Origin of the sequence: Microbacterium sp. Nx66, assembly GCF_904066215.1 — a bacterium.
Taxonomy (GTDB): domain Bacteria; phylum Actinomycetota; class Actinomycetes; order Actinomycetales; family Microbacteriaceae; genus Microbacterium; species Microbacterium meiriae.
In genome coordinates this window covers 112,298-570,905 of the sequence record NZ_LR880474.1, presented here as the reverse complement: position 1 = coordinate 570,905, position 458,608 = coordinate 112,298, and the positions used below count along the sequence as shown (strand labels likewise).

Sequence of the window (458,608 nt, the reverse complement as noted above, 5' to 3'; positions counted from 1 at the left end):
TCGTCCCCCACGGCTCGCGTCCCGTCTCCGCGGACGAGCGCAGCAGATCGAGCATCGCCTGCGTGCGCTGGCGCATCATGTCCGGAAGCTCCGCGCGCAGCTCCTCGTCGGCACCGTATCCATCGACGAAGGCCGCCAGGTCGTCGGCGGAGCGCTGCGGGTCGCGGGCCGGATCCGGAAGCGCGAACGTCTGCGCGGAGAAGGCGAGGTCCCAGGACCGAGTGCTCGGGGCGGCGCCGTCCCAGTCGATGAAGACCCAGCGGTCGCCGAGCATCAGGTTCCACGGCGCCAGGTCGTTGTGGCAGATGAGCTCCTGCGCCGGCGCTGACAGGGGAGGTTCCCAGACCGCATCGGTGGCGGGGACATGGCGCGCCGACACGTCATGGATCCGCCGGACCATCCCGCCCACGCGGCCGAGCTCGGCGGCGGAGAGCGGTGCGGAGTCCATCGCGAGCGTGCCAGGGACGAACTCGATGATCTGCCGCCCCTGCGCGTCTCTACCGCGCGGCTCGGGCGCATCCACTCCGCGGTCCCGCATCGCCTGCACATAGGCGATCACGTGCGGAGTCGCGGCCGTCCACGCCTTCCGGACGGTGTCCCCGACCCGCACGACGGGTCCGCTCGCGTTGCCGCCCTCGAGGACTTCCTCCCGCATCCTCCGAGGCTATCGGAGGCACCTCCGGGAGAGATCACTCCCGATGATGACGAGGGATACCTCCCCCGACGGACGCCGTTCGCCGCGCCCGTGAGCAGAGTGGAATCATGACACGACGCACCCTCCTCCCCGCTGCCGCCCTGCTCCTCGGTGGCACCCTGCTGCTCGGCGGATGCGCCGCCGTGGAGGGTCTCGTGCACAAGCAGTCGACCAGGACGTTCGATGACGTCGACGCCTTCCGCGCGGACGCGCCGGTCGATGCGGACTGGGTTCCGGAAGACGCGACCACGCTCACGCTCCGGACGTCGACGATCGAGGACGCCGACGACGCCGTCCTCCTGTTGGCGAGCACGGCCAAACTGCCGGAGGACTGCGTGGAGACGGAGCGCACCTCTGCCCCGACCTGGACTCTGGACGATGCCCCCTCCGCGTACGAGGCGAAGACCGTCTTCGTCTGCGGCGACTGGAGCGTCATCCCGTCCGACGACGGCTGGTTCGGATGGACGCCGAACTCCGACGAGGAGAAGACCGCCGCCCGAAGCTGACGCTCAGAGGCCGTCGAGGGCCTCGCGCGCCGCCTGCACGGCCTCGGCAGCGGTGTCCTTCTTCTCCACGGCCACGGTGCGCCTCTTCTCCGCGGCGGGACGGTCGCGGGCGACGCGGTCGGCCTCCTGACGCAGCTGCTCCAGCTGCGCTTCCAGCTCGGCGATCCCGTCGGCCAGCTCCTCGGCGCGGTCGTGCAGCGCCTGCACCGCCTCGTCCTCCTTCGCGAGGGCGCGCTCCGCCGCCGCGAGGTCCTTCTCCGCAGCAGCCGCCCGACGTTCCGCGTCCCGGCGCTTCCGGCGCTCCTGCAGTTCGTCCGGAGGACGCGGGGGTTGCGGCTGCAGCGCGGGGAGCGTCCCGGCCACCGCGTCGCGGATGTCGTCCGCCGTGCCCGAGGGTTCCAACGTCCGCACGAGACGTCCGGACGCCACGGCGGCGGCCGCGTCCGGGTCGAAGAACGCCGCGGAGATCGTCTGCTCGACCGCATCCCGCGTCGCCGCCGTCACCCGTTCTCCGCGGGAGCCCGCGAGGTCCGCGGCGGTCTCGGCGAGCCGCCTGGTCAGGGCGCGCCGTTCCCGGCCGAGCTTCGCCAGCGCCGCAGCGTCCAGATCCGCCTGCGCCTCGCGCAGCTCCGCGGCCAGCGCCAGGGCCTCCCCCAGTTGCGCAGCGCGCTCCTGCGCGAAGACGTTGACCACCCAGGCGGCCACCGCCGGCTTGCGGAGCGCCTTCACCTCCGCGGCGAGCGCGCGATCGTCGAGGTCTTTCGCCCGCGCATTCCGGGCGGCCGTGAACTCCTCGGGCGGCCCCGCGTACAGCGCCGCCGCGATGTCATCGAGGGTCGGAGCGGCCATGCGCCCACGATACGCGTCGGCGGGGGCCAGTCACGCGACGGGGCTATTCGATCGCGAGGTAGTCCGCCGCATCCGAGGCCATGAGGATCTTGGTGCCGAATCCTCCGGCGCCATTGCCGGGATAGAGATAGAGCTGTCCTGCGGCCGTGCGCGCGACGAGGTCCGCACGGCCGTCCCCGTTGTAGTCCGCGCCGCCGGTGACCTCGGTGATCTCCTGCCACCCAGTCCCGGCCTGACGCCAGGTACGCAGGCCCGACGCGCCGGTGTAGAGCCTCAGCACGCCATCACCGGCGACCCCGATGAGGTCACCCCGTCCGTCGCCGTCGAAGTCTCCGGCGACGAGGTAGTGGAAACCCTCCCAGCCGTTGCCCACGGTGACGTTCGGAGTGCGGAAGCCGCCCGCCCCGTTGCCGGGGAAGATCACGAGGGTCCCGGTCGGGGACACCCCGATGACGTCCTGCCGTCCGTCCCCGGTGAAATCCGCACCGGAGGTGACGTGACGCATTCCGTACCACCCGGCTCCCGGGGTGGTCGCCGCCCGGAAGCCGCCGGCGCCGTTCCCGGCGTAGTACTCCAGGGCGCCGTCGGAGCGGGCCACGAGGATATCCGCATGGCCGTCTCCGTTGAAGTCCGAGTGGGTGATGTGCCGTCGGGAGTTCGCCCACCCGCCTCCGAACAGCGTGGTCGGGCCGGCGAGGCCGCTGCGGCCGTCCCCCGCTCGCAGTCGGAGGTCCCCGTTGCCCGCGACGACGAGAAGATCGGACTTTCCGTTGCCGGTGAAGTCGGCGGTGTCGATCCCCGCCGCGTCGCTGGCTCCGAGACCGGGGAAGAACAGCGGGATCGTCCCACCCCGCGTGACGTTCGACAGGCAGGTGAATCCCTGGTTGATCTGGGAGTAGACCTTGCCGTTCAGCCACACCTCGAAGTGCAGGTGGTAGGCGGCGGAGTTGCCGGTGTTCCCGACGACGCCGATCTGCTGCCCGCGCAGGACCTTCGTCCCCGGTGCGTACCAGCCGGATGCCGCCATGTGGGCGTACCGGGTGACGTAGCCGCCCGGGTGCTGCACATCGACGTAGTTGCCGTATCCGCCGTTCGACGTGCGGCTCTTGATCACACCGTCGTACGCCGCCAGGATCGGTGTCCCGCCGTTCCGGGAGATGTCGATGCCGTCGTGGGCGCGATAGTTGCCGAGGCAGCCGTCTCCGACCTTCGATTGGATGTTGCCCGAGGCCGGATAGACCATGTAGCCGTCGGAAGCGGCGACCGCGGAGCCGGTCGTGGTGAGGGCCGGCACCAGCGATCCCAGCACGATCGCGAGCACGGCGACGATCCCGATGCGACCAAGACGCAAGCGGGACGTGCGCTTCATCTCGAAGTTCTCTCTTGCTCGGCGGCCCCAGGGGACGTGGTGTCCTCCGCGGTCACCGTACCAAGGGCGGGCGTCCCGCGACGCGAACGCCACCCCCTTCACTCCCGTTCCGCTGCTCTCGCGCCCCGGACGGGGTGAGACCCCGGAGGGGTGTACCGTCAGCATCATGGGAAGACTCCGGTACGACGGGCACTCGGATCCGATCCTCATCGACGATGAGACGCTCGCGCATCTGAAGATCGTCATCGCCACGAAGCTGCGCCGACAGGAGAGCTTCATGATGACGTGGCGGCCTCTCGAGGGCGGCATCGACCGGCGGGCCAGCGTGTGGATCCACCCCGCCATCCCCCTGCAGTTCGGCTTCGACGACGCGGAGCCGCCAGCGGTGGACCCGCACCGCATCCAGCAGATCGTGCAGGCTCTCAACGCCTCCGGCGATCTTCACCTGGACCACCTCACCGACCCGCGCTGAAGCGCTCCGACGTCCGGTACGGAAGGGGCGCTGCCCGTGGACACCGCAGTGATCCCGGCTCTCTTCGTGATCATCCTCGGCCTCATCGTCGGAGCGGCGTTCCTGCGGGGGTGGGTACGGCGCAGCGCGTCCTCCGCGGGACAGCGTGCGGGCGATCGGTACACCGCTGCCCGCACGGAGGAGATCCTCGCCGATCTCGGCGCCACGCTGGTCGTCCGTGACTCCCCCACAGCCGCGGCCGAGATCGTGCGCACGGTCATCGCGGACCGCGGCACAAGCTTCTCTCTGCTCCCCGACGACGCACTGGGTATCCGCTTCGTGGAACCGGACGACACGGTCGCACGACTGGTTCCGGGTCCCGAGGGAACGCTGTTGCGCGTCGAGACCTTCCGCGAGTACCTCGGCTTCCCGCAGACCGCGCCGCTGTGGCGGGAGCTGCGGGCCCTGGTAGCCGCGGAGGCCGCTACCCGTCAGATCGAGGTGGCCGACGGACCCGTCTCCGTGTTCGAGCGGGGCCCTGTGCTCGACGACCGCAACGCGCGCTGGTTCCGCCAGGCCTGATCAGCGTTCACCGGCCCCCGCAGATGGGGGTCACGATTCTCAGGCGACGCAATTAGGCTAGACGCGCGCCGCGCCCCGCGGGGACTCGGATGACGACCCGGTCGTGGCGCATGCCGGAGGCCTCCTCCTCCGTGCTTGCGATCCCGTCCACGGAAACGAAGTCCGCTTCGTGTCGCGGACACGCCAGAAAGGCTTGAACCCATGAGCGAATCCTCGGGCACTCCCCGCGACGACGAGCGGTCGCCGGACTTCTTCGATCAGCTGATCGAGACGAATCCCCGCGACACGTCGTCCTCAACCTCGGCCGCATTCACCATCGGATTCCGCGGCTACGACAAGGGCGAGGTCGACGCCGCGCTCGCATCGATGCGAGCCCAGCTCCAGCAGGCGGCCGATGAGGTGGCCGAGGCGAAGGCCCGCGAGGCCGAGTCGGTCGACGCGGTCAAGGCCGAGGAGCGAGAGGCACGGGAGGCCCTCGAGGCCGAGCTCGCCGCGGCGAACGCCAAGGCCTCGGACGCGGAGCAGCAGGTGGCGACGCTCACCTCCGAGCTCGTCGACATGCCGCAGGCCGACGGTGAGGAAGCGCCGTCTCGCCAGCAGTTCGAGGCGATCCTGCGGGTGGCCGAGGAGCAGGCGAACGTCCTCATCCAGAACGCCGCCGTGCAGGCCGACCGCCTGATGACCTCTGCCCGCGAAGAAGTCGCCGCGCAGCGCGCCGAGGCCGAGGCGGATGCCGAGCGCATCATCTCCCAGGCTCAGCGCGACGCCGACCAGGTGCGACTGAAGATGGAGACCGAGTACACGGCCCATGAGGCGCGCATCGAGCGCGAGGCCGCACACGCCGCGGAGAAGGTCAGCCAGGCGTCGCAGGAGGCCACGGCGATCCGCACCGAGGCCGAGAAGGGGGCCGCCGCGCTGCGTTCCCTCGTCACGCGCGAGACCACCCAGCTGCGGGCGGACGCCGAGCGCGAGGTACGCGAGATGAACGCCCGCGTGCTGGAGTTCGAGGAGACCCTCACCCGCCGGCAGGACGACGCGCAGCAGGAGTTCCTGGTCCTCCACAACCAGGCCGTCGCCCACGCCGAGCGCATCACGACCGACGCCAACGAGCAGGTGACGGCCTCGCTGGAGCACGCCCAGCGCATCTCCGCGAAGGCCGACGGCTACGAGAAGCTCATGCGCTCGCAGGCGCAGGCGATCGAGGCCGACGCACAGGTCCGTGCGCGGGACATCCTCGAGCGTGCCCGCGTGAAGTCGCAGAAGATCGTCGATGCGGTGACCGGCCACACCTCCACCGTCCTCCGCGACGCCGAGGACCGAGCCCGTCAGCTGCGGTGGCAGCAGCAGCAGCTCACCAGCTTCATGGCCGAGGTGCGCGAGCTCATCCGGCCCGACGGCATCTTCAGCGACGACAGCCTCCCCACGGAGATCGCGGTGACCGAGGCCACGATCGACGAGGACGACGAGAACGAGGACGACGTCGAGGCGTCCGTCGAGAGCTTCCGCGGAGACGAGGTCCTCGACGACGAGCTCGACGACGACCGTCCGCTGGAGAAGATCACGATCGACGTCGTCGAGACGGACGACTCGAAGCGCTGATCCGCGCGGATACGACGAAGGGGCGAGCAGCTGTCTGCTCGCCCCTTCGTCGTCTCCGTGTGCGTCAGGCGCGACGGAGCTGTGCCGCCGCGGGGCAGTCGAACGGGTCGCGCGCCGCCAGGCCCACCCGGTTCAGGTAGGCGATGACGATCGCGTACGAGCGCCCGAGACTCGTCTCCGTGTACGGGATGCCGTTGGCGGCGCAGTAGTCGCGCACGATGCCGCGAGCCTTCGACAGGTGCAGCCGCGACATGTTCGGGAAGAGGTGGTGCTCCACCTGGTGATTGAGGCCGCCCATGAGCCCGGTGACCCACCATCCGCCGCGGATGTTGCGCGACGTGCGCACCTGCTTCGAGAAGAAGTCGAGCTTGGCGTCCGGCGCGATGACCGGCATGCCCTTGTGGTTGGGGGCGAAGGATGCGCCCATGTAGACGCCGAAGACCGCGAGCTGCACACCCAGGAACGCGAAGGCCATGCCGACGGGCAGCAGGAGGAACAGCGGCACGAGGAGGACGGCGAACCGCAGCACGATGAGTCCGAGCTCGATCCAGCGACCCTTCACGTTCTTGCGCGTCATCAGGTGCTTCAGACCCAGGAAGTGCAGGTTGAGCCCCTCCAGCGTCAGAAGGGGGAAGAAGAGCCAGCCCTGCTTCCGCGTGATGAGCCGGACGATGCCACGCGACTGTGCCGCATCCTCCTCCAGGAAGGAGATGGTGTCGACCTGGATGTCAGGGTCCTTGCCGACCTGGTTCGGGTTGCCGTGGTGGCGGGTGTGCTTGGAATCCCACCAGTGGTAGCTCATGCCGATGATGCCGGCGAGCACGCGGGCCAGGCGGAAGTTCGCCGGTCCTGTGGAGAGGATCTGGCGGTGCGCGGCCTCATGGGCGAGGAACGCGACCTGCGTGAAGACGATGCCCAGGGCGGCGGCGATGAGCAGCTGGAACCAGCTGTCACCGAGGAGCAGGAATCCGGCGACGCAACCGGCGAAGGCGACGACCAGCGCGGCGCCGACGAGCGAGTAGAACACGGGCGTCCGCTGCAGGAGCCCGGTCTCCTTCACGACCTGCTGCACGTCCCGGTAGGCCCGGGCGAGCGGCGGGAAGTCCGCGTTGCCGGCATAGGTCTGACGCACGGGCCCCAGAGTGGCGGTGACGGACGGGGAGGGTGAAAGGGAGATGATGCTCTCCTGCCGATCGGGAGCCCTTGAGCTGAGGTAGCCAAGGGCGGATGCCGATCGCTGTGGCCACACTAACCGCGCCCGCATACGCGAGCCGGCATACGAGTCAGGCTCGCGCCCGCCGCATGCGCCGACGGCGGGGGCGCGGGCGAGTCGGCGACGCCGCGGCGCGCTTCGGCTCGTTCGCCTCGGCGAGCGCACGGAAGGCGTCGTCGAGGGAGGGGAAGGATCCGAGATCGGTGCCACGCTCGTCGCGCAGTCGGTGCGCGGATCCGTCGAACTCGACGAATCCGGCGAATTCGCCGTTCCGGGTGGCGACGTGCACGTCGACGTCGGCCTGCTTCCAGGTGAGAGGGGTGGACGGAGGGATGGTGGTGGTGCTCATGCTCATGCTCATTGCTGTGGGGCGGGCGCGCTGTCGCGCTCCGCACGTGAAGAGACCGAGGGCGGATTCCGCGCGCGTCGATGTGCGTGGTCCGTGGATGGCCCTGATCAGTGGCGACGAGGCGGCCGAGAGGGGGCGAAACGCACACGTTGCACGATCAGTCTAGCAGATCCACGGAACCACGCTCCGACGACCTCAACTTCCCGGCGGGCGTCCGCTCCCGCTCCCGCCCGGTGCGGAACCGGCGCTCGGGGCGGTCGTGGTGTCGACGCCGATCACGAGCGTCGCCGTGTAGCCGCCGGCGACGCTCCCCGTCGTCGTCGCGAGTTGCGATGCCCCGCCGTCGTCGCTGAAGACGTTGTCGGAGGTCAGCGTGATCCGTGCCAGGTTGTCCGCCGATCCGGCGTATGCCGTCTCCGCGTAGACCGCTCCGCAGGCGTCTTCGGGCAGCGCGAGCTGGGATGTCGCGATCGCGTTCGATGCTTCGGTGATCGACGCCGCGTCCGGGTAGACCTCGAAGTGGATGTGGGGCCACCGCCCCGAATAGCACCCGGGGAACACGGACGTGAAGGAGACCCTGCCGTCCTCGTCAGCGACCTGCACCCCTCGGAGATAGGAGACGTCCTCGAGCCCCGACGAGTAGAGCGAGTACTCCCCCTGGGCGTTGCAGTGCCAGGCGTACACGGCGACGCCCGCGAACGGCCCCCCTCCGTTCGCGAGGTCGAGGATCTGCAACTCGAACGAGAGCGGGACCCCGTCCGCGGTGGCACCGCCGTCGATGGACGAGCGGATGTCCTGGCGGATGATCCCCGCCTCGTCGAGGACGTCGGGACCGTTCGAGCCGTCGCCCGGGTAGGGACCGGCGGTCTCATCCGGGATCTCCGTGATCGCGGAGTCCGATGCGGTGGCGCCGGCGCTGGGCGTGGGCGTGGCGGTCGTCGACGACGAGCCGGTGGCTGCCGGGGCGCAGGCGGCGAGGACGACGGCGCCGAGGCCGAGGCCGCCGCCGATCAGGAGCCCGCGGCGGCTCATCAGCGTCCGGAGATCGAAGGCGACGCCCTGGTCGACCACCTCTTCGTCCGCGCGATCCAGCGGTCGTCCTTCGTACATGGGCCCCTGCGGCGTCGACGTCGGTTCGGGGATTCGGCTCATGATGTGCTCCTCTCGAGCGTGGGCGGCGTTGCCCCCGATGCTCGACGAGTGAACAATCAGGGAGCTATGCGCGACCGATGAGGAGCCTAGAAGCGGGAGCAGAGCGGAGGATGCGGGGACATCGCTCCGCTCTGCAGCGCTGGCGCTCGAAGAACTCGGCGGACAACGCAGGGCCGGGGCGATGGGGGAATCGCTCGCGCGGCCACGAAGACGGCCGGCATGCAGGGGACATGCGCGGCCGTGGCGCATCCAGTGCAACACGCGGCTTGGCACCTGTCAAGTTTTTCCTGGACGTCTGTCCAGATCCGCGAGAATGCCATAGCATTGCCCGCACCGATCCCGAAGGGGACGAGACCGGGGGCACAGCATGACGACGGCGACCAAGAGGGCGGAACGCGCAGGGGTGGACAAGTTCGCGATCCGCCGGCGAGCGCTGGCCGAAGCGGCGCTGGAGGCGATCGCCGAGCGCGGGTTCGCCAGGACGGGACTCCGCGAGATCGCCCAGCATTCGGAGCTCTCGCACGGAGCCCTGCACTACTACTTCACCGACAAGAACGACCTCATCGCGGAGGCCGTGCGGATCTCCAAGGGCGGGCTCGGTGACCGCTACCTCGCCGTCATGGAGGAGGCGGAGACCGCGGAGGACCTGGCGGCCGGCGCCGCGGAGGAACTCGCCAGGAGCGTGCACGACGACGCCCGCCTGCACCGGCTCTGGTACGACCTCCGCAATCAATCGCTGTTCGAGTCCGGCTTCGGCGACACGATCGCGGAGGTCGAGGCCGACCTGCAGGAGGCCATCTGGCGTGTGGTCGAGCGCTACTCCGAGCTGCGCGGTCGGCCCTGCCGCTTCACGCCGCTCTTCGCGTATGCGCTGACGGACGGCATGATGCAGCACGCCCTCATCCGTCACCTCCGCGGTGACACCGAGGCGATCGCGCGCCTGCGCGTCGAATGCCTGGACCTGTTCGCCGCCAGCGTCTGACCGCGGCGCTCAGGCGTCCGTCGCCGCGGCGCCGCGGGGAATCGGCGGCCGCATCACCAGCACCGCCACGATCCCCACCATGACCGCTGCCGTCAGCGCCACCGGCACGGGCACGAACGGGTCGAGCAGGACGAGCAGCGCCCCCACGGGGATGACCGTGTTGACGACGTGGTCGGCATTGTCGCGGATGGCGACCCACCAGATCCCGATGAGGAACACCGCGATCGGGATGGACACCGTGAAGGTGGCCGCCACGGGAGCGAGATGGCTCTCCCCCGTCATCACGTCCAGCTCCACCTCGATGCCGGCGGAGAAGGCCGCGGCCGCCGCGAAGACGAAGTAGTGCGTGTAGCCGTAGCGCAGCGAACGGCCGAGAGTGGTGATGGCCCGGTGGTGGGGCGGCCAGAAGTAGATCCACCACAACGCCGCCGTCACGACGAAGGCGAGGGCCGAGATGGCCAGGAGCGGACCCAGGGCCTCCACCTCGTCCAGCGCGTCGATGATCGCGTTGGCGGAGGCGAGGAGGCTCTCGCCGAGCACGATGAGAGTGAACAGACCGTAGCGCTCCGTGATGTGGTGCGGATGCCAGGGTGTCTGGTGCCGGCGCTCGGCGAACACCGGGACCGCGATCTCGATGAGCGCGAAGACGACGAAGGCCGCGAGTTGCACGGGGCCGGACGGGATCAGCAGGAACAGAAGCCACAGCACCTGCACGACGGCGATGCCGAGGGCGTACCGCAGAGCGACGCGCCGGAGCGGGCCCTCGTTCCGCGAGGCGCGCAGCCACTGCGCCACCACCGCGATCCGCATGACGACGTAGCCCACCACGGGGAGCGTGAAGTCGCCCTCCTCGAAGGCCCCGGGGATCCCGGCGGCGAGGATGAGGACGCCCGCCATCTGGACGAACGTGGCGATCCGGTACGGCCAGTCGTCCGTGTCGAACGAGGTCGCGAACCAGGTGAAGTTCATCCACGCCCACCAGATCGCGAAGAAGAGCATCGCGTAGGAGGTGATCCCGTGGAGGAAGTCGCCGTGGCTCAGCGCGTGATGCAGCTGCGCCGAGGCGATGCTCACCGCCACCACGAAGACGAGGTCGAAGAAGAGCTCCAGCGGACTCGCGGCCCGATGCGGCTGTCCGGGGTCGCGCGGCCGCATGGGCTGCAGACGGAAGCGAGGACTCGATGTCGGGTGCGCGGTCACCGCGACAGACTAGCTCCGGGTGCACCCTCGCATGCGGTATTCCGGAACGGGTTTTCACTCACCCCCGGGAAGCGCTTCCGTCAGGCGGCCGAATCCGCTACAGTGATGACCGTCTGCAGTGCCTGCTGCACGCCTCGTCGGTTTGGGACGACGAGGACACCTTCTCGATGTGGGATCGCGAAGCTTCAGCAGGACCCGAGGGGTCGGGACGCAGACGTGTCCGTGAACGTGGGGTTCATGGTCTGGGGAAAACTGGGGAAACGATGGCGCACTGGGGTTATCTGCGTACATTCACGGCTCAAGGGGCCTCGGCATGACTTCCGTCGAGGATGCTCTGAGCATCGCTCGTACGGGTTTCACGCCGATCACGGCTCCGCGGGCGACCGCGTCGGTGACGCATGCGGCGAGCACGCCGCGTGTCTCGGCGACGCTCGAACGACGCCTGCAGTGGGAGCGTCGCTATCGGATGCGACTGCGGATCACGGATGCGGCTGTCATCCTGATCGCCGTCGCACTGACGGCGACGGTCCAGCTGCTCACCGGCGTCACGGTGATCGAGGCCGTGCGCAACGCCGCATTGCTGGGTCTCGCCTGGTACCTGATGCTGTCGGCGCTCAACAGCCGAGCCGCCGCCATCTTCGGGTCTGGGGCCACGGAGTACCGTCGCGTCGCGCACGCGGCGGGTCTCGCCTTCGGCATCACCGCCATTGCGGGCGTGCTCCTGGAGTGGGAAGGGCTGCAGCCGCTGTTCTTCATCGCGCTCCCGGTCGGCATGCTCGGTCTCCTCTTCGCCCGCTGGGCCTGGCGTCGCTGGCTGCAGCGGCAGCGCCTGTCCGGACGGTTCGCGTCGAGGACACTGGTGGTCGGCGCCACCGAGGACGTCGAGTATGTGATCGACTCCCTACAGAAGGGCGGGGAGAACGGCTACCACGTCGTGGGGACGACGTTGCTGGATCGCAATGCCGGCGCGCTCAGGATCGGGGAGAGCATCTACCCGGTCGTGGGCGATCTGGACACCGTCGCCCCCGCGGCGGCACAGCTCGGGGCGGACACCATCATCGTGGCGAGCCGCCCCGAGGGGTCCCCCGACTTCGTCAAGCAGCTCAGCTGGCAGCTCGAAGGCACGGCCGCCGAGCTCGTCCTCTCGAGCCGCCTGACGGACGTCGCGGGTCCTCGCATCTCGCTCCGCCAGGTCGACGGCCTGCCGCTGATCCAGGTGAAGATCCCGACCTACGAGGGCGGCGTCCACCTGCTGAAGCGCGCCCTCGACGTACTGGTGGCCGCCATCGCGCTGATTCCGATCGCGCTGCTCACACCTGTGCTCAGCGCTCTCATCAAGCTCGACTCTCCGGGGCCCGTGTTCTTCTTCCAGGAGCGTGTCGGCCGGGACGGCCGTACGTTCAAGATGGTCAAGTTCCGTTCCATGCGCACCGACGCCGAGAAGCAGCTCGCGGCGCTGAAGGACCACAACGAGGGCGCCGGCCTCCTCTTCAAGATGAAGGACGACCCCCGCGTGACCCGCGTCGGGAAGGTGCTGCGCAAGCTGTCGCTGGATGAGCTCCCGCAGTTCTGGAACGTGCTGGTCGGCGACATGAGCGTCGTCGGTCCGCGGCCGCCGCTGCCCAGCGAGGTCACCGCTTACGACGGCACTGTGTTCCGCCGCCTGTACATCAAGCCCGGGATCACGGGTCTGTGGCAGGTCTCCGGACGCAGCGACCTGTCGTGGGACGAGAGCGTGCGGCTCGACCTGCGCTACGTGGAGAACTGGTCCGTCATGAACGATCTGCAGATCATGTGGCGCACCGCGAAGGTCATGGCGCAGCCGAGCGGGGCATACTGAGCGGATGAGCACTACGACACCCCTCACGATCGCGATGGTGGGGACCCGCGGCGTGCCTGCGGCCTACGGCGGATTCGAGACGGCCATCGAAGAGGTGGGGCGACGGCTCGCCGACCGTGGCCACGACGTCGTCGTGTACACCCGCGGCTCCGAGCACCGCGAGAAGGAGTACCTCGGCATGCGCGTGGTGCACCTCCCCGCGGTCCCGGTGAAGCAGATCGAGACCCTCAGCCACACCGGGCTGTCGGCCCTGCATCTGCTCTTCCACCGCCGCCCCGACGCGACCTTCGTCTTCAACGCCGCGAACTCGCCGTTCCTCCCGCTGCTCCGGCTGCGCCGGGCGCCCGTCGCCCTGCACATGGACGGTCTGGAGTGGCGCCGGTCGAAGTGGGGTCCCCGCGGCAAGGCGTACTATCGCTGGGCCGAGCAGTTCGGCGTCCGCACCGCGGACGCGCTCATCGCCGACGCCCCCGGCATCTCCGACTACTACCACCACCAGTTCGACGTGCCCACGGAGCTCATCCGATACGGCGCGCCGATCCTCGATCAGCCGTCGACGCACCGCCTGGCCGAGATGGACCTCACTCCGAACGGCTACCACCTCGTCGTCGCTCGGTTCGAGCCGGAGAACCACGTGCTCGAGATCGTCCGCGGATACCGCGCCAGCGCCGCGCGACTGCCGCTCGTGGTCGTCGGCTCCGCGCCGTACGCCGCCGGGTACATCCAGGAGATCCGGAACGCCGCCGAGGGCGACGAGCGGATCCGCCTCGTGGGCGGCGTCTACGACCAGGAGCTCCTCGACGGGCTCTACGCCCACGCCGCCACCTACCTGCACGGCCACTCCGTCGGAGGCACCAACCCGTCGCTCCTGCGCGCCATGGGGGCGGGCACCGCGGTGATCGGCTACGAGGTGCCCTTCAACCGGGAGGTCCTCGGCGGCAACGGCTGGTTCTTCGCCGACGCGGATGACGTCGCGACCCACGTCGCGGCCGCCGAAGCCGACCCCACGACCCGCGACGCACATGCAGCCGCGGTGCAGGAGATCGCCCGCACGCGCTTCCGCTGGGACGACGTGGCGGACGAGTACGAAGACCTCGCCCGCCGTCTGTCCGAAGGCTCCAGCGTCCACGCGTCCGCGCGGCGCGCGCGCCGACGGAGCGCCGACTGGGCACCCGCCCCCGCGGACGCGACACGATGACCACCGGCGTGAAGAGGAAGACCGTCCTTCTCGTGCATCCCGGTGCCGAGATGTTCGGGTCGGACCGCATGCTCCTCGAGAGCGCGACCGGTCTCGCGGAGGCGGGCGCCCGTGTGGTGGTCGCCCTTCCGAGCTCGGGTCTGCTCGTCCCGCCGCTGCGCGCCGCCGGAGCAGAGGTCGTCATCCTGCCGATGCTCGTCCTGCGCAAGGTGCTGCTCACCCCGCGCGGTCTGCCCCGCCTGTTCCGCGACATGTTCCGGGGCCTCGGCGCCGCATGGCGTCTGATCGGACGCGTGCGCCCCGACGCCGTCTACGTGTCGACCATCATCATTCCGCAATGGCCCCTCGTGGCCCGACTCCGCGGCACTCGCGCGGTCAGTCACGTGCACGAGGCGGAGGCCTCCGGGAGCACGCTGGTGAACCGCCTGCTCTACATGCCGCACCTCGCCTCGGTCCGCACCCTCGTGAACAGCCGCTTCAGCCTCGACACCATCCGGCGCGCGCTGCCCGCTCTCGCCGACCGCACCCGGATCGTCGCCAACGGCGTCGCGTCGCCCCCGCACCCCGCGCCGCCGCGGCCCCGGATCGACGGCGCCCTCCGCGTGCTGTACGTCGGGCGGCTCTCGCCTCGGAAGGGTCCCGACCTCGTCATCGACGCCGCGGCGGCAGTGCAGGCGGAGGGGCGGCCCGTCGAGGTCACGCTCCTCGGGGCGGTCTTCGAGGGATACGAATGGTACGAGCGCGAACTGCGCGCCCGTGCCGCAGAGACCGGGGTCTCCGTCACCTTCGCGGGATTCCACGCCGACATCTGGCCGTTCCTCGCGGAAGCCGACGTGCTGGTCGTGCCCTCCCGGGTGGACGAGCCGTTCGGGAACACTGCAGTCGAGGGCGTGCTGGGGCTCCGCCCCGTCATCGCGAGCGACAGCAGCGGTCTGCGCGAGGCCGCGGGCGGCTACGCCACCGCGCAGCTGGTCGCACCCGACGATGCTCCGGCGATCGCCGCCGCACTCGACGACGTGTGCGCACGGTGGGACGACCTCGTGGGCAGTGTGGCCGAGAGCCGCGACGAAGCCCTGCGTCGGCACGCACCTGCGGTCTACCGCGCCGGCGTCACCGCCGGCGTCCTCGACTGACGACCCGCCGGTATCCGCACGGCGCCGGGCGCACGCGACCTGGGCTCACGCCGAGACGGCAGCCTCGGCCGTGAGCCGCGCCCGATGACGCACGATGTAGATCGAGAACGGGATCAGCTGACAGACCAGAAGCGCGAAGGCGACACCGAGGAGCGGACCGGCGATACCGAGGATCGGTGTGAGGACGAACGCCAGGGTGACCCCGACCGCGGCCATGCTGAGGGTGGGGATCACCTGGAATCGGATCCCGGGCTTGTCCATGATGAACATCCCGAGCGGGTAGACAGCCGCCGTGAGCATGATCATGAGGCCGAACGCGAAGATCGTGGTCGGCCGGACCTCCAGCTCTCCCTGCGTGATGAACCCGAACAGCCACGGCCCGACGAGCCACACCACCACCGTCGCGAGGGCGACCGCCACGGCGAACAGTCCGGAGAGCAGGAACGGTCCGCGGCGGAGATCGCCCTGGTGTCGCATGCGGGCGAAATGCGGCCAGAGCGCGAGCCCACCGGCCATCACCAGACCGTTGAGCGCGAAGAAGACCTGCCCGGCCACACCGTACTCGGCGACGTCGGTCGGACCGCCGAGCTGGGCGATCACGTACCGCTGCGACCCCACCGCGATCGGATACGTCACCATCTGAGCCAGCATCGGCCATCCCACGTCCATCACCCGTACGCCAGGGAACCGTCGCGGGCGCAGAACCATGCGCGCAGCCTCGGGGATCAACGGAGACGTGGTCCGAGCGGTGATGAGGACGCCGAGGATCGAGACGATCAGCGAGGCCGCGAACGACGCGATCGCCGCGTAGGAATGCAGATTCTCGCCACCGAACGTCAGCAGCAGCCACACCCCGGCCAGCGTGAGCGGCGAGATGAGGCCCTGCAGCAGGATCACGATGTGGTTCTTGCGCTGCCCGAGCATGATCCGCGCCCAGATGCCCAGCGGGATACCGAGACAGAAGATCGTCACGCAGAAGAAGGCGGCCAGCGACGCCCCCGGCTCTCCTCCGGCATCGCCGAACACGATCTCCCAGGCACCGGTGGCCAGGAGCACGGTGTTGATCGCCATGGCGGAGGCCGCGAACATCAGCAGCACCCGGCCGACCGACGTGAGCTGATAGCGGAGCTTCTCGTCCGTCCTCACGTCGTCGCTCGTGGCCACGGCGTTCACGAGCACGGCGCCGCTACCGAGATCGGTGAAGGTCAGCAGCGACGGGATCGTCGTGAGCAGCGTGTAGAGGGCGAAGCTGCCGACGCCCGCGTCTCCGATGATCATCCGCGTCGTGAGAACGCCGCAGACCAGCGCGATGACCATCGTCAGCGCGCGGGCGCCGACAGCGAGAAGAGAACCCATACCTAGATCGTCACCGCGGCAGGGCTCCCAGCGTCGCGCTGTTGCCGGGGAGTCGCGATACCGAGGCGATATCCGCCGGCACGGGGACCGCCACTGCGGCCTGCCGCTGCGCCTGCGCGGGGGCCAGCACGTACGTGGCGGACACCACGGAGGCTCCCTGCACGAACTGCGAGCGGCGGTCCTGACCCGTCGCCGCGGTGAACGCCGCGAGGGTGTCTGCCACCGCCGGATCCCGCGAGACGGATCCCTTCGACCATGCCGAGAACCATCGGGGCGTGCCGGGGGCGGTGCGGTGGTAGAGGTTGCCGTTCACGCTCGACATCATCTGCGCACCGGTGAAGGTGGTCGAGTAGTCCTGTACGCAGACCAGGCAGTTGCCCGCGCTCTCCGCCATGACGTTGTTGGACATCACGGTGTTGCGCACGATCCACGGCGCCAGCGGTGCGAAGCGCGTGCGCGGATCGTGGCCCGCCGCGTTCGGGTCGGAGGCTCGGCGACCGTCCTGACCGATGCTGACGTTCCGGTTGGCGTTGCCGACGAAGGTGTTGTTCCAGATCTTCACGTTGCCGGAGTTCAGGACGAACAGCCCGAAGTCGCCGTTGCGGGCGATGATGTTGTCGGCGACGACCGCCCGCTCCGAGAGCTCGACCATGACACCGTGACCGGTGTTGCCGATCACGTCGTTACCCGTGAAGACGATGTCGATGACCGATTCGTCGAACCACGGACCACGACCGGCGTTACCCGTGAACGCGCTGTCGGTGACGGTCACTCCGCGCGTCCGGGTGACCTTGAACGCGCCGGACACCGGGGAGTGGTTGAAGCGCTCGGCGTTGTTCCCGACGGAGAGCATCTGCTTCACCTTCAAGCCGTCGGCCTGGGAGGCGCCGCCACCGAGGAGACCGTTGCCGATCAACGAGACGCGCGTCAACGTCGTCCTCGGCGCCCAGGAGTAGAAGCCGGTCGTCGAGTTGTCGCGGATCGTCACGTCGGCGAGCGTGATGTCGCTCGCTGCGGCGATGACGGTCCCCATCTGGGGCACACTGGTGGCGTACCGGCGGATGCCGATGCCGCGCACCTCGGATCCGGCGGACCGGATCGAGAGCGCCTGGGTGAGCACGCTCGCCTCCACGGGCTTGCCCGTCGGGTCGGTGCCGATCACGAGCCGCTTCGCCCGATCGTCGACGAAGAAGGTCCCGGCGACGACCTGCGCGGCAGAGGCGACCTCCCGCAGCTGCACGCCCGCGACCCACACCTGGTCCGGATGCGCGGCCATCGGGTGCGCGGGATCGACGAAGCGCCACTCCGGCTGGGTGTTGTCGGGCGCTCCCTTCGTGTATGTGGGGCTCGAGTCGAGCGCGGTCCCCCAGCCGTCGACCGTCCAGGTCTTGCCTGCGGGCTTCCAGCCGGTGACGGTCTTCGCGCCGTCCATCCAGACCGCCTCGTTCGGAGCGGGCTGGATCGTGACGCGCTTCTGCGGCGGCACGACGATCTCCTCGTGGTAGGTGCCACCGCGGAGCACGATGGTGCCGCCGTTCGGTACCAGCCGCAGCGCGGCCGCGATCGTGCGCACCGGCGAGTTCTTCGTACCGGCAGCGCCGTCCGATCCGCCCGGCGCCGCGTAGATCGCGGTGGCGGGTGCCGGGTACGACAGCGACCCCGGGGCGGCGGCGCCCGGCTTCCCGCGGACACCGGCCGGGGTGGCAGGTGGAGCGGGTGTCACCGGGGTGGTCGGCGTCACCGGGGGAACCGGAACCGGGTTCGGCGCAGGAGCCGGGTTCGGCGCGGGGGCGGGCGTCGGCGTCGGCGTCGGAGTGGGAGTCGCCACCGGCGCGGGCGCGGCTGCGAGCACGTCGTCGATCGCGAGCGGGACGGCGGCCTTCGCTCCGGAGGACGTGTACAGCGCGAAGCCGTAACCACCCGCGGCCGTGATCCGCGTGGCCGAGGAATCGGCGTGCGTCACCTGCCACGCGGACGGCTCGTCCCCATCTGCCGCCCAGGCCTTGGCCGCGAGCGTCACCGGACTGGTCCCGGTCACGTCGAGGGCGACGCGCAGCGACATGCCCGTCGTCACCGGGAAGGGGAGTCGTCGCTCGCTCAGGTTCTGCACAGTGGTGAGGTCGGTCATCCGGACCACGGACACGTAGGCGGAGCCGTCGGGGTGCACGCGGAGACGCACACCGTAGGAGTCCTTGCCGACGATGCGGACGGCCTGGGCCAGGTAGAGCGGACCGCCGACGGGGAGGGCGGGGACCGTCACCGTGTAGCGGCTCGACACATCCGCCGCGGTCACCCCGGCCACGGTCGCCCGCGCCGTGATCCCGGGCTTCCGGCTGGCGAGCATCGCCTGCCCGTTCCCGACGCTCGACGCACCCTCGACGACACGCCAGGCCCCGACGGGAGAGGCGCCCCAGCCGGAGGCGACGGTGCGGTTCATCGGGTCGGAGAGGAGGGGACCCGCAGACGCTGCCGCCGGTCGGGCCGAAGGCGAGGCGGCGGCGACCGCCGCGGAGGCCGGTGCGGCGATCAGCACTCCGGAGAGCGCGACGGTGACGCCCAGGGCACCCGCGAGCAGGCGATGGCGACGCCGTGGCGCCGCTGGCGATGAGAGACGAACAGGGAACGGAAAGGACACGATGTCACCGTTTCTGGGGTGGAATACACGATCACCCACGCTTCGCCGCAGTTTCAACCCCGGCGACAAAGTGCGAGCCCCCCTCGCAACCCATGAAGAATAACCGCCCGTCTGGACGATGGCAAACGATTCGAGCCCTTCCGCCGATATGCTGCACGCCTCCCCCGGGAGGACGGCGGGTCGCTCACTCGCTGTAGTACTCGCTGCGATGCCGGTCCGGACGCGCACGGTTGAGGACCGTGCCGAGGATGCGGGCGCCGCCCGATTCCAGCGATTTGATGCTCTTCGCCAGTGCCGCCCGCCGCGTCTTGGTGGCGTCGACGACGAGGATGACACCGTCCGTCTGGGTGGCCAGGAGGTTGGCGTCCGCGACGCTCAGCGTCGGGGGCGAGTCGATCACGACGTAGTCGTAGTCCGCCGCGGCGAAGTCGAGAAGCTGTGCCATGCGCGCCGACGTGAGCAGCTCGGCGGGGTTCGGCGGGATCGTCCCGGCGGGGAGGATGTCCAGCGTGGTGTCCGCGACGCGGTGCTTGGCCACCTCGAACTCCACCTCGTCGAGCAGGACGCTCGTGAGTCCGACCGAACCGTCGATGCCGGCGTGCTCGTGGGCACGCGGGCGGCGCATGTCGGCGTCGATGAGCAGGACGGAATTACGGAGCGCGGCGAGGGTCATCGCGAGGTTCACCGACACGGTCGACTTGCCCTCGGCGGGCATACCGGAGGTCACCAGCAGCACCTTCACCCGGGACGACACGTTCGCGTACGCGAGCGCCGACCGGATGCGGCGGAACTCCTCCGAGGTGTGGCCGAGCGGCTCCTGGGCGACGGCGATTCCCCGTGCCTCCAGCAGCGGCGACTTGGAGACGACGCCGAGCACGGGATCCCCGCCGGCCTGCGTCAGCGCCTCCTCGTTGCGGACACGGGTGTCCAGCACACCGATGAGCACGGCGGCCGCAAGGCCGAGCACGCCTCCGAGGAAACCGCCGAGGGCCGCGTCCCTGGGCTTGCTCGGAGTGAACTGGAACTCGGGGACGACGGCGTCGTCGATGACCTCGGCGGTGATGGTGGACTCGCCCTGCGGATCCTTCGGAGCGACGTCCTTGACGACCGTGATGAGCTGCTCGGCGACGGCGTTCGCGAGCTCGGCCGCAGCTTCCGGGTCGTCCGTGATGCCGGTGATCCGCAGGGTGACGGTGCTCTGCGGGATGGTCACCTCGATGTCCCTCGCGAGCGCGCGGGGCGTCGTGTCGAGCTCGAGCTCCTCGATAACCGGATCGAGCACGCGCGAGCTCGTCGCCAGCTGGGCGAACGACAGCATCTGGCTCTGGGTGTACACCGAGCCCTGGTTGAGGTCCGAGGCGCTCGTGCCCTGGTTCAGCGCGAAGTACAGCGAGGTCGTCGCCTGGAACAACGGCGTCTGCAGCGACGCGTATCCGTACGACCCCGCGGCGCCCACGACGCCGCACAGCACGATCAACCACCAGAACTTGCGCAGCGAGCCCGCGATGACACGCAGGCTGACCCGGCTCTCGGCCATGACTCCCCATTCCCCCTGAGGTCTCGATTCTAGAGGAGCCATCTGCACGGCCCGTTCACGTCTGCCGCACCTGTGGAGCGGGTCCGGTCGTCGCCGGCGGTGATGCCGTCCCGAGATCCCGCAGGAAGGCCTCTTCCGCGGTGGTGGATCGCGTTCCGGCGTCGCGCGCCCAGGTCACCGCGAGCCCGACGCAGAACCACAGGAACATGCTGTACTGCGTGATGAGGGCGACGACGACCAGGCTCGGGAGCTGTCCGACGACGGCGAGGGCGGCGGGACTCCGCGTCGAGCGCCGCACGGCCATCAGCGCCGCGCAGACGACGGCCGCCATGATGAGCAGGGTCGGCACGTACCCGTACCGGAGGAGCGTGAGCACGAGGGCGTTGTCCACCGACCGGGCGAAGTATCCGAGGTAGTAGTCGCCGGAGACGAGGGAATGCCAGTCGCCGGGGTTCCCGAACAGCTGCACCTGTTCCAGGAGGACCAGCAGGTCCGTGCGGTAGTCGGCGCTGCCTCCGGCCTCGTCCCCCGCGGCACCGAAGACGGAATCGATGACGGGGATGACGATCGCGGTGCCGATCACCCCGGCGACGGCCACCGTCACCCGGAAGCGCGTCGAGACCCCGACGATGAGGAAGGTGGACAGGACGAGTGTCAACACCAGTGTGAGCAGGCCCGCCCGACTGAACGTGAAGACCGTGGCGGTGGCGATGAGCACGATGCCGGTGATCTTCGGGAACAGTCGCCATCGCGTCGCCACGACGAACGCGGAGGACATCGCCAGCGCGGCGCCGAGCGCGATCGAGTGCCCCCACGCCCCCTCCGCACGCAGCACCCCGCCGCGCTCCTGCAGCGGGCTCCATGTGTCGTACACCACGCCGGATCCGGGAATGAGGACGAAGGGGTTGAAGGAGGTGAGGAACTCGACGACCGCGAGAGCGGCGGCCACGATGGCCACGACCGCGATCGTCGAGGTGATCCACTCGGTCGTCACGCGAGCGAGCACCACGCGCCCCCAGATGTAGGGGATCACCCACTCGAGAAGCGATGCCACGAGGGAGGCGAGGTCGACCGTGCCGAACCCGTACAACCCGACGACGACGAGGACGAACGCGGCGACCCAGGCATCGGCCGCCCGCAACGGCACCACCGACCAGTTCACGATGATCAGCAGGACGGTGAGCAGGGTGATCGCCGCCCAGTAGAAGCTGATGTTCACCCCTACCCAGAGAGGCACGAAGAACAGCACGACCGCCCACACGACGAAGGCGGTACGCGGGAGCAGCCGGAGTGCGAACACGACGATGGCCACTGCCGCGATTCCACCGAAGGCGAGGAGCGCGATCGGGACAGCAGTGGCCATGCGTCAGGATCTTACTGCGGTGCGGTGACGCGGAACGAATCGAACGACACGCCGAGCGGCGCGGTCGCGCTGCCGGAGCGGTTGCCGCTCAGTCCCACCGCACCCGCACCCAGGGGTGCCGCGTCGGTCGTGGTGATCTGCCAGGCTGCCGGCTTCGTCGTCTCCGTCGGCCAGAACTTGGCGGAGAGGGTCGCCGACGTCGTCCCCGTCACGGACACCTCGAGGTTGTACGAGGTGTTCGCGGCCCACACCAGTCCGGGCACGGCCTGCGTGCGCAGGACGGTCCCTTCGCGGTGCACGACGAGCCAGACCGTGCCGTCAGGACGCAGCCAGGCGCGGACGAAGTACTTCCCGGCCGCCGACTGCCGCGCGATCACGCCGACGTAGGCGCCACCCGCGGCCGGGGCCTGATCGACCCGGAACTGCGTCTCGAGCACCGCATCGGCGACGGACGTGGTGTTGAGCGTCGCATGCCGGGTGTCGCCGGCGATGAGGTTCAGCTTCGCCTGGCCGTCAGCGACGGTCGCCGCCGCCTGCGAGCCGCCGGCGATCGTCCACGCCCCGCCGACCGTGGCGGTGCCCCAGCCGGGCCCCGCGGTGCGGTCGAAGCCGTCGTCCGCCACCGGAGCCGGCTGCGGCTCGGGTTCGGGTTCGGGCTGCGGGTCGACGGGAGGCGCCGTCACGGTCACCGGCTTGCTGGTGGTGTGCGTGGCGCCCTTGTCGTCCTTCACCGTGAGGGTGACGGTGTAGGTCCCCGCCGCGGTGTAGGTGCGGCTGGTGGTCGCACCGGTGCCGGTCGTCCCGTCGCCGAAGTCCCACGCGTACGAGGCGATCGTGCCGTCGGAGTCGGTCGAGGCGCTGCCGTCCACGGCGACCGTGAGGTTCGTCGCGGTCGCGGTGAACGCGGCGGTGGGAGCGACGTTCGCGGGCTCCGGTTCGGGCTGCGGCTCGGGCTCCGGCGCCGGCGTGCCGAGGTTCTTCAGCGTGAAGTCGTCGAAGCTGGCGAGGTTGGTGCCGGTGCCACTGCCCGACCGGTAGGAGAACACCGTCGGGGCACCGGCGACCTGCAGAGCCGGCGTCGCGTCCGTCGTGGTGAGCTGCCAGTTGGCGGGCTCCGCCGACCCCGCCGCCCACAGCTTGGCGCGGATGGTCGTGGTGGACGACCCGGTCGTCTCCATCAGGAGCGAGAACGAGCTGCCCGCGCTCCAGGAGAGACCGGAGACGGCGGTGCTGGCGATCGCCGTGCCGTTGCGGTGGATCACGAGCCAGGTGGTGCCGTCAGGACGGTGCCAGGCGAGAGCCCGGTAGCCCGAGGACCCGGAACGCCGTGCGCCCAGACCTTCGTACGCCGCCCCGGAGGAGGGCCCGGAGGCGAGCGTGTAGGTGATCCGCGCGGACGTGTCGAGAAGGGACGTGCCCTGCAGCAGCATCTCCCTGGTGTCACCGGGTGCCAGGTTGACCTTGCCCACGCCGTCGCCGACGGAGAGCGCCGCGGCGGAGCCGCTCATCGGCGCCCAGGTGCCGCCCTTGTCGGCGGCGCCCCAGCCGCTGGACACGACACGACCGAACGCGTCGGACGCGGCGAAGACCTGCGCGGTCACGGTCACGGTCTTCGTGACGGCCTTGGACGCGCCGAGGCTGTCGGTCACGGTGAGGGTGATGTCATGCGCGCCGGCCGCGGCGTACGTGTGGCCTGCCGTGGCCCCGGAACCGGCGGGAGACCCGTCGCCCCAGTTCCACGAGTAGGACAGCGTCGCGCCGTCGGACGCACTCGATCCGGCTGCCGAGACGTTGACGCTCAGCCCCGACGCGGTCGCGGTGAAGGCGGCGACCGGGTCGGCATGCGTCGCCTCGACCTGTCGTGTGGTCGACGCGCTCCCGCCGCGGTCGTCGGTCACCGTCAGGGTCACCGTGCGGGTGCCCGGCGTGGCGTAGACGTGCGTCGCGACCTGACCGGTCGAAGTGGTGCCGTCCCCCCAGTTCCATGCGTAGGAGGCGAGGGAGCCGTCGGAGTCCGTCGAGGCGGACGCATCGGCCGAGACCGACAGCCCGTTCGCCGTCGTCTCGAAGGCCGCCGTCGGCAGGACGTTCGGTGCCTTCACCACGACCTGCTTCTCCGCCGTGGTGGCGAGTCCGTTGCTGTCCGTGACGGTCAGCGCCACCGTGTAGGTGCCGGACGCCTCGTACGTGTGGCTCGTCGTCTTGCCGGTGGCCGTCGCCGAGTCATCGCCGAAGTCCCACCGATAGCCGGCGATCGTCGCCGAGCCCGCGGGCGCCGAAGCCTCCGCGTCGAACGCGACGGCGAGGTCGGTCGGCGTGGCGGTGAAGGCAGCGGTCGGGGCCTGGAAGCCCTTGCCGATTCCGTAGTGCGTCTTCACCTGGGTCGCCGTGAGGGCGAACGGGTAGACCGCGACCTCATCCAGCGCCCCCTTGAAGTACTTGGAGCTCGGCTCGGACGGCCATCCGGCGAGGTTGTCTCCGCCGATACGCCAATATCCCGTGTAGTTCTCCGCCGTGGTGGCCCCCGCGAGCGACGACACGAGCTTGCCGTCGACGTAGAGCTTCATCCCCTCCGCGCTCTGCGACGCGACGGCGTGGTGCCACTCGTTGTCGTTGAGCGCGGCGTCGTTCTGGACGGTCTGCGTGCTGCCGTTGTACGTGCCGAAGACGAGACGCCCGTTGTTCGTCATATAGAGATGACGGTCGTAGCTGGTCGACTCACCCGACGCCGCGGCGCCGTAGCCCATCAGCTTGCCGCCGCTGGTGGTGTTGGTCTTGAACCAGAGCTCGGTCGAGAACTCGGACGGCGCGGCGATCTTGCTCCCGGAGGCCACGCGTCCCGCGCTCGTCCCGGTGAAGGTCGAGGCGCCCGTCGCTGTGTTCTCCACCCCGGAGGTCGAGGCGGTGACGCCCGTGCCGAACACGGGGGTGTTGGACCCGGCCCAGTCCTGCGCGGCGGTGCCGAGCGGGTAGTAGAGCTGCGGGCCGTCCGCCGTGACGGCGTTGACGTAGTTCGACACGGCACCGGCCGCGATGGTCACGCTCATCGCCTGGCTGGAGACGGAGTTGCCCGCGCTGTCCTTCGCGACGACGGTGTACTCCTGCGTCGATCCGGGAGCTGCGGTCTTGTCCTCGAGGTTCACCGAGGGGCGGTCCCACCAGGTGCCGCGGGCGGTGGCGGTGGCCACCGGGGCGGCGGTGCCGGTCCGACGCAGTTCGTAGGTCAGCGTGAGGTCGTCACGGTCCCAGTTCGCGGGGATCGAGATCCGCGCGCGTCCAGGGATGAACGACTGCGCCGTGCCGGTCCAGTTCGCCCCCGACAGCCGAGGGCCGTCCTTCGCGCCGCCGGGCGGGTTGGTGGAGAACCGCACGAGTCCCTCGAAGCGGCCGTTGTTCACGGAGCGGAACTCGCCGCCGATCGAGATCATGTTCCCCGCACCGGTGATCGAGAGTCCGGCCTGACCCATGCCCGTGGTCACGCCCACGGCCCAGTCCGGCGTCCAGGCGTAGGCCGAGGGCGCCGGTGTCCCGGCCCAGTTCTTGTACGTGCCTCCGGCGGCGGGCTGGTTGCCCAGCAGACCGCGGGCGTCGGCGGTGTACGCCTCCGAGTAACGGTGCGTGCGCGGGTTCTGCTCGGGGTGCATGCCCATGGTGCTGCAGGCGTGGGTGTGGCTGGTGGTGTAGACCGTCTTGCCGGTCGAGTAGACGCCGTAGTGGTCGCCCAGGCAGTCCGCGATCCAGCGGACCTGACCGCTTCCGGCCTCGGCCGCGAAGGTGCCCTCGAGGTTGCCGGTGGCCGCATCCGCGTAGACCCAGCCGGTGCCGTACACGGCGTTGGCGTCGGCCGCGAGGCCGAAGATCCCCGCCTTGCCCGAGTTCGCGCCCGTGTTCGAGCCGTTCTTCACCGTCTGCGGCAGCGCCCATCCGCTGTCCACCGCGCCGGTCGTCTTGTCGAGCGCGACGGTGCCGCGCATCGTCAGGTCGCCGTTGACCTGGGAGAAGCGGCCGGCCGCGATGACGTTCTGACCCGCCGGGTCCATCACCATGGCGTCGACCTGGAGGTCGGTCTGCGGCGCCCAGCTGAGCAGCGCGCCGTTCGTCGCCGAGAAGGCCGCGAGGTTCTTCCGCGGGGTCGCGTTGCCCTGCGTGAAGAGACCGCCGACGTAGACGCTCGAGCCCGAGGTGGCGAGGGCGTACACGCCGCTGCCGCCGATCGAGGGCGAGAACCCGGGCACCAGCTGCCCGGTCACGGCGTCCAGCGCGGCGAAGTTCCAGCGCGTCTGGCCGTTGACCGAGTTGAAGGAGCCGCCGATGTAGATGCGGCTGCCGTCCGGCGAGGCGGCGACGGCCTTGATCACGCCGTTCACCTGCGGTGCGAACGAGAGCAGCTGACCGGTGTTGATGTCGTATGCGAGGACGTTGGACCGGGCGGTGAGGCTGGTCCCCGGTACGGCGAGCGGCGCCCTGGCGTTGTCGAACTTGCCCACCGCGTAGACGGTCGACCCGATCGTGGTCTGCGACCACACGTAGCCGTTGTCGATCTGCACGGTCGGAATCGGATCCGACGTCACGACGTCGTCGTTCCGCTGCAGCAGCGGCGGCGGCGTCGACGGCGAATCCGCCGCCGCGGCCCCGGTCGCCCCCAGCGTGGTCATGCCCGTGATCAGCAGCGCCGCCGTCACGACCGACGCGAGTGCGCTCAGCGCCCGCCTCGAAGTGGATGTCTTACCCATGTTGCTCCCCAGCCCCAGATTTCTTCTTCGAAAATGTCACGTACGAGACGCGGTGAAAGTCGTCGCGCCCACGGCTCAGGAGAGCTCGCCCGCGAAGGTCGCCACCGGCTCGCCGGCGGCGTAGTTCACGCTGATCTTCACGGCGCGACCCTTCGTGGGGTCGAGCATGAAGACGTAGGTTCCCGTGGCCTCGTCGCCGGCGGCCAGCTCTCCATGGAGAGGTTCGTTCGGACCCGCGGTGGTGGCCACCCCGACGTCGCCGTCGTCCGTGACGAGGCTGACGACGGCGGAGTCGATGCTCTGCGCCCGCTTCGAGTCGTTGGCGACCTTCACGGTCACCACGACGGCGGAGCCGGCATACTCGCCCGGCGTCTCGGGGGTGACCTCGGTGGTCGAGATGTCGTCGACGGTCACGACCATGTCGGTGGACAGCGCGATCTCCGCGTCCAGCGCACCGCTCTCCTCGGTCAGCGCGGGGGCCTCGGTGGGCCCCTGGGCGTCGGGATCGGCCGGCGGCGTCCAGTCGGTCGTGCTGGTGCCCTCGGGCTCCGGCGACGCCGCGGTGTCCGGTGCCGCCGTGCATCCGGCGAACACGAGCGCGAGCGCCACGACGGGCGCGATGAAAAGCGCACGGCGTGCGCGTGATGAGCCGTCCCCAGAACGGCATGCTGAAACAGTGAACACTGCAGCTCCCCAGAACCCAGATCCCCAGCCGGAGCCCCCTCGGCTCCGGTTTCCCCCCAGCCATGCAGAACACGGCGTCGGCTAATGGTAGTGCGGACCGTGGAAAACCACAACCCTCCGGTCAGGAGGAGTGTCGGCGCTGTCTCCCGAGCTGCCCGCCGATCGCGTCGACGGCCTGCTCGACCTCGGAGAGGGTGCCGGCATGACCCCGACTCCCGTGCCGATCCGCGATGGAGGCAGGGTCCTCGACGGAGCGACGACCGAGGAGACGCCGGAGCCCGCCGCCGCGACCCGGCGAGCCGCTGAGTGGCACCGCACGCGTCCGTGCCCGGTCGAGGTGAGCGACGTAGTCGGCGATGACATCGGAGCCGCCGGGCGCGAAGCCGACGCCGAGGTGCGCGGCCTCACGCAGCGTGAACATCCGGTCGCGGTGCTCCGGCGCCGCCCGCACCAGCTCCCCTCGGAGATCGCGCGAGGCGGTCAGCACGAGGTCGGCTGCGGCCAGCATCTCCGGGGTGACCTCGCGGGCTCGATGCGCCTGCGCCCGTGCCCGCCAGTCCTCGTCGGCATGCCGCGACGCGACGTCGGCACAGATCGGGTCTCCGTCGTTGGCGCGCACGCCGGCGCTGCGCACCGAGAGCGAGGAGCCCTCCCCGAGCCGGCGCCGCAGCTCCAGCTCGGCCAGCGGCGACCGGCAGACGTTGGCCGCGCACACGATGAGGATCGAGCCGCCGGTCATGCCGGGTCACCGAGCCTTCCGATCTCGCGGAACCACTTCACCGCGGCGAGCGCGAGGAACAGGACCGCGGCGGCGCAGAGCGCGCTGTACGCGACGAGGAACCCCGGCGTCCAGCCCCAGAGGACGAAGACGAGGCAGACCAGCCCGAAGTCGGTCGGCAGCAGCACGAGCGAGCGTCGCAGGGTGCCTCCGCCGCGTTCATGGGTGGACGCGACGGCGTGCTTGCCCTTGAGGAGGTCGTTCAGGAGCATGCCCGAGAACGTGGTCGAGGCGACGATGCTGAACACGATCGGGATCAGCAGCAGCGCCGGCGACTCCGGAAGGACCCGGTACAGGCCGATCAGCACCGTGAGGTGCAGCGACGCGATCTTGAGCGTGTCGATGAAGTGGTCCAGCCACTCGCCCTGCGGGCTCCCGCCGCCGCGGAGCCGCGCGACCTGACCGTCCGCGGAGTCCCACGCATAGCCGAGGACGAGGAGGAGCGCGATGAGCAGCCCGAGCGGCACCGTGACCGGGGCGAAGGCGATGAGGCCGATGGCGGCGAACGAATGGACGGCGCTGATGATCGACACCTGGTTCGGCGTGAGGCCGAGCCGGAACGCCAGCGCGGCGAGCACGCGTCCGAGCCTGCGGTTCACGTAGACCGAGTAGGCGGGGGCGCCGCGGGCATGGCCCTTCTGCGCCCTGGCGAGCTGACGGTAGGCGTCTACGACCATGACGTTCCCTTCGATTCCGTGCCGGACAGGCGCGCGATCCGTCTGGCCTCGCGCACCCCGCGGACGTAGGCGCGCAGCGGAGCGGCGGAATGCAGCAGCTGTCGGCGGCCGCCGCGGAGGATCACCTCGCGGGCGGTACGGGGTATCGACCGGCGCCAGCGGTGCACGGCCTCGTCGTCGAGGTGCCGGACCGCGTACAGCATCCGGTTGCGGATGTTGTAGAAGTAGTAGCCCTCCGACTTCGCCCTCGCGAGCTGGGGTTCGGCGCGCTGCGTGCCGCCCTCGTCGTGCACGGCCGTCGCCTCCTCGACGAGCACGAGCGTCCCGCCGGCCGAGACCACACGGCGCGAGAAGTCGACGTCCTCCCAGTAGAGGAAGTACTCGTCGTCGAAGCCGCCCGAGAGCGCCCACACCTCGCGGGTGATCCACAGGCAGGCACCGCTCAGCCACGGCTCGTAGGGGCGCGCGTCGTCCGCCCGGCGTTTGCGACGCGCCCGCATCGTGCCGTCGTCGAGCAGGAGGTCGATGCCGGCGAACCAGGTGCGTCCCTCGGAGTCGGTGATCACCGGCGAGGCGAGGGTCGTGCGCGAGGCCGAGGTGACCGAGGCCAGGCGCCCCAGAGACACACGGTCGATGTGCGCGTCCGGGTTGATCACGAGGACGTCGGTCGCGCCGTCGGCGAGCGCCCGCGTGACCCCGATGTTGACGCCGCCGCCGAATCCGCTGTTCGTCTCGGGGGTGATGAGGGTCCATCCGTGCGCCTTTGCGACCGCGACGGCGGCCTCGCGCTCCGCGGCACCGGCCCAGTTGTCGACGACGACCACCAGGGCCTCCTCGTCGACGGCACGAGCCTCGCGCTCCACGAGCACCAGGTTGCGCTCGAGCAGCCGCGCCGAGGCGTAGTTCACGACGACGACGGCCAGCCGTCCGTGCACGATTGACACGCGATCCTCCCCCCGGATCCGCCCACACGGTCCGCTCGGGTCGCCGGTCGAATTCCCCAGAGTCGCGACCGGCGTCGACTCCCAGGACACCGACTATACGCCAGAGGCGGCTCGGCGCACCCGTCGTTCACGGTACGATGAGCCGGCGCGGGGAGACAGGCGCACGACTGCCATGGGGATGAGGCGGATGACGAGGGGACCGGGGACGGGCGACGCGATCGCCGTGACGATCGGCGTACCCACCTACCGACGGCCGGAGCTGCTGGCGGCGCTGCTGCGCGCACTCCCTGACCGGATCGCGGAGTGTGCGGACCTCGGCGTGGACGTGGAGGTGCTGGTCGTCGACAACGACGCCGCGGGCTCCGCGCGCGAGGTGGCCGCGAACGCCGCCCTGCCCGTCCGGTACGTCGTCGAGCCGACGCCGGGCATCGTGGCCGCGCGGAACCGGCTGCTGGACGAGTGCGCCGACCGCGACCTGCTCGCCTTCATCGACGACGACGAGGTCCCCCGTGCCGGCTGGCTCTCGGCGCTGATCACCACCTGGCGCGCGTTCGACGCGGATGCCGTCATGGGCCGCGTCATCTCCGTGTTCGACGACGACGTCGATCCCTGGCTGCTCGCATCCGGCACGTTCCGTCGTCCGCCCCGCCCGACCGGGACCGTGCTCTCGGTCGCCGCGGCGGGGAACCTGCTGCTCGACCTCCGAGCGGTGCGCCGCTTCGGCGTGCGCTTCGACCCGTCCCTCGGGCTCGGCGGCGGCGAGGACACGCTCTTCACCCGCGAACTCGTCGGCCGAGGCGGCCGCATCGTCTGGTGCAACGAGTCCGAGACCGAGGACCTCGTCGTCGCCGCGCGCCTCAGCCGCGCGTGGGCGGCGCAGCGGGCGTTCAGCTCGGCCAATGCCGGTACCCGCATCGACCTGCAGCTCACCCGAGGGAGGCTGCGCCGCGGTCTGCTCCGGGTGCGCTCCCTGATCGGTGGGATCGCCCGGATCGTCGTCGGTGCAGCACGTCGAGCCTTCGGCGCCGCGACCTCGAACATCGCCCATCACGCCCGCGGCACCCGCCTGATCCACCGCGGCCGCGGCACCATCGCCGCCGCTCTCGGCCGCCGCTACGACGAATACCGTCGCCCCTCGGAGGACAACACGATGACCGAATCCGCGTCGAGCATCCGCGTGATGCAGTCCCTCGGCGCCCCGCGCCCCACGACGAATCCGTACAACAAGATGCTCGACGAGGCCCTGGGGACGACGGAGGGCCTGGAGCATCTCCGGTTCTCGTGGAAGACCGCCCTCTTCGGCCGCTACGACGCCTTCCACTGGCACTGGCCCGAGGCCAAGCTCCACGGATCGACCTGGTGGAAGTCCACCGGCAAGTTCCTCCTCACGGCGGCCCTCGTCGCCAGGCACCGCCTGTCTCGACGTATCGCCGTGGTGCGGACGGTCCACAACATCGAGCTTCCCGATGACAACGCGCCACGCTTGTGGCTGCTGCGGTCCATCGATCGGCACACCGACTATCGGATCGTCATCAACGAGACGACGCCGCTCCCTCCGGGCACGCCGCACAGCCTCATCCTGCACGGTCACTACCGCGACTGGTACGCCGCGTTCCCCTCCGCCGAGCGTGTGCCCGGTCGGCTGGGATCGTTCGGCGGGGTGCGTCGTTACAAAGGGCTCGAAGGGTTCATCGACGCCTATGCGGAGGCGGTGACGATCGAGCCGACGTTGAGCCTGAAGATCGGCGGTCGCCCCTCCACCCCCGAGCTCGGCGACGACCTCCGTGAACGGACGTCCGGTCTCCCCGCCGTCGAACTGCACCTCGACTTCCTGAGCGATGCCGAGCTCGTCCAGCTCGCCACCTCCTCCGAGCTGATCGTTCTGGCCTACCGCTTCATGCACAACTCGGGCAGCGTCCTCGCCGCCCTGTCGATGGCACGGCCCGTACTGGTGCCGCGGAACGAGGCGAATGAGGCGCTGGCGCGCGAAGTGGGCGCCGAGTGGGTGCTCCTGTACGACGGCGACCTCGACGCCGCAGCGGTGGTCGAGGCCTGGCGGGCGGCATCGACGCTGACCGGGGCACCCGACCTCTCCCGCCGCGAATGGGCGGACGCCGGCCGTGCCCACCGGGACGCCTTCCGCGAGGGCGTCGCACACAAGCGTCGGCGCCGCCACCGCGTCTGACCCACCCTCCCACCCGCCCGCTCAATGACGAGAGGCTCCATCCATGTCCGCATCACTGAAGGGCGCGTTCTTCCGCGCCAAGGCCGCGACCGTACGGGCGAGAGCGGGAGCCTTCCACCGTGAACTCCTCTCGAACGAGCGCTTGGCCCCGGCCGAGTTCGCCGGTATGCAGAACAGGCTCGCTCGGGACATCGCGGCGTTCGCCATGGACTCCTCCGCGTTCTACGGCGCCCGCTACCGGGAGCTCGGCGTCCGCCCGGATTCCCTGACCGATCCGGAAGCCTGGGCGTCGTTGCCGATCCTCGACCGGGCGACCGTCAAGCAGCACGCGGCGGAGATGCGCACGCCCGAGGCGACGGAAGCCAGTGCGCGACCTGCTCTGACGGGCGGCAGCACGGGAGAGCCCCTCGCCACCCTCCACGACGCCAGGGTGCCGGCTCTGGCCCTGAGCTGGAGGATGTACTCCTGGTGGGGGATCGAGCCGTACGACGACCTCGCCCGGGTCGGTCGCTGGAACTTCGGGCGGCTGGCGACCATCAAGAACGACCTCGCCTGGTGGCCCACCACTCAGGTCTACCTCGACGCCGGTCTGATCTCGGAGCAGACGATGGAAGCGTTCCATCGACGACTCACCGCGACGCGACCGCGCCTGATCGAGGGGTACGTCGGAGCGATGCTGGAGTTCGCCGATTTCCTGGAGCGCCGGAAGCTGAGCGTCCCCATCCCGAAGGCGATCGCGACGACGGCGGCGCCGCTCACGGCCTCCGCCCGCGCACGGCTCGAGTCGGTCTTCGGCGCTCCCGTCCACGACGAGTATCGCGGTTCCGAATTCGGATGGATCGCCGGGGAATGCGCTCATCGCGACGGTCTCCACGTCTTCGCCGACGTCCGCCGGGTGGAGGTGGTGGACGAGGACGGGGCCCCCGCAGCCCCCGGCCAGCTGGGTGACCTCGTCATCACGGATCTGCGCAACAGGGTCTTCCCGCTGATCCGGTATCGCACCGGCGACAAGGGCATCCTGCGATCGGAACCCTGCCGCTGCGGCAGTGCCCTCCCGCTCATGGAGCAGCCTCAGGGGCGGACGACGGACATGATCCGTCTCCCCAGCGGTACCGTGCTCGCGCACCGCCTCATGGGGATGTTCGCCGCACACCCGGAAGCCGTGCGTCTCTTCCAGATCCACCAGCTCGCCGATCACTCGATCACCATCCGCGTCGTGGAGGGTGACGGCGCGGAGGCGCGGAGTCAGATCGAGAGCGCGGTCGCCGCACTGCAGGAGCGGATCGCGAACGAGGTGCCGGTGCGCACCGACTTCGTCGACTCCCTGCCCTACACGGGCGGCAAGACGAAGTACATCATCAGCGACGTGCCCCCTTCGGTCTGAGCGTCGACGTCAGCCGTCCGCTCGGAGACCGCGGACGAGGGCGTCGACCATCGTCGCGGTCGTGAAGCGGCGCTCGACCTCGATCCGGCCCTGCCGACCCAGCTCGGCGGCGCGGTCGGGATCGTCCAGCATTCCGAGCAATGCTTCCGCCAGCACCTCCGGCTCCTCCGGCGGGACGAGGACACCGGTGCGGGCGCTGACGTAATCGCGCATGCCAGGGGTGTCCGAGACCACCACGGGGCGGGCCGTGGCCAGAGCCTCCAGCGCCACGGTCATCCCTGACGCGTGGAGGTTGGGGCGGGTCGCGGTCACCACGACGCTCGCGGTCGCGTACAGATCGCGGAGCTCCGTGTGCGGCAGCCGACGCACGAGCCGGACGCCCTCCGGAGGCGGCAGCGCGGAGGGCGACTGCACGACGACGTCGACTCCCGGGCGCGCAGCGAGGACCAGGGCGAGCGCGGCGTACAGCGTCGCGGGATCCCGGTCGCGATCGTTGCCGGCGCTGACGATCCGGGGTCGGGCGGCGGGTGGCCGCGCGCCGAAGAACTCGTGGTCGATCCCGAACGGCACGACGAAGATGCGGGGCGCGTCGGCCCCGAGGAGCCGTTGCAGGGGCACGACCTGTGCCTCGCTCAGCACCCAGAGCGCCGTGGCCGCCCGCAGCATCGCCACCAGTCGACCGGGTGCAGCGCCGGCCGCCGCCATGTCGGTGAGCCAGATGACGCCAGCGGCGTACCGCGTCCGCGGCCGCAGGATCTGCAGACGATAGGCGGTGTTCTCGTCCCACGCGATGGCGAACCCGGCACGGGGCCGCGGGCCGACGCCGGCGCGTGCGCGGAGCCGTGCGATCCGGCCGGGGTCGGGGAGCTCATCGACCTCCACGACGGCGTGGTCGCGAAGAGCGTCCAGCCCGTAGGGCCAGACGCTCGGAACCTCTCCCCTGGCGTGTGCGCGCGCCCAGGCGGATGCCGACTGCTCGGCACGGTGCGCCCAGGTGACGGACAGCGCCGGGCTGTCCTCGGATCCCACGAGGCCCACTATGGACCTCGGCCCGGGCGGTGTAAAGGGGGAGTTCTCCGCTAGAGTCGAGCGTACGACTGTGGGGGTCGTCGGACGGCAGGGGATGGCCGTCCTCTCAGTGACGCCGCCACGAGCATCGATGTTTCACGAGGGGGACATATATGAAGGGCATCATTCTGGCGGGCGGCTCGGGCACGCGGCTGCACCCCATCACGCTGGGGGTCTCGAAGCAGCTGATCCCGGTCTACGACAAGCCGATGGTGTACTACCCGCTGTCGACCCTGATGCTCGCCGGGATCCGGGAGATCCTCATCATCACGACGCCGCACGACGCCGCGCACTTCGAGCGGCTGCTGGGAGACGGCTCCCAGTTCGGCGTCTCCCTGTCCTTCGCGCAGCAGGAGTCGCCGGACGGCCTCGCCCAGGCGTTCACCATCGGCGCGGACTTCATCGGCGACGACAGCGTCGCGCTGGTCCTCGGCGACAATCTGCTCTACGGGCCGGGCCTCGGCACGCAGCTCAAGCGCTTCGCGGACATCGACGGTGGCGCGGTCTTCGCGTACTGGGTGGCGGAGCCGGAAGCCTACGGAGTCGTGGCGTTCGACGCCGACGGCCAGGCCGTCTCCCTGGAGGAGAAGCCCGCCGCCCCGCAGAGCAATTACGCGGTGCCCGGCCTGTACTTCTACGACAACGACGTCATCGAGATCGCTCGCAACCTGGCGCCCAGCGCTCGCGGGGAGTACGAGATCACGGACGTGAACCGGGCCTACCTCGAACGGGGCAAGCTGCAGGTCGAGGTCCTCCCCCGCGGGACAGCGTGGCTGGACACCGGGACCTTCGACCAGATGACCGACGCCGCCGACTACGTGCGTACGATGGAGCGCCGCACGGGGATGAAGATCGGCGTGCCGGAGGAGGTCGCCTGGCGTCAGGGCTTCCTCGACGACGAGGCGCTTCGGACGCGCGCGGAAGCCCTCGTGAAGTCGGGCTACGGAACCTACCTGCTCGGACTGCTCGAAAGGGGCGCTCGATGACCCGCCTGCTCGTGACCGGCGGCGCCGGCTTCATCGGATCGAACTTCGTGCACCACGTGGTCGCGCACACGGACGCGCACGTGACCGTGCTGGACAAGCTCACCTACGCCGGCAACCGCGCCTCGCTCGCTGGTCTCCCCGCCGACCGGGTCGAACTCGTCGAGGGGGACATCGCCGACGCCGCGCTCGTCGACAGCCTGTTCGCCCGGACCGACGCGGTCGTCCACTATGCCGCCGAGTCCCACAACGACAACTCGCTGCACGACCCACGGCCGTTCCTCGACACCAACATCATCGGCACGTACACGCTGCTGGAGGCCGCCCGTCGGCATGATCGCCGGTTCCACCACATCTCCACCGACGAGGTGTACGGAGACCTCGAGCTCGACGACCCGGCACGGTTCACGGAGCAGACGCCGTACAACCCCTCGTCGCCGTACTCGTCCACGAAGGCCGGCAGCGACCTGCTCGTGCGCGCCTGGGTGCGCTCGTTCGGCGTGCAGGCGACGATCTCCAACTGCTCGAACAACTACGGCCCGTACCAGCACGTGGAGAAGTTCATTCCGCGCCAGATCACGAACGTGCTGCGCGGGATCCGACCCAAGCTGTACGGCGCCGGACAGAACGTGCGCGACTGGATCCATGCCGACGACCACTCCTCGGCCGTCCTCACGATCCTGGAGAAGGGCGAGATCGGCCAGACGTACCTGATCGGCGCCGACGGCGAGAAGGACAACAAGTCCGTCGTCGAGCTGATCCTCACGCAGATGGGCCAGCCCGCCGACGCCTACGACCACGTCACGGACCGCGCCGGTCACGATCTGCGCTACGCCATCGACTCCACGAAGCTGCGCACCGAGCTCGGCTGGGCGCCGCGGTTCTCCGACTTCGAGTCGGGCCTCGCCTCCACCATCGAGTGGTACCGCGCGAACGAGGACTGGTGGGCGCCGGCCAAGGACGCCACGGAGTCGTTCTACGCCGCCCGGGGGCAGTGATGACCGCGTTCGGCAAGGCGCTCACGATCACCGAGACGCCGATCCCCGGCCTGCTCCTCGTCGACCTCCCGGTGCACGGCGATGCCCGCGGCTGGTTCAAGGAGAACTGGCAGCGCGAGAAGATGGTCGCCGCCGGCCTTCCGGACTTCGGTCCCGTGCAGAACAACATCTCGTTCAACGACGCGATCGGCACCACCCGCGGCATCCATGCCGAACCGTGGGACAAGTGGGTCTCCGTCGCCACCGGCCGGATCTTCGGCGCCTGGGTCGATCTGCGGGCGGGCGAGACCTTCGGGCGCGTCTTCACGGCGGAGATCGACCCGTCGCGCGCCATCCTCGTGCCTCGCGGCGTCGGCAATTCGTACCAGACGCTCGAAGCGGACACCGCCTACACCTACCTTGTGAACGACCACTGGTCGCCGGACGCGGCGTACTCCTTCCTCAATCTCGCCGACGAGACGGCGGCCATCGCGTGGCCGATCCCGCTCGACCAGGTCGAGATCTCCCCGAAGGACCGGGCGCATCCTCGACTGGCCGACGTGACCCCGATCGGCCCGCGGAAGACCCTCGTCGTCGGGGCGTCCGGTCAGCTCGGCCTGGCGTTGCGGGCGGCTCTCGGGGACGCGGAGCACGTCGAGTACACGACCAGGGAGACGCTCGACCTCCGCGACCCCGAGCTGGCCGTCGCACGGCGCTGGCGCGACTACGGGACGATCATCAACGCGGCCGCCTACACGGCCGTCGACCACGCCGAGACCGCGGAGGGGCGGGCCGAGGCCTGGGCGGCGAACGTCACGGGCGTGTCCGCGCTCGCCCGCATCGCGACCGAGAACGGCCTCACGCTCGTGCACGTGTCCAGCGACTACGTGTTCGACGGCACGAAGGACGGCCCCTACACGGAGACGGACGAGGTCCGTCCGCTCGGTGTCTACGGGCAGACGAAAGCGGCGGGGGACGCGATCATCGCGACCGTGCCCCGTCACTACATCCTGCGCACCTCCTGGGTGATCGGCGACGGCCGCAACTTCGTGCGGACGATGGCCTCGCTGGCGGAGCGGGGCGTCGCGCCGCGGGTCGTCGGCGACCAGATCGGGCGGCTCACCTTCACGGCGGACCTCGCCGCGGCCATCCGGCACCTGCTCGACGTCTCGGCGCCGTTCGGGCTCTACAACGTGACCGGGGGCGGCGAACCGCGCTCCTGGGCCGACATCGCCCGCGCGGTCTACCGGCTGACCGGGCACGACCCGGCCGCGGTCACCCCGGTGACGACGGAGGAGTACTTCGCCGACCAGGCCGGACCGATCGCGCCGCGTCCGCGCAACAGCGTCCTGGACCTCGCCCGGATCACGGCCACCGGCTGGACGCCGAGGGATGCGGATGCGGCCCTCGCGGACTACCTATCCGCCGACGACGCCTAGAGCTCGCCCGGCTTCATCGCCTCCGCGTCGATGGCGCGGATGATGCGCAGGGTCGCGGTGTCCGGCTCCGGCTCACCCGCCGCCTCCCGCTCCTCCCGTCGCCGACGGGGCGCGTACACGACGAGCGAGTGGAAGAGGAAGCGGGCGAAGAACGCCACGACGAGCGAGAGCGCCGTGGCGAGCACGCTGGAGATGTGCCACGTCTCGACCATGAGCGCCATCACCGGGATGCGCAGGGCCGCCTCGACGTTGTTGAACGTGAACGAGGCCGCGAAGCGTGCCGCGGCGCTGCGGGCGTCGGTGCGCATGTCCGCGAAGACGAACCGCTCCTGCAGCAGGAAGTTGCCCACGATCGTGACCTCGGCGCCGATGATCGCCGCCCACACGTAGGGCACGCCCGCGGCGGTCAGCGCCCACATGATCGCGAGGTTCGCGATGGCGCCGAGGACGCCGATCGCGGCGAACAGGGACATCTTTCCGAAGCGCAGCCGTGCCAGGTGGGCGATGAACGTGGCCCCCTGCCGGAGGCTCGCCTTCGAGGTACCGTGGCGGCGTTCGCCGAACTCCATCGGGACCTCCGCGATCCGCAGATCGGTGCGGGCGAGGATCTCCAGGAGGATCTTGAAGCCCTGCGGCCGCAGGGCAGCGAGATCGAGTCGCCGCCGGTCGACGAGGAAGAACCCGGTCATCGGATCGGTGCTCCGGGCGAGCCGCCGCGGGAACATCGCGCGGGTCAGCCAGGTGGCGGCGCGGGAGACGCCGAAGCGCACGGCCGTCCCGAGGCCGCTGGTGTCTCCGCCGCCGATGTAGCGGGAGGCGGCGACGACGTCCGCGTCGCCGTCCGCGTACCGGTCCAGCAGGGTCGGCAGGAGCTCCGGCGGATGCTGGAGGTCGCCGTCCATCACGATGCAGACGTCGCCGTTCGCGGCCCCCAGGCCGACGACGACCGCCCCGCCGAGGCCCCCGACGTTGTCCGCGCGATGGAGCACCCGGACCGCGATCGGGGCGTCGGCCGCGAGGCGCTCCACCTCGGCCGCTGTGTCATCGGTGCTGTCGTCGATGAAGAGGATCTCGGCGTCCCGTCCCGCCAATGCCGCCGCCGTCCGCTCCACGAGTTCGGCGACGTTGTCGCGCTCGTTGTACGTCGGCACGATGACCGTGACCCCTGCCCCCAACGTGGTCCCCTTCGTTCCGCAGCCCCATCGGCTCCGGCATCCATCGTTCCATGGGTTCCTATGGGCCGCAGGACATGTTCCTGCTAGAGTGTCGTCTGCGGCTGTGGGAGTCGCGACGAACGGGTGGGGATCCGTTCGACTGGGGAATGATCGATCTGGGGAGATCATGGGGACGCGTATCGGCTATGCCGTCGGAGCTTTCGACCTGTTTCACGTCGGGCACCTCAATCTGCTGCGGCACGCCAAACAGCACTGCGACATCCTGATCGCCGGTGTGGTGAGCGACGAGATGCTGCGTCAGGTCAAGGGGATCGAGCCGGTCATCCCGACCGCCGAGCGTGCCGAGATCGTGCGGCACATCTCCTTCGTCGACGACGTCTACGTCGAGACGACGCCGTCGAAGATGGACTCCTGGCGCGACGTGCGCTTCACGCACTTCTTCAAGGGCGACGACTGGCGCGGCACCGAGAAGGGCCTGCGGCTGGAGAGCGAGTTCGCGGAGGTGGGCGTCGAGGTCGTCTACTTCCCGTACACCGCGCACACGTCGAGCTCGGCGCTCCGCCGCGCGCTCGACGCGATCACCGCGAACGCCACGGCGTCGGTGGTCGGCGCGACCCGCTGAAGCCGGCGTCGGTCAGTTCGCGACGCCGAGGAGGCTGCGCGCCATCCGCGCCACGTGCGGCGGGGTGTGCGGGCCGAGCCACACCGTCCAGTGCTCCGGGGGCTCACTGCACGTCCACTCCAGGCACCACGCGTAGACGGCGTTCGCGAGACGCTCGCCGCGGGCATGGGCGCGCGGCCCCTCGGCGCGCAGGAGCCAGCGGACCGAGACCCCCTGGGGGACGTCGATGTGCCGGAACTGGATACGGGCCGCCGCCTCGATGAGGATGACGCCGTGCGCATCCCACGGGAGCCGGGACGCGACGCGGGCGATGGCTCCGACATCGGCGGCGTCCCCGGCGATGAGGACGGCTCCCTCCATCGCTTCCCAGTCCGGATCCTCGAGGTGCTCGCACGCGATGCTCATGCCTCCACTATAGGTAAGGCTACCCTTACCATCAAGAGCCGTTAGTCCTCCGCGACGGCGCTCGTCAACACCTTTACCCGGACGGCGCCACGCGTCATCCTGAGTCCGTGAGCAGTGAGAGGATTCGACGCACGCCCGCCGGACGCCGCCTGGTCGGCGCCCTGGTCGGCCTGATCGTGGCCGCAGCCCTGAGCGGGTGCGGAGCGACGGTCCCCGCAGACCCGGACGGCACCCTGGACCGAGTCACGGGCGGAGAGCTGCGGGTCGGCACCTCGCCCGACCCCGGCCTGGTCGAGACAGACGGCGGCCGGCCCCACGGGCCGGTCGTCGCCCTCGTCGACGGCTTCGCCGCGAGCCTGGACGCCCACGTCACCTGGACGGTCGCGACCGAGGAGAGCCTGGTGGGCATGCTGGAGACCGGCGACCTCGATCTCGTCGCCGGCGGCCTGACCCCGGACACCCCGTGGATCGACAAGGCGGGCGTGACCCGCGGCTATCCCGGGATCGAGGGCGCGGGCGGTCGGGAGCTCGTGATGCTCGTCCCCCTGGGCGAGAACGCATTCCTCTCGGCCCTCGAGACGTACCTCGACGGTGAGGTCGACCGATGACCGAGACGAAGCGGTTCGGGCGTACCGAGCTCCCCGACGAACAGCAGCAGGCGACCCGGAAAGCCGTGCGCTGGGAGATCCTCACGATCGTCTACACCTCGATCACGATCACCGTGATCGCGCTCGTCGTGGGCGAGTCCCAGGCGATGCGCACCGCGTGGATCGAGGACATGCTGTCCCTGATCCCGCAGTTCGCGTTCCTTCTCGCCCTGGTGTTCGTGCGGCGCCGCCCCACCCGGAAGCACCCCTACGGCCTGCACCGCGTGATGGGCGTCGGGCACCTCGTCGCCGGTGTCGCGCTCCTCGCGGTCGGCCTCAACCTCGCCGTCGAGGCCGTCGCCGGACTCCTCCGGGGGGAGCACCCGACCATCGGCACGGTGCAGCTGTTCGGGCAGACGATCTGGCTCGGTTGGCTCATGGTCGCCGTCATGGCCGTCGTGATCGTCGGACCGGTGTTCTTCTACGGTCCGGCCAAGGCCAAGCTCGCCCCCGTCCTGCACAACAAGCTGCTCTACGCCGACGCCGACATGGCGAAGGCGGACTGGCAGACGACGGTCGCCTCGATCGTCGGCGTGCTCGGTGTGGGCGCGGGAATCTGGTGGCTCGACGGCGCCGCGGCGCTCTTCATCTCGCTCGGCATCATCTGGGACGGCTTCCGCAACACGAAGACGGCCATCGTCGATCTCATGGATCAGCGGGCCCGCACCTTCGACAGCGCGGAGCCGCATCCGCTGGCCCGCGATGTCGTCTCCTACCTGCGCAGCCGCCCCTGGGTGGATCAGGCTGCCGTGCGCATGCGGGATCAGGGCCAGGTGTTCCACATCGAGGCGTTCGTGGTGCCGCATCACCGGGCCGTCCGCACGGCCGACCTGACCGCCGCGTCCGAGGGCATCGCCGACTTGGACTGGAAGGTGCAGGACGTCGTGATCATCCCGGTCGAGGAGCTGCCGGCCGAAGCGGACCCCGGGCGATGAGCGCCGCCGACGAGGCGCTGTTCCCCGGCTTCACGACCACTCGGATCCCGACCTCCGAGGCGGACATCCTCGTCCGTCACGGTGGCTCGGGACCGCCCGTGGTGCTCCTGCACGGTCACCCCCGCACCTCGGCGACGTGGCATCGGGTGGCTCCCCTGCTCGTCGAGCGCGGCTTCACCGTGATCTGCCCCGACCTGCGCGGCTATGGACGCTCCCGCGGCCCGGCGCCCACCTCCGATCACTCGGCCCATTCCAAGCGTGCCGTCGCCCGAGACATCCGCGCCGTCGCAGAGAGACTCGGTCACGAGCGCTTCCGCCTTGTCGGGCACGACCGAGGCAGCTACGTCGCGCTCCGGCTCGCCCTCGATCACCCGGAGACCGTAGAACAGGTCGCGCTGCTGGACTGCCTGCCGATCTCGGAGCACCTTCGCCGCTGCGACGCGACCTTCGCCGTGCATTGGTGGCACTGGTTCTTCTTCGCCCAGCCGGACATCCCGGAGCGCGTCATCGGCGCGGACCCGGAGGCCTGGTACGCCCCCAAGGCCGACCCGGCGACGATGGGCGCGGCGAACCATGCCGAGTTCCTGCACGCGGTGCGGCAGCCGTCGGTCATCCGGGCGATGCTCGAGGACTACCGCGCCGGTCTCACGATCGACCGCGCACACGAGGAGGCGGATCGCGCCGCCGGGCGCCGACTCGCGATGCCCGCGCTCGTGCTCTGGTCGGAACGCGACGATCTCGAAGAGCTCTACGGCGACCCTCTCCGCATCTGGCGGGACTGGGCCGACGATGTCCGCGGCCACGGCATCGACAGCGGGCACCACATGGCGGAGGAGGCGCCAGAACCTCTCGCCGCCGCACTGGCGGGCTTCTTCGGAGCCGCCCCTCCCCCACGGACGTAGGCTGGAGGCATGACCAACCCCGCCTCCGACACCATCACGATGTTCGGCGCCGACTGGTGCCGCGACTGCATCCGCACGAAGAAGCAGCTCGACGAGCTCGGCGTCGCGTACACCTACGTCGACCTGGTCGCCGACCCCGACGCCGCCGACATCGCGAAGGACATCTCCGGCCGCACGAACATCCCCGTCGTCGTCTACCCCGACGCCTCGCACCACGTCGAGCCGTCGAACGCCGACGTGGAGTCGAAGCTGCGCGAGCTCTCGCTCATCTGATCGTCTCGCCACTCGGCGGATCTCCGCGCGGACGCCTAAGCTGAAAGCCCGTTCGAAGGAGACGCCGATGACTTCTGCGCCCACGACAGCGCCTGCCGTTCCCGCTCTCGGGGAAGGCGAGGCGGAGCGGCTCGACGCCGCCGTCGCCGACCTGCAGACCGGGACGTCGGTGTGGACCGCGCTCACCGTGGCGCAGCGCGCGACGCTGCTCCGGCAGGTCCGCACGAGCGTCGCCGCGACGGCCGACGACTGGGCGACGACCGCCGCCGCCTCCAAGGGCCTGGACGCGCGGCATCCGCTCCGCGGCGAGGAGTGGCTGAGCGGTCCGTACAGCGTCCTCGGGGCGCTCGACGCCTCGATCGCCACGCTGACCCGGATCGCGAACGGGGCCAATCCACTGGACGGCATCCGGGTCGACCGGGCGCCCGGTGGCCGGGCACGCGTGCATGCCTTCCCTCTCACCGGCATCGACCGGTTCCTGCTGTCCGGATTCACCGGCGAGGTCTGGCTCGAGCCGGGGACCACGCCGAACGCCGCCAGGGCGGGTGCGGGTCTGGCCCAGCGCACGCCGACGGTGTCCGGCGGCGTTGGCCTCGTGCTCGGCGCCGGGAACGTGACCTCCATCCCCGTGCTGGACGTGCTGTACGAACTGCTCGCCTACAACCGCACCGCCCTGCTGAAGGTGAACCCCACGCAGGACGCCCTGGTCCCCGTCTACAAGCGCGCGCTCGCCCCGCTCATCGAGCCCGGACTGCTGCGGATCGTGCGCGGGGGCCCGGCGGCCGGCGCGTATCTCACCCAGCACCCGGGCCTCGCGCACGTGCACATCACCGGCTCGGCGGCAACGTTCGACACCATCGTCTGGGGGCCGTCCTCCGGTGAGGGCGCGGCGGCGACGAAGCGCCGCCGCCGCGAGAACCGCCCGCTGCTGAAGAAGCCCATCACCGCCGAGCTCGGCGGGGTCTCCCCCATCATCGTCGTGCCCGGGAAGTGGACGGCCGCCGACCTCGCGTATCAGGCCGAGCACATCGCGACCATGCGGCTGCAGAACAGCGGCCACAACTGCATCGCGGGGCAGGTCGTCATCCTCTCCGCCGACTGGGACCAGGCCGATGACTTCCGCGCCGCGCTGCGCCACGCCTACGCCACCGCTCCGGAGCGCCCCATCTGGTACCCCGGCGCCCCCTCCCGCATGCAGGCCGCCACGGACGACTACCCGGACGCGCTCGTGCTCGGGGACCGGCTCCTCGTCGAGATCGACGGCGATGAGGACCCCGCCGCCCTGGAGAGCACGGAGTACTTCGCCCCGGTCCTCGGCGTGGTGAGCCTGCCGGGCACCGGCCAGGAGTTCCTCGACGCCGCGGTCGCCCACGCGAACGAGAAGCTGCAGGGCACGCTCGGCGCGAACCTGCTCATCGACCCGGCCACCGAGAAGGCACTCGGCAGCGGGTTCGAGCGGGCGCTCACCGCCCTGCACTACGGCTCGATCGCGATCAACGGGTGGACCGCCTTCGGGTTCATCACCCCGACCCTCACCTGGGGCGCTTTCCCCGGCGGCACGATCGACGACGTCGGCAGCGGCATCGGCGTCGTCCACAATGCCCTGCTGCTGGATCGGGTCGAGCGCTCCGTGCTGCGCGGCCCCTTCCGACCGTTCCCGCGCTCGCTGCCCGTGGCCAACGGCGGCGGACGCCTGACCATCCTCCCGAAGCCGCCGTGGTTCGTCTCCTCCCGCACCGGCGCGGCCGTGAGCGAGGGTCTCACCCGCCATCGCGCGGACGGCGGCGCCGTCGGCCTCGTGAAGACCCTGATGCGCGCACTCCGCGCCTGAGGGGACGCGTCAGGCCTCGGGCCGGAACCGATCGGTTGCGGCGCGGAGAGCCGCGCGGATGCCGGGTTCGGCGGCGGAATGGCCCGCATCGTCGACCACCTGGAAGTCGGCTTCCGGCCAAGCCCGGTGCAGGTCCCACGCCGTCATCATCGGCGTGACCACGTCGTGGCGGCCCTGCACGATCACGGTCGGGATGTGCCGGATGGCGTCGATCCCGGCGAGCAGCTGTCCCTCGGCCCACCAGCCGCGGTGCACGAAGAAGTGGTTCTCGATGCGTGCGAAGGCGACGGCCCGGCGGGGATCGGCCATCGCCGCGATCTGCTCCGGGTCGGGGCGCAGGGTGACGGTCGCCGCCTCCCAGGCCGCCCACGCGAGGGCCGCCGGTTCGTGGACCGCCGGGTCCGGATCGAACAGCCGCCGGTGATACGCCTCGATCATCCGCGAGCGCTCCAGGACCGGGATCGGCGCGATGAAGTCCTCCCACAGGTCGGGGAACAGCGCCGCCGCCCCGCCCTCGTAGAACCATTCGAGCTCGGCGCGACGCAGGGTGAAGATGCCGCGCAGGATCAGCTCGGAGACGACATCCGGGTGGGCCTGAGCGTAGGCCAGCGCGAGGGCGCTCCCCCAGGACCCGCCGAACACCTGCCAGCTCTCGATGCCGAGGTTCTTGCGCAGGAGCTCGAGGTCGGCGATGAGGTGCGCGGTGGTGATGTGCCGGAGATCGGCATCGGGCTCCGCGGCGGACGGCGTGCTCCGACCGCATCCGCGCTGATCGAGGAGGACGATCCGGTAGGCCTCGGGGTCAAAGAACTGCCGCTGCCACGGCGACGTCCCGCTGCCCGGACCTCCGTGGAGGAACACGACGGGCTTGCCCTCGGGGTTGCCGCTGATCTCCCAGGCCACGCGGTGCCCGTCGCCGACGAGCAGCACTCCGGTCTCGTACGGCTCGATGGGCGGATAGAGCCCGTCGGTCTTCGTCATGTTCGGTCCCCCAACCGGTCGTGCGGTCCTGCCGTGTCCACGTTATCTGATACCGGCGGGACCACCGGGCCTACGGGTCGAGCTGATCGGCGGGGAGGGTGAACACCTGCCCGCACGCATCGAGCCCGTTCTGGTATCCCTCCGCGAACCAGCGCTGACGCTGCTCGCTGGAGCCGTGGGTCCAGGTCTCCGGGTTCACCTGCCCGGACTGCTCCTGGATGTGATCGTCGCCGACGGTCGACGCCGCGTTCAGGGCGTCGCGGATCTGCTCCTCCGTCGGCTTCTCGAGGTACGGATCGCCGTCGGCGTCGGTCTGCTCGGTCGCGCGGCCGAGCCAGCCGCCGGCGTAGCAGTCGGCCTGCAGCTCCATGCGCACGCCGTTGCTGCCGGGACCCGTCCCGTTGTTCGGGTACTGCTCCATCGTCCCGATGATGTTCTGGATGTGGTGGCCCCACTCGTGCCCGACGATGTAGAGCTGCGCGAGGTTCCCGGCCGACGCCCCGAACTGCTGCTGCATGAGCTGGAAGAACGTGGGGTCGATATAGACGGTCTCCTCCGGCGGGCAGTAGAACGGGCCGACCGCGTTGGAGGCGGTGCCGCACTGCGTGGAGGTCGCTCCGTCGACGACGATGAGCTGCGGAGCCTGGTACCCCTCCACGTTGTCCGCCCAGAAGGCGTCGAGCGCCAGCTGCGCCCCCGCCATGCGGCAGTCGACGTTCGCGTTCGCGTCGGCACCGGTGTCGCAGTTCTCGATGGCCGAACCGCCGGCGGGCTCGCTGCCGCCCCCGGGCGCGCCACCGACGAGCCCGCTGAGATCGATGCCCAGCAGGGGGCCGGCGATGAGGGCGAGGAGGGCGAGCACGCCGACGCCGGAACCGCCCGCAATCGCCGCCGTACGTCCGCGGCGGCGCGTGGTGTTGCGGGAGAGGTCGGCGTCGGGATTGAACGTCATGCGTCGAGGGTACTCCGCACGCCGACGCCCCGACGGACGTAGGCTCGTGACATGGCCACCACGATCACCATCACCGGCGCGGGCGGACAGATCGGCTACGCGCTCCTCTTCCGCATCGCCGCCGGCGACATGCTCGGTCCGGACGAGAAGGTGCGGCTGCGGCTGCTGGAGATCCCGCAGGGGCTCGGCGCGGCGGAGGGCGCGGCGCTGGAGCTCCAGGACGGCGCTTTCGACCTGCTCGAGCACGTGGAGGTGACCGACGACGCCGCGGTCGGCTTCGACGGCTGCGACCTCGCCCTGCTCGTGGGCGCCCGCCCCCGCGGCCCCGGCATGGAGCGCGGCGACCTGCTGGCCGCGAACGGCGGCATCTTCGGGCCGCAGGGCGCCGCCATCGCCGCGAACGCCGACCCCGGCGTCCGCGTGACCGTGGTGGGCAACCCCGCCAACACGAACGCGCTGATCGCCTCCGCGGCGGCCGATGGCGTGCCCGCCGACCGCTTCACCGCCCTCACGCGGCTGGACGAGAACCGCGCACGGGCCCAGCTCGCCCAGACGCTCGGCGCCCCCGTGCACACAGTGCGGCGGGTGCCCATCTGGGGCAACCACTCGGCCACGCAGTTCCCCGACGTGTCGCACGCGACCGTCGGCGGGAAGCCCGTGCAGGACGCCTTGGAGCGGATCGTCGGCGACGTCCCGGCGTGGCTGGACCGGACGTTCATCCCCCGGGTCGCCAAGCGCGGCGCGGAGATCATCGAGGTCCGCGGGTCGTCCTCCGTCGCCTCCGCCGCGAGCGCGACGATCGACCATGTGCGCGACTGGGTCCGCGGGACCGAGGACTGGACCTCCGCCGCCGTCGTCTCGCGCGGAGAGTACGGCGTTCCGGAGGGACTCGTCTCCTCGTTCCCCGTGCAGTCCGTCGACGGCGAGTGGCGCATCGTGGAGGGCCTGGAGATCGACGACTGGGCCCGCACGCGCATCGACGCCTCGGTCGCGGAGCTCGTGGAGGAGCGGGAGGCGGTCCGTGCCCTCGGACTGCTCTGATCCGGTCGCCGCGGGACGCCCCGGCAGGGCAGAATAGAGGGCGGAGGTGCGGGATGAGCGACACGATGGACCCGGCGGGCACGACGCCGTCTCTCGACGATGCGCTGACGAGCCCGCTCCACCTCCCGCACGACGCAGCAAAGTGCCCGAAGTGCTTCACGGAGCTGCAGCAGAACCGCAACTTCTGGACCGCGCGTCCCGCGGGCTCCCGCCTGGTCGGCCTCGTCGTCGCTCGTGAGGGCATGCCGTCGGTCGTCGAGCAGCGCGCCGACCTCACCCGTTTCGGCGTGCCCATCGAGGGCTTCCGTCACCCGGCGCCGGACATCCTGGAGAGCTGGAACGACCGCCTCGCGCGGCTCATCTCGACGCTCCGGACCGGAGACGTGGTCGTGGTGGCGAACATCCGGGCCCTGGGGCTCGACGCCGAGGAGGGCGCCCGCACGGTCGCCGAGCTCCGGCGACACGGGATCATCGTGAAGGTCCTCGGCCACGAGGCGCGTCATCTCGCCGACGCCGCCGGCGCCCGCTGAGAGGCGCCGCTAGAACTCGCCGGACCGCAGACGGGCAAGCGTGCCCGCGCCGATCTCGGCACGGACGTCGGGACGGTTCGCGTAGAAGGTGACGAGTTCGGCCAGGAGCACCGGGTCGCTGGCGAGATCGGCCGCCGCCCACGAAGACGGCTGAGCGGTCGACGTCCGCAGTACTACGCGGTTGCCTTCCACGCCGGCGCTGACGACCTCCTCCCATTCCACGGCCACGTTGTTGCGCGGGATCCGGAGCTGCAGCCCGTCGGGGCGCAGCGTCAGGCGATGGGCGGAGGGAGCCCGGAACCACGACCGGATGCCGGCGATCGTCATGATCAGCGCGACCACCGGGAGGAGGAGCAGGGTGAGGAGCGGCAGTCGGTCCGCGGGCACCGTGAAGATGCTCCATGCCCACGCCGCGAGGAGCAGGGCCCCCACCGGCGCGAGGGCGCGCAGCGGCCAGACGATCCCCGCGGCCACGCCGAACGCGATCGCCGGACCGTCGACGACCGGCCGGACGACTCGGACCCGTGAGACGCGGGCGTGGGCCACCATCAGCCAGACGCCGACGGCGACGGCGACGAGCACACCGATCCCCAGGGCCTTCATCGCCGGAGCCGGATCGGCGAACAGGATCAGGCTGAACAGCAGGACCACGATGGCGAACACGACGCCGAACACCGTGAGCGTCGTGGTCGCGCGCTGCTGCCCCTCCCACCCCGGATGACCGGGTACCCAGATCGTCTCCGGAGAGGTCGACTGCTGCTGACCTGTCACCCGAACAGTCCCTTCCACGCCTTGCCGATGTTGTGCCCGGCGTCGCCCACGAAGTCGGTCGTGTTCTCCCAGGCGTCCTCCGCGAAGTCCGTCGTGGCGTCCCACGCATCCGCCATGCCGGCGTCGATCGACTCCCGGACGTCCTGCGGGACCCAGTTCTCGTAAGCCCACACCGCACCGGCGCCGACCGCCACCGCGGCCCCGCCGACAACCACCGCCGTGCCCCAGACCGGGAGCGTGACGACACCGGCCGCCGCGAGCGCGGCGACACCGGCAGCCGCAGCCGCGCCTCCCGCCGCACCGCCGATGATCTCCACCGCGGTGGACGAGGGGTCGTCGCCCGACGACATCGCCGAGCCCAGATTCCAGGCGTCGACGCCCCAGCCGATGAACGGCACCGCCCGACTCGCGCGAGAGAGTCCGCGGGCCAGATCCTCGGCCTCGTCCGCAGCCCACCGCATGCCGGTGGGGTTGGCGGCCTCGGCAGCGGCCTTGACGGCGGGATTGCCGGAGCGCAGCTCGCGAACGAAGTCCGATGCTCCGAGACGCAGATCCTCCGCGTGGGAGGTGAGCTCGGCCGCCGTCTCCGCCCACGCCAGGCCCTGGCCCTCGAGGTAGATCTTCGGGACCTCGCCGCTCGCCTCCCGCAGGCCGGACAGGATCCTGTCCGCCGTGGACTGGCTCGGCATGGTCCCGAGGAAGCCGTCGAGGTTCTCGCTGATCCAGACCTCGAGCTCGCCCCACCAGGAGCCGACGTCGGCCGCGATCTCGTTGTACAGCTCGATGCGGTCGAGGTGCTCCTGCCACTCGTCCCAGTAGGGGTCGTCCCTCGACGTGGGGCACACCGGGATCAGGGACACCGGCCGGCCGATGATCATGCCGTTCACCGGAAGCCCCGCCGCCCGCGCATTGTCGCGGTGCGTCGCGAAGTCCTCCTTCATGCGCCGCAGCTGCCCGGCGTACGACCGGAGCTTCTCGGCGGCGTCACGGGCGAGGTCCTTGATCTCCTTCGCGGCGTCGGTCGTGCGCGAGAGGATCGTGACGTAGTCGTCCGCCGACTCGCCGAACCAGTGCCCGCGCACGCCGGTCGGGATGAAGGTCGTGACGTTGGAGGAGACGTCCGCGGCGTCCTTCAGGTCGGGGTCGAGCCAGTCCGCGGCCGCCTGCACCTGGTCGGCGTCGCCGTATGTGGTCGTGTCGATCGTCATCAGAGGTCCTCGACGATGGCCGCGACCGGGTCGAGCTGGTCGATCACGTCCTGTTCGTTCGTCTCCGCGTCGTCGGCGATGGCGCGGACGATCTCTCCCAGGGTGCCGTTGATCCGGTACAGGGCGTCGACGCCCTCCCCCACCCGCTGCATGATGGCGGCGACCGTGTCGGAGGCGAGTCCGCCGTCGACGGCCGTCGGAATGCCGGAGAGCTTCGTCTCGATGAGCTCGACCGCCTCCTCGTGCATGTCCGCATGGACGGCCATCACCTCCGGGTCCATCGCGATGCGGCTCATGCGATGGCTCCGTTCCGGCGGTAGGACGCGGGCACGTCGAGGTCGAAGATGACGACGTCGTAGGGCTGCGCCTCCTTGATCTGACCGAGGTCCTCGGTGCGCACCAGGACCCAGGGCTGCCGCTCGCCGGCGAGCTCCAGCAGCCGGTCCAGGGCGGTGTAGGCGAGCAGCGCACGCCGCCCGTCCTTCAGCTCCCGGATCTCGACGAGCTGCTCCTCCGGCGTCGACGTCACGCTCAGGGGCAGGTACAGCACGGGTGGGACCATCGGCGCTGCGGCCGGCGTCGGTTCGAAGGTCATCTCGGTCTCTCCTCGGTTGTCACTCGTAGCTCGGCGGCACCCACAGCAGCTGCGCGGAGACGAGGCCCCGATCGCGGCTGACGATCTGCGCACGGCCGGGGATCGCGGGAACCGCCTTCACCTTGCCGATGAGCTGGCCCTCCTCGGGGCTGCCGGAGAGCAGGATGCCGGTCGCACCCAGGTCGGTCATGCGCTGGATGATGGGATCGTACGCGGCGCGGCTCGCCCCGCCGGTGCGGCGGGTGAGGATCACGTGAAGGCCGAGATCGGCCGCCTGCGCGAGCAGCGGTGCGAGCACCGCGACCGGGTTGCCCTGCGAGGTCGCCACGAGGTCGTAGTCGTCGATGAGGACGAACCCTTCCGCGCCCTTCCACCACGATCGGCTGCGGAGCTGGTCGGGCGTGACGTCGGGTCCCGGGATGCGGCTGCGGAAGAACTGGGCGAGCTCGTTCATCCCGCCCTCCGTCATCTCGTGCGACGTGAGGTAGGCGCCGAGGTACTCCTGCGGGATCTCGCCCAGGAGGGCACGACGGTAGTCGACGACGAAGATCTTCGCCTCGGTCGGCCCGTACAGGCGCGTGATCTCGTGCACGACGCCGCGGAGCATCGACGACTTGCCGGAGTCCGCGTCGCCGTACAGGTACAGCAGCGGCTCGGCGACCGGATCGATCGAGAACGGGGCGAGGTTCGCCTCATCGATGCCCAGCAGGAGTTCGCGGGGCTCCGTGCCGTCCGGCGACTGCGCGGCCGCCACGGCGCGCAGATCGGCATGGCTGATGCGCGAGGGCAGCAGCCGCAGCTTGGGCCCTGCCGGTCCGTGCCACGCCGCCGCGACCCGTGCCACGAGGTCGTCGATCCCGTCGGCGAGGCTCGACGCGTCGTCCACCCCGTCGACGCGGGGCAGCGCCGTGAGCATCTGCAGGCCGCGGTCGTTGAGGCCGCGGCCGGGGATGGCCGTGACGTTCTCCGCCGCCTTGCGGTTGACCTCGGAGTCGGTCGGGTCGCCCAGGCGCAGCTCGATGCGGGTGCCGATGAGGTCCTTGATGTTCGCCCGGATCTCCATCCAACGCGCCGCCGTGATCACGACGTGGACGCCGTAGGTGAGACCCCGCGCGGCGATCGCCTGGATCTGCGGCTCCAGCATCTCGAACTCGGCGCGCAGCGTGCCCCAGCCGTCGACGATGAGGAAGATGTCGCCATAGCCGTCGTCGGTGAGACCCTGCGCACGGCGCTGGCGGTACGCGTCGATCGAGTCGATGCCGTTCTGCCGGAAGTACACCTCGCGGGCGTTCAGCAGGCTGGTGACCTCGGCGACCGTACGGCGGACCACGTCCGGCTCGGAGCGGGTCGCGACGCCGCTGATGTGCGTGAAGTCCTGCAGGCCGGTGAAGCTGCCGCCGCCGAAGTCGATGACGAAGAACTGCACCTCCTGGGGCGTGTGGGTGAGCGCCAGCGCGGCGACCGTCGTCCGCGCGAGCGTGCTCTTGCCGCTCAGCGGCGCGCCGACGATCGCCATGTGGCCGGCCGCGCCGCCGAGGGAGACCGCGAGGTTCTCGCGGCGCTGCTCCAGCGGCACGTCGACGATGCCGAGCGGGACCGTGAGCGCCCCCGCACCCCGCCAGCGCGGGGAGACGAGCCCGAGCGACGGGTCCTCGACGAGGTCGCCGAAGAGCTGGTCGAGGGTGGCCGGCGTCACCAGCGGCGGCAGCCACACCTGGTGGGCCGCGGGGCCGCGTCCCTTCATGGACTCGACCGCGATCTCGAAGGTGTTGCGCTTCTCCTCCGGTTCGGCGTCGACCATGACCTCCGGCTCGTCCACGGGTGCCTCCGCCCGCCACACCGGCGCGGCGGTGAACAGCTCGACCGCCGTCGAGCCGGTGCTCTGGCCGGAGCCGCCGGACGACGCCCTCCGGCGACGACGCGGCGGCGGGCCCGATACGTACGCGGCACGGAACTGCGTCATCGTCTCGGTGTCGGACTTCAGGATGCCGGCGCCCGGCTGGGTGGGCAGGTGATAGGCGTCCGGCACGCCGAGGACCGTGCGGGACTCGGCCGCCGAGAACGTCCGAAGACCGATGCGGTACGAGAGGTGCGTGTCGAGGCCGCGCAGCTTTCCCTCTTCGAGTCGCTGGGAGGACAGCAGCAGGTGGACCTGCAGCGAGCGGCCGAGGCGGCCGATGTTGACGAACGTGTCGACGAACTCCGGCTTCGCCGACAGGAGCTCGGAGAACTCGTCGGCGACGATGAGCAGGGCAGGCAGCGGCGCCAGATCGGTGCGTCCGCCGCGACGCGCCTTCTCGTAGTCGGCCACGTTGGCGAACGGGCCGGTGGCCCGCAGCAGCTCCTGTCGGCGGACCATCTCGCCCTGGAGCGCGTCCTGCATGCGGTCGACGAGGGAGATCTCCTCACCGAGGTTCGTGATGATCGCCGAGACGTGCGGCATGTCGGCCATGCCGGCGAACGTCGCCCCACCCTTGAAGTCGACGAGCACGAAGTTGAGCTGCTCCGGCGAATGGGTCATCGCGAGGGCCAGCACCAGCGTGCGGAGTACCTCCGACTTCCCGGAGCCGGTGGCGCCGATGATGAGGCCGTGCGGGCCCATACCCTGCTGCGCCGATTCCTTGATGTCGAGGATGAGCGGGCTGCCGTCCTCGGTCTGGCCGATCGGCACGCGGAGCCGATCGCGCTCCAGGCGCGGTGCCCACGCGGCGTCGAGGTCGAGGTCGCGCACGTCGGGCAGGCCGAGGAGCTCGACGAGCTCGGCCTGGCCGGTCGCGCTCTTCTTGCTGGCGATCGCGGTGCCGCCCGAGTACAGGGCGATGAGCCGACGGGCGGTCGCCTCCGCCTCGACGATGGTGATCGCATCGGCCTCGAACGGCCGTGCGGGCACCTGCAGGCTGACGAGCTCGGCGCGTGTGCTGGCACCGCCGGTCTCGAAAGCGATGCGCAGGGCGTTGGGGTCGTCGAGGTCGCCCCAGCGGGCGGGGAGGTCGATCACGGTCACGCCCTGCACGCCGTCGCCGGTGACGAGGGCGTCGTTGAACGATGTCGTGGCGCCGTCCGTGACGATGACGATGTGCGGCGTCTTCGGTCCGGAGCCGTCGCGGGCGAAGCGCGAGCGCTCACGCACCTCGGGCGGCAGCATGTCCTCGAGCTCGGACAGCTGCGAGCCGATCATGCGGGCGGCGCCGAGGCCGTCCCGCACGGTGCGCGAATGCGTGTGCGGCAGCCACTTCGCCCACTCCCACTGCGGGAGCACGCCGGTATCCGCGGCGATGACGATCTGCAGCACGTCGGGGTCGTGCATGGTGGCCGCATGCAGCAGCATGGCTCTCGCCAGCGCGCGGGTCTCGTCCTCGTCGCCGGTGATCTCGATGCGGGCGTAGTCGCGGAGGGTGACGCCGAGCGGGAGGTTCTTCTGGACCTCGTGCGTCAGCATGAAGCGGTGCGCGGCCGAGGCGGCGACGGGGTCGAGCTGCGCCAGTGGCGGGAGCTCCGGGGCTTCGAGCGTGACGCACAGCGGCTGATCGGTGACGCCCACGCGGACCGACAGGAAGTCGGGGTCGTTGACGCCGCGCTCCCAGACGCGGGTGCGCTCCTCCGCGAGGTACGGCAGGGTCGACGGGGCGGGCAGGTGCCAGTTCGCGGAGCGGCGCTGCTGTCGGGCGGCGACGCGGACGGTCTGCCGCAACTCGGTCAGGTACGCCAGATACTCGCGGCGGGCACCGAGCGTGGCCGCCTGCCGCTGGGAGCGCTGCCGCCAGCCGTTGACGGCGACGAAGCCGAGCGAGGACAGCAGGAACATGCCGCCGGTGAGCAGACCCGTGACGGACTGGTTCGACATGGTGACCATGACGATCGCGCCGACGCTGCCGAGCATGGGCAGCAGCGACCCGAGGATCCCGATGCCGCCGTCGTTCGGCTGCAGCTCCGGCGGGGCCTGGACCGGGAGCCTCCCGGAGGGGACACGGGGCGGGGCGAGACGGGGTCCTGTCATGCTCTCTCTCCGGCGCTGCTGTCGGTGCCCAGCAGAAGGCTGATGGTGAAGCTGCGGTTGCCCATGCGGACACGGTCGGCGTCGTCGAGGAGCACGCGCTCGCCCGCGACCAGCTCGGTCGTCTGGCCGTCGTCGCTGCGGACGTCGGAGCCGTTCGTGGAACCGAAGTCGGTGACCCAGGTGCGGCCGCGGGAGTGCTCGATGCGCAGATGGGTCTTCGAGACCGACGCGTCGGGGTCGGTGACGACGATGAGGCGGTCGTCGTGGGCGCTGGCGACGGGGCCGCGCCCGAGGTTCGCGGCGACGGGGAGGGCGAGCTGCACGCGCTGACCCGTGTCGAAGATGAGCAGCAGCGCCCCGGTCTCGGGGGCAGGGGCCGGGGCCTCGGCACCCGCCTGCGACCCGGGCGCCGGGGCGACGGTGAAGAGCGGCCGATCCGATCCGGGTGCCGCCGGTTCCGGGGTCTCGGTGCGGCGGGAGGCCGCGCGGGCGTCGGTGGGCTGGGAGTCCTCGTCCACGACAGACGGCGACGCCACCAGCGGCACGACCTGCGGCGGAGCGAGCGGAGCGGCCTCCACCGCGGCAGGAGTCGGCGGAGCCTCGACGGCCGCCTTGGCGGGCACGGCGACCACGACGGTGCCGGCCACGCGGTCGGCCCAGGACTGCCGTCTGCCGCCGCGATCCCAGGCGCTGGAGGCGACGACGACCCAGCTGCCGACGGCCACGAGGAAGCCGGCGCCGGTGATGATGCCGCGGACGAACTGGCGCCCGATCCCCGGGGACCACGGCCGGTCGGCGCGGGCACTGCGCAGGCGCAGCACGGCGTTGCCGAGGGTGAGGCCGGTTCGCGCTTCCAGCACCCAGAGGAACAGGGCGAGCTCGAAGACGGTGAGGCCCGCGAGCAGCACGCTCTGGGTCAGCACGAGGACGACGGCGGACCCGAGGAACACGGCGGCCGCGTCGAGGGTGAAGGCGGCGATCCGCTGGATGGTGCCCGCTGGGGCTCCACGGAAGGCGGGGCCGAGTCCCTCGGCCGGCCGAGGGACGGTGCGTCGCGACGAGGCGATCGGCGTGGGCGGCGCGGGCGTCTGGCGGAGCGGCGTGCCGTCGACGCCCGGCGGCGCCGCGATCAGGGCGGGCGGCAGCGCGGGGATCTCCCCTGGACGGTCTGCGCCGGGCGCCATCGGCGGGATCGGACCCCCGCTCGGCCAGGACTGTGATGGGCCGTTCCCGCTCATCCGGCCATCATTCCACGAACCAGGGAGAGCGCATTCGCGTAGAGCAGGGCCGACGGTAGGGCGAGCGCGACGGCGAGCCACTCGAACGCGTCTCCGACCCGCGACCACACCAGCGACTTCGCGCCCTTGGACACCGGGATGACGACGGCCACCGCCGCCAACCCGACGAGGAACAGCAGGGCCGCTCCGAGCAGGTGGAAGCCGCTCCCGAGGGCCGCCGCGACCTGGATGCCGGCGACGAGGCAGACCACGGCGGCCGCGGCACGGGGGAACCACCGGAGGAGGCGCGAGGTGGTGTGCCGCGGCGTGAGCAGCAGGGCGAGCGCGAGGCAGCAGAGGAGAGCGATCCCGCCGGATACCACGAACGCGTCATCGGGCCAGGGCCGCAGGAACGCGACCGGAGCCATCGCCGCGGCCACGATGCTCAGCACGGCGGTGCCCGCGATGAGGCGCGCGGAGGAATCGTCGACCACGGCGGTGATGCGCTCCGGACGCAGCAGCCCGACCGACTCGGGGATGGCTCCGCGCACGGTCCACCGGCTGGTCATGAAGTGCTTGTAGTCGATGAAGTAGCCTTCGGGCAGGTTGACGAGGCTGCTCGGGAGGGCACGCAGGCCCAGCGGAACGAGGCCGAGCGAGACGGCGGCGGCCTCCGCCTCCCCCCACCGCAGGAGCAGTGCCAGGCCCCAGACGGCGGCGAGGCCCACGAGCAGCACCGTCGCCGTCCCGGCCGCGGCGCGCATCGGGCGAGCCCTAGCCGTGACGGCGATGATCGCGGTGGTGACACCCGCCGCGAGGAACCCGGTGGCGGTCGACAGGTGCGACGCGTCCTCCAGCCCGGCCGGGATGAGGAGAACGCCGGCCGCGAACGACAGCAGCACCGGCGCGAGCACCCCGAGGATGCCGCGCACTCCCGCCGCGGAGTCTCGTCGCGCCCACGCGACAGCGCCACCGATCGCACCGGCCGCGACGAGGAGGGCGACGAGAAGCCGGATCAGCGGATCGACGGCGCCCTGGGCGAAGACCGCGACGAGCAGCATCCCGCTCACGGCCAGCAGCCACCACCGTGCGCCGTGGTCGGCGCGCGTCTGGCCCGTCGCCTTCTCCGCCGGGCGCGCCTGCGGAGCCAGAGCCGTGCGGTCGATCAACGCATAGAGGCCACCGTCGACGAGGTCTTCGCACTCGGTGTCGCCGGGGATCTCGTATCCCCCGGGGCCGATCGTGACGAACCGGTCCGCGTCGGGGATCCCGCTCAGGGTGAGGGCGTCCTCCAGCGTCTCGTCGAGCGGCAGGGAGAGGTCGATGCGACGATCTTCGCTCTGGAGGACGATCCGACGCCGCTCTACGATCTCGACTGACACACCTGCACCCTATCCACTGCGCGAGGCTCTCGCCGCGCGGCGCCGCCGCAGGCACTTCGGGGGATCACGATGCCCCCGCTCCGACGGCGTCGATGATCTCGCGTGCGCCGTCGGTCGTGAGCGTGACGTGCCCATACACAGACGTGTCGACGACTCCCGGGACCAGCCGCTCCATCATCGATTCGAGGTCGATGGCCGCACCGTCGACGTCACGGACCGCAAGCTCGATGTCATCGGTCGGCAGATCGTTCTCATCGATGATGATCTGAAGAACCGACGCGAGGTCCGACTCGGTGAACTCCGCATCATCGAGATAGACGCCGACCGACAGCTCGAAGGAGAGGCCGCTCGTCGCCTTCTCTGCAAACGCCTCGGTGACTCCGACATCGGAGGCCAACAGCGCCGCGGGGATCTCCTCGACCTCGTCGTCCGCCAGATCGCCAGCTACGAGCGAGCAACCGGTAAGGGAAGAGACCGCCCCTGCGAGAAGCGCGGCGGCAGCAAGAGCGCGATGACGCCTCAATGCTCCACCCCCGAATACACCTGGTGGTCGATGACCTGCCCCCCGAGTCCGGCGAGATCCCAGGGGTCTTCGCCATCGTTCTCAGACCGATAGTGTCGTTCCCACGCGGCGACGGATTCCGCGTACGCATCATTGTCGTGCGCATCGAAGAGGTGCTTTCCTGGCGGGTCGGGGAGCGTGATCTGATGCATGTTAGGCGGCAGAACCGTGATCGGCGTGTGCGGGACGTCGATGGGGGCCAGCCCGGGTAGTCCGGGCACCGCCACCGCGCTTCCATCGGTCATCGGCACGACGTCCGATGCGTGTTGGAACGCATAGACGGGGACGTGCGGCGGCACCGCGAAGTTGTCGACGGGTGAACCGTTCGTCACCACCGCGAGCGGCTTGTAAGGGAAGGTCGGGTCGGCAGCGAGGTTGGCCGCCATGATGCCTCCCTGGCTGAAACCGGTCAGGACGACATCAGCGCCGGCGGGAATCCCCGCTTCCTTCATCGCCTGCAGGACCGCGCGCTCATACTGTCCACGGAAGACCGGGTTGTCCATCATGAGAGCCAGGTTGCTGTCGCGGTCGTTCATCGCACCGTGCGGCCCGTCGAACTCCCACGGCTGCGTCGAGGGCAGCGACACCACCCAGTGGGTCGAACCGTCCGCCGCCCGCACCTGCTTGATGTCGATGACCGTCGCGTCCTGACCGCCCATGGCGTCCGTCGTCGTGTTCACCGCGACGAGATCCGAGAGGGAGCGCAGGTTGGTGACTTCGTGCGCCTCGATCCACGCGAGGAGCGCCCTCCCGCTCAGGTCATCCGGGTCGATCTCCCGCACATTCACGTCCGTGTCGAGGAAGTCGTCCAGCACATTGCCGCCGAGGACTCCGAGCGGGCCGCCGAACAGCCCCCCGAGCACGGGCATCATGTCGGCGATCACTCCGCGGAGCCGCTGCAGCGCGTCGCCGACCAGCGGGACGAGCTTGTACAGCAGCTCCGCGAGTGAGACGACGGCGCTGATGAGGTTCTTCACGAGCGCGCCGCCGACCGTGACGAACTCCGCGGCGGAGTTCGCGAACCGCTCGAGCTCCTTGAGCTTCGACAGCGGGTTCACCGACCATCCGAAGAGGTCCTCGGCGAATCGGCTGAGACGGCCGAGGAAGTCGCAGATCAGCACGCGGGTGGACTCGATGATGTGCGAGACCGCACGCACGGCGCTCGCAGTCGCGCCCGTCCACTGCACGCCGTCCTCGCTCACGGAGAGCACATCGGAGAAGCGCTCGCGCAACGCCCTGACCGTGCGGCCGTCCAGGTCGACCAGCCGACGATCAGCGTCGCTGAGCATCGCGTGCGTCCTGCCGAGCGCGCGCTCCGCGTCCTCCCAGCGCGCCGCGAAGGCGCCGACGGTGCCCGGGTCGCCGAGCAGATCGTCGAACCACTCGCGGAGGGGCTGGATGTACTGGATCAGCAGACCGGCGATGCCGGGGATGCTCGCACAATCGGCCTGCGCCGACGTGTAGCCCGCAGCGCCCGCTGCCCAGGACCCGGATCGCACCTGGCCGCTGATCGCGGCGACCGCGGTCACAGGGCCTGTCCTTCGATCGCGCGGAACGTCGTCACGGCGGTCTCCTCCACCTCGCGGAACTGTCCGACAGTGGCTGCGAGAGCCGCAGACGTCAGTGCCGAGAGCGCGCTCGCCGTCGCGAGCGTCGACCGGGATGCCTCTGCGAGTGCCGACACCGCCGGGCCGAGCAGGGGGGTGCACAGGGCACCGAACGCCTCTCCGCCCACGCCGCCGGCCGCGTTCGCCGCGGCGCCGCGCAGGATGTCCGCGGCATCCGAGAGCGCCCGCACATGAGCCTGCAGCAGATCCGCGTCGACGACGATCTGCTGGTTCGCCGCTCCCGTGGTCATTTCCATCCTCCCGACATCGTCATGTTCAGTTACCCCCCGAGTGCGCGCTGGCCGGCCAGGTCCGTCTCGGAGTACGACGTCGCGAGATCGTCCAGGGTGGTCGCGATGGCCTCGACGAGGGCGCTGCGCTCCCGCATCGACAGGTCGAAGCGCCCGTGCGCGGAGTCGAACGCGGACTGGGCCTCCCCCGACCACGAATCCCGCAGCACGCCGGCGATCCCGACGAGCTGCTCCAGGGCCGCGTCGATGTTCGCGGACGCATCGCCGATGGAGCGCGCAGCCGCGGCCAGGCGGGACGGGTTGACCTCGATCGTCGCCATCAGCGGTACCCGAGGGTGTCGTCGCCCGGGGCCGGAAACGCGACCTGGACGTCCCGCCGGACAGCGTCGACCAGCCCGGAATCCGCACCGAGCGTCTGCGCCAGGGACTCGACCACGGCGTCGGCCGCCGCGCGCTGAGCCGCAGCGATCGTGTCGGTGATCGTCGCGCCGAGCGCGATCGCATCGTCGACGGCGCTCGACAGCCGTACCTCGGCGATCGCCCCGGTCGGCTGCGCCACCACCGTGACCCGACCGTCCGACGACGTGACCGTCGCCGTGGTCTGCGTCGCCTCGGCAGACACCCGCGCCGCTTCTTCCGCGAGCACACGCGAACGCGCGATCTGCGCATCGATCTTCGCGTTCAACGCCTCCATAGACGCGAGAACGTCATTTCCCTCCGGCATCTTCTTCCCCCTCCGTTCGGTCACAACGAGTCGAGTGACCGATTGCGCTCACTGCTCATGCTTTCCCCCTTGCGCGGCGGTCTGTCGTCGTGAGTTTCGCGCCACGACGATTGCGAGGATGATCCCGCCCACAACCAGAACAGTGACGACGATCCCGCCGCCGATCACCCACGGCATCGCCGACACATCCGATGGTTGCTCGGCCCCGCCGGGCGCGGAAGAGGGTCGTGGACTCGCTGTCGCATTTTCCCGATCCTGTGCCGCCTTGACCTCGTTCACCATCGCAAGTGACGGGGAGGCGTTCGGATCATCGGCATCGAAGATCGGATTCTCATCCGGGTACTTCGTTGGATCCACCGCCAGCATCCCGGCAAGAGACGCCGCGCCGTATCCCGTGCCGGAGTTCCATTTCGGCTCGTGCTCGCCCTTCGTGCCCGTGTTGTGGATGAGACTCTGAATCAGCTGCCCCGCTGTAGCCCCCGGATACTTCTGCTTCACGACCGCCAGCATCCCCGCCACGATCGGCGTCGCGTACGACGTCCCCGATCCGAGCGACTGCGCCTCCCACGAGTCCGACGCGCCCTGCAGCAACAGACCGATTCCCGGGGCGGCGGCGATGACGTCGTCACTCACGTTCGGCTTCCCGTACTGCCCGTTCTGGATCTTGCCGTCCTCACCGAACGCCTGCACGGCCACGACACCGTTCAGACTGGCCGGCGGGGAGGCGATCCCATCCTCGTTCGGCATACTGGCGACCACCACCACGTCGTTGGCGTAAGCCTCCGCGATGCCCTTCGATGCGTCCATGCCACCGGAGGAGATGGAGATGATGTCCGCCCCGTCAGCCACTGCGTCCGAGACGGCATGGTCCAGCCCTGTCCGGTTGTCCGCCGCCAACTTGCTGCCACCCTCCTGCAGACACTCAGCATCCTCGCCCTCGTCGTCGAGGACACCGTCGACCACCGGCGCAGTGTAGAACAGCATCTCCACCCCGGGCGCGACGCCCTTCACCGGGGCGCCGCCAGTGGGTGCCTCCCCCGTTCCCACGATCATCGATGCGACGTTCGTCGCATGATGGGAGGCCACATAATCTGTCGCGACCGACGGATACGGCGTCCCAGACGCATCCAGACAGTACGACGGCTCCCGGACCGTCACGTCCGCCCCGCGGAGACCGACCGCATCCGGATTGATCTGACTGTCGATCACGGCCACCTTGACACCGGAACCATCGAAGCCCGCATCGTGGGCTTCCTGAATCCGGCCACGATCGAACCACCACAAGCCCGACTCCGCCGTCTTTGCCACCGCCGTCGACGGCACCAGGGCCGCCATCGCAAAGCCGGCCACGCCGACGACCGCGGCTAGACCGCGAGACACTCGCCGCATCGATCCTGTGGCGGACGGCGAGGTCTGTGTCGAATGACGACGGCTACCTCGACCCCCCATTGGTCCCCCTTCTTTGCGGCACCCCGAACTCCCCGGACTCATCCGACGCGGTCGCCGCGCCCGGCCTCTTCGGACCAGAGCGGCGTCATTCAGTTGGCAGGCTCGTCGCGGGATCCGGCGCGAGCACCCTTGGCGCGGGGGCCGGCTTCCTCTTCGTCCTCCAGCTTCGGCGCGATAGGACCACCGAGGCCCGAACGCTTCGCCTTCTCCTCCTCGTCGGCGCCACCGGCGCCGCCCATCATGCCCATGCCCGGACGGCCACCGGCTCCTGCCGCGCCGGAGGACCCGGTGCCCGAGGCACCCGCCCCGCCGACGCCGCCGGCACCGGCCATACCGCCGGGGCCTCCTGCTCCACCGACGCCGCCGAGACCACCGACGGCGGAGTTACCGAGCAGACCGCCACCGGCCTTGAGCCCAGCGCCTGCGCCCGGCCCCAAGCCGGCACCGCCGAGTCCGCCCATGCTGCCGAAGCCGGCGATCTTCGAGCTCGCCGCGATCGCCGCCGCACCGGCGCCACCGCCCACGATGCCGCCGAGTCCCCCGCCACCGCCGGGGAAGACCCCGCCCGGAAGGGCACCGCCGGGAAGCGAGCCGGAACCGGAGCCGCCGGGACCACCGGAACCGCCGGGAAGACCGCCACCGGGCCCGCCCGGAAGCAGGCCGCCGCCGGGAGAGTCGATCGAGGGATCATCGCCGCCCGCACCGGGAGGGGTCGGCTCCCAGCCGCCGGGAGGGGTGGGCTCCCAGCCGCCGCCGGGAGGTGTCGGCTCCCAGCCCCCAGGGTTCACCCCGCCGATCTGTCCACCGCCAGGGGAGGCAGGCGGACTCACGCTTCCCGGATGGCCTCCGCCACCCGGGCTGGAGCCGCCGGGGGAGCTTCCGCCTCCGGGATAGGAGATGTGCGGAGCGGTGACATCCGTGCCCGGGTCCACCGGCTTCTGCGGCGGTGCGGGAACCGCGACCCGCGGGTCGAACTCCGACAGTGTCGCGGACGCGGCCGTGAGCGACTTCGCGGACGGCGCGAGGGCCGACTCGATCTGCTGCACGATGCGCTTCGCCTCTTCCTCACGCTTGTTGCCGAGGAAGCCGCCGATCACATCGAGCGCCTTGTCCGCGGCGAGCGGGCCGAGAACGGGGTGCACGACGACGGAACCGACCTTGGCGGCGTTCGCCCAGAACGGGTCGATCCTGGTCGACGGAAGCTCCGTCGATGCGGCGTTGCGACGGTAGGTGTTCGCGTTCTCGATCGTCGTGGTGAGCTGTCCGACGTAAGTTTCGAGGATGCGGAAGTTCTCCTGCAGCTTCCCCAGCGACTCTCGTGCGGCTTCGAAAGAGCTGCCCTTCCACGCCGACGAATCCAGCACGGTGCCCAGTGCACCGACGAGGGAGTTGAGCGCCGTCTGCAGGGAAGCGGCTTTCGGGATGCGCCAGTCCTCGAGTCCGCGAATGCGATTGAGCTCGGTTTCGTACGGTCCAGTCATCGGTCTCCCCCTTGTTGCGTCTTCTGTCGTCGTGATGAGCTCGTCAGCACCACGGCGAGTACCACTCCGCCGATGACGAGGATGGCGAGCACGGCCCCACCGCCGATCAGCAGCGGTACGAGATCCGTCCCCGCGGTACCCGCATCATCGCCCGCCTCACTCGTCGGCTGCGGAGAAGCGCTCGCGGCGAGCAGTGCGGCTTCCTCGTCCACGTTGGCCTGCTGGGGAACAGCGTTCTCATCGTCGGCGTCCCAGAGCGGGTTCACATCCGGGTACTTCGTCGGATCGACAGCCAGCATGCCGGAGAGCGATATCGCCCCGTACCCGCCGCTGTTGTTCCACTTCGGTTCGTGCTCGCCCTTCGTCCCGGTGTTGTGGATCATGCTCTGGATGAGCTGATTGGACGTCGCCTCCGGGTACTTCTGCTTCACGACCGCCAGGAAGCCGGCCGCGATCGGCGTCGCCAACGAGGTCCCCGAACGCAGTTGCTGCGCGTCCCACGAGTCCGCGGTGCCCTGCGCGATGATCTCCAGCCCCGGAGACGCCACCTTCACGTCCTCACTCAGATTCGGCGAGGGCTCGGCGAGCACCGGATCGTACGTCGAGTACTGGATCTTGCCATCGGGGCCGAACGCCTGCACGGCGACGACACCGTTGTAGCTCGAAGGCCAGTCACCGACCCCGCCCACATTCGGCAGCGAACCCAACACCACGACTCCGGCCGCATGAGCCTTCGCCACCGAATCCGCGGCGTCGACCAGCCCGCCCAGCGAAACCGAGATGATATCCGCACCGTCGTCCACCGCCGCCGAGATCGCCTTTGCCAGGCCGGAGGGGCGGCGCATTCCCTCATCGCTCAGATCGTCATTGATCAGCTCGCCGTTCTCCTGCAGGCAGGTGGACTCGACGTCGTTCCCCTCCGGCGCGCTGGTGGTGATCATCGAGTTGTAATAGAGCACCGTCGCGCCCGGCGCCACACCCTTGATGGGGGTGCCGCCGACCGCCTCTCCCGTGCCCAGGATCATCGAGGCGACGTTCGTGCCGTGATTCGCCGCGACATAGTCCGAGGAGATCGCGTCATACCGCTTTCCCGACTCGTCGAAACAGAACGACTCCTCCCGCACCTGGAGGTCAGCGCCCCGCAGACCGGGAGCATCCGGATTCACCTGGGTGTCGATCACGGCGATCGTCACTCCGGAACCGTCGAGGCCGGCGTCCTGTGCGGCCTGCACCTTGCCCCGGTTGAAATACCACAGCCCGCCCTCGGACGCATCCGATGCTGTCGCCGGCACGGCGACCGCGACGCTCATCGCGACCACGCCGATCGCGGCAGCGACCAGGTGTCGTCCGCGTTTCATCAGTAGTCCATCTCCTCGGGCTCATCCGTCGAGGTCTCCGAGGTCTGCGCCCCTGCGGGCGTCGGCTGGGGCGTCGTCGGAGCCTGCTCCACGGCGGAATCCAACAAGGAGAGGATGAGCTTCGCTTCGTCGGCGATCGCTGCATCCTGTTCCGCGATGGCCATGACCGCGAGACGCATGGCTTCGTTGGCGTCGTTCAGCGCGACGATCGAGTTCTGTGTCGCTTTGCCCATGCCGTCGGCGACACGCTTGACGGCGTAGCGGAAATCCGCGGTCGCTTCCGACACGCCACCTTCCGAGACGGCGACCTCGGATGCAGCAGGAAGCTGCTGCATGTCCCGCTGAATGCGCTTGATCTCAGCGAGTATCTGATCAAGGTCGATTCCGATGGTCATCGACGCCCCCTCTTCTTTCCTCCGGCGATCCCGTCACGCCTGCTGTACCGTCCGGTGGCTCACCGAAAAGCACAGCAGACGGCGCGGGCCCGACGCATCTCTGCGCCAGACCCGCGCCCCGGGTTCACGCGCCGAAGCGCCCCGCAGCCGACTTGTCGGTCTGCACGTACTGACCCGAGATCTCCTCGGTCTTCCCGGCGATCTGCGTGAGCAGCTGCTGCATCTCGCTCAGCGAGCGGTTCCACTTGGCCTGCGCCTGGTCGTAGGCCTGCTGCGCGGCACCATCCCACGCCGCACGCAGCTTGCCGACCTCGGACTCGAGGCGGTCCAGCTCGGAACGAATACCCTGCGACCCGCTGCGGATCTGCGCCGCGAGAGCGTTGACCTGCTCCGGGCGAACGGACATCGACTGCATCATGTTCTCCTTGAAATCTCTGCGGTCTGCGCTCAGGCGCCCATCATCGAGCCGAGGCCCGAGATGGTCTGCTGGTGAGCTTCTTCGGTCGCGGCCTGGTCGCGCTCGGTGCCGGCGAGGGCATCCTCGAGCGTCACGAGGACCTCGTTGAGCTGACGAGCCTGCTCGTCCCACCGCGACATCAGCGTGGTGAACGATGCGGCAGCCGCACCCGTCCAGAACCCGCGCAGCTGCTCGATCTCACCGCGGACCTTCTTGGTCTGCTGATCGATCCCGGACTTCGTCTCCCGCACGGCCTGGGCTCCGCGACGCAGAGCCCCCTCTTCTGCGGAGATGACATCAGCCATTACTCACTCCCTCCGGTCCCCATGAGGACACACGCGGGGGAGCGCCTTCCCGATACGGGACGACTTCGGAACAACCCCCGACCAATCTGTTTCCGCACATAGGCTAAGGCAGGTCGGTGCCCATTTCCAACGGCCTGGACAGATCCGTATGGAAATTTCTATGTTCGATCGATGAATGAGTGCCCTCACCACTCAGAACCCGTGCTGACGGACGAAGTCCGCGAATCCTTCGCCGGCTGAATCGCCACCGACGAAGGTGGGGACCTCGAGCAGGAACGTGTCGGTGAATCCGTCGCCACCCGGAACCACGACGTCGATCGGGTAGCTGCCACCGAACGCCAGCACGCGCGGTGCCCCTCCCGTGGCGGACGCATTCTGCACTGCCGCGACGATCGCCGCGGTCACGTCCACGCCGTTGATGCGGTACTCCGTGCCGTCGGGCAGCCGTTCCGCACCCGACATGTCCACCCCGACCGTCTCGGACGACAGATGGACGAGGCGATGCTCCGGGACCGTGCCCTCCTTCGGGATGCGGACGAGGTGCATGGTCTCGTCCCTGGTGTCGTCTCCGACCTGGTACCGCACCTGTACCTGCGCGCCGTCCGCGACCGTCTCCGCCCGGGTGACCTCGACGAGTTCAGGCCTCGAATCGACAGACGAGTACACCTCGTCGGCGAGCAGCAGCGCCTCGTCGGCGTCGATGTCGACGTCGAGGTCGGTCATCAACGCCGCCGATCGCGCATCTCCGTCCTCGAGGAGTTCGAAGAAGTTCTCGACCGTGGCTTCTGCCTGCAGGTCGTCGATGCTTGTCGCGATCGGCTGCACCGGCGACGCCGGAGCACACGCGCTCATGGAGGCGGCCAGGCAGAGGGCCCCCGTCCACGCGAGCAGTTTCCGCGCACGGCGGATGCGGGTTTCGTGCATGATCACCTCAGTAGATGACGGCAGCCGGCCAGGTGCCGTTCGGGAAGCCGTAGAGATTGGCCATCCCCTGCTTGAGCGAGTCGGCGGTGCTCTTCGATGCGGTGAAGTTCCGGGCCAGCTGCGCCGTCATGTCCACCGCGAGTTGCGCAAGGTTCGTGCAGACATTCACGATCTTCGGCACGATGTCGAGCCACTTCAGCGGGTCTGCCGAGATGAACTCGGACGCCGCGTCGACCTGGTCGAGCATGTAGGTGATCATCCGCTCACCGAAGTCGATCCACGCGTTGAGGATCTTCTCCGCGTACTCGTTGAGAAAGTCCATCATCGAGTCCGTGTACCCCGCCAGGGTGTCCATCGCGGCCTTCTGCCGTTCCGCGAGGTCACCGTAGCCATCGCCGGGGTCGCCCTTCCACGTGCTGTCCGCGCGCAGGTAGGAACCTTCGATCGTCGTCTTGGAGCCGGTGATCTTCTGTTTGACCGTGATCCATTTGTCGTGCTTCGCGTACATCGCGAACGGATTGCCGGGACTCAGATAGTCGGCGATCGTGGCGACGAACTCGTTGTACTTCTCGATGGCGTCGTTGAGACGTTCCCTGACCTCGTTCATGGTGTTCTTGAACCAGTCGAGGAACTTATCCCAGAGGCTGATGTCGCCCTTCTTGGCGTCGTACGCCTCGTTGCATTCCGTGAGCTTCTGGCCGGTCTCGGCGATGCCGTCGGTGACGTTGCGCACCAGGTCGTCGAACGAACCCTGGTCGGTGGGTGTGATGAACTCCATGTTGTTCCTCTCCGAGGCTCCGGCTCAGCCCTGATCCAGCAACCACTGCGAGTAGCCGTCGGCCGCCTCGTAGTTCCGCTTCGTCTGGACAAGCTTGTCCGACACGGCCTGGAGCGCGATCTTGGCATCGTCGACGAGCGTCGAGATCGTGTCCTGCGCCGTGTTGTAGTTCTCTTCGGCACCGACCATGTGTCCGATTCCGTCCATCTCGAATCGGGCCAGTGCGCACTCCTCGACGATCCCGGCCACTTCGCCGTACGTCGTGGACAGGTCGCTCCACACCTTCGAGTCCGCCTCGAGATCTTCGAGCGCCGCCTCATAGTCTTCGTAACTCATGGTCCTCCGTCGTCGCTATGCGGGTGCAGGGGTGGTCAGTGCGAGGGGTGGGTGCGGGCGCGGACGGATGACACGACCGCCTCGAGCTCCGGCAGGTCACCGAGCACGCGGTCACGCTGATCACGCAGCCAATGGTCCGCTTCCTGGAACAGTCCGACGATCTCGGACGCGAGAGTCTGTTCGGGCGTGAACTGGACGTTGTAGGGGTCGACGTCCAGGGCGCGAGGAGTCCCGCCGACCAGCTCGAGCGTCACGTTTCCCGACGGGCTGCGCAGCTGAATCGACTCGCGCGTCGCTGCTTCGACGGATCGCCGATAGTCATCGAGTTCCGAGAACGCGGCGAGAAGGTTGCCGAGCCGAGCGCTGAGGGCGGCGCGGCCCTGCGTTCTCGGCGTCTCCACGGTGGGGGCGGTCTCGCCCGCTGAGGCGCGGTTCCCCAGCTCCTCTTCCAGTTCCACCTTCGTCTGATTCCTGGACGCCTCGCTCGCACGGAACAGCCGCAGGATCAGCGGACCGACATCCTCCGCGCGCACCGATCGCCACCACTGCGGCGACAGGCGCAGCAGGTCGAACGCACCGTCGGCCCCGACCGACACCTGTACGAGCCCATCATCGTCGGACACTGTCCAGATCTCGGGGTCCGCCGCGCGCAGGGCTCCCAGACGCTCATGCGTCGAATCGTGATTCGTCATGCCTCACTCCACAAGCTCTTGGTGGACCGCTGTGCGTTCGCGAAGACGTCGTTCGAGTCCCCGGTCCGTCGCTGCACGCGGTCGAGCTCGTCCTGCATCTCCTGCATCAGTACATTCCAGCGCCCCTGGGCGTGCGCATATGCGCGATGGGCCTCGCCGCTCCACTCACCTGCGAGCCGGTCCAGGCTCGCCTGCAGGTCGCCGAGCAGTCGCGCGATCTCGTCGCGCGCCCCACGGAGCTCACCGACCAGCGCCTCGATCTGCGAGCCGCCGATCTTCATCTCTTCCGACATCTCCCCCGCCTTCCTCCGGTCGCGCGACGCCGCCATCGCTCGTCCACGCGTTCGCAACAGATAGTATCTGGCCTGTCAACTAGAGTGAGTCCGGGCCGGACCCCCGCAACGCCTGCGGCGGGAGAGCATCGCACACGTGGGGGGACACCACCGATATGAGCCAGAGCGGCACCGTGGCAGGAACCGTGCTGCGGATCTCCGTGGTCAGCGACGACCGCAGGCTCGACGTGGGGGTGCCATCGCAGGTCCCCCTGGTCGAGATCATCCCCGGCTTCGCTCGGAGTCTGGGCGTGCTGGATCCGACCCTCACGCACGGCGGATACGCGCTGCAGCGGGCGGACGGCACGCCCCTCGACCCCGCTCGCGGCGCCGCGGCCCAGGGCGTGCACGACGGCGAGCTGCTGACCCTGGTGCGCGGCGGGCTCATGCGCGAGCCGCGCATCTACGACGACGTCGTGGAAGCCGTGATCGACGCGACGGCGGAGCAGCACAACTCCTGGACGCCCGCGGACAGCTCCCGCACCGCCCTCTTCGTCAGCCTCACCTTCCTCGCCCTCTGCGCCGTGCTCCTCGTCGCGACGCCGCCGACGTCTCTGCTCCCGGCGATCATCGCGGGATCGGGCGCGGTCGTGCTCAGCGTCGCGGCCGCGGTGCTGATGCGGCTGCGGCAGCCCGAGGCCGGTCATGCGCTCGGCCTCACCGCCGCGGCGTACGGCGGGCTCGCGGGCTACCTCGCGGTCCCCGCGCAGAGCATCTGGGGCTGGCCGCTCGCCGCTCTCGGGCTCGGACTCGTCGTCGTCGGAGGCCTCAGCCTGGCCGTCACCCAGGACAAGCCCGAGATCCACCTCGTGCCCATCGCCCTCGGCGCCTCGGTCGGGATCACGGCCACGGCGGCCGCGGTCTTCGGCGATCCGCTCGCCTCGTACGCCCTGATGCTCGCGACCACGGCGCTGCTCGCGAACGGCATCCCGTGGCTGGCCCTGAGCTCCACCCGCATCCGGGTGATCTCGCCGCAGAGTGATGCCGACATGTTCTCCGCACCGCAGCCCATCGATGCCGAGGAGGTGAAGCGTCGCGCCGCGGCCGGTACCCGCACGCTGATCGCGCTCCGTGCCGCGCTCGGCCTCGCCGCCCTGATCGCGACCCCGCTCGTCGCCGCCAGCGGTGTCACGGGCGCCGTGCTGTGCGTGCTCGCCTTCGTCGGCATGATGTTCCAGTCGCGGCAGATGCACGCCCGTCTCGGGGTGCTCGTGCTGATGGCGATCGGGGCCATCGGCCTCGCCGCGACCGGTGTGACCGTCGCTCTCGCCCTCCCCGACGTGCGCACCTGGATGCTGCTCATCCTCGTGGTCGCGACCGTGGTCCTCATCGGCCTCACGCTGCTCACACCCAAGGCCCGCCTCCGCCTCACGCGGCTCGGCGACACGGTCGAGGTCGTCGCGCTCGCCCTCCTGCTCCCGCTCGGGGTCATCACGGCGGGGCTCGTCTGACCGATGGCGACCAAGAAGGACCTGATCGAGGCCCAGGGCTTCAGCCGACGACGACTCCTCTCCGCTTTCACCGGCGGCGCCCCCGGCGGCAAGGAGCTCGAACCCGCCAAGCCGCTGCGCGCCGTGATCGCGGGCATCGCCCTCACCGTCGGCGTGATCCTCGTCGGCGTGTTCTGGGGCATCATGCAGCCGGGCCTCCCGGGCGACTGGCAGAACAACCGCCTCATCGTCGCCACCGACACGGGCGCCCGCTACGTCTCGGTCGAGGGGACGCTGTACCCCGTCATCAACACCGCCAGCGCCCGCCTGCTCATCCCCGCCGGCGAGTTCAAGGTCGTGCGCACGGATCAGGCCGCCCTCGACGGCATCCCGGTCGGCGGCTCGATCGGCATCCTCGGCGCGCCCGACGACCTGCCCACCCCGAGTGCCCTGATCAACACGGCATGGACGGCGTGCGTCGACGACGCCGCCGGCACCGCGGTCTCGCTGTCGGGGGCGCCGATCGCGGCACCGTCGACGGGCACGGGCGCTGTGGTGCAGCGTGGCGACGAGCTCTTCGTGATCGCCGGCGGCCTGCGATACGCCGTCCCCGCCGACGACGCCAACGCGGTGTTGCGCGCGGTCGGCCTCGGCACCAGCGACGTCATCGAGGTCGACGGGCGCTGGCTCAACCTCTTCGAGAGCGGCGCCGATCTGGAGCCGATCCGACTGAACGCCGTCGGCGCCCAGGTGCCGGGGACCGACCTGACGGCGGGCACGATCGTGCACGTGCAGGGCAGCCCCGCGGACGAGCGCTACGTCGCGCTCGCGACCGGAGAGCTCGCGCGCCTCAGCCCGCTCGCGTACCAGCTCTACCTGCTCGGCAGTGCGCAGGAGGCCGGCACGGACGAGGAAGAGGTGTCGCCGGCGGAAGTGGCCGACGTTCCCACCGTGCCGAACGCCGGTGGCGACGACTGGCCCACGCTTCCGCTGACGCCGCTCGCATCCGACGAGACGCCGTGCGCGGTCCTGGGTGACGACGCCCGCACCGTCCTCGGGTCCACCAGCACCGAGCTGCCGGAAGGTCGCGACCGCGTCGGCGTCACCGTCGGCGGCGGCGCCCTCGTGCAGACGAGCGGCCCGTCGGACGAAGCGGTGGGCATGGCCGTGCTCGTCGACGAGTCCGGCACCGCCTACGCCGTCCCGGGCGCCGTCCTGGACGAGTCGGCCGAAGACGCGGCGAGCGGACCACTCGCACAGCTCGGCTACACCCCGGGCGACGTCGGACGGGTGCCGAGCGCGTGGATCGACTTCTTCGCCGCCGGGCCGGCGCTGACCACCGAGGCCGCGAGAGAGTCGCCCGGCTCCGGGGACGAGTGATGCGCCGCCGTGCCGCTCTCGCCACCCTCGTGGTGGGTGTTGCCGTGCTGGGGACGCCGGCCGCCGCGGTGGCCGCGCCGGCTGCCCCCACGACGATCGTGTCGATGGCGACCGGTGCCTGCGAGCCCGGCACCGTGGTGTTCGCTGCGGAGGCGCCGTCGGCACTCACGGCCCTCGGGGCGGAGGATGCGAACCGTCTCGCCACCGGGAAGGGCGTGGTCGTCGCGGTCGTCGACTCCGGGATCGACGCCGGCAATCCGCACCTCGCCGGCGTCGTCGTCGGCGGCGTGAACCTCGTCGGCGACGGCGAACGCGCTGACGGCCTGAGCGATCTGACCGGGCACGGCACGGCCATCGCCGGGCAGATCGCGGCGCAGCCCGTCTCCGGCTCCGGTGTCGTGGGCTTCGCCCCCGACGCGCGCCTGCTGTCCGTGCGCGCGTTCCGCAGCGATTCGCCGCAGGACGTCGACAAGGGGTGGGGCCCGAGCGCCCAGCGCCTCGCCGACGGCATCAACTGGGCGGCCGACAACGGCGCGGACATCATCAACGTCTCGTCGTCACAGGAGACGGACTCGCCTGCGCTGCGCGGGGCGGTAGAGCACGCGGCTGCCGTCGGAGCGCTCGTCGTCGCCAGCGGCGGCAACAGGGCCTCCGACCCCGAGGCGGAAGACGGAGCCCGGTATCCCGCCGCCTACGAACAGGCCCTCGGCGTCAGCGCGGCCGACGCCAACGGCCTCGCGACCGACAGCTCGATCCACGGGCCGCAGGTCGGCGTCACGGCCCCCGGCGCGAATGTCCTCACCGCGGCGACGGGCGGCGGCGACTGCCTGTTCGCCTCCGACGCCCCGGCATCGAGCTTCGCGACCGGCTACGTGAGCGCGGCGGCCGCGCTGGTCGCCCAGGCACACCCGGACGATCCTCCGGCGGGGTGGGCGTATCGACTGACGGCCACGGCACTCCGCGCCGATGCCGACAACCGCGACGACGTGAACGGCTGGGGCTTCATCCGGCCGTCGGCCGCCATCCAGCTCCTCCCCGACCCCACCACGCGCGGGCCCGTCAGCCCCTTCTTCGACACCGCGGAGAGCGCGGTGCGACCCCCGGTCGTGAGCGTCGACCCCGACCACGGCGTGCCGCCCTTCATCCTCACCCGCGAGGTGGCGCTGATCGCCGCGATCGCCGGAGCGACCCTGCTCGGGGTCCTCGGCATCCTCATCGTGCTCCGGCGACGCCGGGAGTCCCCGCCCGACGCGGCGGCCGACGTCGAACGACAGGGCGGCCTCCTCGACCGCCCCGAGCCCGAGGTCTGAGAGTCAGAGGCCGACTCACCGGCCGGCGGCTGCCGCCCGTCGCGCCCTGACGACCGCCCCCACGAGCACCGCACCGGTGATCATGACACCTCCCGCCAACGGGAGCAGGAGCAGCCCGACGGCCGCGCTCTGCTGGTTCTGAACGACCTGACCGTAGACGAAGGCCCCCATGCTGCCCAGCACACCGACGAAGAGCGCCGCCGCGACGAGCCAGAGCAGTGGGGTCATCGCGGTGAGCGTCGTCGACGGCTCCCGGACGAACCGGAAGGCTAAGCCGGCGAAGAGGAACGACACCGCTGCGACGACCAGAGCCACCGGACCCGCGAAGAGGAATCCCGGGTCGGTCCCCGCCGCGACGAGCGAGGGAATCGCGACGATCGTCGTCAGAGCACCGAACACAAGGGCGAACACGCCGGCGACACGTGGCCTGCGCGACGTGCTGCTCGTCGTCGCCGACCGCTTCACACCCTGATCCATCCGTCCGTCCCCTCCACCGACGTCCCACCCTAGCGAGGACCGCACGGCGCCTGCTTCCTCAGCCGAAGACGACGAAGCCCAGCACCACGAGACCGGCCACCGACACGACGCTCGCGCCGACGGTCGCAGCGAGGGTGAAGACGCTCCACCGCTGCGCCTGCTTGGCGACGGAGGGCAGCCCGGGCTCCACCACCCGCGTGGGTGCGGCCGCCCCGACGACGACGGGCGGGGCGACGGGGGTGCGGGGTGCCGGTCGGGGCTTGTAGATCGCGGGGGCCGGTGCGCCGTCCGGGGCGGCGAAGGAATCGACCGTGAACCGCGGCCCCGCGGTCTTCGGTGCGATGCCGTCGCCTGCTGCGGCGGCACCCTTCTTCCGCCGCAGGCGTCGAGCCGGGCGCGCGACCGCCACGGTGGCGTCCTCGGGGGCGTCGGCCGCCGGAGGTGCGGACCGATCGACGACCACGGTCGCGTCGTCGATGGCCTCGCCCGCGGCGTCCTCGGGCCGGGCATCGTCCGGCTCATCGGCGACGGTGCCTTCGGGCGCGTCCACTGCGGCATCGTCGGTCCGGTCGGGAGCCGGAGCCGTCTTCGCGCGATCCACCACGATGGTCGCCTCGTCGACGGCGGACGAGGTGTCATCGGCCGCCGGGGGCACCGGGTCGACGGCCGCTTCGGCCCGCCGGCGATCCCGCCGCGTCAGGATGACGGTCTCCTCGACCTCATCGTCGCTCATCGCGCTCGCACCGGGACCGTCGTGCCGTCGAGCATCGAGTCGGTGAGCGCGGACACCGCGGCCCGTCCGCCCGCCGCGTCGTCGGGACGGGGCCGCGCGCCGCCGGAGATGACGTCGATCACGAGGACCGAGACGTTGTCGCGTCCGCCGCCCTGCAGCGCGCGGCGCACCAGAGCCGCCGCCGCTGTCTCCGGACGGCCGTTCATGGTCAGCGTCGCACGGATGGCTTCGTCGCTGACCTCGCCGGTGAGCCCGTCGGAGCACAGCAGGAGCCGCTCACCGTCGACGACGGGGAGGAGCCAGCTGTCCGCGGTGCTGTCCGGAGCGCCGACCGCCCGCGTGATGACGTTGCGGCGCGAGAACGAGGCGAGGTCCTCGGGGCGGAGCTCTCCGGCATCGACGAGCTCCTGCCCGAGGGAGTGGTCGATCGTGAGCTGCGCCAGCTCGGTGCCGTGGTGCCGGTAGACCCGGGAGTCCCCGACGTTGAAGACGAGCCAGTGCGGCGCGCGCTCGTGCTCCACGAGGGCCACACCCGTCACGGTGCTGCCTGCGCCGCGCTTGTGCGCGGCGGCGATCGCCTCGACCACGGCCGTGGCACGGCTCAGAGCGTCGCTGATGTCGCCGACGTCGACCGCTCGCCCCCGCAACGGCTCGAAGGCGGCGACGACGGCCGCACTGGCGCGGTCACCGGCGTCGTGACCGCCCATGCCGTCGGCGACCAGGAAGACCGGGCGTGCGTCGAGCACCGCATCCTCGTTGGCCGTCCGCGTGAGCCCGGTGTCGGTCAGCGCGGCGACCCGGAGGACGACGGATTCCACGGTCACGAATCGCGCTCCGCGACGACGTGCATGCCCACTTCGCCCAGGATGAACCGGCCGGTGCCGACCACGCTCTCCCCGGCGTCCAGGAGGGTCTCCGAGCCGTCGTCCGCGACCACCACGACGCCGTTGGTGGCGTGCAGGTCGGTCAGTCGCCACTCGTCCTCCTGCACCACCAGGCGGGCGTGGGTCTTCGACAGCGTGCGCGTGGTGTCCGGGATGGCCAGCCGCTGCTCGCCCGGCTCGCCTGTGGGGTTCCGGCCGATCACGACGCTCGCACCGGACAGCGAGAACCGGCGACCGTCGTCCAGCACGAGGACCCGCCGCACGCCGCGCTTGCGGGCGACCACCACCGTGGCATCGAGGTCGTCGTCGGTCGGGCGCGGTGTCACCACGGTCTTGTCGACGTCGGGGACCAGACCGCCCGGGACCGCGAGCGCCTCTGTCGCGGGGGCAGGCGCCGGCGCGCTCTGCTCCGCCGCGGGTGCCGCAGCCGTCATCGACGGAACAGGGCGGATCGTGGGCATCTGCGGGGCCTCGGGCTGACCGCCGTCGCGGAACGAGGGCGGCACGGGTCGGACGACACGGTTCGCCTCCGGAGCCGGCGCGGGGGCAGCGGGCTCCTCGCTCGGCGGCGAGTCCACGGAGGGAGCAGGGGCCGGCGCGGGCTGCGGGGCGGCCGGCGGTACGTCGCCCATCGCGGCCATGATGCCGGTCGTCGGCTGCGCGGGAGCGGAGGGCGTCGGCTGTGCGGCCGGGGAGGGTGGTGTCGGAGCCACCGCGGGCGGAAGCACGGGCGCCGCCGGCGGAACCGGGGCAGCAGGCGGAATCGAGGCAGTCGGCGGAACGGGCGCAGCCGGCGGAACGGGAGCAGCCGCGGGCGACGGCGCGGGCGGCGCCGGTGGTGCGAACGACGGAGACGGCGTCGAGGACGACGGAGCCGGCGGCGCGGCAGGCGGAGCGAACACCGGCGGCGCGAACGACCTCGGTGCCGCGGGCTCGCCCTGCGGCGCACCCGCGGTCGGCGGGGCACCCGGGGGTGGGGTCGGAGCGACCGCGGGCGGCGCGGCGTAGTCCGGGAAGATCAGCGACGGCGCCTCCGGCGATCCGTTCCCCGCCGGAGCGAGGGAGGGGATCGTGTACCCCGAAGCGTCGCGCGCGGGAGCCGCGGAAGGCGGAGCACTACGGCGCGGACCCGGCTGGAGCGCCGCGAGTCGGTCCCCCTCCGGATAGGGCGCCGGGCCCCACGCGAGGATGGTCGCCCACACGGGCGGCAGGAGGATGGCGAGGACCGTCATCCCCGCGCCCCGCCCGAACCGCCGGTTGATGCGATGCGTGGCGACGACCTTGAGATAGATCCCGTAGAGCTGCACGAGCGGGATGAAGTAGAAGACCACCGACCAGGCCGGCACTCCGCCGCGGGCGAGGATCTCGGCCTCGTTGAGGACGGGCACCCACCCCTTCCACCCTTCCCCGTCGATGCGGGGGAACAGCCGCGACAGGGCGAGGGCGTACCAGACGTAGACGGCCAGGCCGACGAGCAGGCCGAGTCCGACGATGATGGCGAGCATCGTGGCCGGACCGGAGTCCGCGGGCGCGGTCATGAGTCCCCCTTCTTCCGGTCATCCAGTGAACCGGTCCCTCCGAGCGTACCGAGCGTGGGTCGCGCGCCGAAGCCGGGGAGGCGCAGAGAGCGCGCCCTCGCGACGAAAGACGTCGGCCGCACACGTGTGCGCAGGCGCTGGCACCGCGTCCCCGCCTTCGCCAGTTCCGTCCGCTCCGCATCCACGATCGTCCACGCGGCCGTCGCGTCGTCGGGAGTCGGCGGGTGCTCGGCGAAGACGGCGCGGTCCACGAGAGCGGCCAGCCGCTGCGCGGCCGCACGACCGCTCGACTGTGCGCGCTGCGTCCGGGTGCCGTGCGCGACCATGGGGACGTCGTGGTCGGCGTACACGTCGGCGAGCTCCTCCCAGGCGCCGGCGAGCCGGACTTCGGGGTCCGGGGCCGTGCGGCGCGCGTGTGCACGTCGGCTCTTCGCGACGAGGAGCACGAGCAACGGCAGGGCCAGCAGGAGCAGGGCGAGCAGCCCCAGTCCGACGCCCTTGAGGATCGGCAGCAGGAAGGCGAGGACCTCCGAGCCCGGCTCCTCCAGCGGGGGCGCGTCGTTGTTCGCGTCGCTCTGCGCCTGCGGCGGGTCCAGTGCCTCGGACCGCGGCTGCTCCGGAACGGTCGGGTGCTCCGGCAGCTGCTCTCCCTCGGTGATGGCGCTCGGCAGCATCGCGTACTGCGGCGTCGCATCGACCGGGATCCACTCGTCGCCCGACGCACGCACCTCGACCCAGGCGCTCATGTTCGCGCCGGTGCAGACCTCGGTGCAGGCCGGGATCCCCGGGACCTCCTCCGCCGTCGCGAGTCGTGCGCCCAGCACCACACGGGATTCGAGACCCCAGTGCTGCGCGAGGAGCGCCGCGGCCACGGAGAACTGCTCGTCGTCACCGACCGCCGACACGAGCAGCTCGGGGTCGGCGTCGGGACCGGCCCGCCGCTCCTGCTCCGTCAGCTCGGTGAACAGCTCCTCGATGCGCGCGGCCGAGTGTCCGGCGTAGCTGGGCGCGAACGCGTATCCCTCAGACGCCTGGAGCGCCGCGATCCACCCCGCAGCGGAGGCGTCCTCGAGCAGCGCGTGGCTCAGGTAGCCCCGCGACCGGAGGCGATCGATCAGCTCGAGGTAGCCGGCGCCGGTGCGCGGCTGCTCCTGCATCTCCGCCCACTCGACGAGCGCGGGGTATCGATCGGCGTCGAGGGTCGACCGGCCGCCCTGGAGGGCCGTGATGTCGCCGGGCTTCTCCGGCGCATCGATCAGCACGGAGTAGCGGTCACCGGGCACGAGGCCCTCCCCGCCACCGGGCGCATCGGCGACGGTGATCGCGGTGTCGCCGTCGGCGTTCACATGGAAGCCGTCGGCGAGCGCATCGGCACGCTCCCCGGAGAATCCGGGCGCCTCCGCGAGTCCGGCGGGTGCCGGCACCCAGATCCCGCGGTAGGCGTCGCCGATCGTCACCTCCAGCGTCACCCGGCCGGAGCCCGGGAGGGCGGAGCGCGGCAGACGACTGAAGCGGTCGTCGGCGTCGATGTGGAAGTCCTCGCCGTCGTACGCGTCGAGGGTCACCAGGCGGAGGCGGTCCACGGCGCCGGGGTCGCCCTCCAGCTGCGCCACGGGCGTGTCCAGCGTGTCGCCGGAGAACCAGGACCGGTAGGAGCTGAGCGGACTCGGCTGTTCCTGCACCACGACCATGGGTTCGATCTCGTCGCGGAGCACGGAGCGGTCGGACCAGCCGGCCGCGGCGGGGGCGATCGCGAAGCCCGCGGCCAGGGCGACCACGGCCAGCCCCGCCGAGAGGAGGTGGCGGCGCACGGTGAGCCAGGCGGGGGTCGCGCGACGGGAGATGTTCGCCGCCGCCACGCTGCGCAGCGCGGCGGCGCGCTGCAGGCGCGTGCGCCCGACGAGCCAGACCAGCGACACCACGAAGACCGCCACCCCGACCAGCCATTCGCGCGGCGCGGGGAGCTCGATTCCCGCCACCGTCACGGGAGAGGACGTCCCGCTCACACCGAAGGCGATGCCGAAGACGCTCATCGCCACCACCACCGGGACGGCCGCCGCCGCCCGCTTGCCCCCGCCCCAGACGAGCAGCGTGGCGACGAATGAGCCGAACAGCATCACCACGAGGAAGGGGATGAGGACTGCCTGGTACTCCCCCAGCGGCGGATTCAGCGTGAGCATCTGCTTCCAGCCCAGCACGACCCCGAGCACCGCATCCCGCACACCGCCGAGGAACGCGGGCACGGAGGTCAGGGCGGAGGGGATCGCGAGGGGCACCGCGACGAGCAGGTACACGCCGGCCGCGGCGACCGCGGCGAGCAGCGTTCCCCAGCGGAGGACGCGCGCGACGACGGCGACGGCGATGCCGAGGAGGCCGCCGATGATCCCGACGGCGAGGGCTCGGGACGACTCGTAGACGGGCCAGGCGGCCGCCGTGGCGAGGAGCACACCGGCCAGCACGTATCCCAGAGACCAGAGCAGGAGCGCCGACGGCACGAACCCCCGTCCGGATCGCGCGCGTCCGCGCTTCGGCCCGCCGGCGCTCACCGCAGCGCTCCGCGGGCGAGCATCTGGGGGAGGTCGCCCAGCGCACCGAGGGTCATCACCGCGAGCTCCCTGGCCGTCCGCATCGTCGGCTGCGCGCCGAGCTCACTGCGCACCGCGACGGCCTCCACGGCTGCCGGGAGCTTCACCGCCGCGTGACGCAGACGCTCGATCGGCAGGACGGACCCGGTGAGCAGGAACCCGATCGAGAGGTCGGGGTACGACTGCGCCGTGAGAGCGGTGACGGCCTCGAGCCTCATCACCCGCGCCGTCTGATCGATCGTGGAGGTCGCGTCGAGGAGAGCCTTGGGGGTGACCGTGGGCAGCGTACGGATCGACAGCACCTCGGCGCGGCCGTGCTCCGGGATCTCGTTGCTCACCGAGAACAGCACGTCCCTGCCGTCCCGCACACCCTGCAGCGCCAGCGAGGCGGCCGCGCTGACGGTGTTCTCGAACTCGTCGTCGTCGGCGTACGACTCCGGGTCGAGATCCAGGATGACGGCGATGCGCGCGTGCCGGGACTCCTCGTACTGCCGCACCATGAGGGTGCCCGTCTTCGCCGTGGACTTCCAGTGGATGTGGCGCGGCGAGTCGCCGACGACGTACTCGCGCACCGCGTGGAAGGAGAGGTCGGCGTCCACCAGAGTGGTGCTCGGCGTGCCCTCGAGGTCGCGGATCAGTCCCGCACTGGTGCTGGGGAGCCGCACGGTCACCGGGTGCACGTGGATGCGCTGGACGTCCGGCCACCGGAGCTCGCGGCGGAGGATGCCGATCGGGTCGCCGCGGGTGATGGTCATGGGGCCCACGTCGATGACGCCGCGGCGGTGCGCGGCGATGGTCAGCTCTTCCCGATGATGCGCCTCCGGCCGCAGCAGCGGGACGTGCGCCTCGACGAGGCCCTCGCCCACCGGCACGTCCACGACACCGGGGAGCGAGAGGCGCTCGCCGTTGTTGCGGACGTCCAGGGTCGCGCCGATCTCGGCGCCCGCGACGACGCGGTCGCGATCGAGCACGAGATCGATCCGGTAGTCATGGGCACCGAGGATGAACGGGACGCAGGCCACCAGCAGCACGAGCGCGATCGTGGCCACCGCCCAGGCCTCCACCCAGCCGAACAGCAGCCCGGCGAGCACACCGAGCACCACCGCGACGGCCACGAGCATGCCCGCCGTGGTCACCGTCTCGCGGACCCAGCCGACGGTGGCCCTGGTCGCGCGGCCCACGGAGCGGGCGACGCGACGCGCGCCGAAGACCGCGCCGCGCACGGGACCGCGGCGCGTGCGGTCGTAACGCGTGACGGTGGACGTCCGCGTCGACGTGCTCGTGCCCGCGGTCGTCCGCGTCAGGCGGGATTCGGTGCTGAAGGTCACGCAGTGCCGTTCTCGCGCGGGGGTTCGACGTCGAGGAGGATCTGCCCGACGACGGCCACGGCCGTCACCCCGTCGAACTCGGCCTCCGGCTCGAGGACCAGGCGGTGCGCGAGGGCGACGACGGCGAGTTCGCGCACGTCGTCGGGGGTGACGAACGTGCGTCCGTTCTTGGCCGCCCACGTCATCACCAGGCGGGACAGCGCGAGGGCGCCGCGCACACTGGCACCGAGACGGACCTCGGACGCCCGGCGCGTGGCATCGACGATGCGCATGATGTAATCCGACACCAGCGGGTTCACGTACACGCCGCGCGACATCTCCGCCATCGTGAGGATCGTGTCGGTGTCCACGATGCCGTCGAGCACCGTCTTCGGGCGACCGGCGCCCTGCAGGATGCGCATGGTCGCCGCCTCGTCCGGGTATCCGATGGAGGTCTTGATCATGAAGCGGTCGAGCTGCGCCTCGGGGAGCCGGTAGGTGCCGCCCTGCTCGATGGGGTTCTGCGTCGCCATCACGAGGAACGGGGAGCCGACCGCACGGGTGACGCCGTCGACCGTGACCGTGCCCTCCTCCATGACCTCCAGCAGCGCGGACTGGGTCTTCGGACTCGCCCGGTTGATCTCGTCGGCGAGCACGATGTTCGCGAAGACGGGCCCCGCGTGGAACTCGAACGTGCCCTCCTTCTGGTCGTACACCGTGATGCCGGTCACATCACCCGGGAGGAGGTCGGGCGTGAACTGGATGCGGCTGCTGGTGCCGTTGACCGTCTGGGCGACGGCGCGGGCGAGCGCCGTCTTACCCGTCCCCGGATAGTCCTCCAGGAGGACGTGGCCGCCGCTGACGGCGGTCGCGAGCACGAGCTCGACCACGTGGCGCTTGCCGAGGATCGCCTGCTCGACGTTGCCGGTCAGGATCGAGAACGTCTCGGCGAACCAGGAGGCCTGTTCGGGGGCGAGGGTGACGGGGGCGGCTGCGGTGGCTGGCATAGGGAAAGAGTATTCGTGTCGGTGTGCTCGGCGATCAGGGGCACAGGCCCGTGACGCGATGCGTGATGGGGGTCAGGGTTTCGTAGGCGCCGGTCCACGTGAGCTTCACGTCGAAGGTGCCGGGGGTGTCGACCAGGGGCGTCACCTCGAGGATGTACGAGCCGCGTGCCGCGCCGGACACCGTCACGACATCACCCTCGACGACGGGCATGCAGGGCTGGAACACGGCGTTGACGACGGTCGGTGCGGTCGTCGCGGTGATGTTCACCTCTCCGGAGCAGGAGCCGGTCTGCGTGGCATGGCAGGCGCGTGCGCGGACCTGACCCGGGGACGAATCCGGGGTGAGCGCGAAGTCGCCGACCCACTGCCCGTAGAGGTAGTACTGCGGCACGAAGCCGTTCTCCACGTCGATGCGCGGCGCCGAGGCCAGGCCGTAGTCGTAGCGGTTCCCGTCGCGCCGCGGGTCCTTCGCGACCGTGTAGGTGGTGTCGCCACCGGGGCCGTCGACGAACGTGAACGTGAAGACGCTCGTGGGGGACGACTCCGCCACACCGTAGCCGTTCGACGCGCACGCCTTGACGTAGTACAGCTGGTACGGCCGCAACCCCTGCAGAGAGGGGGACTCGGAGCGCACCTCTCCGCCGGAGACCGACAGCGAGCCGTCCCCGTTCGCGGTGCAGCTGACGTTGCCCGACCGCCACGCCACGTAGGTGACCTGGACGCCCTTGGCGCTGCCGTTGGCCTGCGCGGCGATGCCGGAGACGTTCACCGCCGTGTTGGAGACCGCGGTCGCCTGTGTCGCCGCCGGGTCGAAGTACACGGAGCCGGCGACCGTCACGGACGTGCGGAAGCCACCACCCTCGTTCCCGCCGCCGGTCGGCGGCTGGAACTGGCTGATCGGGACGATCGTGAGGGTCTGCGCTCCCGGCGACAGCGCGATGTCGGCGGTGGTGGTCGCCCCCGTGCGGTTGATGACCTCGCCCGTCTCCTCGATCCGGAACGAGACGGCGTCGTCGGCGGCGTCGATCGAGACCCTGACCGCCCCGCGCCCGCGGTCCGAGACACCCGGTCGATACTCCGGCGTGGCCGTCGCGTTCGCGACGACCGGAGCCGCGTAGGCCCAGCTCGTGTGCGGCGAGGTGGACGCCGAGGTGCCGACGGCGTTGACCGCGGCCGCCGTGAAGGTGTGCGGGGCGCCGTTGGTCAGACCGCTGACCGTGCAGCGGTACACGGCACCGGCCGGACTGCAGGAGGCGTTGGCTGCGGCCCCGTCCTGAAGGATGGTCACGCCGGACACCCCGGGGTGGGCGCGCCGCGCCTCCCCGAGCGGCACCTCCAGCACGACGGTCGAGCGGGTGAAGCCCACGGTGGTCACGCTCGCCGGCGCCTGCGGGAAGCCCTGCAGGTCGAGCGTGAGGGTTCCCGTGCCGGTCCGCCCCTGGGCGTCGGCCACGACGAACGGGATCACGCACTGTCCTCCCGGAGCCTGGCCGCCGCGGGGCCAGCTCGCCGTGATCGTCTTGGTGCCGGTCGTCGAGATGGAGGCGACGTCGCAGCGCGCGCCTGCCCCGAGCGACATGAGCCGCAAGCCGGAGCCCGGCTTGCCGTCGAAGGGGTCGTACTCGCCGGCCACGTCGACGACGTCGATCGAGCAGTTGGCGCTGGTGACGACGCACTGCTTCGTGAAGGTGGCCCCCCGTGGAGCGTCGGGCGGGGCCGCGCCGACGACCAGGCGCACGGAGGCCGACGGCTGACCATACTGCGGCACCGTCACGCTGACGTTCTCGGTGTTGCCGGGTCGTGCATCGGCGCGCGCCTCGATCGTCAGCTTCGCCCCGCTCTGCGTGACGACGAACGCCGACCCCGAGTACACGATCCGGTACTCGAGGGAGCCCGCGTTGCCCTCGCGTCCGCCTTCCCAGGCGGCCATGTTGGCGTAGAGGTCGACGCTCTCGGTGGCCCCTGGGGCGATCGTGTGCGAGATCGAGGAGAGCAGCAGCTGGGGCTCCGAGGGACGGATGCTGACCGGCACGTCGACGAAGGACCAGCGCTTCTGACCTTCCAGGCGCACCGGGATCAGGCAGGTGTCCGACCATGGCGCCTCACGACCGGCGCGGTACTCCGCCTTGCGCGGACCGTCGGCCGCGCACGACGCTGCGGCCCGCTGAGCGGTGAAGGCGCCGGAGCCGATCTCCACGGCATCCGACGACGGCAGATCGAGGTAGTCCTGCACCGCGAACGACACGGACGCGTCCTCGTCGACGACGACCGGTGTCGCGCCGGGGACGAGCTGGACCTGCATATCGTCGAACGCCGGGATCCGCAGGAAGCCGTAGGCGGCCACGTCCCGTCCGCCCGCGGCGGTGCCGGTGAGCTGGAAGGGGACCAGCGCGCCCTCCTTCGGCGCCTCCCCGATGATCCGGTTGCCCCGCACCGTGTATCCGGACTGTTCACCCCACAGGCTCAGGCGCAGGGACGAGACGTCGCCGGACGGCCACCGCACCCGGTCCGTCACGACATCGACACCGCCGTCCGCGAGATCGTCACGGTCGCGCGCCGTGAGCACGGTGTCCGCGATGACCGGCTGATCGGCGACCGTGCCCTCGGTGACGGTCAACACGATGAGGCCCTGCGCCGTGCTCCCGGTCCGCGTCGATCTCACGGTGTAGAAGTACGAGTTCGTCCCCGCCGTCTCCCCGGCGCGCAGCACGACGCGGCCGTCCTTCAGGGAGGTGTCCGAATCGATCAGCGCGTTCAGCCGCTCGTACAGCGGATTGCCCTTGACGGGGGGCGCGTTCGGCACGAGCGCGGTGATCTCGAGCTCGCTCTGCGCAGGGTCGAGGTCGTTCGAGCGCGGGTCCAGCACGACCGGTGTGCGGGATCCTGCCTCGACGCGGACGTAATCGCTGAACGTCACCGGAGCGGCGTCGTCGACATCCGCGTCGAGGACGCCGATGCGGACAGCGCCGCTGCCCTCCTCGCCCTGCGGATCCCGCACGGTATAGCGGAACGACACCTGTCCGCCGTCCACTCCGCCGGCCGGCGCCCGGTACACGATCGCCTCGCCGTTCGCCGAGATGGTCGCCGTGCCGCCGCCCTTCTTCGGCTGATCGACGCCGGAGAGGACCACGCGGTCCCCGTCGCCGTCCATCCCGGTCGTGGGCACGGGGACGGTGACCGTCTGGCCGCTGAGGACGCGACCGGTGAGGATGATCGGTGTGGGAGCGCGGTTGGTTCCGGGCGGGACGACCGTGACCGTCACGACGCCGTCGTCGGACAGCGACGGGTTCCGTTCGAGCGAGACCGAATACGTCAGCCGGTAGGTGCCGGGCGTCTTCGGTGCCAGGTACCGCAGAGCGTTGCGGTCGGCGAACACGAGCTCGTCCGGCTCGCCGGATCCCGTCACCTCCGGGAGCACGAGGAGCGGCTCCCCGCGTGGCGCGACGTCGTTCGCGGCGACCTCGATGCGCGTGAGCGAACCGGCGCGCACCGTCACCGCGTCCGGGAAGACGATCGGGCGGGTGACGGTGGACGGCGGGGTGAGGAACACGCTCACCGTGCCCTGCACCGCCCCGCCCGCGCCATCCGCGACCGTGACGGTGGCCGTGCCGATCAGACCGGGCTCTCCGTCCTCGGTCGTGCCGTTCACCCGCAGGCTCTCGTTGCCGACCACGCGGACGTTGAGCTGCGGTGTGGAGCTCACGGCGTCGGACAGCAGCAGCACGCGTCCGCTGGTGTTCTGCACGGCGCGGAGCACATCGACGGTCGTGTCCTCACCCTCGCGCACGAACGCGGTCAGGGGTGCCATGGCGAGCGCCGCGGAGCCGTCGACCGCCGTGATGCGGATGACGGCGGACTGCTCGGCTTGGGTCGTGACGTCCTGCACGGTGTAGGTCACCACGTACTGGCCCGGCTTCGCCGCGGTCAGCTCCACGGTGCCCGCGGCCGCGTTCGGGGTGACCTCGAAGCCCTGCGCGGTCGCGGCGGTCTGGACGGCGTCCAGGAGGCGATACGACCCGGAGCCTCCGGACAGGTGATCGGAGATCCGGATGGACTGCCGCTCGCCGACGCGCGCGGTCACCGCGACAGCCGATGCCTGGAGCGCGGGACTGCCGCTGACCTGGACCTCGAGGGTCTTCTCCGCGGTCGCGCCGTGCACGTCCTGCACCACGACCGTGATCGGGATCACGGCGTCCGCGGCGTTCGGATCGGTGTGCCGGATCGCGACCCGGCCGTCGTCCGTCGGCGCCACCATCACCGGCGCCGAGGAGTCCGTCTCGTAGGCGTCGCTCAGGATGAACGCATCGCCCTCGGGGTCCACCCAGCCGGAGAGCGCCGAGACGATCGTGCTGCCGCCGGCCAGGATCTGCGGCGCGGGCCAGTCCTGCGTGCAGGCCTCGACGCCGCACCAGACCGGGGCCGAGTTGACGCCGGGATCGACGACCGTCAGCGTCACGGTCGCCGGCGGCGAGACGGCCGCGCCGTCCGTCACGGCGTAGGTGAAGCTCGCCTGGCCGGAGCCCGCCTTCACATCGACGACCAGGGACTGCCCGTTCGCCACGAGCGCGAGGTCCCCGAACGCAGGGTCGCTGAGTCCTGCCGAGACCGACTCGGGGTCGATCGTCAGGACGTCCTTCTTGTTCGGATCGTGATCGTTCAGCAGGACGGGCAGGATGACCTGCTCCCCCGCGCGCACGCCGAACGCGTCGTCGACCGCGACCGGCGGCAGCTGCTCCGCCACGTCCTCGACGACGATGGTGCCCTCCTGCTGCTCCGTGTCGTCCTCGATCTTCCACTGCTCGAGCGGGATCAGCACGCCGTCCGGAGCGGTCCAGATGAGCCCCGTCCCGGTCTCGACGAGCACCGCGCGGTCGCCGTTCCCCTGGAAGACCGGCTCGATGGCGGCCGCGTCGAGCGTCTCGTCAGGGACCTGCAGCGGGGTGGTCTCCCCCGCGCTCCAGAGCGTCCCGCCGCCGCTGTCGAGCCAGGCCGCGTAGGTCTCCCCGCGGACGGAGACCGGTGCGGCGGGGACGCCGGACGCCTCCGCCACGCGATCGGACTCGCCGGACGAGAGGTCAACGGACACGAGGCCGTCGGAATCGGCGACGAGCACCGCATCGCCTTCGGCGGCCCCGTGCTGCAGGTGTGCGTCCTCGGCGACGTCCAGGGCGACGACCTCATCGCGTCCGGAGAGCCACAGCTCCCCCGACCCCGGCTGCAGCATCGCCCAGCGCTCGCCGACGACCGCGATCGCCAGACCCTCGCCCGCCTCCGGCGCGTCGGCCACCGGCGACTCGTCTCCGAGGAAGCGGTGCTCGTCGATGTCGAACCGGCGGACAGCCCCCTCGTCCGCGGAGTAGAGGACGAGCAGGCCGTCCGGCGAGAGGCCGATCGCGTCGGCGGTGTAGGTCGGCGGGTCCTCCCCCTCCTCGACCTCGACCTCCGCGAACGGGTCGACGAGGGCTGTCCCCGCCCCGGCGGCCAGGGTCGACACGGACACCTGCCCGGTGTCGGTCCGGTAGGCCACGTAGACCCCGGCGGAGAGCACGTCGCGCGTCCCGGCGGGCGTCGGCTGCGAGGCGAGCGGCGTGCCCTCCTCCGAGCTGTCGGCGAGCAGATCGGAGGGGCTGGCCGCATCGACGTCCCACCGCTGCCGGTTCCCCTGGGCGAAGAGCACCGTACTGGAGCCGCTCTGCCACACCGCCTCGGGGTCGTCGACGTCGCGGACCGTGTCGATCTCGGCGAGCTCGGTGTTGACGCGGGCGTACTGTCCGCTGTCGCGCATGACCCAGACGGCCGGCTCGAGGCGCGGCACCTCCTGGGACTGATACCCCTGCGCCGTCACCGCGAGTGCCACGACGACCACGAGCGCGAGGATCCCCGAGATCAGCGCGATCAGCCTGCCCCGGGGTGGGGTCGTGGCATCGGCGCCGGTGCGGTTGCCTGCCGCCATCAGAGGATCCCCGTGAGGAACAGGGCCGCGGTGCCGATCCCCGCGATGGCGGCCGCGCCGATCACCGCGCCGACGATGCCGACGACCAGGGGCGACCGGGTCCGGCCGCGCGTGCTCGCCGGGACGTCGTCCCGCTCGCGGGGTGCCACCTGCGGACGGGCCGCACGCGCGGCCCTCCGGGAGTCGGGCGCGACCGTGGTGATGACGGGACCGCGGACGGTCGCGTCCGAGAAGTTCACCGGAGCAGCCGCCGCCCACTCCGCCGACGCCGCCTCGAAGGCCGTCGGCGAGATGCCGAGCTCGTACTGCGCCCAGCGCAGCTTCTCCGCGAACTCCGCCATGCTCGCCGGCCGCTTCGCCGGGTCGCGATGCATGGCGCTCGCGAAGAGGTCGTCGATGATCGGCGGGATGCCGGGGACGGGCACGGCCGTGTACCGCGCCTTGATGATGCGGTCCGTGAGCTGATCGCGCGAGTTCGAGCCGCGGTCGGCGCGTTCGAACGGACTGCGGCCGGCGAGCAGCGTGTAGAGCGTCGCTCCGAGGCTCCAGACCTCGCTGGGGATCGATCCGGACACGCGCTCCTGGAGGACCTCGGGGGAGCTCCAGGGCACCGACATCGCGATGGTCTCGCCCTCGCCCTCCTCGATGACGGCGGCCGCGATGCCGAAGTCGGCCAGCACTGGCGCGCCGAGGGAGTTGATGAGCACGTTCGACGGCTTGATGTCGCGATGCAGCAGCCCGGCCCTGTGCACGGTCTCCAGCGCGCCGGCCATGCGGACGCCGATGTCGAGCACCTCGGCGAGTGGGAGCGGGGCCTTCTTGTACCGCGCGCTCATCGTGTCGGGGCAGTACTCCATCGCGAAGTACGGCCGCCCGTCCGCCGAGATGGACGCCTGGTAGATCGTGACGATCGACGGGTGGGCGCTCAGTCGCGCCGAGATGTCGGCTTCCACGTTGAAGGTCTGCAGCACCTCGGGGTTCACGGCATCCGCGAGCAGGACCTTGACGGCGACGACGCGGCGCGGCATGTCCTGTTCGTAGAGGAACACGTCGGCGAACCCGCCGGACCCGAGTGGACGCACGTAGCTGTACCCCGCCAGCGTCGGCGGTGTCGCGGCCATGCGCGTTGCCACTCCTGCTCCTCACGGTCTGATGGGAGACCGCGCGCCTGCAGCCACCCGGCGTCGTGCGCCGGGAGATCCCCCGATGTGCCGAGTATATCGGGCGAGGGACCGTGGCCCTGCTCTCTTTCCCGACGGGACGTCAGGCCTTCCAGCACCCCTCGATGTGGTCGTCCACCATGCCCGCCGACTGCATGAGCGCGTACATCGTCGTCGGGCCGACGAAGCGGAACCCGCGCCGGCGCAGCTCCGTGCTCAGTGCGGTCGACTCCGGTGTGACCGCGGGGACCTCGGAGAACGACCGGGGCCGCGTTCGGGTCGCCGGCGGGGCGAACGACCACATCAGCGCATCGAGCTCGCCGTCGGCCATCGACTGCACGATCCGGGCGTTGCCGATCGTCGCGAGGATCTTGGCACGATTGCGGATGATGCCGGTGTCGGCCATCAGCCGTTCCACGTCGGCGTCGTCGAACGCCGCCACCGCCTCCGGCACGAAGCCCGCGAACACCTCCCGGAACCGCGGACGCTTGCGGAGGATCGTGATCCACGACAGTCCCGCCTGGAAACCCTCCAGCGCCATCTTCTCGAACAGCGCCCGGTCCCCGTGCAGCGGCGTTCCCCACTCCTCGTCGTGGTACCGGCGGTATTCTGCGTCGTCGCCGACCCACGCGCAGCGCGCACGGGAGTCCGGCCCCAGGAGGAGGGAGGTCATCCCCTCACCGTATCCGCCCCCACCGACGCCCTCCCGGCCCCGCGTCCCCTCGTGCGAGTTCAATTCCGCCCCTCCCCTCGCCTCCCCAGGCCCGTTCCCCATCCCGCCACGACGCCCTCCTCCAACGCGGGATCGAAAAGGCCCTCCCGGAACAACCCCGCGGCACCTTTCCCATCCCGCACCGAGCGCGGAGGCAGTTCTCCGCAGGGGGCGCGCGGGACCCTCACGAGAGCAGCGCGGGATCAGAACTGTACCTGCGCGGTCCTCATCCGGAGACTTTTCCGTCCCGCCCCAGGGACTCGACGGTCGCGGGACGGAAATCGCTCCTCAGGCAGGGGCCGGAGCCCCGCTTTTGATCCCGTACTGCAGCGGACGGAGACCGTCAGCGGACGGACCCGGGACCGGGCGGGGTCAGTCGGCGAAGGTGGTGGCGTCGATGACGAAGCGGTAGCGGACGTCGGACGCGAGGACCCGCTCGTACGCCTCATTGATCGCCGACGCGGGAATGACCTCGATCTGCGCGGTGATGCCGTGCTCCGCGCAGAAGTCGAGCATCTCCTGGGTCTCCCTGATGCCGCCGATGTTCGAGCCGGCGATGGAGCGTCGTCCGGCGATCAGCGACCCCGCGTTCAGGGCGAGGGCCTCCGCCGGAGCACCCACGCACACGATGGTGCCGTCCACGTCGAGCAGCCCGAGGTAGGAGCGGAGGTCGATGACGGCGCTCACGGTGTTGAGGATCACGTCGAAGGAGCCGCGCAGGTCACGGAAGGTCTCCCGGTCGCTCGTCGCGAAGTAGCGGTCGGCGCCGAGGCGGAGGCCGTCGTCCTGCTTCGAGAGCGTCTGCGACAGCACGGTCACCTCCGCGCCGAGGGCGTGTGCGATCTGAACCCCCATGTGACCGAGGCCGCCGAGTCCGACCACCGCGACGCGCGTGCCGGGGCCGACCTTCCAATGCCGCAGCGGCGAGTACGTGGTGATGCCCGCGCACAGCAGCGGAGCCGCCGCGTCCAGGGGCAGGGCGTCCGGGATGCGCAGCACGAAGTCCTCGGTGACGACGACCTGCTGCGAGTAGCCGCCCTGGGTGATCGTCCCGTCGCGGTCGACCGCCCCGTAGGTGCCGACGGCGCCCTGCGTGCAGAACTGCTCGTCGCCGCGGAGGCAGTACACGCACTCCCGGCACGAGTTCACGAGGCAGCCGACGCCGACGCGGTCGCCGAGCGCGTGCTTCGTGACCTCGGCGCCCACTGCGGCGACCGTTCCGGTGATCTCGTGTCCCGGGGCGAGCGGGTACTGCTGCGGACCCCAGTCGCCGCGCACGGTGTGGATGTCGGAGTGGCAGATGCCGGCGAAGGCGATGTCGATGAGGATGTCGTGCGGGCCGAGCTCTCGACGCTCGATGACGGTCTTCTCGAGCGGGGCGGCTTCGGCGGGGGCGGCGTAGGCGGTGACGGTCGACATGATGCTCCTCGGGTCGGTACTCGCCGAGACTATCCGCCTCCGTCGATGAATCCGCTGTCCGGAGGGCCCGGGCCGTGTGGGGACGGCCCGGGCCGATCACTCAGCGCTTCTGCCGCTTGAGCGTCTTCTCCAGGACGGGCGCCTGACCGGTGGCCTCGAGGTCGGCGTAGTACGCACGGGCCTCGTCCTGCCGCTGCTTCTCCGCACCGCTCGCGATGGGAGCCCGCACGTGCTCGGGCTCGTATCCGAACGCGTCGACGAGGTCGAGCGCGTACGGACGCAGTCGCGCGCACAGCCGATCGATGTAGCTCGACACCGCCGCGGCCCGCTGGGTGGACAGCCGTCCGTGGATGAGGTGCCAGGCGAGGTGCTTCTCGATGAGCTGCAGTCCGAAGAGGTCGCGCAGCCAGGTCATGACCTTCTTCGTCTCGGCGTCGTCCATCGCGTGGACGGCGTCGGTGAAGGCCTCCCACTGCAGGAGCTCGGCGTGCGCCCTGGCCGCCTCGATGAGCTCGGCCTGGTTCTCGTTGAACAGCCGCGCCCCGAGCACCTTGTCCTTGCCGGCGGCGCGCAGCCGGGTCGCGATGTCGGCGACCATCTGCTGCACGCGGCCCGCGAGGAGGTCGTGCTGCTGCTCCTCGCGCAGGCCGCGCTCCACCGACCGGGCGACCTGACCGAAGTCGGTCACCGCCTGGCCGAGCTGACGGAGACCGGCGCCGTGGAACACCTTGCCGGCGGTCATCCCCACGGCGTAGCGCGCGAGCGCCGCGGCGTCCTTGCCCTGGAACTGCTTCGCATAGTCGGTCAGCAGCCGCTTGCCCACGAGCTGGAGCAGGACGTTGTTGTCGCCCTCGAACGTGACGTAGATGTCGAGGTCGGCACGGAGCCCGACGAGCCGGTTCTCGAACATGAAGCCGGCGCCGCCGCACGCCTCGCGGGCCTCCTGCAGGGTGTCGAGCGCGTGCCAGGTCGACAGCGGCTTGAGCGCCGCCGCGAGCGTCTCCAGGTCCTCCCGGTCGTCCGGGGTGTCGGTGCGACCGGAGAACACGCCGTCGAACTTCTGCAGGAACTCGTCGTGCGCGAAGATCTGCGCGTACGTGGTGGCCAGGCGCGGAAGCAGACGGCGCTGGTGCTTGCCGTAGTCCATAAGCACGACCTCCTGCCCGTCCGCACCGTCGAACTGGCGACGCTGCGTGGCGTAGGTGATCGCGATGTGCAGACCGAGCGCGGAGGCCCAGGAGGCGGCGCCGTCGAGCGAGACGCGTCCCTGCACGAGGGTGCCGAGCATCGTGAAGAAGCGGCGGCCGGGGCTGTCGATCGCGCTGGAGTAGGTGCCGTCCGCGGCGACGTCGCCGTAGCGGTTGAGCAGGTTCGTGCGCGGGATGCGCACCTGGTCGAAGGAGAGACGGCCGTTGTCGATGCCATTGAGTCCGCCCTTGAGGCCGTCGTCCTCGCGGCCGATGCCGGGGAGGTCGACGCCGTCCTCGCCGCGCAGCGGCACGTAGAAGCAGTGCACGCCGTGGTTGACGCCGTTCGTGATGAGCTGGGCGAAGACCGTCGCGGCGATGCCGTGCAGGGCGGCGTTGCCGAGGTACTCCTTCGTCGCGCCGCGGAACGGCGTGTGGATGACGAACTCCTCCGTCTCCGGGTCGTACGTCGCGGTCGTGCCGACGGCGGCGACGTCGGAGCCGTGCCCGATCTCGGTCATCGCGAACGCACCGGGGATCGACAGGTCCATGACGCCGGGGAGCCAGGTGTCGTGGTGCTCCTTCGTGCCGAGCTGCAGGATCGCGGAGCCGAAGAGGCCCCACTGCACGCCCGACTTGATCTGCAGGCTCGGGTCGGCGGCCACGAGCTCCTCGAATCCGGCGATGTTGCCGCCGTTGTTCTCCTCGCCGCCGAAGCGCTTCGGGAACGCGCGGTGCACGGCCTTGTTGTCGACGAGGAGGTGGAGCTGGCTGAGCACCCGCTCGCGGTGGTCGTCCTTGCCGAGCTCGTCCTTCCGCCAGAATGCGGAATCCTTGATCATCTCGCGGGCCTGGCGGCGCACGTCGCCCCAGGTGCCCATCAGGGCGTCGTTCAGGCGGGCGACATCGATCCGCGGGGCGGTCGCGCTCTCGCGCGGGTCAGGTGTCGTCGAAGGGCGGACGGCGGCGTCGACCATGAGCGTTCCTCTCGGAGAGACGAAGGTGGATGCCTCTCATGGTAGGTGTGCGACAAAACGACACGAAGTCCCCTGTCCGCATCCTCCAACCCCCCGCCGCCCCGTCCGCGCCCGTCGTTGTCGGCTCGCGACAGGTTCGGCCCGTCGACCCACCCCCTTCCATGCGCCCCGGCCCCGTGCGGGCGTCCGCGAAGGGGTGGCTCGACCGGAAGGGGGTGGGTCGACGTCAGGAGCCGGCGATGACGGCGAGCACGCCGTCGCCGTAGGCCTCGCGCTTCTTCGCACCGATGCCGGTGATGCCGTCGAGGTCGGCGTGCGACGTGGGCCGATGCTCCGCGAGAGCACGCAGCGTGGCATCACCGAAGACGATGTACGCCGGGACGCCCTGTTCCCTCGCGGTCTCGGCCCGCCAGGCCCGCAGCGCCTCGAACAGCTCCCGGTCTCCGGCGTCGAGGGCGTCGGCGGCACTCGCCTTCCGGGCGCGGGACGGCGAGGACGGGCGTCCGATCGTGTCTTTCCGGAGCGGCACCGCGGTCTCGCCGCGCAGCACCCCGGCCGCCGCCTCCCCCGGCGCGAGCGTGCCGTAGTCGCCCTGCGCGACGAGGATGCCCCGGGCGAGGAGCTGGCGCACCACGCTCCGCCAGTCCTGGTCGGAGAGGTCGGCGCCGATGCCGTAGGTCGCGAGGGCGTCGTGCCGCTGCTGGCGGATGCGCTCGGTCGAGGCACCGCGGAGGATGTCGATGAGGTGGCCCGCGCCGAAGGCCTGATTCCGCTCGCGCTTGAGGCGCACGATCGTGGACAGCAGCTTCTGCGCGGGGACGAGCCCGTCGAAGGTCGCCGTGTCGTCGAGGCACGTGTCGCAGTTGCCGCAGGGCTGCGAGTCCTGACCGAAGTACCCGAGGAGGTTCTGTCGGCGGCACTCCACCGTCTCGCACAGGGCCAGCATCGCGTCGAGGTGCTGCCCCATGCGCATCTTGAACGTGCGGTCTCCGGGACTCTGATCGATCAGACGGCGCTGCTGAACGACGTCGCCGAGCCCGTACGCCATCCACGCCACGGACGGCTCGCCGTCGCGGCCGGCGCGGCCGGTCTCCTGGTAGTACCCCTCGACCGATTTCGGCAGATCGATGTGGGCGACGAAGCGCACGTCGGGCTTGTCGATGCCCATGCCGAACGCGATCGTCGCCACCATCACCACGCCGTCTTCGCGGAGGAAGCGCGACTGGTTCGCCGCCCGCACCTCGGCGGGCAGGCCCGCGTGGTACGGCAACGCGTCGAGACCCTGCGCGGCGAGATAGGTCGCCGTCTGCTCGACGGACTTCCGGCTGAGGGCGTAGACGATGCCCGCCGCGCCCTCCGGCTGCGACCGGATGAACTGCACGAGCTGCTTGCGCGGGTCGACCTTCGGGACGATCCGGTACTGGATGTTGGGGCGGTCGAAGCTCGCGACGAAGTGCTTCGCCGCGTCGAGGTGCAGACGCTCGGTGAGCTCCTTGTGCGTGGCCCGCGTCGCGGTCGCGGTCAGGGCCATGCGCGGGACGCCGGGGAACCGCTCGCCCAGGTCGCCGAGCGCGAGGTAGTCGGGCCGGAAGTCGTGACCCCACTGCGACACGCAGTGGGCCTCGTCGATGGCGATGACACTGAGCGTGCCGCGCTGCAGGAGGGAGGTGGTCTGCGCGCCCGACAGTCGCTCCGGGGCGACGTAGAGGAGGTCGAGCTCTCCGGCGACGTAGGCGCGCTCGACCTCGCGGCGCTCCTCGATCGACTGGGTGGAGTTGAGGTACGCGGCCTTCACGCCGTTGGCGCGCAGCGCATCGACCTGGTCGTGCATGAGCGCGATGAGCGGGCTGATGACCAGTCCGGTGCCCTCGCGGACGAGTGCCGGCACCTGGTACGTGATGCTCTTGCCGCCGCCGGTAGGCATCAGGACGACGGCGTCGCCGCCGCCGATGACCTGCTCGACGATGGCCGCCTGGTCGCCGCGGAAGTCGTCGTAGCCGAACACGGTGTGCAGTGCCTCGCGGGCCGTCGCATACCGGCTGGGCGTGGCACGGCGGACAGCCGGCGCGGTGGTCACCGCGGTCGTCGGGCCCGGACCCCAGTCGAGGGGCGGCTCGAAGCCCGCGCCCTGCGGCTCCCAGTCCATCGGCTCCGGCGGCTCGGTCGGCTCCCACCCGTCGTCCCAGGGCTGGTCGGATGCCGCGTCCGGCTCGGGGATCCATCCGTCGTACGGATCACGGGGAGTCTGCGGCATCCCTCCAGCGTAATCACCCCGACGGACAGCGGCACGGCGACGTCCACAGGCCCGCACCCCCGATCCCGGGCGTAGGTTGGTTCCAGACGCCGGAAGGAGCATCCGATGACCGACATCACCGTGACCCGCAACGACGAGGCCTCCCGCTACGAGATCCGTTCCGATGACGTGCTGGCCGGGTTCGCCGAGTTCGACATCCGCCCCGGCGCGATCCGGTTCCTGCACACCGAGATCGACCCCGCTTTCCAGGGCCAGGGCCTGGCCGGGAAGCTCGCCGCGGCGGCACTGGCCGACGTGGCGTCGACGGGCGACGCGATCGTGCCGCTCTGCCCGTACATCGCGAAGTACCTCCAGACGCACGAGGTGCCCGGCGCCGAGATCCGCTGGCCGCAGCGCCCGGGCTCGACGGCGGACGCCCCGGTGCAGGAGGAGTCGACCGGCGCGGACGAGGACCCCACGGGCAGGGCGGAATGATCGGGCAGCGCCGGATCGTCCTCGAGCCGCGGGCGGTCCCGCTCGGCGGCGTGCGCGGCATGGAGGTGCTGCGGGTGCTGCCGCATCGCAACCTCCCCACCATCGGCGCGTGGTGCTTCCTCGACCGGTTCGGCCCGGCCGAGACCCGGATGCGTGTCGAGCCGCACCCGCACATCGGTCTGCAGACGGTGACCTGGCCGCTCGTCGGCGAGATCCGGCACCGCGATTCGCTGGGCAGCGACGCCGACCTCCGACGCGGACAGCTCAACCTCATGACCGCCGGCAACGGCATCTCGCATTCGGAGTACTCCGTCGGCGACGGCCCCGTCCCGCTCGACGCGCTGCAGTTCTGGGTCGTTCTCCCGGAGTCCGCGCGCCACGGCGACGGCGGCTTCGAGCGGCACACCGATCTGCCGACGACGACGCTGCCGTCCGCGACCGGATCGGACGCCACGGCCACGGTCGTGCTCGGCGAGTTCGCGGGCGTGCACTCGCCGGCGACCGTGCACACACCGATCGTCGGGGCGGAGATCGTCGTGCCGGCCGGAACCACCGTGCGCCTGCCGCTGCGGCCGGAGTGGGAGCACGCGCTGCTCCTCGTCGAGGGCGACGCCGCCGTCCCGGAGCACGCGATGACCCGCAACGACATGCTCTATCTCGGTGATTCCCGCGACGGCGTCGAGGTGACCAGCAGTGAGGGCGGCTTGCTGTTCCTCCTCGGGGGTGAGCCGTTCGAGGACGAGATCGTCATGTGGTGGAACTTCGCCGGGCGCTCCCACGACGAGATCGTCGCCGCCCGCGAGGCCTGGGAGGCCGCGTCCCCCCGGTTCGGCGTCGTCGAGGGGCATGACCAGCGCATCCCCGCGCCGCCGCTCCCTCCGGTGCGCCTGATGCCGCGCAGCCGCACCCTCTGACCCCCTCCCGCTGAGGCACTCCCGCTGATTCAGGCACTCCCGCCAACACAGGCACTCTTGACTCTCCCTGCCTGCTCTCACGCCAGTGCCTGCCCCCGCGCGGGAGCCTCCTGACCCGACCACACCGACCCTCCCCGCTCTTCAGGCACTCGCGCGGGCTCAGGCTCGATTGGCTTTCACCTGCCTGAACCCGCGTGATCGCCTGTTCCGGGACGCAGAAGGAGGGTCAGGCGCGGTCGGGGGTGTGCACGCGCGCGAGGAAGCGGTCCGTGCGGGGTGAGGGTCCGCGAGGGTCGAGCAGCGACACGGCGACCGTGACCCCGGTCGCCAGCGGGATCGTCCAGGCGGCGGGCTGCGCGAGGTAGGGCGCCGCGACGCCGACCCCGTCCACGGCGGCGTGCACGAGCAGGGCGAGCCCGGTCGCGAGACCGCCGCACACCATGCCCGCGACCGCCCCACGCGCGGTGAGGCCCCGCCACCACACGCCCAGCAGCACCACGGGTGAGAGCGTCGACGCCGCCACGACGAACACCACCCCCACGCTCGACACGAGCCCCGCGGGGACCGTGAGCAGCGCGACCCCCAGCGGCACGAGCGCGCACACCACCGCGGACAGCCGGAAGGAGCGCACGGAGCCGGAGAAGACGTCCTGGCTGATGACCCCCGCGAGCGAGACCACGAGTCCGGCCGAGGTCGCCAGGAACGCGGCGAAGGCCCCGGCGACGATGAGCGCCGTCAGCAGCTCGCCGGCCGGCCCGGGGAACACCCGCGACGGGAGCTGCAGCACCACGGTGTCGGCGATCCCGGGCCGCGCGAGGTCGGGGGCCGCGATCCGCGCCAGGAGCCCCATCGCGCTCGACACGGCGTAGAACGCGCTCACCATGGCGATGACGATCACGGTCGTCCGCCGCGCGGAGGCCCCCGTCGGGCTCGTGTAGAACCGCACCAGGACGTGCGGCAGACCCATCGTGCCGAGGAGCAGGGCGAGCAGCAGCGACGCGGTCTCGTAGGCGTCGAAGCCCGACGGCCCGGCCTCCGCGGGGAAGACGAGCGCGGGATCGAAATCGTGCGGGCCGCCGCTCAGCGCGAACGCGATGCACACCACCGGCACGAGGAGCGCCGTGAGCTTGAGCCAGTACTGGAATGCCTGCACGAAGGTGATCGCGCGCATCCCGCCCGCGGCGACCGCCGCCGCCACGAGCACCGCGATCGTCACGGCTCCGACCCACTCCGGCAACCCGGCGACCACGACGAGCGTGATGCCCGCGCCGTGCAGCTGCGGCACGATGTAGAGCCAGCCGATGATGAGCACCGCGAGGCTGGTGACCCGGCGCGCGGTCGTCGAGTCGAGCCGGGCCTCGACGAAGTCCGGGATCGTGTACGCCCCGCTGCGGCGCAGGGGCGCGGCGACGAAGACGAGCACGAGCAGATACCCCGCGGCGTATCCGATGGGGAACCAGAACCCGCGGGCGCCGTCCAGCAGCACCAGCCCGGAGAGGCCGAGGAAGGTGCCAGCGGAGAGGTACTCGCCGCTGATGGCCGAGGCGTTCCAGACCGGGCGCACCGTGCGCGACGCCACGAAGAAGTCGCTCGTCGTGCGAGACACCCGCAGCCCGTAGACGCCGATGAGGAGGGTGGCGATGACGACCAGGGCGACGCCGACGAGGTCGAGCACGGCGTTCATTCGCGGTCCCGCAGAGCGCGGTACCGCCGCTCGTTGCGGACCGCCGTGCGCACGTACAGCACCGCGAAGACGAGGATCACGGGGTAGAACGCGAAGGCCTGGAGAAGCCATGACAGCGGCAGCCCGCCGAGGACGACGGCGTCGATTTCGGGGATGAGCGCGATCCCGAGCGCCAGAGCGACGACGACAACCACGAAGCCGGCGACGGTGCCCAGGGCGAGCCGGAGCTGGCTGCGCATCAGGGCGCGCGCGTAGACGGCATCGGCCTCCGCGACCGGGGCTCCGGGCAGCGCGATCCCCCGCGTGGCGGCGGAGGAGCGGCGCGGCGGGGTGTCCGCGGTGACCCGCACCCGCTTCGGCGCCTCGGTCATGCCGTCCCCTCGCCCCGCACGAGCGCCTCCCGCACCGCGGGGACGAGCCTCCTGCTCACCGGCAACACGGCCGCGCCGACGACGACCGTGGGCTCCCCGCCCGACAGCCGCGCCTCGGTCACCGCGGCGATCCGGACGAGCGTGGAACGGTGGATGCGGAGGAACCCCACGGGCGCCCATCGGGTCTCGAGCTCGGAGAGGGGGACGCGCACGAGGTGGCCGGGGCCGTCGTCCTCGGTGTGCAGGCGCGCGTAGTCGCCCTGCGCCTGCACCCAGCGCACGTCGCTGCGCCGCACGAACCGCACCGCCGCGCCCACCGTCACCGGCAGCACCTCGTCCTCGCCGCGCGGCGTGGCTTCCTGCGCGACCACCCTGTCCACGGCACTCCGCAGCCGTTCCCGCCGGACGGGCTTGAGGAGGTAGTCCGCGGCGCGCAGCTCGAATGCCTCGACCGCGCGGGCCTCGTCGGCGGTGACGAACACGACCGCCGGCGGCTCCGCGAGACCGAGGAGCGCGCGGGCGAGCTCCGTGCCGAGAAGGCCCGGCATGTGGATGTCGAGGAAGGCGATCCGCACCGCACGCGCGGAGAGCTGACGCAGCGCGTCGGCGCCGTTGCCCGCGGTGAGGATCTCGCCGATGCGCGGGTCGGCGCGCAGCAGATGCACGAGCTCGTCGAGGGCCGGCTGCTCGTCGTCGGCGACGAGGACGTCGATCATGCCGCTCCTCAGTCGTCATCCGGGTCGTGGAGGGGCTGCGATTTCGGGACTCGCATGCGCACCAGGGTACCCGCGCCGGCGTTGGTCTCCACGACCAGCCCTCCCCCGCTTCCATAGACCTGACGGAGCCGGGTGTCGACGTTCCGCAGACCCACGTGACTGCCCTCCTCCCGCGCGGTCAGCAGCGCGCGCAGGCCGTCAGGGTCCATGCCCACGCCGTCGTCCTCGACGAGGATCTCGGTGTGCGTGCCGTCATCTCGGGAGGTGATGCGGATCTCGCCGCCGCCCTCCCCCGGCTCCAGGCCATGCCGCACGGCGTTCTCGACGAGCGGCTGCACCGAGAGGAACGGGATGACCGTCGCGAGCGTCTCCGGTGCGATCTGCAGCGTCACCCGCAGGCGGTCGCCGAATCGCGCGCGCTCCAGTTCGAGGTACGAGTGGATGCTGCCCAGCTCCTCCGCGAGCGTGGTGAACTCCCCCTGGCGACGGAAGGAGTATCGGGTGAAATCGGCGAACTCGAGCACGAGGTCGCGGGCCCGGTCCGGGTCGGTCGTGATGAACGACGCGATCGCGGTGAGGGCGTTGTAGATGAAGTGCGGGGAGATCTGCGCGCGCAGAGCCCGGAGCTCCGCCTCGGCGAGCTGGGTGCGCGAGGCCTCGAGTCCGCCGAGCGCGACCTGCGCCGCGCACCAGTCGGCGACCTCCTCCGCCGCCCGCACGAGCGCAGCGCGCACCGGGGACGCGAAGGCGACGACCACCCCGACCGGCACCCCGTCGACGAGGATGGGCGCGCCGACCGCCTCCAGGTCGTCCGTCCGCGACGGGGCGGGGAACACCTGCCGTCGCCCGGACGCGCGCACCTGGGCGGCGATGCGCACGGCGGCGGATTCGAGCCCGTCCGCGGCGCCGTCGAGCGTGACCGTGTCGTCGTCGCCGACGATGGCGACCGCAGCGCTGCCCAGCAGGGCCCGCAGGTGCCGGGCGGCCTTGACCGCATCCGGCCCGGTCAGTCCGCCGCGGAGATGCGGGGCGGCGAGGCTCGCCTGATGCAGCGCACGCAGCGCCCCCTGCTCCGCCTCGCTGCCGAGGTCGGCGGACCCGCGGGCGAACCGGCGGGCGAGCAGCAGCAGCGCCGTGAGGGCGATGCCGCCGAGCGCGCCGAGGACCGCGGCGAGGACGACGTCGTTCATGCGCTCAGCCTAGGGACGTGCGGGCGGGCTCAGCGACCCGCGCTTCGACAGGCTCAGCGACCCACCTTGGGTCCCTGAGCCTGTCGAAGGTCCCTGAGCCTGTCGAAGGGTCAGCAGCAGCGGGCACCGGGATTGCGGTCCTGGTCGTCCATGCGCTGACGCCAGAACTGCCGCTCCGTCAGCGGCTCCTCGCCCGGATGATGCCGACGGTGATGGGCGACGTACGTGGCGTACGCGGTGTCGCCCATCAGCGTCGTCATGTACCAGCGGATGCCGCGGCCGACCCGGCCGAGGGCGCTCCACAGCGCCCGCAGCGGGGAGGTCGCGGCATCCGTCCGATCCATCGCGTGAGTCATCTCAGTGCCGTGCCGCCGCGCGCTCTTCGGCGAGGATCGGCTCCCACTGCTTCTCCAGCTCGCGCTCCTCCGCGTCGGGGAGGAACCCGGCCGGGGCGAAGCGGCGCGACGGCACGGGCGGGTCCTCGGTGTTCTCGCCGCCGCCGTTGCGGATCGCCTTCGCAGTCGCGATGACGGCCATGACGATGACGATGATCGCGAGCACCACGAAGATGATCGACAGCGTGCCCTGCACCGCGGTGTTGCGGATGACGGCCTGCAGCACCTCCGGTGCGCCGAGCGTGGTGTCACCGGAGTTCAGCGCCTCCAGGTAGCGGAAGTGGTTCGCCCAGTACCCGATCGCCGGCACCGGCGAGAAGATCTTGTAGAGCGAGGCCGTGATGGTGACGACCGCGGTGAAAGCGAGCGGCAGCGCGATGATCCACAGCCACCGGAAGTAGCTGCGTCCGCGCTTGGCGACGATGGCCAGCACCACGGCGAGCGCGATCGCCGCGAGCAGCTGGTTCGCGATGCCGAACAGCGGGAAGAAGGTGTTGATGCCGCCGAGCGGGTCGGTGACGCCGAGGATGAGGATCGCTCCCCAGCCGGCGACCATGATCGCGGTGCAGATCCACACCCCGGGACGCCAGGAGACGTCGCGGAACTTCGGGAACCAGGCGCCGATCGAGTCCTGCAGCATGAAGCGCGCGACTCGGGTTCCGGCGTCCACCGCTGTGAGGATGAACAGCGCCTCGAACATGATCGCGAAGTGGTACCAGAACGCCATGAGCGCCTGCCCGCCGAGGGCCTGCTGCATGATGTGGGCGAGGCCGAGCGCGAGCGTCGGAGCGCCACCGGTGCGCGAGACGATCGATTCCTCGCCGACCGCCGCAGCCGTGCCCGTGAGCATGTCGGGAGTGAGGTTCACCCCGGTCAACCCGAGCGAGTTCACGAAGGCGACCGCTCCCTCCACGGTGCCCCCGGTCGCGGCGGCGGGGGCATTCATCGCGAAGTAGATGCCCTGGTCGATCGAGATCGCGGCGACGAGGGCCATGATCGCGACGAACGACTCCATGAGCATGCCGCCGTAGCCGATGAACCGGGTCTGCCGCTCCTTCTCCACGAGCTTCGGTGTGGTGCCCGACGCGATCAGCGCGTGGAATCCGGACAACGCGCCGCACGCGATCGTCACGAACAGGAAGGGGAAGAGCGGACCCGCGAACACCGGTCCCATGCCGTTCTCGCCGAAGATGCTGACCGCGGGGACCGAGATCTCCGGCCGCACGAGGATGATCGCGCCGGCGAGCATGACGATGACGCCGATCTTCATGAACGTGGAGAGGTAATCGCGGGGCGCGAGCAGCAGCCAGACCGGCAGCACCGCGGCGATGAACCCGTAGATGATGATGCCCCACGCGATCGTGGTGCGGTCGAGGTGGAAGATCGCCTGGCCCCACTCGGTGCCGGCGACCCAGCCGCCGCCGATGATCGCGGCCATCAGCAGCACGAAGCCGATGATCGAGACCTCGGTCACCTTGCCGGGACGCAGGTAGCGCAGGTACACGCCCATGAAGAGGGCGATCGGGATGGTCATCGCGACGGAGAAGACGCCCCACGGGCTCTCGCCGAGCGCATTGACGACGACGAGCGCGAGGATCGCCACGATGATGAGCATGATGAGCAGCGAGGCGATGATCGCCGCGGTGCCGCCGATCTTGCCGAGCTCCTGCCGCGCCATCTGGCCGATGGTCCGGCCGCCGCGACGCATCGAGAAGAAGAGCACCGTGTAGTCCTGCACGGCTCCCGCGAGCACGACGCCCACGATGATCCAGATGGTGCCGGGGAGGTAGCCCATCTGCGCCGCGAGCACGGGGCCGACGAGCGGGCCGGCGCCGGCGATGGCGGCGAAGTGGTGGCCGTAGAGCACCCGGCGGTCGGTGGGGACGTAGTCCTTGCCGTCCTGCTTCACCTCGGCGGGCGTGGCCCGGCGGTCGTCGGGGCGGGTGATGTACCGCTCGATGACCTTCGAGTAGAAGCGGTAGCCGATCAGGTAGGTGCAGACGGCGGCGAACACGAACCAGATCGCGTTCACGGTCTCGCCGCGCACGATGGCGAGCATCACCCAGGCGACGCCGCCGAGGAGGGCGATGGCCGTCCACAGCAGGATCTTCGGCAGGGTCCAGCGGCGGCTCTTGGCCTCGTGCTCCGCGGAGAGGGCGACGGGTGGGAGGTTCGGGTCGGTCTCGATGACGGGGTCGTCGTCGACGAGCCCGGCGCCGTCGCGGCGGCGCGACGAAGGTGCGGTCATGGGGTTCTCCTCTGGGGGCGCATCATTGCGTCTCCCCACGGTAGGGAGTGCGTCCCGCCGTCGCACCCGGATCCGGGCACGCTGCGACGAGCGGCGGCGGCCATGCGACGAACGGATGCCCGGCAGTCCCCGCCCCGACCGGATGCACGACCCGGAGACGACGGCACGGCCGCCCGACGGATTCCGTCGTGCGGCCGTGCCTGAGTCGTGCAGACGATCCCGGATCACCCGGGGGCGTCGGTCTCCGGGGGCGGGGTCGGCTCCGGGGTCGGCTCCGGCGCGGGAGTCGGATCCGGGGTCGGCGACGGCTCCGGAGTCGGCGACGGCTTCGGCGCGGGGGTCGGCGTCGGCGCGACCTCCGCGGGCGTCGTGACCGTCACCACGGTGCGCACGGCCGAGTCCCCGTACTGGACGAGTCCGAGGTAGCGGGTCCCGGCGGTCAGACCGGTCCAGCTCAGCTCGTAGCTCGTCTCCTGCCCGCGGACCGCGGCGATCGGGTTCGGCGTCGCGGTGAACGAGCCCTCCCCGTCCGGGAGCACGGTGGCGTAGGTCATGTCCCACGTCATCGGCCCGGTGGTGGAGTACACGTTCGCCACGACCAGGTAGGTGCCCGCAGTCGGCGTGGGGATCGTGACCTGCTCGTCGGCCGAGCCCGTGGCCGACTGCCAGCGCTCGTAGTAGCGCAGGTCGTCGGGGCTCACCACCCGGTAGACGGTGAGGTCCAGGTCACTGCCCTCGTCGTCGGACGAGTCGAGATCGAACCGGGAGAGCGTGGCGCCCTCCGGCACGTCGACGATCCAGGACACGTCCTTGTTCGCGTCCCCCGAGTTCTCGTTCCCCGAGTGCCCCTCGACGGGGTTGTCCGGGTCGCTGAGCAGCTGGAACGGGGTGAGACCCGAGACGCCCAGCGCCAGGTCGCCGTCGAGACCGGGGATGATGTCCACCGTCGTGCTGCCGTCGACACCGCTGCCGGTGACCTCGGCCGGGGCATCCGCCGTGACCGGGAACACCGCGATCGGCGAGCGCACCGTGTTCTTCTTGCTCGTCCAGGTGAGGGAGCCGGTGGCCCACTGCTCGACCGGAGCGGTGGTGCTGTCGAACGTGACCGTGAACGTCTTCGTCTGTCCCGGCTTGTCGAAGGCGAGCTGAGAGGGAGTGACGGTGACCTTCACGCCCGGGACCGAGGCCTTCGCGGTGAACACGCCCTTCTCGGTCGAGGTGACCGAGCGGGTGACGGTCTGCGCGCTGGCCAGGGAGCCGATGGAGATCGATGCCTGGTTCAGGTCGCTGCCGTCGATGGGGTCGATGCCGGGGAAGTCCGACAGCCCCTTCCCGTCGAGGAAGGCCGCCCAGTCCTTGAAGCCGTTGAGGTACAGCAGGCCCGGGTTCAGGTAGCGCTTCGCGTCGATCTGCCCCGCACCCTGTTCGAAGGGGTCCGTGTTCTTCGAGCCGTCGGGCAGCACCGTGTCGTACGCGGTGGTCATCATGGCCGAACGGATCTCCGCCGGAGTCGCTCTCGGGTGCTCCCCGAGGTACAGTGCCCCGAGGCCCGCGATGTGCGGGGAGGCCATCGAGGTCCCGGAGAGGATGCCGAAGGTCGGCTCCTCGCCCGGCGCGTTGTGCGTGGCGGCGAGGATCGCGACGCCGGGAGCGGCGATGTCCGGCTTGAGGACGTCGGTGCCGTCGGCCAGGACCGGCCCACGGCTCGAGAAGCCGGCGATCTGCGGGGTCGGGGTGGTCACCCCGGTGGTGTTCTCACCGACGAGGGTGATCGGCCGATCGACACCGCCCTGCACGTAGGCGAGCACGGCTGCGCGGTGCACGGCGTTCAGGTGCACCGTCGGCACCGCGTGGAAGTCGTTGTCTAGCGAGTCCGCGCCGCCGGGCACGTTCACCAGCACCATGCCGATGCCTCCGGCGTCCTTCACGACCTGGGACTTCTCCGCGCGCGCGTTGCCGCCGCGGTCGCAGACCACGATGTGCCCCGCGACCTTCGTCGGGTCGAGGGTGCCCGGCAGGCACAGCTGCGCATCCACCGCACCGGGCGCCGCGGCATCCACGGCGGCGATGGAGGGCCCGGAGACGCTCTCCCCGAACGGCACGCTCACCGATGCCCCGGCCTCCTCGAAGCCGTCGAACTGCACCGTGCCTTCCCACGTGGGGATGGTGGAGGCGGCGACCGTCGTGTACCACGGCGAGGCGTGGTCGGCGGTGACCGGATCGGGACCGTCGTTGCCGGCGCTGGTCGCGACGAAGACGCCGGCGGCCGCGGCGTTGAGGAACGCGAGGTCCTCCGGCGCCATCACGGTGCTCGCGGCGCCGCCGCCGATCGAGTAGTTGATCACGTCGACACCGTCGGCGACGGCCTGATCGATCGCGGCGACGAGGTCGCTCAGCGCGCAGATGTCATCGGTGGTCACGGTCGTGTCCGGACCGACGTAGCAGGCCTTGTACGCGGCGACCTTCGCTGCGGGCGCGACGCCCGAGATGGTCCCGAAGTCGACGCCCTCGACCGCGGCCTCCACTCCGAAGTCGCCCGCGGCGGTGCTCGCGGTGTGCGAGCCGTGGCCGTCGCCGTCGCGTGGGGAGAGGTAGTCGTACTGGAAGTCGAACCCGGCGGCCTGCGCTCCCGCGAAGAAGTACTGCCCGCCGATGAGCTTCGTGGAGTAGTCGCGCTCATCCCAGTCCTGGCCGTCGACCATCGCGCCGCGGAACTGTCCGCCGTCGGACTTGTCGAAGTACACGTAGGTGCCGTCGGTATAGGGATCCGTGCCCTTGTGGCGGCTGTTCTGCTTCTTCTGCTGCTTGAGCTTCTTGCCCTCGAACGAGGGGTGCTCGGGAGCGATGCCGGTGTCGATCACGCCGACCACGACACCCTCGCCCGCCTTCTTCACGCCTCCGGTCTGCTGCCACACCCCGCCACGGCCCTTGCGGTCGTCGCCGAGGCCGAGGTAGTCCGTGGAGGTCTGCGCATCGGGGTGACGGATCTCGTCGGGATACACCCCCAGGACGTCCTTCGAGGCACGGAGCTGGTCCACCTGCTCACCCGAGAGGTCGGCGCTGAACCCGTTGAGCACGACCTGGTAGGTCGTGTCCGGCGTGACGCCGACGTCGTTGATGAGGCTCTTCTGCTCGGACTCGAGGTGCTTGACGTACCGCCGCGCGTCCTGCGACTGCGTCTCGAGCTGCTCGCCTTCGTCGGGCTTCGTCGCCTTGAGTCCCTTGACGTCGCCTTCGTAGCTGGCGAGGGGATCGGCCTTCATGATCACGATGTAGTGCCCGGGGGTCCCCGCGACCGGAACGGGGTGCGTCACCTCCCCGGTCGCTGCGTAGCCTGCGGTTGCCGTCGATGCGATGAACAGCGTCGCCAGGGTGGTGGCTGCTGCGATCCGAAGGGGTGTTCGACCCATATCTCGCTCCTGATGATCCGATGATCCCGATGCCGCCTCGTTGCCGCACCGCGGCTCACGATAGACCCGCTCCTCGGCGCCGGATCGAGAACTGAACGATGGTCGAATCCCGATCGCGCCGATCGGTCAGGGTGGACGACGGCCGGCTCTCCGAATGTCGCCAGTAGGCTGGAGACGTGGCCCGTACCTCCGTCCTGTCGACCAGAGTGCTGCTGATCTGCGCAGCGATCGGTGTGGCAACGGGCATCCTCGGCGGCATCGCCGGATGGGTCACTCCCCTCCTCCTGGCCAGCCCGCTGCTGTTCCTCTACGGCCTCGTGCTGGGCTCGCACGTGCTGCCGGGCATCATCGCGCAGGAGGTGCTGCGGCTGCCGCTCGTGGCACTCATCACGCACGTGTTCGCCGCGCTCATCGCGAGCGCCTTCAACCCGGCGTGGTCGTTGCGGTTCATCGGCACGGCGCTGCTGTTCGGCCTCATCCAGGAAGGTGTCGCCGCCCTCACCCGCTATCGCTCCTGGGGTGCCTGGCGGTTCTTCGTCTCGGCGGTCGTGATCGGCGTCGTCGTGGCGGTGGCGGTGTTCTTCGCGGCGAACCTCGCGGTCCTGCCGCTCTGGGCCCAGCTGCTGTACCTGACGATCTCCGTGCTCGGCCCGGTGGCCTGGACGGCGATCGGCCTCGCCATCGGTTCGGCGCTGCGCACCGCCGGCGTCGCACGCCGCTGATCGCGGAGGTGCCCTGCTGGCAACACAGGTAAGGCTCAGCTAAGTTAGAGGCACACCCTCCGTCGAACCCGGGACCTGCCGTGCGCCCATCCGCGCCTCTCCTCCGCGTGCGCGAGCTCACCCTCACCCACGCGGATGCCGCGCATCCGTCGCCCCGTGACGTGACCTTCGACATCGACCCCGGTGAGGTCGTGCTGCTGCTCGGCCCGTCCGGCTCCGGGAAGTCGACGCTCACGCTCGCCCTCAACGGCCTCATCCCGCACGCGCTCCCCGCGACCATGTCCGGCTCCGTCGAGGCCGGCAGTGTCGACACGACCACCGCGCACACCGCGACGCTCAGCACGCACGTCGCCATGGTCTTCCAGGACCCTGACGCCCAGATCGTCACGGGGACGGTGTACGACGAGGTGGCTTTCGGCCCCGAGAACCTCCTGCTCCCGCTCGGCACCGTGCGGGCCCGCGTCGAGGATGCGCTGCGGCGGGTGGGCCTGTGGGAGCGCCGGGACGACAACCCGGACCACCTGTCCGGCGGCGGCCGACAGCGTCTCGCCATCGCCTGCGCCCTCGCGATGGGCTCCCCTCTCATCGTGCTGGACGAGCCGACCGCGAACCTCGACCCGCAGGGGATCGACGACGTGTATGCGGCGCTGACCGAGGTCGTGGCCGCCGGGGACCGGGCGATCCTCCTCGTCGAGCACAACCTCGATGCGGCGATGCGCTTCGTCACGCGCACCGTCGTGCTCGACCGCGAGGGCCGGGTGGTCTTCGACGGTCCGGCCGCCGAGACCATCCGGGCGCATGCCGACGAGCTCGTGGCGATGGGGGTCTGGCTGCCCGCCGCGACGCTCGCTGCGCTCCGCCTCCGCGACCGGGGGATCGTCCTCGACCCGCTGCCGCTGACGCCCGAGGCACTGGCCGCGGCCCTGCCTGCCGGTCCGGCCCGCGCGTCCTCGATCCTCGCCGACGCTCCTCCCGCCGTCGACCGGGAGCCGATCATCCGGGCGCGCGGCCTCACCGTCTCGCGGCGCCGCACCGAGATCCTGCACGGGGTCGACCTCGACATCGCCGCGGGGAGTCTCACCGCGATCGTCGGGGCGAACGGCGCGGGCAAGACCACGCTGATCCAGGCCCTCGCGGGGGTCGTGCCCCCGCCGAAGGGCCGGGTCTCCGTCGACGGCATCGACCCGGGCACCGCCTCCCCCCGGGATCTCGCGGCCCGGATCGGCTTCGTGTTCCAGAACCCGGAGCACCAGTTCATCGCCGCCACCGTGTTCGACGAGCTCGCCCACGGGCTCCGGCTGCGCCATGTGGCGGACGACGAGGTCAGCGCTCGCGTGACGGAGATGCTCGAGCGGTTCGGGCTCACGCACAAGGCCGACGTGCACCCGTTCCTCCTCTCCGGCGGCGAGAAGCGACGACTCTCGGTGGGCACGGCCCTCATCACCCGTCCTCCCGTCCTCGCCCTCGACGAGCCCACCTTCGGGCAGGACCGCGCCAGGGCCGCCGAGCTCCTGGACCTGCTGGAGAGTCTCCGGGCGGACGGCACGACCGTCGTCATCGTCACCCACGATCTGCAGCTCGTCGCGGAGCACGCCACCGACACGGTCGTCCTCGCCGAGGGGCGGGTCCGCGCCGCGGGCCCCACGGCGGCGCTGTTCTCCGATCCCGCGATCCTCCCTTCCGCCGGGTTGCGCGTCCCCGCCCTGCAGCGGGTGCTCGCCGAGGCCGGGTGGGAGGTGACACCGTGACGATGTCCACGCTCGATCCGTATGCGCCGCTCGTGGCCACCTCGCGGCGGCAGTTCCTCTACGGCCTCAATCCGCTGGCGAAGGTCGCCGGCTTCGCCCCCGCGATGCTGCTCCTCGTCTTCGTGCGCGACCTGGCCACCCCGGCCGCCTTCCTCGTGCTCGCGTACGTCCTCATCCTCGTCGGGGCGCGGGTGACGGGCCGCCTCCTCGCGCTGCTCCTGCTCGGTCTGCCCGCGGGCATGCTCGCGATCGGCGTCGGCTTCTCGCTGTGGGTCGACGCGGCCCTGGTCGCCGACACAGCCCCCGTCGTGACGATCGGCGACTGGACCCTCTACGGAGGCGCCCTCCTCATCGGCTTCGCCACGGCGCTCCGGCTCGGATCGATCGTCGCGCTCGCGCTGGTCGGCGGCCTCACCACCAGCGGCTCCGATCTCGTGCGTGCGAGCGTGCAGCAGCTGCGCGTGCCGTACCGCATCGGGTACACGGCCCTGGCCGCCTTCCGCTTCGTGCCCCGGTTCGGGCACGAGCTCGCCGTCATCCGCGCCGCGCACCGGGTGCGCGGTTACCACGGCGGCCGCGGCCCCTTCGCGCGGATCGCCCGCGGCTGGGGGTACATCGTCCCGCTGCTCGCGGGCGCCATCCGGCATGCGGAGCGCGTCGCCCTCGCGATGGACTCCCGAGCGTTCGGCGCGCATCCGACGCGGACCGAGCGGCACCTCGTGGCGTTCCGCACGAGGGACACCGTCTTCACCGTGGTCACGCTCGCCGTGTCGGCCGCGATCTTCGTCGTCTTCTTCCCCTGGCAGCTCCCCTGAAAGGTGCCCCATGGCATTCAGCAAGATGGTCAAGCCGGAGACGGCCGAGCTCCTGCACCTCACGGTTCTCCGCACCGAACGGCTCGCGCCGCACTGGGTGCGGGTGACCCTGGGCGGCGGCGAGATCGACCGCTTCCGCCCGATGGGCTACGACCAGTGGTTCCGGCTGTTCCTGCCGATCGGCGGCGAGGCGGGGCTGGAGCGGGTGCCCGCGAAGGCGAATCGGATGTTCGGGTACCTGAAGTTCCTCCGCATCCCCGACGGCGAGCGCCCCGTGATGCGCAACTACACCGTGCGCGCCTACCGCCCGGCCACGGCCGAGATCGGCGCCGAGCTCGACGTCGACTTCGTCCTGCACGGCTCGGCGGCCGACGGCACCGCCGGTCCGGCGTCCCGATGGGGGGAGACGTGCGCCCCCGGCGAGCACGTCCTCATCATCGACGAGGGCCTGACGTTCAACCCCGAGCGGGGCACCGATCGGGTGGTGCTCGTCGGCGACGAGACCGCCCTCCCCGCGATCGCGTCGATCAGCGCCTCCCTGCCGACCGACGCCTCGGGCACGGCGATCATCGAGGTCCCGTCCGCGGAAGACGCCCTGGAGTTCCCGCACCCGTCGGGGCTCGAGGTGGTGTGGGTCGTGCGGCCTCAGGAGATCCCACCCGGGGCCCTCGCTCTGGACACCCTCGCTCGTACCACTCTGCCCGCCGCGCCGTTCCATGCCTACGCGGCGGGAGAGCAGGCGCTGGCGTCCGGCGTCCGCAAGCAACTCGTCGGCGAGCGCGGCGTCGACAGGAACGCCGTCAGCTTCTGCGGCTACTGGAAGATCGGTGCCGCCTCCCCCGCCTCGAAGGCCGCCCGCGAGGCCGCCGCGGAGCCCCGCACGTAATCCCGGGGCACAGCTTCGGAGCTAAGACACGACACGCCGGGGCGGACGATGCCGCCCCGGCGTGTCGATGGGGATCTCCGAAGCTGTGCCCGGGGACGTCAGCGCTTGCCGGCGATCTGACGCCCGACGATCTCGCGCATGATCTCGTTCGTGCCGCCGTAGATGCGGTGCACACGGGCGTCGAGGAAGGCCCGGGCGATGGGGTACTCGGTGATGTAGCCGTAGCCGCCGTGGAGCTGGACGCCGGCGTCGAGCACCTCCCACTCACGCTCGGTCGCCCAGAACTTGACCTTCGCGGCTTCTTCCGCCGAGAGCCTGCCGTCCTTGTAGGCCAGCAGCGCGCGGTCGATGAAGGCCCACAGCGCGTCGACCGTGGCGGACATGTCGGCGATGGTGAAGCGGCTGTTCTGGAAGTCGATGATGCGCTCCCCGAAGGCCTCGCGGTCCTTGGTGTACGCGACGGTCCAGTCGAACGCGGCCTGCGCGGCGGCGGCTCCGGCCACGCCGATCGAGAGGCGCTCGAGCGGCAGGTTCATCATGAGCTGGATGAAGCCCTTGCCCTCGACGCCGCCGATGAGGTTCTCCTCCGGCACGAACACGTCGCTGAACGACAGCTCGGCGGTGTCATGGCCGTGGAAGCCCATCTTGGACAGCTTCTTGCCGTTGTCGAATCCCTCCATGCCCTTCTCGATGAGCACGAGGCTGAACGCGTCGGGACGGTTGCCCTCGCCGGTCTTCACGAACGTGACGACGAGGTCGGCGGTCGCGCCCGATGAGATGAACGTCTTCGCGCCGTTGACGATGTAGCCGCCGTCCGTCTTCTTCGCCGTGGTCTTGATGCCGCGGAGGTCGGAGCCGGCGCCGGGCTCGGTCATGGCGAGCGCGCCGACGACCTCACCGGTGGCCATGCGGGGCAGCCACTTCTCCTTCTGCTCCTGCGTGCCCATGTGCACGAGGTACGGCACGGCCAGGTCGTCCTGGATGCCGAAGGCCCCGGCGAGCGATCCCGCTCCGGCCGCGATGACCTCTTCGTTCACGATCGCGCGGAAGCGGTAGTCCTGCAGCATTCCGGCGCCGCCGAACTCCTCCGGCACGGAGAGCCCGATGATGCCGGCCTCACCCGCGGCGCGCATCGTGGCGCGGTCCACCTCGCCGGCGGCGTCCCACTTCTCGATCGCCTCGTGCGTGACGTGGCGCTTGACGAAATCCTTGACGAGGTCGCGGAATGCCTCGTGATCCTCTTCGTAGATGTCGCGTTCCATGCCGTCCTCCCGAACGTGTCGTGCGTCGTTGCTCCGGCGAGTCTACGGCGGGAACACGGGGCAGGGCAGGCGATTGTGAGAATGCATCCCATCGTGGGTGGGACTGGGTATCGCCTTTGTGGAATGCCTCAGTGCGAGCGGATCACACCCCTGCCCCGCCGACTCAGTGGTCGTAATCGGGCGCCGCCGGGAGCCCGAAGAACTCCTCCAGCGTGTGATAGCCGCCTTCGTGATACGCCGCCGCGAGCTCCGTGCCGACGTAGCGCAGGTGCCAGGGCTCCGGGGCGTACCCGGTGACGGGCGTGCCGACCTGTTCGTAGCGCACGATGAACCCGTACTCCCAGGCATGCGCCGCCACCCACTCGCTCTGACGCGTCGCGCCGAAGCCGTCCAGACCGCCGCAGCCGTCATCACAGGCCACGACGTCGAGGGCGAGACCGGTCTGATGCTCGCTGTGACCCGGTCGCGCCGAGCCCGCATCCGCGTCCGCCTGCCCCTGGTCCCGCACGTGCGCACCGTATGTCGCGACCTGGAGGCCGTAGGAACGGTAGCCGTTGTTCGCTCCGATGCGTCCGACCCCGGCCGCCGCGGCGGCGTCCGCCATGCGCCCGGCGGCGTCGGAGACCTCCGCGCGCACCCGGCCCGACGGGGTCGTCATCTGCAGCGGCACCTGGCTCAGTCCTTCGGGTTCGTAGGCGGCGGGTTCGAGCGGACGCCCCTTGTTGACCACGACCCAGATCCGGGCGGGATCGCTGAGCGAGACACAGGGTGCATTACCGGCGATCACCGCCTCACGGAAGCGCGCTCCACCGCCGAACCCCGCGACGGTGGCGGCGTCGTCCCCGGCCGCGATCGCAGCCTGCACCACGGGGTCGGCGCAGGGGTCCGCCGCAGGGGTCGCCGTGTTCTGCACGGTCGGTACCTGCATCACCGCGACGGGGCGCGGGAGCGGTGGGGATGCCACGGGGGTCGCGGCCGCCCCGGTGAGCGAGAGCACCACGCCGATCGCGGTCACCGCCAGCCCGACCGGCAGGGCGGGTCCGAAGATCGGGGAGCGCGGCGCCGCATGCTGAGCGTACGGCGAGGAGGGCATGCCCCCATTCTTCCATTCGAACATCAGTGCCACACTCACTTGACTCCGATTCGATTCTTTGTTCGAATGGGAGGATGCGGTGGCAGGGACAGAAACTCGCGGACAGCGACGAGGCGGCATTGCCGGGCCTCGAGAACCGTTCGAGCGTCCTCCGCACGGTGACCACACCGGAGTTCGCCGGCATGACGTTCCACGAGGTGCTGTCGAAGTCAGCGCTCAACCACGTCCCCGGGGCGTCGCGCATGCCCTTCGCCTGGACCATCAACCCCTATCGCGGCTGCTCCCATGCGTGCACCTACTGCTTCGCCCGGGGCACGCACGAGTACCTCGACCTCGACGGCGGCGCGGACTTCGACACCCAGATCGTCGTCAAGGTCAATGTCGTCGAGGTGCTCGAGCGGGAGCTGCGCCGCGGGAGCTGGCAGCACGAGACAGTCGCCCTCGGTACGAACACCGACCCGTACCAGCGGGCCGAGGGGCGCTATGCCCTCATGCCCGGCATCATCGAGGCGCTGGCGGCGTCGGGCACCCCGATGTCGATCCTGACGAAGGGCACGCTGATCCGTCGGGACATCCCGCTGCTGAAGAAGGCGGCGCAGCGTGTGCCGGTCGACGTGCAGACGTCGATCGCGATGTACGACGACGCGCTGCAGAAGGCGATCGAGCCGGGCGCCCCGACCACGCAGGCCCGCCTCGACACGGTGCGCGCGCTCGCCGACGCCGGCTTCCCCGTCACGGTGTTCCTCATGCCGATCATGCCGCATCTGACCGACTCCCTTCCCGCGATCGACGACGCCCTCCGCCGTATCAAGGCCGCCGGAGCGCGGAGCGTGATCTACGGGGCCCTGCATCTGCGTCCGGGAGTCAAGCCGTGGTTCTTCCAGTGGCTCGGTGAGAACCGTCCCGATCTCGTGTCGTCGTATCGCGGGCTGTATCCCGGGGCCTCCGTCGAGGCACCGAAGCCGTACCGGCAGTGGCTCGCCAAGCGCGCTCGCCCCCTCATCCGGATGCACGGGCTCGACGGCCGGCACGAAGACGACTATCCGCGGCGCGGGTCCCGCCCGGGCCAAGGGCATGTCCAGACGGACACGCCGCCGGCCGGGCCGGTCATGTTCACGCCGAGCGGCCGCGCGGCCGCCGCCCCGCCGCAGCCGATGCTGTTCTGACCCGGTCGGCCGGAGGGCGCGGCTCCGCGTAGGCTCGAGGATCATGGCGATCGGTTCGACAGTCCACACGTTCGAGATGCAGCTCGCCGACACCGATCGCGGGGTCTACGAAGACGTCTCGCTCCGGGCCGCCCGGCATCCGTCCGAGACCGACGCGTACATGCTCACCCGGGTCCTCGCCTACGGGCTCGAGTTCGCGGAGGGCATCGCGTTCGGCGGCAGCGTCTCCGACACGGAGGAGCCGGCGGTGCTCGTGCGCGACCTCACGGGCCGAGTCACCGTCTGGATCGAGGTGGGCGCTCCCGATGCCGCGCGGCTGCATCACGCCTCCCGCCTCGCAGACCGGACAGTGGTCTACACGCACCGCGACCCGGCCAAGGTCATGGCGCCGTGGGCCGACAAGCGCATCCATCGTTCCGAGGACATCCGGGTGTACAGCTTCGACCCCGGCTTCATCGAGAGCGCCACGCCCCACCTCGCCCGCCGGAACACCCTGACCCTCACGGTCACCGAGCGCGTCCTCTACCTCGACCTCAACGGCACGTCCCTGACGACCACCCTCCACGAGCACACCCTCCCCTGACACCCCGGCTGCCCGCGCACCTTCCCGGTGCGGAGTGCGAAAAGGCCCCGGAGACCGAAGTCTCCGGGGCCTTTCTGATCCCGAACGCGTCAGGAGGTGAGTTCCGCGGCGGACGGCACGCGCCCCGCGATCTCCTCGATCACGTCGTCGTCCACGCGCGCCTGCTCGAACGGCGCCTCGATCTCGGCGCGACCGAGCAGCTCGGTCATCCGACGCTGGCGCTGCCGCGTGATGAGCGTGACGACCCGGCCCGAGCGCCCCGCGCGACCGGTGCGACCCGAGCGGTGCAGGTACGTCTTGTACTCGTCCGGCGCGTCGGCCTGGACCACGAGGTCGATGTCGTCGACGTGGATGCCGCGCGCGGCCACATCGGTGGCCACGAGGACGTTCACCCGGCCCGAGGTCAGCTTCTCCAGGTTCCGCGTGCGCTTGGCCTGGTTGAGGTCGCCGTGCAGCGAGACCGCGGGGATGCCCGCGTCGTCGAACTGGTCGGCCAGCATGTCGGCGTAGGCACGGGTGCGGGCGAAGACCAGGGTCTTGCCCTCGCGGTCGACGAGCGAGGTGAGGATGTCGGCCTTGTCGCGGTGCTCGATGACGAGCACCCGGTGCTCGATCGTGCTGGAGCCCTGGTCTTCGCCCGCGACCTCGAACACGGCGGGGTCGACGAGGAACTCGTCCACGAGCGCCGCGACCTCGCGGTCGAGCGTCGCGGAGAACAGGAGCTTCTGGCTGCCCTCGGCCGTGCGGCGGAGGATGCGCTGCACGGGCTCGACGAATCCGAGCTCGCACATGTGGTCGGCCTCGTCGAGCACCGCGATCCGGCAGTCCGACAGGTCGAGCTTGCCCTGGTTCATCAGGTCCTCGACGCGGCCGGGGGTGCCGATGACGATGTCGACGCCCTTCTTCAGCGCGCCCACCTGACGACCCTGCGGCACACCGCCGTAGATCTGCGTCGTGAACAGGCCCACGCTCCGGGCGATCGGCTGGATGGTCCGGTCGATCTGCAGCGCGAGCTCGCGCGTCGGGGCGAGGATGATCGCGCGCGGCGAGCGGCCGAACTCGCGACGCTTGCCCGCCTGCGACTTCAGCACCCGCTCGACGAGCGGCGCGCCGAAGGCGATGGTCTTGCCGGAGCCCGTGCGGCCGCGGGCGAGCACGTCGCGCCCCTCGAGGACGGCGGGGATGCTCGCCGCCTGGATCGGGAACGGCGTCGCGGCCCCCATGCCGTTCAGGATCTCGGTGATGTTCGAGCCGAGGCCGAGATCGGCGAACGTGATGCCCTCGACCTCGACGGCCTGCACGGCCTGCGCCTCGAGGCGCTCGTGGACGACGTCGTCGGCCTGCTCGAACGCCGCCTTCGGCTTCGCGTTCCAGTCGTTGCGGGTCGGACGCTCGTCGCGGCGGGGGCGCTCGTCCCGACGCGGACGCTCGGTACGGTAGGCCCCGCCGGTCGACGGCCGCTCGCGCCCGCCCTCGAAGGAGCGCTGCGTGCGGTCGCGGTCGAAGGCGCGGCGGGCACGGGCGGCGTCGTAGGAGCGGTCGGCCCCCTGGTCGTTGCCGCGGGCGCGGTCGCCCCCGCGGTCATCGCGCCGCGGACGGTCGTCGCGGTCGAAGCGCGGACGCTCGTTCCGGCGATCGTCGAAGCGCGGGCGGCCCCCGTCGCGGTGGTCGCCGTCGCGGAAGCCCTGTCGCTGCGAGCCGCCGCGGTCGTCGCGCCGCGGACGGTCGTCGAAGCGGCCGGCCCCTGCGCGGTCGTTGTACCGCGGACGCTCGGAGCGGTCGTCGAACCGGCCGGCGCCTGCGCGGTCGTCGCGGCGGTGCGGGGCCTCGCGGCGTCCGGACTCCGCACGGTTGCGGATGCTGCGGGCCTCGTCGCGGCCGGCGCGCTCCTGAGAGCTCCACCGACGCTTCGGCGCACCGGACTCGGTCTCCTCCGGGCGATAGCCGCGGTGGCCGGGGCTGCGGCTGCCGGGGCGGCGGTCGTACCCGCCGGTCACCCGGGAGTCGCGGTCCTCGCGAGCGGGACGCTCGTCGCGGGCCGTGTCCCGACCACCGGTCGGTCGGTGGCGGTCGTGGAACGAGGTCTTCTTGGCGCCGTAGCGCGGCTCGAAGTTCGCGGCGGCGCGACCGCCGCGGGGCTTCTTGTTCTTGGGCATTCGGGTGTCCTTCTTGCGTTCTCGCACGAGAACAGCGCTGCGCGCACGCGCGAGCACTCCGATCCAGCGGAGTCCGGACGATCTGCGGCCGGGGCCATTCCTGTGATGGTTGATTCGCGTCGATCGACGCGCACCATCGGCCCCTGGACTCACACTTCACACACTGAAAAACGTCCGCGCCCTGCGCGGGTGTCCGAAGCCGACCGCCCCAGTCTACCCGGCGACCCTGGGAGACCCCCGCACTCCGGCGGCCTGCGGCACTACGATGTCGAGGTGAACTCCGTCTCTCCCACCGGCACCCAGGTCCACCTCCGCCTCGGCGACGTGACCGCGCAGATCGCCCAGGTCGGCGCCTCGCTCCGTGGCCTGCGCATCGGCGAGGTCGACCTCGTCTCGCCCTACCCGCTCGACGTCCCGACGCCATCATGCTCAGGAGTCGTGCTGACGCCGTGGCCCAACCGGGTGCGGGACGGCCGCTGGGACGACGAGGGCACCGTCCGTCAGCTCGCGATCAGCGAGCCGAAGACCACCACCGCCAGCCACGGGCTCCTGCGCTACACCGCCTACGCGGTCGAGCAGACGGAGGGAGCCGCGACCCTGCGCGCGACCGTCTTCCCGCAGACCGGCTACCCGTACCTGATCGAGACGTCCGTCGCCTACGTCCTCACCGCGGACGGCATCGAGGTCACGCACACGCTCACCAACTGGTCCGAATCGGCGGCTCCGGTCGCGCTCGGCACGCACCCGTTCCCGACGATCGGCGACGTCGACCCGCACGACCTCGTCCTCCGCGTCCCGGCCCACACCGTGTTCGAGACGGACGACCGCATGCTCCCTACCGGCACCCGTCCCGCCGACCCCGACCTGCGCGAGGGCGTCCGAGTCGGCGACGTCTCGCTCGACACCGGGTTCACGGACCTCGTGCGCGACCCCGACGGCCGCGTGCGGCACACCCTCACCGCGCCCGACGGCCGGACCGTCACGCTCTGGCAGGGCGAGGGCTTCGACTTCGTGCAGGTGTACACCGCGACGAACTACCCCGGAACCCCGCTCGCCGTCGCGATCGAGCCGATGACCGCTCCGGCGGACGCGTTCAACAGCGGCCTCGGGGTGCGCCGTCTGGCTTCTGGCGAGACCTGGACGCTGGAGTGGGGCCTCTCCTTCGCTTGACCGCGGTTCACAACTCAGGAGAACCCACGCGGAAAGGCCCCGATCCTCGTCTCACCGACGGAATCGGGGCCTTTCTCCTGAGTTGTGAACGCTCGGCTACTCGCCGTGGTTCTCGCGCAGCTCTCGGCGGCTGACCGGTGTGCCGTCCGCATGGACCGGAACCGGGGCGGCATCCTCGTGGTGCTCGCCCTTGCGGGCCCGGCGGCGCTCCCGCGCCCCCTCGACGAGGTTGTACAGCGTCGGCAGCACGATGAGCGTCAGCACCGTGGAGGAGACGAGTCCGCCGATCACCACGATGGCCAGCGGCTGGGAGATGAACCCGCCGTGCCCCGTGATCCCCAGCGCCATCGGGGTGAGGGCGAGGATCGTGGCGAGCGCTGTCATGAGGATCGGGCGCAGACGCTTCTCCCCACCCGCCATCACGGCATCCGCGGTCGACAGCCCCTTCTCCCGATACTGGTTGACCAGGTCGACGAGCACGATCGCGTTCGTCACCACGATGCCGATGAGCATCAGCACGCCGATCAGCGAGGCCACGCCCAGCGGCACGCCCGTGACGATCTGCAGCAGGATGGCTCCGGTCGCCGCGAACGGCACCGAGATCAGCAGCAGGAGCGGCTGCCGCAGCGACTTGAACGTCGCCACCATCACCACGTACACGATGAGGATCGCGGCGAGCATCGCGAGGCCGAGCTGCGCGAACGAATCGGCCTGCTGCGAGGCGACGCCGCCGACCTCGGCCGAGGCGCCGTCCGGGAGGTCCGCCGCGGCGAGCGCCTCGGTGACCGACTGGGTGGCGACCGCGAGGTTGTCCGATGCGGGCGGCACGGTGACGGTCGCGGTGCGGCGTCCCTGCTCGGTGGTGATCGAGGTGGGGCCGTTGCGCTGCTCGACGGTCGCGATGTCCTGCAGCGGCACGATGCCCGCCGCGGTGGGGATCGCGAGCTGCTGGAGCGCGGCGACGGTCGTCGGCGGCTCCGGGTTGACGAGGTACACCGTCAGCGCGGTGTCGTCGATCTCGACCGATCCGATCTGCTGCGGACGCATCGTGTTGGACGCGATCGACCCGACGGCGACCTCGGACAGTCCGACCCGCGCGGCGGCCTCGCGGTCCACGACCACGGCGATGTACGGCAGGGCCTCGGCGAGGTTGTCCGTGACCTGCCCGATGCCCTCGCGGCCGTCGAGCTCCTCCACCACGGCGGAGGTCGCGGTGGCGAGGTCGTCGCCGTTCGCCGCCGTCACGGTGATCTCGATGTCGCTGGAGCCGAAACCGGCGGACGCCGCGACGTTGACCTCGCCGACCTCGTCGCCGAGGCCGTCGATGGCATCCTGCACCTCGGCACGCAGCTTCTCCTGGTCGGCGTCGCCGTCGGTGAGGACCGAGTAGGTGATCCCCGCGCCGCCGGAGAACGCGTCGCGCAGCGCGGAGCCGCTCGACCCGATGGAGGCCTGCACATGCTCGATGCCGTCGATGTCGAGAAGGGCCTCCTCGACGGGGGCAGCGGCATCGGACTTCGCCTGCAGGCTCGCGGTCGGCCCGAGGTCCTGCGTCACGGTCATGGTGTTCTGACCGGAGTCGCTGAGGAAGTTCACCTTCATCAGCGGGGCGGCGGCGAGCGTCCCGGCGAGGACCACCACCGCGAGCGCCACCGTGATGCCCGAGTGCTTCAGCGTCCAGCCGAGGATGGGGCGGTAGCCGCGCTGCAGCCGCGTCGGCGGGGCCGCCGGGTCCTCCGGGTCGATCGCGTTCCCGCTCTCGTCGAGGAGCGGCTTGCCGGGCTTGAGGAACCAGTACGCCAGCACCGGCACGATCGTCAGAGCCACGAAGAGCGAGGCGACCATGGCGATCGTGACCGTCATCGCGAACGGACGGAACAGCTCGCCTACCATGTCGCCGACGAACACGATCGGCAGGAACACCGCCACGGTCGTGATGGTCGACGCGGTGATGGCCGCGGCGACCTCGCGCACCGCGAGACGGATCGCATCGCCCTTGTCCGCGTCGCCGACGTAGTGGCGCTTGATGTTCTCGATCACCACGATGGAGTCGTCGACCACGCGGCCGATCGCGATCGTGAGCGCCCCGAGGGTCAGCACGTTCAGCGAGTAGCCGAATGCCTGCAGCCCGATGAAGGTGATGAGGACGGACGTCGGGATGGAGATCGCGGTGACGAGCGTCGAGCGCACCGACATCAGGAACACGAGGATCACGAGCACGGCCATCACGAGGCCGAGCAGACCCTCCGTGGCGAGGGTGTCGATCGACTGCACGATGAACGGCGCCTGGTCGAACACGACCGTGAACTCGGCGTCCGGGAGCGCTTCCCCGATCTCGTCGAGCGCGGCCAGCACCCCCTGCGACACCTCGACCGTGTTGGCGGCGGGGAGCTTGGTGATGGAGATCGACAGGGCATCCTCGCCGTCGACCCGGGAGATCGAGGCCACCGGGTCCGACACCTGGGCCACCGTCGCGACGTCGCCGATGGTCACCGCGGTACCGACGAGAGGCAAGGCGGCGATCTCGTCGACCGAGGTGATCTTGGCGCCGGTCTGCACCGTGAGGGTCTCGCCGTCCTCGGTGATCTCACCGCCGGGGAAGAGGGTGCCGTTCTGCTGCAGCGCGGTGCTGATCGCCTCGCTGCTCTGACCGGCCGCGGCGAGCTTCGCGAGGTCGGGGGTGATGGTGATGCGCTGTCCGACGCCGCCGACGATCTCCGCCGCGTTCACCCCGTCGACGTCCTCCAGATCGGGGATCGCGACGCTCTCCAGCTGCGCCTGGGCGTTGTCCGCGTCCTCGAAGCCCGTGACCGCGACCTGGATCACCGGGAAGTCGTCGATCGACACCGAGAGCACCTGCGGCGTGACGTCCTCCGGGAGCTGCGAGGAGATGCGGTTGATCGCCTGCTGGATCTTCTGCTCCGCGGTCGCGAGGTTGGTGCCGTACGAGAACATCGCCTGCACGATCGAGGCGTTGGTCGTGCTCGTCGCGGTCGTCGACTCCAGGTCGGGCACGCCCTGGATGGCGGACTCGATCGGCGTCGAGACGTCGTTCTCGACCACCTCGGGCGAGGCGCCGGGGTAGGTGGTCATGACCACGAGCGCCGGCAGCTCGAGCGACGGGATGAGCTCCTGCTTGAGGTTGGTCAGCGCGAGCCCGCCGAACACCGCGGCGACGATCGTCACGAGCGCGATGAGGGCGCGGTTCTTCAGGCTGAGGATGGCGAGTTTCGACAAGGCGGGTTCCTCGGTGTCAGGGGGTGGCGGTCGCTGCGGATGGGAGGGAGAGGGGTACTCCGAGGATCCGCGCCAGTGCGGATTCGAGGAAGGACTGTTCGAGTTCGACGTCGCGGATCTGCGTGCTCCACATGACGCCGTCGATGAAGATCATCGCCGCTCGGGCCCGGTCGGCGCCATAGGTCGGCTCCAGGAGGTCGACGAGGCGGTCGGACAGGTGGCGCGCGAGCTGGCGCAGACGCGGATCGTGCACGGCTGCCGTGACCACGGCTCGATCCGCCTGCACCGCGTGGCCGTCGTGGATGCTGTCGTACACGAGCGCCGCGATGACGTCGGCCCCGGCTCCCCGTTCGGCGAGGGTCTGCCGCACTCCGTCGAGTCGGCATTCGATCTCGTCCGCGAGCGCTCGGAAGGCGGCGGTGCGCAGGTCGTCGAGGGTGTCGAAGTACTGGGTGGTCGCCCCGAGCGGCACTCCGGCTCTGGCGGCCACCATCCGATGCGTGATGGCGTCGGCCCCGACCTCGACGATCAGCTCGGCCGTCGCGGTGACGATCTCCCGACGACGCGCTTCGGGGTCACGCCGCCGACGCGCGCTCTCCACCATCGCTCACCCCCTGGACACCCGTACATGTACGTTTGTACATTCGCTCCGGTGTGAACTCCCTGAGAACGGCCGCCCGCTTCTTTCCTGTCTCCCCGCCGTGCCGGATCACTTCCGCACCCCGCACCCCCGTTCCCGGTCCCTTTTCGCGCTCTCACGGGTGGGAATCTCCTCCCGTGATCGAAAACGTTCCGGGGTGGGGGGCGGAGGAGGGGGTCAGGCGGCGGAGGAAGACGGGGCGGAGGAGGGGGTCTGGCCGCGCTCGAAGTAGGCGACGAGATCGGGGTCGAGCGGGGGGACGGCGATCGCGGAGCCGTCACCCCGGAGGGACGCGGTGGCGAGGATGCCGGCGGCCACGGCCTCGCGCGCCGCGACGGGAGAGGTCGCCGTGAGACCCCCGTGCCGCACGAACCGGAGGAACTCGGCCACGAGCAGCGCGTCGGCTCCATCGTGTCCGGCGTCGGGCACCTCGGGCACGACGAACACCTCGTCCGCGTCGGCCGCCCCGGCATGCCGACGGTTCCACAGCTTCACCTCGCTGCCGGCCACGTCGCCGAAGTTCTCGATGCGCCCCTCGGTGCCGATCACGGTGTAGTTCCGCCAGTAGTCCGGGGTGAAGTGGCACTGCTGGTACGAGGCGAAGATCCCGCCCTCGAGCCGAAGGTTCACCATCGAGATGTCCTCGACGTCGACCACGGGGTGGAGTCCGGTGAGCGCGGTCGGCGGCCAGTTGTCCATGCTGAACCAGTCGGGCATCCGCTCCCCCGTGCGGTCCCGCCGGTCGGTGATGTCGCCGTAGACGCTGAGGCCGCCCATCGCCGCCACCTGCTCGGTGTACGCCCCCGCCAGCCAGTGGATGATGTCGAGGTCGTGCGCTCCCTTCTGCAGGAGGAGTCCGGTGGTGCGGCTCCGGTCGGCGTGCCAGTCCTTGAAGTAGAAGTCGCCGCCGTGCCCCACGAAGTGCCGCACCCACACGGCCTTCACCTGCCCGATGCGCCCGGCCTGGATGAGCCCGCGCATGAGCGTGATCACGGGCATGTGCCGCATGTTGTGGCCGATGTAGAGGCGGGTCCCGGTCCGTCGCGCCGTCTCCAGCATGCGGTCGGCATCGGCGAGGTCGATCGCGAGGGGCTTCTCGCAGAAGACGGGCACCCCGGCCTCCAGCGCCCGGATGGTCAGCGCGGCGTGCGTGTCATCCGGCGTCAGCACCATGACCGCGTCGACCCCGGACGCGAGCAGCTCGTCGAGGGAGTCGGTGATGAGGGCGTCGGGGACGAGCGCCCTGGCGTCCTCGCGGGCACGCGGGGCGAGGTCGCAGACGGCGGTGATGCGGGAGCCGTGGCCCGGCCGATGCACCTCCTCCTGAAGGGTGGAGCGCGCGCCGAAGCCGATGATGCCGATGTGGAGGTCCAACAGAAGTCCTTCGTGAAAGGGGGAAGAAGAGGGGGCGGCTCAGCGGCCGCGGGCTGCCGGGGCGTCGAGATCGGTCGAGCCGCCGGGGACGAGGGCCCAGGGGAACTCGTGCAGCGCACCGGGTGAGGGGTCGCTCTCGAGCGCCTTCTCGACGATGATCCGCGCCTGCCGCTCGTAGAAGTCCGTCGGGCCGACGGTGGTGAGGGTGGGGGCGATGAGCCGGGCGTCCGGGGTGTTCCCGACGCCGACCACCGCGACGTCGTGAGGCACGCGGAGCCCGAGCATGTGGGCGGCGTTGATCGCGGCGATCGCGGCGAAGTCGGTCGTCGCGTACACGGCGTCCGGGCGGTTCTCCTGCGACAGCAGCTCGATCGCGGCGGTGAAGGCGCTGGCCTGCGTCTCGGCATAGGTCACGGTCCATGCCGGGTCCGGGGAGATGCCGGCCGCCGCGAGCTTCTCGACATACGGCGTGTACCGCGTGACCTGCGTGGCCGCGAGGCGGACGGCGCCCTCCGCGGCGATGCAGCCGATGGCCGCGTGCCGCTCCAGCAGGTGGTCCATCGCGAGCTCGCACCCCGGGATCGCGTCCGAGCGGATGACGTCGAACCCGTCCGGCTCCAGATGCTCCGAGAACACCACGAGCCGCTGGCCGCGCTTGACGAGGTCGCCCAGCCGTCGGGCGTCCTCCTCGTCCAGCCCGACGCCGTCGAGGTATGCCACGTCGCTCTCGACGCGGTCGAGCGCCGCGTGCCAGTCGCCGTCGGCGAGGATCAGCGTCGTGAGCCCGTGCTTGTTCGCCTCGGCGTTCACGGCGTCGGCCACCGCCAGCGACCACGGATCGCTCAGCATGTGGAGGGAGAGCTGCACCATGCCGCTGCGACCGGTGCGGATCGCCCTGGCCGCCGTGTTCGGACGGTAGTTGAGCTCGTCCGCGGCCGCGAGCACCCTGGCCGCGGTCGCTTCGGCCACGCCGGCCCCGCTGGCACCGGCGCGGCCGGAGAAGACGTACGACACGGTCGCGGTCGACACCCCGGCACGTTCGGCCACCATCCGCAGCGTCGGTCGGCGGCTGGGGGCGTGCTCACGCTGTGCCATGTCTCATCCCTTCGTCCCGCTGAACGCGATGCCCTGGATGAACTGCCGCTGCAGGATCATGAACGTCACCAGCATGGGCAGGGTCGCCAGCAGGGCGCCGGCCATGAGCACCGGGTAATCGGTGCCGTGGATGCCGACGAGCTGCGAGAGTCCGACAGACAGCGGCATCTTCGCCGGGTCGGTCGTCACGATCAGCGGCCACAGCAGATCGTTCCAGGACCACAGCACGGTGAACACCACAAGTGCGATGATGCCAGGCTTCGCCAGTGGAACCATGATCCGCCAGAAGGTCTGCCACGGATTCGCCCCGTCGATCCGCGCCGCCTCCTCCAGCTCGGCCGGCATCGAGAGGAAGAACTGGCGCATCAGGAAGGTCCCGAAGGCGCTGAAGATGCCGGGCACGATGAGCGCCTGCAACGTGTTCAGCCAGCCGAGCGCCTGGATGATCTCGTACTGCGGCAGCAGGTAGAGCTGCGAGGGCACCATGAGCACCGAGAGGAACACGACGAACAGGGCGTTCCGGCCGGGGAAGGCGATGCGCGCGAACGCGTAGCCCGCCATGGTGCACAGGGCGACCTGCCCGACCGTGCGGCCGACGGTGAGGAGCACGGAGTTCAGGAACATCTGGCCGAACGGCATCGAGTCGAAGACCTCGGCGAAGTTCGTGAACACCCATTCGCGCGGGAGGAACGACGGCGGCACCTGCACCGAGTCGGACAGCGTCTTGAACGAGGTCAGCAGCTGCCAGACGAACGGGAACACCATGAGTGCGGCGCCGGCGATGAGCACGACGTGCACGATCCACAGTCCGCGGTTCCGGGGCGTGCCGGCCGTCCGCGATAGTGCGGGGGCGGCGCCGACGACCGCGCGGGTGTCGAGGGAGACGTCACTCATAGTGCACCCACTTCTTCTGCAGCCGGAACTGCACGATCGTCAGCACGAGGATGATCAGCAGCAGGAGGAAGGCGACGGCGGCGGCGTACCCGCGGTCGTTGTCGAGGAAACCCGCTTCGTAGAACAGGTAGACGACCGTGCGGGTGTTCGGCATCGCGGGGTTGCTGCGGCCGAGCATCATGTAGATGAGGTCGAACACCTGCAGAGCCCCGATGACGCTGATGACGCTGACGAAGAAGATCGACGGCGACAGCAGCGGGATCGTGATGGAGAAGAACTTCCGCACGGGGCCCGCCCCGTCGAGGTCGGCCGCCTCCATGATCGTGTCCGGGATGCCCTGGAGTCCGGCGAGGAAGATGACGATGTTGGTCCCCAGTCCCGCCCAGATGCCGACGACGGCGATCGCGATCAACGCGGTGTTCGGGTCGGTCAGCCAGCTCCGCCCGTCGATGCCCACCGTGCCGAGGGCGGCGTTCAGGACGCCGTAGTCGCCGTTGTAGATCATGCGCCAGACGAGGGCGATCGCCGCGGGCATGGTGACGACGGGGATGAAGTAGAGGGTGCGGTAGGCGCTGCGGCCCGTGAGGCCGGTGGTGTTCAGCAGCGCGGCGATCCCGACCGCGAGGGGGATGCCGATCAGCGCGATCACCGTGTAGACCGCGGTGTTGCGCAGAGCGCCGAGGAGCTCCGGGTCCTGGAACAGCCGCACGTAGTTCTCGAACCCGATCCACTCGGAGCCGCCGAACGGGCCGGACTTCGTGAAGGAGATGATGAGCGTGCGCACGGTCGGCCACAGGTAGAACACGGCCAGCCCCAGGGCGGTGGGCCCGAGGAAGACGAGGGCCCACCACGGCGAGGCACCGGGTGTCCGGCGCCGCCGCCGGACACCGGAGGACGGGGCCTCCGGTGCCCGCCCGGCGGCGGGGGCGACCGCGCGAGGCGCGAGGACGGTCATCCGGTCACTCCTGCTCGGCGTCCAGCGCGGTCTGCATCTGCGCGGCGAGATCCTGCAGGCCTTCCTTCGGGGAGACCGCTCCGGACCAGACCTGGGACAGCACCTCGCTCTCGATGCTCGTCCACGCGGAGGTGTTCTTCGACACCGGGTACGGGACGGCCGTCTCCAGCGCGTCGATGTAGACCTGCAGGTCGTACTGCGGGAGCGCATCCACCCAGGCCTGCTGCGTGCCGTTGAACGCCGGGATCACGGTCCCGGTCTCGGCCTGGATCTTCGCCGCCTGCTCGCCGCTCGCGAAGGCGGCGAAGTCCTTCGCCTCCTCCACGTGCGCGCTCTTGGCGTTCGCGACGTTCCCGACGCCGTGGATCACGCTCTGATTGCCCTCCGGGCCTGCGGGCAACGGAGCCACGTCGACGCTGTCGCCGATGTCGGCGTTGTCCGCGTAGGCGATGGCGGCCCAGGAGCCGTTCTGGAACATGGCGACCTTGCCCGACAGGAAGAAGTCCTCCGGGTTCGTGTCCGTCATCTGCTGCGCCGTGGGCGAGGAGCCGTCAGCGATGAGGTCGGTCCACAGCTCGACGCCCTCGAGAGCCTCGGGCGAGCCGTAGCCGCTCTCAGTGCCGTCCGCGGAGATGACCTCGCCGCCGGCCTGTGCGATCGAGTTGTAGAAGTTCTCCTGGCCGTACTGGCTCGCGGCGACGCCGAACCGGCCGCTCGCGGGGTCGGTCAGCTTCGCGGCCGCGGTGGTGAAGTCGTCCCAGGTCCAGCCGGCGCTGGGGTACTCCACTCCGGCGGCGTCGAACAGCGTCTTGTTGTACCAGAGCGCGACGGTGTCGAAGTCCTTGGGGGCGCCGTAGAGCGCGTCGTCGTAGGTGTAGAGGTCGACGAGGCCCTGGGGGTAGTCGGAGGCGTCCACGTCGTCGAGCGGCGCGAGCTGGCCGTTCGAGGCGTAGAGCTGGAAGTTCGGCCCGTTCATCCAGAACACGTCGGCGGCCGACCCTCCCGTCACCGCGGTCTGGAGCTTGGTGAAGTACTCCTTGTAGGGCGTGACCTGGATCTCGATCGTGACGTTCGGGTGCTCCTCGGTATAGGCGGCAGCGATGTCCTCCATCGCGGGCTTCTGGTTCTCGTCCCAGATCGCGTAGCTGAGGGTGATCTCGCCGCCCGAGGACTCCCCGGTCGCGGAGGAGGAGCAGGCGGAGAGCGCCAGGACGGCGGCCGCGGAGGCGGCGAGAGCGCCCAGGGCGCGGCGGGAGGTGCGGGGCATCGAGGTCTCCTTTGACGGGTGCACGAGAAGGCGGTGCGCGATGTTAACCGTTTAGCGTTAAACGATTAGCAGTGAGAGTAGCGCGCCGCGTCCGTTCTTCGCAAGCACCGATCTAGAGCGCGGATCCCAGCGCCAGCCCCAGCCCCGCGGCGAGGAGACCGAGCAGGAGCATGCCGAACGCGTCGAACACCGCGGCGCCGCGCTCACCGTCCCGCCACAGCGCGACCGCATCGAGCATCGCGGTGCTGAAGGTCGTGTAGCCCCCGAGCAGGCCCGCGCCGAGCACGAACGCCGCCCCCGGCAGCGCCGTCGTCACGAGCCCCAGCGCGAAGGAGCCGGTGAGGTTGACGGCCAGGATCCCCCACGGGAACCGCCGGCCGACGAGCCGGGCGACACCGAGGTCGAGGAGATAGCGCAGGACGGCGCCGACGCCCCCGGCGAGCGCCGCGGCGAGGAACAGCAGTGGACTCACGTCGCCCCTCCCCGGCGCGGGCGCCCCAGCCGGAGCCCCGCGGACGCCGCGAGGAGGCCGAGGGCGAGGCTGACCGCGGCATACGCGGCGGCGAGGAGCGGTGCCGACGCCCACAGGGCCAGCGTCCCGGTCATGAAGGCGCTGTAGGTCGTGAACCCCCCGAGGACCCCGGTGCCCAGGAGCAGCCGCAGCTCCGCTGAGGCCGGGAGCCGCGCCGCCACGACGCCGATGAGCAGGGCGCCCAGCACGTTGGCCAGTAGCACCGCGAGGGGGAACCCGCCGAGGTCGGGGAGGAGGAGCCCGAGGCCCAGACGCGCCGCCGTCCCCAGCGTGCCGCCGAGCGCGACGAGCAGGACACGACGGAGACTCACGCTGGCCACTGTAGTCGCGCATGACAGCGCGACCGTCGGATGTCAAGGCGTTGGGGCGGGGACGGGGACAGGCGTTGACTGTCGGCATGAAGCCACTCTGGAAGGTCGACCAGGACGCACCCCACGGCACTCCCTTCGATCCCGGCGCGCAGCACGACGTGCTCATCGTGGGGGCAGGCCTCACGGGACTCTCGACCGCGGTGCTCCTGACCCGCGCCGGACTCGACGTCGTCGTCGTCGATGCAGGCGATGTGGCGGAGCTGTCGACGGGCGGCAACACGGGCAAGCTCTCCCTCCTCCAGGGGCAGCAGCTCGCCACGATCCGCAGGCACCATCCGGCCGCGCTCGTCCAGGCGTACGTCGACGCCAACCGTGCCGGCATGGAGTGGCTCACGGGTTTCGCGGACAGCGCCGGCCTCAGCTACACCGAGCGCACCGACCACACCTACGCCCAGGGTCCTGAGGGGCACGAATCGGTGCGGGCCCAGCACGCCGCCGCACGGGAGGCGGGACTGCCGACGCGTCTGCTCACCGCGGGCGAGCTGTCGACGCCGTTCCCCGTCGCGGGCGCGGTCGCACTGGATTCCCAGGTGACGATCGACCCGGTCGCGGTGGCCGACGCGCTCGCGAAGGAGTTCCTCGCGGGCGGTGGCACGCTGCACACCGACGTCCGCGTGACCGGGGCGCATGCCCTCCCGGAGCCTCGGGTCGAGACCACGGCCGGCCCGATGTTCGCCGAGCACATCGTCCTCGCGACGGGGACCCCGATCCTCGACCGCGGTCTGTACTTCTCCAAGGTCGCCGGGATGCGGTCGTACTGCGTCTCGTTCCGGGTCTCCGGCGGGGTGCCGGAGGGGACGTTCATCTCCGCCGACAGCCCCACGCGGTCGATCCGCCCGGTCTCGGCTGCCGACGGTCCGGCGGCCACGGCACAGCTCGTCGTCGGCGGCAACGGGCATCCGGTCGGCCGCTCCGACGGCGAGACCGCCGCGATCGACGATCTCGTCGCCTGGACGCGGCTGCACTTCCCGGACGCGGAGGAGACGCACCGCTGGTCCGCGCAGGACTACCAGTCGCACAACCTCATCCCCTTCGTCGGTGCTCTGCCGCGCGGCCTCGGTCGCATCCGCATCGCCACCGGGTACGCGAAGTGGGGGCTGTCGAACGCGCCCGCCGCAGCCCTGCGGCTCACCGAGGAGATCATCGGGACGAAGCGCAGCGAGCGTCCGTCCTGGATGCTGCGCCTCGGCACCCGTCTGACCGTCCCCGCCGACCTCGCGCGCGGCGCCGTCGAGGGAGCGAAGGTGGCCGCCGCGGCCACGAAGGGCTGGGTCGAGGCCGAGACCACGCCGGTCCCGGTGCCGCAGCCCGCGGAGGGCGAGGGCGTGGTGGCGAACCGCGGCGGCCGCCCGGTCGCCATCTCCACCGTCGACGGCGTGACCCGTGCGGTCAGCGCGGTGTGCCCGCACCTCGGCGGCGTCCTCGACTGGAACGACGCCGAGTGCACATGGGACTGCCCGCTGCACGCGTCGCGGTTCGCCGCGGACGGCACCCGCATCGAGGGGCCTGCTCTGAAGGACCTCGAGCAGATGCCGCGGACGGCCGGCGGCTCCTGACTCAGGACCGGGTCGGCGGGGCGTCCCAACCCTGCTGCGGGCTGTCGCAGTCCTCACGGAACACGTACTGCGACACGAGCTTGCGCTGGCTGCTGGACCAGTCGATCGCCGGGCGGCGCTGCTCCGGCGGCAGGTAGCCCAGCCGGTAGACGGCCATGAGCTCCAGGTCGTCGGGCACCCGCAGCAGCCGCACGATCTCGTCCCAGCGCCCCGGCACCTCCATCGGGAACGAGATGAACTGGATGCCCATGCCCAGCTCGACCGTGGTCAGCCAGACGTTCTCCATGGCCGCGCCCATGCTGAACACGGAGTAGAACGACGACAGCTGCCCCGGCCGGTACTCGCTGCGGTCGAGCATGACGCCGAGCAGGAGGGGCGACCCGGCCACGAGCTTGCGGTTCTCCGCGCCCAGCGTCTTCGGCACCCCGAACGTGTTCATCAGCGTCTGGCCGCGCTTCGTGAACACCTGCGACGTGAAGGGGCGCAGCGGCGCGGGGAGCTTGTCGAACAGCATGCCGCTGCGCTTCTCCTCCATCTCCTCCTGGCTGAAGCGGAAGTAGGGCTTGTACCGCTCGAAGAACGTGCCGTTCGACATCGCCTCGGTCATGCTCTCGCCGGAGATGCGCGCGATCTCGTCGATCGTGTCCCGGTTCTCGATCACGACGAAGCGCCACGGCTGACTGTTGAGCTGCGACGGTGCGCGACCTGCGGCTTCCAGGAGGATGCGCTGGTGCTCCTCGGAGACCGGGTCGGGGAGGAACGCTCCGTTCGTGGTCTTGCGGCGGCGGATGGCGTCGAGGAGTTCCATACGGTCACTTCCGGTCGGAGGGGAGGCGCGAGACCACGAGGCCCGCGAGGACGAAGGGCGCTGCCGTGAGGGCGACGAGCGGGTGCCGCCGGGTGTGCGTCCCGGCGTAGGGGATCGCGGCCAGCGGGACGGCAGCGGGGAGGAGGGCCAGGGCGGCGCGGCGGCTGCGCGGCGTGCGAGTGGCCAGACCGACGACGACGGCGAGTCCGGTCGTCGCGCAGGTCAGGATGTAGAGCGCGTGGTGCACCCAGCGGAAACGACGCGTGTCGATGAGCCGTCCCGCCACCGCAGCCCCGAGGGCGCAGTTCGCCGCATAGGCCGTCGCCGCCGCCGCGAAGACTCCGGACGCGGGGCGGTCGTCGCGCTCGCGCTTCCGTCGCCCCGTCATGGCACGACCCTACGCCCTCCCCTCCTCCCCCGATCCACCCCCTTGCGTACGAGCGGCCCCCTTGAGTACGACCGCACCGGGGTGGGTCGCACGCAAAGGGGCCGCTCGACGGATCAGAGGGCGGCGTCCGCGTAGATGCGGAGCGCGTCGCGGACGAACTCCGCACCCTGCGTGCCGCCCGCGGACGTCGCGTAGTTCGCACCGAAGCGCGGGTCCGCGACGTACATCTCGCCGAGTCCGATGACGTACGCCTTGGCTGCGGCATCCGGCCCCTTCCGGAGGGCGGCGGCCGGAGTGCCGGGGATGCCCGTGAGCCAGGCGACGTGACGACGCGCGAGCTCCTGTGCCTCGGCGGACGCGGGATCGATGCCGCTCTCCGCCGCGGCGATCCAGTCGCGTCCGAGATCGGACACGCGCTGCTGCCAGTCGGCGCGCTCGGCGTCGCTCATCCCGCGCCACCAGCGGTCGCTGTCGGCGTAGGCCTTCGTCCCCCAGCGGTCCTCGACCTCCTGCTTGTACTGCGTGTGGTCGAAGCCGTCGAACATGTTCTCTGCCATGAGGTTCTCACCTCCTCTCAATGCCGTGATGGTGGATTCGACCGACGCGATCTGCCGCGCCAGCCGGGTCTGCTCCTCGCGCAGCAGCGCGAGGTGGGTCTCCAGGGCCGACGCCTCGGCCGCCGCCTGGTTCCCTGAGCCCGCACCCTGGTTCCCTGAGCCCGCACCCTGGGTCCCTGAGCCCGCACCCTGGGTCCCTGAGCCCGCACCCTGGGTCCCTGAGCCCGCACCCTGGGTCCCTGAGCCTGTCGAAGGGCCCAGCACCTCCGCGATCTGCGGCAACCCGAGCCCGAGCTCGCGCAGCAGGAGGATCCGCTGCAGTCGCACGAGCGCCGCCGCGTCATAGTGCCGGTAGCCGTTGGCCGCGATGCGCGACGGCGGCAGCAGCCCGATGTCGTCGTAGTGCCGCAGCGTCCGGCTCGTCGTGCCCGTCAGCCGCGCGATCTCCTGGATCGACCAGTCCCGCGATTCCATCCGCCCTCCCCTTCCGTGTCAGGTCTCCTCCCACCGTAGAAGTTGCCGCTACGTCAAGGTCAACCCCGCCTCCGAATCGCGTGATTGGCTCTATTTCCGGCGGAGATGGGGCCAATCAGGCGATTCGAAGGAGAGAGGGGGGTGTCGGAATCGAGATATATCGTGTTATCGTGACGGCAACACGATATATCGTGAATCCCTCGACACAGGAGAAGCAGACATGACCGAGAAGTGGCTCATCGCCCCCGGCGAGGAACGCGTCATCGACATCGCCTCCGCGACCCGGCTCAAGGTGGGCCTCGTCGGCGGACAGGTCGACGTCATCGCCCACGACGAACCCGGCATCCGGATCGAGGTGCACGGCGTCACCACCAAGGACCTCCGGATCGAATCCCGCGACGGGGAGGTCGAGATCGACCACCCGCAGCTGGGCTGGGACAACTTCCTCGAGGTGTTCCGGAACTTCGGCTCCGGCGGCCCGCGCGCCGAGGTGAGCGTGGCCGTCCCGCGTTCCATCGCCCTGACCCTGGGCGTCGTGAGCGCCGGCGCCCTCGTGTCGGGGATCCGCAACGACACCCGGCTCAACACCGTGTCCGGCGACATCATCGTCGACACCCTCATCGGCGACCTCAGCGTGAACTCCGTCTCCGGCGACGTACAGGTGCGCAACCTCACCGGCTCGATCAACGCCAACAGCGTCTCCGGCGACGTGGCCGTCACCGGAGCGATCCGCAAGGCGACGGTCGACATCGTCTCCGGCTCGACGCTGGTGGACGCCGCAGGCGATGTCAACACGATCACCGTGAACTCGGTCTCCGGCGGCACGACCGTCCGGCTCGACGAGTCCCTCGCGGCGAACTACGTGATCCGCTCGCTCAGCGGTCGTCTCCTCATCGACGGCGTCGAGCGCAGCACCTCCGGCCCGAGCACCTACAACGGCACGTCCGGCGAGCTCGCCGGGCGCTTCGTGGACCTCCGCGCCAACTCCGTCTCCGGAGGGGTGACGGTCCTCCGCCGCGCTCCGCAGACGATCGAGAACGACCCGGAGTGGGAAGCATGAGTCCCGCGGTCTTCTCCCACGGCGATCTGCGCCTGTACCTGCTGTCGCTGCTCGCGGAGTCCCCGCAGCACGGCTACGGCATCATCCAGTCCCTCACGGACCGCACCGGCGGGACGTACACCCCGAGCGCCGGCACGATCTACCCGCGCCTCGCGAAGCTCGAGGAGGAGGGACTCGTCACCAAGACGGTCGACGGACGCACCACGATCTACGCGATCACCGAGGCCGGGCGCGCCGAGCTCGCCTCCCGCGAGAACGACCTCGCCGACATCGAGGCGGGCATCACCGACACCGTCCGCCTCATCGCCAACGAGGTGCGCCAGAGCGTACAGGAGGCGATGAAGAGCCTCCGCGCCGATCTGGCGACGGCCACCAAGGATGACCGGGCGGCGGCGAAGTCGCGGCCCCGCACCGCGAGCGAGGATGCGCGGCTGACCAGCCGCGAGGAGCTGCACCGCGCCGACGCCGTCGTGAACGCCTTCCGCGCACGGGTCCGCACCGACCTGCGCACCCATGTCGCGAAGGGCGGCGTCCTCCCGGCGTCGGTGGTCACCGACCTCGAGAACGCGCTGGATCAGGCCGCCCGCACCGTGACGGTCGCGCTGAGCCAGCCGGACTCCTGAGCCTCCATCACACAGCACGAGGCCCCGCCGACATCCATCGGCGGGGCCTCGTCGCGTCCGGGTCACTCCGGCCAGATCTCCTTTTGCTCGTCCGGTACCGACTCCCCCAGGGGCACGACGAGCACCGGACGGTGCTGGCGATGAGCCAGCCGGGCGGCCACGGAGCCGGTGAAGAACTCCCGGATCGACTCGCCGATGCCGCGCTTGCGGGTGCCGACCACGATGAGCTGGGCGTCGAGCTTGTTGGCGAGCTGCTTGATGGCCAGGGCCGGGTCGCCGACGAGCTGTCGCGCCGTCCAGGTGACCCCCTTCCCGGCGAGGATCGTGGCAGCCGCGGCCTCGACGGCCTCGAACTCGGCGGCGCCCGCGTCGAAGTTGATGTCGATGGGGGCGGAGTGCACGTAGCCGTCCGGATCCTCGTAGGTGACGAAGCGCGTGATGTCGACGTGGGCGACCACGAGCGGAGCGTTCAGCAGCCGGGCGAACCGCACGGCCTCATCGAGAACGTGCGGGTCCTGGTCGAGCTGCATCCCGACGATGACAGCCTTCTGCAGAGCGGCGTTCTGCGTGGCCTCGTCGGACGGAGTGGAGGTGCTGTCGGTCATGGAGATCGCTCCCTTCGCCGGCCTGGCCGCGGCCAGGGTCTGTTCCCCGCGTGCTATCCTGAATGCTACTCTTACCGGCCTCGAGCCGGTGTCGTGAATGACTCGGGCGCCTGTCTGCCCGCAGCTTAACTCGTGAGGGGGTCTCAGGCATGGGCCGTGGCCGTCAGAAGGCGAAGCACACAAAGATCGCCCGCGAACTCAAGGCGTACAGTCCGTCGGTGAACTACTCGGCGCTGGAGCGCGAGCTCGCGCACTCGAGCGACTCCGACGAAGACGCCTACGTCGACAAGTGGGCCGACGAGTACGCGGACGAGGACGAAGACGAACTAGAGAAGGCATAGCCCCTCGGTTCGAAACACCCGCACGGCTCGTGCGGGTGTTTCGTCGTTCCCGGGCGGCGATGCGACGCCCCGGTCGCTCGTCCCGACCGCGCGGCCTGCCGCCGGAAAGAGGAGGCCCCCGCGATGTCAGCGCTCCCTCAAGGGCAGGATAATCCGACGCAATTCCGCTGATCCGCGTCTTGTGAGCGCAAACATTTTCTGATTTGATGTGCATGTGATCGACGGCGCACCCTCGCCGCGTCCCGGCTTCGGGCGATTCGCAGGAACATGACCTCAAAGAGGAGAACAGCATGGCACCCACCTCACGCACCCCCCGCGTCGCCGCGGTCGTCGCCCTCGGCGCGGTGTCGGCGTTCGGACTCGCGGCCTGCGCCCCGGCCGCCTCCGGGGGCGGCGACGCCGGCGGAGAGCCCGTCACCATCGAGTACATGCACCGCCTCCCCGACGGCGAGGGCATGACCACGGTCGCCGAGATCGTCGACCGCTGGAACGAGGAGCACCCCGACATCCAGGTCAAGGCCACGAAGTTCGACGGCAAGGCCAGCGACATGATCCTCAAGCTCGAGACCGACATCAAGGCCGGGAACGGCCCGTGCCTCGCGCAGACCGGATACTCCGAGGTGCCCCAGCTCTACGTGAAGGGTCTGCTGGAGGACGTCGCCACGGAGGCCGAGAAGTACGAGGACCACTACTCGGCCGGAGCGTTCAGCGGCATGCGGGTCGGCGACGCCATCGTGGGCCTCCCGCAGGACACCGGACCCCTCGTCTACTTCTACAACACCGCCGAGTTCGAGGCGCTCGGCCTCGACGCCCCGGCGACGCTCGACGACCTGACCGCCGCCTCCGCCACGGCCGCCGCCGCCGGCAAGTTCGTCACGGCGTTCACACCGGACGAGGCGCAGAACTGGCTCTCCGGACAGGCTGCCGCCGCCGGTGACACCTGGTTCTCCACGGAGGGCGAGGAGTGGAAGGTGGATGCCGAGGGTGCGGGCTCCGAGCGGGTCGCCGCCTTCTGGCAGGGCCTGCTCGACGGCAAGCAGACACTCGCGACCGAGCGCTGGGGTGAAGGGTTCACGGCGGCGCTGAACAACGGCAGCCTCATCGGCCACGTCGGCGCGGCCTGGGAGGCCGGCTTCCTCCTCGACTCCCTGGACGGCACTCCGGCCGAGGGGCAGTGGCGCGTCGCCCAGCTCCCCGACTTCGGCGCCGGGGCGATGAGCGGCCCCGACGGCGGGTCCGGCGTCTCGGTCATGAAGGGCTGCGAGAACCCCGCGGCCGCCATGGAGTTCAACGACTGGTTCAACACGCAGGTCGACGACCTCGCTTCCCAGGGCCTCGTCGTCGCGGCGAAGGGCGAGGTGGAGACGCCGGAGAAGATGCTGCGTCAGTTCGGCGGCCAGGACGTGCTGGCCGAGCTCGGCACGGCCACCGAGAACCTCAACCCCGACTTCCCGTACGCCCCCGGCTTTTCGACCCTGGCGAACATGAACGAGACGGCCGCCGCGGCTGCCGCCGGCACCGCCACGGTCGCGGACATCTTCACGACGGCGCAGGACACGGCCGTGGCGTCGCTGAAGGACCTCGGCCTCCCGGTCGCGGAATGACCGGACCGGACGGCATCATCGGATGAACGACGGCGGAGTGCACGGGCGATCGTGCACTCCGCCGTCGTCGTGAGAGCGAGAGGCACATCATGGCCACAGTGACCGAGACGAGGGCAGCGGCGCCGCTCCCTCCCGCGCGCCGTCCCGTCGCCCCGTCGACCCGTCGATCGCGGATCCGAAGAGAGGGACTGACCGGGTGGCTGTTCATGGCGCCGTTCGCGCTGCTGTTCGCCGTCGTCTTCCTCATCCCCATCATCGTGTCGGTCCGGTCGGCGTTCTTCGCGCAGGTGCCCGCCGGCGGCGGCCTGTACGGCGGGGGCGAGCTCGTCGACACCTTCGTCGGCCTCGACAACTTCGCGGCGGCGGCGACCGACGGCGCCTTCTGGGCCGGCATGGGACGGGTCGTGCTCTACGCGGCGTTCCAGATCCCGGTGATGATCATCGCGGCCCTCGCCCTGGCTCTGCTGCTGGACTCGTTCATCGTGCGCCGCCCCGCCCTGTTCCGCCTCGCCTTCTTCCTCCCGTACGCGATCCCCGGCATCATCGCGGCGATGATGTGGCTCTACCTCTACACGCCCGAGGTGTCGCCCTTCCTGCCGTATCTGCCGGAGGGGACCGACCTCATGTCGCCGCAGACGATCCTCTTCTCGATGGCGAACATGACGACGTGGACCTACACGGGCTACAACATGCTCATCTTCCTCAGCGCCCTGCAGGCCATCCCCCGCGACCTCTACGAGGCCGCCCGTCTGGACGGTGCGACGGGATTCCAGATCGCGACCCGCATCAAGGTGCCGCTCGTGCGCGGTGCCGCGCTGCTGGCGGTGCTGCTGTCGATCATCGGCACCATCCAGCTGTTCAACGAGCCGGTCATCCTGGAGGCCGCGAACTCCTGGATGGGCAAGGACTTCACGCCGATGATGCTCACCTACAACACGATGATGGGCGAGCTGTCGCCGTCGGGCAGCGGTCCGGCGTCGGCGTACTCGCTGCTCATGGCCGGGATCGCGGGCGTGCTCGCGATCGTGTACGCACTGCTCCAGCGGCGGAAGGGCGACGCATGACCACCACACGACTCGTCACCGTGACCCCGCCGACGAAGCGGCGCTCTCGTAGGCCGCAGGCGGCGGACGCCCCTCCTCCGTCCATCGCCCCGGGTCCCGCGGCCCGCACGTTCGGCATCATCGCCCTCGTCGTCGCGACGCTGTACTTCCTCGTGCCGGTGTTCTGGCTCGTAGTGGCCTCGACGAAGAACAACACCGACCTCACCTCGACGTTCGGATTCTGGTTCGCCGAGCCGAACCTCGCCGCCAACTACGACAGCCTCATGGGCTGGACCCAGGGGCTGTTCTGGCGCTGGGTCGGCAACTCCCTGTTCTACTCGCTCAGCGCCGGGATCATCGGCACGCTGTTCGCCGTGATGGCCGGCTACGCGATCGCCAAGTTCGCCTTCCCCGGGAAGAAGCTCGCGGTCGGCATCATCATGGCGGGGCTCCTCCTGCCCGTCGCCCTACTCACGGTGCCGCTGTACATCGAGTTCCAGGCGCTCGGCCTCACGAACACCGTGTGGGCGATCATCATCCCCTCGGCGGTCTCGCCGTTCGGCGTCTTCCTCGGCATGGTCTACGCGCAGTCGTCGGTGCCGACGGAGCTGCTGGAGGCCGCCCGCATCGACGGCGCCGGTGAGGCCCGGATCTTCTTCACGATCGTGCTGCGGCTGCTCGGCCCCGCGATGGTGACGATCTTCCTGTTCATCTTCGTGGCCACGTGGAACAACTTCCTCCTCCCGCTCATGATGATCTCCAGCCCCGACCTCAAGCCGGTCACGCTCGGCCTCTACGGCATGATGAGCTACTTCTCCCCCGACAAGGGCGCCGTCATGCTCGGGGCGCTGCTCGGCGTGATCCCGCTCATCGCCCTGTTCTTCACGCTGCAGAAGTACTGGCGCTCCGGTCTCGCCGCCGGCGCCGTCAAGGGCTAGGCACCTCGACCGCGCACAGACCGGAGGCCGCCCGCGCGAGCCTCCGGTCGTGCGTGAGGAGGGGGCAGCAGGAACTCGTCCTCCATCCGCGCCTGCAGGACTCGGGTCGACATTCCGGTGCAGACCAGGTCGACGACGATCGCGGTGTCGACGACGATCACCGCCCGGCGCACCCCTCGTGCACCGCGGCGACGATGCTCTCCGGGGTGAGCGTCCTCGCTCCTGCGCTCGCGCGGTGAGCACGGAATGCACGCCGGGGTCGAGATCGCGGATGAGTACGTTCGGCATGTGCGGCTCCTTTCGTGGCTACCCCTCGAGTATCGGGGACCGGAGGCACGCTCTCCGGCCTCGGAACCGCAACCCGTGGAGAACCGGCAAACTCCCCGCCGCGTGCAGAAGAGGCCCGGGGCGAACCCCGGGCCTCTCGTGTGCAGCAGAGGTACTCAGCTGCGTCGCCGTCGCCAGAGCCCCGCACCGAGGGCGCTCAGGGCGAGCGCACCGACGGTGACCGCCAGCCACGTCATCCCCTCCGCACCCGTCGTGGCCAGCGCCCCGCCACCGGCCGTCGCCGCGGCGGTGACCGCGAGATCCGCACGAGCGAGCTCGGCGCCCTCGGTGTCCGTCGCCACGAGCGCATGGGCGCCCGCGGGTGTGGCCGCCGGGATGGTGACGGTCGCGACCGCACTGCCGTCGGCGGCGATCGTCACCTCGCCCACCCTGACCGGTTCCGAGTGGAGCCAGAGCTGCACGACGGACTCGGAGTCGAAGCCGCGGAGCTGCACGCGGAGGGAGTCTCCGGCCGCCGCGGTGCCGACCGACGGGGTGAGGACCGGCACCTTCGCCGGCTTCGCCTTCTTGACCTTGAGGGCCGCACCGGCCACCTCCGCACCGGAGGCGTCCTTGACGAGGAAGCGGTGCTTCCCGACCGTCGCATCCGCGGGGATGAGGACCCGGGTGGTCAGCGCGCCGTGCGCATCGACCGTCGCGTCCGCGAGCCGCACGCCGTCCAGCCAGAACGAGACGGCGGCGTCGGGCGCGAAGCCCGAGAGCACGGCCTCGACCGTCTCCCCTGCCCGCACGGAATCCGCGCCGAGCGTCACCGCAGGATCGGTCTCCGGAGCGCAGACCCCGAGGTCGTCCTCGGGTCGCGCCTCCGGTGCGTGCCCCGCCTGCGGGGCGGTGGTGCCGTACACCGCCATCTCCGCCACGGCCGCGAACGGCGTGCCCGAGATCGACGAGGTCGCCGTCACCCGAACGTATCGCGCGGTCGTCGCCGCGAAGTCGACGTCCTGCCACTCCGCGACGTTCTTCCACTCCCCCGCGGCCACGTCGGTGAAGGTCTGCCCGTCGGTGGAGACCGCGACCTGGAAGCCCTTGATGGGGCCGTTCTGGTTCGCGCCGCGACGCAGATAGGAGATGCCGTCGACCGTCTCCTCGGAACCGAGGTCGAACGTCAGCACGTGCGGATACGCGGCGGCGTCAGTGCTCCAGCGGCTGTGCCAGAACGTCCCGGCGTTACCGTCGAGCATGTTCGCCGCCGTGCCGTCCTCACCCGCGGTCTCCTCGGAGCTCGCGGTCGCGGTGATCTGCGCGTTCGGGATGCGGGCGCGGGACGCGACAGCGGCCTCCTGCGCGGTCTGCACGGTCCGCACGTCGCAGTCGACGAGGTAGGTGGCCGCGATGCCGATGCTCACCGGCGAGCCCGCGGCCGACGCCGGTGCCGTCAGCAGCCAGTCCGTCGTCACGCTCTCGCCGGGGGCGACCTTCGTGAACAGGTTCGAGGAGCCGTCCGCGACCTCGACGGTGTAGCCCTCCGGGAGGTCGAGCTGCACGCCGACGTTCTCCGCCAGGATGTCCTCGCTGTTGGTGAAGGTCGTGGTGAAGGGTGTCTGCGCCCCGGGGCTCAGGGTCACGGCCTCGCCGGCGACGGTGGCGCACGGGGTGCCTCCGTCCGTCGGGCCGAGGTCCGTCACCGTGAAATCGTCGAGGACGAAGTCGACGTCGGGCCCGCCGACGCGCTCCAGACCGACCCAGGTGTAGTCGCCGCAGCCCACGATCACGTCCTCGCGGAACGCGGTGGTCTCCAGCGCCTGCACGACAGGGGTGCGACGCAGGGTCGTCGAGGAGATCTCCCCGTCGATCACGGCGTCCGTACCGGTCAGCCAGCGGTACGCTCCGCTCGCTCCGGCCTGGTAGTCGAACCCGATGCGATAGGTGTGCCCGGCCTGCAGCGGGACGAGCGTGGGGTCGGTCCGGTAGACGACGCCGGAGTTCTCGGAGTGCGACATCAGCGAGTGCTCACCGGTGAGGGTGGAGTCCACCGCGAGGCCCGCGGTGGCTCCGGTGTCGAACGGCTTGGCCGTGTTGCGCCAGTCGCTGCTCGTGTACGGGTCGTGCCGACGCGAGATGCTCGTACGCGGGTCGTCGATGCCGTTGGCGTCACCCTTCACGAACGGGCCCCACCCGGGCTGGTTGCCCTCGAAGTCGTTCGAGTACACGGTGCCCGCGGCGGTCGGCGCCGTCGTGTCCGCCATCACCCTGGCGTTGTCGACTCGCACCGCCGCGTCACCGGCGACCGCCGAGACCGAGACGATCACTTCGCCGGAGGCCGGGGCGAGGAACGACACCGATCCGCGCTGGTAGTACTGCCCGGCCTTGGAGTCGGCGCGCATGTAGTTGTATGTCGGCGAGAGGTTCCAGGTGCGGCTGACGACGCCGGCGCCGGTGTCGACCGCGACGCTCACGTCGCGCGTGGCCGTCGGATCGATCTGCACCTGCGCGGAGAACGCGTAGCGCTTCCCGGGGGTGAGGCCGGTGACGGTCTGCGAGATCGCGGACGCGGATGAGCCGAACACCGCGATGTTGTCGCCCCGTGAGGCGTTCTTCGCCGCGCCGAGGTCCGTGCGCTCGATGGTCACGTCGCCCCGCGGGTTCCAGCCGTCCAGCGACCCCGAGTTGAACCCGGGATCGGCCAGGCCCGCGTCGCGGTACTCGATCGCCGCCCGCTGCGCCCCACCCTGGGGCACGACGACGTAAGCCGCCCCCTTCTCGCCGGAGAGCGTCAGCTTCCCGTCGACCGCGGTGACGGTGTCCACCTTCTCGCGCCCCTGGTCGCCGAGTGCGAACACGTCGAAGGTCGTGTTGCCGCGGAAGGCATCCGTGAGCCCGAATGTCTTCTCACCGCCGGAGGCCGTGAAGAAGTACATCTTGTCCGCGTCGACGGGCGAACCCGACTCGGCGCTCGACTCCAGTGACTGCCACGGCAGCAGGTAGGAGTCGCCCCGCAGGACGGTCGCGCCGTCCATCGTGATGACGCGGGTACCACCGTCGATCCGGACCGTCACGTCGTCGGTGAAGGTCGCCTCGGCCCCCGCCGCGTACGTCTGCAGGTCGAAGTGCTGCAGGAACTTCGTCGGCAGGCTCTGCGACCAGATGTTGCCGATGAAGCCGTCCCAGTTGCGGTTGCCCACCCAGCCCTCGGCATCGACGAGACGCTGCTGGCCCAGCAGGGCGTCGTCGTTCCAGACGTCCGCCTGCGCGTTCTGGATGAACCGCACCATGGTGGAGTTGATGCCCTTGTTGTCCTTGCCGCCGTAGGCGAGGTCGTTCGGCCAGTGCGACCAGACCGTGCTGTCGACGAACTTGTCGCCCCACTCGGTCGCGACCTCGAGGTCCATGGCGTTCAGCTCGTCCGCGAGCTCCTCGGCCACCCAGCCGTTGGAGTAGTACACGTCGATGTAGACGCCGCTGAGCCCCGGCACCTCGTCCCGCAGCTGCTGGAAGCGGTCGAGCACGCGTCCGGTGCCGAGATCGGTCTGCTGATCGATGTAGTACGACTGGTCGAGCCAGTTCCAGCCGGGCTTGTACGGCGGTGTGCCGTCGAGGATCGCCGCGTCGAACGCGTCCGCCTGCGGATAGATCTCGGTGGCGTTGACGTGCACGCTCATGTCGGCGTTGAGCTTCGCCCCCTCGTCGACGAGACGGTTGAGGTCGGCGAGGCCGCCCGCGCGCTCGTTGTAGTTCCCGCCGTAGTCGGTGTTCGCGGAGTCGTGTCCTTCGCTGCCGAAGCCCTTGTTGAGCACCCACTGTCCGAGGCCGTCGGTCTGGTTCGCGATGCGCTTGGTGTTGTCGAGCACGAGGTCGAAGTAGTTCGTGGCGCTCGAGGCGAAGTTGAACGGGATGCGGCTGATCACGCGGTCGGCGACCCGGTCGGCACCGAGGCGCGGGGCGTCGACCTCCCGGTAGCGGATCGCGGCGTCCTGCCAGTCCACGGTCTCGTCGCCGTTGCGATCGGCGGTGAGGAGCACCGTGACCTTAGGAAGGGCGTAGGTCGTCACCCGGCTGTCGACGGCGGTAGTCGGATGGATGAGCCAGGTGTTCGAGCCGATCTCCGCGGTCCGGCCGTCGGCCGCGGTCACCCGCGTCGTGAGCCGGGTGTTCCATGAGGCGGTGCCGCCGGAGGCCTGCGTCGTCGCGTTAGTGATCACGCTGCCGGCGAGGGTCCCGTCGCCGAGGAAGGCGAAGGCCGCGCCCTTCGTCCCGGTGGCGGTCGCGGGCCCCACAGCGATGTGCTCATCGGCGTTGGTCGTGCTGTTCGGGCTGATCACGGTGCGGTCGAGGACGGCGCCGTCCGCGGCCGTCGCGGAGAGGAAGGCGTTGTCGGGGAGCGCCAGGGTGTTCACCGCAGCGGAGCCGTCGACTCCGGTCACGGCGAACTCGACCGTGCCATTCGCCGCGACGCGGATGCTGCTGCGCACCGTGACGTCGATGCCGGTCAGGGCCGAGACGTAGTCGACGCCGGTCGCCGTCGCCGTGGACGTGGTGGTCGACGCATAGGCGGTGCCGTTGACCGCCCAGGTGCGCGGGGAGCCCTTCTGGCCGCCGAGGCGCTCATCGCCCACGCGGTAGCCGAGGATCTGCGGGAACGCGGAGGAGACGGTGGCCGTGGTGCCGCCCGCGGCGATCTCGACGGTGTCCCCGGGCTCCGGCTGCTCCGGCGTCTCCGGCTCGGTCACGATCGGCGGGAGCTCCTCGTCGGAGAGCACCTGGATCTCGCCGGCGCCGCCGCCCGTGGTGCCCTGCGCGTCGATGATGAGGAGGGCGACGTACCGGCCGTCCTTCGCGGTCTCCAGCGTGATGCGCTGCTTCTCGTCGTTCGCGGTGGGCGCGTGCAGCGTCGCGGCCGCGGCGGCGGCGCCCCATCCCCCGTCGGCGGGCGAGGTGCGCGCGGCGTCGGCGTCATCCGTGACGTACACCTCGACGGTCTTCGCCGCGACGCTCTGCCCGCGCTTGACCGAATAGTCCAGCGCCTTCACCGAGAGGGGCCGCTGCAGATCGAGCGCGATCCAGTGCGGGAAGGGGGCGTTGGCCGAGTACCGCGACGTCCACTGGGTCGAGTAGTCGCCGTCGAAGGCGCCGAGAGCCGTGCCGTCGAGCGAAGGCGGCGCCGGATACGGATCGGCTTCGCTGGACACCGCGTGCAGCCGGTAGTCCGCGTGCGGGACGGGGACGAGATCGGCGGCCTGCGCCGCGGTCGCAGGGAGGAGCGCTCCGCCGAGCGCGAGAGCCGTCGCCAGCAGGGAACTGACAGCGACGGCGGTGCGCGGCGGTCGGGAAGGTGTCGACACGTCTTGCCTCTCGAACGGTGCGACGGCCGGAGGAAGGGACGCCCCGGTGCGTCGCAGATGGATCATCGATCGAAACCGATGTTTGCGCTATCACCGTAGAGCGAGCTTGTAGCTTAAGACAAGAGTCGAACGTCAAGTATGCGCAAACATTGGCCGAAGGTCACCACCCGAGGCCCGAGTGCGGCTCAGGAGCCGATGAACTCCTCGGTCTCCCCGAAGGACGGCGCCTCCCGGATCTCCACGGTCGCACCGAGGCCGTCGGTGTCGAGCACCACGATCTCGTTGCGCCCGGTACGCCACAACGGCGCGGGGGCGTAGAGCGTCTCCTGCGGGCCCACGCTCCAGTAGCGTCCGAGCAGGAATCCGTTCAGCCACACCAGGCCCTTGCCGCCACCGGGGAAGGCGAGCCACGCGTCCAGGGGTTCGGCGACGTCCAGCGCGGCGACGGCGAGGCCGTCCACCCCGCCCACGGCAGCGGCGTCCACCGCCGGTGCCGTCTGCGGCAGGAGGCGATGCGTCCAGCCGTTCACGAGACGGCGGCCGATCATCACGCCGCGCATGATGCCCTTGCCCTCGCCGGTGTACGGCCCGTAGTTGATGCGCCCGAGGCTCTCGACGACGAGCGCCAGCCGACCGGAACCGCCGTCCACCGGGAGAGCGAGGGACGTCTCGCCGTCCCGCTCGAGCACACCGAGGCGGCGGTCGTCGAGGAAGACGACCGCACGATCGTGCAGGCCGTCGACGGTCAGTGTCGCCTCGTCCGGGAACGACACGTCGGCCTCGTAGGCCACGAGGCCGTCCTCCGCTCCGAGCTGCTCGAAGGTCAGCGGGCGCGGCGAGAGCCCGCCCGCGGCAGGGGTCGCCCGGACCACGTCGAGCAGGCTCGCTCGCCGCTCCAGAGGCGCGGAGGTCGCGGACTGCCGCCGCGGCTGGTCGGGCACGGGCGGCAGTCCGTCGGCGTGGAAGGGGGCGAAGAGCGCGCGAAGCGCATGGAACTTCTCCCCGAGCGTGCCGTCCTCGCCGATCGGGGCATCGGAGTCGTAGCTGGTCACCGTGGGCTGCAGCACGAGGTCGTGGTTCGCACCGTTCCACAGGCCGAAGTTGGTGCCCCCGTGCGCCATGTAGAGGCTGACCGAGCCGCCCTCGTCGAGGAGCTCCCGGATCGTCCCGCCCATGCTCTCCGCCGAACGCACGTGGTGCCGCTCGCCCCAGTGGTCGAACCAGCCGCCCCAGAGCTCGCTGCACATGAGCGCCTCCCCGTGCCGACGCAGGGAGGCCGCCACCGGCACCCCGGTGCCGAACGTGAACGTCGTCATCGCACCCGGCACGCTCCCGTGCGCGATCATGTCCGGAGTGATCCCGTCCGCGGTCGTCAGCATCTCCACCATGCCCCGTCGCCGGAGCCCGTCACGCAGGTGGGCGAGGTAGGCGGCGTCGCTGCCGAACGATCCGTACTCGTTCTCGATCTGGATCGCCACGATCGGCCCGCCGTAGGCCGCCTGCAGGGGCACGAGCCGCGGGAGCAGCGCGTCGTACCAGGCGTCGACGGCGGCGAGGAACGCGGGATCGCTCGTCCGCAGCGCCGAGACCCTGCCGGTGAGCCAGAAGGGCAGCCCGCCGTTGGACCACTCCGCGCAGATGTAGGGGCTCGGTCGGAGGAAGACGTCGAGGCCGACCTCGCCGGCCAGCCGCACGAAGCGCTCGACGTCGCGCCAGCCGTCGAAGCGGATGTCCCCCTCGACCCGCTCGTGGAAGTTCCAGGCGACGTAGGTGTCGACCGTGTTCGCGCCCATCGCGGCGAGCCGGCGCAGGCGGTCCTCCCACTGGTCGGGGTGGACGCGGAAGTAGTGGATCGAGCCCGACAGGATGCGGTGGGGCACACCGTCGCGGAGGATCTCCCCCTCGCGCCAGGACAGGGCGGGAGCGCCGGAGGCAGCGGCGTCTGCCGGCGCGGCGACGGCGGTGGTCGAGCCGTCGGAAGCCGCGGCGAGAAGGTCGGACATTGCACTCCCAGCTGAATTGTTTGCGTTCACATTATCGCATCGCCGAGGTCCGTGCTCCCTGGTTTTCCGCCGATGGATCGCTACCATTGGGGCATGTCCCCTCGCCGCCCGAAAGACGACCGCGCCCCCAGCCAGGTCGACGTCGCCCGCCTCGCCGGCGTCTCCACGCAGACCGTCTCGCGCGTCATGTCCGGGCAGGACAACGTCCGCCCCGACACCGCGCGACGGGTGCTGGCCGCCGTCGAGGAACTCGGTTACCGGGTGCACGCCGCAGCCGCGTCGCTCGCATCGGGACGCACGCGCGTGCTCGGCGTGATCGTCGTCTCGACGGACCGCTACTCCTCCGCCGCGCTCGGCGTCGGCATCCAACAGGCCGCGGCGGCGAACGGCTACACCGTGACCACCGCCGCGGTGGCAGACCACGCCTCGGACGACGCCTTCCTCGAGGCCTTCGACCGCCTGGAGCGGCAGGGTGCGGAGGGCATCATCCTCGGCGTGCCCATCGCCCTGGACACACCGGCGATGCGGGCGCGCACCGAACGGACGCCCGCCACCCGCAGCGAGCGCACCTCCCTGGAGGAGGACGCCCCGCTCGCGGTCGACCAGCGCGCGATCGCCCGGCTCGCCGTGGAGCACCTCCTCGACCTCGGCCACGAGACCGTGTGGCACGTCTCGGGCGACGACTACTGGACGGAGACGCAGCAGCGCAGCGAGGCCTGGGAGCAGACGCTCCGCGAGCGCGGCATCGTCCCGCCGCCGGTGATCCCGGCGGACTGGACCCCGGAGTCCGGGTACCGGGCCGGGCGCACCATCGCCGCGATCCCTGAGGCGACCGCGGTCTTCGTCAGCAGCGACGAGATGGCGTTCGGCCTCATCCGCGCCCTGCACGAGGCCGGGCGCAGCGTGCCGGAGGACATCTCCGTCGTGAGCGTCGACGACATCGCCCTCGCCGCGTACGCCTCCCCCGCCCTGACGACCGTCCGTCAGCCGTTCGAGGCCATGGGCCGCGCTGCCGCCCTGCGGCTCATCACCCAGATCGAGGGCCACGACCCGGTCGGCGAGATGCCCTCCACCGACCCGCAGCTCATCGTGCGCTCCTCGACCGCCCCACCTCGCGTCACGACGCCAGAAAGCTCAAAGCCCCTGCGACAACGATGAACATCGGTGCCGCAGTGCCTGCCAGTCGGTCGGCACGTGTCCGCGGCCGAGCGATCAGCGTCACCAACAGCATGCCGAGCCATGCACTCCACAAGACAGAGAGCCCCACGACGACGACGTCGTTTGTCGGTTTTGCCGGTCCGAGATAGTAGTACGTTGCGAACGCGATGTAAGCCAGTGCGAGCACGAGCATCGCCCATCTCCGCACCCTCGCTGGCGCGACTCCCACATCTTCACGCGTTGAGAGAACCGATTGCGTCATGAGTCCTCCGTCGTCACTAACGACTGACATTTCACATGTCACCATACAGCGCAGAGGAACGCCAGGCTGCCCGCTTTTCGGAGGACAGCGCATCCGATCGTACTGGCGCAGCCGCGCCGCACCGACGAGCGCTCTGACAGCGATCGTCACCAGCGGCCGTGACGCCGCTCCCACTCGTCCTCGATCGTGCGGCGGCGACCGGCGATGATCCCCGCGGGCACCGAGACGACCAGCACCCCCGCCACCACGAGAAGCGGCACCTGCCACCCGCCGCTGGTGTCGTGGAGAAGGCCGACGAGGAGCGGGAACACCGCCGCGATCGCGTAGCCGATGCTCTGCACGAAGCCGCTGAGGGCGACGGCGCTCTCCGGCGTACGCGCGCGGATGCTCAGGAGCACGAGGCTCAGCGGGAACATGATCGCGGTGAGCCCGAAGATCGCCACCCACAGCGGCAGCGCGACGGTCGGGAAGAGCAGCAGGCCGGCGAGCCCGACGAGGCCGGCGACCACGGCAACGAAGAACAGCGGGCGGGTCGCCTGGAACCGCACGACCAGCACCGGCACGAGCATGGAGCACGGCAGGCCGACCAGCGCGAACAGCGAGAGCAGGAAGCCGGCCGTCGCCGGGGTCACGCCGCCGAGGTCCACGAGGATGGTCGGCAGCCAGGCGAAGGCGACATAGGCCATGGTCGACGACGTGCCGAACACGAGGGCGAGCGCCCACGCCAGCGGCAGCCGCCAGAGCCGGCCGAAGACACGGGGACTCGCCGACTGTGTCGTGATCGGCCCCGTCGAGGCGGCGACCGCGTCGCGCACATCGTCCACGCCGTCGGTGGGGTCAGGGACCAGGAGCTCCGTCGGCACCGGGCGGTCGTCACCGCGGGAGCGCACCAGCAGCGTGACCCACGGCACGAGGGCGAGTGCGGCCACCACGCCCCACATACCCAGCGAGATCCGCCACCCGAGCGAGTCGGCGACGGGGACGGCGACCAGCGGCGGCAGGAAGGTCGAGACCGCGAGCGTCGTGGAGTACGCCGTCATCATGACGCCGAGCCGGTCGGCGAAGTACTTCTTGACCAGCGGCGGCAGCAGGACGTTGCCCGACCCCACGCCGGCGAACACGACCGCGGTCGCCGCGAGCAGACTCCAGGAGTCGGGGGCGAGGCCGCGCAGCAGCATGCCCGCCGCCATCAGCACGATCGCCGCGACCGCCATCCGCTCCAGCCCGAACCGGCGCTCGAACAGCGGGGTCAGCAGCCCGAACAGCGCGAAGCACACGGGCGGAGCGGCGCCGATCAACCCCACGATCACGGGGGCCACCGGGAAGTCCTCGGCGACGTGGTCCAGGACCGGAGAGAGCGAGGCGACGGCCGACCGCAGCGAGAACGCGACCAGCACGATCCCGATCAACGCGAGGGCGCGCCCCTGCCAGAGGGGTCGGCCCTGCGGCGAGCTCAGGGACCCGGACATCAAGAGGTCTGCGACCCCTCCACCCAGGCGAGGTACTCGTCGGTGACGGTGCCGGTGACGTAGCGGCCGTCGAAGCAGCTCATGTCGAGGTCTTCCAGCGCGGAGCCCTCGGTGATCGCGGCCTTCAGGTCGTCGACCTCCTGGTACACGAGGTGGTCGCAGCCCAGCTCCTCCGCGATCTCCGGGATCGTGCGGCCATGGGCGATGAGCTCGTGCCGCGACGGCATGTTGATGCCGTACACGTGCGGGTGCCGGACCGGCGGGGCGGCGGAGGCGAACGTCACCGAGGCGGCTCCGGCATCCCGGGCCATCTGGATGATCTCCTTCGAGGTGGTGCCGCGCACGATGGAGTCGTCGATCAGGAGCACGTTCTTGCCCTGGAACTCCGTCGACATGGCGTTGAGCTTCTGGCGGACGCTCTTCTTGCGCACCGCCTGCCCCGGCATGATGAAGGTGCGGCCGACGTAGCGGTTCTTGTAGAAGCCCTCGCGGTACTCGATGCCGAGCTTGCGGGCGACCTCCATGGCCGCGGGACGAGACGAGTCGGGGATCGGCATGACCACGTCGATCTTGTCCATCGGCACGTGCTTCGCGATCGTGTCGGCGAGCTTGTCGCCCATCCGCAGGCGCGACTCGTACACCGAGATGCCGTTCATGACCGAGTCCGGACGGGCGAGGTAGACGTACTCGAACGCACAGGGTGCGAGCGTCGCGGCGGTGGCGCACTGCTGGGAGAACAGCTCGCCGTCGTTCGTGATGAAGACGGCCTCTCCGGGCTCGACCTCGCGCACGACCTCGTAGTCGCCGTTCTCGAGCACGAGCGACTCGCTCGCCACGACCCACTCGTCCTTGCCCTCAGCGCCGACGACGGTCGAAGGGCGACGACCCAGGATCAGCGGACGGATGCCGAACGGATCCCGGAACGCGAGCAGGCCGTAGTTGGCGATCACGGCGATCACGGCGTACGCGCCCTCGATGCGGTCATGCGTGCGGGCGACGGCCTCGAAGATCCGGTCGGGGTCGAGGTCGACCGTGGAGGTCGTGGTCTGCAGCTCACCGGCGAGCACGTTGAGCAGCAGCTCGGTGTCGCTCGACGAGTTCAGGTGCCGGCGGTCGCGCTGTGCCATGTCGGCGGCGAGCTCGCGCGTGTTCGTGAGGTTGCCGTTGTGGATGAGGATGATGCCGTAGGGCGCGTTCACGTAGAACGGCTGCATCTCCTCTTCGCTGGACGCGGTGCCCTTGGTGGCGTAGCGGACGTGGCCGAGGCCGACGTTGCCCAGCAGGCCGCGCATGTCACGGGTGCGGAACGCCTCGCGCACCATCCCCTGAGCCTTGGCGTTGTGCATGACGCCGTTCGCCTCGGCGGTCGCGATGCCCGTCGCGTCCTGCCCGCGATGCTGCAGCAGCAGGAGGGCGTCGTAGATGTCCTGATTGACCGGGGCAGAGCCCACCATTCCGACGATGCCGCACATGGGCTCTTACTTCGCTCCGTCCGCGTAGGCGCCGACGAGGCGCACCGCTCCACCATCGACGCCCTTGGCGCCCTGTTCGAATTCGCCGGCCGGACGCGGGCCGAAGCCCACCGTGCCGACCTGCCAGGAGGGCATGCCCTCGGCGTTCAGCGCCGCGATTGCAGCGTCCTTCTTGTCCGCCGCCACCACGGCGAGGAATCCGATGCCGAGGTTCCAGGTGCCCTCGGCGGACTCGAGCGTGGAACCGGCGATGTCGCTCAGCACACGGAAGACCGGGCTCGGCGACCACGTGCTGCGGTCGACCTCGACCCAGCTTCCCTGCGGCAGCACGCGGGCGAGGTTGGCGGCGATGCCCCCGCCGGTGACGTGGCTCAGGGCGTGGACTCCTCCGGAGGCCTCGATCAGGCGCAGCAGCGGAAGCGTGTAGAGCCGGGTCGGCTCGAGGAGGGCCTCGCCCCAGGTCGAGCCGAAGTCCGCGGCGTTGTCACCGTAGGAGATCCCGGCGCGGGTGATGATGTGACGCACGAGAGAGTAGCCGTTGGAGTGCAGGCCGCTGGAGGCGACCGCGATGACCGCATCGCCGTCCTGCACGCGCTCGGCGCCGAGGATGGCGTCGGCCTCGACCACGCCCGTCGCCGCCCCGGCGACGTCGTAGTCGCGCGGACCGAGGAGGCCGGGATGCTCCGCCGTCTCACCTCCGACGAGGGCGGTGCCCGTCGCCGCGCACGCCTCCGCGATGCCGCGCACGATGTCCGCGATGCGCTCGGGGACGACCTTGCCACAGGCGATGTAGTCGGTCATGAAGAGCGGCTTCGCGCCCACGACCACGATGTCGTCGACGACCATGCCGACGAGGTCCTGGCCGATCGTGTCGTGCTTGTCGATGGCCTGCGCGATGGCGACCTTTGTGCCGACGCCGTCGGTGCTGGTCGCGAGCAGCGGACGACGGAAGTCCCGCAGTGCGCTGGCGTCGAACAGGCCGGCGAATCCGCCGACACCGCCGAGCACCTCGGGGCCGTGCGTGGCACGGACGGAGGACTTCATCAGTTCGACGGCGAGGTCACCCGCCGCGGTGTCGACGCCGGCTTCGGAATAGGGGTTGGTGGGGGAGGCAGCCACTCGAACAGCCTACCGCCCGCGGCCGACCACTCGGCTCGCCGCCTCCTTCCCGGCTCACCCGCCGCGATCTGCAAATATCAGTCCTCATATGTGGCGTAATCATCTGCGCATGTGAGAGTCTATCGCCGAAGCAGGCGGGTCCGGTGTCCGGGGTTCCCGGAAAGAACAGGAGAGGTGGACAGTGCGCGCGCAGAAGAGGAGAACGCAGCGACGACAGGGGAGGAGCGTTGTCGGCGTGAGCAGCACCATCGCCCTCCTTGCGCTGGTCGGGCTCGCCGTGCCGCCGACGGCGCACGCCGCGGAGTGGGACGCCATCACCTCGGCGACGGTGGTGGAGCCGACAGGTGAGGTGCACCTGTACGACACCCTCCGCCTCGAGGCCACGTGGGCCGTCCCCGACAGCGCGCAGCCCGGAGACACTTTCTCGCTCAGCTTTCCGACGACGCCCCGCTTCGTCGGTGTCACCTCGTCCTTCCCGCTGCGAGCCCCGGACGGCGCCACCGTCGGCACGTGCACCGTCGCGGCGACCGCCATCACGTGCACGCTGAGCGACTACGTCCTCACGCACGACAACGTCCGCGGCACCCTGTTCTTCCAGATGAAGGCGGAGGAGACCACGGAAGACGACACCGTGACCTTCACCACCGGTGACGGAGGCCCGATCACCGTGGAGATCCCCGGTGGCGGCGTCGGTCCGCAGCGCTCCGAGCCGGCCCCGACGGACGCGACCAAGTCGGGCGTGCAGACCGCCGACGGGACGATCGAGTGGTACATCTGGGTGCCGGGACGCCTGCTCAGCGGCGAGCGCCCGACCCTCTCCGACACCGCGACCCCGGGGCTGAGCGTGTTGCCGAGCACCGTGGCGATCGGTTCGGTCGCCGTGGACGCCTGGAACGGCGGCCTGTTCGATGCCGCAGACTTCCGCACCCTCACAGCCGGGTCGGACTATGCCTTCACCCCGGACACTGACAGCTCCTCGTTCACAGTGGTCTTCGCCGCGCCGGCGGAGCCTGACCGCCTCTATCGCGTCTCGTACCAGACGCGCCTGCCCGCAGACGCGCACACCGGACAGGTGTTCAGCAACACCGTCTCCGGGTCGAGTTTCACGACCACCACGGCGTCCGTCACCGCGAGCCTGGCCGGAGGCGACGGCGAAGGCGACGGTCTCGGCGGCTTCTCGGTCGCGAAGCGGATCACGGGCGCGGCCGCACCCCTCGTCCCGGCCGGCGCGACATTCGCCGTCGACTACTCGTACCCCGGAGCAGACGGCCCCGTCACCGGTACCCTCACGCTGCCCGTGGACGGCACCGACCGAAGCGTCGGGCGGATTCCCGTCGGCACGGTCGTGACGCTGTCCGAGCACACCGCGGATGCCATCCCCGGCGTCGTGTGGGGAACTCCGCAGTTCCGCGGCGACGGCGTGACCACGACGGACGAAGGAGCACAGCTCACGATCGGCGCAGGGTCGGTCGTGGCTGTCGAGCTGACCAACCCGGCCACGCTCTCCCCGCCGTCCCCGAGCACGCCGCCGACCACGACGGAACCGCCGTCACCCTCGACGCCGCCGGCACCACCCTCGCCGCCGACCACGGGCCTCGCGGCCACCGGCGGCGACCCCGGCGGTCTGATCGGACTCGCCACCGGGGCGGTGCTGGCTCTCGCAACGGGGATCCTGCTCAGCCGTCGGTCCGCCACCCACGCGGACTCCGCACCCGGAAGCATCGGCATCGAGAACTGACGCTCGCCCGCGACGCGAAGGGCCCGGTCCGACGGATCGGACCGGGCCCTCGTGCAACGGGGTTCCGTGCGGTCAGCTCTGGCCTGCGACGTTGTCGCGAGCGTCCTGAGCGCTGCCCTTCACCTCGTCGACGGCGTGGGTCGCGTCGTCACGGACGTGGGCTGCGGCGCCGGCGGCCTCATCCTTGACGGCGGCGAAGGCCTCCTGCGCCGGCTCCTTGAGGTCCTGTCCGATCGTCTTGGCGACGTCGGTCGCCTCATCGACGAGAGGCTGGGCCTTCTCCTTGATGTCCTCGGCCAGTTCCTTCTCCTTCGAGGAGGCGGGGATGACGGCGGCCACGACGAGGCCGGCGGCGAAAGCCATGAGGCCCACCGCCAGCGGATTCCCCTGGGCCTTGGCGACGGTGTGCCGCCCGGCATCGGCGACCGAGGAGGAGGCGTCCCCCAGCCGGTCCCCGGCGTCATCGGCGGCGCCCATCACCCGGTCGACGGCCGAGCGCACCGCGCCCTTCATCTTCTGCGTCTGCCGGTGCACGACCTTCGAGGGGGTGACCTTGTCGGCGAGAGCGTCGACGTCCCTGCCGAACTCTGCTCGGGTCCGCTCGATGTCGGCGCGGATCGCGTCGGGTGAATCGCTCATTTGTTCTCCTCATTCCTCTTCACCGCATCAGGGATGCGCTTGAGGGTGTCCACGGTGCGCGGAGCCCCTTCGATGCTCTTCAACTGCTTGCGTCCCATCACGAACAGGACGAGGGCGATCACCGCCCAGATGACGGCGACGATCACGGCCGACCAGCCGAGACCGGTGACATAGGCGCCGAGGGCCCACCAGAGGGCCACCGACAGGAAGAACACGGCCATGAGCGCGCCGTATCCGGCCCCGCCGAGCATGCCCGCCCCCCGGCCGGCGCGTGTGGCCGATTGCTTGAGCTCGGCCTTCGCCAACTCCAGCTCCTGCCGCATCAGGGTCGACAGATCAGTGGTGACCTCGCTGAGCAGATCGCCGAGAGATGTGGTCTCGGCCTTCTGCTCCGAAGGTGTGGGGATGGGGTCGGTCATGGTCGTCCCTCTTCATCGGAGCCGCGGGTGGCGGCATCCGTCCGGTCGTAGAGCGGAGTGTCCCCGTCATCCACCGTCTCGCCGTGCGGTGTGACGCCCCACGGCGCGGTGCCGGCGTCGATACCGCTCATCCCGTCCGGCGCTCCGGGGACCGTGCCATCGGTCGGCAACGGCGGCTGACCGAGGGTGGTGTTCTCGGCGACTCCCGCGCCTCCGGCGACACCGGCCGCGCCCGCACCACCGGGAACCGCCCCGGGCGTGGTCGCCGCGGGGACGACGGGACGCGGCGGAACGGCGGCTGCCGTCGCCCCTGCGGCCGACGAAGAGCCGGACCCGGCGGGACCCGACCCCGAGGAGGCCGACTCGGCAGCGCCCTCGGAGAGCGCTCTGGTCAGCCGCCCGGCGACGAGACCGGCGAGTGCCGCCACGGCGATGAACGTGCCGGGCTTCGCCCGTGCGTACGACTTCACCTCCGTGAGCAGCGAACCGGGGTCGCGGTCGCCGATCCAGCCCGCGATGCCCTGGATCCGGGTGGACGCCTGGCGCACGAGGTCGGCGGCGACACCGCCGTCCGAGCGCTCGGCCATCGTGCCGAGCTCCCCGCCCACGGACCGGAGCCCGTCCGCGACACGGCGCTGCTGCACCGCCGCCTGCTCCGACAGCTCGGTCTTCGTCTGGTGGTACAGGTCGCGAACCTGGTCCTTGGCCTCATGGGCGACGGCACCGGCCTCGGCCTTCGCGGTCTCGACGACGCCCGCCGCCTGACTCTTCGCCTCGTCGGCGACGCCTGCGGCCTCGTGCGCGGCGGTCCGGACGGTGCCCGGAGACTCGGTCGTACCGCTGCCCGCGGCACCTTCTGCATTGCTCTGCGACATCGTTCTTCCTCTCGACTCCCGCCGACGGCCGCCGACGTGTCAGCAGGTCTACCCCTGGATCCGGCGATCACAGCGAGGGTTGACGCGGCTCTCCGCGGGCATTACCGTGCCGGGGCTCCGCACGGCTGCTGCACCCGCCTACGATGGGGCCATGGCCGACAAGCCGCAGTGGCTCATCCGCGAAGACGCGAGCGTCCCCGTGCTCGTCGCGCTCGCCCTGCGCCAGCTGCTGGGCATCCGGGCACCCCTGGATCTGCCGTCCCTCCGCGACCTGTCGGTCCGCGCACCCGACGCGGTGGACGCCCCGCCCGAGGTCGAGGCGCAGTGGCAGGGCTACTGGGACATGACCGTGGAGCCGCGGGCTCATCACTCGGGCGTCCCGCTGGAGTTGATCGACGGTTTCGACACGCTGGTGGCCCTCCCGGCGACCGGCGCCGAGGCGCTCTCGTCGGCGATCCGACCGCATGCCGGCACCGCGCTCCGCTATGCCACCGCCGCACACGACCGGTACGTGGGGTCGATGAAGAGCCACACCGGCGGGGACGCCTACCGGGCGTACGCGAGCGCGATCGCCGAGTTCGAGCGCGACATCGGGCGCCGTGCGCACTCCTTCGAGCTCAACGTGCAGGTGCTGCCTCTGTCGCAGCGCGGGATCTGGTGGATCGGCGACCTCACGGTCGCGGTGACGGACGGGCTCCGCCGGGACGTCGTGGCGTTCGACTCCGCGATCCGCCCCGTGATCGCCGAGCTCGCCTAGTCGCGGTCCGTGGTGCCGTCGTCGACGACGGTCTCCCGGTCGACGGTCACGACGCGGTCGTGGCGGCGGGCGAGACGCTCGAGCACCAGACCGGCCACGCCGCCGAGCGCGAGACCGATCGGCACGGTCCAGAGCAGGAGGAAGCCGAAGACCTGACCGGGCGGATAGACGACGTCGAGCGCCTGCGACTGCTCGAAGCTGCCGACCATCGTGAGGATGCCGGCGGCGATGACGCCCAGCACGACCCCGATGCCCATGAGCACGCCGTACCGCGGCACGCGGCGCACGGTCGCTTCGACGGTCTGATGGGTGTCGTGGGAGGGCATGCCTCCATTGTCCCACCCTCCGCAGCCGTGCGCATCCGCATGCGAGACCGCCCTCCCCGGATGACCGGGGAGGGCGGTTCCGCTAGCCGCCGGTCTCAGACCTCGGTCGTCGTCTCGGCCGGCTCCCCCCTCCGGGTGCGACGCACGATCAGCACCCCGCCCGTCGCGGCGAGCGCGACGACGACCAGACCGCCCACGATCCAGGGCCACACCGGGGCCTCGTCCGAGGCGACCGGCGCGCTGATCGCGGTCACCGCCGCATCGGCTTCGGCCTCCGGCTCGGACTCCTCCTCCGCAGGAGCGCCGCACGCATCGTCGACCGGGATCACGGCGGAGACCGGGTCGAGCCCCTCGCCCGCCTGATACGTGCCGAACGCGGAGGCACCGGCCGCGGTCAGTGTCGTGGGTACGTCGTCGAGGGTCAGCGCACCGTCGGTGACGGCGGCGTCCGTGAGGGCGAACTCCGCGAGACGCACCCCCTGCTGCGCCACGGCCTCTCCGTCCTGGGTGGTCCCGGTCACGTCGAACACGAGGTAGCCGGTGTCGCCCGCGAGCTCGACCCGCGCGTTCGCCAGCGTCGTGTTCAGCGCCCCGTCGTGGCCCGTGAAGGCGATGCTGCCGCCGTACGTGACCAGCCCCGCGCCCGCCTCGTCGTCCAGCGACCCGGTGCCGTTCGACCACACGAAGGCGGGGTACTCGTACGTCACGTCGGTCAGCGTCCAGCCACCCCGTGCGATGCCCTCGATGTAGGTCCGGAACGACTCCTTGTAGCCCCAGTGCAGGGTCGCTCCCTCCACCGTGCACACCCCGAGTTCCGTGGTCGCTCTGGCGAGGGTGAACGAGAGGCCGCGATCGACGGAGCCCTGGAAAGTGAGCGTGTGGTCGCCGTCCGCGAGCGTCGCCGGGAGGGAACCCGACCACGTCGCGACACCCGACGCATCCGCCGTCACGGTGCCGAGCAGCACCGGGGTCGAGTACACGACCACCGTGATGCCCTTTTCGTTCGCACGGAACCCGGAGGCGGAGACCGTGGCCGGCTTCCCGGCGGCGAGCGCGGCGAGGTTCTTCTCGTCGACCTCGATGCCGGTGGCCGTCGGCGCGGTCGCCGGGAGCGTGGCCTTCGGCGCGACCGCTGCCGCCGCGACCGTTCCCGTGGTGCCCGAGGGCGCGGCGGCGACGGAGCCGATCGTGAACGAGACGGGGTTGAGCGTGGTGCCGTATCCCGAGAGGACGCGGTCGCGCCCGGCGTCCGTGAGGGCGGCGGGTGCCGCCGTGTAGGTGACGGCGCCGCCGGCCGCCGTGCGGACCGCGCGGGAGAGGTCGAGAGTCGCGAACGGCACCTGCGCACCCCCGCTCGTCACGAACAGCGTGGCGGAGGACGCCGAGGTGATCCGGATCATCGGATCGGCGACGGTGACGTCGAGCACCCCGTGGTGGCCGGTGAAGCGCACCGCGCCGCGGTAGACCACGCTGCCGCGCCCGGACGTCGCGTCGAAATCGCCGCCGACGGTCTGCCCGAACTGGAACTGACCGCCGGATCGGGTGGCGCCACCGGATACGGCGATCGCACCCTGGGCGATCGGGCCGGTGATGTAGTTCGTGAACGAAGACGAGATGGCCCAGCGCAGCGACCCGCCGGGGACGGTCGCAGCCGGCTTCGTCGGCGTCACCGGGGGTTTCGGCGTGACCGGGGGCTTCGGCTCGGTCGGCTTCTCGCCGAGCAGTGCGCGCCACTGCGCATCGGTGATCGTGATCGCGCCCCGCGCGTGGATGGTGTCGGCGGTCGGCATCGTGTGCTGCTGCCACACGATCACCTCGTACGTCTTCGACCGGTTGAGATCCTTCGCCGCCGCGTTCAGGTCGACCGCGAAGGCTCCGAAGCCGATGTTCCGGACGTACTGCATGGCGAGGAAGCCGGCCGTCACGTCAGCCTCGGTCCCCGTCTCGATGAGCGCCACGTAGGCGCCGGTGACCGCGCCGAGGTCGGCGGCGGTGGCCTTCACCGTGAGCCCGTCCGCGGCCGAGGCTCCCGTGACGGCGGTGGTGACCGACGGCCCGGGGGACGGCAGCAGGGCGTTCCACTGCGCGTCGGTGACGGTGACGGTGGAGCGCGCGTAGATCGTGTTCGCATTCGGCATGGTGTGCTGCTGCCAGACGATCACCTCATAGGCCTTCGACCGGTCCAGCGCTGTCGCCGCAGCGGTCAGGTCGACGCTGAAGCCGCCACCGGTGATGCCGCGCACGTACTGCATCGCGAGGAAGCCGCCTCCGGCCGTGACCTCGGCCTCCGTGCCCTTCTCGATCAGTGCCGCGTAGGCGCCCGAGACGGCGCCGAGCTTCGTCGCCGCTGCCGTGACCGTGAGGCCGTCATCGGCCGTCGCCGCCTTCACGGTGGTCGTGAGCCCCGAGGCGACGCGGTAGTCCAGAGCGACGCGGCGCTCCTGGTCGGCGTTGACGACGCCGCCTGCCGGGTAGGTGTACACGCCGTAGGAGCCGGGCGTCGCCGGAGTGTCCTTCAGCGTGAGCGTGACCTGGAACGAGCCCTCGGGGGTGATGTCCACCCACTGTGCGCGGATCGCGCCCTGGTACTGCGCCGGGACCTGGGTCAGCACGCCTTCGGCGAGCGCCCAGGCCTGTGCACCGACCGAACGCGCCGAGGACGGCGCCCCGTGCGAGGGCTGCCACGTCGCGGCGAAGTTGCCGAAGACCACATAGGTGCCCTGGGGCAGGTTCGACGGGATCGGGACGCCGCGCCCGCCGACGTTCGCGGTCGGGTCGTATCCGGTGCCCTTGACGACGATCTCGTCACCCGCCTGGAGGCGAGCACCCGCAGCGGGCGTGGTGCCGTCGGCGAGGAACACGTCGATGGCGGCTTCGGCGGGCGCCGGCTCGGTCTCGCCCGGGGCCGTCTCCCCCGGCTCCGTCTCGCCCGGCTCCGTCTCCCCGGGCTCCGTCTCCCCGGGCTCCGTCTCACCCGGAGTCGTCTCGCCCGGCTCCGTCTCGCCCGGCTCGACGGGCGTCGTTCCGAAGACCGTGTCCCACTGCGCAGGCGTCACCGTGACGTCGCCGCGGCCGTAGGTCGTGGCGGCTGTCGGCGCGGAGTGCTGCTGCCAGACGAGCACCTCGTACGTCTTCGTGCGGTCCAGGGACGCGACGGGCGCCTGCAGCGTGAAGGAGGCGGCCCCCTGCTGCACGCTCGGGAAGGGCAGCGCGAACGCGGCGTAGCCACCACCGGCGGAGACGCCGCTCTCGGTGCCCGACACGATCAGCGCGGCATAGACGCCCGTCACGTCCGGCAGCCCCTCGGCCCGCACCTGCACGGTGAGGCCGGTGGTGTCGGCGGACGACACCGTCGCGGCGACGGTCGCCGCGGCAGCGTGCGCCGGCGGGCTGGCCATCGCCCCGGCGGCGACGAGGACGAAGGAGACGAGGGCGGCGAGCAGGACACGCAGGCGCGTGCTCGCTGAGGGGGTATGTGCTGTGGCGTTCACGGTTCTCCGCGGCCCGCGGGGCGCGATCGATCGTGCGCTCCCGGCGGTACCGCACGGCAGTCGGGCGAAGTGGACTTTGGTTAGGCTTGGCTAAGCAAGCCGTCGATCCCGAGCGTAGAGGGGCGTCGGCGAGGACGTCAAGTTTTAGGATAGCCTTGCCTAATGCGACGCGCCTCTGCCCTGCTCCTCGCCGCCGCGCTGGCTCTCGGACTGGCCGCCTGTGCCGGACCGGATTCCGACCCCGCGTCGACACCTCCCGTCGACGAGGCGTGCCCGCAGGCGTCGACTCCTCTCGCCGATCTCGACCTGGTCGCCGATGTGCGCGCGGCCACGGGTCCCTCGACCGCGTGCCTCGCGAGTCACGCGGTCGTCCCCGTCGATGACGACACCGCCCCGGCGCTCCCGGTGGCCGTGACCGACAGCGAAGGCCGCGAGGTCGAGATCACGGACGTCGATCGCATCCTCCCGATCGACATCTCCGGCACGATCGCCGCCACCGTGTTCGCGCTCGGGCTCGGCGATCAGGTCGTCGGGCGCGACGCGTCCACGCAGTTCCCCGGCACCGAGGACCTTCCGGTCGTCACCAAGACCGGGCACACGCTCAACCCGGAGGCGATCCTCGAACTGGCCCCGACCGTCGTGCTCACCGACACCACGATCGGCCCGAAGGAGGTCCGCCAGCAGCTGCGGGACGCCGGAATCGCGGTCGTCGTCATCTCCAGCGACCGACGGATCGACACCACCGACGCGCTCGTGACGGAGATCGCCACGGCCCTCGGCGTCCCGACGCGCGGAGCGGCGCTCATCGCCCGCCTCGACGCCGAGCTCGACGCCGCCATCGCGGAGATCGCCGCCGTCACCCCGCCCGCCGAGGCGGACAGGGCCCGCATGCTGTTCCTGTACGTGCGCGGGAGCGCCAACGTGTACTACATCTTCGGCGAGGACTCGGGGGCGGACTCCCTCATCGACGCGGTCGGCGGGGTCGACGTCGCCGAGGAGATCGGCTGGGAGGGCATGAAGCCGATGACCGCGGAAGCGCTCGTCGCCGCGCAGCCCGACGTGCTCGTGATGATGACGGACGGGTTGGAATCGGTCGGCGGCGTCGACGGACTCATCGAACGCATCCCCGCCATCGCCGAGACCCCGGCGGGCGCACATCGCCGGGTGATCGACATGGCGGACGCCGAGATCCTCAGCTTCGGCCCCCGGTCGGCCGACGTGATCAGCGCCCTCGCGCGCGCCCTGTACGCGCCGGAACCCGCCTCGTGACCGGCGAGGTCGTCACCCCGACGCCGACCCGGCATCGGGGACTGCGCTTCGCGGCGGTCGTCGTGGCCCTCGTCGTGGCCCTCCTCGTCACCTGCGTCGCGTCGATCACGAGCGGGCAGTACGACCTGTCGCCGACCGCGCTCGTCGGCGTCCTCCTGCGCGGTCTCGGCATCGACACCCCGGGGGCTGCGGCTGCGGCGACCGACGACGGCGTGATCTTCAACCTCCGCCTCCCGCGGCTGGTCCTCGGCCTCCTCGTCGGCGCCGCGCTCGCGGTCTCCGGCGTGCTCATGCAGGCCATCTTCGGCAATCCGCTCGCCGACGCGGGCGTCGTCGGCGTCTCGTCCGGCGCGGCGCTCGGAGCGGCGGCGAGCATCACCTTCGGCCTGGCCACCTTCGGCATGTGGACCACGCCCGCCTTCGCCTTCCTCGGCGGCCTCGTGGCTGTCTTCTCGGTGTACCTGCTGAGCCGCTCCGGCGGCCGCACCGAAGTGGTCACCCTGCTGCTCACCGGCATCGCGATCAACGCCATCGCCGGCGCCGGCATGGCCTTCCTCACCTTCCTCGGCACGACCTCGACGCGTGAGCAGATCGTGTTCTGGCAGCTCGGCTCGCTGAACGGCGCGCTCTGGTCGAACATCCAGCTCGTGGCGCCGCTCGTGGCGATCGGGATCGTCGTCGCCCTGATCGTGGCGCCGGGTCTGGACCTCTTCGCCCTCGGCGAGCGCACCGCCCGGCATCTCGGCGTCCCGGTCGAGCTGCTGCGGATGGTCGTCATCGTCACCGTGGCGCTGCTCGTCTGCGCGGCGGTGGCCTTCGCGGGGATCATCGGCTTCGCCGGACTCGTCGTCCCCCACCTCATGCGCATGCTGATCGGCCCGGCGCACCTGCCGCTCGTGATCGCCTCCGCCCTCGGCGGCGCCCTCCTCATCGCGGTCGCCGACCTCGTGGCCCGCACCGCGGTGCCGCTCGCGGACCTCCCGATCGGCATGATCACCTCGCTCGTGGGCGGCCCGTTCTTCCTCTGGCTCCTCGTGCGGACGCGGCGGCGGTCGGGAGGGTGGGCGTGAGCCTCCGGCTGCACGGCCACGGGCTCACGGTGCGCGTCGGGGACGGACGGGCCATCCTCGACGACGCGGCCATCGACATCCACGCCGGGGAGGTGCACGCCCTCGTCGGGCCGAACGGCGCGGGCAAGTCCACCCTGTTCGGCGTGCTCTCCGGCGACATCGCTCCGGTCTCGGGCACCGTCCTCCTCGACGGCCGTCCGGTGGCGGCGACCCGCCCCCGCGACCTCGCCCGGCACCGGGCCGTGCTGCTGCAGGAGAACACCGTCACCTTCCCCTTCACGGTCGAGCAGGTCGTGCGGATGGGACGCACCCCGTGGGCGCGGACCCCGGCCGCCGGGGAGGACGACATCGCCGTGGCCACGGCGATGGCGACGACCGAGGTCATGGCGCTGCGGGAGCGGTCCGTCCCCTCGCTCTCCGGCGGCGAGCGCGCACGGGTCGCCCTCGCCCGCGTGCTCGCCCAGAGCACCGGGATCCTGCTGCTCGACGAGCCCACGGCGGCGCTGGACCTCAAGCATCACGAAGACGTGATGCGCGTGGTCCGCACCCAGGCGGAGGCCGGGGTCGCGGTCGCGATCGTGCTGCACGATCTGAACGCCGCGCTCGCGCATGCCGACCGCGTCACCCTGCTCGCCGACGGGCGGGTCGCCGCCACCGGCACGCCGGACGAGGTCCTCACGGCCGCGCGGATCGAGGAGGTCTACGGGCAGCCCGTCGACGTCTTCCCGCACCCGCGCACCGGGGTGCCGCTCGTCGTGGCCCGCCGCTAGGGACGCAACGGGAGCACGCCGGTGAGGTCAGCGCGCGTGCCCGAGGCGTGGATGCGCCCGGCCGTCGCGGCGTCCGCCCACGGTTCGGCGCCGGTGGCGACCGCGATCCAGGTGGCCGCGTCCATCTCCACGACGTTCGGCGGCGTGCCGCGCGTGTGCCGCGGCCCCTGGATCACCTGCACGGCTCCGAACGGCGGGACCCGCACCTCGACGCTGTTGCCAGGGGCCTTCTCGTCGAGCAGCTGCAGCAGATAGCGCACCGCGGTCGCGAGTTCCGCACGCGCCGGCTTCGTCCCCGCGGCTTCCGCGTCGCGAACGGCACCGAGCGCCGCGCGCCCGTCGACGATGTCGATCTTCCTGGCCATCCCCCCACCCTAGATCCGCCGCCCCGGACCGGGTCATAAGCTCGAGGACATGAGCATGCATCCGCAGGGCGCCCGGGCCGAGCTGCTCGCCGCCGCGGCCGACCACTCCTGGAGCGTGCCGATCCCTCCGCTCGCGGACCCGGGCGGCGCCCACGACGCCTCCGTGCTCATCCTCTTCGGCGTCCTCGACCACATCCCCGCACCGACCGTGGACGCGGCGGTCGCACGCGATCTCGACGTCCTGCTGCAGCGTCGCGCTCCGACGCTCTCCTCGCATCCGGGCCAGGTCTCCTTCCCCGGCGGACGCGCTGAAGCGGCCGACGCCGACGCGGTCGCCACGGCGCTGCGGGAGGCCGAGGAGGAGACCGGCCTCGACCCCGACGGCGTGGAGGTGCTCGCGACGCTCCCCGTCATCCCCCTCGCTGCCAGCAACCACCTCGTCACCCCGGTGCTCGCCTGGTGGCAGTCGCCGTCCCGCGTCGTCGCCGTCGACCACGCGGAGACCGTCGAGGTGTTCCGCGTCCCCGTCGCCCAGCTCCTCGACCCGGCGACCCGTTTCACCTCGACCCTGTCCCGTGCCGGCCGCACGTTCCGCGGACCCGCCTTCGACGTGGACGGCACGATCGTGTGGGGCTTCACCGCCATGGTTCTCGACGCGCTGTTCGACGCGACCGGCTGGACCGTGCCCTGGGACACCGCGGACGAGCGCCCGATCGTGCTCTGACCCTCCCGACCTCCGTGCACAACTCAGGAGAACCGCGGCGGATCGGTCCGGATATGCCGTCGGATCCCGGCTGCCGCGCCGATCGTCCTGAGTTGTGAACGCGGGACCGGCCGAAACCCCGCGCACGTGCCTCGATAGGCTGGACGCGTGAAGATCCTCGTCCTCGGTTCCGGTGCCCGTGAGCACGCGATCATCCTGGCGCTGCGCGCCGAGTCCACCGCGCACGAGATCCTCGTCGCCCCCGGCAACGCCGGCATCGCGCAGGACGCGACCCCCGTCGCCCTCGACCCGCTGGACGGCGCCGCGGTCACGGCCTTCGCGAACGAGCACGCGATCGACCTCGTCGTCATCGGCCCGGAGGCTCCGCTCGTGGCAGGCGTCGCGGACGAGCTCCGCGGCCGCGGCATCCCCGTCTTCGGCCCCGGCAAGGCCGCCGCGCAGCTCGAGGGCTCCAAGGCCTTCGCCAAGCGCGTCATGGACGCCGCCGGTGTGCCGACCGGCCGCGCGGTCCGCGCTGCCACGGTCGCCGACGTCGAAGCCGCGTTCGAGGAGCTCGGCGCCCCGCACGTGGTCAAGGCCGATGGACTCGCCGCGGGCAAGGGGGTCATCGTCACCTCCGACCGCGCCGAGGCCCTGGCCCACGCGGAGCAGTACCTCCCAGCCGGCCCCGTCCTGGTCGAGGAGTTCCTGTCCGGCCCCGAGGTCTCGCTGTTCTTCCTCAGCGACGGCGACACGGTACGCGCCCTCAGCCCGGCACAGGACTTCAAGCGTGCCCTCGACGGCGACGCCGGCCCCAACACCGGAGGCATGGGAGCGTACTCCCCGCTGCCCTGGCTCGCGGAGCAGTTCGGCAGCGAGCAGGCGTTCGTCGAGGAGGTCACCCGCGACGTCGCGCTCCCGGTCGTCCGACAGCTCGATGCCGAGGGGACCCCGTTCATCGGGCTCCTCTACGCCGGCCTCATCCTCACCCCGCAGGGCGTGCGCGTGATCGAGTTCAACGCGCGCTTCGGCGACCCGGAGACCCAGGTCGTGCTGCCGCGGCTGGAGACCCCGCTGTCCCAGCTCCTCTTCGCCGCCGCCTCCGGCACGCTCGAGGACCAGCCGGAGCCCGTGTTCCGCGATGAGGTCGCGATCACCGTGGTCCTGGCGAGCGAGGGATATCCCGAGGCGCCGCAGACCGGGCGTCCGATCGAGGGCCTGACCGACGCCGCCGCGGTCGAGGGCGTCCGTCTGGTGCACGCCGCGACCGCCAGCCCCGACGCACCCGGGGGCTCGCTCATCGCGACGGGCGGCCGTGTGCTGAACGTCGTCGCTGTGGCCCCGGACTTCGGCACCGCCCGCGCCCGCGCCTACGACGCCATCGGCCGCATCCGCCTCGAGGGCTCCCACCACCGCACCGACATCGCTGCCCGCGTCGCCCGCTGACCCGCTTCACGTAGCGAATGGCTGCATCCCGACGGGGAATGCAGCCATTCACGCGACTCGAAAGCCGGGGTCAGAGGACCTTGGACAGGAAGTCCTGGAGGCGTTCGTTCTTCGGGGCGCCGAACAGGTCGGCGGGGGTGCCCTCCTCGACCACGACGCCGCCGTCCATGAAGACCGTGCGGTCGGACACCTCGCGCGCGAAGCCCATCTCGTGGGTCACGAGCACCATGGTCATGCCGCCCTCGGCAAGATCGCGGATGACCTGCAGCACCTCGCCGACCATCTCCGGGTCGAGGGCACTGGTGGCCTCGTCGAACAGCATGATCTCCGGGTCCATCGCGAGTGCACGGGCGATGGCCACGCGCTGCTTCTGACCGCCGGAGAGCGACGCGGGCTTCGCGTCCGCCTTCTCCGACAGGCCGACGCGCTCGAGCAGCGAGCGGGCGCGGTCGCGGGCCTCGGCCTTCGTCATGCGGCCCAGCTCGACCGGGGCGAGCGTGATGTTCTCCAGCACGGTCATGTGCGGGAACAGGTTGAAGTGCTGGAACACCATGCCGATGCGCTGCCGCACCTCGTCCAGCTTCACGCTCTTGTCGGTGAGGTCGACACCGTCGATGATCACGTGCCCCGACGTCGGCTCCTCGAGCTTGTTGAGGCAGCGCAGCAGCGTCGACTTGCCCGAGCCGGACGGGCCGATCACCGCGATGACCTCGCCGTCCTCGACCGTGAGATCGATGCCCTTGAGCACCTCGTTGTCGCCGAAGGACTTGTGCAGGTCCCTGACCTCGATCTTGCTCATGCGTTGGCCTTCCTCTCCAGGCGGTTCGCGAGCAGCGTCAGCAGCGTGATCACGACGAAGTAGATGATGGCGACGATCGTCAGCACCTGCGCCGAGAGATACGTCGAGGCGATGATCTGTCGCGAGACGAACGTCAGCTCGGCGAGACCGATGACGCTGATGAGCGAGGTGTCCTTCAGAGTGATGATGCCCTGGTTCACGAACGACGGGATCATGATCCGGAACGCCTGCGGCAGCACGACCTTGCGCATCGTCTTCCAGTGGCTGAGGCCGAGCGAGCGCGACGCCTCCGCCTGACCGGGGTCGACGGCCTGGATGCCGCCGCGGATGATCTCCGTCATGTACGCACCGGTGTTCAGCGACAGGGTGATCGCACCGGCCACGAACGGGTCGAACTTGAGGTCCGGAATGAGCTGCGGAATGGCGAAGAACACGAAGAACGCCTGGATCAGGATCGGGGTCCCGCGGAAGACGTAGACGTAGGCGGTCGCGATCCAGCGGAACGGCGCGAACTTCGACAGGCGCCCGAAGCCGAAGATGATCCCGAGGATGAAGGCTGCGATCACCGCGACGATCGTGGCGAGGATGGTGAGCCACAGACCCTGCATGAGGGCCGGCCAGTACTTCACCGCGACCGAGATGATGTCGGTGGGCTGCGCCTCCTGCGCGTCGTCGCCCGACGCGAGGTAGGTGTCGACGATCTCGTCGTACTCGCCGGAGTCCTGCAGGTTGGCGAGGCCGGCGTTGAACATCTCCAGGAGCTCGGCGTTCTCGCCCTTGTTCACCGCGAAGCCGTACTCGCCGCCGAGCGCGGGCTCGCCGACGAGACGGAAGCCCGAGCCCTGCTGGATGCCGTAGGCGAGCACGGGGAAGTCCTCGAAGTAGCCGACGGCCTGACCCGCCTTGACCGCGTCGACCATGTCGGTCGTGTCCTGGTACGGCGTGATGCGGAAGCCGTACTCGTCGGCGTTCTCCTCGGCGAAGGTCTGCCCCTGGGTGCCGGTCTTCACCGCGACGGTCTTGCCGTCGAGGTCGTCGAGGGACTCGATGTCGCTGGACTCGAGCACGCCCAGCTGCACGCCGCTCGTGAAGTACGGGTCGCTGAAGTCGAAGGTCTGCTGGCGCTCCTCGGTGATCGACATCCCGGCCATGACGGCATCGACCTGGTTCGACTGCAGCGCCTGCACCGCGGCGTCGAAACCGAGCTGGCGGATCTCCACGTCGAAGCCCTGGTCCTCCGCGATCGCGCGCAGGAGATCCATGTCGATGCCGACAAGGTCGCCGGACTCGTTCGTGAACTCGAACGGCGCGAAGGTCGTGTCGGTGCCGATGACGTAGGTCTCGCCGTCGTCGGCCGCGGTGGCGGGCGCGGCTCCGGCGAGCAGCGCCCCGGCGGCGACGAGCGCGGCGAGAGCGGTCGCGCCGGCGGTGCGGCCGAACCGCCGCAGACGGCTCGGCGGAGAGGATGGATGGCGGCTCACGTCGAGTGCTCCTCGGGGGTTCGGAAGGGCGGCCCGGCGGCCGCCGACCATCCACCCTAACCCTGCACCTCCCGCGCACCGGAATCTCGGAGAGACGCCCGACACTGCCGGAAGCCGCGTGGATACCGGCGTGTCGGGGTCATCGCGGTCACGCCGGAGGGGTTGTGGCGACGGGCTCGTCCTTGCGGTCGTGTCCGCGGAGGAACAGCGAGGCGACGAGGGCGATGAGGATCACGCCGGCGGGCAGCAGGAGGGTCTGGGACATGCCCGCAGCGAAGCCCTCGGCGACCTGCGGCGGCAGTGCGCCGCTGCCCGTGCCGGCCGGGGCGTCGGCCAGACCGGGGAGGTTCGCCTCCAGCCGCGACTGCATGAACGCGGCGATCGACGCGGAGCCGATGACCGACCCGATGGTGCGCGTGGTGTTGTAGATGCCCGCGCCGGCACCGGCCTGCCGCGGCGGCAGCTTGCGCGTGGCCGTGGTCGCCAGCGGCCCCCACATGCCCGCGTTGCCGATGCCCATCAGGGCGGACGGCAGCAGGAACATCAGGATGGGGGTGTCCATCGTGGTCAGGGCGGAGTACCAGACCAGGGCAGCCGCGACGCAGATCAGGCCGGGGACGAGGATGATACGCGGGTCGACACGGTCCAGGATCTTCCCGGCGACCGGGGCGAGCACGCCCGACAGCACGGCCATCGGGATCAGCAGCATCGCCGCCTCGGTCGGGGTGAGGCCGCGCGCCGTCTGCAGGAAGAACATCATCGGCAGCGACATGCTCGTGACGGTGAAGCCGACCGCGGCGATCGCCACGTTCGCGCCGGAGAAGTTCCGGTCGCGGAAGAGCGCGAGCGGCACGAGGGGTTCGCTGCGGGTGCGCGCCTGCTGCACGATGAAGAGCGCGAGCACCACGACGCCCGCGATGATGAGCCCCCAGACCGAGATCGGCCCCACGATGGTCCCCCAGTCGTACTTCTCGCCCTCCTGCAGCCCGAAGACGATGAGGAAGAGCGCGACGGCGCTGAGCACGACGCCGACCACGTCGAACCGGTGCGGGTGGGTCTTCAGCTTCGGCACGAGGATCCAGGCGAGCACGAAGGCGATGACGCCGACGGGGAGGTTGACGAAGAAGATCCACCGCCACCCGAAGCCGTCGACGAGCAGACCGCCGGCGAGGGGGCCGACGAGAGTGGCGACGCCGGCCGTGGCGCCCCAGAGGCCCATCGCCGCGCCGCGGCGGTTGGGCGGGAACGTGCGGGTGATCACGGCCATGGTCTGCGGCGTCATGAATGCGGCGCCGAGCCCCTGGACCGCGCGGGCAGCGATCAGGCCCTCGAGCGTCGTCGACAGTCCGCACCAGAGCGAGGCGAGGGTGAAGACCGCGAGCCCGATGAGGTAGATGTTCTTCGGCCCGAAGCGGTCGCCGAGTCGTCCGGTGATCAGCAGCGGGACGGCGTAGGCGAGGAGGTAGGCGCTGGTGACCCACACCACGTTGTCGAGGTTGTTCGTGTCGGGGTCGAGGGCGGCCTTGATCGCGGGGTTCGCGACGGAGACGATCGTGGTGTCGACGAGGATCATGAAGAACCCGATGACGAGCGCCCAGAGCGCCGGCCACGGACTCTTCGGTGCGTGACCGGCGGCGAAGGGCCCGGTCTCGGGTCCCGAGGTCTGACGGGAATCGGTCATTGCTGTGCAGCCTTTCGCTGGGCGCGGTAGCGGTCGGTGTCGTCGAAGGCGTCGGGGCCCCAGCGGAGCTCGTCGCCGTCGAGGCGGGTGAGGAGGGAGTCGAGCCAGCGGAGCTCGGCGTCGAGCAGCGCCTCCTGCCGTTCGATCTCGACGAGGACCTGCGGCGGGACGCCCTTGGCGCGGGCGGCGGCGAGGCCGTCGTGGTGGAGAGCGTACGAGGCGACGAGGGCCTCACGCCGTTCCTGCAGCAGCGCGACGGCGTCGTCCCGGTCGAGGTTGTGCGACTCGGCGAGCGCGACGCGGGCGTCGGTCTCGCGGTCGATGCGGGGAAGGGAGCGCCGCACCCAGGCGACCACCGCCTCCCGTCCGGCGTCGGTGAGGGTGTAGGTCGTGCGTTCCGGCCGGTTGCCTTCGCGGTCCGTGCCGACCTCGTCGAGCAGCCCGGCCCGTTGGAGTCGGGCGACGGTGTGATAGAGCGTGCCGTTGGTGACGGTGATGAGCCGGTCGTCGTGACGCGCGCGGAGCAGGCGCACCATCTCGTACGGGTGCATGTCGCTCTCGCGGAGCAGTGCCAGCACCATGACGCCGAGCGGCGTGAGCGCCGCCACCACATCCCTGCTCTTCCCCACGCCTCTCCCCCTCATGCCCTGTCCCCTGCCCCGCACGAATAGTCCACATGGACTATACACCCGCCCCTCCTCCGCCGAGACCCCGTCTTTCCGGCGAGACCCCGGGGTCCCGGCGCGCTCACCCCGGGGTCTCGACGCGAACGCGGGGTCTCGGCGCGGAAGAGCACGCATCACCGGGATAATGGGCGGGTGAGCACACCGTCCGCAGGAAACGCGCAGGCCATCCCCGGATGGCGACACCTCTACTCCGGAAAGGTCCGCGACCTCTACGCCTCCGAGGACCCGGGAGACACCCGCATCCTCGTCGTCGCGTCCGACCGGGTGAGCGCGTTCGACGTGGTGCTCTCTCCCGGCATCACCGACAAGGGCGCCCTGCTGACGCGCCTCAGCCGCTGGTGGTTCGCCCAGCTGGACGTGCCGAATCACCTCACGGACGGCGACCTGCCGGAGGAGGTGGCCGATCGTGCCATGCTCGCCCAGTCGCTCGAGATGCTGCCGATCGAGTGCGTGGTGCGCGGGTACATCACCGGCTCCGGCTGGGCCGAGTACCAGGAGCACGGCACCGTGTGCGGCATCGCCCTGCCGGCAGGGCTGCAGAACGGCGACCGTCTGCCCGAGCCGCTGTTCACCCCGGCCTACAAGGCGCCGATGGGTGAGCACGACGAGAACATCACGTTCGACCGCGTCGTCGAGCTCGTCGGGGCGGACCGGGCGGCCGAGCTCCGCGACGCCTCGCTCGCGATCTACCGTCGGGCCGCGGCCATCGCCGAGGAGAAGGGCCTCATCCTCGCCGACACGAAGTTCGAGTTCGGGACCGACGCCGACGGCACCCTCCGCCTCGCGGACGAGGTCCTCACGAGCGACTCCTCCCGGTACTGGGACGCCGAGGCCTGGCGCACGGGGTCGACGCCTGCCGAGCGGATGGCGAGCTTCGACAAGCAGATCGTGCGCGACTGGCTCGCGGCGAACTGGGACAAGCAGGGCGAGCCCCCCGTGCTGCCCGACGAGGTCGTCGCCCGGACGGCCGCCCGGTACCGCGAGCTCATCGACCGCCTCGGCGCCTGACACCGCGCTCCCCGCGACCGCGAGGCGCACAGGGAAAACTCAGGAATCGGTAGTGTTGCTCCAGCACTCCGCCCCCGATCCCGAACCCTGAGGAGCCCGCATGGCTTTGTGGAAGCTGCACGGAAACGGCCGCACCGTCGAGCCCGGCGCCGTCGTCACCCCCGAGGAACGTCTGTCCTGGCCCGCGACCATCGCCATCGGCGCGCAGCACGTCGTCGCGATGTTCGGCGCCACGTTCCTCGTGCCGACGCTCACCGGCTTCCCGGTGTCGACGACCCTGCTCTTCAGCGGCATCGGCACGCTGCTCTTCCTCCTCATCACGAAGAACCAGCTGCCCAGCTACCTCGGCTCCTCGTTCGCCTTCATCGCCCCCATCACCGCGGCCGTCGCGGCGGGCGGCACCGGCTCGGCCCTCGCGGGCGTGGTCGCGGTGGGCGTGCTCCTCGCGGTCGTGGGCCTCGTCGTGCAGTTCGTCGGCCTGCGCTGGGTCGACGCCCTGATGCCCCCGGTCGTCGCCGGCGCCATCGTCGCGCTCATCGGCTTCAACCTCGCCCCCACCGCCTGGAGCAACTTCGCGCTCGACCCGGTGACCGCCACGATCACCCTCGTCGCGATCATCCTCTTCGCCGTGCTCTTCCGGGGCTTCCTCGGACGGATCTCGATCTTCCTCGGCGTCGCCGTCGGCTTCATCTGGGCCGCGTTCAACGGCTCGTTCGAGGTGCCCAACCCGCTCCGCGGCGACAAGACCCCCGCCGAGCTCATCGCGGACGCCCCCTGGATCGGCCTCCCGCACTTCCAGTTCCCGGACTTCGTCGAGCCGGGCACCTGGTCGACCATCGCGATGTTCCTGCCCGTCGTGCTCGTGCTCATCGCGGAGAACGTCGGCCACGTGCGCGGTGTCGCGACCATGACCGAGGACCCCGCCATCAACCGCCACACCGGCCGCGCGCTCATCGCCGACGGCGTCGCCACGACCATCGCGGGTGGCTTCGGCGGCTCGGGCACCACGACCTATGGCGAGAACATCGGCGTCATGGCCGCGACCCGCGTGTACTCCACCGCCGTGTACTGGGTGGCGGGTCTGTTCGCGATCCTCCTCGCCTTCTCCCCGAAGGTCGGCGAGGTGTTCAACTCGATCCCCGCGGGCGTGCTCGGCGGGGCGACGACCGCGCTCTACGGCCTCATCGGCATCATCGGCATCAAGATCTGGGTGGACAGCCGCGTCGACTTCTCCCGGCCGGTCAACCAGTACACCGCCGCGGTGTCCCTCGTGATCGGCATCGCCGGGTTCACGATGCAGCTCGGTGACTTCGCCTTCGGCGGGATCGTGCTCGGGACGGTCGCGGCGCTGCTCATCTACCACCTGGGCAACCTCATCGCCCGGGCACGCAAGACCGGTGCCGACGACCCGAAGCCCCTCGAGCCCGTCGGCCCCCTCGGCGGCGACCCCGCGTAACGCCCGCCCGCTCCCGGGTGCGTGCGGGACGGGTTTCGTTCCTCCCGCACCCCTCGAAAGCCCGTTTTCGCACTCGCACCGGTTTGCGGGGTGGAGCCCGGACGGGACGGGACGGGACGGTACCGGGGTCAGGCGATCGTGGCGAGGAGGGCGTCGGCGGAGAGGGTCGCGCCGGTGTCGGCGCGAGGAGTGAGGGTGCCGGCGCGGTGCGCGGTGACCGTCGTCTCCATCTTCATCGCGTCGAGCACGGCCACCGGGTCTCCCTCGGCCACCTCGGCCCCGTCGTCGACGAGCCACCGCACGAGCGTGCCCGGCGCGGGAGCCCGGAGCTCGGAGGGGTCCGCCGCAGACACGGGTGCAGCGGCCTCTCCCGCCGGACGGCCGATGCCGGCCAGCAGCTCCGCGGGCAGACCGAGCATCACGCGGCGGCCGTCGATCTCCACCGGGAAGCGCTGCAGTCCGGAGACCGGGGCGACCGCGGGGCGCGGCTGCGACTCCAGCGCCGGGAGCAGCACGGTCTCGATCCACTGGGTGTGCACGGCGAAGGTCGCGGTCGCGAACGCGGGGTCGTCGATGGCGCGGAGGTCGAACGGGATCACGGTCGCCGGACCCTCGACGGCGAGCTCCCGCAGCGCTCGACGCGCCCGCACGAGCGCCGCGTCCCGGGTCTCCGCGTGCACGATGAGCTTCGCGATCATCGAGTCGAACGCGGGCTGCACGGTGTCGCCGGCCTCGATGCCGCTGTCCCACCGCACGCCGGGTCCGCCGGGGATGCGCAGGGCATCCACCCGTCCGGGGCTGGGCAGGAATCCGCGGCCGGGGTCTTCGGCGTTGATGCGGAACTCGAACGCATGCCCGGTCGGAGCCGGGGTGTCGGTGAAGGACGGCCCCTCGCCGAACGCGATCCGGAACTGCTCGCGGACGAGGTCGGTCCCGGTGACCTCCTCGGTCACGGGGTGCTCGACCTGCAGCCGGGTGTTCACCTCGAGGAACGAGATCGTGCCGTCCGCGGCGAGGAGGAACTCGACCGTGCCGGCGCCGCGGTACTGCACCTCGGCGCAGATCGCCCGCGCCGCGTCATGGAACGCCGCCCGCTGCGCCTCCGTCAGGCCGGGCGCGGGAGCCTCTTCGATGAGCTTCTGGTTGCGCCGCTGCATGGAGCAGTCGCGGTCGCCCACGACGACGACGCCGCCGCGCCCGTCGCCGAGCACCTGCACCTCGATGTGTCGCGGGCTCTCCAGGAAGCGCTCCACGAAGCACTCCCCGCGGCCGAATGCCGCGGTCGCCTCACGGGTGGCCGCGTCGAACGCGTCGGCGACCTCGGACAGCTCGCGGACGACCTTGAGCCCTCGGCCGCCGCCACCGAACGCGGCCTTGATCGCGATCGGGAGGCCGTGCTCCTCGGCGAACGCCACCGCCTCCTGCGGTCCGGACAACGGCTGATCCGTGCCGGCGGCGAGCGGGGCCCCCACACGCTGGGCGATCCGACGCGCGGTCATCTTGTCACCGAGTGCGTCGATGCTCTCCGGCGAGGGTCCGATCCAGACGAGTCCGGCGTCCTCGACGGCTCGCGCGAACGCGGCGCTCTCGGAGAGGAAGCCGTAGCCGGGGTGCACGGCATCGGCACCGCTGCGGCGGGCCGCGTCGATCAGCGCCTCGACCGACAGGTACGTCGTCGCCGCGGTGTCGCCGCCCAGGCCGATCGCCTCGTCCGCGAGCCGCACGTGCAGGGCGTCGGCGTCCTGGTCGGCGTAGACGGCGACCGACGTGTAGCCGGCCTCGGCGCACGCGCGGATCACGCGGACCGCGATCTCGCCGCGGTTGGCGATCAGCACAGTGGTCATGAGGTCTCCTTGACGGTGAAGCGCACCCGCACACCCGGCGGGAGCTGGGCGGCGAGGTCGAGGCTGCGATCGGTGAGGGCACCGATGATGGGGTAGCCGCCGGTGAGCGGATGATCGGGGAGGAAGAGCACGGGCTGCCCGTCCGGCGGCACCTGGATGGCCCCGGTCACGGCGCCTTCGCTCGGCAGCTCGCCGCCGACCGCCCGTTCCAGGGGCACGTCGCCCTGCAGTCGGATGCCCACGCGGTCCGAGCGCGGCGTGACCGTCCACGCCTGCCCGGTGAGCGCGTCGACGCCGGCGGCGGTGAACCAGTCGTCGCGCGGCCCGAGCGTGATCTCGAGCGCGACCAGCTCCCCGGCCGCGGGAAGCGCGCGCGGCACCGGATCCGGCTCGACGGCGGCCACGGCGGCATCTCCGATCGGGAGGAGGTCGCCGACGGACAGCGGCGCGGGGCCCAGCCCGGCGAGCGTGTCGGTCGCGCGACTGTCGAGCGCCGCGGCCGGAGCGAGCCCTCCGCGGACCGCGATCACGGACCGGAGTCCGCGGTCGGGGTGGCCCAGCGTGAGCTCATCGCCGTCGACGGTCGCGAAGGGCACCCCGGGGAGGAGCGTGCGCTCGGTGCCATCGGCGTCGGTGAGCGTGAGCGGGCCCGTGGCGCCGGTGACCGCGGCCACTCCCGCACCGTGGAAGCGCAGCACGGCTCCGCCGACACTCTCCAGCACGGCCGCGGCGGGGGTGTTGCCCACCGCCCGGTTCGCCGCGTGCATCGCGACACGATCGGCGACGCCGGAGGCCGAGACGCCCAGGGCCGCGAAGCCGGGGCGACCCGCGTCCTGCACGAGGAGCTGCAGCGAGGATCGCACGACCTCGACCGCCGGACCGCCCGCACGGCGGTCGACACGCGTCGCGTCGGCCACCCCCATAGGCGACGCCGCCACGGTCTCCCGCTCCGCACGCACGAAGCGCACGCGTCGACCCGGCGCGAGCAGGGCCGGCGGGTCGCGGTCGATGTCCCACATCTCCAGGGCGGTCCGGCCGATGAGCTGCCAGCCGCCCGGGCTCTCCCGCGGATACACGCCACTGAACGCCCCGGCGAGCGCGACGGAGCCGGCGGGCACCCGGGTGCGCGGCGACGACCGCCGCGGCACGTCGAAGAGGGGGTCGCCGCTCACGGCGTAGCCGAAGCCGGGAGCGAAACCCGAGAAGGCCACTCTCCAGTCCGCGGCAAGGTGACGAGCCACCAGCTCCTCCGCCGAGACGTCGAGGAGCGCGGCGGCCTCGTCGAGATCCTCCCCGTCGTAGCGGACCGGGATGCTGACCTCCCCCGCATCGGGCAGGGCCGCCGCGTCGACCTCGGTCGCGGCGAGCGCCTCCGCGAGCGCGGCGGCCGAGGTGCGGTGCGGATCGAACCGCACGAGCACGGTGCGGGCGCCGGGGATGCGCTCGAGCACACCGGGCATGTCGCTCCACGCCAGATTCAGCCGCATGGCCTGCTCGAGGTCGTCCGCCTCGACGAGCAGCGCGCTGTCGGAGGCCGTGAGGATGCGCATCAGACCCGGTACTCCGCATCCGGAACATCGGTGACGAACATGTACCCCGGGGCGTGGGTGACGGCGAACGGCGGCTTCGACGCCATGATCGCCGCCTGCGGGGTCACACCGCACGCCCAGAACACGGGGATCTCGCCGGGGCGGATCTCGGGGGCGTCGCCGAAGTCGGGCGCCATCACATCGGCGATGCCGAGCGACGCCGGATCGCCGATGTGCACCGGCGCGCCGTGCACAGCCGGGGTGCGCCCGGAGATCTGCACGGCGTCGGCCACGCGGTCCGCGGGGATCGGACGCATCGAGACCACCATCTCGCCGCGGAGGCGCCCGGCTGGCGTGCAGTCCACCGCCGTGCGGTACATCGGCACGTTGCGTCCGAGCTCCTGATGACGGATCGGGATCCCGGCCTCGACGAGCCCCGTCTCGAACGTGAAGCTGCAGCCGATGAGGAACGCGACGAGGTCGGGATGCTCGGCCCACGCCGCCGTCGCGTCGGACACCTCCTCGACGAGCTCGCCGTCCCGCCAGATGCGGTAGCGCCCGATGTCGGTGCGGATGTCGCTGCCCGGCGCGAGCCGCGACTCCACCTCGCCCTGCTCGATCACCTCGAGGACGGGGCAGGGCTTCGGGTTGCGCTGCGCATAGAGGAGGGTCTCGAAGGCCCAGTCCGCGGGCACGGCGATGAGGTTCGCCTGGGTCAGCCCCGGGGCGACGCCGCTGGTAGGCGCGGAGTGACCGGCGCGGTGCGCCGCACGGGCGGCCCGGGCGTCGGCGAGCTGGGCGGGAGTCGCGAGCACCGCCATGTCAGACTCCGGCGAACGGGGCGATGGTGATGCCCTCCGCCTGCAGCAGGCGCTTCGTCTCCGCGGCCATCGCGACGGATCCCGGGCTGTCGCCGTGCACGCAGATCGACTGCGCGGACACGGCGACGTCGGTGCCGTCGATCGCCCGGATCACGCCCTCAGCGGCCAGGCGCACCATCCGCTCCGCCACCGCGGTGGGGTCGTGCAGCACGGCCCCCTCCTCGGTGCGCGAGACGAGCTGACCGTCCGGCTGATAGGCGCGATCGGCGAAGGCCTCCGCCGCGACTGCGAGCCCCGCCCGTTCGGCGACGTCGAGCACGACGCCGCCGGCGAGACCGAGCAGCACGAGCGAGGGGTCGATCGCCGTGATGGCCGCCACCACGTCCTTCGACTGCCGCTCGTCGCGGGCGATGGTGTTGTAGAGCGCCCCGTGCGGCTTGACGTAGGAGACCCGCCCGCCGACCGCCGCGGTGAGCCCGAGGAGGGCACCGAGCTGGTACTCGACATGTGCCTGCAGCGTGGCCGAGTCGATGTCGACCTTCGTGCGCCCGAAGTTCTCGTAGTCGCGGTACCCGGGGTGCGCACCGATCACGACGCCGCCGGCGACCGCCGCCGCGAGGGTCTCGCGGATGCCCTCCGGGCTCCCGGCGTGGAATCCGCACGACACGTTCGCACTCGTGACGATCTCGAGCATGCTCGCGTCGTCGCTGACGATCCGGTCGGGGACGTTCTCGCCGAGGTCCGAGTTCAGGTCGATGGTCGCCATGTCATGCTCCGATTCCGAGGAAGGCGAAGATGGGGCCGATCGAGACGGCGCCCATGTACCAGGTGAGCGCGGTCACGACGGTGCCCGCGATGAGCAGCCACATCGGGTACTTCTGGTCGCCGAGGAGGTCGCGGCGGAACCAGCCGATGTACATGAACACCGTCAGGCCGATGGGCAGGATCAGGCCGTTGAAGCCGCCGACGAACACGAGGATCGCGGCCGGGGCCGTGCCGATCGCGAGGTAGACGCCGAGGGAGACGACGATGAACGCGACCGTGGCGAGCTGCAGCGGCCAGCCGCCGCGGAGCTTGGCGGTGAACGTCGAGAGGAAGGTCGCCGAGGTGTAGGCGGCCCCGATGACCGAGCTGATCGCGGCGGCCCAGAAGATCGCGCCGAAGACCCGCAGACCCGCGTCGCCGAGCACCGCGCCGAACGCCTGGCCGGCCGGGTTGGCGGCCTGCGAGGAGAGGTCGAGCGCCACGCCGGAGGCGACCACGCCGAGGATCGCGAGGAACAGCACGTAGCGCATGATGCCGGTCACGATGATGCCGTTGGCGGCGGCCCGCATGACGGGCTTCGCGTACTGCGGGCCCACGTGGCCGGAGTCGAGGTAGCGGTGGGCGCCGGAGTAGGTGATGTAGCCGCCGACCGTGCCGCCGACGATCGTGGTGATGGTGGCGAAGTTGAGCTGGTCGGGCACGAAGGTCTGGCGCAGGGCGTCGCCGACCGGCGGCTGGGCGATGAACGCGACGACGAGCGTCATCACGATCATCGCGATGCCCAGGACGATGAGCACGATGTCCATCACCTTCCCGGCCTTCTTCACGAGGAAGATGATGATGGCGAGGGCCGCGGTGAGCGCGCCGCCGATCTTCGGGTCGATCCCGAGCAGCGCGTTGAGGCCGAGGCCGCCACCGGCGATGTTGCCGATGTTGAACGCGAGCCCGCCGATGACGACGAGCACGGCGATCACATGGCCGGAGAAGGGGATGGCGCTGTTGGCGAGCTCGCCGGCGCGCTTGCCGGACGAGGTGATCATGCGCCAGATGTTCAGCTGCACCGCGATGTCGACGAGGATCGACACGAGGATGGCGAACGCGAAGGCGGCTCCCATCTGGGCGGTGAACGTCGCGGTCTGGGTGATGAACCCCGGACCGATGGCGCTCGTGGCCATGAGGAAGATGGCGCCGATGACGGCACTGCGGCCGGCGCGCTTCTTCGCGTGGGCGGCGCGGGCTTCGTCCTCGGGGGTGAGGGCGGGGGCGGACTGCTCGGACATAGGGGGGTCCCATCGTCGTTGGTGGGTGTCGGGTGACCCCCAGTGTAGAACGGACAGAACCAGATTGTTCAACAATCATGTTTCCGTCGTGCTACAGCGCGGTTGCTTTCGTGTGATCATCGCTCGGAGACGGCCCCTACGATGAAGGCATGAACCAGCAGGGCCCGCTCGCCGACGTGCTCCGTCAGCGCATCATCGACGGCGACGTCGCCCCGGGCTCCCGGCTGTCCGAGTCGGCGCTGTCGGAGAGCTTCGACGTGTCCCGCAACACCCTGCGCGAGGCGTTCCGGGTGCTCGCGGAACAGGGACTCGTCGAGCACATCCCGCACCGCGGCGTCTCCGTGGCCTCACCCTCGATCGCCGACGTCATCGACATCTACCGGGCTCGCCGGGTCATCGAGTGCACGGCTCTCCGGCAGTCCGAACCGGAGCATCCCGCCGTCCAGCGCATGACCGACGCGGTCGCCGCGGCCGAGGCCGCCGTGGCCGGGGTCTCCCCCGACGACACGTCCGCCTGGCGCGCGGTCGGCAGTGCCAACATGGCGTTCCACGTCGCGCTGGTCGACCTCGCCGACAGCCCGCGCCTCGCCCGCACCTACCGGAACGTCGCGGCGGAGCTGCGCCTCGCGTTCCTCAAGATCGACGACCCCCGCGCCCTGCACGAGCCGTTCGTCCGGAAGAACCGCGCCGTGCTCGACACCTTCCTGACCCGCGGTGCCGAGGCCGGAGCGGCGGAGCTGGAGCGGTACCTCGTGCAGTCGGAGCGGGTCGTGCTCGGCGCGTTCGCGCGGATGCAGCTCGGCTGAGCGGCGCCGCGGCTCAGGTCGCGTCGGTCCGCAGCGCCGCTGTCGCGCGGGGTCGAGGCTCCTCGCCCCGGTATGACGCCGGCACGCCCGGCAGCGCAGCGTCCGGCTCCGGGAGCCCGTACCGCCGGTGCAGCCAGCGCCGCGCATCCTCGAGCGGATAGGTGTCGCCGAAGACGCAGTACTTCACGAACACCCCCTCCAGGGTGCTGCGGAGCATGACCTCCTCCAGGGCCGGGTCCTCGGCACCTCGGGCGCGGAAGACGGCGCGCACGGCGTCCTCCGCGGCCGTCGCGCCTTCGGCATAGCGCTGCTCCGATTCCGCGAACAGGCGATGCGTCAGCGGCTGCTGCTGCATGGCGAGCACCGCACGCTGCAAGGGCATCGCGAAGGCCGTCGCACCGATCGCCCCGTCGATGATGGCGGCGAGCATCTCGTCGGGCGTGCCCTCGACCTGCGCGAAGGCCAGGACCGTCTCGAACCAGCGGTCGATCACCGCGGCGACGAGCTGGTCCTTGCCGCCGAAGTGATAGTTCACCAGCCCCTGCGCCACTCCGGCGCGACGGGTGATCTCCGCGATGCCCGCCCCGGCGACGCCACGCTCGCTGAAGACCTCGATCGCCGCCTGGAGGATGTTCTCCCTGGCGCGTTCGCGGGCCAGACGATTCTGCTCATCCGATCGCGCCATACGGCATCCACCTTTCGGGTCCGGCGGAATTCCCTCACGGGCCGTCTCGGGATAGATTAATCACTGAATGCTCGTTCAACCTATGGAGGGTGCGAGCACTCGCGGCGCGGGGGTTCGCCGCAGCAGCCACGGACGCGTCTCCAGCCGATGGAGGGGGAGGCGGAGATGCGTCCGTGGCCCTCCTCGACCTCCGGCATACGACGACGGACCGAGGACCAGGCCCGGTCGTCGACCACCGGTGCCGACGTCCGGCCGAGCGCCGACGGGACCTTCGGCGGTGACCCATCGGGCGGATTCCTGACCTGAGTACAGAAAGCGCACGACGGGCCGTGTCGCGCCTTGACCCCGTCGAAACGGCGCGGTTAGCGTGAGCGGGCTTCGGCCCCTCGGTGGCAGCGATGCTCACCGTCCGGACCGGAGACCGCTCGCCCACCGGACGCGCGGCACCGCTCAGATCGAAGAGGATCTTCCATGCGATTCACCAAGAAACTCGCGCTCGCCGCCACCGCGGCGGCCGCGCTCAGCCTCAGCGCGGTCATCCCCGCCACGGCCGCGTCGCCCGACGACTCCGCGCCCTCGTACCAGGAGTTCGCGTCGTCCACCTATCGGGACGTGGACGGCGCCTACGTCGTCAACGGCGACGAGGTGATCTCCGGAAAGAAGGAGCTGCGCGCCTTCTACGACCGGCTGATCGGCCCCGAGACCCGCAACGACGGCCTCATCGTCAACACGGTCAACAACATCGACGACAAGTGGTCGGCGTCGCAGGTGGCCAACCTCACCTACTGCGTGAGCACGAAGTTCGGCAGCCGTCACGCCGACGTCGTCCGGGCGATGGAGGGCGGCGCCGCGCTCTGGGAGTCCGCGTCCTCGAAGATCGACTTCCGGTACGTGAGCAGCGCGGACGCCAACTGCACCACGCGGAACAACGCCGTCGTGTTCTCCGTCGAGCCGGTGGCCACGACGCAGTACATCGCCCGTGCGTTCTTCCCCAGCACGCCGGCCCGGCAGCAGAACGTGCTCATCGACGACTCGATCTGGAGCGCCGGAGCGTGGACGCCGACGAACGTGCTCGGCCATGAGCTCGGCCACGTGCTCGGCTTCCGCCACGAGCACACCCGTCCGGAGGCCGGCACCTGCTTCGAGGACAACAACTGGCGTCCGCTCACCCCGTACGACTCGTCGTCGATCATGCACTACCCGCAGTGCAACGGCAGCTCGGACGACCTCTCGATGACCACCGCCGACCGCACCGGGGTCGTCTCCCTCTACGGGAACTGACCCTCTCGTCGGACTCGCTCCGGCACCACCGAGGCCCGGTCGTCCGCGATCGGGCCTCACCCGTGTCCGGGGTCGACGCGGCTCAGGCGGAACCGCGGACGACGAGCTCCGTCGGCAGGATCGTGGTTCGCGGCGGATCCTCTCCCGCGAGCCGGGAGAGCAGCACCTGCGTCATCGCCTCGCCCTGGGCGTACATGGGCTGGCGCATGGTCGTCAGCGGCGGATCGGTGGTCAGCGCCACCGACGAGTCGTCGAAGCCGACGAGCGCGATGTCCTCGGGCACCCGCACCCCGGCGCCCCGCAGCGCCGTCAGCGCCCCTCGGGCCATGAGGTCGCTGGCGACGAAGATCGCGTCCGGCCGCCCTTCCGCGAGCAGCCGGCGGGCGGCGTCGGCTCCGCTCGCCTCGCTGTAGTCGCCCTCCTCCTCCGCGAAGGGGGTGAGACCGGCGGCGGCGAGCGCGGCGCGGAACCCCTGCACGCGGTCGGTCGACGAGGGCATCGTGAGCGGGCCGGAGATCGTGGCGATGCGGGTGCGTCCGATGTCGACGAGGCGCTGCGTGGCTTCGCGCGCTCCCGCGACGTTGTCGACGTCGACCACGTAGTCCCCCTCGGCGCGGCGCACCGGGCGGCCGCCGTAGACGACGGGGACCGCGTCGGCGATCCGGTCGACGAAGGCGTCACTCGTGTGGTGCGACACGATGAGAGCACCGTCGACGCCGCCGTTGCGCACGAAGCTGGTCATCTTGTCGCCGGGGTCGTCGCTCGCGATCAGCAGGTTCAGGAGGTAGTCGGAGCTGCGGAGGGCGCCGGTGATGCCGGCCACGATCGCTGCGAAGAACGGGTCGCCGAAGAAGCGCGACGTGTCCTCGGGGACGATGAGGGCGATCGCGTGCGTCTGCCGGGAGGCGAGGGAGCGCGCGGCCCGGTTCGGCACGTAGTTGAGCTCGTCGATCGCGGCGCGCACGGCGGCGAGCGCTTCCGGGCTGACCGCCGTCGACCCGTTGACGACCCGCGACACGGTCGACCGGGACACGCCGGCGGCCGTCGCGACCTCCTCGATGGTCGCCCGGGGCGACATCATCGCTTGCTCTCTTCCATCGCCCCATTCTCATCCACCCGGACCCCGCCCGTGAAAATCCCCGCTTCGAATCGCCCGATTGGTCCCATCTCTGCCGCGGATGGAGCCAATCGGGCGATTCGAACGGGTCAGAGGGAGCGCGCGGCGATGATCCGGGCGTACTCGCGGCCGGAATCCTTGACCGTCCGCTCCTGGGTGTCGTAGTCCACGCGGACGATCCCGAAGCGCTTGTCGTACCCCCACGCCCACTCGAAGTTGTCGAACAGGGACCAGTAGAAGTAGCCGCGCACGTCCACACCGCTGTCCCTGGCGTCCAGCACGGCGTCGAGGTGCGCGCGCAGGAACGCGGTGCGGTCGGCATCGGGCACCCGGGTCTCCCCGTCCGCCACCACGACCGTGTCGTCATAGGCCGCGCCGTTCTCCGTCACCGAGAGCACGACTCCCGCGGGCTCGGCGTACTCGGTCCACAACCGCTGCAGCAGTCGCGTGAGTCCCTCCGGCTGGACCTCCCAGCCCTGGGCGGTGCGGGGCAGCCCGCGCTCGACCGCGTGGATGCCCTCGTGCGAGGGGTACGGGCTCCGGGTCACGTGTGCCGTCTCCGGGCCGCTGGAGACCGGGGCGTCGTCGGGCCCCGTGCCGGACACGAGGTCGCCGTGGTAGTAGTTCACGCCCTGCGTGTCGATGGGCTGCGCGATCGTGTCGAGGTCGCCCTCGTGCACCGCCGCCTCGAACCGCGCGACCGCGTCGGGGTCCACCGCGCGGATGTCCTCCACGGTGTCGGCGGGATACGCGCCGCGGTAGATGGGGTCGAGGAACCAGCGGTTGAACTGGCCGTCCAGCCGCCGGGCGGCGTCCACGTCCGCGGGGTTCTGCGGGTCGGCGGGATCGGCGACCGTGTGGTTCAGCGTGATGCCGAGGTTGAGGGAGGCATCGCGACCGCGGAGCTCGCGCACCGTCGCACCGTGCGCGAGGAGCAGGTGGTGCGAGGCCAGCAGTCCCTCGGCGATGCTCGTGTGCCCCGGGGCGTGCTCGCCCCCGGTGTAGGAGAGGAAGGACGAGCACCACGGCTCGTTGAGGGTCGTCCACACGTTCACGCGGTCGCCGAGGGCGTCGTGCATGGTGCCCGCGTACTCCAGGAAGCGGTCGACGGTGTCGCGGTTCGTCCAGCCGCCGACCTCCTGCAGGGCCTGCGGCATGTCCCAGTGGTACAGCGTGAGCCAGGGCAGGATGTCGGCCGCGAGGAGCTCGTCGACCAGACGGCTGTAGAAGTCGACCCCCGCCTGGTTGACCGCGCCGCCGTCCGGGCGCACCCGCGACCACGAGGTGGAGAAGCGGTACGTCTGCAGCCCGAGCTGCTTCATCAGCGCGACGTCCTGCGGATACCGGTGGTAGTGGTCGCACGCCACATCCCCGTCGTCGCCGCCGACCACGGCCCCGGGCACCCGGCAGAAGGCGTCCCAGATGGAGGCCGTCCGTCCGTCCTCGAAGGCGGCACCCTCGATCTGGTAGGCCGCGGTCGCCGCACCGAAGAGGAAGTCCGAGGGGAAGGCACGCGTCATAGGGGTCATCCTTTCACCGCGCCCGCCATGATGCCACTGACCAGCTGCCGCCCCGCGATCACGAAGAGCACGAGGAGCGGAAGGGTCGCGAGCACCGCGCCGGTGAGCACGATCGAGTAGTCGATGTAATAGCCGGACTGCAGCTGGCTGAGCGCCGTCTGCAGCGTCGGGTTCTGGGGGGAGAGCACGATCAGGGGCCAGAGGTAGTCGGTCCAGGCGGTCATGAACGTGAACAGTCCGAGGATCGCCATGGCCGGCCGCGCCGCGGGCACCCCGACGGTGAGGAACGTGCGGAGCTGGTTCGCGCCGTCGACCCTGGCGGCCTCGATGAGCTCGTCCGGGATGACGTCCACGAGGTACTGCCGCATGAAGAACACCCCGAACGCCGTCACGAGGGTCGGCACGATCACCGCGCCGATCGTCCCCGTCCAGCCGAGCTCGCGCATGAGCATGAACAGCGGGATGATGCCGAGCTGCGTGGGGATGGCCATGGTCGCGATCACGAACACCATGAGGCCGTCCCGCCCGCGGAAGCGCAGCTTCGCGAACGCATAGCCGGCGAGGGTCGAGAACGTGACGACGGAGATCGTGATGATCGTCGAGATGAGGAACGAGTTGCCGAGCGCGAGCCAGAACGGGATCGCATCGAACACCTTCGCCGCGTTCGCGAGGAAGTTGCCGCCGGGGATGAGGGGCAGGGTCTCACCGCGGGTCGCGTTGGTCCCGCTCGCCACGACGAACGACCACCACAGCGGGTAGGCGCCGCCGATGACGAAGGCCGCGAGGAGCCCGTAGGTGAGGAAGCCGGGGCGGCTGCCGAGGCCGGCGCTCCCGCTCGCGGCGCCGCGCCGGCGGCGGATCCGCTCCGGCACGCTGAGGGCCTGGGTGGCGGTCATCGCGCCTCCTCCTTTCCGGTCGGGCGGATGCGGCGTCGGGCCGCGCGGTTCTTCGGGGCGTCTCCGGTGGCGATGCGCCGGGAGATCAGGAAGTTGATGAGGCCGATCGCGACGATGAGGAGGAACAGCAGGATCGCGACGGCCGAGGCCTCGCCGAGGTTCCGGCGGAAGAACGCCAGCTCCCAGAGGAACAGCACCGTGGTCTGGAACTGCCGATCGCTGCCGCCGATGCCGCCCGCGGTGGAGACGTCGAACAGACGCGGTTCGGCGAAGATCTGCAGGCCGCCGATGGTCGCCGTGATGATGACGAAGATCAGCGTCGGACGGATGGTGGGGATCGTGATGGCGAAGAACCGCCGCACAGCCCCGGCACCGTCCAGGGCGGCCGATTCGTAGAGGTCGCGCGGCACGGCCTGCATCGCGGCGAGGAGGATGAGGGCGTTGTAGCCGGTCCAGCGGAAGTTCACCATGACCGCGATCGCGATGTGCGACAGGAACGTGTCGTGCTTCCACTGCTGATCGGCGATGCCGACGAGGTTGAGGAGGTTGTTGGCCAGCCCGTCCGCCTCGTTGAAGATGCTCGAGAAGATGATCGCCACGGCGACCGGCGTCACCACGAAGGGGATGAGGACGCTCATCCGCCAGAACGTCGGCGTCCGCAGTCCGCGGTCCAGCAGGTACGCGATCACCAGCGCGACGGCGAGCTGCGGGATGGCGGAGAGCAGGAAGATGCTCAGCGTGTTCCGGATGGAGTTCCAGAACATGCCGTCGCCGAGGATCGCCGCGAAGTTGCCGAAGCCGACGAACGGCCCCTCGCCCTTCAACAGATCCCACTCGTGCACCGCGACCCACACCGTGTACAGCAGCGGGAAGAGGCCGATGAGCCCGAAGAGGAGGAAGAACGGGGAGATGTAGAAGTACGGAGAGGCGCGGTGGTCGAAACGGGAGACGCGGGTGCGCCAGGAGCGTCGCGGCGGAGCGTCCGCCGCCACGGGGGCGGCGGCCTGCGGCTCCGCCGGCGGGGCGGTGAGGGTCATGGGCGTGTCCTTTGCCGGGCTTCGACAGGCTCAGCCACCCACTCGGGGCGCTGGGCGTCCACTCGGGGCGCTGGGCGTCCACTCGGGGCGCTGGGCGTCCACTCGGGGCGCTGAGCGTCCACTCGGGGCGCTGAGCGTCCACTCGGGGCGCTGGGCGTCCACTCTGGGTCGCTGAGCCTGTCGAAGCGAGATGATCAGCCGACGAGGTCGTCCAGCAGGCCGATCGCCTGGTCCCAGGCGCCCTGCGTGTCGGTCTCACCGCGGTCGAGTGCGCTCAGCGCCGGGCCGAAGACGTTCTCCTGGATCACCGAGTCGTCGGCGCCCTTGAACTGCGCGACGACGCCCTTGGCACGCTCGGCGAGGATGGCGCCGGTCGGCGCGTCGTTGAAGAACGCGTTGGGCGTGGCTTCGTCGGCGAGGGACTCCTGCGCCTTGATGGTCGAGGGGAAGTTGCCCGCGGCGGCGGACTGCTTCACCTGCTGCTCGGGCTGCGTCAGCCAGTCGGCGAGCTCGGCCGCGGCCTCCTTGTGCTCCGAGGACTCCGGGATCGACAGGAACGCGCCGCCCCAGTTGGCCGCGCCGCCGGGGAACACGTCCGCGAAGTCCCAGCCGGTCGACGCGTCGCCGCCGCCGGCCTCGACCTGACCCTGCACGACGCCGAGCATCCAGCCGGGGCAGACGAAGGTGGCGAAGGTGCCGTCGACGAACGACTTGCCGCCGTTCCAGTCCCACGCGGTCTGCGCTGCGGACTGACCGCCCTCGGTCGCGGCACCGAGGAGCTCGAAGCGCTCCTGGAGCTCGTCGTTGCCCTCGACGTTCAGCTCACCGTCGGCGGTGTAGTAGCCCTCGTCGAGCTGGTTGACCATGGCGTTCCAGACGAAGCCGGAGTGGTCGTACCAGGCCTTGCCGGTCTTCTCGGTGTAGTCGGCACCGACCTGGAAGTAGTTCTCCCAGTCGCCGTTGAGCAGTTCGGCGACGGACTCGCGGTCGCTGGGCAGGCCGGCAGCCTCGAACGCGGCGCCGTTGTAGCAGATGCCGCTCGGGCCGATGTCGGTGCCGTAGCCGATGACGCGGCCCTCGGCGTCGGTGGCCTGACCGTACTTCCAGTCGACCCAGTCGTCCTTGCGGTCCTCGATGCCGTAGTCGCGCAGGTCGACGAAGGTGTCGGAGACGTCCATGATGGCGCCGAGCCAGCCCTCCTCGATCGCGACGATGTCGCTGAGGCCGGAGCCGGCGGCGATCTTGGTGAAGGCGTCGGTGCGGGCGTTGCCGCCGGTGTCGATGTTGGTGGCCTCGATCGTCACGTTCGGGTGCGCCTTCTCGTACTCCTCGTAGAGGTCGTCGTAGCCGAAGGTGCCGAAGGTGGTGACGGTCAGTGTGACCTTCTCGTCGGCGCTGCCGCCGGTGTCGCCGTCGCCGCCGGTGCTGCCGGAGCAGCCGGCCAGGGCGAGAGCGGAGACGGATGCCACGGCGGCTGTCGCCAGGATCCGGGTGCGGGCACGTGAGTTCACGGTTCACTCCTTTGTGGGTTCGTGCGGGTGGTGGTGCGTGGGTGAGTCGTGGGAGCGCTCCCACGAACTTCCGTGAACTCTATGGGAGCGCTCCCACGATGTCAAGGGTGCCGGGTGCCCGCCGGTCCCCGTTCACAACTCAGGAGAATCGGGATCCGATGCCGCCGTTCGAGCGCCGCCGGCCCGGAGCCCGCGAATTCTCCGGAGTTGTGAACGCGGCGTACCCTTGTCCGGTGCCCGAAGCCACCCTCTCCCCCGCCCTCACCCGCGCCGAATCCCTGATCCGCAGCATCCCGGACTACCCGGAGCCCGGCATCATCTTCCGCGACATCACGCCGCTCCTCGCCGACGCCGAGGCCCTCCGCGTGACGACCGAGGCGATCATCGAGCCCTTCGCGGGGCGGTTCGACGTGGTGGCCGGCATCGAGGCTCGCGGCTTCATCCTCGCCGGGGCGGCCGCCATCGCCGCAGGCGTCGGGCTGATCCCGATCCGCAAGGCCGGCAAGCTCCCCCGGCCCGCGGCGTCCGTCGACTACGCCCTCGAATACGGCACCGCGACCATCGAGATGCACGACGATCTGCCCGCGGGCTCCCGCGTGCTCCTCATCGACGACGTGCTCGCGACCGGGGGCACCCTGGCCGCCGGTCGCCAGCTCGTCGAGCGCCTCGGCAGCCACGTCGCCGGCATCTCGGTGCTCTTCGAGATCGACGGCCTCGGCGGCCGCGAGGCGATCGGCGACCTCCACACCGTCTTCCACTCCTGACCCCCTCTGACGCCGAGACCCCGGTTTCCCGCCGACACCCCGATGTAGCGGCGGGCGCAGGGCGGGGTCTGGACGGGAGCCCGGGGTCTCGGCGGAGCATCGGCGAGCCGGTAGACTGAAACCGCCCGTCCGCCCGCGACTCTTGGAGCCGTCATGCCCACCATCGTCGTCGACGTCATGCCCAAGCCCGAACTGCTCGACCCGCAGGGCAAGGCCGTCTCCGGCGCCTTCGCCCGCCTCGGCGTCGAGGGCTTCACCGACGTCCGCATCGGCAAGCGCTTCGAGCTCACGGTCGAGGGCGAGGTCACCGACGAGGTCCTCGCCGAGGCCCGTCGCCTCGCCGACGAGGTCCTGTCGAACTCCGTGATCGAAGACGTCGTGGGCGTCGAGGTGGCGGAGTGACCGTCCGCATCGGCGTCGTCACCTTCCCCGGCTCGCTGGACGACGTCGACGCGCAGCGCGCCGTCCGCATCGCGGGAGCCGAGCCGGTCGCCCTGTGGCACGGCTCGCACGACCTCGAGGGCGTCGACGCCCTCGTCCTCCCCGGCGGCTTCAGCTACGGCGACTACCTGCGCGCCGGCGCCATCGCCGCGCTCTCGCCCATCATGAGCGAGGTCAAGGACGCTGCCGCGAAGGGCATGCCCGTTCTCGGCATCTGCAACGGCTTCCAGATGCTCGTCGAGGCGCACCTGCTCCCCGGCGGCCTGATCCGCAACGGGCACCAGCACTTCGTCCGCCGCGACCAGAAGCTCACGGTCGAGAACGCCGACACCGCGTGGACCAACGCCTTCCGCACCGGCCAGGAGATCATCATCCCGCTGAAGAACGCGGACGGCGGCTACATCGCCGACGAGCAGACGCTCGACCGCATCGAGGGCGAGGGTCTCGTGGCGTTCCGCTATGCCGGCGTGAACCCGAACGGCTCGCTGCGCGACATCGCGGGGCTGACGAACGAGGCCGGCAACGTCGTGGGACTGATGCCGCACCCCGAGCACGCCACGGAGCCCGGTTTCGGTCCGGACACCGCCGTCGCGATGCGCAGCGGGGTGGACGGTCTCGACTTCTTCACGAGCGCGATCGCCGCCGTCGCCCGCGTCGCCGCCTGACCCCTCCGTCGACCCACCCCTCTGCGTGCGTCCCACCCCCTTGCGGGCGCACCGAAGAGGCCGGGCCGACCGCAAGGGGCCGGGTCGACGGACGAGGTCAGGGGAGACGGAAGGGGTTGTCGCCCACGGCCGCGAGCAGGTACCAGGCCGTCGTGCCGGTGTGCAGGCTCGCGTAGTAGAGGTCGCCGAAGCCGGAGTCGAGTCCGTCGGTCGAAGTCGCCACGATGCCCTTGCCGTCGCCGTTCGCCGCGTCGCGCTGCACCAGTCGGATGTCGGCCAGCAGCTCCTCCGCGCGCGCCTGGTCACCAGGGGCCCCGCGTTCCTGCAGCGCGAGGGCGAGGTGTCCGCTCCCCTCGAACCAGACCTTGGACACGTCCACGTCACTGATCGACGGGCCTCGGTAGGGACCGTCCTGGGCCACGAGGTGCGCGAGCGTCCAGTCGACGGCCGCTCCGTACCGGGCGTCCCCGGTGCCGAGGAGGCTCCACGTCTGCGCGTCGAGCGGGATCGGGCGGGTGTTGATCGTGCTGCCGTCCAGCAGTGTCCCGGTGTCCACGTGCCCGTCGGCGCTCTGCATCGCCGCGACGAAGCCTGCGGCCACCGCCGCCCGCTCCGCCCACACCGCGTCGCCCGTGAGCTGGGCGAGCTGCGTGAAGAACCCGGCGATGTCGCTGTTGTGCTCGGTGGACTTCCACTCCAGCGGCACCCCGGCATCGGTCTGCCCACCGGTGTAGCCGTAGGGCGCGCGGGTCATGTCGGCGGTGTTGTCCTGGATCCACTCCGCGATGCGCACCGCGCCGTCGAGATACCGCGTCTCGCCGGTGGCGTGGAAGAGGCGGGCGAGCGCCATACCCACCCAGGCCTGGTTGCCGGTGAAGGTGCCGGGTCCGGTGATCTCCATGCGGCCCTGACGGATGCCGTGCGGTTCGTACGAGGTGCGGACGCGGCCGTCGCCGATGGGGTCGTTCTCCTGCACGAAGAGGAGGGTGTCCGCGACAGCTTGCGCGCGGCGCAGGTCGTCCGGCAGACCGCGGGCGGTGTAGGCGATGACGACAAGGGCGTCGTCGTAGACGAAGGAGGGCGTGAAGTCCCAGGACGGCGTGGTGAAGAATCCGCCCTCGTAGCTGCGCGGCAGGCACCGGCCTTCGCCGTCGCAGAACTCGTCGACCCGGGCGTCGAGGAACTCGTAGGCGAGCGCGACCGAAGCGGCGGGGTCGTTCACCGGGTCGGCCGGGGGCTGCACGCGCGTGCCGAACGCATCGGACACGGCGGGGGCGGCACCGACGAGCACGGCGCCGACGACGAGAGCGGCGACGACCGCCCAGGGCGCGGATCGGCGGGCGGAAGCGGACATCACGACCTCTCGACGGCAGGACCCCCCCAGGGACATGCCGCGAGCGACACGGGGGGATGTTCGCCACCCTGTCATGACAGGAGGCTCGAGGGGAAGTGTCTTTCGGCCACATGCGCGTGTACCAAAGCGACCGGACGCGTGCAAGGCGTTTGCCGGACCCGGAGCGCGAGGCGCACGATGGTCCTCCCGTCCCCGACCTCCCGGAAAGGACACCCCATGTCCCGCGACCAGTACACCTTCACCAACCCGGTCGAGCTCTACGCCGACATCCAGCCGCAGAAGCAGCACATGCGCGAGCCCGGTCTCGACGCGGACCTCACCCCGAAGGCCGACCTCGGCGAGGAGTCGTACCGCGGCACCGGACGACTGACCGGACGCAAGGCGCTCATCACAGGCGGCGACTCCGGCATCGGCGCGGCCACCGCCATCGCGTTCGCTCGCGAGGGGGCCGACGTCGCGATCTCCTACCTCCCCGAAGAGGAGGAGGACGCCAGCCGCATCGCCGGGATCCTCCGCGAGGCGGGTGCCACCGTGGCCACCATCCCCGGCGACCTGCGCGACCCGGAGTACTGCCGGACCCTGGTGGCCGAGGCCGTCGCGGCGCTCGGCGGACTCGACATCCTCGTCAACAACGGCGGTAAGCAGGTCTTCCAGGAGTCCCTCACCGACGTGACGGACGAGCAGTTCGACGACACGTTCAAGACCAACGTGTACGCGATGTTCTGGATCACGAAGGCCGCCCTGCCGCACCTCCCCGCGGGGTCGACGATCATCAACACGACCTCCATCCAGGCCTACTCGCCGTCGGACATCCTCGTCGACTACGCGTCGACCAAGTCGACCATCAACGCGTTCACGAAGGGCCTCGCCCAGCAGCTCGCACCCAAGGGCATCCGCGTGAACGCCGTGGCTCCCGGACCGATCTGGACCCCGCTGCAGCCGAGTGACGGGCAGCCGCAGGAGAAGATCGCGCAGTTCGGCCAGGACACTCCGCTCGGCCGGATGGGTCAGCCCGCCGAGCTCGCCCCCGCGTACGTCTTCCTCGCCTCCCCGGAGTCGAGCTACGTGCTCGGCGAGACCCTGAACGTCAACGGCGGCATGCCCACGCCCTGACTCTCATCCCCTGTCGACCCACCCCCTTCCGTTCCTCCCGGCCCCTTCCGGCCGTCCGCAAGGGGGTGGGTCGGACGGAAAGGGGTGGGTCGGCGGAGAGGGCGAAAGGGATCACCGAACCGTTTCGATACCTGTGGTGGCGGGACTGTAAGCGTTTGCAGTAGCCTGATCGCATGGCACAGCTCGAACAGATCGCAGCCCCCGGTTCCGAGTGGTGGCGCAGCGCCGTCATCTACCAGATCTACCCCCGCTCCTTCGCGGACGCGTCGGGCGACGGCATCGGCGATCTCCCCGGCATCACGAGTCGCCTCGACTCGCTGCAGGAGCTCGGCGTCGACGCGATCTGGCTCAGCCCGTTCATGACGAGCCCGCAGCGCGACGCCGGCTACGACGTGGCCGACTACCGCGACGTCGACCCGCTGTTCGGCACGCTCGCCGACTTCGACCTCATGCTCGCCGAGGCCCACGCCCGCGACATCCGCGTGATCGTCGATCTCGTCCCGAACCACTCGTCCGACCAGCACCCCTGGTTCCAGGAGGCGCTCAAGGCCGCGCCGGGCAGCCCGGAGCGCGCACGCTACATCTTCCGCGACGGCCGCGGTGAGAACGGCGAACTGCCCCCGAACAACTGGGAGTCGGTGTTCGGCGGCGGCATGTGGCAGCGCGTCACCGAGGCCGACGGCACGCCGGGTCAGTGGTACCTGCACATCTTCGACGCCACGCAGCCCGACTTCGACTGGAACAACGAGGAGGTGCAGGAGGAGTTCCGCTCGATCCTGCGCTTCTGGCTCGACCGCGGTGTCGACGGCTTCCGGGTCGATGTGGCCCACGGCATGATCAAGACCGAGGGCCTCCCCGACTACACACCGCCCACCGACGCGGACTCCATGGGCGGCGGCGAGTCGAACGTGCCGTACTGGGGCCAGGACGGCGTGCACGAGATCTACCGCGACTGGCACAAGGTGCTCGCGGAGTACGACGGCGACCGCGCGCTCTGCGGCGAGGCCTGGATGCCGACGCTGAAGGAGACCGCGCTCTGGGTGCGTCCGGACGAGATGCACCAGACCTTCAACTTCCCGTACCTGATGACGGCGTGGGACGCGAAGGCGCTCGGCGACGTGATCCGGGAGTCGCTGGACGCCTTCGGCGCGGTCGGTGCACCGAGCACCTGGGTGCTGTCGAACCACGACGTCGTGCGGCACGCCACGCGCCTGGCGCTCACGATCGACAACCCGCAGGGCGAGGGGATCGGCCCGAACACCCCGGACAAGCCGGACACGGCCATCGGCCTCGCCCGCGCCCGCGCGGCCACCACGCTGATGCTCGCGCTCCCCGGCTCCGCCTACCTCTACCAGGGTGAAGAGCTCGGACTGCCCGAGGCCATGGAGATCCCGGACGAGTACCGTCAGGACCCGACCTGGTTCCGCACGAACGGCGAGCGCTACGGCCGCGACGGCTGCCGTGTGCCGCTGCCGTGGGAGGCGGAGGCCCCGGCGTTCGGCTTCAACGACACCGGACTCTCGTGGCTCCCGCAGCCCGCGGACTGGGCGGCCTACGCCCGGGACGTCGAGGAGGTCGACCCGGCGTCGACCCTGGCCCTGTACAAGCGCCTGCTCGCCGGTCGTCGCGAGTTCGGATTCGGCACCGGGTCGCTGGTGTGGGAGGACGCCGGCCCCGACGCCGTGGCCTTCCGTCGCGGTGAGGTCCACGTGCTGGCGAACCTCGGCACGGCTCCGCTCGACCTTCCGGAAGGCGCGGTCGTCCTGCTCCGCAGCCAGCCTTTCGACGGCGCCCAGGTCCCGGTCGACACCGCCGTCTGGTACACCACGGCCTGACACCGCGGCGCCCGTGGCGCGCTCCACCCGGGGCGCGGCACGGGCGTCTCCGATCCGAAGGAACGACGATGGCGAGCATCGACGAGGTCGCCCGGCTCGCCGGCGTCTCCACCGCGACGGTCTCGCGCGCGCTGAGCGGCCGCGGGCACGTGTCGGAGTCCGCGCGCGAGCGCGTGCAGGCCGCCGCCGCCTCGCTCGGATACGTGGTCTCCTCCCGCGCCTCGAGCCTCGCGTCGGGGCGCACCCGCAACATCGGAGTCGTGGTGCCGTTCCTCGACCGCTGGTTCTTCAGCACCGTACTGTCCGGGGTCTCCGCGGCCCTGATGCGGGCCGGCTACGACATCACGCTCTACAACATCACCGCCGACAAGGACGTGCGCCGCCACGTGTTCGACACGTTCCTGCGCCGCCAGCGGGTCGACGCCGTGATCGCCGTGTCCATCGAGCTGGACGAGGACGAGACCCAGCAGCTCCTCGACCTCGGTCTGCCCGTCATCGCGATCGGCGGCCCCAATCCGAAGCTCGACACGCTCACGGTCGACGACGTCGCCGTGGCGCAGCTCGCGACGGAGCACCTGCTCGGCCTCGGCCACACCGAGATCGCCCACATCGGCGCGAACCCCGAGTTCGACATCGACTTCCACATCCCCACGAACCGACGACTCGGGTTCGAGCGGGCACTGGCCACGGCCGGCATCCCCCTGAACCCCGCGTTCCTGGAGCCCGCGGACTTCACGGTGGAGGGCGGCTACCGCGCCGCGAAGCAGCTCCTCGGGCGTCCGGGGCCGCGTCCCACCGCGGTGTTCGCCGCGTCGGACGAGATGGCGATCGGGGCGCTCCTCGCCGCGCGCGACCTCGGCTTCGCGGTGCCGGGGGACCTGTCCATCGTGGGCATCGACGGCCATGAGCTCGGCGAGTTCTTTCGCCTCACCACGGTCGACCAGTTCCCGCTCGGACAGGGCGAACGGGCGGCCGACGCGGTCCTCGCGAAGCTCACCGACCCGGAAGCCGTGCGCCCGCCCGCCGCCCTGCCGTACGAGCTCAACGTCCGCGGCACGACCGCCCGGCTCGTCTGAGCCGGGTGGCGTTCACAACTCAGGAGTACGGCGCGCAGAGACCGCGGTTCCGGCCCTGACGGGCGCAGGTGCGCCGGTTCTCCTGAGTTGTGAACGCGTCGAGCTCAGCACTCTGCGGTCGCGTCCCGCCAGGTGCGGTAGCCGCCGTCGAGATTGCGCACCTCGCGCCCGTGGTGCCGCAGCAGCCGGGTGGCGATGTGCCCCCGGAGACCGACCTGGCAGTGCACCACGAGGGGCCCGTCCGGCAGCTCGTCGAGGCGGTCGCGCAGCTCGTCGAGCGGGATGTTCCGCGCGCCGGGGATGGCGCCGTTCGCATACTCGCCCGCGGAGCGGACGTCGATGAGGGCTGCGCCCGCCTGCAGGGCGTCGTCGAGCTCGTGCCACTGGAGGGTCGGCGTGGTGCCGCTGCGGGTGTTCTCGGCCACGTATCCGAGGATGTTCACGGCGTCCTTCGCGGAGCCGAACTGCGGGGCATACGCGAGCTCGAGGTGCGCGAGCCCGGAGGCGGTGACGCCCGCGTGCAGCGCCGTCGCGATGACGTCGATCCGCTTGTCCACGCCGTCACGACCCACGATCTGCGCCCCGAGGATGCGGTCGGTGGCGGGGTCGGCAAGGAGCTTCATCGAGAGGGTCTCCGCGCCCGGGTAGTAGCCGGCGTGCGACGCCGGATGCACATGCACGGCGTAGAAGTCGCGGCCCGCGGCACGGAGCTGCTTCTCGCTCCATCCGGTCTTCGCGGCGGCCAGACCGAACACCTGCACGATGCCGGTGCCGAGCGCGGGGGGCGCTGACTCCTCCCGCCCCGCGATGACGTCAGCGACCATCCGGCCGTGGCGGTTGGCGAGACCGGCCATGGTCACGAGTGCCGCACCACCGCCGATGAGGTCGGCCTTCTCGACGCCGTCGCCGACCGCGAAGACGTCCGGGGCACTGGTGCGGCAGGCCTCGTCGACCGCGATGCCGCCGGTCTCGCCAAGACGGATCCTGGCGGCGCGGGCGAGTCCGACCTCGGGCACGACCCCGGAGGCATCGACGAGGAACTCCGCAGGGAGGGTGGCACCGTCGCTCAGGGTCACGGAATCCGCGGCCGTGGCCACGACCTCGACGCCGAGTCGCACGTCAACCCCGCGGCGCCGGACCTCGGCCGCGAGGGGGGCGGCCATCTCCGGATCCAGCGGGGCGAGCAGCTGGGCACCGCGTTGCACCAGGGTGACCGCGGCGCCCCGGGCGACGAGGTTCTCCACCGCCTCGAGTCCCGTGTATCCGCCGCCGACGACGACCACCGGCAGTCCGGGGCGGAGGGCGGCCTCGATCGCATCGGCATCCGCCACGGTCCGCAGGCTCCGCGCGGGGAGGGCTCCGGTCGGCTCGTCGCCGCGGGGCCGGGCACCGGTGGCGAGCACGAGGCGGTCGTACGGGTGGGTGCTCCGGTGGCCGCTGTCGAGATCGACGACCTCGACCGTCTTGCGCGCGGTGTCGATGCCGACGACGTCGTGACGGACGCGGACGTCCAGCCGGAAGCGGCGGTGCAGCGACTCCGGGGTCTGCAGCAGGAGGGCGCCGCGCTCCTCGATCACGCCGCCCACGTAGTAGGGCAGACCGCAGTTGGCGTAGGAGACCTCGGGACCGCGCTCGAAGACGACGATGTCCGCGGACTCGTCGAGGCGTCGGAGCCGGGTCGCCGCCGACATGCCGCCGGCGACCCCGCCGACGATGACGACGCGGAGTGGCGCGCTCATCGGCCGAACAGCCGGGCCAGGAGACCGCCCTTGGCCTCGTCCTTCGGATGGCCCGTGCACCAGTCCGACGCCGGCACGGTGCGGCGGACGGCGTCGACGTGCTGACCACACCCCGCCCAGGTGGTCTTCCCGCAGGTACGGCAACGGACTGCTCGACACATCTGTTCTCTCCTCACTCGATACCCCGGTGGGTATGCAGACACTATACCCCCGGGGGTATAGTGGAGCGCACAGCCGGCCTTCAGGGAGAGACCATGACCACCGTCGACATCGACACGCAGCGCAAGATCGCCAACCGCCTCAAGCGCGCACAGGGACAGCTCGGCGCCGTGATCGCCGCGGTCGAGAGCGGCGGTGACTGCCGGGCCGTCGTCACGCAGCTCGCCGCCGTGACCTCCGCCCTGGACAAGGCGGGGTTCCAGATCATCGCCTCCGCCATGAAGACCTGCCTCGAGGACCCCGCGCAGGACGACGCCGTCCCGCTCCCCGACCTGGAGAAGCTCTTCCTCACCCTCGCCTGAACGCGACCCGGCCCCTTGCGGCCACCCCGGCCCGTTGCGGACGATCGCAACGGGCCGGGGCGCACGCAAGGGGCCGGGTCGGCGAAGAGGGGGTCAGGGGACGAGGAGACCCGCGGTCGCGGTGCGCGCCGTCTCGAAGCGGCGCTGCACGTCGGGCCAGTTCACGAGGTTCCAGAACGCCTTGACGTAGTCCGCCCGCACGTTGAGGTAGTCGAGGTAGTAGGCGTGCTCCCACACGTCGAGCTGCAGCAGCGGGATGACGCCGAGCGGCGCGTTGCCCTGCTGGTCGAAGAGCTGGAAGATCACCGGGCGAGCGCCCACCGAGTCCCAGGCGAGCACGGCCCAGCCGGACCCCTGCACGCCGAGGGCCGTCGCGGTGAAGTGCGCGCGGAAACCGTCGATCGACCCGAACGAATCCGCGAGCGCCGCCGAGAGCTCGCCCTCCGGAGCCCCGCCGCCCTCGGGCGAGAGGTTCTGCCAGAACACGGAGTGGTTGATGTGGCCGCCGAGGTTGAACGCGAGGTCCTTCTCGAGCTTGTTCACCGCTCCGAGGTCGCCGCTGTCCCGGGCCGCCGCGAGCTGCTCCAGCGCCGTGTTCGCGCCGGTCACGTAGGCCTGGTGGTGCTTGGAGTGGTGCAGCTCCATGATCTTGCCGGAAATGTGCGGCTCCAGCGCGGAGTAGTCGTAGGGCAGCTCGGGGAGCGTGTACGGAGTGGACATGGTTGTTCCTTTCGTGACGGGGTCAGAGGGCGGTGTCGTGGGACAGGGCGTGGAATCGGCGGTCGATGTAGACGAGCGGGCGGGCGGGGCGGCCCGCGAGCACCTCGAGCACCTCGGCGATCACCACGGTCGACGAGCCGACGGGCACGGTCTGGATCGCTCGGCAGCGCAACGCGACCCTGGCCTCCGCCAGGTGCGGCTCCCCGGTCGGCAGCGTCGTCCAGCCCTGCTCGGGCGTGAAGCGCTCGGAACCGCTCACCGCGAAGCTCTGGGCGAGCGCGGAGTGCTCGTCGTCGATGAGATGCACGACGAAGGTCTCCGCGCCGAGGATGGCCCCGGCGCTTCCGGTCGCCCTGGTCACCGAGAACACGATGGCCGCCGGATCGACGGCGACCGACGACACGCTCGACGCGGTGAGGCCCACGGGGCCGTCCGGACCCTGCGCCGTGATGATGGCGACACCGGCGGGGTGGGTGCGGAACGCCGCCTTGAGCCCCTCTCCGACCGGCGTGGGCACCGGAGCGGCGGGGTGCGGGGTGGTGTGCGGGTCGCGGGTCATCGGGTGCTCTCCTCGAGAGGGATGGGGGTGGGGGTCGCGTGGGCGCGCATGGCTGCGCGGTCGACGAGCTTCGTGCGCTCCCGGCCGCGGACGGCTCCGGCGCGGCGCTCGGCCTCGTCGATGCGCAACCAACCCTCCCAGTCCACCACGCCGGGGAGGTCCAGGGGCGGGTCCCGGTCGATGCGGGCGGACGGAGTGGCAGCGAGGTCCTCGACGAGATGCTGCACGGTCTGTGCGGCGTCGGACTTGGTCGAGCCGATGAGTCCGATCGGCCCGCGCTTGATCCAGCCGGTGGCGTAGAGGCCGGGGACGGGCGTGCCGTCGGCATCGAGCACCCGCCCCTCCGCGTTCGGCACGATGCCCCGTGCCGCGTCGAACGGCACACCGGGCACGGGCGAGGAGAGGTAGCCGATCGCCCGGTAGACGGCGCCGACCTCGTAGCGCACGAGCTCGCCGGTGCCGACCATGCGGCCGAGCGGATCGGACGCGGTGCGCTCGAACTCGATGCCCTCCACGCGGTCCGCACCGAGGACGCGGACGGGTCGATGCCGGAAGTGCAGGTGGATGCGCCGGGAGGCCCCGGCGGACGGACGCTCCGCCCAGTCCGTGAGGGTGCGCACGATGATGCGGCGCTGGGAGAACTGCTCCAGCATGCGGGCGGCGTGGTCGTCGAGCTCGAGATCGGCGGGATCGACGATCACCTCCACGTCGTGCTGCTCGCCCAGCTCGCGCAGCTCCAGGGCCGAGAAGCGCACATCGGCCGGGCCACGGCGGGCGAAGAGGTGCACGTCGCGGATCCGACTCGCGGCGAGCGCGTCGAGGATGTGGTCGGGGGTGTCGGTCGACTGCAGCGCGGCGGCGTGCTTCGCGAGGATGCGTGTGACGTCGAGCGCGACGTTGCCTGCGCCGAGCACGGCCACGGACTCCGCCTCCAGACCCCAGCCCTGGGCGACGTCGGGGTGCGCGTCGTACCAGGCCACGAACTCCGCGGCTCCGTACGATCCGGGAAGGTCGGCTCCCGGCACGTCGAACGTCACGTCACGGTCGGCTCCGGTCGCGATGACGACGCCGTCGTACGCCCGGCGGAGCTCGTCGACCGTCACATCGACGCCGACCTCGACGTTGCCGCGCAGCCGGATGCCGGGCTGGAGGAGCACGTCGTGCAGCGCATCGATGATCTTGCGGATGCGCGGATGGTCGGGGGCGACGCCGTAGCGGACGAGCCCGTACGGGGCGGGAAGCTTCTCGTACAGGTCGATGGCCGCCTCCGGCACCTGCGCCCGGATGAGGTCGGCGGCGTAGATGCCCGCGGGGCCCGCGCCGACGATGGCGATGCGCGGGGTCACTCGTGCACCTCCTGCGGTGGGAGCGCGGCGATGAGGGGGTGGTCGTGCCGGATGAGCCCGGTGCGGGCGGCGCCGCCGGGCGAGCCGATCTCGTCGAAGAACTCGACGTTGGCCTTGTAGTAGTCCTGCCACTCGTCGGGGAGGTCGTCCTCGTAGTAGATCGCCTCGACGGGGCACACCGGCTCGCACGCCCCGCAATCCACGCACTCATCCGGGTGGATGTAGAGCGACCGTTCGCCCTCGTAGATGCAGTCGACGGGGCACTCGTCGATGCAGGCCTTGTCCTTGAGGTCGACGCACGGCAGCGCGATCACATACGTCATCGCGACTTCTTCTCTGTCCCACTCACGCCCTCCACCGTAAAACCTCAAGTGCACTTGAGGTCAAATCGAGGCGCCGAGACCCCGGCCTCGCGCCGAGACCCCGCCGCCGCCGCGCGGATACGACGGGGTCTCGGCGGGGAAGCGGGGTCTCGGGATCAGGACGGGGAGATCTCGAAGGGGGCGGGGAGGAGGTGCTCCTCGCGGGAGCTGGGGCCGACCAGGAGCGTGAAGGCACCGGGCTCCACGGTGCGGACACCGGCGGCGGTCACGATCGTGCAGTCCGCGACGGGGACCTCGAGCCGCACGCGGGCGCTCTCCCCCGGCGCGAGCTCGACCTGCCGGAAGGACTTCAGTTCACGGTCGGTCCAGCTCACGCTCGTCACCTCGTCCCGCACGTAGGCCTGCACGGTCTCGCGGACGGGCCGGTCCCCCGTGTTCGTCACGGTCACGTGCCCCACCACGGTGTCGCCGAGGCGCAGCTCCGTCTGCTCCAGCTCCAGGTCCGCGTACGCCACGGTCGTGTACGACCGGCCCTCGCCGAAGGCCCACGCGGGCGCCTGGGTGAGGTCGGCGTAGCGGTCGCCGTGCTGGCCGCGGATCTGGTTGTAGTAGGTCGGCTGCTGTCCGACGTGCCGCGCGAACGAGATCGGCAGCCGCCCCGAGGGCTCCACGGCACCCGTGACGATGTCGGCGAACGCCCGTCCGCCCTGCATGCCCGGGTTGGCCGCCCACACGACGGCCGCCGCGCGCTGCACCGAAGACGGGAGCACGAGAGGCTTGGACGCCAGCAGCACCACGACGACGGGCTTCCCGGTCTCGATGAGCGCATCGAGCAGGGCGTTCTGGCCGCCGATGAGCTCCAGCGTGGCCGTGGACCGTCCCTCGCCCACGAGCTCGATGCGATCGCCCACCACCGCGACCACGACGTCCGCGGCCTCGGCGGCGGCCACCGCCTCCGCGATCAGCGCGGGATCCGGCGGGCACGGCTGCACCACGGGAGGACGCGGCTGGTTGTCCGGGAAGTGCGTGCCGCGGGGGTCGTCAGCGAGCGTGAGGATGTCGGCGCCGCGCGTGTGCGTGACCGTCCACGCGTCCACCGCGCGGAGGCCGTCGAGCACGGTCGTGATCATCTCGCGGGGCTGTCCGTCGAGCCAGCCCGCCTGGCCCGAGCCGCCCGCCCAGTCGCCGAGCTGCGTCTGCGCGTCGTCCGCGAGCGGCCCGGTCACCGCCACTCGCAGCGGTGCCGCCGGGTCCAGCGGCAGCAGGCCGTCGTTCTCGAGGAGCACGAGCGAGCGGCGCGCGATCTCGAGGTTGAGCTCCGCATGCGCGGCGCTGCCGACCACGGCGGACACGTCGTCGCGGGGCAGCCGGGGGTCTTCGAAGAGTCCGAGCTCGAACTTCAGCGTAAGGATGCGGGAGACCGCGTCGTCGAACGCGTCCTCCGGCAGCAGCCCCCTGGCGACCGCGTCCAGCGCCCCCTCGAAGAACCCGGGCGTGGTCATCACCATGTCGTTCCCTGCGCGCACCGCGGCGGCCGCCGCATGCGTGAGGTCGGGCTGCACCCGCTGCTCCCACACCATCCGGCCCACGTTGTCCCAGTCGGTGATGAGCGTGCCGGTGTAGCCCCACTCGCCACGGAGCACGTCGCTGAGCAGCCACTCGTTCAGCGTGATGGGCACCCCGTCCGTCGTCTGGTAGCCGAGCATGAACGTCCGGCAGCCCTCGCGGGCGACCCGCTCGAACGGCGGCAGGAACCAGGAGCGCAGCTTGCGCGGGGAGATGTCCGCCTCGCTGGCGTCGCGTCCACCCTGCGTCTCCGAGTAGCCGGCGAAGTGCTTGGCCGTGGCGAGGATCGCGGTGGGGTCGTCGAGCCCGTCACCCTGATAGCCGCGCACCATGGCCGAAGCCAGCTCCCCGATGAGGAACGGGTCCTCCCCGAAGGTCTCCCCCACCCGCCCCCAGCGCAGGTCGCGGGCGATGCAGAGCACCGGCGAGAACGTCCAGTGGATGCCGGTGACGGCGACCTCCTCGGCCGTCGCCCGCGCCACGCGCTCGACAAGCGCCGGGTCCCACGAGGCCGCCATACCGAGCTGCGTCGGGTAGATCGTGCCCCCGGGGAAGAAGGAGTGACCGTGGATGCAGTCCTCGCCCACGAGCAGCGGGATACCGAGTCGGGTCTGCGCGACCAGGACGGCAGCCCGCCGCAGACGCTCGTCCGAGGCGTGCAGGATCGAGCCCGCGTGCCGCCGGAGCACGTGGTCGTCGATGTCGTCGCGAGCGTCGAGCTGGAGCATCTGCCCGACCTTCTCCTCGAGCGTCATGCGACTGAGGAGGTCGGCCACGCGCTCGGGGATGGAGAGAGCGGGGTCCTGGTACGGGAGCTGCGTGGTCAGAGTCTGAGAGGTCATCACTTCGTGTTCTGGTTCGTGTGCGGTGTCGCGGTGTTCGAGGAGTCGGTGGTGCCGGAAGCGCCCGGCGAAGTCGCCGACGATACGGGATCGGGGCTCTTCTCCGGCAGGGGCACGCTGCGGACGGCCGTGACGGCGTCGTTCACGTTGAGCCCCTTCTTCTTCATCGCCCTGGCCCGCTCTCCCGCCGAGCGCAGGCGCGGGTTGACGTACTCGTCGATGCCGAAGTTGATGAGCGAGAGCGCGACGCCGATGATCGCGATGCAGAGCCCGGCCGGCACATACCACCACCACAGCCGCGGGAACGCGCCGTTCTGCTGGGCCCAGAACAGGATCGTCCCCCAGTTCAGGTTGCTCACCGGGATCACGCCGATGAACGCCAGGGTCGTGAGCCCGAGGATCGCGGCGGTCACGGTACCGACGAAGCTCGAGGCGATGAGCGCGAGGAGGTTCGGCAGCATCTCCACCGTGATGATGCGACGCAGCGGCTCGCCGTTGGCGCGCGCCGCCTGGATGAAGTCGCGGTTGCGCAGCGACATGGTCTGGGCGCGCAGCACGCGGGCTCCCCACGCCCACCCGGTCAGCCCGAGCACCGCGGCGATCACGATGAGCGGCGGGTTCTCGAACTGGGAGGCGATGATGATGATGAGCGGGATGCCGGGGATGACGAGGAACACGTTCGTCAGCGCCGACAGCGACTCGCTCCGCCACCCGCGCACGTAGCCCGCGATGACGCCGATGGTGATCGCGATCGCCGTGGCGATGAAGGCGGCGAGGAAGCCGACGACGATGACCCCGCGCGTGCCGTAGATGATCTGGCTCAGGACGTCCTCGCCCATGTGCGTGGTGCCGAGCCAGTGCTCCCAGGACGGCGACTGCCGGAGCGCGGAGCGGTCCTTCTGCGTCGGGCCGTACGGGGCGATCCAGGGGGCGAAGACGGCGATGAGCACGAACGCCCCGAGGATGATCAGCCCCGCGATGGACTTCGGGTTGCGGAACATCGCGAACGCCTGGGCGAGCTGCGATCGGAACGTCCGGCGCGCCGGCGCGCGGTCGGCGGGCGTGCGCAGGGTGGCGGTCTCCGGCATGCCGGAGGGGACGCGCGAGCCGTCGGGGGCGGTGGTGGGGGGAACGGTCATGTCAGGACTCCGTCTGGCGGGTACGCGGGTCGAGGTAGGCGTAGACGACATCGGCGAGGATGTTGGCCACGAGCACGGAGAGGGTGATGACGAGGAACACGCCCTGCATGAGCGCGAAGTCCTTCGCGTTGGTCGCGTCGAGCAGCAGCTTGCCGACACCCGGATAGCTGAACACCATCTCCATCACGATCGTGCCGCCCACGATGAAGCCGATCGACAGCGCGAAGCTCTGGATCTGCGGGAGCACGGCGTTGCGGGCCGCATACGCCCAGAGCACGCGTCGGTTGGGCATGCCCTTGGCCTGGGCGACGGTGATGTAGTCGTCGTCGAGCACGGTCAGCATCATGTTGCGCATCCCCAGCACCCAACCGCCGAGCGAGGCGACCACGATCGTCAGCGCCGGGAGGGTGCCGTGCGCGATCACCTGCCCGATGAAGTCGAGACTCCATTCCGGCGACTGCCCCTTGTCGTAGGCATGCGAGGAGGGGAACCACTTCAGCGTCGAGGAGAAGATGGCGATCGCGATGAGGCCGAGCCAGAAGTACGGGATGGTGTTGAAGAACGTCGTCACCGGGATGATCGCGTCGAGCTTGCTCCCGCGCTTCCAGCCGACGATGGCGCCGGCGACGGTGCCGAGCGCGAACGAGATGATCGTCGCGATGCCCACCAGCCCCAGTGTCCAGGGCAACGCCGCCCCCAGCACCTCGGCCACCGGCCGCAGCCCGTGCAGGGTCGAGATGCCGAGGTCGCCGCGGAGCAGCATGCCCCAGTACTCGAGGTACTGCTGCCAGAGGCTCTTGTCGGTGTCGATCCCCAGCAGGATGCGCAGGGCGTCGGCGGCCTCCGGGCTCACCGTGCGGTTGCGGGCGAGGTAGGACGTCACCGCGTCGCCCTTCATCAGCCGCGGCAGGAAGAAGTTGATGGTGATCGCGGCCCAGAGCGTGAAGAGGTAGAACGCGGCGCGTCCGGCGAAGAAGCGCCAGGGCACGCGCCGGGTCCCGCGGTCCACCGTCGTCGCGGTCGTCCCCGCCTCCCGTGCGCTCTGCGCGATGAGGTCGTTGTCGTCGAGCTGCGGAAAAGCCGTGCTCACCGCGCACCTCCGTTCGATGCCGCCGACGCGAAGTGCTTCTCCGGGTCGGGCGATGCGGCGCGCAGAGCGCGGGTGTAGGGGTCCTGTGGATCGAGGATCACGTCGTCCGCCGTGCCGTACTCGACGACCCGGCCCTGGTTGAGGACCATGATCTCGTCGCTGAAGTGGCGTGCGGTGGCGAGGTCGTGGGTGATGTAGAGCACGCCGAGCCCTTCCTCACGCTGCAGATCGGCGAGGAGGGTGAGCACCCCGAGCCGGATGGAGACGTCCAGCATGGAGACGGGCTCGTCGGCGACGAGGAGCGACGGCCGGGAGGCGAGCGCCCGCGCGATGGCGACACGCTGACGCTGCCCGCCGGAGAGCTCGTGCGGTCGGCGGTCGATCACCGCATCCGGGTCGAGGCGCACGCGCTCCAGGAGCCGGCGCACCTCGGCCTCCGTCTCCGCTCTGGACACGACGTCGTCGAGACGGAGGGGCCGCTCCAGGTGGTACCGGATGGAGTGCGAGGGGTTGAGGGAGGCGAACGGGTCCTGGAAGACCATCCGCAGCTGCTGCCGATATCTCCGCAGTCCGCGGCCGCGGCGCGGGACCGGCGCGCCGTCCAGCAGCAGGTCGCCGGCAGTCGGGGTCTCGAGCTGGGTGAGGATCTTCGCGATCGTGGACTTGCCGCTGCCGGACTGTCCGACCAGGCCGATCGTCTGCCCGGATGTCAGCGTGAAGCTCACGTCGTCGAGGGCTTTGATCTGGCCGGCGCCTCGGACGTTGTACGCCTTCGTGACGTGACGGAATTCGAGGGTGGTCATCGCACCAGCACTCTTCTCTCCCCGGTGAGCCGGGGGAACGACGACAGCAGGGTCTTCGTGTACTCGTGCTCGGGCTGCGTCCAGATGCGCTCTGCCGTATCGAGCTCGATGATCTCTCCCTCGCGCATGATCGCGATCCGGTCGCTGATCTCCAGCAGGAGGGGGAGGTCGTGCGTGATGAAGACGACCGAGAACCCGAACTCGTGCCGCAGCTGCGAGATCTGCGTGAGGATCTCCCGCTGCACGAGGACGTCGAGCGCCGTGGTGGGCTCGTCCATCACCATGAGCTGCGGCCGCAGCGCCAGGGCCATCGCGATCATGACGCGCTGCCGCATGCCTCCGGACAGCTCGTGCGGGAAGGAGCGAGCACGCTCACGCCCGACCTTCACGATCTCGAGCAGCTCCTCCGCCTCGGCTCGGCGCTGCTTCCGGGTCATGTCGGGTCGGTGGATCTCGAACACGTCCTCCAGCTGCGATCCGACCGTCGCCACCGGATTGAGGGCGTTCATCGCCCCCTGGAACACCATCGACACCTTGTCCCAGCGGAATCGCTGCATCGCGTCGACGTCCAGCGCGTTGATGTCGATGTCGACACCGGTCACGTCGTGGAAGGTGACGCTGCCGCTCGTGATCACGGCGGGCGCGCGCAGCAGCCGCTGGACGCCGTACGCGAGCGTCGTCTTGCCGCAGCCGCTCTCGCCGGCGAGGCCGAGGATCTCGCCGCGCTGCAGTTCGAGGGTCACGTTCTTCACCGCCGCGACGGGCGGGTCGACGTCGTACACGACGGAGAAGTCGCGCACGGTGAGCAGGGGATCTGACATGGTGCTCCTAAGTGGGGCGGGCCCTTCGACAGGCTCAGGGACCCAGATGGGTGGCTGAGCCTGTCGAAGCCCCGCCGTGGGTGGCTGAGCCTGTCGAAGCCCCGCCGTGGGTGGCTGAGCCTGTCGAAGCCCCGCCGTGGGTGGCTGAGCCTGTCGAAGGCCGGTGCAGGGGGTGGCTGAGCCTGTCGAAGCCCTAGTCGGCGAGTTCCAGCTTGGTGAGGATCTGCACGATGTTCTGCTGGGTCGGATCGGCCGAGGCGTACGGGTCCTCCTCGGAGGGCCAGCCCACGTAGTTCCGGGTGTTGAACTCCCCCAGCAGCGGGTGCGCGCCGAGCGGGATGGCGGGCACCTGCTCGACGAAGATCTCCTGCAGCGTGGTGAGGGCGGTGGTGCGCTCCTCGTCCGACGACGCGTTGGCGTAGCCGTTCAGCGCCGCCGTGGCCTCCGGGTCCTCGAAGCGGCCGAAGTTGAACCCGGCGATGCCCTCCGGGGAGATCCAGCGGGGGTCCATGGTCGAGGTGTAGAGGCCGTAAGCGGTGCCGCTGTCCTCCAGCCAGTGGATGATCGCGGAGAACGTGCCCTCGTCACGCGGGACCTGCCAGCCGCCCCAGTCGGGCATGTCGATCTTCACCTCGGCACCGATGGCCTCGGTCACATCCTCCGCGATGAGCTCCTGTGCCGTGTTCCAGTCGCTCCAGCCCGAGGGCACCGACAGCGTGAACGAGACGGGGGTGCCGTCCGGATCGATCAGCGCGTCGTCCTTCCAGGTGTACCCGGCTGACTCCAGCAGATCCCGCGCCTTCTCGGCGTCGACGGCGTACTCCTGGCCCTCGAACTCGGGCTGGATCTCGTCGTCCAGGATCGACGACAATCCGGTCACCGACCAGACCGGCTCGCTGGCGCCCTCCCGGGCGATGTCCACGTAGGCGTCGCGATCGATGACCCAGGCGAGAGCCTGGCGGAACGTCGGGTCGTCGAACGGCTTCTGCTGCAGGTTCATGAAGAGCGTCGCCGAGCCGGTGGTCGGGGCGGCCCAGAACTTGTTGTGCTCGGGGTCGGCGTCGAGGAACTGCTCCTGGATCTGCGGGATGAACGCCTGCGCCCAGTCCGCCTCGCCCTGGGCGAGGGCCGTGGTCAGCGCGGTGTTGTCGCCGTAGGAGACGTAGTGCAGCTCGGGCACGGCGAGGTCGCCGCCCCAGTAGTCGTCGCGCGCGGTGAGCGTGACCGACTCGGTGGACCAGTTGGAGAGGGCGTAGGGGCCGGTGCCGACGAGGTCGTCGCCCTTGACGGGATCGGTGGCGGGGTCGTCGAGGTTCTCCCAGATGTGCTTCGGAACGATCGGCACGTGCAGGACGCGCGCCTGGTTGACGTACTTCGACTCGCCGAACGTCAGGGTGACCGCGTCGCCGTCGACGGTGGCGCCCTCGAACTTCAGACCGGCCGTGTCCAGCGCGGGCGTGGAGACGAGCTCGTACGAGTAGACGATGTCGTCGGCGGTGAACGGCTCCCCGTCGCTCCAGGTGACGTCGGGGCGGGGCACGACGGTCACGGCGGTGTAGTCGTCGTTCCACTCGATGCTCTCCGCGAGCCAGGGGGTGACCCCGCGGTCTCCGGTCTGGTTGACGAGGCCGAGGGTCTCGAAGACGACCTTTCCGTAGCCGTACTTCGAGGCGGACGAGTCTCCGACGTACGGGTTGTTCGACTCGGTGGTGATGGCGCCGTCCGGCTTGGCGATGGTGAGGGCGACGGCCTCGCCCGTGGCGGCGTCGTCGCCCCCTCCGGACGAGCATCCGGCGAGCGCGGAGACGCCGAGGACGGCGACCGCGCTGGCGGCGATCAGGGTTTTCGTGAGCTTCATTGCTTCTCCTTGGGCACGGGTCCTTGTGCGGCGACGCGGCCGACGGATCGCCTCCGACCGCGCTTTGCTTACTGTCGAGAAAGTAAGCTGTGGAGAGGTTACCGAGGAGTAAGTTGGTTGGCAAGCAGAGTGCGACGAGGGGAGGTGGGCTCATGACGGACGATGTGCACACGGTCCGGGTGCGCCCGGCCACGCGGGAGAAGCGCGAGCAGATCCTCAAGGCGGCGGTGGAGATCTTCGGCAACAAGGGCTCCACGAACGGCACCCTCGCCGATGTCGCCGAGCAGGTCGGCATCACCCACGCGGGCGTCCTGCACCACTTCGGCTCGAAGCAGAAACTCCTCCTCGAAGTGCTCGCCTACCGGGATCAGGCCGACGTGGCCGACCTCGCCGAGAAGCACATCCCCGACGGGCCGGAGCTCTTCCTCCACCTCGTCCGCACGGCGTTCGCCAACGAGAAGCGGCCGGGCATCGTGCAGGCCTACACGGTCCTGTCCTCCGAGTCGGTGACCGACGACCACCCCGGCCGCGAGTACTTCGAGGATCGCTACACGACCCTGCGCCGGGAGGTGACGGCGGCGTTCGGCGAGCTCTGCGCTCAGGAGGGCGTGACCGAACCCGCGACCATCGCCGCCGCCTCGGCCGCCATCCTCGCCGTGATGGACGGCCTGCAGCTCCAGTGGCTCCTGCACCCCGGAGTGGTCCCCCTCGGCGCCGCGAGCGAGTTCGCGATCCGCGCGATCGTGAACGGCGTGCTGCATCCGGGACCGGCCCTGGAGTCCTACGCGCGGCCCTGACCTCCCGGCTAGGCTCGGGCGCATGGCCATCGACCTCGAAGCGCTCTACATCGATCTGCACCAGCACCCGGAGCTGTCGTTCCAGGAGACCAGGACCGCGGGCATCGCCGCCCAGCACCTGCGCGACCTGGGGCTCGAGGTCGAGGAGGGGGTCGGCGTGACCGGCGTGGTCGGCGTGCTGCGCAACCCTTCCACAGGCCCTTCGACGAGCTCGGGGACCCAGGATGGCCCTTCGACGAGCTCAGGGTCCCAGGGCTCAGGCCCTTCGACGAGCTCAGGGACCCAGGAGGAGGACTTCCCGCGGCCGGTCGTGTGGGTACGCGCCGACATGGACGCGCTGCCGGTCGAGGAGCAGACGGGTCTGGCGTACGCGAGCACCGCGAAGGGCGTCGATCCGGCCGGCACCACCGTGCCCGTGATGCACGCCTGCGGCCACGACATGCACGTCACCGCGATGATCGGGGCCGTGGAGAAGCTGGTCGCCGAGCGCGCGGAGTGGTCGGGCACCCTCGTCGTGCTCATCCAGCCCGCGGAGGAGTACGGCGCCGGCGCCAGGGCCATGCTCGACGACGGCCTGCTCGCCCGCTACCCGAAGCCCGACGTGGTGCTCGGTCAGCACGTCACCCCGCTCCCGGCGGGCATCATCGGCGTGCGCAGCGGCACCCAGATGGCCGCCTCCGACGGCCTCACCGTCACCCTGCACGGCCGCGGCGGCCACGGCTCCCGCCCGCACGCCACGATCGACCCGGTCGTGATGGCGGCCGCGACCGTGATGCGCCTGCAGACGATCGCCTCCCGCGAGATCGACCCGCAGGGCGTGGCCGTGGTGACCGTCGGATCGATCCACGCCGGACTCAAGAACAACATCATCCCGGCCGAGGCGAAGCTGGAGCTCAGCCTCCGCTATCCGAACGAGGACGCGCGCGAGAAGGTGCTGAAGAGCGTCGAACGGATCGTGCGCGCCGAGGCCATGGCGTCCGGTGCCGAGCGCGAGCCCGAGATCCACACGCAGCACACGCTGCCCGCCACGATCAACGACGAGGAGGCGACGGCGCGGGTCTCCTCGGCGCTGCGTCGCGCGCTCGGGGACTCGGCCGTCGTCGACCCCGGCATGTTCACGGGCAGCGAGGACGTCTCCTGGTTCGCGCGCGACGCCGAGGTCCCGCTCGTGTTCTGGTTCTGGGGCGGCGTCGACCCCGCCCGATTCGCCGAGGCTCTTGCGGCGGGGACCGTGGAGAAGGACATCCCCACCAACCATTCGCCCTTCTTCGCGCCGGAGATCCATCCGACGATCGAGGTCGGGGTCACCGCGATGTCCGCGGCCGCCCGCGAGTTCCTCGCCTGAGGCGGGGCGCTCAGACCTCGACGACGCGCGGCGCAGGCGGAGGAGGCGGGGCGAGCTGTCGCTGCGGCACGCCGTGCGCCTCGCGGTGCAGCCGCTCCATGCGGATGTCGAGCTCGGCGGCGGCATCGGCGGCATCGCTGAGGCTGTCGACGAGGTGCGCGGGCACCTGGTTGGAGAACTTGTAGTAGATCTTGTGCTCCAGGCTCGCCCAGAAGTCCATCGCGATGGTGCGGAACTGCACCTCGACCGGTACGGCCAGCGCCCCGGTCGAGAGGAAGACGGGGACCTCGATGATGGCGTGCAGGCTCTTGTACCCGTTCGGCTTCGGATTCGCGATGTAGTCCTTGACCGTGCGGACGGTCACGTCGTCCTGCGCGGTCAGCAGATCGAACAGGCGGTAGACGTCGGCGACGAAGCTGCACGTCACCCGCACGCCGGCGATGTCGGTGATCTCCGTGCGGATGCGATCGAAGTCCGGGTCGTCGATGCCCTTCCTGGCGATCTTCTCGACGATGCTGTCCGGCGACTTGAGCCGGCTCTTGACGTGCTCGATGGGGTTGTACGCGTGGTCGTGGGTGAACTCGTCGCGGAGGATCGAGATCTTCGTCTCCACCTCGCGCATCCCGAACTCGTACTCGCGGAGGAAGCGCTGCAGCTGGTCGCGGAGCTCCTTCGCCTCGGAGATCAGGTGCTCGTCGACCGGGATCACGCTCATGAGGACGACGTTATCGATCCGTGATCGGAAACCCCTGTGGATTCGAGATGCCGTCAGAGGTCGTAGACGTCCCGCCGGTGGGCGACGCGGACCACGGTGACGAGCACCCGCTCGTCCACGACCTCGTAGAGCACACGGTAGTCGCCGATCCGCACGCGCCAGGCGTTGTCGAACCCGGCGAGCTTGCGGACGCCGTGCGGACGAGGCTCCCGTTCGAGGTCGGAGATCCCGGCGAGGATGCGCCGACGGAGCGGAGGATCCAGCTTGCGGACCTCCTTCGCCGCTGCGGTGGTGAACTCGACGCGGTACCGCGTCACGGGAGTTCCGCACGGAGGTCATCGAGCGAGACTCGACCCCCGTCGTCCGCCGCCTTCGCCGCTCCGAACTCCGCCGCATCTCGCGCAGCCTCGAGCTCTTCCAGGAGCTCGAGATCGTCGACGCCGATCACGACCGCGGTGAGCTTGCCGTGACGCGTCACCCCCACCCGCTCCGCCCCGTACGCGACACCGCCGAGAACGTCGGCGAGCTGATCGCGCAGGTCCTTCGACGGCACGCTGCGGCTGAGAGTGTTCATGCGTACAGAATACCTCTTATGTACATAATGGGCTCAACTCTTCGCGGTCACGCGGGCGTCCTCGAGGTGCTGGCCGGAGAGCAGGCCGGGAAGCCCACGACCCTGGCGGGTGGTGAACAGCAGCACGATCGCGACGAGGATCAGCAGCGAGGACAGCGCGTCGAACACCCCGCCGAGCATCCCCAGCGCCGTGAGTCCGCCGATGCCGCCCGCCCAGCGCAGCAGCCGGGCGAGCGCGGCCGGCAGTCGCGACCCGGTGTAGCGCAGCTGCACGGCGAGGTCTCCCACCGAGCGGCCGGTGACGAGGATGATCACGAGCCACAGGGCACAGGCGGTCGCCGTGCTCACCGTGCCGGCGAGGGTGCCGTCGAGCACGGCCTGACGGTCCTCCACGACGTACTCGAGCCAGAGCTGCACCGCGACGCCCCCGGCGAGCACGACGAAGCCGTTCGCGAGCCCGTCGCAGAGCATCGCCAGCGCGCGGCGACCGCGCGTGACGGGACGGGGCTCATCGGCGTCGGCACGGGCCTGAACTCCGCGCAGCGACCGTGGCACCACGAGCGCGAGGACGGAGCCGACGACCGCTCCGGTCGTGTTCGTCATCAGGTCGCCCACGTCGAAGAAGCGGTAGGCGCACGGGTACAGCCCCCAGACCCCGGTGAGCTGGGTGGTCTCCACCAGCAGGGACAGACCGAACCCGACCACGAGGGCGGTGGGGAGGCCGCGGCCGCCCAGCACGCGGAGGAACGCTCCGAGCGGGACGAACAGCAGCACGTTGAACACGAGTTGGAGCAGGGCGGGCTGGCGCAGCGGGTTGCCCGGAGCGGCGAACGCCTTCTGCACGTCGCGCACGACGGACATCGGGTCGGTGATCGCCCCCACGCAGCGGATGGTGTCCGGGTCGGGAAGCGGCAGCAGCGTGTACGTCCAGATGGCCCAGAAGTAGACGAGCGCCGCGAGCCAGAGCAGCGTGCGTCCGAGCGAGAGGCGTCCGCGGCGGCGGTAGCTGATCGCGACGAAGGGCACGAAGAGCACGACGCCCACGGCGAGGCCGATCGCCACGGCGATGACCCCCAGAACCACCTGATCCCCCACTGACGCAAGGATACCGGGAGGCCGTGAGGATTCCGTGAGGGAGCGCCACCGCGCCGTAGGGATTCCGTGAGGATCGCGTGAGGGCGGCTGCGGTCGGCGTAGTGTCGCCGGACGTGTCAGAACAAACGAGGCCGACCCCGGACGCGCCGCCGCGCGCCAAGCGCATCCTGCTCGGCGACCCGCTCACGAGCGCCCAGGTCGACGAGCAGCTCCTCCCCAAGCGCATGGCGCTGCCGATCTTCGCCTCGGACGCGCTGAGCTCGGTGGCATACGCCCCACAGGAGCTCGTGATGATCCTGCTCATCGGCGGTCTCACGTTCCTGTCGTTCACCCCGCTCGTCGCGGCGGCGGTCGTCGTGCTGCTGCTCGTGGTGGTGCTGAGCTACCGGCAGCTCATCAAGGCGTACCCCTCCGGCGGCGGCGACTACGAGGTCGCGTCGAAGAACCTCGGCGAGGTCCCCGGGGTGATCGTGGCCGCAGCGCTCCTCGTCGACTACGTGCTGACGGTGGCGGTGTCGGTCGCCTCCGGGGTGGACAACATCATCTCGGCGGTGCCGGGTCTCGATCCTCTTCGCGTGGAGCTCGCCGTCGGCTTCGTCGTGCTCATCATCATCGTGAACCTCCGCGGGGTGCGCGAGGCCTCGCTCGTGTTCGCCATCCCCACGTATGTGTTCATCGGCTCGGTCGGCGTCATGATCGTCACCGGGCTCGTCCGGACGGCCCTCGGCGACGCCCCGGTCGCCTCCAGCGCGGAGTTCGCCGTCCAGGCCGAGAGCCTCAGCCAGGCGGCCGTACTGCTGCTCATCCTCCGCGCGTTCTCCAGCGGCTGCTCCGCGCTGACCGGGGTCGAGGCCGTGTCGAACGGCGTCCCCGCGTTCCGGGCCCCGAAGGTGCGCAACGCCCAGTCGACGCTGGTGCTCATGGGCACCATCGCGATCTGCCTGTTCTCCGGCCTCACCGCCCTCGCCCTCATCGCCGGCGTGCACTACGCCGAGAACCCCTGCGACCTCATCGGCTTCGACTGCACGACCCCGCAGCCGAGCCTGATGGCGCAGATCGCGGCGGCGACGTTCGGCGGCGGCAGCATCCCGTTCTTCATCGTGCAGGCGGCCACGGCCTGCGTGCTGCTCCTCGCGGCGAACACCGCCTTCAACGGCTTCCCCCTGCTCGGCGCCGTGCTCGCCCGCGACGGCTACGCCCCGAAGTCGCTGAACACCCGCGGCGACCGGCTCGTGTTCTCCAACGGCATGATCCTCCTCGGGATCGCCGCGATCGCCGTGCTCGTGGTGTTCCAGGCGCGGCTGACGACGCTGATCCAGCTGTACATCATCGGCGTCTTCGTCTCCTTCTCCCTGGGCCAGATCGGCATGGTGCGGCACTGGCGACGGCTGCTGCGCGCACCCGTCCCCCCGAACGGCGACGGCGCCGCGGACCGGCGTTCCGCGCGGGTGGGGCTGCTCATCAACTCCGCCGGGGCGACGCTGACGGTGCTCGTGCTCGTCATCGTCACGATCACGAAGTTCACGCACGGCGCCTATCTCGTGTTCTTCGCCATCCCGGTGCTGGCGTTCCTGATGATCGGCGTCAAGCGCTACTACCGGGATGTCGAGCACGAGATCGCGATCGACGACACCACCCGGTTCGGCGCCTCGGGCGACGTCGCCATCGTCCTCGTGAACCATCTGCAGAAGCCGGTCATGAAGGCCATCGACTACGCGATCGCCGCCAAGCACGACAAGACCCTCGCGGTGCACGTGGCCGTCTCCCAGGAGGACGCCGCGCGTCTGCAGCAGGAGTGGGCGGACCACCTCGTGCCGGTGCCGCTCGTGATCGTCGAGTCGCCGTACCGCTCGTTCGCGCAGCCCGTGACGCAGTTCATCCGGCAGTACCGCGAGAAGCACGGATCCTCCGTCGTCACGGTCTACCTGCCGCAGTACATCGTGGGGCACTGGTGGGAGAACTTCCTGCACAACCGGCGCGCCCGTCGCCTCGCGAACCAGCTCATGCTCGTGCACGGGGTGTCGATCACCCTGGTGCCGTGGCTGCTCGACTCGTCCGAACTCATCTACGGCCGGCGCTCGCGTCCACTGCCCGGCCAGGAGAGGGCGGGGCGGCCCGTCGTGGTGGCCGGGCGCCGGGCGCACCGCCCCGCCGGGCCGCCGTCCGAGTCCTGACGGCGACGGTCAGGTTCCGGCGAGGATCGCGCCGAGGATCGCCGCAGCCTCGGGGAAGCGGGACGGGTCGGCGCTCGCGTAGTTGAGCCGTACGTACGCCCCCGACGGCTCGGCGGGGAACCACTCACTCCCCGGCGCGATGACCAGGCCGCGCGCCGCGCACTCGCGGACGACCGCGGCGGCGTCGGTGCCGTCCGGCAGCCGCAGCCAGAGGTTCAGCCCGCCGACCGGCACGGCCTCCACCAGCGCGGTCGGCGCCTGCGCGGCCAGGCACGACAGCAGGAGATCGCGCCGCGAACGCAGCTGCTCGCGGAAGCCGCGGAGGTGCGTGCGCCAGGCCGGCTGGGTCACCACGTCGAGCGCGGCCGCCTGCAGGAGGCCGCTGACATACATCGACTCCGCCGCGCGATCGGCGAGGATGCGGTCCCTGGCGGGACCGCGCGCGATCACCGCCGCCACCCGCAGGGACGGCGACACGCTCTTCGTCAGCGAGCGCAGGTAGACCACGTGACCGTCGTGGTCGGAGGCCGCCACGGGACGGGGCTCGGCGTCGATGCCCAGGTCGTGCGCCCAATCGTCCTCGATGAGGAAGGCCCCGCGGCGACGGACCGCGTCGAGGACGGCCTCCCCGGTCGCCGCCGGCCACTGCGCACCGGTGGGGTTCGCGAACGTGGGCTGCGCGTAGAACGCCCGGGCTCCGGTCTCGGCGAGCGCTCTGTCGACCGCGTCCGGATCCGGACCCTGCGGACCGGAGGGGACGGGAACGAGCACGACCCCCGCCTGCTCCGCCGCGAGCAGGGCACCCCAGTACGTCGGCGACTCGATGAGCAGCGGCCGGCCGACGCCGACGACCGCCCGGAAGATGGAGCTCAGTCCGCTCTGACTCCCGGAGATGATGACGGCGTCGCGGGCGGTCGGCACCGTGATCCCGGCCGGGGCCGCCGCGGCCAGCTCCGCCGCGAACCACTCCTGCAGTCCGGGCTCGCCGGCCGCGGGAGAGCGGGTGAGAGCGGACGCGGTCCGGGAGGCGCGCACCAGGGCCTGCCGGACGAGCCGCTCGGGGAGGAGATCCGGAGCGGGATACCCGGAGTGCAACCCGATCGCGTCCGGCGAGGTCGGGCGCTGCGCCGAGGAGAGACCGTCCAGGCGCACGGCGGCCGCGCCAAGAGCCCCGGCCTGCCAGCCGTAGTCCGCCGGGAGGACCGTGCGCGCCGCGCGGACGAAGGTGCCGACCCCGGGTCGCGCCTCGACGAGCCCGAGGCGGACGAGCTGCTGCACCGCCTTCTGCACGGTCACGGGGCTCGCGGCGTACTCGGCCGTCAGCGCGCGGTTGGAGGGGAGGCGGGCGCCGGGTGCGGCGGCGGCGACCCAGGTCCGGAGGCCGGCCACGATGCGTGCGGTGCTATCCTGACTCATGAAAGAACACAGTAGCGTTATCCGTCCGAACGGAACACTGCTATCCCGCGCCGCCGGTCCCGCCTGGGGCCTCCTGGGCGTCGTCGCCTTCTCGTTCACGCTCCCGTTCACCCGGATCGCGCTCGGCGGCGGACTCTCGCCGCTGTTCATCGGCTCCGCCCGCGCGGTCGTCGCCGCTGTGCTCGCCGCACTCGTCCTCCTCGTCACACGCCAGCAGCCGCCGAACCCGGCCCAGTGGGCGCGACTCGCGATCGTCGCCCTCGGAGTGGTCGCCGGCTTCCCCCTGCTGACCTCGTTCGCCATGATCACCACGCCCGCGAGTCACGGCGCGGTCGTGATCGGCCTCCTGCCGGCCGCGACCGCGGTCGCCGTCGTGCTGCGCACCCGGGAGCGCCCGTCCCCCTCGTTCTGGGTCTTCGCACTCCTCGGCGCCGCCGCGGCCCTCGTCTTCGCGACGCTGCAGAACGGCACGCCCGGCGCGCTCCGCCCCGCCGACCTCCAGCTGTTCGGGGCCGTGATCGCCGCGGCCGTCGGCTACGCGGAGGGCGGCCTGCTCGCGCGCGAGCTCGGTGCCTGGCAGACGATCTCCTGGGCACTCGTGCTCGCCGCTCCCGTCATGCTCGCGGTGGCCATCGCCGCCGGGGTCGCCGCACCGCCCGTCGCCACCCCCACCGCCTGGCTCGCGTTCGGCTACCTGGCCGCGGTCAGCATGTTCCTCGGATTCTTCGCCTGGTACCGCGGCCTCGCGATGGGCCCCATGGCACAGGTGAGCCAGATCCAGCTCGTGCAGCCCGTCATGGGCATCACCTGGGCATCCTTCCTCTTCCACGAGGACGTCGGCCTGGCCACGGTGCTCGGCGGAGTCGCGGTCGTCGTGTGCGCCGGACTCGCCGTCCGCACCCGCAGTTCTCCTCCCACCCCCACCGCCACCCCCACCCGACAGGAGGAGCCATGCGTCACACCCCCCGCTACCTCATGACCGACCCGGAGGAGGTCAAGCGCCTCATCCGCGCGCACCCGTGGGCGACGTTCGTCTCGCCGACCTCCACCGGTCTCGTCGCCTCGCACTACCCCGTTCTGCTCGACGAGGATGAGGACGGCATCGTGCTCGTGAGCCACTTCGGACGCCCGGACGATGAGCTCCACGAGCTCGGACGACACGAGGTCCTGGTGATCATCCAGGGGCCGCACGACTACGTGTCCTCGAGTCTGTACGCGCCGGGAGACCTCGTCCCGACCTGGAACCATGTCACCGCGCACCTCTCCGGCACCCCCGAGATCCTCACCGCGGAGGAGAACTACGCCATGCTCACCCGGCTCACCGACCACTTCGAGGGTGGGCAGCCGCACGGGCGGAGCCTCGCGGAGGACGAGGCGGGCACCCGACGAGCCGCGAAGGGCACGGTGGGCCTGCGGCTCCGGGTCACCCGGTTCGATGCGCGTGCCAAGCTCAGCCAGAATAAGGCCCCCGAGGTGCGCGAGCGCATCGCCGCCCGGTTCGACGCGGTCCACCCCGCCCTGGCCGCCGAGATGCGTCGCGTCTGACCCCCGTTCGAATCGCGCACTGTGCTCCATCTCGGGCGGACGTGCAGCAGAGCGCGCGATTCGAAACGGGGTCAGAGGACGAGCGTGGCCAGGACGACGGTGGGCACCGCGGCGACGGCCCCCCAGAGGGCGAAGCGGCCCCAGCGGATCTCGACCCCGAGCGCCGTCACGCGATGGTGCCAGAGGAGCGTCGCGAGCGAGGCCCACGGCGTGACGAGCGGACCGAGGTTCACGCCGATCAGCAGGGCCATCAGGGCGACCGGGTCCCCTGCCGCGGGTTCGAGCACGAGGTAGGCGGGGAGGTTGTTGATCGCGTTCGCGCTCACGGCCCCGAGCGCGGCGAGCCGGAACAGGTCGCCGGGAGAGTCGCCGTTCGCGGTCGCCGAGGTCAGGAAGTCGAGCAGCCCCTGTGCGTGCGCGGTCTCGACCAGCACGAACAGCGACGCGGCGAGCGCGAGCGCCTGCCACGGGACGAGCGAGAGCCGCAGGGCCCGGCGACGACGGACGGCGAAGAGCGCGATCAAGGCGAGAGCCGCGACCGTGGCGGGGATCCACACGTCGTGGGTGAGCGCGAGCAGCGGCATCAGCACGACGAGGATGCCGGTGGCGCTCCAGAACAGCGTCGGATCGGCGGGGCGTCGGGGCACGGGCATCTCATACGTGCCGAAGACCGTGCGCCGATGCAGGACCGTGAGGATCGCGACGGGCACCAGTATCCCCACGAGCGTGGGCGCCCAGCTCAGCGCGATGAACGCCCCGGGGCCGTCCCCCATCGCGGGCGCGGCGAGCAGGTTGGTGAGGTTCGAGACCGGCAGCGCGAGGGACGCGGTGTTGGCGAGCCAGACGGTGGCCAGGGCGAACGGCAGCGGGGAGACGCCGATGCTCTGCGCCAGGACCACCACGACCGGGGTGACGATCACGGCGGTCGTGTCGAGCGAGAGGAACACGGTGCTCACCACGGCGAGCACGACCACCAGCGTCCACAGCACCACCACGCGGCCGCGACCCCAGCGCGCGAGGCGCTGCGAGACGACGTCGAACACCGCCGCATCACGGGCGAGCTCGGCGACGATCGTGATCGCGACGACGAACCCCAGCACGGGCGCGATCCGCGCCCCGAGCGCACCGGCGTCCGTGCGCGGCAGGAAGCCCGTGAGCACGCACACGAGCGCGATCACGACGAGCCCGGCGACGATCCCCGCGCCGACGCCGATCCGCATCCGTCCGATCCCCACCTCGTGAGCATAGGGCCGGCGCCACCCTTTCGAATCGCGCACCTGGCTGCATCGGCGGCGGGTTGGGGACCAGGTGCGCGATTCGAAGGCAGGAGGTGTGAGCAACCCGCATGCATCCGGGGGACGGGCGTAGGGGAACCGTGAGGATCGACGGATGCGGCCGGGCGGCGCAGTTGGATCGAGGACGTGCTCGACATCATCTACCTCGCGCTGACCCTGGCGCTGTTCGCCCTCGTGTCCCTCATCGCCAAGGCGGTGGACCGCGCATGATCGTCTTCGAGATCCTCGCCGCCGTCCTCGCCGTCGCCGCGGTCGTCTACCTGGTCGTGGCGCTCGTCGCCCCGGAGCGCTTCTGATGGACGCGACGGTCCTCTTCGGCGTCCTCCAGATCACGGCCGTCGTGGTCGTGCTCGTGCTCCTCTACCGCCCCCTCGGCGACTACATCGCGCACGTCTACACCTCCGGGCGCGACCTCCGCGTCGAGCGCGGGCTGTACCGGGTGATCGGGGTCGACCCCCGCTCCGAGCAGACCTGGCGAGCCTACGCCCGCAGCGTGCTGCTGTTCTCCCTCGTCGGGCTCCTGCTCGTGTACGGGCTGCAGCGGCTCCAGGCCTTCCTCCCCGCCTCGCTGGGCCTGCCCGCCGTGCCGGAGGGACTCGCGTTCAACACCGCCGCCTCCTTCGTCGCGAACACCAACTGGCAGTCCTACTCGCCCGAGCAGACCCTGGGCTACACGGTGCAGCTCGCGGGCCTCACCGTGCAGAACTTCGTCTCCGCCGCGGTCGGCCTCACCATCGCCATCGCCCTCATCCGCGGTCTCGCACGCCGCGGCTCCGCGACGATCGGCAACTTCTGGGTCGACCTCACCCGCGGTCTGGGGCGGCTGCTCCTCCCGCTCGCCCTGATCGGCGCGGTGGCCCTGCTCGCGGGCGGCGTGATCCAGAACGTGAACGGCTTCACCGACGTCGCCACGGTCTCCGGCGGCACGCAGACGATCCCCGGCGGTCCGGTCGCGTCGCAGGAGGCCATCAAGCTGCTCGGCACCAACGGCGGCGGCTTCTTCAACGCGAACTCCGCCCACCCCTTCGAGAACCCGACCGGGTGGACCAACCTCCTCGAGGTGCTGCTGATCCTGGTGATCCCGTTCGCCCTCCCCCGCGCGTTCGGCCGACTGGTCGGCGACCACCGGCAGGGCTACGCGATCGTCGCGGTCATGGGCACCCTGTTCCTCGCCTCACTCGCCGCGCTCTCGGCCCTGGAGCTGGCGGGACGCGGTTCCGCCCCCGAGCTCGCCGGCGCGGCGATGGAGGGCAAGGAGCAGCGCTTCGGCATCCTCGGCTCGACCCTCTTCGGCAGCGCGAGCACGCTCACCTCGACCGGGGCCGTGAACTCGATGCACGACTCGTACACCGCGCTCGGCGGCATGATGCCGATGCTGAACATGATGCTCGGCGAGGTCGCTCCGGGCGGCGTCGGCTCCGGTCTGTACGGGATGCTCGTGCTCGCGATCGTCGCGGTCTTCGTCGGCGGGCTGCTCGTCGGCCGCACCCCGGAGTGGCTCGGGAAGCGCATCGGACCGCGGGAGATGACCCTCGCGAGCCTCTACATCCTCGTGGTCCCGGTGCTCGTCCTCGGCGGCACGGCCCTGAGCTTCGCGATCCCCGGGATCCGGGAGGACGTGGAGTCCACGAGCATCCTCAACCCGGGGGTGCACGGCATGAGCGAGGTGCTCTACGCGTTCACCTCCGCCGCGAACAACAACGGCTCCGCGTTCGCGGGGCTCACCGCGAACACTCCGTGGTTCAACACCGCCCTGGGCGTCGCGATGCTGCTCGGGCGATTCCTCCCGATCGTGCTCGTGCTGGCTCTCGCCGGGTCGTTCGCCGCGCAGGAGCGGGTGCCGGCCACGACCGGCACGCTCCCCACCCACCGGCCGCAGTTCGTCGGCCTGCTCCTCACCGTGACCGTCGTCGTGACGGCCCTCACCTACTTCCCCGTGCTCGCACTGGGACCGCTCGCCGAAGGACTCTGACCATGACCCTCCTCACCACCCCTCCGGAACAGCAGGACGCCCCTGCCGTCCCCGCTCGTCCGCCGCGCTCCTTCGGCGGCGCCCAGCTCGTGCAGGCGCTCCCCGGTGCCGTCCGGAAGCTCAACCCCGCGACGCTCGTCCGCAACCCCGTGATGCTCCTCGTCTGGGTCGGCGCCGCGTTCACGACCGTCCTCGCGATCGCGGAGCCCTTCCTCGGCGCGCCCGCCTCCTCCGGCGGCACCCCCGTCCCGGCGGCGTTCACCTGGGGCATCGCGCTCTGGCTCTGGCTGACTGTGTTCTTCGCGAACGTCGCGGAGTCGGTCGCCGAAGGGCGCGGCAAGGCCCAGGCCGCGAGCCTGCGGAACACCCGCACCCAGACGATGGCGCGACGGGTGGTGGGCCCTTCGACAGGCTCAGGGACCCAGGGTGCGGGCTCAGGGACCCAGGGTGCGGGCTCAGGGACCCAGCGTGGCGCCGGGTGGGTCGCTGAGCTCGTCGAAGCGCCGACGGAGACGGTGTCGTCGGCGGAGCTGCAGCGCGACGACCTCGTGATCGTCTCCGCGGGCGAACTGATCCCGGGCGACGGCGACATCGTCGCGGGCATCGCGACGGTCGACGAGTCGGCCATCACCGGCGAGAGCGCCCCCGTCGTCCGCGAGTCCGGCGGCGACCGCAGTGCTGTCACCGGCGGCACCCGGGTGCTGTCGGACCGGATCGTCGTGCGCATCACGTCGAAGCCCGGCGAGACGTTCGTCGACCGCATGATCGCCCTCGTCGAGGGGGCGAGCCGACAGCGCACCCCGAACGAGATCGCGCTGAACATCCTCCTCGCGAGCCTGTCGATCGTCTTCGTCGTCGTGGTCCTCGCGCTGAACCCGATCGCGTCGTACGCCGCGTCGCCCGTGAGCATCCCCGTCCTCATCGCCCTGCTCGTCTGCCTCATCCCGACCACCATCGGCGCCCTCCTCTCCGCCATCGGCATCGCGGGCATGGACCGGCTCGTGCAGCGTAACGTGCTGGCGATGTCGGGGCGGGCGGTGGAGGCCGCGGGCGACGTCACCACGCTGCTCCTCGACAAGACCGGCACCATCACCCACGGCAACCGCCGCGCCCACGCCGTGCTGCCGCTCACCGGGGTGGACGCCGAGGAGCTGCTGCGCACCGCCGCCCTCTCCTCGCTCGCCGACCCGACGCCGGAGGGCGCATCGATCGTCGAACTCGCCGCCGCCCGCGGGATCCGGGTGGAGGCCCCGGCGGACGCCGTCGTCGTCCCGTTCGCGGCGCAGACGCGCATGAGCGGTCTCGACCTCGCCGACGGCACGCAGATCCGCAAGGGTGCCGCCTCGGCCGTGGCGGCCTGGCTGGGGCAGACTCCCGATGACGAGCTCGCGACCCTCACCGACGACGTCGCCTCGGGCGGCGGCACGCCCCTCGTCGTCGCGGTGCAGGGCCCTTCGACAGGCTCAGGGACCCACTCCGATTCCGGGACCCAGGCTGTGGACGCGCGGATCCTCGGGGTCGTGCACCTCAAGGACATCGTCAAGGACGGCCTCCGAGAGCGGTTCGACGAGCTGCGCAGCATGGGCATCCGCACGGTCATGATCACCGGAGACAACCCCCTCACCGCGAAGGCCATCGCGGCCGAGGCCGGCGTCGACGACTACCTCGCCGAGGCCACCCCGGAGGACAAGCTCGACCTCATCCGCCGGGAACAGGAGGGCGGACGTCTCGTCGCGATGACCGGGGACGGCACCAACGACGCTCCCGCGCTCGCCCAGGCCGACGTCGGCGTCGCGATGAACACGGGCACCTCGGCGGCCAAGGAAGCCGGCAATATGGTCGACCTCGACTCCGACCCGACCAAGCTCATCGACATCGTCCGCATCGGGAAGCAGCTGCTCATCACCCGCGGCGCGCTGACGACGTTCTCGCTCGCGAACGACATCGCGAAGTACTTCGCCATCATCCCGGCGATGTTCATGGGGGTGTTCCCCGGACTCGCGGCGCTGAACATCATGCAGCTGCATTCCCCGGCCTCCGCGGTCACGAGCGCGATCATCTTCAACGCCATCGTGATCGTGTTCCTCATCCCGCTCGCGCTGCGCGGCGTGAAGTACCGGCCGGCGAGCGCCTCGCAGATCCTGCAGCGGAACCTGCTCGTCTACGGCCTCGGCGGCGTCATCGCCCCGTTCGTCGGCATCAAGCTCATCGACCTCCTCGTCAGCCTCCTCCCCGGCTTCTGACCGGGCCCGAAAGGAACGCCATGTCGTCCACCACCCGCACCACGATGCGCACCGCCGGTGTCGCCGTCCGCGCGATGCTCGTCCTCACCCTCGTCCTCGGCGTCGGGTACACGCTGCTGGTCACCGGCATCGGCCAGCTCCTCCTCCCCGCGCAGGCGAACGGCTCGATACTCCCCGCCGACCGGGGCAGCGCGCTCCTCGGCCAGTCCTTCACGGATGCCGACGGTGAAGCCCTGCCCGAGTACTTCCAGTCCCGCCCCTCGGCGGCCGGCGACGGGTACGACGGGGCGTCGTCCGGCGGCAGCAACCTCGGGCCGGAGAACCCCGACCTCGTTGCCGCCATCGCCGCACGGAAGGCCGAGATCGCCGCGAGGGAGGGCGTCGATCCGTCCGCGGTCCCCGCGGATGCCGTGACCGCGTCCGGCTCCGGCCTCGACCCACACATCAGCGTCGCGTACGCCCTGCTCCAGGTGCCGCGGGTGGCCGCCGCCCGCGACCTGTCCGAAGACGAGGTGCGGGCCCTCGTGGAGTCTAGGATTCAAGGGCGGGACCTGGGGTTCCTCGGCGAGGAGCGCATCAACGTCGCGGAGCTGAATCTCGCACTCGACGACCGGGAGGGTGCATGAGCGCAGAGCGGCCGCCGCGCCCCGCGACGGACCGGAACCGCCGCGGACGACTGCGCGTCCTCCTCGGCGCCGCGCCGGGCGTCGGGAAGACCTTCGAGATGCTCGCCGAGGGTCGGCGGCTCCGCGACGAAGGCCGCGACGTGGTCATCGCGATCGTGGAGACCCACGGCCGTGCGGCCACGGCCGCCCTCACCTCCGGGCTTCCCGAGGTGCCGCGGCGCGAGGACGCCCATCGCGGGGTCACCCTCTCCGAGCTCGACCTCGATGCGGTGCTCTCCCTCGCCCCGGAGATCGCTCTGGTGGACGAGTTCGCGCACACGAACGCCCCCGGCTCGCGGAACCCCAAGCGCTGGCAGGACGTCGAGGAGCTGCTGGACGCGGGGATCGACGTCGTCACCACCGTGAACGTGCAGCACATCGAGTCGCTGAACGCGGTCGTGGAGAAGATCACCGGGATCGCCCAGCGCGAGACCATCCCGGACGCGGTCGTCCGCGCCGCCGACGAGATCGAGGTCGTCGACCTCGCACCGCAGACGCTCCGCGACCGGCTCGCCGCAGGTCTCGTCTACCCCGCTGAGCGGGTCGACGCCGCCCTCTCGCACTACTTCCGGCTCGGCAACCTCACCGCCCTGCGGGAGCTCGCCCTGCTGTGGCTCGCCGACGAGGTCGACAGCGCGCTCCGCAGCTATCGCGCGGAACAGGGCATCGCGGGAGCCTGGCAGGCGCGCGAGCGGGTGGTCGTCGCCCTCACCGGCGGCCCGGAGGGCGAGACGCTGCTGCGCCGCGGGGCCCGCATCGCCGCACGCTCCGCCGGCGGGGAGCTGCTCGCCGTGCACGTGACCGCCCAGGACGGACTGCGCGACGAGACCCCCGGCGCCCTCGCCGCGCAGCGCTCCCTCGTCGAGTCCCTCGGCGGCACGTACCACCAGGTGGTCGGGGACGACATCCCGGCGACGCTCGTCGAGTTCGCGCAGAGTGCCGACGCCACGCAGCTCGTGATCGGGGTGAGCCGGCGCGGCCGCCTCGCCGCCGCCCTCACCGGGCCGGGGATCGGCGCCGAGGTCATCCGCCGCTCGGGCGACATCGACGTGCACATCGTGACCCACGCCGCGGCGGGCGGCCGGCTCGCCCTCCCCCGCATCACCGGCGGTGCGCTCGGCTGGCGTCGGCAGGCGCTGGGCTTCGGCGTGGCCCTCGTGTTCGGCCCGCTGCTGTCCTGGCTGATGTTCACCGTCCGCAGCCCCGAGTCGATCACGGCGGAGGTGCTCGCCTACCAGCTGCTCGTCGTGGTGGTCGCCCTCATCGGCGGCATCCGTCCCGCCGTGTTCGCGGCGGTCCTCTCGGGCATCACCCTCGACTTCCTCTTCGTCGCCCCGCTGTTCACGATCACGATCGCGCACCCGCTGCACGTGCTCGCGCTCACCCTCTACGTCATCATCGCGATCCTCGTGAGCCTCATCGTCGACCAGGCCGCCCGCCGGGCGCGGACTGCGCAGCGGGCGACCGCCGAGGCAGAGCTCCTCGCGGCCGTCGCCGGGAATGTCCTCCGCGGCGACAACGCCGTGCTCGCCCTCGTCAGCCGCACGCGGGAGGCGTTCGGCCTGAGCGGGGTGCGGCTGCTCACTCCCTCCGGCGAGGTGCTGGCCAGGGACGGCGAGCCGGTACCGGACGGCCGCGCCACGACCATCCCGGTCGGGGTCGCGTCCGGTGGGGGCCCGCGCGCCGTGCTGGAGCTCAACGGCGAGCCGATCGCCGGTCCGGAGCGCCGACTGCTCGACGCGATCGTCGCCCAGCTCGCCGCCGCCATCGAGCACACCGATCTCCGCGCGACCGCACGGGAGGCGGAAGCCCTCGCCGAGACCGACCAGGTCCGCAGTGCCCTGCTCTCCGCCGTCAGTCACGATCTGCGTCGGCCGCTGGCCTCGGCGGTCGCCGCGATCGGCGGGCTCCGCGGCGCGCACGGGCTGTCCGCCGAGGACCGCGCGGAGCTGCTCGAGACCGCGGACGAGAGCCTCGCGACCCTCTCCGCCCTCGTCACCGATCTCCTCGACGTGAGCCGCGTGGAGGCGGGGGTGCTCGCGGTCTCGGCCCAGCGGATCGACGCGGCCGGCCCGGTGCTCGCCGCGGTGGACGAGCTCGGTCTCGGCCCCGCCGACGTCGAGCTCGCCCTGGACCCCGACCTGCCGCCGCTGCACGCGGACCCCGTGCTCTTGCAGCGGGTACTCGTGAACGTGCTCGCCAACGCCCACCGTCACGCTCCCGACGGCAGTCGCGTGCTCGTGTCGAGCAGCCGACTGGGGGATCGGGCGGAGCTCCGGATCATCGACCGCGGCGAGGGCATCGCGCCGGAACGCCGCGATGCCGTCTTCCAGCCGTTCCAGCGTTTCGGCGACACCGACAACACAGCGGGGCTCGGGCTCGGGCTCGCCCTGTCGCGCGGTTTCACGGAGGGCATGGGCGGTAGCCTGACTCCGGAGGACACCCCAGGGGGCGGACTCACCATGGTCATCTCCCTGCCGCTCGCCGCAGGGTCTTCCGACACGGAGGGGATGGAGTGAAGCTCCTCATCGCCGACGACGACCCGCAGATGGTGCGGGCGCTGCGGATCACCCTCGCGGCGCACGGCTACGAGGTCGTCGTGGCCGCCGATGGCGCCGCCGCGATCGCCGCCGCAGCGCAGAGCCATCCCGACCTCATCATGCTCGACCTCGGCATGCCCCGCCTCGACGGCATCGAGGTGATCCAGGCGCTCCGCGGCTGGACGAGCGTGCCCATCATCGTCGTGTCGGGGCGGACGGGCTCCGCCGACAAGGTGGAGGCGCTGGACGCCGGGGCGGACGACTTCGTCACGAAGCCCTTCCAGGTCGACGAGCTGCTGGCCCGGCTGCGGGCGCTCTCCCGCCGCGCGGTCGCCGCGAACGGGGAGTCCGTGGTCGCGTTCGGGGACGTCGTCGTCGACCTCGCCACGAAGACCGTGACCCGCGCCGGCACCCGGGTGCACCTCACGCCGACCGAGTGGCGGATGCTCGAGCACCTCGCGCGGCATCCGGGCGCGCTGGTGACCCGGCAGGATCTCCTCAAGGAGATCTGGGGCAGTGCCCAGGTGTCCGACTCCGGCTACCTGCGGCTCTACATGTCCCAGCTCCGCAAGAAGCTGGAGCGCGAGCCTTCGACGCCCGTCCACCTGCTGACGGAGTCAGGAATGGGCTACCGGCTGGTCCTCTAGCGACCGAGCGGCGCGCGGTCGTGCGTGCCCGCGATGCGACGCCGACGGAGGACCGCCACGACGCCGACGACGACGAGGAGGACGGCCACGATGATCGCGGTGACGGCGGTGGGCGTGCTCTCCGGCTCGCCCGTGATGCGCCCGACCGCGAGCCAGCTCAGACCCCAGGCGGTCGCGAGCGCCGGCGCGAGGCGTCCGGTGAACCAGGCCGATGCGGCGCCGATCACCAGCACGACCACGAGCACGGCGACGGCCCAGGCGTCGGGGGCACCCGCTCCGATCTCCGGGACCGTCTGGGTGGCCCAGGCGGCGGTGTTGGCGACCGTCGCGATGGTGACCCAGCCGAAGTGCAGGCCGTTGGCCCCGTCGGTGAGGAGGCGATCAGCGAGGTTGCGGGCGGGGAACCGGCCGAGGAGCACCATGACGCGGGCGAGCGTCGCGAGCAGGAGCGCGATCACGAGCACGGTCAGCCACAGCGTCAGGTAGCGCGCGGTCACGAGCCAGAGGCCGTTGAGCACCATCGAGAGGGCGATCCAGCCGCCGACCGCCTGCTGTCGCTCGTCGCGGCGCTGCGCGGGGAGCGCCTGCCACACGGTGTAGGCGAGGAGTCCCACATAGATGAGCGACCAGATCGAGAAGGCCGGTCCGGCGGGGGCGAGGTACGAGCCTTGGGCCGAGAGCGCGCCGTTCTGCAGCTCATCGACGGAGTCACCGCCGAAGGCGCCGGCGCCGATGGCCGCGGCGATCAGCATGAACACGGCGGCGGCGATCACGAGGCTCTGGCGGGCGATGCCCTTCGTCGAGGTCTCCATGCCCGCACCCTACGCCGGACGGGGACGGAAGGGAGTGGCCTTGACAGTGCCCCTTCGTTTCGCTAACCAGGTTAGCGAATGGGCATCAGGCCGGAGCGAGGGCGGCGTCGATCAGGACCTCGGCGGCGCGGCGTGCGTGCACGGCGGCCTCCGGGTCGGCGCCGATGGCCGCGGTGCTCTGCGCCCCCTCGGCGAGGAGAGAGAGCTGGGCGGCCAGGCCCACCGGGGCGCCGGTCGCCGCGACGAGCTCCGCCATGTACTGCTGGAACGACGCCTTGTGCGCGCGGACGATGCCGGCGACCTCGGGACTCGTGCCCCCGAGCTCGCCGAATGCGTTGATGAAGGCGCAGCCCCGGAACCCGTCGCTGCAGAACCAGTCCTCCAGGTAGCCGTAGACCGCGAGGAGGCGGGCGCGCGGGTCGTCGCCGCTCTGCGCCACGGCGGCGGTGAGCCCCTGCTCCCACTCGGCGTGCTTCCGCGTCAGCACCGCCGCGACGATGTCCGTCTTCGCCGGAAACAGCGAATAGAGGCGCCGCAGCGACACCCCGGCGGCGGACCGGAGCTCGTCCATGCCGACCGCCGCATAGCCCTTGCGGTAGTAGAGCTCCTCCGCGGCGGAGAGGATGCGTTCGCGCGCCTCGTCTTCGGTCATGTCCAGAAGTCTACTTGACATGAGAACGAACGTTCTCTAGATTGATCACATCAGGCGAGAACGATCGTTCTCACCGGCATCGGAAGGAACACAGCATGGGTTACATCACCGTCGGCACCGAGAACACCACCCCGATCGAGCTCTACTACGAAGACCAGGGCAGCGGTCAGCCCGTCGTGCTGATCCACGGCTACCCGCTCAACGGGCACAGCTGGGAGCGCCAGACCCGCGAGCTCCTCGCCCAGGGGTACCGCGTCATCACCTACGACCGCCGCGGCTTCGGACAGTCCTCCAAGGTCGGCTCCGGCTACGACTACGACACCTTCGCCGCCGATCTGAACACCGTGCTCGAGACCCTCGACCTCCGCGACGTCGTGCTCGTCGGCTTCTCCATGGGCACCGGCGAGCTCGCCCGCTACGTCGGCCGCTACGGCCACGAGCGCGTCGCGAAGCTCGCCTTCCTCGCGTCGCTCGAGCCCTTCCTCGTGCAGCGCGACGACAACCCCGAGGGCGTGCCGCAGGAGGTCTTCGACGGGATCGAGACCGCCGCCAAGGACGACCGCTACTCCTGGTTCACCCAGTTCTACAAGGACTTCTACAACCTCGACGAGAACCTCGGCACGCGCATCAGCCAGCAGGTCGTCGACGCGAACTGGAACCTGTCCGTCACCAGCGCCCCGGTCGCCGCCTACGCCGTGGTCCCGACCTGGATCGAGGACTTCCGCGACGACGTGAAGGCCGTGGCCGCCGCTGCCAAGCCCACGCTGATCCTGCACGGCACGAAGGACAACATCCTGCCGATCGACGCGACCGCCCGCCGCTTCCGCCAGGCCGTGCCCGAGGCCGAGTACGTCGAGGTCGAGGGCGCCCCGCACGGCCTCCTCTGGACCCACGCCGACGAGGTCAACGCCGCCCTGACGCAGTTCCTGGCCCGGTAACCCTCGTTCGAATCGCCCGAATGGCCCCATTTCCTCCGGAGATGGGGCCATTCGGGCGATTCGAAGCGGGTCAGCGGGAGCGCCAGAGCAGCCAGACGAAGTACGGGGCACCGATCAGCGCGACCACGAGACCCGCCGGAAGCTGCGCGGGGGCGATCACCGTCCGGCCGATCGTGTCCGCGATGCCCACGAGCAGCCCGCCGAGGAGCACCGCCGTCGGGATCACTCGCGAGTGCCGCGCGCCCACCAGGGCCCGCGCCGCGTGCGGCGCCACGAGCCCCACGAAGCCGATGACCCCGATCGCCGTCACGCTCAGCGCCGCGAGGACGGCCGCCACCAGCAGCAGCGTCAACCGGACGGGCTCCAGCCGGATGCCGACCAGTCGCGGGGTGTCCTCATCGAGCGACAGCACGTCGAGCTCCCGGCGACTCATCACCACGAACGGCACCGCGATCACGAGGACGATCGCCAGCGGGATGACCTGCTCCCACACCCGCCCGTACGTCGTCCCGGAGAGCCAGGTGTAGATCTTCGGGGTGTCCCACGGGTTCGAGCGCAGCAGGAAGAAGGTCGTGAGGGAGACCGTGAAGTACGAGACCCCGATGCCGATGAGCAGGAAACGGTCCGCGTTCAGGCCGCCCCGCCACGACAGCAGGTAGACGAGGGCGAAGGCGAGCAGCGAGCCGGTGACGGCTCCCGCGATCATCCCGCCCGTCGACGACGTGATGCTCGTGATCACCAGCACCGCGCCGAGCCCGCCGCCGCCGGTGACGCCGAGGATGCCCGGGTCGGCGAGCGGGTTGCGGCTCACCCCCTGGATCACGGCGCCGGAGAGCGCGAGCGCGGCGCCGGCGACCACGGCGGCCACGATCCGCGGCGCGCGCTCGTCGAGGGCGAAGGCGATGGGCGCGGGAGCCTGCCCCTGCAGCCATAGCGCGATGTCGCCGGTGAGCAGCCAGGTGTGCCCGGCGAGCAGTCCGAGCAGCAGCACCCCGACCACGCCGAGGGCGACGAGGGCGAGGGTGATCCGGAAGCGCAGGCGGCTGCGCACCCCGAAGCGCACCCGCGGAGGCTCGCGCGTGGGACCGGCGTCGCGGAGGCGTCGGGCCATGAGCACGAGCACGATCGCGCCGAGCAGCGTCGTCGCGACGCCGGTCGGGATGAGGATCGCGGCCTCCGCGCCGATCAGCGCGCGCAGGAGGGCGTCGGAGAGGATGACGACGAGGGCGCCGAGGAGCCCCGACGCGGGGATCAGCAGCAGATGGCGGTTCAGGCTTGGCACCACCCGCGTCAGCAGCCGCGCGAGCACCGGCGCACACAGCCCGACGAAGCCCATCGGCCCGGCGAGCGTCACCGCGACCGCCGTGAGGGTGACCGCGAGGAGGATCCCGATGGTCCTGGTCGACCGGATCGGCACGCCGAGCGACGAGGCGGTGTCGTCGCCCAGGGACAGGATGTCGAGGCGCCGCGCGAGCACGAGGGCCAGCACCGTGACGACCACGACGACCGGAGCCGCCTGCAGGAACGCGGTGAGTCCGAGCTGCGACAGGCTCCCGCTCCCCCAGGCGAGCAGTCCCTTGGTCTCCTCGTCGAACAGGATGAGCAGGGTCGAGGTCGCGGCCTGGAAGGCGAGCGCCAGCGCAGAGCCCGCGAGGATGAGGCGGGTCGTGGACGACCCCGCCCCTCCGGCGAGTCCGAGCACGATGCCCGCGGCGACGATGCCGCCCGCGAACGCCACCGCCCCGGAGGCCCACACCGGCACGGCGATCCCGAACGCGGCGAGCGCCGTGACGGCGAGGTAGGCCCCGGCGGTCACGCCGAGCGTGTCGGGTGACGCGAGGGCATTGCGGGCGAGGGACTGCAGCAGGATGCCGGCGACGCCGAGGGCCACGCCCACCGCGACGCCGGCGGCGAGCCGCGGCACCCGCGATCCCCAGAGGACGTCGGCGTCAGCGAACACCGCGCCGCTCGTGCCCTGCGTGAGGTGCCAGCAGGCGACCGCCACCAGCACGACGGCGAGAGCGACGAGCACGCCGACGCCCGTCCACACCGCGGGCTTCCGACCCTCCGCCCCCACGCGGACGGCGGACGCCGGGGCGTCAGGCTCCGCGGTCGCCGTCGCGTCGTCGAGGCGGAGGGTCTCCGTCACTTCGAGAGCACCTCGAGGTAGCCGTCGATGATCTGCGCGGTCGAGCGCGGGCCGCCGAAGGTCCAGATACCTGCCGGGAACGCGGTCAGGCGGTCCTCCGCCACCGCGGGGAGCGAGGTCCACGCGGGGTTGTCCGCGAGGGCGTCGACGAAGCTCTCGGAATCCGGGTCCGCGGTGCCGGTGTAGAACAGGTTCGCGTCGCCGACCGTCGTCATGCCCTCGACATCGGTCTGCCCGAGGCCGTACACGGGGTCGACCTCGCCGGTCCAGGCGTTCGTCAGCCCGAGCTCCTCGCCCACCTCGCCGACGAGCGAACCCTGGCCGAACGGACGCAGCGCCACGTTGCCGCCGTCGACCCAGCCGTCGAAGAACACGAAGTCGGTGGTGGCGAGGTCGCGGTCGGCGAGCTCGGCCTTCGCGGTGTCGAGGTGCTCCTGGAACTCCTCGGTGACGACGTCGGCCCGCTCCCCGCGGCCGGTGACCTGGGCGATGAGGTCGAAGGTGTTCAGCATCTTGGCGATCGGGTCCTTCGCATCGGCGCCGATCGTCGCGAGCACGGGCACGTCGTAGGCCTCGAGCTGCGCGACGATGGGGTCGTCCGCGGCACTGACCTCGACGATCACGAGGTCGGGGTCGGTGCCGAACAGCGTCTCCAGGTTCGGCTCCTGGCGGGTGCCCACGTCGACGACGCCCTCCGGCAGCTCCTCCGCGGTGACCCAGGTGCTGTACCCCTCGGCGTCGGCCACCGCGACCGGCGTCACGCACAGCGACAGGGCGTCCTCGATCTGCTGCCACTCGAGCACCGCGATCCGCTCGGCCGGCGTGTCGAGCTCGACCGTGCGGCCGAGGTCGTCGGTGACGGAGACCGCCCCGGTCGAGGTGCTCGTGGTGTCGTCCGTGCAGCCCGCGCTCGTCGAGGTCGGGGCGTCCGATCCCTCGGCGGACGGCGTCTGCGTGGTGCCACAGCCGGCGAGCGCGAGGGTGAGGGCGCCGCCGAGGGCGAGCACGGCGAGGGAGGTCTTCTTCATCGGTGGTTCCTTCAGGGGTCGGGATCAGGAGGCGGAGGGGGCGCGGAGGCGACCGTGGTGGCGGCCGCGCGGACGCACCCGCACCAGCCCGGTCTCCTCGTCGAGGGCGGTGTCGATGCGCAGGCCGTACACGTGCGAGAGGTTCTCGCCGGTGAGCACTTCGGCGGGCGCCCCCGCCGCGTGGACCCGGCCGCGGTGCATCAGCACGACGTCGTCGGCGACCGAGGCGGCGTGGTCGAGGTCGTGCAGCACGACGCCGAGCGCGGTGCCGTGGTCGTCGGCGAGCTCCCGCACCAGGTCGAGGGTCTCCACCTGGTAGCGCAGGTCGAGGTGGTTGGTCGGCTCGTCGAGCAGCAGCACCCCGGTGTCCTGGGCGAGTGCGGTCGCCAGCCAGACGCGCTGCAGCTCGCCGCCGGAGAGCTGGTCGACCGGACGGGCGGCCATGGCGGAGAGGCCGGTGAGGGCGAGGGCGCGCGCCACGGCCGCTCGGTCGGCGTCGCTCACGCCGGAGAACCGTCCGCGGTGCGGGTGGCGGCCGTAGGCGACGACGTCGGAGACCTCGATCCCGGACGGGTGCGGCCGGGACTGCGACAGCATCGCGACGGTCTTCGCGAACTCCTTGGCGGAGAGCGTGGCGGCGTCGCGCGACTCCGCGCCGCCGACGCGCACGGTCCCCGCATCGATGCGGTGCAGCCGCGCGAGGGCGCGGAGGACGGTCGACTTGCCGCTGCCGTTCGGTCCGATCAGCGTGGTCACCCGGCCCGGCGCGAGGCGCAGGGATACGTCGTGCACGACCCGGGTGCGGCCGTAGCCGAGGACGAGGGACTCCCCCTCCAGGCCGTGGCGATCGATGGCCTCGGTCATCTCAGCCCCGCATCGCGACGCCGCGGCGCCAGTAGCCCATGAACGCGACCTGTGCGCGGTCGACGCCGAGGTCCTTCACGAGGTGCCGACGCAGCGTCGTCACGACACCGCTCTCGCCCGCGATCCAGAAGTAGCGGCCGGCGCGGTCGTCCTCACGGGGGATCTCCTCCCCCAGGCTCGAGTACTCGGGGGTCTCCCACAGGAGGTCCTCCCCCTCGATGTCGGTGACGCGGATCTCGTCCTGGGCGTCGTCGTCCCCCAGATACTCGAGCACCGCGGGGATGAGGCGAAGGCCGTGCGGCTCGCCGATGTCGCGCGGGAGCCAGTGCACGTCGACCCCGGCCGGCACGTCGATCGCGAGCACGTCGGCGGGCGACGGCACCTCGATGAACGCGACGCCGCGGAGGTCACGCGGGGCGTCCTCCAGGATGCGGGCGATGGCGGGGGCCGCGGTCTCATCGCCGACGAGGACCACCGAGGTCGCCGCCCCCGGCGCGTACTCCGCCCCGCCGTGCGCGACGACGCCGCGGCGCGGGCCGACCAGCCACAGCTCCTGACCCACCGCGGCGGTGCTCGCCCACCGCGAGGCCGGACCGGTGAGCCCCGGCTCCAGGTGCAGCACGAAGTCGATGTCGACCTCGGTGCGGCCGTCGTCGTCGACCCGCAGCTCGCGCACGGAGTAGGTGCGCATCGAGCCGCGCTCCTCCTCCGGGACGGACAGGTACGAGCCCCACCAGTCGTACGTCGACCGGTCGATCTCGGCGAGCACGCCGGACGCGGGCGGGAAGACGAGCTTGACCCGGCTGTCGTACACCTCCCCCGGCGTCCCCAGCTCGCTGAGCTCCTCGCCGCCGAGCGTCACCCGCACGAACGACGGGGAGACGCGGTCGACGCCGCGCACCTCGGCGCGGGTGAGGATGTAGGTCGGGCGCTCGGTCGTGGTGGATTCAGCGGACATGATGCCTTCCGATGGGGGTGACCATCGGCTTGCCGGAGACCGGGTCGATGGTGATCTGGTTGGGGAGGCCGAAGACCTCCTGCACGAGTTCGGCGGTGACGATCTCCTGCGGGGCGCCGATCGCGTGCACGCGACCGTCCTTCATGGCGACCAGCTCGTCGGCGTAGCGCGCCGCGAGGTTGAGGTCGTGCAGCACCATGACGATCGTGGTGCCGCGCGCGACGCTGAGGTCGGTGAGCAGGTCGAGCACCTCGACCTGGTGGGCGACGTCGAGGAACGTCGTCGGCTCGTCCAGCAGCAGGATGTCGGTCTCCTGCGCGAGGGCCATCGCGATCCAGACGCGCTGCCTCTGACCGCCGGAGAGCTCGTCCACGCTGCGGTCGGCGAGGTCGCTGATCCCGGTCGCGTCCAGGGCGTCGGCGACGACCTCGTAGTCGTGCGCGCTCCACCGCGACAGCGCCCGCTGGTGGGGATGACGTCCGCGACCGACGAGGTCGGCGACGGCGATGCCCTCGGGGGCCACGGGCGACTGCGGCAGCAGGCCGAGGATGCGCGCGACCTCCTTCGTGGGGCGGGCGTGGATGGACTTCCCGTCGAGCACGACCTCCCCGTCCCCCGGCGACAACAGGCGGGCGAGGGCGCGCAGCAGCGTCGACTTGCCGCAGCCGTTGGCGCCGACGATCGTGGTGATCTTCCCCGGCGCGATCTGCAGGTCGAGGCCCTCGACCACGGTGCGGTCGCCGTAGGAGAGGGTGACCCCCTCGGCGGACAGGCGGTGGGCGGCGGTCACAGCGAGCCTCCGGTGCGGTTGGTGCGGATGAGCAGGTAGATGAGGTACGGCGCGCCGACGACGCCGGTGACCACGCCGACCGGGTACCGCGCGCCGAGCGCGAACTGGGCGATGAGGTCGCCGCCGAGCACGAGCACCGCGCCGACGAGGCCGCTGGGCAGCAGCAGCGTGGCACCGGGACCGGTGAGCCGCGCGGCGATGGGTCCCGCCATGAACGCGACGAACGCGATCGGCCCGGTGGCGGCGGTCGCGAAGGCGAGGAGGGCCACGGCGCCGAGGATGAAGACGAGGCGCGTGGCGGTGACCCGCACGCCGAGCCCCGCGGCGGACTCGTCCCCGAGCTGGAGCGTGCCCAGCGCCCGGCCCTGCGAGAGCAGCAGCGGCACGAGGATCGCGGCGGCGATCGCCATCGGCAGCACCCGCTCCCACGACGCGTTGTTGAGGCTGCCGGTGAGCCACTGCATCGCGGTCTGGATGTCCCAGTTCGCGGCCCGGGACAGCAGGTAGGAGATGACGCTCTGCAGCATCGCCGCGACGCCGATCCCGATGAGGATGAGGCGGGTGCCCGCGAAGCCGCCCTTGATGGCGAGGAGGTAGATCGCCAGCGCGGTGACGAGGGCGCCGACGAGCGCGAGGAGCGAGACGGCGGGGCCGTTGAGCGAGAGCACGACGATGCCGAACACCGCGGCCGCGCCGGCCCCGTTCGAGATGCCGATGATGTCCGGCGAGGCGAGTGGGTTGCGCAGCATGGTCTGGAACGTCACGCCCGCCATGCCGAACGCGAGGCCGGTGAGGACGGCGAGGACGGCGCGCGGCAGGCGCAGGTCGCCGACGGTGAACGACGCACCGGGCACCGTCTCGCCGAGGATCACGCGGACGACCTCGTCGAGCGGGTAGAACGTGTTGCCGACCATGAGCGCCACCGTGAAGAGCACGACCACGACGGCCCCGAGCGCGACGGTGACCACGGCATGACGGCGGTGGCGTGCCCGGCGGCCGGCGATGACACGCGCGGTGCGGGCGGCGGCGGACTCGTCGCCGCGGACGAGGGTGTGCTCGGTCGTGCTCACAGCTCCCGCACCTTCTGTCGGCGGACGATCCAGATGAAGAACGGCGCCCCGATGATCGCCGTGATGATACCCACCTGGATCTCCTCGGACGACGGCGAGATCACGCGTCCGACGATGTCGCTCGCGGTGAGCAGCGCGGCGCCGGCGAGGGCCGAGAACGGCAGCAGCCAGCGGTGGTCTGTGCCCACGAGCATCCGGCACATGTGGGGGACGATGAGCCCGACGAACCCGATCGGCCCTGCGATCGCCGTCGCCGCGCCGGCCAGGATGACCGCACCGAGGGCCGACAGCATCCGGGTGCGCAGCACGTGCTCGCCGAGCCCCTTGGCCATGTCGTCGCCGAGGGCGAGGGAGTTCATGCCGCGTGCAGACAGGAAGCAGATGAGGGCGCCGACCGCGAGGACCGGGGCGGTGATCGCGATCCGCGGCCACTCCGCCCCGCCGACGCCGCCGATCTGCCACGACTGGAACGTCTGGAGCAGGTCGACCCGCGGCAGCATGACCGCGCTGATGAGCGAGGCGAACGCGGCGGAGGTCGCCGCCCCCGCGAGGGCCAGCTTGAGCGGGGTGGCCCCGCCACGGCCGAGGGAGCCGACGGTGTAGACGAACACGGCGGCCGCCGCGGCGCCGACGATCGCGAAGGCCATCTGCCCGTAGGGATTGCTGAGTCCGAAGAACGCGATGCCGAGGACGACCGCGAACGAGGCGCCGTTCGAGACCCCCAGGATGCCGGGGTCGGCGACGGGGTTGCGGGTGACGGCCTGCATCGTCGCTCCCGCGAGGGCGAGGGCCGCCCCCACGAGGAGCGCGAGCACCGTGCGGGGGATGCGCTTGACGACCGCGGCCTGAGCGATCGTGTCCGACTGCCCGGAGAGCGCCGCGAGGATGTCGTCGAGGGTGACCGCCCGCACCCCGAACGACACCGAGAGCACGGCGAGCACGAGGATCACACCGACCCCGGCGAGCAGCCAGAGGGTGCGCACCACCGCCGGACGCCGCAGGGTGGCGGCGTCCGGCGCGAGGACGGGTGCTGAGATCACGACGACTCTCCGCTGGGGGGCGGACGCGGGGCTTACTTCGCGAGCGGCGCGGCGAGGATCGCCAGGTAGTCCTCGAGACCCCACGGGATCGACAGCGCCGACGGGTTCGCCGATGCGGCGATGGGGGTGGCGTCCGGGAGGATCGCGACGCGGCCCTCCGCGATGGCCGGGATCTTCGACAGCAGCGGGTCGGCCTGCAGCGTGGCGAGGGTGGAGTCGTCGCCGTAGGTCACGAGCACGTCGACGTCGTCGAACTTCTGCGCCTCCTCGGCGCTCACCTCGAGGTAGAACTGCTCGCTGTCCTTGTTCTCCTCCACGATGGCGGGGAGCGGCAGGCCGAGATCGTGCAGGTAGCCGGGGCGCGTGTCGGCCGCGGTGTAGTAGCCGATCTGGCTCAGGTCGCTCGGGTCGAAGTAGGCGAACAGCACCTTCTTGCCCTCGAGCGCGCTGTTGGCCGCGAGGGCCGCGTCGGCGTCGGCGTGCAGGTCCTCGATCAGGGCCTCGCCCTCAGCCTCGAGCCCCAGGGCCTTGGAGTTCATCTCGACCATGTCGTCGACGGACGTGCCCCACGCGACGTCGGGGTAGGCGACGACCGGGGCGATCTTGGAGAGCGTGTCGTACTCCTCCTGCGTGAGGCCGGAGTAGGCGGCGAGGATGACGTCGGGCTCGGTGTCGGCCACGGCCTCGTAGTCGATGCCGTCGGTCTCGTCGAAGAGCACCGGGGTCTCGCCACCGAGCTCGTCGAGCTTCTCCTCGACCCAGGGGAGGATGCCGTTGTCGTCGTCGTCGCCCCAGGTGGCCTTGCTCATGCCGACCGGGACGATGCCGAGGGCCAGCGGCACCTCGTGGTTCGCCCACGCGATGGTGGCCACGCGCTCGGGCTTCTCGTCGATGGTCGTCTCGCCGTAGACGTGCTCGATGGTGACGGGGAACGCGTCGTCGGAGGCCGGGTTGCTCCCGGCGGACGCGGTCGACTCCGGCGCGGAGGACGAGCAGGCGGAGAGCGTCACGGCGAGCGCGGCGGCCGCGCCGAGGGCGAGAAGTCGAGAGGTGCGCACAGGCGTTCCCTTCGGGATGGGAGATGGGGTGTCGACGCGAGAGCGTCCGGCCTTTGGTAAGCCTCGCCTAATCTAACACGGAGGTTAGGACTGCCTCACTCCCGTTTCGAATCGCTCACCTTGTCCCATCCGGCGCCCGGATGCCGCAAAGTGGGCGATTCGAAGGTGTCGGGGCAACGAAAAAGCCGGCCGGACCCGTACGGATCCGGCCGGCTTCAGGAAGTCAGCGCACGCTCAGAGAGCGCGGATGTTCGCCGCCTGCATGCCCTTGGGGCCACGCTCAGCGTCGAATTCGACCTTCTGGTTCTCGCGGAGCTCCTTGAAACCGGAGCCGGCGATAGCCGAGTAGTGGGCGAAGAGGTCTTCGGTGCCGTCATCGGGAGCGATGAAGCCGAAGCCCTTCTCTGCGTTGAACCATTTCACAGTGCCAGTGGCCATGTGTTTTCTACTTTCTGTTGACCGGCCGCTCGCGCGGCCTGCATCATGCCGATGATCCGACATGCATGCTCGGTCACGCTACCACGGCCGACTGACCGGATGCCGCCTCTTCGGCCGTGCGATGGGCGAGTGCCGCTTCGGTGCGCGTGCTGACACCGAGTTTGCGCAGCACCGCCGAGACGTGCACGCTGACGGTCTTCACACTGATGAACAGGCGCTCCCCGATCTGGCGGTTGCTCAGGCCCTCAGAGATCAGGGCGAGTACCTGCCGCTCCCTGGCCGTCAGCTGCTCCGCGTCGGCCTCGCGGGGTCCGGTCGGACGCACCCCGGACGCATCGCCGAACCGTGTCAGTGCCTTCTGCAGCGGCACGTGGCCGAGGCGCTCAGCGATCGCCGTCGCCGTGGCCAGCACGGCAGCCGCCTCGGCGCGCTCCCCGGCGGCGACGTGCAGCCGGGCCCGCTCGAGCCGGAGCACCACCCGGAACGTCACCGGAACGTCGTCCCCGTCCGCACACACCAGCGCCTCGTCGACCACCGCCGGCTCCGGTTCGAGAAGGGCGTGCAGCACCGTCGACCACGCGTCGTCCTGGAGTTCCGGCGGCTGCGCCTCCCAGGCCGTCCGCACCGCCGCGACCGCCGCATCGACGTCCGCCCCGCCCGCACGCAGCGCCGTCACGAGGGCCCCCGCCTCCAGGAGCAGCCGCCGCTGATGCAGCAACGCCGGACGCTCGTCCTCCAGCATCGCCAAGATCACGTCGAGCGCTCCGCGGAGGTCGCCCTGACTCTCGGCGACGGCGACCTGCATCGTGATCCGGTCGTACCAGATCTGCCGCTCCGAGACCCCCGTCTCCTCGAACGCCGGCAGCCACTCCCGCAGGGTCTCCGCGGCTTCCGCGGCCCGGCCCCGCCAGGCGAGCACCCGCACCCGGGTCATGCTCACGTACATCCGGAACACCCGCAGCGTGCCCTGCAGGAAATCGCGGGCCAGCATGTCCTCGACCTGGTCGATCTCCCCGAGCTCGAGCAACGGCACGATCATGTTCTGCGCCATGATCGAGCCCGAGGTGCGCTCGACGCGGAGCTCACGGGCTCGCCGCAGACCCTCCTCGGCGACGGCGACGGCCTCCCGGTAGCGGCCCAGCAGCGTCAGCAGGTCGGAGTAGTTGACGCGGTAACGCATCTCGGCCGTCGATCCGGCGGCGAGGTCGCGTGCCCGTCGGTACTCGCGCACCCCCTCCGCGACCCGTCCGAGGTGCGCCAGCGACCCGCCACGGACGTTCGCGGCGATCGAGAGCTGGTCCGTCGTCGGGGCGCCCGCCGCCCGGCGCTCCGCCTCGTCGGCGAGGCGGATGGCCTCCTCCCGGTCACCCGCGATCATGCGACGACTCGCGAGCTGATTCAGCAGTTCCGCACGGAACACGTCGTCGTCGACCCGCTCGGCGAGCGCCAGCGCCTCCTGAAGCAACGGGACGGCTCCGAGACGCCCGAGGTTGACGAGGTACAGCGCCTTGTTGCGCAGCAGCCGGGCGTGCAGTCGCGGGTCGACCGTCGCCGCGTCGACCTCGCTCAGCGCGACGTTGGCGACCGCGAGCGCGCGCTCCCCGTCGCCGGCGTTGCGCAGGACCGACCCGAGCACGTGGAGGAGGTCGAGACGCGCGAAGCCCGTCGCCTCCGCCGCGTCAGGCACGAGCGGCCAGAGCTCGAGGACGAGCTCCCCGAACCGCGCCGCGCTGGCGAAGGCGTACTGGGCCTTCGCCTGCCGCATGGCGTCGGCGGCGGCCGCGATCGCACGACGATCGTCCTGCGCGAGCTGCCAGTGGTAGGCCGACGCCGCCGCGTCGTCGCCCCTGCCCTCCTCCAACGCCTCGGCGTAGGCCCGGTGCAGCCGCGCCCTCTCGCCGGGGAGCAGGTCGCCGTGCACGGCCTCCCGCAGCAGAGCGTGGCGGAACCGGTAGTCGTCCTCGCCGACGACGATGATGCCGCTGCGCACGGCCTCACGGACGGCGTCTTCGACACGATCCTCCGGAAGGTCGACGAGGCGCAGCAGCAGCGGATCCGTGAGCGGCCGCTCGGCGCCGGACATCACCTGCACCACCCGGCGCGCGTCGTCGCCGAGGCGGTCGAAGCGGGCGAGCAGCAGGTCGCGCAGGCTCTCCGGCAGGGGGCCCTGGGCGCACCCGGCGATCTCCTCGACGAAGAAGGGGACGCCCTCCGCGCGCACCTGCAGCCGCTCCAGCGCCGTCGCGGTCGGCGCGCGTCCCGTGATCTGTGCGACCAGCTCGCCGACCGCATGGTCGTCGAGGCGCGGCACGGTCATCCGTTCGAGCAGTCGCGCCCTCGTGGCCTCGCCGATGAACCGGCTCACCGCGTCGCCTCGGCGCACATCGTCGGTGCGGCAGGTGATGAGCAGCAGGAGGCGGCCGCGGTCGAGCGTGCGCAGCAGGAAGGAGAGGATCGCGAGGGTCGAGTCGTCGGCCCAGTGCAGGTCTTCGACGACGATGACCTGCGGCGCCAGCTCCGTGGCGGCCTCGATGAGGGAGGCGATCGCGTCGCGCAGGCGTTCGGGGCTGGTGCGGTCGCGAGCGGCGGGGGCGTCGACGAGCTCGGGCAGCAGCATGCCGAGCGCCTCGACGCCCACGCCGACCGCCTCGCGCACACGCTCCGCGCCCAGCCGCTCCACGAGCGAGCGGAGGATGCCGGCGAGCGGGCCGAACGGGGCGCGCGAGGTGCCGAGGTCGAGACACCAGCCCCCGTGCACGTCGGCCGCGGTCGCGATCTCGGCGCTGAACTCCCGCACCAGCCGGGACTTGCCGATACCCGCCTCGCCCTCCACGAGCAGCGCGGCGGGCACACCCTGGCGCACGCCGTCGAACAGGCGGCGCATCCCGGCGAGCTCGGCATCACGCCCGACCATCGCGGCGGTGGGGGCTGGGGCCATGGACCCATCGTGCCACTGCCCGCGGACATCCGGAGGGCCGGGGAAGGACAGGACGACGCCGTCCGTCATCGGGCGACGGCCGGATCGCACGCCGCTGTGCGCGGAGCCTGCGGCGCCGACGCTCGCCCGCGTCCGAGGCGCAGCAGCCGGCGCAGCGGACCCGCAGGACGCGGCACGATCTGGTCCGCGTGCTCGATGAGCATCCGGCGCCGGGCGACCGCGCGCTCGATCTGCTCCTGCTCGAAGACGGTGACCTGATGGATGAGGGAGGGGTGCTCGAACATGATGTCTCCTCGACGGTTCGGTGTATCCCTACACTCCGCTCTGAGGTGCCCCCTCGACATCGGACGGATGCCCTATCTTCCGCGCCCTCTTCCCGCCCACCTCCCTACGCCGACGCAGGCCCCCGCGCCGCATCAGGCTCCTGGTCCACCCACCCGCCTGAGCCCGCGCGAACGCCTGCCCTCCCAGAGCGAGCGCCGCGCGGACGGACGGGTCCCCTCCGGCACGACGATCGCGAGCACCCGCACGAGCGTCGTCATCCACAGCAGTCCGAGCCCGACGACGACCGCCTCCACCGCGGTCACCGGGAAGAAGCGGAGCGGCCACCACAGCAGCACGGCCCCGACCACGAGCACCCCGACGGCGACGGAGGTCACCACGAGGGCCAGGGGCCGACCGGGGACGATCAAAGTCGTCGCCGCGGCAGCCCCGAGGAAGAGGAGCAGCGCCGCGACGGCTGCGATGTCGTGCGGCACGGGGGCTCGATACAGCGGCAGGAGCCCGACCGCGGCGAGAGCGAGCCCGGCCGCCGCCCACAGCACGACCACGGTCGCGATCCGGGACAGCGCGTGGTCCCCGAGCAGCCGATGCAGATCGCGACCGATGTACGAGCCGACGGTGGCGACCAGCAGCCCGGCGACGACGAGGGTGCCGTTGAACGCCCACCCCACCCCGAGCTGCGAGAAGTTCTCCTCCCACCACCGGGGGTCGACGGCGGTCACCATCGCGAACAGCGTGCCGATCACGAGGAACCCGAACAGGAGCCCGGCGAGGTCCGCGGTCCGGAGCCCGATTCCCGCACCGAAGGCGAGTCGTCCGCCGACCGCGGCCGCGACCCCCGTGAGCAGCCCGCCGCCGATGGCTCCGAGCGCGAGGCCGCGCAGGCCCGCCGCGAGCACCTCGGCCGTGAGCAGCACGCCCATCGCCGTCACCGCCCCGAACGCGACGGTGAGAGCGGCGGCCGAGAGGCGCGACACGACCCGTTGCCAGCGCGGCATCGCGGCTGGCTCATCGCGACGGTGCAGGAGAGTGCTGACGACGAAGGCCAGGGCCGCGACACTGCCGGCGACCCCCGCAGCGGGCAGCGCCAGTCCTCCCTCACCCGTCAGCGGCCGCGGCGGGCCGGCGAGGAGCAGCGCCCCGGCGAGAGCTCCCCCGACGAAGCAGACCACGGTCGCGAGCACGGCACGCCCCTCGCCGCGCAGACGCTCCCTCGTGTCCATGCGCCCATGCAAGCACGCCCCTCCGACGCCCGCAGCCCTCACACGCGACGAGGCCCGGGCCGCGCGCAGCGGTCCGGGCCTCGAAGAGGATGCGTCAGGCGTCCACGTCACCGCGCCAGGCGCCGGTCTCGACGCCACGGCCCTCGATGAACTCCTTGAAGTTCTTCAGGTCCTTCTTCACCGCGTGGGATCCGGCGCCGACCAGGGCACCGACCTTCTCCAGGAGTCCCTCCGGCGCCCAGTCGAGCTGGACGGTCACACGCGTGGTGTTCTCGTCGATCTTGTGGAACGTCACGACGCCCGCGTGCTCGGTCTCGCCGCCGACGCTGTTCCACGCGACGCGCTCATCCGGGTGCTGCTCGGTGATCTCGGCGTCGAACTCACGCTCCGCGCCGCCCACGTTCACCTTCCAGTGCGTGTGGGTCGCGTCGATCTGCGTGATGGAGACGACCTCGTCGAGGAACTTCGGGAAGCTCTCGAACTGCGTCCACTGGTTGTACGCCGTGCGGACGGGAACGTCGACGTCGATGGTCTCGATGATCTGCACCATGGGGATGCTCCTCACTTGTTCGTCGTTCGTGTGCTTCCATTCAGCCCGCTGCGGGCGAGATCGGCGATGGGGTTGACATCGGCGCGACTACCGTGGAGGTCATGCGCATCCCCGCCGCGATCCGCGCCTCCCAGCGCTCCCCCCTGCTGCAGGTGGTGAAGTCGGCCGCGGCGACCATCGCCGCGTGGCTGATCGCGGGCTTGGTCTTCCCCGGGCAGCTGCCGGTGTTCGCCGCGATCGCCGCGCTGCTGGTCGTGCAGCCCAGCGTCAACCAGTCGCTGTCGAAGGCGCTGGAGCGCAGCATCGGCGTGATCGTCGGCGTGGTGATCGCTGTCGGCCTCGGCCTGCTCCTCGGCTCGCCGAGCTGGATCGTGCTGCTCGCGATCGTCGTCGCGATGCTCGTGGCATGGATCTTCCGGGCGTCCCCCGGCACCGGCAACCAGGTCGCGATCTCGGCGATGCTCGTGCTGGCGCTCGGGTCGTCGAGTCCGGAGTACGCGATCGCCCGGATCGGGGAGACCCTCATCGGGGTGGTGATCGGCATCGTCGTGAATGCGCTGATCGTGCCGCCGGTGCTCGTCGAGCCGGCGCGGCGGGATGTGGGGCTGCTCGGACGGGAGCTCGCCGCGAGCCTCGACCGTCTCGCGGACGCCCTGCCCGCCCCGCAGACTCCGGCGCGGCTGCAGGAGCTCATGCTCGAGGTGCGGCTGCTGCGACCCATGAAGGACGCCGCCGAAGCCGCGATCGCCGCCGGGGAGGAGTCGCTCACGCTGAACCCCCGGCGCTCGACCCATCGCGCCGACCTGCAGGAGCTGAGGGCGCTGCTCGACCGGCTCTCGCCCATCGTCACGCAGACCATCGGCATGACCCGCGCCTACTTCGACCACTACGACGACCGGCTCGGCGAAGAGCCCGCGGTGGCCGCGATCGCCGAGCAGCTCCGCCGGGCCGGGCACGACGTGCGTCTCGCGGTGCAGACCACAGCGCCCTCTCCGGAGCCCGAACCGCTGACCTCCGCCATCCCCGCGCTGACCGCTCCGCTCGTGATCCGTCCGCCGTCCTCGCAGCACTGGATCCTCATCGGCTCCCTCATGGAAGACCTCCGTCGCATCCGCGGCGAGCTCCTCGACGAAGACTGAGTACCGACCCGCCCCCTTTCGCACCTCCCGGCCCCCTCTGTGCGTTCGCAACGGGCCGGGACGCACCGAAAGGGGTGGGTCGGCGGGGTTACCCTGGCGGGATGACAGTCGAGGAGGCGCTGGCGGAGCTCGCGGCACTGGAGGACCCGAAGCAGCGCGCGGCGAACGAGAAGCGCGGCGACGACCACGGCATCAACCTGAGCCGCATGCGCGCCCTCGCGAAGCGCATCAAGACGGACCAGGCCCTGGCGCGGGAGCTGTGGGCGACCGGCGAGACGTCCGCCCGGCTCCTGGCCCTGCTCGTGTGCCGTCCGGCCGACTTCACCGCCGACGAGCTCGACACGATGCTGCGCGAGACGCGGCCGCCCAAGGTGAACGACTGGTTCGTGAACTACGTCCTCAAGAAGTCGCCCCTCGCCGAGGAGCTGCGCCGGCGCTGGTTCGACGACGCCGATCCCACCGTCGCCGCCGCCGCGTGGTCGCTCACGACGGTCCGCGTGACGAAGGACGCCGACGGCCTCGACCTGCCGCACCTGCTCGACCTGATCGACCGCGACCTGCAGCAGGCCCCGCCGCGCCTGCAGTGGGCCATGAACGAGACCCTCGCGAACATCGGCATCTTCCATCCGGACCTGCGGGGACGGGCGGTGGAGATCGGAGAACGGCTCCAGGTGTTGGCCGACTACCCCACCGCCCCCGGCTGCACCTCGCCCTTCGCGCCCCTCTGGATCGGGGAGATCGTCCGGCGTCGCGAGGGCTGAGTACGCTGAGCGGATGAGCACCCACATCGCCGCGGAACCCGGTCAGATCGCCCCCGTCGTCCTGTTCCCCGGCGATCCGCTGCGGGCGAAGTGGATCGCCGAGACCTTCCTCGACGACGCCGAGCTGTACTCGGAGACGCGCGGCATGCTGGGCTTCACCGGCACCTGGGAGGGGCATCGGGTCTCCGTCCAGGGCTCGGGGATGGGGCAGCCGTCGATGGCGATCTACGCGACGGAACTGTTCACGGAGTACGACGTGCAGACGATCGTCCGGGTCGGATCCTGCGGCGCGCTGACCGAGAAGCTCGCGGTCCGCGACATCATCATCGCCAACGGCGCGAGCACCGACTCCGGGATCAACCGCGTGCGCTTCCACGGCCTCGACTACGCCCCGCTCGCCGACTTCGCCCTGCTGCGCGCGGCGGTGGAGGCGAGCGAGTCGGAGCCGGTGTCGTCCACGGTGCACGTGGGGCCGCTGTTCTCGAGCGACCAGTTCTACAGCACCCGGCCGGAGCTCACGGAGCCCTTCGTGCGGCACGGCATCCTCGGCGTCGAGATGGAGGCGGCAGGGCTCTACACGCTCGCCGCGTTCCACGGGCGCCGCGCCCTCGCGATCTGCACGGTCAGCGACCACATCGTCACCGGCGAGGAGACCACGGCCCAGGAGCGCGAGCAGACGTTCGGCGACATGGTCCGCATCGCCCTCCGCGCAGCGACCTCGGTCTGAGACTGGCCCCCTCGTCGAGTAACGTTATACACTTCACAGGTCGCGCGGCGCCGGGGACGACCGCACAGGGCGGTCGCTGCTGCGCGCGATGAAGACGACTGGGGAGAACCATGGCCACGCAAGATCAGCTCAACACGCTTCTGGCGGACATCGAGCGCGACATCAACGGATTCATCGGGGCGTCGATCGTCGACCTCGAATCAGGGCTGCCGCTCGCCTCGAGCTCCGTCCGTCCGGACTTCGACCTCGAGGTCGCGAGCGCGTTCAACAGCGAGATCGTGAAGAACAAGAAGCGCACGATCGATGCCCTCGGCATCGATGGCGAGCTCGAGGACATGCTGCTGACGCTGAACACGCAGCTGCACCTGCTCAAGATGCTCGACGACGATCTGTTCATCTACCTGGCCGCCGATCGGCAGGCCACGAACCTCGCCCTGCTGCGCTCCTCGGTGAACCGCCGGGTCGCCGCCCTCGGCGCGTGATCCATGAGGCCGTGGGGAGCGGCCTCGGGAGAGGGCGACAGCGAAAGACCGGTCCCGGGGAGCGGACGATGAGGCGCCCCCGGCGCCGACGGACCGACCTGCCTCAGCGGTACCGGGTGATCTTCGCCGGTCCGGTGGGCGCGGGCAAGACGACTGCGGTCCGCGCTCTGAGCGACGTCGCGCCGGTGGACACCGACGTGCCGATGTCGTTCGCGAGCGGTGACGGCAAGACCACCACGACGGTCGGGCTCGACTACGGGACCTGGCGGCCGACGCCCGAGGTCTCCATCGCGCTCATCGGCATCCCGGGGCAGCAGCGCTTCGCGTCGGCACGGCAGCGCGTCTCGATCCCGGGCACCCGGGTGCTGCTCTGGCTGCGCGGCGACCGCGACACCCTCGTCGCCGACGCCGACGAGTGGCTGGACGTTCTCGCGGGCGAGGAGCATCGCGTCGTGATCGCCGTCAGCCACACCGCCGGACGAGCGATCGGCGATATCCGGCGCGCGCTCGCCGCCCCCCTCGCGCGACACGGCATCCCCGCCTCGCGCGTCCTCGCGGCCGACGCGCGCGACCGCGACAGCGTGATGCGTGTCGCCGGCGCCGCTCTCGATCTTCCGGAGGAGAAGCCATGACCGGACCCGCCCGGCGGCACGACGCCGCCGCGACGCCCGATCCGTCCCGCATGCACCCCGACGTCGCCGGCAACTGGGCCCTGTGGTCGCGCATCGTCGGCCCGTCGGCGCAGACCCGTCTGCAGCAGTTGGAGGAGCGCTTCCCGGAGCTGACGACCGCGGTCCTCGGCACGGCCGACGGCCTCCACATCGCCTCGCTCGGCGTCGACCAGGACGGCGGCGAGCAGCTCGCGGCGATGAACGGCTCCCTGTTCGGGGTCGCGCGAGCCGAAGCCGAGATCATCGCCGGCGGGACGGAGCCGACCCTGTCGGCCATCGTGTCGCTGTCCATCGGAGAGAACCAGATGGCCCTGCTGAGCTTCATCCTCGCGCCGTATGGCCAGCTCCTGCTCTCGGTGTCGGCCTCGTCGTCGCAGCTCGGGACCGTGATCGTGCACGCGCGCTCCACGGCGTACGAGCTGCTCACCGCGCTCGGGGTCACGGGATCGGCGACATGACGCAGATGGGATGATCGAAGCACCATGAATCCCACGCCGCGGCTCGAACCCTCTCTCGTTCCCGACGCGGCGGACCCCGACGCGGTCTACCTGACGTTCGTGGAATGGGCGGAGTCGACCGGCATCCGCCTCTACCCCGCGCAGGACGAGGCGCTCATCGAGATCGTCTCCGGCGCGAACGTCGTCCTGTCCACGCCGACGGGCACCGGAAAGTCGCTCGTCGCGGTCGGAGCCCACTTCGCGGCGATGGTCGGCGGCCGCCGCAGCTACTACACGGCGCCGATCAAGGCCCTCGTCAGCGAGAAGTTCTTCGCGCTGGCAGAGGTGTTCGGCGCCGAGAACGTGGGGATGGTGACGGGAGACTCCGCCGTGAACGCGGACGCCCCCATCATCTGCTGCACCGCCGAGATCCTCGCGAACCTGGCCCTGCGGCAGGGTGATGCCGCCGACGTGGGCCTCGTCGTCATGGACGAGTTCCACTTCTACGGCGACCCGGACCGCGGGTGGGCCTGGCAGGTGCCGCTCCTCGAGCTCCCACAGGCCCAGTTCGTGCTGATGTCCGCCACCCTCGGCGACGTCACCACCCTCGCCGCCGACCTGACGCGTCGCACAGGACGGGAGACCGCCTCGGTCACCGGAGTGGAGCGCCCGGTCCCGCTGCACTTCTTCTACGAGACGACGCCCATCCACGAGACCATCGACGACCTGCTGAACACGGGACAGGCCCCGGTCTACATCGTGCACTTCTCGCAGGCGGCCGCCATGGAGCGGGCCCAGGCCCTGTCGAGCACGAAGGTCGCGACGCGTGAGCAGCGGGACGAGATCGCCGCCCTCATCGGCGGCTTCCGCTTCACGACGGCGTTCGGCAAGACGCTCTCCCGCTTCCTCCGGGCCGGCATCGGCGTGCACCACGCCGGCATGCTGCCCAAGTACCGCCGACTCGTGGAACAGCTCGCCCAGCGCGGTCTCCTCCGGGTCATCTGCGGCACCGACACCCTGGGCGTGGGCATCAACGTCCCCATCCGGACCGTGCTGCTCACCGCGCTGACGAAGTTCGACGGCACCCGGATGCGCCAGCTCAACGCCCGGGAGTTCCATCAGATCGCGGGGCGGGCCGGACGCGCCGGCTACGACACCGCTGGTACCGTCGTCGCCCAGGCGCCCGAGCACGAGACGGAGAACCTCGCCGCGATCCGCAAGGCCGGCGACGACCCGAAGAAGAAGCGGAAGATCATCCGCAAGAAGGCCCCGGACGGGTTCGTGTCGTGGGGAGAGCCGTCGTTCCGGAAGCTCATCGATGCGACGCCGGAGACCCTGACCTCGCACATGCAGATCACCAGCGCGATGCTGCTCAACGTCATCGCCCGGGGCGATGATGTGTTCGGGAACGTCCGCCGGCTCGTCTTCGACAACCATGAGCCGCGCGCCCGGCAGCGTGCGCTCGCCCTCCGCGCCCTCGCGATCTTCCGGACGCTCCGGGAATCGGGCGTCGTGGAGACGTTCGACACGGGCGTGCCCGGAGCACCGAAGGGGGTCAGGCTCACGGTCGACCTGCAGCCCAACTTCGCGCTCAACCAGCCGCTGTCCCCCTTCGCCCTCGCGGCGTTCGATCTGCTGGACCCTTCGACGGGCTCAGGGACCCAGGAAGGCTCAGGGACCCACCCTTCGACAGGCTCAGGGACCCAGGAAGGCTCAGGGACCCACCCTTCGACAGGCTCAGGGGCCCAGGAAGGCTCAGGGACCCAGGTGGGGACGGGGTCGTACGCGCTGGACATGATCTCGATCGTCGAGGCGACGCTGGACGATCCGCGCGCCGTGCTCAGCCAGCAGGAGTTCCTCGCGCGGGGCGAGGCGGTCGCCGCGATGAAGCGCGAGGGCATCGAGTACGACGAGCGCATGGAGCTCCTCGAAGGGATCACGTACCCGAAGCCCCTGGAGGAGCTCCTCGACGCCGCCTTCGAGACCTTCAGCGCTGCGCAACCGTGGATCCGGGACTTCGCCCTGCACCCGAAGTCCGTCGTCCGTGACATGTACGAGCGGGCCATGTCGTTCGGCGAGTACGTCGCGTTCTACAAGATCGCCCGCTCCGAGGGCGTCGTCCTGCGGTACCTGTCGGACGCGTACCGCGCCGCCTCCCAGACGATCCCCGAGGAGCGGAAGGACGAGGACCTCCACGACCTCATCGCCTGGCTCGGCGAACTCGTGCGCCAGATCGACTCCAGCCTGCTCGACGAGTGGAGCGAGCTGACCGCCGGGACCGCCGCCCGCGGCGAGACCGACGAGCCGATCGTCCCGCCCGCACCGAAGCGCCTCACGAGCAACACCCGCGCCTTCCGCACGCTCGTCCGCAACGAACTCTTCCGGCGCGTGCAGCTCGCCGCGCGTGAGGACGTGGATGCGCTGGCCGAGCTCGACCCGTCGTTCGGCGCCGCCGCCTGGTCGGACGCGCTGGATGCGTACTTCGCCGAGCACGACGACATCGGCACCGGACCGGACGCCCGCAGCTCCCGCATGCTGCTGCTCACCGAGGGTCCGACCGCCTGGACGGCGCGGCAGATCATCGACGACCCGGTCGGCGACCACGACTGGGGCATCAGCGCCACCGTCGACCTCGCCGCGTCGGACGAGGCCGGCGAGGCGGTCGTGACGGTGACGGCGGTCGACCGGCTGTGAGCGAGGCGGGCCCCGTCAGGCCTGCATGACAGCGAGCACGTTCCCCGCCGGGTCGCGGAACCACGCGATGTCCGGCCCCTGCCCGTTCCCGCGGACGATGCCGCGGGAGTCCGACGGGAACTCGTCGTCGCCGTAGATCTTCGTCTGCACGCCGCGCTCGTTGAGCTCCTCGACCGCGGCGTCGACGTCCGCCACCGGGAAGTTCAGGATCGTGAAGCTCGCCGGGGTGTGGTTCGGTTTCGCGTAGACGAGGATCGACCCGCCGCGGGGCAGGCGCAGATCGAGGAACCCCATCGCGTTGACCTCGACGTCGAGCCCGAGGGTCGTGCCGTAGAACTCTTTCGCCGCGTCGATGTCGTCGACGCTGAAACCGCTGAACGCGTTCTCCGCTGTGAAGGCTGCCATGCCCCCAGCATCCGCCTCCGCACGCGCCGTGTCGAGCCCCTCTCACACGGCCGCTCGGACGAGCCTGCCCACGAGGTCGACGTAGTCCACCCCGGCCGCCGCGAACATCCGCGGCACCTGGGAGGCGGCGGTCAGCCCCGGCATCGTGTTCACCTCGTTGAGCACAGGGCCCTCGTCCGTGAGGAAGAAGTCCATCCGGGCGACGCCGTCGCACCCCAGGGCATCGAACATCGCGATCGCCGCGCGCTTGAGCGCCGTCGTGGCGGCTGTATCGAGCTGCGCGGGAACCGTGAAGCGGGCCGTGCCGTCGTACTTCGTCGCGGTGTCGAAGAGCCCGGGCGCGTGGATCTCCAGGGGCGGGGCGGCCCACCGCACCCCGCCCTTCTCCCGCAGCACGGCGACGTCGATCTCCCGTGCGTGCACGACCTCCTCGACCAGGATCCGCCGGTCGAACCGCGCTGCTCCCCGCAGCGCCGTGAGCAGGTCGCCCTCCTCCGTCACCAGGCTCACGCCGTGGCTCGAGCCGGCCGTGACCGGCTTGACCACGACCGCGCCGTCGAACTCCACATCGCCGATGTCCTCCGCGGCGACCAGTCGCCCCCTGGCGGTCCGCAGCCCCACGGCCTGGGCCACCAGCTTCGTGGCCCATTTGTCCATGCCGATCGCCCCCGCCCCCAGCGCGGATCCGACCACGGGGACCCCGGCGAGCGCGCACAGCGCCGCGAGGGCGCCGTCCTCCCCGAGCGCCCCGTGCACGGCCGGGAACACGACGTCGCTCGCCGCGAGCAGCGGCAGGGCCTGCTGCAACGATGCCGCCGGACTCACGCCGGGCGGGATGCCGTCCGCGCGCCACACGCCGTCGCGGTCGATCGTCACGGCCGTGACGCTGTGTCCGCCCAGCCGCAGCGCCGCAGCGACCGCCGCGGCCGACGCGAGCGACACCTCGTGCTCCGGGTTCTGTCCCCCTCCGATGACCAGGACCTTCATCGTCATGCCACGCTCCTTCTCACTCGCGGGCCGATGCCCGTGACGATGGTGTGCGGGATCGTGCCCGCCCACCGCGCCCACTCCTGCACCGACGGCACTGCGCCGCCGTCCGGCCCGAACACCGTCGCGACCGCTCCCCGCGGGAACGCCCTCCCCCCGGTGTCGACGACGATCTGATCCATCGACACCCTCCCGACGATCAGGTGCCGTTCCCCTCCGATCTCCACCCCCGCACCCGGCCCGACCTCCCGCGGGATGCCGTCCGCGTACCCGACGCCCACGACGCTCAGGTGCGTGGCCGTCGCCGTCGTGTGCGTGCCCCCGTAGCCCACGACGGTTCCGGCCGGCACGGCGGCGCTGTGCACCACGGGCGCGGTGAACCGGGAGGCCCCGACCAACGACACCGTCTCGGACGGGTCGATCCCCACGAGGGCGGCCCCCACCCGCACCATGTCGAAGTGCGTGGCGGGGTCCGTGAGAGCCCCCGACGTCGCCGCGAGGTGCACGAGCAGCGGTCCGAACCCGGCGCGCAGGACCGCGTCCCTCCCCTGGCGCATCCGCAGCATCGCGGCCGCGTTCGCCCGCGGATCCGCGGCGTCCGCGCAGGGGAGGTGCCCCATCACCCCGACGACGTCGATCCGTCCACGGGCCGCCCTCGCCGTGCGCAGCAGAGTGTCCCAGTCCTCCACGGGACACCCTCCGCGCGCCATCCCGGTGTCGAGGTGCAGGTGCACCCGCACGGAAGCGGTGGCATCGGCCGCGAGCTGGCGCAGCTCCTCGACGGAACCCACGGCCACGTCGACCCCCGCAGCGGCCGCGAGCGCCGCGTCGATGCCCGCCGGATGCAGCCAGGCGAGGATCGGCACGCGCAGGCCGGCCTCGCGCAGCGCGACCCCCTCGGCGACGTCGGTGACCCCGAGCCACTCGGCTCCCGCGGCCACGGCGGCGGTCGCCACCGCCACCATGCCGTGACCGTAGGCGTCGGCCTTGACCACGGCCATGACGGGAACCGCAGCGGCGGCCCGCACGCGGCGGAGGTTCTCGGCGACGGCACCCGGAAGGGTGGACAGGGTCGGTGCGTGCAGGCGGGACAGGGTCGCCCCCTCCGGGAGCACCGCGGTCATCGCTGCATCCTCGGGTCTTCGGTGGCATCGGCGTACTGTGCGGGGCAGCCGTCCTCGACAGCCTCCGGTCGCAGCTCGTAGTGCCAGGACTCGTTGGCGTAGGTCTGGCAGAGCCCGTAGCGCCAGCCGCGCTGGGCGAGCCAGTCGAGGGTGGGGAGCGGACCGAGGTCGACCGCGTCGCCGGAGACGTGCGCCGAGGTCTCGGCGGTCGCCACCCAACGGCGCGCCTCCTCCTCCGAGCCGTAGTCGTCGATGGCGTCGCGGAGCAGCTGCTCCTGCAGCGTGGCCGACCGCCATCCGCTGTTCACGACGAAGGTGACCCCGTCGGCCTCGGCATCGGAGGCGGCACGCTGGAGGGCGTCGAGCAGCGCGGGGTCGAGGTTGCCGACGGCGATCCTGTCGACGTCGAAGACCGTCGGCTGATCGCCGTCGCGGATCACGCCGTCCGCCTCGCTCGGGGCGAGCACCGATCCGGTGGTCGGCGGATGCGGATCGGTGTCGGAGCCGGAGGAGCCGGTGGTGGCGGGCGCGACGATCGGGGCGGTCTCGGCGAACGCGGCCGAGAGCGACTGCTGCACGGCGACGGCGGCGACCACGGCGAGTGCCAGCACGGAGGCCGTGGTGGCGATCCGCCGACGGCGCCGTGCCCGGACGGCTCGGGGGGTGTGGAGGTCGTTCATGCTTCCAGTGAAGAGAGGACGCGGTTGCCGGGGCGTATGGCGTTTTCCATACACCGCCGATATGCCGCACTGCGTAGGATCGCTGCCATGCGTGTGCTGATCGTCGAGGACGAGCCCTACCTCGCCGAGGCGGTCCGCGACGGGCTGCGGCTCGAGGCGATCGCGGCCGACATCGCCGGCGACGGCGACACCGCGCTCGAGCTCCTGAGCATCAACGCGTACGACATCGCGATCCTCGACCGCGACGTGCCGGGGCCGTCCGGCGATGACATCGCGCGCTGGATCGTCGCCTCGGGCAGCGGCATCCCGATCCTCATGCTCACGGCCGCCGACCGGCTGGACGACAAGGCCTCCGGGTTCGAGCTCGGCGCCGACGACTACCTCACCAAGCCGTTCGAGCTGCGGGAGCTGGTGCTGCGGCTGCGCGCCCTCGATCGCCGCCGCCAGCGCGCGCGACCGCCGGTGCTGGAGATCGCCGGTCTTCGTCTCGACCCGTTCCGCCGCGAGGTCTACCGCGACGGCCGGTACGTCGCCCTCACCCGCAAGCAGTTCGCCGTGCTGGAGGTGCTCGTCGAGGCCGAGGGCGGGGTGGTCAGCGCCGAGGAGCTGCTGGAACGGGCGTGGGACGAGAACGCCGACCCGTTCACGAACGCCGTCCGCATCACCGTCTCCTCGCTGCGCAAGCGCCTCGGCGAGCCGTGGCTGATCCTCACGGTGCCCGGCGTCGGCTACCGGATCGGGGCCGACCCGGATGCGTAGGCGGCGGGGGATGAGCGTCCGCCTCAAGCTGACGCTGAGCTACGCGGGCATCGTCGTCGTCTCCGGCCTCCTGCTGCTCGGCGCCGTGGCGCTCTACCTCCTGCGGTACGTCCCGGATGTGCAGATCCCCGTCGTCGAGTTCTTCGTCCCCAACCGCTCGGACCTGATCCGGGCGTTCGTGCCCGTCGCCGCGATGGTGATGGTCGCCCTGCTCGCGATCGGTCTCGGCGGCGGGTGGCTGCTCGCCGGCCGGATGCTGGCCCCGCTCGACCGCATCGGCGACGCGGCCCGGCTCGCGGCCCAGGGCTCGCTGTCGCACCGGATCCGCATGGAGGGCCCGAGCGACGAGTTCCGCGACCTCGCCGACGTCTTCGACACCATGCTGGAGCAGCTGGAGGCGCACGTCTCCGAGCAGCAGCGCTTCGCCGCGAACGCCTCGCACGAGCTGCGGACCCCCTTGGCCATCTCGCAGACGCTCCTCGACGTGGCCCGCACCGATCCCGACCGCGACGTCGACGCCCTCATCGACCGGCTCCGCGAGGTGAACACGCGTGCGATCGACCTCACCGAGGCGCTGCTGCTGCTGAGCAGGGCGGATCAGCGCACCTTCCCGCGGACCCTCGTCGACCTGTCGCTCCTGGCCGAGGAGTCCGTCGAGGCCCTCCTCCCGCTCGCCGACCGCCGCGGGGTCGAGGTCGAGGTCTCCGGCGTCCCGGCGACCGTGCTCGGCTCCTCCGCCCTGCTGCCGCAACTCGTCATGAACCTCGTCGCCAACGCGATCGTCCACAACCGGGGCGACGGCGGCGGCTCCGTCGCGGTGCGCACGCACTCCCTCCCGGATGCGGTGGCCCTCGTCGTGGAGAACACCGGTGCGGAGCTCCCCGCCTCCCAGGTCGCCACGCTCGTCGAACCCTTCCAGCGCGGCACCGAGCGCACGCGGGGAGCGGAGCACGCCGGGGTGGGCCTCGGCCTCGCGATCGTCCAGCGCATCACCCAGACACACGGCGGAACCCTCGTGCTGACCCCCCGCACCGGCGGAGGCCTCATCGTGACCGTCTGGTTCCCGCACCCCTATCCCGGCTGACCCGGCTTTCGAATCGCGCGATTCGCCCTGTTTCGGCTCCGGATAGAACCATTCAGGCGATTCGAACGGAGTCGAACGGGCGTCACCAGGGGCTGGGCTCGTAGTCCTTGAGGAAGACGCCGTGGATGTCCTCGCCGGCCTCGCCGCGCACGATCGGGTCGTACACGCGGGCGGCGCCGTCGACCAGGTCGAGCGGGGCGTGGAAGCCCTCCTCCGCGAGCCGGACCTTCGTGTAGTGCGGGCGCTCGTCGGTGATCCAGCCGGTGTCGACGGCGGTCATGAGGATGCCGTCCGTCTCCAGCATCTCCCCCGCGCTCGTACGGGTCAGCATGTTCAGCGCGGCCTTCGCCATGTTCGTGTGCGGGTGGCCTGGACCCTTGTAGCGCCGGGAGAACTGTCCCTCCATCGCGGAGACGTTCACGACGTACTTCCGGCGCGACGGCGACGCGGCCATCGACGCCCGCAGCCGGCTGATGAGCAGGAACGGCGCGGTCGTGTTGGCGAGCTGCACCTCGAGCATCTCCAGCGGATCGACCTGATCCACGGACTGCACCCAGCTGTTGACGCGGTTCACGTCCGGCACGAGTCCGCCCGCGTCGATCGCCGTGCCGTCCGCGTGCTTCTCCAGCGAGGACGAGCCCGGTGCCATCGCGAGCCGTGCGAGGTCTTCCGCGGTGAGCGCCTGTCCCCCCTGCTCTGCGACCGTGCCCCCGAGCGCGGCCACCGACAGCAGCGGGTGCGAATCGACCGAGGCCTGCAGCGCCTGCGGGTGCGGGTCGACGGTGTGCCCGAAGGTCTCCATCTCCGGCAGCGGCCCGTCCGGCAGCGGCTGGAGCTCCGCGTCGGCGAGCAGCGAATAGGCTCCCGGCGAGCGGCGGACCGTCTGGGCGGCGTTGTTGATGAGGATGTCGAGGGGCCCCTGCGCGGCGACCGAGTCGGCGAGCCCGATCACCTGGGCCGGGTCGCGGAGGTCGATGCCGACCACGCGCAGCCGGTGCAGCCAGTCGCCCGCATCCGGCAGGGCCGAGAACCGGCGCACCGCGTCGCGCGGGAACCGGGTGGTGATCGTGGTGTGCGCGCCGTCGCGGAGGAGGCGCAGCGCGATGTGCATGCCGATCTTCGCGCGGCCGCCGGTGAGCAGAGCGCGCTTGCCGGTGAGGTCCGTGCGGGCGGTGCGCTTGCCGTGGCTGAAGCGCGCGCAGTCAGGGCAGAGCTGGTGGTAGAACGCGTCGACGAGCGTGTACGGCTGCTTGCAGATGTAGCAGTTGCGGGGTTTGAGGAGCTCGCCGGCGATGGGCGCGTCCACCACGCTCGTGGCGAGATCGTTGCCGCGCGTCTCGTCGTCGATGCGGTCGGGAGCGCCGGTGGCGGTGCGAGCGACGACGGCCTTGTCCGCCTCGGCGATCGCGTCCCGGATCTCCTTGCGCCGCACGCGCTTGACCGCCTTGAACATCGCCGCGGTCGCGTGGCGCACGGCCACGAAGTCGGGGTGCTCGTTGTCGATCGTGTGCAGCTCGGCGAGGACGCGCAGCGTGGTGGCGAGGTCGTCGGGGTCGATGCCGGGGCCCAGGTCGGGAGTGGCGTCGGGCGCGTCGGTCATTAGGCCGATTTTACGCGACAGTCCTGGGGGTCTCCTGCCGTGTGGGGTGCCGGGCGCCGCGCGGCTACGCTGGGTCCGGACGGAAGGGATGAGATGAGGAAGGCCGGCACGCTGAGGATCGTCGCTTTCGTGTGCCTCGCTCTCGCCGTCATCGGGACGGTCGCATCCTTCTCGGTCGTCCGGGCGGGCGGCGCCGACGGCGCCGTGTACCTCGGCGTGAACATCCTGCTGGCGGTGCTGGGAATCGTGCTGCTCATCGTCGGGGCACGTCGCCGACCCGGCGCCTCCCCTGGCGAATCCGGCGACTAGCACTCGCACGGCCACCGCCGCCATGGCTCCCGCCGTCCTCGAGGAACGGCAGCGGGTCTCCTGCTCTGTCCGATCCCCGGCGTAGGGTCGACGCATGAGCAGCGCAGAATCCTTCCCGCACCCCGGCGTCGTCCCCTCCTACCTGCTCGCGCGCCTGGCCGAGTCGGGTCGCTTCCCCAAGGCCGCGGCCGCCGCCCGGCAGACGCTCACCGCCGGGCGCCCGCCCTTCCGCGCCCGCATCGACCTCTCCATCGACGAGAACGGCGACCTCGTCGCGCAGCTCTCCGATGCGCCGAACCGCACGATCAGCGACGCCGGCAACACGCAGCAGCTCCCGGGGGCCGTGGTCCGCACGGAAGACGACGAGCCGGTCGCCGACACCGCCGTCAACGAGGCGTTCGACGGCCTGGGCGCGACGTTCGAGATGCTGCTCTCCGCGTTCGGCCGCAACTCGCTCGACGACGCCGGCGCTCCCCTCGACGCGACCGTCCATTACGGCGTCGACTACGACAACGCGTTCTGGGACGGCGAGCGCATGGTGTTCGGCGACGGCGACGGCGAGGTGTTCCAGCACTTCACCGGCTCGCTCACCGTGATCGGGCATGAGCTCGCCCACGGCGTCGTGCAGCACACGGCGAACCTGGAGTATCAGGGCCAGCCGGGCGCACTGAACGAGTCCGTCGCCGACGTGTTCGGCGCCCTCACCGAGCAGTACGCGCTGGGGCAGTCCGCCGACCAGGCGAGCTGGCTCATCGGGGCGGAGATCTTCACCGACGCCGTGGAGGGGTCGGCTCTGCGCTCCATGATCGCGCCGGGCACGGCCTACGACGACGATGAACTCGGGAAAGACCCGCAACCCGACCACATGAGCGGGTTCGTGCGCACGACCGAAGACAACGGAGGCGTGCACATCAACTCCGGCATCCCGAACCGCGCCTTCGCCCTCTTCGCCCTCGACCTCGGCGGCAACGCCTGGGAGCGCGCCGGCACGGTCTGGTACCGGGCGCTCACCGGCGGCCTGTCGAGCACCGCGAACTTCACGGACTTCGCCGACGCCACGGTCGCCGCAGCGGCCACGGTCGATCAGGAGACGGTCGCCGCGGCTCGACGTGCCTGGACGACCGTGGGAGTCTATGAGGATGACCGAGGACCCGACGCCGCCTGACGCCCCCGTCGTCATCGCCGTCGTGCGCTCGGGAGGGCTCGCCGGCATCCGTCGCCAGTGGCGCGTGGAGGCCGAGCCGCCGGACGCCGAGGAGTGGATCGGCCTCATCGACAGCTGCCCCTGGGACGACGACGTCGACACGGAGCCGGGGGCCGACCGGTTCGTGTGGAGCATCCGCGCCCGCACCCCGTCCGAGCGCCGGGAGCGGGAGCTGCCCGACTCCGCCGTGGACGGTCCGTGGCGCGCCCTCGTCGATGCCGTGCGGGAGGCCGCTCGCGACGCGTGAGCCCGCGGTCGCAGATTCGCACTCCCGTCGCACGAGCCCGCCGGATCCCTGCGACCTCGGTGGGAAACGGCGACCTCGGGCCGACCGGGGGTCACAATGGACGCATGGGACTCTTCCAGCAGCGACCTGAGGAAGAAGAGAAGCAGTGGGGACTCCCCTCTGAGCCTCTCGAGACCTCGGCCGCAGACACGCTCGACGCCGCGCCGGCGCTCGACCCGCTGACCCTCGGCCTCGACACCCCCTCCTCGGTGAGCTCGATCGTGTTCCCGGTCGCCCCGCCCGCTCCCGAGGCCGAGAGCACCGAGAACGCCGACCCCGAGGACTGACCCCGCACGACGTCGCACTCTCCCACTCCCGTCGCAGGTTCCCGGGGATTCCGTGCGACCTCGGCGCGAAAGTCCGTCCGCGGCCAGCGATACGGTGGACGGATGACCATCACCGCCGCCGCAGACGGCTCCGCCCTGGGCAACCCCGGCCCGAACGGCTGGGCCTGGTACATCGACGACGCGAACTGGGCGGCCGGCGGCTCCCCGCACGGCACGAACAACCAGGGCGAGCTCCGCGCCGTCCTCGAACTGCTCCGGGCGACGGCCGGCACCGACGAGAAGCTGCTGATCGAGTGCGACAGCCGTTACGTGATCGACTCCGTGACGAAGTGGATGCCGGGCTGGAAGCGCCGCGGATGGCGGAAGTCCGACGGCGGGCCCGTGCTGAACCGCGACCTCCTCGAGGGGATCGACGAGGCCCTGCGCGGTCGCGACGTCGAGTTCTCCTGGGTCAAGGGCCACGCCGGGCACCCGCTGAACGAAGCCGCCGACGAGCGCGCGAACGCCGCCGCCAAGGCCTATCAGCAGAAGCAGGAGCCGCGGCGAGGCCCCGGGTTCACCCGCGCGACCGACGCCGGAGCCGCCGTCGCGGCCTCTGCACCGGTCGCCGCGGCCGCTGCACCGTCGCCCACTTCCGCGGCCCCGTCCCGCACCCCGGCGCCCGTCGCGGAGGCGGACTTCGCCCAGCCGCTGTGGGCCGAGACCTCCGACCTCCTCGACGGACTCGACCTCGCCCAGGACGACCCCATCGTGCTCCAGGTCCCGCTGTCCCCCGACGAGCACGCCCGCCTCAGGGACCGCGCCGAAGCGCAGGGCATCACCCTGGAAGAAGCGCTCCGCCGCCTGATCTGACGGAGAGCGCGGGGCGTACACTCGCACCATGTCGACTCCCCGCACCATCGGCCGGATCTTCCTCGGCGCCTCGCTCGTGTTCGCCGGCGTCTCCCACCTCACGTTCGCCCGAGGGGAGTTCCAGGCGCAGGTGCCGGAATCGCTGCCGCTCGATCCGGACACCACGGTGCTCGCGTCCGGCGTCGCCGAGGTCGCACTCGGCTCCGCTCTCCTTCTCGCCCGTCGCCGCCGTCGCTCGGTCGGCACCGTCGCCGCTCTCTTCTTCGCCGCGGTGTTCCCCGGCAACGTGGCCCAGTGGATGCATCATCGCGACGGCTTCGGCCTCGACACCGATATGAAGCGCTTCGTGCGTCTGTTCTTCCAGCCGGCCCTCATCGCGCTGGCTCTGTGGTCCACGCGCGCCCCGCGGCGCTGACCGACCCCGCGAGAACAGGCGTTCCCGCGAGAACCGGCCCCCACACTCACCCGCGCCTGAACCCGCGCGGGGGCCTGATGCGGCGTCACCCCGGGTCCGCTCCGTAGACTCGGCGGATGGCGGAAAGGACGAGGCGACGGTGAACAGGCGCACCGTCTTCGGCCTGCTCCGGCTCACCGCCGCCGCCGTCTGCCTCATCGCGCTGATCCACCGCCTCGCGTGGGGACTCGCGTCGAACACCATCGCGAGCCAGAACTTCTTCGCGTATCTGACCAATCAGTCGAACATCGCCTTCGTCGTCCTCCTGACCATCGCCGGAGTCCTCGCGCTGCGGAGAGCCCGCGATCCGCGGTGGCTCACCGTGGCGCTCGCCCTCGTGCTCACCTGGACGATCACCGCCGGACTCGTGTTCGCGATCCTGGTCTGGCAGGCCGGAGTCCGAGGGATCCGCATCGACGTGCCGTGGTCGGATCAGGTGCTGCACTTCTGGCTGCCCGCGGTGACCGTCGCGGCCTGGGCCCTGGCCCCGGGGCATCGGGCGGTGCCGTGGCGGGTGATCCCGGTGACCCTGGCGTACCCGGTGCTGTGGGGCGTCGCGACACTCATCCGCGGACCGCTGATCGGCTGGTACCCGTACTACTTCCTCGACCCGCGGCAGGTGAGCGGTCCGGTCGAGTTCACGGCCTCCTGCGCGATCGCGCTGGCCGTCTTCGCCGCCGTGGCGACCGCGCTCGTGCTCATCAGCCGCCTGCCGGACCCGTGGGACCGCGCTCGTACGGAGCCGCCGCCCGAGGACAGCGCCCCGGCCGAGGCCGCACGCGAGACGGTTCAGGCGTAGAGCGCCAGCGACCCGAGCGCCGCCTCGACGGCCTCGGCCTCCCCGAGCTCCGCGAAGTCCCGCGCGGCCGCACCGCCCACGATCCCGACGAGCACGTTCTCGCCGGTCGAGGGGCGGAGGTTGATCCACGTGGGGATCGCGATGTCCTCGCCGACCGCGTGCCAGATCGCCTCGTCGCCGTCCCAGAACGGCTCGTCCCACCGCAGCCAGACCGTCTCGATCGCACCCATGCCGAGCGCGGACACGGCGCCGCGGTTGTCGAACGGCAGCGGCGGATCGAACTCGATGGCCTGCTCCTGCAGCACCCCGAGCGGCACCGTCAGCAGCACCCGGTCGAAGGAGAGGGCCTCGCCGGTGCCGAGGCGCACGCTCACGCCGGTGTCGTCCCACGCGAGACGGGTGACCGGGGAGCTCAGCCCGACCTTCACCCCGTCCAAGGTGCTCTCGATGAACGGGGTCAGATCGTCGCCGACGCCCTGCAGCGCTGCGTCCGGGAGCGGCGGGGCGAACCAGCTCGACAGGTCGGCGGCGTCGGCGCCCGTGCGTGCGGCGAGGAGCGCGAGGAGGGCGGCGGTCGCGGGATCCTCCGGGTCGATGCCGGCCGCCACCAGGGCGTCCGCCACCGAGGAGTCCTGCGGGGCGGACTGCGCCGTGGTCACCGCGGCCTCCACCGGCTGCGGATCCACGGGGTCGACGTCGCCCTCGGCGGAGCGCCACCGCGCCCCGTCGAGGTCGACGAGCTCCATGTCCCCCTCATCGATCGCATCGAGAAGCTCCGCGTCGGCGTCGCCGAACAGCCACGCGCCGAGCTGCACCGGAACCGGCCAGTCGTCGCCCGTGCGGGAGAGGATCCGACCGCCGACGCGGTCGCGCGCTTCGAACACCGTCACCTGCAGGCCGTCCTCCGCGAGCTGCGCCGCGGCGGTCGCCCCGGCGATCCCGGCGCCGATCACGGCCACCCGCTCGCCGTCCTCCGCGGCGACGGTGAGCTCCCGAGCAGCACGGCGGCCCGACCGCAGGGCGCCGCGGACGGTACCCGGCGCCTCGTCGTCGGTCGCCTCGCCAGCGAAGAAGAGCCGGTCGTCGACGGGCTGCGCGAGCGCCGTGCGGGTCGCCGCGAGCACCCCCACGGGAGTGAAGCTCGCGGCGCCCCCGGCGAACGGGTCGGTGGTCCAGGTGCTGCGGATACTGCCGCTCGGAGCGGGGACACCGGGCGGCGGCTCCGGTTCGCGCGTGCGAGTGGGGGTCGGCGTCGGTTCCGGCTCCGGCGTGCAGGAGGCGAGAAGCACCGAGACGGCACCGGCACCGGCGCCGAGGAGCAGGGTACGGCGCGTGATCCTCATCGTGCCGCCACTTTATCCCGCTTTCGCACAGGCAGAAGCGCCGGAACAGGCGGCTCTCCACGAGAACCGCCTGTTCCGGCGCGAGTGCCTGGGTGTCAGACGGACAGCAGCTCCCGCTCCAGTCGCGCGAACGAGGCCTCCATGCCGTCGGCCATGCCGGTGGCGAGGATCATGTCCCGCGTCTCCTTGTCGGGGTACTCGATGAGCACCGTGACGAGGGTCGCGCCGTCCTCCTCGTAGAGGTTGAGGTCGTTGAGCGTCTCGGTCGGCATGCCCTGCATCCGCTCGGTGGTGACGGCGCGCTTCGGGGCGTCGATCAGCAGCGCCTCCCCCTCGAATCCGAACGGCTCACCCTCCGTGTCGCCCACGGGCGCCCAGGAGTTCCGGTACGACTGGCCGACCTCGGTCGCCGACACGCACTCGGTCATCTCCCACCCGTCCGGGCCGAGCATCCACTGCCGGATGAGCTCGGGCTCGAAGTGGGCGCGCCACACCAGCTCGCGCGGACCCTCGACGAGGCGGGTGATGCGCACGTGCGTGTCGTCCAGCAGCTCCACCCGCGTGCCCTTGCCCTGCGCGTAGTCGCGGAGGTCCTGCAGCACGGCGTCGAGCTGGGCCATGGCCATCCGGGTGCCCTCCACGGCGCCCATCGCGACGACCTGCTCGAGCGCCTCGGCGGACGTGAAGTGGCTCGTGTTGACCATGCGCGTGCCCTCGGCCGTCGGCTCGAACGTGAACGTCATGCGCATGGAGGGGAGGTTCGCGTCCGGCGTGCCGTCCTCGTCGGCGAACGAGTCGAGCACCGTGAAGCTGCGCGGCGCGTCGATCTCCAGGAACTCCCACGTGCCGGAGGCCTTCTCCCCGCGGGGACCGTTCATCGTGTAGACGGCTCGGCCTCCGACGGTGTGGTCCCACTGGGTGAAGGTGGCCGGCCAGCCGGGAGGACCCCAGAACCGCTCGAGCTGCTGCGGGTCGGTGTAGGCGGCCCAGACGCGCTCGACGGGCGCGGCGAGGTCGGCGACGACGGTCATGGTGAGGTTCTCGGCATCCGTGATGATGTCCGTGACAGGCATGTCAGTCTCCTTGCGATTCGTTGCGTTGACTGCTGGTGGGGTCGGTGGAGGCCGGTCGCTTCCCCGCGGGCGGGGACGGCTCGGCCAGGAGATCGTCGAGCCGGGCGATGCGCGACCGCCACAGCTCTTCGTATCGGGCGAGGAGCGCCCTGGCGCGGGCGATCATCTCGGGGTTCGCGCGGACGAGCCGCTCGCGTCCCTCGGCGCGCTTGACGATGAGGTTCGCCGCCTCGAGCACGGCCACATGCTTCTGGACCGCGGCGAACGACATCTCGTACTCGGAGGCGAGGGTCGAGACGGACTGCTCCCGCTCGATCGTCCGGCGCAGGATGTCCCGCCGGGTCGACGTCGCCAGTGCGTGGAACACACGGTCGACCTCCGCTTCGCTCAACTCCGTTTGTGCAACCATTTGGTTGTACGTTAGACCCGCGTCGGGAGCGTGTCAAGAGTGCTCCTCCGCGGCACTCACGCCCCACGGCCGCCCGGCACCCACCCGGTCACCCGCGCCCAGGCCTCCATCTCCCCCTGCGCCCGGTCGAACCAGTGGTCCTTCGCCCGCGCGTAGTCGTCGAAGTCACGGTCGCCCCGGTGCGCGGAGGCCAGCGCGGTCTTGAGCGCCGCATACTCGTCGCGCGCCTCCGGGTCCGCCCGCAGCCAGTCTCGGAACAGGAGGGCGTATCGCCAGTTCGACGCCCCGACGCGTCGCACATGCACGATCGCCCGGGCCCTGGCGTCCACGCTCGCGAACAGGCGTCTCGACCACTCGTCCGGATCGCCGCCCGTCCGCGCGTTGTCCCGGGAGACGCCCGGCGCGCCCGGCACGATGCGCTGCACGTTCACGAAGCCGGCGTCCCCGAGACGCTGCTCCGCGGCATCCGCGTCCGCGAGGTCGCGCACCCCCACCTGGAGGTCGATGATCGGCTTGGCGCGCAGCCCGGGCACGGCCGTCGAGCCGATGTGATCGACGCGCACCGGGACACCGTCGAATGCCGCGGCGATCCGAGCGCCGAGGCGGGCCGCATCCACCGCCCAGCGCGGCGACCAGGACTCGAGGATCGGCGGCGTGTCCGGAGGGAGTCGCCGAGCCCTCCGGCGCTCCTCGACCTCCGCCGCTCGGGCGAGGAAGCGGGACAGGCCGTCCTCGTCGCCCTCCGCGATAACCGCGTCGCACCACGCGCCGGCGGAGACTTCGCCGATGCCGAGCACGAGATGCGCCGTCGCGGAGGCGTGCGCCACGGTGGCCGCATCGACGGGCCCGAGACCCGTCACGACCGCATCCGGCCGCGCCGCACGCAGACGGCGCACGACCACGCCGTCATCCTCCCCGACGACGACCAGGGCGAGGGGCGAGAACGCGTCCGCCCCCGGAGAGCCTTCGGACTCATCTGCGAGCGGATCCACTGGTCGCCTCCTCCGGATTCGTCCCGCCGGAGTCGGCACTCCCGCGGCAGACGGTCCCCACAGCGTAGCCAGGCGGCCGAGCATTTCCATTCACATGAATCCACACCGGCATTCCGGGCGTAGGCTGGAGGGAAGGACGGACCGTCCGAGAAGATCTCCCGGCACCGCGCCCGCCCGGGAAGGAGCCCGAAAGTGGCTCAGTACGACGTCTCGAACCGCTCGGCGATCGTGACAGGAGCGGGCAGCGGCATCGGCCGCTCGGTCGCCCTGCTGCTGGCGCAGAACGGCGCGGCGGTGGTCGTGAACGATCTGAACGCGGAGAACGCGAACGCGGTCGTCGAGGAGATCCGCGCCGCCGGAGGCACCGCGGAGGCGTCGGTCGGCGACGCGACGGACCCGGCCTGGATCGCCTCGTCGGTCGAGCTCGCCAACTCGCTCGCCCCGCTCCGCATCGGCGTCAACAACGCCGGCATCGGCGGCGCCACCGCGCCCACCGCGGACTATGAGGAAGACGCGTGGGACAAGGTGATCGCCATCAACCTCAACGCGGTGTTCCGCAACATGAAGGCGCAGATCCCGTCGATCCTCGCCAACGGCGGCGGCTCGGTCGTGAACATCGCCTCGATCCTCGGCAGCGTCGGCTTCGCAGGCTCCCCCGCCTACGTCACCGCCAAGCACGGCGTCGTCGGAATGACGAAGACCGCCGCTCTGGAGTACTCGGCGCAGGGCGTCCGCGTGAACTCGGTCGGCCCCGGCTTCATCGACACCCCGCTCCTGGCGAACATGGGCGACGAGGCGAAGGACTTCCTCGTGTCGAAGCACCCGATCGGTCGCCTCGGCCAGGCGGACGAGGTGGCGAACCTCGTGGTGTTCCTCGCGAGCGACGCGGCCAGCTTCATCACCGGCAGCTACCACCTGGTCGACGGCGGCTACACCGCCCTCTGACGAAGAAACGGCATCCGGCTGCCGGGAACCCGAATCCCGGCGGCCGGATGCCGCGGTCGGCGATCCAGAGCCCCCGCTCCGTTCTCGCCGTAGCCGTCACCGTCCGGGAATCCGAGAGCCCTTGAAGAGGATCCCGAGGCGATGAGGCAGGTTGTGCACCCCTCCGTTATCAGGCGGACATCGCGTGCAGTTCGCGCGACATCGCATCGAGCGAGAGCTCGGGGTCGGTGAGGTCGAGTCCGCCGGTCGAGCCCGCGGCCTGCATGAGGCGGGCCAACAGCGGCCGCTGGAGCGTGACCGACGTCTCGACGACGAAGCGGATCGGAATGGACGCGTGGATCCACAGCGTCTCGGTGCGGTCGGCGCCGGTCTGCACCGTGAGCGCGAACGGCTCGTTGCGCCGCAGCTTGGTCACGGTGGCGGCGCGAAGGTGGGCGAGCAGCTCGTCGTCGATCTCGATCGGGTCGGCGAGGTTCGCGTAGGTGAGGGTTCCCATGTTCTTCTCCTCGTGGCAGAAAACCTGGACGAGGATAGTTTACTAGTTTAACTAGTTAAATCAAATCCATCAGGGAAGGTCGCCGAGCTCGTCGGTGAGTCGACGCAGGAAGCGGGAGATCACCGCGGCCTCCTCCGGGGAGAACTCCTCCTCCAGGGCGGCGACCCGCTGGGTGAGCTCATCCCCGTGACCGTGCAGATCACGGAGCGAAGGACGGAGAACTTTGGACCGGGCATCCAGGGGGTGCGGGGCGACGACGATCTGCCCCCGCTCGGACATCCGTCGCACGACACTCGTGACGGCGGCGGTGCTGATGCCGAGGTACGTGGCGAGATCGCGGGGAGTGACCGGCTTCTCGACGGGCGCCGTGCTGATGAAGTGCATCGCCGCGCGGTCGGTATCGTTGGGCTCGCGGCGGGCGGCGAGACGGCGGTTCAACTGCGCGTCGGCGCGACGGAAATCGTCGACATCGCGCGCGAGCGCCGAGGTCGTGACGTCGGTACTGATGTTCCCCATGCAGAGATCCTCCTTCCCCGCTTCCCATGGTACCTCGACTGACTGACAGTAAGGCTGACTAGCGATATTCGGGGGCGACCAGGACTTCCGGAGATGCGAAGATGGAAGTCTGCCCCCGAAAGGATGCCATGCCGGAGCGACTGAGTCTCGAGGAGGCGTCGTACATCCGCTACGCCGATCTGCTCGCCCGTCTGGAGGAACTCTTCCCCTCCGTCTCGCGACGCCGGATCGAGCAGATCATCAGCGCCGAGACCGACGCGATCACGGGCGGGCTCCTGCGCATCGTCCCCGCAGAGGTCGAGACCGGCGCGATGGAGATGCTCGAGCGGGAGGCCGGTTCCAGCGACGAAGGAGAGGTCGCGTGACCGACAGCACCGGCGAGTTCCACGCCTCCGGGTACTGGTACCCCGACAGCGAGCGCGCCACCACGGTCGATGTGCTCAACATGCTGCGGCGCTACCGCAGCGCCGAGACGGCGATGCGCGCCCGCACGCGCGCGTCCATGGGGATGAACGAGACCGACCTCGTCGCCCTCCGGTTCCTGCTGCGCGAGCAGAAGGCGGGACGCATCGTGCGCCCGATCGACCTGGCCCGCACGCTGGACATCTCCACGGCGTCGACGACCACACTCATCGACCGGCTGGAGAAGGGCGGGCACGCGCGCCGCGAACCCCACCCCACCGACCGTCGCGCCGGCATCGTCGTGCCGACCGTGAGCAGCGACGACGAGGTGCGGGCGACGCTCGGGGCGATGCACCGCCGGATGCTCTCCCTCGTGGACGACCTCTCCGACGACGAGCGCGTGGTCGTGATGCGGTTCCTCGTCGGGATGACCGCCGCGATCCAGGAGGCCGCCGAGGCGGACGCCGTGCACAGCGGCGCCGACCTCGTGGACGAGCCGGCCTAGTCCGACGCGTTCCGCGGGCGCCGCTTGTCCAGGAAGCCTGCGAGCAGCACCGCCACGAGCGCCGCGACCGGCGCCACCACGAGCCCTGCGCGAAGGCTCTGCGTCTCCGCCAGCCATCCGACGAACGGCGGCGACAGCAGGAAGCCGAGCCGGAGCAGCCAGGACACCACGGTGAGCCCGACACCGGGCCGCAGCCCCGGGAGCTCATCGGCGGCATGCATCGCGGCGGGGATGAGGGTGGCGATGCCGAAGCCGACAGCCGCGAACCCGAGGATCGTGCCGGGCACGCTCGGGAACAGCAGAGCGAGGGTCATCCCGAGGGCGGCGATGAGGCCGCCGACCCGCGCCACCCAGCGCTGTCCGAAGCGGTCGGTCATCGGATCGCCGAGCAGACGCCCGACGAACTGCGCGCCGACGAGGGCGATGAACCCGAGCGGCGCGACCGCGGCTGCCGCCCCCAGGGAGTCGCCGAGGTAGAGCGTGGCCCACGAGTTGCCGGCGTCTTCGGCGATGGCGCCGGCCATCGCGATGAGGGTCAGGGCGATCACGGCCACCACCGTCCGCGCCGGGATGCCGCGACGGACAGCGCCGGAGATCTCCACCGGTTCCGCCACGGCGTCCTCCTCCGTCTCGTCGTCGCGGCCCGGAAGGCAGAAGCGGAGGGCGACGAGGGCGACCGTGGCGAACACCGCGGTCGAGATCCCCAGGTGGACGGCGAGCGGGAGCTGCAGCGCGATCGCGCCCGCCGCCATCACTCCGCCGAGCACCGCGCCGATGGACCAGATGGCGTGGAAGGAGTTGATGATGGAGCGCCCGTACCGCCGTTGCACGCGCAGGCCGTGGGCGTTCTGCGCGACATCGGTGATGGCGTCGGAGGCACCGCCGACGAAGAGCGCGATCGCGAAGAGGACGCCGGTCGGGGACAGCGCCGCCGACAGCAGACCGAGGCTCGTGAGGACGGTGCCGATGACCGCGATGCGCGCCGACCCGAAGCGACGGATCAGCGTGGCCGCCAGGAGTCCGGCCGCGATCGCGCCGGCGGGGAAGGCGGCGAGAGCGAGACCGTAGCCGAGGTTGTCGAGGCCGAGGGCGGCCTTGATCTCGGGGTACCGCGGCAGGATGTTCGCGAACAGGGCGCCGTTCGTGAGGAACAGCGCCGAGACGGCGATGCGCGCCCGACGGGTGGCGACGTCCGCGGGTGCTCGTCGAATCGATTCGATTGAAGTCACGGATACGACCGTACCGTGTCTCCGGGGTGCTCGCGAGCGTGTCGTCACGGCGCGATGCTGGGGGCGCAAGCCCGTTCCGCGTGTCGGCCCCGGGATCTACGCTCGGAGCATGAGCGAGCTCACCCAGCCCACCGGTCGCGAGGACGCCCTGCGGGCGATCCCGCGCGGCGACGGCTCCGCGCCGCGCGCGCTCGTGCTCGGCGCCACCGGCTACATCGGCGGCCGCCTGACACCGCGCCTGCTGAACGCCGGCTACCGGGTCCGGGTCCTCGCGCGCGATGCCGCTCGTGCCGCCTCCTTCGGCTGGGGCGAGGAGTGCGAGATCTTCGAGGGGTCCGCCGACGACGAGCACGCCGTGGCCTCCGCGATGGACGACGTCGATGTCGTGTACTACCTCATCCACTCCATGTCGGCCGGCAAGGGCTTCGAGGAGAGCGACGAGCGCGCGGCGACCACCGTCGCCACGGCGGCTGCCCGAGCCGGAGTCCGGCGGATCGTCTACCTCGGCGGCCTGCACCCGGACGACGTGAAGCTCTCCCCGCACCTGCGCTCCCGGGTCCACGTCGGGGAGATCTTCCTGGAGTCCGGGGTGCCCACCCTCGTCCTGCAGGCGGGCGTGGTGATCGGCTCCGGCTCGGCGTCCTTCGAGATGATCCGGCACCTCACCGACGTGCTGCCGTACATGCCGGCGCCGAAGTGGGTGCGCAACCGGATCCAGCCGATCGCCGTCCGCGACGTGCTGCACTATCTACTCGGCGCGGCGCGGGTCGACGCGGGTGTCAATCGCGCCGTCGACATCGGCGGACCGGATGTGCTGCGCTACGGGCAGATGATGAACGGGTACGCGGTGGAGGCCGGACTGCGGCAGCGCGCCATCGCGGCCCTTCCGGTGCTGACGCCGGAGCTCGCGTCGCACTGGGTGAACCTCGTCACGCCGGTGCCGCGCTCCATCGCCCGGCCCCTGGTGGCCTCGCTGCAGAACGAGTGCATCATGAAGGATCACGCCGTCGACGCACTCATCCCGCGGCCCGACGGCGGCCTCACGCCGTACCGCCGCTCCGTGGCGCTGGCCCTCGGACGGGTGGACGCGGACGCCGTGGAGACGAGCTGGCAGGATGCCGAGGTGTCCGGAGCGCCGAGCGACCCGCTGCCGAGCGACCCCGACTGGGCGGGACGGACCGTGTTCACGGACAAACGCTCCGTGGCGACCCGCGCGTCCGTCGCCGAGCTGTGGCGCGTCATCCTCGGGATCGGCGGGGAGAACGGGTGGTACTCGTCGCCACTGCTCTGGGCGGTGCGGGGGCTCATGGACCGCGTGATCGGCGGCGTGGGCCTCAGCCGGGGACGCCGCAGCCGCACCGCCGCCCGGGTCGGGGATGCGATCGACTTCTGGCGCGTGGAGGCGGTGGAGCAGACCGAGGAAGGCCACCTGCTGCGGCTCCGCGCGGAGATGAAGGTGCCGGGCGAGGCCTGGCTCGAACTGCGCGCGGTGCCCGACGGCGAGGGCGCCCGCTACGAACAGCGCGCCGTGTTCTTCCCCCGCGGCCTCCTCGGCCGGCTGTACTGGCTCGCCGTGCTGCCCTTCCACGGACTGATCTTCTCCGGCATGGCCGCACGGATCACCGCGGCCGCCGAGTCAGGCGATCACGCCGGTTCAGGCGCCTTCCGTGCGGAAGTGCCTGACCCGGCGTGAGCGCCTGAGCTCCCGCGCTCAGTCCTTGTCGGCGGGGGCGTCCATCGCGGCCTCGACGGCGGCGTCCACCTCGGCCGGCGGGATGATGTCGATCGCCTCGGTCGCGGCCTCGTACACCTCGGCGAGCGTGTCGTCGACGGTATCCTCGTCGATCCAGGCGAGGTCGTCCTCCGAGTGGTCGTACTCGACGGGCACGAGGGCGAAGTCGTCGCCGTACTCCTCGAGCCCGGCCATGACGCTGTGCCGGACGGCGGCGCGAGCATACCGGTCGCGCAGGATCAGCGGATCGCGCCGCAGATCCTTCATGAACGCGATCATCATGAAGGCCATGATGATCGCGAACGGCAGAGCCGCGATGATCGTCGCGTTCTGCAGCGACTGCAGTCCGCTGCCCTCGGCCCCGCTGACCAGCAGCACGGCGGCGATCACCCCCACGAGCACACCCCAGACGACGGCGACCCAGCGCGACGGCTCCGGGCGGCCCTGCTGCGACAGCGTGCCCATGACGAGCGAGGCGGAGTCGGCGCCGGTGATGAAGAAGATCGCGATGAGGATGATCAGCACGATGCTGGTGATGAGCGGGAACGGCAGGTTCTCCAGCACCCCGAACAGCACCTCTTCCGGCGGGTCGACCACGAGGCCCGCGCCGTCCATCTGCTGCTGGATGGCCGTGGTGCCGAAGATCGCGAACCACACGAGCGAGATCGCGGAGGGCACGACGATGACGACGGACACGAACTGGCGCAGCGTGCGGCCGCGCGAGATCTTCGCGATGAACATGCCGACGAACGGCGACCAGGAGATCCACCACGCCCAGTAGAAGATCGTCCAGCTCGACAGGAAGGCCTGCGCGGCCTCACCCTGCGAGGCGGAGCGACCGATCATGGTGGGCAGATCGCCGAGGAACTGCACGGCGACCGACGGGATGACGTTGAGGATCAGCAGCGTCGGGCCGACGAAGAACACGAAGAACGCCAGCAGGATGGCGACCACGGCGTTGATGTTCGACAGCGCGCGGATGCCCTTGGAGACGCCCGACACGGCGGAGGCGATGAAGCACGCCGTGAGCACGGCGATGACCGCGATGAGGATGCCGTTGCCGAGGGGTCCGGCTCCGCTGATGATCTCGACGCCGTGGCCGATCTGCAGCGCCCCGAGGCCGAGCGAGGCGGCCGTGCCGAACAGCGTCACGATGATGGAGAAGATGTCGATCGTGCGGCCGACCGGACCCGTCGTGCGGTTCTCGCCCAGCAGCGGGGCGAAGATCGACGAGATCAGCGGCGTACGACCGCGGCGGTAGGCGCCGTAGGCGATGGCTCCACCGACGAGCGCGTAGAACGCCCAGGCCTGCGGGCCCCAGTGGTACAGCACCTGGGTCTGCGCGGTGTGCATGGCCTCGAGGGTGTTCGCCTCGACGGTGCCGGGCGGCGGGTTCTCGAAGAACGTCAGCGGCTCGGCGGCGCCCCAGAAGACCAGGCCGATGCCCATGCCCGCCGCGAAGAGCATCGAGATCCACGAGAACATCGAGAACTCGGGCTCCTCGTCGTCGCGGCCGAGGGGGATGCGCCCGTACTTGCTGAACCCGACGAACAGCATGAAGACGAGGATGATCGTGGCGATGGTCGTGAAGAAGAAGCCGAAGTACTCGACCACCCAGGCCAGCACCGTGCTGGTCGTGCCGGCGAGGTTGTCCCCCGCGAACACACCCCAGGCGATGAAGGCGAGGGCGAACGCGGCGGCGACGCCGAAGACCAGCGGGTCCGTGCGGTAGGTGCGCCCCGTCTCCTCGACCGAGACCCCGGGGACGAGCGCCGGGTGCACGCTGCGCGGCGGGACCGTCGTGATGTCGCGGACGATCTTGCGCGCGGTCTCGGAGGCCTTCGCGGCCTGGCGGTGCGTCCCGGTCACGACGGCGTCGGTGCGCGGACGGGTCGATCCTGCGGAGCGTTCGGCGGGCTTCTCGTCAGGCATGTCCATGAGAGACCATCTTTCCACCTGCGCGGGCTCAGGCGAACGCGGGACAGCAGGCGTTCTCTCGCGGGAGTGCCTGATCCCGCGCGTTCGCCTGTTCTGGCGGGGCTGTCGAGTGGGTCAGCGCGGGGTCAGCGGGGGCGGCGGCGACCCAGGAAGAGGGCGCCCAGCAGCGGCAGCACCGACACCCACAGCAGGGTGATACCCAGCGGGGGCAGCGGACCGACGAGCAGCGCCCCACCCACGAGCATCGCCGCGAACAGGACCCCGGAGGCGATCCGTCGCGCGATGCCCTCCAGCCGGTCGAGCCGCCGCTCCAGGCGGGAGGTGTCGAAGGACACATTGCCGTCGTCGACGCGGGTGATGATGTCGTCGATGCGCTTCGGGAGCCGCCAGGTCGTGGCCGCGTTCGCCATCGCCTGTTCCGCCATGTCCTGCATGAGGGTGCCGGACTCGTCCCGGAGCAGCCGCGCGGCATACGGCTCGGCCGCGTCCCACACGTTGAACGCCGGGTTCAGGGCGCTGCACATGCCGGAGGTGAGGGACACGGCCCGGATGAGGAGCAGCATGTCCTCGGGGAGCTGCAGCGGGAGCCGGCGCACCATGTCGCCGAACTCCTCGGCGAAGTCGGTGAACTCCCGCGGGTCCACGCGGCTCAGCTCCGCGAAGCCCATCCCCCCGAAGCGCGCGAAGAGGGCCGTCAGCGCCCGCTCCAGCTCGCCGGTGTCGGCGGTCGGCAGGAGCACGCCGATCTCCTTCGCGGCGCGGACCAGGCCCCGGCTGTCCCGCGCGGTCACCGCGATGAGCAGCGTCCGCAGTCCCTGCCGGAGGTTGTCGGAGACCTCGGCCATCATGCCGAAGTCGATGAACGTGAGCCGGAAGCCCCCCTGAGCTCCTGAGCCGCTCTGGGTCCCTGAGCTCGTCGAAGGGACCGGCGTGACGAAGATGTTGCCGGGGTGCGGGTCGGCATGCACGAACCGGTGCGTGAAGACCTGGTCGAACATGACCTCGGCGAAGGCATCCGCGACCGCGGAGGGGTCGATGCCTGCCGCTCGGAGAGCCGCGGTGTCGTTGATCTTGATCGCGGTCACGTCGGACAGTGTGAGCACCCGTCGGGTCGTACGCTCCCAGACGATCTCGGGGGCGGCCACACGCGGGTCGTCGGCGAAGTTCTCGCGGAACCGCTCGGCGCTGCGGGCCTCGTGGAGGTAGTCGATCTCCTCGAGGCTCGTCACGGCGAACTCCTCGACGAGGGCGGGGGCGTCCACCCGGTCGGCGACGATCCGGACCCGCGTGAGCCACCGCGCGACCCGGCGGAGGGCGGCGAGGTCGACGGCGACGATCTCGTCGATGCCAGGGCGCTGCACCTTGACCACGACCTCGTCGAGCCCGGTGTCCTCGGCATCGAGCGACGAGAGGCGGGCGCGGTGCACCTGGCCGAGGGATGCGGCCGCAACCGGGGTGTCGTCGAACCAGGTGTACACACGCTCGAGCGGCATGCCCAGCTCGGCCTCCGCGAGCGCCCGGATCTGCGGCGTGGGCACGGCCGGGACCTCGTCCTGCAGCCCCTCCAGCTCCGCCGTGATCTCGGGCGGCAGCACGTCGAGGCGCGAGGACATGAACTGCCCGACCTTGATCATGAGGCCGCCGAGTTCAATCGCGAGCGTGTGGAATCGGCGCGCGAACCGCTGCATGCGGCGGGCGCGCGTGCGCTCCGCGACGGAAGACAGCCCGAACCGCGGAAGGACGAGCTCGAACCACCAGATCTTCAGGAACTCACGGCTCGCGAACGACAGGATGCGGCGGTACCGGGCTCGGTGAGGACCCTGTGCCGCCGCTGCCGTCATCGCGTCATCCTTCCGCCGTTCCGCGCCGGACGCCGCACGACGCGGTCAGTCCTGGGCGAGGATCGTGTACAGCCTACGGCGGGCCTCGTCGAGCACCTCGATGGCCTGCTGCACCTGCTCCGGCGAGCCGCTGCGCCCGACCTGCGCGGCCGCGGCGGCGAGGTCGACCCCGGCCTTGGGCAGGGCGCTGTAGCGGGCGTCGCGGCTGCGGTCCTTGTCGGAGGACGGCACCCACGGCGGGGTCTCGGTGCTCTCCGCGGCGACGGCACGGCCGGCCTCGGTGAGAGCGTAGGTCTTGCGGCCGTTCTGCTCCTCGGCCTCGATCAGGCCCTCGTCGGCGAGGAGCTGGAGCGTCGGGTAGACGGAACCGGCGCTCGGCTTCCAGGTGCCGCCGCTGCGCTCGGCGATCTCGTTGATGATCTGGTAGCCGTGCATCGGTCGCTCGACGAGAAGCGAGAGGACGGCGGCGCGCACGTCACCGCGGGCCATGCGGGATCCGCCGGAGGGGCGCGACTCGAACGACTTGCGCAGCTGGTCCATCGCCTCGAACAGCGCTCCGGCCGGACCCTGCGAGCCGCCGAAGAGATTGCCGAGGCCGCCGACGAAATCGCCGCTGTTGCTGCCGTTGCTGTTCCCGCCGAACGGGGTGGAGGGGAATGCGTTGTTCATGATGACCTCCCAGTCGTGAACGATACTCAACGATATATCGTTAACGCTGAACGCGGGGTGGGAATCCGGACTCAGACCGGCGCGAGCACCGCGGCCCCGGTGACGGTCGCATCGATCCCGAGCTCCGCGGGTCGCACGCGGGCTGCCGTCGGGCCCGGCATCGCCGCCGCCCGGTAGGCGCGAGCGACCTCGGCGAGATAGCGCTCCCCGATGGCCGCCACACCGCCGCCGACCGCGATGACCTCGACGTCGAGAAGCGCCTGCGCCCCGGCCAGCGCGCGACCGAGGAACCGCGCCCCCTCCGCGATCACCTCCTCGGCGACCGCGTCACCGGCGCGAGCGGCCGCGTCCACCTCCCGCAGCGTGAGCGCCGTGCCCGTGCGCTCCCGGTACGTCTGCTCCAGCCCGGGGCCGGAGGCGACGGCTTCGACGTGTCCGACTCCTCCGCAGCCGCAGCGACGCCCGGCCAGCTCCAGAGGGAGTGCCAGTTCGGTGTGCCCGACCGACCCCGCCGTGCCGGTCGCGCCCGCGCGGAGACCGTCCGGGAGCACGACGGCTCCGCCGATGCCGGTGCCGACGGCGACCATCAACAGCCCGCACGCTCCCCGACCCGCCCCTGCCGCGGCCTCCGCGACCGCCGCCGCGTGCACGTCGTTCACGACCGCCACCGGCACATCGAGGGCGTGGATGAGCGCCGCGCGCAGCGGGAAGCCCGCCCAGCCGCTGATCGCATCGGTCGCCGAGGTGATGCCGCCGTCCTGATCGACGACCCCGGCGGTGCCCACACCGACCGCCGCGACCCGCTCCGCACCGCGGACCATGTCGATCGCATCGACGACCGCCCGCACGATGGCCTCGCCGCCCTCCCTGGCCGGAGTGGACAGGGTGCGCACGGCGGTGACGCGACGGCGCCCGCCGTCCGGCTCCTGCCGGAACCCGGCGACGGCGACCTTCGTGCCGCCGATGTCGACCCCGACGATCACGCCCGCTCCGTGGCGGCCGGCGTCGCGGCGACGAAGCGGCGGGTGAGGGCGATGGGATCGGTGATCGCCCCGCCCACGACGACGGCGAAGGCTCCGGCATCGAAGGCCGCTCGTACCTGTGCAGGGGTCTGGTAGCGCCCCTCGGCGATGGCCGGGATCCCCGCGGCGGCGAGCGCGGCCACGAGGTCGAGGTCCGGTTCGTCCTGGCGCGGCGAGTGCGGGGTGTAGCCGGACAGGGTCGTGCCGACGACCGCTGCCCCCGCCGCCCATGCGCGCTCGCCCTCCGCGACCGTCGACACGTCGGCCATCACCGGTCGCCCCGTCGCCGCGGCGATCTCCCCGATGAGCCGGAAGTCCGCGCCGAGCTGCTCCGTCGTGGCGTCCACCGCGATGATGTCGGCCCCGGCCTCCGCCAGCCCCGTGGCGAGCGCGAGCTCCGGGGTGATGACGTTGCGGACGCCGTTCCAGATCTTGTGGAGTCCGATGATCGGCACGTCGGTGACCGGACGCACCCGGCGGATGTCCTCCGGCCCGTTGAGCCGCAGACCGCTCGCGCCGCCGAGGAGCGCAGACTCGGCGAGCGCACCGATGACGTGGGTGTCCCTGGCGGGGGCGCCCGTGGAGGCCTGGACCGAGGCGACGAGCCGGTCGCGGAGGAGAGCGAGGGAATCGTGGGTCACTTGAGGGCTCCTGCACTGGCGCCGCCGATGAAGAACTTCTGACCGAGGAGGAAGATCGCCACGGCCGGGAGCGTGAACATCACGCACGCGGCCATGAGCGGCCCCCAGGCCACGTCGTTCTCCCCGAAGAAGGCGTACAGACCGATGGACAGCGTGTACGTCGACTGGTCGTTGAGGTAGATGAGGGGATTGAGGAAGTCGGTCCAGGCCCAGACGAACTGGAAGATCGCGGCGGTCACGATGGCCGGACGCGCCAGGGGAAGGACGATCGTCGCGTAGGTGCGGAACTCCGAGGCGCCGTCGAGACGGGCGGCCTCGATGAGCTCGTCCGGTACCGCGAGGAGGAACTGCCGGATCATGAAGATGAAGAACGGCGTGCCCAGGAACGCGGGGACGATGAGCGGGAGGTAGGTGTTCGTCGCCTCCAGCCCGTTCCACACGAGGAACAGCGGGATCAGCGTGACCTGCGGCGGCAGCATCATCGTGGCGAGCACGAGGATCAGAAGCGGCCGGGCACCGCGCCACTTCACCTTCGCGAGGGCGTAGGCGACGAGCGGACACGAGATGACCGTGCCGAGGATGCTCATGCCCGAGACGAAGAGCGTGTTGGCGAGGTAGCGCCACACCGGGATCTGCGCGAACGCCTCGGCGAAGTTGGCCGTGGTCCACTCGGCGGGCAGCAGGGTGGGCGGCGAGGAGAACACGTCGCCGGGCGTCTTGAACGCGGTCGACAGCATCACCAGCAACGGGAACAGGAACAGCAGCGCGAGCAGCGTCACCGCGATCTGCTGCCGGACGCGGCGGAGCGTGCGGCGGGTGCGACGGGGGCGGCGCACCGGAGCGGAGATGTCAGCGTGCGCCATCGTGGACCCACTTCCTCGAAGTCGCGAGCACGATGAGGCTCACGACGAGCGTGACGATGAACAGTGTCCACGCCATGGCGGAGGCGTAGCCCATCTTCAGGAACACGAAGGCGTTCTGGTACAGGTACATCGCGTACGAGAGCATCGACTGCCCCGGGCCCGACCCCGCCTGGTTGAGGCGCTCCTGCGACAGGATGTACGGCTGCGTGAAGATCTGCAGGAATCCGATGATGCTCACGATCACCTGGAACAGGGTGACCGGGGAGACCGTGGGCCAGGTGACGTTGGTGAATCGGCGCCAGGCGCCTGCGCCGTCGAGCTCGGCCGCCTCGTACAGCTCCTTCGGCACCTCCTGCAGGGCGGCGAGGTAGATGATCATGGTCCCGCCCACGGTCCACAGCGACATGAGGATGATGGCGGGCTTCGTCCACTCCGGCTGCTGCAGCCAGGCCGGTCCCTCGATGCCGAACCACGACAGGAAGTGGTTGATGAAGCCGTACTGGGCGTTCAGGAGCCAGCGCCACAGGTAGCCGCCGACGACGACCGGCACGATCGACGGGAGATACACGAGCGCGCGATACAGCGGCTGGCCCCGCACCGGGGTGTTCAGCAGGTGCGCACCGGCCAGGGCGATGCCGATCGCGAGCGGTACGCCGAACACCGTGAGCACGGCCGTGTTGGCGAGGGACTTCCAGAACACCCCGTCGGCGAACATCTGGGTGTAGTTGTCCAGCCCCACCCACTCGGGCGCCTGGAACAGGTTGAAGTCGGTGAAGCTGTAGTACGCCGACGCCGCGATCGGATAGGCGAACAGGAACAGGAAGCCGACGATGAACGGCGACGCGAAAGCCAGGCCGATCAGCGTGGTCCGGCGGCTGCGGCGCCGCCGGACGGGAGCGCCGGGTCCGGCAGGAGCGTTCTCCTGCCGGACCCGGGGTGCTGTTGCCGTGGTCACGAGGACCGGCTCACTTCGAGGTGTAGGAGGCCATGCGCTCCTCGACGATCGCGATCGCCTCCTCCGGGGTGGCGGTCAGCCGCACGACCTCGTCGAACGCGGTCGCGAGGTCCGTCGCGTACTCGGCGCTGTACGGACGGCTGGCCAGGGACTTCGCGTTCGGGGAGGACGCGGCCTCCGCCCAGACACCGAAGTCCTGCAGCTCGTCGAACGCGGCGCTGCCGGCGAGGGAGGAGCGGCCCGGGAGGTTGCCGAGGGCGACGGCGAACTTCTCCATGGGCTCGTCGCTCACGAGGTAGGCGAGGAAGGCGGCCGCCTCCTCCTTGTGCTTCGAGTTCGCGGGGATGAACAGGGTGCTCGCGGTGACCTGCGTACTGTTCTCCAGGTCCGGCGAGGCGGCGGGGATCGCGGTCACGCCCCACTCGAAGTCGGGGGCGATCTTGGCGGCGCTGGCCGACCGCCACTCGCCGTCGATGATCATGGCGACCTGGCCGCTGAAGAACGGGTCCTGTGCGGAGAGGTACTCGCCCTGTCCGGACACGAAGGTGGCCATGGCATCGGCGCCGACCGGCTCGATCACGTTGTCCTGGTACCACTGCAGGGCCTCGAGATTGCCGTCTTCCGCGGGGGTCGGGCCGTCCTCGCCGTCCCAGCTGCCGCCGAACGCGTAGCCGAGGGTCGTGAGGGTGGTGCTGTCGTTCGCCGAGCCGAGACCGAGCTGCGTGATCTTGCCGGAGGCGTCCTTCTTGGTGAGCTTCGGGATGGCGGCGGCGAGCTCGTCCATCGTCGTCGGCGGGGTGACCCCGGCCTCCTCCAGCAGCTGCGGGTTGTAGAGGAGCTGGAAGCTGTGGATCGCGATCGGCAGCGAGTAGATCGTGCCGTCGTAGGTCATCTGCTCCATGGCGCTCGGGACGAAGTCGTCGACGTCGATGTCCTCGGCGGCGATCGCGTCGTCGAGCGGCGCGAGGATGCCCTTCGAGGCCCAGGCCCCGACGGTGTTGCCGAAGTTGTCGGAGATGTCGAAGGAGCCGTTCGACGACGACATCGACGTGAGCTGCTTCTGGGTGTCGGGGCTGGAGACGCCTTTGACGACGATGTCGTCCTGGCTGGCGTTGAAGTCGGCGATGATCACCTCCAGCGCCTTCGCCTCCTCCCCGCCCCACAGGTACGAGAACGTGATCTCGGTGGGGCCGTCGGCGTCGCCGCCGCCACCGGCGCAGCCGCTCAGGGCGACGACCGTCGCCGCGCCCAGCGCCCCGGCGACCAGGACGCGCCGGCGCATGTTGTGCTTCACGTGCATGGGGATTCTCCGCTCATCGTTGACCGTGCAAAGGATTGGAATAGACCAATTAAGAACCGCTGAGAGGAGACATTGACACAAACCGGGGTGATCGTCAAGATTGGGTTAGTCCAAACGAGGGGGAATCATGTCGGCGATCGAGGGCGTCACGAAGCACGAACGCGTGCGGCGGCATCTGGAGCAGGTCATCGACCAGGGACTCGCACCCCACGAGAAGCTGCCCACGGAGCGCGAGCTCGCGGAGTCGCTCGAGGTGAACCGGCAGACGGTGCGTCGCGCCCTCGACGAGCTCGAACGGGACGGCCTGGTGTACCGGCTGCAGGGGGCGGGCACGTTCGTGAGCGCCTCGCGGATCAGCAAGGCGTTCGAGCTGACCTCGTTCTCGGAGGACATGCTCGCCCGCAACATGCGACCCGGCTCCCTCTCCGTCGACGTCGGCACCGCGGCGGCCGGGCAGACCGCCGGATACGCCTTGAACCTCAGCCCGCAGTCGCCGGTCGTACGGATCCGCCGGGTGCGGACCGCCGACGACATCCCGATCTGCCTGGAGGTGTGCTCGATCGCGGCCGACGCGGTGCCGGGCCTGGAGGACGGCATCGAGGGCGACTCGCTCTACGACGACCTGCGCACCCGTTTCGGCATCACCGCCGTGCGCGCCGACCAGGAGATCCACGCGGTCGTCCTCGACGAGGAGCAGGCCGCCGCGCTGCAGACGCCGCCGTTCTCCCCCGCCTTCCTCGTGAAGCGCACGACCTATGACGCCCGCAGCCGCCCGATCGAGTACGCCGAGTCGGTGTACCGCGGCGACCGCTACTCGTACCTCGTCTCCATCGCCCGCCCCTGATCCCCGACGACTCCCGACCTGCGATCCCCTTCACCGACGAAAGGCTCCTCGTGTCCGACCCGACCCTCCGCCCGCGCATCGCGTTGCTCCCCCTCGACGATCGGCCGGTGAACGTCAAGCTCCCGGGCGACGTCGCGGCCGTCGCCGGAGTGATCCTCGACGTCCCGCCCGCCGAGATCCTCCCCTCGTACCGGACCGCGGGCGACGCCGACGCGTTGGGCGGGTGGCTGCGGGAGCGGGCGGCCGACCCCGCGACGGTGCACCTGGTCGTCTCGGTGGACATGCTCCTCTACGGCGGTCTGATCGCGAGCCGCACGAGCGACGACACCACCCGCGACGTGCTGGCGCGCCTCGACGTGCTGCGCGAGGTGCGGCGGCTGCGGCCCGATCTGCCCATCTCGGCGGTGTCGCTCGTGACCCGGGCGAGCAACTCGTACTCCGCCGCCGAGGAGCCGACCTACTGGACGGAGCACGGCAAGGAGATCCACGCACTCGGCGGCGACGCGCACCGACTGCTCGGCGAGACCGAGGTGCTGCCGCTGGACGACCTGACTCCGGTGCCCGCCGAGGTCGTCTCCGACTACTCGTCTCGACGGCTGCGCAACCACATCGTGAACCTCTCCACGCTGGGACTCATGGAGGACGAGACCCTCGACTTCCTGGCGATCACCGCCGACGACACCGCCCCCTTCGCGGCGGGCAGCGCAGAGCAGGTGTGGCTCCGGCACTGGATGCGGATGCTGCCGTCGGGCCGGCGCGTGCTGATGTACCCGGGGGCCGACGAGGTGGGCGCCGCGCTCGTCGCCCGGGCCCTGGCGGCGAACGCCGGGGTGACCGCCTCGTTCTCGGTGACGTGCGCGGACGCCGACGGCATGGAGCGCGTCCCGCCGTACGAGAACATGTCGCTCGCAGCGTCGGCGAGCCGGCAGATCCGCGCGGCCGGCGCCGAGGAGGTCGCCACCGGAGGCGACGTCACCCTCGTGCTGCACGCCCCCGACCCCGACCGGCACGACATGTTCCGCGGGCGGCCCGAGGTCGTCGATGCGGACGCCGTCGCGGGGACGGTCGCTCTCGTGCGGGAGCGTCTGGACGCCGGTGAGCACGTGGCCCTGGCCGACGTGCGCTACCCGAACGGCGCGGACGAGGCGCTCGTGCGCGCGCTCGCCGAGGCCGGACTGCTCGGCCGCCTGGAGGCTTTCGGCGGGTGGAACACCGCCGGGAACACGCTCGGCAGCGTCGTCGCGGTGGCCGCCGCCGGCGTCGTCGGTCGGGCCTCGGGCTCCTTCGACGACCGCGCCGCGCGGATCGCCCTGCTGACCCGGCTGCTCGACGACTTCGCCTACCAGGCCGTGGTGCGCACGGATACGGGGCCGTCCCTCTTCCCTGACATCTATCCGATGGCCGACGACGCGCAGGTCGCGACGGCGGAGCGCGTCATCCGCGCCGAGCTGACGGGCTTGCTGGAGTCGATGCTTCCCGCCGACGACGTGCGGATCGAGGAGCTGACCCTCCCCTGGCGGCGCTCCTTCGAGATCGGTCTCACCCTGCGCTGACTCCTCCGCGGCGCCGGCATACACCCGCGACCGCCGCGAGCCTGGCGCGCTCCACAGGAAGGGATGGTTGGCTGGAACCTCCGGCGGGGGAGATTCGAGCCGGGTACGACCACAGGGGGGACGGCGTCCATGAGCAGTACGACCGGGCACGAGGCGGCGGGCAGCCGAGTGCGGGTGAGTGTGGTGGTGCCGGTGTTCCGGCCGAAGGCGTCGTTCGACGACCTCATCGCCTCGCTCGACGCCCAGACGCTGGACCGGGAGGCCTTCGAGGTCCTGCTCTGCGACGACGGCTCCGGGGAGGAGACGGCCGCGCGGCTGGAGAGCATCGCGAAGGATCGCCCTCATGTACGCGTGCTGTCGCTGCCGCACTCCGGCTGGCCCGGTACTCCGCGCAACCGCGGCGTCGAGGAGGCCAGAGGGACGTACGTGCAGTTCGTGGACCAGGACGACTGGCTGTACCCGCGCGCACTCGAGCGGCTGTGCGACTACGCCGATGAGCACGGGTCGGACGTCGTGGTCGGCAAGGAGGTGGGCATCGGACGGAAGCTGCCCGCCAAGATCTTCCAGCGCGACATCCCGCACGCGGTGCTCGGCGAGGACCCGATCCTGGAGATGCTGACGCCGCACAAGATGTTCCGGACGGCGTTCCTCCGCGAGCACGGCATCCGCTTCCCTGATGGCAAGGTGCGACTCGAGGACCACCTGTTCGTGATGCAGGCGTACTTCGCCGCCGACACGATCTCGGTGCTCGCCAGCGAGCCCTGCTACGCGTGGGTGAAGGAGCCCGGGAGTGCGAGCTCGTCGCGCATCGACCCCGAGTCGTACTTCCCGCACCTGGAGACCGTGCTCGATGTCGTCGAGGCGAACACGGAGCCCGGGAAGGTGCGCGACCGGCTGCTGCGGCACTGGTTCCGCGGCAAGATCCTCAACCGGATCGCCGGACGACGGATGGTGAAGTACCCGGCGGAGTACCGCGACCGCCTGCTGGACGTGGTGGTGCCACTCGCGCAGCGTCGATTCGGCCCCGGCGTGGATGCGGGGCTGTCGTTCCCGCAGCGCATTCGGGCGGCTCTGCTGCGCGCCGACCGCCGGGATGACCTGCTCGCCTTCGCCGCGTTCGAAGCGGACACGACCTGCACGGCCACCGTGACCGCGGCGCGCTGGTCGCGTGGCGGGTTGCAGCTCACCGTGCGCGTCCGTCTGCTCCGGGACGGCGAGGAGGCGTTCGTGTTCGAGACCGTCGGTTCCGCCGACCGGCTGGTCTCCCTGCCCCCGTCGGCGACCGAAGACCTTCCCTCCGGGGTGCTCAACGCCCGAAAGGAGCGTCGCGCTGACCGCGTCGACCTCGTCGCGCGGGATACGCCGACCCCCGGACAGGCGCCGGAGTCGACGGCAGGCTCGGAGCGCAAGATCGGCGGCCGACGCCCGAAGCGCCTCGACGCGGTGCCGATCGCGCTGGACCCGATGAAGGCGTTCCGTGAGGACGGCGCTCGCGACGCCGACCTCACCGTGGCCGTCCGCTACGCCGGGTGGATGTTCACCGCCCCGCTGACAGCGGCGCCCGACGTGACGGCACACCTCGGCAGGTCCCCGCTTCTCGCGGGCCGTCGGGTCGAGCTCGTACGGAACGAGGACGGCAGCCTGCGGCTGCGCCGCGAATGGCCGGGCGGCGCCTGGCGCGACGCCCTCGCACGAGCCGCCCGCCGCGTCCGCTCCCGACTTCGCCGCTGACAGACCGAGCGTCGCGCGCCCCCTCCCTTCGGGCGCCGACCAGCTGTGACCCCGACACCCACCACCGCGAGCAGGCGCGGCCCACTCACGCTGCGACATCGAAGCGCGCCCGTCCGCCCAGCCGTGGAGTGCGCTGCGGGTCGACCCACCGCGGCGGAAGGAACCACGGTCGGCCGGTCACGCCGGAACCCTCGATCACGATCTCCCACCCGTTGTCGTGGATGCGGTGGTGGCAGGTCTCGCAGAGCAGGATCCCGTTCGAGAGATCGGTCGGACCTCGATCTCGCTGCCACCAGCGGAGGTGGTGGGCCTTCGTCATCCCGGGCGGGAGCCCGCACATGGCGCACCCGCCATCCCGCTCGGCGAGCGCCAGTCGTTGGGCTCGGGTGAAGAGGCGCTTCTCGCGGCCCCAGTCCAGAACCTCGCTCGCACCGCCGAGGACGCAGGGGATGACGCCCCCGCTGGCCGCCATCCGCCGGGCGGCACCGATGTCGATCACCTGGTCGAGCCCGTCGACCGTCGCCGACCCGGTTCCCGCCTGCAGATCGTCCAGCGATACCCGAACGATCACCGTCGCCCCGGCGAGCGGAACCCGATCGCCCTCGCACCCGAGCACGTGCGCGCAGAAGAGGGACAGCGCATCGGCCTGGATCATCGCGACGGAGCGCCGATCCGCGTCGGGCGACTCCGCATCGGGGGCTTCGAGGCGGGCGGCGAACACGGCAGACACGTGCCCGCGGATCGCGGTGACGACCGGCGCAGCGGACTCGGCATCGAGCTGCGCGTGCAGATGCACCATGCCGTCACGTTCGAAGATGCGCAGTGCGCGCCGACCGCGCTGTTCCTCCGCCCGCGGCGCTACGCCGTCGGGGTCGAGCCACGCTTCGGCGCGGAGGACGAGCTTGCGCACCGCGTCGAGCTCGAGCCCTTCGGCTGCGGCGGTCAGCACGCGTTCCGCCTCGGCGATGCGCTCCACACCGGCGGCCACGTGGCAGCGATCGAGGAGAGCGACGAGGAGACCGATCGCCGGCGCTCCGAGCACACCCGACGCGAGTGCTTCCCGGAGGAGCGGATACCGCGCGGGCAGCGGTGCGCCGAGCAGATCGCTCCGCGGCGCGGTCGCCTCTCCGACCTTCACCAGGCGCTGCGCCTCCGCCGTCGAGATGCCCGTCGTCGCGGCGATGAGCTTCGCCGCCGTGCGGTACCCGCGTTGCTTCGCCAAGCTGTCGGCCCCGAGCTCCGCGCGCGACTCCCGAGCGATGCCGGCGGCCACGTCGACGTGGATCGCATCGAGCCGGCGCTGCAGAAGTCCGATCGCGTCGGCCACCTCGACGAGCTGCACGCGGGAGAGCTCGGCGACATCGCCCGCGGCGCCCCACGCCTCGTCGAGGCGATCCATCGCCTCGCGCAGTCCGGACGTTTTCGACATGCTTCATTCTATCTCGGCATGCCTCGACTTTCGAAGTTATGTTCGATTGCATGCCGGCATTCTGCAGCTGTTCCCGCCCGCCCCTACGCTCCCGAAAACGAGTCAGGGCGGCAGTCGCGACGGCGCCTCCGCGCCCCGCGCACAGGCGACGGCTCCTCTCGGGCGTCTCCCCTATGGATCGCGAGGCGAACGGACGCTGATTCGGCGAGGTCGACGGGGCGCATCCTCGCCGATGCAGACGCGGCGGGAAAGATCACGGGCCGTGTCAATCGGTGCGACGATCGCGCCTGCGCATCAGCACGCGACGAACACCACGCATCCCGAGCAGGACAGAGGGGGTGGGGTCGCACCACGAGAACCTACCCTGCCTGGAGGGTGAGACGCCCGGGTGGAACGAGTCTAGAACGGCAGGTCGCGAGACCCCGGTGGGGCGATGAGGATGCCCGTGATCTTGCCGAAGCCGTTGTAGGCAACGCGGCCGATCCACTCTCCGGCCTCGTGGTGCAGGGTCACCTGCACGATCGCTCCGTTACTCAGGTGCCGGTTGGCGAGCGTGCTCAGCGGCGTGCTGCCGTCCGCCGTCTGTACCGTCGAATCGACGCAGGCTTCGAGGCGGCCGGTGTCACTGCGGATCTGGTCCCACACGCTCATCAGTTTGCGCTTGGTCAGCGCGCGGCCGCAGGCGTACGTCATGTGTGCTCGCACCGCCTCGTAGTCGCCGGCATCCAGGTGTGCGAATACCGCGCTCGTGCGATCCGAGAGGTCTGTCACCGGCGCTGCCATCATCCCTGCCTCACCCTTGGTGCCGAATCGCTTGAACGCTGCTTGTCGGCTCACGCCGAGCGTGGCGCCGATCTCTTGCCACGAGACGCCATGCGAGCGCGCGGTGGAGACCGACTCCTGCAATCGCTCACGCGAACGCCGGACCAACTCGTCGGCCTGACGGATCATCAGGACCTCATCGCCCGAGCGAGACGGCGCTTCTCCTCCGCCAGCGTCGACGAGGGAGGCGAGGTCGGCAAGCGACAAGCCGCTGGTCGATGATCCGTCCATGAAGCGAGCCTATGGACCTGACTGGCGAGCGTCAACTAAAGGATGACATTCACGAGTCCCACTCGTTCACCTCGTCGCATCCTCGCGTTCACGCCGCGCGCCTATCTTGAGTGCGGACGCGCGACCGCGCTCACGAAACCAGACAATCTTTGTGCCTTCACCACAAGAACCGGTAGTGTCGCATCGACACACCTCGAAGGCGAGAAAGGGACGAACATGGCCGACAGGCAGCAGAGGCGCTGGGCGCTCATCGGATTGACGGCCGCGGCGGCGATCGCGCTCACCGGATGCACGGCGGGCGGCGACGGAGACGTGGGCGACGGCGACGGCAGCGACGGCGGCTCCGGCGACACCCTCATCGTCTACACGAACTCGAACAGCGACGGCCGCGGTGAGTGGATCACCGAGAAGGCGGCGGACGCGGGCATCGACATCGAGATCGTGGGCCTCGGCGGCGCCGACCTGACGAACCGCATCATCGCGGAGAAGAACAACCCGGTCGGCGACGTGGTCTTCGGCCTGAACAACATGTTCTTCGAGCAGCTCAAGACGGAAGAGGCCATCACGGCCTACGAACCGAGCTGGAGCGGCGAGGTCCCCGCGGACGCCGGCGACCCGAAGGACGGCGCGTTCTGGCCGCTCGTGGAGCAGGCGATCGTCACGGTCTACGACGAGAACCGCATCAGCGACGCTCCGGCGGACCCGGACGACCTGTACACCGATGAGGAGTACGCCGGCCGCTACGAGGTCAACCCCGCGCTCGGCCAGGCCACCCCGCAGCTCGTGCTCGCCAGCATGCTCACCCGTCACCTCGACGAGGACGGCGACCTCGGCGTGAGCGACGAGGGCTGGGACCTGGTGAAGTCGTACTACGCCAACGGCTCCCCCGCTGTGGAGGGCACCGACCTCTACGCCCGCATCACCCGCGACGAGGTGGACTACGGCGTGCTGCCGTCGAGCGGCATCTCCGCCCGCGACGAGGAGTACGGCACCAGCACGGGCATGATCGTTCCCGCGTACGGCGTCCCCTACGTGACCGAGCAGATCGCGCAGATCAACGGCACGGACAACGAGGAGAAGGCGCAGGAGTTCATCGACTGGTTCGGCAGCGCCGAGGTCCAGGGCGAGTTCGCCGCGGAGTTCAACGCCATGCCGGTGAACGAGGGCGCGGTCGAGAAGGCCAACCCCGAGGTCGTCGAGCTCATGGGCACGCTCGACCGTCAGGACATCGACTTCGGCTTCGTGAGCGAGAACCTCGGCGCCTGGGTCGAGAAGGTCACGCTCGAGTACATCGGCTGAGCCGAGCCGTCCCGCCGCTCCGGCAGAGAGAGAAGACGATGATCCGTTTCGACGACGTCGAGGTCGTGTTCGGCGACCACCGTGCGGTCTCGCACCTCGATCTGGAGATCCAGGAGGGTGAGTTCTTCACCCTCCTGGGTCCGTCCGGATGCGGCAAGACCACCGCCCTGCGCACGCTCGCGGGGTTCATCGAGCCCACCGGCGGCCGCATCCACATCGCCGGTCGCGACGTGACCCGGGTGCCGAGCGAGAAGCGCGGCGTGGGCATGGTGTTCCAGAACTACGCCCTGTTCCCGAGCATGAACGTGCGGGAGAACATCGCGTTCGGCCTCTCGGTGCAGAAGGTGTCGAAGGCCGAGCAGCGGCGGCGCGTGGACGAGGTCGCCGACCGCACCGGGCTCGCCGCGTCGCAGCTCGAGAAGAACGTGGCAGAACTGTCCGGCGGCCAGCAGCAGCGCGTCGCCATCGCCCGGGCGCTCGCGCTCACCCCCAGTATCCTGCTGCTCGACGAGCCGCTGTCGAACCTCGACGCCAAGCTCCGCGTGCAGCTGCGCGAACAGCTCAAGGAGCTGCAGCACGAGGTGGGCGTGACCACCGTGTACGTCACCCACGACCAGGAGGAGGCGCTCACCCTCAGCGACCGGATCGCGGTGCTCGACGCCGGGACGCTGCAGCAGGTGGGCACCCCCGAGGAGATCTACGACCGCAGCGCGACGCCGTTCGTCTGCCGGTTCATCGGCGAGAACAACCGCCTCTCCCCCGCGCAGCTCGTCGCGATCGGCGCGGGCCTCGATGCCACGGCCGAGAGCTACGTGCGCCCGGAGAAGCTGCACCTGGCATCGCCGTCCTCGGCCACCGCCGGTGGCACGGCGTCGCTCGACGGCACCGTCACCGAGCGCACGTACCACGGCAGCCACAGCGTCTACACGGTCTCCGCTGCCGACGCGACGCTCCGGGTGAGCGTGCCGGCCGCGGCGAGCGCGCACCGCTGGGACGTCGGCGACGCCGTGCGCATCGACGTCGACCCGCGGTGGATCCTGCAGTACCCGGCGGCGTGACATGAGCGCTCCGCAGAACGACTCCCGTCCGGTGCCGCCGCCGTCCGCGGCGATGACCGACACCCCCGGCGCGCTGACGACCGAGGCGGCCGAGGCGGGCACCGCGACGAAGCCCCGCCTCCGCCGCGGACGGCCGGGCAGCGTGCGCGCGATGCTCCGCTCGCCGCTCGCCTGGGTGACCGGCATCGTCGTGATCTGGTTCGCCGCCGCCTTCCTCGTGCTGCCGAACGCCGAGCTGCTCGCCGCGACCTTCTTCCCGGACGGGCAGTTCAGCATCCGCGCCGTCGAGAAGCTGCTCGGCAGCGAGCGCGCGCTGAAGACGCTCGGCAACAGCTTCCTCCTCGCGATCACGCTGTCGGTCACGGTGAACGTCGTCGGGGTGTTCATCGTGCTGGTGACGCAGTACTTCCAGGTGCGCGGCGCGAAACTCCTCTGGCTCGGCTACGCCACCACCCTGATCTACGGCGGCATCGTGCTCGCGGCCGGCTACAACTTCATCTACGGCAAGTTCGGCTTCATCACGAATCTGATGGTGAACATCTGGCCGGACATGAACCGGGACTGGTTCTCCGGCTACTTCGCGGTCGTGTTCGTGATGACGTTCGCGACGACGACGAACCACATGCTGTTCCTGTCCTCGTCGCTCGGCAAGGTGGACTATGCGTCGATCGAGGCCGCGAAGCTCATGGGTGCCTCGACATGGACGATCCTGCGGCGCATCGTGCTGCCGGTCATGAAGCCGATGCTCTTCGCCGTCACGGTGCTGACGTTCCTCATCGGCCTCGGGGCCCTGACCGCGCCGCTCGTGCTCGGCGGTCCGGACTTCCAGACCGTCGCACCCCTCATCATCGACCTGTCGCGGAGTCCGATCACCCGTGACATCGCGGCGCTGCTGGCGATCGTGCTCGGTGTCGCGACGATCATCCTGCTCGCGATCATGAACCGCGCCGAGAAGTCGGGGGTGTACTTCTCGGTGGCGAAGGTGGCGACGCCGATCCAGAAGCAGCGGATCCGCAACCCGTTCGCGAATGCCGTCGTGCACGTGGTCGCCTACCTGCTCTGGGTGATCTACCTCATCCCGGTCGTGCTCATCGTGATCTTCTCGTTCGTGGACGCGCGGAGCATCCTCGCCGGATCCATCACGCTCGACAGCTTCACGCTCGACAACTACATCACCGTGTTCTCCAGCGCGGCGGCCCTCCGGCCGTTCATCGTGAGCGTCGTCTACAGCGCCCTCGCCGCGGTCATCGTCGTGGGCGGCCTGCTCTTCGTGGCGCGGATGATGCAGAAGCACCGCAACCTGCTGACCACGGCCATCGAGTACGTGCTGCACATCCCGTGGATCCTGCCGATCGTGCTGATCGCACTGGCCTTCGTGATGGCGTTCGACGCCCCGCAGCCGCTCGTCGGCAACATCGTGCTCACGGGGACGCCGGTGCTGCTGCTCGTCGCGTACATCTGCGTGAAGATCCCGTTCACGTTGCGGCTGCTCAAGGCGGGCTTCGCGTCCGTGCCGGACTCCCTGGAAGACGCCTCGCGCATCCTCGGAGCGCGCTCGCTGACCACGTTCCGGCGCGTGCTCATCCCGCTCGTGCTGCCGACCGCGGCCGCGATCACGGCGCTGAACTTCAACAGCCTGCTCGACGACTACGACGCCGCGATCTTCCTCTACCACCCGCTGTACAAGCCGCTCGGCGTCGCGATCCAGGAGAGCACGCGCGGGGAGAACAACCTCGACGCGATGCCCATCACGTTCGTCTACACCGTGCTGCTCATGATCATCATGGGTGTCACCATGTATCTCGTGTATGGACGAGGTTCACGCGCCGGAGCGCCCCGCCGACGGAAGCGGCGCGCATGAGCGGGGCGGATGCCGGGACGCCCGCCCTGCGGGTCACGATCAGCGACGTCGCCGCGGCGGCCGGGGTGTCGCGAGCCACGGCGACCAGAGCCTTGAAGGGCGAGGGCCGGTTCGCGCCGGAGACGCAGGAGCGCATCCTGGAAGCCGCCGAGCGGCTCGGATACGTGCGCAACACGATGGCCGCTGAGCTCGCCGCCGGACGCACCGGCACCGTCGGCCTCATGCTGCGCGACGCGAGCAACCCCGCGTACGGCCTCCTCTTCTCCCGGTTGCAGGAGGAGGCGCATCAGCGCGGCCTCGACCTCGTGACCGTCACGATCGGCGCCGACGAGCAGGGCGCCAAGCAGGTGAATGCGCTGCACCGGCTGCTCGGCATGCGGGTCGCGGGACTCATCGTCGCCACCGGCGGCATCTCCGCAGCGCAGCTCGAGCCGTTCGCCGACCAGGTGCCGATCCTCCGTGCCGGGCGCGTGGAGTCAGCGGGCCGCATCCACACCGCCCACTACGACGACGAGGGCCACGGACGTCTGCTCGCGGAGCACATCGTCGCGCTCGGGCATCGGAGCGTCGTCGTGCTCGCCGGAAGCCCCGACGCGTCGTACCCCGAGCACCTGCGCGCGCTCGCGATGCAGGAGGTCCTGACCACGGCGGGCGTCGCCGTGACGATGATCTCCGCCGGCGCGCGTCCCGACGACGGCGTCGATGAAGCTCTCGCCGCCGTGCGCGCCGGGGCGACCGCCGTCATGTGCGCCTCGGACTACCGGCAGCTCGCCGTCATGCGCGGCGCCCGCGCGGCAGCCCTCCGCGTGCCGGAGGACGTGAGCGTGACCGGGTGCGACGGCATCCTGCCCGGCGCCGACCTGCTCGGGCTCACGACGCTGCGGATCCCCGTGGAGGCGGTGGCCGCGGCATCCGTCGAGACCATGCAGCAGCTGCTCACCGCGGACGAGCCGGAGACGCTCGTGCGCCGCTCGTTCACGGGAACGCTCGTCCCCGGATCCACGGCCGCCGCCGTCTGACATCTGCCCCGACCTGCCTCCGTCCGCCGACCAGGAAGAGACATGATCCTCACCGAACACCCCCGCCCGTCGCACACCTTCGTGCACATCTCCGACACGCACCTGCCGGGTGAACGGTCGCCGCTGTACGGCAGCGGGGCCGACGCCGACGCGAACCTGGCGGAGATGCTCGACCGGCTCGTGGCCTCGGGGCTCCGTCCCGACGCGCTGCTGTTCACCGGAGACCTGACGGACCGGGGCGATGCCGCCGCCTACCGGCGCCTGCGCGAGCTCGTGGCGCCCGCTGCCGCGGCGCTCGGGTGCGAGGTCGTGTGGGCGGCCGGCAACCATGACGACCGCCGTGCCATGCGATCGGAGCTCGGACTCGCGGGGGCGGGTGACGAGCCGATCGTCGAGGTGCGGTGGTTCGGGGGGATGCGCGTCATCGTCGTCGATTCGACGGTGCCCGGCGCGCATTGGGGGGAGGTGCCGTCGTCGCAGCTGGTTCGGCTGGAGGGAGAGCTGTCGACGGCGGCACCGCAGGGCACGCTGCTGCTCATCCACCATCCGCCCCTGCCGACGGTGCTCGACCTCGCCGTGACGGTCGAGCTGCGGGATCAGGACGCGCTGGCCGCGGTGCTGCGGGGGTCGGACGTGCGGGGCATCCTGTCGGGACACGTGCACCACCCGTCGTTCGGCACCTTCGCCGGGATCCCTGTCGCCGTCGCCTCGTCGAGCGCGTACGGGCAGGACCTCGCGCAGCCCGTCGGCGCCACGCGCGGCCAGGACGCCGCGCAGGGCTACAACCTCGTGCACGTCTACGCCGACACCATCGTGCACTCCGCCGTCTCGCTCGAACGCGGCGCGGACGTCGGAGAGCCGGTCGCCGCCGACGAGGCCGGGCGACGGATCGCCGGCGTCGGGATCGACTGGCGGGACTAAGCCGTCACGAGGTGGTCATCGGCGTCACCTCGACATCGATCGAACCGAACGGGAACGGGCTGAACACGGTCCAGGAGTCGCCGGTGAACTGCTCGATCGGGATCAGCGCGAACCACACGTGCGAGACGACGATCGCGACCACCACGAACAGTCCGACTCCGCGCAGGGTCCACTCCAGCATCCGCAGCGCCGCGCGCTCATCGGCCGCCTTCATCACGCGACCCAGCGCGAGCAGCACGATGACGGCGATGCCGAGGTAGACGAGGGGGCTCGGCGCGAGCGTCAGCTGGATGCACTGGGGAGCCTCGTCCACCGGCTGGCCCGCGGAGTCGATGAACCCGCCGTTCGCGTCGACGCCGCCGGGGCAGATGCCCTTGCTCGCGGTCATGAGCGCCGGGTAGAGGAACGCGGTGATCAGCGACCAGAGGAGGACGCGGCGGATCGCGGCGATGACCACGGCCCCGGGGAGCGCGGCGGATGCCGTGTCCGGGGAGGCGGAGGGGGCGAGCGACATGCGGGGCTCCTTCGGGGGCGGTCGCGTTCATCCTGGCGGATGTGCGGGGCGGTTGGAAGCCTTCCTGGTTTCTCCTCGGTCGTCGGTAGCGTGAAGGAGTGAAGATCACCGCCCACGCATTCGCGGCCCGGTTCGACGTGCCGATAGCAGAGGCGCGCACCGCTCTCCGGTCCCGTCACGGTGCTCTTCCGAAGGGCGGGAAGGCGTGGGACCTGACCGCCGAGGAAGTTCTTGATCTCTTCGATGAGGTCTTCGCTAGGGAAGTAGCTCGGCCTCTCGAGTCGGAGCCGACGTCCGCGCTGCTGACGCAGTACGCGCAGATTCTCGCAGAGCTGCGCATGCGCGGAGTCGTCCGGACCGGAAACGCGCCCCTCGGCGACTACGCCGAGTACATCGCCGCTCAGGCCTACGGTGGCGTTCTCGAGCCGAACTCCGCCAAGTCGTACGACGTGCTCGCGGGTGACCGTCGCATTCAGGTGAAGGCCCGAACGAGGAGCGCATCCACGAGTGCGAATGCGGCCTTCTCCGTCTTTCGATCCTTCGACTTCGACGTCGCCACGCTCTTGGTGCTGGATTCGCGCATGTATGCGCTTCAGTGGGCGAGGGAGATCGGACCAAACGAGGTCCGCAATGCTTCACGCTGGTCAGCCCATGTGAATGGCCATCTTCTGTCTCTCCGTGCTGCGCAGACTCTGGGGCGGGATGTGACGGCGGAGTTCACGCCCTTCCTCTGAGAGTGACTGCCCAGGCGACAGCGTCCGAGGCGCCAAGCCCGCACCGGAGGAGAGGCTGAACCGTGCGCGTAGGCTGGAACGTCTGCCTCCTCTCTGAGGCGCCTTCCCCTGGAGCTCCATGTCTGCAACGACGGTCGACGACCGCGCCCGTTATCGCGCCCACCCCTCGGTGCTCGATGCGCTGAAGAACCCGCGACTGCTGACGCGGGAGGTGCTGGCCGGGCTCGTCGTCGGACTCGCGCTGATCCCGGAAGCGATCGCGTTCTCGGTGATCGCGGGGGTGGACCCGAAGGTCGGACTATTCTCGTCGTTCATCATGGCGGTGTCGATCGCGTTCCTCGGCGGGCGGCCGGCGATGGTGACCGCGGCGACCGGGGCCGTGGCGCTCGTGATCGCTCCCGTCGCGCCGACGTACGGGCTCGACTACTTCATCGCGACGGTCATTCTCGCCGGGATCTTCCAGGTGAGCCTCGGGGTGCTCGGCGTGGCGAAGTTGATGCGCTTCATCCCACGCAGCGTCATGGTCGGGTTCGTGAACGCACTGGCGATCTTCGTGTTCAGCTCGCAGTTCCCGCAGCTCATCGACGTGCCGTGGCTGGTGTATCCGCTGGTGGCGCTCGGGATCGTCGTGATGCTGGCGATGCCGAAGCTCACCAAGATCGTGCCGGCGCCGCTCGTGTCGGTGATCATCGTGACGGGCGTGGTGCTCGCCTTCGGGATCACGGTGCCGACCGTCGGCGATCAGGGTGAGCTGCCGCGGAGTCTGCCGTCGCTGTTCATCCCGAACGTCCCGCTGACGTGGGAGACGTTCACGATCATCGCGCCGTTCGCGCTCGGGGTCGCGCTCGTCGGGCTGATGGAGTCGCTGCTCACCGCGAAGCTCGTCGACGAGATCACCGACACCCACTCGAACAAGACGCGCGAGTCGTGGGGGCAGGGCGTCGCGAACGTGCTGTCCGGGATGTTCGGCGGCATGGGCGGATGCGCGGTGATCGGTCAGACGATGATCAACGTGAAGGCGTCAGGCGCGCGGACCCGCATCTCGACGTTCTGCGCCGGGATCTTCCTGTTCCTGCTGGTGGTCGTGTTCGGCGACTTCGTCGGGACGATCCCGATGGCGGCGCTCGTGGCCGTGATGATCATGGTCGCGATCGGGGCGTTCGACTGGCACAGCGTGCGGCCGTCGACGCTGAAGCGGATGCCGAAGAGTGAGACGTTCGTGATGGTGGCGACCGTTTCGTTGGTCCTGGTGACGCACAACCTGGCTGTCGGGGTTGTCGGCGGGGTGCTGGTCGCGTCGGTGCTGTTCGTGCGGCGGGTGGCGCACTTCGTTTCGGTTCGTCGGGTTCTGGGGCCGGCTGGCGGTGTGGTGACGTACGTCGTCGAGGGGGAGTTGTTCTTCGCGTCGAGCAATGATCTGACGACGTTGTTCTCATATACGTCGGATCCTGAGCGAGTTGTGGTTGATCTGTCCGGGTCGCATGTGTGGGATGCGTCGACCGTTGCGGCGTTGGATGCGATCGAGACGAAGTATCAGGCGTTGGGGAAGACGGTGGAGATCGTCGGGATGAATGACTCGAGCGGGACGATGCACGGGCGGTTGACCGGCGGACTCGAGTAGTCCTGTTCGACGCCGGTGCGCTGACTCGACATCGGGACCGTCGCGCAAACCTGCCGCGCGAACCAGGTCGATGTAGTCGAACCATGGCAGCGAAGCCGATGCTCCTCGCCACTTCACCGGCTCCTCGTGGCAATGAGATCTGCCGCACGTTCGCCCTACGAGGCGCAACGCTGCTAAGTGGGACGCGATGCGGCTCGGGATCCCCGTGTTGTTCGACGACATCTAGAAAGACGAGCCTTGGAAGTGGACCCGCAGGGCACCGGCAGGCCGCCGAGGAACGCAACGTAGCCGACGCCGCGCTACAACGGGCGACTTGCCGCGACCTCACGATCGCGGTCTACGGCTCAGCTTCGCGAGCGCGTGCAGTCACGAGTCTGCTGACGCCATTCCCTCCATCCGACCGCTTTACGCCCACCTGCGCCGACAGGATGACTCGATCGCCAGGACTGTCACGGCCGTCGGCGGCAGGTCGTCGGCTCAGTGGGCCGAGACGTGTACGCGGTGGGCGCGGGAGGACGGCATGTTCCTCACCTCCAAAGGCACCGCGCTCGCGATGCAGCGAGCAGGTCCTGAGCAATCGGACACGCACATCGTTGATGAGTGGTGAGCACGGCCGGACATCCATCTAGTTCCGTTGATGCTGGGTCAACTTGATGCGTGCGGCGACTCGCGGATGGCTTGCGCCGTCCTCAGATCAGCGCATCAGCGAGCAGATTGCCGATCGCCCTGCCCAACGGAATCGGCACGGCGTTGCCGATCTGTCGGGCGATGGCGGTACGAGAACCCGCGAACCGGTAGTCGACAGGGAACCCTTGCAGCACTGCTGCTTCATAGTGCGTGATGGCACGGTCGGCGAAGGGATGCAGATAACGACCCTTCTCCGGTTTGAAGAACTCGGTCCTGATCGTCACCGACGGCTTGTCGAGATGAAGCCGACCCATCACGTCGCCGGAGCCGGACTTATGCTTCCGCCAGCACGGGGCGAGAAGCTCATCCGGGAGGTCGAAGCGATTGCCGCCCGGTGGGATCTCCGCGAATCGTCGAAGTGAGATGTCGGCGTAGTCACGCCCGACGTGGAGCTCTCGCGATGACCACCAACCGCGGTGATCACGGCCGTCGATCTTGACGCGACGATCATCGAGATGGAGGCCAACCCCGTGCGAGATGCCCGAAAAGGCCTCGCCCACGCTGATGTGCTCGTCACGATGATGGCTGGGCTTCGGCAGTCCGGTCTCCGGCATGTCACGATGGCGCCCGATCAGGATCGCGCGCCTGCGCGCCTGAGGCGTGCCGAAGTCCGCTGCATTCAACACATCCCATTCGAACGAGTAGTCACGAAGGATGCCGTTGCTCTCCGTTGATTCCGTGAGTGCTCGGAACTGCGGGGACTTGGCGAACACCGCGACGTTCTCGAGCACGAAGTACTTCGGCTGCGCGCGGATGATCGTCTCTGCGTACTCCCTCCAGAGAGTGTTCCGCTCGTCTTCGACGTTCTGCTTCCCCAGCGTCGAGAAGCCCTGACACGGCGGCCCGCCGACGACGATGTCGACCGACGGCACCACTTCATCCTGCAGCCAATCCTCGATCCCCCCCTGGAAGGTGATGCCCTCCCCATGGTTGAGCGCGAAGGTCGCGGCCGCGTCTCGGTCCTTCTCGACAGCACGCACGACATCGAATCTCGACGATGCCTCGTGCATCCCCTGCGTGAGGCCACCTGCGCCGGCGAATAGGTCGAGGACGGTGATGGCGTTCCCCAACGGTGCCTCCCGGGCGTTCGAGACCCGCAGTGCAGAACGGGTCGATCTGATCCTACGACGTTGCAGTATTGACGGATGGAGACGTCGCCGGCATCCGCGGGATCCGATTCGTGGGCGAGCAGTCCGGGAGCGAGAGCGAGCATGCGCGCTAACCGTGGACGCGATACGGGACCGGAGATGCTCGTACGACGCCTCGTCCATCGGTCCGGTCTCCGATATCGCGTCAGCGCTCGTCCTGAGCGAGACCTGCGCCGCACCGCCGACCTTCTGTTCCGACGGGCTCGGGTCGCTGTGTTCCTTGACGGCTGCTTCTGGCACGGGTGTCCTGATCACCATCAGTCTCCGAAATCGAACGCGACGTTCTGGTCTGACAAGGTCACGGCGAATCGAGCTCGCGATGCCGACACCACCCGTGTCCTCAGCGAACGAGGTTGGTCGGTCGTGCGCATCTGGGAGCATGAGATCCGGACGGACGCACATGACGTGGCCGCCCGGATCGTCAGGGAAGTGCGACGGAGGTCACCCGACCCGTTGCCCGAGAAGGGTGTCGAGAACGGGACCGAAGAACCCGGTCACGTTTCCGCCCCCGACGACGAAAGTCCTGTCGAGTAGGAGGTTCGACGACTCGCACGACGTTTCGGGGGCAAGACTGCACGCGTGGCATGCAGCCAGGTTGAGGCCGTCGATGCTCTGCGGTTCGGATTCGGAGCACACCGGATCGTTCGGGCACCACGCGGCCTGCTGGAGCGCCGCCACGATGCCCTCGACGAGGAGGTCCGGTTCACCCTGCCTCACAAGTCCCCCAAGAGTGCCCTCGACGTCCGACGTGGTCGTGTAGATGAAGATGCCGTAGTCACCCTCCGACTCGCAGTAGATGCGCTCCTTGAGCGAGGCGGCTGTGTACCCGCTGGTGAACGCGAGTTCGCGCATCAGCAGATGCGCGAAGGAGTGGAGCAGCACGTACTCGGCGGAAGCCAGATGAAGCCGCCGACCCAGCACAGAGTGGTTCTGATGATCGAGAAGCGTGGCCGCCAACTGCTGCACTGCCGGCTGATCCGCCCATCTCTTGACGGCCGGGGGATCGAATCGGATGAAGATGCCCTCGCCGTATCCCTCGGCGGCCGGCAACCACGTCTTCTCGAAGGACTGCGTGGGCACCGCCGCGACCGCCGTAGCGTCCGGCGAGTAGCGGCGGAAGCCACGCACGGCGCGCACGTCGCGGAGGCGGTCGATCAGCACCACGTCCTTCACTCGCGCGACGACGCCGTCGACCGCATCGATGCCCTTCGGGTGCAACTTGATCGCACGCGTGACGAAGTCCTCGGTCGGAGTCTTCCCCGTCACAGCGCCCACGAATGCCTCGAACTCGTCAGCCTGGAGCGTGCTCATGATCTCCCGGCGCTCGCCGGGCGAGTCATCGACCTCCAGCAGCGCCTCGATCTCAGCGGCCGGCACGCCGAGGTCTGCGACCATCTGCGTGATCATGACGTCGCGTACCGGTGACGGAGCTCCCCGAAGCCCTTCGAACATCGCGTGCCCGCGGATGGCGTCCTCGTTCTCCGACGCCCGACTCGGCACCGGTGGGATGTCGATGGCGCTGACGGTCTCACTGAAATGCAGGCTCGTGGCCCCACGTTGCTGGGCGTCGAGCGGCTTCCCACAACCGGTCCACTCGTACTCCCACGGCTGCGTGCCGGTGCACTTGAATCCGTCCTTGGCCAGAGCATCGCGGCGCAGCTCTCCGAGTGAGCGGCGTGATCCGCATGCGTCGCACGACACCTGCAGGCTGCTGAGACCGTCACCCGCGCCCTCGAGCGTCTTGAACCGCAGCTTCTCCGCCGACTTGCATTCTCCTTCGGATCCGCGGTGCACCCAGTCGGCCCACGGGACGTCGCTCAGGTGACTGTTCTCCGTGCACACGAGGACGAATCGCATCGGCACCAGACGTCCGTCGCAGGACACCTGAGTGCAGTGCGGCACTCCGCCCGTCTCGAGACTCGCGCTCCACTTGATCAGTCGTCGACAGACCTGACAGAACAACCAGCCGGGGAACCTGACCAGTTCCAGACCTGGCACGGAGCCCTTCTCCGGCTCGTGCGTCGTAGGAGCCGCCCACAGCTCCTGCACGTGCAGCGCATCGGCCAGACGGTCGGACTCCACGCGCTCGCGCACCTTCGGCGAGGGCCAACGATCACCCGTCGGCACCATGAAGGACTGACCGAGGATGTCGACGATCGCTCCCGGCCCGTAGGGGGCGACAGTCTCCGATGCTCGGATCGTCTTCACCGTCGACTCAGCCATTCCGCTCTCCCTTCGCCCGCACCTTCACGACTCTGTCCACGTTCCTCATCGAGTTCATCACCGGCCAACCGACGCCGGGCTCCGTGAACTGCCGAAGCAAGCGCTCGTCCTGGTTCTTGGACTGATAGACGAGGGACTTGCCGGCCGATTCAGTTCGCTCCCTGGCCTCGACCCATTGGAGCACCGCGTCATCGATCTCCTTGCCGACCTCCACGGCTTCGCGTGGATCCGCGCACAGGACATGTTGCTTCAGCAGGGAGACCGCCTTCTTGACGCCGGCCGAGTCCGGGTCGAAGTGGGCGGCATCCGCGTTGCCGTTGCGTCCGACTCCGTGCCTCACGAGTATCACCAGCGCGGCATGCAGTGCACGACGTCGAGCCTGAAGCGACCAGGGTGTGACGCTCGAGGGCTCCACGAACCGATAGTAGGAATTGTGGTAGGCCTGGAATGATTCGAACACCGAACGATCACGCGGTTTCCCGGCTCTGAACATCGTCACGACGAGCCCCGGTGTCGATCCTCGCCCGACGCGCGAGGTCGCCTGGATGTATTCGGCGGTGGTCTTCGTGTGACCGTTGACGAGCATGACGCCCAGGCGCTGCACATCGATGCCGACCGACATGATGTTGGTCGTCGCGAGGGCGTCGATCACTTCGGGATCCTCGGGACCACGCTCGAGCCGCTCCAGAAGGCGCACGAGTTCCGCGGAAGGCACATTGCCGTTCAATTCCTCGACACCGTCCGGTCCGATCACGCGGGTCGGACGGTCGCCGCCCGAGCGACGGAACAGGTTGCTCTGCACGTCGTCGCGAAGGATGGTCACGGTCCTGCCGAGCTCTCGCAGGCTGTTGTGATACACCGCGAGGGTCCAGTAGCGATCCTTCGCCATGCCCTCTAGGCCGGTCGACACCGGCGCGTCGAGCAGCTCCGTCGCGATCTGACCGATGGCCCACGACGGCGTGTGCGCCTGCGGCATTATTCCGAGGTACAGGCGACCGGCCGCCTCGGGATCAGGCTCGGAGAAGTGGTTGTCCTCCGCACGAAGACCTGCGGGCGGGAACGCCTCGACCCTCTTCGCCATCAGACCCCTGACCTGCTCTCTCGACGCGCGCGTCGTCGCGGTCGACGCCACAACCTTCGGGGCTGTGCCGTTCCACTGCAGAAGCGCTCCGATCGCTGCTTCGTAAACGCCCACGATCGTCCCGAGAGGCCCGGAGAGGAGGTGCAGCTCATCCTGGATCACGAGTGACGGCGGATCACAGACCGTGTCGATGCCGAACATACGAGCGCCGTCCGAGATCCACGCGAGGCGCGCGAGCTTGTCGACGGTCGCGACGAGCATGGTGGGAGGATTCGCGTAGATGCCCTCGTCGACCACCTGCACCGGAAGCGTGGAAGAGAAAGGACAGTCATCGGCGGGGCAGAAGAACTCGAACCCGTATGCGTCCGCCTTGACCCCGTAGGCGCGATCCTTCCCACTCTTGTGCTTGGGCATGATCGGCGTCGCGCACCAGGGACACTGCAGCAACTGAAACGGGTTGTCCGGCTTGCTCTGCTGGCGCACTTCCCGCAGCTGCTTCTCGGCCTGCTTGAACGTGCCCGGGGTCGTCGTATTACCGAGCCAGAGGCCGATCGAGAAGTCGGGCATACCGTCGAGCCGCTCATCGTCGAGACGCATCAGTTCGAGCGCGCAGATCAGCGTGGCTGCTCGCTGGAATTGCTGCGCGGTGAGAAGACGCATCGTGTAGCGCGTGAGCACGGCCATGCCTCCGCCCTTGACTCCGCGCGCCAACCGACGTCTGATCATCTCGATCGCGGCGAGGCCGAGGTAGGCTTCGGTCTTTCCCCCGCCCGTCGGGAACCAGATGAGATCGACCAGTTCCCGATCGTCATGGGAATCGTGGACGGTGGAAGCGAGTGAACTGAGGATGAACCCGATCTGGAACGGGCGCCAGGTCGGCTCATCCGCCCCCTTATCCTCGAAGAGCCGGCGGCCGTATCTCGTCTCCTTGTCCACGACCTTGCGCTGACGCAGCATCTGCCACCGCATGGCCGTGTTCGCCATCCGGAACGCCTGCAGCACCTGCGCGTCGTCGCTAAGCAGCCTGAGGCCCTCTTCCATCCGAGCGAGCGCGCGCTTCTGCCGTTCGACGATGTCATCGGCGATCTTTCTGTCCTCCGACGCGACCGCGGAGGCATCGGCAGCCTGTCCCTCGATCCACGCCGCATAGTCGCGCGCAACGGAGGAGAGACCGTCGACGAGGTCGGCAGCCGACACCGACTCATCGGCCAACCACCGCATGCGCACGGCATCACCTGAGCCGCGCTTCGCCCGGATCGCGCTGACTTCGGTCTCGGGGATCGTGGTCGTGCGCACGGTCACGGGTGCCGTCTCCGGTGACCATTCCACGGCGACGCCGTGTCCGATGGCGAAGGACGGCTTGTCCCGATAACGGAATGCGAGTTCCTTGTCGTCGTCGGACACCAGCACGCCTGTCTGCGGATAGGGCAGGAGACCCGTCTCATCCGTGCAGGCCAATTCGACCTGGAACAGGCAGAGTTCGGCATCCCGCTTAGCCTCGCCCGCGCCGACCTCGGCGGAGTTCGAGAGCGCGACTGTCGTCAACCACCGTCCGTCGAATCGGCGCGACCTCCACGACAGCGTGGCGCGGCCCTCGAAGACGGGGGTGCTCGAACTCGCGCCGACCTCGATGAACTCCGGTCCCGTCAGCGGGCGCCTCACCCAGTCGTCGTCATCGTTCTTCTCGTACACCCCCGCGGCGAGATCGACACGCAGCGCGGATCCCGCGTGCAGGAAAGAGACGCCCATAGATGCCGGAGCCCAGCCGAACGCGCCGGTGAGGTTGACGCCGAGGTCCTCGGCCTCCGCGTCTTCCGTCTCGCCCGCCGCCAGCTCGGTCTCCCATTCGAGCCCTTCATCGTCCGAGACGGGACCGACCGTGTCTTCGACATCCTCGAGCTCCACGGCAGCGGCCGCCCCCTGCTCGACCGGGTAGAGCGTGCCGACCAGATAGGCGTACACCGGGCTGCGATGCAGCACCTCGGTCGCACCGCCGTGCGGACCGAGCCAGCGCCGGCGGACCTCGGCGACGACGGCGTTCCTCCCCTCGCGCGCGTCCGTGATCGGCGTCGGTTGCGCCGTGACCTCGGTGGTCTCGATGTCGGTCATGCTTTGCTCCAGAGATAGTCGAACTCGTTGTATGCGAGGTCCTCACCGAACTGCTCGAAAGTGTCCTCGACATTGACGATCAGGCACCGCTCGGTACCGCCGTTGGCCGGTCCACGGAGACCGCGGCCGACCATCTGCAGGTACCGGTTCGGGCTGAACGTCGGGCGCGCGATGTAGAGGGCTCGCACCATCGGGGCGTCGAAACCCTGGGTGAGCAGATCGCAGTTGACCAGCACCTGCGTCTCACCCGACTTGAACTGCTCCACCACGCGACGACGGTGCTGCCGGCGCATGCTCCCGTCGACGGAGTCCGCGTTCACCTTCTCCAGCCGAAGCAAAGCCGCGATCGTGTGCGCCGACGCGACGGATGCGGCGAACACGAGGATCGGCCACGTCGGATCCTGCTCCTTGATGTGCCGGACGACCGTGAGCGTGCGCTGCATGTCCTGACCGATCGCGGCGAGCATGCCGGGCGTGACCTCTTTCATCTTCCGGAACTCGGCGTCCTGCTGGCCGACCCCGACGTCGACACCGTCCAGCACGTGATAGTCCACCTGGGAGAGGACGTTCCATGACCGGAGTTGCGCGATCGGGTCTTCGGGGTCGAGTGACTCCAGCCGGTTCTCACCGAAACGCTGGGCGAAAAGGCGGTTGATCTCATCGTTGCGCCCGCGGAAGGGAGTCGCGGTGAGGCCGAGCAGAGGGCGGTCGGTCCTGTGTGCGGTCAGTCCGAGATGCCGCAGGATGTCGGTGTAGGTCTTCGACAACGCCGTGTGAGCCTCGTCGATCACCACGATCCCCGGCGTCGTGAGCCACTCGTACTGCGGTTCTCCCAGGCGGCGGCCGAGAGTCGCGTCGATCGCGACGACCACATGGAGCTCCTCATCGGATTCATCCAGTTCGTAACCGCTCCAGAACCGGCTCACGTCGAGCGCCCGTTCGTCACCGAAGGCCCGCCAGACCTCCGAGAACGAGTGGATCGCCTGCTCGCAGAGCTCCTCGCTCTGAGCGATCCACAGCACGGGCGACTCGATCTCGCCGGCCTTCATCAGCTTGACGAGCGCCTCCACTGTCACGCGAGTCTTGCCTGCACCGGTGGGCAGGTAGAGGAGACCGCGTCGACCGGCCGGGTCCTCGGCTGCGACCAGTGCTCCGATCTTGTCCGCCACCTCGCGTTGGTAGTCATGCAGCGGATTCAATGTGAGCTTGCCCTGGATGTGGCTGACGGCAGACGGCTTCTTTTCCCGGCTGCCGGCATAGGAGGTGTCGAACCCGAGATTCTTCACGGCGGCCAGCGCTTGCGCGGAGCCGTCCCACTTCTCGGGGACGGGAACGCCGCGCTGACGGAGGACATCACGCAGTTCTCGGACGGAGTCGTACCCGTGCACGCGCACGAACAGCTCGGCGATCCCTCGGTCATCGAGCGTCCCGGTGTTTGACTCGACCGCGGCGAGAAGACCGTCGGGCAGATTGGCCCGCAACGCATCCGCACCCGCGAGAAGCAGAAGACGCTTCTCGTCGTTGCGTGCCGCGCGCGCCGACGCGATCAATTCGCTCTGACGAAGGCTCTCGTCGTGCCGCAGCACCGTCCGCACGTCATCCGCGGTGAGACCGAGCTCGAGTTCGGCGGACAGGACGGCGAGCGCATCATCGATCTCGAGCGAGGCATCGACCGTCACGGCACGGTCCTGATGCGTCGCCTTGAGCCTTTTCTTCCTGGTCCCCCGTGCACTCTGGAGCACGCGATGGATAGATGCGGCGCGCGCGACCGTCGCCCGCCCGAGGGGCACGAGCACGTGGCTCTGAAGGCTCGGATGGATGTCGAGGAGCGGGATGGCCTCGGTCGCGCCCACGATCTCGACCGACTGGTGCAGCGCGTCCTCAGCGGAGATCAGGCCCCACCGCTCGGCGAGACGCGGATCGCCCGAGGCGGTCGGGACGTACGCGACTCCGGCCTCCTCGAGGTCAGCGACTCCGACACCGTCAACGACGATGGCCACCTCGCTGCGCGGGGTGAGAACGACCGAGCCGTTGATCACCGCCGGCACGTGCTCGGGAACCGCGACCTCGGATCGGCGCGCACATTCCTGGATCAGCTCAGCGAACTCCGCAGCATGGTGGAGCGTGTAATCGCCGCGCGCGAGGAAGTCCTCAAGCATGCTCACCGGCACCGACGCGAGGTCCTTGGGCAGCGGCAACCCGGCGACCGCGTCATGGGAGGCCACCGGAAGGAAGGCCGAGAATCTACGCAGCGACCCCGATACCGCGGCGTCCGGTCGCCGTGCACCCAAAGAGGTCTGGATGAGTCCGCGACTGCGCACGGCCCACCATTCCATCGTGGAGACCATGATCTCGGCCCTGCGGCCACGGAGCGGCACGTCCAGCACGAACTGGGTGTTGCCCATCCGCGCGAGGATCGCGTGAGTCCACGCCACACGGTCCTGCTCCGAGAGGTCATCCACCAGCAGATCCAAAGGTCCGACGCCGCGCATGTCGGGGACGGTGATGGTAGGGGCCGACAGGCCATTCGCCGCGAGGTAGCGGCGGACGACGTCTTCGATCGTCGCGACGTAGTCGCCGCGCAGGCGGTCCCTCTCGAGCTCGCGATCGCGCTCCGGGGCGGTGAATGCTCCCGCCGCTGTTCGAAGCGCGATGTTGGGGACGATCGATGCGTCGATCTGACGCATCGCGATGTCCCGTGCGATCGACCCGTCGGCGACGAGATCCGACGCAGCACGCCAGGTGCCGGCCTCCGTGCGAATGAGGACGCGCACCCCTCGCTCACGTATCCCCTCCACGGCACGGGCGGCGACCTGTGGCGTGGCGGTGTTCAAGGTCGCCCAGAGGTGCGCCCATTCGGCTTCGCTCCATCGATCTGTCGCTGAAGCAGCCAGGGCTGAAGCAGCCTCGTCGACCGTGACCCCGCGGAACCGGAGCTGCCGGAGCAGATCGTGAGAAGCGTCCGCGACGTCCGACCGGACGAGTTCCACGCCGTCGGGTACGACGGCGCCCGGGACTGGGAGCAGAACTGTGTCGGACTGATCGGCTCGTACCCATCCACCGCTCTCTACGGGGATGACGCGGGCTGAGAGCGCCTGGTCATGAGTGGGGCGGGCGTTCGCCGCGAGCTCCACGAGGATCCGAAGAGCGCCATCGACTCCTTCAGCGCTCTGGTCGCCGACGAGTTCGGTCAGCCACGCCGCGACGCCCGACTCCTGCGGGCTGCGCTCTTCTTCGTCTCCGCCGAGCAGTGACCGAAGGCGATTGCGGCGGGCAGACGTCGAGAAGCACCGCGCGTGCGGCATGGTCTCGCGGGGAGCACGCTCCTGCCAGATCTCGGCTGCGGTCACCGTCAGGGGACTCCTGACGATGTCAGGTACACCGGTGAAGTATGGCGGCACCTTGAGCGCGCCCGTCACGTCGGGGATCAACGCGCGACTTCTCGCGCGTCTCGGGATCTCGGCCGACAGGAAGCTGTCCGCCGGGCTCCGGCTCTCCCGGCCGCGAGCGGGGAACAGATCGAGATGCGCTCCCGGATCATCCGCCGTCGAGGCGCGCGACACGACGTCGAGGAACAGCTCGGCGCCGACCTCGAGCATGGCGGCGTTCAGCTTCGATGCGACGATCAACGACGTGCGGTCGTCATTCACCTGCCAAGGAGCGTTGAAGATGCCGCTCGCGGTGGTCTGGTCGCGCAACGGAAACCACGCCCAGAGCTGCCCGGGGCTCGCACGTCCCTCGGGCCTGACGGCGTAGGAGATGGTCATCGACTGGCGCAGGGCCGTGGCCGACAGCGTCGAGGCGACGTCGATCGTCGGCGTGTACTCGCGCTCGGCGTAGAGCCAGCGGCTGCGCACGCCCTCGGGATCGACGATGACGACCTGTCCGTCGTTCTGATCGCCCTCGCGGCGGAAGTCCCGCGAGACAGCGGCGGTACCCGGGCGGTCCTGCATCGTGATGCGCAGACGGTCGAGGGCCTTGAAGAAGAGCAGGGACTCGGGCGAGAACGCCTTGAGCTCCTTCCGGAGCCGATCGCCCTCGCGCGTGAGCGGCAGTTTGACGATGGTGGTCGCCCAGCCCATCATCTCCGCGAGGTTCTGATCCTCACGCCTCGCTTCATCTACGTCGACCACACTCGGCACGCGCAGAAGTGGGTAGCGACCGCCGTCAGATGGGATTCCCGCGAAAAGCTCAGACGTCTCGGGGGCATTGAAGGCGAAACTCACCGATCGGCTGTAGATCTGCGGGTGATCACTCACACCGAGCACGGACTTGAATCCGAGCCCGAACCGTCCGATCTCGTCCCCACGCTTGGAGCTCAGGAACGCGTAGGTCACGGCAGTCAATCCGTCGGCGTCGAACCCCGCGCCCTCGTTGGCGCAGTACAGCGCTCCGTCGGCGAGGCGGAACTCCACCATCCCCGGCGATCCGCCTGCGGCGAGCGCGTCCACCGCGTTCTGCAACAGCTCGGGTATCTGTCTCGTGCCGTATCCGCCGGACTTGAAGCTGTCCTCCTGTCGGACATGCTCGACCAGCAGATCGTGGTCTTCCTCGTAGACGCGCAGCGCCCTGGACTGTCTCTCCGAGATGTGATCCTGCAACGCGGGATCCATCAGCTCCGGCCAGCTCATGTCGAACCTCTCCTCCTGTCAGCGGATCAATTCCGCGCCGAGGCGAGTGCTCAGCCGAGTGACGTTACGGAGGACCTCAGACATTCCGCTTCGAACGCCACCCCCTGGCGATCATTATGGAGGAGGTTTCATCCGTTCGCATGAAGTCGAGCAGTCGAACATCCGACGAATCGACAAACTCCTCGAGCGACCTCGGATCGCTACGATGGCGGAGAGCGGATCGACCGCCGGCCGGTCAGGGGAGGGACGAAGTCGTGCAGACATCGCAGTCGGATGCCGCTCAGAGCGCTCTCAACGTGGCCTCCGGCTCGATCGTCACCGTCCGCGACGCGGACTGGCTCGTGACCAAGGTCGATCCGACGCAGGACGGCCTGCTGGTCGAGGTGACCGGCATCTCCGAGCTCGTACGTGACACTCGCGCCGCGTTCTACGAGGGCCTCGACGACATCGTGCCGCTCGATCCGCGAGCGGCACGGCTGCGGTCCGACTCGTCTCCCGGGCATCGAAGCACCCGCCTCTGGCTCGAATCCACGCTGCGTCGCGCTCCGCTGCCGCTCGGCGACGGGAGCCTCTCGGTGTCGACGCGGATGCTCACCGACACCCTCGGCTATCAGCGCAGTGCCGTGCGCAAGGCTCTGAGTTCGGAACAGCTTCGCCCTCGCGTCCTCCTCGCCGACACGGTGGGCCTCGGCAAGACGATCGAGATCGGAATGATCCTCTCCGAGCTCGTGCGTCGCGGACGCGGAGAGCGCATCCTCATCGTCACCCCGAAGCACGTGCTCGAGCAGATGCAGTTCGAGATGTGGACCCGTTTCGCACTGCCGTTCGTCCGCCTCGACTCCGTCGGCATCCAGCGGGTGCGCCAGAAGCTGCCGGCCACCCGCAACCCGTTCAGCCTCTACAAGCGCGTGATCATCTCGGTCGACACCCTCAAGCAGGAGCGCTACCTCAATCATCTGCGCCGACAACAGTGGGATGCCGTCGTCATCGACGAGTCGCACAACCTCACCGGCGCCACCAAGAACAATGCCCTCGCCCGCGTGCTCGCCCCGAACACCGAAGCCCTGATCCTCGCATCGGCGACGCCGCACAACGGCCGTAAGGAATCGTTCGCCGAGCTCATCCGCCTTCTCGAGCCGACCGCCGTCTCGCCGGACGGTGATGTGGATCCTCGGGCACTCGATCGCCTCGTGATCCGCCGGCACCGCTATTCCGACGAGGTCAAACGTGAGGTCGGTGACCAGTGGGCGGAGCGCAAGGAGCTGCAGCATCTGGTCGTCGCCGCGTCGCCTGCGGAGGACGCCGTCGCCGACGAGCTCGCCGAGGTCTGGCTCTATCCGCAGGTGAGTAGCCCATACTCAGGGGACAACAAGGGACTCTTCCCCTGGACGCTGGCGAAGGCGTACCTGTCGAGCCCACCGGCTCTGCTCGAGTCCGTGCGCAACCGCATCCGCACCCTCGGCGACTCGCGCACTCTCGAGCAAGATCGAGAGATCGAGGCGCTCAGGCGACTGGAAACTCTGGCGAAGGACAGCACCGAGGGCGAGTCGGCGAAGCTGATGAGACTCGTCGCGTACCTCAAGCAGATCGGCATCGCGCGTAGTTCGGCCGAACGAGTGGTCATCTTCTCGGAGCGAGTCGCGACCCTCCACTGGTTGCAACACCGCCTCCGCGACGAGCTCAAGCTCAAGGAGGAGCAGGTCGAGATCCTGCACGGTGGCCTGTCCGATGTCGAACAGCAGGCCGTGGTCGAGTCGTTCAAGCAGTCGTCGTCACCGATCCGTGTGCTGATCACCGGCGACATCGCGTCGGAGGGTGTGAACCTGCACTCGCAGTGCCATGAACTGGTCCACTTCGACATCCCCTGGAGCCTCATCCGCATCGAACAGCGCAACGGCCGCATCGACCGGTACGGTCAGCAGCACCCACCGCAGATCACCACCCTGCTGCTGAGCCCGTCGAATCAGCGTTTCTCCGGCGATATGCGGGTGCTGCAGCGCCTCGTCGAGCGCGAGAACGAGGCCCACGGCGCGCTCGGTGATGCAGCCGTCCTCATGGGGGCGTACAGTGTCGCCGCCGAAGAGAAGGCGATCGAGCAGGCGCTGATGAAGGGCAACTCGCTCGATGACGTCGTTCCGGGGATCGCTGATGTCTCGGTCGAGTCCGACGACCCGTGGCGGGCATTCCTGCAGGGATACACCGAGTCGATCCCTGCCGTGGTGTCCGCCACCGTCGACGACGGCGGCACCACCGGGCTCTTCGAATCGGATGCCGACTACCTGCAGTCCGCCCTGCACGAGGTGTTCGAGACACCCGCGGAGAACCTCGGCGCGGGCGGCGTGGACTGGAAGGTCCACTCCGGGTACGGCATGGTCGAACTGAGCCCGACCGACGACCTCAAGCAACGACTGACTGTCCTGCCGCAGAGCTACCTGCAGGAGCGCAAGGTGCTCGGCGACATGAAGCTCGCGACCACGGAGACCCGGGCCAAGGCCTCGCTGAAGGACGCGCGTGACGACACCGCGGAGCGCCAGAGCCTGTGGCCGGACACGCATTACCTCGGGCCGTTGCATCCCGTGCTCGACTGGGCGGGTGATCGCGTGCTCGCGAAGCTCGGTAGGAACGAGGTCTACGTCGTGCGCGGTGACGTACCGATGCCGACCGTGCTGCTGCTCGGCACTCTCAGCAACGCCCGAGGTCAGGTGATCGCGACCAGCTTCGTGACCGTCGCGGGCGGCATGATCCACCCCTACGCGAGTGCCGGAGAGGCCCTCGCAGACCTCGGCATCACTTCGGCCCAGACCAATCCGGGCGCGATCGACGACGTCGAGGCGCTGCAGGATCTCATCCCGCGGGCGGTGGACCGAGCTGTGGCGCATCTCGAGGTGACCACCGAGGCCGCGGCGGCAGACGCACGCCGGCGGGTCGACGAATGGTCCCAGCGCGTGGAGTCGTGGATCGAGACGTCGGGTGACCTCGTCCAGCGAGCGGACCTCAAGGGTCGGCGCTCCGCGGTGAAGGACGAGGAACTCACAGCGCGTTCGATGCTCCCGTCGCGGCATCTCGCCCGACCCCTGCTCGTCGTCGTTCCTGAGGAGGCCTGAGATGGCATCGGATGCGTTCATCGTCGGCGAGGACTGGATCAGCGAGCACTACTTCAACACCGAGTCTGCGAAGCAGTCTTTCCAGGGCCGTGTCATCGCGCGCCGCAAGGATTGGGACGAGCGCGAGAGCGCAGGAGAGAAGACGCCGCGATCACGCATCGCGGCGGCCGGAGGCGCACTCACGGCGCTGCTCTCCGCGGTCGACACGGATGCCGACGACGATGCGGCGATCGAGGTCGATGCCGACCGCCATCGCAGCGAGGTACTGGCACCCCTCGCCGCTGCCCTCGGCTACGAGGACGCTCGTTGGCGCCGCGAGACGAACGGGCCGGTCACCCTGCTCGCGCCGAAGGACGCCACCGAGGTGTCGGCCGCGCTTGTCTTCGCTCGCCCCGTCGCCGACGTGGTCGACCTGCTGTCGAAGAACCGGCCGACCCTGCTCGAGCCGTTCCTGCCGGACGATGAGACCGGCGAGGTCCTGTCGGCGGCGCGAGCTCTCTCGTGGTTGTTCACCAGTGATGACGCTCCCGCGTTCGCTGTTGTGCTCAGCGGCGCGAAGGCGCTCGTCGTCGAGCGCGAGCGCTGGGCCGAGGGGCGCTACCTCGCCGTAGATCTTCAGCTCGTGCTCGACCGCAACGAGGTGAAGAAGCGAGGTGGCGAGTTCGATCGCGCCGTCGCCGTACTCGCCGCCGAATCCGTCTCACCCGATGTCGACGGCACCACGTGGTGGGCCGAGACGCTCGAAGACTCGGTCAAGCACACCGTCGGCGTCTCCAAGGACCTCCGCGACGGTGTGCGGGAATCGATCGAGATCGTCGCCAACGAGGTCGTGCGCCGCCGCGCAGCTCAGGGACTCGACCCGTTGCCCGCGAGCGAGGCGAACACGCTTGCCCGACAGTCGCTGAGATATCTCTACCGCGTGCTGTTCCTGCTGTTCGCCGAGGCGTCGCCCGAACTGCGCGTGCTTCCCGTCGGTGCACCCGAGTACGCCCTGGGGTACGGCCTCGACCGGCTCCGCGAACTCGTTCTCGTCGAGCTCGGCGAGGAATCCCGACACCGCACTCATCTGCACGAATCGCTCGACACCCTGTTCCGCCTGGTCGACGTCGGCCATGGGAAGGCTGCCCCTGCCGATGGGGCTGAGCTCCCCGAGGGGCTCGAGTTCCACCCGCTGAGTGCAGATCTGTTCCGACGCGAGTCGGTCGCCCTGATCGATGCGGTGAAACTCGGCGACGGGGCACTGCAGCGCGTGCTCTCACTGCTGTTGCTCACGCGCGAGGAGCGGACGAAGAACGGTGGGGACCGGGGTTTCATCTCGTACGCCGACCTCGGAATCAACCAGCTCGGCGCCGTGTATGAGGGCCTGATGTCGTACAGCGGCTTCTTCGCTGAGACCGACCTGTTCGAGGTGGCGAAGGACGGCGACTCGTCGAAGGGCTCGTGGGTCGTGCCCGTCGAACGCGCGCACGACATCGCCAAGCAGCACTTCGTGATGACCGAGGACCCGATCACTCACGAGCGGGTACAGCGACGATATCGAGGCGGCGAGTTCGTCTTCCGCCTGTCGGGCCGTGAACGCCAGACGTCGGCCTCGTATTACTCCCCCGAAGTCCTGACGAAGTTCGTGGTCGGTCAGGCGCTCGAAGAGCTGCTCGATCAGGACGGTCACACCACGTCGGCCGAAGAGATCCTGAGCCTGACTGTGTGCGAGCCCGCGCTCGGCTCGGGCGCGTTCGCCATCGAGGCGGTGCGCCAACTCGCCGACGAGTACCTCAGCCGTCGCGAGCAGGAAGTCGGTGAACGCATTGACCCCGACGAGCGTCCGCGTGAGCTGCAGAAGGTCAAGGCCGCGATCGCTCTGCACCAGGTGTACGGGGTCGACTTGAACGCGACCGCCGTCGAGCTCGCCGAGATATCCCTCTGGCTCGACACTATGGTCGACGGGCTTCAAGCGCCGTGGTTCGGCCTCCGGCTGCGGCGGGGCAACTCGCTCATCGGTGCCCGGCGAGCGGTGTACTCGCAGAAGCAGGTCATCGACAAGGCGTGGTTGAAGGACACCCCGACCGACGTACCCGTCTCGACTCTCGTCGACGACATGCGCGACGGTCGGATCGGGAGCGCGACTTCAGGCAAGATCCATCACTTCCTCCTGCCCGCCGAGGGCTGGGGTTCCGCAGTCGACGCGAAGGAAACCAGGGACCTCGCACCCGAGGCACACTCCACACTTCGCGAGTGGCGCAAGGCGACCCGCGCGAAGCCGTCGAAGAGGCAGCTCGAGCGACTGGTCGGCCTCGGGCATCGGGTCGAGGCGCTGTGGCAATTCACGCTGCGCCGCCTCGAGATCGCCGAGCGACAGGTCTCTCGCGAGCTGACTCTCTGGAACGATCCTCGACCGCCACGCGAGGGTGACGAAGCAGTCGTCGGCCGCGCCGAGGTCGAGGCGTTCCTGAATGACGACAGCGGGGCGTACCGGCGTCTGAGAAGAGTGATGGACGCGTGGTGCGCCCTGTGGTTCTGGCCGCTCACCGACGACCTCACGCAGGGGACCCCACCTCCGAACCTCGACGAGTGGCTTGACGGGGTCACCGCACTCATCGGCGGCCACTCGCGCGCAACTGCACGGAAGGCGGGTGAGGGAGCCCAGCAGTTCGGCCTGCCGACAGGGTGGGATGACCTCGCCGAAGCCGAGAAGGACGACCTCGACTGGTCGAGCGCACTCGATGTCGAGGACGCTCTGATAAGTCATCCATGGCTTCGGGTCACCGAGCGCATCGCCGAAGCGAACGGCTTCTTTCACTGGGAGCTCGACTTCGCGGGAGTCTTCGCACAGGGCGGCTTCGATCTGCAGGTAGGGAATCCGCCATGGGTTCGGCCTCGGTCTGACGTAGATGCCCTGATGGCGGAAGGAGACCCGTGGTGGCAGTTGGCAGTCAAGCCGACCCAGGCAGAGGTCAAGGCCAAACGCGCGCAGACGCTCGCCATCGAAGGAATCCGCGACCTTGTTGTCGACGGCACCGCCGATGTCGCGTGCACTGCCGCGTTCGTCGGTTCTCCGATCCTCTATCCGCACCTGGCCGGTCTGCAGCCGGATCTCTACCGATGCTTCATGGAGCTGACCTGGTCTCATCTCAGTCCCACGGGGGCTGTAGCTCTGATCCACCCGGAGAGCCACTTCACGGACGAGAAGGCGGGCTACCTACGCCAAGCGACGTATGAGCATTTGCGGCGTCATTGGCAATTCATGAACGAGCTGGTGCTGTTCGAGATTGATCACCATGTCTCGTACGGCGTGCATGTGTACGGCGCTGCACAGAAACCGCAGTTCAGCATGGCGACGAACCTGTACCACCCGGAGACGGTAGTCGGATCCCTTCGACACAATGGCGATGGGCCGGAACCAGGGATCAAGAACGTCGACGGCAAGTGGGATCTCAGTGCCCACAGCGGCCGCATCACGATCGTCGATGACGACGTTCTGCGGTCATGGCATGGACTTCTGGAAGACGAATCCACGCCGATCCGGAGAACGCGGATGGTCTACGCGGTCAACCGAGCAACTGCGGCTGTGTTGGCAAAGCTCGCCGACGCTCCCCGACTCGGCTCGCTGGGGCTCGAGTTCTCCGCCGGCTGGCACGAGAAGAACGACCGCACGAAGGGATACTTCGACGTGGAATGGGGCGAGGTGGAATCCTGGGATCAGGCGATCCTGCAGGGTCCGCACCTCTTCGTCAGCAACCCGTTCTACAAGTCCCCGAATTCGACGATGCTCCACAACCTGGACTGGTCGCCGATCGACCTGGAGACGCTCGCGCCGAACGCGATGCCCGTCACCTCCTACAAGCCGGCCAAACCGCGCGCCGAGTACGACGCCGCCTACACGCATTGGGGCCCCGACCGTGTTCCTGCCCGCGACCACTACCGCATCGCGTGGCGACGCATGGCAGCCAACACTGGCGAACGAACTTTGATCCCGGCGATCATCCCCCCAGGTACAACGCACGTCGATGGAGTCTCGTCAATCGCAATTCCATCGGATACGCCGCGCAATCTTCTCGTCGCCGCGGGAAGTATCGCTTCACTAATCGTTGATGTGACTATTCGCACGACGCCGAAGGGGGATATTCGAGAACCCGCAGTGCGACGCCTTCCTTGGTCCTCGGGGGCTCTCGACTCGGAGTTAGCCTTGCGCTCCGCTCGGCTCAACGCGTCCACCAGCACTTTCAACGCTCTCTGGCGGCATTCGTTTGATGAAACATGGACTAAAGACTCGTGGGCCGGAGGACTCAGTTACCACGGCCGACCTCCCCTGGCAGTTCACTCGACGACCTGGACCCCTGACATTCCCCTCCGCAGAGCGTCAGACCGCCGCCAAGCGCAGGTCGAGATCGATGCCATCGTCGCTCTCTCGCTCGGCATCACGGTCGACGAACTCTGCACGATCTATCGCACCCAGTTCGCGGTGCTCTTCGGCTACGACCGCAACGTCTACTTCTACGACGCCAACGGACGACTCGTCCCGAACGAGGTGCTTAAGGTCTGGCGACAGAAGGGCGAGACGATCTCACAGGAGGAGCGCACCGCGACGAATGCGTCGGGTAACACCTATGAGTACGAGTTGCCGTTCGTCACGCTCGACCGTGAGGCCGACATGCGTCAGGCGTACGCGCACTTCGAGAAGATCCTGCAGGAGCGGTCGTGAGTGAACTGCTTCCCTCGCGTGAGGCGGTGCAGATCCGCGAGGCTCTGACCGACTACCTCACGACCACCTTCGCGCTGTCGGACGTCGACGCACAGCGGTCACTCACCGAGTTCCTCACCGACCCCGAAGCAGGCATCTTCCGCGGGCCGTTCGTCCGTGCACGCATCCCGTTCCGCACGGCGGACGACGGATGGCGCGAGACACTCGACTGGTACGAGGGGCACACGCCCTACGGTCACCAGGCCGACGCATTTCGTCGTCTCAGCAGCTCGAACCTCGGCGATCAGCCCGACGGATCGGTCAAGGCACACCCCCTTCCGACGCTCGTCGTCACCGGTACCGGCTCGGGGAAGACCGAGGCGTTCCTGTATCCGATCCTCGACCATGTGCTGCGGGCGAAGGCCGCGGGTGCCGACGGCGTGAAGGCCCTGATCCTCTATCCGATGAACGCCTTGGCGAACGACCAGGCGCGACGTATCGCCGAGATGATCCGCGAACACGATGCCCTCAAGGGCGTGCGCGCGGCGCTGTACACCGGCGAGCAGGCGGGAGCGAAGCGCACTCGCGTCACCGACGACGGTCTCATCAACCACCGCGAGACGATCCGCGACGATCCGCCCGACATCCTGCTCACCAACTACAAGATGCTCGACCAGGTGCTGCTGCGTCCGGCCGACCGGCCGCTCGTCGAGGCGATGGCGCAGGGCCTGCAGCACCTGGTTCTCGACGAGTTTCACACCTACGACGGCGCGCAGGGCACCGACGTCGCGATGTTGCTGCGACGACTCGGGCTCGCACTGCGCCGCTCTCGCGGCGGTGCGCGCCCGCTCGATCCCTCGTTCGAGGCATATGCCCTGGGCGACGTGACACCGATCGCGACCAGCGCGACTCTGGGCGACGACGGCGATCCGTCGGGCATGGTCGCGTTCGCCGAGACCGTGTTCGGCCGACCGTTCGCCCCAGAGAGCGTCGTCACCGAGACCCGCCAGTCGGCACGCCAGTGGATCCAGAACGCCCGCGCCGCCGGCCGGGTTCCGACGACCGCGGCGGCAGGTATCAACAACGCCATGGCCACCGCCATCGCTGAGGCCGAGATCGCCGAGGACGCATCCTCGGCAGAGGTCGCCGCGATCGTGCTCGATCACCTGTACCCGGCATCGACCGATCCCGACGCGCCGTCTGAGTCCGTCGAATGGGGGAAACTGTCGAGCGAGGATCTCCTGGCGAGTGTCGCTGCCCACCCTCTGATCCACTCCATCGCGCGGATCGCGGATAAGGCCATCTCGATCGACGATCTCGCTGAGCAGCTGCTGCCGCGCGGTCTCGGTACCGACGAGACGTTCGAGTCGCGGCGCGATCTGCGACGCACCTTCCTTACCCGTGTGTTCGCGATGCTCAGCCATGTGCGCGCACGAGTCGGTCGCGCAGCACTGTCGATCGATATCAACCTGTGGGTTCGTGAACTGACTCGCATCGATCGGGCAGCCTCCCCCATCGTGCGTTTCTCCTGGTCGGATGACGGACCGAGCGATGCCCTGCTCGACGAAGGCGAGTTCGCCGTGTTTCCTGCGATCTACTGCCGACACTGCGGACGCAGCGGCTGGGGCGTAGAGCTCGCACCGACCGGCAACGACCTGTCGGCCGATGACGAGAGCATCCGTCGCAACCACGCCTCCCGCGAGACGCGCAGTCGCTTCAGGGCGCTGCTTCATGCTCCGGGCGAAGCCGAGTTCCTCGAGGCCGGTACCCCGGTCGCGGGCCTGGCCTGGTTCGATCCCGAACTGCGTCGGGTGTCAGCGACGATCCCCGAAGACGAGGACGGCACGGCTGTCCACCTGCCCGTCCTGACTCTGACCGGCGACGACGCGAGCGACGACTCTCGCGACGACGTGTGCCCGGCGTGTCAGCGCCGCGACGGCATCCGCTTCCTCGGGTCGGCCATGGCGACGATGCTCAGCGTGATCGTGACCACGCTCTTCGGCGATGCCCAGCTCGACCGTGCGGAGAAGAAGGCGCTGATCTTCACCGATAGCGTGCAGGACGCCGCGCACCGGGCCGGATTCGTGCAGAGCCGCGCACACGTGTTCGCGCTGCGCAACGCCATCCGGCAGGCAGTCGGTGATCAGCCCGCTCCGCTCGACGAGATCGTCATCCGCATGGTGCAGCAGGCAGGCGACGACCGCGACGCCCGGTATCGCCTCGTGGCCCCAGAGCTCGTGGAGCGCGAGGACTTCGCGCCGTTCTGGTCGAGCGACACCCTGCGCCAGGTGCCGACCCAGGTGCGCACCCGCATCAACCGACGTCTGCTGTTCGACGTGGCGATGGAGTTCGGCCTGCACTCCCGCGTCGGACGTACGCTCGAACTCACCGGCAGCCTCGCGGCCGGCGTCGATGCGTCCGACGCGAAGCTCGAAGCGCTCGGCGGCAAAGTGCTGGTCGATGGAGGCTCCGAGACCCTCGACGGACTGTCGGCGGCTGACGCAGAGCCGGCGATCGTGCTGCGCTGGGTGCGCGGTGTGCTGGAACGCATGCGCGAGCGCGGTGCTGTCGAACACGAGTGGTTCTCAAAGTACATCGCAGAAGACGGTCGGCGATGGAACGTCTGGGGTGGACGGCCTCGCGGGCCCGGGATGCCTGCGTTTCCACCCGGACGCGAAGCGCCGGCCTTCCCGCGCGTAGGCCCCAATGCGCCAGCCGGGACGGACGGTCACCGTACACACCTCGACGTCGTGTCGTCGTCGCAGAGCTGGTTCGCAGCGTGGGCACGCAAGACGCTCTCGGTCACGGCGGCCGAAGGATCGACTCTCACCGCAGCCCTCCTGGCCTCGTTGGCACAGGACGGGTTGCTGCACGCGATGAGCATCGCGACCGGCTCAGCGACCGTCTACGCCATCCCGCCGGCATCCGTGATCGTCGCGCCGGTGACCGACACCGAGCTCGCCGATGGCCGCACCCGTCTCGTCTGCGACGTCTGCCAGAACCCGATCACGGGGCTCCCCCTCGCAGTGGCGGCTCTGCGCGACGGGCCGTGCATGTCGGCACGATGCCCCGGCAGTCTGCGCACGGCGCAGACCGGTCAGAACTATTACCGCGGCCTGTACGGCGAGGGGCAGATGCGGCGCGTCGTCGCCCGCGAGCACACCGGCCTCCTCGACGACGATCTGAGATTGTCGTACGAGAACGCATTCAAGTCCTCGGACGAAGACCCGTCCGCACCGAACGTGCTGGTGGCCACCCCGACGCTCGAGATGGGCATCGACATCGGCGACCTGTCGACCGTGATGCTCGCGGGCCTGCCACGAACCGTGGCCTCGTACCTGCAGCGCGTCGGCCGCGCCGGACGCCTCACAGGCAACGCTCTGTCGATCGCCACCGTCACCGGTCGGGGCGATCAGCTGCCCCGCATGGGCGACCCGCTGTCGGTCATCAACGGTGCAGTCCGTCCGCCGGCCACCTATCTCGATGCTCAGGAGATCGTGCAGCGCCAGTACATCGCATCGCTGCTCGACCGACGCACCGGCGCCGGGTTGCTGACGCAGTCCGACACGCACGACGTGTTGGCGTCCAGCGAGCGGGGCACACTTCTCGGTGATCTGATCGCCGACGCGGACGGCCATCACGAGCAGTACGTCGAGAAGTTCCTCGCGGCCCTGCCCGGGATCGAACCGACGACGGCAGACCGGCTCCGTGCGTTCGCCACGCCCGTCGGCGATGACGGCACCTCGCCGCTTGCCGACACGGTGCGCGATGCCGTGCAGCGCTGGAACAAGCAGATCGAAGCCCTGGCCTTCCGTCGCAAGGAGATCGCCGACGCGATCCCTGATCTGGAGGCAGCCGCGGAACTGGGTCTCGAGCCGGACGCCGACGAGGCGCTGCGCACCGCGCAGATCACCCACCGCATGCTGGGCCGTCAGCTCAGCGAGCTGCACAGCGACCACTGGGTCGCCTCGCTCGAGCGCTTCGGACTGCTGCCGAACTACACCCTGCTCGACGATTCCGTGACGCTCGACGCGGCCATCTCGTGGGTCGACCCGGAGACCGGGAGCTGGCAGGAGGATCCGGTGAGCTACCGGCGCGGAGCCTCGGTCGCGATCCAGGAGCTCGCACCGGGCGCCTTCTTCTACGCCCAGGGCCTGGAGATCGAGATCGACGCCGTCGACCTCGGCCCCGGTGGCGAGGCCGTTCAGGAATGGACGTTCTGCTCGCGATGCGGCCACGGTCGCAACCTCGCGACGGGCGACGCCGTGAACACCTGTCCGCGGTGCGGCGCGAAGGGGCTGAACGACGTCGCCCAGCGACTCCGGGTGGTCGAACTCGACACGGTGTCGGCCATCGCGCGCCGCGACGAGGCATCGATCAACGACCGCAGCGACGAGCGTCGACGAACGCGATTCACCGTCCAGGTCGCCGCAGATCTCGACCCGGCGGGCGTGGCCAGGCGTTGGTTCGACGACGAGACGCATTTCGGTGTCACCTATGCTCGCGACCTGACGATCCGGTGGCTCAACCTCGGACGTCAGAGCGCTGGCGGCGAGGCACGGATCATCGCCGGACGGGAGCATTACGCTCCGCTGTTCCGTGTGTGTGACACGTGCGGCAAGCAGGACTCGCAGTCGGGCGGCAACCGCCCGAGCGATCACCGTTCTTGGTGCGCACGCCGGCGGGAGACCCGGGAGCACACCATTCCTCTCGCGCTGAGCCGCACACTCGTCACGCAGGGCACGTTCCTGCGACTCCCGATCGGGATCACGCTCGGCGACTCGCTCGCCGTGCCGAGCCTGGCGGCCGCGCTGATGCGCGGTCTGCGCGAGATGATGGGCGGCGACCCCGATCACCTTCGCGTCATCTCGACGGTCGAGCCCGTCGGCGACGACACCACCGCGGAATCCCTGCTCGTGCACGACGCGGTGCCGGGAGGCACCGGCTATCTCGCCGAACTCGCCGATCCTGACCGCATGTTCGAGCTGCTGTCGACTGCATGGGGGATCGTCCGCGACTGCGAGTGCCGCGGCGAGCAGCGCGCCGCCTGCCACCGATGCCTGTTACCGTATGCGGGCGGGAACACCAGCATCGTCTCGCGGGCAAGCGCCGAGCAGGCGCTCGCGAAGCTGCTGCGCGTGGGAGACGACGGTGAACCCCACTCCTTCGTGCCGGTCGAACAGGACCCGGGAGTCGTGCTCGATGAACCTGTGATCGAACAGTTGTTCCGCAAGCGCTTCATCGAACGAGCTAAGAAGCTCGGCGGAACCGTCAAGGAGAAGCCCGGCGACTGGGGCAATAAGGTCCAGATCAGCTTCCCGGGCGACTCGCGCATCTGGAAGCTGAGTCCGCAGGTGTCGCTCGGGTTCACGAAGCCCGACTTCGTCCTGGAGCAGCACGGAGGCGGAGCCGAGCCGATCGCGATCTACACCGACGGGAAGGCATTCCACGCCAGCATCCTGCACAACAAGCTCGCCGAAGATGCCGAGAAGCGCACCCTCGCCCGCAACGGCGGACACCGGGTGCTCGCCGTGACATGGGCCGATCTGCAGGATGATGACGCACTCCCCCGCGACTGGATCGATCCCGGTTTCGCCGAGCAGGTCGCACCGATGTACCAACTGCCTCTGGGGCAGCTCGACCGACTCCACGCCGATCCGTTGACGACGCTCATGGAGTGGATGCAAGACCCTGCAGGTGAGGCGAAGCGGCGCGACAAGATCGCTCGCGCTCTCCCCATGATGACGAGGAGCGCCGGCACAGTGGCACCCGGCGTCACGCCCGTGGAAGCCGCAGCCGCGACCTTGCGCGGGACAGCCGATTCGCCTTCCGACGACGCGATGAGATGGGTCGTGGATCGCGGTGCTCTCGTCTATGCGACTCGAGTGGGCGACCGGGGCGTATCGGAGTTCGCCCTGATCATCGACGACCGCGACGCCGCTGTCGGCGCCGAAGGATTCGCGGACGCATGGCGGCTCTGGTTGCATCTGTCGAACGTGATCGGTTGGCGACAAGACCTCAGCGGTGTTGAGATTCTTGCGCTTTCGCAGGTCGCTGATGCGGCAACCGACACAGTCGCGAACAGCCCGCTCGGGCGCGTCGACCTCACGCTCACGGACGTCAGCATCGAGTGGAAGACCCTCGCCGAGGGTGCGACCTCGTCCGAGAAGGCGCTGATCGCCGAACTCGCCGCCGCCCCCGGCATCCCGATTCCGAGGATGGGACTCGAGCTGGGCGACGGCATCCCGTTCTCTTTCGTCTGGGAGGATGAGCGCGTCGCGACCGCCTGGGGTCTGAACGATGACGATCGAAAGACACTCGCCTCACTCGGATGGACAACGGTGGAGCCCGAGGCGGATGCGGTCCTGAGCGCTCTCGCCACTGCAGGAAGGAACTGACATGCCCACGATCGTCTGGGGGGCCGCGAAGGACCCGAAGCATGATCAGGCCGTGAAGGCCAAGATCTACACCTTCCTCGGCAAACTCAGCGACGACGACACCGTTCCGGGGCTCCACATCGAGCCGATGCAGAAGCCGCGCGATGCGCGAGCGCGCACGGGTCGGGTGGACATCCACTGGCGAGCGGTGCTCTTCAAGCTGGAGCCCGCGGGCGACGAGCCCGTCTATGTGTACGCCGGAACGTGGCATCACGACGAGGCCATCAAGCGCGCACGGACGACGACGCTGAGCATGAACCCCGTCAACGGTCTGGCCGTCCTACGGCAGGAACTCGACGCCGCCGACGAGACTGAGACGGAGGTTCCCGCAGCGGCCGTTCCCACCGGCGAGGAGGCCCCCGCTCAAGCCACAGCGCTTCTCGCCGATCTCGGGTTCTTCGTCACGGACCTGACAGAGGAGTTCGGTTTCGACGAGGAGACGGCGCAGGCGGCGTTCCGAATCACGGACGACGACGCCCTGCTTGACTTCGCGTCCGACCTGGACACCGCCTGGCAGGCCGACGTCCTCGTCGCGATGGGCGCCGGAACCGCATTGCACCTCATCAAGGAGGAGCTGAAGCTCGACCAACCCGTCGTCATCGACCCGGGTGCGGACGACGACACGAAGCTCGTCGAAGCACTGCGGCATCCCGCCGCCCAGATGCAGTTCACCTTCATCGACGACACGGAAGAGCTGCGGCGCGTCATCGAGGGCGGCGACTTCGGCGCATGGCGCGTGTTCCTGCACCCGGAACAGCGGGAGTACGCCGAGCGTCCGCGCAACGGATCGTTCCGGCTCACCGGAGGCGCGGGCACCGGCAAGACCGTGGTGCTGTTGCACCGCACTCGGCACCTGGCGCGGAAGGATCCCCACGCACGGATCGTGCTGACGACGTTCACGCGAGCGCTGGCCGAGAACCTGCGCCGCGACCTGGAACGACTCGATCCTGATCTGCCGTTCGCGGCCAAACTCGGAGAGCCGGGCATCCTTGTCCGTGGAGTCGACCAGATCGCTTCCGATGTGCGCGCAATCGCCGGCGGCACGGCCTTCGGCGAGGCGGCACTCGCCGTCATCGGGTCTTCCCGTGACAGTATGGCGAGCGCCGCGGAGATCGACTGGAAGTCGGCGATCCATGAGGCCGGCAGTGAGTTGCCGATCGCGCTGCGGTCCGAAGCCTTCCTCGAGGGTGAGTACACGCAGGTCGTCCTGCCGCACAGCATCCACCAGCTCGACGACTACCTGCTGGTGCGACGGCCGGGACGCGGCGTCGCGCTCGACCGTGGTCGACGTGCCGCCGTCTGGGCAGTCATCGAGCAGGCACGCAAGAACCACCGGATCGCCGGAGCACTCTCGTTCGCCGAGGTGGCTGCGGTCTCGGCAGAATGGCTGCGGTCGAACGGGCAGCCTCTCGCTGATCACGTGTTGATCGATGAAGCCCAGGACCTCGTTCCGTCGAAGTGGCAGTTGCTGCGTGCTCTCGTGGCCGAGGGCCCTGACGACCTCTTCATCGCCGACGACACGCATCAGCGGATCTACGGGCAGCCGACGGTGTTGAAACACTACGGCATCGCCGTGCAGGGCAGATCGCGTCGCCTCACGCTCAACTACCGCACGACTCTCGAGAACCTGAGATACGCGATGGAGATCCTGTCCGGCGTGGGGTACTCCGATGCCGAAGCAGAAGACGTGACGACCGCGGGCTATCGCTCGTCACGGAGCGGACCCAAGCCGGTCGCCCGTCCGTCGAAGTCGGATTCCGCGCAATTCGACGCGATCGCGGATGACCTGAAGCGATGGATCGCCGAAGGCGTGAAGCCGGAGACCATCGCCATCCTGTCAGTCTCGAACGCCTCGTCGAAGAAGGTGCAGCAGGGGCTCGGGCAACGTGACGTACCGGTGGCACTGCTGAACTCGCCTCGCATCCCAGGCGGACAACCCGTCGCCATGACGATGCACAATGCGAAGGGCATGGAGTTCTCACGCGTGGTGTTGTTCGACGTTTCGGACGGCGCGTTCCCGCCGACGATCGCGTACAAGGGTGTGCCGGACGAGGAGAAGTCCGATCTCGACAAGCGCTTCCGCTCGCTGCTGTACGTCGCGGCGAGCCGTGCCCGCGATGAGCTGGTGGTTACCTGGAAGGGAGCACCGAGCGCGTTGTTGCTCGGTGGCTGACGCGCGCGGTCAGAACTTGATGCTCGTGGTGATCTCGATGCTGCGGATCGACTTGACCTCACGCGTGAACGCGGCTCCGATACTGACGCCCTTCTTGCCCGACACAGATTCGGCGATCGACAGAGCAGTCCGAAGGTTGGCGTCGGACTCCCGTGTTCCACTGAGCGTCATCCTGTATCCCTGAATCGGGTTGGCGCCGGTTCGCATCTCGACGAGGGATCTCAATTGCTGATCGTTCGTCAGATTGTGGAGGCGCAGGAATTCCAGTGCAGCATCCGAATCCGGCTCGCTGCCGCCGAAGGTCAAGCGACCCTCCAGGCGATCATCGAGCTTGCGCGCCACCTCTCTCGAGACATCCGTGTCGCCGCCCCCGAACCCGGGAATGACCATCTTGATCCCACCGCTGATCCCCGCGGTCTGACGCTCGATCTTCGCGTCCTCGAACTGCACCTCTTTCGCACCGAGAAGTTTCGCGACGTTCGCGAGGTGATGATACTTCGCGCTGGCGAACGACTCGAGCGCATGCTCAGAGAACTCGAAGACGTCGGTCTCATACGGGTTCTTGATCAGCAGCGCTCCCGGAATGAGCTGGCCGACGGCTCTGAGCATCTCCTGAACAGCGTTGACCTGCGCCGCGTTGCTCGCGGCCATCACCGAATACGGGACGACCATCGCATCGAGATCGTCGAGCAGGGCCACGGAGCCTGGGTCTCCCGCGATGTCCAAGTACAGACCGTCTTCGGCGACCAGAACCGATCGAGGAGATCTACCGTTCTCGATGTCCTTCACGCGGGCACACTCCTCTGTGTTCGGGGCGGGCCGACTACTGCAGACGGTTCTTGATCCCCTTGAGCAGCCTATCGGCGTCTCTGGACGTGGCCAGGCTCCCGACGACGACCGCAACGCCACCGAGTTTGACGGACCCGAGCTTGACGACATCGGCGGCTTCCACTTCTCGGGCGACCCGTGCGGGATGACGAGCGTGATCCGGATGCGCGTCCGCCCAAGTACCGACGAGCAGGATCTTCGGCGCGTCGCCGGACATCCCGCCGAGCCATCTGCTGAACAGTGCAAGGTGGGTCTTCATCATCTGCGTCGCCTCAGGATCACCGCTCGCGATGAGGTCTGCTCGGAAGAGGTACCAGACGTGATCGGCGTCCGCGAATGCGTCCTTCCATCCGGCGACATTGAGACCATCGCTGCCGGGCAGGTCTCGCGGGACCGCGAAGTCGACCGTCCTGCCTTTGATCTCGAGCGGAAAACGACCACGCTCGCCGCCGGGCACGGCGTGCGGCAATGCTCCATCGGGAGCGCCGAAGTCGCGGAGAAGCCTGATGAGGGCGGTCTTGCCGGTCTGCGGCGCGCCGAGAATCGCCACCGTGCGCTTGTCGAGGATCTTCCAGATCTTCGGTATCGCGGTGATGAGGGCCCCGCTGACGGCGACAACGGCTATCGCGACGGGTACAACCAAGATCGGAAACGGCACTTCTGCACTCCCTGGCTGAACGCTTATCGAGTCACTCGATGCGGATGATCCAGAACCATCGGCCGGGTCCGGGTGCGGTCAAGCCTAGCGGCGCTGGGGTCGTGCTCGGTTCCGTCGGGCATGTCACGAGCCAGAGGTTCTCGAGGGCGAACCGGTTAACGCAGTGGGCCGACTTCCAGCACATCCGTAACGCTCGTGTTGACGTTCGATCCTTCGGACCGCTACACGCCTCGGAAGCAGTCATAGGTCCGCAGCCTATCGGCTGACGCGCAAGCAACTGCAGACACTGCTCGATGCAGACACCACCATCAGACTGAAGCCAAGTGGTTAGTCGAGGACTCGTCGAACTTCACTCCAAACCGCTCGCCCGAGCTCACCTGCTGCGCCACCCGCCGCAACGCCAACAGCAACGGCTCCACCAACACCGACCCCAGCACCACGTACCGCACCGCGGCTTCCGCAGACTCACCCGGCACCCCCGCGATCTCCGCATCCGCGATCCGCCGCGCACTCGCGAGGTACTCCGCCATCACCGCCTCCGGCACCGTGAACCCGACGCGCTCCAGCCCCTGCAACGCTCGCGAGACCGCATGCAGCACCGCGGGGTCACACATCCCCGGCTTCCACCCGAGCTGCGCGGCGAGCGCCTCGGCGCCAGCGAGGTCCAAAGACTCATCCACCGGCGGGGTGATCGCGGCATGCGCGGTCCCCAGCAACTCGTGCGGGTTCGCGGGCGGATCATCCAGCGCCGCGACCACCCGTCGCGTCTCAGCGATGCTCACGCCCGCATCGAGCAGCGCCCGGATCACGCGCAGCCGCTCGACGTGCTTCTCGCCGTACAGGGCCTGCGTCGCGGAGGTGCGCTCCCCCTCGGGCAGCAGCCCCTCGCGCAGGTAGTACTTGATCGTCGGCACGGTCACGCCGGTCTGTGCTGACAGTTCAGAAATTCTCATGGCCACCTCTTGACTTCGATAGTAGCGCTATCCATTATGGATAGCACCACTATCCATACGAGGAGTCGCCATGTCGAAAGTCATCACGGGCCGCATGACCCACCGCCACGAGGGCGAGCTCGTCGTGTTCCACATCGGGATGCAGATCAACCGGCGGTGGCGCCCCGACCTGTGGCTGCCGGCGTTCGTCGCCATGCCACGCATGCTCCGCGAGCTCAGTACCGAGACAGACTCCGGACTGCTCGGCTACCAGCTCCTTCTCGGATCGGGCGGCCCCTACGTCGTGCAGTTCTGGTCGTCCGTCGACAAGCTCTACGCCTACGCCTCGAACCCGGACCAGCAGCATCGTCCGGCGTGGTCCGCCTTCAACCGCGCAGCCCGCAAGGCTCCGGGAGCGGTCGGCGTCTGGCACGAGACCTTCCTCGTCGACACCGCCGAGAGCGTGTACGTCTCGACGAAGCGCATGGGCCTCGCGGCCGCGACGGAACACGTGCCCGTACCGCGACGCCACGACCGTGCGCAGGCGCGATTCACGGACGGAAAGACAGGGGCCCCCGCGGCAGCGCCCGCGCACAAGCCAACGGCGTGAGGCAGGTCGCGCTCAACGTCCGGACGGACGGCGAGGTGCGGATGGCATGCGCCCCCGGCCACGGCTCCGGCGACGCGCGATCATTCGCGCCGCCCCGCGCACGAGCACGAACGCGAGCACGAGGATCACGACCGCGACCGCTGCGGTGATGGCGAACCCGGTCCAGCTGAAGAACGACGCATCCATGCCTGGATCCTAGCGCTCCGCCCGCTTCTCGGCGGGGTCCTCGAATATATTGCAATAGTCCTCATACGAGAGTTATCTGTTTTCAGATCGCTACGACCTTGAGGGGGACAACATGCACGTTATCGGAAGGCGCGTGTCACTGACGGCACTCGCGCTGGCCGCGGGGATTTCGCTGCTCGTCGCATCGCCGGGAGCCGCCGTTGCCGCCACTTCGGCTGCACAGTCGGCGGAGGGCGACAGCTCATCAACATTGAGCAGCACTCCCGGGACCTCACCGATCCCACCCGACGACACGAAAGGATCCGGGCACACGAACGTCGTCACTCCCCGCTGCGTCGTCTGTGGGGCTCCCGTCAAGAAGGCCGTGAAGGTCAGCGGCCCCGTGCTGGTCCAGAAGAAGTTCGTCGAGTACCTCACGGGCGCATGGGCGCGTTCGACCGGATACTCGTGGCGGGAGGACACCACCGTCACATCGTCGATATCGTCCGGATTGGGCGTCAGCGCCGGCGTGGCGTCCAGCAACCTCGGGGTCTCCTCGAGCGTCACGAAGACCTACGGTGTCACGGTCAACATCAGCGCCAACAGCAGCAAGTACTCCAAGCTCGGGCTCGCATCCAACTTCAATCGGTACGCGGTCAAGTCCACCTGGTTCCAGAACGGCAAGGTCGTCCCTGGGTCGACCTGGACCTACGGCGATCTTTACTCCCCCACCAAGGATCAGTTCCTCGTCGTGTACTACCGCTGACGTGACGCTCCTTCTGCGATGGAGTGTCGGGGTGCTCTGCCTCAGCGTCCTCGCGACCCTGGCATCCTGCTCTCCGGGGGAAACGCCACATTCGACCGCCTCGTTCGCACGGACATCCGCGATGATCGTCCAGCCGACCAACGCGGCCTATCCGATCAACCTGATCTTCGTGGCCGAGCCCGACGACGCGATCTGGACCGACCTCACCGGCATCGTGCTTTCGGACGAGTTGTCGATTCCGCCGGGCGACTTCACCGTCATGCGTGGAGACGGCGCCAACGGGGTCATACTCGGGAACGTCACCTTCACTGTCGACGTTGCCGCCGCCGGGCTGTCGTTCCGCACGGTCGGCCTCGTCTTCGCAGGCTCGTCGACGATCACTCAGGTTCCCGTTGGCAGCTGGTCGCTGAGGGGCGCGCCGGCCGACGACTTCGCCTCGGAAGACGCCGGTGCGGACGTAGTCGGGATGTCGAGGTGCACGACGGCCGACTTCCCCGTTCCTGATGCTGTGGCGTCGGTTCAGCGCTTCGACACGGGCTCACCAGACGTCCACGCAGACGAGGTCGCGCTGGACTCCCGGTCGCACAGCGTCACAGCGGAACTCGCGTGCGACGGAGACTTCGACTTCCGCGTCATGAGCCCGTCCATCGACTACACGGACGACAGCGGCAAGGCACGCACCACTCGCCTTGCGCCCGTGTCGATCGGCTTTCAGGATGTCACCGATGCGGACCTGCAACGCATCTCGCGACGTTGACGCATACGTCTTTCGCTCGCACCGAGCTACACGAGAAGGGAGCCACGATGTTCGTCGGCCAAAAGCACAGCCCCAGACACTATCCAGGTCACTGCCACCCAGCCGTATGTGGTTCCGGGCTTGGTGTGGTGGGTCGACACGTACCGTGGAGGTCCCTGCAGATGAGGGATGTGCCGCGAACCTGGTGGGGAGTGATCACAGAGCGCGGGCGCGAACGGGCGCTGACAATCGCGATGGGCCTGCTGATCGCAGCAGCCACGGTGCTCTCAGTGCTCTACCCCCCCTACAGGACCATGGTTGTTCGTGATCACCGCGCTGATCGGTGCCGCGTGGTACCTGCACATGATGAGGCGTTGGCTAACTCGAAGGGCGACGAATGGCCGGAATCCCGATGGTGCGTGACGTGCGATCGGAGCAGCCGCTCGTCGTCGAGCATTCGACGTGGTTCGCAACGATCACGCACCCCCGCCGCCATCTCGTCGCGACCCTGTGCGTATGGGGCTGGTTCGTCGCGGTGCTCGCAGGCGCGGACTCTGTGCCGCAGCTCGCTCCGGCGCTCGAAGCGACTGCGGCGACGGGCGCCGCCGTGTGGCACTTCGCGATGATGAGGCGATATCGCAACGCGAGCCGGCATTCCTCGCCGCCCGGACCCATGTCGTGATCCCAGCCGGGCTGCCGTCGCGGAGGTGGCGCCGGCCCTCATCCATTCAACTCCACGCGCCACCGGCGACCAGCGCGCCGACAACATCGTCGAGACTGGTCTGCTTCCAGGTGGCCGAAGGCGACTTCTGAGGCCCGCCCGTTCGCGTTCAGTGTTTCGACGCGATCCTTTTCCCGGTTCTGTGTCCTGTGCGCTGGTGGTCGTCCGTCGTCTGGGTAAGTAGATGTAGAAAGACCTTGAGGAGAACACATGCGCTACGTACTTTTCATCTGCACCGACCCGACCGCTGAGCCCTACGTCGAGGCCGAGGACAACGCCGGAGAGTGGGTGGCGTCGCTGCAGGACAGCGGCTCCTACGTCTTGGGCGACCGTCTGCGGCCCGTCGAAGACGCCACGACCGTGCGCGTCCGAGCCGGCGAGCGGATCGTGGCCGACGGACCGTTCACCGAGAGCCGCGAATGGATCGCCGGGTTCGACGTGATCGACGCCGACGACCTCGACGCCGCGATCGAGATCGCCGCCGCACACCCGATGGCCCGGTTCGGCCTGGTGGAGGTGCGGCCCGTGTGGCCGCTCGGGTGACGATGTGACCATGCCGGAAGGGCCGCCGGGCACGCTTCCGGATGCCATGGCCGCCGTTCGGCACGTGGCATCGATCGAGTACGGCCGCGTGGTCGCGAGTGTGATCGGCACAGTCCACGACTGGACCCTCGCGGAAGACGCCGTTCAGGACGCTCTCACGCGAGCGGTCGAGCGGTGGCCAGGCGACGGGGTTCCGGCGAACCCCGCCGCCTGGGTCACGACCGTCGCGCGCCGCCGCGCAATCGACCTCGTCCGGCACGCGGACGCCGAGCGCCGGGCGGTGACCCGGCTGGAGCACGAGCCGCACGATGGCGTCGACAACACCCGAGAAGCCGACGACCACGACGACGCGTTCCCGCACGGGGACGAGCGGCTGAAGCTGATCTTCACCGCCTGCCACCCCGCGTTGACCTTGGAAGCCCGCGCGGCGCTGACACTCCGCACTGTCCTGAACGTGTCGATCGAACAGCTCGCCGGGATCTTCGCGGTCGCACCCGCGACGATGGAGAAGAGACTCGTGCGGGCGCGGGCCAAGATCGCGCACGCGAACATCCCGTACCGCGTTCCGGATGCCGCGCAGCTCGACAGTCGAAGTGCCAGCGTCTGCGAGGTCCTGTCCGCCCTGTTCACCATCGGCTACTCCGATCCGACGCTCCAGCCCGACCCCGGCGCCGAGGCCATTCGACTTGCTCGGCTGTGCCGGCAGCTGCTCCCCGCGGACTCCCCGGCTCGACTCGAGTTCACGGGCCTTCTCGCCCTCCTGCTCCTTCAGCACTCCCGCCGCGCGGCACGCACGACGCCCGACGGCCTGTCCGTGCCGTTCGATGAACAGGATCGCGAACTGTGGGATGTCTCCGAGATCGACGAAGGGCTACGGCTTCTCGACAACGCCGTAGAGGAGGCGGCACGGGCGGGCATCCACGGCGGACGACACCTCATCCGCGCCACCGTCGCGGCCGAATACGTCCGCCCCGCCCCGGGGACCGAGATCGACCACGCCCGCATCGCCGACATCTACGGGGTGCTGGAACAGGTGGATGCGTCGCCGTTCGTCCGCCTGAACCGTGCGGTCGCCGTCGCGAACGCGGGACGACCGGCCGAAGCCCTCGCACTGACGGAGGCGCTCGAAAGCTCGCTGGGAGGACACCACCTCTACTCAGCGGTTCGGGGAGATCTCCTGCAGCGCCTCAAGCGCGTCGAAGAAGCGAGCTCCGCGTTTCGCGCTGCCGCGCGTGCCGCTCCGACGGAACGCGAGCGACGGTCTTACTCCCAGCACGCGGACGACATCGCCTCGGCGTCGACGTGACCTGCGCCCCTCCCTCGTACGAGGGCAACGAGTTCTATAGCCAGCTTCGGTGCCACGCCGACATCGCCTCGTTCAAGGCGCCATGGAACCTCGACGCGTGGCGGCCTGACGCAAGTTACAGCGACGTCTTGGCCGCAGGATGCAACCCGTAGGAGCGATTGTGAAGCAACAAACGAGACGAGCAATGGTCAGCATGGGATTCGTCGGTGCCGGCGTCATCATCCTCGCCATCGTCATGGCGATTGCTGACGGCTACATCTCAGACGCGGAGCACACGACTGGGAACGTCGCACCTGCTGCTCTGACCGGCCTGCTCGGCGCATGCCTCATGCTCCGCGGCTTCGGAAGCATCCTCCTCCGAAAAGAGTGACCAAGGGTCTACAGCTCTGCTCACTCGGCCCCGCTACCGGACACGGAGCGATCGGTGAGGTTGACGCCGATCGTAAAGGCAAGGAGCCCGATCACGAGGTACACCGGTAGCGCATCTCCGGCCGGGCTGTCGAGGTTGCCCGACGAGCCGAACCACGCAAGGACCCCGAACCACACCAGAACGGGAACGATGGCGAGAAGAGTGCCGAGCTTCCTGCCGACCCGCCCCACCAACGCCCCCCAGAGGAGAAGAGCCACGCCCACCGCGACAAAAAGCATGATGTCCACCTCTAGCAGTTCCTCACCCACGGCCACCACACGCCCGCCGGCCCCGACACGATGCCGCGGGATCGCGTTCGCTGTGTCATGCGACACATGAAACCATACATATGAGGTCACAAGCGATATTCTCGACTCGGGGTATCCGACGAGTGCAGCATGGAGAACCACGACCGTCGCGCCGCACAGCAATCCAGCGAGAGACTCAGCCCGCCGCGATCCCCTGCAGCAAGCGCACCACCGTCTCCTCCACCCGCTCCGCGCTCAACGGCTGCCCGATCAGGGCGGAGTACGAGGCGATCGCGATGAACTCGTCGGCGACCGCGGCGGCATCCACGTCCGCCCGTACGTCTCCGTCCGTGCGTCCGCGTGACACCCGCTCCGCGACCCACTCCCGGATCGGCGCCGCCAGCCGCCCGTTCAACACCAGCCCCAGCTCCGGATCAGCCGCCGTCACCTCGATGAGGGCCCGCGCGAGCGACACACCCTCGGGTCGGGCCAGTCCCGCGGACACCGCCGTGAACCACGCGCGCAGGTCCGCGCCGAGGTCGTCCGTCATCGGCACGACGACATCCGCACCAGGGACCGCGCCTTCGAGCAGCGCTTCCCCGAGGATCGCGGCCTTCGACGGCCACCACCGGTAGATCGTCTGCTTCGACACCTCCGCCTCAGCCGCAAGACCCTCGATCGTCACGGCCTCGTACCCGTCTGCGGCGAGCGCGCGACGCATCGCCTCCAGCACGGACTGGCGGGCCTTTTCACTGCGAGGACGGGGCACCTTTCGAGCGTACAGAGGCGTACACTGGAACATAAGTAGACGCACCGTTGCGAAACCCGAGCAAGGAGAAAGAGCATGGCCCTCACCGCACACTCCACCATCGGCGACTGGATGAACGACCCCACCGGCGGCCCGCTCATCCGGGGCCTGTTCGAGCAGACGGGCGCCGACCCCCAGCTCCTGACCCCCGTGCTCGGACTCCCCCTGCAGCAGCTCGTCGCCATGAGCCAGGGCCAGCTCCCGCAGTCGGTCGTCGACGACCTCGTGCGCGCCGCGAACAACGGCGAGATCCCCGAGGAGGACGCCGCCGAGGGCTGGACCGAGAAGGTCACGGCGGGCCGCTTCGCCGGCAAGACCGTCATCGTCACGGGTGCCGCCTCCGGCATCGGCAAGGCCACCGCCTCGCGCATCGCCCGCGAAGGCGGACGCGTGATCGCCAGCGACATCGCGGCCGAGAAGCTCGACGCCCTCAAGGCCGAGCTCCCGGATGCCGACATCGTCACGGTCGCGGGCGACCTCACGAAGCAGGACGCGATCGACGCCGTGCTCGCCGCCGCGGGCGACCGCATCGACGGGCTCGCGAACGTCGCCGGTATCAACGACGACTTCTCCCCTGCGGGCGAGACCCCGGATGCCGTGTGGGACCGCGTCATCGCGATCAACCTCACCGCGCCGTTCAAGCTCATGCGCGCGGTCATCCCCGTCATGGAGAAGGCCGGTCGCGGCGCGATCCTCAACGTGTCGAGCGAGGCGGGTCTGCGCGGCAACGCCTCGGGCAACGCCTACACGGCCAGCAAGCACGGCATCATCGGGGTCACCAAGTCCGCCGCTTTCATGTACGGGCCGAAGGGTATCCGCGTGAACTCCGTCGCCCCTGGCGGCGTCGCCACCGGCATCCCGATGCCCCCGAACATGTCCGAGTACGGCTCCGGCCGCCTCGCCCCGTTCCAGCAGGCCATCCCGACCGTCGCGACCGCCGAGCACCTGGCCGCGTCGATCACCTTCCTGCTCTCGGATGACGCCGTGAACATCAACGGCGCCATCCTCGCCTCCGACGGAGGCTGGTCCGTGCAGTAACGCGACTCCATGGAACCGACGCCCCCGCCGACCCGAACGGCGGGGGCGTTCTCCGTCCGGGGTCAGCGCCTCTGCGTGAGGACCGTGGTGGCGAGGGCGGTGGCGATGATGCCGAGCGCGCCCACGCCGAGGAGCACGAGACCCGCGGGCCAGACCTCTCGCGTGAAGACGTCATAGCTGTCGTCGTACTCGACGATGTGCTCGACCGTCCCGACTCCCGTGAGACTGATGCCGACGATCAGGGCCACGACCGACACACCCCACGCGGCGATCCATCCGAAGCTGTTCACGGCCAGCCGTCGCCGCTCCGCGAGGTCGACCTCATCGGTCTCGGGCGCGGTCCCCGACCGCGCGTCGTCATCGGTCTCGGGCGTCACCTCGGATGTGGTCTCCACGGCCGCACCATACCGGACGGGACCGGTTCCGGCAGGACGCCGGTCACACCACTCCGACGAGCTCCTCGCGCACCCACGCTTGAAGGGTCGTCGGCGTCGTCGAGAGGACGGACCGCGGCTGCTCCGCCACGAAGCCGTCGCGGAGCCCGGTCGACATCCCGAGCACGGCCACGGCCATCGCCTCCGGCATCCCGGCGGCGCGGAGCCCCTGGCGCATCTCCTCGTCGTCGATGCGCTGCACGGTCACCTCTCGCCCGAGCTCGCGCGTCAGGATCGCGGCGACCTCAGCCCAGCTCAGGTCCGCGGGTCCATGCACGGCCTGCACCCGCCGCCCCCTCCACTCCCCGTTCAGCAGCGTGAGGGCGGCGACCTCCGCGATGTCGCGCGGCGCCACCCACGGCATCCGTAAGTCCAGCGGCAGCACGGTGGCGAGCGTCCCTGCCCGCAGTGACTCGACGTCGAGCAGCAGGTTGGTGAAGAAGTAGCCGCAGCGCAGATGCGTCACGTCGATGTCGAGGGCGTCGAGCGCGACCTCCGTGCCGGCCAGGCCGTCGATCTCGCCGACGCCGTGCCGCTTCTCCGCCCCGACGCTGCTCTGGAACACCACCCGCCGGACGCCGTTCGCCCGGACGGCCTGCACCAGGGCCTCGGTCGCACGCGCGTAGTCGGCGAGCGGGTCGTCGGAGAACGCCGACGGATCCACCCAGTACAGGGCATCGACGTCTCGTGTCGCGGCGACGATCGCCTCGGGATCCTGCGAGTCGGCCTGCGCGATGTCGACGTACGGGCGCAGGTCGGCGGCGATGCGATCGGGGTCCCTGGTGAGCAGTAGGGGACGGACACCGGCGCGGATCAGCATCCGGGTGAGGTGGTGCCCGACGTGGCCGTTCGGGGTGGTGACAGCGATGCGCATGAGGGTCCTCTCGGTCGGTGTCGCTCCACGCTACGGACGGATACGGCCTGATTCCGGCCGCATCTCGCGCGATGATGGAGCCGTGGACGCCCCCTCGCACCGCACCCTCCATCTGCTGTCCCTCCTGCAGACCGGCGGCGAGTGGAGCGTGCCCGACCTCGCCGCCCGCCTCGCGGTGAGCCCGCGGACGGTCCGCCGTGATGCGCAGCGCCTGCGCGACCTCGGCTACGACGTGCTCTCCCGCCCCGGTCCCGGCGCGGCCTACCGCCTGCGACCGGGGACGCGCATTCCGCCGTTGCTCCTGGACGCCGACGACGTCACCACGATCATCACCGGGTTGCTCGTCCTCGAAGCGTGGAGCCCGGAGGACCCGGCCGCCGCCGTCGCCCGCGGGAAGATCGAACAGGTCCTCCCGCCTGGCCTCCGGCGACGGGCCGCGGCGACGGCGCTGTCCACGCAGATCCTGCGGGCCGAGCCGGCGCCCGCGGAGTGGGCTGCGGTCGGGACGCTCGCGGACGCGGTCGCTCAGGGTGCTCGGGTCGCTTTCACCTATACCGACCAGCACGATCGCGCTTCAGAGCGGGTGATCGCGCCGCATCGCCATATCTTCCGCGGAGGGCGGTGGTATGTGGTCGGCTTCGACATCGACCGCGACGACTGGCGGCTGTTCCGGCTCGACCGGATGCGGGAGGTGCGGGCACTGCCGGGGGTGTTCGCGCCCCGGGAGTTCCCGTTCGCATCGGTCGAGGAGTGGCTCACGAGCGACTTCGGCCGTTCCGAAAGCTGATCGCACGCGGCGGCGCAAGCCCCTCCGCGGACGCCTTCCCTCGCCGTACCCTCGCCGCATGTTGAAGATCGTGTCGATCGTGATCCGCGTGGACGACCTCCCGGCCCAGACCGCGTTCTGGAAGGCCGCCCTCGACTACGTCGAACGGGACCCCGCGGAGGACGACTGGGTCGTGCTCAGACCCCGCGACGCCGACGCACCCTGCATCGCCCTCGACGCACACCACTCGGAGCGTGTGCTTCCGCCACGCATCCACCTCGACATCTATGCGGAGGATCAGTCCGCGGAGGTGGAGCGCCTCGCCGGACTCGGAGCGCGGGAGGTGCACTGGGACGGCCGCCCCGACGACGCGGACTACATCATCATGGAAGACCCCGAGGGGAACCGCTTCTGCATCGTGGACCGTCCCGACTGGCGTGGGTGGAGCACCGCGTGAGTCCGGGGTGTTCGTGCGGCCCGTTCGTGCGGTCTCCCGCGGGTGCAGAGTGCGAAGACGCTCCGGGGCGGGCGGCGTTGGGGCCGTTTCTGATCCCGTGTCGGCACTGAATGGGATGCACCCGGTGGGGAGTGCGAAACCGTTCCGGTCGAGGCGAGATCAGGATCAGGGATTTTTCTGCGCTCGCACCGGGGTCCCGGACGGGAACCGGTGCAGAGAAGGGCAGAAACGTGCCCGAGCCGGCGACGGGAGGAACGGTTCTGCGCCTGCACCGGGACTTCAGCGACGACGCATGAGGCCGTCGAGATCGCTGGAGGCGAAGGGTCAGAGAGTATCCGGCGCGGTGGTGCGCTCGGCGGCAAGCGCGCGGCGATGCGCAGTCAGCGCCGCCCGGACCGCCGAGTAGATGATCAGCCACAGGAGCAGCAGCGCGAGAAGCGGGACGACCAGGTAGACGAGGAGGAAGAGGACGGAGGTACCGGCGAACATCGCTCCAGCGTAGGGGCGGTCGTGCTCCAGCGACGGTAGGTAGCAGAGGATCGCCACCTCGTTGCGGTCAGAAGTGCAAGAACGCCCCGAATCCGGTGGCCGAAGGGACGTTCCTGCACTCTCACGCGAAAGGAGGGACGCGGCGTGGCTAGGGGCGCGGGAGGCGGGCGCGGGCGGCGCGGACGAGGGCGGCATTGCTCGGAGCCTCGGAGCCGTCCGGGAGGAGGAGTGTGTCCTCCAGGCCGATCCGCGTGTCGAGGCCGAACTCCGCGGCCAGGTCGAGGGCGGGCCAGGTCGACAGCTCCTCCCCGTGCAGCAGGATCGGCAGGTCGGGCTCCTCGCGAGCCACGTGCGCGATCAGACCTTCAGCGTGCGAACGGACGACGTCGGCCGCCTCCGCCGGAAGCTCCACGAGCACGCGCAGGCAGTCGCCGCGGACCGGGGAGACCCGCCACGCCTCGAGTCCCGCCGCGTCCCAGATACCCGCCTCCACGCCGATGCCCCGTCGACCCAGCGCCACGGCCACTTCGTCGGCCCCGTCTTCGTGCCAGTTCACGGAGGCATAGTCGGGGAGCTCCGTCCAGCCTTCGATGGCCTCGAGCCTGCGTGACACGTCGGGCTCCGCCCAGACCCCGGTCGTCACGCCCACGGGCACTCCCGGCGCCGCGGCGCGGACGGCCCCGAGCCACCGCTGCACATCCTCGGGCGCGAGGGAGTCGCGGCCGGCGGCATCCTTCGGGTGCACGTGGATCTCCGCAGCCCCGGCATCGACGGCCGCCGCGGCGTCTTGAGCGACCACCGTCTCGTCGGCGCTCAGCCATGGGTGCTCCGCGACGTCTCTGGCACCGTTCACACAGGCCTGCAGGATCATCCGCGCCTCACCACATGAGGTCGCGCGGGTGCGCTTCGTTCGGGGCCACGTCCTCCGACGGCCCCTCCTCCGTGCGGACGAAGTGCTGCACCTGGCGCGCGGTCGCCGCCCCGCGGCCGACCTTCACCGCCTCCTCCATCGACTCGAAGCTGCTGCCCAGCGTGTGCGACTCGCCCTGGATCCGGTTGAACCAGATGCCGTTGCGCGAGAACGTCTCGATGTCTCCTGCGGCCATGCCCTGCCTTTCGTCTCCTCCTTTCTACGTGAGGCGACCGACAGCGAAGAGGCCCTTGACATGTCGTGTCGCCCGCAGGCGCCGACCCACCCCCTTACGCGCATCCCGGCCCCCTGCGGACGGTCGCAAGGGGCCGGGTCGACCGCAAAGGACCGGTTCGGGCACAGGAGGCACGCCGCTCGTCGAGCCACCCCGTTCTGTGCATCCCGGCCCCCTGCGGACGACCGCAGAGGGCCGGGACGACCGCACAGGGCCGGGTCGAGTGTCCGACGGCGATCAGGCGACGTCGAGGACCCAGGTCACGCCGAAGCGGTCCGTGAGCATGCCGAAGCCGGCCGACCACGCGGAAGCGGCGAGGGGCTCGACCACCGTCGCGCCGTCGGCGAGGGCATCCCACACGGGCTGAAGCTCCGCGAGGGAATCCGCCCGCAGCGACTGGAAGAAGGAGCGGTCGGTGATCGTCATCCCGTTCTCGCGGCGGGTGGCTCCCGAGGGCGCAGCGGTGTCGTCCGCACCCGGGATGTCGTACGCCATCAGCCGCACGGGTCCGTCGAGCTGCCCGAACACGACCTTGTCGAACCCGGGAACCCGCTCCGGCATCCCGAACTGCCCGTAGGTCGCCGCGGTGACCTCGCCGCCGAAGACCGACCCGTAGAAGTCGAGCGCCTCCCGAGCCGTGCCGCGGAAGTTGAGGTGGGTGGTGGTCGTGAGAGTCATGGTGTCCTCCGTGTCCCGGCCCGCCGATCGGGCCGTGTGACCCCACCCTCACAGCAGTAGAGGTCTGTTCCTGTCCGCTTCCCCACACAGAATGGAGCCATGACCGGAGGCTCCTCGCGCATGCTCGCATTGCTGTCCCTGCTGCAGGCGACACGGGACTGGCCGGGCGGGGAACTCGCCGACCGTCTCGGCGTCACAGCCAGGACGGTGCGCCGCGACGTCGATCGACTGCGCGCGCTCGGCTACCGCATCGGATCCAGCAAGGGCCCGTACGGCGGCTATCGTCTCGAAGCGGGGTCGGATATGCCGCCGCTCCTGTTCGACGACGAGCAGGCGGTGGCGATCGCCGTGGCCCTGCAGAGTGCGAGCGCGACCGGGGTCGAGGTCACCGAGGCCGCACAGCGGGCTCTCGCGACCGTCCGCCAGGTGATGCCCTCACGCCTGCGCCACCGGATCGACGGCATCCGCTTCACCGGAGCGCCCGCCGAGGTCCGCGTGGACCCGGCCGTGCTGGAGGCGGCGAGCGCGGCCGTGCGCGACCGACAGGTGCTCCGATTCGACTACGGCTCCGCACGGGACCGCCCGCCCCGGCGCACGGAGCCCCATGCCGTCGTGGCGCGGGAAGGCCGCTGGTACCTGCTGGCCTGGGACCTCGACGCGGCCGACTGGCGCACGTACCGCCTCGATCGACTGCGGCCCCGCACGCCGACCGGGCCCTCCTTCACGCCGCGGCCTCTCCCCGCCGCGAACGCGCAGACACTCCTCGCCGCGCGCGCCAAGGGCTCGACGACCGAGGACCGCTGGCCGTGCACGGGCGAGGTGGACCTCGACCTGCCCGCGCGGGAGGTGATGCCGTGGGTCGGCGACGGCGAGGTGGTGCCCCTGTCGGACGGCTCGTGCCGCCTTACGGTCGGCTCCTGGTCGTGGACGGGTGTGCTCGCCGCGGTGGCCCGGTTCGACGCACCGTTCACGGTGGTCGGGCCCGAGGCGCTGCGCGAGGCGGCGGGGATGCTGGCGCAGCGGTTCGCGGCAGCGCACTCCTCCTCCTGACGCTGCCCTGTAGGGGAGTTATCCAGAACGTTCGGGGAGCTCCGTCCGCCCGGCCTCGCAATGTCGCCGAGCGATGGTTCACTGGACCCACGAATCCAAGAACTAGTAGTTCTACTACTTTGGATCTACCCTGAGGAGATGGGCACCGTGTCGAAGACCGAACTGAATCAGCAGACCGCGCGGGTGCTGGCGCGCGTCACCGCCGGCGAGCACCTGACGGTGACAGACCGCGGGCGCCCGATCGCCGAGTTGTCGCCGCCCGCCGAGACGGCCTGGACTCGCATGATCGCCAACGGGCGGGTGACGCTGCCCCGCGCGAGCGGTCCGCTCCGCCACGCCCCCGTGCCGGACTCGCTGTCCGTGACGGAGATCCTCGGCGAACTTCGGGCCGACCGGTCGTGATCTACCTCGACACCTCAGCGGCCGCGAAGGCACTCATCGAGGAAGAGGGGTCGGAAGCGGTCGTCCGCGCCTTCGCGAACGGCAGCGAGTTCGTCTCTTCGCGCCTCCTCGCCGTGGAACTGCACGCGATCGCAGACCGCCGTTCCCTCGACCGCGCAGCCGTCGTCGATCTCCTCGACCGCGTCGCGCTCGTCTCCGTCGACGACGAAACGCTGACCGCGGCCATCCAGGCAGGCTCAGGGCTCCGCACTCTGGATGCTCTCCACCTCGCCGCCGCGCTCGAACTCGGCGACGTGGTCACTGCGCTCCTCACCTTCGACCGTGAGCTGGCGGCCGCCGCACGCGCACAGGGCCTGAGCCTCGCCGAGCTGCCATGACGCCGCCGCCTTCCCACCCCGACGCCGTGCGACTGCGCGCACGAGAGAACGGCCCCGACCGCGCCGGTAGACTGAACACGCCCCGCCGGCCCCTTCCTTTGGAGTGCGCGTGACCACCGCCCCTGCACCTTCCCCCCAGCACGTCCCCGACTCCGTCGAGAACGCGATCGCGACGCCCGAGAAGGAGCAGCCGTACGGCGCCCTCGGGCTCAAGGACGACGAGTACGCGCGCATCAAGGAGATCCTCGGCCGCCGCCCCACCTCGGGCGAGCTGGCGATGTACTCGGTGATGTGGTCGGAGCACTGCTCCTACAAGTCGAGCAAGAACTACCTGCGCCGCTTCGGCCAGAAGGTCTCCGACGAGATGAAGGAACGCCTGATGGTCGGCATGGGCCAGAACGCGGGCGTCGTCGACGTCGGCGAGGGCTGGGCCGTCACCTTCAAGGCCGAGTCGCACAACCACCCGTCGTTCATCGAGCCCTTCCAGGGCGCGGCGACCGGTGTCGGCGGCATCGTCCGCGACATCATCTCGATGGGCGCCCGCCCCGTCGCGGTCATGGACGCCCTGCGCTTCGGCGCGATCGACCACCCGGACACCGCCCGCGTCGTGCACGGCGTGACCAGCGGCATCAGCTTCTACGGCAACTGCCTGGGCCTTCCGAACATCGGCGGCGAGACCGTCTTCGACAGCGTCTACCAGGCCAACCCGCTCGTGAACGCGCTCGCGGTGGGCGTGCTGCGCCACGAAGACCTCAAGCTCGCGAACGCCACCGGCGTCGGCAACAAGGTCGTCCTGTTCGGTGCCCGCACCGGCGGCGACGGCATCGGCGGCGCGAGCATCCTGGCCTCCGACACGTTCGCCGACGGCGGCCCCACGAAGCGCCCCGCGGTGCAGGTGGGAGACCCGTTCGCCGAGAAGGTGCTCATCGAGTGCTGCCTGGAGCTGTACCGCGGCGAGCTCGTCGAGGCGATCCAGGACCTCGGCGCCGCCGGCATCTCGTGCGCGACGAGCGAGCTCGCTGCCAACGGCAACAGCGGCATGAAGGTCTCCCTCGACAACGTGCTGCTGCGCGACCCCACGCTCACGGCCGAGGAGATCCTCATGTCGGAGTCGCAGGAGCGCATGATGGCGATCGTCGCCCCCGAGAAGCTCGACGCCTTCCTGGCCGTCGTGAACAAGTGGGAGGTCGAGACCTCCGTGCTCGGCGAGGTCACCGGCGACGGACGCCTCATCATCGACTGGCAGGGCGAGCGCATCGTCGACGTCGACCCCTCGACCGTCGCGGTCGACGGCCCCGTCTACGACCGTCCCGTCGCCTACCCGACGTGGATCGACGCCCTGCAGGCGGACGCCGCCGAGAACCTGCCGCGGGCAAACGACCCGGAGACGCTCCGCGAACAGTTCCTCGCCCTCGTCGCCTCCCCGAACCTCGCGGACACGAGCTGGATCACGAACCAGTACGACTACTACGTGCTCGGCAACACGGCCCTGAGCTTCCCCGACGACGCCGGCATGATCCGCGTGGACGAGGAATCCGGCCTGGGCTTCGCGGTCTCGACGGACGCCAATGGCCGCTACTGCCAGCTCGACCCCTATGCGGGCGCGCAGCTCGCGCTGGCCGAGGCCTACCGGAACGTCGCCGTCACCGGCGCCGTGCCGACGGCCATCACCGACTGCCTGAACTTCGGCTCCCCCGAGAACCCCGAGGTCATGTGGCAGTTCGGGCAGACCGTCGACGGCCTCGCGGACGGCTGCTACGAGCTGGGCACCCCGGTCACGGGCGGTAACGTCTCGTTCTACAACCAGACCGGCGACGTGCCGATCCACCCGACGCCGCTCGTCGGCGTGCTGGGCATCATCGACGACGTCTCCCGCCGCATCCCGTCCGGCTGGCAGGACGAGGGGCAGAACATCTACCTGCTCGGCACGACTTCGACCGAGCTGTCCGGCTCCGCGTGGGCCGACGTCGTGCACCAGCACCTCGGCGGCCGCCCGCCGAAGGTCGACCTCGCGGGCGAGAAGCGCCTGGCCGGACTACTCGCCGCGGCCCGTGACGAGTGGCTCATCTCCTCGGCGCACGACCTCTCGGAGGGTGGTCTCGCCCAGGCCCTGGCCGAGGGTGTCATGCGCTTCGGCGTCGGTGCCCGCGTCTGGCTGAACGAAATCATCGAACGCGATGGCGTGGACGCCGCGACCGCCCTGTTCTCCGAGTCGACCGGCCGCGTGCTCGTGACCGTCCCCCGCGAGGACGACGTGAAGTTCCGAGGTCTCTGCGAGGGCCGCGGCTACCCGGTCGCCCGCATCGGCGTCACGGACAGCGAGCCACAGCTCGAGGTGCAGGACGTCTTCACCGTCTCGGCCGCCGAGCTCCGCGAGCGCTCGCAGGCCACGCTGCCGTCGTACTTCGGTCCGACCGTCACGGAGCCGGTGGCCTGATGAGCGGCGACGGCCTCAGCGAGGACTACGGCGACCTCGGCGAGAAGCGCAACCGGCGCATCCGCATCATCGCGTGGACCGTCATCGTGGCACTGATCCTCGGTGGCGGCGGCGCGACCGTGCTCACCATCCTCCTCGGCTGACCTGGCGTTACGTCGCAGATTCGCACCCGGGCCGCAGGGATTCCAGGAACCCATGCGACCTCGTGCGGATCCGCGACCTCAGCGGGCGAAGAGGTAGCGGGTCAGGGCGACGACGGAACCCGGATCGTGGGCCTCGCGGCCGAGGGACTCCACGATGATGGCCCCGAGGATCGCGCGGCCGAGCTGCTCGACCGGGGCGTCCTCCGGCAGCTGACCGTCCCGGATGCCCCCGCGGAGGCGCTCCGACAGGTACTTCTCCACCCCGAGGCTCTCCCCGAGGTGCGCGCCGACCGAGGCGTCCTCGGTCGCCGCAGCCACGAGCGACCGCAGCAGCACACCGCCCTGGGGTTTCTCGAGGATGGAGAGCACGCTCCGCAGCCAGGTCTCCACGTCGGCGGAGAGGTCTCCGGTGTCGGGAACGACGAAGTCCACGGGGATGAGTCGCCCCTCGGCCAGGCACTCCCCGATGAGCGCACCCCGCGACGGCCACCAGCGGTAGATGGTCTGCTTGCCGACCTTGGCCTCCTTGGCGATGCCCTCGATCGTGAGCCGGTCGTACCCCTGATTGTGGAAGAGCCGGGCCGTCGCGTCGAGGATCGCCTCGCGGGCCGCGGTGCTGCGCACGGGGCCGCTGCGATGCTCGTTCACCATGCGTTCAGGATAGCCACAGATCCCTAGACGAGACGTGCCGTATGCTCTTTTCGTCTGAAGGAGATCACGTGGCTTCACTGCTGTTCCGTCTGGGTTCTTTCGCTGCGCGCAAAGCATGGACGGTGATCGTCTCCTGGGTGCTCATCCTCGGGCTCGGCGTCGGCGCCTTCCTCACGTTCGGCGGCACGCTGAGCAACAGCTTCGACATCCCGGGCACCGCGTCCGGCGAGGTCACCGATCAGCTCGCCGACAAGTTGCCGGACACCGCCGGCGGCACCGGGACGGTCGTCTACCGGACGGACGACGGCGAGCCGTTCACCGACGAGCAGAAGCAGGCGATCTCCGACCTCGCCGCGAGCGCGGAGGACCTCGACGGCGTCGCCTCCGTCGTCGACCCGTTCGACGCCCAGCGGCAGCAGGACGAGCAGGCGAAGGAGTTGACAGACGGACAGGCCCAGCTCGACGACGGCCGCGCGCAGCTCGACGCCGGCCAGGCCCAGCTCGACGACGGCCGCGCCCAGCTCGAGACCGGGATCACCCAGCTCGAAGGAGCGCGGGCTCAGGCCAACGCCGCCGGTGCACCGCCCGAGCAGACTGCCGCGCTCGACGCGCAGCTCGCGGAGCTGAACGCCCGGCTCGCGCAGCTCGAGGCCCAGCAGGCCACCATCGACGCGAACCGCGACGAGCTCGCCGACAGTGCGGAGCAGCTGGAGCTCGGAACGACCCTTCTCAACCTCTCGGAGGGCATCGGCGTCGTCTCGGAGGACGGCTCCACGGCGATCGTCAACGTCTCCTTCGTCGACCCGCGCCTGGAACTCGCCGAAGAGACCAAGCAGAGCACCATCGCCCACTTCCAGGACGAGGAGATCGACGGCGTCACGGTCGACTTCGGCACCGACATCGCCCAGGGTGTGCCGGAGATCTTCGGCGTCGGCGAAGCCATCGGTCTCGCGTTCGCCGCGGTCGTGCTCATCGTCATGCTCGGCTCGCTGATCGGTGCGGCCCTTCCGATCGTCACGGCCGTGGTCGGCGTCGGCGTGGGCGTCACGGCGTCGCTCGCGTTCTCCGGCGTCGTCGACATGGCCTCGGTCACTCCCGTCCTCGGCGTGATGCTGGGGCTGGCGGTCGGCATCGACTACTCCCTCTTCATCGTGAACCGGCACCGCAAGCAGCTGCTGGCCGGGTCGCCCGTGCGCGAGTCCATCGGTCTGGCCACCGGCACCTCCGGGACCGCGGTGGTGTTCGCGGGGACCACGGTCATCGTCGCGCTCCTCGCGCTCAACGTGACGGGCGTGCCGTTCCTCGGCCTCATGGGCACGGTGGGCGCGGTCTGCGTCGCGGTCGCCGTGCTCGTGGCCGTGACCCTCGCCCCGGCGATCCTCGGCCTCGTCGGCACCCGCCTGCTCGGCCGCAAGGCGCGGGCGACCATCGGCCAGGAGCACGCGGCCGGAAAGCCCGTGCGCCGGATGTCGACGCTGCGCGCGGTCGTCACCGCCCTCGTCAGCGTCATCGCGCTGCTCGTGATCGCGATCCCCGCGATGTCGATGCGCCTCGGCCTCCCGGACGGGTCGAGCGAACCCGCCGACTCCACCAGCTACCGCGCGTTCCAGACCGTCGACGAGCAGTTCGGCGAGGGTGCGAACGGGCCGCTCCTGGTGACCGCGACCCTCGACGACGCCGTGAGCGACGACGACCTGCTGGCCACCCAGGTGACCGTGGCCGAGAAGATCGCGGAGCAGGACGACGTGGTCGCGGTCGCTCCCATCGCGACGTCGGACGACAACACGCTCCTCGCCTTCCAGGTGCTTCCTGCCGAGGGCCCGAACAGCGCCTCCACCGAGAAACTGGTGCAGGATCTGCGAGGTCTCCCCGAGATCGACGGCGGCATCACCCTCGGCGTCGCCGGGCAGGCTGCCACGAACATCGACATCTCCGAGGCCCTGGCGAGCGTGCTGCCGCTGTACCTCGTGGTCGTCGTGGGACTGTCGCTGCTCATCATGATCGTCGTGTTCCGCTCACTGCTCGTGCCGCTCATCGCCACGGGAGGGTTCGTGCTGTCGCTGTTCGCGACGTACGGGCTCATCGTCGCGGTGTTCCAGTGGGGGTGGGGCGCCGACCTCATCGGGTTGCACAGCACCGGTCCGATCCTGAGCTTCCTGCCGGTGATCCTCGTCGGCATCCTGTTCGGACTGGCCATGGACTACCAGCTCTTCCTCGCCTCGGGGATGCGGGAGGCCTATGTGCACGGCGCCTCCGCGCGCGATGCCGTGGCCCAGGGCTTCCGAGCCGGGCGCTCGGTGGTCATCGCGGCCGCGCTCATCATGGTGTCGGTGTTCGGCGGGTTCGTGTTCTCGGAGTCGACCATCATCCGGTCCATCGGGTTCGGCCTCGCGTTCGGCGTGCTGCTCGACGCGTTTGTCGTGCGGATGCTGCTGATGCCCGCGCTCATGCACCTGCTCGGACGCTCGGCCTGGTGGCTGCCGAAGTGGCTCGACCGCATCATCCCGAACGTCGACATGGAGGGCGCGGCGCTGGAGCGGGACCACCCCAGCGTGCACACCGACTCCGTGCCCACCGTAGAGGCTCCGCGCACCCGCGGCTGAATCGCGGTCACGCGCGGGTTCAGGCGTTCGCGCGGGTTCAGGCACCTGCTGCTGGTGTCGCCTGATGCCGCGCGGATGCCTGACCCTGCGCGCGCCGTCGCGGGCGCAGGCGTTCAGGAGAGGACAGGCAGGCGCGGGAGTTCAGGCACTTGCTGCCTGTGTCGCCTGAATCGGCGCGGACGCCTGGACCCGCGACGACGTGAGTGTCGCCGGGCCTAGAGTGGGCGGATGGATCTGCGAGCGCTGTTGGAAGAGCGTCGCGCCGAGGCCGCGGCTCGCGTCACGGCGACGGCGGCCACCCTCGCGGAGCTCATGCACGATCGCGAGGGCTCGAACGACGACGACGAGCACGACCCGGAGGGGGTGACGCTCTCGTCGGAGTGGTCGCGACTGTCGGGGCTCGCCGAGGCGGCGCAGGCGGAGCTCCGCCAGGTGGACGAGGCGCTGATGCGGATGGACGCCGGGACCTACGGCATCTGCGCGCACTGCGGCAGGCCTATCCCGCCGGAGCGCCTGGAGGTACGGCCGTTCGCGGAATACTGCGTGGCCTGCGCCGAGAAGCTCGGTCGCTGACGCCGGAGTAGCATCGCGGGCATGGCCATCGCCCTCGAGAACATCGGGATCGCCGTGCGCGACCTCGACGCCACCATCGCCTTCTTCACCGACCTGGGGCTGTCCGTGGTCGGACGGGACGAGGTCAGCGGCGAGTGGGCGTCCACCGCGGTCGGACTCGACGGGAACCACGCGCGGATCGCCGTGCTGCAGACCCCGGACGGGCGCGGGCAGATCGAGCTCTTCGAGTACATCCATCCGGACGCGATCGAGACGGAGCCGACGAGGCCGAACGAGATCGGCATGCACCGGATCGCCTTCTCCGTCGACGACATCGACGCCTCCCTCGCCATCGCCGCGCGGCACGGGTTCCATCCCCTGCGCGGCGTCGCGAACTACCGGGACATCTACCGACTGACCTACCTCCGCGGCCCCAGCGGCATCATCCTCATGCTCGCGCAGGACCTCACGCAGGCCTGAACCCGCGTCGGCCGGGCACAGCTTCGGAGACCGCAGGCGACACGCCGTCGAACGGAACCTGTCGACGGCGTGTCGGCCCGGATCTCCGAAGCTGTGCCTCTCGGGACCGCGCGTGGGTCGCCGTCAGACCACCATGCCGCGCCAGATCACCTCGATGGCGGCGCGCAGGCGAGCCACGACGGCCGGGTCGCTGATGCGGTCGCCGCGGACGACCAGCTGGTAGTACGCGACACCGGCCACCGCGTCGAAGCAGGCCTCGACGTCGAGATCCGCCCGGAGCTCGCCGCGCACAACACCGGCGCGCAGCGCGTTCTGCAGCGGAACCCGACGGCGGGAGACGTGCGACTCCCAGTAGGCCTTCTGCAGACCCCGATCGGACATGACGAGACGGATGCGCTGACGGAACCGCTCCTCGGAATAGCCGGGCGCGGACGGGGCCACGCCCTCCGCGCCGAGCCCGAGGCCGGTGAGGAGGATCTCGCGCAGGTCGGCATCGATCGGGTACTCCGGCGGAACCTCCCGGCCCACGTCGAGCGCCGCAGCGATCAGCGTCGTGAGTGACGGCCAGCGCCGGTACAGCGCCGCCCGGCTCACGCCGCTCCGGGCGACGACCCGCGCGACCGTCACATCCTCGCCCGCATCGATGATGTCCAGCGTGGCAGCGACGATCTGTGCATCGATGTCCTCGTCGCGCGGACGTCCGGGGCGGCGGCGCCCCACGCCCGAAGGCGTCACGACGGTCATGCCCCGAGCGCCCGCTCGCGCAACCGGACGATGGTCGCGTCAGACAGCCCGGCCGCGCGGAGCGGAGCCAGCGGGTCGCCGTGCTGAGCCCGGAGCGTGTCGAGGAGGCTGCGCATGGACACGTCCATCGACCCCTCCAGCAGCGCCGACGACGCGTCCCGCGCGTCGAGGTCGAAGCCGAGCGCTTTCCACATCGCCCCCATGACCGGAGCGGTGCGGGCCATGATCGCGACCATGTTGTCGCCGGTGCGCGCGTAGTCGGCCACGATGTCGTCGTCCCCAGCCCCGAGGGCGAGCAGCAGCATCGCGGCGAGGACTCCCGTGCGGTCGCGCCCCGCCGCACAGTGGAACGCCGTCGCTCCCGGGGTGTGCGCGATGACGTTGAGCGCGGTCACGAGCTGCGGCGCGGCGCCCTCCACCATGCGCAGGTACATCAGCCCCATGGCCTCGTGCGTCAGCGCCGGGTGCTCCCGATCCATCGATGCGCCGACATCGGCGATCAGGGGGAGGTGGTGGTACGCGACCGGGTGCTCGCCGAGGGGACCGCGGCCGGTGACCGCGACCTCGAGCGGCGAGCGCAGGTCGATGATGGCCGTCAGCCCGCCTGCGAGGAGCTCGTCCGCGACCTCCGCGGTCACATAGGCGAGGTCGTCGGTACGGATGGCCAGACCCGGACGGAGCACCCCGCCGTCGATGGCGATGCCGCCGAGGTCGCGCAGGTTGACCGGCGCGCTGAGGATGAGACCGGTGTCGATCGTGGTCATGTGATTCTCCTTCGGATGAGGGCACTGCCCTGGTCGATCAGCGTGACGAGCACGATGATGCAGAGGATGATGGCGCTGAGGTGGCCGTAGTCGTACATGCGCATGGCGGTCGTCAGCTCCAGGCCGATGCCGCCGGCGCCGACGAGACCGAGGATCGTCGCGCCGCGGACGTTCCCCTCGAACAACAGCAGCGTGTACGAGGTGAGCAGGGGTGCGGCCTGGGGGAGCACCGCGTACTGGATGACCTGACGCTTGGAGGCGCCGACCGCCTCCATCGCGACGACGGGACCGCGGTCGACCTGTTCCATGGCCTCCGCGAAGATCTTGCCGATCGACCCGATGGAGCCGAGCGTCATGGCGAGGATGCCGGCGAAGGGCCCCAGTCCGACCGCCGAGACGAACATCAGGGCGAAGACGAGGTCGGGCACGGAGCGGATGATGTTCATGATCCAGCGCGTCGGGTAGTACAGCCACCGTGGCGCGAGGGTGGACGTCGCCCCGAACGCGACGATCAGGGACAGCACCGCACCGAGGACCGTGCCGACGACGGCCATCTGGAACGTCTCCAGCAGCAACGCGAGGATGGTGCCGATCTTCGAGAAGTCTGGCGGGAACAGCCGGGACAGGAACTCCCCCATGTTGACGGCCCCGTCGCCGAGCTTCACGAAGTCGAAACCCGCCCCGGCGAAGGACCAGATCAGCAGAAGGGCCGCGACCGGGATGCCGAGAAGGAAGCGGGCGCGGGGGACGCGGAAGGCGCTCTCGAGCCGGGCGCGCTCCGCCGGTTCGAGCTGGGGGCGTACGGTCCGGTCCTGGCGCTCAACGGTCGTGGTCATCGGCGTGCTCCTCGTCGTCGTACAGGGCCTCCAGTGCGGCCACGTCCAGCTGCGACGTGACGCCGGAGACGAGCATCTCCCCGTGCCGCAGACCGACGATGCGGTCGCTGTGCGCGAGGGCGAGCGGCAGCACGTGCAGGCTCACGAGCACCGGGATCCCGTCCTGCACCGCGATCTCGCGGAGCAGTCCGAGCACGGAGTCGGCGAGCTTCGGGTCGAGCGAGGCCACCGGCTCGTCGGCGAGGATCAGCTTCGGGCGCTGCATGAGCGCGCGGGCGATCGCCACGCGCTGCTGCTGGCCGCCGGACAGCGACCGCGCCGGCGCCGCCGCCTTGTGCGCGATCCCGACACGGTCGAGCAGGTCGAGGGCCCGGCGGCGATCCGCGCTCGTGAAGCCGCCGACGAGATTGAGGGGTCCCGCGGTGTGCAGCGCCCCGGTCAGCACGTTGGTGAGGACGCTGAGGCGCGGGATGAGGTTGAACTGCTGGAAGACCTGCCCCACCTCGGACCGCAGCGTGCGCAGCTCGCCGCGCGCCAGATTCGTGACGTCGTGTCCGGCGACCCGCGCGGATCCGGCGGCGATGGGCGCGAATCCGGTGAGGCTCCTCATCAGCGTCGACTTCCCTGAGCCCGACGCTCCCAGCAGCGCGACCATCTCGCCGGGGAAGAGGTCGAGATCGACGCGGTCGAGCACCGTCGTGGTGTCGTAGGCGACGCGCAGACCGCGGACGCTGACGAGCGGCAGCGCCTGGCGCACCTCGGCCGTCGGCGTGCGCCCGTCGTCCTGGTGCCGGGCAGCCACGGCGGCGCTCATGCCCGTCACTGGAGGTCCTTCAGCTCGACGCCCGCGACGGCCGCGATCTCGGCGAAGGACTCGAACGCGCTGTCGTCCGGGTCGACCGTCTGCGGGGCGGCTGCGAACGACCCGAAGGCGCCCAGCTTCTCAGCGTTCTCGGGGGTGAACACGGCGGCGATACCGTCCTGGATGGCCTTGCGTGTCGCGGCGTCGAGCGAGGGACGGCCGAGGACGGCGCCGGCGACGTCCATGGCCGGGCTCTCGCCGACCGCGCGCCACTCGCCGTCCGCGAAGGGGAACATCGGCGCGCCGAGCTCGGTGAGCATGACGGCGGTGCACGCGGCATCCACCTGCCCCTGCTCCAGGGCCGCGAAGCTGCCCTCATGGCCGCCCGCGAAGATGGCCTCGTAGTCGTCGCCCTGCTCCAACCCGGCCTCGTGCAGCATGTAGACCGGCATGAAGTATCCGGAGCTGGAGGCCTGATCCGCGAACGCGACGGTCTTCCCCGCGAGGTCCTCGAGCGTCTGCACGGGCGAGTCCGCGAGCACGACGCAGGTGGATACGGGCTTGCCGTCGCCCTCGAACGCGACGAGGGCATCGACCTCGCCGGTGTTCACGGCGAGCGCGGACGGGAATCCACTCATGATCCCGATGTCGACGTGGTCGGCGCGGATGGCCTCCACCACGCTGAGGTAGTCGGGCACGTCGGTGATCTCGACCTCGCGGCCCGTGGCCTCCTCCAGCAGCGCGCCGAACACCTCGATGGGGTTCTCGGCCGTAGGGTCGTCGCCGACGGGGATGGTCGCGATCGTGATCGGGGCGTCCGGGTCGGCGGGGGCCGCATCGGCGGTGGGGGTCTGGCATCCGGTGAGGGCGAGGGCGGCCACGCCCAGGAGGCCGACGGCGGGCAGGGTGAAGCGGCGCATGATGACCTTTCGGGAGGTGAGGCCCCGGGATTCCGAGACCATCGGTATTCCAACTCCCGAAGGTGACGGGGAATTACGAGACCGCCGTACCCGTATCCGAACCCTTGGTGAACGGATGGTGTCGCCGCCCGGGTCAGCGGGAGACGAGGACCTCGGCGATCTGGTCGAGCACGGCGATCGGAGCGCGCATCTCGGACGCGGGAACCGGGGGCTCACCGGTCTCGAGCATCCGGGCGAAGGCACGGACGCCGGGCTGCACGTACCCGGGGCCGATCGGGATCTCCCGGCTGGCGATGCCCCGTCGGCCGACGACGGTCGCCCGGAACGGCACCTGACGGTCGCCGTCCGGCCGCACGAACTCCAGCGTGACGGGCACCCCGCCGACCCGGTAGCGGGCGACGACACCCGCCGGCAGGCACTGCACCTCGACGTCCTCCGCGATGCCGGGCCGCAGAACCTGGGCGAGATCGGCGATGTGGATGCCGTAGAAGAAGATGCCGCTGTACGGGCTGTCCGGATCGGCAGGCCCCGTGACGGTGACCGCCTGGACCTCCCCGATGCGACCCGCCTCCGCCGTGAGCTCCGCGGTGTCGGCGAGCCAGCGGAGCGTGGACGATGAGGTGACGAGCGCCCGCCCACGCTGCGCGGCGGCGAGGATCGCGTCGGCATCGGCGACCGCTGCTGCGAGGGGCTTGTCGACCCAGACCGGCACCCCGGCTTCCAGGAAGGGGACGGCGATGGCGCGATGATCGGCACCGTCGCGGGCGGTCACGATGAGCGCATCCACCGTGCCGAGGAGCGCGCCCGCGTCGTCGACGACGCGTTCGATGCCCCCGAGCGCGGCCAGTTCCCGCGTGCGTTCCGGCTCCCCTGCCACGAGGGCCGTGATCCGCACGGGCACGTCCGGGGCCTCGACGTTGAGGAAGCGGACGATCTCCGTGGCGTGGCTGTTCTCGATCCCGACGATGCCGACGCTCTTCATGCGGCCGCCCTCCCTCTCGTGCCGGCCCCCGGCGACCCGCCGTCGCGCAGTAGGCTGAACCCATCATGGACGAGTTCATCCGGGGCTTCTGGAACTTCGCGGGTGACTACTGGTGGCTCATCTTCCCGATCATGGGCATGGCCGGCGGCGCCGCCAAGGCCTGGGAGCGCAGCTCCAAGCGTCGGCACGAGCGCCGGCTGGAGACGCTGCGTATGAAGGCGCAGCTGAAGACGGCCGAGATCGAGGCGCGCGCGGCCGGACGGCAGGCGAAGCGCCAGGGTCCGACCGTGGTCGACACGACCGCGTCGGTGGCGCCCGACGACCTGCTCGCCCGCCTCTTCGCCGAGCACGACGAGATCACCGCGCGCTGGCTCGACTACGAGCTCGACGTCGCCAAGCTGATCGCCTTCCCCGCGATGAGCGACGGCCGCCAGCCGCTGACGGCCGCCTTCCTCCGCGCGAAGAAGACCGCGGACGCGCTGCGTCCGGCCTCCGCCGACGCGACGCTCTCGGAGCAGCAGATCGCGGAGTACCTGCAGGCCGTCGGCGACTACGCCGTCGCGTTCGAGATCGCGGAGAAGGACGCCCGTCGGCTGCGCGACTCGACGTTCACCGAGGCCGAGCGCAAGCGCCTCGACCGTGCGCAGCAGCTCCTCAAGGTCGCCGTGGACGAGTCGGCGACGCAGTCCGAGCGGAACATCGCGTACAAGCGGGTGCGCGAGGAGCTCGACGGCCTCATCCTGCTCTCCGACGAGGCCGTGACCGTGCTCGAGAAGCAGGTGGCGAAGGAGCTTCCGTCCGCCCGTGCCGCAGCGGCGGATCATGACGGCCCCGTTCCGGAGCCGCTGCCCGTGACCGACCCGCGGCGGACGGCGGAGGGCGCATGACTCCCGAGAACGTGACCGGCCCGGTCGCCGTCCACGCCGAAGCCCCGGTCTGGTGGCCCGGGTGGGGCGGGCTGCGCTGGGTCGACGGAGACGCGGGCGACCTGCTCACCCTCCGCGGCGACGATATCGTCCGCCAGCACGTCGACGACGAGTACCTCGCGTTCTTCCGTCCGCGGACGTCCGGGGGCTTCGTGGCGGTGGGCGCGCGTACCCTGTACCTCGCCGACGGCCCCGACGCGGAGGCCCGTCCCGTCGCGACCCTGCTCGACGACGGCGCGGTGCGCATGAACGACGGCTGCTGCGACCCGCGAGGGCGACTCCTGGCCGGATCGATGTCCACGGACTCCACCGAGGGTGCAGGGACCGTGCTGCGCATCGACGCCGCGCTCGACGTGACCACGGTGCTCCCCCGCGTGACCTCGTCCAACGGGGTCAGCTACTCCCCCGACGGCCGCCGCGTCTACTACGTGGACACCGACACCGGCCGGATCGACGTGTTCGACGTGGCCGAGGGCGACCTCCGCGGACGCCGGGTGTTCGCGCACATCCCCGAAGACGACGGCGTGCCCGACGGCCTCACGGTCGCCGCGGACGGCAGCGTCTGGGTCGCGCTGTGGGGCGGGAGCCGTGTGCGCGGGTTCGAGCCGTCCGGGGCCGTGCGCGAGGACATCGTGCTGCCGGTGCCCCAGGTCAGTGCCTGCACGTTCGGCGGCGACGACCTCGGCACGCTCTTCATCACGACCTCCGCGCAGGGCCTGCCGCCCGATCACGGCACTGCCGCGGGGTCGGTCTTCGCGGTGCGTCCCGGGGTGCACGGCCTCCCGGTCCTCCCCTTCGCCGGCTGACCCTCGCGCGGGTTCAGGCGCTCGCGCGAGATCAGGCGCCTTTCCCCTCCACCCGCCTGAGCCGGCGCGGATGCCTGTGGCCGCGGGGTGCCCGGGAGAGGCCTCTACCCGGGACACGGTTGCACTCAGCGAAAGGAACCGTGCCCCGGGCACAGGCCTCACCCGAGCCGGACCCGCTCCGTGCGCTGGTGCTGACGGCCGAGCCGCTCGATCTCGATGGTCATCTCGTCGCCGTCCTGCAGATAGGGGAAGCGCCCGGACAGCGCGACGCCCTGCGGGGTGCCGGTGTTGATGACGTCTCCTGGTTCGAGCACGAGGTAGTGGCTGAGCTCGTGCACCAGCTGCAGCACGGGGAAGATCATGTCGGCGGTGGAGGAGTCCTGCCGCGGCTCGCCGTTCACGAAGGACCGCAGGCGCAGCACCTGGGGGTCGACCTCGTCGGCGGGCACCAGCGCGGGGCCGAGGGGGTTGAACGTCTCGGAGCACTTCCCCTTCGACCACTGTCCGCCGGAGACCTCGAGCTGATACGCCCGCTCGGACACGTCGTTCGAGATGGTGTAGCCGGCGATCACGTCGCGCGCGGCCTCGACGGAGGGCAGATACCGCGCCGTGCGGCCGATGACGACCGCGAGCTCGACCTCCCAGTCGACCTTCTCGGCGCCCGGCGGCAGGAGCACGACGTCGTCCGGGCCCACGACCGTGTTCGGGTGCTTGAAGAACACCACGGGGCGCGCGGGCGGCTCGGCGCCGGACTCCGCCGCGTGCGCCGCGTAGTTCTGTCCGATGCAGATCACGGCGGTCGGCCGCGCCACAGGGGCGCCGACGCGCAGTCCCGTCGTCTCCGCTTGCGGCAGCGAGCCATCCGCGAGCGCCGCCCGCACGCGGGCGATGCCGTCCGCGGCGAGGAAGGCGCCGTCGATGTCGCGGGTCAGGGATCCGAGATCACGCACCACGCCCTCGTCATCGCGGACGTAGGGGCGCTCGTGGCCGATCTCGCCGAGTCGCAGCAGTTCCATGAGGGTCCTCTCAGCGCGCGGCGGCGAAGCTCGGGTTGACGATGGGTACGGCCTCGCCGGCGAGCGAGCGGATCACGTTCTCGGCGGCGTGCACGGGAAGATCCGCCAGGGCCTCCGGGGAGTACCAGGCGGCGTGCGGCGTGAGGAGCACGGTGTCGAGCGAGCGCAGCGGGGAGGTCGCGGGGAGGGGCTCCTCCGCGAAGACGTCGAGGGCGGCACCGGCGAGCCGCCCGTCGCGGAGCGCCGCGGCCAGGGCGTCCTCGTCGATGAGCGGGCCGCGGCAGGTGTTCACGATCACGGCGTCGCGCTTCATCGTCGCCAGGGCCGCGGCGTCGATCAGGTGGCGGGTCTCGTCCGTCAGCGGCACGTGCAGCGTGAGGATGTCGGCGCGGGCGATCGCCGAGGGGATGTCGACGGGCTCGCAGCCCGCGTCGCGCACGGCGTCGTCGGAAGCGTAGGGGTCGGCGACGAGCACGCGGAAGCCGAGCGCCCGGCACCCGCGGGCGACGATCGACCCGATGCGCCCGAACCCGAGCACCGACACGGTGGTGGAGGACGGCCGCACGGCGAGCGGCCGGGCGTCGACGGCCTTCCAGACGCCGTCGCGCACGGCCCGGTCGTAGGCGGAGAGGCCGCGGGCCTGGGTCATGATCATCGCGACGGTGTGCGCGGCGACCTCTTCGATGCAGTAGCTCGGCGTGTTCGCGACGGCGATGCCGCGGGCCGTGGCGGCCTCGACGTCGATCATGTCGTAGCCGATGCCGACCCGGCTGATGAAACGGAGGTTCGGCAGGCGGTCCATGAGGGGGCCGTCGATGCGCGCCCACTGCACGACCAGCGCCTCGGCGTCGGCTCCGGCGGCGGCGATGTCGTCCGGACTCCCGGAGGCGGCCCGTTCGGCACGGAGGCCGGCGGCCCGGAGGGTGTCTTCGATGACGATTCCCGGGAGGTCGCAGTCGGTGACGAGGATGAGCGGCGCGGTCATGGATGCGATGCTATAGCATCTAGCAAGCTCGCGTACAGCCGCTGTCGCGAGACCGCTTCTTGCTATAGCGTTTAGGCATGACTGTTCGCCGCGCACTCGTCACGGGCGCCAGTTCCGGCATCGGAACCGCCGCCGCCCTCGAACTCGCCCGCGAGGGCGTCGCCCTCTGGATCACCTACGCCGGACGCGAGGCCGAAGCCGTCCGCGTGGCGGAGGAGTGCCGTGCCGCCGGTTCCCCGGACGTGCACGTGTCGCGCCTCGACCTCCGCGAACCGGACTCCATCGCCGCCCTCATCGCCGAGGTCACGGCCGCCTGGGGCGACCTGCACGTCCTCGTCAACAACGGCGGCGTGTGCCCGTACACCCCGTATCCCGAGATCGACATCGAGGAGTGGGACTTCGTCCTGGAGACGAACGCCCGCGGGACCTTCCTGCTCACCCGCGCGGCGCTCCCCCTGCTCCGGGCTGCCGACGGCGACCGCTCGGTCATCAACATCGCCTCGATCGCCGGGCAGGTCGGCGCATTGCAGACGGGCATCCACTACGCGGCCAGCAAGGGGGCGATCCTCGCGATCACCCGCAGCTTCGCCCGGCACCTCGCCGCCGAGGGCATCCGCGTCAACGCCGTCACCCCCGGACCGGTCGCCAGCGCGATCACCGATCAGCTCCAGGGTGAAGGCCGCGCGAAGCTCGAGTCGGGCATCCCCCTCGGCGCCTTCGGTCAGCCGGAGGACGTCGCCTGGATCATCGCGTCGCTCGCCTCGGAGCGGGCCCGCTTCATCACCGGAGCCACCTACGACGTCAACGGAGGAGTTCGCATTGACTGACCGCACCACCCTCGACCGTTCCGCTCTCGACACCGTGCAGGCGCAGCTGGACGCCTTCAACGCGCACGACCTCGACGCCTTCGTCGCGACATATGCCGACGATGCCGTGGTCACCGGGGTCGCGCCGGAACCCCTCGTCGGCTCGGCCGCGATCCGTGCCTTCTACGAGCCGCGGCTGCAGAACCCGGAGCTCTCCTGCGTGATCGACACGAGCGTCCTGTTCGGCTCCCGCTGGGTCGTCGCGCAGGAGCAGGTCATCAACGCCGGCGTCGCCACGGAGACCATCGCGACCTTCGACGTGGTCGACGGCGTGATCTCCCGGGCGTCGATGCTCAAGGCCTGACCCGCTTCGAATCGCCCGATCGGCTGTATTTCCGGCCGAAATGGCACCAGTCAGGCGATTCGAAAGGGGTCAGTGGTGCTCCGGAAGCACCGGGGACGACCAACCGGGGTCGCGGCCGAGGTGGGCGGCGCGGGAGACCGAGGCGGAGCCGTAGCGGTCACGGAGCGTGTCGAGCACGGTATCGAGGCGGGACTCGTCGCCCCAGTCGATCGGCAGCTCGGGCGGGACGCTGTCCGCGGCATCGAGCTGGGTGAACGAGAGGCCGAGCAGAGTGAGCCCGCGACCGCTGATCTCGGGCTGCGCCGCGGCGAGGAGCGTGCGGGCGACGGCGAGCAGCAGGGCGGTGCGGTCGGTCGGCGCTCGCAGCGACCGCGAGCGGGTGGCCTTCGTGAAGTCGCCGAAGCGCAGCCGCAGCACGACCGTCCGGCACACGCGGCCGCCGTCGCGGAGACGCCGCGCGAGCCGGTCGACGATCTGGGTGAGGATGACGTCGAGCTCGTCGGTCGACCGGGGACGGGTCCCGAGCGCCCGCTGCGACCCGATCGACCCGCGGCGCCGCGTCGTGTCCACGGGGCGCGGATCCCGCAGGCGGGCGAGAGCAAGGACGTGCGCTCCGGTCGCCTTCCCGAGCATCCGCTCCGCCGTCGCGGCCTCGAGCTCCGCGAGCTCGCCGACCGTGCGGATGCCGTACCGGTGCAGCTTCTCCGCCGTCACGGCGCCGACGCCCCACAGCCGCTCGACGGGAAGCGGCAGCAGGAACTCCTCCTCCCGGTCGGGCTCGACGATGAGGAGTCCGTCGGGCTTGCTGACCGCACTCGCGACCTTGGCGAGGAACTTCGTGCGGGCGACGCCGACCGAGATGGCCAGGCCCGCCTCGGCGCGCACCCGCTCCCGCAGCCGCACGGCGATGGCCTCGGGAGTTCCGGCGATGCGACGCAGACCGCCGACCTCGAGGAACGCCTCGTCGATCGAGAGACCCTCCACGAGCGGAGTGGTGTCACGGAAGATGCGGAAGACGTCCTTGCTGGCCGCGGAGTAGGCCTCCATCCGCGGCGGCACGACGACGGCGTCCGGGCACAGCTCTCGTGCCTGCCGGCCGCCCATCGCCGTGCGGACGCCCCGTGCCTTCGCCTCATAGCTCGCGGCCAGCACGACCCCGCCGCCGACGATCACCGGGCGCCCGCGGAGCTCCGGCGCATCACGCTGCTCGACCGAGGCGTAGAACGCATCGAGGTCGGCGTGCAGAACCGTCGCTTCCCCGCGCATCCCGTTCTCCCGTCGACGAGCGGATCGTCGCACGGACCAGGGACACCGGCGTGGTGGGGCTCAGGGAGCGGGCGGCGCGTCGAACCGCTCCCGCAGCGCGGGATCGAGCGCGATGTCCCCGAACGACGCGGTCCAGGCTCCGTCGACCGCGATGGACTGGCCGGAGAGGTAGGGGGCCTCGTCGGAGAGCAGGAACGCCGTCACCGCGGCGACCTCCTCCGCGCGGGCGATGCGTCCCATCGGCGGGCCCTCCGCGAGCAGCCGCTCCTCCGCCTCGGGGTCGGCGGCCCTGGCGATCTGTGCCTCCAGATGCGGAGTGCGCACGCCGCCCGGCGCGACGGTGTTCGCCCGTATGCCCAATCCGCCATATGTCACCGCGACGCTGCGGCTCAGGGCGTCGATGCCGCCCTTCGTGAACTCGTAGGCGGCGTGGTCCACGAAGCTCGATCGACCGTGGATCGACCCGATGTTCACGATCGCGCCCGCCTCGCCCTGATCGAGGAACGCGGACACGGCCGTCGAGCAGCCCCAGAGGTAGCCGAAGCCGTTGATGTCGACGATCTCGCGCACGACCGTCTCGTCGAGCTCGTGCAGCGGCGTGCGCTTCGTGATGCCGGCGTTGTTCACCCAGCCGGCCAGCGGTGCCCTGGCGCGTGCCGCGGTGGCCGCGCGCTGATGGGCGGTGCGGTCGGAGGCGTCGCCGAGCACCACCTCGGCGACGATGCCGTCCTCGACGGTCCCGGAGCCGGGCGAGCGTTCGAGCCCGACCACGATCCAGCCGTCGGCGGTGAGCCGCTCGGCGACCGCGCGCCCGATGCCCTTGCCGCTGCCGGTCACCACCACGCTACGCGGGGAGTCTGTCATGTCAGTCCCTCTCGAATCGGAAGACGGCGGGATCGAGGCCGAAGCCGAGCCCCGGAGCTGCAGGCGGCGTCACGGTCCCGGCGAACTCCGGACCGCCCGTCACGAACGAGGGCGCGGGGTCGTAGGGATTCACCCCGCGGGCGAAGGTCTCCACCTGGATGCCGAGGTGCGCCGTGACCTCGGGGTACACGTGTCCGGACACCGGGACGCCGCGCTCTGCCGCCCAGGAGATGAGTTCCCTGGCGGGCGTGATGCCGCCGATCGCGACGACGTCGAGGCGGAGGGCATCGACCTCGCCGACCTCCACGAGAGCCCGGAGCACGGCGGGGTCCGTCACCTCGTCGCCCACCGCCACCGGCAATCCGGTCTCCCGGCGGATCCGGGCCACGCCGGCCGCGTCCTCGGGGAGCAGCGGGTCCTCCAGCCAGGCCAGGCGCGGGTCGCCCCACTGCGCGACCTCCGCCACTGCAGCCTCCGCATCGGGCCAGCCGAAGCCCACGTCCACGACGAGACCGGTCGCGGACGGCAGCTCGGCGCCGAGGATCGCGAGCAGTTCGCGCATGTATGCCGGATCGGGAATGCGGGAGATCTTCACCTGCGCCCAGCCGTCCGCCTGCGCGAGCACCTCATCGGCGACCTCCCGCGGCGTCCGCTGCGGAGAGGGATACGCGGCGACGAGCATCCCCTCCCGCGGGGCGTCACCGGTGCCGAGCAGGGTCCACAGCGGCACGCCGGCACGACGGGCCGCGATGTCCCACAGGGCGATGTCGACGAGACCGATCGCCCGCCGCACGAGCCCCACCCGTCCGACGATCGCACTGCCGCGGAGCATCCGGTCCCACGCGGCCGCCGGGTCGTCGGCGTCGAGCCCCACTGCGTGCGGAGCCACCAGGCGCTCGAGGATCTCCGCCATCGGGGCCTCGCGCGATAGGCAGTAGGAGACCCCGGTGGTGCCGTCGTCCGCCGTCACCTGCACCGCGGAATACTCCCGTCGCGTGACCGTCATCGCACCGAGCTGCAGCGGTGCCGGAAGGGGGAGGACCGCCGTGGCCGTGTCGATCCGGGCGACGGTGGTCATTCGGGCTTCTTCGCGAGGGGCACGCCGTAGTCCACCATGAAGCCGCCGTCGACGTACAGCGTCTGACCGTTCATGTAGCGCGACTGGTCCGACACGAGGAAGCTCACGGCCGCGGCGATCTCACTCGCGTCGGCCAGGCGCTTCGCGGGGATGCGGGACAGGATCGTGTCGAGACTCAGCGTCCCCTGCTCGACGCCCTGCCGGAACACCCCGGTGTCGACGTAGCCGGGCGCCACGGCGTTGACGCGCACGCCCCGCGACGCCCACTCCGCTCCGGCCGTGGAGGTGAGGCCGATGACGGCGGCCTTGGTCGTGGCATACGGCGCCCGCCCCGCGGAGCCTCGCGAGGAGATGGACGAGATGTTGACGATGCGGCCCTCGCCCCGGTCGAGCATCCGCTTCCCTGCAGCTTGGAGCGCGGAGAACACCCCGTGCAGGTTCACGTCGACGACCGTGGACCACTCATCCCACGTGAGGTCTTCGATCCCGCGGTGCCGCTGGATCCCGGCGTTGTTCACGAGCACCTCGATGGGCCCGAGCTCCGCCTCGATCTCGCCGAAGACCCGGTCGACGGCGGCGTGGTCGGTGACGTCGAGCTCCCGCCACAGGATCTCGGCGGGGTTCTCACCCGCGGTGAGCCCGGGGACTCGGTCGGTCGCGACGACGAGGTAGCCGTCCGCGGAGAGTCGCTGTCCGATCTCCCAGCCGATGCCGGCCGAGCCTCCGGTGACGATGGCGACGGGGCGCGCGGTCATGTCTCTCCTCTACCTCGGGGATTTGCTATAGCAACTCTATCCGGTTCGAATCGCGCAACTGGTTCGATTTCGGCCGGATATGGAGCAAAGTGGGCGATTCGAAAGGGGCTACCCCCGCAGTCCGGCCACCAACGACACGGCATGGGCCTCCAGGAGCTCCAGGGCACCGGGGGCCAGGGGCGTCTGCCAGGACTGATAGGCACCGCGGTCGTAGGCCTCGCGGGTCGGGAGGTACACGAAGCCCGGACCGTTCGTGAGGTTCATGACCACGATCGGCGTCTCCGGGAACCGCTCCCGCAGTGTCGTCTGCAGCCGGGAATACGCCTCGCCCGGATGCCCCAGGATCACGGCGTCACCGAGCCGCCAGGCCCACACCGGATGCGACACGGTCGGCCCCTCGATGTAGCCGTCGCGGAGGTTCCGGGCCCGTCCGAGACGCTCCTCCCGCGACCGGGGGTCGATGTCCTTCCACTCCTCGGCGAGCTCGTCCAGGGTGGGCAGGTCGCGCAGCGGCAGCTCGACCGACGAGACGACTCCCGCCGCCTCCTCGCCGCCGTCCGCCGGAGTCCCGGTCCAGATCGCGAGCGGAGCACCCGACTCCACGACCCCGTCCAGCGTCAGCTCCTCGCCCGGCACCGGAAGCCCGTCCAGCGCCGCGAGCACCGCGTGCCCGAGTGAACGTCCGTGCCGGTCGGCCACCGCGACGTCGCCGGTGTACTGCTCCCGCGGGGCCAGCTCGCCCGAGGCCCCCTGCACGAACAGGCACGGTGCATCGGTGGCGGCCTCCACGATCTCGCGCATCGCGCCGACGTAGTCCGGCGACACCTCCCGGTTCTGCCAGGCCAGGGTCGTCGGATGACAGGCGTAGTTCACCAGCGTCGCCCGCACCTCTCCGTCGATGCTGATCCGGCCGATCGTCACCGTGTCGTCGGCGGTGCCCTGCGGGTTGTAGCCGACGAGCGCGCGGCCGTCGAGGTCGAGCTCCCGCTCCGCCGCGAGGGTGCAGGTGCCCGTGGTCCACTCGATCAGTCCCGGTCGCGCGGTCTCCAGCGCCTCGCGCCCGGCCGCGACACCCGCGGCAGCGAGAGCCTCCAGGTACCCGGGGATGAGCTCGCCGCCCGGCAGATGCGCGTCCGCGGCGCACAGCACGGCCCCCGCGTGGGTGTGCGAGAGGGAGAGCATGAGCTGATCGGGCTCGAGGCCCAGACCGTCGAGGATCGCCCCGCGCACGCCCTGCTCGTCGGCCACTCGACGCCACCACGTGCCGTCCACCGCGAGCAGCACCCGCGGCCGCTCGTCCGCGGCCACTACCGTGAGCGCGGTCAGCTCGAACGGCCGGTGCGCCCCCTCGGAGCGCTCCCAGTCGGCCGGTCCCCAGTTCTTGGCGCGGATGCCGACGGGCGGGGTGATGTCGCGCCGGGCGACGCCGATGCGCGCCCGTGTGCGGGGGATGCGGATGCGGTCTCCGAGGTGCGTCGCCGCTGCGGTGTCGTTCACGCGTGGTCCTCCCTGATGTCCATGATGCCGTCCGTCACGCGCTCGCCAGCACGTCCGCGATGACGACGCGCGGTCCGGCTTCCGGCAGTGCGGTCTCGACGCCGCGTTCGACGGTGTCGCTGTAGAGCAGCGTCGACGGCTCGGCGAAACCGTTCGCCAGCCGCAGTCGTCCGCCGACGAACTGGCTGCCGGTGACGCGGGCGTGATTGACGCCCGCGCCGATGTCGAGGTGGGCAGCGCCCTTCGGCATTGTCGAGGTCACCCCGCTCACCCGCCAGGTGACGATGCCGGCGCCTGCGGCCCTGCTGAGCAGAGCCCCGTCCGCGCGCTCCGTGGACAGCTCGACCCCGTCCAGAGCGATGAGCTGATCCCGCACCGCTGTCGCGGTCAGGCGCACGTCGCGCACGGATCCGCCGCGGATCGTCACCTTCGATGCGCCGACCTCGAACGGGGCGCCGGCCGCCGGGCCGCTGAGACGACAGTCCACGAACTCGACCGGCCCAGACCCGCGCGCCTTGACCCCGTCGATCCCGGTGATCGTGCAGTCCACGAAGCGGACGGGAGCCGTGACCGGGGTCTGCACGAGCACCTGATCCTTGGGCAGCGCAAAGGTGGAGTCCTGGATGACGGTCGGCCGCGACGAGCGCTGCGACCGCTGGCCGATCGCCAACAGTCCCGCGGTGCACCCTCGCACCTGCGCACCGTCGGCGTTGATGGTCATGGTCGCCTGCGGGTCGAAGGTCGAGCGGCCGATCACGCGTACGTTCTCCAGCGTCAGATCGCTGATCTTCGTCCCGGCGACGAACCAGGAGCAGACGTGATCGCGCACCGTGATGCGCTTGGCGGCCGTGCCCCACTGCGCGCCGGAGTTGGCGATGTCCATCAGCCCCGAGTTGCCGATGAAGGTGAGGTCGTGCTCGTACTGGCCGTGCGTGGTGAAGGGATTGCCGCCCTGGTCGTCGCCGTCGCCATGACAGTTCTCGACGAGGCAGTAGGCGCTGGCGGTGAGGTCGTTCAGGTGCCGGGCGTTCGACGACGTGCAGTCGCTCACCCGGCCGTAGAGGCTGTAGATCTGCTGCGTCAGGTACCCCGCACCGCCGTAGAACACCGTCGGCGGGTTCTCGACCGAGCAGCGCTCCGTCGTGAAGTGCGTGTTCCACCGCCGCATGATCACGGGCCACCAGGTGCGGCTCGCGTGCACGTCGGCGACGTCGCAGTGGATCGCGTACTCGAAGGCGATCGGGTGGGAGCCGGTGAGCTCGCGAGAGTCGGGGAAGGAGCCGTCGGTGGGACCGTCGAAGGGACCGGCACCGAGGAACCGCATGTTCGCGATCCGCACGCCCGCGACCGGTGCCATCTGCCGCCAGATGAGCTTCCGCCCCGTGTCGAGCGGCCAGCCGTTGAGGTAATCGATGCGGATGTGGGTGCCGTCGATCTGCTGCGTCACCTGCACGAACCGCTGCAGCTCGCGCTCATCAGCCCCTCCTCCGGCGACGGGGTCGCACTGCACCGCCCACCACGAGTCCACGGGGAACCGGGACGCGTCCGGCACGGCGACCGCGTCGGTCAACTCCGGCCAGGCCTCGGCCAGCGCGTGCTCGACCGTGACGTCCTTCGGCACTCCGGTGAAGAACATCACGGCACCGAACGGGTTGTCGTGGGTGTTCTTCTCGATGCCGTCCGTCGTGATGACGTGTCCGCCGAAGTCGATCTCGACGTACGACCGGGTGAAGCGATGCCGACGCCGGAACAGGAGGTCGGTGCTCGCCTCGATGCGGCGGATGCGGGGATCGTTCACCATCGCCGCGAGCGCATCGTCGGCCGGCTTCTCCGGTCCTGTGATACCGAAGACCCGGAAGTCGACGGTGCCGTCGTGCTGCAGCACCCACCGGGTGTCGTGCTTCCCCGCGATCACGGTGCCGCCGTTGACCTTGGTCTTCGCGTTCTCGCTGCCCACGTACACGAGCAGTCCGGCGTCGCCGGGCTTCCGGTACCCGGCGACGACCGCCACCTCGCCGTTGCGGGCGCGGAGACGGGCCAGGTCGGCGACGGACTCCGCTCGCGTGACGTCCTTGGCGCCGGCGGCGACCGGCGCGGCCTGCGCCGGTGCGGTGCTCGCGAGAACGCCCGCCGTGCCGAGCGCGACCGCGCCGAGCCCGGCCATGAGCGCGCGGCGGCCGGTCGACCGCACCGCCGCGCCGGCGCCCGCGGCGTCCGTCGAGGGCCCCGTCTCCTGATCCATGGTGGTCATCGTCGTCCTCCTCGTCCTGCGAGCGCGGCAGGGACCGCGCCCGTCTGCCCGCCCTGGGCCTGCCAGAGCGCCGCGGCCTCCGCGCGCCGTCGGCGCTCGAGGACCGGGTCGGCGATGGGGATCGCCGCCATGAGCCCGCGCGTGTACTCGTGCTGCGGGTTCGCGAAGAGCGCGTCGCGCGCCCCGATCTCGACGATGCGGCCCTGCTGCATCACGGCGACCGTCGAGGACATGTACCGGATCACCGCCAGGTCGTGGCTGATGAAGAGGTAGGTGAGGCCGAGCTCCGCCTGCAGCTCCCGCAGCAGATTGAGAACCTGCGCCTGGATCGACACGTCGAGCGCCGACACCGATTCGTCGAGCACGAGGAACTCCGGCTCGAGCACGAGCGACCGGGCGATGGACACGCGCTGGCACTGCCCGCCGGACATCGAGCGCGGCAGCCGGTGCGCGAACTCCTCGTCCAGACGCACGCGGTGCATGGTCTCGCGCACCTTCTCGGCGCGGGAGGCCCGGGTGCCGATGCCGTGGGCGCGCAGCGGCGCCTCGATGATCTGCGCGACGGTCTGCCGCCGGTTCAGGGCCGAGAACGGGTCCTGGAACACCATCTGCATGCGCTTGCGCAGCCGCCGCAGCTCCTCGCCGCGGAGGTCGTGCGGGCGCTGCCCGTCGAAGACGACCGTGCCTCCGTCGATGCCGCCGAGCGCGAGCACGGCCTTCGACACGGTCGACTTGCCGGAGCCCGACTCGCCGACGAGCCCGACCGTCTCGCCGCGCCGGATCTGGAACGACACGTCGTCGACCGCGGTCACCCGGCGCCCGGAGCCGAGCGTGAACACCTTCGAGACGCCCTGCACGTCCACCAGCACGTCGCCGGACTCCCGCGCCCGATCCACCGCGCTGATCGACCCGGCCTCGGCGAGCGGCTCCGTCCCGCGTTCGAGCACCTCCGCGGCGGTGCGGATGGGCTGCTGCACGTCCACCGTGAGGTCGACGACCGCGCCGAGCAGCGCCTGCGTGTACGGATGCTCCGGGGCCGTGTAGATGCGGTCGACCGGCCCCTCCTCGACCACGCGCCCGTGCCGCATCACGTGGATGCGCTCGCAGAACCCGGCGGCGACGCCGAGGTCGTGCGTGATGAGCACGACCGCGGTCCCGTGGTCCTCCGCGAGCCGATCGAGGAGGTCGATGATCCGGGACTGCGTCGTCACGTCGAGGGCCGTGGTCGGCTCGTCCGCGATGAGCACGGCGGGCCGGGAGGACATGGCCATCGCGATCATGACGCGCTGCCGCATCCCGCCGGAGAACTCGTGCGGGTACTGGCCCAGACGCTCCTCGGGCAGCGGCACCCCGACCTCGGTCAGCAGCTCGACGGCCCGCGCGCGGGCGGCCGCCGCCGAGACCCGGTCGTGCAGCCGGATCGCCTCCACGAGCTGGTGCCCGATCGTGCGGACCGGGTTCAGCGACGACATCGGGTCCTGATAGACCATCGCGATCTCGCCTCCGCGCACGCGGGTCATCTCCCGCGGGCTCAGCGTGAGCAGTTCGCGGTCGCGCAGCCGGATGCTGCCGCCCAGGGTCGCCCCGTCGTTCAGCCGCATGATCGACAGCGCCGTGAGCGACTTGCCGGAGCCGGATTCGCCGACGAGGCCGATGCGCTCACCGGGCCGCACCGCGAACGTGATGCCCTGGACGGGCATGACGTCGCCGTAGGAGACGGTGAGATCCTGCACCTGCAGGACGGGCGTGAGGTCGGTCATCGGCCCCTCCCCTTCCGATCGCCGCCGAACTGGTCGGCGAGCACGTTGAGCAGCCAGATGGTGACGAAGATGAACAGGGCGGGGAACAGCACGTACCCGATGGACTGGTACATCTTCTGGTAGCCCTGCTGCACGAGCGTGCCCCAGGTGGCCTCGGGCGGCGCGATGCCGAGCCCGACGAAGCTCATCGACGCCTCCAGGAGGATCGCGTTGGCGGCGTTGATGGCCGCCTGCACGACGATCGGCCCCTTGGCGTTCGGCAGCACCTCGGCGAAGAGCAGACGGCGCCGGGTCGAGCCGAACGCCACAGCGGCCGTGAAGTAGTCCTCCTGCAGTTCGCTGAGCACCGACGACCGCACGAGCCGCGCGGTGGTCGGCGTGAGGAGCACCCCGATGATGACGGCGAGCTTGACGGGGTCGGCGCCGAACGCGGAGATGAAGACGAGCGCGAACAGGATCTGCGGGATCGCCATGACCGTGTCGGCGAGACGCATGAGGATCTCATCGACCCAGCCGCGTCCGAACGCCGCCGCCATACCCCAGGCGATCCCGAGGACCATGGCCACGAGCGTCGCGCCCCCGGCGATGAACACGGTGAGCTGGCCGCCGTAGAGCACGCGGCTGAAGAGGTCGCGGCCCAGCTCGTCGGTCCCGAAGAGGTGCGCGGCCGAGGGACCGGCGAACCGGTCGGACGACTGGGCCGCGGGGTCGTACGGGGCCAGGAGCGGGGCGAGCACGCAGGCGAGGACGATGATCGCCAGCAGCCCCAGCGGGATCCAGGAGGCGACGGCGAACCGCCGACGGGGGCGCGCGGAGCGCAGCGCGAGGGTGAGGGTGTCAGCCACGGCTGCTCCTTGCACGAAGACGCGGATCGAGCACCCCGTAGAGGAGGTCGACGATGAGCGTGGTGAGGATGAACATCGCGGAGATCAGCAGCACGACCGACTGCAGCACCGCGTAGTCCCGCTTGAAGACCGCGTCGATCGCGAGCGAGCCGAGTCCGGGGACGCCGAACACGTACTCCACGATCACCACGCCGCCCAGGGTGTAGCCGACGATCAGGCCGAGCATGGTGAGTCCGGGGATCAGGGCGTTGCGGAGCGCGTGGCCGAGCACGACGCCACTCGCCGACTGTCCCTTGCCCTTCGCGGTGCGGATGTAGGGGGCGTCCAGCACCTCGACCATCGAGGCCCGGAGGAAGCGCATGAGCAGCGGCGCCGCCGCGAAGGCGAGGGTGAGGCCGGGGAGGATCATGCGCACGAGGTTCTCGGCTGGGTCCTCCGCGAACGGCGTGTAGCCGCGGGCCGGCAGCACCTTGAGCTGCACGGCGAACACGACGATGAGCACGATGCCGATGAGGAACTGCGGAAGGGCCATGCCCGCGGTCGAGATCGCGGTGAGCACCCTGTCGACCACGCCGAGCGGACGCAGTGAGGCGAACACGGCAGCCGGGGTGGCGATGAGCACGGCCAGCAGCACCCCGATGAGCGTGAGCTCCAGCGTCGCGGGCAGGCGCTGCGCGATGAGCTCCGTCACCGAGTACTGGTTGAAGTAGGACTGGCCGAAGTCGCCCGTGAAGACGCCGCCGATCCACCGCAGGTACTGCTCGATGACGGGGGCGTCGAGGCCGGCCTCCTCCCGGAGCCGGGCGATGGTCTCGGCATCCACGCCCGGCGTCGAGCCGAGGCGGGTGATGACGGGGTCGCCCGGCAGCAGCCGGAGCACGACGAAGACGAGGAGCGAGGTGGCGATCAGCATCGCGATGCTGATCGCCACCCGCCGGAGGACGGAGAGGACCACGTCAGCCCTTCAGCTGCGCGCCCTCGAGGTGCAGCTGTCCGCCGCCCTCGACCCACACACCGTCGACCGCCGTGCTGGTGGCGGTGACGACCGTCGACTGCAGCGGCACGATGAGCGGCACCTGCTCGTTGATGATGGTCTGCACCGTGCCCCACTTCTCGGCCCGCGCGGTCTCGTCCGGCTCGGCGACGGCGTCGGCGAACGCCGTCTGGAAGTCGGGGTCGACCCAGTTGCACTCGCACCGCCCCTCCAGGTAGAAGTTCAGCGAGTAGGCCGGCTCGGGCGGGGTGGACTGGAAGTTCGGCACGATGTACCCGGGGTAGCTCTTGCCCGCGGGGTAGAACGCGTCGACCCAGGTGCCGATGTCGTTGTTGTCGATCTTCAGCGTGATGCCGATCTCCTTCAGGCTCGCCTGCAGGATCTCGCCGCTCGTGTTCCACTCCGGGTACTGTCCGGCCACGCCCCACCAGGTGAGCGTGCTGCCCTCGGTCACCCCGGCCTCGGCGAACAGCTCCTTCGCCTTGTCCAGGTCGTAGGAGTAGTCGGTCAGCTCGCCCCCGAACCACGGGTTCACCTCGCCGAGCGCGTTGTTCGTCGGCGAGACCGTGCCCTGGCCGTAGTAGGCGGCGTCGAGGATGGCCTCGCGGTCGATCGCGTAGGCCAGGGCCTGCCGGGCGCGCACGTCGTCGAAGGGCGGCGAGGTCGTGTCGATCTCCCACGAGGGCCACTGGCTCGGGTTCTCGGGCTTCACCAGGGCGATGTCGCCGCCCTCCAGACCCGCCACATCCCCCTGCGGCACCGACCACAGCACGTCGATGTCGCCGGAGCGGAGGCCGGTGACGGCGGCGGTGGACTCGGCGGCCTTCACGATCGTGATCTCGTCGAGCGCCGGCGCCTCGCCGAAGTACTCCGGGTTGGGGACGAGGGTGAGGCTGTCGTCGGGCGTGAAGGCGTCCACGACGTACGGCCCGGTGCCGATGGGCTCCTTGTCGATCGTGTCGAGCGCGTCGACGTCGATCATCTTCACCCAGACGATGCCCGCGGGGAAGGTCGCGATGGGCTCGGACAGCGTCACCACGACGGTCTTCTCGTCCGGCGCGGCGACGTCGGTGACCATCGAGATCTTGTTCTTCTCCTGCGTCGCCGTCTCCGGGTCGAGGTAGTAGTCGAAGGCGGCCACGGCGTCGTCGGCGGTGAAGTCCTCACCGTTCGAGAACGTCACCCCGTCGCGGAGGGTGAACGTCCAGGTCTTCTGGTCATCGGAGGCCTCCCAGCTCTCGGCGAGATCGCCGACGACCTCGCCGGACTCGTCGGTCGTGGTGAGGCCGTTCCACAGCAGCGGGAACAGCACCTCCTCCCACGCGAACGTACGGATGGCGGGATTGAGCTGCGGGATGCCCTGCGCGGCGGCGACGGTGAGCGTGCCGCCCTCCTGCGCCTGGCCGTCGGGGGTGGATGAGGTGCTGCAACCAGCGGTGATGAGCGCGGCGGTCAGCAGCACTGCTGCTCCGCCGAGCCGAACACGACGACGCGACATGGGTGCCTCCAAGGTCGGGTGGTGCTTCGGGTAAGGGTGTTGCGCTATAGCATGTAGCAAAAGCGGAGAGGCGTCTAGAGCGAACCGGGCCGGCGGGGTCACGTTCTCGTCACGACCGCCGACCCGGCCCGGTCATCGCCGGGCGGTGGACGCCTCGACGCCGAGGTCGGGCGCCGTCGTGAAGTCCGTGCGGCGGCTGAGCACGAAGGCGATCGTCGCCCCGAGCAGCGTGAGCCCCGAGATGAGGAGCAGGCCCCACACCGCCGACCCCGTGGTCTCGCTGATCCAGCCGATCGCGTAGGGTCCCGCGAAGCCGGCGAGGTTGCCGACCGAGTTGATGAAGGCGAGGCCGGCCGCGGCCGCCGTGCCGGTGAGCACCATCGGCGGCAGGCTCCAGAACAGCGGGGTGGTCGAGAAGAGCGCCGACATCCCGACGCACAGCGCCGCGAGCGCGAGCACCGGTGTGCCCTGCGCCGCGACCGCCGCGATGAGCGACAGGGCGGTGATGCTGAGCGTGATGCCGATCTGCAGCGGGATGTTGCCCTGCTTCCGGGCGGCGCGCTCCCACGGCAGCATCACGAGGGCGGCGCACAGGTTCGGCAGCGCCACGAGCCACCCGGTGGTGGAGTTCGAGAAGTCGCCCATGCTCTTCACGATGGTCGGCAGCCACATCCCCAGCCCGTACGCACCGAACACGACACCGAAGAAGAGCACGATGAGCGTCCAGAGGCGCCCGTTGCGGAAGACCTCGCCGAGACGAAGACGTCCGTGCCGCTGCTCGGTCGCCTGGGTCTCGGCGGCGAGCGTGTCGGTGATCCAGCGCTGCTCGGCGGGGTTCAGCCAGCGCGCGTCCTGGGGGCGGTCGGGGAGCCAGAAGAACACGACGAACGCGAGGAGCACGGCCGGGACGCCCTGCAGTAGGAAGACGAGCTGCCAGCCCTCGAGCCCCCACAGCCCGTGCAGCTCCAGCATCCAGCCGGACAGCGGCGCGGCGACCGCGTTGGCGATCGGGTTCGAGAGCACGAAGACGGCGAGCACCTGCGTGCGGTACTGCCGCGGGAACCACAGCGTGAGGTAGAGCAGCACGCCGGGGAAGAATCCGGCCTCCGCGATCCCGAGGATGAAGCGCGCGATCGCGAACTGCGTCGCGTCCTGCACGAAGGCGGTCAGCGCGGCGACGATGCCCCACGAGATCATGATGCGCGCGATCCACTTGCGGGCGCCGAACTTCTCCAGCAGCAGGTTGCTCGGCACCTCGAACAGCAGGTAGCCGATGAAGAAGATGCCCGCCGCGAACCCGAAGGCAGCCTCGGTGATCTGGAGGGCGGCGGTCATCTCCAGCTTCGCGAAGCCCGCGTTGTTCCGGTCGATGTAGGCGACGAGGTAGAGCAGTCCGAGGAACGGACCCAGCCTCCAGATCGCCTTCTTCATGGCGGCGGCTCCCACCGCGTCCTCCGCGGCGCGCGCCTGCGCGAGCGTCTCTCTGCCGGACATGACAACTCCTTCGTCATCGGTTTCGGGTTTTGCTATAGCATCTAGCACTGCGCGGATCCTGTCCAGTCCCGGCCTCATGCCATAGCATCGACCGAGCGAAGGAGCCCCCGCTCGACGAGCACCGGGCCGCGCGAGATCGAGAAGGGCCCCGGATGCGCAGCGTGTCGGATCAGAACATCGCCGAGCAGGTCACGGACGAGCTCCGGGCGGCGATCCACTCCGGAGAACTCGCCCCCGGCGAGCGCCTCGTGGAGCGCAAGCTCGCCGACCGTCTCGGTGTCAGCCACATCCCCGTGCGCGAGGCCCTGACCCGGCTCGCCGAGGAGCGCCTCATCACCCGCGAGCCCCGCCGCGGCGCCCGCGTCGCCCAGCTCAGCGCGCAGGACCTGGAGGAGATCTCGAGCCTGCGCATCGTGCTGGAGCAGTTCATGGCGATCCGGGTGCAGGAACGCTGGAACGACGAGTCGGCGGCCCGGCTGGAGGCCATCATCCAGGCGATGGCGGCTGCGGCGCCGGGCGACGTCGCCGAGGTCCTGCGCCAGGACCGCCTCTTCCACGAGACCCTCGCCGACCTCGCCGAGCACCGGTTCCTCGACGAGCTCAGCGCCCAGCTCCGCGGCCGGATCGCCGGGTTCATCCAGGCGGCCAACTCCGCGCTCGACCCCGCCGAGCAGGAGGAGCACGTGCGCAGTCACCAGCAGATCGTCGACGCCATCGCGACCGGCGATCCGGAGCAGGCGCGCGCCGTGATCGCCGAGCACGTGACCAGGGCCGTCCGTCGCATCACGCCGTCGGCCGAGTGAGCGCCGCCGTGGCCGCGCGCACCATCGTCCTCACCGGAGCCTCGGACGGGATCGGCGCCGCCACCGCCCGCCAGCTCGCCGGATCCCCGCACCGCCTGCTCCTCGTGGGCCGTTCACCCGACAAGATGCGGGCCGTGGCGGAGGAGGCCGGCGCGGAGTGGTTCACTGCCGACTTCGCGCGCCTCGACGACGTGCGCACCCTCGCCGCGCAGCTCGCGGACGCCGTGGGCGCGGCGGGCATCGACGTGCTGGCCAACAACGCCGGCGGCATCTTCGGCGACCGCACCCCCACCGTCGACGGGCACGAGAAGACCATGCAGGTGAACCACCTCGCCCCGTTCCTGCTGACGAACCTCCTGCTCCCGCAACTCCTCGCCGCGCGCGGCGCGGTCGTGAACACCTCCAGTGTCGCCCACCGCCTCTTCGGGCATCTCGACGTCGACGATCTCGACAACACCCGCCGATACTCCCCGAACAAGGCCTACGGCGACGCCAAGCTCGCCAACGTCCTGATGGCGAAGAGCCTGCACGAGAAGTTCCATGCGCAGGGGCTCAGCGCCGTGGCCTTCCACCCCGGCACCGTGGCGACGAACTTCGCCGCCGAGTCGTCGAGCATCATGCGCCTCGTCTACCGCACCCCGCTGCGCCGCCTCGTCCTCATCGGCAGCGACCGCGGTGGCGCGACGCTGCGCTGGTTCCTGGAGGGCACGCCAGGCGAGACCTGGATCTCCGGCGGCTACTACGACGAGCGCGTCCTCAGCACCCGCGTGAACCCGCAGGTGAACGATCCCGCTCTCGCCGAGGCCCTCTGGCGGCGCAGCGCCGAGCTCGTGGGTGTGTCCGAGGCCTGAGGAGGTCAGTCCCGCTGAACCCGGACAGCCCCCGGCGCCGCCCGGGCACAACTCCGGAGAACCCCGGCGACACGCCGTAGGCGGGGCCGAGGCGGCGGCGGATCGCGCCGCATCTCCGGAGTTATGCCCGGGGGATCAACTCACCCTGCCATGATGGTGCGCTTCCAGTCGGCCTGGACGACCGTGGGCGCCGGCGCCGCACTTGCCGCGACCACCACCCCGTCGCGAGAACGACCGTGACCAACAGGCCCTTCATCGCGGCCCTCATCCGCCGAAGCATCCGGACAGCAGGACGCAACCCGACTGGTTGCCCCCGGAGCCATCGGCCGGAATCGGCTTCCAGACGGCCTGGACCGACTGGGGCGCCGGTCCGCCTGCTGCCGCCACCGTGGCACCCGTGGTGAGCACACCGGCGACAAGCAGCCCCACCGCTGCGCCGCCCGGGCACGACTTCGGAGACCCCCGGCGACACGCCGTAGGCGGGGCCGGGGAGGCGGCGGGTCGCGCCGCAGCTCCGAAGTCGTGCCCGGCGGGTCAGCCGACGACGAGGTTGGCGGTGTCGACGACGCGGTCGCCCTCGCCGGGGAACGCCGTGCGGGTGACGCCGGCCTCCACGTTGCCGGTGTGCAGCAGCGTCGAGCCGGCCCCGAACGCGTCGTCGCGGAGCTCCAGGGCGCCGCCCTCGAACCGGTTGCCGACCGCGCGGTAGTGGGTCGCGCCGCTCGTCACGGCGACGTGCGTGGTCGCCCCCTCCGCGCGGAAGGTGCTGTCGGAGAGCGTCAGATGAAGTTCGCCCGCGCCCGACCGCGACACCGTCGTCCCACCCTTCGCCGAGACCTCGGAACCCGCGATCTCGACGACCTGACGGTCCTTCGATGCCGCCGCGATGCGGGCGTTCCGGAGCGTGGAGCCTTCGACGCGCAGCTTCGCCGTCGCCGAGGCGATGGGCGCGGCATCGTCCGCCGCGGTGAGGGTCGAGCCGCGGAAGGTGACCGCCCCCGGCCCATTGATCTTCATGCCGCCCACCCGGTCGAGCACCGTGTCGACGAAGGTCACGGGCGTCTTCACCGTCGCATTGGTGAGCTCGCCGGGAGCGACGAACGTGAAGTGCGAGTCGGCGATCACGGTCGGCCGTGCGGAGTTGTCGGAGGCCTGGGTGATGACGAGTGTGTCCGACGCGGTGCAGCCCCGCAGCTGCGCGCCGTCCGCGTTGATCCACAGCATCCCGGAACCTGAGAGCGATGGCTTGCCGATCACCTGCACGTCCTCCAGCGTCAGGTCGGTGATGCGCACGCGCGCGACGAACCACGAGCACACGTGCTTGCGGACGGTGATGCGCTTCGCGGCCGAACCCCACGCGGCGCCGGAGTTCGCGAACGTCATGAGTCCGGAGTTGCCCGTGTAGGTGAGGTCGTGCTCGTACTGGCCGTGCGTGACGAAGGGGCCCTGGTCGTCGCCGTCGCCGTGGCAGTTCTCCACGAGGCAGTAGGCGCTCGCGGTGAAGTCGTTGAGGTGCCGGGCGTTGGCGGTGTGGCAGTTGGCGACGTACCCGTACAGGCAGTAGATCTGCTGCGTCAGGTAGCCGGCTCCACCCCACGTGACGGAGGTCGGGTTCTTCAGCGTGCAGCTCTCCGTGGTGAAGTAGGTGTTCCACCGGCGCTGGATCAGCGGCCAGAAGGTCGCCGTGCCGTCGATGTGGTCCACGTCGCAGCGCACCGCGTACTCGAAGGCCAGCGGGTGCGACCCCGTGTACTCGTCCGTCCCCTTGCCGAGGAACTTCAGGTTCGACACCGTCACGTCCTGCACCGGCTTCACGTGCCGCCAGGTCATCGTGCGGTCCTTGCCGAGCGGCCAGCCGTTCTTGTAGTTCACGCGGATGTGCCGACCGTCGACGATCTGGGTCACCTGCACCAGCCGCTGCAGCTCGCGCTCCCAGCGACCCGACAGCGCGTTGACCTCGGCGGCGTACCACTCCCCGACCGCGAAGAACGAGGAGTCGGCGACGGGGAAGATGTCGGCGAGGTCGGGCACGTCCTCCCCGAGCTTCGCCTCCTGCACCGCGTCGGTCACCTCGCCGCGGAAGAACATGACGGCCGCGAAGGGGTCGTCCTTCCCGGCGTTCTCGATGCCCTCGGTCGTCATCAGGTGATTCCCGAAGTCGAAGGCGATGTTCGACCGGGAGAACTTATGGCGGCGGACGAAGTTGAGGTCGGTGTGCGCCTCCACGCGCCGCACGCGGGCGTCACCCACCATCGCGTCGAGCGCGTCGTCGGCGGGCGCGGAGGCGTCCATGATGCCGAACTTCCGGAAGTCGACCGTGCCGTCGTGCACGAGCACCCAGGCGCCGCCCTTGGGACCCGCGAGCACTGTGCCGCCGTTGGTCGCGGGGGCGTCCTTCTTCACGAAGCGGTAGAGCCCGTCGCCGCCGTCGCCAGGGGTCGCGTAGCCGCTCGTGCGCACGAGGTCGCCGTCCTTGGCCTTGCGCGTCGCGAGAGCGGTGGCGAGGCCTCCGTGGGCGACGTTCTTCGAGCCCGACGACTCCTGCGGCACGACGGGTCCCGCGGCCTGAGCGGCGGCGGGAGCGCCGATCGCGGCGACCCCGCCCAGGGCGGCGGCGCCGAAACCGGCGAGCAGCATCCGTCGACTGCGCATCGCCGCGGTCTCCGTGGTGGTGTCCAGCTGGGTCATGCTCATCCTCCTTGCGGCGTCCTCGCCGCGGTCAGGCGTCCGGCCCTCGGCCGGATCGCGGTCACCGATCAGTCCCCGATCCCCAGCGCTCTCCGAGCGGATGCTCAGAAGTAGTCGCCCGCCGTGAAGTGGCGGATGCCGTCCACCCGGGCCTCGCGGCGCAGCGGCCGGATCATCCCGGTGCGGTCGTCCTGCCGCACGGCCGCCGGAGCGAACGCGCGGACGGCGCGTTCCTCCGCGGCGAGCGCGGGAGCGGCCAGCTCGCAGGTGCGGACGCCCGCCGCGGCCCAGTCCGCGGCCACGGCGTCCAGCAGGGTGCGACGCACCGCGGCAGGATCGGCCACGGTGGGATCGGTCGCGCTCTCGTGCAGCAGCCCGACGCCGTCGCGCACCTCCGCCACCGCGTAGCCGACGGTCGTCTCCGCCTCGGCGAGCCGGTACAGCGTCGCGCCCCGTAGCCGCACCTCCGCCATCGTCCAGTCGCGGTCGCTGCGCACCGGAGCGAGCACGACCGCAGCGGTGCGGGAACGCTCGTAGACCTCGCGGAGCGGGCCGAGGACGCCGAGTCCCACGGACTCGCGCACGACCGAGGCGGGCTCCACGGCCGTCGTCGACGCCGCCCACGGCCCGGCCATCGTGCGGGGCATCGAGAAGGTCGTGAAGCCGCTCGACCGGTACACCTCGGGGGTTCCGGTGAACAGCAGAGCCCAGTCGGCGTCACCGGCCGCGTCCAGGGTGGCCGACACGAGCCGGCGGGCCAGTCCCCGACCGCGAGCCCGCTCGGCGACCGCGACGCTGCCGATCGCGTGCACCTGCGCCACGCCGCCGTCCGACTCCCGCAGGCGCTTCGGCAACCCGTAGATCGACCCGCACACGCCATCGTCGTCGGCGGCGACGATCGTGTGATCCAGCCGCTCGTCGTCCACCAGCCACTGGTCCGGCGCGAGGGGCGGCGTGAAGGCGGCCGCCCACAGTGCAGCGAGGGCGGACTGATCCTCCGCGCGCGCCGACCGCACGAGCACGGCGCTCATGCCATCGAGGAGAGCTGGTCGCGGTGGACGGCGTGTCCGAGGGGCTGCCCCGCGGCGAAGGCGTCGAGCTCGTCCGCCACGATCCGCCCCTGCCGCAGCCGCCCCTCCCTGGTCCCGGCCGCGCGGTGCGGGGTGAGCAGCACCCGCGGGGCCGAGCGGAAGGGACTCTCCACGGGCAACGGCTCCTCGTCGAACACGTCGACCGCGGCGCTCAACCGACCGCGCTGGAGTTCGGCGAGCAGGGCGGCCTCGTCGACCAGCCAGGAACGCGCCGTGTTCACCAGGCCCGCGCCATCCGGCATCAGGGCGAGTTCGCGCGCACCGATCAGGTGGTGCGTCTCCGGCAGCGTCGGGGCGTGCACGGCGACGATCTGCGCGCGGCGGAGCGCGTCGTCGAGCGCCACGAGCTCCGCCCCGAGGGACGACGCCTCGGCCGCGTCGAGCGTGGGGTCGACGAGCAGCGGCTGCGCGCTGAGCGCCCGGATCAGCTCGAGGTACGCCCGCCCGGTCCGGGAGGCGCCGATGACCGCGATGGGCGCCCCGAGGATCTCGTGCTGCACCCCGACGGCGTCCGCGTCCCACCAGCCGTCGCCGACGCGCAGGGCGTCGTGCATCTCCGGCACCCGGTGCAGCAGGGCGAGCGTGAACGTCAGCGACACCTCCGCCACCGACCGGGCCATCCCCGCCCCGGCCTGCGTCACCCGCACGCCACGGTCGAACAGCGCGTCGGTGGCGAAGGGCTTGATCGTGGCGCCGGTGTGCGCGATGAGCTCGAGCTTCGGGAGGGTGGCGAGCACGGTGTCGTCGAAAGGACCCACGCCCCAGCTCGTCACCACGACGCGCGCCTCGTCGAGCACTGCCTCCGCGAGGCGGTCCACCCGCACGAACGTCCCGCCGAGCCGCGCCGCGACGTCCTCCAGACGCGCCGCGTCGTCCATCGAGAAGAACTCCGCGAACAGCTCGGCCGAGACGACCGCGACCACGGTCGGTGCGCCCGTCCCCGCGGTCATCGCAGCCAGGCCTCGAGGTTCTCGGCGATGAACGCGTCGTCGTTGAGCTCCGGGTACGCCTGCCGGACGCGAGCGATCTCCTCCGCCTGCCCCGGGGAGAGGCCCTCGGCCGGGTCGAGGCACCAGATGCCCTCGAGGAGGCCCTGCTGGCGGAGCATCTCGTGCACCCCGGCGATGACCCCGTGGAAGTCGTTGCCCGGATCGAAAACGGCCTGATTCACGTCCACCATGTCCGAGGCACGGCGTCCCACCTCCCGGTAGGCCTCCGCGTCTCCCGCGAGGGCTCGGTGCACACGCTCCAGCAGCGCGACGGCCGCATGCGTGCCGACGGCCCACTGGCCCAGCAACCCGCCGACGAACCGGAGGGTGCGCCGCCCGGACGGGGAGTCGACATGGAACTCGGAGAGCAGGTCGGCGACGATCGCGTCGTCGTTGCCGGTGTACAGCGCGATCTCGTCGGCGCGCCCCGAGGCGGCCACGCCGCGCACGAGCTCCAGCGTGCGATAACGGTCGAAGGGCGCCGCCTTCACGGCGACGACGGACGGGATCGCGGCGAACTCCCGCCAGAACTCGCGGTCGAGCACGGGCCCGCCGATCGCGGTCTGCAGATAGAAGCCGACCAGCGGCAGCACCTCGCCGACGGCGCGGGCGCGGTCGAGCAGGGCACGCTCGTCCGCACCCGCGACGCGGGGACTCACCAGCACGGCGTCGTAGCCGAGGGAGCGGGCGAGCTCCGCCTCGGCGACCGCCTGCGCGGTGTCGCCCGCCACTCCGGCGATGCGCACGAGGGTCGCGTCGCCGCGGGCGTCCATCTCCTCCGCGGCCAGTGCGAGCACCGGCTCGAAGAGCGCGTGCTCCGGGTCGCGGATCTCGAACTGCGTCGTGTGCACGCCGACGGCGAGGCCGCCGGCCCCGGCGTCGAGGTAGTAGCGGGACAGCGCCCGCTGCCGCCGCTCGTCGAGCGTGCGCTCGGCGGTGAGGGCGAGCGGATGGGCCGGGATCACGGCGCCGCGGGCCAGGGTCGCAGCGGCCTCAGGGCGCAGCGACGGCACGGTCGCCGTGTGCGCAGCGGCGTCGGTCATCAGAACTTCCCGTCCCGCACGGCCCACTTGGTGGGCTTGGCGATCATCGGCAGTCCGTCGCGGATCCAGCCGGCCTGCATGCGGATGAGCTCCTCGGCGGAGACGGACGGGTAGCCGAACAGGGCCATGCAGCGCCGGGCGTCGCTGAGCAGCGCGGTCGGCATCGGCTCGTCCACGATCTCGACCTCCCGCTCGAACAGGGCGCCGAAACGGTGGGCGATCGAGGAGACGCTGAGCAGCTCCGGTCCCGTGAGGTTGATCACGAAGGGGCCGGTGGAGGCGTGCACGAGGCTCCGCAGCACGACCTCGTTCGCGTAGCCCTGCCAGATCACGTTGACGTTGGCGGTGGCGACCGAGACCGGCTCCCCCGCGTGCACGGCGCTGCCGATGTCGGCGAGCACCCCGTAGCGGAGGTCGACGGCGTAGTTCAGGCGGATGATCGCGACCTTGGTGCCGCGCTCCTGCGCCCCGAACTCGAACACGCGCTCCCGTCCGAGGCAGGACTGCGCGTACTCGCCGATCGGCGCGGGCGTGGTCTCCTCGTCGGCGCCGCCGGAGGAGGCGGGGACGAACGGGTACACGTTCCCGGTGGAGAGCACCGAGATCGCGCTGTCGCGGTAGCGGCGGGCGATGCGGTCGGGCAGAGCCGCGTTGACCTCCCAGGCCCAGGAGGCGTTGGTCGCGGCGCCGAACTTCGCGCCCACCATGAACACCACGTTCGGGGCATCGGGGAGACCGGAGAGGTCGTCGTTCTCGATGAGGTCGAACGGCACGACGCGCACCCCCGCGGCCTCCAGGCGCTCGCGGATGGCGGCGTCGCCGAAGCGGGAGACCGCGTACACCGCGTCGTCGGTGCGGCCGGCGGCGTCCAGGCCGCGCCGGGCGAGCATCGCCAGGGTCGGGCCCATCTTGCCGCCGGCGCCGAGGATCACGAGGTCTCCGGAGCCCTGAGCGAGGTCGGCCACGAGCCCCTCGCTCGGGGTGGCGAGCGCCTCCTCGAGCTCGGCCTCGGAGGCGAATGCGTACTGCGTCATGGTGGTGCGGTTCCCTTCTTCTCAGCCCTTGATCCCGGTGCCGGTGACGCCCTCCTGCACGTACCGCTGAGCGATGAGGTACGCGAGGAAGATCGGCAGCAGCGCCACGACGGAGCCGGCGAGCATGGTGCTGAGCGGCACATCCTGCTGCTGCAGCGACGAGATGCCCACGGTGAGCGTGAACATCGAGTTGGACTTGGCGATGATGAGCGGCCAGAGGAAGTCGTTCCAGTGCCAGAGGAAGACGAAGATCCCGAGCGTCGCGAGGATCGGCTTGCACAGCGGCAGCACGATCCGCAGGAAGATGCGGAACTCGCCGGCGCCGTCGATGCGGGCGGCCTCGAACAGCTCGTCGGGAAGGCCCTGGATGAACTGGCGCATGAGGAAGACGGCCTGCGCGTTCGCGAGCGTCGGCAGGATGAGGCCCCAGTACGTGTCGATGCCGCCCAGGTTCGCCATGAGGATGAACGTCGGGATCAGCGTCACGTGGAACGGCACCATGACCATCGCCAGGAACGACCAGAACATGACCTCCTTGCCACGGAAGCGCTTCTTGGCGAAGGCGTATCCGGCGAGCGCGGAGAGGAACAGCACCGCCACGACCGACACGAGCGAGTAGACGAGCGTGTTGAAGAGCCAGACGAGGATGTTCTGTCCGCCGAGCACCTGCTCGTACGCCTCGAAGGAGATGTCGTTCCAGGGGATCAGCGAGCCGGGCAGCTCGACGACCATGCCCGGCTTCAGGCTCAGCACGACCATCGCATAGAAGGGGAAGAAGCTGAGGATGCCGGCGAGACTCAGCCAGATCCAGCGGACGGCGATGCCCCAGCCGGTCGGCTCGAGCGCGCGGAACGAGCGGCGCTTGCGCGCGGCGGGACGCGTCGCGGGTGGCGTCGTCTGCGTCGGCGGCTGCAGGAGGGCGGTCATTTCTGCTTTCCGATCACGAGGCGCTGGATGAGGGCGACCACGAGGGTCATGATGAACAGGGCCACGCCCACCGCGGCCGCGTAGCCGTAGTCGAAGTAGCGGAAGCCCTGGTCGTAGAGCATGTAGACGAGCGAGTAGCTGGCGTTCGCCGGGCCGCCCTGGGTCATCACGTAGATGACGTCGAAGACCTGGAAGGCGGCGGTCGTCTCGATCACCGCGAGGAAGAAGAACGTCGGGCGCAGGTGCGGGAGGATGATCCACCGGAAGCGCTGCCAGGCGTTCGCGCCGTCGACCAGCGCCGCCTCCTCCAGCTCGCGCGGCACGTCCTGCAGGGCGGCGATGAGGATCATCATCCCGTAGCCGAACCGGGACCAGACGCCGACGACGACGATCGCGGGGATCACGAGCACCGTGCTGCCGAGCCAGGAGCCGCCGAGGCCGAGCGGGGTCATCAGGGCGGACCACGGACCGTTGGCGGAGAAGATCCAGACGAAGATCGAGCCGGCCAGCACGAGCGAGGTGATGACGGGGAGGAAGAAGATCGAGCGGAAGAACCGGGCGCCGCGGAAGGCGCGGCGCACGCCGAGGGCCATGATCGTCGACAGCACGAGCGCGATCGGCACGGCGAAGACCGTGTAGACGAGGGTGGTCCCCAGCGCCCGCCAGAACAGCGGGTCGGCGACGAGGCGCTGGAAGTGGTCGAGGCCGCGCCAGGCGATCTCGCCGGAGATGTCGTAGTCGAAGAAGCTCAGCGCCACACCCGCGATGCTCGGGCCGAAGCGGAAGGCGATGAACAGCAGGAAGGCGGGGAGCACGAACAGGAATGCGACGCGCGCTTCCCGTCGGGCGAGCACCCGGGCGACCCGTCCTGCGGGCTTCGGCGCCGTGGTGGCCGTCGTCATTGTCGATTCCTCACGTGGGGGGCGGAGAGAGGGGGCGTGCGGCGGGTACCCGCACGCCCCCGGGGTGTCACTTCTGCAGCAGCGGGGCTGCGGCGGCCGCGGCGTCCTTCAGGGCGTCGGCCGGGGACTTCTGGCCGAGCAGGGCGGCCTGGATCTCCGGCGAGAGCACGCCCATGAGCGCACGGGAGCTGGCGTCGAGCTCGCCCACCGTGGTGTCGGGGACGTACTTCTCGACCTCGCCGAGGAGCGGGTCGTCGGCGTACAGCGGCTCGGTGGTGCTGAGGGCCGAGAAGAACCCGGCGGCCTTGAGGTACGGCTCGACGACGTCGGCGCCGGTCGCGAACTCGGCGAACGCGGCTGCGGCCTCGGGGGCCTTCGAGCCCTTGAGCACGGACAGCGAGCCGACGGTGCCGTAGGCGACGGACTCCTCATCGGTCAGCGGCGCGAGGACCTTGACGTTCTCCTCGCCCCAGAACGGCGCGACCTCGGTCACGGCGTTGTTCCAGGTGCAGGCGACCTTGCCCTGGGCGATGGCGGTCTGCTCCAGCGGGACGTTGGTGGTGAGGGCCTCCGGGTCGAGAGCGCCCTCCTCGGCCAGGTCGGTCAGGAAGGTGAGCGCCTCTTCGCCGGCCTTGCTGTCGAAGCCGACCTCGCCGTCCTCGGTGTAGACCTCCCCGCCGGCCTGCCAGAGCAGCGGGTAGTAGGTGAGGTTGAGGGTGTTCTCGGCCGACGCCGGGTAGTTGAGGGCGTACATGCCCTTGTCGACGAAGGCCGGGGCCATCTCGGCGATGTCGTCCCAGGTCTCCGGGTACTCGGTCACGCCGGCGGCCTCGAACGCGGCCGCGTTGCAGATGAGGGGCTGCGCGCTGGTGAGGATCGGGGCACCGAGGATGTCGCCGCCGAGCGTGACCGACTCCTTGACGTTGGGGAGCAGGTCGCCCTGGCGCTCCTCGCTGAGCAGGTCGTTCAGCGGCGCGATCGACTTCTGGTACGCCGCGAGCTGGTCGGGGATGAGGTAGACGACGTCCGGTCCCTTGCCGGCGGCGATCGCCGTCTGCAGGGCCTCGTCGCGGTTCGCCCACGGGAAGATCTCGTACTTCACGTTGACGTTCTCGTTCTCCTTCTCGAACGCCTCGATGGTCGAGTCCCAGAAGTCCTTGTGCATCGCCTCGTCGGCGATGACGGGGTAGAGCCAGACCGTGATGTCCTGCTCGCCCTCTGCGGTGTTGCCTCCGCCGGCCGAACATCCGGCCAACAGGGTGGCGGCCGCGACTCCCGCGACGACGCCGGTGATCTTGCTGACGCGCATGGTGCTCCTTTGCGTAAACCGTGCTGAGTACGGTTCATTATGACATTGGCTTTGGATAATTCGTCAAGCACAAGTTCTCAGAGCCTTGTTTCGGCCGTGTTTCTCGGCCGTGAACAACAATCCCCGATCTGAGAATCGGGTGTGCTAATTTGATCGCACCAACGGCGGAGACGAAGGAGGGACCCGATGGGCGCGACCAGTCCGCTCTCGATCGTGGCGCGGTCCGCACTCCGGCTGCGGGACGCCGGGCCGGCGACCGTCAGCGACCTCTCCCGCTCGCTCGAGGTCTCTCGCACCTCCGTGGAGAACGCCGTGGCGGTGCTCTCCGACTCCGGACTCCTCGTCGACGCTCCCACGCAGAACGCCGGGGGCGCGGGGCGCCCGGCCCGCCGCTACTCCTTCCACGCCGCGGCCGGTGTGGTGGTGGGCGTGGACATCGGGGTCGCGAGCGTGCGGGTCGTCGTCGCGGATCTCGCGGGCGTGGTCATCGCCCAGCGGGCGTTCCCCGGCGTCGCGGAGCAGCCGGACGGCCCGGCCAAGCTCGCCGCGGTGATCGACGACGTCCGCGGCACTCTCGCCCCGCTCTCGCTGCCGCGGACCGGTCTGCGGGCGATCGGCGTCTCCCTGCCCGGCATCGTCGACGACGACGGACGGGTCACCACCTCGGTCGTCATCCCGGAGTGGTCCGGCATCGACATCGGCTCGCAGCTGCGTCAGGCGTTCGGCTGCCCCGTGGCCGTCGACAACGGCGTGCGACTCGCGGCCGTCGCGGAGCACCACCTCGGCGTCGCGCAGCTCGTCGACGACGTCATCTACCTGTCCGTCGGCAACCGCATCGCCATGGGCCTCATCCTCGGGGGCCGTCCCCGACGCGGCATCCACAACGCGGCGGGAGACATCGGCCGCCTGGCGTTCCGTGGCCTGAACACCGAGACCGGGCAGATCTCGTGGCGGACCGCCCCGACGGCCGCCGAGGTGTTCGCCCTGGCGCGCACCGGAGAGCAGGCCGCCCAGGAGGAGCTCGACGGCTTCATCGATGAACTCGCCCACGGGATCGCGACCCTGATCATGACGGTCGACCCCGCCATGGTCGTGATCGGCGGCGGACTCTCGGCCGCGCACGAACAGCTGCTCGACCCCCTGCGCGCCGCCCTGCCCGGCCACCTCGGACTGCCGTTCCAGGTGCCCGTCGCCGAGGCACGGCTGGGAGCGGAAGCCGCCGCCCACGGCGCCGTCGTGCACGCGTTCCAGCGGCATCCGGGCGACATCTACGGCATCGAGGACATGCCCGCCCCACCGATCACCCCCCTGCCGCACGACCCCGCGGCCGGCGACGACCCCGAGGAGAAGCAGTGAGCACGTTGAAGGTCGGACTCATCGGTGCGGGCGGGATCTCCCGCGTGCACGCCGACGCCTGGCGGGCGCTCGGCGTGCAGGGCTTCGTCACCTCGAAGGAGGGCGCCGAGGAGATCGCCGGCGAGTACGGGTTCGAGGTCGTGGGCGACGTCGACGCGCTCCTCGAGAAGGTCGATGTCGTCGACATCGTCACCCCCAGCAGCACCCACGCCGACTTCGCCCTGCGCGCCATCGCCCGCGGGCTCGACGTGATCTGCGAGAAGCCGCTCGCCGCGACCGCGGAGGCCGCCGCCGAGGTGACCGTCGCCGCAGCCGCCGCGGGAGTGCGGCTGTTCCCCGCGCACGTCGTCCGGTACATGGGGGAGTACGCCCGCATCAAGGCCGGCATCGACGCCGGGCAGATCGGCATCCCCGCCGTGCAGCGCTTCCGTCGCCTCGGCGCCGCGCCCCAGGCCCCGTGGTTCTTCTCGGAGCGCGCCGGGGGCGGCGTCATCCGCGACCTCATGATCCACGACATCGATCAGGCGCTGTGGTTCGCCGGCCCGGTCGACAGCGTCTACGCCGTGCAGAACCCGCCGACGGTCGACGACCGCGTTCCGGCCCCGGTCACGGCGCACGTCGTGCTGACCCATCGCAACGGGGTCATCAGCCACGTGCACGCGAGCTGGGTGCAGCCCGGCATGCCCTTCCGCACGAGCGTCGAGGTCGCCGGATCCGAGGGGCGCCTGCGCTACGACAGCGCCGAGGACCACACGCTGCGCACCGACGCCGTGCTCGTCGAGGGTGCGACCGACTACCTGCCGCCGATGTCACCGGAGGAGAGCCCGTACTACGCGGAGATCGCCGACTTCGTGGCCGCCATCGCGGAGGGACGCGACGCCGCCGTCACCCCGGAGGACGGGATCCGGGCGGTCGCGGTCGCCGAGGCCGCCTACGCCTCGATCGCCTCCGGAGCCCCGGTCGCCCTCCCCGCTTCGTCCCCCGCCGTCGCCGTCGCCGAGGAGGCCGCCCGATGACCGCTCCCCGCCCGCTGCGGATCGCCGTGCTGTCCTTCGCGCACACGCACGCCCTCAGCTACGTGCACGCGCTGCAGCAGATGCCCGACGTCGAGCTGATCGCCGCCGACCCCGACGGCGCCTCCGCCCCGGACGACGCTCCGCGCGGCGCCGCTCTGGCCGCGGAGCTCGGGGTCGCCTACGTCGAGACCTACGAGGACGCCTTCGCGTGGGGCCCCGACGCGGTCGTGGTGGCCGCCGAGAACTCCCGTCACCGCGCCCTCGTCGAGCAGGCCGCCGCGGCCGGCGTGCACGTGCTGTGCGAGAAGCCGCTCGCGACGACCGTCGAGGACGCGATCGCGATGCGCGACGCCTGCGACCGGGCGGGCGTGCTGCTCATGGTGGCGTACCCGGTGCGCTTCTCCCCCGCGGTGCGTGATGCGGTCGCCGAGCTGCGCAGCGGACGCCTCGGGGCGATCCTCGGCGTCACCGGCATCAACAACGGCAAGCTGCCGCAGGACCGGGCCTGGTTCACCGACCCCGAGCTCGCCGGCGGCGGTGCCCTGGTCGACCACGTCGTGCACTGCGCCGATCTCCTCGACGAGCTCCTGGGAGAGCGCGCGCAGACCGTCCGCGCGGTGTCGAACAGCATCCTGCACGGGGAGCGCGACCTCGCGGTCGAGACGGGGGGCCTCGTGACGATCCAGTATCCGAGCGGCGTGGTCGCCACGATCGACTGCTCGTGGAGCTGGCCGATGAGCTCGGCGACCTGGGGCGGCCTCACCCTCGAGGTCGTGGCAGAGCGCGGGACCGTGACCGTGAGCCCCTTCGCGAAGGGCGTGGCCGGGCACGATGCCCACGGAGAGACCTGGACCCCGGTCGGGGCCGACCTCGACGCCCTGCTGCTCGAGGAGTTCGTGCAGGCCGTCCGCGCGGGCCGTCAGCCCCAGCCCGACGCCGGTGTCGGCATCCGCACCGTCGAGATCGTGAAGGCCGCCCAGGAGTCCGCGTCCCGCGCCGGCACCCCCATCCCCCTCTAGCCCCCGGGGCGTGCGCACGTGCGGGATCGAAAACGCCCCTCCCGCACGCGCCCCCGGCACGTTTCCCATCCCGCACCCTCGGCGTCCCCCGTGCGAGATCAAACCCGCGCCTTCCGCTCTCGTCCCCGGCCCGTTTCCCGTCCCGCACCTGACTCGGGTCCCGCGGGTGCGCTTCTCGTCCCGCACGGAGACGGTGCGCGCATGGTCGAGTACCGCCTCTCCCGGACTGGGGTGCCGGCGGAGGGGCATGAAACCGGCGCGACGGGCGTTGTACCCGGGGCCGCAGCGACACGGAGGAGACATCATGCGCATCGACCTCGCCGGGAGAACCGCCCTCGTCACGGGTTCCACTCAGGGCATCGGACTCGCCATCGCCACGACCCTCGCCGACGCGGGAGCGCGGGTCGCGGTCAACGGCCGGAACCCCGAGACCGTGTCGTCGGTCATCGCCACGCTGCAGGAGGAGGATCCGGACCGGAACCTCGTCCCGGCCCCGGGCGACGTCACCACGGAGGACGGGGCCGCTGCGGTCCTCGCCGCCACCGGAGACGTGGACATCCTCGTCAACAACCTCGGCATCTTCGGAGCGACCCCCGCGCTCGACATCTCCGACGACGAGTGGCGGCGGTATTTCGAGGTGAACGTGCTCGCCGCCGTCCGGCTCATCCGCGCGACCCTGCCCGGCATGAGCGAGCGCGGCTGGGGTCGGGTGCTCGACATCGCCAGCGACTCCGCGGTCGTGATCCCCGCCGAGATGATCCACTACGGCATGTCGAAGACCGCGCTGCTCGCGGTGTCCCGGGGTTTCGCGAAGGAGGCGGCCGGCACGGGCGTGACGGTGAACTCGGTGCTCGCGGGCCCGACCCACACCGGCGGCGTGGAGGACTTCGTGTACTCGCTCGTGGATCCGCAGCTGCCGTGGGAGGAGGCGCAGCGTGAGTTCATGCGCGTGCACCGCCCCCAGTCCCTGCTGCAGCGGCTCATCGAGCCGGAGGAGATCGCGAACATGGTCGCGTACCTCGCGTCCCCGCTCGCCTCGGCGACGACGGGCGCCGCGGTCCGCGTCGACGGCGGTTACATCGACGCCATCATCCCCTGATCCTTCGAATCGCGCACGTGGCGGCATCTCCGGTCGGAATGGGGCCATTCGGGCGATTCGAAACGGAGGGGTAAGCTGGCCCCCGGAGAAGCACGGAGAGGCGGTGATGGCGATGTCCGACGATAGTAACGACGCCGCCCTCGCTGCGTCGCGCTTCCCTGCATCTGCGCGTTGAGCTCCCGCTCCGCGTCCGTGCCTCTCGCCTCGCAGTCATCGGCGGCGTCTCCCGCCCCCTGACGAATCCGCACGCAGACCCTGGTCTGCGTGCACCCGCGAGAACGGAGCCGCATCATGGCGCTCATCGACAACGGCGTGTACGTCCACGGACGTCGCGTGGAGACCCCGAAGAACCTGGACGAGACCTACCGGATGCTGGATGCCGCCGGCGGGATCGCGTGGATCGGTCTGTATCGACCGAGTCCCGAGGAGGTCGCCTCGGTCGCCAGGGAGTTCGATCTGCATCCGCTCGCCGTCGAGGACGCGCTCTCGGGGCATCAGCGCTCCAAGGTGGAGCGCTACGGCGACACCCTCTTCGCCGTGCTGCGCCCCGCCCGGTACCGCGACAAGGAGGAGTCGATCGAGTTCGGGGAGCTGCACCTGTTCATCGGCCCCGACTTCGTGGTGACGATCCGCCACGCCGAGTCGCCGAACCTCGCCGCGGTCCGCCGCCGGATGGAGGCGAACCCGGAGCTGCTCGCGATGGGACCGGAGGCGGTGTTCTACGCGATCCTCGACGAGGTCGTGGACGAGTACGAGCCCGTCGTCGCCGGCCTGGAGAACGACATCGACGAGATCGAGGACCAGCTCTTCGGCGACAGCGACGACGACGCCCTCTCCCGCCGCATCTACGAGCTCTCCCGCGAGGTCATCAACTTCCAGCGCGCCGTGCACCCCCTGAGCGGCATGCTGGAGTGGCTGCGCCGCGGGTCGGAGAAGTACCGGATCGACGAGGAGCTGCAGCGCTCGCTCCGCGACGTGCTCGACCACACGATCCGCGTCAACGAGCGCGTGGACTCGTTCCGGGCGATCCTGGAGAACGCCCTCACGGTGCAGTCGGCCCTCGTCGCCCGGCGGCATTCGGAGGCGGGCTTGGCCCAGAACGACGAGATCAAGAAGATCTCCTCGTGGGCGGCCATCATCTTCGCGCCCACCCTCGTCGGCACCGTCTACGGCATGAACTTCGACGTGATGCCCGAGCTGCACTGGGCGTTCGGCTATCCGATGGCGATCGGGGCGATGCTTGCCTTCGCCGTCGGCCTGTTCGGGGTGTTCAAGTACAAGAAGTGGTTGTGACGCGCAGGCTGTCACGCCGATTCAGGCCATCGCTTCCGGAAAGCGCCTGAACCGGCGTGACCGCCTGTCTCATCGAACAGCGATCACGGGGAACGCCGGGTCGTCGCCGGAGGTCGCGGGGATCTGCAGCTGGGCCTTCTGCGCCGAGTCCAGCGTGAGGGTCCACCGCAGCCCCCGAGCCGTCCGCTCGACCTCGCCCACCGGCGGCACGGGGACCTCGACATCCGCGAACGCCGTCAGATCGATGTCCACGACAGCCCGTCCTCCCACTGCCCCGGCGTTGGCGAGGTCCAGGACGATCAGCGTGTCCTGCGCGGCTCCCGGCTGCGGGGACAGCTCGACCGAGTAGCCGATCGCCGACTTCGTGTGCACCGAGAACCGGATCGGCGCGGTGGTGGCCGAGGTGTCGGTGCCCATGACCGTCCGGGCCACGACCTCGTAGGTCCCCTGCGTCAGCGGCGCGTCCACCGTCCAGGTGCCGTCGTCGCGCACGGTCACGAACCGCAGGAACGGCGTGAGCTCCCCGTCGCGCACGTGCACGCGGACGCGCGAGCCCGGGACGCCGGTACCCGAGATCGTCGTGGTGGTCGCCGCGACCGTGGTTCCGGCCTTCGGGGTGAGGATGGTCGGCGCAGCCGGAGAAGTGCGGATGACTATGGGCGCACGGGCCGCGCCGGCGGTCAGAGTGCTCACGCCCGCAGGGGCATCCGCCGGGATGGGGAACACGGTCGCGAACCGTCCCTGCCCGTCGGTCTGCACCGGCATGGTGGCCGTGCCCACGCGAAGCTCCACACGGCTCCGCGGCGGATACCCGCTGCCCGTCACCCGGAACGGCTGACCGGTGAGGGCGACACGGGAGTAGACGCCGACGGCGGGGACGGAGGCGCCGATGTCGGCGTCCATGAGGCCTGCGCCCATCCGGTCCGGCCCTTCGTCCGCGACCCCGTCGGCCGTTGCCGTGATACGGCGCGTGACCTCGTCCGGGGTGAGCGTCGGGTCGGCCGCGAGCAGCCGCGCGGCGAGCCCCGCGACGTGCGGGGAGGCCATGGAGGTGCCGGGGAACAGCGCGTAGATCGAGCCGTCGTCCTGACGGGTCACCGCAGACCAGACGACGCCGGGTGCGGTGACGGTGACCGTGCCCGCTCCGTAGTTGGAGAATCGGGCCATGACGACGGCGCCGCTGGTCTCGTCCTGGTCGGCGGCGGCGACCGAGATCACGTCGGGCAGCCCGGCCGGGGCCTTCAGGCAGGAGGCGTCCACGGGGCGCGGCTCGGGTGCACCGTCGTTGGGGCTGACGACATCGGTGGTCATGGTGGCGAGGTCCTGCGCCTCGTTGCCCACGGCGGCGACGGTGACGACGCCCTGCTCATGCGCGTACGCGTATGTGCGGCGGAGGGCCTCGAGCGCGGCGGACTGCGTCTCGTCGCCGGCGCACCAGACGTACCAGGGGTCGACGTAATAGCTGTGGTTCACGACCGGGATGTCGTGCCGGACCGCCCACATCGTGGCGCAGATGCTGGCCTCCGGGTAGATGTGCCCGGTCTGGTTGTCGACCTTGATGGCGGCGACCCGCGCGTCCGGGGCGATCCCCCGGATGCCGGCGCCGTCGGTAGCACCCGCGATACTGCCGGCCACATGCGTCCCGTGGGCCCCGGAGAGTCCCGCTTCCGGAGCCCACGCCGCCGGTCGGGTGTCCGGGACGCCGTTGATGCCGCAGCCGACCGAGAGAGCGGGGTCGATGCGGTCGGCGAGGTCGGGGTGCCCCGCATCGATGCCGTTGTCCGCGACCCCGACGACCACACCTGCGCCGCCCGGGGTCGTCGCGCCGACGGCGACCGTGTCCCACGCGGTGCCCTCGGCAGGCATCGCCTCGGGTTCCTCCGTGACGCCTGCCGCGGACTCGGCGGGGTCGGGGAGGCGGTCGGGCGTGGTCGACGTGCGGGTGGGACCGACGGACTGCACCCACGGGAGGTCGCGGAGCTGCGCGGCGAACCCGCCCTCGGGCGCCCGGACGACGGTGACCCCGATCTCCGGGTACGAGATCAGGAACGTCCCTCCCGCGTCGGCGATGGCCGCACGCAGCGTCTCCTCGCTCGGACCGCCGGGGGCGGTGTTCAGGACCCAGTTCAGGGCGGGGGTGTCGGGGGCGACCTCCGCAGCCGCCGGGAGCGGGGATGACGGGATCGCGAGGGCGAGAGCGGCACCGACGGCGAGCGCCACGCCGATGCAACGGGAGAGGGGACGGATCACAGCAGCCTGTCTTTCGAACGCGGCCCTGGGCCGTCGAGTCGGGATGGTCCAGTGAACAAGAGGCGCGAAGGGGTGTTCGATTACGCGCGACCCTGGGCCGAGGTCGCGGAAGAACCAGGGGCCGCGGAAGGCAGGATGCGCGAGACTGGAAGCATGGCGCTCGAACTCCTCCTGTCCCGCATCGTCGAGAGCGGTCTGCTCGAAGACCCCGTCTCCGAGAACGGTCTCGTCTACGGACGGGCGAGCCTGGACGCCGCCGGCACCGTCGTGAACGTGAACGTGGACCCCGAGCTCGACGGCGACGAGAGCGCGGAGGACATGGATCCGGACGAGCTCGTGGCGGCCATCGCGCGCGTGCTCTCGATGAGCGAGAAGCGGTGGCGGGCGATCGTCGAGGAGGTCGCGCTCGACATCGAGGATGCGGTGGACGAGGAGCCGGTGGTCGAGCAGGTCGACCTGCGGGACGACCTCGAGGCCACGTCGGTCGTGGTGTTCGCGGACGCCGTGCTGCTCGCGTTCGTCGCCCCCCGGCAGTTCCCGGAGTCGCGCATCCTCGTGCAGCTCGATGAGGAGCTGGAGGTCGACGGCATCGAGGTGCGCGAGCCCGACGGCACCGAGGTCATCGACGTCGACACGCTCGACGAGCTGATGGACCTCATCAGCCGCGCCGACCGCGACTGACTCCGCGGACGCGCGGAAACAGGCGAACGCGCGAGCACAGGCCACCCCAGAGGAATGGGCCTGCACCCGCGCGTTCGCCTGAGTTCCGGCTAGCGCGCGCTGCCGTAGTAGGTGACGTTGGGGAAGGCGAAACCGTCGCCGTTCCCGTTCCAGACACCGGTGAAGGTGATCACGACCGTCTCGCCCGAGGCGAGGGGTCCCTTCCAGTCGATGCTGTCGCCGCTCACGGTGACGGTGCCGCGATTGGCCGTCACGCTCGACGGGTTCCAGCTGGAATCGTCGAGGATGCCCGCCAGCGTGTATGCGATCTCCGCGTTCGCCGAGTCGACGTTGCCGTTGTTGCCGAACTCCATCCGGTACGTCACGGCCTGGCCCGGCGTCGGGTCGGTCGGGTTCGAGTTGAACGTGTACTGGAAGAACTCGCGCTTGACGGTGTCGGTGTCGGTCGCGCAGACGTTCGCCGCGTTACCGGCGACCGCGCAGGCCTGGTTGGTCAGCGCCCCGGGAGGAGCCGACTGGTTGACCTTGGCGTTCACCTTCAGCGTCACCGACTGCCCTGCCTCGAGCGTGCCGAGGTTGGCGGTCACGGTGCGCCCGGAGGCGCTCACCGTCACACCCGACGGGCCGTTGCCCGAGACGAAGTCGAGACCGGCCGGGAGCGGGTCGCTGACCACGACGTTCGTGGCCGCACCGTCGCCGGTGTTCCGCACGACGATGTCGTACGTCAGGTCCTGTCCGAGCTTCACATCACCCTGACCGTCGTCCTTGCTGATCGTCAGCACGGGCGTGGTCTTCTTGGTGATGGTGGTGTCGTCCCAGTCACAGGCCTGGTTCGTGGCGGTTCCCACGGCGCAGGCGTTGTTGCGCAGGTTCCCGATCGGCGTGGATGCCCCGACGGTCGCCTTCACGGTGATCGTCGAGGACGCGCCAGGAGCGAGCGATGGGATCGTGCCCTGGACGCGCTGCCCGGTGATCGACACCTGACCGGTCGTGCCAGCGGTGTACGAGGCGGTGATACCGGTGAGCCCGGCCGGCAGGTCGTCGCTGACGACGACGTCGCTCGCCGCAGCGGTGCCGGTGTTGCGCACCACGATGTCGTACGAGAGCTGGTCGCCGATCACGGCGCTGTCGCGGTGATCGTTCTTGTCCACCGTCAGCGCGGGCGCCGTCGGCTTGTCCACGTCGATGTCGATGCTGTGCAGGTCGCTCGGCACCTTCGTCCAGGTCGGCACGAGCCCGAGGAACGCGCCCTTCGAGCGCATGCTGAGCTGGAACTCCACCTTCGAGACCGTGCCGTTGACCTGCACCGTGCCGGTCTTGGCGGCGAAGGAGGTCGAGGTGATCGTGTTCGACGTCACGTCCAGGTTGCCGCTCACGGCGCTGAGGCTCACCCCGGAGGGCTTCAGCGTGTACTTCGCCGAGGACTGCACGACGCCGCCGATGGAGTACACGTCACCGCCGAGGTTGGCGAGGGTGATCTTCGGGTTCGTCACCTGCTGGCCGAAGTCGACCACGACGTTCCCGCGGACGCACTCGATGCCGTTCTTGCAGGGGTAGCCCTCGTTGAGGCCGATCACGTTGAGCCCGAGCTCCCCGCCGTCGCGCACGGTGGCGAGATTGACGACGTCACCGGAGCTCTTGATCTGCACCTTGTCGGTGGTGGTGATGCGGGCCGTCGCTCCGGCGGCCGACGCGGTGCGGGTGTCTCCCGATCCGCTCCAGCCGTTGACGTCGGCCGCCGAGGCGGCGGGGGCACCCGCGAGGGCGCCCGCCGCCAGAGCGGTGAGCACCCCCACGGTCAGCGCACCCCGAAGAAAGGATGTCTTCTTCACAGGTCTCTGTTCCTCCGTGTCTGTCCGGCGCCCGTCACCGGGTCGCCGAGGGACGACGACGCAGCGCGAACGCGCCGGCAGCTCCGACGGCGATCACACCGGCACCCGCGAGTCCGACGGCAGGATCGGCCACCGGCACCGGCGGACGCTCGGCGAAGGTGTGGCTGTAGTTGTAGGTGAAGCGGTGGTCGTCGGTGAAGACGCCACCGGTGTAGAGCACCTTGGCGCTGTTGGTGATCTGCGGACCCCAGTAGTCGGCGTCGACGGTGAACGTCGCCATCGGGGTGACGATGCTGGTGCCGCCGTCGTGCGTGACGTTGAACGTCCAGACGACGTTCCCACCGACGAGCTGACCGCCGCTGGTCGCCGACGCGAAGGTCGTGTGCGCCGGCACGGGCAGGATCACCTTGTAGACGCCGTCGATCTGCTCGTCGTTGACGAGCTGCACGATCGCGCCCTCCTTGATCTCCGACCCCGGCGTCACGCCCGTCGCGGCCGTCTGGGTGGCTCGACCCAGGTAGCCGCGGGTCGAGGCCTGACCGTCGACGTCTTCCGTGCTGCGGACCGAGGAGATGCCGCCGCTCGATGCGCCGTCGGTGGAGTCGGGCTGGTCGGCGGCCATGGCCCCCTGCGCGCCGAGGAGCGAGCCCCCGACGATCAGCAGGCCGACACCGGCGCTGCACGCGGTCTTGAGGATGCTCTTCATGATGAGCCTCTTTCTTGATGTGGACACGACGAGCAGAGTGCTTCGCCGCGAATGAGACGGTGGGGACGGGGGTCGATTACGCCCGCGGACGGCGAGTATTCCGGCGCTGCGGGGCACGGACGCCGATGATCAGGAGCATGACGACGAGTCCGACGACGTACCCCAGGACGCCGACGAGGGAACCCACGAACACGTGGCTCACCTTGTAGCCCGGATCGAGACCCCAGGTCTGGGTGGCCCAGCCGATCAGGACGAGCCGCAGCATGTTGACCGCGAAGACGATGCCCCACATGGCTGCGAGCCCGCCGAACAGCCGGCTCCACCGCACGCGGGTGAAGGCGAGGATCACCGCGGCGACCACGGTGAGCGGGAGCCCGATCAGGAGTGCTGTGCACTCGACCGTGATCTGCAGAGCGATCAGGTCTCCGGTCGGGGTCCAGACGAGATAGTGCTCGCCGATCGCCGCGCGCTGGCCCTCGACGAACGGCGAGAGCAGCCACGTCGCGACGACCGCCTCGACGGCGCGGAAGGAGGTGTTGACCGCCAGGAGCGCTCCGCCCGCGGCGAGCATCAGCAGGGCCACGACCACCCGCGCGGCACGGTTCGGCGGCGACACCCGATCCAGTCGACGGGCGCGGAGGGCGGGCAGGGTTTCGGTGACGGTGGTCATCAGGCCTCCACGGCGACGGATCCGTTGACGACGACGTGGGCCTCCGCATTGCGGCGTGTCTTGGCCCATCCGTTCTTGCCCCGGACGATGCGCAGGAACGCCCGCGCGATGCAGATGTACATGTAATAGACGTAGAGCCACACCCCGAGCCCCCACCCCAGCGCCGTCAGCCAGCTCGCCTGGGGTTCGCAGCGGATCTTGTAGACGAACCCCCAGACGGCGAACGGGGCGACGGAGAAGGCGAACAGCAGCCCGAGGACGCCGAGGGTGTCGCCGAGCGCGACCTGGAAGAGCTCCGGCTGCTGCACCCAGTACCCGACCTGGGCGCCGAACAGGATGAGGAACGAGAGCCCTCCGAGCATCTGGAGGAAGGGCAGCACGAGGTAGTACACGGTCTCGATGACCCCGGCGTTGTCGACGTACGGCGACTTCAGCACTTCGCGGATGTACTTGACGCACTGGATGTTCCCCTGCGCCCACCGGGTGCGCTGCGTGAGCAGACGGCGGATCGAGGGCAGCGCCTCCTGGTTCACGTGCGTGTCGTAGACGTGGCGGACCTGGTAGCCCGCCAGCACGACATGGACGCCCAGCTCGTAGTCCTCGAGCAGGGCGCCGTGCCACGGTTCGCCGAAGGTGTCGCCGATCGCATCGAGCACGGAGAGCCGGGTGAACTGGCCGTTGCCGCCCAGCCCCACGGTCCCGGTCTTCGCCCGGAGCGACTGCATCGCGGCGATGGTGGTGCGGAACTCGAGATCCTGCATCCGCAGCAGGAACCGCGCGAACGTGTTGGCGAACCGCCCGCCGTGCGGGTAGGGCTTCGGGTCGTCGCGGTTCTTCATCCAGACCGCGATCTGCGCCGCCCCCACGCTCTCGTCGCCGAAGATGTCGTCGGCGGCGCAGATCTCGAGGGCGTTGGGCTCCATCTCGCCGTCCGCGTCGATGACGACGACGACGATCCGATCGTGGTCGGCGTCTGCGGGGAGCCAGGCCAGGAGCTGATGATAGGCGGCGTTGAGTGCGTCGCCCTTGCCAGTCCGCGCCTCGGGGCGACGGCGCTGAACGAGATGCACGTGCTCGTCGGCCTCGGCCCATCGGGTGACGATCGACGCCGTGGCGTCCTCGCTGTCGTCGTCGATCACCCAGACGTGGGCGCCGGGGAAGTCCCGCCGCGCCCGCGACACGGTCGTATCGATCACCGCCTCCTCGTCCCGGCACGGGATGAAGAAGTGCCATTCGAAGCTCGCCGGATCGCCCGGGGTGGTCTTCGGATAACGGAGATAGGGGATGAGGATGAACAGGACGTACGTGACGAACGCGACGCCGAGCAGGACCGTGAACGCGTTGAGCACCGGGAACATCAGGGTGTCCTCCCCGGCGCCGGGTCCTCTTCCGGCGCGACGGACCGACGGATCGGGCGGGGAGCCGGCGCCGACCGCCGCAGCAGGCGGGTGCGCAGGAGCAGCCCCGCCCCCACGGTCACCGCGATCCCCGCCGCCATGACCCAGGTGGTCATCGATTCCGGACCTGTGACGGCGAGGGCGCCGACCGTGGCGAGCGGGGTGGTCAGGGCGTTGCTGTACATCAGGACTCCTCAGTGCGGGTCGAGGCGACGGTGCTGCGGATGTGCGCCGCGATGCGCGCGGTGGCCTGCCCGTCGCCGAAGGGGGACGGCAGGGTGGCGAGTCGGGCGAGGGTCGGCTCCACCGCGCCGAGCAGGGCGGAGGCGGCCGGAGCGAGCTCCTGCGGGGTGACGAGCCGGGTGAAGGCGCCCAGCGCCTCGGGGCGCTCGGTCGAGTCCCGCACGACGAGGACGGGGCGGCCGATCACCGTCGCCTCCTCCTGGATGCCGCCGGAGTCGGAGACCAGCAGAGCGGCGTGGGCGGCGAGCGCCAGGAACCGCTCGTAGGGGAGCGGCTCCTCGGCGATCAGTGCGTCCAGGAGGTGCGTGGCGTCCAGCGAGGTGAGCATCGCCCTGGTGCGTGGGTGCACGGGGAACACGACGGGCCACCCCGACGCCGCGATCGCGTTGAACGCGCGGAGGGTGGCCAGGAGGTTCTCCGGAGTGTCCACGTTCTCCTGACGGTGCAGGGTGGCGAGGACGAAGCCGGCAGGCGTCAATCCGAGCCGCGCGAGCTCGTCCGCATCGCCGGCCGCGCCCGCGCGCTGGGCGCGCACCGCCTCCACCACCGGATTGCCGGTGACGAGGATGCGCTCCTCGTCGATGCCCTCGGCGAGGAGGTTGGCACGGTTCGCCGCCGTCGCCGCGAACAGGTCGTCAGCGATGTGGTCGACCATCACCCGGTTGTGCTCCTCGGGCATCCGGCGATCGTGCGCCCGCAGTCCCGCCTCGACGTGCCCGAGGCGCACCCCTGCGGCATTCGCGGCGAGAGCGGCGGCGAACGTCGCGTTCGTGTCGCCCTGGACCACGACGTACCGCGGCTCGAAGCGGGTGATGGCCTCGGCGATCTGCTCGGCGGCGCGCCCGATCTGCGCCGCGCGCGGGAGACCGCCGACATGCAGCTGGAGATCGACGCGCTCGATCCCGCAGGACCGGAGGAACACCCGGGACATCCCCGGGTCGTAGTGCTGCCCGGTATGGACGACGAAGGCGGCATCTCCCAGTTCGCGGACGAGCGGGGCGAGCTTGATGATCTCGGGACGGGTCCCGAAGACGATCATGACGGAGCCTTTCGGCAGCGGAACGGACGAAGTGGACTGTGAGAAGTGCATTTCTGGGTACCTCGATCAGCCCCCGGAGGGAGGTCCCCCGTGGCTGACGCGATCAGTGGTTATCGGTGGGTCGCGCGACGCGCGGAGACGATGAGGAGCAGAGCTCCACCCGCCAGCAGCGCGATCGCGGGGAGGACGGAGAGCGGCGTGCCGCCCGTCTGCGCGAGCCCTGCAGCGGCAGGGGCACGGACGACGGTCGCCGCGCACGACCACTGCGCGTCGTCCGCGCAGGCGTGCGTCGCCGACAGCGGCGGCGGCGCGGGGAGGCCGGACAGGTCGTCCGGAACGACGATCCCGGCCTGGACAGCCGCTGCCCGCAGGCCGGCGATCATCGACTCGTCATAGGCGACGGTGGCGCGGTTGACGACGGTGCCCTCGGCGTCCCGCGGCAGCTGCGCGCGGAGGGTCATCGTGGCCGACTCCCCGGGGCCGAGCTCCGGCACAACCCAGCCCACCCTGTCCTGCACGGCGACGCCCCCGGTCGAGGCGGCGATGAACCGCGCACCGTCGGGCAGGTCGTCGACGACGGGGATCTGCGTCGCAGCACCGGGGCCGACGTTCGACACGGTGATCGTGTAGTCGAGGATGGACCCCGCCGGCGCGGCGGACTGCGCCACGGTCTTGTCGATCTCCAACGAGGCGAGCGGGGCCACCGCGGTCAGGGCGCATGCCTGCTGGGGGTCGTCAGGACACGGGGTGGTCACCGTCGGCGCGGGCGTCCCGTTCGGCGCAGCGGCGGAGTTCTGCACGGTGGCGCGGTTCACGAGCTGGGCCTCGTCGAGACCTCCCGGCGTCGTGCCGGTCACGTGCAGCACGACCTCGCCGCCGGCCGGGACCTCGGGGAGCGTCCAGTGGACGGCGCCGTCGGCGACCACGCCGCCCTGATCGGCCGCGACCGCGGTCAAGGCGGGCGGAAGGACATCGGTCACGGGGACATCGGTCGCCGGGGCCGTCCCGGCGTTGCCGACGACCAGGGTGTACGACAGCGCTTCGTCATGGCCGGCGACCTGCTTGTCGACGGTCTTCGCGAGGGACAACGCCGGCAGGGCGGCGACGACCGTGGAGGCGCAGGCGACACTCGCGTCGTCCGCACACGGCGTGGAGGACGTGGGCGCCGGCGTCTCGGCCGGGACACCGGCGGGGTTCTCCACCACGGCGCGGTTGACGAGGGTGGCGCCCGCGCCTGCGCGGTCGACGGTCCCGGAGACGTGCAGGGTGCTCGTGCCGCCGGCGGGAAGGGCGTCGATCGTCCAGGCGACCGCGCCGTCGGCGACCACGCCGCCTTGATCGGCCGTCGCATCGCGCAGCCCGGCGGGAAGCGTGTCGGTCACGGGCACCTGACGGGCCTCCGCCTCGCCGGTGTTCCGGACGGTGATGGTGTAGTCGAGGACGTCGCCCGGTGCGGCCGCGGCCTTGTCGACGACCTTGGCGATCGAGAGTCCGGCGACCTTCGGGTCCGGCGTGGCGGTGGCGGTCACCCCGAGGGCGTAGCCGTCCAGCGCTGCGGTCTGCGTGCCGCCGAGGGCGGAGCGGGCGACATCGAAGACGATCCGGGTGATCTTGGTGCCCGGGACGGTGAAGCTTCCGCAGCCCCCGGGGCGCGAGGCCGCGGTGCAGGAGATCCTCATGTCGCCGCGGGAGTAGCCGTCGCCTCCGTCCACGAAAGTGGCGCCGTCGGAGACGACCGCACGGGTGGCGCCGCCGTCGGAGGAGGCGAAGCGGATGCCGTCCGCGACCGAGATCCCGCCGAGTCCGGTACCGCCGGTCCCGGCGCCGAACTCGGCGATGTGGATCGCGGGATCGTCGACCGGGCGATCGAACGTGATCGTGAGCTGTCCCTCGCCGCAGCGCGACGACGTCCCGCAGTTCGCGTTCGAGTGGACGTCGAGCGTCGCGAGGTCCTTCGCCGAGACACCGGCCGCGTACATGGCGTCCGTGCCGCTCCAGGAGCTCAGCGTCTTACCCTCGCCGCCGAAGATGCGGGAGCCGCCGGCGAGTGTGGCGGTGGCGATCGTGCCGTCCGGCAGCGTGAACCGGCCGGTGTTCGCGTCGACGATGGTCGCGGCTCCCGTCGCGGCGTCAGCGGGTGCCGCGGCAGCGACGGTACCCAGGGCGAGCAGCAATCCGAGCACGAAGGCGCCCGATCGTTTCCTCATGGCGATGTGGTTCCAATCTCGATCTCTTCATCCGCTGGTATCCGGAGATGGCGGACTCCTACAGGACAGCGATCCGCGGGGGTGATTACGCGCGGTTCCGAAATCAATCCACGATGACCACCTCCGCGCTCGCCGCGCCGGAGATCCCGGCGATGTTGGACTGCGCGAAACTCAGGGTCACCGCGGTCCCGGCGGGCACCGGATAGGCGTCGACGCGGAAGCTCGCCTGCCATCGCTCGTTCGCCGCGCACGTCCCCGCCGCCAGGGTGGCGCCGTAGGCGGACACCGTGAGGTCGGCACCGACCTCGCACGCCACGGTCACGGACAGCAGCTCGGTGCGTGAGACCTGTCCTGGCACGTCGATGAGGACAGGAGCGCTCGGCACGCTCGCCTCGGGGGCGGGTTCCGGCTCCGGCTCCGGCGGCGGCGCTGCAGGAGCGGAGGGCTCCGGCGCGGCCGACGGCGGAGGGCTCGCGACCGGCGTCGCCGCCGGGGCGGATGTCGCCTCCGGGGATGGGACCGGGGTGGGTACGCTCCACGTCACGACCTCCGTGGCGGCGGGCGCCGCGACCACGGCGGTGCCCCCGACCACCGTGGCGGCGACGGTCGCCGCGAGCGTCGTCGCGGTGACCGCGGCCACGATACCGATGGTGGCCTTCGCCGCAGCGATACCTGCGACCGGAGCGGCGATCGCGGGCGGCAGCGGGGCGGCGCTGGCGGACAGTCCGGCAGATGTCAGCGACTGCCAGATCTGCGCACCGGCCCCCACCGTGATGCCGGCGGGGAAGAGGACGGACAGCATGCGCGAGCTGGCGTGACGCGCCTCCTCGGCCTTGGCGCGGCAGTCGGCGCACTCGTCGAGGTGGGCGTGCACACGGGCCGTGTCCCGGGGCGTGAGGCGCTGGCGGGCGTGCGCGCCCAGCTTCCCCATCGTCCACTGACACTCCCGGGAGGCCGGCGGGCGGGCCGCGACGTGCGCGGTGATCCAGGCCTGCCGGAGCCCCTCCCTGGCACGGAAGGCGAGGACCGCGGCCGCGCGCTCGCTGATGTCGAGGCGCTTGCCGATCTCGTGCATGGAGAGGTGCTCGACCTCGCCGAACCACAGCACGTCCTGCCAGCGCTCCGGCAGGGCCAGGATGGCCTGCGAGACGAGCGAGGCGTCGAAATCGGCGTCGGCCGCGGCATCCGTGCTGTTCGGGTCCTCCACCGCCTCGATGTACTCGATGGGCACCTCGCGACGGGCGCGGCCCCAGCTGATGGCGAGGTTGCGCATCGTGGCGAACAGGTACGGCTTGAACGCGGCCGTCGGCCCCTTCCCGGCCTGGATCGCCTGATAGATGCGGGTGAAGGACTCTGCGACGAGGTCGTCGGCATCGGCTGACCACCAGTAGCTGCGGGCCACGGCCGCCGCCGCGGGTGCGTAGCGCTCCCACAGCTCCGCATAGGCCTGCTCGTCACCCCCGCGGACCCGGTCCAGCAGGTCCGCGTCGCGTTCCCTCTCCTCGTCTCTGCGTTCGTCGCTCATAGTGTTCCCTTCCCCCGAGGGCCTGTGTCGGTGAGGTGACAAACCTCACCCGTGCGTTCTCGCGCCGACGCGGGGTGCGGTCCGACGGATGTCGGCCGCACCCCGCCCGGCGCGTGCGATCAGCGGTTCCCGCGGCGTGCGCGTCGCGCGGCCGCCAGCGCACCTCCTATCCCCAGAAGCAGCACCCCGGCGAGCAGACCCGCTGTCGCGATCTCCCCGCCGGTCGTGGCCAGCGAGCCCCCGGGAGTGCCCGCCGGCGTCGCCGGCGTGCTCGGCGTCGCCGGCGTGCTCGGCGTGGCCGGGGTGGCCGGCGTGCTCGGCGTGGCCGGAACGGGCGGCGGGGGCACGACGGCCACCGGGTTCTGCACGCCCACGGTGACGGTCTGGTCCCCCACCGTGAACCGCTCCGGGCTGATCACCGGCGTGCCCCAGGCGGTGCCGGCCACGGGCTCCGGCGCCCGCTCGCGGACCGTGACCTCCGCGCCGGCAGGCAGCGCCGGGCTCGTCACCGGCGATCCGGCTTCGAGATCGAGCACCCCCGAGCCCGCCGGGAAGCCCGGCCCCGCCGGGTACGTGTACTCCAGCACGTACCGGGTCCCGGCGGGGATCCGCTCGGTCGCGGCCGCCGGACCGCTGAGGGTCTTCAGCGCCGTGAAGCGCCCGACGCGCGTACCGTTCCCCGTCCCCGAGCCGCCGTGGCGGGTGACCTCCGACGTGACCGTCGACGATGTCTCGGTGCCGACCCGGATCTCGGCGGCGTTGCGGTAGGTGTCGGCCGCACCGTCGTCGGTCACCCGCGAGAGGTAGTGCACGTTGTAGAAGCCGCCCTCGACGGCGGTGAAGGTGACGGTGGTCCCGTCGGCGGAGACGGTGTAGTCGGCGGCAGCGACCTCGGTGACCGGCCCCGGGACGACGAGACCGCTGGGGAGGGTCTGCAGACCGGTGGCGACCCACAGCGACGGGTAGCGTTCCCCGGCGGCGGATTCGCGCAGGAGCTCCTGGTCGGAGCCGATGACGTCGGTGACGACGACTTCCTGACCCGCGGCCATGCCCTTCGCTCCCGCCCCGACGGCGACGTCCCACGCGATGGTGTCCGAGGTGTTCTGGTACTCCCCGCTCTTGAAGTCCGCGCGGCCTCGGAAGTCACAGTCGGTCGTGCAGATGAAGGGGTCCGGCTTCACATCGACGGAAGCGGTGACGTCACCGAAGTCGTAGGTGACCGTGGTGGTCTCGCTCACCTCGGTGGTCACCGTCGCCCAGAAGGAGAAGCCTCCGGAGAGACCGACGGGGTGCTCCTCGAGGTAAGCGCTGTCGATGTCGCAGACGAGCTGCGCGGCGGTCGTCACGCAGCGTCCCGCCTCAGCTCCCGCCGCGTCGAGCAACGGGAAGGTGTCCGGCAGCCCACGGAGGCCCTCGGGGAGCTCGACGACGAAGCCGGCAGGTGCGACCGGGTTGTCCGGCAGGGACCAGGTGCCGGTCAGCTCGGCCTTCGTGCCGCTGGCGACGGCCGTCTCCGTGAAGGCCAGGGACTCGACCGTCGCGCCGGTCGTGTACGGCGGGGCCGCGGTCGCCGCGACGGGGACGAGCAGGGCTCCGACGAATCCGCCGACGATCATGGCGACGGCGGCGACGCGGCGGGCGATGCGGCTCCGTCCCGAGCGGGGTCGGACGGGTGGCGAATGGGTCAGCATGTGTTCCTCCGGTGACAGCCGCGCACACGCGACGTGGGCACGGTCGAAGATGAGACACGGCGGGGCCCGACGTACTACGCGCGTTCCGCAGGATTGCGGAACGCGACGATGCACGCCGCACGTGTCTCCACGCCGCGCGGCGTCGCACTCTCTCCGCCCGCGGCGATGCCGCGGAGCTCTCCCCCGGCCCGCAAGGTTCCCCTCCCTCGCACAGGCCGCCAACGACGGTACCCCTCATGCGGCGCATCGCAGGTGTTCGCAGCCGCGCGTATATCGGCGTTCCGGAATGGGCCGACGGAACGCCCCGAGACCGGGGCTGTGCGGCGGGCCGGGGGAGCAGCCCGCCGCACGAGGGACTCGATTTCTCCACGTCGTCGGGTTGGGGATTCGACGACGTCCTGGGCCACGGATCCCGTCCGCGCTCACATGCCCAGCCTCGCCCCTCGGCAAACAGGACGGGAACGGCCCCTGAGCATTACGCCGGATAAGCTCGGAAACGTGCCGATCGCCCCCTCCGCCTCCCCTGCCACCGCCGACGACGACCTCCGCCGCCTCGCCGACGCGCTCCGCGACCCGGCACCGCTGAACTGGGTCATCACCGGCGACTCGATCACCCACGGCCTGGTGCACACCCAGGGCGGGCGCAGCTACCAGGAGCACCTCCACGAGCTGATCAGGGGCGAGCTCGAGCGCGTCCGCGACATCGTGCTCAACACCGCGATCAGCGGCAACCGGATCGTCGACATCCTCGACGACTGGGAGCGTCGGGTCGCGGGCTGGCAGCCGGATGTCGTCACCCTCATGGTCGGCACCAACGACGCCTCGGACGGCGGGCCCCGACCGGTGATCTCGCCGGACGACTACGCCGCCTCCCTGCATGACTTCGTGAGCCGGGTGCGCGAAATCGGCGCCATCCCGGTGCTCCAGACGCCGCCCGCCATCGACGTCCGCAACGCGCCGGAGCGGGCGCGGATCGCCGACTTCGCCGAGGCCGTCCGTCGGGTCGCGTCCGCGGAGGACGTGATCCTCGTCGACCAGTACGCGCACTTCGCAGAGCTGGGCGGTGGCGGGATGCCGTGGGGCCTCATGAACGACCCCTTCCACCCCAGCGCCGCCGGACACGCCGCTCTCGCCCTGGAGCTCGCCCGCGTCCTCGGCATCGCGCCGGAGGGACCGCGCGCCCGCACAGCCGCCCTCCTGGAAGGCATGGTCGGCACGGCTCGCGTCTTCGGCTGAGAGGCGCGGATTCACCCGGCCAGGGTGACCGCTCTGGACGGCGGTGACGGCGCGACGCTAGGTTGAGCGCATTCACACTCGACAGTGAGGTGGGGGCATGTCGCACGTCGTCGCAACCGGGGCCGGCAAGGCCATGATGGAACGTCGGAACGATCCGACGCACGAGTACATCCTGAAGCTCACCGGCAAGGAGCGGCCTCGGGTCCTCTTCGTCGGCACCGCGACCGGCGATGACACCGCCTACATCGTGAGCTTCTACTCCACGTACGACTCCGACAGATGCGCGCCGCACCACCTGCCGCTGTTCCATCGCGCCGTCGACGACCTGGCCGGGTTCGTGAAGGGCTTCGACGTCATCCACGTCGGCGGCGGGAACACCGCCAACATGCTCGACGTCTGGAAGCGTCAGGGCCTCGACGAGATCATGCGCGAGATGTGGGAGGACCCCTCGTCGAACGTCGTGTTCACGGGAGGCAGCGCGGGCGGCATCTGCTGGTTCGAGGGCGGCACGACCGACAGCTACGGGCCCACGCTGCAGGTGCTCCCCGAGGGTCTCGGGTTCCTGCACGGCAGCTTCTGTCCGCACTACGACGCCGAGGACCAGCGACGGCCGCTCTTCCACGCCTCCCTGCTCAGCGGCGAGCTCTCCACCGGGTATGCGGTGGGCAACCTGCAGTCGTTGCACTTCGAGAACAGCGAGTTCGTCACGGCGGTCAGCCCGGTCGAGAACGCGTTGGCGCTGAAGGTCGAGGCGGCCGACGGGAATATCGTCGAGACCGAGCTGCCGGTGCAGGTCCTCACCGGGGCGGCGCCGATCGTGAAGGGGCCGTCGTCGTGAACGACAGCGTCTGGATCCTCGTCGCCGAGCTCATCGTCGTCGTCCTGGCGATCTTCATGGGCACCCGCACGAGCGGGATCGGCCTGGGCGTGTGGGGCCTCGTCGGCGTCGCGGTGCTCGTGTTCGTGTTCGGGGAGGCCCCCGGCAACGCCCCCGTCGACGCGGTGTTCATCGTCATCACGGTCATCACCGCGGCCTCGACCATGCAGGCCGCCGGTGGCATCGACTGGATGGTGTCGGTGGCCGCGAAGGTCATCCGCAAACGCCCGAAGTCCGTCGTCTTCCTCGCGCCGGCGATGTCGTTCCTCTTCACGGTCGGCGCGGGGACCGGCAACATCTTCTACCCGCTGCTGCCCGTGATCTACGACGTCTCCTACCAGCAGAAGATCCGGCCGGAGCGGGCGCTGTCGGTCTCGGCCGTCGCCTCGCAGGTCGGCATCCTGTGCTCGCCGGTCTCCGCGGCCACCGCATCGATGGTCGTGCTGCTCGCGCCGCAGGGCGTCGACCTCGGCGGCCTGCTCCTCATCATGTGGCCGGCCTCGATCGCGGGCCTGCTCGTCGCCGCCCTGGTCATGATGCGTCACGGCAAGGACCTCGAGGACGACCCGGAGTACCAGAAGCGCCTGGCGGAGGGGCAGATCAAGCCGCCCACCGTCGACGCGCACGAGAACAAGCTCCCGCCGACCGCCGTGCTCTCGGCCTCGCTGTTCCTCGCCGGCGTCGCGGTGATCGTCTTCTTCGGCCTGTTCGAGAACCTCCGTCCGGTCATCGGCACCGATGACGACGGCGACCCGCTCCGCCTGAGCGTCACGGTGATCATCGAGGTCGTCATGGGCATCATCGCCGCGCTGATCTTCGTGTTCTGCAAGGTCAAGGCCGCCGACGTGCCGAAGCAGTCCACGTTCCCCGCGGGCATCGTCGGGGCCATCGCCCTGTTCGGCATCGCCTGGCTCGCCAACACGTTCGTCGCCGCGAACCAGACCCTCATCGTCGACGGGCTGGGCTCGGTCGTCTCCGGATCGTCCGCCTTCCTCGGCGCTCTGCTGTTCGCGCTGGCGCTCTTCGCGGTCGCCATGCTCACGACCAGCCAGTCGAGCGCCACGAACGCGATCGTCCCGATCGGCATCACGATCGGTCTGCCCGCCTCCCTGCTGGTGGGGCTGTGGCCGGCGGCGATGGGCATCTACACGCTGCCCGCCAACGGCAGCCAGGTGGCGACGGTCGCGTTCGACCAGACCGGGACGACGAAGATGGGCAAGTTCGTCATCGACCACTCGTTCCAGCTGCCGAACCTCGTCTACGTCGGCACGGCGATCGTCGTCGGGGTGGCGCTGTCGTTCCTGTTCACGTGACATGACCGACGTCGTCGACCGGTCGGCGCTGCGGCAGTTCCTCCTGGGACTGGCTCAGGGCATGAATGCATCGGCGGAGTCCGTCGACCGCATCCGGGACACGATCGCCGAGGTGGCCACGGCATCGGGGGGAGACGGCGCCGACTTCGTCGTCCTGCCGACGATCATCATCGTGGAGACGGGGGACGCGGAGGAGCAGCGGGTCGCGTTCCGGTCGGCCACGAACGCCTCGTTCCGCTTCGACCAGATCGCCGCGCTGTACGACCTCATCGCGCAGGCGAAGACCGGCGCCGTGGACCCGCTGGACGGCATCCGGCGGCTCAACGAGATCGGCGCGATGCGCCCGCGGCTCGGCTGGTTCACCCGTACGCTCGGGCATGCCATCCTCACGACCGGCCTCGCGCTCCTGCTCGCGCCGACCTGGCAGGGCGCGCTCGTCGCCTTCGTGCTCGGGTTCGGGATCGGCCTGCTCAAGCTCGTGCGCTCCCCCACACTGCAGCTGGTCATGCCCATCGCCGCGGCCTTCGTGTGCGCCGCCGCGGTGTTCCTGCTCGCGGAGGTGATCGAGATCGGCGACCCGATCCGGCTGCTGATCGCGCCGCTGGTGACCTTCCTCCCCGGCGGCGTGCTCACCACGGCGACGGTCGAGCTCGCAGCCGGACAGATGATCTCCGGTGCGTCCCGCCTCATCTACGGGTTCGTGCAGCTCGCCCTCCTCGCCTTCGGCATCCTCGCCGCGGGCGCGGTGGTGGGCGTCTCGAGCGACTCGTACGAGGCGCTCGACGCCTCCTCGTCCTACCTGCCCTGGTGGGTGCCGCTGCTGGGCATCCTCGTGTTCGCACTCGGCAACTACCTGCACTTCTCCTCCCCGCCGTCCACATTCGGGTGGGTGCTGCTCGCCCTGGTCGTCGCCTACCTCGGCCAATGGGCGGGAACGGAGTTCATCGACCCGGCGGTCGGCGGCTTCGTCGGCGCGGTCGCCGTCACGCCGGTCGTGTTCTGGATCGCCGGGCTGCGCCACGGGGCCCCGTCGCAGCTCACGTTCCTCCCCGCGTTCTGGCTGCTGGTGCCGGGAGCGGCGGGGCTGGTGGGACTCACCGAGGCGGTGGCGACCGACAACGGTCTCGCCGACTTCACCGCCGCCCTCGTCTCCGTCATGTCGATCGCCTTGGGTGTGCTCATCGGCACGGCGCTCTACCGCGTCGTGCACCACGGCGCGGAGGAGTTCGTCCAGTTCGCCGTCGCCCCGCCGCCCGCGGAGGACGAAGAGCCCGCGCCGACGCTCTGGCACCGCCTGTCTGCCCCGCTGCGCCGCCTGCGCCGCCGCGATCGCTAGCGGTACACCTCGCGACGGTGGCCGGCGTGCACGACGACGACCGTCAGGATCCCGTCCTCGATCCGGTAGAGCACCCCGTAGTCCCCCGTCCGCACCCGCCACTCCGGTCGGCCGGTGAGCTTGCGTGCCGCGGGGGGCCGTGGGTCTTCGGAGAGGAGCTCGATGACGGCCTGGATACGTCGGGACCCGGTGCCGATCAGAGCGTGGCGAGGATCTCCTTCATCTCCGCGATCTCCGCGGTCTGCGCGTCGACGATGTCCTGCGCGAGGGCGACCCCGTCGGCGTTCTCGCCGTCCGCGACCTCCGTCTCGGCCATCTCGACCGCGCCCTCATGGTGGGCGATCATCTGCTCCAGGAACAGCCGGGACGCCTCCGGGCCCGCGGCGGCTTCGAGCGCGGCGAGGTCGTCGTCGCTCATCATGCCGTCACCGTGGTCCATTTCCGCGGGGTCACCCGCCTCGGCACCCCAGTCGTCGAGCCACCCCTGCAGCTGCTCGATCTCCGGGCCCTGAGCGGCCTTGATGCGTTCGGCGAGGTCGGTCACCCGTGGGTCGACGTCATCCTTCGCGAGCACGATGTCCGACATCTCGACGGCCTGCTCGTGATGGACGATCATCATGGACGCGAACATCGCATCGGCCTCGTTCGCTCCGGCCAGCGGGGCGTCCGAGGTGGAGTGATCCATACCGGAGTGGTCAGCCGGTCCCGCAGGTGCGGCCGAGGCGCATCCCGCGAGGGCGAGGGTTCCGACCAGCACGAGGGCGGCGGCGGCAGCGGTTCGATTCTTCATTTCTCTCTCATCTCTGTCTGTCGGAAGGGCGTCCGCGGTCGCGGAGCCCGGGCGCTCACCAGCGCCGATCAGGTCCGACTGATGCAGAGGACGTGGAGTGAGGGGGGACGGAGAGGGGCGGCGGCGGTTCCCGCGCGCACGCGGAGGGCGCGCAGCAGGGGAGCGATCACGGCCGCGCGAATGGGGCGCAGCACCAGGAGCAGTCCGCCGAGGAGCGCGAGGACGCAGGCCGCGCCGCCATCCCCCGCGGAGTCGTCGGGGGCGACGGCCGCCTCGGCGACGGACACCGCATGCGCCGCCGACGCCGAGGGGTGCGCGGGCACCGGTGCCGCGTGGCCCGCCATCGCGTGCGCTCCGGGGGTGCCGTGCGTGTCGAGCGCGTGCATGCCGAGGAGCCCGAGCACGATGCCGCCCACGAGGAGGACGACGAGCAGCGCCCTCTGGAGCACGCGACGACCGGCCATGGGTCCACTATACCCGGTGGGGGTATAGTGGACCGCAGTCAGCGGGCGACGCCGGCGCGACGCAGCAGCCGGCGGACGGCGAGGACGACTCCCGCCACCGCGAGCTCCCCGAGCACCCGGCCGAGCAGCGTGGCGATGAGCACCGGCGGGACGAGGTGCTCCGGGGAGAACACCGGGAGGGCCACGAGGAAGAGCACCACCCCGGTCACGGCGCCGGCGAGCAGGACACGACCCGGGCGGACCGCGGCGTCGCGCCGGAACGGCAGCGCGAGGTCGAGGACCGCGCCGCCGATGACGAGCGGCACCACCCCGAGCAGCCCGATGGGGGACACCGCGAGCGTCAGCACCCCGGTCACGAAGGCGGCCAGCGTCGCCATGCCAGGGACCCGGGTGACGACGCGGGCGAGGAAGGGCAGTGCGGTGTGCACGGCCGCGACCAGGGCATACGCGGGAGGGGAGGCGGCGGCCAGCACGCTCGTGACCGGGACGACAGCCAGGAAGACGAGGGCCTGAACCGCGCCGAGGGCTGCGCTCACGAGCAGGGCGCTGGTCGGCACACGGCGGGACACGGGCGATAACGGACCACTCACTCCTCCGAGCCTAGAACTCCCGGCGCCCCTCGCTCCGCAGCGTCCTGTACCGTGCGGGTTTGGATATCGTAGGGGTGGGGATGCGTACCTGGGGAGGGACGATGCCGACTTTCGGCGCGCAAGGGGACACGAGGTTTCCGCGGGTTTCCGCGCACGTGATCGGGCGTCCGCGGCTGAACGCGGTGCTGGATGCCGGGGCTCCGCTCACGCTGCTGCGCGGCGCCGCGGGCTCCGGGAAGACCACCGCCCTGGTCGGCTGGGCTTTCACCTGCTCCGCCCGGGTCGTGTGGCTCACGGTCACACCGGCCCTGGCGACGAGCCCGGCACTGGCATCTGCGCTGCTGCGGGTGCTGCGCGGCACGGACACGGACACGGGCGCAGGCAGCACCGATCCGGCCACCGGGGACGGCTGGCCCGCCGTCGGGCACTACCTGTGCGATCACGAGGAGCCTGTCGTCATCGTCCTGGACGACGCCGCCGCGCTCGACCGGGATGCGGTCTTCGACCTCTGCCGCACGGTCGCCGTCCCGTCGCACGTCCGCCTGATCGTCGCCACGAATCGCCCCAGTCCCTTCGACAGCGACGGCGTCGGCCTCGTGATCGACACCGCGCTGATCTCTCCGGAAGACCTCGCGTTCGACACCGACGAGATCCGCCGCGCTCTCGACGTGGACGAGGACACCGCCGTCGCCGTGCGGGCGGCCACCGAGGGATTCGCGGCGGTCGTGCGTGCCGTCGCTCTCCGCGGCCGTGCCCCCGACGGCACGACGATCGTGGAGGTCGCGACGGCGGCGGTCGACGACTACCTCCGCAGCCGCATGGAGGAGGGCAGGTTCGGCGCCGGCGTCCTGGAGGGTCTTATCCGGATCAGCATCACGGACACGGTCGACCTGCCGTTGGCGCAGGCCCTCAGCAGCGATCCGGACATCGGCACGGCCCTCGACGAGGCCGAGGCGTTTGGCTTCGGCCGATGGTCGACGGACTCCGGGCGCCGGACCTTCACGATCGCCGCGCCGGCCCGCACCCTGCTGCGTCACGACCTCCTGCGGCGGTTCCCCGCCGAGATCCGCGTGCTCCGACGCCTCGCGATCGAGGGCGCCCTGCGCCGAGGCGCCCCCTTCGAAGGACTGCGCCTCGCGATGGAGGAGGACGACCTCCACCTCGCGGCCCACGTCATCATGTCCGGGTGGAGCCACCTCCTGGACCACGACGGTCGCCGGGTCGTGGCGCTGCTGGGCGACCTGCCTCTCGCCCGGCTGAAGCAGGAGCCGCTGGTGGCCATGCTCCTGGGCATCTGCCTCAATGCCAACCGGCTCCGGCGGGTGCGCGGACTGCAGCTGCTGCGGATGGCGATCTCCGCCGCGAACGCCCGTCGGAACACGCTCTCTCCGACGGAGCGCCTGTTCATCTGGACTGCCGAGAGTGCGGCGCTGCGCGTGATCGGGATGCCCGACAGGGCGGGGCAGGTGGCCGCCCGCGCGCTGGCTCTGTTCACCGAGACACCCGAGTCCCAGTGGGAGCAGTACGCGATGGAGATGCCGCTGCTCTGCACGCACCTCGGCATCTCGCTCTACTACGGCGGCCGTCGGGAACAGGCCGTGCGCCTGTTCGACGAGGCCGCCGCCCTCGCGGCGTCGCAGGGCAGCGGGAAGGCGTTCCACGCCGTCAGCCTCCTCGGCGGGATCCACGCCCTCAACGGCGATCTGCCGGAGGCCCGGCACTATGTCGAGATCATCCGCGACGGCTCGTGGGATCCCGCGCAGCTGGACGGCTACCGCGGCACGTTCTACCGCGTCGCCGAGGCGATGCTGGCGGTCGAGGACGGCGACCTCGCCGCAGCCAAGCACCACGCGCGCGCCTTCCTCCCGCACCGGGCGACGAGCGAGCACTGGACGACGATGGCGACGGTCGAAGCCTGGATCGCGCTGCATGAGGGCGATGCCGCGGGCGGACTGGAGCGACTGGAGTCGTTCGCCCGACTGCGCGGACGCGAGGCCGGCTCTCCGCCGGCCCGCCAGGCGCTGAGCCGCCCGCGGATCCTGCTCCACCTCGCCCTCGGCGACATCCGCGCCGCGCGCGGCATCAAGCAGCGCGACGCCGGGGCGGACCGCTTCGGCACCCTTCTGGAACGGGCCAGGGTCGCCCTGATCGACGGTCGCGCGCCCGAGGCGGCGCGGCTCCTCTCTCACACGCGCCTCGAGCCGACGACCTCACGCGAGCGCGCGGAGGCCGCGGCGGTGCAGAGTGCCGCCCTCCACCGGGTCAGTCCCGCCGCCGCGCAGGCCGTGACCGAGGCGCTGAACGCCCAGCTCGCCGACCGCGGACTGCGCACCCCGCTGGCGCTGCTCAGCGCCGAGGATTTCGCCGCCGTCCGCGCCGACCTCGCTCCGATCGGCGGCGCGCCGCTGCCCGACCGATCCGCGTTGCCGTCGTTCGCCGCCCGCCCGAGGCTGTCCTCGCGGGAGCAGGTGGTGCTGCACGCGCTCACCACCGGGGCGCCGCTGCCCGAGATCGCCGCGGAGCTCCAGGTCTCGCCGAACACCCTGAAGACGCAGCTCCGCAGCATCTACCGCAAGCTCGACGCGGCCAACCGTACGGAGGCGCTCGAACAGGCCGCCCGGCACGGCCTCCTCCGCGGATGACGAGAGCCCCGCCCGTCGCAGACGACGGGCGGGGCTCTCCGGCGGAACCGCTAGCTCTGCAGGCGGCGTCGGCGCACCAGCAGCAGCACGGCACCGCCGATCAGGAGGGCGATCGCGAGCCCGAGGACCCACGGCGCCAGCTGTCCACCCGTGAGGGCGAGCGGCGTCAGCACCGGGTTCTCGGTCGTGCTCGTCGGGGGCGTGATCGTCTCCCCGCCGGGAGGCGTGGCCGACGCCGTGGCCGCGTTCCGCAGCGTCGCTCCCGCCGCGTCGGCGTGCACGGTCACCGCATAGGTGATCACGACGCGCTCCCCTTCCGCGAGGCTGCCGGTCCAGCGCAGCGTCGTGCCGTCGATCGTCGGCGCGGCCACCGCACGGTCACCCACCGTGGCGGTCGCCGAGCCGCGGAGGTCGGCGTGCCGCAGCACTCCGGCCAGGTCGTCCGTGACGACGACCTCGTCCAGACCCGTCTCGCCGGTGTTGGTGCCGGTGAGGGTGTAGGTCACGACGCTGCCCGTCGCGACGGCGGAGCCGGATGCGGGGTCGGACGTCTTGACGAACGCGAAGCCCGGGGTGCCGACGGGGTTCTCCGTCGTCACCGGCGGCGGGGTCAGCTCGGCGCCACCCGGAGGCGTCGCCGTGCCCTCGACGGTGTTCGCGATGATCACGCCGCCGGCGTCGCCGTGCACGGTCACCGAGTAGGTGATCGTGACGCGCTCGCCGACCGCGAGGTCACCGGTCCAGGTGAGCTCATCTCCCGCGACGACGGGTGTCGCGGCGGTGCCGTCGCTCAGGGTCGCCGTCGCGTCGCCGTTGTAGGCGGCGTGGGCGAGCACACCCGAGAGGTCGTCGACGATGCGGACCGGAGCCAGCGCCGTCTCCCCCGTGTTCACGCCGGTCACCGTGTAGGTGACGACGCTGCCCGGGTCGACACGCGTGCCGGAGGCGGGGTCGGCGAACTTGTGCAGCTCGAAGCCCGGCTCGTTCACGGGGTTCTCGGTCGTCGCCGGCGGCGTCTCGATGGGCGGCACGCCACCGGGCGGGGTCGCCGAGCCGGAGGCCGAGTTCTCGATCACGGACCCGCCGGCATCCGCCCGCACGGTCACCGAGTAGGTGATCGTGACGGTCTCGCCGACCTGCAGCGCACCCGTCCACGACAGCCCCTCCTCGGCCACCGTCGGCGCGGTGGTCACCGTGCCGCCGATCGTCGCGGTCGCATCGTCGTTGTACTCGGCGTGCGCCAGGACACCGGAGAGGTCATCGGTGATGGTGACAGGGTCGAGAGCCGTCTCCCCCGTGTTCACGCCGGTCACCGTGTAGGTGAGGACACTGCCCGGGTCGACCGCCGTGCCCGCAGCCGGGTCGACGCTCTTCGAGACCGAGAATCCGGGCTCGTTGACCGGGTTGGTCGTGACACCGGGCGGCGGCGTGATCGTGGATCCTCCGGGCGGGGTCGCCGTCGCGGACGCCGCGTTCTCGATCACGGTGCCGACGCCGTCGGCGCTCACGGTCACGGAGTAGGTGACGGTCACGGTCTGGCCGACCGCGAGCGCCCCCGTCCACGACAGCTCGGTGCCGTCCAGGGTCGCGGGAGCCGCAGCGGCACCCGCGATGCTCGCCACGGCGTCCGCGTTGAACGTCGCGTACGGCAGCACGCCGGACAGGTCGTCGGTGATCGTCACCGGGTCGAGCGCCGTCTGGCCCGTGTTGACCGCGGTCAGCGTGTAGGTGAGCACGTCACCGGGGTCGACAGCGGTACCGGCGGCGGGGTCGACGGTCTTGGCGAACGCGAAGCCGGGCTCGTTCACGGGGTGCTCCGTGCTTGACGGCGGCGGCGTGATCGGCGTGCCGGGAGTCGTGGGGCTCTCGGGGTCGCTCGGGTCGGCGGGGATGAGCGGGGTCGCCTCTCCCGTCGCCGTGTTCGCGATGGTCTCGCCGCCGGCGGTGGCGTCGACGGTCACCGAGTAGGTGATCACGACGTCCTGGCCGGGGCGCAGCACGCCGTTCCACGACAGGGCGCCGTCGGCCACGCGGACATCGCCGCGGGTCGCGGACACGTCGTCGTTGTACGCCGCGTGGGCCAGCGCCGCGCGCAGGTCGTCGCCGATCTCGACGGGGTCGAGGACGGTGTCGCCCGTGTTGCGGCCGGTCACGGTGTAGGTGATCACGGTGCCGGGGTCGACGCGCGTGCCCGTCGCCGGGTCGGCCGTCTTGGTGACGGTGAACCCGGGGGTCGCGACGGGGTGCTCCGTCGTCGCCGGCGGGGTCTCGACCGGGGTGCCCGGCGTCGTCGGACTCTCCGGGTCGGTCGGGTCGGTCGGGATCAGCGGGGTGCCCTCACCGGACACCGTGTTGCGGAGCAGCACGCCCGTCGCCTCCTCGTCCACCGTCACCGTGTAGGTGATGTCGACGCGGTCGCCGGGAGCGAGCGTCCCGGTCCAGGTGAGGGTGGTGCCGGAGAGCGTGACGGATCCGGACGAGGCCTTCGCGTCGCCGCCGTACTCCGCGTTCGCGAGGACGGCCGAGAGGTCGTCGACGATCGTCGCGGGGTCGAGGACCGTGTTGCCGGTGTTGACGCCCGAGACCGTGTAGGTGATCGTGTCACCCGCGCGGACGGCGGTGCCGGAGGCCGGGTCGGCCGACTTCGTGACCTCGAAGCCCGTGTCGACGACGGGGTGCTCCGTCTCCGCCGCCGGCGGGACGATCGGGGTCCCCGGCGTCTTCGCCCCGGAGGGGTCGGCGGGGTCGATCGGGATCTGCGGCGTGGCCGATCCGGTGACGACGTTGTGCAGCAGGGCCTTCTCGACACCCGCGTCCACCGTCACGGTGTAGCGGATCGTGACCGATTCCCCGCGCGGGATAGCGCCGGTCCAGGTGAGGGTGGCGTCGGCGACCCGCACGGAGCCGCGGTCGGCCGTGACGTCGTCGTTGTAGCCGGCGGAGCCGAGCACGCCCGACAGGTCGTCGACGATCTCCGCGGGATCGAGGTCGGTGTCGCCCGTATTGGTGCCGGTGATCGTGTAGGTGATCGTGTCACCGGCGGACACGGCCGTGCCGGAGGCGGGGTCGGCCGACTTCGAGATCGTGAAGCCGGAGCCGATCACGGGGTGCTCGGTGGTGACCGTCGGCGGGACGATGGGGTCACCCGGAACCTGCGGCCCGGTCGGGTTGCCCGGGTTCGGGGTGGTGGGAGTGCCCGATCCGGTCACGCTGTTGCGCAGGATCTCGCCGGAGGTGTCGTCGCCCACGGTCACCGAGTACGTGATCGTCACGGTCTGTCCGGGCTGAAGCGTTCCGGTCCAGGCGAGGGCGTTCCCGGTCAGGGTCGCGCCGCCCGTGGTGACGGTGGTGCCGCCGACCGTGGTCGTGATGTCGTCGTTGAAGGCGGCGCTCGCGAGCACGCCGGAGAGATCGTCGGTGACGGTCGCCGGGTTCAGGACGGTCGCCCCGGTGTTCGTGCCCGTGACGGTGTACTCGATGGTCTGGCCCGGCTCCACCACGGTGCCCGCGGCGGGATCGGAGGTCTTCGCGACCTCGAAGCCGGCGACGGGGTGCTCGGTGGTGACGGCTGGAGGGGTGATCGGAGGCAGCCCCCCGGGCGGGGTGCCGGATGCGGTGACGCGGTTGGCGATGCGCTCGCCCTCCACGCCCTCGTCGACGACGACGGAGTACGTGATCGTGAGTACCTGCCCGGGCTCGAGGGCACCGGTCCAGGCGAGGTCGTCGCCCGTGACGGTGGCGGCGCCGGACGACACCGGGTCGCCGTCGATCGCCGTGGCCACGTCGCCCTGGTACTCGGCGTTGGCGAGCACACCCGACAGGTCGTCGGTCACGGTGACCGGGTCGAGGCGGGTGTTGCCGGTGTTCTCGGCCTGCACCGTGTAGGTCAGTCGCTGGCCGGGCTGCACGGCGGTGCCGTCGGCGGGGTCGGAGGTCTTGCGGAGAGCGAGGTCCGGCGCGAGGCGGACGTTCGTGTAGGTGCACGTGACGTCGGTGCCGAGCGGGCCGGACGGCTGGGTGACCTGTCCGTCGGCGGTGACGGCCACCGGGGTGGTCGAGCCGTCGGCGTTCACCTGCAGGCAGACGAGGGAGGCGTCGTACTTCGTGAGGTCGGTCGAGCCCGCCGCCGACTCGGACAGCCGGAAGGTGTCTCCCTGGTTGGTGAACACGGGGCCGACGTAGTCCGGCTGCAGACCGGAGCGGTCGCCACGGGTGACGGCGTCGGTCTGCGCGACCTGGTAGCCGACCGGCGACTGCACGCGGAGCCCGAACTGGTCGGTCCCGGCGTGACGGCCTTCGGGGAGATCCTTCTTCAGCGTCAGCGTGTTCGGGAACGTGCAGCTCGCCATGTCGGTGGGCGAGAAGGTGCCGAGCGAGGTGGTGTTGACGGTCTGTCCGCGGGGCAGATCGACCTCGACGATGTACGGGTTGGTCCCCCCAACCGAGACGAAGATGTGGCCGAGGTTCCCGAACGCGATGCCGTTGCCCTGCACGCCCGCGCCCATGTCGTGCACCTGCTTGGCATCGATCGTGGCCGTGCTGGGCTGGAGCGTTGCGGGCAGGTCGGCGGAGTAGATGTATCGGTCGGCGACCAGCACGAGCTGACCGGAGGCACTGAAGGCCATGTCGCCGTTGGCCCCGAAGGCGCTGCTGCCGGTAGTCGGGCGCAGCTTGCCTACCTGCACGTAGGTCTGCGGCGTGACGCTCTCGTTCCACGCATAAAGGTTGATGGCGCCATCGAGCGTGCCGCTGGCGAAGTAGTACACGCCCGTGACGGGATGCACGGCCCCTCGGAGGACAGAGGAGTCTGTGCGGCTGGTTCCCAGCGTGAACGGCGTTCGGGTCGTCGTTCCCTCGCCCCGACGGTCGTGCTTGGCCAGCACCTTGTCCGTGCCGACGTTGGTCACCGTGTACGCGTACGTTCCGTCCGCCGACAGGCCGAGCCCGTTGTCGGAGTGGCCGAGGCCGATGCTCGTGGCGCCGAGGGTGCCGCCCTGCTCGTTCACGGCGAACTCGCGCACCTCGGTGGCGCTCTGCACGTACACCGCTCCCGGCGTGCAGAGGAACGGCTCTGCCGCGGCGGCAGGCGCGGCGGTCAGCGTCCCGCCGACGACGATCATCGACGACGCGACGAGCGCCGTGCTCACGGCACCGCCGATCAGCCTCTTCGTCCGGCCCCGCCAGCGGCTGCGCCGCTCCGGCGGAAGGCCATCGGACGTGCGGTCCTTGCGGGCAACACGGAATCCCATGACTGCTCTCCCCATTCATCGCGTTCCGGCACGCGTCCGCGCACACGGAAGCCCCCGCCCCCTCAGGCGACCGCCGAGCACCCTTTCGGGCAGGGTGGACTCGGTCCGGGCCTCCGCCAGCCTGCCCGGCTGCCGCGGAGGCCCCCGTCCGAACCGGGGGAATTCACCCCTCCTTTTCACCCCGGGCGCACGCCGGAGGGCGCACCGGGGTCCCGATGCGCCCTCCGGTGGTCGCGGGCCTACTCGCGAGAGCCGATCTCCTCGATCGGGCGGCGGCGCAGCGCGGCCCCTGTCGCGACCCGCAGCGCGACGAGGGCGAGTGCGCCCATGCCGCCGACGATCGCGAGGGAGCCGAGCACGGGCATCGCCGGGAGCGGCTGCCCGGAGATGCCGTAGCTCATCCCCATCAGCGGCGGGATCGCCACCAGCACACCGAAGACCATCGCGAGGGCGGCGATCAGGATCGCCTCGGTGCGCATCGTGGCGCGCACCTGTCCCCGGGAGGCGCCGATGAGCTGCAGCAGGGCGAACTCCCGGGACCGCTCCCCCGTCGCCATGACGAGCGTGTTCACGACGGCGATCGCGATGTACCCGAGGATGACCAGCAGACCGATGAGGCTCACCCATCCCTGCTGCGACACGGCCTCGGTCATGCTGGGCTTCTGACCCGAGCCGGGGGCCACCTGCAGACCGTCGGCGGCGAAGGCGTCGGCCGGCGCGTCACCGTCCACCGACACGAGGGCGAACGAGTCGAGCGCTGCGGAGGTGTGCGCGCGGACGTGGTCGACCGCCATGGTGAGATCGCCGAACCCGAGACCGCGCTCGTAGATGCCGACCACGGTCGCCTCCAGCGGCGCCCCGTCGCCGAGGACGCCCGTCACCGGGTCGCCGACGTCGAGGCCGAGCGTGTGCGCCGCATCGGCGCTGACCGCGACGGTCGCACCGCCGTCGAGGGCGGTGAGGGACCCCTCCTGCACCCGCAGGTCGAGCAGGCCGTCCGCGGTCGTCGGGTCCACGCCCTGGAGCACGTACTCCGTGCGCTCGATCTGACCTTCGATGTCGAGCGAGTCGAGCACCGCGGTGCTGGCGACCACGCCGGTCGCTGCCGTCACCCCCGGCTCGTCGCGCAGCGCGCCGACGGCGTCGGGGGAGAGCCCGGCCGGGGCGGCCACACGCAGGTCGGCGGTGACCCCGGCCCGGGCCTGGGTCGCGGCCTCGTCCGCAACGATCGCCGGCCCGCCGATCTGCACGAGACCCAACCCGATGCCGAGGGCGATCGGGAGGATCGCGGCCGCCATCCGCCGACTGCCCGCGGTGGTGTGGGCGGCGGCGAGGAAGCCCGCGGCCGACGAACGACGCAGCACCGGCCCGACGAGGCGCACGCACAGGGCGACGAGCCACGGTCCCAGGAGCGCGAGCGCCACGATGAGCATGATCGCGGCCCCGGCGGAGGCGCCCACCGCTGCGTCGCCGCGGAGCATCAGCGGGACGGTCGAGACCGAGACGCCGGCGGCGGCGAACACGATGCCGGTGATGATGCGGGGCAGGCCGATCGGGCCCTGGCCCGTCGAGGACTCGCGCAGCGCCTCGATCGGATCGAGGCGGGCGGGGCGCCGGGCCGCGATGCGCGCCGCTCCCCAGGCCGCTCCGAGCACCAGCACCAGTGCGCTCAACGCCGGGAACGGGCTCAGCGCGAGGGCGAAGTCGCCGGGGATGACTCCTCCGGCCACGAACGCCGACTGCAGTGCGGAGGACAGCAGGTACCCCGGGGCGATCCCGAGCAGCGCGGCGACGACGGCGACCGCGAGCGTCTCCCGCGCGATGAGGGCGTGCACCTGCGACGGGGTCGCCCCCACCGCGCGGAGCAGGGCATACTCGCGGCGACGCGCCTGGACCGACAGCGACAGCGTGCCGGCGACGATGAAGAGGGCGACGAGGATGCAGGTGCCGACGAACGCGCTGCCGATAGCGATGAGCAGGGTGCGCGCCGCCGCCGAGTCGAGGAACTCCACGTCTCCTCTGGCGTCTCCGGTCCGGGCGACCAGATCCGGGAACGCCTCGCGGATCGCGACCGCCGTGCGCTCGGGGTCCCCGTCGACGAACACGCCGAGCGCCTGCGGGGCCCCGTCGTGCGGGTCGAGGTCGCTGATGCGCTCGTCCGTCAGGAACACCGACACCGCGCGCTCCGGCAGGCTCTCCGCCGAGACCACACCGACGACCGTGTACGTCGCCGCGATGCCGCCGTGGGCGAGCGCAAGGGAGTCGCCCACGGCGTGCCCGGCTCCGGAGACCACCACGACCTCGTCGTCGGCGGCGGGCTCCCGCCCCTCCGCGAGCGTGAAGCCGGTGAGTGCCGTCGCGGACCAGGGGTGCGCCTCGACCACGGCAGGGGCCGTCCCGCCGGGCACCGACAGAGGCACGGTCACGTCGGCGACCACGGCCTCGACGCCCGGAAGCGCAGCGATCTCGCGCGCGGCGTCGGCGGGGACGGGAGCGCGCTCACGCAGCGGCACCGGCAGGTCCTCCGGCACGTCGACCTGCTGCACCGCCCCGACGACCACCTCGGCCGCCGTGTAGCGCTGCGGGGCGAGGCCGCCGCGGATGCCGGACTCGACGAGCACGCCGAGTCCGGTGACGAGCGCACTCGCGACGAAGATGGCGACGAAGACCCCGGCGAGACTGCGCCGATGATGACGGAGGTCGGCGCGGATGATCCGTCCGAGCCCGAGCGGCGCGGCCGACATCACCACTCCCCCAGCGTGCTCATGCGATCCGTGATCTGCTGCGGGGTGCCGCCGTCGAGATGTCCGGCGAACGCCCCGTCGGCGAGGAAGATCACCCGGTCGGCGTGGGACGCCACCACGGGATCGTGGGTGACGACGACCACGGTCTGATGCAGCTCCTTCGCGGTGTGCGCGAGGAGGTCGAGCACCTGCTTCCCGGTGCGGGAGTCCAGGGCCCCGGTGGGCTCGTCGCCGAACACGACGTGCGGGCGGGTGATGAGGGCTCGGGCGATCGCGACGCGCTGCTGCTGTCCGCCGGAGAGCTCTGCAGGGCGACGGTGGCGACGGTCGGTGAGCCCCACCGCGTCGAGCAGCGTCTCGAGCCGGCCGTGATCGAGGGGGCGGCGGCCGAGGCGCAGCGGGAGGGTGATGTTGTCCTCCACGCTCAGCGCCGGCAGCAGGTTGTAGGCCTGGAAGACGAAGCCCACGTGGTCGCGGCGGAAGGCCGTGAGCTGCCGGGGCGTGAGCGCGGAGATCTCGGTGCCGCCCAGGTGCACCGTGCCACTGGTCGGGCGGTCGAGACCTGCGGCACTGTGCAGCAGTGTGCTCTTGCCGGAGCCGGACGGCCCCATGATCGCGGTGAACGAGCCCCGCGCGATGGCGAGGTCGATGCCTCGGAGTGCGGTCACCCGGGTGCTGCCGGAACCGTAGGTCTTGACGAGGCCGCTGAGGCGCAGGGCCTCGGCGGGGGCCGCTTCGACGAGCGGCGCAGAGGAGAGGGAGGTCATGCTTCGACGGTAGGAAAGCCGCGCGACGGCTCCCATCCCGCACGGTGCCGCATCGATGGTGGAGCTGGCTCTACCGCGGGCCGCGGGGCGCTCGGGCAGACTTGCAGGGTGAACGACGGATGGATGCGCCGCTGGCTGCGTGGATGGCTGCCCGATGCGCGGTTCCTCGCCGTCGAACTCGGGGCCTCCGTCGTGTCCCTCGCGCTGTTCTGCGTCATCCTCGTGCTGCTGCCGCTCATGCTCATCACGGGCGGGGTGCTGCTGCTCCCGCAGGTCGTGCAGGTGCTGCATGCCTGGAGCGACCGGGCGCGCCGCCGGATCGGACGCCGGCGCGGGGAGGACCTCCCCCCGCTCACGCGCACGCTGCCGCGCGGCGCGACGATCGACGAACGGCTCCGCTACGCCTTCTCTCGCGCCACCGCCCGAGACGCGCTGTGGGTCACGGTGCACGCCTTTCCGGTGATGTGGCTGTCGCTGCTGACGCTCGCGCTGCCCCTGTCCGCCGTCAACAGCCTCGCCGTCACCTGGTACTGGCAGTTCGCCCCGGCCGACGACCCGGTGGGCTCACCGTACCCGGTCACGTCGTGGGAGCTGGCGTGGACCATGCCGCTCGTCGCCCTCGCCTATGCGGTGGCCGCGCTGTTCCTCGTGCCGGTGGTCGCCCGGCTGGTGGCGTTCGTCTCGGCGAAGCTCCTCGCGACGCCGCAGAAGTCGCGCCTCGCCGCCCGCGTCGACGCGCTGACTCGCAGCCGCGCGGCCGCCCTCGACGCCCATGCCGCCGAGCTCCGTCGCATCGAGCGCGACCTGCACGACGGCGCCCAGAACCGCCTGGTGAACGTCGTGATGATGCTGGGGATCGCGGAGCGCGCCCAGGAGACGGGTGGCGACGTGCTCGAGCCGTTGCGGCGCGCGCAGGACGCGGCGACCGATGCCCTCGCCGGCCTCCGCCGCACGGTGCACGACATCTATCCGCCGATCCTCGACGAACTGGGTCTCGAGGGGGCGCTCGCCTCGCTCGCCGGGCGCAGCGTCGTCCCGTGCACGCTCGACGCCGCGGACGTCGGTCGGGTGCCGGCAGCGGTCGAGTCGGCCTCGTACTTCGTGGTCGCGGAGGCGCTGACCAACGTGAACAAGTACAGCGCCGCGACCCGCGCCACGGTGCGGGTCGAGCGAGAGGGCGAGCTGCTCCTCATCGCGGTGGAGGACGACGGGGTCGGCGGCGCGGTCGAGCGTCCGGGCGGGGGTCTCGCGGGGATCCGACGCCGGGTGGAGGCGTTCGAGGGCACGATGGACCTGTCGAGTCCCGCCGGGGGACCCACCATCCTGCGGACGGAGCTGCCATGCGGATCGTGATCGCGGAGGACGACACCCTGCTGCGGGAGGGCCTCGCGCTCCTGTTGCGCAGTGAGGGCTTCGACGTGATCGGCGCCGTGCCGGATGCCGAGGGCTTCCTCGCCCTCCTCGACGAGGCCGATGCGGCGGTGGTCGACGTGCGGATGCCGCCGACCTTCACCAGCGAGGGGCTCAAGGCCGCGGCCGAGGCGAGAGCCCGCCGCCCGGGCTTCCCGGTGCTCGTGCTCTCGGCGTACGTGGAGGACCGTTACGCGGGGGAGCTTCTCGCGGCGGGGGCGGACGGCCTCGGCTACCTGTTGAAGGAGCGCGTGGGCAAGGTCGCCGCGTTCGTCGACGCCCTGCGCCGGGTGGCCGCCGGGGGGACCGTGATGGACCCCGAGGTCATCTCGCAGCTCATGAGCCGGCGTCGCGCCGACGACCCCGTGCAGACCCTCACTCCGCGGGAGCGTGAGGTGCTCGGGCTGATGGCCGAGGGCCTGGACAACACCACCATCGCCGCACGCCTGTTCGTGACGGAGACCGCGGTGAGCAAGCACATCGGCAACATCTTCGCCAAGCTCGGGCTCGCCGCCAGTGACAGCGGCCACCGCCGCGTCCTCGCCGTCCTCGCCTATCTCCGCGGCTGACGCTTCCGCCCTGGTGCTCGGCGCGCTTCGATGCCATGCTGACCGGGATGAAGCGCTCCACCACGATCACCGCCGCCGTCGTCGCCGTCGCCGTCGCCGGCTTGATCGTCGCGGCCGCTCCTGTCGTGGTCAGCGCCGCGTCCGCCGTGTTCGACGTCACCTCGTGGGCATCGGAGCGCTTCGCCGTCGAACCGTCACCGATCCCCAGCCCGGCGGCCCTGAAAGCCGAGGACACGGCCGAGGACGAACTCGTCGACCTGGGTGACGGCATCAGCGTCCCCGCCGGCGGACCGGGGGACTGCACCACCAACGCGTTCATCACCATCGGCAGCGACGACGGCTCCCCGATGCACGCGAAGCTCCTCGGCGAGCTCGTGGACATGGGCGCGTCGGAGCTCGCGGGCGGACCCGTCACCCTGGATGCGGACGGGCGGATCTTCTCGTACGAGGTGCAGTCCGGAGACAGTCTGATCGCGATCGGCGAGCGCTTCTGCGTCGACTACGTCACTGTCGGCAGCTTCAACCATGTGCGCGGCTTCGAGCCGATCGCGCCGGGCGACGTCCTCTACCTCCGTCCGGACCCGACTCTTCCGTTCGTCGACATCTACGGGCCGTACAACGCCGCGCCCGGCTCCTCCACGATCGCGTACTACGACGGAGTGGCGGCGTTCTCGACCGCCGTCGCCACCGCCGACCTGGGCGCCGCGAGGTGGCTGTGGCAGCGCCTGGAGAAGGACATGCCTCCCGAGACGGCCGCCGTGATCTCGCAAGCGCTCCACGACGACGACCTCCCCCTCCTCCGCCGCCTCTTCCCCTAGCCCCCTCCCCCCGTCCCTCCCCCCGTCCCGCTGAGACCCCGGGTTGTCGTCGAGACCCCGGGGTCTTCGCGTCGCCACGCGGGGGTCTCGCCGCGTACCCGGGGTCTCGGCGAAGAGAGGGAGGAGAAAGTTAGTATTCGGTGTTGCTAAGTACCAGTACTCAGTGTTACTTTGTACCGGTACCCAGCAACACTGAGTACCGAACAGAAGACACAGGAACGAGAGGAGGGTACCGATGGGCAAGCAGATGACCGAGATGCTCAAGGGAACCCTGGAGGGCATCGTGCTGGCCCTCCTCGCCGAGCAGCCGGCCTACGGGTACGAGATCACGGCACGAATCCGAGACCACGGGTTCACCGACATCGCCGAGGGCACGATCTACGCACTCCTGGTGCGCATCGAGCAGAAGAACCTCGTCGACGTCGAGAAGGTGCCGAGCGAGAAGGGTCCACCCCGGAAGGTGTACACCCTGAACGCCCAGGGCCGACAGGAGCTCGAGGAGTTCTGGACCACCTGGAGCTTCCTCAAGACGCACATCGAACAGCTGGAAAAGCGCGACACCGAGAACAAGGAGAACTGAGCATGGCCGCGAAGTGGATCGAAGCGATCACCGGATCACTCGAAGAGAAGAAGCAGTACAAGCAGGCGCAGGCCCGCATCAACGCCCTCCCCGAACCGTACCGGGAGATGGCGAAGGCCCAGCAGCGCTACAACCTCTACTACGGGGGCCTCACCGACGGCGACACCATCGTGAAGATGTTCCTCGACATCGCCGACATGTGGGAGCGCGCCGCGATCGACGGCACCCCGGTCAGCGCGATCGTCGGCGACGACCCGGTCGAGTTCGCCGAGAACTACGCCGCGGCGTACGGCGGTCGCCAGTGGATCGACAAGGAGCGCGCACGCCTCATCAAGGCGTTCGACGACGCGAAGAAGAAGGAGGAGGAATCATGACGACGCCTGCGATCTCCGTCCGCGGCATCGAGAAGTCGTACAAGGACCTGCACGTGCTGCGCGGCGTCGACTTCGAGGCGGAGCGGGGATCGATCTTCGCCCTCCTCGGGTCGAACGGCGCGGGCAAGACCACGATGGTCCGGATCCTCTCCACGCTGCTGAAGGCGGATGCCGGCGCCGCGTCGGTGCAGGGCATCGACGTCGCGGCGGACCCGCTCGGCGTGCGGGAGAGGATCAGCCTCACCGGGCGGTTCGCCGCGGTCGACGAGATCCTCACCGGACGCGAGAACCTCGTGCTCGTCGCGAAGCTGCGGCACCTGCCCGACCCGGGTGCGGTGGCCGACCGGCTCCTCGCACGCTTCCGGCTCACCGAGGCCGGGGGCCGCAAGGTCGGCACGTACTCCGGCGGGATGCGACGCCGGCTCGACATCGCGATGAGCCTGGTCGGCGACCCCGAGGTCATCTACCTCGACGAGCCGACCACGGGCCTCGACCCCGAGTCGCGCATCGAGGTGTGGGACGTCGTGAAGGAACTCGCGAGCGGCGGCACGACCGTGCTGCTCACCACGCAGTACCTCGATGAGGCGGAGCAGCTCGCCGACCGCATCGCGATCCTGCACGAGGGCCGCATCATCGCGAACGACACCCTCGCCGGACTGAAGCGGCTCCTTCCGCCCGCGAAGGTCGAGTACGTCGAGAAGCAGCCCACCCTCGAGGAGATCTTCCTCACCCTCATCGGCCCTTCGACGGGCTCAGGGACCCAGGCGGGCTCAGGGACCCGAGTCCAGAGAGGAGATGCAGCATGACCACGCACTTCGCCGCCGACACGGCGACGCTCACCGGCCGCTCGATGCGGCACATCTTCCGCAGCCCCGACACGATCATCACCACCGCGGTCACCCCGATCGCCCTGATGCTCCTGTTCGTGTACGTCTTCGGCGGCGCGCTCCAGCAGAGCACCGGCGCCGAGAACTACGTGAACTACCTGCTGCCGGGCATCCTGCTCATCGCGATCGCGTCGGGCATCGCATACACGGCGTTCCGGCTGTTCACCGATATGCAGAGCGGCATCTTCGAGCGGTTCCACTCCATGCCGATCGCCCGGTCGAGCGTCTTGTGGGCCCACGTGCTCACGTCCCTCACGGCGAACGCGATCACCCTCGCGATCATCTTCGGGGTCGGGTTCCTGATGGGCTTCCGCACCGGGGCGAGCGTCTGGGCCTGGCTCGGAGTGATCGGCATCCTGATGCTGTTCACCCTGGCGCTCACCTGGCTGGCGATCATCGCGGGTCTGAACGCCAAGACCGTCGACGGGGCCAGCGCCTTCTCGTATCCGCTGATCTTCCTCCCGTTCATCAGCTCGGCGTTCGTGCCGACCGACACCATGCCGGCTCCGGTGCAGTGGTTCGCGGAGAACCAGCCGGTGACCTCGATCGTCAACTCCATCCAGGCGTTGTTCGCGGGGGAGCCGGTCGGGTCCGACATCTGGGTCGCGCTCGCCTGGTGCGTCGGGATCCTCGCGGTCGCCTACGTCTTCGCGATCATCTCCTACCGGAAGAAGGTCAGCTGATCGACGTCCAGCGAGACGGAACGCTCCGACCGGGGACTCTCCCCGGCCGGGGCGTTTCGCCGCGCTCGGCGCGTGTTCTCCCGGCCGCGTTCCGTCGCGTCGGGTTGCGTCAGGTCGCAGATTCTCGCTGAGGTCGCAGCTTCGCCCGGAATCCGTGCGACCTCGTGCGGATCTGCGACCTCAGCGAAGCCCGACCGGACCGAGCACCACACGGCGACCCGTCCGGACCCAGATCGCGCCGTCGGCACGGTGCTCGGCGCGGGTCGTGAAGCGGTAGCGGTAGGACACGGCTCGCACCCACCGCGGCCGCTCGCCGTGGAAGGGGTCCACCCGCAGCATCCGCAGCGTCGGGGCATCAGCCTCCAGCAGCCGCACGAGGAACACGGAGAACCAGTCGTCCAGCGAGTGCCCGAGCGGCAGGAACCACATCAGCCAGTCCAGCCGCAGATGATACGGAGCGAACTGCCGCGGGATCCGCCGCACGTCCCCCGGCTTCCCCCGGAACTCGTACTCGCGCCAGTGCCGGCCCTCCTCGTCGTCCGACCCCTCGACGACGATCTCGACCCGCTCCCGCGTGACCGTGCCGAAGGCTCCGTAGGCGTTGGCGAGCTGCCAGCGGTTGAAGCTCGCGTTCATGAGCTGCCGTCGCGCGAAGAGGTTGCGCACCGCGGGCACGCTCAGCACGACGAAGAGCACACCGACCGCCGAGGTCGCCACGACCCACCACAGCGGCATGCCCGACACCGTCCACGGCAGCGAGGTCTCCGGCGTCCGCTCCGGAGTCCCGATGCCGGGGAGGCCGATCGCGGAGAACCCGAGCACGATCGTGGCCCAGTTCAGCCACGCGAAGTTCCCGGTGAGCACGAGCCACAGCTGCGTCGCGATCACGATCCCCCCGGCGACGGCACCGACCCACGCGGCCCCTTCGACAGGCTCAGGGACCCAGCCAGCGCTGTCGGGGAGCCAGAGGGACAGGATCGGCGCGAAGAGGAAGAACGGCACGACGAGCTGCGCGACGTGGTTGCCGACCACCTCGAGCTTGTGGAACCACCGCGGCAGCAGATGCGCCTGGCGGCTCAGCGGCCCGGGCATCGGCTGGGTCTCGTGGTGGAAGGTCATCGCGGTGAGGTCGCGCCACTCGCGTCCGCCGCGGATCTTGATCATCCCGGCGCCGAACTCCAGCCGGAACAGCAGCCACCAGAACAGCACGATCACCACAGTCGGCGGCGGCTGGTCGTTCGAGCCGAGGAACGCCGCGAGGAACCCCGCCTCCAGCAGCAGCATCTCCCACCCGAACGAGTAGAACGTCTGCCCGACGCTCACCACCGACATGTAGCCGAACCACAGGGCGAGGAACGCGAGCATCGGCACCCACGGCGGTCCGAGCTGGGGAACCCCGACGACGAGCAGCGCGGCGACGACGATCCCCGCCCAGGACAGGGCCACCAGGCGCCGGTCGGTGTAGCGGACGCGGGTGAAGAGCGTGGGGTGCAGCAGCTTCCGGCGCTCGCGCTTCTGCGTCACCCAGTCGAGCAGCACGGGCGCGGGCAGGAGCCCGTGCTCGCCGAGGAGCGGACGGAACTGGTTGAGCGTCGAGACGAACGCGACGAGGTACAGCGCCGCGATGCCCCGCTGCAGGACCTCGCGGGCGAACCCGAAGTCGACCGCCGCGAACCCGTCCACGGCCACAGGCTACGCCGCGACCCGCCGGCCGATGAGGGGGTTGCGTGTTCCGGAGATCAGTTCTGCATCGCGATCTGCTGGCCCTTCACGAGCGGATACGCCGCGAGCTCGGAGCCGTCGAGATCCTCCTTGTGCATGTCCACACCCGTGATCTGGCTGTTCTCGTAGGTCGTGTAGTAGTACACGCCGGTCGCGGTGTTGGCGCACGACGAGTAGATGGTGATCTCGTACTTGTCCTCGTCGCCGACCTGCACGCACCCGCGCTGCTGGGCGACAGAGCCGAGGATCTGGAAGAACTGGCTGATCGACTCCGACTCCGACGTCCCGCACACCGAGTTCATGCGTGTGAACACCGCCTTCACGAACCGCGACGACGACGACAGGTCGCCCGGCAGGCCGATCCCGCCCATGCCCCGGCTGTAGAGGTCCATCGGGACGTCCGAGGCGAAGGTGTTCTCCGGCTGCCGCTTCGAGAGGTGCTGATAGTCGTTGAGCCGGAAGCTCTGGATGTCGAACGTGGGATTGTTCGTGAGCACGCCCCACGGGTTGTCATACACCTTGAGGCCGCCGCGCACGCTCTCGACCGTGATCGACGCGCTCTTGTCGGCGATGATCCAGTGCAGCGGCGACAGCGGGAACTCCGGGCTGAAGTTGATGTCCACGAGACTCACCGACCGCAGGGCCTCTTTCACCTCGGCCACGGTCTCGAACTGTCCGAGAACCCAGGGGATGAACTCGAACGGCGTGACCTCGGTGTCCCCCGACCCCGGTGCCGGATAGTGCGCGTTGTCCGGGAAGTTGAGCCCGGCCATGCCGAGCCCCTTCTCGTTGACGGCGTCGTAGTAGAGCGGGTAGCCGTCGGCGATCGTGGCGATCCCGATGATCGCGTGATGCGTCGGCAACGACGGCAGCCGGTGGAACGGGAACGGGAAGTTCCGCGGCGTGACGGTCACCGTCTCGTTGTAGGAGAACTCCAGATCGAGGTTCCTCCCGAAGTAGTGGTCGGCGGTCGTGAAGCTCAGTCCTGTGCACATCGGTCTCTTCCCCCCTCCGCGACCCGGGCGGGTCGGCGAGTGCGGGCCATGCTTCCACCTTCCGGGCATGAGCATAAGGGGGGCTCACCCACGACGAAGGAGGGCCTCCCGCTGCGGGAGACCCTCCTTCGAGACGTGCGACGGGTGTCAGCTGGTGACGGTCCAGTCGAACTGGTCGCCGTACTCCTCGAGCCACGCGTCGACCGCGTCGGCTTCCTTGCCCTCGCCGTACTCGTTGACCACGAGGTCTTCGAGCGCGCCGTACTGCTCGTCGTCCAGCTTGATCTTCTTGATCAGCTCGGCCGCCTCGGGGAACTCGTCCGCGAAGCCCGTGGTGCCCAGGAAGTGCAGGCCCTCGGCCTCGCCCATGGCACCCTTCGGGTCCTCGAGGTCCTTCACGGGGAAGGCGTCGTTCGCCCAGAACGGACGCCACAGCGTGACGACGATGTCCTCCTTCTTGTCGGTCGCGGTCTTCAGCTCGGTGAGCATCGCCGCGGTCGACGAGGTGACGAGCTCGTACTCGCCGTCGAGGCCGTACTCGGGCATCATCTTCTGGGTCTGGGCGGTCAGGCCCGCACCCGGCTCGATGCCGTAGATCTTGCCGTCGAAGTCGGCGCCCTTGCCCGCGAGGTCCTCGATCGAGGTGAGCTCGGAGTACTCCGGCACCGCGAGGGTCAGCTTGGCGTTCTCGTAGTACGTGCCGAGGTCTTCGATGTCGTCGCCGTAGGTGTCCATGTAGGAGGCGTGGGTGAGTTCCGGCCACGCCGACGGGTACATGTCGACGTCGCCCTGCGCGAGTCCGGTGTAGAGCGGGCCGGCCTCGGTGAGCGTCTTCATCTCGACCGTGTAGCCGATCTTCTCGAGCTGGTCCTGCAGGAGGTAGGCGGTGCTGAGGCCGTCGGTCCAGGAGGGCAGGAACCCGAGGGTGATGGTGCCCTTGTCCTCGGCACCGTCGCCGCCGCCGCTCGTGCCGCCGGCGCCGTCGCCGCTGCATCCGGCGAGGGTGAGCGCGGTGGCTGCACCGAGGGCGGTGATGGTCAGGATCTTCTTCTTCATGTGACTCTCTCTCTTGCGTTCCGTATGTGATTCAGGAGGTGCGGACGAGGCCGCGGGACAGCTGTGCCGGATCGAAACCGTGCCGGGAGCCGCGCCCACGCGACCGTTTTCCATCCCGCACCGGACGAAGGGGGGTGGGGGACGGAGACGGGGGCGCGGGGCGGGGCGCTCAGGCGCGGGCGAGCTCGGACTCGGTCGGGGCGGAGTCGGCGGGCGCGGAGGCAGCGGGCTCCGACGCCACGGGGGCGGAAGGCCGGGACGAACCGCGACGCTTCAGCATGCCGAGGAGCGAGGAGCGATTCTCGCCGGGCGCGCCCAGAGCGGCGGTCACCCGGTCGAGGAACACGGCGATGAGCACGACGCCCAGTCCCGCCTCGACACCCTTGGGGATGTTGATCGTCGAGATCGCCTCGACGACCATCTTCCCGAGCCCGTCGGCTCCGGCCATACCGGCGATGACCGCCATCGACAGCGCGAGCATGATGACCTGGTTCACGCCGGCCATGATGGTCGGCATCGCGAGCGGCAGCTGGATCCCGCGGAGGATCTGACTCGGCGTCGCTCCGAAGGCGTGTCCGGCCTCGACGGTCTCGGCGTCGACACCGCGGATGCCCAGCTCGGTCAGGCGCACGCCGGGAGGCAGCGCGAAGATCACGGTGGCGACGAGTCCGGGCACCACACCGATGCCGAAGAACACGATCGCCGGGATCAGGTACACGAAGGCCGGCATGGTCTGCATGAAGTCGAGCACCGGCTTCAGCGTCGCGCGCACCGTCGCATTGCGCGCCGACCAGATGCCCAGTGGCGCCGCGATCAGCACGGCCACGACGGCGGCGACGAGGACCAGCGCGAGCGTCTGCATCGCCGGGACCCAGAGGTCCATGGCGACGATGAGCCCGAACGACAGGATCGTGCCGATCGCGAGCTGCCACGACCGCACGACCCAGGCGATCAGCGCGGCGATCACGATGATGACCGCGAAGTGCGGGGTGAGGAGCAGGCGGGTCAGGCCGTCGACGAGGAAGCTCACCACGAACGAGACCGCGTCGAGCAGACCGTCGAGGTTGGCGGTGATCCAGTCGACGCCGGCGGCGACCCAGTCGCCCACAGGAATGCGGAAACCGTCCATCAGCGCACCTCCTCCGTGTCGACCTGGGCCTCTGAGCCGAACCCACCCTGGGTCCCTGAGCTCGTCGAAGGGCCGGGCTCGGCCGTCCATCCGTCGTCGAGCACGGCGTCGATCTCAGCCTGGGGCATGGGGGTCATCGGCAGCAGGATCTCCTCGGTCGCTCCGGGCCCGGGACCGAGCGCCGCGAGCAGGGTGACGCGCGGGATCACGCCCGCGAGGCGGCCGTCGGCATCCGTCACCGCGAGGGGCAGCGGCGACTCGACGGCGGGGACGAACAGGTTCATGAGGACGTCGTCCTCGCGGACGCTCTGCAGCACCGGCTTGATGATCGAGTCGAGGCGCGTGGCGCCCTGACGGACGAGCTTCACGGCATCGCGGTCGGTGACGACGCCGACCAGCTGGCGATCCTTGCCGACCACGTAGGTCGCCGACATGTAGGCGTCCCGCATCTGGCGGAGCGCGGTGCGGGGACCGGCCGACTCGGCGACGACGGGGCGCGGACGCTCCATGACGTTCGCGGCGGTGAGCACGCGCGCGCGGTCGACGTCCTGCACGAACTGCTCGACGTAGTCGTTCGCCGGGTCCATGAGGATGTCCTCCGGCGTGCCGATCTGCACGATGCGCCCGTCGCGCATGACGGCGATGCGGTCGCCGAGGAACATGGCCTCGTTGAGGTCGTGCGTGATGAAGACGATGGTCTTCTGGAGCTTCTGCTGCAGCTCCAGGAGCTGCTCCTGCATCTCGCGGCGGATCAGCGGGTCGAGCGCGCTGAAGGCCTCGTCCATGAGCAGGATGTCGCTGTCGGCGGCGAGGGCGCGGGCGATGCCGACGCGCTGCTGCATGCCGCCGGAGAGCTCGGAGGGCAGCTTGTCTCCCTGGCCCTCGAGTCCGACGAGGGCGAGGATCTCCTCGGCCTTGGCCTGGCGCTCGGCCTTGCCGACCCCCTTGAGCTCGAGCGGGTAGGCGACGTTCGCGGCGACCGTGCGGTGCGGCAGCAGCGCGAAGTGCTGGAACACCATCGAGATGCGGTCGCGGCGGATCTCGCGCAGGCGCGCGGCCGGGATCCCCGTGATCGGGTCGCCGCCCACGGTGACGGTGCCGGCGGTGATGTCGTGCAGGCCGTTGAGCATGCGGATGATGGTCGACTTGCCCGATCCGGACAGGCCCATGATGACGAAGATCTCACCGCGGTTGACGGTGAAGCTGGCGTCGATGACCGCGGCGGTCCCCGCGTCGGCGACCGCCGTGCGGCTCTCCCCGGCCTTCAGTCGGCGGACGGCGGCGCTCGGATTCCTCCCGAACACCTTGTACAGATGGCGCGCTTCGAGTGCTGTTTCGGACACGTTTCCCCTGCGGCTCGGCCTTCGGGTGGCTGAGCCTGCTTCGGTTACGCCCGGGTGATCCTCACGAGGCCGTTCGACGTCTTCGCTGTGGCGGCACAGGCGGCGGATTTCGGATCCGCCGCAGAGGGGATCGACCGTACGCCCACGCCTCTTCGCCGCACAGCTCATCGAAGGAAGGACGTGACCGCGGACTGGTCTATGGGCCGTCAGGCCCGCAGACCAACGTAACGAAATGGCCGGTCAGCGGCAAATCCTGCTCCACGGACGTACCCGGGTTTCCGCCGCTGACCGGGGGATAGTACGAGCGTCTAGCAATCTCGGTGCGGCGTACTCACGGGCGCCGGACGGTGCGCGTCACGGTGAACTTCGGGGTGCGCCGGAGCTGGTCGGTGGGGCCGACCAGACGGCTCATCTCGGCCCGGTGGCCGAGGCTCGAGTTGTACACCGTGAACAGCTCCCCGTCCGGTCGGAGCAGACGCGCGGCGGCCTCGAACAGGCGGGTCGCGGCGCCGGTGTGCACGCTGGCGCCGAGGTGGAACGGCGGATTCAAGAGCACCGTGTCGAAGCTCCCCGCGGCGAGCGCCGAACCCGCGTCGTCGTGCGTGACCTCGACCCGGCCGGCCACGCCGTTCGCCGACGCGGTGTCACGGGCGGAGGCGACGGCGGCGGCCGAGCGGTCTGTGGCGACGACGCGGTCCCGCGGGTGGGCGAGCGCCCAGGACACGGCGAGCGCTCCGGTCCCGCAGCCGAGGTCGAGCACGCGGCGTCCGCCGTTCACAACTCCGGAAGAACGGCTGCTCTCGCCGCCGTTCCGCTCGTTCTCGGCGCGTGTCACCTCTGTTCTCCTGAGTTGTGAACCGCCGAGATCGAGCACCTCGAGCAGGACCCGGGTGCCGATATCGAGGCGGGACCCGGCGAAGGCGCCGCCGTGGGCCACGAGGACGAGGTCGCCGTGCCGCGCGGTGACCGGGAACGGCGGCGACTCGGGCACCGGGAGCGGCTCGGAGGCGACGAGCAGCCGCGACTTCCGCTCGGCGCGCTGCGCCTGTACCCGGGCGAAGCTCCGCCCCAGTACCTCGTTCTGCGCCAGAGTCATGTGCTTCACCCGACCGCCGGCGACGAGCACCGCGTCAGGCGCAGCCCAGCGGGCGACCGCATCCGCGATCTCCTCCAGTTCGGCGAGGGCCTTCGGGAGCTGCAGCAGCACCAGTTGCGCACCGGCGAGCAGGCTCTCGTCGAGTTCGTGCGGGGTGAACCCACCGATCCCGAGCTCCTCCGCATTGCGGGCGAGCGCGCGGCGTCCGGTCGCGAGATCCTGGTGCACACGGATCCCGCGCCGCCCGGCCGCCGTGAGAGCGAGCGTGATCGCGCCGTACTCGTCTCCGATCACGACCGTCCCGGACCCTGGCACGTCGAGGGCGAGCGCCCGTTCCACGAGCAGCAGATCGGTCGCATCGTGGGCCTGGAGGTTGTCCGCCTCGACGTCGGGCCAGCGACGCAGACGACTGTAGGGGAACTCCGGCACCAGCCCACTGTACGCGGCCGCCTCACCCTCTCCCCGTCCACAGCTTCGGAGCTGACGGCCGGCACGCCGCCCGGACCGCCCGTCAGGCGGCGTGTCGACCGAGATCTCCGAAGCTGTGCCTGCCCGCGAAGGAGAGGGTTGACACGGAACCGGGTCCCATGGTTACTTAGTCAAGTAAGTAACCCAGCAACCACGGAGGACTCGTGATCGAAGAAGGCAAGCCGCTCTTCCTCCAGATCGCCGAGCAGATCGAGGACTCCATCCTCGACGGCTCGCTGGCCGAGGAGGCGCAGGCCCCTTCGACGAACGAGCTCGCCGCGTTCTACCGCATCAACCCCGCCACCGCTGCGAAGGGAGTCGCCATGCTCACCGACAAGGGAGTGCTCCATAAGCGCCGAGGCATCGGCATGTTCGTCTCGGAAGGCGCCAGGGAACTGCTCCTCGGCGAGCGCCGCGCGGCCTTCGCCGACCGCTACATCGACCCGCTCCTCGCGGAGGCCCGCACGCTGGGTCTCGGCGCGGAAGACCTCGCGGACCTGCTCCGGCAGCGCACCGCATCCGCCCCCACCCCAGAAGGGAAGAACCCCGCATGACCGCCGTCATCGAGGTGCAGAACCTCACCAAGCGCTACAAGGAGAAGAGGGCGCTCGACAACGTGTCGCTCTCGCTCGAGGGAGGCTCGATCTACGGGCTCCTCGGCCGCAACGGTGCCGGGAAGACGACACTCATGTCGATCCTCACGGCGCAGAACTTCGAGTCCTCCGGCACTGTGAAGGTGTTCGGCGAGCACCCGTACGAGAACGCCCACGTGCTCGGCCGGATCTGCTTCGTCCGGGAGAGCCAGAAGTACCCGGACGACGCGACCCCGCGGCACGCGTTCGCCGCCGCGCGCCTGTTCTTCCCGCACTGGGACCAGGACCTCGCGGACGAGCTCATCGCGGAGTTCCAGCTGCCGATGAAGCAGACCATCAAGAAGCTCTCCCGCGGGCAGCTCTCCGCGGTCGGCGTCATCATCGGCCTGGCTTCGCGCGCCGAGATCACGTTCTTCGACGAGCCCTACCTGGGGCTCGACGCCGTCGCCCGACAGATCTTCTACGACCGGCTCGTGGAGGACTACGCGGAGCACCCGCGCACGATCATCCTCTCCTCGCACCTGATCGACGAGGTCGCGAACCTCATCGAGAAGGTCATCGTGATCGACAACGGCCAGATCCTCCTGAACGAGGACACCGATGCCGTCCGCGACCGCGCCGTGACCGTCGTCGGCGACGCCGCCAAGGTCGACGCCTGGACCGCCGGCCGCGAGGTGCTGCACCGGGATGAGCTCGGCCGCGTCGCCTCGGTCACCGTGCTCGGCACCCTCACCGCCGACGACCGCGCCGATGTGCGGGCCGCGGGTCTCGACCTCGCCCCCGTCTCGCTGCAGCAGCTCATCGTCCGCCTCACCCAGAAGGCCGAGAGCCGCGGCGCCACGAGAGCCGATGCCACCACGGAAGGAGTCCGCTGATGCGACGCACACTCAACGTCATCCGGCTGCAGCTCATCAACCGGCAGACCTTCGTCTGGGTCCCCCTGATCATCCTCGGCTCCGCCGTCGTGATCTCGGTCCTCATCTACGCGATGATCCCGGGCGATGCCCCCAAATACGGCGGAGGCGGCCAGGCGCCGCTGTGGTACTTCTTCGCGATCGGTCTGTCGGCCATGACGCTGACCTTCCCGTTCTCGCAGGCCATGAGCGTCACCCGGCGCGAGTTCTTCATCGGGACGCTGCTGACCGCGATCCTCGGGAGTGCACTGCTCGGGGTGCTGTTCCTCCTGGGCGGTGCGATCGAGCTCGCCACCAACGGCTACGGCGTGAACGGCTGGGTCTTCCACCTGCCGTGGCTGTGGGAGGCCGGCCCGCTCGGCGCCTTCGTCGTCTACTTCACGCTCGCCCTGTTCTTCTTCGTGGTCGGGTTCACCGGTGCGACGATCTACAAGAGCTGGGGTCCGATGGTCCTCACCATCGTCGGCGTCGCCCTGGCGCTCCTCCTCGTGGGGGTCGTGTACCTGGTGACACGGCTCGAGCTGTGGGGCGACGTGTGGCTCGGCATCCTCGACCTCGGCGCCGTGGGCCTCGCGCTCTGGGGGCTCGTGGTCGTGGCCGTCCTCAGCGTCATCTCGTTCCTCGCGTTCCGTCGGGCCACGCCCTGACGTAAGGATCCGAATCCGCTGATGCCGCGGCTGCGCACCCCGCGCGGTCGCGGCATCCGCGTCCTACCGCCTCTACCCGGCGGCCCGAGCCGGGGCAACCCGGTGGCCGCAGGCGGCCCTCGGCCCTATCCTCGCCAGAGAGGACCACCCGACCGCCGCGAGGAGAGGATGACGTGACGCCTGACCTTTCCCGCCTGCGCGTCCGCGAGCGCCGCTCGTACCTCGCCCGCACCATTCGCGAGGCGGTCCGACCCGCCCGCCTGCTCCTCGTCGTCAAGACGGCGCTCGCCGTGGGGCTCGCGTGGACCATCGCGCCGCACATGCCGGGAGTCACCGACGAGTATCCGTACTACGCACCCCTCGGCGCGCTCGTGAGCATGTATCCGACGCTCATGGGGTCCATGCGGTCGAGCCTGCAGACCCTGTTCGGCCTGGCCACCGGTATCGGTCTGGCTGCGGTGATCGTGCTCACCGTCGGACCGACGTGGTGGACGATCCCCCTCGTCGTCGGCCTCGGCGTCCTCGTCTCCGGCACCGGCTGGTTCGGCGTCGGCAAGGAGTACGTCCCGATGGCGGCGCTGTTCGTGCTCATCATCGGCGGTCAGAACGCGGACGACTACTCCGTCGGCTACCTGGCCCAGATGGGGGTCGGAGTCGTGATCGGCCTGGTGGTGAACCTTCTCTTCGCGCCCGCACCGCTCATCGGGTCGGCAGAGGCGCGGGTGGACGAGTTCCGCCGACAGCTCGCGGGACACCTGCACGACATCGGCTCCGCGGTCTCCGAATCCTGGCCGCCGGAGACCGCGCAGTGGGCGGACGATGCCGCCGCGCTCGCCGAGACCACAGCGGACCTCCGTGCGGCCCTGGCCGAAGCCGACGAGAGCGTGCGCTACAACCCCCGAGCGCGCCGTCGGCACGCGGGAACCGCCCACATCCACGAGCAGCTCTCCACCCTGGACCGGATCGCGCACCTCATCCGCGACATCGCCGACGCCACGGCCGACACGATCTGGGAGCGCCCCGCCGGCATGCCCCTGGACCCCGCGCTGCCCGAGCCGTTGTCCGCGGCCTGCCACGCCGTCGCCGACGTCATCGCCGAGGACGACCCCGCCTCGAGCGCGGCGCACCGCCGTCGCGGGGAGGCCGCGCGGGCGATCCGGCTCCTGCTGGAGCGCGTCGACGACCGCACGTTCGACGTCCGCAGCTCGATGGGACCGGGCGTGCTGACGGCGATGCACCTCCGCCGCATCCTCATCCTCAGCGGCGAGCGCCCCGACGACGACGAGGAGTGACTCAGATGGTGTCGTCGGCGACGACGATGTCCATCTGCCAGTAACGGCCGGTCGGGTCGGTGTCGTCGTGCGCGGCGTCGGCGGCGGAGAGCACGTCGTTGATGTTGTGCATCACGTCGTCGAACTCGGCCTCCGTGAGGCGGATGGTGCGCTGCACGAATGACGCGTGCACCTCGGCCGTGCGGCCGGAAACGTACTCCGGCGTCCAGGCCATCACCCGCCGCACGAGGTCCTGGTGGTCTTCGGCGAGCGCCGCCACGACGGCCCCGCCGAGCGCCTCGTCGGGCACGGGGTTCTCCGGACCGCCGACGTTGAGGGCCCCTTTGCGGCCCGTCCACACGCGGTCGCGGCGGTCTCTGGCCTGCTCCGGCGCCTCCTCGATGAGCCCCGCCTCGGCGAGCACTCGCAGGTGGAAGCTGGCGCTGTTGGCGGGCACATCGAGCTCGCCCGCGATGTCCGCCGCGCGCAGGAATCCCCGCCGGGCGATGAGACGCAGGATCTGCCGGCGCAACGGGTGCGAGTAGGCCTTGAGCATGGCCGACGTCATGAAGGCGGCGTCCTCCCGGGAGGTCGTTTCCGCGTCGTCGGCCATTCCCCGATCCTAGTCACGCATTTCCGCACGAATAGTTGCGCAATTAGTCTTGCGCAACTATCGTCGAGCCATGACGATGACGCCCACCCCCCACCGCCTGTCGCGGAACACGCGTTACCTCACCTGGCTCATCAGCGACACGAGCAAGGGACTCGCGTCCGCCCTGTTCGGTTTCGCCGTCCCGCTCCTCGCCCTCATCGTCACGAACGATCCCGCGCAGGCCGGCATCATCGCGGGGGCGGGGATGGTCGCGCGGGTGCTGCTCACCCTCGTGGGCGGGATCCTCGCTGACCGGCACCGGCGCATCGTGCTCATGCTCGTCGGTTCGCTCCTGGGCGTCGTGCTGGCCGGGGCTTTCACGCTCCTTGCTCTCAGCGGCTCCCTCACCTTCGCGACCCTCCTCGTGATCGACGTGCTGTTGGCCGCACGGAGCGGCCTCTTCGACGTCGCCGGCGAGAGCGCATTGAAGGAGATCGTCCCGGACGACGCGATGGGGCGGGCGCAGGCCGCGAACCAGGGGCGCGACGCCGCCCTCCAGCTCGCGGGCGGGCCCCTGGGCGGGCTGTTGCTCGGCGTGGGCGGCTGGCTCGTCGGTGCCGTCATGACCCTCTGCCACCTCGTCGCGGCCCTGACCGCCGGGTTGCTCGGCCGTCAGACCAGGCGAGCGGGCATCGCCGACACCGGTGCCGAGGAGGACGCGGACCTCGACGCGCCCACCACCCGCCCGAACGCCTGGCGGGAGTTCCGGGAGGGATTCGGCTGGCTGCTGTCCCGCCCCGACCTCGGCGGCGTCATGCTCATCATGACGATCATCAACCTCGGCTTCAACGCCGCGATCACCACCGTCGTCTACGCCCTGCAGCAGGCGGGGCACTCCGAACTGCTCATCGGCACGGTCAGCGCGGCGATCGGCGCCGTGATGCTCGTCGGCGCGGTCGTCGCCCCGTTCCTCGTGCCCCGGATCCCGGCGGGGGTGCTGACGATCGGCGGACTCACGGTCGTCGCCCTCTGCGCCGTGGTGCTGTCGTTCGTGTCCGCGCCGTGGGCCGTCGCGGTCGTCCTCGGTGCCTCGGTGCTCCTCCTCCCCGCCCTGAACGCGGGGATGATGGGCTACTTCATGGTGGCCACGCCCTCCCGACTGCTGGGGCGCGCGAACAGCGCCATCGGCGTGCTTGCGATGGGAGCCATGCCGCTCGCCCCCCTCATCGCCGGCTTCGGCCTCGCGTGGGCGGGACGCCAGGGCACGATCCTGATCTGCGCAGCCCTGTGCGTGCTGGCCGCCGCCCTCGCGATCGGGAATCGCGCCCTCCGCAGCCTCCCCGTCGAGTCTCGGTGGGCCGCGCACGCCGCCCAGTACGAGGCGGACTGAGGCGGAGACAGTGCGCTAGGGCGCGACCGCCAGCACGGTGATCCCCGCCGCCGCGGAGGCTACGGCGAGCACCAGCGCGATCGCGATGAGGATGACGTGCACGCGGAGGAACGGGGTGGCCTTGCCGTTGTCGTCCCTGGCGCGCGGATCGTTCGCGACCCGCTTGTAGAACCGCGGCCAGACGAGCACGTTGAAGCCGGCATTGAGGAACAGCACGACGACGAGAGCGATCACCCCTCCACGGTATCGAGGGTGTCGTCGCCCCACGGATTCGGGCGTCGGAATTCTTGGACCGCGACATGTATCACCGAGCCCTTGCCGTGCTCCTGGTAGGTGTGATCACAATGGGCTTCATGATCGACGGTGCCCCCGGCGCCGCCTTCGATCCGGCATCCGACGACGGGCGCGCACGCTGGGAACGTGCCGCGGACCTGTTCGATGCGTGGCGCGATGGCGACGGCCGCTCGATGGACGACCTGGTGCGGCTGATGACGCCGGTGCTGTGGCACGTCGTGCGCGCCTACGGCCTCGAACGCACCCTCGCGGAAGACGTCGTGCAGACGACCTGGCTCCAGCTCGTGCGCGGCCACGGTGCCATCGCCGACCCGCGGGCCGTCTCCGCGTGGCTCACGACCACCGCCCGCCGCGAGGCCTGGAAGGTCGGCAAGGCGAACGGTCGCGTCGACACCGCGGAATCCGACGACCTGGACGCCCTGCTTCCGGAGCAGGCGTCCGCCGAGGAGCACGCCACGCTGGACGACGAGAACCGACGGCTCTGGGCCGCGGTACGCCGCCTCGCCGAGCGCTGCCAGCGTCTCCTCCGGGTGATCGCCTTCGAGGACCGCCCTGACTACGCGCGCCTCGCCCGCGACCTGTCCATGCCGGTCGGCAGCATCGGGCCGACCCGCAGCCGCTGCCTCGCGAAGCTCCGCGACCTCCTCGACGCCCCGGCCCGTCGGACGGAGGGACGATCATGAGCGATGAGGACGACGCCCGGCTCTTCGCCCGCCTGCGCAGCCTCTGGGGAGAGGTCGATCCGGTCCCTGCCGGGCTGATCGACCGGATGGTCGCCGCGGTCGCGGCGGACGGGCTCAACCGCGAGTACGCGCTGCTCACTCTCGTGGAGGGCCAGCTCGGCACGGTCCGCGGCGAGACCGACGCCCTCACCCTGCAGTTCAGCGACGGCAGCACGAGCATCCTCCTCCACGTCACGACGACCGCGTCCGGGCGACGGCGGATCGACGGCTGGGTGGACACCGCCGCTGCGGAGATCGTGTTGCTGCAGGGCGAGCGCGAGCGCCGCACGACCCCGGCGGAGACCGGCCGTTTCGTGTTCGACGAGGTGCCGTCGGGGCTCAGCCGCGTGCGCCTGACCGCGACGGTCGGCGACGAGACCCGCACCCTGGAGACCCCGCAGTTCGAGTTGTGACCCCGCATCGCCGGCGCCGTCGCCGTCGATGCCCACGGAGAGGATGACCGATGGAGCAGCCCCAGGGATGGACCTGGCAGGACCGCGCGGAGGGATCGATCCGCCGCGGGACCGCCCTCGACCCCAGCACCGAACCGGTGGACGGGATCCGAGCGTTCCCCACCGCGTACCTGCCGGAGCGCCTGCTGATCACGCGTGCCCTCGACGAGCAGGAGGCGTACGACCGCGAGCTGCGCGCCCTGAGGGATGCCGCCGACTCCTTCGGCTGGCGGCTGGAGTTGGAGTCGCCGGAGCGCGAGATCGGGAACGGCGAGCTCGTGCCGGGTGTCGCGGGGTTCCTGCGGGCGCGCTTGACCACGCCGGATGAGCCGACCAGGGGCGAGTCCCCCGTGGCACCCGATGCCTGGCGGGTGCTGCAACGCGCGCGTCGTTTGTCGCGCTCGACGATGCCGCGGACCAGCCTCGAGCACGTGCTCTCGATCGATCCGGTCGGACTCAACCCGTTCACCCGGACGAACCCGTTCACCCGGACCAACCCGTTCACCCGGACGAACCCCGTCCGCGGTGCGGCACCCGGCGGAGGCGGCAGCGACGACTACCTGGAGCCCGGACGCGGGGCGCGGCAGCCGGTCACCTGGCTCGGTCCCGCCCCGGCCCGCGCCGCCGCTCCGAAGCGCGGACGACGGCCGGTCGTGGCCATCCTCGACACCGGGTGCGGGGAGCACGCCTGGCTGCCGTCCGACATCGTCACCCGGCACGTGGAGCTCGACGGCGTCCCCGTGGGCTTCACGGACGACGCCGACCCCGAGCGCTACCCCGACCTCTACGGGCAGCTCGACGGCGAGATCGACGCGGTGGCCGGGCACGGCACCTTCATCGCGGGCCTCGTGCGTCAGGCCGCTCCGGACGCCGACATCCTGTCGATCCGTGTCGCCGGCGCGCTCGGGGTGGTGGACGAGAGCACGCTCCTCGAGACCGTGGCGCAGGTCGTGGAGCTGCTCCGGCGGCATCGGGAGGATCCGACGACGGGCTTCCCGATCGACGTGCTGAACCTCTCCCTCAGCTACTACCACGAGACCCCGACCGACGGGCTCTTCAGCACGACGCTGTACGAGCTGCTCGCGAAGGCCAGGGAACTCGGCTGCGTGGTCGTCTGCTCGGCCGGCAACGACGCGATCGACCGCCCCTCCTTCCCCGCGTCGCTGTGGCCGTGGCCCGGCGCCGACAACGGGCTGCGGTCCGACGACGGGGCTCCGCACGTCTCCGTCGGCGCCCTGAACCCGTCGGCGCACTCCGTGGCCCTGTTCTCGAACGTCGGCCCGTGGGTGCAGGTGTACGCCCCGGGCGCCGCGGTGGTCAGCACCTCGCCGGCCTTCGTCGGCGGCGCGCAGGCCGCGACCCGCGCAGACGTCGACGGGCTGCCGCGCGAGACGCTCGACCCGGACGACTACCGAGGCGGCTTCGCGGTGTGGAGCGGCACCTCCTTCGCGGCTCCGTACATCGCCGGACGGGTCGCCGCCCAGCTCGGCGCCGTCCCCGCCCAGGGCGTGAAGCCCGCCGTCGCCGCGAAGGCCGTCGCCGCCGTCCTGACGTCGCTGCCGACGCCGCACGAGAGGTCCTGACGCCTCTCACCCTTCCGCACGACCACCCCGGCACGGCATCCTGGACGGATGCCCCTGTCCGCGAGCGCGCTGCACCGACGCGGCGTCGAGGCGGCCAACGCCCGGCAGTTCACCCGCGCCCGGCGGGAGCTGGAGAAAGCCGCCGCCCGCACGGACGACGTCGACCTCCGCGCGCGGATCGACGGCACGACGGCGTATGTGCTCGCGCAGACCGGTGAGCCCGCGGCGGCGGAGGCGCTGTGCCGGGAGGCCCTGGCCAGGGACGGACTGCAGGCCGAGACGGTCGCCCTCCTCGGCGGGCAGCTCGGCGCCCTCCTCATGCACGGCGGACGGATGGAGGAGGCCGAGGCGAGCCTGACCGCCGCGATCGACGCCCTCACCGCTGCCGGTGCCGAGACGCCGGCCCTCGCGAACTGTCTGATGAACCGGTCGGTGGTGCGGATGCAGCGCCATCGTCTGGACACCTGCATGGCCGACCTCCGGCGCGCGATCGGGATCTACGAGGCGCACGACGAACGGGACTCCCTCGCCGAGGCCACGCACAACCTCGGCTATGCCGCGCTGCTCGGCGGTGACCTCGTGTCGGCGCTGCGCCTGATGGCCGCATCCCGGCCGACGTTCGCGGCCACCAGCGCCCTGGCCACCGCCATCAGCGACCTCGACCGCGCCGAGGTGCTCCGCGACGCGGGCCTGACGACCGAGGCGGAGGCGCTGCTCGGCCGCGTGGCCGTACAGTTCGGTGCGCAGCGGATGCGCCAGGCCCGTGGTGAGGCCGAATTCCACCTCGCCCGTTCGCTCGTCCGGCACGACCCTCGAGCGGCCGAGCGCGCCGCCCGCACCGCCGCCCGACGCTTCACCGCCCTCGGCAGCAGCGGCTGGGCGGCCAGAGCCGCCGCGGTGGAGCTGGAGGCGCGGCAGCGGATCCGGCCCGACCGCCCCCTCGATGCGGACGCGTGGGAACGCGTGGCGCAGGAGCTCGACCGGAGCGGCTTCCGCACCGAAGCCACGGCCCTGCGGCTGAGCGCCCGCCGCGACGGCACCGGCCGCCTCCCCGCGTCCCCGCTTCGGCCCCGACGCCGCTGCGGCTCCGTGCGCAGGAGGTCCGCGCGGCCCGCGCCGCCGGACGCGGCCGTGACGGGGAGGCGCTGCGCGCCGCGGCCGCCGGGCTCGACCTGCTGTCGGCGTGGCAGCGGTCGTTCGGCGCCCTCGACCTGCAGGCCTCCGTCGCCATGCACGCCAGCGACCTCGTGTTCACCGGGCTCGCCGCCGCCGTCCGCCGCCGCGACCCTGCGACGCTCTTCGAGTGGTCCGAGCGCGCCCGGCACCTCAGCCAACAGGTCGCCCCCGTCCGCCCCCCGCACGACGACGCCCTCGCCGCCGACCTCGCAGAACTGCGGATGCTGCGCGCCGACCTCGCGGGGGCGGACTGGACGACCGACCCCACCGTCCGCGCGCTCCGCGACCGGGTGCGGGAGCGGCAGTGGTCCGCCACCGGCTCGGGAGCGACGAGGGAGCGCCGGACGCTCGCCGAGACCTCCGCGCTCCTGCCGTCCGATACGGCGGTGCTGGCCTACGTCTACACCGGCACCGGCCTGCACGGGGTGGTGGTGCGGCCGGACGGCGCGACCGTCGTCGACCTGTCGTGGTCGCGGGTACGGACCGCTCTCGACGGCCTGCGCGCCGACCTCGACATGGCCGCGCTCACGCGGGGCGGCGCGATGGGGCCGGTGACCGCGCGCGCTCTGACGGCACGCCTCGCAGTCCTGGACGACGAGTTGCTCGGGCCGATGCGCCGGGCCGCCGCGGGCGCCGAGCGGTTGGTCGTCACCGTTCCCGGAATCCTCGGCGGGGTGCCGTGGGCCATGCTCCCCGGCATGCACGGCGTGCCGTTCACCCTCGCGACCTCGGTCTCGCGCTGGTTTCACGGCACGACGGCCGCCGCCTCCACCCCGAGCGTGGGCTTCGCGGCGGGACCACGGGTACCGCGGGCGGCGGAAGAGGTCCGGCACGCGGCGGATTCATGGACGACGCGGGGGGCGACCCGCCTGCTGCAGGGCACCGAGGCGACCGTGACCGCCGCCACGGCACTGGCCGCTTCCGTCGATGTGCTCCACATCGCTGCGCACGGACGCCATGCGGTCGACAATCCTCTGTTCTCCGGCTTCGAGCTCGCCGACGGGGTGCTCTTCGGCTACGACGTCGACCTCATCCCCCGGGTGCCGCGGACCGTGATCCTCTCGGCGTGCGAGCTGGGGCGCTCCTCCGTGCGCTGGGGAGAGGAGGCCCTGGGCATGACGCGGGTCTGGCTGCACGCGGGCGCGGACTCGGTGATCGCGGCCCCGGTCACGGTGCCGGACGACGACGCCTGCGAGCTCCTCACCGCGGTCCATGACGGCCTCTCGACCGGTGCTTCTCCCGCCGACGCCCTGGCGAGCGCCGCGCTGACGACGGGGGTTTCCGCCCCATTCCAGTGTCACGGCAACGGATTCTGACTTTTTTGCCGGACGGAGGTATCAGAATCGCACCCACCCTCTCCTGTTCTTCGGAAGGTGTCGAGCGACAGGCCTCGAAGGGAGAGGCCCGAGGGAGGCGCCGTCGGTTCTGGGGAAACGCCGCTGGGGAGCGGGAAGACGAGACGGACACCATCTGCTCGGGAGCGTCGCGGTATGCAGCCGCGACGCTCTCGCAGGGCCTCGGCGATCTGGGGACGCCGAGGCCCTCGGGGTGTCCGCGGGCGGCCGGAGCGCCTCAGGCGAGGAGGACGCTGTACCCCGCGGCGCGCAGCGCATCGACCGCGGCGCCGTCGGCTCCTCGATCCGTGATGACGGTGGCGAAGAGCTCCGACCCGCCGACCGTGGAGAACGCCTCGACCCTGAGCTTGCTGCCGTCGGTCACGACGACGGCGCGCCGCGCACGCTCCGCCATCATCCGGTTCACCGCCGCCTCGCGCTCGTCCTGCGTGGTCGCCCCGGCTGCCGCGTCCATCCCGTTCACACCGATGAAGGCGAGGTCCAGCCGCACCCCGCGGAGCAGCTGCTCGACGAACGGGCCCACGAGCTCGTACGTGCGCGAGTGGATGACACCGCCCGTGACGACCACCTTGATCTCCGGCCGGGTGGCGAGCTGCGCGGCGATGTTCACGGCGTTCGTGACCACCGTGATCCCGCCCTCCGCTGCCAGGTCCTCGCGGGCGGCGAGCGCGGCCGCGATGGCCGTGGTCGTCGTGCCGCCGGAGAGGCCGACCACCATACCGGGGGTGACGAGCGCCGCCGCGGTCTGTGCGATGCTCTCCTTCTCGTGCGTGCGGAGATGGCTCTTGTAGCGGAGGGGCAGTTCGTAGGCGACGGTCTGCGCCACGGCGCCGCCGTGCGTGCGGGTGAGCAGCCGCTGCTCGGCGAGGGAGTCGAGGTCGCGGCGGGTGGTGGCCGGAGAGGCTCCGAACCGCTCCACCAGCTCCTCCACCGTCACCTCCCCGTCCGCCGCGAGGAGGTCGAGGATCGCGTGCAGTCGGGCCGCGCGCTTCACCGGTCGTCGTTTCGCGTCGAGGTCGCAGCTGTGCCGGGAACCTCTGCGACCGGAGCGGGATTCTGCGACGGAAGCAGGGCGAACAGTCGCAGCATCCGGGCGGCCTCGTCCGCGAGGGCGGCGCGGGCGGGAGCGAGGTACTTGCGGGAGTCGACGAGACGCTCGTCGGCGGCGAGTACCTCGCGGACCGCGCGCGTGAAGAAGCCGTTGAGGTGGGTGGAGACGTTGACCTTCGTCATCCCGGCGCGCACGGCGTCGGCGATCACGGCGTCGGCAACCCCGGAGGAGCCGTGCAGCACGAGTGGCACGTCGATCCCGTCGGAGGCGGCACCGCGGAGGGCCGCCCGCAGGCGGGCGATGAGGTCGAGGTCGAGGGAGGCGGTGCGGTCGGTCATGGCGTGCGACGACCCCACGGCCACGGCGAGCGCGTCCACCCCGGTCGCGGCGACGAACGCCCGCGCCTCGACCGGATCGGTGCGCACGCCGGGGGCATGGGCGCCGTCCTTCCCGCCCACCTCGCCGAGCTCGCCCTCCACGTAGACCCCTGCCGCGCGCGCCCGGGCGGCGACCTCGGCGGTCACCGCCACGTTCTCGTCGTAGGGCAGCGCGCCGCCGTCGAACATGACCGAGCCGAAGCCGAGGGCCACCGCCTCGTCGACGAGCTCCGGTCGCTCCGCGTGGTCGAGGTGCACCGCCACCGGGGTCTCCGCGCGTCGTGCCGCGGCGAGCGTCGCGAGGGCGATCGGCTCCAGACCGCCGTGATAGTCGGCGCAGTTCTGCGAGATCTGCAGGATCACGGGGAGCTGTGCGAGTGCGGAGGCCCGCACGAGGCCCTCCGCGGTCTCCAGGTGGATGACGTTGAAGGCACCGATGCCGGTGCCGGCGGTGGCAGCTGCGGAGACGAGCTCCCGGGCGGAGACGAGGGTCACGAAGGGTCCTTCCGGAAAGAGGCGGGGTCGGGGCGGGACACGCGGAGCTGCTCCTCGAGCGCGCGCCAGCGGGGAGAGATGTCGCCGGCGAGCGGCATGAGCACGGCGGCCGCCGACCACGCGGTAGCGCGACGGAGGATGACCTCGGGATCACGCTCGCCCTCCGCGGAGAGCACGGCGCAGGCCGCGACCGCGGCGTCTCCCGCACCGGTCGGGTTGCCGGAGAGCGGCTCGTCGAGTCGGGCGTGCAGGAGATCGGTCGCGGTCACCGCGAGCATGCCGTCGGCCCCGAGCGACAGGAGCACGAGCTCGGCGCCCCGGGCCAGCAGCGACCGGGCCCCCTCGACGGGGTCGTCGATGCCGGTGGCCTCGGCGAGCTCCGCGGCATTGGGCTTGAGCACGGTGGCTCCGGCGTCGGCGGCGCGCAGGAGGGCCGGGCCTGAGGTGTCCACGATCACCGGGACCCGGGCGCCGGCGCCCACCGCGACGAGCATCGGCACGAGCGATTCCGGCGCTCCCGGGGGGAGGCTCCCGGAGACGACGAGGACCCCGGCGCCGGGAAGCCGGTCGACGATCTCCGCGAGAAGCCCGCCCCACTCGGCATCGGTGGGGTTCACCCCTCGTTCGTTGACGATCGTGGTGTCGCCCGCGGCCTCGTCGACGAGGGCGATGCTGCGACGGGTGTCGGCCGCGACGGGCACGAGCACATGGGGCACGCCGCTGGCCGTGAGCTCCGCGGCGAACTCCGCGCCGACCGGACCGCCGGCCGTGGTCAGCACGAGGACGGACGCCCCCTCGGCGTGCGCGACCCTGGCGACGTTGAGGCCCTTGCCGCCGGCGCGGGACGCCCCGGTCTCGGCACGGTGCGTCCCGCCTGCGACGAGGCGATCGACCCGCCAGGTGAGGTCCAGGGCCGGGTTCGGGGTGACGGTGAGGATCATGCGAGCTCCCTGGCGCGGAGGGCGGCGCCGATCAGGCCCGCGTTGCCGGACAGCTCGGCGGGGACGAGCGCGGGCAGGCGGTGGAAGCTGAGACGCGCCGCGAGACGGGTCCGCAGCTCGTCGAAGAGCGCGCCGCCCGCCCGCGACAGTCCGCCGCCGATCACCACGGCCTCGGGGGCGACCACGGCGGTCAGCTGCGCGAGCGACAGGGTGAGCGCGTCCAGCGCCGAGTCCCAGATGTCGGCGGCGACCCGGTCCCCGGCGGCCGCGCGGGCGATGACGTCCTTGGCACCGTCCGGGGTCGTCCCCGTGGCCTCCCGGTAGCGGCGCGCGATGGCGCCCGCCGAGGCCACGGCCTCCAGACAGCCACGGGCACCGCACGGGCACACCGGTCCGTCGGCGATCGGGGAGTGCCCGATCTCGCCGGCGTAGCCTCCGGCCGTGTAGGGGTGGCCGCCGACGAGCAGGGCCCCCGCGATCCCGGTGCCGATCACGAGGATCACCGCGTCGTCGTAGGCCCGCGCGCCGCCCAGCTCGTGCTCGGCCCAACTCGCGGCGCGCACGTCGTGGTCGAACGCGACGGGGAGGCCGAGACGCTCGGCGGCGAGCGCGCGCAGCGGTGCGTCCCGCCAGCCCATGTTGCTCGCGAACACGCCGATCCCGGCGGCCGCGTCGACGATCCCCGGCACAACGAGCCCGGCGGCGCGCGGCGTCACGTCGGGATGCTCATCGCGGAGCTGCGCGGCGAGCACCTGCAGCCGGTCGAGCAGCGCGGGGGTGCGGTCGCCGTCGGCCGTGGGGGTGGGCGTGCGGCGGAGACCGAGCGCCCGCCCGTCCGCATCGAACAGCGCCGACTTGATGTCCGTCCCTCCGACGTCGAAGGCCAGGACGGGCGACCCGGCGCCGAGCGTGCGCACCGCGGCGAGCTTCTCGCCGGCCTCGTCCCTCGCGACGTCGGGGATCGCGTCCGCGGCGTCGTTCGGGGTCATCGCTCGGCTCCGGGGCTCGCTGGCGTCATGCATCCAGGATGACGGATCGCGTGAGGTTGCGCGGCTGGTCGGGGTCGAGCCCGCGGGCCACGGCACGGTCGAGGGCTGTCCGGTGCAGGCGCACGAGGTCGGCGAGCGGGTCGATCGCGCGGTGCTCGAAACGGGCGCCCGTGGCGCGCACCTCCGCGGCCAGTCCTTCCGGTGCCTCTCCGAACTGCCACGTCACCCGGCCCGGGGCGGCGATGGCGATCGGACCGTGACGGTAGTCCATCGACGGATACGCCTCGGTCCACGACTGCGACGACTCGCGCAGCTTCAGCGCGGCCTCGTGGGCCAGGCCGATCGTCCACCCCCGCCCGAGGAACGTGTACTGCTCGGCATCGCGCAGCTCGATGTCGTCCCCGTCTTCGGCGAGCACGGCCGTCGCGTCGGCGATGGCTCCGGAGAGGTCCTCACCCAGCGACGCCCGGAAGAGTGCGAGCGCCGTCGTGGCGAAGCGCGTCTGGACGACGGACTGCTCGTCGGCGAACGGCAGCAGCACCGCGTCGTCGACGAGGGAGACGAGCGGGGAGTCGGGGTCGCCGATCACGCCGATCGTGCGGGTGCGCCCCTTGATGCGGTCGACCAGCTCCAGCACCTCGGTCGTGGTGCCGGAGCGGGTGAGGGCGACGACGGCGTCGTAGCCGCGGTCGACGAAGGCCTCGGAGGCCGCGAACGCGTCGGTCTCGCCGTGGCCGGACGACTCGCGCAGCGCGGCGTAGGACTGCGCCATGAACCACGAGGTGCCGCAGCCGACGACCGCGACCCGTGCACCCCGGGCCGGCAGCAGAGCCTGCTCGGCGGTGAGTTCGGCGGCGGTGGCCCACATCTCCGGCTGGGAACGGAGCTCTGCGCGCATGTGTGCGCCGGGCAGCGAAGCGGTCATGAAGAGGCCTTTCGGACGAGTTGTTGCGTACTTGTGATTGTTTCGGGCGTCATCCGATCATAGTATTTCGTCCCAGGAGAGCAACATCTTGATTTGTTTGTTTGCCTGACAAATAATCAGGACGAGTTCCCCCGAGCCCCCGCTCGGACGATCACGACCGCGCAGGCGGCGCGATCATCACGCACCGTCGCGTGGAGTGTTCTGCGACTGTGCACCACCCCCCTCTCCAGAGAGCGGATCCCGCCCGCTGGAGCAGCACCCACAGTGAGGAATGCAATGCCCATGAACAAGTCACGGCGATACGGGGCCGCAGCGGTCGCGGCCGTCGCCACGCTGTCGCTCGCATCCTGCGGTTTCGGTGGATCGGGAGGAGACAGCGGCGGCGGCGACGACGCCAGTACGCTCGACCTGCTCGTCCCCAGCTACTCCGACGCCACGAAGGGTCTCTGGGAAGACGTCATCGACGGGTTCACCGAGAAGAACCCCGACATCAAGGTCAACCTCGAGGTGCAGTCGTGGGACAACCTCGAGAAGGTCATCTCCACGAAGGTCCAGGCCGGCGAGGCGCCCGACATCTACAACGGCGGTCCCTTCGCGGGCTTCGTCGAGGACGAGCTGCTCTACCCCGTCGAGGAGGTCGTGTCCGACGACGTCTACTCCGACTTCCAGGACTCCTTCCTCGCCAACGCCGAGGTCGACGGCACCGCCTACGCGCTGCCGATGATCGCCTCCGCGCGCGCCCTGTTCGTCAACAACGACCTCCTCTCCCAGGCGGGCGTCGAGGCGCCGACCGACTGGGACTCCCTGCTCGACGCGGCGACCAAGGTGTCCGGGCTCGGCGGCGGCGTCGCGGGCTACGGCATGCCGCTCGGCTCGGAGGAGGCACAGGCCGAGGCCGCCGTGTGGCTCTGGGGCGGCGGCGGATCCTTCGGCGACGCATCGGAGATCACCATCGACACCCCGGAGAACCTCGTCGGCGCCGAGCAGATCAAGAAGATGATCGACGCCGGGGCGACCCAGGCCGACCCCGGCTCCACGCAGCGCTCCCCGCTGATGGACATCTTCATCCAGGGCAAGATCGGCATGCAGGTCGGCCTGCCGCCGACGGTCGGTCAGATCGCCGAGAACAACCCGGAGCTCGACTACTCCATCGTCCCGATCCCGACGAAGGACGGCTCGCCGTTCACCCTCGGCGTCATGGACCAGCTGATGGCGTTCGAGAACGACGGCGACAAGCAGGAGGCGATCACGAAGTTCCTCGACTACTTCTACTCGCCCGAGGTCTACGTGCCGTGGGTGCAGGCGGAGGGCTTCCTCCCCGTCACGAAGTCCGGCGCCGAGGAGCTGTCCGGCGAGGAGGCCCTCAAGCCGTTCCTCGACGTGCTGCCCGACGCGCAGTTCTACCCGTCGACCAACCCGAAGTGGTCGGCCGCGGACGGCGCCTTCAAGTCGCTGTTCGGACAGATCCAGGACCAGCCGGCTGCCGATGTGCTGAAGCAGATCCAGGACCAGGTGGACGCGGGCTGACCCGCGGAACGGAGAGGTTCGGGAATCCCCCATGAGCCAGACGACAGAATCCTCGAACCTCGCGGGGGCGGCCACCGGCCGCCCCCGCACCCCGGACGCCGGGACGGCCGTGCGCGGTCGCCCCGGCGGGCGGGACCTCCTCCAGGCGCTGCCGTGGATCGCTCCCGCGCTGGTGCTCATCATCGGCGTGGTGCTGTTCCCCGCCGGCGTCATGTTCTTCAACTCCACGCGGGACATCTCGCTCTCGGGTCTGGACAAGGGCTCGGTCGGCTTCGACAACTTCGTGACCGTCTTCACGTTCCCGGAGTTCTGGCCGATCTTCGTCCGCACGATCGTCTGGGTCGTGTCGGTGGTGCTGTTCACGGTCGTGATCTCGCTCGGCCTCGCGCAGATCCTCAACAAGGCGTTCCCGGGGCGCCAGCTCGTGCGGATGGCGGTCATCGTGCCGTGGGCCGCGTCCGTGGTGATGACCACGATGGTCTTCTACTACAGCCTCGAGCCGTACTTCGGGGTCTTCAACAAGTTCCTCTACGACATCGGGCTCTCCGACGACGCGGTGGGCTACGGCTGGACGAAGAACCCGACGACGGCGTTCGCCTGGTCGATCGTCATCGCGGTGTTCGTGTCGCTGCCCTTCACCACCTACACGATCCTCGCGGGGCTCCAGGCGGTCCCCGCCGACGCGATCGAGGCCGCGAAGATGGACGGCGCCGGCGCCGCCCGCACCTACTGGTCGATCATCCTGCCGCAGCTGCGCAGCGCCCTCGCCGTGGCGATCCTCATCAACATCATCAACGTCTTCAACTCGCTGCCGATCCTCAAGGTGATGACCGGGTCCATCCCGGGCTACGGCGCCGACACGATCATGACCCTGATCTTCAAGTACATCGAGCTGCAGAAGAAGGTCGACGTCGCGAGCGCGCTGTCGGTCGTCGCCTTCCTCATCGTGATCGCGATCGTCGCGGCCTACGTCAAGATCGTCAAGCCCATGAAGGAGGTCTGATCATGACCGTGACCGAGACCGCTCTCGTGACCACCGCCGACTCCCGCGGACGACGCACCCCGCCGATCCCCGGCCGTCGGCGCCGCTACACCGCCGACCAGGTGACTCTGCCCCGGGTGATCCTGCGCACCGCCGCCGGATTCCTCGTGCTCGCGATCTTCGTGCTGCCGTACCTCATCATGTTCTTCGGTTCGGTGAAGACGAAGGCGCAGATCCGCTCGGTCGACCCGACCTACCTCCCGGTGGAGTGGCACTGGGAGAACTACCTCACGATGTGGTCGACGCCCGAGACGCCGCTGCCGTACAACCTCGTCTCGACGATCGTCATCTCCGTGTTCGCGACCCTCCTCGTGCTGCTCGTGTCGCTCCCCGCGGCCTACTACACGGCCCGGTTCCGGTTCCCCGGGCGCATGGTGTTCCTGTTCCTCGTGATCGTGACCCAGATGCTGCAGCCGGCCGTGCTCACCTCGGGCCTGTTCCGGCAGTTCACCGTCCTCGGCCTCGGCGACACCTGGACCGCGATGATCTTCATCAACGCGGCCTTCAACCTCTCGTTCGCGGTGTGGATCATGCACTCGTTCTTCGCCGGCATCCCGAAGGAGGTCGACGAGGCCGCGCAGATCGACGGCGCCGGGCGCCTCACGGTCCTGTTCCGGATCAACCTCCCGCTCGTCTGGCCGGGCATCGTCACCGCGATCGTGTTCACGTTCGTGGCCTGCTGGAACGAGTTCGCCGCCTCGCTGGTGATCCTGTCGACGGACCAGAACCAGCCGCTGTCGGTCGCGCTCACGAAGTTCGTCGGTCAGTACGAGACGAGCTGGCAGTACGTGTTCGGCGTCTCGATCGTCGCGATCCTGCCCGTCATCATCCTGTTCATGCTCATCGAGAAGCGTCTCGTCGGCGGCCTCACCGCCGGCAGCGTGAAGTAACCCACCCGGCTTCCGGTCCACCCCCCGGGTTCCCGTCCGGCACACCTGCACGACCGCGGCGCGCGTGCAGGGGTTCCGGACGGATCCGGTCATGCGAACGTACCCGGGTCGTGCAGCCGGAACATCCGTCGGCAGAGGTCAGGGGCGGGGGCCGCCGGCGCGGAGCTGCTCGGGGCTCCATCGCACGCCGAGGACCGCGGTGAGGGCGGCCTGCGCGGCCCCGGCGGAAGGAGCGACGCGGGGATCGGCATACCGGATCGGCACGTCGGCGGTGCCGCGGGCGGGATAGCCGCTCTCGGCGCGGACACGCTCCAGGAACCGGGGACCGAGCTCCGTCGCGGGACCGCCGATGACGACCTCGATCGGATCGAGCAGCGCCCCGATGAGCTTGATGGCACGGGCCAGGGCCCGCGCGCCGTCGTCGATCAGCGTCTGATCCGCACGGGAGACGAGGGTGCGGACGGCCGGCACGTCCAGCGCGTCCGAGAACTCCTCCCCCAGCATCGGTCCCATCGCGGCCGCCGACTCCAGACAGCCGCGGCGTCCGCAGCGGCACGGACGCGCGGCCTCGCCGAACACCACCTGCACATGCCCGATCTCCCCCGCACGGTCGCGGGGCCCCGGCGCGAGCTCCCCGTCGAGGGTGACCGCGGCGCCGATGCCTCCGCCGCTGTGGATGAACAGCCGGTAACCCGAGGGTGCGGCGTCCAGACCGGCCTCCGCGATGGCCTCGGCGTCGACGTCGTTGACGAGGAGGACCGGGACGCCCGCAATGGTCTCGAAGCGCTCGGCCAGCGGCACCTCGTGCCACTCCAGCTGCACGCTCTCCAGCACCGTGCGCCCGTCGGTCGTCCCCGGGACCTGCACGCCGACCGCGAGCAGCCGCGCGCCGTAGGCGGCCACCACCTCGGCGACGGTCTCGTCCAGCACCCGGTCGCGGGTCTGCGTCGTGTAGGAGACGCTGCGGCGGGCGACCTCGGAGCCGTCGAGGGCGACGAGCGCCAGGTACGCACTGGTCGGCTGCACGACGAGCACGAGGATCAGATGATGCTCCGCGTCGATGCTGAGCGTGGTCGCGCGTTTGCCCCCCGTGCTCACCGCCTGCTCGCCCTCCGCGATGAGCCGGTGCTCGATGAGTTCCGCGACGAGGGACGACGCGGTCGCCGCTGTGAGGCCGGTCGCCCGCGCGATCCCTGCGCGCGTCTGCGAACCGGACGCCTGGAAGACGAGTTGGAGCGCCCGACGCAGGTTCGCTCGCCGAACCGCCGCCTGGGTGTCCAGTGCGTCGTCGTGGGTGAACATCTGCGAGTTCCTTCTCGGGGCCGAGGTCCGTCGATTGACAGCGCGCGTACCGCTCCGTACGCTCGGTCCGTTAGTTTATTCATTGAACTTAGTCAGCCCGAGCGTCGATCGGGAGGAGCATCATGCGCTACCCCCAGATCCTAGAGCGCGCCGCCGATCGGACACGAGACGCGCAGACGTCGTCCAACGGCCACGCTCGCGGCATCCGGGAACGCAACCGCGCCCTCGTCCTGCGCACGCTCATGGAGCAGTCGGCTCTCAGCCGCGCGGAACTCTCCCGGCTCACCGGTCTCGCCCGCCCCACCGTGTCGGACGTCGTGCGCGATCTGCTCGCCGACGGCGTGATCAGGGAGAGCGGACCCAGTCAGGAGTCCCGGCCGGGAAAGCCCGCCGTGATGCTCGAGTTCGACCAGCGCGCCGTGCAGGTCATCGCGCTCGACCTCTCCGTGCCCGGTGAGGTCATCGGGGCGCTGGCCTCGCCCGACGGCCGCCTCTCGCACCGCCTCCACCGGCCGCGCACCCCGGACGCCGCGGAAGCCGTCGCCGGGCTCGTCGCGGAGCTGCGGAGCCTCGCCGACGGTCCCGCGCTCGGCATCGGCATCGGTGTGCCCACCGGCTCCTCCGCGCTGCTCGGTCTCGGGCCACGACTCGCGGAGATCCTCGACGCCCCCGTTCACCTCTTCGACGACGCCGATCTCGTGGCCGATGCCGAGCAGCGGTTCGGCTCCGTCGGCACCGACTTCCTCCTCGTCCGCCTCGGCACCCGCATCGGCACCGCGATCCGCGTCGTCGGCGACGACGGCGCCCCGGTCGAACGATCCATCGGTGCCCGCGAGCTCGCGCACGTCGGTGCCGGCGGCGACCCCGGCGAGGCCTGCCTGTGCGGCTGCGAGGGCTGCGTCCACGCGTGGGCCGCGGCTCCCGCCATCGCCCGGCGCCTGGACGCCTCGGGAGCGGACCGCCCGCAGGTGCTCGCCGCCGCGGGTGCGCGGCTCGGCACGTCGCTCTCGGTCATCGCCGCCGCCGTCGACCTGCCGACGATCGTGCTGAGCGGTCCCGACGAGATCGTCGGAGCCGCACTGGTCGACGCGACGGCCACCGCGGTCCGAGCCGCCTCGCACCCCTCTCTCGGGCCCACCGTGGTGCCGAGCGCGGTCGACGACGCCGTCCTGCTGGGTGCGGCGACCCGCGTGGTGGCCGCCGAGTTCAGCCCGCGCTGACGGACGCGCCCGTCATCCGTCCCCTCCCGCCCGGAAGGGATGGGAGACTCGATCCCGCGAGGCGGCCGTCCGTCGTCTCGATCCGTCCTGGGAGGGAATCCGCATGAAGGCACTCGTGATCGGCGCGACCGGCAGCATCGGCGGGGTCGTCGCCGCCACCCTCGACGTCCGCGGACACGAGGTCGTGCGGGCGTCCCGCTCCGGCGAGCAGAGCGTGGACGTGACCGATCCCGCCTCCATCCGCAGCCTCTTCGAGCGGGTCGGCCCGGTCGATGCCGTCGTGGTCGCCGTGGGTTCCGTGCCCTTCAAGCCGCTCACCGATCTCGACCGCGACGACTACCTGTCCGCCTTCACCGGGAAGACCCTCGCGCAGCTCGACGTCGTGCGGATCGCCCTCGACCACGTGACCGACGGCGGCTCGATCACCCTCACCAGCGGCGTGCTCGCGCGAGAGCCGATCGCGTCGGGAGCGGCGGCGGCGATGGCCAACGGCGCCCTGGAGTCGTTCGTGATCACGGCGGCAGCCGAGGCCCCGCGGGGGATCCGCATCAACGCGGTCTCCCCCGACGTGCTGGCGAACTCCCCCGGGTACTTCTCGACCTTCCCCGGCCACCGCCCGGTCACCGACGACGAGGTCGGCCAGGCGTACGTGCGCGCGGTCGAGGGCATCGTCACGGGGCGGGTGCTCACCGTCTGATGGCGCTCTCTCTCACTCCCGTCCCCGCGCTGTCCACCGAGCGACTGGACCTCGTGCCGCTCGGACCCGAGCATCTCGACGGCACCTGGGCGGCGCTGCAGGAGCCCGAGGTGCTGCGGTTGACCGGCACCCACGCGCGCTTCACGCGCGAGGGCGTGGAGACCTGGCTCCGGTCGCTCGCCGACCGGGAGGACCGGGCGGATTGGGCGATCCTCCGTCGCGACGACGGCGCGCACATCGGCGAGGTGGTCCTCAGCGACCTGGACGAGGAGAACCTCTCCGCAGGGTTCCGCATCGCGCTCGCGGGTCCGCGGTGGTTCGGCGCCGGATACGGGACGGAGGCCACGCGCGCGGTGCTCCGTCACGCCTTCGACGCGGTGGGGCTGCATCGTGTGGAGCTCGAGGTGTACGCGTTCAACCCGCGGGCACAGCGCGCCTACGAGAAGGCCGGGTTCGTCGTCGAAGGCCGGCGCCGGGAGGCGCTGCGCTGGGACGGCGAATGGGTCGACGCGATCGTCATGGGCATGCTCGCGGACGGGTGACTGCCGCCGAACGGCGGTGAGCGCAAGGGGGAGGCGGAGCACAGGTCCGTGTCGGAGGATGAGGGTATGACCGACGCGCCGCTGTCCTCCCGTCCCTGGCTCCGCTCCTATGCCGAGGGCGTGCCGGCCGACATCGAGGAGCCGACGCAGACGCTGCCGGAGATGCTGGCCGCCGGCATCCGGCAGTACGCGCGGCGGCCCGCCCTCGAGTTCTTCGGCGCCGTCACGAGCTACCGGGACCTCGGTGAGCAGATCGACCGCGCTGCGGAAGGACTCCGCCACCTCGGGGTCACGAAGGGCGACCGGGTGGCGCTGGTGCTGCCGAACTGCCCGCAGCATGTCGTCGCCTTCTACGCGGTCCTGCGTCTCGGCGCGATCGTCGTCGAGCACAACCCGCTCTACACGGCGCGAGAGCTGCGCCACCAGTTCGAGGACCACGGGGCCCGGGTCGCGATCGTGTGGGACAAGGTCGCCGACACCGTGGCGGGATTCCCGGACGATCTCCGGGTCGACCACATCGT

The 458,608-nt window shown here is 70.6% G+C and carries 403 protein-coding genes (2 of these 403 cut by a window edge); 165 read left to right on the top strand and 238 right to left on the bottom strand.

Features of this window, described 5'->3' with window-relative positions; genetic code table 11:
• Positions 1–655: the 5' portion of a phosphotransferase gene (locus tag MICNX66_RS02545; protein ID WP_187663208.1), read on the bottom strand. The gene continues 89 nt to the left of window position 1, outside the view; only the first 655 of its 744 coding nucleotides appear in the window; it begins with the start codon at positions 653–655; the stop codon falls past the left edge of the window.
• A 107-nt stretch (positions 656–762) separates the two neighbouring features.
• Here MICNX66_RS02545 and MICNX66_RS02540 point away from each other — a divergent pair, with 107 nt between their 5' ends.
• On the top strand, positions 763–1,200 hold the full coding sequence (locus MICNX66_RS02540) for a hypothetical protein (protein WP_187663207.1): 438 nt from the start codon (positions 763–765) through the stop codon (positions 1,198–1,200).
• 3 nt (positions 1,201–1,203) lie between these two features.
• Here MICNX66_RS02540 and MICNX66_RS02535 read toward each other — a convergent pair whose 3' ends face one another.
• A complete protein-coding gene (locus MICNX66_RS02535) occupies positions 1,204–2,049 on the bottom strand; it encodes a transposase (protein WP_187663206.1) in 846 nt (281 codons plus the stop codon).
• 43 nt (positions 2,050–2,092) lie between these two features.
• A complete protein-coding gene (locus MICNX66_RS02530) occupies positions 2,093–3,418 on the bottom strand; it encodes a VCBS repeat domain-containing M23 family metallopeptidase (protein WP_187663205.1) in 1,326 nt (441 codons plus the stop codon).
• A 166-nt stretch (positions 3,419–3,584) separates the two neighbouring features.
• Here MICNX66_RS02530 and MICNX66_RS02525 point away from each other — a divergent pair, with 166 nt between their 5' ends.
• The 3 genes from MICNX66_RS02525 to MICNX66_RS02515 all read left to right on the top strand — a co-directional run bounded on the left by MICNX66_RS02525 (position 3,585) and on the right by MICNX66_RS02515 (position 6,050).
• Complete coding sequence (locus MICNX66_RS02525; protein ID WP_187663204.1) at positions 3,585–3,890, top strand: DUF7882 family protein; 306 nt, start codon at positions 3,585–3,587, stop codon at positions 3,888–3,890.
• Positions 3,891–3,926: 36 nt separating this feature from the next.
• Positions 3,927–4,451, top strand: coding sequence for a hypothetical protein (locus tag MICNX66_RS02520; RefSeq protein ID WP_187663203.1), 525 nt, complete (start codon positions 3,927–3,929; stop codon positions 4,449–4,451).
• Between the two features lie 201 nt (positions 4,452–4,652).
• Positions 4,653–6,050 carry a cell division initiation protein gene (locus MICNX66_RS02515; RefSeq protein ID WP_187663202.1) on the top strand — a complete coding sequence of 466 codons (1,398 nt, stop codon included), beginning with the start codon at positions 4,653–4,655 and terminating at the stop codon, positions 6,048–6,050.
• 64 nt (positions 6,051–6,114) lie between these two features.
• Here the strand turns inward: MICNX66_RS02515 and MICNX66_RS02510 are convergent, their stop codons facing one another.
• The 3 genes from MICNX66_RS02510 to MICNX66_RS02500 all read right to left on the bottom strand — a co-directional run bounded on the left by MICNX66_RS02510 (position 6,115) and on the right by MICNX66_RS02500 (position 8,764).
• A complete protein-coding gene (locus MICNX66_RS02510) occupies positions 6,115–7,182 on the bottom strand; it encodes a fatty acid desaturase family protein (protein ID WP_232089173.1) in 1,068 nt (355 codons plus the stop codon).
• 151 nt (positions 7,183–7,333) lie between these two features.
• Positions 7,334–7,612 (bottom strand): hypothetical protein, encoded by a 279-nt coding sequence (locus MICNX66_RS02505; protein ID WP_187663200.1) that lies wholly within the window; start codon positions 7,610–7,612, stop codon positions 7,334–7,336.
• A gap of 195 nt (positions 7,613–7,807) precedes the next feature.
• Entirely contained in the window at positions 7,808–8,764 is a 957-nt protein-coding gene (locus MICNX66_RS02500) for an intradiol ring-cleavage dioxygenase (protein WP_187663199.1), read from the bottom strand.
• 367 nt (positions 8,765–9,131) lie between these two features.
• On the opposite strand from MICNX66_RS02500, the gene MICNX66_RS02495 reads away from it, so the two are divergent.
• Positions 9,132–9,746 carry a TetR/AcrR family transcriptional regulator gene (locus MICNX66_RS02495; protein WP_187663198.1) on the top strand — a complete coding sequence of 205 codons (615 nt, stop codon included), beginning with the start codon at positions 9,132–9,134 and terminating at the stop codon, positions 9,744–9,746.
• 9 nt (positions 9,747–9,755) lie between these two features.
• On the opposite strand, the gene MICNX66_RS02490 is transcribed toward MICNX66_RS02495, so the two are convergent.
• The gene (locus tag MICNX66_RS02490) at positions 9,756–10,946 is read right to left on the bottom strand and encodes a low temperature requirement protein A (protein ID WP_232089172.1); all 1,191 of its coding nucleotides are present in this window, start codon (positions 10,944–10,946) and stop codon (positions 9,756–9,758) included.
• A 313-nt stretch (positions 10,947–11,259) separates the two neighbouring features.
• Between MICNX66_RS02490 and MICNX66_RS02485 the strand changes: the two genes are divergently transcribed.
• From MICNX66_RS02485 to MICNX66_RS02475, 3 genes are read left to right on the top strand one after another with little or no spacing between them, the layout of a single operon-like run.
• Positions 11,260–12,786, top strand: a complete 1,527-nt coding sequence (locus tag MICNX66_RS02485) for a sugar transferase (protein ID WP_187663197.1) — start codon at positions 11,260–11,262, stop codon at positions 12,784–12,786.
• 4 nt (positions 12,787–12,790) lie between these two features.
• Complete coding sequence (locus tag MICNX66_RS02480) at positions 12,791–13,984, top strand: DUF1972 domain-containing protein (RefSeq protein WP_187663196.1); 1,194 nt, start codon at positions 12,791–12,793, stop codon at positions 13,982–13,984.
• Complete coding sequence (locus tag MICNX66_RS02475) at positions 13,981–15,117, top strand: glycosyltransferase (RefSeq protein ID WP_187663195.1); 1,137 nt, start codon at positions 13,981–13,983, stop codon at positions 15,115–15,117. The genes MICNX66_RS02480 and MICNX66_RS02475 overlap by 4 nt, the downstream gene beginning before the upstream one ends.
• 45 nt (positions 15,118–15,162) lie before the next feature.
• Here MICNX66_RS02475 and MICNX66_RS02470 read toward each other — a convergent pair whose 3' ends face one another.
• The 9 genes from MICNX66_RS02470 to MICNX66_RS02430 form a co-directional block, all read right to left on the bottom strand.
• Positions 15,163–16,473 carry a hypothetical protein gene (locus tag MICNX66_RS02470; RefSeq protein ID WP_187663194.1) on the bottom strand — a complete coding sequence of 437 codons (1,311 nt, stop codon included), beginning with the start codon at positions 16,471–16,473 and terminating at the stop codon, positions 15,163–15,165.
• Positions 16,474–16,483: 10 nt separating this feature from the next.
• Entirely contained in the window at positions 16,484–19,108 is a 2,625-nt protein-coding gene (locus tag MICNX66_RS02465; protein ID WP_232089171.1) for a right-handed parallel beta-helix repeat-containing protein, read from the bottom strand.
• Positions 19,109–19,292: 184 nt separating this feature from the next.
• The gene (locus MICNX66_RS02460; protein WP_187663193.1) at positions 19,293–20,645 is read right to left on the bottom strand and encodes a polysaccharide biosynthesis tyrosine autokinase; all 1,353 of its coding nucleotides are present in this window, start codon (positions 20,643–20,645) and stop codon (positions 19,293–19,295) included.
• Between the two features lie 55 nt (positions 20,646–20,700).
• On the bottom strand, positions 20,701–22,008 hold the full coding sequence (locus MICNX66_RS02455; RefSeq protein ID WP_187663192.1) for a hypothetical protein: 1,308 nt from the start codon (positions 22,006–22,008) through the stop codon (positions 20,701–20,703).
• Positions 22,009–22,019: 11 nt separating this feature from the next.
• Positions 22,020–26,741: a PKD domain-containing protein gene (locus MICNX66_RS16970; protein WP_269474810.1), complete on the bottom strand. Its 4,722-nt coding sequence runs from the start codon at positions 26,739–26,741 to the stop codon at positions 22,020–22,022.
• A 75-nt stretch (positions 26,742–26,816) separates the two neighbouring features.
• Positions 26,817–27,350 carry a DUF4352 domain-containing protein gene (locus tag MICNX66_RS02445; protein ID WP_187663191.1) on the bottom strand — a complete coding sequence of 178 codons (534 nt, stop codon included), beginning with the start codon at positions 27,348–27,350 and terminating at the stop codon, positions 26,817–26,819.
• Positions 27,351–27,546: 196 nt separating this feature from the next.
• The gene (locus tag MICNX66_RS02440; RefSeq protein ID WP_187663190.1) at positions 27,547–28,164 is read right to left on the bottom strand and encodes an arsenate reductase/protein-tyrosine-phosphatase family protein; all 618 of its coding nucleotides are present in this window, start codon (positions 28,162–28,164) and stop codon (positions 27,547–27,549) included.
• On the bottom strand, positions 28,161–28,880 hold the full coding sequence (locus tag MICNX66_RS02435) for a CDP-alcohol phosphatidyltransferase family protein (RefSeq protein WP_187663189.1): 720 nt from the start codon (positions 28,878–28,880) through the stop codon (positions 28,161–28,163). Before MICNX66_RS02435 ends, MICNX66_RS02440 begins: the two co-directional genes overlap by 4 nt.
• The gene (locus MICNX66_RS02430; protein WP_232089170.1) at positions 28,871–29,824 is read right to left on the bottom strand and encodes a glycosyltransferase family 2 protein; all 954 of its coding nucleotides are present in this window, start codon (positions 29,822–29,824) and stop codon (positions 28,871–28,873) included. The genes MICNX66_RS02435 and MICNX66_RS02430 overlap by 10 nt, the downstream gene beginning before the upstream one ends.
• A 187-nt stretch (positions 29,825–30,011) precedes the next feature.
• On the opposite strand from MICNX66_RS02430, the gene MICNX66_RS16830 reads away from it, so the two are divergent.
• Together MICNX66_RS16830 and MICNX66_RS02415 are read left to right on the top strand one after the other, a co-directional pair.
• A complete protein-coding gene (locus tag MICNX66_RS16830; RefSeq protein WP_232089169.1) occupies positions 30,012–32,009 on the top strand; it encodes a glycosyltransferase in 1,998 nt (665 codons plus the stop codon).
• A gap of 43 nt (positions 32,010–32,052) precedes the next feature.
• On the top strand, positions 32,053–33,393 hold the full coding sequence (locus tag MICNX66_RS02415) for a phenylacetate--CoA ligase family protein (RefSeq protein WP_187663188.1): 1,341 nt from the start codon (positions 32,053–32,055) through the stop codon (positions 33,391–33,393).
• A 9-nt stretch (positions 33,394–33,402) separates the two neighbouring features.
• Here MICNX66_RS02415 and MICNX66_RS02410 read toward each other — a convergent pair whose 3' ends face one another.
• A complete protein-coding gene (locus MICNX66_RS02410) occupies positions 33,403–34,422 on the bottom strand; it encodes a glycosyltransferase family 4 protein (RefSeq protein WP_187663187.1) in 1,020 nt (339 codons plus the stop codon).
• Positions 34,423–34,574: 152 nt separating this feature from the next.
• Here MICNX66_RS02410 and rfbA point away from each other — a divergent pair, with 152 nt between their 5' ends.
• Genes rfbA through MICNX66_RS02395 form a run of 3 tightly spaced genes read left to right on the top strand, consistent with a single transcriptional unit; the run spans position 34,575 to position 37,860 of the window.
• Positions 34,575–35,447, top strand: a complete 873-nt coding sequence (gene rfbA / locus MICNX66_RS02405; RefSeq protein WP_187663186.1) for a glucose-1-phosphate thymidylyltransferase RfbA — start codon at positions 34,575–34,577, stop codon at positions 35,445–35,447.
• Positions 35,444–36,442 (top strand): dTDP-glucose 4,6-dehydratase, encoded by a 999-nt coding sequence (gene rfbB, locus MICNX66_RS02400; RefSeq protein WP_187663185.1) that lies wholly within the window; start codon positions 35,444–35,446, stop codon positions 36,440–36,442. Before rfbA ends, rfbB begins: the two co-directional genes overlap by 4 nt.
• On the top strand, positions 36,442–37,860 hold the full coding sequence (locus MICNX66_RS02395; RefSeq protein WP_187663184.1) for a sugar nucleotide-binding protein: 1,419 nt from the start codon (positions 36,442–36,444) through the stop codon (positions 37,858–37,860). The genes rfbB and MICNX66_RS02395 overlap by 1 nt, the downstream gene beginning before the upstream one ends.
• Here MICNX66_RS02395 and MICNX66_RS02390 read toward each other — a convergent pair.
• Entirely contained in the window at positions 37,857–39,035 is a 1,179-nt protein-coding gene (locus MICNX66_RS02390) for a glycosyltransferase (RefSeq protein WP_232089168.1), read from the bottom strand. The two genes, MICNX66_RS02395 and MICNX66_RS02390, sit on opposite strands and share 4 nt — an antisense overlap.
• A gap of 166 nt (positions 39,036–39,201) precedes the next feature.
• On the opposite strand from MICNX66_RS02390, the gene MICNX66_RS02385 reads away from it, so the two are divergent.
• The gene (locus tag MICNX66_RS02385) at positions 39,202–39,657 is read left to right on the top strand and encodes an adenylyltransferase/cytidyltransferase family protein (protein ID WP_187663183.1); all 456 of its coding nucleotides are present in this window, start codon (positions 39,202–39,204) and stop codon (positions 39,655–39,657) included.
• A gap of 12 nt (positions 39,658–39,669) precedes the next feature.
• On the opposite strand, the gene MICNX66_RS02380 is transcribed toward MICNX66_RS02385, so the two are convergent.
• Positions 39,670–40,062: an SIP domain-containing protein gene (locus tag MICNX66_RS02380; protein WP_187663182.1), complete on the bottom strand. Its 393-nt coding sequence runs from the start codon at positions 40,060–40,062 to the stop codon at positions 39,670–39,672.
• A gap of 107 nt (positions 40,063–40,169) precedes the next feature.
• Between MICNX66_RS02380 and MICNX66_RS02375 the strand changes: the two genes are divergently transcribed.
• From MICNX66_RS02375 to MICNX66_RS02355, 5 genes are all read left to right on the top strand, one after another.
• Positions 40,170–40,670 carry a hypothetical protein gene (locus MICNX66_RS02375; protein ID WP_232089167.1) on the top strand — a complete coding sequence of 167 codons (501 nt, stop codon included), beginning with the start codon at positions 40,170–40,172 and terminating at the stop codon, positions 40,668–40,670.
• Positions 40,667–41,644 (top strand): cation transporter, encoded by a 978-nt coding sequence (locus MICNX66_RS02370; protein WP_187663181.1) that lies wholly within the window; start codon positions 40,667–40,669, stop codon positions 41,642–41,644. The genes MICNX66_RS02375 and MICNX66_RS02370 overlap by 4 nt, the downstream gene beginning before the upstream one ends.
• The gene (locus tag MICNX66_RS02365) at positions 41,641–42,546 is read left to right on the top strand and encodes an alpha/beta fold hydrolase (protein ID WP_187663180.1); all 906 of its coding nucleotides are present in this window, start codon (positions 41,641–41,643) and stop codon (positions 42,544–42,546) included. Before MICNX66_RS02370 ends, MICNX66_RS02365 begins: the two co-directional genes overlap by 4 nt.
• A gap of 9 nt (positions 42,547–42,555) precedes the next feature.
• Positions 42,556–42,819 (top strand): glutaredoxin family protein, encoded by a 264-nt coding sequence (locus MICNX66_RS02360; RefSeq protein WP_071327714.1) that lies wholly within the window; start codon positions 42,556–42,558, stop codon positions 42,817–42,819.
• Between the two features lie 67 nt (positions 42,820–42,886).
• Positions 42,887–44,650 carry an aldehyde dehydrogenase family protein gene (locus MICNX66_RS02355; protein WP_187663179.1) on the top strand — a complete coding sequence of 588 codons (1,764 nt, stop codon included), beginning with the start codon at positions 42,887–42,889 and terminating at the stop codon, positions 44,648–44,650.
• A 9-nt stretch (positions 44,651–44,659) separates the two neighbouring features.
• Here MICNX66_RS02355 and pip read toward each other — a convergent pair whose 3' ends face one another.
• The gene (gene pip / locus MICNX66_RS02350; protein ID WP_187663178.1) at positions 44,660–45,631 is read right to left on the bottom strand and encodes a prolyl aminopeptidase; all 972 of its coding nucleotides are present in this window, start codon (positions 45,629–45,631) and stop codon (positions 44,660–44,662) included.
• A gap of 70 nt (positions 45,632–45,701) precedes the next feature.
• Entirely contained in the window at positions 45,702–46,583 is an 882-nt protein-coding gene (ypfJ, locus tag MICNX66_RS02345; protein ID WP_187663177.1) for a KPN_02809 family neutral zinc metallopeptidase, read from the bottom strand.
• A 51-nt stretch (positions 46,584–46,634) separates the two neighbouring features.
• On the opposite strand from ypfJ, the gene MICNX66_RS02340 reads away from it, so the two are divergent.
• Positions 46,635–47,624 (top strand): malate dehydrogenase, encoded by a 990-nt coding sequence (locus MICNX66_RS02340; protein ID WP_187663176.1) that lies wholly within the window; start codon positions 46,635–46,637, stop codon positions 47,622–47,624.
• 53 nt (positions 47,625–47,677) lie between these two features.
• The gene (locus MICNX66_RS02335; protein ID WP_101847531.1) at positions 47,678–48,154 is read left to right on the top strand and encodes a dehydrogenase; all 477 of its coding nucleotides are present in this window, start codon (positions 47,678–47,680) and stop codon (positions 48,152–48,154) included.
• 9 nt (positions 48,155–48,163) lie between these two features.
• Here MICNX66_RS02335 and MICNX66_RS02330 read toward each other — a convergent pair whose 3' ends face one another.
• From MICNX66_RS02330 to MICNX66_RS02220, 23 genes are all read right to left on the bottom strand, one after another.
• On the bottom strand, positions 48,164–48,925 hold the full coding sequence (locus tag MICNX66_RS02330) for a hypothetical protein (RefSeq protein WP_187663175.1): 762 nt from the start codon (positions 48,923–48,925) through the stop codon (positions 48,164–48,166).
• The gene (locus MICNX66_RS02325) at positions 48,922–50,133 is read right to left on the bottom strand and encodes a hypothetical protein (protein ID WP_187663174.1); all 1,212 of its coding nucleotides are present in this window, start codon (positions 50,131–50,133) and stop codon (positions 48,922–48,924) included. The genes MICNX66_RS02330 and MICNX66_RS02325 overlap by 4 nt, the downstream gene beginning before the upstream one ends.
• Positions 50,133–50,429 carry a hypothetical protein gene (locus MICNX66_RS02320; RefSeq protein WP_062635420.1) on the bottom strand — a complete coding sequence of 99 codons (297 nt, stop codon included), beginning with the start codon at positions 50,427–50,429 and terminating at the stop codon, positions 50,133–50,135. The genes MICNX66_RS02325 and MICNX66_RS02320 overlap by 1 nt, the downstream gene beginning before the upstream one ends.
• Complete coding sequence (locus tag MICNX66_RS02315) at positions 50,426–50,728, bottom strand: SAV_915 family protein (RefSeq protein ID WP_187663173.1); 303 nt, start codon at positions 50,726–50,728, stop codon at positions 50,426–50,428. The genes MICNX66_RS02320 and MICNX66_RS02315 overlap by 4 nt, the downstream gene beginning before the upstream one ends.
• A gap of 19 nt (positions 50,729–50,747) precedes the next feature.
• The gene (eccCa, locus tag MICNX66_RS02310) at positions 50,748–54,725 is read right to left on the bottom strand and encodes a type VII secretion protein EccCa (RefSeq protein WP_187663172.1); all 3,978 of its coding nucleotides are present in this window, start codon (positions 54,723–54,725) and stop codon (positions 50,748–50,750) included.
• Positions 54,722–55,909 carry an FHA domain-containing protein gene (locus MICNX66_RS02305; RefSeq protein WP_187663171.1) on the bottom strand — a complete coding sequence of 396 codons (1,188 nt, stop codon included), beginning with the start codon at positions 55,907–55,909 and terminating at the stop codon, positions 54,722–54,724. The genes eccCa and MICNX66_RS02305 overlap by 4 nt, the downstream gene beginning before the upstream one ends.
• A 50-nt stretch (positions 55,910–55,959) precedes the next feature.
• Positions 55,960–57,324, bottom strand: a complete 1,365-nt coding sequence (locus MICNX66_RS02300) for a hypothetical protein (RefSeq protein ID WP_187663170.1) — start codon at positions 57,322–57,324, stop codon at positions 55,960–55,962.
• Positions 57,325–57,388: 64 nt separating this feature from the next.
• The gene (locus MICNX66_RS02295) at positions 57,389–57,847 is read right to left on the bottom strand and encodes a hypothetical protein (RefSeq protein ID WP_232089166.1); all 459 of its coding nucleotides are present in this window, start codon (positions 57,845–57,847) and stop codon (positions 57,389–57,391) included.
• A complete protein-coding gene (locus MICNX66_RS02290; protein WP_187663169.1) occupies positions 57,844–59,415 on the bottom strand; it encodes a hypothetical protein in 1,572 nt (523 codons plus the stop codon). The genes MICNX66_RS02295 and MICNX66_RS02290 overlap by 4 nt, the downstream gene beginning before the upstream one ends.
• On the bottom strand, positions 59,412–59,744 hold the full coding sequence (locus tag MICNX66_RS02285; protein WP_187663168.1) for a hypothetical protein: 333 nt from the start codon (positions 59,742–59,744) through the stop codon (positions 59,412–59,414). Before MICNX66_RS02285 ends, MICNX66_RS02290 begins: the two co-directional genes overlap by 4 nt.
• A 29-nt stretch (positions 59,745–59,773) precedes the next feature.
• Positions 59,774–60,064, bottom strand: coding sequence for a WXG100 family type VII secretion target (locus MICNX66_RS02280; protein WP_187663167.1), 291 nt, complete (start codon positions 60,062–60,064; stop codon positions 59,774–59,776).
• Positions 60,064–60,429 carry a YbaB/EbfC family nucleoid-associated protein gene (locus MICNX66_RS02275; protein WP_187663166.1) on the bottom strand — a complete coding sequence of 122 codons (366 nt, stop codon included), beginning with the start codon at positions 60,427–60,429 and terminating at the stop codon, positions 60,064–60,066. The genes MICNX66_RS02280 and MICNX66_RS02275 overlap by 1 nt, the downstream gene beginning before the upstream one ends.
• 87 nt (positions 60,430–60,516) lie before the next feature.
• Positions 60,517–61,818 carry a S8 family peptidase gene (locus MICNX66_RS02270; RefSeq protein ID WP_232089165.1) on the bottom strand — a complete coding sequence of 434 codons (1,302 nt, stop codon included), beginning with the start codon at positions 61,816–61,818 and terminating at the stop codon, positions 60,517–60,519.
• A gap of 188 nt (positions 61,819–62,006) precedes the next feature.
• Positions 62,007–63,398, bottom strand: coding sequence for a hypothetical protein (locus tag MICNX66_RS02265; protein WP_187663164.1), 1,392 nt, complete (start codon positions 63,396–63,398; stop codon positions 62,007–62,009).
• Positions 63,395–64,756 (bottom strand): S8 family peptidase, encoded by a 1,362-nt coding sequence (locus MICNX66_RS02260; RefSeq protein ID WP_187663163.1) that lies wholly within the window; start codon positions 64,754–64,756, stop codon positions 63,395–63,397. The genes MICNX66_RS02265 and MICNX66_RS02260 overlap by 4 nt, the downstream gene beginning before the upstream one ends.
• The gene (locus MICNX66_RS02255) at positions 64,756–65,151 is read right to left on the bottom strand and encodes a hypothetical protein (protein WP_187663162.1); all 396 of its coding nucleotides are present in this window, start codon (positions 65,149–65,151) and stop codon (positions 64,756–64,758) included. Before MICNX66_RS02255 ends, MICNX66_RS02260 begins: the two co-directional genes overlap by 1 nt.
• A gap of 124 nt (positions 65,152–65,275) precedes the next feature.
• Positions 65,276–65,557 carry a WXG100 family type VII secretion target gene (locus MICNX66_RS02250; protein ID WP_136052373.1) on the bottom strand — a complete coding sequence of 94 codons (282 nt, stop codon included), beginning with the start codon at positions 65,555–65,557 and terminating at the stop codon, positions 65,276–65,278.
• 41 nt (positions 65,558–65,598) lie between these two features.
• Positions 65,599–65,913 (bottom strand): WXG100 family type VII secretion target, encoded by a 315-nt coding sequence (locus MICNX66_RS02245; protein ID WP_187663161.1) that lies wholly within the window; start codon positions 65,911–65,913, stop codon positions 65,599–65,601.
• Positions 65,914–66,105: 192 nt separating this feature from the next.
• Positions 66,106–66,837 carry a hypothetical protein gene (locus MICNX66_RS02240; protein WP_187663160.1) on the bottom strand — a complete coding sequence of 244 codons (732 nt, stop codon included), beginning with the start codon at positions 66,835–66,837 and terminating at the stop codon, positions 66,106–66,108.
• 7 nt (positions 66,838–66,844) lie between these two features.
• Positions 66,845–67,615, bottom strand: coding sequence for a hypothetical protein (locus MICNX66_RS02235; RefSeq protein ID WP_187663159.1), 771 nt, complete (start codon positions 67,613–67,615; stop codon positions 66,845–66,847).
• Positions 67,616–67,639: 24 nt separating this feature from the next.
• Positions 67,640–67,951 (bottom strand): hypothetical protein, encoded by a 312-nt coding sequence (locus MICNX66_RS02230; RefSeq protein WP_187663158.1) that lies wholly within the window; start codon positions 67,949–67,951, stop codon positions 67,640–67,642.
• A 35-nt stretch (positions 67,952–67,986) separates the two neighbouring features.
• Entirely contained in the window at positions 67,987–68,643 is a 657-nt protein-coding gene (locus MICNX66_RS02225; protein ID WP_187663157.1) for a hypothetical protein, read from the bottom strand.
• Entirely contained in the window at positions 68,640–68,936 is a 297-nt protein-coding gene (locus tag MICNX66_RS02220) for a WXG100 family type VII secretion target (protein ID WP_187663156.1), read from the bottom strand. The genes MICNX66_RS02225 and MICNX66_RS02220 overlap by 4 nt, the downstream gene beginning before the upstream one ends.
• A gap of 155 nt (positions 68,937–69,091) precedes the next feature.
• Between MICNX66_RS02220 and eccD the strand changes: the two genes are divergently transcribed.
• From eccD to MICNX66_RS02205, 3 genes are read left to right on the top strand one after another with little or no spacing between them, the layout of a single operon-like run.
• Positions 69,092–70,426 (top strand): type VII secretion integral membrane protein EccD, encoded by a 1,335-nt coding sequence (eccD, locus tag MICNX66_RS02215; RefSeq protein ID WP_187663155.1) that lies wholly within the window; start codon positions 69,092–69,094, stop codon positions 70,424–70,426.
• Between the two features lie 3 nt (positions 70,427–70,429).
• Positions 70,430–71,785 (top strand): type VII secretion protein EccB, encoded by a 1,356-nt coding sequence (eccB, locus tag MICNX66_RS02210; RefSeq protein ID WP_187663154.1) that lies wholly within the window; start codon positions 70,430–70,432, stop codon positions 71,783–71,785.
• Positions 71,785–73,095 (top strand): S8 family serine peptidase, encoded by a 1,311-nt coding sequence (locus MICNX66_RS02205; RefSeq protein ID WP_187663153.1) that lies wholly within the window; start codon positions 71,785–71,787, stop codon positions 73,093–73,095. The genes eccB and MICNX66_RS02205 overlap by 1 nt, the downstream gene beginning before the upstream one ends.
• Before the next feature lie 15 nt (positions 73,096–73,110).
• Here the strand turns inward: MICNX66_RS02205 and MICNX66_RS02200 are convergent, their stop codons facing one another.
• From MICNX66_RS02200 to recQ, 13 genes are all read right to left on the bottom strand, one after another.
• Positions 73,111–73,572: a hypothetical protein gene (locus MICNX66_RS02200; RefSeq protein ID WP_187663152.1), complete on the bottom strand. Its 462-nt coding sequence runs from the start codon at positions 73,570–73,572 to the stop codon at positions 73,111–73,113.
• 58 nt (positions 73,573–73,630) lie between these two features.
• The gene (locus MICNX66_RS02195) at positions 73,631–74,305 is read right to left on the bottom strand and encodes a hypothetical protein (protein WP_187663151.1); all 675 of its coding nucleotides are present in this window, start codon (positions 74,303–74,305) and stop codon (positions 73,631–73,633) included.
• Positions 74,302–75,129, bottom strand: a complete 828-nt coding sequence (locus MICNX66_RS02190; protein ID WP_187663150.1) for a PP2C family protein-serine/threonine phosphatase — start codon at positions 75,127–75,129, stop codon at positions 74,302–74,304. Before MICNX66_RS02190 ends, MICNX66_RS02195 begins: the two co-directional genes overlap by 4 nt.
• Positions 75,126–76,727 (bottom strand): DUF5684 domain-containing protein, encoded by a 1,602-nt coding sequence (locus MICNX66_RS02185; RefSeq protein ID WP_187663149.1) that lies wholly within the window; start codon positions 76,725–76,727, stop codon positions 75,126–75,128. The genes MICNX66_RS02190 and MICNX66_RS02185 overlap by 4 nt, the downstream gene beginning before the upstream one ends.
• Positions 76,724–79,222: a transglutaminase-like domain-containing protein gene (locus MICNX66_RS02180; RefSeq protein ID WP_232089164.1), complete on the bottom strand. Its 2,499-nt coding sequence runs from the start codon at positions 79,220–79,222 to the stop codon at positions 76,724–76,726. The genes MICNX66_RS02185 and MICNX66_RS02180 overlap by 4 nt, the downstream gene beginning before the upstream one ends.
• 47 nt (positions 79,223–79,269) lie before the next feature.
• Positions 79,270–80,640, bottom strand: coding sequence for a DUF58 domain-containing protein (locus MICNX66_RS02175; RefSeq protein WP_187663147.1), 1,371 nt, complete (start codon positions 80,638–80,640; stop codon positions 79,270–79,272).
• Positions 80,637–81,626 carry an AAA family ATPase gene (locus MICNX66_RS02170; protein WP_187663146.1) on the bottom strand — a complete coding sequence of 330 codons (990 nt, stop codon included), beginning with the start codon at positions 81,624–81,626 and terminating at the stop codon, positions 80,637–80,639. The genes MICNX66_RS02175 and MICNX66_RS02170 overlap by 4 nt, the downstream gene beginning before the upstream one ends.
• A 34-nt stretch (positions 81,627–81,660) precedes the next feature.
• The gene (locus MICNX66_RS02165; RefSeq protein ID WP_187663145.1) at positions 81,661–87,579 is read right to left on the bottom strand and encodes an Ig-like domain-containing protein; all 5,919 of its coding nucleotides are present in this window, start codon (positions 87,577–87,579) and stop codon (positions 81,661–81,663) included.
• On the bottom strand, positions 87,579–88,712 hold the full coding sequence (locus MICNX66_RS02160; protein ID WP_232089163.1) for a serine/threonine-protein kinase: 1,134 nt from the start codon (positions 88,710–88,712) through the stop codon (positions 87,579–87,581). Before MICNX66_RS02160 ends, MICNX66_RS02165 begins: the two co-directional genes overlap by 1 nt.
• Positions 88,713–88,842: 130 nt before the next feature.
• Positions 88,843–89,412 (bottom strand): DNA-3-methyladenine glycosylase I, encoded by a 570-nt coding sequence (locus tag MICNX66_RS02155; protein WP_187663144.1) that lies wholly within the window; start codon positions 89,410–89,412, stop codon positions 88,843–88,845.
• Positions 89,413–89,823: 411 nt separating this feature from the next.
• The gene (locus MICNX66_RS02150; RefSeq protein ID WP_187663143.1) at positions 89,824–90,870 is read right to left on the bottom strand and encodes an NAD(P)-dependent alcohol dehydrogenase; all 1,047 of its coding nucleotides are present in this window, start codon (positions 90,868–90,870) and stop codon (positions 89,824–89,826) included.
• A 100-nt stretch (positions 90,871–90,970) separates the two neighbouring features.
• Positions 90,971–93,034: an acyl-CoA dehydrogenase family protein gene (locus tag MICNX66_RS02145; protein ID WP_187663142.1), complete on the bottom strand. Its 2,064-nt coding sequence runs from the start codon at positions 93,032–93,034 to the stop codon at positions 90,971–90,973.
• 226 nt (positions 93,035–93,260) lie between these two features.
• Positions 93,261–95,288, bottom strand: a complete 2,028-nt coding sequence (gene recQ / locus MICNX66_RS02140; RefSeq protein ID WP_187663141.1) for a DNA helicase RecQ — start codon at positions 95,286–95,288, stop codon at positions 93,261–93,263.
• A 105-nt stretch (positions 95,289–95,393) separates the two neighbouring features.
• Between recQ and MICNX66_RS02135 the strand changes: the two genes are divergently transcribed.
• Positions 95,394–95,762: a GNAT family N-acetyltransferase gene (locus tag MICNX66_RS02135; RefSeq protein WP_187663140.1), complete on the top strand. Its 369-nt coding sequence runs from the start codon at positions 95,394–95,396 to the stop codon at positions 95,760–95,762.
• Complete coding sequence (locus MICNX66_RS02130; protein ID WP_187663139.1) at positions 95,759–96,676, top strand: pirin family protein; 918 nt, start codon at positions 95,759–95,761, stop codon at positions 96,674–96,676. Before MICNX66_RS02135 ends, MICNX66_RS02130 begins: the two co-directional genes overlap by 4 nt.
• Before the next feature lie 226 nt (positions 96,677–96,902).
• Here the strand turns inward: MICNX66_RS02130 and MICNX66_RS02125 are convergent, their stop codons facing one another.
• The 7 genes from MICNX66_RS02125 to MICNX66_RS02095 form a co-directional block, all read right to left on the bottom strand.
• Positions 96,903–98,360: a sodium/solute symporter gene (locus MICNX66_RS02125; RefSeq protein WP_187663138.1), complete on the bottom strand. Its 1,458-nt coding sequence runs from the start codon at positions 98,358–98,360 to the stop codon at positions 96,903–96,905.
• The gene (locus MICNX66_RS02120; RefSeq protein WP_105949188.1) at positions 98,357–98,731 is read right to left on the bottom strand and encodes a heavy metal transporter; all 375 of its coding nucleotides are present in this window, start codon (positions 98,729–98,731) and stop codon (positions 98,357–98,359) included. The genes MICNX66_RS02125 and MICNX66_RS02120 overlap by 4 nt, the downstream gene beginning before the upstream one ends.
• Entirely contained in the window at positions 98,728–99,447 is a 720-nt protein-coding gene (locus MICNX66_RS02115) for a LytR/AlgR family response regulator transcription factor (protein WP_187663137.1), read from the bottom strand. Before MICNX66_RS02115 ends, MICNX66_RS02120 begins: the two co-directional genes overlap by 4 nt.
• A gap of 8 nt (positions 99,448–99,455) precedes the next feature.
• On the bottom strand, positions 99,456–100,637 hold the full coding sequence (locus MICNX66_RS02110; RefSeq protein WP_187663136.1) for a sensor histidine kinase: 1,182 nt from the start codon (positions 100,635–100,637) through the stop codon (positions 99,456–99,458).
• Positions 100,638–100,747: 110 nt separating this feature from the next.
• A complete protein-coding gene (locus MICNX66_RS02105) occupies positions 100,748–100,981 on the bottom strand; it encodes a YbdD/YjiX family protein (protein WP_232089162.1) in 234 nt (77 codons plus the stop codon).
• Between the two features lie 13 nt (positions 100,982–100,994).
• Positions 100,995–103,280: a carbon starvation CstA family protein gene (locus MICNX66_RS02100; RefSeq protein WP_187663134.1), complete on the bottom strand. Its 2,286-nt coding sequence runs from the start codon at positions 103,278–103,280 to the stop codon at positions 100,995–100,997.
• A 224-nt stretch (positions 103,281–103,504) separates the two neighbouring features.
• Complete coding sequence (locus MICNX66_RS02095; RefSeq protein WP_187663133.1) at positions 103,505–106,690, bottom strand: S8 family peptidase; 3,186 nt, start codon at positions 106,688–106,690, stop codon at positions 103,505–103,507.
• 176 nt (positions 106,691–106,866) lie between these two features.
• Here MICNX66_RS02095 and MICNX66_RS02090 point away from each other — a divergent pair, with 176 nt between their 5' ends.
• The 4 genes from MICNX66_RS02090 (at position 106,867) to MICNX66_RS02075 (ending at position 110,861) form a co-directional block, all read left to right on the top strand.
• Positions 106,867–107,412 (top strand): ECF transporter S component, encoded by a 546-nt coding sequence (locus MICNX66_RS02090; RefSeq protein WP_187663132.1) that lies wholly within the window; start codon positions 106,867–106,869, stop codon positions 107,410–107,412.
• Positions 107,413–107,492: 80 nt separating this feature from the next.
• Positions 107,493–109,160: an ABC transporter ATP-binding protein gene (locus tag MICNX66_RS02085; RefSeq protein ID WP_187663131.1), complete on the top strand. Its 1,668-nt coding sequence runs from the start codon at positions 107,493–107,495 to the stop codon at positions 109,158–109,160.
• A gap of 2 nt (positions 109,161–109,162) precedes the next feature.
• On the top strand, positions 109,163–109,975 hold the full coding sequence (locus MICNX66_RS02080) for an energy-coupling factor transporter transmembrane component T (RefSeq protein WP_187664083.1): 813 nt from the start codon (positions 109,163–109,165) through the stop codon (positions 109,973–109,975).
• 10 nt (positions 109,976–109,985) lie between these two features.
• Complete coding sequence (locus tag MICNX66_RS02075; RefSeq protein WP_187663130.1) at positions 109,986–110,861, top strand: siderophore-interacting protein; 876 nt, start codon at positions 109,986–109,988, stop codon at positions 110,859–110,861.
• Between the two features lie 98 nt (positions 110,862–110,959).
• Here the strand turns inward: MICNX66_RS02075 and MICNX66_RS02070 are convergent, their stop codons facing one another.
• Complete coding sequence (locus tag MICNX66_RS02070; protein WP_187663129.1) at positions 110,960–112,123, bottom strand: acyl-CoA dehydrogenase family protein; 1,164 nt, start codon at positions 112,121–112,123, stop codon at positions 110,960–110,962.
• 163 nt (positions 112,124–112,286) lie between these two features.
• Entirely contained in the window at positions 112,287–113,216 is a 930-nt protein-coding gene (locus tag MICNX66_RS02065) for a M15 family metallopeptidase (protein ID WP_187663128.1), read from the bottom strand.
• 74 nt (positions 113,217–113,290) lie between these two features.
• Between MICNX66_RS02065 and MICNX66_RS02060 the strand changes: the two genes are divergently transcribed.
• Complete coding sequence (locus MICNX66_RS02060) at positions 113,291–114,382, top strand: Rv2578c family radical SAM protein (protein WP_187663127.1); 1,092 nt, start codon at positions 113,291–113,293, stop codon at positions 114,380–114,382.
• A 43-nt stretch (positions 114,383–114,425) separates the two neighbouring features.
• Positions 114,426–114,965: a YaeQ family protein gene (locus MICNX66_RS02055; RefSeq protein WP_187663126.1), complete on the top strand. Its 540-nt coding sequence runs from the start codon at positions 114,426–114,428 to the stop codon at positions 114,963–114,965.
• A gap of 89 nt (positions 114,966–115,054) precedes the next feature.
• Here MICNX66_RS02055 and MICNX66_RS02050 read toward each other — a convergent pair whose 3' ends face one another.
• A complete protein-coding gene (locus MICNX66_RS02050) occupies positions 115,055–117,121 on the bottom strand; it encodes a DEAD/DEAH box helicase (protein WP_187663125.1) in 2,067 nt (688 codons plus the stop codon).
• 273 nt (positions 117,122–117,394) lie between these two features.
• On the opposite strand from MICNX66_RS02050, the gene MICNX66_RS02045 reads away from it, so the two are divergent.
• Complete coding sequence (locus MICNX66_RS02045; RefSeq protein WP_187663124.1) at positions 117,395–118,291, top strand: aldose 1-epimerase family protein; 897 nt, start codon at positions 117,395–117,397, stop codon at positions 118,289–118,291.
• 96 nt (positions 118,292–118,387) lie between these two features.
• On the opposite strand, the gene MICNX66_RS02040 is transcribed toward MICNX66_RS02045, so the two are convergent.
• The 9 genes from MICNX66_RS02040 to MICNX66_RS02000 all read right to left on the bottom strand — a co-directional run bounded on the left by MICNX66_RS02040 (position 118,388) and on the right by MICNX66_RS02000 (position 128,596).
• Positions 118,388–121,528, bottom strand: a complete 3,141-nt coding sequence (locus tag MICNX66_RS02040; protein ID WP_187663123.1) for an efflux RND transporter permease subunit — start codon at positions 121,526–121,528, stop codon at positions 118,388–118,390.
• 16 nt (positions 121,529–121,544) lie between these two features.
• Entirely contained in the window at positions 121,545–122,132 is a 588-nt protein-coding gene (locus MICNX66_RS02035) for a TetR/AcrR family transcriptional regulator (protein ID WP_187663122.1), read from the bottom strand.
• 213 nt (positions 122,133–122,345) lie between these two features.
• Positions 122,346–123,542: a Gfo/Idh/MocA family protein gene (locus MICNX66_RS02030; RefSeq protein ID WP_197971865.1), complete on the bottom strand. Its 1,197-nt coding sequence runs from the start codon at positions 123,540–123,542 to the stop codon at positions 122,346–122,348.
• Between the two features lie 39 nt (positions 123,543–123,581).
• Positions 123,582–124,637 (bottom strand): LacI family DNA-binding transcriptional regulator, encoded by a 1,056-nt coding sequence (locus tag MICNX66_RS02025; protein ID WP_187663121.1) that lies wholly within the window; start codon positions 124,635–124,637, stop codon positions 123,582–123,584.
• A gap of 3 nt (positions 124,638–124,640) precedes the next feature.
• A complete protein-coding gene (locus tag MICNX66_RS02020; protein WP_187663120.1) occupies positions 124,641–125,531 on the bottom strand; it encodes a carbohydrate ABC transporter permease in 891 nt (296 codons plus the stop codon).
• On the bottom strand, positions 125,524–126,486 hold the full coding sequence (locus tag MICNX66_RS02015; RefSeq protein WP_187663119.1) for a carbohydrate ABC transporter permease: 963 nt from the start codon (positions 126,484–126,486) through the stop codon (positions 125,524–125,526). Before MICNX66_RS02015 ends, MICNX66_RS02020 begins: the two co-directional genes overlap by 8 nt.
• A gap of 4 nt (positions 126,487–126,490) precedes the next feature.
• Positions 126,491–127,753 carry an ABC transporter substrate-binding protein gene (locus MICNX66_RS02010; RefSeq protein ID WP_187663118.1) on the bottom strand — a complete coding sequence of 421 codons (1,263 nt, stop codon included), beginning with the start codon at positions 127,751–127,753 and terminating at the stop codon, positions 126,491–126,493.
• A 112-nt stretch (positions 127,754–127,865) separates the two neighbouring features.
• On the bottom strand, positions 127,866–128,225 hold the full coding sequence (locus MICNX66_RS02005; RefSeq protein ID WP_187663117.1) for a fluoride efflux transporter FluC: 360 nt from the start codon (positions 128,223–128,225) through the stop codon (positions 127,866–127,868).
• Complete coding sequence (locus tag MICNX66_RS02000; protein WP_232089161.1) at positions 128,222–128,596, bottom strand: FluC/FEX family fluoride channel; 375 nt, start codon at positions 128,594–128,596, stop codon at positions 128,222–128,224. Before MICNX66_RS02000 ends, MICNX66_RS02005 begins: the two co-directional genes overlap by 4 nt.
• A gap of 86 nt (positions 128,597–128,682) precedes the next feature.
• Here MICNX66_RS02000 and MICNX66_RS01995 point away from each other — a divergent pair, with 86 nt between their 5' ends.
• Positions 128,683–130,212, top strand: coding sequence for an FAD-dependent oxidoreductase (locus MICNX66_RS01995; RefSeq protein WP_187663115.1), 1,530 nt, complete (start codon positions 128,683–128,685; stop codon positions 130,210–130,212).
• A 1-nt stretch (position 130,213) separates the two neighbouring features.
• Here MICNX66_RS01995 and MICNX66_RS01990 read toward each other — a convergent pair whose 3' ends face one another.
• From MICNX66_RS01990 to MICNX66_RS01980, 3 genes are all read right to left on the bottom strand, one after another.
• Positions 130,214–131,020, bottom strand: coding sequence for a nitroreductase family protein (locus MICNX66_RS01990; protein ID WP_187663114.1), 807 nt, complete (start codon positions 131,018–131,020; stop codon positions 130,214–130,216).
• Between the two features lie 4 nt (positions 131,021–131,024).
• A complete protein-coding gene (locus MICNX66_RS01985) occupies positions 131,025–131,408 on the bottom strand; it encodes a hypothetical protein (protein ID WP_187663113.1) in 384 nt (127 codons plus the stop codon).
• A gap of 113 nt (positions 131,409–131,521) precedes the next feature.
• The gene (locus MICNX66_RS01980; protein ID WP_187663112.1) at positions 131,522–132,439 is read right to left on the bottom strand and encodes a MerR family transcriptional regulator; all 918 of its coding nucleotides are present in this window, start codon (positions 132,437–132,439) and stop codon (positions 131,522–131,524) included.
• 220 nt (positions 132,440–132,659) lie between these two features.
• Between MICNX66_RS01980 and MICNX66_RS01975 the strand changes: the two genes are divergently transcribed.
• The gene (locus tag MICNX66_RS01975) at positions 132,660–133,499 is read left to right on the top strand and encodes a DUF4097 family beta strand repeat-containing protein (protein ID WP_187663111.1); all 840 of its coding nucleotides are present in this window, start codon (positions 132,660–132,662) and stop codon (positions 133,497–133,499) included.
• Positions 133,496–134,122, top strand: coding sequence for a PadR family transcriptional regulator (locus MICNX66_RS01970; RefSeq protein ID WP_187663110.1), 627 nt, complete (start codon positions 133,496–133,498; stop codon positions 134,120–134,122). The genes MICNX66_RS01975 and MICNX66_RS01970 overlap by 4 nt, the downstream gene beginning before the upstream one ends.
• A 62-nt stretch (positions 134,123–134,184) precedes the next feature.
• On the opposite strand, the gene MICNX66_RS01965 is transcribed toward MICNX66_RS01970, so the two are convergent.
• A complete protein-coding gene (locus MICNX66_RS01965) occupies positions 134,185–134,727 on the bottom strand; it encodes a universal stress protein (RefSeq protein WP_187663109.1) in 543 nt (180 codons plus the stop codon).
• 149 nt (positions 134,728–134,876) lie between these two features.
• Here MICNX66_RS01965 and MICNX66_RS01960 point away from each other — a divergent pair, with 149 nt between their 5' ends.
• The 4 genes from MICNX66_RS01960 to MICNX66_RS01945 all read left to right on the top strand — a co-directional run bounded on the left by MICNX66_RS01960 (position 134,877) and on the right by MICNX66_RS01945 (position 138,653).
• Positions 134,877–135,068, top strand: a complete 192-nt coding sequence (locus MICNX66_RS01960; RefSeq protein ID WP_025104705.1) for a DUF3073 domain-containing protein — start codon at positions 134,877–134,879, stop codon at positions 135,066–135,068.
• Positions 135,069–135,358: 290 nt separating this feature from the next.
• Positions 135,359–136,672: an ABC transporter substrate-binding protein gene (locus MICNX66_RS01955; protein ID WP_187663108.1), complete on the top strand. Its 1,314-nt coding sequence runs from the start codon at positions 135,359–135,361 to the stop codon at positions 136,670–136,672.
• Between the two features lie 89 nt (positions 136,673–136,761).
• The gene (locus MICNX66_RS01950) at positions 136,762–137,736 is read left to right on the top strand and encodes a carbohydrate ABC transporter permease (protein ID WP_187663107.1); all 975 of its coding nucleotides are present in this window, start codon (positions 136,762–136,764) and stop codon (positions 137,734–137,736) included.
• Complete coding sequence (locus MICNX66_RS01945; RefSeq protein ID WP_187663106.1) at positions 137,733–138,653, top strand: carbohydrate ABC transporter permease; 921 nt, start codon at positions 137,733–137,735, stop codon at positions 138,651–138,653. The genes MICNX66_RS01950 and MICNX66_RS01945 overlap by 4 nt, the downstream gene beginning before the upstream one ends.
• Before the next feature lie 443 nt (positions 138,654–139,096).
• Here MICNX66_RS01945 and MICNX66_RS01940 read toward each other — a convergent pair whose 3' ends face one another.
• Both MICNX66_RS01940 and MICNX66_RS01935 read right to left on the bottom strand, forming a co-directional pair.
• A complete protein-coding gene (locus MICNX66_RS01940; protein WP_187663105.1) occupies positions 139,097–144,280 on the bottom strand; it encodes an endo-alpha-N-acetylgalactosaminidase family protein in 5,184 nt (1,727 codons plus the stop codon).
• Positions 144,281–144,465: 185 nt separating this feature from the next.
• Positions 144,466–146,283, bottom strand: coding sequence for a glycoside hydrolase family 35 protein (locus MICNX66_RS01935; RefSeq protein ID WP_187663104.1), 1,818 nt, complete (start codon positions 146,281–146,283; stop codon positions 144,466–144,468).
• A 93-nt stretch (positions 146,284–146,376) separates the two neighbouring features.
• On the opposite strand from MICNX66_RS01935, the gene MICNX66_RS01930 reads away from it, so the two are divergent.
• Positions 146,377–147,441: a LacI family DNA-binding transcriptional regulator gene (locus tag MICNX66_RS01930; RefSeq protein ID WP_187663103.1), complete on the top strand. Its 1,065-nt coding sequence runs from the start codon at positions 146,377–146,379 to the stop codon at positions 147,439–147,441.
• A gap of 408 nt (positions 147,442–147,849) precedes the next feature.
• Here the strand turns inward: MICNX66_RS01930 and MICNX66_RS01925 are convergent, their stop codons facing one another.
• The 3 genes from MICNX66_RS01925 to purM are packed head-to-tail and all read right to left on the bottom strand — an operon-like array spanning position 147,850 to position 151,763.
• The gene (locus MICNX66_RS01925) at positions 147,850–149,172 is read right to left on the bottom strand and encodes an MFS transporter (protein WP_187663102.1); all 1,323 of its coding nucleotides are present in this window, start codon (positions 149,170–149,172) and stop codon (positions 147,850–147,852) included.
• Positions 149,172–150,644 (bottom strand): amidophosphoribosyltransferase, encoded by a 1,473-nt coding sequence (gene purF, locus MICNX66_RS01920; RefSeq protein WP_187663101.1) that lies wholly within the window; start codon positions 150,642–150,644, stop codon positions 149,172–149,174. The genes MICNX66_RS01925 and purF overlap by 1 nt, the downstream gene beginning before the upstream one ends.
• A gap of 6 nt (positions 150,645–150,650) precedes the next feature.
• Positions 150,651–151,763: a phosphoribosylformylglycinamidine cyclo-ligase gene (purM, locus tag MICNX66_RS01915; RefSeq protein WP_187663100.1), complete on the bottom strand. Its 1,113-nt coding sequence runs from the start codon at positions 151,761–151,763 to the stop codon at positions 150,651–150,653.
• A 235-nt stretch (positions 151,764–151,998) separates the two neighbouring features.
• Here purM and MICNX66_RS01910 point away from each other — a divergent pair, with 235 nt between their 5' ends.
• On the top strand, positions 151,999–153,501 hold the full coding sequence (locus tag MICNX66_RS01910; protein WP_187663099.1) for a DUF5979 domain-containing protein: 1,503 nt from the start codon (positions 151,999–152,001) through the stop codon (positions 153,499–153,501).
• 72 nt (positions 153,502–153,573) lie between these two features.
• Here the strand turns inward: MICNX66_RS01910 and MICNX66_RS01905 are convergent, their stop codons facing one another.
• From MICNX66_RS01905 to MICNX66_RS01895, 3 genes are read right to left on the bottom strand one after another with little or no spacing between them, the layout of a single operon-like run.
• Complete coding sequence (locus tag MICNX66_RS01905) at positions 153,574–154,140, bottom strand: DUF3618 domain-containing protein (RefSeq protein ID WP_187663098.1); 567 nt, start codon at positions 154,138–154,140, stop codon at positions 153,574–153,576.
• Positions 154,137–154,559 carry a phage holin family protein gene (locus MICNX66_RS01900; protein WP_187663097.1) on the bottom strand — a complete coding sequence of 141 codons (423 nt, stop codon included), beginning with the start codon at positions 154,557–154,559 and terminating at the stop codon, positions 154,137–154,139. The genes MICNX66_RS01905 and MICNX66_RS01900 overlap by 4 nt, the downstream gene beginning before the upstream one ends.
• A complete protein-coding gene (locus MICNX66_RS01895; protein WP_187663096.1) occupies positions 154,556–155,434 on the bottom strand; it encodes a hypothetical protein in 879 nt (292 codons plus the stop codon). The genes MICNX66_RS01900 and MICNX66_RS01895 overlap by 4 nt, the downstream gene beginning before the upstream one ends.
• A gap of 151 nt (positions 155,435–155,585) precedes the next feature.
• Between MICNX66_RS01895 and MICNX66_RS01890 the strand changes: the two genes are divergently transcribed.
• The gene (locus MICNX66_RS01890; protein ID WP_187663095.1) at positions 155,586–156,191 is read left to right on the top strand and encodes a zinc-binding alcohol dehydrogenase; all 606 of its coding nucleotides are present in this window, start codon (positions 155,586–155,588) and stop codon (positions 156,189–156,191) included.
• On the opposite strand, the gene MICNX66_RS01885 is transcribed toward MICNX66_RS01890, so the two are convergent.
• Together MICNX66_RS01885 and MICNX66_RS01880 are read right to left on the bottom strand one after the other, a co-directional pair.
• Entirely contained in the window at positions 156,188–156,517 is a 330-nt protein-coding gene (locus MICNX66_RS01885) for a potassium transporter Trk (protein WP_187663094.1), read from the bottom strand. The two genes, MICNX66_RS01890 and MICNX66_RS01885, sit on opposite strands and share 4 nt — an antisense overlap.
• A 95-nt stretch (positions 156,518–156,612) precedes the next feature.
• Positions 156,613–160,008, bottom strand: a complete 3,396-nt coding sequence (locus MICNX66_RS01880) for an HtaA domain-containing protein (RefSeq protein WP_187663093.1) — start codon at positions 160,006–160,008, stop codon at positions 156,613–156,615.
• Between the two features lie 162 nt (positions 160,009–160,170).
• Here MICNX66_RS01880 and MICNX66_RS01875 point away from each other — a divergent pair, with 162 nt between their 5' ends.
• The 3 genes from MICNX66_RS01875 to MICNX66_RS01865 are packed head-to-tail and all read left to right on the top strand — an operon-like array spanning position 160,171 to position 163,117.
• Positions 160,171–161,277: a heme/hemin ABC transporter substrate-binding protein gene (locus MICNX66_RS01875; protein ID WP_187663092.1), complete on the top strand. Its 1,107-nt coding sequence runs from the start codon at positions 160,171–160,173 to the stop codon at positions 161,275–161,277.
• Complete coding sequence (locus tag MICNX66_RS01870; RefSeq protein ID WP_187663091.1) at positions 161,274–162,347, top strand: FecCD family ABC transporter permease; 1,074 nt, start codon at positions 161,274–161,276, stop codon at positions 162,345–162,347. Before MICNX66_RS01875 ends, MICNX66_RS01870 begins: the two co-directional genes overlap by 4 nt.
• A complete protein-coding gene (locus MICNX66_RS01865; protein ID WP_187663090.1) occupies positions 162,344–163,117 on the top strand; it encodes a heme ABC transporter ATP-binding protein in 774 nt (257 codons plus the stop codon). The genes MICNX66_RS01870 and MICNX66_RS01865 overlap by 4 nt, the downstream gene beginning before the upstream one ends.
• On the opposite strand, the gene MICNX66_RS01860 is transcribed toward MICNX66_RS01865, so the two are convergent.
• Positions 163,114–163,482: a sterol carrier family protein gene (locus MICNX66_RS01860; protein ID WP_187663089.1), complete on the bottom strand. Its 369-nt coding sequence runs from the start codon at positions 163,480–163,482 to the stop codon at positions 163,114–163,116. The two genes, MICNX66_RS01865 and MICNX66_RS01860, sit on opposite strands and share 4 nt — an antisense overlap.
• Positions 163,483–163,531: 49 nt before the next feature.
• Between MICNX66_RS01860 and MICNX66_RS01855 the strand changes: the two genes are divergently transcribed.
• Both MICNX66_RS01855 and purD read left to right on the top strand, forming a co-directional pair.
• A complete protein-coding gene (locus tag MICNX66_RS01855; protein WP_187663088.1) occupies positions 163,532–164,206 on the top strand; it encodes an NUDIX hydrolase in 675 nt (224 codons plus the stop codon).
• Positions 164,207–164,353: 147 nt separating this feature from the next.
• Positions 164,354–165,631 (top strand): phosphoribosylamine--glycine ligase, encoded by a 1,278-nt coding sequence (purD, locus tag MICNX66_RS01850; protein WP_187663087.1) that lies wholly within the window; start codon positions 164,354–164,356, stop codon positions 165,629–165,631.
• A gap of 70 nt (positions 165,632–165,701) precedes the next feature.
• Here the strand turns inward: purD and MICNX66_RS01845 are convergent, their stop codons facing one another.
• From MICNX66_RS01845 to MICNX66_RS01830, 4 genes are all read right to left on the bottom strand, one after another.
• Complete coding sequence (locus tag MICNX66_RS01845; protein WP_060922441.1) at positions 165,702–166,430, bottom strand: amino acid ABC transporter ATP-binding protein; 729 nt, start codon at positions 166,428–166,430, stop codon at positions 165,702–165,704.
• Positions 166,427–167,911 carry an amino acid ABC transporter substrate-binding protein/permease gene (locus MICNX66_RS01840; RefSeq protein ID WP_187663086.1) on the bottom strand — a complete coding sequence of 495 codons (1,485 nt, stop codon included), beginning with the start codon at positions 167,909–167,911 and terminating at the stop codon, positions 166,427–166,429. Before MICNX66_RS01840 ends, MICNX66_RS01845 begins: the two co-directional genes overlap by 4 nt.
• 148 nt (positions 167,912–168,059) lie before the next feature.
• Positions 168,060–169,592, bottom strand: coding sequence for a DHA2 family efflux MFS transporter permease subunit (locus tag MICNX66_RS01835; protein WP_187663085.1), 1,533 nt, complete (start codon positions 169,590–169,592; stop codon positions 168,060–168,062).
• Complete coding sequence (locus MICNX66_RS01830; protein ID WP_313366664.1) at positions 169,589–170,221, bottom strand: PadR family transcriptional regulator; 633 nt, start codon at positions 170,219–170,221, stop codon at positions 169,589–169,591. Before MICNX66_RS01830 ends, MICNX66_RS01835 begins: the two co-directional genes overlap by 4 nt.
• Positions 170,222–170,410: 189 nt before the next feature.
• On the opposite strand from MICNX66_RS01830, the gene MICNX66_RS01825 reads away from it, so the two are divergent.
• Both MICNX66_RS01825 and MICNX66_RS01820 read left to right on the top strand, forming a co-directional pair.
• Entirely contained in the window at positions 170,411–171,286 is an 876-nt protein-coding gene (locus tag MICNX66_RS01825) for a phosphoribosylaminoimidazolesuccinocarboxamide synthase (RefSeq protein ID WP_187663083.1), read from the top strand.
• 100 nt (positions 171,287–171,386) lie between these two features.
• Positions 171,387–172,742, top strand: a complete 1,356-nt coding sequence (locus MICNX66_RS01820; RefSeq protein WP_062766125.1) for a uracil-xanthine permease family protein — start codon at positions 171,387–171,389, stop codon at positions 172,740–172,742.
• A 128-nt stretch (positions 172,743–172,870) separates the two neighbouring features.
• Here MICNX66_RS01820 and MICNX66_RS01815 read toward each other — a convergent pair whose 3' ends face one another.
• From MICNX66_RS01815 to MICNX66_RS01795, 5 genes are read right to left on the bottom strand one after another with little or no spacing between them, the layout of a single operon-like run.
• Positions 172,871–174,586 (bottom strand): acetyl/propionyl/methylcrotonyl-CoA carboxylase subunit alpha, encoded by a 1,716-nt coding sequence (locus MICNX66_RS01815; RefSeq protein WP_187663082.1) that lies wholly within the window; start codon positions 174,584–174,586, stop codon positions 172,871–172,873.
• Positions 174,583–176,136: an urea amidolyase family protein gene (locus MICNX66_RS01810; RefSeq protein WP_187663081.1), complete on the bottom strand. Its 1,554-nt coding sequence runs from the start codon at positions 176,134–176,136 to the stop codon at positions 174,583–174,585. Before MICNX66_RS01810 ends, MICNX66_RS01815 begins: the two co-directional genes overlap by 4 nt.
• The gene (locus MICNX66_RS01805; protein ID WP_187663080.1) at positions 176,136–176,936 is read right to left on the bottom strand and encodes a putative hydro-lyase; all 801 of its coding nucleotides are present in this window, start codon (positions 176,934–176,936) and stop codon (positions 176,136–176,138) included. Before MICNX66_RS01805 ends, MICNX66_RS01810 begins: the two co-directional genes overlap by 1 nt.
• Before the next feature lies 1 nt (position 176,937).
• Positions 176,938–177,702 carry a LamB/YcsF family protein gene (locus MICNX66_RS01800; RefSeq protein WP_187663079.1) on the bottom strand — a complete coding sequence of 255 codons (765 nt, stop codon included), beginning with the start codon at positions 177,700–177,702 and terminating at the stop codon, positions 176,938–176,940.
• A 1-nt stretch (position 177,703) separates the two neighbouring features.
• Positions 177,704–178,981 (bottom strand): NRAMP family divalent metal transporter, encoded by a 1,278-nt coding sequence (locus MICNX66_RS01795; RefSeq protein WP_187663078.1) that lies wholly within the window; start codon positions 178,979–178,981, stop codon positions 177,704–177,706.
• A gap of 149 nt (positions 178,982–179,130) precedes the next feature.
• Between MICNX66_RS01795 and MICNX66_RS01790 the strand changes: the two genes are divergently transcribed.
• Positions 179,131–179,787 carry a GntR family transcriptional regulator gene (locus tag MICNX66_RS01790; RefSeq protein ID WP_187663077.1) on the top strand — a complete coding sequence of 219 codons (657 nt, stop codon included), beginning with the start codon at positions 179,131–179,133 and terminating at the stop codon, positions 179,785–179,787.
• Between the two features lie 13 nt (positions 179,788–179,800).
• Here MICNX66_RS01790 and MICNX66_RS01785 read toward each other — a convergent pair whose 3' ends face one another.
• On the bottom strand, positions 179,801–180,472 hold the full coding sequence (locus tag MICNX66_RS01785; protein WP_187663076.1) for a TetR/AcrR family transcriptional regulator: 672 nt from the start codon (positions 180,470–180,472) through the stop codon (positions 179,801–179,803).
• Positions 180,473–180,943: 471 nt separating this feature from the next.
• On the opposite strand from MICNX66_RS01785, the gene MICNX66_RS01780 reads away from it, so the two are divergent.
• The gene (locus MICNX66_RS01780; RefSeq protein ID WP_187663075.1) at positions 180,944–181,753 is read left to right on the top strand and encodes a M57 family metalloprotease; all 810 of its coding nucleotides are present in this window, start codon (positions 180,944–180,946) and stop codon (positions 181,751–181,753) included.
• A gap of 82 nt (positions 181,754–181,835) precedes the next feature.
• On the opposite strand, the gene MICNX66_RS01775 is transcribed toward MICNX66_RS01780, so the two are convergent.
• From MICNX66_RS01775 to MICNX66_RS01755, 5 genes are all read right to left on the bottom strand, one after another.
• On the bottom strand, positions 181,836–182,831 hold the full coding sequence (locus tag MICNX66_RS01775) for a LacI family DNA-binding transcriptional regulator (protein WP_187664081.1): 996 nt from the start codon (positions 182,829–182,831) through the stop codon (positions 181,836–181,838).
• Positions 182,832–182,959: 128 nt separating this feature from the next.
• Complete coding sequence (locus MICNX66_RS01770) at positions 182,960–184,390, bottom strand: GH1 family beta-glucosidase (protein WP_187663074.1); 1,431 nt, start codon at positions 184,388–184,390, stop codon at positions 182,960–182,962.
• A 5-nt stretch (positions 184,391–184,395) separates the two neighbouring features.
• Positions 184,396–185,286, bottom strand: coding sequence for a carbohydrate ABC transporter permease (locus MICNX66_RS01765; protein ID WP_187663073.1), 891 nt, complete (start codon positions 185,284–185,286; stop codon positions 184,396–184,398).
• Positions 185,283–186,323, bottom strand: a complete 1,041-nt coding sequence (locus MICNX66_RS01760; RefSeq protein WP_187663072.1) for a carbohydrate ABC transporter permease — start codon at positions 186,321–186,323, stop codon at positions 185,283–185,285. Before MICNX66_RS01760 ends, MICNX66_RS01765 begins: the two co-directional genes overlap by 4 nt.
• A gap of 194 nt (positions 186,324–186,517) precedes the next feature.
• Positions 186,518–187,834, bottom strand: coding sequence for an ABC transporter substrate-binding protein (locus MICNX66_RS01755; protein WP_187663071.1), 1,317 nt, complete (start codon positions 187,832–187,834; stop codon positions 186,518–186,520).
• A gap of 233 nt (positions 187,835–188,067) precedes the next feature.
• Here MICNX66_RS01755 and MICNX66_RS01750 point away from each other — a divergent pair, with 233 nt between their 5' ends.
• The 3 genes from MICNX66_RS01750 (at position 188,068) to purQ (ending at position 189,704) form a co-directional block, all read left to right on the top strand.
• Positions 188,068–188,598, top strand: a complete 531-nt coding sequence (locus MICNX66_RS01750) for an adenine phosphoribosyltransferase (RefSeq protein ID WP_187663070.1) — start codon at positions 188,068–188,070, stop codon at positions 188,596–188,598.
• 153 nt (positions 188,599–188,751) lie between these two features.
• On the top strand, positions 188,752–189,000 hold the full coding sequence (gene purS / locus MICNX66_RS01745) for a phosphoribosylformylglycinamidine synthase subunit PurS (protein ID WP_050304938.1): 249 nt from the start codon (positions 188,752–188,754) through the stop codon (positions 188,998–189,000).
• Positions 188,997–189,704, top strand: a complete 708-nt coding sequence (gene purQ, locus MICNX66_RS01740; protein WP_187663069.1) for a phosphoribosylformylglycinamidine synthase subunit PurQ — start codon at positions 188,997–188,999, stop codon at positions 189,702–189,704. The genes purS and purQ overlap by 4 nt, the downstream gene beginning before the upstream one ends.
• A gap of 97 nt (positions 189,705–189,801) precedes the next feature.
• Here the strand turns inward: purQ and MICNX66_RS01735 are convergent, their stop codons facing one another.
• The gene (locus MICNX66_RS01735) at positions 189,802–191,058 is read right to left on the bottom strand and encodes a hypothetical protein (RefSeq protein ID WP_187663068.1); all 1,257 of its coding nucleotides are present in this window, start codon (positions 191,056–191,058) and stop codon (positions 189,802–189,804) included.
• A 216-nt stretch (positions 191,059–191,274) separates the two neighbouring features.
• On the opposite strand from MICNX66_RS01735, the gene MICNX66_RS01730 reads away from it, so the two are divergent.
• The 3 genes from MICNX66_RS01730 to MICNX66_RS01720 all read left to right on the top strand — a co-directional run bounded on the left by MICNX66_RS01730 (position 191,275) and on the right by MICNX66_RS01720 (position 195,082).
• On the top strand, positions 191,275–192,171 hold the full coding sequence (locus MICNX66_RS01730; RefSeq protein ID WP_060923499.1) for an SDR family oxidoreductase: 897 nt from the start codon (positions 191,275–191,277) through the stop codon (positions 192,169–192,171).
• 173 nt (positions 192,172–192,344) lie between these two features.
• On the top strand, positions 192,345–194,006 hold the full coding sequence (locus MICNX66_RS01725) for a glycoside hydrolase family 13 protein (protein WP_187663067.1): 1,662 nt from the start codon (positions 192,345–192,347) through the stop codon (positions 194,004–194,006).
• Positions 194,007–194,074: 68 nt separating this feature from the next.
• Positions 194,075–195,082 carry a LacI family DNA-binding transcriptional regulator gene (locus MICNX66_RS01720; RefSeq protein WP_187663066.1) on the top strand — a complete coding sequence of 336 codons (1,008 nt, stop codon included), beginning with the start codon at positions 194,075–194,077 and terminating at the stop codon, positions 195,080–195,082.
• Positions 195,083–195,186: 104 nt separating this feature from the next.
• On the opposite strand, the gene MICNX66_RS01715 is transcribed toward MICNX66_RS01720, so the two are convergent.
• A complete protein-coding gene (locus MICNX66_RS01715; protein ID WP_187663065.1) occupies positions 195,187–196,821 on the bottom strand; it encodes an FAD-dependent oxidoreductase in 1,635 nt (544 codons plus the stop codon).
• Positions 196,822–197,075: 254 nt separating this feature from the next.
• Between MICNX66_RS01715 and MICNX66_RS01710 the strand changes: the two genes are divergently transcribed.
• Entirely contained in the window at positions 197,076–197,342 is a 267-nt protein-coding gene (locus MICNX66_RS01710) for a metal-sensitive transcriptional regulator (protein WP_187663064.1), read from the top strand.
• A 93-nt stretch (positions 197,343–197,435) separates the two neighbouring features.
• Here the strand turns inward: MICNX66_RS01710 and MICNX66_RS01705 are convergent, their stop codons facing one another.
• The 10 genes from MICNX66_RS01705 to MICNX66_RS01660 form a co-directional block, all read right to left on the bottom strand.
• Entirely contained in the window at positions 197,436–198,062 is a 627-nt protein-coding gene (locus tag MICNX66_RS01705; RefSeq protein WP_025103993.1) for a superoxide dismutase, read from the bottom strand.
• 22 nt (positions 198,063–198,084) lie between these two features.
• On the bottom strand, positions 198,085–198,621 hold the full coding sequence (locus tag MICNX66_RS01700; RefSeq protein ID WP_187663063.1) for a flavin reductase family protein: 537 nt from the start codon (positions 198,619–198,621) through the stop codon (positions 198,085–198,087).
• Complete coding sequence (locus MICNX66_RS01695) at positions 198,618–199,967, bottom strand: FAD-dependent oxidoreductase (protein WP_197971864.1); 1,350 nt, start codon at positions 199,965–199,967, stop codon at positions 198,618–198,620. Before MICNX66_RS01695 ends, MICNX66_RS01700 begins: the two co-directional genes overlap by 4 nt.
• Positions 199,964–200,290, bottom strand: a complete 327-nt coding sequence (fdxA, locus tag MICNX66_RS01690) for a ferredoxin (RefSeq protein ID WP_025103996.1) — start codon at positions 200,288–200,290, stop codon at positions 199,964–199,966. The genes MICNX66_RS01695 and fdxA overlap by 4 nt, the downstream gene beginning before the upstream one ends.
• A gap of 155 nt (positions 200,291–200,445) precedes the next feature.
• Positions 200,446–202,698 carry a glycoside hydrolase family 3 N-terminal domain-containing protein gene (locus tag MICNX66_RS01685; protein ID WP_187663062.1) on the bottom strand — a complete coding sequence of 751 codons (2,253 nt, stop codon included), beginning with the start codon at positions 202,696–202,698 and terminating at the stop codon, positions 200,446–200,448.
• Positions 202,698–203,837: an ABC transporter permease gene (locus tag MICNX66_RS01680; RefSeq protein ID WP_187663061.1), complete on the bottom strand. Its 1,140-nt coding sequence runs from the start codon at positions 203,835–203,837 to the stop codon at positions 202,698–202,700. Before MICNX66_RS01680 ends, MICNX66_RS01685 begins: the two co-directional genes overlap by 1 nt.
• 1 nt (position 203,838) lies before the next feature.
• The gene (locus tag MICNX66_RS01675) at positions 203,839–204,927 is read right to left on the bottom strand and encodes an ABC transporter permease (RefSeq protein ID WP_187663060.1); all 1,089 of its coding nucleotides are present in this window, start codon (positions 204,925–204,927) and stop codon (positions 203,839–203,841) included.
• Positions 204,924–205,730, bottom strand: coding sequence for an ABC transporter ATP-binding protein (locus MICNX66_RS01670; RefSeq protein ID WP_187663059.1), 807 nt, complete (start codon positions 205,728–205,730; stop codon positions 204,924–204,926). Before MICNX66_RS01670 ends, MICNX66_RS01675 begins: the two co-directional genes overlap by 4 nt.
• Entirely contained in the window at positions 205,727–206,551 is an 825-nt protein-coding gene (locus MICNX66_RS01665; protein WP_187663058.1) for an ABC transporter ATP-binding protein, read from the bottom strand. Before MICNX66_RS01665 ends, MICNX66_RS01670 begins: the two co-directional genes overlap by 4 nt.
• 193 nt (positions 206,552–206,744) lie before the next feature.
• Positions 206,745–208,409, bottom strand: coding sequence for an ABC transporter substrate-binding protein (locus MICNX66_RS01660; RefSeq protein WP_187663057.1), 1,665 nt, complete (start codon positions 208,407–208,409; stop codon positions 206,745–206,747).
• Between the two features lie 152 nt (positions 208,410–208,561).
• Here MICNX66_RS01660 and MICNX66_RS01655 point away from each other — a divergent pair, with 152 nt between their 5' ends.
• A complete protein-coding gene (locus MICNX66_RS01655) occupies positions 208,562–209,206 on the top strand; it encodes a TetR/AcrR family transcriptional regulator (RefSeq protein WP_187663056.1) in 645 nt (214 codons plus the stop codon).
• A 22-nt stretch (positions 209,207–209,228) separates the two neighbouring features.
• A complete protein-coding gene (locus MICNX66_RS01650) occupies positions 209,229–210,551 on the top strand; it encodes an amidohydrolase (RefSeq protein WP_187663055.1) in 1,323 nt (440 codons plus the stop codon).
• Positions 210,552–210,561: 10 nt separating this feature from the next.
• Here MICNX66_RS01650 and MICNX66_RS01645 read toward each other — a convergent pair whose 3' ends face one another.
• From MICNX66_RS01645 to MICNX66_RS01630, 4 genes are read right to left on the bottom strand one after another with little or no spacing between them, the layout of a single operon-like run.
• Positions 210,562–211,266, bottom strand: a complete 705-nt coding sequence (locus MICNX66_RS01645; protein WP_187663054.1) for a GTP pyrophosphokinase — start codon at positions 211,264–211,266, stop codon at positions 210,562–210,564.
• A 53-nt stretch (positions 211,267–211,319) separates the two neighbouring features.
• Positions 211,320–211,583, bottom strand: coding sequence for a type II toxin-antitoxin system RelE family toxin (locus MICNX66_RS01640; protein ID WP_187663053.1), 264 nt, complete (start codon positions 211,581–211,583; stop codon positions 211,320–211,322).
• Positions 211,580–211,840, bottom strand: coding sequence for a type II toxin-antitoxin system prevent-host-death family antitoxin (locus MICNX66_RS01635; protein WP_085604709.1), 261 nt, complete (start codon positions 211,838–211,840; stop codon positions 211,580–211,582). Before MICNX66_RS01635 ends, MICNX66_RS01640 begins: the two co-directional genes overlap by 4 nt.
• A gap of 33 nt (positions 211,841–211,873) precedes the next feature.
• The gene (locus MICNX66_RS01630; RefSeq protein ID WP_187663052.1) at positions 211,874–212,935 is read right to left on the bottom strand and encodes a VanZ family protein; all 1,062 of its coding nucleotides are present in this window, start codon (positions 212,933–212,935) and stop codon (positions 211,874–211,876) included.
• Positions 212,936–213,159: 224 nt separating this feature from the next.
• Between MICNX66_RS01630 and MICNX66_RS01625 the strand changes: the two genes are divergently transcribed.
• Entirely contained in the window at positions 213,160–215,109 is a 1,950-nt protein-coding gene (locus MICNX66_RS01625; protein WP_370429086.1) for an APC family permease, read from the top strand.
• A gap of 9 nt (positions 215,110–215,118) precedes the next feature.
• Here MICNX66_RS01625 and MICNX66_RS01620 read toward each other — a convergent pair whose 3' ends face one another.
• A complete protein-coding gene (locus tag MICNX66_RS01620) occupies positions 215,119–216,525 on the bottom strand; it encodes an aminotransferase-like domain-containing protein (protein WP_187663051.1) in 1,407 nt (468 codons plus the stop codon).
• On the opposite strand from MICNX66_RS01620, the gene MICNX66_RS01615 reads away from it, so the two are divergent.
• Both MICNX66_RS01615 and MICNX66_RS01610 read left to right on the top strand, forming a co-directional pair.
• On the top strand, positions 216,524–217,504 hold the full coding sequence (locus MICNX66_RS01615) for a DMT family transporter (protein ID WP_187663050.1): 981 nt from the start codon (positions 216,524–216,526) through the stop codon (positions 217,502–217,504). The genes MICNX66_RS01620 and MICNX66_RS01615 overlap by 2 nt on opposite strands.
• Positions 217,477–218,070: an FMN-binding negative transcriptional regulator gene (locus MICNX66_RS01610; protein WP_187663049.1), complete on the top strand. Its 594-nt coding sequence runs from the start codon at positions 217,477–217,479 to the stop codon at positions 218,068–218,070. The genes MICNX66_RS01615 and MICNX66_RS01610 overlap by 28 nt, the downstream gene beginning before the upstream one ends.
• Positions 218,071–218,141: 71 nt before the next feature.
• Here MICNX66_RS01610 and MICNX66_RS01605 read toward each other — a convergent pair whose 3' ends face one another.
• Positions 218,142–219,290, bottom strand: coding sequence for an SLC13 family permease (locus MICNX66_RS01605; RefSeq protein ID WP_187664078.1), 1,149 nt, complete (start codon positions 219,288–219,290; stop codon positions 218,142–218,144).
• 281 nt (positions 219,291–219,571) lie between these two features.
• Here MICNX66_RS01605 and MICNX66_RS01600 point away from each other — a divergent pair, with 281 nt between their 5' ends.
• Genes MICNX66_RS01600 through MICNX66_RS01575 form a run of 6 tightly spaced genes read left to right on the top strand, consistent with a single transcriptional unit; the run spans position 219,572 to position 227,432 of the window.
• Positions 219,572–219,661: a potassium-transporting ATPase subunit F gene (locus MICNX66_RS01600; RefSeq protein WP_036292752.1), complete on the top strand. Its 90-nt coding sequence runs from the start codon at positions 219,572–219,574 to the stop codon at positions 219,659–219,661.
• Positions 219,661–221,337, top strand: a complete 1,677-nt coding sequence (kdpA, locus tag MICNX66_RS01595; protein WP_187663048.1) for a potassium-transporting ATPase subunit KdpA — start codon at positions 219,661–219,663, stop codon at positions 221,335–221,337. The genes MICNX66_RS01600 and kdpA overlap by 1 nt, the downstream gene beginning before the upstream one ends.
• Before the next feature lie 2 nt (positions 221,338–221,339).
• Positions 221,340–223,580: a potassium-transporting ATPase subunit KdpB gene (gene kdpB, locus MICNX66_RS01590; RefSeq protein WP_187663047.1), complete on the top strand. Its 2,241-nt coding sequence runs from the start codon at positions 221,340–221,342 to the stop codon at positions 223,578–223,580.
• Between the two features lie 20 nt (positions 223,581–223,600).
• Positions 223,601–224,206, top strand: coding sequence for a potassium-transporting ATPase subunit KdpC (gene kdpC, locus MICNX66_RS01585; RefSeq protein ID WP_187663046.1), 606 nt, complete (start codon positions 223,601–223,603; stop codon positions 224,204–224,206).
• Complete coding sequence (locus tag MICNX66_RS01580; protein WP_187663045.1) at positions 224,203–226,764, top strand: ATP-binding protein; 2,562 nt, start codon at positions 224,203–224,205, stop codon at positions 226,762–226,764. Before kdpC ends, MICNX66_RS01580 begins: the two co-directional genes overlap by 4 nt.
• Positions 226,761–227,432 carry a response regulator gene (locus MICNX66_RS01575; RefSeq protein ID WP_187663044.1) on the top strand — a complete coding sequence of 224 codons (672 nt, stop codon included), beginning with the start codon at positions 226,761–226,763 and terminating at the stop codon, positions 227,430–227,432. The genes MICNX66_RS01580 and MICNX66_RS01575 overlap by 4 nt, the downstream gene beginning before the upstream one ends.
• On the opposite strand, the gene MICNX66_RS01570 is transcribed toward MICNX66_RS01575, so the two are convergent.
• Together MICNX66_RS01570 and MICNX66_RS01565 are read right to left on the bottom strand one after the other, a co-directional pair.
• On the bottom strand, positions 227,429–228,244 hold the full coding sequence (locus tag MICNX66_RS01570; RefSeq protein WP_187663043.1) for a TspO/MBR family protein: 816 nt from the start codon (positions 228,242–228,244) through the stop codon (positions 227,429–227,431). The genes MICNX66_RS01575 and MICNX66_RS01570 overlap by 4 nt on opposite strands.
• Before the next feature lie 85 nt (positions 228,245–228,329).
• Complete coding sequence (locus MICNX66_RS01565; protein WP_187663042.1) at positions 228,330–228,896, bottom strand: TetR/AcrR family transcriptional regulator; 567 nt, start codon at positions 228,894–228,896, stop codon at positions 228,330–228,332.
• 95 nt (positions 228,897–228,991) lie between these two features.
• Here MICNX66_RS01565 and MICNX66_RS01560 point away from each other — a divergent pair, with 95 nt between their 5' ends.
• Entirely contained in the window at positions 228,992–229,834 is an 843-nt protein-coding gene (locus MICNX66_RS01560) for an alpha/beta fold hydrolase (protein WP_187663041.1), read from the top strand.
• Positions 229,835–229,904: 70 nt separating this feature from the next.
• Here MICNX66_RS01560 and MICNX66_RS01555 read toward each other — a convergent pair whose 3' ends face one another.
• The 13 genes from MICNX66_RS01555 to MICNX66_RS01495 all read right to left on the bottom strand — a co-directional run bounded on the left by MICNX66_RS01555 (position 229,905) and on the right by MICNX66_RS01495 (position 244,222).
• Positions 229,905–231,983 carry an iron ABC transporter permease gene (locus MICNX66_RS01555; RefSeq protein WP_187663040.1) on the bottom strand — a complete coding sequence of 693 codons (2,079 nt, stop codon included), beginning with the start codon at positions 231,981–231,983 and terminating at the stop codon, positions 229,905–229,907.
• Positions 231,980–233,011 (bottom strand): ABC transporter substrate-binding protein, encoded by a 1,032-nt coding sequence (locus MICNX66_RS01550; RefSeq protein WP_187663039.1) that lies wholly within the window; start codon positions 233,009–233,011, stop codon positions 231,980–231,982. Before MICNX66_RS01550 ends, MICNX66_RS01555 begins: the two co-directional genes overlap by 4 nt.
• A gap of 24 nt (positions 233,012–233,035) precedes the next feature.
• Complete coding sequence (locus tag MICNX66_RS01545; RefSeq protein WP_187663038.1) at positions 233,036–233,875, bottom strand: ABC transporter ATP-binding protein; 840 nt, start codon at positions 233,873–233,875, stop codon at positions 233,036–233,038.
• Position 233,876: 1 nt separating this feature from the next.
• Positions 233,877–234,833, bottom strand: a complete 957-nt coding sequence (locus tag MICNX66_RS01540; RefSeq protein WP_187663037.1) for a siderophore-interacting protein — start codon at positions 234,831–234,833, stop codon at positions 233,877–233,879.
• Positions 234,823–235,623 (bottom strand): ABC transporter ATP-binding protein, encoded by an 801-nt coding sequence (locus MICNX66_RS01535; protein ID WP_136051913.1) that lies wholly within the window; start codon positions 235,621–235,623, stop codon positions 234,823–234,825. Before MICNX66_RS01535 ends, MICNX66_RS01540 begins: the two co-directional genes overlap by 11 nt.
• Positions 235,620–236,693, bottom strand: a complete 1,074-nt coding sequence (locus MICNX66_RS01530) for a FecCD family ABC transporter permease (RefSeq protein WP_187663036.1) — start codon at positions 236,691–236,693, stop codon at positions 235,620–235,622. Before MICNX66_RS01530 ends, MICNX66_RS01535 begins: the two co-directional genes overlap by 4 nt.
• Entirely contained in the window at positions 236,690–237,733 is a 1,044-nt protein-coding gene (locus tag MICNX66_RS01525) for a FecCD family ABC transporter permease (protein ID WP_187663035.1), read from the bottom strand. Before MICNX66_RS01525 ends, MICNX66_RS01530 begins: the two co-directional genes overlap by 4 nt.
• 32 nt (positions 237,734–237,765) lie before the next feature.
• The gene (locus MICNX66_RS01520) at positions 237,766–238,791 is read right to left on the bottom strand and encodes an iron-siderophore ABC transporter substrate-binding protein (RefSeq protein ID WP_187663034.1); all 1,026 of its coding nucleotides are present in this window, start codon (positions 238,789–238,791) and stop codon (positions 237,766–237,768) included.
• Between the two features lie 234 nt (positions 238,792–239,025).
• On the bottom strand, positions 239,026–239,229 hold the full coding sequence (locus MICNX66_RS01515; RefSeq protein WP_025104028.1) for a cold-shock protein: 204 nt from the start codon (positions 239,227–239,229) through the stop codon (positions 239,026–239,028).
• Between the two features lie 73 nt (positions 239,230–239,302).
• Positions 239,303–242,167: a helix-turn-helix transcriptional regulator gene (locus MICNX66_RS01510; RefSeq protein WP_187663033.1), complete on the bottom strand. Its 2,865-nt coding sequence runs from the start codon at positions 242,165–242,167 to the stop codon at positions 239,303–239,305.
• A gap of 65 nt (positions 242,168–242,232) precedes the next feature.
• Complete coding sequence (locus MICNX66_RS01505) at positions 242,233–242,451, bottom strand: hypothetical protein (protein WP_187663032.1); 219 nt, start codon at positions 242,449–242,451, stop codon at positions 242,233–242,235.
• 132 nt (positions 242,452–242,583) lie between these two features.
• The gene (locus MICNX66_RS01500; protein WP_232089160.1) at positions 242,584–243,672 is read right to left on the bottom strand and encodes a DUF998 domain-containing protein; all 1,089 of its coding nucleotides are present in this window, start codon (positions 243,670–243,672) and stop codon (positions 242,584–242,586) included.
• A 94-nt stretch (positions 243,673–243,766) separates the two neighbouring features.
• Entirely contained in the window at positions 243,767–244,222 is a 456-nt protein-coding gene (locus MICNX66_RS01495) for an SRPBCC family protein (RefSeq protein ID WP_187663031.1), read from the bottom strand.
• A 101-nt stretch (positions 244,223–244,323) separates the two neighbouring features.
• On the opposite strand from MICNX66_RS01495, the gene MICNX66_RS01490 reads away from it, so the two are divergent.
• The 7 genes from MICNX66_RS01490 to MICNX66_RS01460 all read left to right on the top strand — a co-directional run bounded on the left by MICNX66_RS01490 (position 244,324) and on the right by MICNX66_RS01460 (position 251,133).
• Positions 244,324–245,361 carry an FUSC family protein gene (locus MICNX66_RS01490; RefSeq protein WP_187663030.1) on the top strand — a complete coding sequence of 346 codons (1,038 nt, stop codon included), beginning with the start codon at positions 244,324–244,326 and terminating at the stop codon, positions 245,359–245,361.
• 101 nt (positions 245,362–245,462) lie between these two features.
• Positions 245,463–246,122, top strand: coding sequence for a DNA alkylation repair protein (locus MICNX66_RS01485; RefSeq protein ID WP_187663029.1), 660 nt, complete (start codon positions 245,463–245,465; stop codon positions 246,120–246,122).
• Positions 246,123–246,135: 13 nt separating this feature from the next.
• Positions 246,136–246,849: a purine-nucleoside phosphorylase gene (deoD, locus tag MICNX66_RS01480; protein ID WP_187663028.1), complete on the top strand. Its 714-nt coding sequence runs from the start codon at positions 246,136–246,138 to the stop codon at positions 246,847–246,849.
• A 110-nt stretch (positions 246,850–246,959) separates the two neighbouring features.
• The gene (locus MICNX66_RS01475; protein ID WP_187663027.1) at positions 246,960–247,331 is read left to right on the top strand and encodes a hypothetical protein; all 372 of its coding nucleotides are present in this window, start codon (positions 246,960–246,962) and stop codon (positions 247,329–247,331) included.
• Positions 247,332–247,399: 68 nt separating this feature from the next.
• The gene (locus tag MICNX66_RS01470; RefSeq protein WP_187663026.1) at positions 247,400–247,963 is read left to right on the top strand and encodes a GTP-binding protein; all 564 of its coding nucleotides are present in this window, start codon (positions 247,400–247,402) and stop codon (positions 247,961–247,963) included.
• Entirely contained in the window at positions 247,960–248,460 is a 501-nt protein-coding gene (locus MICNX66_RS01465) for a hypothetical protein (RefSeq protein WP_187663025.1), read from the top strand. Before MICNX66_RS01470 ends, MICNX66_RS01465 begins: the two co-directional genes overlap by 4 nt.
• A 24-nt stretch (positions 248,461–248,484) precedes the next feature.
• Complete coding sequence (locus MICNX66_RS01460) at positions 248,485–251,133, top strand: DEAD/DEAH box helicase (protein ID WP_187663024.1); 2,649 nt, start codon at positions 248,485–248,487, stop codon at positions 251,131–251,133.
• Positions 251,134–251,148: 15 nt separating this feature from the next.
• On the opposite strand, the gene MICNX66_RS01455 is transcribed toward MICNX66_RS01460, so the two are convergent.
• From MICNX66_RS01455 to MICNX66_RS01440, 4 genes are read right to left on the bottom strand one after another with little or no spacing between them, the layout of a single operon-like run.
• Positions 251,149–251,538 carry a VOC family protein gene (locus MICNX66_RS01455; RefSeq protein WP_101847682.1) on the bottom strand — a complete coding sequence of 130 codons (390 nt, stop codon included), beginning with the start codon at positions 251,536–251,538 and terminating at the stop codon, positions 251,149–251,151.
• Between the two features lie 42 nt (positions 251,539–251,580).
• The gene (locus MICNX66_RS01450; RefSeq protein ID WP_187663023.1) at positions 251,581–252,531 is read right to left on the bottom strand and encodes a D-alanine--D-alanine ligase family protein; all 951 of its coding nucleotides are present in this window, start codon (positions 252,529–252,531) and stop codon (positions 251,581–251,583) included.
• Positions 252,528–253,649 carry an alanine racemase gene (gene alr, locus MICNX66_RS01445; RefSeq protein ID WP_187663022.1) on the bottom strand — a complete coding sequence of 374 codons (1,122 nt, stop codon included), beginning with the start codon at positions 253,647–253,649 and terminating at the stop codon, positions 252,528–252,530. The genes MICNX66_RS01450 and alr overlap by 4 nt, the downstream gene beginning before the upstream one ends.
• Positions 253,646–254,329, bottom strand: coding sequence for a M15 family metallopeptidase (locus MICNX66_RS01440; protein WP_187663021.1), 684 nt, complete (start codon positions 254,327–254,329; stop codon positions 253,646–253,648). Before MICNX66_RS01440 ends, alr begins: the two co-directional genes overlap by 4 nt.
• Positions 254,330–254,416: 87 nt before the next feature.
• Between MICNX66_RS01440 and MICNX66_RS01435 the strand changes: the two genes are divergently transcribed.
• Positions 254,417–255,088, top strand: a complete 672-nt coding sequence (locus tag MICNX66_RS01435) for a response regulator transcription factor (protein WP_187663020.1) — start codon at positions 254,417–254,419, stop codon at positions 255,086–255,088.
• Positions 255,089–255,098: 10 nt separating this feature from the next.
• Entirely contained in the window at positions 255,099–256,172 is a 1,074-nt protein-coding gene (locus tag MICNX66_RS01430; protein ID WP_187663019.1) for a sensor histidine kinase, read from the top strand.
• A gap of 82 nt (positions 256,173–256,254) precedes the next feature.
• Here the strand turns inward: MICNX66_RS01430 and MICNX66_RS01425 are convergent, their stop codons facing one another.
• Entirely contained in the window at positions 256,255–257,772 is a 1,518-nt protein-coding gene (locus MICNX66_RS01425) for an SDR family NAD(P)-dependent oxidoreductase (protein ID WP_187663018.1), read from the bottom strand.
• Positions 257,773–257,865: 93 nt separating this feature from the next.
• Between MICNX66_RS01425 and MICNX66_RS01420 the strand changes: the two genes are divergently transcribed.
• From MICNX66_RS01420 to MICNX66_RS01390, 7 genes are all read left to right on the top strand, one after another.
• A complete protein-coding gene (locus MICNX66_RS01420; protein WP_187663017.1) occupies positions 257,866–258,081 on the top strand; it encodes a hypothetical protein in 216 nt (71 codons plus the stop codon).
• Between the two features lie 94 nt (positions 258,082–258,175).
• Positions 258,176–259,246 (top strand): M4 family metallopeptidase, encoded by a 1,071-nt coding sequence (locus MICNX66_RS01415; RefSeq protein WP_187663016.1) that lies wholly within the window; start codon positions 258,176–258,178, stop codon positions 259,244–259,246.
• Positions 259,221–259,532: a protealysin inhibitor emfourin gene (locus MICNX66_RS01410; RefSeq protein ID WP_187663015.1), complete on the top strand. Its 312-nt coding sequence runs from the start codon at positions 259,221–259,223 to the stop codon at positions 259,530–259,532. Before MICNX66_RS01415 ends, MICNX66_RS01410 begins: the two co-directional genes overlap by 26 nt.
• Positions 259,533–259,636: 104 nt before the next feature.
• On the top strand, positions 259,637–259,858 hold the full coding sequence (locus MICNX66_RS01405) for a hypothetical protein (RefSeq protein WP_187663014.1): 222 nt from the start codon (positions 259,637–259,639) through the stop codon (positions 259,856–259,858).
• Between the two features lie 102 nt (positions 259,859–259,960).
• Entirely contained in the window at positions 259,961–260,710 is a 750-nt protein-coding gene (locus tag MICNX66_RS01400) for a ribonuclease H family protein (RefSeq protein ID WP_187663013.1), read from the top strand.
• Between the two features lie 28 nt (positions 260,711–260,738).
• Entirely contained in the window at positions 260,739–261,125 is a 387-nt protein-coding gene (locus MICNX66_RS01395; RefSeq protein ID WP_187663012.1) for a DoxX family protein, read from the top strand.
• Between the two features lie 139 nt (positions 261,126–261,264).
• A complete protein-coding gene (locus MICNX66_RS01390) occupies positions 261,265–261,963 on the top strand; it encodes a Pr6Pr family membrane protein (RefSeq protein WP_232089159.1) in 699 nt (232 codons plus the stop codon).
• On the opposite strand, the gene MICNX66_RS01385 is transcribed toward MICNX66_RS01390, so the two are convergent.
• From MICNX66_RS01385 to MICNX66_RS01370, 4 genes are all read right to left on the bottom strand, one after another.
• Complete coding sequence (locus tag MICNX66_RS01385) at positions 261,954–263,306, bottom strand: flavin monoamine oxidase family protein (RefSeq protein ID WP_187663011.1); 1,353 nt, start codon at positions 263,304–263,306, stop codon at positions 261,954–261,956. The genes MICNX66_RS01390 and MICNX66_RS01385 overlap by 10 nt on opposite strands.
• Positions 263,307–263,401: 95 nt before the next feature.
• Complete coding sequence (locus MICNX66_RS01380) at positions 263,402–264,379, bottom strand: SRPBCC family protein (protein ID WP_187663010.1); 978 nt, start codon at positions 264,377–264,379, stop codon at positions 263,402–263,404.
• Between the two features lies 1 nt (position 264,380).
• Complete coding sequence (locus MICNX66_RS01375; RefSeq protein WP_025104055.1) at positions 264,381–264,788, bottom strand: ArsR/SmtB family transcription factor; 408 nt, start codon at positions 264,786–264,788, stop codon at positions 264,381–264,383.
• A 56-nt stretch (positions 264,789–264,844) separates the two neighbouring features.
• On the bottom strand, positions 264,845–265,780 hold the full coding sequence (locus tag MICNX66_RS01370; protein ID WP_187663009.1) for a GrpB family protein: 936 nt from the start codon (positions 265,778–265,780) through the stop codon (positions 264,845–264,847).
• A 192-nt stretch (positions 265,781–265,972) separates the two neighbouring features.
• Between MICNX66_RS01370 and MICNX66_RS01365 the strand changes: the two genes are divergently transcribed.
• On the top strand, positions 265,973–266,725 hold the full coding sequence (locus tag MICNX66_RS01365; protein WP_187663008.1) for an SDR family NAD(P)-dependent oxidoreductase: 753 nt from the start codon (positions 265,973–265,975) through the stop codon (positions 266,723–266,725).
• Positions 266,726–266,894: 169 nt separating this feature from the next.
• Here the strand turns inward: MICNX66_RS01365 and MICNX66_RS01360 are convergent, their stop codons facing one another.
• Positions 266,895–267,221 carry a DUF7882 family protein gene (locus tag MICNX66_RS01360; protein ID WP_187663007.1) on the bottom strand — a complete coding sequence of 109 codons (327 nt, stop codon included), beginning with the start codon at positions 267,219–267,221 and terminating at the stop codon, positions 266,895–266,897.
• A 69-nt stretch (positions 267,222–267,290) separates the two neighbouring features.
• Complete coding sequence (locus MICNX66_RS01355) at positions 267,291–267,737, bottom strand: MarR family winged helix-turn-helix transcriptional regulator (protein ID WP_187663006.1); 447 nt, start codon at positions 267,735–267,737, stop codon at positions 267,291–267,293.
• A gap of 128 nt (positions 267,738–267,865) precedes the next feature.
• Between MICNX66_RS01355 and MICNX66_RS01350 the strand changes: the two genes are divergently transcribed.
• Both MICNX66_RS01350 and MICNX66_RS01345 read left to right on the top strand, forming a co-directional pair.
• Complete coding sequence (locus MICNX66_RS01350; protein WP_187663005.1) at positions 267,866–268,102, top strand: hypothetical protein; 237 nt, start codon at positions 267,866–267,868, stop codon at positions 268,100–268,102.
• Positions 268,099–268,644 (top strand): MarR family winged helix-turn-helix transcriptional regulator, encoded by a 546-nt coding sequence (locus tag MICNX66_RS01345; RefSeq protein ID WP_232089158.1) that lies wholly within the window; start codon positions 268,099–268,101, stop codon positions 268,642–268,644. The genes MICNX66_RS01350 and MICNX66_RS01345 overlap by 4 nt, the downstream gene beginning before the upstream one ends.
• On the opposite strand, the gene MICNX66_RS01340 is transcribed toward MICNX66_RS01345, so the two are convergent.
• Complete coding sequence (locus MICNX66_RS01340; RefSeq protein WP_232089260.1) at positions 268,641–269,864, bottom strand: MFS transporter; 1,224 nt, start codon at positions 269,862–269,864, stop codon at positions 268,641–268,643. The genes MICNX66_RS01345 and MICNX66_RS01340 overlap by 4 nt on opposite strands.
• A 118-nt stretch (positions 269,865–269,982) precedes the next feature.
• Here MICNX66_RS01340 and MICNX66_RS01335 point away from each other — a divergent pair, with 118 nt between their 5' ends.
• Positions 269,983–271,566 (top strand): SDR family oxidoreductase, encoded by a 1,584-nt coding sequence (locus MICNX66_RS01335; RefSeq protein WP_187663004.1) that lies wholly within the window; start codon positions 269,983–269,985, stop codon positions 271,564–271,566.
• Positions 271,567–271,584: 18 nt separating this feature from the next.
• Here the strand turns inward: MICNX66_RS01335 and MICNX66_RS01330 are convergent, their stop codons facing one another.
• From MICNX66_RS01330 to MICNX66_RS01295, 8 genes are all read right to left on the bottom strand, one after another.
• On the bottom strand, positions 271,585–273,543 hold the full coding sequence (locus MICNX66_RS01330; protein WP_187663003.1) for a BCCT family transporter: 1,959 nt from the start codon (positions 273,541–273,543) through the stop codon (positions 271,585–271,587).
• A 125-nt stretch (positions 273,544–273,668) separates the two neighbouring features.
• Complete coding sequence (locus MICNX66_RS01325) at positions 273,669–275,384, bottom strand: ABC1 kinase family protein (protein ID WP_187663002.1); 1,716 nt, start codon at positions 275,382–275,384, stop codon at positions 273,669–273,671.
• A 45-nt stretch (positions 275,385–275,429) separates the two neighbouring features.
• On the bottom strand, positions 275,430–276,053 hold the full coding sequence (locus MICNX66_RS01320) for a PadR family transcriptional regulator (RefSeq protein ID WP_187663001.1): 624 nt from the start codon (positions 276,051–276,053) through the stop codon (positions 275,430–275,432).
• 71 nt (positions 276,054–276,124) lie between these two features.
• Positions 276,125–277,036 carry an ROK family protein gene (locus MICNX66_RS01315; RefSeq protein WP_187663000.1) on the bottom strand — a complete coding sequence of 304 codons (912 nt, stop codon included), beginning with the start codon at positions 277,034–277,036 and terminating at the stop codon, positions 276,125–276,127.
• Positions 277,033–277,716, bottom strand: coding sequence for an N-acetylmannosamine-6-phosphate 2-epimerase (locus MICNX66_RS01310; protein ID WP_187662999.1), 684 nt, complete (start codon positions 277,714–277,716; stop codon positions 277,033–277,035). The genes MICNX66_RS01315 and MICNX66_RS01310 overlap by 4 nt, the downstream gene beginning before the upstream one ends.
• Entirely contained in the window at positions 277,713–278,579 is an 867-nt protein-coding gene (locus MICNX66_RS01305) for a carbohydrate ABC transporter permease (RefSeq protein WP_085604539.1), read from the bottom strand. The genes MICNX66_RS01310 and MICNX66_RS01305 overlap by 4 nt, the downstream gene beginning before the upstream one ends.
• Complete coding sequence (locus MICNX66_RS01300; protein WP_187662998.1) at positions 278,566–279,534, bottom strand: carbohydrate ABC transporter permease; 969 nt, start codon at positions 279,532–279,534, stop codon at positions 278,566–278,568. The genes MICNX66_RS01305 and MICNX66_RS01300 overlap by 14 nt, the downstream gene beginning before the upstream one ends.
• 10 nt (positions 279,535–279,544) lie before the next feature.
• Complete coding sequence (locus tag MICNX66_RS01295) at positions 279,545–280,834, bottom strand: ABC transporter substrate-binding protein (RefSeq protein WP_187662997.1); 1,290 nt, start codon at positions 280,832–280,834, stop codon at positions 279,545–279,547.
• A 127-nt stretch (positions 280,835–280,961) separates the two neighbouring features.
• Here MICNX66_RS01295 and MICNX66_RS01290 point away from each other — a divergent pair, with 127 nt between their 5' ends.
• From MICNX66_RS01290 to MICNX66_RS01280, 3 genes are all read left to right on the top strand, one after another.
• Positions 280,962–281,678 carry a GntR family transcriptional regulator gene (locus tag MICNX66_RS01290; protein WP_187662996.1) on the top strand — a complete coding sequence of 239 codons (717 nt, stop codon included), beginning with the start codon at positions 280,962–280,964 and terminating at the stop codon, positions 281,676–281,678.
• Between the two features lie 50 nt (positions 281,679–281,728).
• Positions 281,729–283,231, top strand: a complete 1,503-nt coding sequence (locus tag MICNX66_RS01285; RefSeq protein WP_187662995.1) for a DUF4127 family protein — start codon at positions 281,729–281,731, stop codon at positions 283,229–283,231.
• Between the two features lie 129 nt (positions 283,232–283,360).
• A complete protein-coding gene (locus MICNX66_RS01280; RefSeq protein ID WP_187662994.1) occupies positions 283,361–284,962 on the top strand; it encodes a glycosyltransferase family 2 protein in 1,602 nt (533 codons plus the stop codon).
• 85 nt (positions 284,963–285,047) lie between these two features.
• Here the strand turns inward: MICNX66_RS01280 and MICNX66_RS01275 are convergent, their stop codons facing one another.
• Both MICNX66_RS01275 and MICNX66_RS01270 read right to left on the bottom strand, forming a co-directional pair.
• Positions 285,048–286,391 carry an HNH endonuclease signature motif containing protein gene (locus MICNX66_RS01275; protein WP_232089157.1) on the bottom strand — a complete coding sequence of 448 codons (1,344 nt, stop codon included), beginning with the start codon at positions 286,389–286,391 and terminating at the stop codon, positions 285,048–285,050.
• Between the two features lie 399 nt (positions 286,392–286,790).
• Positions 286,791–287,444, bottom strand: coding sequence for a hypothetical protein (locus MICNX66_RS01270; protein WP_187662993.1), 654 nt, complete (start codon positions 287,442–287,444; stop codon positions 286,791–286,793).
• Positions 287,445–287,660: 216 nt separating this feature from the next.
• Between MICNX66_RS01270 and MICNX66_RS01265 the strand changes: the two genes are divergently transcribed.
• From MICNX66_RS01265 to MICNX66_RS01245, 5 genes are all read left to right on the top strand, one after another.
• Positions 287,661–288,743: an extracellular solute-binding protein gene (locus MICNX66_RS01265; protein ID WP_187662992.1), complete on the top strand. Its 1,083-nt coding sequence runs from the start codon at positions 287,661–287,663 to the stop codon at positions 288,741–288,743.
• A 38-nt stretch (positions 288,744–288,781) separates the two neighbouring features.
• A complete protein-coding gene (locus MICNX66_RS01260; RefSeq protein ID WP_187662991.1) occupies positions 288,782–289,801 on the top strand; it encodes an ABC transporter ATP-binding protein in 1,020 nt (339 codons plus the stop codon).
• A 151-nt stretch (positions 289,802–289,952) separates the two neighbouring features.
• Complete coding sequence (locus tag MICNX66_RS01255) at positions 289,953–291,662, top strand: ABC transporter permease (RefSeq protein WP_187664073.1); 1,710 nt, start codon at positions 289,953–289,955, stop codon at positions 291,660–291,662.
• Positions 291,659–292,681 (top strand): LacI family DNA-binding transcriptional regulator, encoded by a 1,023-nt coding sequence (locus MICNX66_RS01250; protein ID WP_187662990.1) that lies wholly within the window; start codon positions 291,659–291,661, stop codon positions 292,679–292,681. The genes MICNX66_RS01255 and MICNX66_RS01250 overlap by 4 nt, the downstream gene beginning before the upstream one ends.
• A 42-nt stretch (positions 292,682–292,723) precedes the next feature.
• Entirely contained in the window at positions 292,724–293,602 is an 879-nt protein-coding gene (locus tag MICNX66_RS01245) for a metallophosphoesterase (protein ID WP_187662989.1), read from the top strand.
• Between the two features lie 4 nt (positions 293,603–293,606).
• Here MICNX66_RS01245 and MICNX66_RS01240 read toward each other — a convergent pair whose 3' ends face one another.
• Positions 293,607–294,116, bottom strand: coding sequence for a hypothetical protein (locus tag MICNX66_RS01240; protein ID WP_187662988.1), 510 nt, complete (start codon positions 294,114–294,116; stop codon positions 293,607–293,609).
• 98 nt (positions 294,117–294,214) lie between these two features.
• On the opposite strand from MICNX66_RS01240, the gene MICNX66_RS01235 reads away from it, so the two are divergent.
• Together MICNX66_RS01235 and MICNX66_RS01230 are read left to right on the top strand one after the other, a co-directional pair.
• Positions 294,215–294,850, top strand: a complete 636-nt coding sequence (locus MICNX66_RS01235) for a hypothetical protein (protein ID WP_232089156.1) — start codon at positions 294,215–294,217, stop codon at positions 294,848–294,850.
• A gap of 118 nt (positions 294,851–294,968) precedes the next feature.
• Positions 294,969–296,471: a SulP family inorganic anion transporter gene (locus tag MICNX66_RS01230; protein WP_187662987.1), complete on the top strand. Its 1,503-nt coding sequence runs from the start codon at positions 294,969–294,971 to the stop codon at positions 296,469–296,471.
• A gap of 689 nt (positions 296,472–297,160) precedes the next feature.
• Here MICNX66_RS01230 and MICNX66_RS01225 read toward each other — a convergent pair.
• Positions 297,161–298,228, bottom strand: a complete 1,068-nt coding sequence (locus MICNX66_RS01225; protein WP_174235375.1) for a DNA cytosine methyltransferase — start codon at positions 298,226–298,228, stop codon at positions 297,161–297,163.
• A 75-nt stretch (positions 298,229–298,303) separates the two neighbouring features.
• Here MICNX66_RS01225 and MICNX66_RS01220 point away from each other — a divergent pair, with 75 nt between their 5' ends.
• Positions 298,304–298,840, top strand: a complete 537-nt coding sequence (locus MICNX66_RS01220) for a very short patch repair endonuclease (RefSeq protein WP_126893698.1) — start codon at positions 298,304–298,306, stop codon at positions 298,838–298,840.
• Here MICNX66_RS01220 and drmB read toward each other — a convergent pair.
• The 3 genes from drmB to MICNX66_RS01205 form a co-directional block, all read right to left on the bottom strand.
• The gene (drmB, locus tag MICNX66_RS01215) at positions 298,748–300,529 is read right to left on the bottom strand and encodes a DUF1998 domain-containing protein (protein WP_126893697.1); all 1,782 of its coding nucleotides are present in this window, start codon (positions 300,527–300,529) and stop codon (positions 298,748–298,750) included. The two genes, MICNX66_RS01220 and drmB, sit on opposite strands and share 93 nt — an antisense overlap.
• Positions 300,522–303,155, bottom strand: coding sequence for a helicase-related protein (locus MICNX66_RS01210; protein WP_187662986.1), 2,634 nt, complete (start codon positions 303,153–303,155; stop codon positions 300,522–300,524). Before MICNX66_RS01210 ends, drmB begins: the two co-directional genes overlap by 8 nt.
• 560 nt (positions 303,156–303,715) lie before the next feature.
• A complete protein-coding gene (locus MICNX66_RS01205) occupies positions 303,716–308,350 on the bottom strand; it encodes a DEAD/DEAH box helicase (RefSeq protein ID WP_187662985.1) in 4,635 nt (1,544 codons plus the stop codon).
• Between the two features lie 254 nt (positions 308,351–308,604).
• Between MICNX66_RS01205 and MICNX66_RS01200 the strand changes: the two genes are divergently transcribed.
• The 4 genes from MICNX66_RS01200 (at position 308,605) to MICNX66_RS01185 (ending at position 324,742) form a co-directional block, all read left to right on the top strand.
• Positions 308,605–311,454: a helicase-related protein gene (locus MICNX66_RS01200; protein ID WP_232089154.1), complete on the top strand. Its 2,850-nt coding sequence runs from the start codon at positions 308,605–308,607 to the stop codon at positions 311,452–311,454.
• Between the two features lie 403 nt (positions 311,455–311,857).
• The gene (locus tag MICNX66_RS01195) at positions 311,858–316,153 is read left to right on the top strand and encodes an Eco57I restriction-modification methylase domain-containing protein (protein WP_232089153.1); all 4,296 of its coding nucleotides are present in this window, start codon (positions 311,858–311,860) and stop codon (positions 316,151–316,153) included.
• The gene (locus MICNX66_RS01190) at positions 316,150–322,530 is read left to right on the top strand and encodes a DEAD/DEAH box helicase (protein ID WP_187662982.1); all 6,381 of its coding nucleotides are present in this window, start codon (positions 316,150–316,152) and stop codon (positions 322,528–322,530) included. The genes MICNX66_RS01195 and MICNX66_RS01190 overlap by 4 nt, the downstream gene beginning before the upstream one ends.
• A gap of 1 nt (position 322,531) precedes the next feature.
• Positions 322,532–324,742: a 3'-5' exonuclease gene (locus tag MICNX66_RS01185; protein WP_187662981.1), complete on the top strand. Its 2,211-nt coding sequence runs from the start codon at positions 322,532–322,534 to the stop codon at positions 324,740–324,742.
• A gap of 9 nt (positions 324,743–324,751) precedes the next feature.
• Here MICNX66_RS01185 and MICNX66_RS01180 read toward each other — a convergent pair whose 3' ends face one another.
• The 3 genes from MICNX66_RS01180 to MICNX66_RS01170 all read right to left on the bottom strand — a co-directional run bounded on the left by MICNX66_RS01180 (position 324,752) and on the right by MICNX66_RS01170 (position 327,181).
• Entirely contained in the window at positions 324,752–325,531 is a 780-nt protein-coding gene (locus MICNX66_RS01180) for a hypothetical protein (protein ID WP_187662980.1), read from the bottom strand.
• A 34-nt stretch (positions 325,532–325,565) separates the two neighbouring features.
• On the bottom strand, positions 325,566–326,228 hold the full coding sequence (locus MICNX66_RS01175; RefSeq protein WP_187662979.1) for a Rab family GTPase: 663 nt from the start codon (positions 326,226–326,228) through the stop codon (positions 325,566–325,568).
• 308 nt (positions 326,229–326,536) lie between these two features.
• Positions 326,537–327,181, bottom strand: a complete 645-nt coding sequence (locus tag MICNX66_RS01170) for a MerR family transcriptional regulator (protein ID WP_187662978.1) — start codon at positions 327,179–327,181, stop codon at positions 326,537–326,539.
• 70 nt (positions 327,182–327,251) lie between these two features.
• Here MICNX66_RS01170 and MICNX66_RS01165 point away from each other — a divergent pair, with 70 nt between their 5' ends.
• The gene (locus MICNX66_RS01165) at positions 327,252–327,770 is read left to right on the top strand and encodes a monooxygenase family protein (RefSeq protein ID WP_187662977.1); all 519 of its coding nucleotides are present in this window, start codon (positions 327,252–327,254) and stop codon (positions 327,768–327,770) included.
• A gap of 12 nt (positions 327,771–327,782) precedes the next feature.
• Here MICNX66_RS01165 and MICNX66_RS01160 read toward each other — a convergent pair whose 3' ends face one another.
• Positions 327,783–327,956: a hypothetical protein gene (locus tag MICNX66_RS01160; protein WP_187662976.1), complete on the bottom strand. Its 174-nt coding sequence runs from the start codon at positions 327,954–327,956 to the stop codon at positions 327,783–327,785.
• A 364-nt stretch (positions 327,957–328,320) separates the two neighbouring features.
• Here MICNX66_RS01160 and MICNX66_RS01155 point away from each other — a divergent pair, with 364 nt between their 5' ends.
• The 7 genes from MICNX66_RS01155 (at position 328,321) to MICNX66_RS01125 (ending at position 332,377) form a co-directional block, all read left to right on the top strand.
• Positions 328,321–328,701 carry a hypothetical protein gene (locus MICNX66_RS01155; RefSeq protein ID WP_187662975.1) on the top strand — a complete coding sequence of 127 codons (381 nt, stop codon included), beginning with the start codon at positions 328,321–328,323 and terminating at the stop codon, positions 328,699–328,701.
• A 121-nt stretch (positions 328,702–328,822) separates the two neighbouring features.
• Positions 328,823–329,458, top strand: a complete 636-nt coding sequence (locus MICNX66_RS01150) for a hypothetical protein (RefSeq protein ID WP_144881520.1) — start codon at positions 328,823–328,825, stop codon at positions 329,456–329,458.
• 376 nt (positions 329,459–329,834) lie between these two features.
• Positions 329,835–330,119, top strand: a complete 285-nt coding sequence (locus MICNX66_RS01145) for a hypothetical protein (protein WP_187662974.1) — start codon at positions 329,835–329,837, stop codon at positions 330,117–330,119.
• 249 nt (positions 330,120–330,368) lie between these two features.
• Positions 330,369–330,701 (top strand): YciI family protein, encoded by a 333-nt coding sequence (locus MICNX66_RS01140; protein WP_060921302.1) that lies wholly within the window; start codon positions 330,369–330,371, stop codon positions 330,699–330,701.
• A gap of 10 nt (positions 330,702–330,711) precedes the next feature.
• Positions 330,712–332,007 carry an RNA polymerase sigma factor gene (locus MICNX66_RS01135; protein WP_187662973.1) on the top strand — a complete coding sequence of 432 codons (1,296 nt, stop codon included), beginning with the start codon at positions 330,712–330,714 and terminating at the stop codon, positions 332,005–332,007.
• Positions 332,004–332,159 carry a DUF2599 domain-containing protein gene (locus MICNX66_RS17035; RefSeq protein ID WP_105949069.1) on the top strand — a complete coding sequence of 52 codons (156 nt, stop codon included), beginning with the start codon at positions 332,004–332,006 and terminating at the stop codon, positions 332,157–332,159. The genes MICNX66_RS01135 and MICNX66_RS17035 overlap by 4 nt, the downstream gene beginning before the upstream one ends.
• A 32-nt stretch (positions 332,160–332,191) precedes the next feature.
• Positions 332,192–332,377, top strand: coding sequence for a hypothetical protein (locus MICNX66_RS01125; RefSeq protein ID WP_105949068.1), 186 nt, complete (start codon positions 332,192–332,194; stop codon positions 332,375–332,377).
• A gap of 20 nt (positions 332,378–332,397) precedes the next feature.
• Here the strand turns inward: MICNX66_RS01125 and MICNX66_RS01120 are convergent, their stop codons facing one another.
• Both MICNX66_RS01120 and MICNX66_RS01115 read right to left on the bottom strand, forming a co-directional pair.
• Positions 332,398–332,664 (bottom strand): hypothetical protein, encoded by a 267-nt coding sequence (locus tag MICNX66_RS01120; RefSeq protein ID WP_187662972.1) that lies wholly within the window; start codon positions 332,662–332,664, stop codon positions 332,398–332,400.
• Positions 332,665–332,860: 196 nt separating this feature from the next.
• Positions 332,861–333,433 (bottom strand): TetR/AcrR family transcriptional regulator, encoded by a 573-nt coding sequence (locus tag MICNX66_RS01115; RefSeq protein ID WP_232089152.1) that lies wholly within the window; start codon positions 333,431–333,433, stop codon positions 332,861–332,863.
• Positions 333,434–333,508: 75 nt separating this feature from the next.
• Between MICNX66_RS01115 and MICNX66_RS01110 the strand changes: the two genes are divergently transcribed.
• The gene (locus MICNX66_RS01110; RefSeq protein WP_187662971.1) at positions 333,509–334,510 is read left to right on the top strand and encodes an SDR family NAD(P)-dependent oxidoreductase; all 1,002 of its coding nucleotides are present in this window, start codon (positions 333,509–333,511) and stop codon (positions 334,508–334,510) included.
• Positions 334,511–334,572: 62 nt separating this feature from the next.
• Here the strand turns inward: MICNX66_RS01110 and MICNX66_RS01105 are convergent, their stop codons facing one another.
• Positions 334,573–334,905: a hypothetical protein gene (locus MICNX66_RS01105; protein WP_187662970.1), complete on the bottom strand. Its 333-nt coding sequence runs from the start codon at positions 334,903–334,905 to the stop codon at positions 334,573–334,575.
• Between the two features lie 43 nt (positions 334,906–334,948).
• Positions 334,949–335,818, bottom strand: coding sequence for an NmrA family NAD(P)-binding protein (locus MICNX66_RS01100; protein ID WP_187662969.1), 870 nt, complete (start codon positions 335,816–335,818; stop codon positions 334,949–334,951).
• Positions 335,819–335,900: 82 nt separating this feature from the next.
• Here MICNX66_RS01100 and MICNX66_RS01095 point away from each other — a divergent pair, with 82 nt between their 5' ends.
• A complete protein-coding gene (locus tag MICNX66_RS01095; RefSeq protein WP_232089151.1) occupies positions 335,901–336,605 on the top strand; it encodes a helix-turn-helix transcriptional regulator in 705 nt (234 codons plus the stop codon).
• 58 nt (positions 336,606–336,663) lie between these two features.
• Entirely contained in the window at positions 336,664–337,041 is a 378-nt protein-coding gene (locus MICNX66_RS01090; RefSeq protein ID WP_187662968.1) for a VOC family protein, read from the top strand.
• 324 nt (positions 337,042–337,365) lie between these two features.
• Here MICNX66_RS01090 and MICNX66_RS01085 read toward each other — a convergent pair whose 3' ends face one another.
• The 4 genes from MICNX66_RS01085 to MICNX66_RS01070 all read right to left on the bottom strand — a co-directional run bounded on the left by MICNX66_RS01085 (position 337,366) and on the right by MICNX66_RS01070 (position 339,353).
• Positions 337,366–337,530 (bottom strand): hypothetical protein, encoded by a 165-nt coding sequence (locus tag MICNX66_RS01085; protein WP_187662967.1) that lies wholly within the window; start codon positions 337,528–337,530, stop codon positions 337,366–337,368.
• A gap of 148 nt (positions 337,531–337,678) precedes the next feature.
• Positions 337,679–338,401: a 3-keto-5-aminohexanoate cleavage protein gene (locus MICNX66_RS01080; protein WP_187662966.1), complete on the bottom strand. Its 723-nt coding sequence runs from the start codon at positions 338,399–338,401 to the stop codon at positions 337,679–337,681.
• A gap of 7 nt (positions 338,402–338,408) precedes the next feature.
• Positions 338,409–338,636 (bottom strand): hypothetical protein, encoded by a 228-nt coding sequence (locus tag MICNX66_RS01075; protein WP_187662965.1) that lies wholly within the window; start codon positions 338,634–338,636, stop codon positions 338,409–338,411.
• A gap of 276 nt (positions 338,637–338,912) precedes the next feature.
• A complete protein-coding gene (locus MICNX66_RS01070; RefSeq protein WP_187662964.1) occupies positions 338,913–339,353 on the bottom strand; it encodes a VOC family protein in 441 nt (146 codons plus the stop codon).
• 99 nt (positions 339,354–339,452) lie between these two features.
• Between MICNX66_RS01070 and MICNX66_RS01065 the strand changes: the two genes are divergently transcribed.
• The 5 genes from MICNX66_RS01065 (at position 339,453) to MICNX66_RS01045 (ending at position 343,762) form a co-directional block, all read left to right on the top strand.
• Complete coding sequence (locus MICNX66_RS01065) at positions 339,453–340,403, top strand: helix-turn-helix transcriptional regulator (RefSeq protein WP_187662963.1); 951 nt, start codon at positions 339,453–339,455, stop codon at positions 340,401–340,403.
• Positions 340,404–340,541: 138 nt separating this feature from the next.
• Positions 340,542–340,805, top strand: a complete 264-nt coding sequence (locus MICNX66_RS01060) for a type II toxin-antitoxin system Phd/YefM family antitoxin (RefSeq protein ID WP_071327896.1) — start codon at positions 340,542–340,544, stop codon at positions 340,803–340,805.
• Entirely contained in the window at positions 340,802–341,182 is a 381-nt protein-coding gene (locus tag MICNX66_RS01055; RefSeq protein ID WP_187662962.1) for a PIN domain-containing protein, read from the top strand. Before MICNX66_RS01060 ends, MICNX66_RS01055 begins: the two co-directional genes overlap by 4 nt.
• 109 nt (positions 341,183–341,291) lie before the next feature.
• Positions 341,292–343,619, top strand: coding sequence for a phosphoribosylformylglycinamidine synthase subunit PurL (gene purL, locus MICNX66_RS01050; RefSeq protein WP_187662961.1), 2,328 nt, complete (start codon positions 341,292–341,294; stop codon positions 343,617–343,619).
• Positions 343,619–343,762: a hypothetical protein gene (locus MICNX66_RS01045; RefSeq protein WP_187662960.1), complete on the top strand. Its 144-nt coding sequence runs from the start codon at positions 343,619–343,621 to the stop codon at positions 343,760–343,762. The genes purL and MICNX66_RS01045 overlap by 1 nt, the downstream gene beginning before the upstream one ends.
• A 78-nt stretch (positions 343,763–343,840) precedes the next feature.
• On the opposite strand, the gene MICNX66_RS01040 is transcribed toward MICNX66_RS01045, so the two are convergent.
• On the bottom strand, positions 343,841–344,413 hold the full coding sequence (locus MICNX66_RS01040; RefSeq protein ID WP_025104106.1) for a TetR/AcrR family transcriptional regulator: 573 nt from the start codon (positions 344,411–344,413) through the stop codon (positions 343,841–343,843).
• 68 nt (positions 344,414–344,481) lie between these two features.
• On the opposite strand from MICNX66_RS01040, the gene MICNX66_RS01035 reads away from it, so the two are divergent.
• The 3 genes from MICNX66_RS01035 to MICNX66_RS01025 all read left to right on the top strand — a co-directional run bounded on the left by MICNX66_RS01035 (position 344,482) and on the right by MICNX66_RS01025 (position 348,048).
• The gene (locus MICNX66_RS01035; RefSeq protein ID WP_187662959.1) at positions 344,482–347,016 is read left to right on the top strand and encodes an MMPL family transporter; all 2,535 of its coding nucleotides are present in this window, start codon (positions 344,482–344,484) and stop codon (positions 347,014–347,016) included.
• Positions 347,017–347,244: 228 nt separating this feature from the next.
• Positions 347,245–347,589, top strand: a complete 345-nt coding sequence (locus tag MICNX66_RS01030) for a TraR/DksA family transcriptional regulator (RefSeq protein WP_187662958.1) — start codon at positions 347,245–347,247, stop codon at positions 347,587–347,589.
• Between the two features lie 21 nt (positions 347,590–347,610).
• Positions 347,611–348,048 (top strand): VOC family protein, encoded by a 438-nt coding sequence (locus MICNX66_RS01025; protein WP_187662957.1) that lies wholly within the window; start codon positions 347,611–347,613, stop codon positions 348,046–348,048.
• 123 nt (positions 348,049–348,171) lie between these two features.
• Here the strand turns inward: MICNX66_RS01025 and MICNX66_RS01020 are convergent, their stop codons facing one another.
• From MICNX66_RS01020 to MICNX66_RS00995, 6 genes are all read right to left on the bottom strand, one after another.
• A complete protein-coding gene (locus tag MICNX66_RS01020) occupies positions 348,172–348,792 on the bottom strand; it encodes a TetR/AcrR family transcriptional regulator (RefSeq protein WP_187662956.1) in 621 nt (206 codons plus the stop codon).
• Positions 348,789–349,556: a tyrosine-protein phosphatase gene (locus MICNX66_RS01015; RefSeq protein ID WP_187662955.1), complete on the bottom strand. Its 768-nt coding sequence runs from the start codon at positions 349,554–349,556 to the stop codon at positions 348,789–348,791. Before MICNX66_RS01015 ends, MICNX66_RS01020 begins: the two co-directional genes overlap by 4 nt.
• Complete coding sequence (gene phnE / locus MICNX66_RS01010) at positions 349,553–350,392, bottom strand: phosphonate ABC transporter, permease protein PhnE (RefSeq protein WP_187662954.1); 840 nt, start codon at positions 350,390–350,392, stop codon at positions 349,553–349,555. The genes MICNX66_RS01015 and phnE overlap by 4 nt, the downstream gene beginning before the upstream one ends.
• Positions 350,376–351,206, bottom strand: coding sequence for a phosphonate ABC transporter ATP-binding protein (locus tag MICNX66_RS01005; protein WP_187662953.1), 831 nt, complete (start codon positions 351,204–351,206; stop codon positions 350,376–350,378). The genes phnE and MICNX66_RS01005 overlap by 17 nt, the downstream gene beginning before the upstream one ends.
• 5 nt (positions 351,207–351,211) lie before the next feature.
• Positions 351,212–352,156 (bottom strand): phosphate/phosphite/phosphonate ABC transporter substrate-binding protein, encoded by a 945-nt coding sequence (locus tag MICNX66_RS01000; protein WP_232089150.1) that lies wholly within the window; start codon positions 352,154–352,156, stop codon positions 351,212–351,214.
• A gap of 91 nt (positions 352,157–352,247) precedes the next feature.
• The gene (locus tag MICNX66_RS00995) at positions 352,248–353,096 is read right to left on the bottom strand and encodes a Gfo/Idh/MocA family oxidoreductase (protein ID WP_187662952.1); all 849 of its coding nucleotides are present in this window, start codon (positions 353,094–353,096) and stop codon (positions 352,248–352,250) included.
• 65 nt (positions 353,097–353,161) lie between these two features.
• Here MICNX66_RS00995 and MICNX66_RS00990 point away from each other — a divergent pair, with 65 nt between their 5' ends.
• Positions 353,162–353,983 (top strand): hypothetical protein, encoded by an 822-nt coding sequence (locus MICNX66_RS00990; RefSeq protein ID WP_187662951.1) that lies wholly within the window; start codon positions 353,162–353,164, stop codon positions 353,981–353,983.
• A complete protein-coding gene (locus tag MICNX66_RS00985) occupies positions 353,980–354,828 on the top strand; it encodes an SMP-30/gluconolactonase/LRE family protein (RefSeq protein WP_187662950.1) in 849 nt (282 codons plus the stop codon). Before MICNX66_RS00990 ends, MICNX66_RS00985 begins: the two co-directional genes overlap by 4 nt.
• Before the next feature lie 158 nt (positions 354,829–354,986).
• Here the strand turns inward: MICNX66_RS00985 and MICNX66_RS00980 are convergent, their stop codons facing one another.
• Both MICNX66_RS00980 and MICNX66_RS00975 read right to left on the bottom strand, forming a co-directional pair.
• Complete coding sequence (locus tag MICNX66_RS00980; protein ID WP_187662949.1) at positions 354,987–355,844, bottom strand: fumarylacetoacetate hydrolase family protein; 858 nt, start codon at positions 355,842–355,844, stop codon at positions 354,987–354,989.
• Between the two features lie 10 nt (positions 355,845–355,854).
• Positions 355,855–356,829 carry a C-terminal binding protein gene (locus MICNX66_RS00975; protein WP_187662948.1) on the bottom strand — a complete coding sequence of 325 codons (975 nt, stop codon included), beginning with the start codon at positions 356,827–356,829 and terminating at the stop codon, positions 355,855–355,857.
• A gap of 77 nt (positions 356,830–356,906) precedes the next feature.
• Between MICNX66_RS00975 and MICNX66_RS00970 the strand changes: the two genes are divergently transcribed.
• Complete coding sequence (locus MICNX66_RS00970) at positions 356,907–357,656, top strand: SDR family NAD(P)-dependent oxidoreductase (RefSeq protein ID WP_187662947.1); 750 nt, start codon at positions 356,907–356,909, stop codon at positions 357,654–357,656.
• Positions 357,649–357,999, top strand: a complete 351-nt coding sequence (locus tag MICNX66_RS00965) for a nuclear transport factor 2 family protein (RefSeq protein ID WP_187662946.1) — start codon at positions 357,649–357,651, stop codon at positions 357,997–357,999. Before MICNX66_RS00970 ends, MICNX66_RS00965 begins: the two co-directional genes overlap by 8 nt.
• A gap of 69 nt (positions 358,000–358,068) precedes the next feature.
• Here MICNX66_RS00965 and dinB read toward each other — a convergent pair whose 3' ends face one another.
• The 11 genes from dinB to MICNX66_RS00910 form a co-directional block, all read right to left on the bottom strand.
• Positions 358,069–359,265, bottom strand: a complete 1,197-nt coding sequence (gene dinB, locus MICNX66_RS00960) for a DNA polymerase IV (RefSeq protein WP_187662945.1) — start codon at positions 359,263–359,265, stop codon at positions 358,069–358,071.
• Positions 359,266–359,325: 60 nt separating this feature from the next.
• Positions 359,326–360,129 (bottom strand): SDR family NAD(P)-dependent oxidoreductase, encoded by an 804-nt coding sequence (locus tag MICNX66_RS00955; protein WP_187662944.1) that lies wholly within the window; start codon positions 360,127–360,129, stop codon positions 359,326–359,328.
• 1 nt (position 360,130) lies between these two features.
• Positions 360,131–361,207 carry an enolase C-terminal domain-like protein gene (locus MICNX66_RS00950; RefSeq protein WP_187662943.1) on the bottom strand — a complete coding sequence of 359 codons (1,077 nt, stop codon included), beginning with the start codon at positions 361,205–361,207 and terminating at the stop codon, positions 360,131–360,133.
• Positions 361,204–361,962, bottom strand: a complete 759-nt coding sequence (locus MICNX66_RS00945) for an SDR family NAD(P)-dependent oxidoreductase (RefSeq protein ID WP_187662942.1) — start codon at positions 361,960–361,962, stop codon at positions 361,204–361,206. Before MICNX66_RS00945 ends, MICNX66_RS00950 begins: the two co-directional genes overlap by 4 nt.
• A gap of 108 nt (positions 361,963–362,070) precedes the next feature.
• Positions 362,071–363,459 carry a hypothetical protein gene (locus MICNX66_RS00940; protein WP_187662941.1) on the bottom strand — a complete coding sequence of 463 codons (1,389 nt, stop codon included), beginning with the start codon at positions 363,457–363,459 and terminating at the stop codon, positions 362,071–362,073.
• Between the two features lie 34 nt (positions 363,460–363,493).
• Positions 363,494–365,710 carry a peptidase C14 gene (locus MICNX66_RS00935; RefSeq protein WP_232089149.1) on the bottom strand — a complete coding sequence of 739 codons (2,217 nt, stop codon included), beginning with the start codon at positions 365,708–365,710 and terminating at the stop codon, positions 363,494–363,496.
• The gene (locus tag MICNX66_RS00930; protein ID WP_187662940.1) at positions 365,707–367,470 is read right to left on the bottom strand and encodes a dipeptide ABC transporter ATP-binding protein; all 1,764 of its coding nucleotides are present in this window, start codon (positions 367,468–367,470) and stop codon (positions 365,707–365,709) included. The genes MICNX66_RS00935 and MICNX66_RS00930 overlap by 4 nt, the downstream gene beginning before the upstream one ends.
• A complete protein-coding gene (locus MICNX66_RS00925) occupies positions 367,467–368,315 on the bottom strand; it encodes an ABC transporter permease (RefSeq protein WP_197971862.1) in 849 nt (282 codons plus the stop codon). The genes MICNX66_RS00930 and MICNX66_RS00925 overlap by 4 nt, the downstream gene beginning before the upstream one ends.
• Positions 368,308–369,270, bottom strand: a complete 963-nt coding sequence (locus MICNX66_RS00920; RefSeq protein ID WP_025104137.1) for an ABC transporter permease — start codon at positions 369,268–369,270, stop codon at positions 368,308–368,310. The genes MICNX66_RS00925 and MICNX66_RS00920 overlap by 8 nt, the downstream gene beginning before the upstream one ends.
• Before the next feature lies 1 nt (position 369,271).
• A complete protein-coding gene (locus MICNX66_RS00915) occupies positions 369,272–370,807 on the bottom strand; it encodes an ABC transporter substrate-binding protein (protein ID WP_187662938.1) in 1,536 nt (511 codons plus the stop codon).
• A 132-nt stretch (positions 370,808–370,939) separates the two neighbouring features.
• Positions 370,940–372,301, bottom strand: a complete 1,362-nt coding sequence (locus MICNX66_RS00910) for an MFS transporter (RefSeq protein ID WP_187662937.1) — start codon at positions 372,299–372,301, stop codon at positions 370,940–370,942.
• Between the two features lie 152 nt (positions 372,302–372,453).
• On the opposite strand from MICNX66_RS00910, the gene MICNX66_RS00905 reads away from it, so the two are divergent.
• Both MICNX66_RS00905 and MICNX66_RS00900 read left to right on the top strand, forming a co-directional pair.
• A complete protein-coding gene (locus MICNX66_RS00905; RefSeq protein ID WP_060922906.1) occupies positions 372,454–373,104 on the top strand; it encodes a GntR family transcriptional regulator in 651 nt (216 codons plus the stop codon).
• An 8-nt stretch (positions 373,105–373,112) separates the two neighbouring features.
• The gene (locus MICNX66_RS00900) at positions 373,113–373,955 is read left to right on the top strand and encodes an SDR family NAD(P)-dependent oxidoreductase (RefSeq protein WP_187662936.1); all 843 of its coding nucleotides are present in this window, start codon (positions 373,113–373,115) and stop codon (positions 373,953–373,955) included.
• Between the two features lie 534 nt (positions 373,956–374,489).
• Here the strand turns inward: MICNX66_RS00900 and MICNX66_RS00895 are convergent.
• The 8 genes from MICNX66_RS00895 to MICNX66_RS00860 all read right to left on the bottom strand — a co-directional run bounded on the left by MICNX66_RS00895 (position 374,490) and on the right by MICNX66_RS00860 (position 383,938).
• Positions 374,490–376,643 carry a peptidase C14 gene (locus MICNX66_RS00895; RefSeq protein WP_187662935.1) on the bottom strand — a complete coding sequence of 718 codons (2,154 nt, stop codon included), beginning with the start codon at positions 376,641–376,643 and terminating at the stop codon, positions 374,490–374,492.
• Between the two features lie 104 nt (positions 376,644–376,747).
• Positions 376,748–377,674 (bottom strand): GNAT family N-acetyltransferase, encoded by a 927-nt coding sequence (locus MICNX66_RS00890; protein ID WP_187662934.1) that lies wholly within the window; start codon positions 377,672–377,674, stop codon positions 376,748–376,750.
• The gene (locus MICNX66_RS00885) at positions 377,671–378,684 is read right to left on the bottom strand and encodes a hydroxyacid dehydrogenase (protein WP_187662933.1); all 1,014 of its coding nucleotides are present in this window, start codon (positions 378,682–378,684) and stop codon (positions 377,671–377,673) included. The genes MICNX66_RS00890 and MICNX66_RS00885 overlap by 4 nt, the downstream gene beginning before the upstream one ends.
• Entirely contained in the window at positions 378,681–379,766 is a 1,086-nt protein-coding gene (locus MICNX66_RS00880) for a dihydrodipicolinate synthase family protein (RefSeq protein ID WP_187662932.1), read from the bottom strand. The genes MICNX66_RS00885 and MICNX66_RS00880 overlap by 4 nt, the downstream gene beginning before the upstream one ends.
• Positions 379,766–380,800, bottom strand: a complete 1,035-nt coding sequence (locus MICNX66_RS00875) for an NAD-dependent epimerase/dehydratase family protein (protein WP_187662931.1) — start codon at positions 380,798–380,800, stop codon at positions 379,766–379,768. The genes MICNX66_RS00880 and MICNX66_RS00875 overlap by 1 nt, the downstream gene beginning before the upstream one ends.
• Positions 380,801–380,821: 21 nt before the next feature.
• Positions 380,822–381,727: a carbohydrate ABC transporter permease gene (locus tag MICNX66_RS00870; RefSeq protein WP_187662930.1), complete on the bottom strand. Its 906-nt coding sequence runs from the start codon at positions 381,725–381,727 to the stop codon at positions 380,822–380,824.
• Entirely contained in the window at positions 381,724–382,629 is a 906-nt protein-coding gene (locus MICNX66_RS00865) for a carbohydrate ABC transporter permease (protein WP_187662929.1), read from the bottom strand. The genes MICNX66_RS00870 and MICNX66_RS00865 overlap by 4 nt, the downstream gene beginning before the upstream one ends.
• Before the next feature lie 67 nt (positions 382,630–382,696).
• A complete protein-coding gene (locus MICNX66_RS00860; protein ID WP_187662928.1) occupies positions 382,697–383,938 on the bottom strand; it encodes an ABC transporter substrate-binding protein in 1,242 nt (413 codons plus the stop codon).
• A 186-nt stretch (positions 383,939–384,124) separates the two neighbouring features.
• On the opposite strand from MICNX66_RS00860, the gene MICNX66_RS00855 reads away from it, so the two are divergent.
• The 5 genes from MICNX66_RS00855 to corA all read left to right on the top strand — a co-directional run bounded on the left by MICNX66_RS00855 (position 384,125) and on the right by corA (position 389,721).
• Complete coding sequence (locus MICNX66_RS00855; RefSeq protein WP_187662927.1) at positions 384,125–385,294, top strand: ROK family transcriptional regulator; 1,170 nt, start codon at positions 384,125–384,127, stop codon at positions 385,292–385,294.
• Positions 385,291–386,310 (top strand): Gfo/Idh/MocA family protein, encoded by a 1,020-nt coding sequence (locus MICNX66_RS00850; RefSeq protein WP_187662926.1) that lies wholly within the window; start codon positions 385,291–385,293, stop codon positions 386,308–386,310. Before MICNX66_RS00855 ends, MICNX66_RS00850 begins: the two co-directional genes overlap by 4 nt.
• Complete coding sequence (locus MICNX66_RS00845) at positions 386,307–387,329, top strand: Gfo/Idh/MocA family protein (RefSeq protein WP_187662925.1); 1,023 nt, start codon at positions 386,307–386,309, stop codon at positions 387,327–387,329. Before MICNX66_RS00850 ends, MICNX66_RS00845 begins: the two co-directional genes overlap by 4 nt.
• A 304-nt stretch (positions 387,330–387,633) precedes the next feature.
• Complete coding sequence (locus tag MICNX66_RS00840) at positions 387,634–388,428, top strand: SDR family NAD(P)-dependent oxidoreductase (protein ID WP_187662924.1); 795 nt, start codon at positions 387,634–387,636, stop codon at positions 388,426–388,428.
• 291 nt (positions 388,429–388,719) lie between these two features.
• On the top strand, positions 388,720–389,721 hold the full coding sequence (gene corA / locus MICNX66_RS00835; protein WP_187662923.1) for a magnesium/cobalt transporter CorA: 1,002 nt from the start codon (positions 388,720–388,722) through the stop codon (positions 389,719–389,721).
• Positions 389,722–389,790: 69 nt separating this feature from the next.
• Here corA and MICNX66_RS00830 read toward each other — a convergent pair whose 3' ends face one another.
• Positions 389,791–391,971, bottom strand: a complete 2,181-nt coding sequence (locus tag MICNX66_RS00830; protein WP_187662922.1) for a S8 family peptidase — start codon at positions 391,969–391,971, stop codon at positions 389,791–389,793.
• Positions 391,972–392,124: 153 nt separating this feature from the next.
• On the opposite strand from MICNX66_RS00830, the gene MICNX66_RS00825 reads away from it, so the two are divergent.
• Positions 392,125–392,652 carry a cytochrome C5 gene (locus MICNX66_RS00825; RefSeq protein ID WP_187662921.1) on the top strand — a complete coding sequence of 176 codons (528 nt, stop codon included), beginning with the start codon at positions 392,125–392,127 and terminating at the stop codon, positions 392,650–392,652.
• Between the two features lie 89 nt (positions 392,653–392,741).
• Here the strand turns inward: MICNX66_RS00825 and MICNX66_RS00820 are convergent, their stop codons facing one another.
• The 9 genes from MICNX66_RS00820 to MICNX66_RS00780 all read right to left on the bottom strand — a co-directional run bounded on the left by MICNX66_RS00820 (position 392,742) and on the right by MICNX66_RS00780 (position 403,962).
• A complete protein-coding gene (locus MICNX66_RS00820; protein ID WP_187662920.1) occupies positions 392,742–394,484 on the bottom strand; it encodes a DUF7927 domain-containing protein in 1,743 nt (580 codons plus the stop codon).
• Between the two features lie 34 nt (positions 394,485–394,518).
• Positions 394,519–395,190, bottom strand: coding sequence for a hypothetical protein (locus MICNX66_RS00815; RefSeq protein ID WP_187662919.1), 672 nt, complete (start codon positions 395,188–395,190; stop codon positions 394,519–394,521).
• Between the two features lie 76 nt (positions 395,191–395,266).
• Positions 395,267–395,860 (bottom strand): exosortase/archaeosortase family protein, encoded by a 594-nt coding sequence (locus tag MICNX66_RS00810; RefSeq protein WP_187662918.1) that lies wholly within the window; start codon positions 395,858–395,860, stop codon positions 395,267–395,269.
• On the bottom strand, positions 395,860–397,218 hold the full coding sequence (locus MICNX66_RS00805; protein ID WP_187662917.1) for a glycosyltransferase family 2 protein: 1,359 nt from the start codon (positions 397,216–397,218) through the stop codon (positions 395,860–395,862). The genes MICNX66_RS00810 and MICNX66_RS00805 overlap by 1 nt, the downstream gene beginning before the upstream one ends.
• Positions 397,218–397,442: an LPXTG cell wall anchor domain-containing protein gene (locus tag MICNX66_RS00800; RefSeq protein ID WP_187662916.1), complete on the bottom strand. Its 225-nt coding sequence runs from the start codon at positions 397,440–397,442 to the stop codon at positions 397,218–397,220. Before MICNX66_RS00800 ends, MICNX66_RS00805 begins: the two co-directional genes overlap by 1 nt.
• Entirely contained in the window at positions 397,442–398,539 is a 1,098-nt protein-coding gene (wecB, locus tag MICNX66_RS00795; RefSeq protein ID WP_232089148.1) for a non-hydrolyzing UDP-N-acetylglucosamine 2-epimerase, read from the bottom strand. Before wecB ends, MICNX66_RS00800 begins: the two co-directional genes overlap by 1 nt.
• Before the next feature lie 110 nt (positions 398,540–398,649).
• Positions 398,650–400,746, bottom strand: coding sequence for a DUF11 domain-containing protein (locus MICNX66_RS00790; protein WP_187662914.1), 2,097 nt, complete (start codon positions 400,744–400,746; stop codon positions 398,650–398,652).
• 103 nt (positions 400,747–400,849) lie between these two features.
• The gene (locus tag MICNX66_RS00785) at positions 400,850–402,271 is read right to left on the bottom strand and encodes a sigma-70 family RNA polymerase sigma factor (protein WP_187662913.1); all 1,422 of its coding nucleotides are present in this window, start codon (positions 402,269–402,271) and stop codon (positions 400,850–400,852) included.
• Between the two features lie 119 nt (positions 402,272–402,390).
• Positions 402,391–403,962 (bottom strand): DUF5979 domain-containing protein, encoded by a 1,572-nt coding sequence (locus tag MICNX66_RS00780; RefSeq protein WP_187662912.1) that lies wholly within the window; start codon positions 403,960–403,962, stop codon positions 402,391–402,393.
• A 498-nt stretch (positions 403,963–404,460) separates the two neighbouring features.
• On the opposite strand from MICNX66_RS00780, the gene MICNX66_RS00775 reads away from it, so the two are divergent.
• From MICNX66_RS00775 to MICNX66_RS00760, 4 genes are all read left to right on the top strand, one after another.
• Positions 404,461–405,198: an SGNH/GDSL hydrolase family protein gene (locus MICNX66_RS00775; protein WP_187662911.1), complete on the top strand. Its 738-nt coding sequence runs from the start codon at positions 404,461–404,463 to the stop codon at positions 405,196–405,198.
• A 97-nt stretch (positions 405,199–405,295) separates the two neighbouring features.
• Positions 405,296–406,036, top strand: coding sequence for a peptidase E (locus MICNX66_RS00770; protein WP_187662910.1), 741 nt, complete (start codon positions 405,296–405,298; stop codon positions 406,034–406,036).
• Positions 406,033–407,388: an anaerobic C4-dicarboxylate transporter family protein gene (locus MICNX66_RS00765; RefSeq protein WP_187662909.1), complete on the top strand. Its 1,356-nt coding sequence runs from the start codon at positions 406,033–406,035 to the stop codon at positions 407,386–407,388. Before MICNX66_RS00770 ends, MICNX66_RS00765 begins: the two co-directional genes overlap by 4 nt.
• A 1-nt stretch (position 407,389) precedes the next feature.
• Positions 407,390–408,724 (top strand): threonine/serine ThrE exporter family protein, encoded by a 1,335-nt coding sequence (locus MICNX66_RS00760; RefSeq protein ID WP_187662908.1) that lies wholly within the window; start codon positions 407,390–407,392, stop codon positions 408,722–408,724.
• Here MICNX66_RS00760 and MICNX66_RS00755 read toward each other — a convergent pair.
• The 4 genes from MICNX66_RS00755 to MICNX66_RS00740 form a co-directional block, all read right to left on the bottom strand.
• Positions 408,721–408,900, bottom strand: coding sequence for a type II toxin-antitoxin system RelE family toxin (locus MICNX66_RS00755; protein WP_311198664.1), 180 nt, complete (start codon positions 408,898–408,900; stop codon positions 408,721–408,723). The genes MICNX66_RS00760 and MICNX66_RS00755 overlap by 4 nt on opposite strands.
• Positions 408,901–408,920: 20 nt before the next feature.
• Complete coding sequence (locus MICNX66_RS00750; RefSeq protein WP_187662907.1) at positions 408,921–409,514, bottom strand: DUF305 domain-containing protein; 594 nt, start codon at positions 409,512–409,514, stop codon at positions 408,921–408,923.
• 68 nt (positions 409,515–409,582) lie between these two features.
• The gene (locus MICNX66_RS00745; RefSeq protein ID WP_187662906.1) at positions 409,583–409,978 is read right to left on the bottom strand and encodes a DUF6153 family protein; all 396 of its coding nucleotides are present in this window, start codon (positions 409,976–409,978) and stop codon (positions 409,583–409,585) included.
• A gap of 38 nt (positions 409,979–410,016) precedes the next feature.
• Entirely contained in the window at positions 410,017–410,568 is a 552-nt protein-coding gene (locus MICNX66_RS00740; protein ID WP_187662905.1) for an ECF transporter S component, read from the bottom strand.
• A 155-nt stretch (positions 410,569–410,723) separates the two neighbouring features.
• Between MICNX66_RS00740 and MICNX66_RS00735 the strand changes: the two genes are divergently transcribed.
• On the top strand, positions 410,724–413,210 hold the full coding sequence (locus tag MICNX66_RS00735; RefSeq protein ID WP_232089147.1) for a LuxR C-terminal-related transcriptional regulator: 2,487 nt from the start codon (positions 410,724–410,726) through the stop codon (positions 413,208–413,210).
• 50 nt (positions 413,211–413,260) lie between these two features.
• Here MICNX66_RS00735 and MICNX66_RS00730 read toward each other — a convergent pair whose 3' ends face one another.
• The 3 genes from MICNX66_RS00730 to MICNX66_RS00720 all read right to left on the bottom strand — a co-directional run bounded on the left by MICNX66_RS00730 (position 413,261) and on the right by MICNX66_RS00720 (position 421,970).
• Positions 413,261–418,459: an isopeptide-forming domain-containing fimbrial protein gene (locus tag MICNX66_RS00730; RefSeq protein WP_187662903.1), complete on the bottom strand. Its 5,199-nt coding sequence runs from the start codon at positions 418,457–418,459 to the stop codon at positions 413,261–413,263.
• Between the two features lie 239 nt (positions 418,460–418,698).
• Positions 418,699–421,203 (bottom strand): FtsX-like permease family protein, encoded by a 2,505-nt coding sequence (locus tag MICNX66_RS00725; RefSeq protein WP_187662902.1) that lies wholly within the window; start codon positions 421,201–421,203, stop codon positions 418,699–418,701.
• Positions 421,203–421,970 carry an ABC transporter ATP-binding protein gene (locus MICNX66_RS00720; protein WP_187662901.1) on the bottom strand — a complete coding sequence of 256 codons (768 nt, stop codon included), beginning with the start codon at positions 421,968–421,970 and terminating at the stop codon, positions 421,203–421,205. The genes MICNX66_RS00725 and MICNX66_RS00720 overlap by 1 nt, the downstream gene beginning before the upstream one ends.
• Before the next feature lie 108 nt (positions 421,971–422,078).
• Here MICNX66_RS00720 and MICNX66_RS00715 point away from each other — a divergent pair, with 108 nt between their 5' ends.
• From MICNX66_RS00715 to MICNX66_RS00685, 7 genes are all read left to right on the top strand, one after another.
• Complete coding sequence (locus tag MICNX66_RS00715; protein ID WP_232089146.1) at positions 422,079–423,323, top strand: sensor histidine kinase; 1,245 nt, start codon at positions 422,079–422,081, stop codon at positions 423,321–423,323.
• The gene (locus tag MICNX66_RS00710; RefSeq protein ID WP_187662900.1) at positions 423,311–423,949 is read left to right on the top strand and encodes a response regulator transcription factor; all 639 of its coding nucleotides are present in this window, start codon (positions 423,311–423,313) and stop codon (positions 423,947–423,949) included. The genes MICNX66_RS00715 and MICNX66_RS00710 overlap by 13 nt, the downstream gene beginning before the upstream one ends.
• A 47-nt stretch (positions 423,950–423,996) precedes the next feature.
• The gene (locus MICNX66_RS00705) at positions 423,997–424,767 is read left to right on the top strand and encodes a LysM peptidoglycan-binding domain-containing protein (protein WP_187662899.1); all 771 of its coding nucleotides are present in this window, start codon (positions 423,997–423,999) and stop codon (positions 424,765–424,767) included.
• Positions 424,768–425,002: 235 nt separating this feature from the next.
• On the top strand, positions 425,003–425,347 hold the full coding sequence (locus MICNX66_RS00700; RefSeq protein WP_187662898.1) for a PadR family transcriptional regulator: 345 nt from the start codon (positions 425,003–425,005) through the stop codon (positions 425,345–425,347).
• A 2-nt stretch (positions 425,348–425,349) separates the two neighbouring features.
• Positions 425,350–425,721 (top strand): DUF1048 domain-containing protein, encoded by a 372-nt coding sequence (locus MICNX66_RS00695; RefSeq protein WP_187662897.1) that lies wholly within the window; start codon positions 425,350–425,352, stop codon positions 425,719–425,721.
• Complete coding sequence (locus tag MICNX66_RS00690) at positions 425,718–426,527, top strand: ABC transporter ATP-binding protein (RefSeq protein WP_187662896.1); 810 nt, start codon at positions 425,718–425,720, stop codon at positions 426,525–426,527. Before MICNX66_RS00695 ends, MICNX66_RS00690 begins: the two co-directional genes overlap by 4 nt.
• The gene (locus tag MICNX66_RS00685) at positions 426,524–427,291 is read left to right on the top strand and encodes an ABC transporter permease (protein ID WP_187662895.1); all 768 of its coding nucleotides are present in this window, start codon (positions 426,524–426,526) and stop codon (positions 427,289–427,291) included. The genes MICNX66_RS00690 and MICNX66_RS00685 overlap by 4 nt, the downstream gene beginning before the upstream one ends.
• 180 nt (positions 427,292–427,471) lie before the next feature.
• On the opposite strand, the gene MICNX66_RS00680 is transcribed toward MICNX66_RS00685, so the two are convergent.
• The 6 genes from MICNX66_RS00680 to MICNX66_RS00655 all read right to left on the bottom strand — a co-directional run bounded on the left by MICNX66_RS00680 (position 427,472) and on the right by MICNX66_RS00655 (position 435,061).
• Positions 427,472–428,974 carry a lipase maturation factor family protein gene (locus tag MICNX66_RS00680; RefSeq protein ID WP_187662894.1) on the bottom strand — a complete coding sequence of 501 codons (1,503 nt, stop codon included), beginning with the start codon at positions 428,972–428,974 and terminating at the stop codon, positions 427,472–427,474.
• 56 nt (positions 428,975–429,030) lie between these two features.
• Positions 429,031–430,008 carry a choloylglycine hydrolase gene (bsh, locus tag MICNX66_RS00675; RefSeq protein WP_187662893.1) on the bottom strand — a complete coding sequence of 326 codons (978 nt, stop codon included), beginning with the start codon at positions 430,006–430,008 and terminating at the stop codon, positions 429,031–429,033.
• A gap of 147 nt (positions 430,009–430,155) precedes the next feature.
• Positions 430,156–431,064 (bottom strand): glycine betaine ABC transporter substrate-binding protein, encoded by a 909-nt coding sequence (locus MICNX66_RS00670; RefSeq protein ID WP_187662892.1) that lies wholly within the window; start codon positions 431,062–431,064, stop codon positions 430,156–430,158.
• 169 nt (positions 431,065–431,233) lie between these two features.
• Positions 431,234–432,193, bottom strand: coding sequence for an ABC transporter permease (locus MICNX66_RS00665; protein WP_187662891.1), 960 nt, complete (start codon positions 432,191–432,193; stop codon positions 431,234–431,236).
• Positions 432,193–433,536 carry a quaternary amine ABC transporter ATP-binding protein gene (locus tag MICNX66_RS00660; protein WP_232089145.1) on the bottom strand — a complete coding sequence of 448 codons (1,344 nt, stop codon included), beginning with the start codon at positions 433,534–433,536 and terminating at the stop codon, positions 432,193–432,195. Before MICNX66_RS00660 ends, MICNX66_RS00665 begins: the two co-directional genes overlap by 1 nt.
• A 331-nt stretch (positions 433,537–433,867) precedes the next feature.
• The gene (locus MICNX66_RS00655; RefSeq protein WP_187662890.1) at positions 433,868–435,061 is read right to left on the bottom strand and encodes a class I SAM-dependent methyltransferase; all 1,194 of its coding nucleotides are present in this window, start codon (positions 435,059–435,061) and stop codon (positions 433,868–433,870) included.
• 203 nt (positions 435,062–435,264) lie between these two features.
• On the opposite strand from MICNX66_RS00655, the gene MICNX66_RS00650 reads away from it, so the two are divergent.
• From MICNX66_RS00650 to MICNX66_RS00635, 4 genes are all read left to right on the top strand, one after another.
• Complete coding sequence (locus tag MICNX66_RS00650) at positions 435,265–435,654, top strand: GntR family transcriptional regulator (RefSeq protein WP_187662889.1); 390 nt, start codon at positions 435,265–435,267, stop codon at positions 435,652–435,654.
• Positions 435,651–436,568, top strand: a complete 918-nt coding sequence (locus MICNX66_RS00645) for an ABC transporter ATP-binding protein (RefSeq protein WP_187662888.1) — start codon at positions 435,651–435,653, stop codon at positions 436,566–436,568. Before MICNX66_RS00650 ends, MICNX66_RS00645 begins: the two co-directional genes overlap by 4 nt.
• A complete protein-coding gene (locus tag MICNX66_RS00640; protein WP_187662887.1) occupies positions 436,568–437,254 on the top strand; it encodes a hypothetical protein in 687 nt (228 codons plus the stop codon). The genes MICNX66_RS00645 and MICNX66_RS00640 overlap by 1 nt, the downstream gene beginning before the upstream one ends.
• A 173-nt stretch (positions 437,255–437,427) precedes the next feature.
• Positions 437,428–438,546 carry an FUSC family protein gene (locus MICNX66_RS00635; RefSeq protein WP_187662886.1) on the top strand — a complete coding sequence of 373 codons (1,119 nt, stop codon included), beginning with the start codon at positions 437,428–437,430 and terminating at the stop codon, positions 438,544–438,546.
• 1 nt (position 438,547) lies between these two features.
• Here MICNX66_RS00635 and MICNX66_RS00630 read toward each other — a convergent pair whose 3' ends face one another.
• On the bottom strand, positions 438,548–439,138 hold the full coding sequence (locus MICNX66_RS00630) for an ArsR/SmtB family transcription factor (RefSeq protein WP_187662885.1): 591 nt from the start codon (positions 439,136–439,138) through the stop codon (positions 438,548–438,550).
• A 70-nt stretch (positions 439,139–439,208) separates the two neighbouring features.
• Here MICNX66_RS00630 and MICNX66_RS00625 point away from each other — a divergent pair, with 70 nt between their 5' ends.
• Positions 439,209–440,507 carry an MFS transporter gene (locus MICNX66_RS00625; RefSeq protein WP_187662884.1) on the top strand — a complete coding sequence of 433 codons (1,299 nt, stop codon included), beginning with the start codon at positions 439,209–439,211 and terminating at the stop codon, positions 440,505–440,507.
• Positions 440,508–440,522: 15 nt separating this feature from the next.
• Here the strand turns inward: MICNX66_RS00625 and MICNX66_RS00620 are convergent, their stop codons facing one another.
• Entirely contained in the window at positions 440,523–440,741 is a 219-nt protein-coding gene (locus MICNX66_RS00620; protein WP_187662883.1) for an SCO4848 family membrane protein, read from the bottom strand.
• Positions 440,742–440,860: 119 nt separating this feature from the next.
• Here MICNX66_RS00620 and MICNX66_RS00615 point away from each other — a divergent pair, with 119 nt between their 5' ends.
• Genes MICNX66_RS00615 through MICNX66_RS00605 form a run of 3 tightly spaced genes read left to right on the top strand, consistent with a single transcriptional unit; the run spans position 440,861 to position 443,558 of the window.
• Positions 440,861–441,484: an RNA polymerase sigma factor gene (locus MICNX66_RS00615; RefSeq protein ID WP_232089144.1), complete on the top strand. Its 624-nt coding sequence runs from the start codon at positions 440,861–440,863 to the stop codon at positions 441,482–441,484.
• Complete coding sequence (locus MICNX66_RS00610; RefSeq protein ID WP_187662881.1) at positions 441,481–441,936, top strand: hypothetical protein; 456 nt, start codon at positions 441,481–441,483, stop codon at positions 441,934–441,936. The genes MICNX66_RS00615 and MICNX66_RS00610 overlap by 4 nt, the downstream gene beginning before the upstream one ends.
• A gap of 50 nt (positions 441,937–441,986) precedes the next feature.
• A complete protein-coding gene (locus MICNX66_RS00605; RefSeq protein WP_187662880.1) occupies positions 441,987–443,558 on the top strand; it encodes a S8 family peptidase in 1,572 nt (523 codons plus the stop codon).
• A gap of 6 nt (positions 443,559–443,564) precedes the next feature.
• Here MICNX66_RS00605 and MICNX66_RS16825 read toward each other — a convergent pair whose 3' ends face one another.
• Positions 443,565–444,365, bottom strand: coding sequence for a hypothetical protein (locus MICNX66_RS16825; RefSeq protein ID WP_232089143.1), 801 nt, complete (start codon positions 444,363–444,365; stop codon positions 443,565–443,567).
• 146 nt (positions 444,366–444,511) lie between these two features.
• Between MICNX66_RS16825 and MICNX66_RS16820 the strand changes: the two genes are divergently transcribed.
• Positions 444,512–446,050, top strand: coding sequence for a CHAT domain-containing protein (locus tag MICNX66_RS16820; protein ID WP_232089142.1), 1,539 nt, complete (start codon positions 444,512–444,514; stop codon positions 446,048–446,050).
• Between the two features lie 256 nt (positions 446,051–446,306).
• On the opposite strand, the gene MICNX66_RS00595 is transcribed toward MICNX66_RS16820, so the two are convergent.
• The 5 genes from MICNX66_RS00595 to MICNX66_RS00575 are packed head-to-tail and all read right to left on the bottom strand — an operon-like array spanning position 446,307 to position 450,867.
• Positions 446,307–447,083, bottom strand: a complete 777-nt coding sequence (locus MICNX66_RS00595; RefSeq protein ID WP_187662879.1) for a DeoR/GlpR family DNA-binding transcription regulator — start codon at positions 447,081–447,083, stop codon at positions 446,307–446,309.
• Complete coding sequence (locus MICNX66_RS00590) at positions 447,080–448,012, bottom strand: class II fructose-bisphosphate aldolase (RefSeq protein WP_187662878.1); 933 nt, start codon at positions 448,010–448,012, stop codon at positions 447,080–447,082. Before MICNX66_RS00590 ends, MICNX66_RS00595 begins: the two co-directional genes overlap by 4 nt.
• Positions 448,009–448,953 carry a 1-phosphofructokinase family hexose kinase gene (locus MICNX66_RS00585; protein ID WP_187662877.1) on the bottom strand — a complete coding sequence of 315 codons (945 nt, stop codon included), beginning with the start codon at positions 448,951–448,953 and terminating at the stop codon, positions 448,009–448,011. The genes MICNX66_RS00590 and MICNX66_RS00585 overlap by 4 nt, the downstream gene beginning before the upstream one ends.
• Entirely contained in the window at positions 448,950–449,942 is a 993-nt protein-coding gene (locus MICNX66_RS00580; RefSeq protein WP_187662876.1) for an ROK family protein, read from the bottom strand. Before MICNX66_RS00580 ends, MICNX66_RS00585 begins: the two co-directional genes overlap by 4 nt.
• A 25-nt stretch (positions 449,943–449,967) precedes the next feature.
• Entirely contained in the window at positions 449,968–450,867 is a 900-nt protein-coding gene (locus MICNX66_RS00575; RefSeq protein WP_187662875.1) for an SIS domain-containing protein, read from the bottom strand.
• Positions 450,868–451,143: 276 nt separating this feature from the next.
• On the opposite strand from MICNX66_RS00575, the gene MICNX66_RS00570 reads away from it, so the two are divergent.
• Genes MICNX66_RS00570 through MICNX66_RS00560 form a run of 3 tightly spaced genes read left to right on the top strand, consistent with a single transcriptional unit; the run spans position 451,144 to position 454,326 of the window.
• Positions 451,144–452,394, top strand: a complete 1,251-nt coding sequence (locus MICNX66_RS00570; protein ID WP_232089141.1) for an extracellular solute-binding protein — start codon at positions 451,144–451,146, stop codon at positions 452,392–452,394.
• 31 nt (positions 452,395–452,425) lie between these two features.
• Positions 452,426–453,397, top strand: a complete 972-nt coding sequence (locus MICNX66_RS00565) for a carbohydrate ABC transporter permease (protein ID WP_187662874.1) — start codon at positions 452,426–452,428, stop codon at positions 453,395–453,397.
• A gap of 2 nt (positions 453,398–453,399) precedes the next feature.
• Positions 453,400–454,326: a carbohydrate ABC transporter permease gene (locus tag MICNX66_RS00560; protein ID WP_187662873.1), complete on the top strand. Its 927-nt coding sequence runs from the start codon at positions 453,400–453,402 to the stop codon at positions 454,324–454,326.
• Between the two features lie 138 nt (positions 454,327–454,464).
• On the opposite strand, the gene MICNX66_RS00555 is transcribed toward MICNX66_RS00560, so the two are convergent.
• Entirely contained in the window at positions 454,465–455,628 is a 1,164-nt protein-coding gene (locus tag MICNX66_RS00555; protein ID WP_187662872.1) for an ROK family protein, read from the bottom strand.
• A gap of 122 nt (positions 455,629–455,750) precedes the next feature.
• Between MICNX66_RS00555 and MICNX66_RS00550 the strand changes: the two genes are divergently transcribed.
• From MICNX66_RS00550 to MICNX66_RS00535, 4 genes are all read left to right on the top strand, one after another.
• The gene (locus MICNX66_RS00550; RefSeq protein ID WP_187662871.1) at positions 455,751–456,848 is read left to right on the top strand and encodes an ROK family transcriptional regulator; all 1,098 of its coding nucleotides are present in this window, start codon (positions 455,751–455,753) and stop codon (positions 456,846–456,848) included.
• A gap of 103 nt (positions 456,849–456,951) precedes the next feature.
• Positions 456,952–457,545 (top strand): short chain dehydrogenase, encoded by a 594-nt coding sequence (locus MICNX66_RS00545; RefSeq protein WP_187662870.1) that lies wholly within the window; start codon positions 456,952–456,954, stop codon positions 457,543–457,545.
• Entirely contained in the window at positions 457,545–458,087 is a 543-nt protein-coding gene (locus tag MICNX66_RS00540) for a GNAT family N-acetyltransferase (RefSeq protein WP_187662869.1), read from the top strand. The genes MICNX66_RS00545 and MICNX66_RS00540 overlap by 1 nt, the downstream gene beginning before the upstream one ends.
• Before the next feature lie 66 nt (positions 458,088–458,153).
• A protein-coding gene (locus MICNX66_RS00535) for a long-chain-fatty-acid--CoA ligase (protein ID WP_187662868.1) crosses the window boundary here: on the top strand, positions 458,154–458,608 show its 5' end (the start). Its footprint extends 1,252 nt past the window's final position; 455 of the gene's 1,707 nt are visible here — the first part of the coding sequence; the start codon lies at positions 458,154–458,156; its stop codon lies beyond the right edge, outside the window.

Excerpts from the sequence above, each read along its gene's own strand:
- MICNX66_RS01380 (WP_187663010.1), bottom strand. The coding sequence starts at position 264,379 with ATGCCTGTCACGGACATCATCACGGATGCCGAGAACCTCACCATGACC.
- MICNX66_RS01705 (WP_025103993.1), bottom strand. The coding sequence starts at position 198,062 with ATGTCCACTCCGTACACGCTCCCCGAGCTGCCCTACGACTACTCCGCG.
- MICNX66_RS02060 (WP_187663127.1), top strand. The coding sequence starts at position 113,291 with ATGCGGTGGCAGGGACAGAAACTCGCGGACAGCGACGAGGCGGCATTG.
- MICNX66_RS02455 (WP_187663192.1), bottom strand. The coding sequence starts at position 22,008 with ATGGCCACTGCTGTCCCGATCGCGCTCCTCGCCTTCGGTGGAATCGCG.
- MICNX66_RS00950 (WP_187662943.1), bottom strand. The coding sequence starts at position 361,207 with ATGACCACCGTCGCCCGGATCGACACGGCCACGGCGGTCCTCCCCCTT.
- MICNX66_RS00640 (WP_187662887.1), top strand. The coding sequence starts at position 436,568 with ATGCGACGCACACTCAACGTCATCCGGCTGCAGCTCATCAACCGGCAG.
- MICNX66_RS00685 (WP_187662895.1), top strand. The coding sequence starts at position 426,524 with ATGACCACGCACTTCGCCGCCGACACGGCGACGCTCACCGGCCGCTCG.
- MICNX66_RS02195 (WP_187663151.1), bottom strand. The coding sequence starts at position 74,305 with ATGAGCGACGATGAGGTCGAGGAGACCGTCATCCTGACGCGGCGGGAT.
- MICNX66_RS01135 (WP_187662973.1), top strand. The coding sequence starts at position 330,712 with ATGCCGGAAGGGCCGCCGGGCACGCTTCCGGATGCCATGGCCGCCGTT.
- MICNX66_RS00935 (WP_232089149.1), bottom strand. The coding sequence starts at position 365,710 with ATGACCACCATGGATCAGGAGACGGGGCCCTCGACGGACGCCGCGGGC.
- MICNX66_RS01875 (WP_187663092.1), top strand. The coding sequence starts at position 160,171 with ATGCGACGCGCCTCTGCCCTGCTCCTCGCCGCCGCGCTGGCTCTCGGA.
- MICNX66_RS01930 (WP_187663103.1), top strand. The coding sequence starts at position 146,377 with ATGTCCCCTCGCCGCCCGAAAGACGACCGCGCCCCCAGCCAGGTCGAC.
- MICNX66_RS01990 (WP_187663114.1), bottom strand. The coding sequence starts at position 131,020 with ATGGAACTCCTCGACGCCATCCGCCGCCGCAAGACCACGAACGGAGCG.
- MICNX66_RS02500 (WP_187663199.1), bottom strand. The coding sequence starts at position 8,764 with ATGAGCCGAATCCCCGAACCGACGTCGACGCCGCAGGGGCCCATGTAC.
- MICNX66_RS02200 (WP_187663152.1), bottom strand. The coding sequence starts at position 73,572 with ATGGATCAGGGTGTGAAGCGGTCGGCGACGACGAGCAGCACGTCGCGC.
- ypfJ (WP_187663177.1), bottom strand. The coding sequence starts at position 46,583 with ATGACGTTCAATCCCGACGCCGACCTCTCCCGCAACACCACGCGCCGC.
- MICNX66_RS01970 (WP_187663110.1), top strand. The coding sequence starts at position 133,496 with ATGAGTCCCGCGGTCTTCTCCCACGGCGATCTGCGCCTGTACCTGCTG.
- MICNX66_RS00555 (WP_187662872.1), bottom strand. The coding sequence starts at position 455,628 with ATGTTCACCCACGACGACGCACTGGACACCCAGGCGGCGGTTCGGCGA.
- MICNX66_RS00790 (WP_187662914.1), bottom strand. The coding sequence starts at position 400,746 with ATGAGGAAACGATCGGGCGCCTTCGTGCTCGGATTGCTGCTCGCCCTG.
- fdxA (WP_025103996.1), bottom strand. The coding sequence starts at position 200,290 with ATGACGTATGTGATCGCGCTGCCGTGCGTCGACCTCAAGGACAAGGCC.
- MICNX66_RS01550 (WP_187663039.1), bottom strand. The coding sequence starts at position 233,011 with ATGAAGAAGACCTCCCTCGCCGTGCTCGCCCTCGGCGGCGCCCTCACC.
- MICNX66_RS01580 (WP_187663045.1), top strand. The coding sequence starts at position 224,203 with ATGAGCGCAGAGCGGCCGCCGCGCCCCGCGACGGACCGGAACCGCCGC.
- MICNX66_RS01890 (WP_187663095.1), top strand. The coding sequence starts at position 155,586 with ATGGCCGACAAGCCGCAGTGGCTCATCCGCGAAGACGCGAGCGTCCCC.
- MICNX66_RS01965 (WP_187663109.1), bottom strand. The coding sequence starts at position 134,727 with ATGACCGACAGCACCTCCACTCCGTCCGACGAGGCCACGCAGAACGCC.
- MICNX66_RS01935 (WP_187663104.1), bottom strand. The coding sequence starts at position 146,283 with ATGTCCGACCTTCTCGCCGCGGCTTCCGACGGCTCGACCACCGCCGTC.
- MICNX66_RS02515 (WP_187663202.1), top strand. The coding sequence starts at position 4,653 with ATGAGCGAATCCTCGGGCACTCCCCGCGACGACGAGCGGTCGCCGGAC.
- MICNX66_RS02245 (WP_187663161.1), bottom strand. The coding sequence starts at position 65,913 with ATGGCTGATGTCATCTCCGCAGAAGAGGGGGCTCTGCGTCGCGGAGCC.
- MICNX66_RS02025 (WP_187663121.1), bottom strand. The coding sequence starts at position 124,637 with ATGGCACAGCGTGAGCACGCCCCCAGCCGCCGACCGACGCTGCGGATG.
- MICNX66_RS01700 (WP_187663063.1), bottom strand. The coding sequence starts at position 198,621 with ATGACCCGCGACCCGCACACCACCCCGCACCCCGCCGCTCCGGTGCCC.
- MICNX66_RS00550 (WP_187662871.1), top strand. The coding sequence starts at position 455,751 with ATGCGCTACCCCCAGATCCTAGAGCGCGCCGCCGATCGGACACGAGAC.
- MICNX66_RS00615 (WP_232089144.1), top strand. The coding sequence starts at position 440,861 with ATGATCGACGGTGCCCCCGGCGCCGCCTTCGATCCGGCATCCGACGAC.
- MICNX66_RS01885 (WP_187663094.1), bottom strand. The coding sequence starts at position 156,517 with ATGCCCTCCCACGACACCCATCAGACCGTCGAAGCGACCGTGCGCCGC.
- drmB (WP_126893697.1), bottom strand. The coding sequence starts at position 300,529 with ATGGCTGAGTCGACGGTGAAGACGATCCGAGCATCGGAGACTGTCGCC.
- MICNX66_RS01725 (WP_187663067.1), top strand. The coding sequence starts at position 192,345 with ATGGCACAGCTCGAACAGATCGCAGCCCCCGGTTCCGAGTGGTGGCGC.
- MICNX66_RS02050 (WP_187663125.1), bottom strand. The coding sequence starts at position 117,121 with ATGCCCAAGAACAAGAAGCCCCGCGGCGGTCGCGCCGCCGCGAACTTC.
- MICNX66_RS02380 (WP_187663182.1), bottom strand. The coding sequence starts at position 40,062 with ATGAGCATCGCGTGCGAGCACCTCGAGGATCCGGACTGGGAAGCGATG.
- MICNX66_RS01475 (WP_187663027.1), top strand. The coding sequence starts at position 246,960 with ATGGCCACGCAAGATCAGCTCAACACGCTTCTGGCGGACATCGAGCGC.
- MICNX66_RS01770 (WP_187663074.1), bottom strand. The coding sequence starts at position 184,390 with ATGACGCGTGCCTTCCCCTCGGACTTCCTCTTCGGTGCGGCGACCGCG.
- MICNX66_RS01385 (WP_187663011.1), bottom strand. The coding sequence starts at position 263,306 with ATGAGGATCACGCGCCGTACCCTGCTCCTCGGCGCCGGTGCCGGTGCC.
- MICNX66_RS00915 (WP_187662938.1), bottom strand. The coding sequence starts at position 370,807 with ATGTCGCGTCGTCGTGTTCGGCTCGGCGGAGCAGCAGTGCTGCTGACC.
- MICNX66_RS02495 (WP_187663198.1), top strand. The coding sequence starts at position 9,132 with ATGACGACGGCGACCAAGAGGGCGGAACGCGCAGGGGTGGACAAGTTC.
- MICNX66_RS01775 (WP_187664081.1), bottom strand. The coding sequence starts at position 182,831 with ATGTCGCCCCGGGCGACCATCGAGGAGGTCGCGACGGCCGCCGGCGTG.
- MICNX66_RS01665 (WP_187663058.1), bottom strand. The coding sequence starts at position 206,551 with ATGTCAGATCCCCTGCTCACCGTGCGCGACTTCTCCGTCGTGTACGAC.
- MICNX66_RS01510 (WP_187663033.1), bottom strand. The coding sequence starts at position 242,167 with ATGGCCCCAGCCCCCACCGCCGCGATGGTCGGGCGTGATGCCGAGCTC.
- MICNX66_RS02255 (WP_187663162.1), bottom strand. The coding sequence starts at position 65,151 with ATGACCATCGGAATCGACCTTGATCAGATACTCGCTGAGATCAAGCGC.
- MICNX66_RS01140 (WP_060921302.1), top strand. The coding sequence starts at position 330,369 with ATGCGCTACGTACTTTTCATCTGCACCGACCCGACCGCTGAGCCCTAC.
- MICNX66_RS01950 (WP_187663107.1), top strand. The coding sequence starts at position 136,762 with ATGGCCACAGTGACCGAGACGAGGGCAGCGGCGCCGCTCCCTCCCGCG.
- MICNX66_RS00845 (WP_187662925.1), top strand. The coding sequence starts at position 386,307 with ATGACCGCTCCCCGCCCGCTGCGGATCGCCGTGCTGTCCTTCGCGCAC.
- MICNX66_RS02505 (WP_187663200.1), bottom strand. The coding sequence starts at position 7,612 with ATGAGCACCACCACCATCCCTCCGTCCACCCCTCTCACCTGGAAGCAG.
- MICNX66_RS01975 (WP_187663111.1), top strand. The coding sequence starts at position 132,660 with ATGACCGAGAAGTGGCTCATCGCCCCCGGCGAGGAACGCGTCATCGAC.
- MICNX66_RS02535 (WP_187663206.1), bottom strand. The coding sequence starts at position 2,049 with ATGGCCGCTCCGACCCTCGATGACATCGCGGCGGCGCTGTACGCGGGG.
- MICNX66_RS00745 (WP_187662906.1), bottom strand. The coding sequence starts at position 409,978 with ATGGCCGGTCGTCGCGTGCTCCAGAGGGCGCTGCTCGTCGTCCTCCTC.
- deoD (WP_187663028.1), top strand. The coding sequence starts at position 246,136 with ATGAGCACCCACATCGCCGCGGAACCCGGTCAGATCGCCCCCGTCGTC.
- MICNX66_RS02225 (WP_187663157.1), bottom strand. The coding sequence starts at position 68,643 with ATGACGAATCACGATTCGACGCATGAGCGTCTGGGAGCCCTGCGCGCG.
- MICNX66_RS01995 (WP_187663115.1), top strand. The coding sequence starts at position 128,683 with ATGAAGCCACTCTGGAAGGTCGACCAGGACGCACCCCACGGCACTCCC.
- MICNX66_RS02415 (WP_187663188.1), top strand. The coding sequence starts at position 32,053 with ATGTCCGCATCACTGAAGGGCGCGTTCTTCCGCGCCAAGGCCGCGACC.
- MICNX66_RS00910 (WP_187662937.1), bottom strand. The coding sequence starts at position 372,301 with ATGTCCGGCAGAGAGACGCTCGCGCAGGCGCGCGCCGCGGAGGACGCG.
- MICNX66_RS01330 (WP_187663003.1), bottom strand. The coding sequence starts at position 273,543 with ATGGACATGCCTGACGAGAAGCCCGCCGAACGCTCCGCAGGATCGACC.
- MICNX66_RS00540 (WP_187662869.1), top strand. The coding sequence starts at position 457,545 with ATGGCGCTCTCTCTCACTCCCGTCCCCGCGCTGTCCACCGAGCGACTG.
- MICNX66_RS01945 (WP_187663106.1), top strand. The coding sequence starts at position 137,733 with ATGACCACCACACGACTCGTCACCGTGACCCCGCCGACGAAGCGGCGC.
- MICNX66_RS01060 (WP_071327896.1), top strand. The coding sequence starts at position 340,542 with ATGGGCACCGTGTCGAAGACCGAACTGAATCAGCAGACCGCGCGGGTG.
- MICNX66_RS02250 (WP_136052373.1), bottom strand. The coding sequence starts at position 65,557 with ATGTCCGTTCGCCCGGAGCAGGTCAACGCTCTCGCGGCGCAGATCCGC.
- MICNX66_RS02460 (WP_187663193.1), bottom strand. The coding sequence starts at position 20,645 with ATGGCCGAGAGCCGGGTCAGCCTGCGTGTCATCGCGGGCTCGCTGCGC.
- MICNX66_RS01785 (WP_187663076.1), bottom strand. The coding sequence starts at position 180,472 with ATGGCGCGATCGGATGAGCAGAATCGTCTGGCCCGCGAACGCGCCAGG.
- MICNX66_RS01070 (WP_187662964.1), bottom strand. The coding sequence starts at position 339,353 with ATGACTCTCACGACCACCACCCACCTCAACTTCCGCGGCACGGCTCGG.
- MICNX66_RS02065 (WP_187663128.1), bottom strand. The coding sequence starts at position 113,216 with ATGCCCTCCTCGCCGTACGCTCAGCATGCGGCGCCGCGCTCCCCGATC.
- MICNX66_RS01780 (WP_187663075.1), top strand. The coding sequence starts at position 180,944 with ATGCGATTCACCAAGAAACTCGCGCTCGCCGCCACCGCGGCGGCCGCG.
- MICNX66_RS01710 (WP_187663064.1), top strand. The coding sequence starts at position 197,076 with ATGACCACCGTCGACATCGACACGCAGCGCAAGATCGCCAACCGCCTC.
- MICNX66_RS00970 (WP_187662947.1), top strand. The coding sequence starts at position 356,907 with ATGACTGTTCGCCGCGCACTCGTCACGGGCGCCAGTTCCGGCATCGGA.
- MICNX66_RS00645 (WP_187662888.1), top strand. The coding sequence starts at position 435,651 with ATGACCGCCGTCATCGAGGTGCAGAACCTCACCAAGCGCTACAAGGAG.
- MICNX66_RS01420 (WP_187663017.1), top strand. The coding sequence starts at position 257,866 with ATGAGGAAGGCCGGCACGCTGAGGATCGTCGCTTTCGTGTGCCTCGCT.
- MICNX66_RS02325 (WP_187663174.1), bottom strand. The coding sequence starts at position 50,133 with ATGACGATCGACACGACCACATACGGCGACGCCGACCAGGTGCAGGCG.
- MICNX66_RS01615 (WP_187663050.1), top strand. The coding sequence starts at position 216,524 with ATGAAAGAACACAGTAGCGTTATCCGTCCGAACGGAACACTGCTATCC.
- MICNX66_RS01460 (WP_187663024.1), top strand. The coding sequence starts at position 248,485 with ATGAATCCCACGCCGCGGCTCGAACCCTCTCTCGTTCCCGACGCGGCG.
- MICNX66_RS01760 (WP_187663072.1), bottom strand. The coding sequence starts at position 186,323 with ATGACCCTCACCGCCCCGCCGGCGGAGCCGCAGGCCGCCGCCCCCGTG.
- MICNX66_RS01040 (WP_025104106.1), bottom strand. The coding sequence starts at position 344,413 with ATGGTGAACGAGCATCGCAGCGGCCCCGTGCGCAGCACCGCGGCCCGC.
- MICNX66_RS00995 (WP_187662952.1), bottom strand. The coding sequence starts at position 353,096 with ATGAAGAGCGTCGGCATCGTCGGGATCGAGAACAGCCACGCCACGGAG.
- MICNX66_RS02010 (WP_187663118.1), bottom strand. The coding sequence starts at position 127,753 with ATGCCCCGCACCTCCCGCCGCGCCCTGGGCGCTCTCGCCGCCTCCGCG.
- phnE (WP_187662954.1), bottom strand. The coding sequence starts at position 350,392 with ATGACCACGACCGTTGAGCGCCAGGACCGGACCGTACGCCCCCAGCTC.
- MICNX66_RS02475 (WP_187663195.1), top strand. The coding sequence starts at position 13,981 with ATGACCACCGGCGTGAAGAGGAAGACCGTCCTTCTCGTGCATCCCGGT.
- MICNX66_RS01680 (WP_187663061.1), bottom strand. The coding sequence starts at position 203,837 with ATGACCGTTCCCCCCACCACCGCCCCCGACGGCTCGCGCGTCCCCTCC.
- MICNX66_RS00570 (WP_232089141.1), top strand. The coding sequence starts at position 451,144 with ATGCCCATGAACAAGTCACGGCGATACGGGGCCGCAGCGGTCGCGGCC.
- MICNX66_RS00575 (WP_187662875.1), bottom strand. The coding sequence starts at position 450,867 with ATGACCGCTTCGCTGCCCGGCGCACACATGCGCGCAGAGCTCCGTTCC.
- MICNX66_RS02150 (WP_187663143.1), bottom strand. The coding sequence starts at position 90,870 with ATGTCGACCGTCACCGCCTACGCCGCCCCCGCCGAAGCCGCCCCGCTC.
- MICNX66_RS00560 (WP_187662873.1), top strand. The coding sequence starts at position 453,400 with ATGACCGTGACCGAGACCGCTCTCGTGACCACCGCCGACTCCCGCGGA.
- MICNX66_RS01490 (WP_187663030.1), top strand. The coding sequence starts at position 244,324 with ATGCGCATCCCCGCCGCGATCCGCGCCTCCCAGCGCTCCCCCCTGCTG.
- MICNX66_RS01685 (WP_187663062.1), bottom strand. The coding sequence starts at position 202,698 with ATGACCTCTCAGACTCTGACCACGCAGCTCCCGTACCAGGACCCCGCT.
- MICNX66_RS01110 (WP_187662971.1), top strand. The coding sequence starts at position 333,509 with ATGGCCCTCACCGCACACTCCACCATCGGCGACTGGATGAACGACCCC.
- MICNX66_RS01820 (WP_062766125.1), top strand. The coding sequence starts at position 171,387 with ATGGCTTTGTGGAAGCTGCACGGAAACGGCCGCACCGTCGAGCCCGGC.
- MICNX66_RS02130 (WP_187663139.1), top strand. The coding sequence starts at position 95,759 with ATGATCGGGCAGCGCCGGATCGTCCTCGAGCCGCGGGCGGTCCCGCTC.
- MICNX66_RS01860 (WP_187663089.1), bottom strand. The coding sequence starts at position 163,482 with ATGGCCAGGAAGATCGACATCGTCGACGGGCGCGCGGCGCTCGGTGCC.
- MICNX66_RS01650 (WP_187663055.1), top strand. The coding sequence starts at position 209,229 with ATGGCCATCGACCTCGAAGCGCTCTACATCGATCTGCACCAGCACCCG.
- MICNX66_RS01450 (WP_187663023.1), bottom strand. The coding sequence starts at position 252,531 with ATGACGATGAAGGTCCTGGTCATCGGAGGGGGACAGAACCCGGAGCAC.
- MICNX66_RS01660 (WP_187663057.1), bottom strand. The coding sequence starts at position 208,409 with ATGAAGCTCACGAAAACCCTGATCGCCGCCAGCGCGGTCGCCGTCCTC.
- MICNX66_RS02120 (WP_105949188.1), bottom strand. The coding sequence starts at position 98,731 with ATGACCGAGGCGCCGAAGCGGGTGCGGGTCACCGCGGACACCCCGCCG.
- MICNX66_RS02355 (WP_187663179.1), top strand. The coding sequence starts at position 42,887 with ATGACTTCTGCGCCCACGACAGCGCCTGCCGTTCCCGCTCTCGGGGAA.
- MICNX66_RS01270 (WP_187662993.1), bottom strand. The coding sequence starts at position 287,444 with ATGGACGGATCATCGACCAGCGGCTTGTCGCTTGCCGACCTCGCCTCC.
- MICNX66_RS01250 (WP_187662990.1), top strand. The coding sequence starts at position 291,659 with ATGAGCGGGGCGGATGCCGGGACGCCCGCCCTGCGGGTCACGATCAGC.
- corA (WP_187662923.1), top strand. The coding sequence starts at position 388,720 with ATGGCGCTCATCGACAACGGCGTGTACGTCCACGGACGTCGCGTGGAG.
- MICNX66_RS01075 (WP_187662965.1), bottom strand. The coding sequence starts at position 338,636 with ATGGCCGCAGGAGACATCGAGACGTTCTCGCGCAACGGCATCTGGTTC.
- MICNX66_RS01845 (WP_060922441.1), bottom strand. The coding sequence starts at position 166,430 with ATGAGCAAGATCGAGGTCAGGGACCTGCACAAGTCCTTCGGCGACAAC.
- MICNX66_RS01570 (WP_187663043.1), bottom strand. The coding sequence starts at position 228,244 with ATGGAGACCTCGACGAAGGGCATCGCCCGCCAGAGCCTCGTGATCGCC.
- MICNX66_RS01160 (WP_187662976.1), bottom strand. The coding sequence starts at position 327,956 with ATGGATGCGTCGTTCTTCAGCTGGACCGGGTTCGCCATCACCGCAGCG.
- MICNX66_RS02530 (WP_187663205.1), bottom strand. The coding sequence starts at position 3,418 with ATGAAGCGCACGTCCCGCTTGCGTCTTGGTCGCATCGGGATCGTCGCC.
- MICNX66_RS01485 (WP_187663029.1), top strand. The coding sequence starts at position 245,463 with ATGACAGTCGAGGAGGCGCTGGCGGAGCTCGCGGCACTGGAGGACCCG.
- MICNX66_RS01715 (WP_187663065.1), bottom strand. The coding sequence starts at position 196,821 with ATGAGCGCGCCACTCCGCGTCGTCATCGTCGGCGGGGTCGCCGGCGGC.
- MICNX66_RS01085 (WP_187662967.1), bottom strand. The coding sequence starts at position 337,530 with ATGTTCGCCGGTACCTCCGTCCTCTTCCTCCTCGTCTACCTGGTCGTC.
- MICNX66_RS01425 (WP_187663018.1), bottom strand. The coding sequence starts at position 257,772 with ATGACCGACGCGCCCGACGCCACTCCCGACCTGGGCCCCGGCATCGAC.
- MICNX66_RS01500 (WP_232089160.1), bottom strand. The coding sequence starts at position 243,672 with ATGGACACGAGGGAGCGTCTGCGCGGCGAGGGGCGTGCCGTGCTCGCG.
- MICNX66_RS00810 (WP_187662918.1), bottom strand. The coding sequence starts at position 395,860 with ATGACCACCGTCACCGAAACCCTGCCCGCCCTCCGCGCCCGTCGACTG.
- MICNX66_RS02135 (WP_187663140.1), top strand. The coding sequence starts at position 95,394 with ATGACCGACATCACCGTGACCCGCAACGACGAGGCCTCCCGCTACGAG.
- MICNX66_RS01005 (WP_187662953.1), bottom strand. The coding sequence starts at position 351,206 with ATGAGCGCCGCCGTGGCTGCCCGGCACCAGGACGACGGGCGCACGCCG.
- MICNX66_RS01305 (WP_085604539.1), bottom strand. The coding sequence starts at position 278,579 with ATGGCGCACGCTGACATCTCCGCTCCGGTGCGCCGCCCCCGTCGCACC.
- MICNX66_RS02470 (WP_187663194.1), bottom strand. The coding sequence starts at position 16,473 with ATGGGTTCTCTTCTCGCTGTCGGCGCCCGCGCGCTGACGATGGTCATC.
- MICNX66_RS00730 (WP_187662903.1), bottom strand. The coding sequence starts at position 418,459 with ATGGGATTCCGTGTTGCCCGCAAGGACCGCACGTCCGATGGCCTTCCG.
- MICNX66_RS01325 (WP_187663002.1), bottom strand. The coding sequence starts at position 275,384 with ATGACGGCAGCGGCGGCACAGGGTCCTCACCGAGCCCGGTACCGCCGC.
- MICNX66_RS01765 (WP_187663073.1), bottom strand. The coding sequence starts at position 185,286 with ATGACCGCCACCCAGGCCCTCAGCGTGCCGGAGCGGATCCGCCGCCGG.
- MICNX66_RS01400 (WP_187663013.1), top strand. The coding sequence starts at position 259,961 with ATGACCATCACCGCCGCCGCAGACGGCTCCGCCCTGGGCAACCCCGGC.
- MICNX66_RS00780 (WP_187662912.1), bottom strand. The coding sequence starts at position 403,962 with ATGCTGACCCATTCGCCACCCGTCCGACCCCGCTCGGGACGGAGCCGC.
- wecB (WP_232089148.1), bottom strand. The coding sequence starts at position 398,539 with ATGATCGTCTTCGGGACCCGTCCCGAGATCATCAAGCTCGCCCCGCTC.
- MICNX66_RS02220 (WP_187663156.1), bottom strand. The coding sequence starts at position 68,936 with ATGTCGGAAGAGATGAAGATCGGCGGCTCGCAGATCGAGGCGCTGGTC.
- MICNX66_RS01260 (WP_187662991.1), top strand. The coding sequence starts at position 288,782 with ATGATCCGTTTCGACGACGTCGAGGTCGTGTTCGGCGACCACCGTGCG.
- MICNX66_RS00945 (WP_187662942.1), bottom strand. The coding sequence starts at position 361,962 with ATGACCGCGCGCCCCGTCGCCATCGTCACCGGAGGCTCGGCCGGCATC.
- MICNX66_RS01125 (WP_105949068.1), top strand. The coding sequence starts at position 332,192 with ATGGTCAGCATGGGATTCGTCGGTGCCGGCGTCATCATCCTCGCCATC.
- MICNX66_RS00805 (WP_187662917.1), bottom strand. The coding sequence starts at position 397,218 with ATGTTCCCGGTGCTCAACGCGTTCACGGTCCTGCTCGGCGTCGCGTTC.
- MICNX66_RS00605 (WP_187662880.1), top strand. The coding sequence starts at position 441,987 with ATGGAGCAGCCCCAGGGATGGACCTGGCAGGACCGCGCGGAGGGATCG.
- MICNX66_RS00825 (WP_187662921.1), top strand. The coding sequence starts at position 392,125 with ATGGCGCTCGAACTCCTCCTGTCCCGCATCGTCGAGAGCGGTCTGCTC.
- MICNX66_RS01625 (WP_370429086.1), top strand. The coding sequence starts at position 213,160 with ATGGCGCTGCCGATCTTCGCCTCGGACGCGCTGAGCTCGGTGGCATAC.
- MICNX66_RS00625 (WP_187662884.1), top strand. The coding sequence starts at position 439,209 with ATGACGATGACGCCCACCCCCCACCGCCTGTCGCGGAACACGCGTTAC.
- MICNX66_RS02055 (WP_187663126.1), top strand. The coding sequence starts at position 114,426 with ATGGCGATCGGTTCGACAGTCCACACGTTCGAGATGCAGCTCGCCGAC.
- MICNX66_RS01465 (WP_187663025.1), top strand. The coding sequence starts at position 247,960 with ATGACCGGACCCGCCCGGCGGCACGACGCCGCCGCGACGCCCGATCCG.
- MICNX66_RS00875 (WP_187662931.1), bottom strand. The coding sequence starts at position 380,800 with ATGACGCAGTACGCATTCGCCTCCGAGGCCGAGCTCGAGGAGGCGCTC.
- kdpB (WP_187663047.1), top strand. The coding sequence starts at position 221,340 with ATGACCCTCCTCACCACCCCTCCGGAACAGCAGGACGCCCCTGCCGTC.
- MICNX66_RS00840 (WP_187662924.1), top strand. The coding sequence starts at position 387,634 with ATGCGCATCGACCTCGCCGGGAGAACCGCCCTCGTCACGGGTTCCACT.
- MICNX66_RS16970 (WP_269474810.1), bottom strand. The coding sequence starts at position 26,741 with ATGGGTAAGACATCCACTTCGAGGCGGGCGCTGAGCGCACTCGCGTCG.
- MICNX66_RS00815 (WP_187662919.1), bottom strand. The coding sequence starts at position 395,190 with ATGAAGAGCATCCTCAAGACCGCGTGCAGCGCCGGTGTCGGCCTGCTG.
- MICNX66_RS00880 (WP_187662932.1), bottom strand. The coding sequence starts at position 379,766 with ATGACCGACGCCGCTGCGCACACGGCGACCGTGCCGTCGCTGCGCCCT.
- MICNX66_RS02525 (WP_187663204.1), top strand. The coding sequence starts at position 3,585 with ATGGGAAGACTCCGGTACGACGGGCACTCGGATCCGATCCTCATCGAC.
- MICNX66_RS00860 (WP_187662928.1), bottom strand. The coding sequence starts at position 383,938 with ATGCGCGTCAGCAAGATCACCGGCGTCGTCGCGGGAGTCGCGGCCGCC.
- MICNX66_RS00990 (WP_187662951.1), top strand. The coding sequence starts at position 353,162 with ATGGACGAGTTCATCCGGGGCTTCTGGAACTTCGCGGGTGACTACTGG.
- MICNX66_RS00980 (WP_187662949.1), bottom strand. The coding sequence starts at position 355,844 with ATGGAACTGCTGCGACTCGGCGAGATCGGCCACGAGCGCCCCTACGTC.
- MICNX66_RS02320 (WP_062635420.1), bottom strand. The coding sequence starts at position 50,429 with ATGAGCCGCATCGCGATGGACCCGGAGGTGATGGCCGTCCATGCGGAC.
- MICNX66_RS02260 (WP_187663163.1), bottom strand. The coding sequence starts at position 64,756 with ATGAAACGCGGACGACACCTGGTCGCTGCCGCGATCGGCGTGGTCGCG.
- MICNX66_RS02070 (WP_187663129.1), bottom strand. The coding sequence starts at position 112,123 with ATGGAACGCGACATCTACGAAGAGGATCACGAGGCATTCCGCGACCTC.
- kdpA (WP_187663048.1), top strand. The coding sequence starts at position 219,661 with ATGGACGCGACGGTCCTCTTCGGCGTCCTCCAGATCACGGCCGTCGTG.
- MICNX66_RS02020 (WP_187663120.1), bottom strand. The coding sequence starts at position 125,531 with ATGAGTGACGTCTCCCTCGACACCCGCGCGGTCGTCGGCGCCGCCCCC.
- MICNX66_RS01645 (WP_187663054.1), bottom strand. The coding sequence starts at position 211,266 with ATGAGCGTGATCCCGGTCGACGAGCACCTGATCTCCGAGGCGAAGGAG.
- alr (WP_187663022.1), bottom strand. The coding sequence starts at position 253,649 with ATGACCGCGGTGCTCCCGGAGGGGGCGACCCTGTCCCGCCTGCACGCA.
- MICNX66_RS02075 (WP_187663130.1), top strand. The coding sequence starts at position 109,986 with ATGGCATTCAGCAAGATGGTCAAGCCGGAGACGGCCGAGCTCCTGCAC.
- MICNX66_RS01835 (WP_187663085.1), bottom strand. The coding sequence starts at position 169,592 with ATGACCGATTCCCGTCAGACCTCGGGACCCGAGACCGGGCCCTTCGCC.
- MICNX66_RS01655 (WP_187663056.1), top strand. The coding sequence starts at position 208,562 with ATGACGGACGATGTGCACACGGTCCGGGTGCGCCCGGCCACGCGGGAG.
- MICNX66_RS00585 (WP_187662877.1), bottom strand. The coding sequence starts at position 448,953 with ATGATCCTCACCGTCACCCCGAACCCGGCCCTGGACCTCACCTGGCGG.
- MICNX66_RS00985 (WP_187662950.1), top strand. The coding sequence starts at position 353,980 with ATGACTCCCGAGAACGTGACCGGCCCGGTCGCCGTCCACGCCGAAGCC.
- rfbB (WP_187663185.1), top strand. The coding sequence starts at position 35,444 with ATGACCCGCCTGCTCGTGACCGGCGGCGCCGGCTTCATCGGATCGAAC.
- MICNX66_RS02315 (WP_187663173.1), bottom strand. The coding sequence starts at position 50,728 with ATGACCTTCGAACCGACGCCGGCCGCAGCGCCGATGGTCCCACCCGTG.
- MICNX66_RS01025 (WP_187662957.1), top strand. The coding sequence starts at position 347,611 with ATGGCCATCGCCCTCGAGAACATCGGGATCGCCGTGCGCGACCTCGAC.
- MICNX66_RS00785 (WP_187662913.1), bottom strand. The coding sequence starts at position 402,271 with ATGAGCGACGAACGCAGAGACGAGGAGAGGGAACGCGACGCGGACCTG.
- MICNX66_RS02155 (WP_187663144.1), bottom strand. The coding sequence starts at position 89,412 with ATGACCTCCCTCCTCCTGGGGCCGGACTCCCGTGCGCGCTGCGCGTGG.
- MICNX66_RS02395 (WP_187663184.1), top strand. The coding sequence starts at position 36,442 with ATGACCGCGTTCGGCAAGGCGCTCACGATCACCGAGACGCCGATCCCC.
- MICNX66_RS01505 (WP_187663032.1), bottom strand. The coding sequence starts at position 242,451 with ATGTTCGAGCACCCCTCCCTCATCCATCAGGTCACCGTCTTCGAGCAG.
- MICNX66_RS00975 (WP_187662948.1), bottom strand. The coding sequence starts at position 356,829 with ATGACCGCGCCGCTCATCCTCGTCACCGACTGCGACCTCCCGGGAATC.
- MICNX66_RS01430 (WP_187663019.1), top strand. The coding sequence starts at position 255,099 with ATGAGCGTCCGCCTCAAGCTGACGCTGAGCTACGCGGGCATCGTCGTC.
- MICNX66_RS01455 (WP_101847682.1), bottom strand. The coding sequence starts at position 251,538 with ATGGCAGCCTTCACAGCGGAGAACGCGTTCAGCGGTTTCAGCGTCGAC.
- MICNX66_RS01795 (WP_187663078.1), bottom strand. The coding sequence starts at position 178,981 with ATGTCCGAGCAGTCCGCCCCCGCCCTCACCCCCGAGGACGAAGCCCGC.
- MICNX66_RS00695 (WP_187662897.1), top strand. The coding sequence starts at position 425,350 with ATGGCCGCGAAGTGGATCGAAGCGATCACCGGATCACTCGAAGAGAAG.
- MICNX66_RS01165 (WP_187662977.1), top strand. The coding sequence starts at position 327,252 with ATGTCGAAAGTCATCACGGGCCGCATGACCCACCGCCACGAGGGCGAG.
- MICNX66_RS01620 (WP_187663051.1), bottom strand. The coding sequence starts at position 216,525 with ATGAGTCAGGATAGCACCGCACGCATCGTGGCCGGCCTCCGGACCTGG.
- MICNX66_RS01635 (WP_085604709.1), bottom strand. The coding sequence starts at position 211,840 with ATGAACACTCTCAGCCGCAGCGTGCCGTCGAAGGACCTGCGCGATCAG.
- MICNX66_RS02280 (WP_187663167.1), bottom strand. The coding sequence starts at position 60,064 with ATGGCGACGATCGAGGTCAACCCGTCCCGCCTGGCCGCGGCTGCGCGC.
- MICNX66_RS01925 (WP_187663102.1), bottom strand. The coding sequence starts at position 149,172 with ATGTCCGGGTCCCTGAGCTCGCCGCAGGGCCGACCCCTCTGGCAGGGG.
- MICNX66_RS01960 (WP_025104705.1), top strand. The coding sequence starts at position 134,877 with ATGGGCCGTGGCCGTCAGAAGGCGAAGCACACAAAGATCGCCCGCGAA.
- MICNX66_RS01980 (WP_187663112.1), bottom strand. The coding sequence starts at position 132,439 with ATGGAATCGCGGGACTGGTCGATCCAGGAGATCGCGCGGCTGACGGGC.
- MICNX66_RS01395 (WP_187663012.1), top strand. The coding sequence starts at position 260,739 with ATGTCGACTCCCCGCACCATCGGCCGGATCTTCCTCGGCGCCTCGCTC.
- MICNX66_RS01265 (WP_187662992.1), top strand. The coding sequence starts at position 287,661 with ATGGCCGACAGGCAGCAGAGGCGCTGGGCGCTCATCGGATTGACGGCC.
- MICNX66_RS00800 (WP_187662916.1), bottom strand. The coding sequence starts at position 397,442 with ATGTACAGCAACGCCCTGACCACCCCGCTCGCCACGGTCGGCGCCCTC.
- MICNX66_RS01720 (WP_187663066.1), top strand. The coding sequence starts at position 194,075 with ATGGCGAGCATCGACGAGGTCGCCCGGCTCGCCGGCGTCTCCACCGCG.
- MICNX66_RS01295 (WP_187662997.1), bottom strand. The coding sequence starts at position 280,834 with ATGCACGTGAAGCACAACATGCGCCGGCGCGTCCTGGTCGCCGGGGCG.
- MICNX66_RS01080 (WP_187662966.1), bottom strand. The coding sequence starts at position 338,401 with ATGATCCTGCAGGCCTGTGTGAACGGTGCCAGAGACGTCGCGGAGCAC.
- MICNX66_RS02540 (WP_187663207.1), top strand. The coding sequence starts at position 763 with ATGACACGACGCACCCTCCTCCCCGCTGCCGCCCTGCTCCTCGGTGGC.
- MICNX66_RS01735 (WP_187663068.1), bottom strand. The coding sequence starts at position 191,058 with ATGTCCGCTTCCGCCCGCCGATCCGCGCCCTGGGCGGTCGTCGCCGCT.
- MICNX66_RS01790 (WP_187663077.1), top strand. The coding sequence starts at position 179,131 with ATGAACCAGCAGGGCCCGCTCGCCGACGTGCTCCGTCAGCGCATCATC.
- MICNX66_RS00895 (WP_187662935.1), bottom strand. The coding sequence starts at position 376,643 with ATGACCCAGCTGGACACCACCACGGAGACCGCGGCGATGCGCAGTCGA.
- MICNX66_RS02340 (WP_187663176.1), top strand. The coding sequence starts at position 46,635 with ATGGCCACCACGATCACCATCACCGGCGCGGGCGGACAGATCGGCTAC.
- eccD (WP_187663155.1), top strand. The coding sequence starts at position 69,092 with ATGAGCCAGAGCGGCACCGTGGCAGGAACCGTGCTGCGGATCTCCGTG.
- MICNX66_RS01350 (WP_187663005.1), top strand. The coding sequence starts at position 267,866 with ATGCCGGAGCGACTGAGTCTCGAGGAGGCGTCGTACATCCGCTACGCC.
- rfbA (WP_187663186.1), top strand. The coding sequence starts at position 34,575 with ATGAAGGGCATCATTCTGGCGGGCGGCTCGGGCACGCGGCTGCACCCC.
- purF (WP_187663101.1), bottom strand. The coding sequence starts at position 150,644 with ATGTGCGGCATCGTCGGAATGGTGGGCTCTGCCCCGGTCAATCAGGAC.
- MICNX66_RS01440 (WP_187663021.1), bottom strand. The coding sequence starts at position 254,329 with ATGAACGACCTCCACACCCCCCGAGCCGTCCGGGCACGGCGCCGTCGG.
- MICNX66_RS02335 (WP_101847531.1), top strand. The coding sequence starts at position 47,678 with ATGAGCGACACGATGGACCCGGCGGGCACGACGCCGTCTCTCGACGAT.
- MICNX66_RS01985 (WP_187663113.1), bottom strand. The coding sequence starts at position 131,408 with ATGACGGGGCGACGGAAGCGCGAGCGCGACGACCGCCCCGCGTCCGGA.
- MICNX66_RS00610 (WP_187662881.1), top strand. The coding sequence starts at position 441,481 with ATGAGCGATGAGGACGACGCCCGGCTCTTCGCCCGCCTGCGCAGCCTC.
- MICNX66_RS01290 (WP_187662996.1), top strand. The coding sequence starts at position 280,962 with ATGTCGGCGATCGAGGGCGTCACGAAGCACGAACGCGTGCGGCGGCAT.
- MICNX66_RS01170 (WP_187662978.1), bottom strand. The coding sequence starts at position 327,181 with ATGAGAATTTCTGAACTGTCAGCACAGACCGGCGTGACCGTGCCGACG.
- MICNX66_RS02440 (WP_187663190.1), bottom strand. The coding sequence starts at position 28,164 with ATGACCGGCGGCTCGATCCTCATCGTGTGCGCGGCCAACGTCTGCCGG.
- MICNX66_RS01045 (WP_187662960.1), top strand. The coding sequence starts at position 343,619 with ATGAGCGGCGACGGCCTCAGCGAGGACTACGGCGACCTCGGCGAGAAG.
- MICNX66_RS00630 (WP_187662885.1), bottom strand. The coding sequence starts at position 439,138 with ATGGCCGACGACGCGGAAACGACCTCCCGGGAGGACGCCGCCTTCATG.
- MICNX66_RS16830 (WP_232089169.1), top strand. The coding sequence starts at position 30,012 with ATGACGAGGGGACCGGGGACGGGCGACGCGATCGCCGTGACGATCGGC.
- MICNX66_RS01895 (WP_187663096.1), bottom strand. The coding sequence starts at position 155,434 with ATGTCGCAGAGCAATGCAGAAGGTGCCGCGGGCAGCGGTACGACCGAG.
- eccB (WP_187663154.1), top strand. The coding sequence starts at position 70,430 with ATGGCGACCAAGAAGGACCTGATCGAGGCCCAGGGCTTCAGCCGACGA.
- MICNX66_RS00865 (WP_187662929.1), bottom strand. The coding sequence starts at position 382,629 with ATGACGACGGCCACCACGGCGCCGAAGCCCGCAGGACGGGTCGCCCGG.
- MICNX66_RS01610 (WP_187663049.1), top strand. The coding sequence starts at position 217,477 with ATGCGTCACACCCCCCGCTACCTCATGACCGACCCGGAGGAGGTCAAG.
- MICNX66_RS00855 (WP_187662927.1), top strand. The coding sequence starts at position 384,125 with ATGGGCGCGACCAGTCCGCTCTCGATCGTGGCGCGGTCCGCACTCCGG.
- MICNX66_RS02365 (WP_187663180.1), top strand. The coding sequence starts at position 41,641 with ATGAGCGCCGCCGACGAGGCGCTGTTCCCCGGCTTCACGACCACTCGG.
- MICNX66_RS02100 (WP_187663134.1), bottom strand. The coding sequence starts at position 103,280 with ATGACCGCACCTTCGTCGCGCCGCCGCGACGGCGCCGGGCTCGTCGAC.
- eccCa (WP_187663172.1), bottom strand. The coding sequence starts at position 54,725 with ATGACAGGACCCCGTCTCGCCCCGCCCCGTGTCCCCTCCGGGAGGCTC.
- MICNX66_RS02285 (WP_187663168.1), bottom strand. The coding sequence starts at position 59,744 with ATGACCACGGGAGCGGCGAACCAGCAGATCGTCGTCGACGCGGATCTG.
- MICNX66_RS02125 (WP_187663138.1), bottom strand. The coding sequence starts at position 98,360 with ATGAACGCCGTGCTCGACCTCGTCGGCGTCGCCCTGGTCGTCATCGCC.
- MICNX66_RS01435 (WP_187663020.1), top strand. The coding sequence starts at position 254,417 with ATGCGTGTGCTGATCGTCGAGGACGAGCCCTACCTCGCCGAGGCGGTC.
- MICNX66_RS01405 (WP_187663014.1), top strand. The coding sequence starts at position 259,637 with ATGGGACTCTTCCAGCAGCGACCTGAGGAAGAAGAGAAGCAGTGGGGA.
- MICNX66_RS01470 (WP_187663026.1), top strand. The coding sequence starts at position 247,400 with ATGAGGCGCCCCCGGCGCCGACGGACCGACCTGCCTCAGCGGTACCGG.
- MICNX66_RS02230 (WP_187663158.1), bottom strand. The coding sequence starts at position 67,951 with ATGAGTTACGAAGACTATGAGGCGGCGCTCGAAGATCTCGAGGCGGAC.
- MICNX66_RS00885 (WP_187662933.1), bottom strand. The coding sequence starts at position 378,684 with ATGACCGCGGGGACGGGCGCACCGACCGTGGTCGCGGTCGTCTCGGCC.
- dinB (WP_187662945.1), bottom strand. The coding sequence starts at position 359,265 with ATGCGCGGGGAAGCGACGGTTCTGCACGCCGACCTCGATGCGTTCTAC.
- MICNX66_RS01360 (WP_187663007.1), bottom strand. The coding sequence starts at position 267,221 with ATGGGAACCCTCACCTACGCGAACCTCGCCGACCCGATCGAGATCGAC.
- kdpC (WP_187663046.1), top strand. The coding sequence starts at position 223,601 with ATGTCGTCCACCACCCGCACCACGATGCGCACCGCCGGTGTCGCCGTC.
- MICNX66_RS01905 (WP_187663098.1), bottom strand. The coding sequence starts at position 154,140 with ATGAGCGATTCACCCGACGCGATCCGCGCCGACATCGAGCGGACCCGA.
- MICNX66_RS01560 (WP_187663041.1), top strand. The coding sequence starts at position 228,992 with ATGGGTTACATCACCGTCGGCACCGAGAACACCACCCCGATCGAGCTC.
- MICNX66_RS00760 (WP_187662908.1), top strand. The coding sequence starts at position 407,390 with ATGACCGACGTCGTCGACCGGTCGGCGCTGCGGCAGTTCCTCCTGGGA.
- MICNX66_RS02095 (WP_187663133.1), bottom strand. The coding sequence starts at position 106,690 with ATGGGTCGAACACCCCTTCGGATCGCAGCAGCCACCACCCTGGCGACG.
- MICNX66_RS01320 (WP_187663001.1), bottom strand. The coding sequence starts at position 276,053 with ATGAACAACGCATTCCCCTCCACCCCGTTCGGCGGGAACAGCAACGGC.
- MICNX66_RS00545 (WP_187662870.1), top strand. The coding sequence starts at position 456,952 with ATGAAGGCACTCGTGATCGGCGCGACCGGCAGCATCGGCGGGGTCGTC.
- pip (WP_187663178.1), bottom strand. The coding sequence starts at position 45,631 with ATGACGAAGACCGACGGGCTCTATCCGCCCATCGAGCCGTACGAGACC.
- MICNX66_RS01805 (WP_187663080.1), bottom strand. The coding sequence starts at position 176,936 with ATGGCGGTGCTCGCGACTCCCGCCCAGCTCGCCGACGCCCGGGCCGCC.
- MICNX66_RS00870 (WP_187662930.1), bottom strand. The coding sequence starts at position 381,727 with ATGACCGCCCTCCTGCAGCCGCCGACGCAGACGACGCCACCCGCGACG.
- MICNX66_RS00690 (WP_187662896.1), top strand. The coding sequence starts at position 425,718 with ATGACGACGCCTGCGATCTCCGTCCGCGGCATCGAGAAGTCGTACAAG.
- MICNX66_RS01280 (WP_187662994.1), top strand. The coding sequence starts at position 283,361 with ATGAGCAGTACGACCGGGCACGAGGCGGCGGGCAGCCGAGTGCGGGTG.
- MICNX66_RS01605 (WP_187664078.1), bottom strand. The coding sequence starts at position 219,290 with ATGCGGATCGGCGTCGGCGCGGGGATCGTCGCCGGGCTCGTCGTGATC.
- MICNX66_RS01410 (WP_187663015.1), top strand. The coding sequence starts at position 259,221 with ATGACCGAGGACCCGACGCCGCCTGACGCCCCCGTCGTCATCGCCGTC.
- MICNX66_RS02205 (WP_187663153.1), top strand. The coding sequence starts at position 71,785 with ATGCGCCGCCGTGCCGCTCTCGCCACCCTCGTGGTGGGTGTTGCCGTG.
- purS (WP_050304938.1), top strand. The coding sequence starts at position 188,752 with ATGCCCACCATCGTCGTCGACGTCATGCCCAAGCCCGAACTGCTCGAC.
- MICNX66_RS01545 (WP_187663038.1), bottom strand. The coding sequence starts at position 233,875 with ATGACCGAGGCCATCGATCGCCACGGCCTGGAGGGGGAGTCCCTCGTC.
- MICNX66_RS00665 (WP_187662891.1), bottom strand. The coding sequence starts at position 432,193 with ATGGACGGTTTCCGCATTCCTGTGGGCGACTGGGTCGCCGCCGGCGTC.
- MICNX66_RS01515 (WP_025104028.1), bottom strand. The coding sequence starts at position 239,229 with ATGGCCACTGGCACTGTGAAATGGTTCAACGCAGAGAAGGGCTTCGGC.
- MICNX66_RS01955 (WP_187663108.1), top strand. The coding sequence starts at position 135,359 with ATGGCACCCACCTCACGCACCCCCCGCGTCGCCGCGGTCGTCGCCCTC.
- MICNX66_RS00670 (WP_187662892.1), bottom strand. The coding sequence starts at position 431,064 with ATGAAGAAGAAGATCCTGACCATCACCGCCCTCGGTGCAGCCACCGCG.
- MICNX66_RS01100 (WP_187662969.1), bottom strand. The coding sequence starts at position 335,818 with ATGCGCATCGCTGTCACCACCCCGAACGGCCACGTCGGGCACCACCTC.
- MICNX66_RS00890 (WP_187662934.1), bottom strand. The coding sequence starts at position 377,674 with ATGAGCGCCGTGCTCGTGCGGTCGGCGCGCGCGGAGGATCAGTCCGCC.
- MICNX66_RS02110 (WP_187663136.1), bottom strand. The coding sequence starts at position 100,637 with ATGAACGACGTCGTCCTCGCCGCGGTCCTCGGCGCGCTCGGCGGCATC.
- MICNX66_RS02435 (WP_187663189.1), bottom strand. The coding sequence starts at position 28,880 with ATGGTCGTAGACGCCTACCGTCAGCTCGCCAGGGCGCAGAAGGGCCAT.
- MICNX66_RS02080 (WP_187664083.1), top strand. The coding sequence starts at position 109,163 with ATGTCCACGCTCGATCCGTATGCGCCGCTCGTGGCCACCTCGCGGCGG.
- MICNX66_RS01240 (WP_187662988.1), bottom strand. The coding sequence starts at position 294,116 with ATGTCGCTCGCCCCCTCCGCCTCCCCGGACACGGCATCCGCCGCGCTC.
- MICNX66_RS02170 (WP_187663146.1), bottom strand. The coding sequence starts at position 81,626 with ATGCCAGCCACCGCAGCCGCCCCCGTCACCCTCGCCCCCGAACAGGCC.
- MICNX66_RS01855 (WP_187663088.1), top strand. The coding sequence starts at position 163,532 with ATGAGCATGCATCCGCAGGGCGCCCGGGCCGAGCTGCTCGCCGCCGCG.
- MICNX66_RS01255 (WP_187664073.1), top strand. The coding sequence starts at position 289,953 with ATGCTCCGCTCGCCGCTCGCCTGGGTGACCGGCATCGTCGTGATCTGG.
- MICNX66_RS01275 (WP_232089157.1), bottom strand. The coding sequence starts at position 286,391 with ATGTCGAAAACGTCCGGACTGCGCGAGGCGATGGATCGCCTCGACGAG.
- MICNX66_RS01335 (WP_187663004.1), top strand. The coding sequence starts at position 269,983 with ATGAGCGAGCTCACCCAGCCCACCGGTCGCGAGGACGCCCTGCGGGCG.
- MICNX66_RS00565 (WP_187662874.1), top strand. The coding sequence starts at position 452,426 with ATGAGCCAGACGACAGAATCCTCGAACCTCGCGGGGGCGGCCACCGGC.
- MICNX66_RS01185 (WP_187662981.1), top strand. The coding sequence starts at position 322,532 with ATGCCCACGATCGTCTGGGGGGCCGCGAAGGACCCGAAGCATGATCAG.
- MICNX66_RS02485 (WP_187663197.1), top strand. The coding sequence starts at position 11,260 with ATGACTTCCGTCGAGGATGCTCTGAGCATCGCTCGTACGGGTTTCACG.
- MICNX66_RS00580 (WP_187662876.1), bottom strand. The coding sequence starts at position 449,942 with ATGACCCCGAACGACGCCGCGGACGCGATCCCCGACGTCGCGAGGGAC.
- MICNX66_RS01205 (WP_187662985.1), bottom strand. The coding sequence starts at position 308,350 with ATGAGCTGGCCGGAGCTGATGGATCCCGCGTTGCAGGATCACATCTCG.
- MICNX66_RS02370 (WP_187663181.1), top strand. The coding sequence starts at position 40,667 with ATGACCGAGACGAAGCGGTTCGGGCGTACCGAGCTCCCCGACGAACAG.
- MICNX66_RS01810 (WP_187663081.1), bottom strand. The coding sequence starts at position 176,136 with ATGCGCATCCTCACGGCCTCCGACAGCGCGCTGCTCGTCGAGGCGGAC.
- MICNX66_RS00720 (WP_187662901.1), bottom strand. The coding sequence starts at position 421,970 with ATGACCTCCCTCTCCTCTGCGCCGCTCGTCGAAGCGGCCCCCGCCGAG.
- MICNX66_RS02105 (WP_232089162.1), bottom strand. The coding sequence starts at position 100,981 with ATGGATCGGACGGATGCCGCGACCTCCCCGCTGCGGGCGCTGTGGAGC.
- MICNX66_RS01090 (WP_187662968.1), top strand. The coding sequence starts at position 336,664 with ATGTTGAAGATCGTGTCGATCGTGATCCGCGTGGACGACCTCCCGGCC.
- MICNX66_RS02265 (WP_187663164.1), bottom strand. The coding sequence starts at position 63,398 with ATGACTGGACCGTACGAAACCGAGCTCAATCGCATTCGCGGACTCGAG.
- MICNX66_RS01220 (WP_126893698.1), top strand. The coding sequence starts at position 298,304 with ATGGAGACGTCGCCGGCATCCGCGGGATCCGATTCGTGGGCGAGCAGT.
- MICNX66_RS00700 (WP_187662898.1), top strand. The coding sequence starts at position 425,003 with ATGGGCAAGCAGATGACCGAGATGCTCAAGGGAACCCTGGAGGGCATC.
- MICNX66_RS00725 (WP_187662902.1), bottom strand. The coding sequence starts at position 421,203 with ATGTCGGCCGCGCCGCTCGGGCTCGGACGGATCATCCGCGCCGACCTC.
- MICNX66_RS02015 (WP_187663119.1), bottom strand. The coding sequence starts at position 126,486 with ATGACCGTCCTCGCGCCTCGCGCGGTCGCCCCCGCCGCCGGGCGGGCA.
- MICNX66_RS02145 (WP_187663142.1), bottom strand. The coding sequence starts at position 93,034 with ATGGTCGACGCCGCCGTCCGCCCTTCGACGACACCTGACCCGCGCGAG.
- MICNX66_RS01540 (WP_187663037.1), bottom strand. The coding sequence starts at position 234,833 with ATGTCCGCTGAATCCACCACGACCGAGCGCCCGACCTACATCCTCACC.
- MICNX66_RS00750 (WP_187662907.1), bottom strand. The coding sequence starts at position 409,514 with ATGAAGAATCGAACCGCTGCCGCCGCCGCCCTCGTGCTGGTCGGAACC.
- MICNX66_RS02305 (WP_187663171.1), bottom strand. The coding sequence starts at position 55,909 with ATGGCGCCCGGCGCAGACCGTCCAGGGGAGATCCCCGCGCTGCCGCCC.
- MICNX66_RS01670 (WP_187663059.1), bottom strand. The coding sequence starts at position 205,730 with ATGACCACCCTCGAATTCCGTCACGTCACGAAGGCGTACAACGTCCGA.
- MICNX66_RS01245 (WP_187662989.1), top strand. The coding sequence starts at position 292,724 with ATGATCCTCACCGAACACCCCCGCCCGTCGCACACCTTCGTGCACATC.
- MICNX66_RS01145 (WP_187662974.1), top strand. The coding sequence starts at position 329,835 with ATGGCCGGAATCCCGATGGTGCGTGACGTGCGATCGGAGCAGCCGCTC.
- MICNX66_RS01230 (WP_187662987.1), top strand. The coding sequence starts at position 294,969 with ATGTCTGCAACGACGGTCGACGACCGCGCCCGTTATCGCGCCCACCCC.
- MICNX66_RS02115 (WP_187663137.1), bottom strand. The coding sequence starts at position 99,447 with ATGATCGACGTCCTCGTCGCCGACGACGAGCAGCCGGCCCTCGACGAG.
- MICNX66_RS02360 (WP_071327714.1), top strand. The coding sequence starts at position 42,556 with ATGACCAACCCCGCCTCCGACACCATCACGATGTTCGGCGCCGACTGG.
- MICNX66_RS02385 (WP_187663183.1), top strand. The coding sequence starts at position 39,202 with ATGGGGACGCGTATCGGCTATGCCGTCGGAGCTTTCGACCTGTTTCAC.
- MICNX66_RS01375 (WP_025104055.1), bottom strand. The coding sequence starts at position 264,788 with ATGGTTGCACAAACGGAGTTGAGCGAAGCGGAGGTCGACCGTGTGTTC.
- MICNX66_RS01800 (WP_187663079.1), bottom strand. The coding sequence starts at position 177,702 with ATGGCGACCATCGACCTGAACTCGGACCTCGGCGAGAACGTCCCCGAC.
- MICNX66_RS02035 (WP_187663122.1), bottom strand. The coding sequence starts at position 122,132 with ATGGTGGAGAGCGCGCGTCGGCGGCGTGACCCCGAAGCGCGTCGTCGG.
- MICNX66_RS01415 (WP_187663016.1), top strand. The coding sequence starts at position 258,176 with ATGAGCAGCGCAGAATCCTTCCCGCACCCCGGCGTCGTCCCCTCCTAC.
- MICNX66_RS00955 (WP_187662944.1), bottom strand. The coding sequence starts at position 360,129 with ATGACAGACTCCCCGCGTAGCGTGGTGGTGACCGGCAGCGGCAAGGGC.
- MICNX66_RS01355 (WP_187663006.1), bottom strand. The coding sequence starts at position 267,737 with ATGGGGAACATCAGTACCGACGTCACGACCTCGGCGCTCGCGCGCGAT.
- MICNX66_RS01065 (WP_187662963.1), top strand. The coding sequence starts at position 339,453 with ATGACCGGAGGCTCCTCGCGCATGCTCGCATTGCTGTCCCTGCTGCAG.
- MICNX66_RS01730 (WP_060923499.1), top strand. The coding sequence starts at position 191,275 with ATGTCCCGCGACCAGTACACCTTCACCAACCCGGTCGAGCTCTACGCC.
- MICNX66_RS02235 (WP_187663159.1), bottom strand. The coding sequence starts at position 67,615 with ATGGAGTTCATCACACCCACCGACCAGGGTTCGTTCGACGACCTGGTG.
- MICNX66_RS01015 (WP_187662955.1), bottom strand. The coding sequence starts at position 349,556 with ATGACCACGATCGACACCGGTCTCATCCTCAGCGCGCCGGTCAACCTG.
- MICNX66_RS00905 (WP_060922906.1), top strand. The coding sequence starts at position 372,454 with ATGCGCAGCGTGTCGGATCAGAACATCGCCGAGCAGGTCACGGACGAG.
- MICNX66_RS02480 (WP_187663196.1), top strand. The coding sequence starts at position 12,791 with ATGAGCACTACGACACCCCTCACGATCGCGATGGTGGGGACCCGCGGC.
- MICNX66_RS01020 (WP_187662956.1), bottom strand. The coding sequence starts at position 348,792 with ATGACCGTCGTGACGCCTTCGGGCGTGGGGCGCCGCCGCCCCGGACGT.
- recQ (WP_187663141.1), bottom strand. The coding sequence starts at position 95,288 with ATGCCGCAGACTCCCCGTGATCCGTACGACGGATGGATCCCCGAGCCG.
- MICNX66_RS01000 (WP_232089150.1), bottom strand. The coding sequence starts at position 352,156 with ATGGTCTCGGAATCCCGGGGCCTCACCTCCCGAAAGGTCATCATGCGC.
- MICNX66_RS00930 (WP_187662940.1), bottom strand. The coding sequence starts at position 367,470 with ATGACCGACCTCACGCCCGTCCTGCAGGTGCAGGATCTCACCGTCTCC.
- MICNX66_RS02165 (WP_187663145.1), bottom strand. The coding sequence starts at position 87,579 with ATGGCGGCAGGCAACCGCACCGGCGCCGATGCCACGACCCCACCCCGG.
- bsh (WP_187662893.1), bottom strand. The coding sequence starts at position 430,008 with ATGTGCACAGGACTGAGCTTCACGACCGCCGACCACTACTTCGGGAGG.
- MICNX66_RS00705 (WP_187662899.1), top strand. The coding sequence starts at position 423,997 with ATGAAGCGCTCCACCACGATCACCGCCGCCGTCGTCGCCGTCGCCGTC.
- MICNX66_RS01900 (WP_187663097.1), bottom strand. The coding sequence starts at position 154,559 with ATGACCGACCCCATCCCCACACCTTCGGAGCAGAAGGCCGAGACCACA.
- MICNX66_RS01565 (WP_187663042.1), bottom strand. The coding sequence starts at position 228,896 with ATGACCGAAGACGAGGCGCGCGAACGCATCCTCTCCGCCGCGGAGGAG.
- MICNX66_RS01150 (WP_144881520.1), top strand. The coding sequence starts at position 328,823 with ATGATCGTCCAGCCGACCAACGCGGCCTATCCGATCAACCTGATCTTC.
- MICNX66_RS01815 (WP_187663082.1), bottom strand. The coding sequence starts at position 174,586 with ATGACCACTGTGCTGATCGCCAACCGCGGCGAGATCGCGGTCCGCGTG.
- MICNX66_RS02240 (WP_187663160.1), bottom strand. The coding sequence starts at position 66,837 with ATGCACGAAACCCGCATCCGCCGTGCGCGGAAACTGCTCGCGTGGACG.
- MICNX66_RS01030 (WP_187662958.1), top strand. The coding sequence starts at position 347,245 with ATGGATCTGCGAGCGCTGTTGGAAGAGCGTCGCGCCGAGGCCGCGGCT.
- MICNX66_RS01600 (WP_036292752.1), top strand. The coding sequence starts at position 219,572 with ATGATCGTCTTCGAGATCCTCGCCGCCGTCCTCGCCGTCGCCGCGGTC.
- MICNX66_RS00710 (WP_187662900.1), top strand. The coding sequence starts at position 423,311 with ATGCGGATCGTGATCGCGGAGGACGACACCCTGCTGCGGGAGGGCCTC.
- MICNX66_RS02185 (WP_187663149.1), bottom strand. The coding sequence starts at position 76,727 with ATGACCGCGCCCGCGGACTCCGGTCCGGCCACGATGCTCGCCATCATC.
- MICNX66_RS00770 (WP_187662910.1), top strand. The coding sequence starts at position 405,296 with ATGTCGCACGTCGTCGCAACCGGGGCCGGCAAGGCCATGATGGAACGT.
- MICNX66_RS01495 (WP_187663031.1), bottom strand. The coding sequence starts at position 244,222 with ATGGTGCAGATCATCGAGACCATCGACGTCGACGTTCCCGTCCGCACG.